We start from the raw sequence: 450,907 nt of genomic DNA, 5'->3' as shown, positions 1-450,907 counted from the left end.
TGGGCCCACTTCTCGTCGCCCTCGAGGGCCTTGAGCGCGGAGACGCGCACGACCGGGAGGTCGTCGCCGGGGAACTCGTAGGAGGACAGCAGCTCGCGGACCTCCATCTCGACGAGCTCCATGATCTCCTCGTCGTCGACCATGTCGGACTTGTTCAGCGCCACGACGATGTAGGGGACGCCGACCTGGCGGGCCAGGAGGACGTGCTCCTTGGTCTGCGGCATCGGGCCGTCGGTGGCGGCGACCACGAGGATGGCGCCGTCCATCTGGGCCGCACCGGTGATCATGTTCTTCACGTAGTCGGCGTGACCGGGGCAGTCGACGTGCGCGTAGTGGCGCTTCTCGGTCTGGTACTCGATGTGCGCGATCGAGATCGTGATACCGCGCTGACGCTCCTCCGGAGCCTTGTCGATCGAGTCGAACGGCGACGCCTCGTTCAGGGTCGGGTACTTGTCGTGCAGCACCTTGGAGATGGCAGCCGTCAACGTGGTCTTGCCGTGGTCGATGTGACCGATCGTTCCGATGTTGACGTGCGGCTTGCTCCGCTCGAACTTGGCCTTGGCCACTGGGGTCCTCCTGTTGGACGGGTTGTGCTCGTCACCGGCTGGGTGCCGCGACGACGTTCACTGGTTTGCTGGAAAGGTGGTGCGTCGGTCCATCACTCCGCAGGGCGAAGTGACTTGTCAGCTCACTCGCCGCGGACCTTCTTGATGATCTCCTCCGCGACGTTCCGGGGAACCTCGGCGTAGGAGTCGAACTGCATCGTGTAGTTGGCACGACCCTGGGTCTTGGACCGGAGGTCACCAACGTACCCGAACATCTCGGACAGCGGCACGACGGCCCGGACCACCTTGGCGCCGGAGACGTCCTCCATCGCCTGGATGTGCCCGCGGCGCGAGTTCAGGTCGCCGATGACGTCGCCCATGTAGTCCTCGGGCGTGCGCACCTCGACGGCCATGACCGGCTCGAGCAGGACCGGGTCGGCCTTGCGGGCGGCCTCCTTGAAGGCCATCGAGCCGGCGATCTTGAACGCCATCTCCGAGGAGTCGACGTCGTGGTAGGCACCGTCGAGAAGGGTCGCCTTGACCCCCACGACCGGGTAGCCGGCCAGGATGCCCAGCTGCATGGCGTCCTGGATGCCGTGGTCCACCGAGGGGATGTACTCCTTGGGGACCCGGCCACCGGTGACGACGTTCTCGAAGGTGTAGAGCTCGCCCTCGCCGGTCTCCATCGGCTCCAGCGCGATCTGGATCTTGGCGAACTGGCCCGACCCACCCGTCTGCTTCTTGTGGGTGTAGTCGAACTTCTCCACCTTGCGCCGGATGGTCTCGCGGTAGGCGACCTGGGGGGCGCCCACGTTCGCCTCCACCTTGAACTCGCGCTTCATCCGGTCCACGAGGATGTCGAGGTGGAGCTCGCCCATGCCGCCGATGACGGTCTGACCAGTCTCCTCGTCCAGACGGACGGTGAAGGTGGGGTCCTCCTGCGCGAGCTTCTGGATCGCGGTGCCCAGCTTCTCCTGGTCACCCTTGGTCCTGGGCTCGATCGCCACGTGGATGACCGGCTCCGGGAAGGTCATCGACTCCAGGATGATCTGCTGGCCGACGTCGCACAGGGTGTCCCCCGTGGTCGTGTCCTTGAGCCCGATCACGGCGTAGATGTGACCCGCGGAGACCTTCTCGACCGGGTTCTCCTTGTTGGCGTGCATCTGGAACAGCTTGCCCAGACGCTCCTTGCGACCCTTGGTCGCGTTCATCACGGGCGAGCCCGCGGTGATCTCGCCGGAGTAGACCCGGATGTAGGTCAGGGTGCCGAAGAAGGGGTGCGAGGCGATCTTGAACGCCAGGGCCGCGAACGGCTCCTTGGTGTCCGGGCTGCGGGTGATGACCGTCTCCTCGTCACCGGGCTTGTGCCCCTCGGTCGGGGGCAGGTCCACCGGGGAGGGCAGGTAGGCCACGACCGCGTCGAGCAGGGGCTGCACGCCCTTGTTCTTGAACGCCGTCCCGCAGAACACCGGGTTGACCTCGCCGGCCAGGGTCAGCGCACGCACACCGGCCTTGATCTCCTCCTCGGTCAGCTCCTCGCCGCCGAGGTACTTCTCCAGCAGCTGGTCGTCGGACTCGGCGACCCGCTCGAGCAGGATGCTGCGGTACTCGTCCGCCCGCTCCTGCAGGTCGGCCGGGATGTCCCCGGTCTCGTAGGCCTCACCCAGCGGGGTGTCGATGGACCAGGTGAGCGCCTTCATGCTCACCAGGTCGACCATGCCGACGAAGTCGGCCTCGGACCCGATCGGCAGCTGCATGACCAGCGGGGTCGCGCCGAGGCGGTCCACCATGGTCTTGACCGAGAAGTAGAAGTCGGCCCCCATCTTGTCCATCTTGTTGATGAAGCACATGCGGGGGACGCCGTACTTGTCGGCCTGGCGCCAGACGGTCTCGGACTGGGGCTCGACACCCTCCTTGCCGTCGAAAACGGCGACGGCGCCGTCGAGCACGCGCAGGTTGCGCTCCACCTCGACGGTGAAGTCCACGTGGCCGGGCGTGTCGATCAGGTTGATCTGCGTGCCCTTCCAGAAGCTGGTGACGGCGGCGGAGGTGATGGTGATCCCCCGCTCCTTCTCCTGGTCCATCCAGTCGGTCGTCGACGCGCCGTCGTGCGTCTCGCCCATCTTGTGCTTGACACCCGTGTAGAACAGGATGCGCTCGGTGGTCGTCGTCTTGCCGGCATCGATGTGCGCCATGATGCCGATGTTGCGGACCTTCGTCAGGTCCGTCAGGACGTCCTGTGCCACGGTCTCTCTCTCTGCTTGGTGGTGCTCGTCGTCGTGTGCGGCGGGTGCGGGGGGCGAGGGGCGCGCGGCGCCCGGGCGGGCGCGCGCGGCATACCCTCACCCCCGCGCGGTCACCAGCGGTAGTGCGCGAAGGCCTTGTTGGCCTCGGCCATCTTGTGCGTGTCCTCGCGACGCTTCACCGCGGCGCCCAGGCCGTTGCTCGCGTCGAGGATCTCGTTCATCAGGCGCTCGGTCATCGTCTTCTCGCGACGCTGACGGGAGTAGCCGACGAGCCAGCGCAGGGCCAGCGTGGTGCTGCGGCCCGGCTTGACCTCGATCGGCACCTGGTAGGTGGCGCCACCGACGCGACGGGACTTGACCTCCAGGGCCGGCTTGACGTTGTCCAGCGCACGCTTGAGCGTCTGCACCGGGTCGGTGCCGGTCTTGGCCCGGCAGCCCTCGAGGGCGCCGTAGACGATGCGCTCGGCGGTGGACTTCTTGCCGTCCGTGAGGATCTTGTTGACGAGCTGGGTGACCAGCTGGCTGCCGTAGACCGGGTCCTGGATCAGCGGGCGCTTGGGAGCGGGGCCCTTACGAGGCATTACTTCTTCTCCTTCTTCGCGCCGTAGCGGGAGCGGGACTGGTTGCGCCCCTTGACGCCCTGCGTGTCCAGGGACCCGCGGATGATCTTGTAGCGGACACCCGGAAGGTCCTTCACGCGGCCGCCGCGGACGAGCACGATCGAGTGCTCCTGCAGGTTGTGGCCGACGCCCGGAATGTAGGCCGTGACCTCGACGCCGCTGGTCAGGCGCACACGGGCGACCTTGCGCAGGGCGGAGTTCGGCTTCTTGGGGGTGGTGGTGTAGACGCGGGTGCAGACGCCGCGGCGCTGCGGGTTGCCCTTGAGGGCCGGCGAGTCGGACTTCTTCACCTTGTCCGAGCGGCCCTTGCGGACGAGCTGGTTGATCGTGGGCACTGATTCTCCGTCAGTCGTTGGTCTTCCGCGGGTCCCCCGGCTGCTCGCCGCGGGTCGCGCTCCTTGGGTTTCGCCTGTCCGTCCCCCGGGAAGGAGGTCGGACACGCTGCTCTCCCCTGCACTTCCCGTCCGACCCGCCGTGGTGCATGATGTGCCTCACGGGCGGGACCGGGGCGGACTGCCCGGCGAGAGATGGTCGTGGTCGGGCCTGGTCGGGGACCGGGCACCTGCACGCGTGCAGGGCCTGGCCCACACACAGTTCTCCAGAGTACCGGCTGCCGGGGGGCACGGACAAATCACGGTGCGCGCTCCCCGCCCGGACCTTTCGCCACGCACGAGGGGCGGGTATGCCGTTCGCACGGCATACCCGCCCCTCGCGGCGGACCTGGGGCCGGGACGGGCCCGACCCGACGGGGTCAGTAGCGCTCGTCGCCCGCGGGCAGGTCCTCGAGGCGCACGGCCTCGCCGGTGCCCTGGCCGAACGCGCCGGCGTAGTCGAAGTCCTCGTAGACCGGCGGGGCGTAGGCCTCGGCCTTGGCCTCCTCGGTCGGCTCCACCGGCAGGTTCCGGTAGCGCGGCAGTCCGGTCCCCGCGGGGATCAGCTTGCCGAGGATGACGTTCTCCTTCAGGCCGAGCAGCGGGTCGCTCTTGGCCTCCATGGCCGCCTCGGTGAGCACCCGGGTGGTCTCCTGGAAGGAGGCCGCCGAGAGCCACGAGTCGGTGGCCAGCGAGGCCTTGGTGATGCCCATGAGCTCGGGCCGGCCGGACGCCGGGCGCCCGCCCTCGGAGACGACCCGGCGGTTCTCGGCCTCGAACCGGCCGCGCTCCACCAGGGTGCCCGGCAGCAGCTCGGCGTCGCCGGCCTCGATGACCGTGATCCGGCGCAGCATCTGCCGCACGATGACCTCGATGTGCTTGTCGTGGATCGACACGCCCTGCTGACGGTAGACGTGCTGGACCTCGTCCACCAGGTGCTGCTGGGTGGCGCGGGGGCCGAGGATGCGCAGGACCTGCTTGGGGTCGATCGCACCGGTGACCAGCTGGGCACCGACCTCGACGTGCTGCCCGTCCTGGACCAGCAGGCGCGCGCGCTTGCTGACCGGGTAGGCGTGCTCCTCCGAGCCGTCGTCCGGGGTGAGCAGGAGGCGCCGCGTCTTGTCGGTGTCCTCGATCTCGATCCGGCCGCTGGCCTCGGCGATCGGGGCGACCGCCTTGGGGGTGCGGGCCTCGAACAGCTCGACGACGCGGGGCAGACCCTGCGTGATGTCGTCGCCGGCCACACCACCGGTGTGGAAGGTGCGCATCGTCAGCTGGGTGCCGGGCTCGCCGATCGACTGGGCGGCGATGATGCCGACCGCCTCGCCGATGTCCACGAGCTTGCCGGTGGCCAGCGAGCGGCCGTAGCACCGCGCGCAGGTGCCGACCAGCGACTCGCAGGTCAGGACCGAGCGGACCTTGACCTGCTCGACGCCGGCAGCCACCAGGCGGTCGATGACCACGTCACCCAGGTCGATCCCGGCCTCGGCCAGCACCTCGCCGTCCTCGGAAGTGATCGTCTCGACCAGGGTGCGGGCGTAGACGGCCGTCTCCACGTCGTCGTGCTCGCGCAGGGCGCCGCTCTCCAGGCGGACCGCGATCGGCATGACGAAGCCGCGCTCGGTGCCGCAGTCGTCCTCACGGATGATGACGTCCTGGGACACGTCGACGAGGCGACGGGTCAGGTAGCCGGAGTCGGCGGTCCGCAGCGCGGTGTCCGCCAGCCCCTTGCGGGCGCCGTGCGTGGAGATGAAGAACTCCAGCACGGACAGGCCCTCGCGGAAGTTCGACTTGATCGGCCGCGGGATGATCTCGCCCTTGGGGTTGGCCATCAGGCCTCGCATGCCGGCGATCTGCCGCAGCTGGAACCAGTTGCCTCGCGCCCCGGAGGTGACCATCCGGTAGATGGTGTTGTCCTTGGGCATCGTGGTCTCCAGCTCCTTGGCGACCTCGTTGGTCGCCTGGGTCCAGATCTCCACGAGCTCCTGGCGACGCTCGTCGTCGGTGATCAGACCGCGCTCGTACTGCAGCTGCACCTTGGCGGCCTTGGCCTCGTAGCCGGAGAGGATCTCGATCTTGCGCTCCGGCGTCTGCACGTCGGAGATCGCCACCGTCGTGCCCGAACGGGTCGCGAAGTGGAAGCCCAGGTCCTTGAGGGCGTCGAGGCTCGCCGCGACCTGCACCTTCGTGTAGCGCTCGGCCAGGTCGTTGACGATCGCCGAGAGGCGCTTCTTCTCCACCACGTCGTCGACGTAGGCGTAGTTCGGCGGCAGGGCGTCGTTGAAGACCGCCCGGCCCAGCGTCGTGTCCAGCTCGAAGGCGTCCACGACGCCGTCGTCGGTCACGACGGCCCCCTCGGGGAGCTCGTGGCCCAGCGGGGGCGCGGTGTCGGTCAGGCGCAGCCGGATCGGCGTCCCAAGCGCGATCTGTCCGGCGTCGAAGGCCATCTGGGCCTCGGCGACCGAGCTGAACGCGCGCAGGTGGTCCTGCCCGTCCGCGTCGACGACCGTGTGGTCGCTGCCCTGGCCCGGCTCGCTGGGCGAGGTCAGGTGGAACAGGCCGATCACCATGTCCTGGGTGGGCATGGTCACCGGGCGACCGTCGGCCGGCTTGAGGATGTTGTTGGAGGAGAGCATGAGGATGCGCGCCTCCGCCTGGGCCTCGGCCGACAGCGGCAGGTGCACGGCCATCTGGTCACCGTCGAAGTCGGCGTTGAAGGCGGTGCAGACCAGCGGGTGGATCTGGATGGCCTTGCCCTCGACCAGCTGCGGCTCGAAGGCCTGGATGCCGAGGCGGTGCAGCGTGGGTGCCCGGTTGAGCAGCACGGGGTGGTCGGTGATGACCTCCTCGAGCACGTCCCAGACGACGCTGCGGCCCCGCTCGACCATGCGCTTGGCCGACTTGATGTTCTGCGCGTGGTCCAGGTCGACCAGGCGCTTCATGACGAACGGCTTGAACAGCTCCAGCGCCATCTGCTTGGGCAGGCCGCACTGGTGAAGCTTCAGCTGCGGACCCACCACGATGACCGAACGGCCCGAGTAGTCCACGCGCTTGCCCAGCAGGTTCTGACGGAAGCGGCCCTGCTTGCCCTTGAGCATGTCGGACAGGGACTTCAGCGGCCGGTTGCCCGGACCGGTGACGGCGCGGCCACGACGACCGTTGTCGAACAACGAGTCCACGGCCTCCTGCAGCATCCGCTTCTCGTTGTTGACGATGATCTCGGGGGCACCGAGGTCGAGCAGCCGCTTGAGGCGGTTGTTGCGGTTGATGACACGACGGTAGAGGTCGTTGAGGTCGGAGGTCGCGAAGCGTCCACCGTCCAGCTGGACCATCGGCCGCAGGTCCGGCGGGATGACCGGGACGCAGTCCAGGACCATCCCGGCCGGCTCGTTCTTGGTCTGCAGGAACGAGGTGACGACCTTGAGCCGCTTGATGGCGCGGGTCTTGCGCTGGCCCTTGCCGGTCGCGATGGTCTCGCGCAGCGAGGCCGCCTCGGCGTCCAGGTCGAAGGTCTGCAGACGCTTCTGCAGCGCCGCGGCGCCCATCCCGCCCTCGAAGTACATGCCGAAGCGGTCCCGCATCTCGCGGTAGAGCACCTCGTCGCCCTCGAGGTCCTGGATCTTGAGGTTCTTGAAGCGGTCCCAGACCTGCTCGAGCCGCTCGATCTGCTGGTCGGCACGCCGGCGGATCTGGTTCATCTCCCGCTCGGCGCCGTCCTTGACCTTGCGCCGGGCGTCGGCCTTGGCACCCTCTGCCTCGAGCTCGGCCAGGTCGGACTCCAGCTTCTTGGCGCGCTCCTCGACGTCGGCGTCGCGACGGTTCTCCAGCGCCTTCTTCTCGGTCTGGATCTGCGCCTCGAGGCTGGGCAGGTCGGCGTGCCGCTGCTCCTCGTCCACGTGCGTGATCATGTAGGCCGCGAAGTAGATGACCTTCTCCAGGTCCTTCGGGGCCAGGTCGAGCAGGTAGCCCAGGCGCGAGGGGACGCCCTTGAAGTACCAGATGTGGGTCACGGGCGCGGCCAGCTCGATGTGGCCCATGCGCTCGCGGCGCACGCCGGCGCGGGTCACCTCGACGCCGCAGCGCTCGCAGATGATGCCCTTGAAGCGAACGCGCTTGTACTTGCCGCAGTAGCACTCCCAGTCGCGGGTGGGACCGAAGATCTTCTCGCAGAAGAGCCCGTCCTTCTCCGGCTTCAGGGTGCGGTAGTTGATGGTCTCGGGCTTCTTGACCTCACCGTGGCTCCAGGTGCGGATGTCGTCCGCGGTGGCCAGGCCGATACGAAGCTCGTCGAAGAAGTTGACGTCCAGCACTTCGTGCTTCCTTTTCGTCAGGTATGCAGTGAAAAGTTCGTTCGTGGGTGGGTCGCCGGGCGTTGCCTCTGTCGAGGCGTCGCCCGGCGACCTCGTTCCACCGGGGGCAGGCGCGTGCGCGCCCCCGGCCTAGACCTCCTCGACGCTGCTCGGCTCCCGCCGGGACAGGTCGATGCCGAGCTCCTCGGCCGCGCGGAACACCTCGGTGTCCGACTCGCGCAGGTCGATCTGCGTGCCGTCGGAGGAGAGGACCTCCACGTTCAGGCACAGCGACTGCATCTCCTTGATGAGCACCTTGAAGGACTCGGGGATGCCGGGCTCGGGCACGTTGTCGCCCTTGACGATGGACTCGTAGACCTTGACGCGACCGGTGACGTCGTCGGACTTGATCGTCAGCAGCTCCTGCAGGGCGTACGCGGCGCCGTAGGCCTCCAGGGCCCAGACCTCCATCTCGCCGAAGCGCTGACCGCCGAACTGCGCCTTCCCGCCCAGCGGCTGCTGGGTGATCATCGAGTACGGCCCCGTGCTGCGGGCGTGGATCTTGTCGTCCACGAGGTGGTGCAGCTTGAGGATGTACATGTAGCCGACGGAGACCGGGTCCGGGTAGGGCTCGCCGGAGCGACCGTCGAACATCTTCGCCTTGCCGCTGGCACCGATGAGGCGCTGACCGTCCCGCGCGGGGGTGGTCGACTCCAGCAGACCGGTGATCTCCTCCTCGCGGGCACCGTCGAAGACCGGGCTGGCCACACGGGTGCGCGGCTCGGCCTCGCGGGCGTCCGCCGGGATGAGATCGGCCCACTCCGGGTCGCCCTCGATCTTCCAGCCCTGCGCGGCGGCCCAGCCCAGGTGCAGCTCCAGGATCTGGCCGATGTTCATCCGGCCGGGCACGCCCAGCGGGTTGAGCACGACGTCGACCGGGGTCCCGTCCTCGAGGAAGGGCATGTCCTCCACCGGGAGGATCTTGGAGATGACGCCCTTGTTGCCGTGGCGGCCGGCCAGCTTGTCGCCGTCGGTGATCTTGCGCTTGTTGGCGACGTAGACGCGGACCAGCTGGTTCACGCCCGGGGGCAGCTCGTCACCCTCCTCACGGTCGAACACCTTGACGCCGATGACGGTGCCGGTCTCGCCGTGGGGGACCTTCATCGAGGTGTCGCGCACCTCGCGGGCCTTCTCCCCGAAGATGGCGCGCAGCAGGCGCTCCTCCGGCGTCAGCTCGGTCTCACCCTTGGGCGTGACCTTGCCGACGAGCAGGTCGCCGTCGCGCACCTCGGCGCCGATGCGGATGATGCCGCGCTCGTCGAGGTCGGCCAGCACCTCGTCGGAGACGTTCGGGATGTCCCGGGTGATCTCCTCCGGGCCCAGCTTGGTGTCCCGGGCGTCGAGCTCGTGCTCCTCGATGTGGATGGAGGAGAGCACGTCGTCCTGGACGATGCGCTGGGAGAGGATGATGGCGTCCTCGTAGTTGTAGCCCTCCCACGGCATGAACGCGACCAGCAGGTTGCGACCCAGAGCCATCTCCCCGCCGTCGGTGGCCGGTCCGTCGGCGATGAGACCGCCGGCCTCGACCCGCTGCCCGGTGTCCACGCGGACCTGCTGGTTGTAGCAGTTGCCCTGGTTGGAGCGGGTGAACTTGCCGATGCGGTAGGAGGTGTAGGTGCCGTCGTCGTTGGCCACGGTGACCAGGTCGGCGGAGACCTCCTGGACCACGCCCGGCTTGCCGGCGCGCACGACGTCGCCCGAGTCCAGGGCGGCGCGGTGCTCCATACCCGTGCCCACGAGCGGAGCCTCGGCCCGCACGAGCGGGACGGCCTGACGCTGCATGTTGGCGCCCATGAGCGCGCGGTTGGCGTCGTCGTGCTCCAGGAAGGGGATCATCGCCGTCGCGGCCGACACCATCTGGCGCGCCGAGACGTCCATGTACTCCACCTCGCTGGCGGGCACGTCGACGGCCTCGCCGTCGTGGGCCCGCACGAGCACGCGCTCGTCGAGGAAGGTGCCGTCGTCACCGAGCTGGGCGTTGGCCTGGGCGATGACGAAGCGGTCCTCCTCGTCGGCGGAGAGGTAGTCGACCTCGTCGGTGACCTTGCCGTCGGCGACCCGCCGGTAGGGGGTCTCGACGAAGCCGAAGGGGTTGATCCGCCCGTAGGAGGCCAACGAGCCGATCAGACCGATGTTCGGACCCTCGGGGGTCTCGATCGGGCACATGCGACCGTAGTGGCTGGGGTGGACGTCACGGACCTCCATGCCGGCACGGTCACGCGACAGACCACCCGGACCCAGCGCGGACAGACGACGCTTGTGCGTCAGCCCGGAGAGCGGGTTGTTCTGGTCCATGAACTGGGACAGCTGGCTGGTGCCGAAGAACTCCTTGATGGAGGCGACGACGGGCCGGATGTTGATCAGGGTCTGCGGCGTGATCGCCTCGACGTCCTGGGTGGTCATCCGCTCGCGGACGACGCGCTCCATCCGGGACAGGCCCGTGCGGACCTGGTTCTGGATGAGCTCGCCGACGCTGCGCAGACGACGGTTGCCGAAGTGGTCGATGTCGTCGACCTCGACCGGCAGCTCGCCGGCCGGCGCGTCCAGGGTGGTCTCCCCGGCGTGCAGCGCGACGATGTAGCGGATCGTGGAGACGATGTCGTCCAGACCGAGCACGGACTCGCCGAGCGGCGCCTGCAGCCCCAGCTTCTTGTTGACCTTGTAGCGGCCGACCTTGGCCAGGTCGTAGCGCTTGGGGTTGAAGTAGAGGTTGTCCAGCAGGTTCTGGGCGGCCTCCTTGGTGGGCGGTTCGCCCGGACGCAGCTTGCGGTAGATGTCCAGCAGCGCCTCGTCCTGGCCGGCGGTGTGGTCCTTCTCCAGGGTGGCCCGGATCGACTCGTAGTCGCCGAACTGCTCGAGGATCTCGGCCTCGGACATGCCCAGGGCCTTCAGGAGCACCGTGACGCTCTGCTTGCGCTTGCGGTCCACGCGCACGCCGACCTGGTCACGCTTGTCGATCTCGAACTCCAGCCAGGCACCGCGGCTGGGGATGACCTTGGCCGAGAAGATGTCCTTGTCGGAGGTCTTGTCGAGGCTGCGCTCGAAGTAGACGCCCGGGGAACGGACCAGCTGGGAGACGACGACCCGCTCGGTCCCGTTGACGATGAACGTGCCGCGCGGCGTCATGAGCGGGAAGTCGCCCATGAAGACGGTCTGGCTCTTGATCTCACCGGTGGAGTTGTTGATGAACTCCGCGGTCACGAAGAGCGGCGCGGAGTAGGTCATGTCCTTCTCCTGGCACTCCTCGATGGAGTACTTCTGCTCCTCGAACCGGTGGTCCCGGAAGCTCAGGGACATGGAACCGGAGAAGTCCTCGATCGGGGAGATCTCCTCGAAGATCTCCTCCAGACCGGAGGTGCTGGGAATGTCGTCGCGTCCGTCGGCCTGGGCGGCGGCGACACGCGCCTGCCACGCCTCGTTGCCGAGCAGCCAGTCGAAGCTCTCGGTCTGGAGGGCGAGCAGGTCGGGAACCTCGAGAGGCTCCCTGATCTTAGCGAAGCTCAGACGGCCGGAAGCCGTACGAGCGGTGGACACAGTCTTCTTCGCAGTGCGCGAGGCAGCCAAGGATTGGTCCTTCCACGGGCCTGGGGGCGGCTAGGTTCATCGCGGCCAGGACCTGCTCCCTCGCGTGCCGGACCGAGGGGCACGACGAGGTCTCGACGTGCGGCAGCGGTCAGCGGTGGGCGGGAGGCAGGTGCAGGGCAGCGCAAAGCGACAGCATACACGTCCAGACACACGTCGTCCAACCCCTGCGGCGTCCCCCTTGCCGCGACGGCGTCGTCGTGGCAGCAACTGTGCCCCTCCGGGGGGCGTTCGTCAAGCGTGCGCGCCGGTGGGCCGCACCGTCGCCGCGCCGTCGCGTCCCCGGAACGCCCGACGGGCGGGGCCGCAACCAGCGCATGCGCTGGTGCGACCCCGCCCGTGGCGGAGCGGTCCCGGACGGTCAGGCCGTCCGGAAGGGGCTCACTTGAGGGTGACGGTGGCGCCGGCGCCCTCGAGCTGCTCCTTGGCCTTGTCGGCGGTCTCCTTGTCGACCTTCTCCAGGACCGGCTTGGGGGCCCCGTCGACGAGGTCCTTGGCCTCCTTCAGGCCGAGGGAGGTCAGCGCACGGACCTCCTTGATGACCTGGATCTTCTTGTCGCCGGCGGCCTCGAGGACGACGTCGAACTCGTCCTGCTCCTCGGCGGCGCCCGCACCGGCGTCGCCGCCGCCTGCGGCCGGCGCACCGGCGGCCGCGACGGCGACCGGGGCGGCGGCGGTGACCTCGAAGGTGTCCTCGAAGGCCTTGACGAACTCGGACAGCTCGATCAGGGTCATCTCCTTGAACTGGTCAAGAAGCTCCTCGGTGCTCAGCTTCGCCATGATGGCGTCCTTTCTCTCGTGCCGTGAGTGGCGTGGGGGGTGGTGCTGCTGGTCGGACCGGACGGTCGTCTCAGCTGTCGTCGCCACCCTCGGCGACGTCGGTGGTGTCCTCGGCCGGAGCCTCGGCGGTGGTGTCCTCGGCCGGAGCCTCGGCGGTGGTGTCCTCGGCCGGAGCCTCGGCGGTGGTGTCCTCGGCCGGAGCCTCGGCGGTGGTGTCCTCGGCCGGAGCCTCGGCGGTGGTGTCCTCGGCCGGAGCCTGCGGAGCAGCGTCGGCCTCGGCCGGCGCGGCGGCGGGACCGCCCTGCTCCTCGACCTTCGCGCGCAGCGCGTCGACGACCCTGGCGGTCTGCGACAGCGGGGCGGCGAAGAGGGAGGCGGCCTTGCTCAGGTTCGCCTTCATGGCGCCTGCGAGCTTGGCCAGCAGGACCTCGCGGGACTCGAGGTCCGCGAGCTTGGTGATCTCCTCGGGGGTCAACGGCTTGCCGTCGAGCACCCCCGCCTTGATGACCAGGGCCGGGTTGGCCTTGGTGAAGTCACGCAGACCCTTGGCGACGGCGACCGGGTCGCCCTCGACGAAGGCGATCGCGGTGGGCCCGACCAGGTGCTCGTCCAGGCCCTCGATCCCGGCCTCGGCGGCAGCGCGCCTGGTCAGCGTGTTCTTCACCACGGCGTAGGTGGCGTGCTCGCGCATCGTGCCGCGGAGCTCGGTGAGCTGGCTCACCGTCAGACCGCGGTAGTTGGTCAGCACGGCCGCACCGGAGCTGCGGAACTTCTCCGTCAGCTCGGCAATGGCTGCGGCCTTCTCGGGCGTCGCCATGGTGGCCTCCTTCGTCACGTGGTGCCGGCTACCCCCGGGCCGCACGACAACGAGCCCCGGCGCAGGCGCACGGGGCTCGGACGCTGCAGGGGCGACCAGGGTCGCCCGCTGAGCGAGGCTCGTTTCATCCTGCGCTGGTCGCTCCGTCGTGGAGGCCTTCGGCCGACGCCCCGCGGATGCCTCTCGGCACCCGGGCACACCGACGACCGGCGGTCATGGGTATGGATCGAGGGTACGGCATCCGCCGGGAGCACCCCAAATCCCCTGGCCGGTGGCAGGGTGGCCCCATGGGCAGCATCACCGACGTCGCCGGGGTACGGGTGGGCCACGTCACCCTCGTCGAGGAGGAGCCGGTCGTCCGCACGGGCGTGACGTGCGTGCTGCCCCACGTCCGCGACCTGCTCGCCGAACCCGTTCCCGCGGCCGTGCACGTCGTCAACGGCTACGGCAAGCCGGTGGGGCTGAGCCAGGTGGGCGAACTGGGTGAGCTGGAGGCTCCCGTCCTGCTGACCGGGACGTTCGGGGTGGGGGCGGCCCACGAGGGGGCGCTCCGCGAGCTGCTGGCCCGCCACCCCGACCTGGGTCGGCCGGCGACGGTCAACCCGGTGGTGCTGGAGTGCAACGACGGGCGGCTCACCGATCTGCGGACCCTGGCGGTGCGGCCGCGGCATGCGGTGGCGGCCGTGACCGCGGCCAGGGCCGCCGACCCGGGGCACCGGGTCGAGCAGGGAGCGGTGGGCGCGGGGGCCGGCATGGTGGCCTTCGGCTGGAAGGGCGGGATCGGCACCTCCTCGACGCCCGTCCTCGACCCGGACGGGAGGGGCCGCCGGACGCTGGGAGCCCTCGTCCTCACCAACATGGGACGGGCGCAGGACCTGGTCCTGCACGGGCGACGGGTGGGTGGTCCCGGGACCGGCGGGGGGCCGGACCCGGTCGACGGGTCCGTCGTGGTCCTCCTGGCCACCGACGCCCCGCTCGACTCCCGTCAGCTCGGCCGGCTGGCACGGCGCGCCCAGAACGGTCTCGCCCGCACCGGGGTGCCCACGGCCCACGGGTCCGGCGAGTTCGTGCTGGCGTGGAGCACCGCCGACCCGACCGGACCGGCCCGTCGGGACGGGCCGTGGCTCTCGGCCTGGTTCGTGGCGGTGGCCGACGTCGTCGAGGAGGCCGTGCTCGCCTCGCTGCGCAGCGCGGTGACCACGTCGGGCCGAGACGGGGTGCGGGCGTACCGCTGCCCGCACCTCTGAGACCGACCCCCACCCGGCCCGCCCAGGCCTTGCGGAGGTGGATCTTCCTCAGCCCCGCCCGGACACCTCCGGCAGGCGCCAGGAGACCGCCGCACCCACCAGACCCAGCACGGCCAGGAAGACGAGGGCCGGCACCTCCCCCAGGGTGGCCAGGCCGGCGCTGACGGCGCCCGTGACCAGCAGGATGACCCCCATCGCCGTGTTCGCGGTGGCCACGTAGCGGGTGCGCAGGTCCCCCTCGGCCATGTCGACGACGTAGGTCTTACGGGCCACCCGCACACCGACGTGGACCAGGCTGATGACCAGGTAGCCCCCGACGAGGGCGGGCAGCACCAGGACGTCGGCCCCCGCGACCACCACCCACACGACGAGCAGGACCACGAGCGAGGCGGCCGCCGCACCGACCACCATGACGAGCCGGCTGGAGCGGTCGGCCAGCCGGCCGAAGACCCGTCCCCCGACGACGGACGCGACCCCCTGGGCGATGACGAAGGCTCCCAGGCCCGCCAGCCACGAGCTGCCGCGGTCCGCCGCCAGCGTCACGAGGAAGGGCGGTGCGAGCGCGGACACGAGCAGCAGGGCCCGGGCCACGACGAAGTGGCGGAACTCCCGGTCGGTCCCCAGGAGGGTCAGGGTGTCCCGCACCCACGACGACCCGGCGCCCGTCCCCCGGTCCTCGCGCCCGGCCTCGCTGCCCTCCCCGCGTCGCTGCCCTCCGGCGTCCGGGCCTGCCCTCCTCCCCCCACGAGGGTCGCTGGACGGACCCTCGGGGCTCTCGGGGATGCCGGCGTAGACCGCGACGCCGATGAACCAGGTGAGCGCCGCCCCGACGAGCAGAGCCGCCAGCACGGCGACGTCCAGGTCCTGCCCCAGCCGCTGCAGCGCCACGCCGAGCACGACCGCCACGATGCCGGAGACGGCGGTGGCGATGCCGGTGACCTGGCCGCGCTGGCCCTTGGGCACGGCCCGGCCCTGGACGTCCTTGGAAGCCATCGAGCACAGGGCCCGGGCCAGGGCGAACACCGCGAGCGCGGTCACGACGAGGACGCCGGCCAGCAGGCCCTCGGCGAACGTGGCGGCCGCCGCCATCCCGAGGGTGGCCAGTCCCTGGCCGGTCGCTCCCACCATCCAGACCCGGGTGCGCCGCGGTGCCCGCAGCACCCACGGCGTCAGCGCCGCCTGGGGCAGCATGGACCCGGACTCCCGCACCGGCACGAGCAGGCCGACCAGCGCCGCGGGCGCACCGAGGAGCGTCAGCAGCCACGGCAGCACCGTCTTGGCGTTCACCACCTGGTCGCCGGCGCTCTGGAGCGCGTTCGCCGCCATGAGCCGGAGCCCTCCGGACGCCACCCGCCGGGCGCCACCCAGCTGCTCCTCTGCCTCCGTGTCCGCGGTGACGAGCCGGTGGTACCAGCGCACCGACGCCGGCTCGCCCCGGCTGTCGCCTCCGCGCGGCCCGCCCTCCGTCCGTCCGGGCCGTGCCTGCGGCCGACCCTCGCTCACCGGGGCCCGCCCTCGTCCGGGCCGGCGGCGCGCAGCGTGCCCAGCCGCTCCCGCAGCTGCTCGGCACGGTGGGCGTTGCCGTGCAGCTCCAGGTAGGCCGGGCCGTGCAGCGACAGCAGCGCGTCGTCCAGCCGCCGCACCGCGGCCGGCGGGTAGCGGTAGCCCATCGTCGCGTTGACCGCCTCGGTGTCGATGCCCGCGAGCTGGGCGCCCAGCTCCTCCAGGGAGGTGATCCCCAGCTCGAGCAGCAGCCCGGCGATCCAGCCGTAGTGCTCGGTGCGCGACCACCCGGCCCCGGGGAAGCGGCCGGCGAGGAAGGTCGCCAGCTCCTGCGCGCCGATCCGCGGGTCGTCCCCGTCGGCCTCGGAGGGCACCGCGGGCATCGCCTGGAGACGGTCGCGGATCGCAGAGAACTCCCGGTCGGCCAGCTCGAGGAGGCCGGCGGCGAGCGTGAACCGGCGGTTGAGGTCGGAGGCGTGCTCCACGGGCACGGTCCCCTTGTAGCGGATGTCGTGCTCGAACTCCGCCCAGGCGTGCTGCAGCACGGTCCGCACCTGGACGGACGCGGTGTAGGGCCGCAGCAGCTCGCGCTCCGGGGTGAGCGAGCGGGAGGCGTCGACGGCGACGAGCAGGTGGCGGCTGGCGTAGCCGAACGCACCCTGGTCCGCCGTCTCCCGGCCCATGTCCCGGTCCTCGAGCACGGCGAGCGTGGAGGCGAGCAGCTCGGCGACGATCTCCACGTCGTCGCGCACGTAGGTGATCACCCGCAGGCCGATCTGGTCGGTGATCTCGGCCAGCGGCCGGGGGAAGACCGGCCTGCCGTCGTGGGTGCGTCCTGCCTTGGCGGCGAAGGACTGCACGCTCTTGGTGCGCCCCGTGACGGACAGGTAGTTGACCCCGGCGTCGTCGAGGAGGTCGGTCACCAGCCGGACGAAGCCGTACGTGGCCACCTCCAGCTCGGGCAGGTGGGCGACGTAGGCGTCCACCGAGGCCCGCAGGTCCTGGGGATCGGGTCCGCCGCTCATGGGCACCATCCTGCCGCACCCGGGCGGACGCGCCGGAGCCCGGGGAGCGGATCGCTCCCCGGGCTCCGGGACGGGTGATGACCGGCGACGCCGGCCGGGATCACTCGCTCTCGGTGGAGGTGCTGCCCACGCGCGAGGGGTCGACCGGGATGCCCGGGCCCATCGTCGTGGCCACGGTCGCCTTGGTGACGTAGCGACCCTTGGAGCTGGACGGCTTGAGCCGCAGGACCTCGTCGATGGCGGCGCCGTAGTTCTCGACCAGGGCGGCCTCGTCGAAGGAGACCTTGCCGATGATGAAGTGCAGGTTGGCGTGCTTGTCCACGCGGAACTCGATCTTGCCGCCCTTGATCTCGGTCACGGCCTTGGCCGTGTCCATCGTGACGGTGCCGGTCTTGGGGTTCGGCATGAGGCCGCGGGGGCCGAGCACCTTGCCCAGGCGACCGACCTTGCCCATGAGGTCGGGGGTGGCCACGACGGCGTCGAAGTCGGTCCAGCCGCCGGCGATCTTCTCGATCATGTCGTCCGAGCCGACGAAGTCCGCGCCCGCCTCACGGGCGGCCTCGGCCTTGTCACCGTTGGCGATGACCAGGACGCGGGCGGTCTTTCCGGTGCCGTTGGGCAGGTTCACGGTGCCACGGACCAGCTGGTCGGCCTTGCGCGGGTCGACACCCAGGCGCAGGGCGACCTCGATGGTCGCGTCGTACTTCGTGGTGGCGGTCTCCTTGGCGAGCCGCACCGCCTCGACGGGGCCGTAGAGCCTGCCGTCCTCGATCTTCTCGGCGGCGGCCTGGTAGGCCTTGCTGCGCTTCATGTGCACTCCTTGGTGGTGGTGGGAGGTGTGGTCGGACGGGCCGAAGCAGGCCCTGCCACGGGGTGGGGTGGCGGGAGGGTGCACCGGTGCGCACCCTCCCGGTCTCCCGGGTCCCGGGTGCGCGGTCCGCCCCAGGGGGCGGGCGGCATACCCGGGTGGTGGATCACTGGACGGTGATGCCCATCGACCGGGCGGTACCGGCGATGATCCGCTTGGCCATGTCCACGTCGTTGGCGTTGAGGTCCTGCATCTTCATCTCGGCGATCTCGGTGAGCTGGGCGTCGGTGAGGGTGGCGACCTTGGTCTTGTGCGGCTCGCCGGAGCCCTTGGCCACGCCGGCGGCCTTCTTGATCAGCTCGGCGGCCGGCGGGGTCTTGGTGACGAAGGTGAAGGAGCGGTCCTCGTAGACCGTGATCTCCACGGGGATGACGTTGCCGCGCTGGGACTCCGTCGCGGCGTTGTACGCCTTGACGAACTCCATGATGTTGACACCGTGCTGACCGAGGGCCGGGCCGACGGGGGGCGCGGGGGTGGCCGCACCGGCCTGGATCTGCAGCTTGATGAAGCCGGAGACCCTCTTGCTCTTGGGGGGCATGCGAACTACTTCCTTGTCGTGGGCCGACGCCGTGGGCGATGACCCGGTTGCAGTCCCGACGTCGGTCGACGCCGGGCGGACGCAGGGCGGAGGCTCAGAGCTTCGCGACCTGGTTGAAGGACAGCTCGACCGGGGTCTCCCGGCCGAAGATGGAGACGAGCACCTTGAGCTTGTTGCTCTCGGGGATGATCTCGGAGATCGTCGCGGGCAGGGTCTCGAAGGGACCCTCCATGACGGTGACCGACTCGCCGACCTCGAAGTCGACCTGGCCACCGGAGGCACCGCCGGCCGAGGACCCGGCGCCGGCGGCGCCCGTGGCCGGGGCGCCCGATCCGGCGGCGGCCGGGGTGTCGAACGTGGGGGCCAGCATGGAGACGACCTCGTCGATGCTCAGCGGCACCGGCTGGTGGGCGTTGCCGACGAAGCCGGTGACGCCGGGCGTGTGCCGCACAGCGCCCCAGGACTCGTCGGTCAGGTCCATCCGCACCAGCACGTAGCCGGGCATCCGCACGCGGCGCACCTGCTTGCGCTGGCCGTTCTTGATCTCGGTGACCTCCTCCATGGGGACCTCCACCTCGAAGATGAAGTCCTCCATGTTCAGGCTCGTGATCCGGGTCTCGAGGTTGTGCTTGACCCGGTTCTCGTAGCCCGCGTAGGAGTGCACGACGTACCAGTCGCCGAACTTGCCCCGCAGGACGGACTTGAAGTCCTCCAGCGGGTCGGCCGGCTCGTCGTCGGCACCGGCGGCCGGCTCGTCGTCGTCGGTCTCGACGGCCTCGTCGTCGGTCTCGACGGCCTCGTCCACCGCAGGGGTGAGGTCGGCCTCCTCGGCGGGGTCGGTCCCGGTGGAGGGGTCCATGTCGTCCGAGGGCGCGGTCGTGTCGGCGACGTCGGTGCCGGGCTCGGTCTGCTCGTCGTCCGGGGCGGCGTCGAACCGCTCGGCCGCCGCCAGGTCGGCCTCCTGCACGGACTGCTCGGCGGTGCCCTCGTCGACGGAGGGGTCGCCGGCGCCCAGGCGGACGTCGGTCTCGGGGGTCTGCTCGGCCATGCCCTACTTCCTCATACGGTGTCGTCGTCGCGACCACGGGTCGCGGCGCGGGTGCTCGGTGGTGCTGCTCAGGACCCGAAGACGAGTCCCATCAGCCCTCGGAACAGCTGGTCCAGGCCGAAGATGTAGCCCATGACCGCGGCGACGAAGACGAGCACCACGATGGTGTAGGTGATCAGCTCCTGCCGCGTGGGCTGGACGACCTTGCGCAGCTCGGCCAGGACCTGCTCGACGAAGGACGACGGGCGGGCCGGCTGACCGGTGCCGGTCGGGCCGCCACCACGCGCGACACCCTCGGTGTCGTGGGCCGGGTTCGCCACGGATCGCCTCTCCTCGTGCTGTCTATAGCCTGTCGTCGAGCGCGGTCGGCGCCCGGTCGTACGGACCTGCGCCGGGTCGTGCGGATCTGACCGCTCGCGCAGGGCATGAGGGACTCGAACCCCCAACCGCCGGTTTTGGAGACCGGTGCTCTACCAATTGAGCTAATGCCCTTCACCGGGTGGTGCTGCGCCGGCCGCCGGTGGGGGGCAGGCTGACGCACGGTGCGAACACCCGAACAGGCAGTCTACGTGAGCCCCTCCCCAGGTGCAAAGATGGACGGGTGAGCGAGCAGACGCAGACCCCCACGCCCCGCATCTCCGCCAGGATCGGCTCCATCGCCGAGTCGGCCACCCTGGCGGTCGACGCCCGGGCCAAGGCACTGAAGGCCGAGGGTCGCCCGGTCATCGGCTTCGGCGCCGGAGAGCCCGACTTCCCCACGCCCGACTACGTCGTCGAGGCCGCGGCGGAGGCCGCACGCCAGCCGGTCAACCACCGCTACTCCCCCGCCGGCGGCCTGCCCGACCTGAAGAAGGCCGTCGTGGCCAAGACCCGGCGCGACTCGGGGTATGCCGTGGAGCCGGCGAACGTGCTCATCACCAACGGCGGCAAGCAGGCGGTCTACAACACCTTCGCCACCCTCCTCGACCCCGGTGACGAGGTGCTCCTGCCCACCCCCTACTGGACCACCTACCCGGAGGCGATCCGGCTCGCCGGCGGCGTGCCGGTGGACGTGTTCGCCGGGGCCGACGCGGCATACCTGGTGTCCGTGGACCAGCTCGAGGCGGCCCGCACGGACCGCACCAAGGTGCTCCTCTTCTGCTCCCCCTCCAACCCGACCGGGGCCGTCTACCCGCCCGAGCAGGTCGAGGCCATCGGCCGCTGGGCCCTGGAGCACGGCATCTGGGTGGTCACCGACGAGATCTACGAGCACCTGCTCTACGACGGGGCGCAGGCGCCCTCCATGCCGGTCCTCGTCCCGGAGCTGGCCGACACCTGCGTGGTGCTCAACGGCGTCGCGAAGACCTACGCGATGACAGGGTGGCGCGTGGGCTGGATGATCGGCCCCGCGGACGTGGTCAAGGCCGCGACCAACCTGCAGAGCCACGCGACCTCCAACGTCGCCAACGTCTCACAGCGGGCCGCGATCGCGGCCCTGGAGGGCGGTCTCGACGCCGTCGAGGAGATGCGCACGGCCTTCGACCGTCGCCGACGCCTCATGGTGGACATGCTCAACGCGATCGAGGGCGTGCACTGCCCCGTGCCGCAGGGGGCGTTCTACGCCTACCCCTCGGTGGAGGGCGTGCTGGGCAAGGAGATCCGGGGCCGGACCCCGCAGACGTCCGCGGAGCTGGCCGCGCTCATCCTCGACGAGGTAGAGGTGGCCGTCGTGCCCGGTGAGGCCTTCGGCCCCAGCGGCTACCTGCGGCTGAGCTACGCCCTCGGGGACGAGGACCTCAAGGAGGGCGTCGGCCGGATCCAGGCGCTGCTGGGCGAGGCCCGCTGAACCTGGCCGGACGACCGGTGGCCGGACGGGCCGGTGGCCGGACGGGCCGGTGGCCGGCCGGGTCGAGGCGACGGAAGTCGCCCGCATCGGGGGATATTTCCCCTGATCCGGGCGACTTTCGTCGTGTCGGGCGACCTCAGTCGGTGCCGAACTCCATCGCGGCCCAGTCGAGGGCCTCCTCCTCGTCCTCGGTCGGACCCACGCCGCCGGCGATGCGCTCGGCGCCGCCGGGCGTCAGCTCACCGACGAGCGAGGTGGTGGCCAGGCCCATCGCGGAGGCGGCGGCCCCGCCGCTGCCGAGCAGGCCCATGCCGACGTACTGCTCCAGGCGCGCGCGCGAGTCGGCGATGTCCAGGTTGCGCAGCGTGAGCTGGCCGATCCGGTCCGTCGGGCCGAAGGCGGCGTTGGTGACCCGCTCCATCGAGAGCTTGTCCGGGTGGTAGGAGAAGGCCGGGCCGCCGGTGCTGACGATGGAGTAGTCCTCGCCGCGCCGCAGCCGCAGCGTGACCTCACCGGTCACCGCCGAGGCGACCCACCGCTGCAGCGACTCGCGGATCATCAGCGCCTGCGGGTCCAGCCAGCGGCCCTCGTACATGAGCCGCCCCAGGCGCCGGCCCTGGTCGTGGTAGGCGGCGATGGTGTCCTCGTTGTGGATCGCGTTGACGAGCCGCTCGTAGACGATGTGCAGCAGCGCCATCGCCGGTGCCTCGTAGATGCCCCGGGACTTGGCCTCGATGATCCGGTTCTCGATCTGGTCGGCCATGCCCAGCCCGTGCCGCCCGCCGATCTCGTTGGCCTTCATCACCAGGGCCACGGCGTCGCCGTCGAAGTCGTCCCCGTCGATGGCCACCGGCCGCCCGTCCTTGAACGAGACGGTGACGTCCTCCGTGGGGATCTCCACCTCGGGGTCCCAGAAGCGCACGCCCATGATCGGCTCGACCAGCTCGATGCCGACGTCGAGGTGCTCCAGCGACTTGGCCTCGTGCGTGGCGCCCCAGATGTTGGCGTCGGTGGAGTAGGCCTTCTCCTTGCTGGCCCGGTAGGGCAGGTCCCGCTCGGAGAGCCACTGGCTCATCTCGTCGCGACCGCCCAGCTCGTGGACGAACGCCTCGTCCAGCCAGGGCTTGTAGATGCGCAGGTTGGAGTTGGCCAGCAGGCCGTAGCGGTAGAACCGCTCGATGTCGTTGCCCTTGAAGGTCGAGCCGTCGCCCCAGATGTTGACGCCGTCGTCCTTCATCGCCCGGATGAGCATCGTGCCGGTGACGGCCCGGCCCAGCGGCGTGGTGTTGAAGTAGGTGCGCCCGCCGGAGCGGATGTGGAAGGCGCCGCACGCGAGGGCGACCAGACCCTCCTCGACGAGCTCGGGCCGGCAGTCGACCAGTCGGGCGATCTCGGCGCCGTACTCCTGCGCCCGGGCCGGGACGGTGTCGATCTCCGGTTCGTCGTACTGGCCGATGTTCGCCGTGTAGGTGCAGGGCACGGCCCCCTTCTCCCGCATCCACGCGACCGCCACCGAGGTGTCGAGACCGCCGGAGAAGGCGATGCCGACACGTTCACCGACGGGGATGCTCGTCAAGACCTTGGACATGCCGATCAGTGTATGCGGACCTTCGCATAGATATGCAATCCGCAGGTCAGGGTATGCCGCAGCGGGCCCCGGTCCGTCCGCTACTCGTCCCCGCGCAGCTGGAAGCGCTGCAGCCGCCAGCCCGCGAGGAGCACGCCCACGACCAGCACCACGACCGAGGCGACCACGGCGTAGGTCGTCGACAGGTCCACCGGCGGGACGTCCACCTCGGTCGCGGCGTCTCCGAGCCGCTGGACCAGGGACCGGACCGAGACGTAGCGCACCCCGACCAGGAGTCCCCCCAGGAGACCCTCGACGATGAGCACGTACACCAGCCCGGCGATCATGCCGTGCCGGGTCGCGGCCGACATCGCGGTGAAGAGTGCCGTATAGAGGACGGCGGCCACCGCCCCGAGGAAAGCTGCCGTCGCCACCCACCGCCCGCTCAGCCCGCCCGCGAACGCCGTCGCCGCGAGGCCGCCGGCCCCGAGCAGCACGCTCACGCCCGCGGCGACGACGAACTTGGACAGGGCCACGGCATACCTGCTCACGGGGGTGGAGAGCAGGTAGACGACCGAGCCGTCGTCGATCTCCGGGCCGAGCACGCCGTTGGCCGCCAGCAGGGCGACGAGCGGGACGACCAGGGCCAGCCCGAGCTCGAGCACCACGAGGGAGGCGCTGACCGGCCCCCCGGTGAGCGCCCGGAGCACCCCGGCGGTGGCGACGAGCAGGAGCGGCAGGCCGGCGAGCAGCAGCCCGCGCCGCTGTCCCGCGAGCGCCTGCAGCGCCAGCCGCATGATGGTGGCGTTCACGACTGCACCAGGTAGGTGAAGACCGACTCCAGGGACTCGTCCGTGGGCAGCAGCTCGCGCACGGTGATGCCGTGCTCCCGGGCCAGCCGGGGCAGGGCGAGGCTGAACCCGCCCGTGTCCGTCACCTCGACGGTCGTCGCCGGTCCGCCGGCCAGCTCGGCCAGGCCGACCGCCCGCACGCTCGGCTCCCGCATGAGGACGGCGGCCAGCAGCCGGTCGTCGCTGCTGCGGACGGTGTAGTGGGAGGGCCGGTCGGTCATCAGCCGGCGGATGGCTCCGAAGTCCCCGCTGGCGGCGTGCCGGCCGGCGACGACCACCTCGACGTGGCGGGCGATGTGCTCGACCTCCTCGAGGATGTGGCTGGAGAAGAGCACGGCCCGACCCTGCTCCCCCATCCGGGTCAGCAGGTCCATCAGGTGCATCCGCTGGCGCGGGTCGACACCGTTGAACGGCTCGTCGAGGAGGAGCACGCGGGGCTCGTGCACCAGGGCCGAGGCCAGCTTGGCCCGCTGGCGCATCCCCTTGGAGTAGGTGCTGATCGGCCGGTCGGCCGCCTCGACGAGGTCAACCTCCTCCAGGGCGCGGGCCGCCGCGTCACCGGGGTCGGGCAGCCGGTGCAGCTCCGCGCTCGCGCGGACGAACTGGCGGCCGGTCAGGTAGGAGAAGCTGACCTCGCGCTCGGGGACGAGACCCAGGTGGCGGTAGGTGCCGACCTCTCGCCACACGGGCGTGCCGTCCAGCGTCACCGTGCCGGCGGAGGGGGCCAGGAACCCGGCCATCATCGCGATCAGCGTGGACTTGCCGGCGCCGTTGGGACCCAGCAGGCCGGTGACCCCCGGCCCGATCGTCATCGACACGTCGTTGACCGCCACGACGTTGCCGTACCAGCGCGAGACCTTCTCCAGCACGAGCTCGCTCACCTCAGGACCCCTTGCTGCGGTAGCGACGGACCAGGGCTCCCAGCCCCAGGACGACGAGGGCGAAGGCGACGGCGAGCATGAGCAGCGCCGTGCCCGCCGTGCCGGCCGGTGCCGGGTAGACGGGGGCGGCGTCGCTCAGCCCCGCCTGGACGGAGTCGACGACGACGAAGGGCGACAGCAGCCCGAGCCAGGTGGCGAGCCGGTCCTGGCCCTCCCCCGAGGCGACCTCCTGCAGGGCCGCGGTGATGCCCAGCCCCATGAGGAGCACCATGATCGTGCCGCCCACCGCCAGCCCCCGGCGCATGGTCCAGGACGCCGCGAGCGCCGCGACCGTGGCCAGCATGACCGCCAGGAGGACGGCGCCTCCGATCGCGACGGCCACCTTGGGCAGCTCCTCCCCCGGGTCCGCCCCCGCCGCGAGGCCGCCGACGACGAGGATCAGCAGGGGGGTGACGACGAAGGCCAGGATCGACAGCAGCAGGGACGACCACCGCAGGAGCGCGAACTGCGCCGCCCCCAGCGGTCTGGCCAGGTAGAGGCTGATCACCCCCGAGCGCAGGTCGCGGGAGAAGAGGACCGGCGCCTGGGCCGCGACGAAGAGCGCCACGAGGAAGGCGGTGTTCTGGGTGTAGCCGGCGTAGTTGAGCAGCTCGGGCCCCAGCCCGATGAAGGCCATGATGCCCACCAGCACGACGGCCGGGACGATGCTCATCGCCAGGAGGGCGAAGGGCAGGATCTTGGCCTTTCCGGACCGTCCGAACCCGAACACCGCCAGGACCCCCGACCACAGCAGGGAGCGCGCGATCCCACCCGTCCCGACCCGCGGCCCCCCGTAGCTGCGGTACCCGATGTCGTGGATGACGCCCTGCCGCCCGGGCGCGCCGCTCATCGGGCCGCCTCCTCGCGGAAGACGTCCTCGAGCTGACCGGTCTTGGCCTGCAGCCGCACCAGCCCCAGCCCCAGGTCGACCGCGGTGTCCCGGACGAGGTCGCGGAGCACGTCCGGCGCGGTCGTCGTCGGGTCGATCTCCAGCAGCGTCCCGCGCGGGCGGCAGACGAGGCCCCGGCCGGCCAGCGCCCGTCCCATCCGCGCCTGCGCGTCCGAGCCGTGCCCGGCCGGCTCGAGCACCTCGACGACGAGGACGCCCGTGTCCCCCAGGAAGGACCGGGTGGACTCCGAGCGCAGCAGGTGACCGGCGTCTAGGACCACGACGTGGTCGCTGACCCGCTCCAGCTCGCCGAGCAGGTGGGAGGTGACGAGCACGGGGATGCCGAAGTCGTGGCCGATGCGGCGGATCAGCCCCAGCATGTCGTCCCGGGCCGCCGGGTCCAGGCCGTTGGTGGGCTCGTCGAGCATCACCAGCCGCGGGTCGTGCACCAGGGCCTGCGCCAGCTTGGCGCGCTGCTTCATCCCCGTGGAGTAGGTGCCCATGAGGCGGTAGCGCTCCTCGGCCAGGCCCACGTGCCGCAGGACGTCGGCGGCGCGCTCCCGGGCCGCGGCGGCGGGCAGGCCCGACATCCGCCCCATGTGCACGACGAAGTCGATCGCCCGCATGTCGGGCGGCAGGCAGTCGTGCTCGGGCAGGTAGCCGACCACCTGCCGGATCTGCGGACCGGCCCCGGTGATGTCGTGCCCCAGGACGCGCGCCGACCCGCTGGTGGGCCGGAGCAGACCGAGCAGGATCTTGATGAGGGTCGACTTGCCCGCCCCGTTGGCCCCGACGAGGCCGGTCACTCCGCCACCGAGGTCGAGCGTCAGGTCCTCGAGGGCCACGACGGAGCCGGCGGCGTAGCGCTTGCCCAGCCCCTGCGTCTCGACGACACCCATGGCGGCGACAGTATCCCCCGCGGGTGCCCGGTGGGGTGGGGATCGCCTGAACGGGTCGGGGTGGACGGGTGAAGGTTCCGCACCATGAGGTAGACACGGACCATGACCCGTCCGGTGCGCACGCTGCCCAAGGCGCACCTGCACCTGCACTTCACCGGGTCGATGAGGGTCTCGACGGTGCGCGACCTCGCGGAGCAGCACGGGCTGCGTCTCCCGCACGCCTTCACCAGCGACTGGCCCCCGCAGCTGTCGGGGCACGACGAGCGCGGGTGGTTCCGCTTCCAGCGTCTCTACGACGCCGCCCGCGCGTGCGTGCGCGGCGAGGCGGACATGCGCCGCATCGTGCGCGAGGCCGCCGAGGACGACGCCGCCGAGGGCTCGCGCTGGCTCGAGCTGCAGGTGGACCCCACGTCGTACGCCCCCTTCGTCGGCGGCATCACCCCGGCGCTGGAGATCGTCCTGGACGAGGCGCGGACCGCGAGCGCGGACACCGGGACCCACGTGGCCGTCGTGGTCGCGGCCAGCCGGATGCGGCACCCGCTGGAGGCCCGCACGCTGGCCCGGCTGGCGTCCCGGCACGCGGGCGAGGGCGCTGGCACGGTCGTGGGGTTCGGGCTGTCCAACGACGAACGACGGGGTATGACGAGCGAGTTCGCCCCGGCCTTCCGGATCGCCGCGCGGGCGGGGCTGGCGAGCGTGCCGCACGCCGGCGAGCTGCTGGGGGCCGACCACGTGCACGTCGCCCTGGAGCACCTGCGGCCCGACCGGCTGGGTCACGGTGTCCGCGCCGCCGAGGACCCGGCCGTCCTGGCGCGGGTGGTGCAGGAGGAGGTGACCCTGGAGGTCTGCCCGACCAGCAACGTCGCGCTGGGCGTCTACCCCACGCTGGCCGACGTCCCCCTCCGTCGGCTCCTCGACGCGGGGGCCCGGGTGGCCCTCGGCGCGGACGACCCGTTGCTCTTCGGCAGCCGCCTGGTCGCCCAGTACGAGAGCGCCCGTCGGGACCAGGGCCTGCCGGACGAGGTCCTGGCCGAGCTGGCCCGCGCGTCGGTGCGTGGTTCCTCGGCTCCGGCCGCGGTGCGGGCCGGGCTCCTGACGGCCGTCGACGACTGGCTGGCGGGCGACCCGCACGACGCGGACGAGACGCGCGACGTGGACGGGGTGGACGGGGTGGACGGGCGGAGAGACGGCCCCTCCAGAGCTGGAGCCCGACCAGTCTAGAGCTGGAGCCCGACCAGCACCGGCTCGTTGACGAGGCGGACCCCGAAGACGCGCTCGACCCCGTCGCGGACCTCCCGGGCCACCTCGAGCACGTCGGCCGCGCGGGCGGACCCGCGGTTCGTCACGGCCAGGGTGTGCTTGGTCGACAGGCCGGCGGGACGGCCCTGCACGGTCGCGTAGCCCTTGGGGAACCCCGCCCGGTCGATCAGCCACGCGGCCGAGGTCTTGACGTGGGCCTCGTCGCCGGCCGGGAACTGCGGCGGCACCGGTCCCCCGGCGCCGAGGTGCTCCTGCGCGCGCGCCCGCAGCCGGGCCATGGCGTGGAGCGTGAGGATCGGGTTGGTGAAGAAGGACCCGCAGGACCAGGTGTCGTGGTCGGCGGCCTCCAGGACCATGCCTCGGCGGCCCCGCTGCTCCAGCACCGCGGCCCGGGCGTCGGCGAGGGGCACGCGCCCCCCGAGGGGCACCCCCAGACCGTCCGCGAGCGCGGCATACCCGATCGGCTGGGAGAGCTCGGTGGGGCGCAGCGAGAAGGTGACCGACAGCACGACGTGGCGCGGTGTCACCGCCCCGCCGGGGGCGTCGGCGCCCAGCATGGACTCCTTGAGGACCGAGTGGCGGTAGGAGAACTCCAGGTCGGCGGCGAACATCGTGCGGACGCGCTGCTCGAGGCGGTCCCACACCCGCACCTGGGCGACGGTCTGGGCGACCTCCTGGCCGTAGGCACCGACGTTCTGCACCGGTGTGGCCCCGGTCGACCCGGGGATGCCGGAGAGGGCCTCGATGCCGGACCAGCCGTGCTCCACGGCGTGCGCCACCACGTCGTCCCAGACCTCGCCGGCCGCGACCGTCGCGGTGACGCCTCCGCAGGCCGAGTCCTGCGGGACCTCGATGCCGCGCGTCCGGACGAGGACCACGGTGCCCGGAAAGCCCTCGTCGGCCACGAGCAGGTTGGACCCGCCGCCGACGACGAGCAGCGGCTCACCGGCGCCGTCCGCCTCGCGGACCGCGTCGACGAGCTCGGTCTCCGTCGTCGCGACGACCACCCGTCGGGAGGGCCCGCCCACCCGCATGGTGGTGAGCTCGGCGAGCGGGGGGTGTGCCGCGGGGTCGACGGCGGGGGAGCCGGCGGGCTGCGTCATGCCCGCACCACGGCCTGGCAGCGGCCGAGGACCTTCTGGCCGCCGCAGGTGACGGTGAGCTCCAGGGTCCGGGTGCCCGCCTCCTCGTCGGAGCGCTTCACCACGCCCTGCACCAGCACCTCGACCGTCTCTCCCTCGGGGACGACGACCATGCCGGTGAACTTCGTGGAGCACGACAGGACGCGCGCGGGGTCGCCGCCGGCGTAGGAGGTGACGACGTCGAGGGCGGCACCCATCGTCCACATGCCGTGCGCGATGACGTCCTCCAGGCCCACGGACCGGGCGAACCCGGCGTCCTGGTGGATCGGGTTCTGGTCGCCCGACGCGTCCGCGTAGGCGAGCAGCCGGGCACGGTCGACGGTGACGGTGCGGCGCAGCACGTCGGGACCGGGGGTCCCGGTGGGTGTGCCCCCGGCGGTCTCGCGGTCGGGTCCCATCAGCCCTGCCCCCTCACCACGATCGTGGAGGTCACCGTGGTCACCGGCCCACCGTCGGCACCGGTGAGCTCGACGCGGGTGGAGACCATCCCGTGGCCTCCCGCCTCCCGCATCCGGTCCACGTGCAGGGTCCCGGTGAGCACGTCCCCCGCGACGATCGGGCGGTGGTGGGTGAACCCCTCCTCGCCGTGCACGACCCGGGAGAAGTCGATGCCGGCCTCCGGGTCCTGGACGAGCTGCGCCTCGCAGCGCTGGGCCAGGCGGACCGCGAAGGTGGGAGGCGCCACGACGTCGGCGTGACCCAGGCTGCGGGCCGTCCCGGGGTCGAGGTGCGCCCCGTTGGTCGACCCGAGGGCCTCGGCGAAGGCGACGATCTCCTCGCGCGTGACCGGGAACGGCCCGGCGGGCGGGTACTCCCGACCGGCGTAGTCGGTGTTGACAGGCATGCCGGTCAGCCTAGTGGGGACGCGCTCCCGGACGACGAAGGCCGCCACCCCGGCGGGGGTGACGGCCTCGTGCTGCTCGACCCGGGTCAGCGGGTCTCGCGGTGGGCGGTGTGCTTGCCGCAGCGCGGGCAGAACTTCGCCATCTCGAGCCGGTCGGGGTGGTTCCGCCGGTTCTTCTTGGTGATGTAGTTCCGCTCCTTGCACTCGGTGCACGCCAAGGTGATCTTGGGGCGGATGTCGGTGCTCTTGGCCACGGTGCAAACCTGCTCTCGGAACGATGGGGTGCTGCTGTCGGGGTGGTAGCGGGAGCGGGGCTCGATCCCGCGACCTCACGATTATGAGTCGTGCGCTCTAACCAGCTGAGCTATCCCGCCTCGGGCGGCGACCCACGTCGGGTCGGCCGGCCAGAGCCCCCAAACGGAATCGAACCGTTGACCTTCTCCTTACCATGGAGACGCTCTACCGACTGAGCTATGGGGGCGGACTGTCGTTCCTGCCGGCCCTTCCGGCCCGCAGGCAGCGATCCGCAACTTTACACGACCGTGCCGGGCAGTCCAAAACGTCCCGTCCGGCATCGGTGGACGGCCTCACGGGCGGCCGTCACCGGCGTCGGAGGTCCCCCCTTCACCGGCGTCGACGTCGGTCCCGGTGGCCGACGCGGCCCGCCCCACCTGCATGGTCAGGTGCAGGCGGCCGCCGTCGCGGTCGGTGACGGCCAGGCGCGCGCCGTCGGGCTCGAGCTCCCCGCGCAGCACCACCGTGGACGGCAGCAGGACGGGCTTGCGGAACTGCACGTCGACCGTCGCCACCTCCGGCACCCGGGGCCGGACGGCGGCGAGCACCCGGGCGTGCGTCCACATCCCGTGCGCGATCGCGCGCGGGAAGCCGAACGCCTTGGCGGTCACGCCGGTGAGGTGGATCGGGTTGGCGTCGCCCGAGACGGCGGCGTACTGCCGCCCCAGCCCCGCAGGAAGGCGCCAGCGGGCCATCTCGGCCGTCGGCACCGGGCCGTCCGACCCCTCCGACGAGGGGTTCGGCCGGTCCTGCTCCGCCTGCTGGTCGTCCGAGGAGCTCGACCGGGCCAGGTAGGTGCTGCGGCCCTCCCAGACAACCTCGTCCTGCACGCGCACCTCGCCGCACAGGTCGACGGTGTGGCCGCGCCGGTGGGGCTGCAGGTTCTCGGTCCAGGTCGAGAGCACGAGCGTCTCGGCGACCCGGACCGGACGGTGCAGGGTCATCGAGTTGGCCACGTGGACCATCCCGACCATGGCGAACGGGAAGGACCGGTCCGCCATGAGCCGGACCTGCAGGGGGAAGGTGAGCACGTGCAGCCAGGTGGCCGGCACGGTGTCCCCCAGGACGTCACCGGTGACCTCGCAGTAGTCGCGCAGGCGGGCCAGGTCCTGCTCGACCCCGGGAAGGACGAGTCGGTGGCGGGGCAGGCTCCCGGCGGCGCCGCGGCGACCCCGGGAGGTGGCGACCGCCCGGGCGAACAGGGCCGGGATGCTGGGTGGTCCGTCGAGGAGACGGACGTCGACGTCGCCCATCACGCCCCCAGCTGCGACTGGCCGCAGACCCGCAGCACCCGGCCGGTGACGGCGGCGCTGGCGGGCTGGGCGAACCACGCGATGGTCTCGGCGACGTCCACCGGCTGACCGCCCTGCTGCAGCGAGTTGATCCGCCGGCCGATCTCGCGGGTCGCCACGGGGATCTTCGCCGTCATCTCGGTCTCGATGAACCCGGGGGCGACGGCGTTGACCGTGATGCCACGGTCGGCGAGGCGTGCGTCGGAGCCCATCGCCCGGACCAGGCCGACGACCCCGGCCTTGGAGGCGGCGTAGTTGGCCTGCCCGCGGTTGCCGGCGATGCCGGAGGTCGAGGCGACCCCGACGATCCGCCCGCCGTCGTCCAGCCCGCCGGACAGGCCGGGATCCAGCAGCACCTCGTTGATCCTGATCTGGGCGGCCAGGTTGACCTCGAGCACGCTGCCCCAGCGTTCCTCGTCGGTGTTGACGAGCAGCCGGTCGCGGGTGATGCCCGCGTTGTGCACGATCGTGTGGATCCTGGCCGCGTCGCCGAACCGCTGCGCCACGTGGCCGGCGATGCGCTCGCCGGCGTCGGGAGCGGTGATGTCCAGCTGGAGCGCGGTCCCGCCGATGCCGTTGGCCACCTGGGACAGGCCCTCACCACCGGCCGGCACGTCGACCGCCACGACCATGGCCCCGTCCCGGGCGAAGGTCTCGGCGATGCTGGCGCCGATGCCGCGGCCGGCGCCGGTGACGACGACGACCTGACCCTCGAACGGCCGCTCGGAGGTGATCTCGGTGACGCGCGCCTCGTCGGCGTGACCGACGTGCAGCACCTGTCCGGAGACGTAGGCCGAGCGCCCCTCCAGGAGGAAGGACAGCGTCGAGGCCAGGTCGGTCGGGGTGGTCGGGGCGTCGGTGAGCAGGTCCACCCGCACGAGGTTGGCGGTGGCACCCCTGCGCAGCTCCTTGCCGACGCTGCGCACCACGCCCTCCATGGCCTGCTGGACGGCGACCGCCACCGGCCCCCCGGCCGTCTCCGGCTCCACCCCCACGACGACGACCCGGCCCGAGGCCTCGAGAGCCTTCAGCGCCGGGCGCAGGACGCCGCGCAGGGCCTCCAGGTCCTCCAGGGCGGTCGCGGCGGTCGCGTCCACGAGCACCGCCCCGATCTTCCCGGGGTAGGGCGCCGGCACCTCCCGGGTGCTCCCCTCGTCGGTGGTCTCGGTCACGCGCGTCTCCGGCGTGTCGACCAGGGCCTCCTCGGCGGAGACCCCCAGGACGTCCAGGGTCCGCCGCACCAGGGTCGGCGACCCGCCGGCGGCGCCCACGACGACCGGCCCGGTCGGCAGGGTCCGGCCGCGGCGCAGCCGCGTCGGCTGGGGCACGCCCAGCTGGCGGGCGAGCGGGTTGGACGTGAGCAGCTGCACGAGGTCGGCCATGTCAGCACCCTTCCAGGATCGCGACGACACCCTGGCCGCCGGCGGCACAGATCGAGACGAGCCCGCGCGAACCGGGGCCCTTCTCGTGGAGCAGCTTGGCCATCGTGGCCACGATGCGCCCGCCCGTGGCCGCGAAGGGGTGCCCCGCGGCGAGGGAGGACCCGTTGACGTTGAGCTTCGCCCGGTCGATCGACCCCAGCGGGGCGTCCAGGCCGAGACGCTCGCGGGTGAACTCCTCGCTCTCCCAGGCGGCCAGGGTGGCCAGGACGGTGGAGGCGAAGGCCTCGTGGATCTCGTAGAGGTCGAAGTCCTGCAGGCTCATCCCCTGCCGTGCCAGCATCCGGGGTACGGCGTAGGCCGGGGCCATGAGCAGGCCCTCCTCGCCGGAGACGTAGTCGACCGCGGCGACCTGCGCGTCGACGAAGCGGGCCAGCACGGGCAGGTGCCGCTCCTGGGCCCACTCGCGGCTCGACAGCAGCACCGTGGCGGCGCCGTCGGACAGGGGCGTGGAGTTGCCGGCCGTCATGGTCGCCCCCTCCCCCTTGCCGAAGACCGGCTTGAGGGTGGCCAGCTTCTCCACGGAGGTGTCCGGCCGCAGGCCCTCGTCGCGGGCGAGCCGCAGGAAGCCGGTGGCCAGGTCGTCGAAGAAGCCGGAGTCCCAGGCGCGGGCCAGGTTGTGGTGGCTCGCCGCGGCGAGCTCGTCCTGGGCCTCGCGGGAGATTCCCCACTCCTTGGCGGTGCGGGCCTGGTGCTCCCCCATCGACAGACCCGTGCGGGCCTCGGCGTTGCGGGGCGTCTCGGGCGCCAGGTCCCCGGGCCGGATGCCGGCGAGCGCCTTGGCCCGCTGCAGCGGGCTCTTGGCCGCGTTGGCCTTCAGCAGCGCCTTCCGCAGCCCCTCACCGACGGCGATCGGGGCGTCGCTGGCGGAGTCGACGCCGCCCGCGACGCCCGCCTCGATCTGACCGAGCGTGATCTTGTTGGCCACCTGGATGACGGTCTCCAGGCCGGTGCCGCAGGCCTGCTGCAGGTCGTAGGCCGGGGTGGTGGGCGCCAGGGCCGAGCCGAGCACCGCCTCCCGGGTGAGGTTGAAGTCGCGCGAGTGCTTCAGCACGGCACCGGCGGCGACCTCGCCCAGCTGCTCGCCGGCCAGCCCGAACCGGGCGACGAGCCCGTCCAGCGCGGCGGTGAGCATGGCCTGGTTGGAGGCCGCGGCGTAGGACCCGCCCGCGCGGCCGAACGGGATGCGGTTGCCGCCGACGACGACGGCCTCTCGGGGACGTGGCTGGACGGGCTGGTCGGGCTGGTCGGTCATCGACACTCCTCGGGGCGGCCGGCACCGGAACCGGCACGACGTGGGCGGAAAGGTATCCGGTACCGACTGTAGCCGATACGTCCGGTACGCGGTACTGTGGGCGTCATGACCACCGTCGGCCGACCGCGTCGGGGCCCCGTCCGCGGGGCCCGGGACGGCCGCGACGTGCGCTGGGAGGCCCACCGCACCGAGCGACGACGTCAGCTCGTCGAGGCGGCCCTGCGGGCGGTGCGCTCGCACGGGGCCGGCGTCGGGATGGACGAGATCGCCGCCGAGGCCGGCACGAGCAAGACCGTGCTCTACCGCCACCTCGGGGACCGCACCGGTCTCTACCGCGCGGTCGTCGAGGCCGTCGACGGCCGCATCCTGGCCGACCTGGCCCAGGCCCGCGCGACGAGCGACGACGTGGTGGAGCGGATCGCGGCGATGGTCCGCTCCTACCTGCGGCTGGTGGAGCAGGACCCCGAGATCTACCGGTTCGTGATGACCCGGCCGCTCGAGACCACCGAGGTCGACCCCGCCGACCCCGTCCACCAGCTGACCGACCGCATCGCCGAGCAGCTGGGCACCATCCTGCACGAGCACCTCGACACCACCGGCCGTCCCGACGCCGCCGTCCTGGCCCCCCTGTGGGGCCACATGGTCGTCGGGATGGTCCGCTCGGCCTCCGAGCACTGGCTGACCCGCCCGGGCGACACCGCCCAGGACTCCGAGACCCTCACCACGGCGGTCGTGGCCCTGCTGCGCCCCGCCCTGACCCGTCCCCAGGCCCGAACCCACCCGTGACCAGCTCCACGTCATACCGGAGGACCACGATGACCGACACCACCACCCAGGCGAGCACCTCCACCGGGGCGCTCCCCGGCGCCCCCGACGCCCCGGCCGCGGCCGGGGTGCCGATGACCTCGGCGGCGACCGAGGCCGCCACCACCGTGCGCACGACCGAGGACCTGACCCCGCTCGGGGCGGGGCTGCGCCGGGCGACCGCCGGGCGCTACGGACCCGTCCGCGACCTCATGCGCACCACGCTGCCCGCCGAGCTCATGGTGCGCGACCCCGCCATGACGATGGAGGAGGCCCGCGACTGGACGGTGCAGACCCTGCGCGCGCTGCTGGACCTGGGCCTGGGCGGCACCGGCTTCCCGACCTCCGTCGGCGGGCTGGACGACATCGGGCGCTCCTGCGTCGACTTCGAGATGACCGCCCACGGCGACCTGTCCGTCACCGTCAAGTCCGGCGTGCACTTCGGGCTGTACGGCGGAGCGGTCACCTCGCTGGGCACCGCGCGCCACCACGAGGAGTTCCTCCCCCCGGTGATCTCGATGGAGCAGATCGGCTGCTACGCGATGACCGAGTTCGGGCACGGGTCCGACGTGGCCTCCCTGGAGACGACGATCACCCACGACCCGCAGACCGACGAGCTCGTCGTCCACTCCCCCACCCCGTCCTCGGTCAAGACCTACATCGGGGCCGCCGCCCGCGACGCCCGGATGGCGGCCGTCTACGGCCAGCTGGTCGTCGACGGGACCGGCCACGGCGTGCACGTCGTGCTCGTGCCGGTCCGCGACGAGGAGGGCCGGCCCCTGCCGGGCGTCACCCTCGGCGACAACGGTCCCAAGGGTGGTCTGCTCGGTGTGGACAACGGCACGATCGCCTTCGACCAGGTGCGCGTGCCCCGCCGGATGCTGCTCGACCGTTACGGCGGCATCGACGACGAGGGCCGCTACGTCTCCGACATCGAGGGCGACAGCAAGCGCTTCTTCACGATGCTCGGCACGCTGGTGCGCGGCCGCATCTGCGTCGGCGCCGGCGCCGGGGTCGCCTCCCGCAAGGCGCTGTCGATCGCCACCCGTTACGCCCTGCGGCGGCGGCAGTTCGGCGCCCCCGGCCGGGACGGCGAGGTCGTCCTCATGGACTACCGGGCCCACCAGCTCAAGCTGCTGCCGGCGATCGCCACGGCCTACGCGCACGCCTTCGCGCTGGAGGAGTGCATCGAGCGGCTCCAGGAGCTGCACGAGGCCCCCGAGCGCGACCAGGTCGCCCAGCGCGAGCTGGAGACCCGGGCCGCCGGCCTGAAGGCCGTCGTCACCCGGTTCGCCAACGACACCCTGCAGGTATGCCGTGAGGCGTGCGGCGGGGCGGGGTACATGGCCGAGAACGGACTCACGGTCCTGCGGGCCGACGCCGACGTCTTCGCCACCTTCGAGGGCGACAACACGGTCCTGCTGCAGCTGGTGGCCAAGGGTCTGCTGACCGGCTACCAGGAGATGTGGGGCGACCTGGACACCCGGGGCATGGTCGCGGCCGGCGCCCGGATGATCGGTGGCCAGGTGGTCGAGGCGACCGCCGTCCGGCCGCTGGTCAACCGGCTCGTCGCGGCCGCCGCCCGGCGCTCGGAGGACGAGACGCTGCTCGACCGGGGCTGGCACCTGTCGATGTTCGTGGACCGGGAGAAGCACGTCCTGCAGACGCTGGCCAACCGGATGCGTGCCCGGGCCAAGGACGAGGACTCCTTCGCGGCCTTCAACGACGCGCAGGACCACGTGCTGATGGCGGCCCGCACGCACATGGACCGGGTCGTCCTGGAGGCCTTCGTCGAGGGCGTCGAGGCCTGCCAGGACGGGGAGGTGCGCGACGTCCTGGAGCGCCTGTGCACCCTCTACGCGCTCAGCTCCATCGAGGCCGACTCCGGCTGGTTCCAGTCGCACAACCGCATGTCGGCCGCGCGGGCCAAGGCGGTGACCGCCCAGATCAACGCGCTGTGCACCGAGCTGCGGCCGCACGCCCTCGAGCTCGTGGAGGGCATGGGCGTGCCGGAGGCCTGGCTGGGCTCGGCGATGCTCGCCGAGGACCCCGCCCGGTGGACGCCGGGCGCCCAGGCCTGAGCAGCGGCGTCCCGTCACGCCGACACGCCCGGCCGCACCGACCAAAGGGTTCAGGTGAACCCCCGGGGTCGGTGCGACCGGGCGTGTCGTCGGTCTGGCCGGGCCGGTCTCAGCCCTCCCGGGCCTCGGCGACCACCTCGGTGAGGGCGTCGGTGACCATCTTCAGCTCCTCACCGGTGATGGTGAGCGGCGGGGCCAGCCGGATCGTGGAGCCGTGCGTGTCCTTGGCCAGCACGCCCTTCTTCGCGAGCGCCTTGCAGGCCTCCTTCCCGGACATCAGCCCGGGGTCGATGTCGACGCCGGCCCACAGCCCGCGCACGCGCACCTCGTCCACACCCTGGCCGATGAGGGCCTCCAGGTCCTGACGGAACTGCCCCTCCAGGGTGGCCGCGTTCTGCTGGTGCTCCCCGGTGGCGAGCAGGTCGCACACGGCCTTGCCGACCGCCGCCGCCAGCGGGTTGCCGCCGAACGTCGACCCGTGCGTGCCGGGGGTGATGACCCCCATGACGTCGGCGTCAGCGGCGACGGCCGACACCGGCACGATGCCACCGCCCAGGGCCTTGCCCAGGGTGTACATGTCGGCCTCGACGCCCTCGTACTGGCAGGCCAGGGTGGTGCCCACCCGACCCAGGCCGGCCTGGATCTCGTCGGCGACCATCAGCACGTTCCGGTCCGTGCACAGCTGCCGCAGCCCGGGCAGGAAGCCCTCCTTGGGGATCTTCACGCCCTGCTCGCCCTGGATCGGCTCCACCAGCACCGCGACGGTGTTGTCGTGGATCGCGGCCTCGACCGCGGCCAGGTCGCCGTAGGGCACCGAGACGAAGCCCTGGGTGTAGGGCCCGTAGTGGTCGTGGGCCTCGGGGTCGTCGGAGAAGGAGATGATCGTCGTCGTCCGGCCGTGGAAGTTGCCGTCCATGACGATGATCTCGGCCTGCTCCGCCTCCACGCCCTTGACGAGGTAGCCCCACTTGCGGGCGATCTTCAGCGCGGTCTCCACCGCCTCGGCCCCGGTGTTCATCGGCAGGATCATGTCCTTGCCGACCAGCTCGGCCAGCGACGCGCAGAAGGGACCCAGCTGGTCGTTGTGGAACGCGCGGCTCGTCAGCGTCGACCGGTCCAGCTGGTCCTTGGCGGCCTGCACCAGCGCGGGGTGACGGTGGCCGAAGTTCAGGGCCGAGTAGCCCGAGAGCGCGTCGAGGTAGCGCCGGCCCTCCACGTCGGTGACCCAGATCCCCTCGGCGTGCTCCACGACGACGGGCAGCGGGCTGTAGTTGTGGGCGGCGACCTTGTCCTCGAGGTCGATGAAGTCCTGGTTGGTCGACAGCTGCGTCATACGCGTCATCCTAGGGTGGGGCCGGGGGTGGACCGGGGTGCGGGTCGGGGAGGCACGGTCCGGCGGCACCGCCGGACTCGATCGACTAAGTATGCGATGCCGAGAATAGGTATGCAAAGCCGGGTCGGCGTCGCTCAGGTCGCGTCGAGGCTCTCCCCCGCGCGCTCGGGCAGCAGCAGGTATGCCGCCACGGCCCCGACGAGGAACGTGCCGCCGAAGAGGGCGAAGAGACCGGCGCTGCCCCACAGACCGAGCAGCACCGGCACCGACAGCGGGGCCACGATGGAGGCGATGCGCCCGAACCCGGCCGCGGCCCCGGCCCCCGACGCGCGCACCGAGGTGGGGTAGATCTCGGGGGTGACCGCATACAGCGCCCCCCACGCCCCGAGGTTGAAGAAGGACAGGGCCATGCCCGCGGCCAGGATCTGGGTGGTCCCCTCGGCCAGGCCGAACAGGCCCGCCGAGGCCGCCGACCCCACGAGGAAGCTGGCCAGCGTGACCCGGCGGCCCCACACCTCGACGAGGACGGCCGCCAGCGCGTAGCCGGGCAGCTGGGCGAGGGTGATGATGAGGGTGAAGCCGAAGGAGCGGACCATGTCGTAGCCCTGGGCGTACAGCAGGCTCGGCAGCCAGATGAAGGCGCCGTAGTAGGAGAAGTTGACGCAGAACCAGACCAGCCAGATGCCCAGGGTCCGCCGCCGCAGGGCCGGGGACCACAGCTGGCCCGGGGTCTTCGGCGGGACGGGGGGCAGCGGGCGGCTGCGGGCCGGCGGCTCCACCCCCGCCGAGTCCTCGAAGCGGCGCACGACCGCCTCGGCCTCCTCGGCGCGACCGCGTCTCTCCAGGAAGAGCGGGGACTCCGGCAGGCCCCAGCGGATCACCACGGCCCACAGGGCCGGCACCAGGCCGATGGCGAAGGCGTAGCGCCAGCCGTCGTCGAACCGGGGCACGACGAAGAACCCGATCAGCGCCGCCAGCAGCCAGCCGACGGCCCAGAAGGACTCCAGCGCCACGACCATCCGGCCGCGGATGCGCGTCGGCGACAGCTCGCTGACCAGCGTGGAGGCCACCGGCAGCTCGGCCCCCAGGCCCAGACCGACGAGGAAGCGCAGCAGGAGGAGCACCGCCAGGCCGGTGGCCAGCGCCGAGGCGCCGGTCGCCACCCCGTAGACGAGCAGGGTGAGCGCGAAGACGGTGCGGCGGCCGTAGCGGTCCGCCAGCATCCCCCCGAAGGTGGCACCGATCGCCATGCCGACGAAGCCGATGGACAGCAGCCAGGACTGCTCGGTCGGCGTCAGGTCCCAGGAGGTGGCGATCGCCAGGCCGACGAAGGAGATGAGGCCGACGTCCATGGCGTCCAGGGCCCAGCCGGTGCCCGCGCCCAGCAGGGTGCGGGTGTGCTCCCGGGTGTACGGCAGGCGCCCCATCCGCTCGGCGCGGGTGGGGGCCTGCTCGTGCTCGCTCGTCGCGGGCGTCGTCGTCGTCGACATGGTGGTCGATCGTAGGTCACGCCCGGGTGTCGGCCTCCGCGGCCCGCACGGCCAGGGCGACCGCCGCCCCGCCGCCCAGGAGGAGCAGCACCCCCAGGGTCAGCAGCGCACCGCCGAGGGGTCGCGCCCACGGCATGGTGGCGGCCACGTCGATCCGGGCCTCCAGGCCGGCGGTGCCGTCCGCGGGCATGACGACCACGACCCAGCTGCCCGGGGTGGCCGGGAGCTCGACCGACTGGCGGTCGGGGCCCTCGGCGCTGGCCACCCAGACGTCGTGGCCGTAGGGGTCGGTGCGCGGCGCGAGGCCCTCGACCTCGCGCGCGTCCGCGGTGAGCGGACCGGTCTGCACCGTGTGCTGGACGCCGGCGAGGTAGGCGGCCGCGTCGTCCGCGCGGGCGACCCCGACGAAGACCTCACCGCCGTCGGTGTCCTGCGCGCGCACGCGCAGCTGGCCCAGACCCTCGTCCAGACCGAGGCCGCGCAGCTCCAGCGGCTCGGTGGCCACGGCATACCCGTCGGTCTGCACCCGCAGGGTGGGGCTGGTGACCCAGCCGTCCTGGCGCAGGGCGGAGACCCCGGCGCCGCCGACGACGAGGCCGAGACCCAGCAGGAGGGCCAGCGCCCCGGCGACCACGGAGACGACCCGGCCGGTCGTCCACGAGGAACGGCCCGTCGTGGAGGGAGCCTGGGGTGCGTCGTCCTGCAGCAGCGGGCTCCCGGCGTGCAGGGAGGTCCCTGCGGGGGCGTAGGGAGCCAGGGTGTCCTGCGGGTCGCTCCCGCCACCCTGGTCCAGCCGGAACGGCGGGTAGGTGTCGGTCATCAGGGCGGCGTAGCCGGCGACCCGCAGCACCCAGCGGTTGAGGCCGAGGAGCAGGTCGTAGAGGCCCTGGGGGTAGCGCCCGGTGAACAGCAGGAAGAACCCGGCGACCACGGCCAGCAGGGCGATCAGCCCACCCCCCTCCCAGACCCACCGGGCACCCTCGGCGGTCTCCCAGGCCAGACCGTCGACGCGGGCGTCGCCCACCCACCGGATGCCGTTGGTGGTCAGCACCGCCACGACCAGGTAGTGGGGGATCGCCAGCAGCCACCACTTGACGAGGACGAGGCCCCGCGACAGCTGCCCGGGGCGGTCGACCTCGAGGTGGGCCGGGTAGTCCGGCACGTCGTGCAGGGTGAACGGCGGGTAGCGGTCGGTCCCCAGGGCGCCGTAGGCGTAGTAGGCCACCCGCCAGCTCCAGCGGAGCACGCCGACGTTGAAGTCGAAGACCGCCCGGGGATAGCGCCCGGTGAACAGGATCGCGAAGAACGCGACCACGGTGAGGACGAGGAACGCCGCCCACAGGACCGCGAGCACGATCGCGTGGGGCACGATCAGCAGCCACTTGATCACCCACAGTCCGCGGGAGGGCCGGTCCGGTCGGGGTTCGGCGGTGAGGTGGACGGGGTAGGCGGGAACGGTTCCCGCTGCGAGGACCGCAGTCATCGCGATCACCTTCTTTTGGTCATCCCCACTCTATCTCTGCCGCGCGGACGCCGGAAGAGGCTCCGGCCCCGGGGTGACCAACGTCACGGGACCGGGCCGTCCGGCACCCGGCCCCGCCCGCTCAGCGGTAGTTGGTGTACTGCAGCGCCACGTCCAGGTCCTTGGCCTTGAGCAGCCGCTGCACCTCCTGCAGGTCGTCGCGGGACTTGGACGTCACCCGCAGCTCGTCGCCCTGGATCGTGGCCTTGACGTTCTTCGGCCCCTCGTCGCGGATGATCTTGGAGATCTTCTTGGCGTTCTCGCTCGAGATGCCGGCCGTCAGGGTGGCCTCGAGGCGGTACTCCTTGCCGGAGAGCCGGGGCTCCCCGTCGTTGCTGTACTCCAGGTGCTTGAGCGAGACGCCGCGCTTGACCAGCTTGGTCTGCAGCACGTCGAGCACGGCCCGGCACCGCTCCTCGCTGCTGGCCGCCATCTTGATGACCTCCCCGGACAGCTCGACGCTGGCGCCGACGTTCTTGAAGTCGTAGCGCTGGCTGATCTCCTTGGCCGCCTGGTTGACGGCGTTGGCCACCTCCTGGTGGTCCACCTTGCTGACGATGTCGAAGGACGAGTCGGCCATGACGGCATACCTCCTGCTGTGGTCGGTTCGGACCCGTGGTCCCGTCCTGTTATCCTTTCATCCGCGCGCAGCGCACTGGCAGGTTGTCCGAGTGGCCAATGGAAGCGGACTGTAAATCCGTCGGCGTACGCCTACGCAGGTTCGAATCCTGCACCTGCCACCAGCACGCGAGGGTCCCACCGAGGTGGGGCCCTTCGTCGTTCCCGGCACGGTGCGCGCCCACCTTCCGGCGCGGTGCGTGCAACACCGGGGCCACCGGCGACATAGTGCGGGTGTCGGCCCCCGACCAGGGGGCCGGCGCCAGCTTCGAGCGCCAGGAGGAGCGATGGGTGTGAGCCTCGCCGACGACGACGGCACGGCCGCGCGCGTCGCGGACCCCAGGGACGCCACGTGGTTCGACGCGTTCTTCGCCGACCACGCCACGTCCGTCCACCGCTACTTCGTGCGCCGCGCCTCCCGGGACGACGCGGAGGACCTCGCGGCGGAGGTGTTCGCCACCGCGTGGCGGCGGCGCGAGCGGATCCCGACGGGATTCGAACTGCCGTGGCTCTACCGCACCGCCTCCTACGTCCTGGCCAACCACCGCCGTCGGCCCACGCTCACGCTCATCTCGGAGTACGGCAGCCAGCAGGAGCGGCACACCACGAGGACGGCCGACCCCGCCGAGCTCGTGATGGCCGACCAGGAGGTGCGTGCGGCGATGGCCCTGCTCAGTCCGCGGGACCGCAGCGTGCTGATGCTCCACGCCTGGGAGGGCGTGGACGGTGAGGGCCTGGCGCGCGCCCTGGGTCTGACCCGCGGTGGCGCCGCGGCCGCCCTCTCCCGCGCCCGGGCCCGGCTCCGCCAGGCCTGGTCCGAGGACCACTGAACGACCGAGGAGGCGTTTTTCACCATGGTCGACAACGACAGCACCGACGACGAGGCCCTCGCCCGCCTGCGGACCAGCGACCCGGCCACCGGGTCCCACCCCGACCTGCACTCCCTGCGTGCCCGCGTGGCGGGCAAGGCCCCCGACAGCCTGGACGCCGACCGTGCCACGGCCGTGCCCGACGAGGTCGGGCGCGGCGCCAGGGCACCCCTGCCCTGGGTCGCCGCCGCCGTGGCGCTGGCGCTCGGGATGGGGTCGGGGGGCTACCTGCTCGGCTCGCGCGCCGCCGACGACCCCGGGGTGGTGGCCGTCCGGACGGGTGACGGGACGCCCGGGCCGGCCGCCGACGGCACGCTGACGGGGACCTCCCCGGGAGCCCAGCCGCTCGAGGAGATGGTGGCCTCGGAGACCGGCTCCTCGGAGGCCGGGATGGCCACGAGCGGCGGGACGGTCGAGGGGATGCACGTCGACCCCGGCCCGGTCCGGCTGCTCGCGGGCGAGGACCTCTCGCAGGAGCGGACGAGCGCGGAGGTGCGGGCGCTGGTCTCCGACCTCGATCCCGAGGAGTTCCTGACGACCTGGGCCACCTCGTTGGGGCTCGACGGGGACACCGTGGCGCAGACCGGTGACCTGTGGGGCTCCGGTCAAGGGTTGTACGACCCCGCGACCGGCCGGATGCTCAGCGTCCACGCGACCGAGGGCGGGGCGCTGAACTACTCCTACGAGGACAGCTTCCGCTCACCGTGGTGCCGGGAGATGGTGCCGCCGGACGCCGGGAGCCGCGAGCAGATGCAGGAGGAGTGGGCGGCGTCCTGGGGTCCGGACGTCCCGATGCCCGACCCGGACGACTGCCGTGAGGTGACCGGCGAGGCCCCCACCCCCGAGCAGGCGGTCGCCGCCGCCCGCGACTTCCTCGACGACACCGGGGTCGTCGGGCAGGACTGGACCCTGGAGGTGCCGGGGTGGGACGAGCCCGGCTCGCGGACCGTCGGTGTCGAGGGCCGACCCGCCGACTCCACCTTCCAGGAGCTCAGCGTCAGCGTCACCGTCGGCCCGGAGGGGGTCGTCAGCGCCTGGGGCGTGACGGGGGAGCTCACCTCCCTCGGGGACTACCCGGTCGTCTCACCGGTCGAGGCGGTCGAGCGCTACGGCCTGCGGGAGTTCTCCGTCGACTACGGGGTCTACCTCCCCGAGGACGCGGCCTCGCTCGAGGGTGCCGACACGTCCGTGCCCTATCCGGAGTACGAGATGCCCGAGCCGGTCGCGCTCGAACCGGGCATGAAGATCCCCATGCTCATCAAGGACAAGACGGTCACCGACGCCGAGCTGGTGCGGGGGGCGATGTGGACCCAGACCGGGGGTTCCCTGGAGGTCCCGGTGTGGAAGCTGCTCACCGGCGACGGGATGCACTACACGGTCCTGGCCGTGGCGGACGAGGCCATCGACTGGCAGAGCTGGGAGTGACCCGGCTCAGAGCCGCTCGATGCCCGGCTGGCGCGACTGCGCCATACCCTCCAGGCGGGCGATCCGCCGGGCCATCGGCGGGTGGGTGGCGAAGAGGGCACCGGCGTCCTTGGCCCGGAACGGGTTGGCGATCATCATGTGCGCGGCGTTCTGCAGGCGGGGCTCGGGCGGCAGCGGTGCCCGGGCGGTGCCGGTCTCCAGCTTGCGCAGCGCGGAGGCGAGGGCCAGCGGGTCCCCGGTGAGCGCGGCCCCGTCCTCGTCGGCGTCGAACTCACGGGTCCGGGAGATGGCCAGCTGGATGACCGTCGCGGCGAACGGCGCGAGCAGCGCCATGGCCAGCATCGCGAGCGGATTTCCGCCGTTGCCCCGGTTGGCCCCCCCGAAGAAGAGCATCATCTGGGCGACGGAGGTGATGACGCCGGCGATCCCCGCGGCCACCGAGCTGGTGAGGATGTCGCGGTTGTAGACGTGCATGAGCTCGTGCCCGAGGACCCCCCGCAGCTCGCGCTCGTCGAGCAGGTGCAGGATCCCCTCGGTGCAGCAGACGGCCGCGTTCTCGGGGTTGCGCCCGGTGGCGAAGGCGTTGGGCGCCGCGGTCGGGCTCACGTAGAGCCGCGGCATCGGCTTGCCGGCCTTCTGCGACAGCTCCTCCACGATCCGGTACATCTGCGGCTGCTGCTCCGGCGTGACCGGGTGCGCGCGCATCGCCCGGATCGCCAGCTTGTCGGAGTTCCAGTAGCTGTAGAAGGTCGCGCCCAGGCCCAGGAGGGCGAACAGCCAGATGTAGCGGCCCCCGCCGACGACGGCGCCCAGCCCGAGGAAGAGCGCCATGATGGCGCCGAACAGCAGCGTGGTCTTCACACCGTTGAAGTGGTTGTGCATGTGGGGTCCAACGCGGGTCCCACCCCCCGGTGTTCCGGAGCGTGCCGCTCCGCGCAGCCGACGGACCGCGGCGTGCCGATGTCAGAGCACGCCGAAGGGCGCGATGCTGCCCACGACGACGACCGCGGTCAGCGCACCGACCAGCACGGCCTCGCGCACGGGGACGGTGCGGGCGGCACCACCCCCGTCACCGGCACCCTCGTCCCCGGCCCCCGTGCGCCCGGCGCCCCCGTCCCCGGCGTCCCCGTCCCCGGCGTCCTCGTCCTCGGCGCTCCCGTCCCCGGCGCTCCCGACCGCACCCTCGGTGCTCCCGACCGCAGCCGCGCGGGTGGGCCTCGCCGGGTCCGGCGCCTGCAGGAGCACGGCGATCCACCGGACGTACACGGCGATCCCCAGGGCCACGTTGACGGCGGCCACCACCGCGAGCCACCAGGTGCCCTCGGCCGCCACCGGACGCAGGGCGACGATCTTGGCGACCAGTCCCAGCACGGCCGGCGGCAGACCGGCGAGCGTGAGCAGGGCCAGGGCCAGCGGCAGCCCCAGCAGCGGTCGGCGGCGCACCAGCCCCTGGTGCGCGGCCAGGGCGGTCCCGGGGCCGGCGGCGACCGGGTCGGCCGCGCCCGCACGGGCGACCGCCACGACGACCACCAGGGCCAGCAGGGTGCCCAGCACGTACACGACGAGATAGGACCCGGCCGCGTGCACCGCCCGCGAGGAGAGCCCGGCCAGGGGCAGCAGCACCCAGCCGGCCTGGGCGACCGTCGACCAGGCGAGCAGCCGGACGGTGTCGACCTGCCCCAGCGCGACGAGGTTGCCGACGGTCATCGACAGGGCGGCCAGCAGGGCCACGGCCACCAGGGTGGTCCCGTCGACGGTGCCCAGCGCGCGCACGAGCACCACGAGCCCGCCGAGGGCGGCGACCTTGGAGACCGTCGCGAGGTATGCCGTCACGGGCAGGGGTGCGCGCGTGTAGGTCACGGGGGTCCAGGCGTGGAAGGGGACCGCGGACACCTTGAACGCCAGCCCCGCCAGGAGGAGGACCGCGGCCACGACCAGCAGTCCGGTCTCCTCGGACGTGGGGACGGTAAGCAGCGCGGTCCCGGTCGCGGCCACCCACAGGGCCGCCCCCAGGGCCATCAGCCCGAAGGAGACGAGCGAGGTCGTCAGGAGGGCCACCGCCCCGTCCACGGCCCCGGCCCGGTGGCCCGAGGTCCACCGCGGGTCGGCCAGCACCACGAGCGCCACCGTGGGCAGCGTGGCCAGCTCCAGGGACACCAGCAGCGTGCCCAGGTCACCGGCCGCCGGCACCGCGGCGGCACCGGCCGTGGCCCCCAGGACCAGGGCCGCCACCACGGGCGCGCGGCCCGTGACCGAGCGCTGGCGCCAGTCGTCCCAGGCGAGCACGAGCACGACGAGCGCCCCCAGGAGCGCGGTCAGCTGGAGCACGGAGGTCAGCCGGTCGGCGGTGTAGAGGCACTCACCCGTCGGCAGGCAGAAGGCCCCCCGCCGGTCCCCGGCGCCCAGCCGCAGACCGGGCCATGTGCCCAGGGCCCCCGCGGCCAGGCCGCCCGCCGCGAGCAGCAGGTGCGGCTCGCGGCGACCGGGGACGGCCGCGTCCAGCAGCAGCACCAGCACGGCGGCGACCAGCGGGGCGAGCACCGGGAGGGTGGCGACGAGGTCGAGCTCGAGGTTCATCGGGCGAGCACCGCCTCGACGGCCGGGGCGGTGACGGCCAGCAGCAGGTGCGGCACCACGCCCAGCAGGACGACGAGGGCGGCGAGCACCCGCACGGACAGACGCTCGGTGCGGACCGCGTCGGGGACCCGCGGCTCGACCCGGTCACCGGCCCAGACCTCCTTGAGCACCCTGGCGCCGTAGGCGACGGCCAGCACCGCGCCGAGGGCGGCGGCCACGGCATACCCGCGGAACCAGGGCAGGGGAAGGCCCTCGGCCGGGGCCCAGGCGGCGTAGACCGCGCCGATCTCCCCCCAGAAGCCGGCCAGGCCGGGCAGCCCCATGGCCGCGGCCATGCCCAGGACCAGGGCCGCCCCCAGCCGCGGGCTGCTCTCGCGCAGCGCCGCCCGGGCGACGGTGAGGTCGGCCGAGCCCCAGCGGTGCTTGAGCCCGCCGACGACGACGAAGAGCAGGGCCGAGACGAGGCCGTGGGCCACGTTGCCGAAGAGGGCCGCCTGCAGGCCCGTCTCCGTCCCCGTGGCCAGGGCGAGGACCACGAACCCGAGGTGGGCGATCGAGGCCCAGGCGATGAGCCGCTTGAGGTCGCGCTCGACGAGGCAGGCCAGGCCCGCCCAGAGGATCCCGGTGACCGCGAGGCCGCCGAGGAGCGGCGCCAGGGCGGCGAAGCCCTCGGGCAGGACGGGGACGACGAGCCGGACCATGCCGTAGGTCCCCAGCTTGAGCAGGACGGCGGCGAGCAGGACCGAGCCCGCGGTCGGGGCGGTGGCGTGCACCCACGGCAGCCAGGTGTGCAGGGGCCACAGCGGCACCTTCAGCGCCAGTCCGGTCAGCAGCAGGGCGGCCAGCACAACCTGGGTGCGCGCAGAGATGCCCTCGCCGCGCAGGTCGGCCCAGACCCCCAGGTCGGTGGTGCCGGTGGCGGTCGCGACGCCGAGCAGCCCGACCAGGACGAGGGTGGAACCGAGCACGGTGACGAGGAGGAAGCGCAGGGCCGCCCCGTCGCGGTCGCTGCGGGGGTCTCCCCAGCGGGCCACGAGCACCCACATCGGCACGAGCACGAGCTCGAAGCCGACGAAGAACAGGAGCGCGTCCCCGGCCAGGAAGGCCACCAGCGCCCCGAGCAGGACCAGCAGCAGGCAGGCGTGGTAGGTCGCCAGCCCGGGCACGTCGGTGCCCCGCAGCAGCGGGATCGGCGCGGTGCGCTCCAGCGTCCCGGCCCCGGCGTCGCGGTCGAGGTCCAGGTCCAGGTCCACCGGCCGGTACGGCGGGGGGACGTGCAGGTGCTGGACGACGGCGACGACCCCGACGACCGCGGTGAGCAGCACCAGGGGGGCGCTGATCCCGTCGGCCCCCAGCCGCAGCCACACCCCCAGGCTGGGGATCCAGGGGACCTCCAGCTCGGGACGGTGCAGCGCGGTCCCGGCGGCACCGGCCGCCGACAGCGTGGCCGCGGCCAGGGACAGGACCTGCACCGCACGGTGGCCCGGGACGGTCGGCCACCGGCCGGCGGTGAGCAGGACCACCGCTCCCAGGAGAAGGGGGGCCAGGGCCAGCACCAGCCACCAGGGGCCCAGGTCGGGGACGAGGTCGACCGCCTGCTCGACGGCCGAGCGCAGGGAACCGGTCACGAGGTGACCACCGCCACGAGCACGACGAGGAGCATCCCGCCGAGCACCCCCGCCAGCGACGGCGTGACCCGTCGGGGCGTCAGCAGGTCACCGGCGCGCCCGACGAGCCGGGCTCCCGAACCGGCCCCGCGGACCCACGCGTCGAGGACCTGACCGTCGAACCAGGTGACGGCCCGGGCCAGGGCCATCACGGGGGTGGCCACGACGAGCCGGTAGGCGTAGTCGGCCCCCAGGCCGCGCTCGGCGGCCAGGCTCAGACGGGCGGGGACCCGGGCGGCCGCGTCGCGCGTGCGCACCCCGCGGGCGGCGAACCACACGGCCAGGGCCGCCGCGGCCATGAGGACGAGGGTGGCCAGCAGGAGCTGCACGTTGAGGTGGACGTCGGAGCGCCAGACGGGGAGCAGGGCCACGATCGAGCCGAGGAGGGTCATCACCGTCAGCACGGTCGTGCCCAGCCGGGCGGAGGAGGTGATCGCCGCCTCCGCGCGCTCGACCCCCTCGGCCTCGTGCACGACCTGGGGCTCGTCGAAGAAGTCGTCGATCCGCTCCACCGGTCCGGTGTGGTAGGTGGCGGCGTGCTGCTGGGCCAGGGTGGGACGGTCCAGGACCAGCCAGGCCCGCATGCAGTAGGCGGCCGTCAGCGGCGCCGAGGCGCCGACCGCGGCCAGGACCACGACGGAGGCCGCTCCTCCGGCACCGATGGCCCCGGTCTCCGCGGTGCCCAGGACCAGCTCCTTGGAGACGAACCCCACGAACGGGGGCACGCCGGCGAGGGCGAGCAGCCCCCAGGCGAAGCGCCGGCGCAGCACCCGGTAGCGCCGCCCGCCGGAGGCGACCACGGCCATCGCCGTGCCGCCCACGAGCACGCCCAGCCAGCCGGCGGACAGGAAGAGCAGCGCCTTGAACCAGGCGTGCGCCAGCAGGTGCTGGGTGGCCGCGTCCGGTCCGGTCTGGGGGGTGGCCGCGGCCAGCGCGCCGAGCATGAGAGCGACCTGGCTGACCGTGGACCAGGCCAGGAGCCGCTTGAGGTCACCCTGGGCGAAGGCCAGCAGGGCGGCACCGAGCATGGTCACGGCGGCGAGCACGGCCAGCAGCAGACGGGCGGGGTCCGTCACGGCCAGGAGCGGGAAGACGTGCACGAGGACGACCGTGCCGGCCGCGACCATCGTGGCGGCGTGGATGAGGGCCGACGCGGGCGTGGGTCCCTCCATCGCGTCGGGCAGCCAGTCCTGGAACGGGAACAGGGCCGACTTGCCGGCGACGCCGACCACCAGCAGCACCATCGCCGCGGTGAGGGCCGGACCGGGGCCTCCCGGGGAGGACCCGGCCGCGGCCTCGCCGGCCACCTGCGACCAGTGCTCGACGATCCGGGTGAGGGACGTGGTGCCCGCCCCCGCCGCGAGGACGACCAGCCCCAGGACCACCCCGACGTCGGCCGTGCGGGTGACGACCAGCGCCTTGAGGGCCGCCCGCCGGGCGGCGGCCCGCGTGGAGTGGTGGCCGATGAGCAGGTAGGAGCACCAGCCCATCACCTCCCAGCCGACGAGCAGCAGCAGGACGTCGTCGGCCAGGACGGTCAGCAGCATCGCTGCGGTGAACGCCGCCACGGTGGCGGCGAACACCTTGTAGCGCGGGTCGTACCAGAGGTACCAGCGGCCGTAGACCTGCACCACGAGGGCGACGAGCGCCACGGCCACGGCGACGAGACCGAGCGGCCACCCCACCTGCAGCCCCAGCGGGACGGACAGCTCGCCGAAGGGCAGGGCGCCGAGCGAGCCGGAGGTGTGCCGGCCGTCCAGCCGGACGAGCACCACCAGCTGCCACAGGGCGGCCAGGAAGGTCACCAGGCCACCTCCGACCCCCAGCCAGGCGGCGAGCCGGTTCGACCGCCCGCTGAGGGTGATCACCGCCAGCGCGGTGAGCGCGGGGACGACGACGAGCCACTGCATCGGCGTGCCCCAGAAGTCCGGAAGTCCGGGCAGGAAGGGCAGGTCGGGCATCGGCGGGACGGGGGGCAGCGGGATCTGCAGGTCGTCCCAGGACACGGTCGGGGCCGGCAGGGCGGGCGGGGCGGCGGGCAGGCGGGTCACGGCGTGGGCCCCCCGTCCTCGAGCGGCGCAGCGAGGTCGACGTGGCCGCGCTCGCGGGAGAGGGCGAGGAAGACGGCCAGGGCCACGACCACCTCGGCGGCGGCGATGGTGATGAGGAAGAGCGTCAGGACCGGACCGGAGGTGGCCGCGGCCGTGGTCTGCGGGGCGGTGGTCGAGCCGACGGTGACCAGCAGCAGCCCGGCGGCGCCCAGGAGCAGCTCGACCCCGACCAGCACGAGCACGGCGTGCCGGCGGGCGAGGATCCCGTAGACCCCCAGACCGGCGAGCACGGCGACCAGCAGGTAGGGCAGGGCGGGGCGGATCACGACCGCTCACCCCCGCCGCGGGCGACCGCGACCCCGGCGACGAGCGCCAGGAGGAGCAGTGCGGAGAGCAGCTCGAAGGGCCACACGTAGACGCCGAAGATCCCCTCGGCCACTCGCGCGTTGTCCGGACCGCCCAGCTCGACCGGCGCCCAGCCCACGGTCCCCACCAGGGCGACCCCCAGGAGCAGGGTGGTCGCGGCGCCCACGACCGCCGCACCGGCCCGCTGGCCCCGGGAGGTGACCACCGGCACGCCTCCGGCGCGGGTGAGCATGAGCGCCACGAGGAGGAGGACGACGACGGCACCGACGTAGACGAGGAGCTGGACCAGGGCCACCAGCTCGGCGCCCAGGACCAGGTAGCAGCCGGCCAGGCCGACCAGGGCGACGACCAGCCAGAGGGCGGCGTGCACCACCCGTCCGGCGGTCACCGCGAGCAGGCCGGACCCTGCGGTGAGCAGGCCGACGGCGACGAAGAGCACGTCCGGACCGCTCACCGCTCACCCCCCTCGTCCGCGGTGCCGGGCCGGTGCCCCTCGGGCAGGGTGGCGGGGGGAACCTGCTCCATCCAGCCGCCCAGCCGCTCCTTGTCGTGCAGCAGGTTGCGGATGTCCCCCTCGGCGTAGGCGAACTCCGGCGCCCAGAAGAGGGCGTCGAAGGGGCACACCTCGACGCAGATGCCGCAGTACATGCACAGCGAGTAGTCGATCTCGAACCGGTCCAGCTTGTTCACCAGGCGGGGCCGCCCGCGCGGAGCGTCGCCCTCCTGCGGCAGCTCCTCCTTGTGCGAGTCGATGTAGATGCACCAGTCCGGGCACTCGCGGGCGCAGAGCATGCAGGAGGTGCAGTTCTCCTCGAGCAGCGCGATGACGCCGCGCGAGCGCTCAGGCAGCGTCGGCTCCTCGTGCGGGTACTGGCGGGTGTGCGCTCCCCGTGCGAGCACCCGGGCGGTCGTGCGCAGTCCCTTGAGCAGGCCCTTCACGACAGGAACACCACCCCGACGCCGGTGACGGCCAGCTGGAGCAGCGCGACCGGCAGCAGCACCAGCCAGGCGAAGCGCTGCAGCTGGTCCTCCCGAACCCGGGGCCAGGCGACCCGCAGCCAGAGGAAGACGAGCCCGACGGCGGTGGCTTTCAGGAGCGTCCAGAGCACGCCGACAACGCCGACCACGCCGACCACCTCGGCGTCGGCCCACGGCCCCCGCCAGCCACCGAGGAAGAGCACCGTGAACAGCAGCGCCATGACGACCATGCCGGCGTACTCGGCGAGCAGGAAGAAGGCGAAGCGCAGCCCGGTGTACTCCGTCAGCGGGCCGAAGACCACCTCGGAGTCGGCGATCGGGGCGTCGAAGGGGGTGCGCTGCAGCTCGGCGACGCTGGCGGCGAGGAAGACGAAGGCCGCCGGCGCCTGCCACAGGAGCCACCACCAGGACCACTCCTGGACGATGCCGGTCAGCGACAGGGTGCCCGCGGCCATCGCCACGCTGGCCGCGGCGATCACCAGCGGCAGCTCGTAGGAGACCAGCTGGGCGCCGGCCCGCATGCCGCCGAGCAGGGAGTACTTGTTGCCGCTGCCCCATCCGGCCATGAGGGTGCCGATGACGCCCACGCTGGTCACGGCCAGCACGAGCAGGAGCGAGCCGGGCACGTCGGCGGCGACCCACGAGGCGCCGAAGGGGATGACCGCGAGCGCCACCAGGTAGGGGATCAGCGCCACCGCGGGGGCCAGGCGGAACACCGGCCGGTCCGCGGCGGCCGGGGTGACGTCCTCCTTCTGGACGAACTTGATGCCGTCGGCGACCAGCTGCAGGATCCCGTGCGGACCGGCCTCCATGGGGCCCAGGCGTCCCTGCATGTGCCCCATCACCTTGTGCTCCAGCTGGCCCAGGGCCAGGGGCATGGTGAGGAAGACCGCGAGGACCACCGCGGCCTTCAGGGCGACCTCGACGAGGAGGGGGAGCTCGGACGGCATCGGCGCCACCCTAACCAAGTCGACCGACGGTGCGCTGGCCCCGCGCCGCGCCGGACCCGGCCGGTTCAGGGACGGGAGGGTATGTCGTGCCGGTAGGTCCACGAGGTCAGTGCGGTGCCGAGCATGACCACGAGGACGCCGAGGAAGATGTGCAGCGCCCGCTGGTCGGACTCCCCCAGGCCGAACTGGACGGCGACCGCCAGGGCGAGCAGCACGGCCAGGGTGGTGTTGACCGGTCCGGCGGACCGTCGCAGGACGAGGTAGACGACCGCGGACAGGACCGCGGCCACGAGGGTCACCCAGGCGCCGACCTGGTGGTGACGCAGGTACCTGTCCTGACCGTCCAGGAAGGCGGCCGCCCAGCCGGCCTGGCCGATGAGGCAGCTGAGCACCACGGTCACGGCGCTGCGCAGCGCGACGAGGTGGGGGTGGGGCATCGCCGGCAGACGCATGCCACCACTGTGGCAGAGAGGTCCGCGGGCCACGGTGGCAGACTGGAGGCCCGTCGACGAAAGGTTCCCTCATGTCGAACGCCCTGGTCCGTCCCCGTCGGGGCAAGATCATCGCGGGCGTCTGCGCGGCGCTCGCGGACCGTTTCGGCCTGCCGACGTTCCTGGTCCGGGTGGGCTTCGTGGTCTTCGGGCTGGTCGGCGTCGGCGAGCTCGTCTACCTCGCCCTGTGGATCATCATCCCCAAGGAACGCTGACCGCCACGAGCGGCACGTCGTGCTCGCTCGCCCACGTCTCCCACTCCCCGGCCGTCCGTCGCCCGAACACCTCGGCGAAGGCCTCGTGGGTGGCCTCCACCCCCAGCGCCTCCACGGTCCGGCGCAGGAAGTGCGGCTCGAGCGCGGCGAGGGCGACGTGTCCCTCGGCGGCCGGGTACACCGCATACCCCGGCAGCCCACCGCCCAGCAGACCCCCCGGCGCGGTCAGCCCCCGCACCGCCGGCTCGGCCATCGTCCGGGCCGCGTCCTCCAGGGCCACCTCCCGCCGTGAGCCCTCCCCCGTGCGCCCCCGTCGCAGCAGGGCGGCCAGGGCCTCTCCCACGGCCCGCTCGGCGCCGACGAGGTCGGCGACCAGGGTGGGTGGCACGTCGGGCGGTCGCACCAGGCCGACCGCCGCCTGGTAGGTCAGGTCGTGGCCCGGGAGCTCGGCGCGCTCCCCCGGCGAGCCCACCACGTCGACCTGGCACAGGCCGGGGTGGCGGGCGTGCAGCGTCCCGAAGTCCAGGCCCAGCCTCCGCAGCGCCGAGGGCCGGGACGAGGTGAGGAGCACGTCGGCACCGGCCAGGAGGGCGTCCAGCCGGTCCCGGTCGGCCTCCTGCTTGAGGTCGAGGGTGACCAGCTGCTGGTCGCGGTGCAGGTCGGCGAACCAGTCCGGGTGGTAGTGGTCCAGGGGGTCGCCGCCTGGCGGCAGCACCGTCGTGACCTGCGCCCCCAGCGAGGTCAGCCGGGCCGCGGCGGCCGGCCCCGGCAGGTTGACGGCGACGCTGACGACCCTCGTGCCCTGCAGCGGTGCGTCGCCGGACGACGTCACCGCGGACCCCACGAGGGGTCCGGCACCCCCGGCGGCAGCAGCCTCCGGCGGGACGGTGACCGCCTGGCCCCCGACCCCTCGCCCGGTTCCTTGGCGCCCGGCCACGCCTTGGACGCCCGGGCCGCGAGCACGAAGCTCTTGCGCAGCGGGGTCCCCTCGAAACCCTCGGGCAGCAGCAGCGGACGCAGCCCCTCGCCGGTGCCGTCGTCGAACCCCTCGAGGTCCAGGCCGAACATCTCGTGGGTCTCCCGCTCGTGCCAGCCGGCACCGGGGAAGACGCCGGTGACCGACCCGAGCCGCTGCCCCTCGGGGACCCTGGTGCTCAGCAGCACCCGCCGCAGCCCGTCCTCACCGCGCCGCACGTCGATCAGGTGGCAGACCACCTCCAGGCCCGGACCGTGCTCGTCGCTCGCGTCGGTCTCGTCGACGGCCGAGAGCCAGTCGAAGAAGGCGTACCCCTCGTTCCTGGCCGCGCGCGCCGCATCCACCCACTCCGCCGGCGCGACCCGCCGCAGCTCGACGCTCACGCCGGATCCGTCCCGGGCGCGCGGACCAGCCCGCGGGTGACCTCGCCGGCGGAGACGTCGCGGTCGCCGTAGCGCGCGTGGGCCCGGGCCCGCCCGGGGACCTCGGCGGCGATCTGGCCCTGGAGCTGGACGATCCCGGCGAGCAGCGCCTCCGGCCGCGGCGGGCACCCGGGGACGTAGACGTCGACGGGGATGAGCTGGTCCACGCCCTTGGTCACGCAGTAGGAGTCCCAGTAGGGGCCCCCGGAGTTGGAGCAGGCCCCGAAGGAGATGACGTACTTCGGCTCGGGCATCTGGTCGTAGAGCCGCCGGATCGCCGGCGCCATCTTGTCGGTGACCGTGCCGGAGACGACCATGAGGTCGGCCTGGCGCGGACCCGGCGCGAACGGGATGACGCCCAGCCGGATGAAGTCGTGCCTGGCCGTCGAAGCGCTGATGAACTCGATCGCACAGCAGGCCAGGCCGAAGTTGAACACCCACAGGGAGTACTTGCGGCCCCAGTTGAGGACCACCTGCACCGCCCGGGGTGCGCGCTCCACGGGGGCTCCGACGCGCGGGGTGGGCAGGGCCGTGGAGGTGGGTGGCGCGCCGGCGGCGGGCGGGGGGGTCGCCATCGTCACCACCACCTCAGCAGGCCGCGACGCCACACGTGCAGGAGGGCCACCACCAGGACCCCGATGAAGACGGCCATCTCGACCAGGCTGGCGACGCCGAGCTCGCTGCGGATCACCAGCGCCCAGGGGAAGAGGTAGACCGCGTCCACGGCGAAGATGACGTAGAGCAGCGCGAACACCAGGTAGCGCACGCTGCCCTGCTCCCACCCGCTGCCGATCGGGTCGACGCCCGACTCGTAGGTGCTCAGCTTGGCGGTCGTCGGGTCGCTCGGCGCGAGCAGGCGGCGCACGCCCATGCCGGCGGCCACCAGGGCCACGCCGGCCAGGGTGACGGCCGCGACGACGAGGTACTCACGCATCGCGCCCACCCTAGTCGCTCCCCGCGGGGCGCGGCGGGAGGCGGTGACGCGGGGGTATGCCGTGGGGCGCGCGGCTCAGAAGCGCGGGCGCAGGGGGTAGCCGGTGGCGCCGTCGGCACCGGTGCGGGTGGCCAGCACCTGGTGGAGCTGGATGCCTCCGCGTTCGAAGCTCAGCCGGGAACCGGCCAGGTACAGACCCCAGACCCGGGCGGTCGCCAGGCCCGCCTCGGCCACGCACTCCTCCCAGTGGGCCGACAGGTTCTCGCACCAGGCCCCGCAGGTGCGGGCGTAGTGCTGCCGCAGGTTCTCGTGGTGCTGCACCTCCAGGCCGGCCCGCTCCATCTCGGTGACGATGCGCCCGGACGCCGCCAGCTCGCCGTCGGGGAAGACGTAGCGGAAGACGAAGTCGGTGTGGCTCGCCGGGGCCCGGTCGGGGTCGCGCCAGGTGATGCAGTGGTTGAGGAGGCGGCCCTCGTCCCGGAGCCGGTCGCGCAGGAAGGCGAAGTAGCGTCCGTGGTTGCGCACGCCGATGTGCTCGGTCAGGCCGATCGAGGAGACCGCGTCGAAGCCCCGTTCGGTCACGTCGCGGTAGTCGGCGTGCCGGACCTCGGCGCCCGTCAGCCCGTCGCGCTCGATCGCCTCCTGCGCCCACGTGGCCTGGGCGCGGGAGAGCGTGACCCCGAGGGCCGTGACGCCGTAGTGGCGCACGGCGTGCCGCACCATCCCTCCCCAGCCGCACCCCACGTCCAGCAGCCGCATCCCCGGTTCCAGCCCCAGCTTGCGGCAGACCAGGTCGAACTTCTCCTCCTGGGCCTCCTCCAGGGTGGCGTCCGCCCGGGGGTAGACGGCGCAGGTGTAGGCCATCGAGGGACCCAGCAGCAGCTCGTAGAAGCGGTTGGAGACGTCGTAGTGGTGCTGGACGGCCTCGGCGGCCCGACGCCGACCGTGCCGCAGCCCGTGGGCCAGCTTGCGCACCTCGGAGGGCGTCTCGAGGGCGGGCAGCTCGGGCACCCGCAGGCCCGTGGCGCGGGCCATCCGGAGCAGGTCGGGCACCTCGCGCAGCGGGGGACGCCTCAGGTCGAGCCCGCCGAGCAGCTTCAGCTCCTCGTAGGGGTAGGCCTCGTCCATGCCGTCGACCACCAGGTCACCCTGGAGGTAGGCCCGCACGAACCCCAGCTGCCCGGGGTGCGTGGCGACGTAGCTCAGACCACGGGTGGTGCGGATCCGCAGCACCCGCCCGCCGTCGGGGCCGGCGCACGAGCCGTCCGGGCCCACGACGCGGACCTCCGGCGGTTCCCCGAGCAGCTCGTGGACCGTCCCGGCCACGGTCCGGGACGAGGCGCGGGAGCCGCGGCCTGCCGTCGTCCCGGTGGGCGAGGGCCCGTTCGTCCTCATCGCGCTCGTACCGCCTTGTCGTAGAGGGTGGGCAGGCGCCCGTCGGGGTCGTAGCGCCGCTTGACCGTGCCGTAGGCCGCCCCGCCGTAGCGCTGCTCGAAGGTCGCCTCGTCGAAGAACGACTCCGAGTACAGGCCCTTGTGGCCGCCCAGGGCGTGCACCTGCTCCTCGATGGCCCGGTTGGTGTCCCCGTGGTGGCCCCCGGGCGGGATGTCCACGGCCGACCAGAAGCCGACGTTGACGTAGTCCTCGCCCACGCGCATCGGGTAGAGCGGCCAGGGCGGGCCTCCGCCGGGGGCCGGGGTGGACGTCCGGAGCCGGACCGGGCAGAGCCAGACCGGCTCGATGGGCACCTCGCGCTGGAACCAGCGCAGGAAGTCGGCCGTGCGCGCCAGCGGAATCTCCACGTCCTGGATCACGCGCTCCTGGGGGGCCCGCCCCCGCGCCCGGCGGTAGGCCGAGACCCAGCCGTGGCGCTGCTCGAAGGCCATGATCCGCCAGTAGACGTCGCTGCGCAGCAGCCGGCGTGGCCAGACCCGGCGGACGAGGGGGCGCTGGGCGCCGAAGGCCCGCGAGCACCAGAACCAGTCGGTGTCCCACCGCCACAGGAAGTCGCGGGCGGTGAGCACGTCCCGGCGGCGGTGCTGGACGGAGCGGTAGAACGGCTCGGCACCCGTGTGGTCGCTGGGCCGCGTGGCGCCCCCGAGGCTGTCCGTCCACCGGGCCAGCGTCAGGTAGGCCTCGGTGGGCCCGAACACGACGCCGTCCAGAAAGTCGACCCGGGCACCGCCGTGGGCCTGCCCGTGGGCCCCCGTGGCCATCACCTCCCCGATCGCCTCGACGACCTCCTCGACGTCCTCGAACCGGAGGTGCTCGAGCACGACATACCTGCTGGTGCGCTCGAGCTCGACGACGAGACCGAGCACGTAGCCCAGGGAGCCGTAGGAGTTGGGCAGGGTCCGGAACAGCTCGGCGTGCTCCCCGTCGGGGGTGGCGGTCACCACCTCGCCCGTCGGGGTGAGCACGTCCATCTCCAGCACCGACTCGTGCGGGAGGCCGGAGCGGAAGGAGGTGGCCTCGATCCCCAGCCCGATGACCGCCCCGCCGACGGTGATGGTCCGCAGCTGCGGCACGACGAGCGGCATGAGGCCGTGGGGCAGCAGCTCGTCCACGAGCTGCTCGTAGGTCGTCAGCCCGCCCACCCGGGCCAGGCCCGCCTGCGGGTCCAGGTCGAAGACCCCCTGGAGCGCGGACAGGTCCAGACCGGAGGGACCGGGGTCCGAGCGCGGCCGGAACAGGTTGGAGGTCCCTTTGGCCAGGCGCACGGGGGCGTCGGGCGGCAGGGCGGCGTAGGACTCCCGGGCGGAGCGCACCGCCGCCTCGTAGCGTTGCGACCGGGGCGGACCCATGGCCGTCATCATGCTCCTCACCGGCCGGCCCCACCACCGGGGGGGCCGGGCGACGTCGCTCCCCGACGCGTCCGGACCGGCAGTCTCGACCCCTGTCCCTCGCGGGTGTGGCGCACCTCTCACTCCGGCGGCGCGTCCGTCGAAGCCGTCTGCTCGTCGACGCATTCGACGAAGACCGAGGTGGAGATGGAGGCGGTCACCGAAGATCGTTCCGGGCAGATCGGATCTTGTGGGCCGATCGGAAAAGATCGTTCGTCGTCCGCTTTGGGATCCGCCATCCCGCGCGGCTAGCGTGGGACCCGATGAGGACCTCGAGGATCGATCGACGAATGTGCGAGGCGCCGGGCGGGCCACAGCCCCCGGCGTCCCGGCGGCACGACCGCTGACGCCACCGCCCGAGCGTCCCCCTCCCCCGCACAGCACCCTCTGCCCTCCACGCTCCGCCCACCCGCGCCTGCGGCCACGTCGCCGCGCCGCCGGTCGGGCCCGTCGACCTGCCCGTCGTGAGGAACCTTCCGTGATCACCCTTCAGCACATCTCCAAGACCTTTCCCGCCCGCCGTCGCAGCCCCGCCGTCACCGCGCTCGACGACGTCAGCCTGAGCGTGGAGCGCGGTCAGGTCATGGGGGTCGTCGGCCCCTCCGGGTCGGGGAAGTCGACCCTGGCGCGCGTCGTCAACCTCCTCGAGCGTCCCTCCGCCGGCACCGTGACCGTCGACGGGGTCGAGCTGACCGCCCTGCGCCCGCACGAGCTCGACCGGGCCAGGCGCCGCATCGGCATGATCTTCCAGCAGTTCAACCTGCTCGACTCGCGCACCGCCCGGGGCAACGTCGAGCTGCCGCTGGAGCTGGCCGGCGTGGGGACCCGCGAGCGCCGGGCGCGCGCCGCCGAGCTGCTGGAGCGGGTGGGACTGGGCGACAAGGTGGACGCCCACCCGGCCCAGCTCTCCGGCGGCCAGCGCCAGCGCGTGGGTATCGCGCGGGCGCTGGCGCCCCGGCCCACGGTGCTGCTGTGCGACGAGGCCACCTCCGCGCTCGACCCGGTCTCCACGTCCTCGGTCCTGGCGCTGCTGCGCACCCTGACCGACGAGCTCGACCTGACCACGGTGCTCATCACCCACGAGATGGACGTCGTCAAGCGCGCCTGCGACCGGGTCACCCTCCTGGAGGCCGGTCGGGTCGTCGACTCCGGCGCCCTGGGCGACGTCGTCCGGCGGCCGAGCTCGCCCCTGGCCACCCGGCTGCTGCCTCCTCCAGCCGCTCCCGGCGGGGAGCAGGTGGTCGAGGTGATCGTCGGCGCCACCGAGCACGACACGGTGCTCACCGACCTCATCCGCCTCCACGACGTCCGCGTGGCCGTGCTCGCCGGCTCGGTCGAGACCCTGGGCGACCAGCGGTTCGGCCGGCTCCAGCTGCGGGTCGACGGTGCCCCCGAGCAGGTGCGGGCCGCCCTGGACCACCTCGCCGTCCACCAGCACGAGGCCGGTGAGGACGACGGAACCGGCTCCACCGACCCCACCGGTGACGTCACGGACCGTCCCGCCGCCCGCACCCTCGAAGGAGCCCTCGCATGATCGACTGGGACCGCATCGGCCCGGCCCTGTGGCAGGCCACCCTGGAGACCACCTACATGGTCGGCGTCTCCATGGTGCTGGCCGTCCTGCTCGGGATCCCCCTCGGCGTCCTGCTGCTGCTCACCGCCCCCGACGGGCTGACGCCCCGCCGGGTCGTCAACCAGGTCCTCGGGGCCTTCGTCAACGTGGGCCGGTCGGTGCCGTTCATCGTGCTGCTCGTCCTCGTGGCACCGGTGACCCGGCTCCTGACCGGCACGACCATCGGGTCCACCGCCACGATCGTGCCGTTGACCATCGCCGCTGTGCCCTTCTTCGCCCGCCTCGTGGAGGCCTCGCTGCGCGAGGTGGCCCCGGGCAAGGTCGAGGCGGCCCGCTCCATGGGAGCCAGCACCCGGCAGATCGTGCGCGTGGTCCTGCTGCCCGAGGCCCGCCCCGGCCTCGTGGCCGCCGGGACGGTCACGCTCGTGGCCCTCATCTCCTACTCGGCCATGGCCGGCGCGATCGGCGGCGGCGGACTGGGCGACTTCGCCATCCGGCACGGATACCAACGCTTCGACACCGGCGTCACGGTGGCGGTGGTCGTGGTCCTGCTCGTCATGGTCCAGCTGCTGCAGTCCGCCGGGGACCGCCTGGCCCGTCGGCTCGCGCACCGCTGAGCCGGGCGGGCGCCCCATACCCCCTGCCCTGCCCGTCCTCGCCTCCTGACCTCCCCCGTTCTCCCGAGCCCCCAAGGATCCGTCATGCCGTCCTCCGCACCCCGCCGTCCCGCCCTCGTCACCACCGCCCTGGCCGCCGCCCTGGCCCTGTCCGCCTGCGGCTCGGCGAGTGGTGGTGCCGGCTCCGACCCCGGCTCCGACGCCGCCACCGGGACCTCCGACCCGCTGCGGGTCGCCGTCACCCCCGTGCCGCACGCCGACATCCTGGCGTTCGTCGACGACGAGCTGGCCCCGGAGGTCGGCCTGGACCTGGAGATCATCGAGTTCACCGACTATCTCCAGCCCAACTCCGCCCTGGACGAGGGCTCGGTGGACGCCAACTACTACCAGCACGGTGTCTACCTGGCCGACCAGGAGGAGCAGGCGGGCTACGACTTCACCGGGCTGGCCACGATCAGCTTCCAGCCGATGGGCCTGTACTCCAGCACGGTGACGGACCTGGACGCCCTGCCGCAGGGCGCCACGGTCGCCCTCCCCAACGACCCGGTGAACGGCTCGCGCGGGCTGAAGCTGCTCGCCCAGGAGGGACTGATCACCCTGGCCGACCCCGACGCCGCCGTGCCGACCCTGCTCGACGTCACCGACAACGCCAAGGACCTGCAGTTCGAGGAGGTCGAGGCCGCCCAGCTGCCGCGCAGCCTCGGTGACGTCGACGTCGCGGCGGTGCCCGGCAACTACGCGCTCGACGCCGACCTCTCGCCGCAGGACGACGCCCTCGTCGCCGAGGACACCAGCGACACGACCTACGCCAACCAGCTCGTCGTCCGCGCCGGCGAGGAGGAGGACCCGCGCCTGCAGCAGCTGCTGGAGCTGCTCACCTCCGAGGAGGTCCGCCGCCACATCGAGGAGACCTACCGCGGGGCCGTCGTCGCGGCCTTCTGACCCGCACCACCCCGTGGCATACCCACCGCACGGCACACCCGCTCCGCCCCGCGGCACACCCCGACCACCCCATCGACGAAGGAGACCCCATGCGCACCCACCTCCCCCTCACCGCCCTCCTCCCGGCCGCGGCCCTGCTGCTGACCGCCTGCGGCACAGGCACCGCCCCGAGCTCCGGCACGGACGACGCCGACGCCGGGACGGGCCCCCTGACGGTCGGCGTCTCCCCCGTCCCGCACGCCGAGATCCTGCAGTTCGTCGACGACGAGCTGGCGGCCGACGCGGGCCTGGACCTGGAGCTGGTCGAGTTCACCGACTACGTCCAGCCCAACGTCGCCCTCGACGACGGCTCGCTGGACGCCAACTACTTCCAGCACGAGCCCTACCTGGCCGAGCAGGAGGCCGCCGCCGGCTACGACTTCGAGGCCGTCACCCCCGTGCACCTCGAGCCCCTGGGCCTGTACTCCGAGACGCTCGGCTCGGTCGAGGAGATCGGGGACGGCGCGCAGGTCGCCATCCCCAACGACCCGACCAACGGCGCCCGCGCCCTCCAGCTGCTCGCCGACCAGGGCCTCATCACGCTGGCCGACACCGGCGAGGCGTCGGCCACCGTCCTCGACGTGGAGGAGAACTCCAGGAACCTGGACTTCGTGGAGATCGAGGCCGCCCAGCTGCCGCGCAGCCTGCCCGACGTGGACGCCGCCGTGATCAACGGCAACTACGCCATCGAGGCCGACCTGTCGCCGGCCGAGGACGCCATCGCGGCGGAGTCCGCCGAGGGCAACCCCTACGCCAACCTGCTCGTGGTCCGGGCGGGCGACGGGTCCGACCCCCGCGTCGCCGCCCTCGCGGAACTGCTGGGCTCGGCGGAGGTGGCGCGGTTCATCGAGGAGACCTACGCCGGCACGGTGGTCTCCGCCCGCTCCTGACGGGTATGCCGTGCCGCAGGGGCCGCTGGGGCGCACCCACCGGCCCCTGCGGCATACCCGCCCTCCTAGCATCTGATCATGCACACCGGCACCCGCTTCCTCGATCTTGCCGACCCCGCCTTCGACGTGACGGGCACCGAGGTGCGCGACGCCCGGGAGGAGGCCTTCTGGGCGCGGACCAGCTACGGGTACGCGGTGCTGCGGCACGCCGAGGTGACCGCACTGCTGAAGGACCGTCGCTTCCGGCAGGGCAACGCCCGGTGGCCGGCGCAGAACGGCATCTCCTCGGGCCTGTTCAGCGACTGGTGGCAGAGGGTGCTGCTCTCGCTCGAGGGCGAGGACCACCTGCGGCTGCGACGGCTGCTCAACCCGGCCTTCAAGCAGAGCGCGGTCACGCCGATGGTTCCGGGCTTCACCGCGCTGGCGCACGAGCTGGTCGACGGCTTCAGCGGCCGCGGGTCGGTCGAGCTCGTCGGCGAGTTCGCCGAGCCCTACGCCTCCCGCGTCCTGTGCAGGCTCGTCGGTCTTCCGGAGGAGGAGTGGGCCCAGGTCGCGCACTGGGCGGACGACCTCGGCAAGTGCTTCGGCGTGCGGATCCGGGAGGACCTGCCGCGCATCGAGCGGGCGCTGGAGGGGCTCTACGGCTACTGCGACGACGTCGTCCGGGACCGCACCGCCGCCCCGCGCGACGACCTCGTCTCCGACCTCGTGCGCTCCCAGCAGGAGGGCAGGCTGTCGGCCGAGGAGCTGTCGGTCGCGCTGGTCTTCCTCGTCTTCGCCGGCATGGAGACCACCCGCAACCAGCTCGGCCTCGCCGTGCAGACCCTGCTGGCCCACCCCGGCCAGTGGCGCCTGCTGGCGGAGCGGCCGGAGCTGGGCCGCAACGCCGTCGAGGAGGTGATGCGGGTCAACCCCACCGTCACCTGGATCACGCGGGAGGCGCTCGAGGACGTCGACCTCGGGGACGGCCTCGTGCTGCGGGAGGGCGACATCGTGCAGGTGCTCTCGCACAGCGCCGGCACCGACCCGCGAACCCAGCCGGACCCGTCCTTCGACATCACGGTCGAGCACCCGATGCACATGGGCTTCGGGGGCGGCGTGCACCACTGCCTGGGCCACTGGGTCGCACGGATGGACATGGCCGTGGCCCTGCCGGTCCTCGCCGCCCGGATGCCGGACGCCCGTGCCGACGGTCCCGGGGAGTGGCTGCCGGTCTCCGGGAACACCGGCGCGGTCCGCTACCCGCTCGCGTTCACGCCCACCCCCGCCGGGGGCAGGTAGCCGGGCACGAGCCGCGCACCGTTGTGCCACAGGACGTCCCGCAACCAGTCCTCGCCCAGCCCCCAGCGGTGGAGCGCCTCGAGCTGGTGGGCGTAGGGGTAGGGGACGTTGGGGAAGTCGCTGCCCAGCACGACCCTGGACCTCAGCTCGGCGAGACGGCCGAGGAAGCGCGGCGGCACCGGGGCCAGGCGCTCCATGAAGTCGGTGCCGACCATCGTGGTGTCCAGGTGCACCCGGTCGTGGGCCTCGACGAGGTCGGCGAAGGCGTCGTAGTCCGGCATCCCCATGTGCGCGACGACGAGCGTCAGGTCCGGGTGGTCGCCCAGCAGGCGGGCCACCCCCTCCGGGCCGCTGAAGCGCCCCGCCCGCGGTCCGTGCCCGGCGTGGATCACCACCGGCACCCGGGCCCGGGCCAGCACCTCCCACGCCTCGTCGAGCTCCTCGTCGTTGGGGTCCAGGTCGCTGACCACCACGTGCACCTTCACCAGCTGCAGTCCGTCGCCGACGGCGTCCCGCATCTGCTGCGCGACACCGGGTTCGGGGTAGAGGGTCGCGCACCGGAGCACCTGGGGGTGGGCGTCGGCGAACTCGGCGCACCACGCGTTCAGCGACGCCGCCATCCCCGGCCGGTGCGCGTAGGTGAGCGCCGGCACCCGCCGCACCCCGAGGGCCGCCAGGGTCTGCAGCCGGTCCTCGGTGCCGGTGCGGTAGTGGATCGGCCAGGCCACCCCGTAGTGCCGCTCGCCCTCGTCGAAGTAGGCCCAGATCCTTCGCATGAGCCGGTCGGGGTGGAAGTGCACGTGCACGTCCGCCAGGCCCGGGAGACCCAGGTCGCGCAGGTATGCCGCCACCTCGCCGTCCGCGCGCGGTGCCACCGGGGCGGGCCCGGCGCTCATCCGGCGGCCCGGCGCAGCGCGTCGCCGGCCTGGACGCCGTACCCGCCGCCGAAGAGGAGGGCGTGGACGAGCAGCGGCACGAGCTGGTAGACCGCGACCCGCTCGCGCCAGCCGTCGGCGAGCGGCAACTCCTCGACGTAGGCCGCGAACACCCGGCCGCTGAACCCCCCGAACAGCTGCATCATCGCCAGGTCGACCTCCCGGTGCCCGTAGTGCGCGCACGGGTCGATCAGCCAGCTGCGCCCCGCCGGGTCGAGCAGCCGGTTCCCGCCCCACAGGTCGCCGTGCACGAGGGTGGGCGGCTCGGGCGGCCCCAGCCGGTCGAGGTCGATCCGCTCGGCGAGCGCTGCGGTGTCCGGGTCGAGGCGCCCCTCGTCGGCCGCCCGACGGGCGAGCGGCACGACCCGGCGCTCCAGCCAGCTCCCGGCCCAGGAGGGGGTCGGGGTGAGGTCGACGGGACAGGCGCCGAGGTAGGCGGTCGACTCCTCGTCGACCGAGCCGTAGCGCTGCCCCGTGGTCCGGTGCAGGGCGGCCAGCTCGCGGCCGAACTGCTCCTCGGTCGCCGCCGTCCGGCCGTGGCCCTGCGGCACCCAGGCCAGGGTGATCCGCTCCGCGTCGACGGCCAGCACCTGCGGAACCCGCGCCCCGGCCTGCGCGAGCGCCCGCAGGCCGGCGGCCTCGCGCTCGAAGAACCGGGGCGGGGCCCCGGTCAGGGTCTTGGTGAAGACCTCCGTGCCGTCGGGCAGGTGGTCCCGGGCCGGCGTGCCGGTCGGGTGCGCGGAGGTCACGCCCCGCCACCCTCCTCGACGAGCTCATCGGCCAGCTGCTCGACCAGGTCGGCGGCGCCCGTGGCGTAGGCGAGCCAGTCCTGGCCCTGGTCCTGGCGGCGCAGGACCTCCTGCGCCCACCGTTCGCGCGCACCCTCCAGGACCGCGACGGCGGCGGTGCCCCTCCCCTCGCCGGCCAGCTCCTCCCGCAGCGCCCGGACGATCTCGCTCGCCGCGGCGTACCTGCCCTCGTGGAGCTTGTAGGCGGGGAACGGACGGCCGTCGCGGGCCAGCGAGCACGCGCTGGTGGGACCCGCGAGGTCGGTCATCGTGAGGACGGCCTCGGCGCGCAGCTCGGCAGCCCTGGCCTCGATCCGGTCGGCGAGCCCCTCGGGCCCGTTGCCGGGGGCGTTCACGACGCCGTCCGGTGCCGGTCGAGGACCTGCTCCAGGGAGCCGTCGGCGATGGCCGCGACGAGGACGTCCACGGCCCGCTCGATCTGGTCGTACATCTCCACGTAGGCCACCTCGGGTCGCCCCCACGGGTCCGGCACGTCCTGCACCCCCTCCTCGGCGTCGGGGGCGAAGACCCCCAGCCGGACGACCTTGCGGACGTCCTCGGCACGCCGGGCCAGCGCACGGACGTCCTGCTCGTTGGCCTCGTCCATCACCACCACCAGGTCGGCCCGCTCCAGGTCCGCCGGCTCCAGCTGGGCGGCCCGGGTGGTGAGCTCGTAGCCGCGCCGCTCCCCCTCCGCCCGGCTGGTGGGGTGCGGTCGCTCGCCCACGTGGTAGTCGGCCGTGCCGGCCGAGGAGACCCGCACCTCGTCCAGGCCGGCCTCGGACAACCGACGCACCAGCACCGCCTCGGCCGCCGGCGAGCGGCAGATGTTCCCCAGGCAGACCGTCATGATGTGCATGGGCGCCAGTCAAGCAGACGTCGTCGGGCCTCCGGCGGGGCCCCGGACCGCCCCGGAGGGCCCGACCACGGCCCACGTGGGATGCTGGGCCGATGGACGCGCAGGTCAGGGACGTGCTGGTGGCCAAGGAGGCCGAGATCGTCGAGCAGATGACGACGCTCAGCCGACCCATGCAGGAGCAGGGGAGCATCTCCTTCGGCAAGCGGGTCGGCGACGGCACCGCGATGGCCGTGGACCGGCTCACCGCGGTGACGGCCCACGACAACCTGCAGGGCCTGCTCGACGCCGTGCGGCACGCGCAGGCCCGCCTCGATCAGGGCCGCTACGGCGTGTGCGAGGTCTGCGGGAGCTCCATCCCCGCCGGTCGGCTGGAGGCCCGTCCCTGGGCGACGACCTGCGTGGCCCACAGCACCTGAGGCGCACGGCGCCCGGCCCGGCGCCCGCCCCGACCGTCGTCAGCCCCTGCTCAGCCCCCGCCCTGCGGCACCTCCTCGGTGTGGCGCACGGCGTGCTCCAGGAACAGCTGGGCCGAGGGGAGCATCAGCTGGTCGGTCGACCAGGCGATGCCCACGTCGCGGTGGGCCAGGGGGTCGTCCAGGGTCAGCAGCGTCAGGCCCTCGTGCGTGGGGACCCACGCGTCGGGGACGGGCAGGACCGCCACGCCCAGCCCCGCGGCGACGAACGCCCGGGTGGTGGGCAGGTCCTGGCAGACGAGGGCCACCCGGGGGTCGAACCCGGCCCCCCGGCACAGCCGCAGGGCCACCTCCCACAGGTGCGAGCGCGGATGGGTCGCCACGAACGGTTCGGCGGCGGCCTCGGCGAGGTCGAGGTGCGTCCGCCCCGCCCACCGGTGCTCCGGCCCGACCGCCAGCATCAGCGGCTCCCGCACCAGCACCCGCCAGCGGATCGTCCGGTCCTCGGGCGGGCGGGTGGTGAACTCCAGCTCCACACCGGTGGGCCCGCCGACGGCCAGGACCAGCTCCTCCTGCTTGGAGACCAGCTCCACGCCGACCCCGGGATGCGCCCGCCGGAACCCGCTCACCAGCCCAGGCACCAGCCAGGTCCCCAGGGAGGGCTGGAAGGCCAGGCGCACCGTGCCCGCCTCGGGGTCCAGCAGCTGCTGCACCGCGGCCAGCCCGTCGTCGAGCTCGTGGACGGCCGCGTCCACGTGCCGCTTGAACGCCACGCCGGCGCGCGTCATCCGCAGGGTGCGCCCGGAGCGTCCCAGCAGCGGCGTCCCGACCTCGGCCTCGAGCCGGGCCAGGGCACGGGAGATCCCCGACTGGGCCACCGACTCCAGGTCGGCCAGCTCGGTGAGGGTGAGGCCGTCGGCCACCTGCTGGAACCACCGGAGGGTACGCACGTCCATCGACCCATGCTTGCAGAACAAGAGTGATATGTCATCCGTACATTGGACGCATAGTGCCTGTTGAGCCACAATGGGGACATGTCAACAACATCGCAGATGCCCACGACCGCCCAGCGTGCGGAGCTCGCGGCCCTCGCCCAGGTGCCCGTCGTGCTCGGCACGGCCTCCCCGGCCCGCCGCGGCTCCCACCGTCCGCGCCTGGCCTTCCTCGGCCGCACCAACCGTTCGGAGTCGGCGAACGACGCCGCCGTGCCGCCGCGCCGCATCGCCGGCCGCTTCACCCTGCCCCGCTGACCACCGCCACGGCCGGGACGTTCGGCCGCACGACCTACGGAGGCGTAGGGTGATGGGTGACATGTCTTCGACTCAACTCCACCAGCTCGACCGGGTCGTCATCCGTTTCGCCGGGGACTCCGGCGACGGGATGCAGCTGACGGGCGACCGGTTCACCTCCGACACCGCCTCGTTGGGCAACGACCTGTCCACCCTGCCCAACTTCCCGGCGGAGATCCGGGCCCCCCAGGGGACCCTGCCCGGCGTCTCGAGCTTCCAGCTCCACTTCGCCAACCACGACATCGCCACCCCCGGCGACGCCCCGGACGTCCTCGTCGCGATGAACCCGGCGGCGCTGCGCGCCAACCTGGGAGACCTGCCCCGCGGTGCGACCCTCATCGTCAACAGCGACGAGTTCGGCCGCCGCAACCTGGCCAAGGTGGGGTACAGCGCCAACCCTCTGGACGACGGGTCACTGACGGACGCCGGCTACCACGTCCACGCCCTGCCCCTGACCTCCATGGCGGTCGAGGCGCTCACCGACTTCGAGCTGACCCGCAAGGAGAAGGAGCGGGCCAAGAACATGCTGGCCCTGGGCCTGCTGTCCTGGCTCTACTCGCGGGACACCAGCGGCACCGAGGCCTTCCTGCGGGCCAAGTTCGCCCAGGCGCCGGACGTGCTGGAGGCCAACCTGGTTGCGCTGCGGGCGGGGCACGCCTACGGCGAGACGACCGAGGACTTCGCCGTGCGCTACGAGGTGGCGCCGGCCCCCATGCGCCCCGGCACCTACCGGACGATCACCGGCAACCAGGCGATGGCCCTGGGCCTGGTCGCGGCCGCCCGGCGCGCCGGGCTCCAGCTGGTCCTGGGCTCCTACCCGATCACCCCCGCCTCCGACGTGCTCCACCAGCTCTCCGCCCTCAAGCACCTGGGCGTGACGACCCTGCAGGCCGAGGACGAGATCGCCGCCGTGGGCATGGCCCTCGGCGCCTCCTTCGGCGGGGCGCTCGGTGTGACGACGACCTCCGGGCCCGGGCTGGCCCTCAAGAGCGAGACCATCGGGCTGGCGGTCTCCACCGAGCTGCCCCTCGTCGTCGTGGACATCCAGCGCGGCGGCCCCTCGACCGGGCTGCCGACCAAGACCGAGCAGGCCGACCTGCTGCAGGCCATGTACGGCCGCAACGGGGAGTCCCCCGTGGCCGTCGTCGCCGCGAGCTCGCCCAGCGACTGCTTCGACGCGGCCCTGGAGTCGGTCCGCATCGCCACCACCTACCGCACGCCCGTCATCCTGCTCTCGGACGGCTACCTGGGCAACGGGTCGGAGCCGTGGGCCGTGCCGGACGTGGCCTCCCTGCCCGACCTCACCGTGGAGAAGGCCACCACGCCCAACGCGGTGGACGAGGCCGGCGAGCCGGTCTTCCACCCCTACCTGCGCGACGAACGCACCCTGGCCCGGCCGTGGGCCGTCCCGGGGACCCCCGGCCTGGAGCACCGGATCGGCGGCATCGAGAAGGCCGACGTCACCGGGCACATCTCCTACGACCCGGCCAACCACGACCGGATGGTCCGGCTCCGCCAGGCCAAGATCGACCGGATCGCCGACACGGTCCCGCCCCTGGAGGTCGAGGACCCCGACGGTCGGGCCCGCGTGCTCGTCCTGGGCTGGGGCTCCACCTACGGACCCGTCGCCGCCGCCACCCGGCTGGTGCGCAGCTCCGGAGCGCCGGTCGCCCGGGCCCACCTGCGGCACCTGAACCCGTTCCCGGCCAACCTCGGCGAGGTGCTGCGCAGCTACGACCGGGTGCTGCTGCCGGAGATGAACCTCGGCCAGCTGGCCCTGCTCCTGCGCGGGCGCTACCTGGTCGACGTCCGGTCGCACACCGCCGTCCGCGGCCTGCCCTTCACGGCGGCCGAGCTGGCCGAGGTGATCCACGCACACCTGCTGGAGGTCACCGAGGGGTCCGAGGAGGGACGCCGCTCATGAGCACACGCACCACCGACATCGGTATGCCGTCGCGCGGGGGCACCGCGGGCGTGCCCGCCCTGCAGGACGGGTCCGCCCAGACCAAGAAGGACTTCACCTCCGACCAGGAGGTGCGCTGGTGCCCCGGGTGCGGCGACTACGCCGTGCTCGCGGCGGTCCAGGGGTTCCTGCCCGACCTGGGGCTGCGCCGGGAGAACATCGTCTTCGTCTCCGGGATCGGCTGCTCCAGCCGCTTCCCGTACTACCTGGACACCTACGGCATGCACTCCATCCACGGGCGCGCCCCGGCCATCGCGACCGGCCTGGCGACCGCCCGGGAGGACCTGTCGGTGTGGGTCGTCACCGGTGACGGCGACGCGCTCTCGATCGGCGGGAACCACCTCATCCACGCGATGCGCCGCAACGTCAACCTGACGATCCTGCTGTTCAACAACAAGATCTACGGGCTGACCAAGGGCCAGTACTCCCCCACCTCCGAGGTCGGCGCGGTCACCAAGTCCACGCCGGCCGGCTCCGTGGACCACCCGTTCAACCCGGTCTCCCTGGCGCTCGGCGCCGAGGCCAGCTTCGTGGCCCGCACGATGGACTCCGACCGCAAGCACCTCACGGAGGTCCTGCGCCAGGCCGCGGAGCACCGCGGCACGGCCCTGGTGGAGATCTACCAGAACTGCCCGATCTTCAACGACGGTGCCTTCCAGCTGCTCAAGGACCGCGACGAGGCGACCGCCCGCCTGGCCCACCTGCGCGCCGGCGAGCCGGTGCGCATCGGCGACGGTGAGGACGCCCGCGTGGTGGTGCGGGAGGACTCCGGCCGGCTGGCCGTCGTCCCCGAGACCGACGCCGACCCCGCCCGGGTGGTCGTGCACGACCCGACCGACCCGGACCCCTCGACGGCCTTCGCCCTGTCCCGCCTCGACGACGCGAGCATGCAGCACGTGCCGATGGGCGTCTTCCGCGCGGTGAGCCGCCCCACCTACGACGACGGTGTGCGGGCGCAGGTGGCCGCGGCCGTGGCCGCTGCCCCGCCGGCCGGAACGCCTGACGAGGAGCTCGCCGCGCTCCTGCGCGGCCGGGACACCTGGACGATCGACGGCACCCGGGCCGGCCAGGTCGAGCAGACCCTCGCCGGCGAGACCACCGAGGGACCCATCCCCGCGGCCGGCGACGCCCTGGTCGAGGAGCGCGAGGAAGCGCTGGACGAGGAGTGACCGAGGCGCGCCGTCGGCAGGAGGGCACGGCCGCCGGCTTCCTGGCCTACCTGCTCTGGGGCGCCTTCCCGCTCTACTTCGCCACGCTGCGACCGGCCGGACCGTGGGAGATCCTGGCCCACCGCATCGTGTGGACCCTGCTCTTGTGCGCGCTCGTCCTGCTGCTCACCCGCGACGTGCGCTGGCTGGCCGACCTCGCGCGCCGGCCCCGGCGGGCCGGCGGGGTCGCCCTGGCCGGGCTGCTCATCGCCGTCAACTGGGGGGTCTACACCTACGCGGTCCTCAGCGGGCACGTCACCGAGGCCGCCCTCGGCTACTTCCTCAACCCCCTGGTCACCGTGGCCCTCGGCGTGGTGGTCCTGCAGGAGAGCCTGCGTCGTGCCCAGTGGGTGGCCGTGGGCGTCGGCGGGATCGCCGCGGTCTACCTGACCGTGGACTACGGCCGCCCCCCGTGGATCTCGTTGGTCCTGGCCGTGAGCTTCGCCTCCTACAGCCTGCTGAAGAACCGGCTGGGCATCTCCCTGTCCCCCATCCGCAGCCTGGCCGGCGAGTCGCTGGCCATCCTGCCGGTCGCGGTCGTGGTCCTCGTGTGGCTCTCGGCACGGGGGGAGACCACCTTCCTGGCGCACGGCGGCGTGCACACCCTGCTCATGGTCTCCACCGGGGTGGCGACGGCGGTCCCGCTGCTCCTCTTCGCCGCGGCGGCCAGCCGGGTGCCGCTGTCGACCATCGGCCTGCTGCAGTTCCTCACCCCCGTCCTGCAGCTGATGACCGGTGTGCTCCTCCTCGGTGAGACCGTGCCGGCCTCGCGCTGGGTCGGCTTCGCCATGGTCTGGCTCGCCCTGGCGGTGCTGACCTGGGACATGGCCAGGCACGTGCGTCGGTCCGTGCGCGCCCGGCGGGACCTGGTCGAGCCCGCCCCCTGAGACCGGGGTATGACGCACCTCACAGGTTCGTGCACTCAGGGCAATTTTGCACACCGTGCACGTCCGCGTATCCTGTGGGGGTGACCGAGCCGACCACCGCGGGCAGGGCACCGGCCGACGCACCGGCCGGTCGGCGAGAGCTCAACAAGGCCCGCACCCGCGAGGCCGTCGCCAGCTCTCTGCGCACGCTCCTGGTGCGCCACCCCGTCGCCGACATCACCGTCGACCAGGTCGCCGAGGGGGCCGGGATCTCCCGCCGCACCTTCTTCAACTACTACGGCGGCATCGCGGCCGTGCTGGCCGACGTCATGCGCGGGCACACCACCCACCTGGTGGAGGGGCTGCAGACCGATCCCCTGGGCGAGGACCCGGTCGCCTCGCTACGCCGCGTGCTGCGGGACCGGGGCCTGTCCGCGGAGTTCCTCACCTGGATGGCCGCCCTCAACTGCCACGGCTCCACGAGCGAGACCGCGGTGCTCGTCGAGCGTGCGGTCTGGACCGACCTGGGCGACTGGTTCCGCGGCCTGCTCGTCGAAGCTCTTCCCGCCGAGGTCGACCCGGTCTACGTCGCCACCCTCGCCGACGCCGTCATGAGCGCCTTCGCGGCGGCCGAGCAGCCCTGGCTCGCCCGGCTCGACGGCCGGGTGGACCTCACCGCCGAGGACGTCACCGCGTTCCTCGAGCACCTCGACCGGGCGCTGGGCTACGTCGCCGACGGCTGGGCCCTGCCGACCGCACCGGGCCCCTGACCGGACGACCCGCGCCGGACCCCACCGCGGGGCCCAGGACCACGCCCGGGTCGCCCGGACCCCGCCGGGGCACGACCACCGGGCCCGCCCACGCCATACCCCTCCCCCGCCGTTCGTGAAAGGACCACCACCGTGGCCATCCTCCTGCACCGCCTCGGACGCTGGTGCGCCGACCGCCGGTGGCTCGTCGTCGCCGCGTGGAGCACCCTGCTGGCGCTCCTGGTCGCGGGCACCGTCCTGCTGTCCAAGCCGTTGACCAACGAGTTCTCGCTGCCCGGGGCCAGGTTCGCCCAGGTGCTGGAGACCCTGCAGCGGGAGATCCCCGAGGCGGCCGGCACCACCGGCACCGTCGTCCTGCGCAGCGACACCCCCTTCGACGACGAGCAGGAGGAGGCGATCGCCGACGCCGTCCAGGAGTGGGAGTCGGTCGAGGGCGTCTCCGCGGTCGACCCGGTGGCCGCCCAGGCCGAGCTGGAGGCAGGACGCACCCGGATCGAGCAGGCACGCGCCGAGCTGGAGCAGGGCCGCGCCGACCTGGACGCCGGGGAGCAGGAGCTGGCCGACGGCCGCGAGCAGCTGGAGCAGGGCCGCGACGAGCTGGCCGGGAGCAGCGCCCAGCTCGAGGAGGGACGGGCCGAGCTCGACGCCGGCGAGGCCGAGCTGGCCACCCAGGCCGAGCAGCTCGACGCCGCCCAGGCCGAGCTGGACGCCCAGCTGGCCGAGCTCGACGCCGGCGTGGCCGCCGGGATGGTGCCGCCGGCCGCCGAGCAGCAGGCCCGCGCCGAGATCGCCGCGGGTCAGGCCCAGCTGGATGCCGGCCGGGAGCAGCTGGAGGCCGGGCGGGCGCAGCTGGAGGCCTCGCGCGCCGAGCTGACCGCCGGCGAGGAGGCGATCGCCGCGGGCGAGGCCGAGCTCGAGGCTGCCGAGGAGGAGATCGCCCGCGGCGAGCAGGAGCTCGAGGACGGCCGGGCCGAGCTGGTCGAGGGCCAGGAGGCGCTGGCCGCCGGTGAGCGGGTCACCTCGCTCACCGAGGGCACCCTCCTGGTCAACGAGGACCGCACCGTCGCGATGTCCCAGGTCACGGTCGAGGACGCCTCCGGGACCCTCGCCCCCGAGACGCGCGAGGCGATCCTGGCGGTCTCCGACGACCTGGCCGCCGCGGACGTGCAGGTGGACTTCTCCAAGGAGCTCACCGACGACCTGTCCAGCCTGCTCGGACCGGGCGAGGTCATCGGCCTCGTCGTCGCCGCGGTCGTCCTGGTCGTCATGCTCGGCTCGCTGCTGGCCGCCGGGCTGCCGCTCCTCATGGCGCTCGTCGGGGTGGGCGTGGGCCTGGGCGCCGCGATGACGCTGACCCAGTGGATCTCGATGAACTCGGTCACCCCCGCGCTCGCGCTCATGCTCGGCCTGGCCGTCGGCATCGACTACTCGCTCTTCCTCATCAACCGGCACCGCCAGCAGCTGCGGCACGGGATGGGGGTGCGCGAGTCGCTCGCCCTGGCCGTGGGGACCTCGGGCAACGCGGTCACCTTCGCCGGGCTCACGGTCATCATCGCCCTGGCGGCGCTGACCATCACCGGCATCCCGTTCCTGGGGGTGATGGGGCTGGTGGCGGCCGGCACCGTGGCGGTCGCCGTCCTCGTGGCCCTCACGCTGACCCCCGCCCTGCTGTCCCTGCTCGGCCTGCGCGTGCTCCCCCGGCGCGAGCGGGAGGCCGTGGCCCGGGGCGACCTGGCCGTGGCCCGGGCCGAGGACGAGCGGGAGGCCGACGTCCGGCGCGGCTGGGCCGCGTGGGTGCAGCGCCACCCCTGGCTGGTGATCGTCGGTTCGCTGGCCCTCGTCGCCGGGCTGGGCTGGCCGGTCGGCCAGCTGCGCCTGGGCCTGCCCGACGGGTCGACCGAGCCGGCCGGCTCCACGGCGTACCGGACCTTCGACACGGTGCGCGAGGAGTTCGGGGCGGGGGCCAACGGCCCGCTCCTGGTCGTCGCCGAGCTGGACGCACCGGTCGCCGACGGCGAGACCGCGCTGCTGACCACCCAGGCTGACGTCGGTGAGCAGCTGGCGGCCGTCGACGGGGTCGTGCGGGTGCTGCCCGCCGGGGTGAGCGCGGACCGGGACACGCTCGCCTTCCAGGTGCAGCCCGAGGGCGGTCCTGCCGACGCCTCGACCGAGGCGCTCGTGGACCGGCTGGTGCCCGTGCTCGACGACCTGGGCCAGGAGATCGGCGCCGAGGTCGGCCTCACCGGGGCGACCGTGGCCAACATCGACATCTCCGGCCAGCTCGCGGACGCCCTGCCGCTCTACCTCGTCGTCGTCGTGGGGCTGTCGCTGATCCTGCTCCTGCTGGTCTTCCGCTCGGTCGTCATCCCGCTGCTGGCCACGGGCGGCTTCCTGCTCAGCCTCGTCGCCTCGTTCGGCGCCGTGGTCGCCGTCTACCAGCTGGGTCACCTCTCCGGCGTCTTCGGGGTCAACGAGCCGGGACCGGTCCTCAGCTTCCTGCCGACCCTGCTCATCGGGATCCTCTTCGGGCTGGCGATGGACTACCAGGTCTTCCTCGTCTCGGCGATGCGCGAGTCGCACGTGCACGGGGAGGAGGCCCGCCGGGCCGTGGTGACCGGCTTCAACCACAGCGCCCGGGTGGTGACGGCCGCGGCGATCATCATGATCTCGGTCTTCGGCGGGTTCGTCTGGGCGCACCTGGCGATGGTGCGGCCGATGGGGCTGGGGCTGGCGGTCGGCGTGCTCATCGACGCCTTCCTCGTCCGGATGACGCTCACCCCGGCGATCATGTCCCTGCTCGGGGAGAAGGCCTGGTGGCTCCCACGCTGGCTGGACCGCATCCTGCCGGACGTGGACGTGGAGGGCGCCCAGCTCGAGCGCGCGCTCGCCGGGCCGACCCAGGACGCGGCGACCTCCTCCGCTCAGGAGCCGGTGGCGACCCCCAGCCGCTGACCGGCGGCCTGCGCGAGCGCCCGGGCGCCGGCGCGGGCGGCCCGGTCGCCCTCGGTGACCTGGACCGCCAGCCGGCGCCCGTCGGAGCGCCAGACCACCAGGCCCGGGCCGGCGTCCACGACGTAGGACGTCCGGTCGGGCAGGGGCCGCAGGCCGATCCCGCCCCAGGCCATCGGGTCCAGGTCGAGGACCTCCACCCCCACCACGTCGCCGGCGGGCACCCGCAGCAGCCGAGCGGGCAGCACGCCCGAGCGCACCTGGAGGCCGTCCTCGTCGACCCGGAGGGTGACCCGGGACCAGGCCAGGGCCAGCCCGCCGCCGGCGAGGCCGAACAGCAGGACCCCCAGGGTCAGGAGCACCCCCTCGCCCAGCAGCAGCACGACGACGGCCGTGAGGCTGAACACCGCCAGCAGGACCAGTCCCTGGACCCGCAGGGTGCCCGAGGTGACGTCGCTCGTCCACACCGGCACGGGGGCGACGGCCCGCCCCCGCAGCGCCTGCACGCGGGCCCGTTCCGGCACCCGCCGCAGCAGCTGGTCCCGGGGCAGCGCGCGCGACCCGTGCAGCCGGTGGCCCACCCACCCGGCGAGGACCGCGGCCACCCCCACGACCGTCCACCGCAGACCCGGCGCCACCGCCCCCAGCAGCGGCACGGCATACCCGCCCCAGCCCAGGGCCGAGGCCGCAGCCAACCCCCACCGGCCCCAGCCCGCGGGCACCACCCTGCTCAGCAGCGCCACCCCCGCCGCGGCGAGCGCGGCCATCACGGTGGCGGTCAGCCCGGTCTGCAGGAGCCCGACGTCGACGGCCGCGCCGCCGCCCCGGGCCGTCCAGGGCAGGGTCAGCAGCAGCAGGGCCAGCGGGAGCATGGCCCACAGGCCGGCCAGGACGCGGCGCACGGGGTTCCTCTCGGGCGGGGGCGGGACCGCTCCAGGGTATGCGGCCGCGCACCCGGTCACGGAACCGTCACCCGCCCGCCGACCAGGGTTCACCGCGGCGTCGCCGGCGTGGCCATCGGGGCGGCCTAGCGTCGCCGACGACCGGGGCCGCAGGGTCCCGGGACGCCACCGCCGACGAAGGACGAGAACGTGACCGCTCCGACGACCCGCCGCTCCCTGCTGCCCCTGCTGAGCTTCTCCGAGCACCTCACCAACCGCAGCGCCGCGACCTGCCGCTACCGGTGCGGAGACCAGTGCTCCCAGCCGGTGCCCAACACCTCCGCCAACGCCTACTTCGGCGACGTCGTCGCCGCTTCGGTCTCGCGCCGGGCCGTGCTGCAGGGCGGTGCCGGTGCCGCCGTCGTGACCAGCCTCGCCTGGGGCACCGCCGAGAACGCCAACGCCGCTCCCGGCGGGGGCCGGGGCCGGAAGAACCTCGCCGGGTTCGAGCCGATCGCGCCGACGCCCGCCCACGTCGACGAGCTCGTCGTCCCCGAGGGCTACACCTGGTCGCCGGTCGTCTCCTGGGGCGACCCCGTCGAGCCGGGCGCCCCCAAGTTCGACGCCTCCCACCAGACCGTGGAGGCGCAGATGAAGCAGGCGGGCTACAACGCCGACTACCTCGCCCTGCGGCGCGGCGGCGCCGGGAACGACGCCGCCGACAAGGCCCTCATCGTCTTCAACAACGAGTACACGAACCCCGAAGCGATGTTCCCCGGCTTCGACGGCGTCCTGACCGCGGAGCAGGCGCGGATCGAGATGGCGGCGCACGGCATGACGATCGTCGAGGTCGAGCGCCGCAACTCCTTCTCGCCGTGGGTCTACGACAGGCACGGCGCCCGCAACCGGCGGATCCACACGTGGACCGAGTTCGCGGTCGACGGTCCGGCCGCCGGCCACGAGGCGCTGCGGACCGCCGCCGACCCGACCGGGACGGTCGTCCTCGGCACCCTCAACAACTGCGCCGGTGGCGAGACCCCGTGGGGCACGAGCCTGTCCGGCGAGGAGAACTTCAACCAGTACTTCAACGCCACCGGCGCGGACGACGGTGACGGCCGGCTGGCGCGCTACGGCATCACCTCGGGCGGGCGCGGCTGGGAGCAGGCCGAGCCCCGCTTCCTGGTCGCCGGGGAGCCGAACGAGGTGAACCGGTTCGGCTGGATCGTCGAGGTCGACCCGGACGACCCCGCGTCGACGCCGGTCAAGCACACCGCCCTGGGCCGCTTCAAGCACGAGGGCGGCACCGTGCGGCTGGCCGCCGACGGTCGGGCCGTCGTCTACATGGGTGACGACGAGCGGTTCGACTACGTCTACAAGTTCGTGTCGAAGGACCGCTACCGCGAGGGCGACAGGCGGCACAACATGACGCTGCTGTCCGAGGGCGACCTCTACGTCTCCCGCTACACCGGCGACGGGCTCGGCGACGGCGAGTTCGACGGCTCGGGGCAGTGGCTCCCGCTCGTGGAGGGTGGCGCCTCGACGGTCCCCGGCATGACGGTGGCCGAGGTGCTCCTGTGGACCCGGACGGCCGCCGACCAGGTCGACGCCACCAAGATGGACCGTCCCGAGGACGTCGAGCCCAACCCGCACACCGGCCGCGTCTACGCCGCGATGACGAACAACACCCGCCGTGCCCCGTCGCAGATCGACGAGGCCAACCCGCGGGCCAACAACAAGTTCGGGCACGTCATCGAGATGACCGAGGCCGGGGACGACGCCGCGGCGCTCACCTTCGGCTGGCGCATCGTCCTCATCGCCGGGCGGCCGGAGGACCCGGGCAGCTGGTTCGACGGCTTCGACAAGAGCCTGGTCAGCCCGATCAGCTGCCCGGACAACGTGGCCTTCGACAGCCAGGCGGACCACCTGTGGATCTCCACCGACGGCGCCCCGGGCACCATCGGCACCTGCGACGGCATGTTCCTTCTGCCGACCGCCGGACCGGAGAAGGGGCGGGTCCAGCAGTTCCTCTCGGTGCCCGCCGGCGCCGAGTGCTGCGGCCCGGTCGTCTCCTGGGACGACCGCTCCGTGCTGGTGTGCGTGCAGCACCCGGGTGAGGGTGGCCTGCCCAGCAGCTACCCCTACCTGGGCGACCCCGTGCCGCGGCCGGGCGTGGCGCACGTCCACCGCGTGCAGCGGGGCAGGGGCCGGGCGGGCCGCTGACCGGTGTCGCGGGTCCGGCACCGACCGCCTGTCGGCCCCGGACCCGCGACCCGCTGGTCTAGGTTGGAGGCGCCATGACGACGACCTCCGCCAGCAGCGACCCCGAGGACACCCTCGGTCTGGTCGTGCACACCGTCCGGCAGATCGCGGCCGCCGACGTGGGCGACGTCCGCCACGCCATGAGGACGGCGCTGGCGGGGGCGCGGCACCTGACCGGTGCGCGGGCCGCCGTGCTCACGGTCGAGGACGAGGAGCACCCCGGCTGGGTGGCGCAGGTGCTCACCGACGGCGTCGCCCCCGACGACCCGGTCGTGGAGTCGCTCACCGCCTCGGCCCCCCACGACGGTCCCGAGGCGGTCCTGCACGCGCCGGTGGTCGTGGGTGGCCTGCGCTACGGGTCGCTGCACGTGGTCGGGGTCCCCCCGACCGCCGGGCGCGCGGCCCCCAGCTGCCTGCGCCTGGTGGCCACGGTGCTGGGGCTGCGGCTGGGCAAGGAGCGCCAGCGCCAGGTGGCCGGTCTCTACGAGGCGGTGGCCGGCTCCCTGTGGGCGATCGACCGCACGATCGTGGAGCAGGTGGACCTGGAGGTCACCCTGCCGCTGCTGACCGACCGCGCTCGCGAGCTCACGGGCGCGCGCGCCGTGGCCCTGGTCGGGACGCGTCCGGACGGGGAGCTGCGCGTGCTGGCGGCCTCCGGCCCGGAGGCCGGGGCGGCCCTGGCCGAGCTGGGGCCGGACCTGCGCGAGGTGATGGCCGACGGGTCGCCGCACCACTGGACCACGACCCGCGACCCGGTCTCGCTCGCGGCGACCGCCACCCCGCGCACCTCCGCCGCCGGTCCTGACCCCACGGAGCGCAGCAGCACCAGCCTCGTCCCGCTGGACACCCGGGCCGGTCTGCCCGTGGTGCTCGTGGCCCACCGGTGGGCACCGGCCCCGGGCGTCTCGGCCCAGCAGGTGCGGGACGTCATCAGCGCGCTGGCCCTGCACGCCACCCTGGTCCTGGACCGGGAGCACGGTGAGCGCGACCACGACCTCGTCACCCTGCTGCAGGACCGCGACCGGATCGCGCGCGACCTGCACGACCTCGTCATCCAGCGGCTCTTCGCCGTGGGCCTGACCCTGCAGGGCTCGGCCCGGCACAGCCCGGACGCGGAGATCGTCGAGCGGCTCGACGGGGCGGTGGCCGAGCTGGACCAGACGATCCGGGACATCCGGGCCACGATCTTCGAGCTGCGCCACCACCCGGGGGCGGGCAGCTTCCGGGCCGACCTGCGTCAGCTCGTGGAGTCCTACGCCTCGACCCTCGGCTTCGCCCCGGTCGTGCACCTGCGCGGCCCGCTCGACACCGTGGCCGACGAGGAGGTGCACACCCAGGTGCTGATGGTCGTGCGCGAGGCGCTGTCCAACGTGGCCCGGCACGCGCGGGCCACCTCGGTCGTGGTCACCGCCGAGGTCCTCGACGACCCCTCCGGCCTGCGGCTGGTCGTGCGCGACGACGGGGTGGGCATCGGGTCGGACGTGGCCGAGTCGGGGCTGGGCAACGTCCGCGCGCGGGCGCGGGAGCGCGACGGTGCCGTGCGGCTGCGCCGGGTGGAGCCGCACGGCACCGAGCTGACCTGGTCGGTCCCCCTGTAGTCCTCAGACGACGGCGACCGCGCAGGTCGCGTCCTCCACGACCGCGCACGCCCGCGGGCCGCGGGGCAGCACGAGCAGCTCGGCGCGCCGTCCCAGGTCGAGCAGGGTGGAGACGGGGTGCCGGTCGGTCACCAGGGTGCGCAGCTCCACCGAGGGGTATGCCGCGCGCCACGGTTCCAGCAGCCGCTCGAGCCGGCGCGCCGCCAGGCGGGCGTGCTCGTCCCACACCTGCGCGATCGAGCGGCCCTCCGCGGCGGCCGAGGAGGGCACCGCCCAGTGCAGCACGGCCAGCAGGGGACGGCGCTCGCGTGCCGCCCTGGAGGCCGCCAGGGTCAGGACCTCCTCCGGTCCCACGGCCCGGTGCTGCGGGAGCGGCCCCGATCCCGTGCCGGCCCAGCCGGCGTCCGGTGAGACGTCGACGACGACGGGGGCGTCGGCCGCAGGCCGGCCCCCCTCCGCCGGGACGACGACCGTGACCGGGCCGTCCTCGTGCACGAGGCGGCGGGCCGTGGAGCCCAGGCTCAGCCCGTCGAAGCCGCCGGCACCCCTCCGGCCGACGACCAGGACCCCGGCCCGCGCCGCCTCCCGCAGGGCGGGGGCCGCCGGCCCCTCGCCGCGGTGCGTGGTCGGGGTCGGTCCGACCCCGGACGCGGAGGCCTCCGCGGTCGCCCAGGCGACCGCGGAGGCGGCGGAGGCCGACCCGTCCACGCCCACCAGCACCGGACCCAGGGCCCGGACCGTGGCGCTCACGACCCGACCGCCGATCTCAGCGCAGGAAGCGCGAGGGAGAGACCCGGGCCCACCACTCGCCCAGACCCAGGAAGGACCAGGACGCCGGGACCGTGGCGATCACGACCATGACCAGCACACCGCTCAGGTGGTCATCCAGCACCGGGTTGTTCACCATCGGCAACGCCGCCAGGTACATGAACAGGTACATGAACGCACCCGCCACCGCACCCACCCGGGCACCAGCACCCAGCATCAACGTCACACCGATACCCAGCAGACCCGCCATGAACAGCACGTCCCACACCGCACCACCGGCCATCGCGTTGAACACCCCCGCGAACGGACCCTCCACCCCCGAGAGGTACCCCGTCGTCGGCGACCCACCGTTGACCACCGCCCGCTCCGCCGGCGTGGCAAAACCCAGCCCGAACAGCTTGTCCAGGAACGCCCACAAGAACGTGAACCCGAACGCGATCCGCAGCACACCCAACGCATACCCACCCGCCATGGGCAGGTAGTGCTTCTCACCCACCAGACCATCCAGGTGGGGGTCGACCCTGATCTCGCTACGAGCAGTCATGACAGCCAGCTCCTTCTCTCATCGTGTTCCGCTTGGCTGACACCACCCTCCCAAGAACACGACCCCCCGTAGTAGAGGCACAGGTCCACACCCGGACAGGACCAAGGTCCCCACCCCCACCACCCACACGGACCCCACCCCACCCGCCGGCACCGCCACCCCGGGGGCCTGGCCCCCGAGGGAGACCTACTTGTCGAAGAGCTTGGCGCCCAGCACGGCCGCCTGCGTGCGCCGCTCCAGGCCGAGCTTGGCCAGGACGTTGGTGACGTAGTTCTTGACCGTCTTCTCGGCCAGGTACATCGTCGAGGCGATCTGACGGTTCGTCATGCCCTCGGCGATCAGCTCCAGGATCCGTCGCTCCTGGTCGGTCAGCAGGGCCAGCTTGTCGGCCTGCGGGTCTCCGCGGCGCAGCCGGTCCATGACCTTGGTCACCAGCGAGGGGTCGATGAGGGAGCGCCCCGACGCCACGCTGCGGATCCCCTCGATGAGGTCGGTGCCGGCGATCTGCTTGAGGACGTAGCCGTCGGCGCCGGCCATGATCGCGGCGAAGAGCGCCTCGTCGTCGTCGTAGCTGGTGAGGATGAGCCCGCGGATCGCGGGATCTGCGGCGCGCACGTCCCGGCAGACCTCCACCCCCGATCCGTCCGGCAGCCGGCCGTCCAGGACGGCCACGTCGGGAGCCAGCTCGACGATCTCCCGCACCGCCGTCACGGCGGACCCGGACTCCCCCACGATGAGCAGGTCGGGCTCGGCGGAGAGCAGGTCGTGCAGCCCGCGACGCACGAGCTCGTGGTCGTCGAGGAGGTAGATGCGGATCTGCCGTCCCTCGTCCCTGCCGCCGACCGCGGGGTCCTGGGTGTCCATGTCGCTGAGGTCCTTCCGGGTCGTGGGCGGCCGCGTGCCGGGCCGCCGCGGACGGTCGCTCAGACGGACCGCTCGGCCACGCCGTCCACCAACGACCGTAGTGCCTCGACGGCCGGACCGTCGCCCATCCCGTCCAGGAGCGCCCGCGCCTCGTCGGCCAGCCGGCGGGTGTGCCGCCGCGCCTCCTCCATGGCCGGGTGGGCGCGCAGGAGCCGCAGCGCCTCCTCCAGCTCGGCCGCACCCTCGACGGGGCGCCTGGTCAGCTCCACGAGGCGGGCGTCCGCGGGGTCGGTCGAGGTGCGCACGTACAGCACCGGGAGCGTGGCCTTGCCCTCCCGCAGGTCGGCGCCGGCCGGCTTGCCCGAGGTGTCCGAGGAGACGTCGAGCAGGTCGTCGGCCAGCTGGAAGACCACGCCCAGCTTCTCGCCGAACGCGGTCAGGGCCTCCACGGTCCGGGGCTCGCACCCGCCGAACATCGCCCCGTACCGGGCCGCCGTGGCGATGAGGGCACCGGTCTTGTCGGCGAGGATCTGCAGGTATGCCGCGACCGCCCCGTCGTCGTCGGCGTCCCCGGCCAGCACCGCCGCCTCGGCCCCGAGGGCCGCCTGCCGGTCGTCGCGGATCTGCCCGGCGCACAGCCGCACGAAGGTGTCCGCCTGGATGCGCACGGCCTCGGCGCCCAGGCCCGCCACGACGCTGGACGCCGTGCCGAAGAGCAGGTCCCCGACGAGGATGGCGGTCGCGTTGCCGTAGCGGGCGTTCGCGCTGGTCACCCCGCGGCGCAGGTCCGCCTCGTCCATGACGTCGTCGTGGTAGAGCGAGGCCAGGTGGGTCAGCTCGACCCCGACGGCCGCGTCGACCACCTGCTCGTTCCACCCCTGCCCGACCTCGCTGGCCAGCACGGTCAGGAGGGGACGGAAGCGCTTGCCGCCGGCGGCGACCAGGTGGCCGGAGGCCTCGGCGATGAAGGGGTCCTCGTGGTCGACGACCTCGGCCAGCCGGGAGGCGACCGCTCCCATGGCGTCCACGACCCGCGCCTGGAGCGCCTCGTCGATCCCCGGGACGGTGGGGACGACGGACGCTCCGGCGCTGGTGCCGACCGTCACCGCAGGAAGGTGGCGGTGCTCTGCGCCAGGTCGAGCAGCGGGGACGGCATGACGCCCAGGCCCAGGGTCACCACGAGACCGGTGACGATGGCCGTGGTGGTCAGCAGCGAGGGGTTGATCACGCTCGTGTCGCCGCTCTCCTCGTCACCGAGCCACATCACCACGACGAGCTTGAAGTAGATGTAGGCGGTCACCGCGCTGGCCAGGACACCCACGACGGCCAGCCAGGCCCATCCCTGGCTGATCGCGGCGGAGAACACCGCGAACTTGCCGGTGAAGCCGGACGTCAGCGGGATGCCGGTGAAGGCCAGCATGAGGAAGGTGAACGCGGCGGCCAGCCACGGGGCCCGTCGGCCGAGCCCGGCCCACTGGCCGACCTGGGAGGCCTCCGTGCCCGAGGAGCGCACCAGCGCGACGATGGCGAAGGCGGGGATCGTCATGAACCCGTAGGTCGCCAGGTAGAAGATCGTGCTGGAGATGCCGGCCTGGTCCATCGAGACGAGCCCGACGAGGATGAAGCCCGCGTGCGCCACCGAGGAGTAGGCCAGGATCCGCTTGACGTCGGTCTGCACGATGGCCATGAGCGCACCCACGACCATCGAGAGGGTGGCCACGGCCGCGATGATCGGCTGCCACTCGGTCCGGACGCCCTCCACGGCCACGTAGAACACCCGCAGCATCGCGCCGAAGGCGGCGACCTTGGTGCAGGCGGCCATGAAGCCGGTCACCGGGGTCGGAGCGCCCTGGTAGACGTCCGGGGTCCAGGCGTGGAACGGGACGGCGCCCACCTTGAACAGCAGGCCGACGGCCACGAGCAGGACGCCGGGGACCAGCAGTCCGTCCATCCCGACGTTGCTCGAGATCGCCAGGGCGATCTGGTCGAAGCGCATCGACCCGGCGTAGCCGTAGATGAGGACGGCGCCGAAGAGGAAGAAGGCCGAGCTGAAGGACCCCAGCAGGAAGTACTTCAGCGAGGCCTCCTGGGACAGCAGGCGGCGCCGGCGGGCCAGGCCCGCGAGGATGTAGAGCGGCAGCGAGAGCACCTCGAGCGCGATGAACAGGAGCAGCAGGTCGTTCGCGGCGACGAAGAGCATCATCCCGCCGACCGACATCAGCGTGAGCGGGAAGACCTCGGTGGTGGTGGCGCCGAGGCGGGCGGCCTGCGACTCCTCCGGGGACCCGGGGACCAGCGACCCCGCCTGGGTGAAGGTGTCGGGCTGCTGCCCGCCGAGCCGCTCGGCCATGACCATCAGGCCCAGCAGCGAGAGCACGAGGATGATCCCCTGCAGCAGCAGGGCCGGCCCGTCGAGGACGAGCACGGCGTCCGCGGTGCGGCCCTGGCGGTCCGGACCGAGCACGACGAGGGCCACGAAGGCCAGCACGAGCGTGGCCACGGAGAGGGGGACCTGCACGGCATACCGGCTCCCCCGGCCCGCGAAACCCTCCACGAGCACGCCGACGAGACCACCGACGAAGACGATGATCAGCGGAAGCAGGGCGATCCAGTCGATGTCGGGCGCGACGAAGACGTCGGTCATCAGCGGCCACTCCCCTCAGCGTTGGCGGTGTCGACGGCCGGCTCGGGGTCGCTCGTCCCCGCGTGCTGGAGCGTCTGCTCCACCGCGGGCTCGAGGACGTCCAGCACCGGCTGGGGGTAGAACCCCAGGATGAGGAACGCGGCGATGATCGGGGCGACGACGAACTTCTCGCGTCCGGTCATGTCCGGCACGTCGGCCAGCTGCGGCCGGGGGCCGGTGGCCACCTTCTGGTACATGACCAGGATGTAGACCGCGGCGAGGATCACGCCGAGGGCGGAGGCGAAGCCGAGCCACGGGTGCCGTTGGAACAGGCCGATGATGACCATGAACTCGCTGACGAAGGAGTTCAGGCCGGGCAGGGCCAGGCCGGAGAGGCCCGCCACGAGCAACGACCCGGCGATGAGCGGCGTGACGCGCTGCCAGCCGCCGAAGTCGCGCAGGTCGCGCGACCCGCGGCGCACGACGAGCATCCCGGCCACGAGGAAGAGCCCCGCGGTCGTGAACCCGTGGTTGACCATGTAGAGGGTCGCGCCGGTGCCGCCCACCGTGGTGAAGGCGAAGATGCCCAGGACGATGAAGCCGAAGTGGCTCACCGAGGTGTAGGCGATCAGGCGCATGATGTCGGTGGAGCCGATGGCCAGGAAGGCGCCGACGAACATGGACACCAGGGCCAGGGCCAGGATGAGGGGGGTCGCCCACTGGGTGGCCTCGGGGAACATCGTGACGACGAAACGGATCATGCCGTAGGTGCCGACCTTGTCGAGCACGCCGACCAGCAGCACCGAGGTCGCGGGACGGGCCTGCTCGGCCGCCAGCGGCAGCCAGGTGTGCACCGGCCACATCGGCGCCTTGATCGCGAAGGCGATGAAGAAGCCGACGAAGAGCCAGCGGCCCGCGGCCACGGACAGGTCCAGGCCGGTGAGGTTGGTGACGAGGAAGCCCTCCGGTCCGCGGGGACCGGCGAGGTAGACGCCGATGACCGCGACGAGCATCACCAGGCCGCCGACGAGGGAGTAGAGCAGGAAGGTCGTGGCGGCCTTCCAGCGCCGGGCCCCGCCGAACATCCCGATGAGGAAGAACACCGGGATGAGCATCGCCTCGAAGAAGACGTAGAAGAGGAACACGTCGATCGCGGCGAAGACGCCGACCATCATCGAGGCCAGGGCCAGCATGAGGGCGAAGTAGGTGTGCTGGCGGCGGTCCACGGCCGGCACGTCGTCCCAGGCGGCGACGATGCAGATCGGCACCAGGACCAGGCCCAGCAGGATCATCGTCAACGAGATGCCGTCGATGCCCAGGGCGTAGGAGACGCCGAACTGCGGGATCCAGGAGTAGGTCTCGGTCAGCTGGAACGCCTCGTCGGAGCCCGTGCGGAACTGCGTGGTCATCGCCACGCCGACCGCCAGGGTCAGCAGCGAGAAGCCGAGCGCGACCGGGCGCACCGCGGTGCTGGCCCGGGGCAGCAGGGCCACCACGAGCGCGCCGAGCAGCGGAAGCACCAGCAGGGTGGTCAACCAGGGAAAGTTCATCACTGCATCACCCACACGGCACCGAGGATGGCGACGACGCCGATCAGCATCGTCAGGGCATAGGAGCGGACGAACCCGTTCTGGGTCCTCCGCAGGACCGAGGCCAGCCCGGTCAGTCCGGCGGTGGTCCCGCCCGTGAGGCCGGCCTCGACCAGGTCGCGGTCGGTCTCGACGACCGTCGTGGACAGGGTCCGGGTCGGACCGACGAAGAAGGTGTCGTTGACGTCGTCCTGGTAGAGGTCGCGGCGGGCCGCCCGGGTCAGGGCGGAGCCGTGCGGGGCCGTCTGCGGGACGTCGCCGGCGACGTACATCTTCCAGGCCAGCCCGGCGCCGAGCACCATGAGGACGAACACCGAGATCTGGATCGCCAGCAGCGGGATCAGCGGCTCCCCGTGCTCGACCGTGCCGAACACCGGGTCCAGCCAGCCGGTGAGGATGCCCGTCGGGTAGAGGGCGGCGCCCAGGACCAGCGACCCGACGGCGAGGACCATCATCGGCACGGTCATCGTCAGCGGAGCCTCGTGCGGGTGCACGTCCTCGGTCCAGCGGGCCTTGCCGTGGAAGGTCATGAAGAACAGGCGGGACATGTAGAAGGCGGTGATCCCCGCGCCGAGCAGCGCGACCAGGCCGAAGACCCAGCCCTGCCAGCCCGGGGCGGTGAAGGCCGACTCGATGATGTGGTCCTTGGAGAACCAGCCGGCGGTGAACGGGAAGCCGATGATCGCCAACCAGCCCGCGCCGAAGGTCAGCCAGGTGATCTTCACCTTCGTGCTCAGCGCTCCGAAGCGGCGCATGTCGACCTGGTCGTTCATCGCGTGCATGACCGAGCCGGCGCCCAGGAACATCCCGGCCTTGAAGAAGCCGTGGGTCAGCAGGTGGAAGATGGCGTAGACGTAGCCGATCGGGCCCAGGCCCACGGCGAGCATCATGTAGCCGATCTGGGACATCGTCGAGGCTGCGAGCGCCTTCTTGATGTCGTCCTTGGCCGAGCCGACGATCGCCCCGTAGATCAGCGTGATCGCGCCGACGACGGCCACGACCAGGCGGGCGTCGGGCGTGAGGTCGTAGATCGCCTGCGAGCGGGCCACGAGGTAGACGCCCGCGGTGACCATGGTCGCCGCGTGGATGAGCGCCGACACCGGGGTGGGACCGGCCATCGCGTCGCCCAGCCAGCTCTGCAGCGGGAACTGGGCCGACTTGCCGGTGGCCCCCAGCAGCAGCGCCAGCCCGATGAGGGTGAGCACGGTGCCGCTGGCGCCGGAGGCGTTGGCGTGCACCGTCGCGTAGTCGAGCGCGCCGAACGTGGCGAGCATGAGCGCCATCGCGGTGATCAGGCCGAAGTCGCCGATCCGGTTGACGATGAACGCCTTGTTGGCCGCCGCCGCGTAGGCGGGGTTGGAGTTCCAGAACCCGATGAGCAGGTAGGAGGCCAGTCCGACGCCCTCCCAGCCGACGAACAGCAGCATGTAGGAGTCCGCCAGCACCAGCAGCAGCATCGCCGCCACGAAGAGGTTGAGGTAGGCGAAGAACCGGCGCTTGTCGGGGTCGTGCTCCATGTACCCCAGGGAGTACACGTGGATGAGGGAGCCCACGAAGGTGATGAGCATGACGAAGGCCATCGACAGCGGGTCCATGAGCAGGCCGGCGGTGAGCGAGAGCTCCCCCGCTGCGACCCACTCCCACAGCGGCAGCTGCAGCGCCCGCTCCTCGGGGGCCAGACCCAGCATCTGCACGATCACCAGGACGCCGACGGCGAAGGAGGACCAGGACAGCACGGTGGCCAGCAGCGGGCCCCACCGGTCGGTGGCACGGCCGCCGAGCAGCAGCAGGGCCGCACCGAGCAGGGGCAGCGCGACCATCAGCCACCCGACCTGGGCCACGCCGCCGTCGACGGCGGAGTAGGTCCCGGTGTTGGTGCCGACGTCGGCGGCCGCAGGGGCGACGCTGAGCAGCGTCGTTTCGAGCAAGGACACGTCAGCTCGCTCCTTACAGCTTCAAGAGGTTGGCGTCGTCGACCGAGGCCGACCGGCGCGCACGGAAGATGGCCATGATGATCGCCAGCCCGACGACGACCTCGGCGGCGGCGACCACCATGACGAACAGGGCGTAGACCTGCCCGTCGAGGGTGCCGTGCATGCGCGAGAAGGTCACCAGCGCCAGGTTGCAGGCGTTGAGCATCAGCTCGATGCCCATGAAGACGATGATCGTGTTGCGCCGGACGAGCACCGTGACGGCGCCGAGCGTGAACAGGACCACCGACAGGTAGATGTAGGCCTCGAGCCCCATCAGCGCTCACCCTCCCCGGGGCTGGTTCCCGACCCGGTCGTGGACCCGGTCGTCGGTCCGTGCGTGCGGGCCCCCGCCGCCACCTCACCGGTGGCGGTCTGCGTCGGCTGCGCCGCACCCTGGTGCCCGGCGTCCGCCGGGGGGGTGCCGTCGGCCACCTCGGGCTCGTGCTCGACCGTGGTCTCCCGCGGGTCCTGCAGGCGGTAGGCGGACGGCGAGCCCACCTGGCCGCGGGCGACCAGCACCCGGGGCACCGACGCCTCCACGGGGGTGCCGTCGGGCGCCAGCGCCGGGGTGTCCGCGGCGTTGTGCCGGGCGTAGACGCCCGGGTTGGGCTTGCCGGCGAGCCAGCGGCCCGAGCGCATCTTCGCCTCGCTCCACTCCCGCTGGGTGCGGCGGGGCGTGAGGCGCTCGCGGTGCGCCATCACCATCGCGCCCATGACCGCGATGACGAGCAGGGCGCCGAGCACCTCGAAGGAGAGCACCTGCCGCTCGAAGATCTCGCGGGCCAGGCCGGTGACCGGCCCCTCCGCCTGCACCTGGGACAGACCAACGGCCTGCGGCCAGGCGACCCGGCTCAGCCCGAAGACGGCCACCGCGGCGAACAGCGCGCCGAGGAGGAAGGCCCAGAACCGCTGGCCGCGCAGGGTCTCCACCATCGAGTCGGAGGCGTCCACCCCCACGGTCATGACGACGAAGAGGAAGAGCATCATCACCGCGCCGGAGTAGACGAAGATCTGGATGATCCCGACGAACTCGGCGTCCTGGGTGATGTAGAGGATCCCCAGGCCGACCATCGCCATGGCCATCGCCATCGCGGCGTGCACGGCCCGGCGTGAGAAGAGCAGCCCTAGGGCGCCCACGACCGTCACGACGGCGATCACCCAGAAGACGAGGGTCTCGCCCCCGCCCATGACCTCGGCCCCGGGGGTGGGGGTCATCGGGCCACCTCCTCGTGGCTCGGGTCGCCCGGCTCCGGCTCGGTCCGGGCCTCACGGTCGGCGACGTGGTCCTTCTGCGCCTGGGTGGGCCCGGTGACCCGACCCCGGTAGTAGTCGCGCTCCTCCATGCCCTCGGCCATCGGGAACGGCGGCGTGAGCATGTCGGGGCGCAGCGGGGCCAGCAGCTGGTGCTTCTCGTAGATGAGGGGACGACGGCTGGCGTCGGTCATCTCGTACTCGTTCGTCATCGTCAGGGCCCGGGTCGGGCACGCCTCGATGCACAGGCCGCAGAAGATGCAGCGCAGGTAGTTGATCTGGTAGACGCGGCCGTAGCGCTCGCCCGGGGAGAACCGGGCCTCGTCGATGTTGTCCGCGCCCTCGACGTAGATCGCGTCGGCGGGGCAGGCCCAGGCGCACAGCTCGCAGCCCACGCACTTCTCCAGCCCGTCGGGGTGACGGTTGAGCTGGTGACGCCCGTGGAACCGCTTGGCGGTCGGACGCCTCTCCTCGGGGTACTCCTGGGTGGGGACCTTCTTGAACTGCTGGGCGAAGGTCACCCCGAACCCGGCGACCGGGGCGAAGAGCTGTCCGAGCAGGCCGGACTCCTCCTTGCCGCCGGTCGGGTCGCTGGCCCGTCGGGCCGGGGCGTCGGCCTGGGCGCGACGGGTCGGGGAGGTCTCCTCCGTCCCGCGGGTGGTCGGATCGGTCGGGTCAGCCACGGCGGTCCTCCGGGGTCGGGTCGGTCTCGGCGCTGGGGCGGGTCGTGGTCACCGGCGGGGCGGCGGCGACGGCGCGCCGGGGCTCCACCAGCTTCTGGCCCGGCAGCGGGGGCACCGGGTAGCCGTCGGCGAAGGGGTCCACCTCGGTCGGCACCTCCATCCGCTCCTCGCGCTCGGCGGTCCGGCGCTGGGTGTAGTGGTCCCAGACCAGGATCCCGGCGACGACGAACACGCCGATGATGATGAGGGTCAGCACGAGCGGCCACACGCCGTCACCGAAGTAGCCCTCCTGGGCGGCGCGGATCATCATCACCGCGATCACCCAGACCAGGGACAGCGGGATGAGGATCTTCCATCCCAGCTTCATGAACTGGTCGTAGCGCACCCGGGGCAGGGTGCCGCGCAGCCAGACGTAGAACCAGATGAAGACCCACATCTTGAGGGTGAACCACAGCAGCCCCCACCACCCCTGGTCGAACATGCCGTCGGCGACGAGGTTGATCGGCCAGGGCGCGTGCCAGCCCCCCAGGAACAGGGTGGTGGCCAGGCCGGAGACGGTGAACATGTTGATGTACTCACCGAGGAAGAACATGCCGAACTTCATCGAGGAGTACTCGGTGTGGAACCCGCCGCCCAGCTCACCCTCGCCCTCGGCCAGGTCGAACGGCAACCGGTTGGTCTCGCCGACCATGGTGATGACGTAGACGACGAAGCTGAAGAACAGCGGCACGACGTACCACATCGGCAGTCCGAGCACGGTGGTCTGCGCCTGGGCGTCCACGATCTGGCTGGTCGACATCGACCCGGCGTAGAGGAAGACGGCGACCAGCGACAGGCCCATGGCGATCTCGTAGGAGACCACCTGCGCGGTGGAGCGCAGCCCGCCCAGCAGGGGGTAGGTCGAGCCCGAGGACCAGCCGGCCAGCACGAAGCCGTAGGCCGCCACACCCGCGACGGCCAGCACCAGCAGGACCGCGACCGGGGTGTCGGTCAGCTGCAGCGGGGTCGTGTGCCCGAACATCCGCACGTCGCCGCCGAGCGGGATGATCGCGAAGGCGACGAAGGCCAGGCTCGCGACCAGCAGCGGGGCGGCGAAGAACATCAGGCGGTCCGCGTTCTTGGGAGTCACGTCCTCCTTGAGGAAGAGCTTGATCCCGTCCGCGGCGGTCTGCAGGATGCCGAGCGGGCCGAGCCTGTTGGGGCCCGGGCGCTGCTGCATCCGGCCGACCACGCGGCGCTCGAACCAGATGACGACGACGACCGAGATCATCAGGTAGACGAACAGCAGCGCCGCCTTGACGAACGACAGCCACAGCGGGGTGTCGCTGAAGTCGGCCGACGGCAGGTCCTCGGTCACCAGCGGCATCGCCGCCGGCACCTGGGCCAGCGCCAGCAGGTCGGGGTATGCCGCAAGCATGCTCATGCCTTCCCTCGCTGGTTCTGCGGGGTGGCCGCGGGCGCGGCCGTGATCCGCACGACGGCACCGGCGTCGACCCCGAGGGTCGCCCGCACCGCGGAGCCGGCGGAGTTGGTCGGGACCCAGACGACCCCGTCGTGCATGGCGGTCACCACCACGGGCAGGACGATCTCGCCCCGGTCGGTGGACACCGCGAGCAGCTCGCCGTCGCCGGCCCCGGCCGCGGCGGCGGTGGCCGCCGAGACCCGTGCGACGGGACGCGGTGCGGTGCCGGCCAGGAACGGCTCGCCGTCCTGCAGCGCGCCGGCGTCGAGCAGGTGGTGCCAGGTCGCGAGCACGGCCTCACCCTGCCCCGGGGCGGCCGGGCCGGCCGGGGAGACCTGCGGGGCCGGCGACGAGCCGCTGCCGGTGCCCAGGGCCGTGAGCTCCTGCCGGACGGCGGAGACCGTCCCGGTGCCCAGCCGCACGCCCATGGCGTCGGCGAGACGGTCCAGGATGACGTGGTCGGAGGAGGAGGCCGAGTCGAGGGCCTGCTCGAACGGCCGGAGCCGCCCCTCCCAGGTGGCGTAGGCGCCGGACTTCTCCTGCTGCGGGGCGACGGGCAGGATGACGTCGGCGTACTCGTGCACGGTGCTCTCCCGCACCTCCAGGGACACCACGAAGGTGTTCGCCAGGGCGCGACGGGCCAGCTCGGGGTCGGGCAGGTCCTCCACCTCGACCCCGCCGACGACCAGCGCCGACAGCTCGCCACGGGCGGCGGCGGCCAGGATCTCTGCGGTGTCCCGGCCGGCCCCGGCCGGGACCGGGCGACCGGCGGCCCAGACCGCGGCCACGTCCTCCCGCGCCGACGCGTCGGTGACCGGGCGGCCACCGGGCAGCAGGTTGGGCATCGCCCCGACCTCCACGGCCCCCCGCTCCCCCGCGCGGCGGGGCACCCAGGCCAGCGCGGTCCCGGTGAGCTCGGCCAGCGCGGCGGCCGCGGACAGCGCACCGGGCACGGTCGCCATCCGCTCGCCCACCAGGATCACCGAGCCGCTGCCCAGGGAGTCGGAGGCGGCGTGGTACTCGTTCACCGGGCCGCCGTCGACGTCGACCGGGACGGCCGTGCCATCGACGGGGTCCCCACCCTGGCGACGCCGGCCGGCCAGGGCGCCGAGGACCTCGGCCTCGGTGCCCGGCGCGGAGGCCAGCAGCGTGCCGTCCACCTTCGTCAGGCCCCGGGTGGCGAACGGGGCGACCGCGTAGACCTGGGTCTTGTTCCGCCGGACCGCCTTGCGCAGCCGCAGGAAGACGATCGGGCTCTCCTCCTCCGGCTCCAGGCCGACGAGGAGGACGGAGGAGGCGTGCTCCAGGGTCTCGTAGCTCACGTCCCGACGGCCGACCACGCTGGCGGCCAGGAAGTCGGCCTCCTCGGCGCTGTGCGGCCGGGCACGGTGGTCGACGTCGTTGGTGCCGAGGGCCACCCGGGCGAACTTGCTCCAGGCATAGGCGTCCTCGACGCTGGCCCGGCCACCCACGAGCAGCCCCACGCCACCGGCGTCCCGGGCCGCCGAGAGGCCGCGGGCGGCCGCCTCGTACGCGGCGCGCCAGGGGGCGACGGCATACTCCCCGTCCTGGCCGCGGACCACGGGGTCGCGCAGGCGGTCGGGCAGGGTGGGATAGGTGAAGGCCCAGCGGCCCTTGTCGCAGTTCCACTCCTCGTTGACCTGCGGGTCGTTCAGCGCCATCCGGCGCAGCACGGTGCCTCGGCGGTGGTCGGTGCGGATCGAGCAGCCCGACGCGCAGTGCTCGCACACGCTGGGCGTGGACACCAGGTCGAAGGGCCGCGACCGGAAGCGGTAGGCCGCGCCCGTGAGCGCGCCGACGGGGCAGATCTGGACCGTGTTGCCCGAGAAGTAGCTCTCGAACGGCTTCTCCTCGTAGATCCCCACCTGCTGCAGCGCCCCCCGCTCGATGAGGGCGATGAACGGGTCCCCGGCGATCTGGTCGGAGAAGCGGGTGCAGCGCGCGCACAGGATGCAGCGCTCGCGGTCCAGGAGGACCTGGGAGGAGATGTTGATCGGCTTGGGGAAGGTGCGCTTGATGTCGTCGAAGCGCGAGGTCGGCCGACCGTTGGACATGGCCTGGTTCTGCAGGGGGCACTCGCCGCCCTTGTCGCAGACCGGGCAGTCCAGCGGGTGGTTGATGAGCAGCATCTCCATGATGCCGTGCTGCGCCTTGTCGGCGACCGGGCTGGTGTGGTGGGTGTTGACGACCATGCCCTCGGAGACCGTCATGGTGCACGAGGCCTGCGGCTTGGGCATCGCCTTGACGTTGCCCTCGCGGTCCGGCGTCGCCACGTCGACGAGGCACTGGCGGCACGCGCCGACCGGGTCCAGGAGCGGGTGGTCGCAGAAGCGTGGGATCTGGATCCCGATCTCCTCGGCGGCGCGGATGACCAGCGTGCCCTCCGGGACGCTGACCGGGACGTCGTCGATGGTCAGGGTGACCTGGGGGACCTCGGGCTCGGTCGGTGGCTCGGCGTTGCCCCCGTCGGTCACCGCGTTGCCGCCGGCGGCAGGAGAGGTGTTGACACTCATGCGGGCTGCGTCTCCTTCGCGAACAGCGTCGAGCGCTCGGGCGGGAACAGCTCGTGCCAGGGGGTGTGCATGCCGGCCTCGAACTCCTCCCGGAAGTACTGGATGGCCGAGGTGATCGGGCTCGTGGCTCCGTCACCGAGGGCGCAGAACGCCCGGCCCAGGATGTTGTCGCAGATGTCGTCGAGCTTCTCGATGTCGCCGGGCAGACCCTGGCCCGCCTCGAGGCGCATCATGATCTGCTTGAGCCAGAAGGTGCCCTCCCGGCAGGGGGTGCACTTGCCGCAGGACTCGTGGGCGTAGAAGTCGGTCCACCGCGAGACGGCGCGCACCACCGAGGTGGTCTCGTCGAAGATCTGCAGCGCCCGGGTCCCCAGCATCGATCCCTCGGCGGCCACCGACTCGAAGTCCAGCGGGACGTCGAGGTGGGCGTCGGTGAAGATCGGCGTCGAGGACCCGCCGGGGGTCCAGAACTTGAGCCGGTGGCCCTCGCGGACCCCGCCGGCCATCTCGAGCAGCTCGCGCAGGGTGATGCCCAGCGGCGCCTCGTACTGACCGGGACGGGTGACGTGCCCGGACAGGCTGAAGATGCCGAAGCCCTTGGACTTCTCGGTGCCCATGTCGGAGAACCAGTCGGCCCCGTGGAGGACGATCGGGGGGATGGAGGCGATGCTCTCGACGTTGTTGACCACGGTGGGGCGGGCGTACAGGCCCGCGACCGCGGGGAACGGGGGCTTGAGGCGGGGCTGGCCGCGCCGCCCCTCCAGGGAGTCCAGCAGGGCCGTCTCCTCGCCGCAGATGTAGGCGCCCGCACCGGCGTGGACGGTGATGTCCAGGTCGAAGCCGGAGCCGAGGATGTCCTTGCCGAGGTAGCCCCGGTCGTAGGCCTCCTCGACCGCGCGCAGGAGGCGGCGGTAGACGTGCACGACCTCGCCCCGCACGTAGATGAAGGCGTGGTCGCAGCCGATGGCGTAGCTGGTGATGATCATGCCCTCGATGAGGAACTGCGGGGCGGCCATCATCAGCGGGACGTCCTTGCAGGTGCCCGGCTCGGACTCGTCGGCGTTGACCACCAGGTAGCGGGGTCCGCCGTCCGGCGGGGGCAGGAAGCCCCACTTCATCCCGGTGGGGAAGCCCGCTCCGCCGCGCCCTCGCAGGCCGGAGTCCTTGGCCGCCTGGACCAGGTCCTCGGCGGGCGCCTCCAGGGCGCGGCGCAGGGCCTGGTAGCCCTCGTTGGCCTCGTAGGTGTCCATGGTCCAGGACCGGGGGTCGTCCCAGAACCTGGTCAGGATCGGGGTCAGCTGCGTGCTCACTGGCCGTCCTCCTTCTCCCCGGCCGGCGTGCCGTCGCCGACCTCGGCGTCGCCCGGCTTCTCGTCGGGCTCGTTGGTGGGGGCGTTCACCGAGTCGTGCCGCCCGGCGGCCAGACCGCCCTGCCGGCCCTCGGCCGTGGCGTCGGTGTCGGTGTCGCCCTCGTCCTGCTGGGCCACCGGGGCGGTCCAGCCGTGCTCCTCGGCCACGCGCAGCCCCTCCAGGGAGGGGCCTCCGGCGCCGGGACCCTCGTCCGCGAGCCCGTCGGGGAAGCCGGCCAGCACGCGGGAGACCTGCTTGAACGTGCAGACCCTCGACGCGCCCCGGGTGGGGGTGACCTGCTCGCCCGCACGCAGCCGGTCGACCAGCTCCTTGGTGGAGGCCGGCGTCTGCTGGTCGAAGAACTCCCAGTTGACCATGACGACGGGCGCGTAGTCGCAGGCGGCGTTGCACTCCACCCGCTCGAGGGTGACCCGACCGTCCTCGGTCGTCTCGTCGTGGCCGATCCCCAGGTGCTCGCTGACCTCGTCGAAGATCTGGTCGCCGCCCATGATGGCGCACAGGGTGTTGGTGCACACCCCGACGGTGTACTCGCCGTTGGGGTGGCGCTTGTACTGGGTGTAGAACGTGGCCACCCCGCTGACCTCGGCGGTGGTCAGCTCCAGCTGCTCGGCGCAGAACTGGACCCCCCGGCCGGTGATGTAGCCGTCCACGGACTGCACCAGGTGCAGCAGCGGCAGCAGTGCCGAGCGCTTCTGCGGGTAGCGCACCACGATCTCGGCGGCGTCCGCCCGCAGCTGCGCGAGGACCTCCTCGGCGTACGGCTCCTCCGAGGCGTGCAACGGGGTGTGGTGGTGCAGCCCCGACCCGGGGTGGGCGTCGTGCCCGGCGGGGCCGTGGTCGGTCCCGGTGCCGGGCGGCCGTCCTCCGTCGGTGTGGGTGCTCATCGGTCCACGCCTCCCATCACGGGGTCGATCGAGGCGACGGCGACGATGACGTCGGCGATGAGGCCGCCCTCCGACAGCGCCGACGCGGCTTGCAGGTTGTGGAAGCTGGGGTCGCGGAAGTGCGCCCGGTAGGGCCGGGTGCCGCCGTCGGAGACGACGTGCACGCCGAGCTCGCCCTTGGGCGACTCGATCGCGGCGTAGGCCTGGCCCGGCGGCACCCGGAAGCCCTCGGTGACCAGCTTGAAGTGGTGGATGAGCGCCTCCATGGACTCGCCCATGATGTCCCGGATGTGGTCCAGGCTGTTGCCCTGGCCGTCGGCGCCCACGGACAGCTGGGCGGGCCAGGCGATCTTCTTGTCGGCCACCATCACCGGGTCGCCCTGGCTGGCGCGCAGCCGCTCGATCGCCTGGTCGGCGATCCGCAACGACTGCCAGATCTCGTCGAAGCGGATGACCACGCGGGAGTAGGCGTCGGAGTCGCGACGCGTGACCACGTCGAACTCGTAGGTCTCGTAGCCGCAGTAGGGGTCCAGCTTGCGCAGGTCGTGCGGAAGCCCGGTGGACCGCAGGATCGGGCCGGTGACCCCCAGCGCCATGCACCCGGCCAGCGAGAGGTGGCCGACGTCGACGGTGCGGCCCTTGAAGACCGGGTTCTCCAGGAGCAGCAGCTCCAGCTGGCGGATGCCGCGGCGCAGCTCGGGCAGCTCGGCCTCGAGCTGGTCCAGGTGCTCGGGGAGCACGTCCTGGGCCACCCCGCCGGGGCGCACGTAGGCGTGGTTCATCCGCAGGCCGGAGATGGCCTCCAGGAAGCGCAGGATGCGCTCGCGCTCGCGGAAGCCGGTCGTCATGATCGTGGTGGCTCCCAGCTCCATCCCACCCGTCGCCAGGGCGATGAGGTGGGAGGAGATCCGGTTCAGCTCCATCGTCAGGACCCGGATGTCGCTGGCCCGGCGCGGGATCTGGTCGGTGATGCCGAGCAGCTTCTCCACGGCCAGGCAGTAGGCGGCCTCGTTGAAGATCGGCGTCAGGTAGTCCATCCGGGTGCAGAACGTGGTCCCCTGCACCCAGGTGCGGTACTCCATGTTCTTCTCGATGCCGGTGTGCAGGAAGCCGATGCCCGCGCGTGCCTCGCGGACCGTCTCGCCGTCGAGCTCCAGGACGAGCCGGAGCACGCCGTGGGTCGAGGGGTGCTGCGGGCCCATGTTGACCACGATCCGCTCGGCCCCCAGGGTCGCCACGTCCTTGGCGATCTCGTCCCAGTCCCCCCCGGCTGCGTCGTAGACGGCCCCGCCGTCGACGGAGTCGACGGTCGGGCCGCCCTCGGCGTAGAGGTCGGTCGGTGTCGAGGCCAGGTGCTCGGCGCCCTCGCCGGCCTTGGTGTCGGCCCGGCGGGGGCCGGTGTCGGTGTGGGTGGGGTCGATGGTCACGAGTAGCTCCTCCGCTGGTCCGGCGCGGGGATGGTGGCGCCCTTGTACTCCACCGGGACCCCGCCGAGCGGGTAGTCCTTGCGCTGGGGGTGGCCGGCCCAGTCGTCCGGCATGAGGATCCTGGTCAGGCCCGGGTGACCGTCGAAGACGATCCCGAACATGTCGAAGGTCTCCCGCTCGTGCCAGTCGTTGCCGGGGTAGATGTCCACGATCGAGGGCACGTGCGGGTCGGCGTCGGGACAGGTGACCTCGAAGCGCACCCGGCGCCCGCCGTTGGTGATCGACAGGAAGTGGTAGACCGCGTGCAGCTCGGCCCCCTCGTGCTCGGGCAGGTGCACGCCGGAGACCCCGGAGCACATCTCGAAGCGCAGGCGGGCGTCGTCGCGCAGCGGCTGGAGCAGCTCGCGCAGGTGCTCGCGCCGGGTGACGAGGGTCAGCTCGCCCCGGTCCACGACGACCCGCTCGATCCCGGCCTCGAACGCCTCCGGTGCCGCGTCGCGCAGGGCGTCGACGACCTCGTCGAAGTAGGAGCCGTAGGGCCGCTCGGCGGCACCCGGGTAGAGGACGGGGGTCTTCAGGCCGCCGTAGCCGCTGGTGTCGGTGCCCAGGGACCCGCCGAACATGCCCCGGCGGGAGGCCACCGGCACCGGTTCGCCCGGCGTCCCGACCCTCGTCGGCACCGCCCCGGCCGCCCCCTCCTGGGCGTGCGTGGTGTCCGCCAGCTGGTCCTCGTCCTGGCGCGGCTGGTGGGCCTCGTCGCGGGTGCTCCCCTCCGCGGGCGGGGTCTTCTCCTCGCTCATGCCAGCAGCCCCTTCATCTCCTGCCGGGGCACCGCGGCCAGCGCGGCGGCCTCGGCCGCCCGCGCCGCCTGCTCGCGGTGCACGCCGAACTTGAACTCCCTGATCTGGCGCTGCAGCTCCAGGATCGCGTTGAGCAGCATCTCGGGGCGGGGCGGACAGCCCGGCAGGTAGATGTCCACCGGGACGATGTGGTCCACGCCCTGGACGATCGCGTAGTTGTTGAACATGCCGCCGGAGCTGGCGCACACGCCCATGGAGATGACCCACTTGGGGTTGGGCATCTGGTCGTAGACCTGGCGCACGACGGGAGCCATCTTCTGGGACACCCGCCCGGCCACGATCATCAGGTCGGCCTGACGGGGGGTCGCGGCGAAGCGCTCCATCCCGAAGCGGGCGATGTCGTAGTCGGGGGTGCCGACGGCCATCATCTCGATGGCGCAGCAGGCCAGCCCGAACGTCGCCGGCCACACCGACTGCTGCCGCAGCTGCCCGGCGAGCCCCTCGACGGTCGAGAGCAGGATGCCGCCGGGAATCTTGTCCTCAAGACCCATCTGTCTCACTCATCCTTCCGCCGGTCGGGGCGCTCGCCCCGGTCACCGGCACCTCGTCGCACCCGCTGACGTCCCTGTCCCTGTCGCTGTCCCTGCTCAGTCCCACTCCAGACCCCCCCTGCTCCACTCGTAGACGAACGGGACGGAGACGACCACGAGGAAGAGCAGCATCGCCAGCACGGAGAAGAGCCCGACCTGGTCGAAGGCGACCGCGAAGGGGTAGAGGAAGAGGACCTCGACGTCGAAGACGATGAAGAGCATGGCGGTCAGGTAGAACTTGATCGGCACCCGGCCCCCCTCGTGGGCCTGGGGGGTGGGCTGGATGCCGCACTCGTAGGCCTCCGCCTTGGCCCGGTTGTACGTCGAGCGCCCCAGCAGCCCACCGCCGAAGACGGACCCGAAGGCGAACAGCAGGCCGAAGAAGAGGAAGAAGAGAACCGGCAGATAGGGGTGGTAGTCCATCAGAGCCAGGACTCCTTTCGGGACGAGCGCGGCGTCGGGCCCGCCCAGGGACGGGGCGGGCTCGCGCCTAGCCTAGTCATGGTCGGGGCGTTCATGCGGCAGGGGTGGCCCGGCTCAGCGCGTTGATGATCCGGTCGTCGAGACCTCCGCCGCGCTCCTGCGGCAGGTTGGCCATGATCTTGAGCAGCAGGCGCATCAGCGCGCGCCGCGGCAGCCCGTAGCGCACGGCCAGCCGCATGATCTCCGGGTTGCCGATGAGCGTGGCGAACTGCTTGCCGAGCATGTAGTAGCCCCCGAGGGACTCCTTCATCACCCCGGGGTAGGACTGCAGCACCGCCTCCCGCTCCCCGGGCGTGGCGCGCGCCAGCGCGGAGGCGACGACCTCGGCCGTGTGCCGCCCCGCCTCCATCGCCTCGGCGATGCCCTCGCCGTTGAACGGGTTGACCATGCCGCCGGCGTCGCCCACGAGCAGGAGCCCCCGGTCGTACAGCGGCTGGCGGTTGAAGCACATCGGCAGGGCGGCACCGCGGATCGGCCCGAGCTGGGTCTCCTCGCCGAACTCCCACTCCGCCGGCATGGTCGCCACCCAGCGACGCATGACGTCCTTGTAGTCGAAGGTGCCGAAGTCCTTGGCGGTGTCCAGGATGCCCAGGCCCACGTTCGCGGTGCCGTCACCGACCGGGAAGATCCATCCGTAGCCCGGCATGAGCACGTCCTGCTGGCCGTCCTCGCCCTTGGCCCACAGCTCGAGCCAGGACTCGATGTACTCGTCGTCGTGGCGCGGCGTCCGGTAGTACGTCCGCACGGCGACCCCCATGGGACGGTCGTCACGCCGGGGCCGGTCCATCGTCAGCGACAGCCGGCTGGAGTTGCCGTCGGCGGCCACCACCAGCTGGGCGCGGAACTCCCGGGTCTGGCCCGTGGGCCGCCCGTCCTCCCCCATGACCTTGGCCCGCACCCCGCAGATGTGGCCGCGGTGGTCGAGCACCGGCTCGGAGACGTTCATCCGCTCCAGGAGCCGGGCGCCGCGGGACTGCGCGTGCCGGGCGAGGATCTCGTCCAGGTCCATCCGGGTGCGGACGAGGCCGTAGGGCGGGAAGGTCGCGTTGCCGGGCCAGTCCAGCTCCATCCGGACGCCGCCGCCGAGCATCCGCAGCCCCTTGGTCCGGTGCCAGCCGTCCTCCTCGCGGATGGACACGCCGAGGCTGATGAGCTCGCGCACCGCCCGGGGGGTCAGGCCGTCCCCGCAGATCTTGTCGCGGGGGAAGGACGCCTTCTCCAGGAGCAGCACGTCCAGCCCGTGCGCAGCCAGGTACGCCGCGGTCGAGGCCCCTCCCGGGCCCGCCCCGACGACGATCACGTCAGCCGTCTCGACCTGTCCACTCACCGTGTCTGCGCCTCGCTTGTGCCGACCTTCACGAACCTGGTCAGTCTAGGTGTCGCCCCTCCGCGCTCCGGGCGAGGGATGCCTGCCTGGAATTAGCGGACGCCGGTATGCCGAAACGCGACCACCGGGCACCGTCACGATCACCGGCAACGGGAACCGCAACGGCGACGGCAAGGCAACGGCAACGGCACCGTCAGCGCTCGAGCACGTCGTCCAGGAGGAGGGGGCGCCGGCGCCGGTGGACGAGCGTGGCGGACTGGGCCAGGAAGAGCTCACCGCAGGCGACGGCGTCGACGACGGCGGAGTGCGCCTGGTAGCGCGGCAGGTGGTGCCGGGTGCGGCAGGTGTGCAGGCGCACCGCACCGGGCCGCATCTCGCTGTGCTGCGCCCCGAGCAGCCGACGTTCCACCTCCAGGGTGTCGACCACCTGCAGGTCGAGCCACGTGCCCAGGACGTCCACCCCGACGTCCTCCAGGAAGGAGGTCTCCACCAGGGCGAAGTGCGCCAGCAGGACCCGCCGGCGGCCGTCCTCGGTGACGAGGGCCCGCAGGACCTGAGGCAGCACCTCAGCCACCGTCGGCTCGCGCGCCAGCCGGTCGTCGGTCAGGCCGTGGACGGTGGCGGAGTCCCCCACGTCACCCCGCGGCCGCACCGGCAGGTGGAGCGCCCCCGCCAGCCGCACCTCGCCCTTGCGGACGGGGACGAGGCCGAAGGAGAGCAGCTCGTGCTTCGCGGGCTGCAGCCCGGTCGTCTCCAGGTCGAGGGCCAGGAGCTCGACGTCGTCCAGCGGCGTGTCGGGCGGGTAGGGAGCAGCCGCCGACAACCGCTCCCACGCCTGGGTGAGGACGGGGTCGAGACCCTCCCGCAGGGGCCCCCGGCGCCGCCCGTTCCCACCGCCACCGACACCGAGCCGTCCGCGCCAGTCGTCCCACCACCCCACCTCAGGTCACCTGCGGCAGCCGGGTGCTCAGCCCGTGCTGCGCCTGCCGCACGATCTGGAAGGCGTCGCGCAGGTGGCGCCGGTCCAGGCTGCTCAGGAGCTCGGGGTCGAGGTGGTTGTCCGGCCGGCGGCCGTCGCGCACCTGCGCGACCTGGTGCTGCAGGCGGAGGTAGGACATCAGCTCGTGCGCGTCGGCCAGGTCGACCGCCGACTCGGCGGCCAGCACTCCGCGGGCACGGGCCGCCGCCAGCCGTGCCCCGGTCGGCAGCGCCGTGGCGCCGGCCCGGAGCGAGTGGATCCGCGCCAGCTGGACGATCGCGGAGATGCCGCGCTTGATGTCCAGCGTGTCGCGGTGCTCCCCGGCGTCCTCGAGCACGAACCCGCGGAAGAATCCGATCGGCGGACGCATCCGCGCGGCCTGCCCTGCCAGGTGCGCCAGCAGCAGGTCCGACCGTGAGCCCATCCGCACGACCTGCTCGCGCAGGCCGGCGACCAGGTCCGCGTCGCCGTGCACCGGACGCATGTCGTAGAAGATGGCCGCCCACAGCACCGCCTCGGGCTGCGGCTCGTGCGCCCAGCGGGCGAACTGGGCCCGCCACTCCGGAACGCGCTTGCGCCACCGCGGGTTGGTGGCCATGACGTCGCCGTCGCAGCGCTCCAGCCCGCAGGCCTCCAGCGCGTCGGTCACCCGGTCGGCCACCGCCGCCCACCACGGGTCCTGCGGGTCCGCCTCCTCCCCCAGGACCATCGCGTGGTCCTGGTCGCCGCGAAGGGTCAGCTCCTCCCGGGCGGCGGACCCCAGGGCCACCCAGGCCCAGGGCGCCGGGGCCGGACCCAGCTCGGCCTGCGCCAGCTCCAGCACGCGCACCGTGACGGCGTCGGTCAGCGCGGTGGCGACCCGGCCGACGTCGGCCGCCGTCGCGTCCTCGCTGACCAGCTGCTCCACGATCCGCGGGATGCGGGCGGCCAGCCCCACGACCGCGCCGACGTCCGGCGCCTTGGCCAGGTCGGTGACCAGGTAGACCGGGTTGGAGCGCTCCAGCCGGACCAGGTCGGTCGTGGTGACCAGGCCCACCACCCGCTCCTCGGCGTCCACCACCGGCAGGTGGTGGATGTTGCGCCCGGTCATCTCGAGCATGACCTCCAGCGCGAGCGCGTCGCTGCTGATCGTCACCGGGTTCAGGGTCATCACCTCGCGGACGGGCCGGTCCGTGGGCGTCCCGGCGGCCACCACGCGGCGGCGCAGGTCCCGGTCGGTGAGGATGCCGACGAGGCGGTCACCCTCCATGACCAGGATCGAGGAGACGCCCGCCTCGGTCATCCGGCGGGCGGCCTCGGCGACGGAGACCTGGGGACCGGTGGCCACCGGTTCCCCGCGGACCAGGTCCCTGACCGCCGTCCGGAAGACCGCCGACCCCGTGCGGGGCTGCTGCAGCTGGCTCAGCGCGGTCCGGATCCTGCCGTGGTGGGTGGCCGCGAAGTGCACGGCCACGGCCGGGTGCTCCTGCGCCAGCTCGTCGAAGTCCGCCTGCGGGAGGGTGATGAGCAGGCTGTCCTCCCGGGCGGTGGCGTCGTAGCGGATCGGTCCGTGCTCCACCAGCGCCGACATGCCGAAGCAGCCCCCCGCCCCGAGCCGGTCCACCAGCCGTCCCTCGTCGGTGATGTCCACCGCACCGCTGCGGACCACCCACAGCCGGTCCCCCCGCCCCCCGGCGTGCAGGATCACGCTGCCCCGGCGGGCGTACCGCAGGGTGCACCGCGCCGGCAGCCGGTCCAGCACCTCCGGCGGCAGCGCGTCGAAGGGCGGGTGCTGGGCCAGGAAGTCCCTGACCTCGGCGAGCTCGACGTCCATGTCGTGCCTCCTCGGCGGTGGTGGGATGTGCGGTCTCAGTCCCCGCCGGCGACGGCGTGGTGGACGGCCACCACGCCGCCGGTGAGGTTGCGCCAGCGCACCTGGCCCCAGCCGGCGTCCCGGATGCGCGCGGCCAGCTCACGCTGGGCAGGCCACGCCTGGATCGACTCGGCCAGGTAGACGTAGGAGTCGGGGTTGGAGCTGACCCGCCGGGCCACCCGCGGCAGGGCCCGCATGAGGTAGTTGCTGTAGACGGTGGAGAAGAGGGGCACGACCGGGGTGGAGAACTCGCAGACCACCAGCCGCGCGCCGGGCCGGGCCACCCGCAGGAACTCGCGGAGCGCCAGGTCGACGTCGGCGACGTTGCGCAGCCCGAAGCTCATCGTCACCACGTCGAAGGAGTCGTCGGCGAAGGGCAGGGACATCGCGTCCGCGGCGGTGAACGGCAGGTCCGGACGACGCCGGTAGCCCTCCCGCAGCATGCCGAGGGAGAAGTCCGCCGGCACGACCTGCACGCCCCGGTCCGCGTAGGGCTCGCTGGAGGTGCCGGTCCCCGCGGCGATGTCCAGGACGCGCTCGCCGGGCGAGGCGTCGACCGCCCTGGCGACGGCCCGCCGCCACAGGTGGTCCATCCCGCCGGACAGCACCGTGTTGGTCAGGTCGTAGCGACGGGCCACGTCGTCGAACATCTCGGCGACCTCGCGGGGCTTCTTCTCCAGGCTGGCGCGGGAGGGGCTCATGGCCCCCATCCTCCCACCACCTACAGTGATCCCTCGTGCCCCCGCCTCCCCCGCGCCTGCGCGCACGATCGGTCGCCGTCGACGTCACCGGCGACCTGCTCACCCGCGTTCCCGACGAGGTCGACCCCCGGGAGGTGGTCTCCTGGCTGCGGGAGGGCGACGGCATGGTCGGGTGGGGCCGGGCCGCGGTGGTGCGCACCCGCGGGCCGGAGCGGTTCACCGCCGCCGAGACGTGGTGGGACGGGGTCCGTCACCGCGCCGAGGTCGAGGACGAGGTGCGCCTGCCCGGCACCGGCCTGGTGGCCTTCGGCTCCTTCGCCTTCTCCCCCGGGTCCGCCGACGACAGCGTCCTCACCGTGCCCCGCACGCTCATCGGTCGCCGCGACGGGCTCGCCTGGGTGACCCAGGTGGTGGTGGACGACGAGCCGTGGCCCACCGGGCACCCGGCCGAGATGCTCGCGCGGACCAACCCGCACCTGGGCCGGCTGGACCCGCTCGTGGAGCTCCCGGGCACGGTGGCGGCGCAGGACTGGCCCCAGGTCGTGGCCCGCGCGGTCCGCCGGATCGGCAGCGGCGTGGTCGACAAGGTCGTCCTCGCCCGGGACGTGGCCGTGCGCCACCGCGACGGCGACGTCGTGCGGGTGGCCCCGGTGCTGGAGCGCCTGCAGGCGCGCTACGGCGCCACGTGGACCTTCGCCGTCGACGGCCTCGTGGGTGCCACGCCCGAGATGCTCGTGCGGCTGCAGGGCGGCCGGGCCCGTTCCCGCGTCCTGGCGGGCACGATCCGGCGCGGGACCCCCGCCCCGGTTCCGGCCGCGGCCCCGGTCCCCACCACCGCCCTGGTACCCGCCCCGGCCCCGGCTCCGACCCCCACCCCGGTTCCCGACCCCACGACGACCGACCACCCCACCGACCCCCGTCTGCGGCTGGTGAGCAGCGTCAAGGACCTCGAGGAGCACGCCTACGCGGTGCGGTCGGTGGCCGACGCCCTGGCTCCGCACTGCACCGACCTGCAGGTCCCCGAGGCGCCCTACGTCCTGGAGCTGCCGGACGTCTACCACCTCGCCAGCGACCTCACCGGCCGCATGGTCAGCGGAGCCACCTCCCTGCGCCTGGCCTGCGCGCTGCACCCCTCGGCCGCCGTCTGCGGGACGCCCACGCCGGCCGCCGCCACCCTCATCGAGGAGCTGGAGGGGATGGACCGCGGACGCTACGCGGGTCCCGTCGGCTGGGTGGACGGGTCCGGGGACGGCGACTGGGGGATCGCCCTGCGCTGCGGCGAGCTGGCCCCCGACCGCCGCTCGCTGCGCATCTTCGCCGGGGGCGGGATCGTGGCCGCCTCCGACCCGCAGGCCGAGCTCGCCGAGACCGAGGTCAAGCTGACCGCGATGCGGCACGCCCTGGGCCTGCTCCCGGAGCCGTCGTGACGCTGCGGCTGCGTCCTCCCGGGCCCGGGGACGAGGCCGCGGCCCGCGCCCTGCACGAGGAGCTGCGCTCCGACGGCTTCAGCTTCCTGCTCGCCGACGGGACCTGGGAGGAGGTGCTGGCGGCCTGCGCCCGGGACGCCGCCGGCACCGACCTTCCGCCCGGTCGGGTCCCGGCCGACTTCCTGCTCGCCGAGGTCGACGGCCAGGTCGTCGGGCGCGTCTCGGTCCGGCACCGGCTGACCCCGACCCTGCTGGAGCACGGGGGACACGTGGGGTATGCCGTGGGCCCGCAGTTCCGCAGGCGCGGCCACGCCACCGAGATCCTGCGGCAGTCGGTCGCCCGCCTGCGCGACCTCGGGGTGGAGCGCGTCCTGGTCACCTGTGACGACGACAACGCCGGTTCGGCCCGGGTGGTCGAGGCGTGCGGAGGGGTTCTGGAGGACGTCCGCACCGTGGCCGGGCACCCGCCCGCCCGGCGCTACTGGATCACGACCTGACCCGCTGGTCTCGCATGACGGGGGCCAGGACCGCCATGACCAGCAGGAAGCCGACGACGAGGAAGAGCGCCCGGTCCAGCCCCACCAGCTCGGCGAGAAGGCCGATCGTCGGCGCCCCGAACAGGAAGGCCCCGTAGGCGATCGTCGACACCACGGTGATCGCCCGGTTGCCCCGCCCGGGGACCTCGCCCGCCGCCGACATCGCGGCCGGGAAGATCGTGGAGACCCCCAGGCCCCACAGCAGCCCCCCGACCAGGGCCAGGCTCGTCGAGGGCACGAGGGTGACGACCAGGATGCCGGTCGCCGCCAGCACGCCTCCCGCCCGCACCACGACCGCCCGCCCGAAGCGGTCGATGGTCGGCCCGCCGACCAGCCGGCCGATCGTCATCGTGAGGTTGAAGGCCGTGAGCGCCAGGGCCCCGAATGCCTCGGGGGCCCCCTGGACGTCGACGAGCAGCAGGGCGAGCCAGTCGTTGGCCGATCCCTCCGCCAGGGCCGCAGCCAGGCAGACCAGGCCGATGAGGATCTCCAGCCGGGTGACCCCGCGGCGGACCGGCCGCTCGCCCCCGGCCGGCGACGGGTCGTCCTGCTCCTGCCCCACGCTCTCCCGGACGAAGCGGACGGCTCCCAGCACCCCCGCGACCGCGGCGACCACCGCCAGCACCGGGAGCTGGACCAGACCGACCCCGAGCCAGGCCAGCAGCGCGCCCGTCCCCGAGCCCAGGACGGCACCGCCGGAGAAGCCCGCGTGGAAGTAGGGCATCCACGAGCGTCCCCGCTGCTGCTCGACGTGGGTCGCCTGGATGTTCATCGCCACGTCCCAGATGCCGACGGCCACCCCGGTGACGACCAGGGTGCCCATGAGCACTGCCGCGGAGGGAGCCAGCGCGACCGCGCCCCAGCCGGCGCACCCGACGACCACGGCGAGGAGCACGACGCGACGGCTGCCGAAGCGGTCGACCAGCCGCCCGGTGAACGGCATCGCCAGCAGGGACCCCAGACCCATGCCCATGAGCGCCAGGCCCAGCTGGGCCTTGTCCACGCCCAGCGCGTCCCGGACGGCCGGGACCCGCGCCAGCGCCTGGCCCATGACGAAGCCGGCGGCCGCGAAGACGACCATGACGCCCAGGACCGACCCGCGGGCGGGCTGCCCGGCGTCCCGGGGCGGCTCTCGGTCCTGCATCGACCGTCGGTCCTCGGCCGACCGGTCTGGTCCGCTCGTCCGCGAGCCGGCGGCGGCCGGGACGGTGCGGGGGTCGTCGGCGGGCATGGCTGTCCTCTCGTGCGGCGACGCAGGAGGCCGCGACGTCGGGGGCGTGGGGCGCGACGTCGACGGCGCGCGGTGGTGGGGTGCCGGGGAGCGGGGAGACCGGGTCGCCGGGACCGCGGGCGGCCGCGGAGAAAACCCCTGGCTCGTCACCACCCTACGACGCCACACTGGGCCGGTGGACATCGACGCACGCCTTCTCGACCTCACCCGCGAGGACCTCCCCCGGGTCCAGGAGCTGGACACGCTGGTCTGGTTCGAGGTCGTGCCGGGGACCGAGCCGGAGGAGCTGGTCCACCACCTGGACCTGCGGCACGCGCGGGCGCTGGAGCGGACCGGACCGGCCCTGCCCGGAGAGCCGGAGCGGGACCGGCCGCCGCTCGTCGGCGTCTACAGCGCCTACGACCTGCGCCTGACCGTGCCCGCTCCCGGCGACCGTCTGCGCACGGTGCCCGTCGACGGGCTCACCTGGGTCGGCGTCCACCCGGACGCCCGCCGCCAGGGGCTGCTCACCCGGATGATGCGCGACCACCTGCACCGGGTGCACGAGCGCGGCGAGGCGGCGGTCGCCGGGCTGCACGCCTCCGAGCCGGCCATCTACGGGCGCTTCGGCTACGGCTCGGCCAGCCTGGACGTCAAGCTGGTGCTCGACCGCGGTCAGGAGCTGCGCGTCCCGGATGAGCTCGGGACCGCCGCGGACGCGGTCGAGACCCACCTGGTGACCCTGCCCACCCCCGAGGGGACCGCCGCGCTGCACGAGGCCCACCTGGCGTGCGCCGCCACCAGCCTGGGGGCGGTGACCCGCCCCGACGCCTTCGCGGCGACCTGGTACCGCGACGTGCCCAAGGCCCGCGGCAGCAAGGAGCCCCGTCGCCTCCTGCTCGCCCGCCGCGACGGTGCCCTCACGGGGTATGCCGTGCTCCGCCGGGAGAGCAGGTGGGAGGACGAGCGGTCCCGGGGCGAGGTGACCGTCGACGAGCTGGGCGCCACCGACCACGCGAGCCTGCTCGCCCTGGTCCGGCGTCTCGTCGACCTGGACCTGACCACGAAGGTGACCCTCCGGGGGCGCTCGGTCGACGACCCGGTGCTGTGGTGGTGCGGCGGCCCCCGGTCGGTCGGCGTCGTGGCGATCGACAGCCTGTGGCTGCGGCTCGTGGACGTCCCCCGGGCGCTGGCCGAGCGGGGGTACGCGGCCCCCGCCGACCTCGTGCTGGAGGTGGTCGACGAGCTGTGCCCCTGGAACGCCGGTCGCTGGCGGCTCACGGTGGACGGCTCGGGGGCGGCGACCTGCGAGCCGGCCGCCGGAGGGAGCGCGCCCGACGTGGTCCTGCCCGTGGCCGCCCTCGGCGCGGCCTACGCCGGTGGCCGGACGATCGCGGCGCAGGTGCCCACCCTGGGCGTGCGGGAGCTGCGTCCGGGCGCGGTCCGCCAGCTCTCCCGGGCGATGCGTGGCGACACCGAGCCGGTGGGGGCCATCGGCTTCTGACCGGCCACCCTGAGCGGACAGGAGCGACAGGAGGGGACGGCACCCGGCTCGGCCGGGAGGGTCAGCCCCCGTCTCGGGGCGGGGCACCCGTCTCGGGCGGACGCCACCCGGCTCGGGCGGCCACCCGGCTCAGGCGGTCGGACCGGCCTCGGGCGGGCGGGTCGGCCGCAGCAGGTCGTGGAGGCGTCGGTGGCCGGAGCGGTCGACCGGCACCTCGAGCACCCGGATCCCCTCCGCGGGCCGGCGCAGCAGCTCGGCGAGGTCCTCGACGGTGGCGGCCCGGTGGTGCTCGACGTGGTGGGCGGCGCAGAGGGCCGACAGGTCCGTGCCGTGCGGGGTTCCGAAGAGACGCTCCGTGGCGGCCCCGGCTCCCGGGGTCGCCGACCGGGCCGGGTCGCCGTACTCCAGCGTGGAGAAGATGCCGCCACCGTCGTCGTTGACGACCACGACCGTCAGGTCGGGACGGGGCTCCCCCGTGCCGACCAGCAGCCCGTTGACGTCGTGGAGGAAGGTCAGGTCGCCCATCAGTGCCACGGTGCGTCCGACGGGACCGGCAGTGCCTCTCCAGCTGGCAGGCCGGGGGGCATGGTCCCGGTCGCGGCCGCCGCCGGCCCCGCGCACGGCGAGCGCCACCCCGACCGCGGCGGACACCGTCCCGTCGATGCCGGCCAGCCCCCGGCCCGAGACCACCCGGGGGGCACCTCTCTGCTCGAGCAGGCCGAGCCCGGTCGCCAGGTCGCGCGGCCCGTTGGAGGACCCCAGCACCAGCACGTCCGCGTCCCCCAGCGAGGCCGCCACGGTCGCGGCGACGGCCGGTCCCGACGGGCGGTCCGGGTCCGCGAGCACGGCCGCCCGGACGCCTCCGGTCAGCGCCTCCCCCAGGCCCACCCAGTCCCGCACCCACGCCTCCGCGCCCGGGGCCCGCTCCGGCGGCGTGCGCAGCACCTCCGGTCCGTGCACCACCTGCACGACGTGCGAGGGATCGGTCCACGCCGGGACCGCGGAGACCTGCTCGACGACGACGCCGGGCAGCCGCAGCAGCGCCGCGAGCTCGCGGAACAGGGTCAGCCGTCCCACCACCACGACCCGGTCCGGCCGCAGCCCGGGGTCGGCGGCGGCACGGGCGGCGACCACCGGCGGGTGCCGGACCACGTGCCCTCCGGTGGCCAGCACCCCGAACGGCTCGGCCAGGACCGGCCACCCGGCCCGGCCCGCCCAGTCCAGCGCCGCCCGCGTCAGCTCCGGGTCGGGCAGGTCACCGACCAGGACGAGCGTGCGTCCGCCCGGACCCACCTGCTCACCGGGCGGTGCCACCCGCACCCACGGGCCGCCGTGCGGCCGGCCGTCGAGCGGCTCGGGCCACCCGTCGTCCTCGAGGGCGGGCGCGAGGGGGTCGCGCAGCCCCACGTTCAGGTGCACCGGGCCGCGCCTGGACCACCCGGCCACCGCGCCGGGGTCGAGCGCCGCGGCCAGGGCCCGGCACACCGACGAGCGCCAGTGCGCCACCTGACCGGCACGCCGCTCCGGCGCGGGCAGGTCGACCTCGTGGCGCAGCGCACCGCCGAACATGCCCGGCTGCACCGTGGTCTGGTTGGCCCCCGTCCCCCGCAGCTCGGCCGGCCGGTCGGCGGAGAGCACCACGAGCGGGACGCCGCCGTGGTGCGCCTCCAGCACCGCCGGGTGCAGGTTGGCCACGGCCGTGCCCGAGGTGGTCACCACGGGGACCGCCCGGGCCGAGGCGCGCGCCATACCCAGGGCCAGGAAGGCGGCGGAGCGCTCGTCCACGCGCACGTGCAGCCGCAGCCGACCGGCTCGGTCGGCCTCCTCGAGGGCGTAGGCCAGCGGCGCGGAGCGCGACCCGGGACACAGCACCGCCTCGCGCACCCCGCCGCGCACCAGCTCGTCGACGAGGACGGTGGCCAGGGCCGTGGAGGGGTGCACGGGGCGATCCTGCCACGGGCCCCGCGCGCCCCAGTAGAGTGACCGACCATGGCCTCCGACTTCGACATCGAGCTCAAGGACGCCGTCCTCCCGCTCGTCCTTGCGCTCGACGTGGGCTCCACCGCCAGCCGGGGCGCCGTCTACGACGCGCACGGCCGCCCCGTCGGGAAGCGGGCCAAGGTCGCGCACTCCTTCACCACCGCCCCCGACGGCACGTCGGAGATCGACCCCGACCAGATCGTCGAGGAGGTCACCACCCTTCTCGACCAGCTGGTCGAGGCGCTCGACGACACCCCCGTCGCCGGCGTCGCGCTCGACACCTTCGCCTCCTCGATGGTCGTCGTCGACGAGGACGGCCGGCCGCTGACCCCGTGCTTCACCTACGCCGACTCCCGCTGCGCCGACCACGTCGCCGCCCTGCGGGTCGAGCTGGACGAGGAGGCCCTGCAGCAGCGGACCGGCACCCGGGTGCACGCCAGCTACTGGCCGGCCCGGCTGCGCTGGCTGGCCGAGGAGCGCCCCGAGGTCACCGCGCAGGCCGCCCGCTATCTCTCCCTCGGCGACCACGTGCTGCACCGCCTCACCGGCACGCTGGGGACGGGCACCTCCAGCGCCGCCTGGACCGGGATGGTGGACCGGCACACGGCCGACTGGTACCCCGAGCTGGCCGAGATCGTCGGCATCACCACCGACCAGCTGCCGCCCATCCACCACCTCGACCAGCCGCTGCAGGTGGAGGAGCGCCGGGCGGGCAAGATCGCCAAGCGCTGGCCCAACCTCCAGGACGCCGCCTGGTACGCCACGATCACCGACGGCCTGGCCGCCAACGTCGGCCTCGGCGCCTACGACGAGACGGCCATGGGGGCCTCCTGCGCCACCTCCGGAGCCCTGCGGGTGCTGGTCCAGGAGATGCCCGACGAGCTGCCGCCCGGCCTGTGGTGCTACCGGGTCTCGCACGACCGGGCGCTGGTCGGCGGCGCGCTCAACGACGTCGGGCGCGCGCTGGCCTGGGCCGACGTGACCCTCGCGGTCGACCAGATCGACGATGACGAGCTGTCGGCGGCGCTCCTGGCCGAGCCGCACGAGACCACCCCGCTGGTGCTGCCGTTCTTCACCGGTGAGCGCAGCACCGGCTGGGCGGCCGACGCGCGTGCCGTGGTCGTCGGGGTGTCCGCGGGGTCGGCGCCGGTGGAGGTCTACCGCGGCGTCGTCGAGGGGATCGCCCTGTCCTACGCCCGGATCGTCAGCCAGCTGCGGGAGGTGGCCCCGCAGCCGGAGCGGCTCTTCGCCGGCGGCAGCGTGACCACCGACCACCCCGAGCTGCTGCAGGTGATGGCGGACGCGATGCGCACCCCGGTCACCCCGGTGCGCATCAAGCGCACGACCCTGCACGGCACCGCGCTGCTGGCCCTGGAGTCCCTCGCCCCGGACGTGCGCCGCGCCCGGCCGGACCGGGGACGGGCCCTGACGCCGGACTACAACCGGCGGCGCTACTACACCGACCGCTTCCAGCGGTTCGAGCGGGTCTACGACGCGCTCTTCGGCTGATCCGTGAGCGTGCGCTCGCTGGCCGACGACCTGCGGGGACGCAGCGACGAGGAGCTGGCCGCCCTCCTGCGGGCACGGCCCGACCTGGCCCGGCCCACCCCCGCCGACGTCACCACCCTCGCCGCCCGTGCGACCACCCTGGCGAGCGTGCGGCGGGCCCTGGACCACCTCGACCTGGCCCACCTGCAGGCACTGGAGGCCGTCGTGGTGGCGGCACCGGCCGGGCCCGCGGAGGTCGCCGCGCTGCTGGGCACCTCCGCCGAGCGGGCCGAGGCCCTGACCGGCCGGCTGCGGACGCTGGCCCTGTGCTGGATCTCCGCCGACGGCCTGCTGCCCGCCCGGCCCGTCCTGGAGGTCGTCGGCGACCCGGCGGGGCTGGCGGCGGCCGACGTCCGCCCCTCCCCCGGGGTGAGCGCCGACCCCGACGGTGCGCTGGCGGACCTCGACCCGCCCGGACGCCAGCTGCTGGACGCCCTCACCTGGGGACCGGCCGTCGGCACGCTCCCGCAGGACCCGGACGCGCCGATGGCCACGGCCGCACGGTCGCTCGTGGAGGCCGGTCTGCTCGTCCGGCAGGACGAGGCGCACGTGGTCCTGCCCCGCGTGCTGGCCCTGCGGCTGCGGGAGGGCCGCCTGCACCGCCACCCGGCCCCGGAGCCGCCCGCCGTGGAGACGACCGGGCTGGACCAGGAGGTCGTCGACGCCGCCGCGGGCGGCCGGGCCGGGGACCTGCTGGTCCTGGTGACCGAGGTGCTGGACCGGTGGGGCGCCCGGCCACCGCGGGTGCTGCGCTCCGGCGGGCTGGCCGTGCGCGACCTCACCCGGCTGGCCGCCCACCTGGAGGTGGGCCAGGACGAGACGGCCTGGCTGCTGGAGACGGCGCTGGCGGCCGGCCTGGTCGCGGCCGACGACGGTGGTCCGCGGGGCACGGGCGAGCCGGCCTGGGTGCCGACCACGGCCGCCGACGACTGGCTCGAGGCCGGCGCGGGAGCCCGGTGGGCTGCCCTGGCCGCCGCCTGGTGGTCGATGCCCGCCGCTCCCAGCCTGGTGACCTCCGGGGACGCGGGGCGGGTCAACGCCCTGTCCGTGCACACGTCATACCCCCTGGGGCGCGTGCGCCGGCACGACGCGCTGGCGGCGCTGGCCACCCTGCCGGCGGGGTCGGCACCCACCCTGGACGGGCTGACCGAGCTGCTGCGCTGGCGGCACCCGCTGCGCACCGCCCGGGCGGCGGACCTGGGACCGGGGCTGGAGGTGGTGGCCCGGGAGGCGGAGTGGGCCGGCGTCACCGGCCGGGGCGCCCTCGGCGGCCCGGGCCGTGCGGTGGTGACCGGCGACGACCCCGCCCGGGTGGCCGCCCTGATGGAGCCGCTCGTCCCGCCCGCGGTCGACCACGTCCTGCTGCAGGCGGACCTGACGGCGGTGGCGCCCGGCCGCCTGGACGGCCCGGTGCGCTCGCTGCTGCAGGTCGTCAGCGACGTGGAGTCCCGCGGCGGTGCCAGCGTGCACCGGTTCAGCGAGACGAGCGTGCGCCGGGCGCTGGACCTGGGCTGGTCGGCGGACCGGGTGCTCGCCGAGCTGGCCGACGCCTCGCGCACCGGGGTGCCGCAGCCTCTCGACTACCTGGTGCGGGACGTGGCCCGGCGCCACGGCCAGGCGCGGGTGGGCGCCTGCGCGGCCTACCTGCGCTCCGACGACCCCGCCCTGCTGGACCGGATCGAGCGCGACCGGGCACTGGGGATGCTGCAGTGGCGGCGGATCGCGCCCAGCGTGCTGGTCAGCCCGGTGCCGGCGCCCACGGTCGTCGACCTCCTGCGCGAGCAGCAGTACGGCCCCCTCGTCGAGGGTGGCGACGGCGGGCTGGAGGTGTCGACGACGACGGCGCGGCGCACGTCGCCGCGCACCTCCTCCCCCGTGCGAGTCAGCAGCGTGGACGACCAGGTCGCCCGGCAGGTCGTGGCCCAGCTCCGCAGGGGCGAGGTGCTGCGGCCCCGACGCGTCGGTGGCGAGGGTGAGGGGCTCGACGCCGACGGGACGGAGGGGCTCGGCGGACCCGCCGGTCTCGGTGGACCCGGTGGCGCGGAGGGCACGGGCGCAGGCGCCTTCGGGCGCACCGCCGACCCGGTCGTCGTGGCCGCGGTCCTGCGCGAGGCGGTCGCCGACGGGGTCGCGGTGCGGATCGGGTATGCCGACGACGCCGGCGGGGTGGGCACCCACCTCGTCCGGCCGCTGGCCGTCGAGGCCGGCCGGCTGCGGGCCGGGGTCGGCGACGGGGACGCCCGGCGCACCTTCCTGCTGCACCGGATCACCGGGGTGGCCCCGGCGGACTGAGCCGTCGAGGACACCGCCGTCGAGGTGACGGACCGGATCCCGCTGGTCCGGTCGCGTGCCGGCTCGGGCGTGACACGCTCGCGGCCGGCCGGACCTTTCCGTGCTCGGCCTCGCGCTGCTCGCGCTGGCGACCTCGTCACGTGCTCCGCTGAGATCGGCACCCGTGCCCGCCGGTCGTCGGCGACGGGGTCCTCACCCGGTGCCTGCCGTGCCGGACGGCGCCGCGCGCTCGGGGAACGCCCCCTCGGCGCGGATGCGCTCGTTGAGCTCGGCGAGATACTGCTGCTCGTCGAAGTCGAGCGGGACCTCCGCGCCGAGCCAGCTCGAGAGGTGGATGGCGTTGGCGAGGCGGACGCCGTTGATGCCGTCGCTGCCCGGGGCGAGCAGCGGGGTGCCGTCGAGGACGTTCGCGGCGAAGTTCTCCAGCACACCGGCGTGCTGCGCACCCCAGGGGGAATCGAACCGGATGACCTCGTCCGAGTAGTAGTCGGCGGGGTCCATCTCCCCCATGAAGAGCTTGCGGACCGCCTCCATGTCCATGGACTCGGACAGCTCGCGCTCGTCCTTCACCAGGCGGCTGACCGTGGCTGTCTGCGAGCCCTCGACGACGATCTTGCCGCGGTCGCCGAGGATCTCGAACCGGTCGGTCCCCACGATGTCGTGCGTGGCCGTGACGAAGACGCCGGTGACGCCGTCCCCGAAGTCGACGACGGCGGTGACCTCGTCCTCGACGGCGATGTCGCGGCGGAAGCCGTAGCCGACCTTCGCGAACACCGACGTCGGCACGCCGCAGATCCACTGCCACAGGTCGAGCTGGTGGGGCGCCTGGTTCACCAGGACGCCCCCTCCCTCCCCGCCCCAGGTGGCCCGCCAGTCGCTCTGGTCGTAGTAGCCCTGCGGGCGCCACCACGTGGTGATGATCCAGTTCGTGCGGCGGATCGCGCCGATCTCGCCGGCGTCGACGATCTCCTTGATGCGCCGGTAGAGGGGGTTGTTGCGCTGGTTGAACATGATGCCGAAGGTCAGCTCCGGCCGCGTCGTCGCGTAGTCGATGAGCTCGGTGACCTGCGCGGTGTAGACCCCGGCCGGCTTCTCCACCAGGGCGTGGATGCCGGCGCGCAGCGCGGCGATGCCCATCTCCGGGTGGAGGTAGTGCGGAACGCACGTGACGACGGCGTCCACCGTCCCGCTGGCGAGCATCTCGGTGTAGTCCGTGAAGAACGGGACGCCCGGGTACGCCGTCGCGGCGGTCTGCTCCTTCGTGGCGTCGATGTCGGCGATGGCGCCGATCTCCATGTTGGGGACCGTGCCCTGGTCGATGAAGCTCGCGTACATCGAGCCCTGGGCACCTAGCCCGATGATGCCGAGACGGACCTTGTCAGCCATGGTGAGCTCCTCCTGGTGGTGTCGTCAGGCCCGTCCGACCGTGCTGCGGCGACCGGGTCCTTGGCCTCCCACTCTCCGGTCCCCCCCGCGCCGACCCAAAGAGTTGCCATGAGTTGCCACTCCCGCCGATTCGGTGGCAACTGATGGCAACCCTCGGTGTGCACCGTCGCCGGGCATCACAGTGGACAGGACCCGTCACCCCAGCGAGGAGCAGCGCCATGTGGACCCTGTCCGGTTTCTCCGACGAGATCTCCCCCGACCTGCAGGAGCAGTGCGCCCTGGTGCGCAAGCTCGGCATGGGCTTCGTCGAGCTGCGCAGCGCCTGGGGCACGAACGTCCTCGACCTCGACGCGGACCAGCTCGCCCGGGCCAAGGAGATCCTCGACGCCCACGGCCTGCGCGTCTCGAGCATCGGCTCACCGATCGGAAAGATCTTCATCGACGAGGACTTCGCGGAGCACCAGGCCCGGGCCCGCCACGCCGTCGAGGTCGCCCACCACTTCGGCGCGCCGTACATCCGGATCTTCTCCTTCTTCATCCGCCCCGGTGACGACCCGGACTCCCACCGCGACGAGGTCGTCGACCGCATGCGCGCCCTGGCCGACATCGCCGCCGAGGGCGACGTCGTCCTGCTCCACGAGAACGAGAAGGAGATCTACGGCGACATCCCGCGCCGCTGCGTCGACCTCCTCGAGACCGTCGGCTCACCCCACCTCCGGGCGGCGTGGGACGCGGCCAACTTCGTCCAGGTCGGCGTCCGGCCCTTCTCCGAGGCCTTCGCCCAGATCCGCCCCTTCCTCGAGTACGTCCAGATCAAGGACGCGACCATGGCGGACGGCGAGGTGGTGCCTGCGGGGCGCGGCGACGGGGAGGTCCGCGAGACTCTCCGCGCCCTCCGGGAGGACGGCTTCGAAGGCTTCTTCTCCCTCGAGCCGCACCTGAGCCAGGCGCACAGCCTCGGCGGCTTCTCCGGGCCGGAGCTGTTCACCGAGGCCTGGGAGGCCTTTACCGGACTGCTGGACTCCGAGGGCATCGCGTACCGATGAGCGGCGCATGCTGACCGGCCCGGGAAAGCGGGCCGTGCCCCGGGCGGCCGTCGTCGGCTGCGGCGACGTCTCGATCGTCCACCTCGAGGCCCTCGCGGCCATGGACGGCGCCGAGCTCGTGGCCGTCTGCGACACCGACCCGCGTGCGCTCGCCGCCGCGGTCGACGCCTGGGGCGTCCCCGGCTTCGCCGACCACCGCGCCCTGCTGGCGGAGGCGCGACCCGACGTGGTCCACGTCTGCACGACGCACGATCAGCACGTCCCCGTGGCCCTCGACTGCCTCGCGGACGGGGTGGACGTCCTGACCGAGAAGCCCCTGGCCGCCTCCGTCGGCGAGGGCGAGCGGCTCGTCGCCGCCGCCGAGGCCGGGACTGCCCGGGCGGGCGTGTGCTTCCAGAACCGGTACAACGCCACCGCTCAGGCCGCGCGCACCCTCCTGGACTCCGGTGAGCTCGGCGCCGTCCTGGGCGCCAGTGCGACGGTGATGTGGACCCGGACGGCCGGGTACTACCAGGCGAAGCCGTGGCGGGGCCTGATGGCCAGCAGCGGTGGTGGGGTGCTCATGAACCAGGCCATCCACACCGTCGACCTCGTCCAGTGGCTGGTCGGCGACGTGGTGCGGGTCCGCGGGAGCGCGACCTCGCACGTCTACGCCGACGTCATCGAGGTGGAGGACACGGCCGAGATGGTCCTCGACCACGCCGGTGGGGCCAGGAGCGTGCTCTTCGCCACCCTCGCGAACGTCGTCCACGCACCCGTCACGATCGACATCGTCACCGAGGGAGCCACCCTCTCGATCCGCCACGACCTCAGCGTCACCTACGCCGACGGCCGCACCGTGGTCGTGCCCGAGCGCCGCGCGCCCTCGACGGGCAGGTCCTACTGGGGCGTGTCCCACGAGCTGCTGATCGAGGACTTCTACGACCGCCGCGGTGAGAAGGAGCCGTTCTGGCTCAGCCCGCGCGAGGCGATGAAGTCCCTCCGCATCGTCCAGGACGTCTACAGGCAGAGCCGTCTGTCCGTCCCCGGCGTCTGAATCGCCCCGGCGCCGGCCACCCCGGTCGGGCGCCCCCACCGAGAAGGAGTTCGCATGGCCACCATCGGCGTCCAGATGATGATGCTCAAGTCCCCGGTCGAGGAGCTCGGGCCGTTCGAGACCCTCCGGCGCCTGCGCGACATCGGGTTCCGTGCGGTCGAGGTGTCGCAGATCCCGATGACGGCCGAGAACGTCGCCGAGATGGCGCGTGCCCGCGAGGAGCTCGGCATCGACTACGCCGCGCTCTCGGCGGCGGTGGAGGCCTACGAAGGTTCACCGAACGACTCCCTGACCACGAACTTCGACAAGATCGTCGCCGATGCCCGCACCCTGGGAGCCACCATGGTGCGGATCGGCATGATGCCCTTCTCCGCAATGACCTCCCACGAGGCGCTGCTGGACTTCTGCCACCAGGCCGACCAGCTCGCGGGGCGCCTCGCCGACGAGGGCATCGGCCTCCACTACCACAACCACCACGTCGAGTTCGCGAAGGTGGGCGGCGAGCTGATCCTCGACGTCATCCGAGCGGAGGCCCCGCGCATGCGCCTCGAGATCGATGTCCACTGGGTCCAGCGCGGCGGCAAGGACCCGGTGCGCACCCTGCAGAAGTACGCCGGCCTCATCGACCTCGTCCACCTCAAGGACTACCGCGTCGGCGCCATCGACCCGACGGCCTTCGACGCGCTGCGCGCCGGAGACCTCGCGGCGTTCATGGCCGCCTTCACCGGGGTCGTCCAGTTCGGCGAGGTCGGCGAGGGCAACCTGGAGTGGCGTGAGGTCATCGACCAGGCCGTCGCCTCCGGGGCCAAGTACCTGCTCATCGAACAGGACGAGCAGTACGGCCGCGACCCGTTCGACTGCCTCGTCACCTCCCGCGACAACCTCCTCGCCCTGGGCTACGAGGGCCTGCTCTGAAGGAACCCTCGCGGTGACGGGTCGGACCTCGCTGGTCCAGACGCGTGCCCGACCCGGGCGTGCCGGGTCGAGCCCGGGTCAGACGAGGGAGTCGAGCGCCTTCTGCAGCCGCTCCTTGGCGTCCGCGGCCACCGGGGCGAACGCGTCGCCGGCCAGCTGGCTCATGGCGTCCGGGTCGAAGGCCTCCACGCGGGTGGTGCCGTCACCCAGGTCGCGCACGGCCACGTTGCACGGCAGGACGGTACCCACGGCCGGGTCGATCTGCAGGGCCTGGTGCGCCAGCGGCGGACGGCAGGCGCCCAGCACGACGTGGGCGGGCACGTCCACGTCGAGCTTCTCCTTGAGGGTCTTGGCGAAGTCGATCTCGGTGAGCACGCCGAAGCCCTGGTCGGCCAGCGCCGCCCGGGTGGCCTCGACGGTGCTCGCGTAGTCCTGCTCGACGGTGACGCCGATGGTGTAGCTCATGGTGCTTCCTCTCGTTGACGTGGTGCGGATCGTGACGTGGCGCGGGCCGGGGGTCGCCTAGAAGACCCGCACCCTCTCCTGGGGCGCGAGCCACAGGTCGTCGCCCTCGGCGGTGCCGAAGGCCTCGTGGAAGGCGTCGACGTTGCGCACCGTGTTGGCCCGCAGGTCCGCCGGCGCGTGGGGGTCGACGGACAGCAGGCGGCGGGCCTCCTCCGGGCGGGCGGTGGTGCGCCATACCGAGGCCCAGCCCAGGAAGAACCGCTGGTCGGCGGTCCAGCCCTCGATCTGCGGAGCCTGCCCGTCGGTGGCGATCCGGTAGGCCAGGTGGGCCAGCTCGAGCCCGCACAGGTCGCCGATGTTCTCCCCGACGGTCAGTCCGCCGTTGACGGTGGCGTCGTCGGGGAGGTCGCGCGGGGAGAGCGTGCCGAACTGCTCGACGAGGCGCTGGGCGCGGGCGTCGAAGCGCTCCCGGTCCTGCTCGGTCCACCAGTCGGTGAGCGACCCGTCGCCGGCGTAGCGGCTGCCCTGGTCGTCGAACCCGTGCCCGATCTCGTGGGCGATGACCGCCCCGATGCCGCCGTAGTTGACCGCGTCGTCGGCGTCGACGTCGAAGAACGGCGGCTGCAGGATCGCCGCGGGGAAGACGATCTCGTTGAGCATCGGGTGGTAGTAGGCGTTCACGGTCTGCGGCGTCATCAGCCACTCGTCGCGGTCGATGGGCCGGCCGACCTTGGCCAGCTGCCGGTCGGTCTCGAACGCGCTGCCGCGCCGGACGTTGCCGAGCAGGTCGGTGGCGTCCAGCTCGTAGGCCGAGTAGTCGCGGAAGGCCGGCGGGTGCCCGATCTTGGGCCGGAACGCGGCCAGCTTCTCCAGGGCGCGGTCGCGGGTCTCCGGGCTCATCCACTCCAGCTCTCCGATGCGCTGCCGGAACGCCGCCACGACGTGCTCCACGAGCTGCTCCATGCGCTCCCGGGCGGCCGGCGGGAAGTGCTCGGCGACGTAGAGCTCGCCGGCCGCCTCGCCGAGCAGGCCCTCCACGAGCGCCACGCCCCGCTTCCACCGCTCCTTGTTCTCCGGGGTGCCCGACAGGGCCCGCCCGTGGAAGTCGAAGTGCGCGGCGACCAGCTCCTCGGTGAGGTAGGGCGCGGTGGCGTCGAGCAGGCGGACGGTCAGCCAGGCGCGCCAGTGCCCGACCGGCACCTCCTGCAGGGCAAGAGCGACCGCGGCCAGCACGTCGGGCTGGCGGGCCACGACCCGCTCGAGCGCCCCCGCGGGCGCCCCCAGACCCTCGGCCCAGGCGTCCCAGTCCCAGCCCGGGGTCCGCCCGGACAGCTCCTCCCGGTCCAGCCGCGTGTAGGAGCGGACGGCGTCCCGGGCGGCCACGCGGTCCCAGTGGGCGGCCGCGATCCGTTCCTCGAGGGCATAGACCGCCGCGACCGGGTCCTCACCCAGGTCCAGCCCCGCGCCGGACAGCGCCGGGGCGGCCAGCTCGAGGAGCCGGGCCAGGTAGGTCCGGTAGGCCTCCCGCACGCCCTCGTGCTCCTCGTCGGTGTAGTAGGCCTCGTCGGGCAGACCGATGGCCCCCTGGTGCAGGTAGGCGATGTACTCCTCCGGGCTTCCCGCGTCGGCGGTGACCCAGGTGCTCACCAGTCCGTCGGCCCCCTCCCGCTCCTGCTGGGCACTGACCCGCACGACGTCGACCGGGGTGGTGACCGCCGCGATCCGGCCCAGCGGCCCGACGAGCGGGTCGGTGCCGAGCGAGGCGACCCGGTCGGTGTCCATGAAGCTGGCGTAGAGCGCGCCGACCTTGCCCTCGGGGCTGTCCGGCGCGGGGCGCCGTGCGGCCGCCTGCTCGATGAGCTCGCGGACGTGGGTCTCGGCGTTCTCCCGCAGCATGTCGAAGGCGCCGTAGCGCGCGCGGTCGGCAGGGATCTCGGCGGTGGCCAGCCAGGTGCCGTTCACGTGGGCGAACAGGTCGTCCTGGGGCCGGACCGCAGGGTCCATGAGGGCTCGGTCGATGCCGGAGGCGCGGGCCCCGGCGGTGTCGGCGGCACTGTCGGTGAAGAACTGCATACCCCCACCGTATGCGGCGCCCCGGCGGGTGCGCGCGCCCGGCCTGCGCGGCGCGGCGCCGGGTCGGTGGACGGGCGTAGATTGCGCCCATGGACCCGATCCAGATCCGGGATCTGACCAAGCGGTTCGGGAGCACGGTCGCGCTGGACGGCCTGACGATGTCGGTGGCCCAGGGGGAGGTGCACGGCTTCCTGGGTCCCAACGGGTCGGGCAAGTCGACCACCCTGCGCGTCCTGCTCGGGCTGCTGCGCCCCGACGGCGGCTCCGCCCGGCTGCTCGGTGGCGACCCCTGGGCCGACGCCGCCCAGCTGCACCGCCGGCTGGCCTACGTCCCGGGTGACGTCGCGCTGTGGCCCGGTCTGACCGGCGGCGAGGTCATCGACCTGCTCGGACGGCTGCGGGGCGGCCTGGACCCGGCCCGCCGGGACGAGCTGCTCGACCGCTTCGACCTGGACCCCCGGCGCCGGGGCTCGACCTACTCCAAGGGCAACCGGCAGAAGGTCGCGCTCGTGGCCGCACTGGCCTCCGACGTCGAGCTCCTGCTCCTCGACGAGCCGACCTCGGGCCTGGACCCGCTCATGGAGGCGCAGTTCCGCGAGGTGGTCGGCGAGCAGCGGGGACGGGGGCGCACCGTCCTGCTCTCCAGCCACATCCTCTCGGAGGTGGAGCACCAGTGCGACCGGGTCTCCATCATCCGCGCCGGCCGGGTCGTGGAGAGCGGCACGCTGGCCGAGCTGCGCCACCTGACCCGCACGCAGGTGGAGGCCGAGCTGGCCACGCCGGTCCCGCCCGAGCTGGCGCACGCCCCCGGCGTGCACGACGCGGTGGTCGACGGCCACCTGCTGACCTGCCAGGTCGACGACGTCGCCCTGGGCGACCTGCTGGCCCGGCTCCTGCCCCTGGGCGTGCGCAGCCTGCGCTCCTCCCCGCCCACCCTGGAGCAGCTGTTCCTGCGGCACTACGACGGCTCGCGCCGATGACCGGCACCCGGGCCCTCGTCGCGCTGGCGCTGCGCCGCAGCCGCTGGTACTACCTGGCCTGGGTGGTCGGCCTGGCGGTCCTCGCGCCCGCCACCGCGGCGGCCTACGAGACGGTCGTCGGCGGGCTGGCCGGGGCGGGCGCCCTGGACGTCATGGCCGCCAACCCCACGATGCGCGCCATGCTCGGCCCGCCGCACGACCTCACCACCCCGGGCGGCTTCACCGTCTGGCGCGTCGGCACCTTCGTGGCCACCCTGGCCGGGCTGATGGCGGTGCTGGGCGTGGTCCGGGTGACCCGGGCCGACGAGGAGGAGGGCCGCACCGAGCTGCTGCGCTCCGGCGTCGTGGGCCGGCACGCCCCGTTGACCGCCGCGCTGGTCGTCGGCCTGCTGGCCGTCGGGGTCCTGGGCCTGCTGCTGACGGTGGGCATGGTGCTCGTGGGCGAGCCGGTGGGCGGGTCGGTCGCCTTCGGCGTCGGCACGGCCCTCACCGGCGCCGTGTTCGTCGGCGTGGGCGCGGTGACCGCCCAGCTGACGGCGAGCGCCCGGGCCGCCCGCGGTCTGGGCCTGGCGGTGCTGGGTGGCGCCTACCTGCTGCGGGCGGTGGCCGACGCCGCCGCGGACGGTTCGACGGTGCAGGCTCTGCGCTGGGCCTCCCCGGTGGAGTGGATGGCCCTGGCCAGGCCCTACGCCGAGGAGCGCTGGGCGGTCCTCCTCCTGCCCCTGGTGCTCACCGCGCTCCTCGTGGTCGGCGCCTTCGCCCTGGAGGAGCGGCGCGACCACGGGTCGGGGGTGTATGCCGTCCGGCCGGGTCCGGCGGGAGCCGCGCCCGGGCTGCGCTCGCCGCTGGGGCTGGCCTGGCGCCTGCACCGCCCCGGGGTGCTCGGCTGGGTGCTGGGACTGTCGGTCTTCGCCCTGGGGATGGGCTCGCTGACCGGCAGCTTCGAGCGGATGATCGCCGACCTGCCCCAGTTCGAGGTCGTGCTGCGGCGGATGGGAGGCGGCGCGGACCAGCTCGTCGACGCCTTCTACGTGGCGATGCTCGGTCTGGTCTCGGTGCTCATCGCCGTGCTCGTCGTGCTCGTCTGGCAGCGGCTGGCCGCCGAGGAGCGCCTGGGCCACGCCGAGCTCGTCCTGTCCACCGCGGTCCGGCGCACCCGGTTCGCCCTGTCGCACCTGGCCGTCGCGGTCGTGGTCGGTCTCGGCACGTCTGCGCTCTTCGGGGCCCTCCTCGGGGCGCCCTACGCGGTGGAGACCGGCAGCGGCGACGTCGTCACCAGGGCGACCGGGGCCTCGCTGGCGCTGGCGCCCGGCGCCCTGCTCGTCCTCGGGGTGGCCGTGGCGCTGCACGGCTGGGTCCCGCGGGCCGGATGGCTGGTGTGGCTGCTGCTCGGGTGGTCCCTGTTCATGGTCTGGGTGGGGACTACCCTGGGACTGCCCGGATGGCTCACCGCCCTGACCCCCTGGGAACCGCTGCCCACGCTGCCGGTGGAGGAGATGGCCTGGACGCCGGTGCTGGCGACCACCCTGGCGGCGGTGGCCCTCATGGCGGTGGGCCTGGCGGGCTACCGCCGCCGGGACGTCGGCACCGGCTGACCTCCCGGCCACCACCGCTGCACGGCCAGCGCTCCGCTCGCGGCACCCAGGTCGCCCAGGGTGAGGAGCACCCGCGAGAGCAGGACGACGACGAGGATGCCACCCGCGTCCAGCACCGGGGCCATCGCCAGGGCCAGGACGGCCTCCCGGGCCCCCACCCCCGCGGGCAGGAACACCAGGGCGGTGCCCACGATCCACGCGAGCGCGTAACCGCCCACCGAGAGCCTGAGCAGCGGCAGGCCGGGGTCCGCGCCGACGGCCACGGCCAGCACGAGGACCTGGAGACCGATCGCGACCCAGGAGGCCAGCGACCAGAGCGAGCCCACGGCGACCGCGGCGGCGTCCAGCCGTTCGGCGGCCGGCGGCTGCCGGGCGACGCGCAGGAAGAGGCCGAGCACCCGGTCGAGGACCGGCGGGAGCATCGCGAGCAGGGCCAGCGGCGCCAGGAGCGTCAACCATCCGTGGGTCGCCAGGGGGGTTCCCGGCACCCCGGGCAGGGTGAGCAGCACGAGCAGGCCACCCACCAGTGCGGAGAGGAGCACGCCCACGAGGAGGGTCCCGACGGTGCGCCGTCGGCCGACCCCGCGGTCGCGGCCGAGCTCGGCGGAGGCGAGCAGGTTCCAGACGCCACCGGGCAGGTACTTGCCGACCTGCCCCACCAGGTAGACCACCGCGGCGTCGCGCACCCCCAGCCGCACCCCGTGCCCGCCCGCGACCGCCCGCCACGACAGGGCCGCGAAGAGGACGTTGAGCAGGGAGAGCGCCGACGCGAGCGCCACGAACGACCACGAGACCTGGCGCAGCGCCTGCCCGACCGCCTCGCGCTCGAGGGCCACGGCGACGACCGCCGCCGCCACCGCGGCGACGACGAACCCCCGTCGGACCCACCGCGAGCGCAGGCCCGCCAGCACGCGCCCCGCCGTGCCGACCGGGCGCTCAGCACCCGCGGTGCCGCCGGGGTCCCCGGCACCCGAGGGGCCGACGCCGCGCTCCCGCGACGTACTCTCCCCGGGACCGGTCATGACCCGCGAGCGTATCCGCCCCTCGCGCCCGCCGGGGGTTCTCGCACCTGGGAGCCGGCTGGAGCCCGGCTGGGACCGACGTCCAGACCCGGCCCGTAGCATCACCAGGATGCGACGCATCCTGCAGCCCGTGACCGGCACGACCCGCAGCAGGAGCCGCGGCGCCCTGGGGATCGCCCTCGCCGCCACGCTCGCCCTCGCGGCCTGCTCGACCCCCGACGGTCAGGACGGCCAGGGCGACGACGCCGCCGTCACCTCCGGGGCGGACGCCGGCTCCGGTGCGGACGCGGCCTCCGCCACCACCGATGCCGGATCGGCCACGGCCGACGGGACCGCGGGGATCGACCCCGACGCCCTGCCCGACCCCGTCGCCGAGGTCAACGGCGAGCAGATCACCCGGGCGGACTTCGTCGAGGTGTTCGAGCAGCAGCTGGAGGCCAGCCGGCAGCAGGAGCAGGCGGGCGGCCCCCCGGTCGACGAGGTCGCGCTGAGCGAGGGTGTCCTCGAGTCCCTCGTCGGCAGCGCCCTGCTGACCCAGGAGGGCGAGCGGCTGGGCCTGGAGGCCAGCAACGAGGAGATCGACGCCGAGCTCGACACGCTGGCCGAGCTCAACGGGGTCGGTTCCGGGGACGAGCTCGTCGCCGTGCTGGGCGAGCAGGGGATGGCCGAGGAGCAGGTCCGCGAGGAGGTGGGCCGGCTGCTGCTCATCGACGAGCTGGTGCAGGAGCAGGGACAGGTGCAGGCCCCGAGCGAGGAGGAGCTGCGCGCCTACTACGAGGAGCTCACCGGCAGCGTCGACGGCGCGGACGACGCCGCGGCCACCGGCGGGGCGGACGACAGCTCGGTCCCCGCGTTCGACGACGTGCAGGAGCAGCTGGCCGAGCAGCTCACCCGGGAGCGTGAGAACGAGGCGCTGGCCACCATCCTCGAGGAGCTGGAGGAGGACGCGGAGATCGTCCGGAACCTCTGACCGGCGGGCTGCCCTCAGCCGCCGGCGAGGGCGCGCACCACCCTGGAGGGGGCCGGGCGTCCCAGCTGCTCGGCCATCCAGGTGCTCGTGGCGACCAGGGCGTCGAGGTCGACGCCGGTCTCCACGCCCATACCGTCGAGGGCCCAGACGAGGTCCTCGGTGGCGAGGTTGCCGGTGGCCGACCGTGCGTAGGGGCAGCCGCCGAGGCCGCCGGTGGCCGCGTCGACGACGCTCACCCCGTGCTGCAGCGCCGTGAGGGTGTTCGAGAGGGCCTGGCCGTAGGTGTCGTGGAAGTGCACGGCCACCTGGTCGGCCCCGATCCCGGCGGCGTCCAGCGCCGAGAGCAGCCGGACGACCTGTCCCGGCGTCCCCACCCCGACCGTGTCGCCGATCGAGAGCTGGTCGCAGCCCAGGTCCATGAGGTGGGAGCACACGTCCACGACCTGGCCCACCGGCACGGGCCCCTCCCAGGGGTCCCCGAAGCACATGGACACGTAGGCACGCACCCAGGCGCCGCCGTCCAGGGCCCGGCGCACCACCGGGGCGAACATCTCCAGGGACTCGCCCACCGAACGGTTGAGGTTCTTTCGGGCGAAGGTCTCGGTGGCGCTGGCGAACACCGCGACCGCGCCGACGCCCTTGTCCAGGGCACGGTCCAGGCCGCGCTCGTTCGGGACCAGGACCGGACGCTGCTGCCCGGTGCCGAGGGGTCCGAGCAGGTCGAGCAGCTCTTCGGCGTCACCGAGCTGCGGCACCCACCGCTTCGGGACGAAGCTGGTCAGCTCGACCGTGTCCAGCCCGGCGTCCAGCAGTCGGCGCACGAACTCTGCCTTGGTCTCCACCGGCACCGAGGTCGGCTCGTTCTGCAACCCGTCCCGGGGACCCACCTCGTAGATCGTCACCCGGTCGGGCATCCCCGGCATCGGGACGGTCATCGGCAGCTGGCGGGACTCCGGCGTCATGGGCCCCATCATCCCCCAGCCACCGACGGGAGCAGCACCGCGCGGAAGGGGTGCGCGGACCGGGGACGGGTGCGCGGACCGGGGACGGGTGCGGGGCCCGGGGTCAGGTGCGCGGCTCGCAGCCAGTGGTCAGGTGCGCGGCTCGCGACCGACCGGCTGCGTCGGCTCCGGCAGCAGCGCCGACGGGGTCCGCAGCGGCACGCGCACCGGGCTCCCGGGCCGCACCTGCAGGGCCGCCCCGTCGACCACGACGGTCACCGGCCCCTCCCCCCGCCGCAGCGTGACCGTGGTGCCCTCCCGCGTCGTCTCGACCCGGAGCACCCGGCCCCGCCAGGTGAGGTGGAACGCCGTCCGCTCCAGCGCCTGCGGCAGCACCGGCGAGAGCTCCAGCTCCTCGCGGTCCTCGCGCAGCCCCCCGAGCCCGGCCACGAGCGCCAGCCAGGAGCCGGCGACCGAGGCCAGGTGCAGGCCCTCGTCCGTGTCCCCCTGCACGTCGCGCAGGTCCACGAGGGCGGTCTCCCGCAGGTAGCGCAGCGCGAGGTCCGGGTGGCCGGCCTGGGCGCAGACCACCGCCTGGACCGCCGCGGAGAGGGAGGAGTCGCGCACCGTCCTGGCCTCGTAGTAGTCCAGGTCGCGCGCCACCTCCTCGTCGGTGAAGTCGTCGCGGCACCACCACAGGGCCTGGACGAGGTCGGCCTGCTTGAGCACCTGGCGACGGTAGATCTTGGCGTAGTGGTGGTGCTCCTGCAGCGGATAGGAGTCCTGGTGGTCGGCGAAGCGCCACTCGCGGTAGGTGGTGAAGTGGTCGTTCATCGGATGCACCTGCCGCTCCTCGTCCCACGGGACGTGCACCGACGCGGCGGCGTCCCGCCACGCGTCGACCTCCTCGGGCCCGACGTCGAGCCGGCCGACCAGGGCGGGCTCCTCCTCCGCGGCCTCGGCCGCCCACAGCAGGTTGCGACGCGCCATGAGGTTGGTGAAGACGTTGTCGTCCACGACCCCCGTGTACTCGTCCGGCCCGGTCATCCCCAGCAGGTGCCACCCGCCCCCGGCGTCGCGGTGGCCCATCGACATCCACAGCCGGGCGGTGTCCACGAGGATCTCGCCGAGCCTCAGGTCGTCGTCGAACGGCGCGCCGGTGACGTTGCGGTGCAGCCAGAAGGCCCGGACGACGTCGGCGTTGACGTGCATCGCGGCCGTGCTGGCGGGCCAGTACGGCGAGCACTCGCGGCCGTCGATCGTGCGCCAGGCGAAGGTGGCCCCCTGCAGGTCCAGGACGTCCGCCCGGCGGCGCGCCTCGTCCAGCGAGCCGGCCCGCCAGCGCAGCAGCCGTCGCGCCACGTCGGGCCGCAGCAGGGTCAGCGCCGGGACGACGAAGCCCTCGATGTCCCAGAACGTGTGCCCGTCGTAGCCCAGGCCGCTCAGCCCCTTCGCCCCCACCGGCGCGTCGCTGATGACCGCCGCGGAGCTGAACAGCTGGAAGAGGCAGTAGCGCAGCGCCTGCTGCAGCTCCGGCCCGCCGTCGCCGTCGACCTCCACGTCGGCCGTGTCCCAGAAGTCGTCGAGCACCTCGCGCTGGGCCGCCAGCAGCCCGTCCCACCCCAGGTCGCTCCCCGACACGACGGCGGCCCGGGCCAGGTCGAGGACGTCCCCCGGGTCGCCCTCCCGCTGCCACGCGTAGCCCAGGACCTTGGTCAGGACCAGCTCCTCCCCCGCCGCCAGGTCGGCCGTCACCGTGGTGCGCACCGTGTGGTCGGACAGCTCGGTCCCCACCGTCCCGGGGCCCTGCACCCGGTGGGCCACGGCCGACGCGACCACGACGTCCGACCGCCTGGTGCGGGCGACCATCTCCCCGCCGTCCGCGCCGGCGTGCTGGCGCAGCACCTCGAACGGTTCGGCGAGGACCTCCTCGACCCGGGGGTCGCCCTTGGTGACCGACGGGCGGTCCACGAGCCCGGCCAGGTCGGACCGCAGGACGAGGTGCGCGGGGCCGTCCACCGCCCGCACCGTGTAGCGCACGGCGCACACGGCCCGTTCCCGCAGCGAGACCAGACGCCGGGAGCGGACCTGCAGGGTCGTGCCCGAGGGCAGGGTCCACTCCACGTGCCGGTCCAGGGTGCCGGAGCGCAGGTCGAGCGTCCGCTCGTGCCGGCGCGGACGGACGCTGCGGGCGTCGACCGCCGCGCCGTCGACGACCAGCCGGACCACGGTCCCGTCGGCCACCGAGACGACGGCCTGCCCCTCCGGCGGGTCGCCGTACCCCCGCTCGGGGTAGGACAGGGGGTAGGTCTCGAAGACGCCGGACAGGAAGGTGCCGCGGGTCGTGCACGGACGCCCCTCGTCCAGGGTGCCGCGCAGGCCGACGAAACCGTTGGCCAGGCTGAACAGCGTCTCGGAGACCGGCAGCCGCTCCACGTCGACCTCGGGCTCACGGACGGTCCACGGGTCGACGTCCAGGTGCGGTGCGCTCACGTCGACTTCCTACCGTGAGCGGCGCGTCCGCGCGACCCGGCGGACGCACGCCGGCGGCCGACCCGGAATGCCCGGACCCCCGCGCACCGTTGTCCCCACGATGAACGGCCCACTGATCGTCCAGTCCGACAAGACCCTCCTCCTCGAGGTCGACCACCCCGACGCGGAGGCGGCCCGTCGTGACGTCGCGCCGTTCGCCGAGCTGGAGCGAGCCCCGGAGCACGTGCACACCTACCGCATCACCCCCCTGGGGCTGTGGAACGCCCGGGCCGCGGGGCACGACGCCGAGCAGGTGGTGCACGCCCTGCTCACGCACAGCCGCTACCCGGTGCCGCAGGCCCTCCTGGTGGACGTCGCCGACACGATGGCCCGCTACGGCCGCCTGTCGCTGGCCAAGGAACCCGTCGACGGGGAGAACGACCCGCAGACCGGGCTGCCCGTGACCCGTCTGGTCCTGCGCACGACCGACCGCGCGGTGCTCACCGAGGTGCTGCGGCACAAGCGGATCAAGCCCCTCGTCGGCGAGCGCGTCGACGAGGACTCCGTGGTCGTGCACGCCTCCGAGCGGGGCCACCTGAAGCAGGAGCTGCTCAAGGTCGGCTGGCCCGCGGAGGACCTGGCCGGCTACGTCGACGGCGAGGCCCATCCGATCGAGCTGGCGACCGGGGGCAAGGACGACGGGCACGGCGGGCGCAGTCCCGCGTGGTCCCTGCGCCCCTACCAGCAGCAGGCGGTCGACGGCTTCTGGGACGGCGGCTCGGGCGTCGTGGTGCTGCCGTGCGGCGCCGGCAAGACGCTCGTCGGGGCGGGGGCGATGGCGCGCTCGCAGACCACGACCCTGATCCTGGTGACCAACACCGTCTCGGCCCGCCAGTGGCGCGAGGAGCTGCTGCGCCGCACGAGCCTCACCGAGGACGAGATCGGTGAGTACTCCGGCGCCCGCAAGGAGATCCGCCCGGTCACCATCGCGACCTACCAGGTGCTGACGACGAAGCGCAAGGGCGTCTTCCCCCACCTCGACCTGCTCGACGCCCGCGACTGGGGCCTGGTGCTCTACGACGAGGTGCACCTGCTGCCCGCCCCGATCTTCCGCATGACCGCGGACCTGCAGGCCCGCCGGCGCCTGGGGCTGACGGCCACCCTCGTGCGCGAGGACGGGCGCGAGTCCGACGTCTTCTCCCTCATCGGCCCCAAGCGCTACGACGCCCCCTGGAAGGACATCGAGGCCCAGGGGTGGATCGCGCCGGCCGACTGCGTCGAGGTGCGGGTCTCCCTGCCGGAGTCCATGCGGATGGCGTATGCCGTGGCCGAGCCGGACGAGCGCTACCGCTTCGCCGCCTGCGCCCCGGCCAAGGACGCGGTCGTCGAGACGCTCGTCGAGCGTCACCGGGGCGAGCCGACCCTGGTCATCGGTCAGTACCTCGACCAGCTCGAGCAGCTGGCGGAGCGGCTGGAGGCCCCCCTCATCACCGGGGCCACCACCGTCACCCGGCGCCAGGAGCTCTTCCGACAGTTCCGCGAGGGCGAGATCGACCTGCTCGTGGTCAGCAAGGTCGCCAACTTCTCCATCGACCTGCCCGAGGCCTCCGTGGCCATCCAGGTCTCCGGCACGTTCGGATCCCGCCAGGAGGAGGCCCAGCGCCTCGGGCGGGTGCTGCGGCCCAAGGGCGACGGGCGCACGGCGCACTTCTACACCACGGTGGCCCGGGACACGGTGGACGCGGAGTTCGCGGCCCACCGCCAGCGTTTCCTCGCCGAGCAGGGCTACGCCTACCGGATCGTGGACGCCGACGACCTGGAGACCCTCGACCGCGCCTGACCCCCTGGGGTGACGCGGGACGCCATACCGGGTGGAATGGGGGCATGGCTCCCCACGACACCGTCCTGCTCGACGTCGACGGCACGCTCGCCGACACCACCTACCACCACGCGCTCGCCTGGGCGAGGGCCTTCGCCGCGCACGACCTCACGCCGCCGCTGTGGCAGGTGCACCGGGCGATCGGCATGGGCGGGGACAAGCTCGTCGCCGCGGTCGCCGGGGACGACGTCGAGGAGCGTTCCGGGGACGCGCTGCGCGAGCGCTGGGAGGAGGAGTACGAGCGCCTCCTGCCCGAGATCGTGCTGCTGCCCGGCGCCCGCGACCTCGTGCTCCTCCTGTCCGGCCGGGGCGTGCGGGTGGCGCTGGCCTCCTCGGGGAAGGCCCGGTTCACCGACCACGTGGTCGGCCTGCTCGACCTGCCCGCCGACACCCTGGCCGCCACGACCAGCTCGGACGACGCGGAGCACTCCAAGCCCGAGCCGGACATCCTGACCAGCGCGCTCGAGGCCGCGGGCGGGTCCTCGGCCGTCGTGGTCGGCGACACCACCTACGACGTCACCGCGGCCGCCCGCATGGGAGCTCCGTGCGTGGCCCTGCTCTCCGGCGGCTTCGGCCGCGTCGAGCTCGAGGACGCCGGCGCGGTGCACGTGGCCGGCACCCCCGAGGAGCTGCTGGAGGCCGACTGGGACGGTCTGCTCGCGGCGGAGCCCTCCCCGGCCGCCCGGGAGGACCGCACGCCGCTGGACCGCAGCGCCGGGTGAGGGGAACCGCACTCCCAGGCAGCTCCCAGAGGACTCCCAGGAGCGCGGGGGACCATGGGGACCATGAGCGCGCCGACCCAGGAGCCCGAGGCCACCCTGCTGGTGGTCGAGGACGAGACGAACATCCGTGAGCTGCTCACGACCAGCCTGCGCTTCGCCGGCTTCACCGTGCACGCCGCGCCCGACGGGCGGACCGCGCTGCAGCTGGCCGGCGAGCACGAGATCGACCTGGCCGTGCTCGACATCATGCTCCCCGACATGGACGGCTTCAGCGTGACGCGGACCCTGCGCGAGCGGGGGGCCGACCTGCCGATCGTCTTCCTCACCGCGCGCGACTCCCTGGACGACAAGATCAAGGGCCTGACGGTCGGCGGCGACGACTACGTGACCAAGCCGTTCAGCCTGGAGGAGGTGGTCGCCCGTATCCGGGCCGTGCTGCGCCGCACCCGGGTCGTGGACCCCGAGGACGACCTCGTCCTGCGGGTCGCCGACCTGGAGCTGGACGAGGACAGCCACGAGGTGCGGCGGGCCGGGAAGGTCATCGAGGTCTCCCCCACCGAGTTCAAGCTGCTGCGCTACCTCATGCTCAACCCCGGCCGGGTGCTGTCCAAGAGCCAGATCCTGGACCACGTGTGGGACTACGACTTCCGCGGCGAGATGAACATCGTGGAGTCCTACATCTCCTACCTGCGCCGCAAGATCGACGTCGTCGGCGACCCGCTGATCCACACCAAGCGCGGGGTCGGCTACGTGCTGCGCGCGCCGCGGCCGACCTGAGGTCCGCGCGGGTGATCCGCCGGCTGAGGAGCTGGACCTACCAGCGGCTGCACGGGCTGTCGCTGACGCACCGGCTCGTCGCCGTGGTCGTCCTGCTCGTGCTGGCCGCCTACGTGCTCACCACGTCGGTGTCGCTGATGATGCTCCGCGGCTACCTCGTCGACCGGGCGGACGCCGACCTGGGCGCCTACATCGAACCGCTCGCCCAGCGCACCTACAGCCAGATCGTGGAGGAGGCGACCGGGGAGCAGGTGGACCTGGAGCAGCAGACGTTCGTGCCGCCCAACCCCTACGTCGTCGTCTTCACCCCCGCCGACCCCTCCAGCCCCGCCCGCACGCGGGTCTTCCAGCCGCACCGGCTGGAGGTGAGCATGCCCGCGCTGCACCGCGTCGACGTGGAGGACCCCCGGCTCGGGGAGCACTTCACGGTCGACGGCGAGGACGGCGTGGGCTCCTGGCGGGTGCTGGCCGCGCAGCTGACCGACGGCCAGGGACGCACCGGCGGGACGATCGCGGTGGCCCTGCCGCTGACGAGCGTGGAGAGCACCGTGCGCACGCTGGCCTGGCTCACCGCCGTCATCGGACTGACCACCCTGGTCCTGGTGGGGGTGCTCGGCTGGTTCGCCGTGCGCCGGGCCTTCCGCCCCCTCACCCGGATCGAGGACACCGCCGCCGCCATCGCGGCCGGCGACCTGACCCGTCGCATCCCGCCGCGCGGGACCAACGACGAGGTCGGCTCCCTGGCGGACTCGCTCAACCGCATGCTGGCCCAGATCGAGCACTCCTTCGCGGCGCGGCAGGGGTCGGAACGACGGATGCGCGACTTCGTCGCCGACGCCTCCCACGAGCTGCGCACGCCCCTGGCCACGGTCAAGGGGTATGCCGAGCTGTTCCGGGTCGGGGCCGTGCCCCCCGGCGAGGTGCCGGGGGCGATGCGGCGGATCGAGGACGAGGCCACCCGCATGTCCCGGCTCGTGGAGGACCTGCTGACCCTCACCCGGCTGGACTCCGAGCCGCCGATGTCGCCCACCCGGGTGGACCTGACCGTGCTGGCCTCGGACACGGTCCAGGACGCGCGGGTGCGCACGCCGGACCGGACGGTGCGCCTGGTCGCCCTGGAGGACGCGGAGCGCTCGGCCGCCTCGGTCGTCGTCGGCGAGGACGGGGCGCTGCGGCAGGTGCTGACCAACCTGGTCGCCAACGCCCTGACCCACACTCCTTCCGGCACCCCCGTGGAGGTCGCGGTGGGGCGGGCCGACGGCACCGTGGCGGTCGAGGTCCGCGACCACGGCACCGGACTGGAGGAGGACGCCGCCCAGCGCGCGTTCGAGCGGTTCTACCGCGCCGACCGTTCCCGCAGCCGGGCCTCCGGCGGCACCGGCCTGGGCCTGGCGATCGTCGCGGCCATCGTCGCGCGGCACGGTGGCTCGGTGCGGCACCGGCCGACCCCCGGCGGCGGGGCGACCTTCCGGGTCGAGCTGCCCGCCGCCCCGCCCGACGGGTGGGACGCGCAGGAGTCCGTGGACGAGATGTCCTCGGGCGCCTGAGCCCGCGCCTGCGTCAGACGACGGCCTCGAGGAACTTCTGGGTGCGCTCGTGGCGGGGGTTGCCGAACAGCTCCGCCGGCGGGGCCTCCTCCAGGACGCGGCCGCCGTCGAACATCATCACCCGGTCGGAGACGTCGCGGGCGAACTGCATCTCGTGGGTGACGATGAGCATGGTGATGTCGGTGCTCGCCGCCACGTCCTTGAGGACGTTGAGGACGTCGCCCACGAGCTCGGGGTCCAGCGCGGAGGTGACCTCGTCCAGCAGGAGGATCTCCGGGTCCATCGCCAGGGCGCGGGCGATGGCCACCCGCTGCTGCTGGCCGCCCGAGAGCTCGGTGGGGTGTGCGTCGCCCCGGTGACCCAGCCCCACCTTGTCGAGCAGGGACAGGGCGTTCTCGGAGGCCTGCTCCCGGCTCTGGCCGAGCACGTGGATCGGTGCCTCGACGATGTTCTGCAGCACGGTCATGTTGGGGAAGAGGTTGAACTGCTGGAAGACCATGCCGATGCGCTTGCGCACCTCGGCGACCTGCCTGGCTCGCAGCTCGACCCGCTTCCCGTCCCGCCGGTCGTGGGTGAGCGGGTCCCCGTCCACCCAGATGTAGCCGCCGGTCAGCGTCTCCAGGGTCATCAGCAGCCGCAGGATCGTCGTCTTCCCCGACCCGGAGGGCCCGATGAGGGTCACCCGCTCGCCGCGGTCGACGGTGAAGTTGAGGTCCTCCAGGACCGTCGTGCGGCCGAACTTCTTCTGCACGTCCTCGAACCGGACGCGGGGCTCCTCGCCGCCGCCGGGGCGCTGGCCGTCGGTCGACCCGGTCGGACCGGCGTCGGGGTCGGGGTGGGATCGGTGGTCCGGGTCAGTAGGCAAGTTTCTTCTCCAGCTTCTGCATCAGGACCGCGGTGGGGTAGCTGGCCAGCAGGAACAGCAGGCCGGCGACGGTCATCGCCTCGACGTAGGAGAAGTGGCGGCCGCCGAACTCGCGCGCGGCGGTCACCATCTCCGGCACCGAGATGAAGATCAGGAAGGGGGTGTCCTTGAACATCGCGATCGCCCAGTTGCCCAGCGAGGGCAGGGTGTTGCGGATGGCCTGCGGCAGGATCACCGCGCGCCAGGTCCGGTGCTGGGGCAGCGACAGCGCCTTGGCCGCCTCCCACTGTCCCTTGCCGATCGACTCGATGCCGGACCGGTAGGACTCGGCCATGTAGGTCGAGTAGTGGACGCCGATGACGAGGATGCCCACGGTGATCGGGCTGAGCTCGGTGAACGCGTAGTAGATCACCAGCAGGTGCACCGGCAGCGGCGTCATCCGGATGAAGTCCAGGACGAAGGCCAGCGGGCGGGCGACCACGGCGGGCAGCTCCCGCAGCGTGATCGCCCAGACCAGGCCGAGCGCCGCGGCGAGCAGCGAACCGACCACGGTCACCACCAGCGTGACCCGGACGAACGCCTCGATGAGGACGGGCAGGGCCTCCAGGAAGAGCTCTGTCTCGAACATCAGCTCACCTCGTTCCCGTCGATCCGCCCGGGGCGGTGGCTCCGGCCAGGACCCGGTCGGCGTCCTTGCGGGCCTTGCGGATCTCGAAGTCGCCCAGTCCGAGACGCCGCTGGGCGCGGGCCTCCATCTGGCGGAGCACCAGCGAGACGAGCCAGGCGATGGCGAAGTAGATGAACAGCGCCGCGACGAAGGCCGGCCACGTGCCCACCTCGCGCCGCGCCTGGTCGGCCTCGAAGGTGAGGTCGTTGAGCAGCACCAGACCGACGACGGCCGTGCCCTTGACGAGCATGACCGCGAGGTTGTTGATGCCGGGCAGCATCAGGGCCCACGCCTGGGGCCAGATGACCCGGCGCATCGTCGTGCCCCACGGCATCGACAGCGCGGTCGCGGTCTCCCACTGCCCCTGGGGCACCGCGTTCAGCGAACCCCGGACGACCTCGGCGCCGTAGGCGCCGTAGTTCAGGCCCAGGGCCAGGATCGCGGTCCACGTCGAGCCGATGTCCAGCCCGGTCAGGGTGGGGATGACGTAGAAGAGGAAGAAGAGCTGGACGACCAGCGAGGTGCCGCGGAAGAACTCGACGACCACGCGCGCGAACACCCGGAGCCACCGCGGGCCCTGGTGCAGGGCCAGGCCCAGCACCAGGGCGACCGCGAGCATCAGCACGGTCCCGCCGAGGAAGGCGACGAGGGTGTCCCGAAGACCCTCGCCGAGCAGCCGCGGCAGGACCGTGCCGAGGTCGGTGACGAACTCGGTCACGGGCGAGGTCTCACTCGCCGGCCTGGTCCGCAGCCTCGTTGGCGGCCTCCAGGTCACCGTCGCAGAGCATCTGGGCCGTCAGACCCTCCGGCGGACGCTCGGCGTCGGTGAAGCCGAACTCGCCGACGACCTCCTCGAAGCCGGCAGAGTCGCCGACGATGTTGGCCAGCTCCTCGTTGTAGGCCTCGAGCAGCTCGGTGTCCTCCGGGCGGAAGACGGTCGAGCCGGCGCTGATCTGCTTGACCCCGTCGATCTCGGCGACGAAGCCGCCGGTGGTCTCCACGCCCGCGTCGGGGTTCTCCTCCGCCATCGTGGAGAGCGTGATGTTGGTCAGCGCGAAGGCGTCGGCGCGACCGTTGGACACCGCGTCCATGCCGTCCTGCGCCGAGTTGACCGTCATGGTGTTCTCTAGGCCGATGTCGCTGGCGTAACCCTGCTCGATCGCCCCGGACTGCACGGCGAGCGTGAGGTCCGAGCCCTCAAAGCTGGCGAAGTCGCTCAGCCCCTCCGGGTTGCCCTCGGGGACCATGAGGGTGCTGGTGTACATGATCGTGGGCTCGGCGAAGGCGGCCCGTTCGCAGCGGTCCGGCAGGATCGACATGCCTGCGGACACGGCGTCGTACTCACCGGCGTTGAGCCCCGGGATGAGCGCGTCCCACTCGACGAGCTGGCCGTCGACCTCGTCGATGCCCATCGCGGCGAAGATCTTCCGGTCGAGGGCGATCGTGGCGCCGGTGAGCTCACCGTCCTCCTCGTAGCTGTAGGGGATCTCCCCGGCGAAGGCCACCTTGATGGTGCCCTCCTCCTGGAGCCGCTCGAGCGTGGACGCCTCCTCGGCGTCGCCGCCGGCGCTCCCGCCGTCGCCGTCGCCGTCGCCGCAGGCTGCAAGGCCGAGGCCGGCGGCCGCCACGGCCGCGATGAAGGAGACGCGACGCCGGGCGGTCGTGCCGCCGGTCGCGATGGTGTGCTGGGTCATGGTCGACCACGGTCCTTTCGGTTGGACGAGGCACATGCCTCCCCGCCGCGCTCACGGATGTGCGAGTACGCGGGGAACAGGTCGCCCCGATTGGACTGGCTGGTAACTCCTCGACCGTGCCAGAGGACCGGTGACGTCTCAACCGTCAGCACGCCTCACGACGGCCGGGATCACGCATCGTTATGCGATAGCAACCTGGACGCGACCGCTCCGTGACCCCTCACGCCCAGGGAACGTCCAGGAGATCTCCAGGCAGGGTCCACCGGCGGATGGTCTCCTGGGACCATGACCACGCCCCACGACGACCTGCGCCCGCACACCCCCACCGACGCCGCCAGCGCCCACCGCGCCACGGCCGGGGGACCCGGGACAGCGCCTCCGGGGGGCGTGCGGGACCGCGGCGGGCGTCGCTGGGGGGACGTCGTGGCGGCCAGCCTGCTCTCGGCCGTGCTGGCCTCCGGCGGGACGTATGCCGTGGTGCAGGCCACCGACGCCGGTGACCCGGCCCCCGCACCGTCGACGAGCGCGGACGCCGTGTCGGCGGCCCAGGACCCGACGTCCGCGCCCGAGGAGGACGGTGCCGCCGACGGCACCACGGTCTCCTTCGCCGGAGACCAGGACTGGGCCGCGGTCGCTTCCTCGGTGACCCCGGGGGTGGTCTCGATCGACGTGGTCGGCCGGCAGGGTCAGGGCTCGGGGTCGGGCGTGGTCTGGGACACCGAGGGGCACGTGGTGACCAACGCCCACGTCGTGGGCAGCGCCGAGCAGGTCCAGGTCGTCCTCTCCGACGGTCGGCGCTACCAAGCCTCGGTGGTGGGCCAGGACCCCTCCAGCGACCTGGCCGTCCTGGCGCTGGAGAACGCTCCGGCCGGCCTGGAGCCGGTGCGTGTGGGGGACGACGGCGTCCTGGCGGTGGGCGACCCCGTGATGGCGATCGGCAACCCCCTGGGGCTGTCCGGCACCGTGACGACCGGCATCGTCAGCGCCCTCGACCGGCCGGTCACCACCCAGGCCACGGGCACCACGCCCGGCGGTGCCCCGGTGGCCACGGAGGTCGTGACCAACGCGATCCAGACCTCGGCCGCGATCAACCCCGGCAACTCGGGCGGAGCCCTGGTCAACGCCGCCGGCGAGCTCGTCGGCATCAACTCCTCGATCGCCGCGCTACCCGCAGCCGGGCAGTCGCAGGCCGGCTCGATCGGCATCGGGTTCGCCATCCCCGCGACCAAGGTGCGGGTGATCGCCGACCAGCTCATCGCGGACGGGACGGCCGAGCACGCCTTCCTGGGCGTCGGTCTGCGCGACGGTGCCGCCGAGATCGACGGGGCCGCCCTCACCGGCGCCCAGGTCAGCCAGGTGGAGCCCGGTTCGCCGGCGGCCGGCGCCGGGATCGAGGACGACGACCTCGTGGTCGCCATCGACGGGGAGCAGGTCCCCTCGGCCATCGCCCTCGTCGGCCAGGTCCGCGAGCGCGCGTCCGGCGAGGAGGTCGAGCTCGACGTCGTCCGCGACGGCGAGCGTCTGCAGGTGACCGTCACCCTGGCCACCCGCCCCGACCAGGGCTGACCCGCCCGGGTCGTCGCGCTCCGCCGCCGCAGGGCGTTGATACGCTCACGAGGCCGCCTGTAGTGCCGCGGCGACCCTGCGACAAGGAGTGCTCACGTGAAGATCGCCGTCCTGGGCGGTGACGGGTTCTGCGGCTGGCCCGCGTCCCTGCACCTGTCCGACCTCGGTCACGACGTCGTCATCGTCGACAACCTCTCCCGCCGGCGGATCGACGAAGAGCTCGGGGCCTCCTCGCTGACGCCGATCGCCTCCCCCCAGGAACGGCTGTCGGCCTGGGAGCAGGTGGGCGGCCGGGAGATCCGCTTCGTCGAGGTCGACGTCGCCCAGGACTACGACGCTCTCCTGGACCTGCTCCTCACCGAGCGCCCGGACGCGGTCGTGCACTTCGCCGAGCAGCGGGCCGCCCCCTACTCGATGAAGTCGCCGGCGCACAAGCGCTACACGGTCGACAACAACACCAACGCGACCCACAACCTGCTCTGCGCCCTCGTCGAGTCCGGTCTGGACACCCACCTGGTCCACCTGGGCACGATGGGCGTCTACGGCTACGGCACGGCCGGGATGAAGATCCCGGAGGGCTACCTGGACGTGGAGGTGGTCCCCGAGGGTGGGGCGGACGGGGACCGTGTCAGCGTGCAGATGCTCTACCCGACCAACCCGGGGTCCATCTACCACATGACCAAGTGCCTCGACCAGCAGCTCTTCGCCTACTACGCCAAGAACGACCAGCTGCGGATCACCGACCTGCACCAGGGGATCGTCTGGGGCACGCACACCGACCAGACGCTGCGCGACGAACGGCTGATCAACAGGTTCGACTACGACGGCGACTACGGCACGGTGCTCAACCGCTTCCTCATGCAGGCAGCGGTGGGCTACCCGCTCACCGTGCACGGCACCGGTGGGCAGACCCGGGCCTTCATCCACATCCGCGACATGGTGCGGTGCGTGCAGATCGCGCTGGAGAACCCACCGGCGCGCGGCGACCGGGTCAAGATCTTCAACCAGATGACCCAGACCCACCGGGTGCGCGACCTCGCCGACCTCGTCGCCCGGATCAGCGGAGCCACCGTCGAGCTGGTCCCCAACCCCCGCTCCGAGGCGCCGGAGAACGAGCTGCACGTGAGCAACGACACCTTCCTCGACCTGGGGCTGGAGCCCACCCTCCTGGAGGAGGGGCTGCTCCTGGAGGTCGAGGACGTGGCACGCCGCTACGCCGACCGGGCCGACCTGGACGCGATCCCGTGCACCTCGGTGTGGACCCGCCAGCAGCAGCCGGGCGTGCCCACCTCCCGCGGCCCCGCCCCCGCCCCGCCGCAGGCCGTCCAGGGGACTGACGGCGCGGTCCCTGCTCCGGCGACCGCCCCCCGGTCCGCCTGAGCGACGGCATACCCCCGTGCGCGTCGCGCTCTTCACCGAGGTCTTCCTGCCCAAGGTCGACGGGGTCGTCACCCGCATCACCCGCACCCTCGACCAGCTGACCGACCTGGGGCACACCGCGCTGGTCTTCGCGCCGGGGGACCCGCCGGAGAGCTACGGGCCCCACCGCGTCGTCAAGGTGCGGTCGGTGTCCTTCCGCCCCTGGTACCCCGAGATCAAGGTGGGACTGCCGACGGCGCGGATCGCCCGGGAGATGATGGCCTTCCAGCCCGACGTGGTGCACGCGGTCAACCCGGTGTGGCTGGCGGCCTACGGCGTGGTCTCGGCCCGGCGGCGCAACCTGCCCCTGCTGGCCAGCTTCCACACCGACGTGCCCTCCTACACGACCCGGCTCGGACTGTCGGCGCTGCGGGCACCCTCGCAGGCGTGGATCACCGGGATGCACAACCTGGCCGAGGTCAACCTGTGCACGTCGGGACAGATGGTCGAGCGCGCCCGACAGGTCGGCATCCGCGAGGTGGACCTGTGGCCCAAGGCGGTGGACACCCGCGTCTACCACCCCGGCGCCCGGACCCAGGAGATGCGGCGCCGCCTCACCGGGGGGAAGCCGGACTCACCGCTCATCCTCTACGTCGGCCGGCTGTCCCGGGAGAAGGATCTGGACCAGCTCCTCGAACCGCTCCGGCGGCTCGCCGGGGCCGGCGCCCGGCTGGCGTTCGTCGGCTCGGGTCCGGGCCGGGCCGAGCTGGAGCGGATGTTCGCCGGGACGCCGACGGTGTTCACCGGCTACCTCGGCGGGGCCGACCTGGCGGCGGCCTACGCCTCGGCCGACGTGTTCGCCTTCCCCTCCACCACCGAGACGCTGGGGCTGGTCGCGCTGGAGTCGATGGCCAGCGGCGTGCCGGTCGTCGGGGCCGACGCCGGCGGGATCCCCTTCGTGGTCGACGAGGGGCGCACCGGCTTCCTCGTGCCGCCGGGCGACGCGGACGCCCTCACCGAGCGGTTGCGCACGCTGGTGACCGACCCCGACCTGCGCAGGCGGATGGGGCGGGCCGCCCGCGACGACGCCGAGACGCACTCCTGGCGCGCCGCGACCGAGTCGCTCGTCCGCGACTACGAGCTGGCGGTCGAACGGCACCAGGGCCGCGCCCCGGTGCCCCGGCTCCTGCGCGCCCGCCACCCCTGACCCACAGCCCCGGCGTGTCGCGCACCGTGCCACCGCCGCTGCGGCGTGTCGCGTGCCGCGTGCCGCGTGCCCCGCAGCCCCGGCGTGTCGCGCACCGTGCCACCGCCGCTGCGGCGTGTCGCGTGCCAGGGCACCTTTCCTGCACAGGCCTCCCGGACCCGCCGGCCGGGTGTATCGTCGTGCTCCCCCTCCTTCCCGAGGTCTCGTCGTGCCTGCTCCGCCACCTCCCCCGCGTCTTCCCCCGACCTCCGCGACCTCCGCGACCTCTGAGCCGGTCTCCGCCCCCGCGGACGAGCTCGCCGCCGAGCGCGCCCACCTGGCCCTCGCCCGCGCCGAGCTGGCCCGGATGCGGGAGCACACCCTCTCACTCGGTGCCGACGCCGGCGACGCGATCGCCGGCGACGCCCTGGCGCACACCCTCTGGTTGCGGGCCCGGGCCCTGCAGGACGACCCCCGCACCACGCTGTTCTTCGGACGCATCGACACCGAGGGAGCCGTCGGCGAGGACAGGCTCTACATCGGCCGCCGCCACGTCACGAACGCGTCGGGCGACCCGGTCGTCGTCGACTGGCGGGCCGGGGTCTCGACGCCGTTCTACCGGGCGGGGCCGACCCAGCCGATGGGCGTGCGGCGACGCCGTCGCTTCGGCGTGGAGGGCGGGCAGATCACGGCGCTGGAGGACGAGTGGCTGACCCCTGCGGACACCGGCCCGGGCGACCCGGACGCCGGCGGAACGGGCCGGAGCGCCCTCCTGGCCCGCGAGATCGAACGCCCCCGCATCGGACCGATGCGCGACATCGTCGCGACCATCCAGCCCGAGCAGGACGAGATCGTGCGCGCCGACGTCTCCACCACTATCTGCGTCCAGGGCGCCCCCGGCACCGGCAAGACCGCCGTGGGCCTGCACCGGGCGGCCTGGCTCCTCTACGCCTTCCGCGAGCGGCTGGCCCGCTCCGGGGTCCTCGTCGTGGGGCCGAACCGCGCCTTCCTCGAGCACGTCGGCGCGGTCCTGCCCTCCCTCGGTGAGATCACCGTGCGGCACACCACCGTCGAGGAGCTGCTCGCCCACGCCCCCGTCCGCGCGGCCGACCCCGCCCACGTGGCCCGGCTCAAGGGCGAGGCCCGGATGGCCCAGGTCCTCTCCGACGCGGTCTGGTCCTCCGTGCGTCCGGCTCCCGAGGCGCTGGTCGTGCCCCGGGGGTCGCGCCGCTGGCGCCTCCCGGCCTCCCAGGTCCAGGACATCCTCGACGAGCTGCGCACCCGGGGCGTGCGCTACGCCGCGGCGCGCGCCATGCTGCCCCACCGGCTGGCCCACGCCGTCCTGCTGGAGATGGAGCGGGCCGGCGACTCCCCCGACGACCGCGTCCAGGACGCCGTCGCCCGCTCGGCCCCGGTCAGGGCGTACGTGAAGCAGGTCTGGCCGCAGCTGACCCCCGGGTCCGTCCTCGCCGGCGTCCTCGGCACGGGCGACGGCCTCGCGCCGGACCAGCAGGACGTGGTGTGGGCCCGGCCGCCCCGTTCACCGGGCTCGGCGCGGTGGAGCGTGGCCGACCTGGCGCTGCTGGACGAGGTCGCCGACCTGCTCGAGCGGACCCCGAGCCTGGGCCACGTGGTGCTCGACGAGGCCCAGGACCTCTCCCCGATGCAGCTGCGGGCCGTCGGCCGGCGCGCCGCCACCGGGTCGCTCACCGTGCTGGGGGACATCGCCCAGGGCACCACCCCCTGGTCGACGGACAGCTGGGAGGAGTCGCTCACCCACCTGGGAAAGGACCCGCACGCCGACGGGACCCACCTGGAGGTCCTCGTCCGAGGCTTCCGCGTGCCCGCCTCGGTCATCGGGTATGCCGCCCGCCTGCTTCCGCACGTCGCGCCGGGTCTGGCGGCTCCGGAGTCGGTGCGCACCGACCCCGGACGGCTGGACGTCCTGCAGGTGCCCGACGCGGTGGCCGGCACCGTCGCCGCGGTCGCCGCGGCGGCCCAGGACGAGGGCACCGTCGGGGTCGTCGTGCCCGACGCCTGGGTCGACCGGGTCGCCGCCGCCCTGACCGTCGCCGGGCTGGAGCACGAGGTGCTCGACGGCGAGCACGCCGAGGAGCGGCTGCTGCCGGTGCACCTGGTCCCGGCAACGGTGGCCAAGGGCCTGGAGTTCGACCAGGTCGTCGTGGTGGAGCCGGCCGACATCGCCGCCGCCGAGCCGGACCTGCGCAGCGGCCTGCGCCGGCTCTACGTCGTGCTGACCCGGGCGGTCAGCGGCCTGACGGTCGTGCACGCGCGACCGCTGCCCGCCCCCCTGCGGCAGGGGTGAGGTCGCACCCGGCCGGGGCACGGCATACCGTGGGACCAGACGAACCACCCCACCGACAAGGAGCAACCATGCACCCCACCCACGTCCCGCTGCGGCTGACCACCGGCGCCTTCATCGTCAACTCCGGGCTCACCAAGCTCAAGGCCGACGAGGAGGCCGCCGAGCAGATGCACGGCTGGGCCTCCAGCGTCTACCCGGTGTTCAAGGACATGAAGCCCGCCGACTTCACCAAGCTCCTGGGCTACGGCGAGATCGGCGTGGGCGCTCTCCTGCTGCTGCCCACCGTCCCCTCCGCGGTCGCCGGAGGGGCGCTCACCGCCTTCGGCGCAGGCCTGGTCGGCATGTACCTGAACACCCCCGGCATGACCCAGGACGACGGCATCCGGCCGACCCAGGAGGGCACTGCGGTGGCCAAGGACGTCTGGCTCGTCGGTGCCGGTCTCACGCTGGCGATGCAGTCCTTCCTCTCCGGCACCAAGCACGCGGCCGAGGCGGTCGCGGGCGGCGTCACCGGGGCCGCCGGCGCGGTCGCCTCCGGGGTCACCGGCGCGGTCGGCTCCGGTTCGCACAAGGCGGAGAAGGGCGTCAAGGGCCTGCTCAGCAGCGCCCACGACGCGCGCGAGGACCTCGCCGACACCCTGGCCGACCTCGCGGAGTCGCTCATCAAGCGCTGACCGGCCCGGCACCGTCGACGGCGACCCGGCACCCGCCGCGGTCGCCGTCGCCGTCCGCGCCGTGGTCCACCGACGCCTGCAGCACCGTGGCCCTCGCCCGCCGGCGGGGTCCCGGCCCCGCACCCGCCGTGGCAGGCTGACGACCATGACGCCGGACCCCGAGGCCCTGCTCGACCGCTGGCTGCTCGACGCCGCCGTGCTGGCACCGGACGCCGGGCGCGACCGGTGGCTGGGCGAGGGCTCCCGGCTGCTGGCCGGGTGGACCGAGCCGCACCGCCGCTACCACACCGGCGAGCACCTCGCGGAGATGCTGGCCGCCCTCGACGAGCTCGAGGCCGCCGTCCCGCTGGCCCCCGAGGACGCGCTGGTCGCACGCACCGTGGCGTGGTACCACGACCTGGCCTACGACCCCCGCGCCGCCCCGGGCAGCAACGAGCACCGCAGCGCCACCCTGGCCCGTGACCACCTGCACCACCTGGGGGCCGACGACGTCGTGGTGGACGCCGTCGAGGCGGGGGTGCTCATGACGGCCACCCACGAGGTCCGGGCGGACGCGCGGCACCCGGCGGTGCAGGCGGCGGTGCACGACGCCGACCTGTGGATCCTGTCCGCGCCTCCCGGCCGCTACGCCGCCTACCGCGCGCAGGTCCGGCAGGAGCACGCCTCGGTCCCCGACGCCGCCTTCCGCACCGGACGGGCCGAGGTGCTGCAGGCCTTCAGCGCCCGGGACCGCCTCTACCGCACCGCGCACGCCCACGAGCGCTGGACGGCCCGGGCACGGGCCAACCTGCGCGGCGAGCTCGCGGAGCTGGACCGTGGGGCCTGACGCGGCGCTGGTCGCCCAGCTGCGGTCGGCCCTGGCCGCCGCCGGCGAACCCGGACGGGCCGCCGGGCAGCAGTCCTACATGAAATCGGCCATGCCCTTCCACGGCATCACCGCGCCCGAGCTGCGGGGCCTCCTGCGTCCGTTGCTGCGGGCGTGGGCGCCGGCCAACCGCAGGACCTGGGAGGCGACCGTCCGGGAGCTCTGGGACGGCGCGACGCACCGCGAGGAGAGGTATGCCGCGCTCGCCCTCGCGCAGCACCGCTCCGCCCGCGGGTGGCAGGACCCCGACGTGCTCCCCCTGCACCGGCACCTCGCGGTGACCGGCGCCTGGTGGGACCTCGTGGACACGGTCGCGACCCGGCTCGTCGGGCCGGTCCTGCTGACGTACCGGGACGCCGTCACCCCCCTCATGGACGACTGGGCCACCGGGGAGGACCTCTGGCTCCGGAGAGTGGCGATCCTGTCCCAGCTCAAGCACCGGGAGGCCACCGACACCGCCCTGCTCGAGCGGTGCGTCGCGGCCAACCTCCAGGACTCCCCCTTCGGAGGCGAGTTCTTCGTGCGCAAGGCCCTGGGCTGGGCGCTGAGGGAGCACGCCCGGACCGACCCAGCCTGGGTGCTCGCGGTGCTCGCACGCCACGGCGACGGGCTGAGCGGCCTGACGAGGCGTGAGGCCGCCAAGCACCTCTGAGCAGGCGGCGTAGGACGTCAGCCCCGCTCCCACCACCAGTCCACCAGCGGCCACCACGGCTCGTGCCCGGCCAGCTCCACGGCGTCCCGGCGGGTGAACCACCCGGCCTCCAGCACGTCGTCCAGGTCGGGCCGCAGCACCGGCAGGCCGTCCGGGGCCGGGACCGTACCCGGTCCCCCCGGTGCGGACCGGTCGGCCCTCGACCGGCCGTCGGACCGCGGGGCCACCACCGCCCCGAACACCTGCAGATGGTTCACCCCGGTCTCGAACGGACGCGGATCGACCCCGTCGGGCACGGTGATGCGCTCGTAGCCCACCGCCACCAGCGCATTGGTCTCCAGCACCAGCCCGGTCTCCTCGACCACCTCCCGCACGGCCCCCTCCCGGACGCTCTCCCCGCGCTCCCGTTTGCCGCCGGGCGGTGACCATCCGGGACGGGAGGCGTTGCGCACCAGTGCCATCCACTGCTGCGCACGCACGAGGACGACCGCGGCGCCGGCCTGCGTCTGCTCCAGGCCGGAGGCGACCACGTCCAGGACGTGGGGCGCCGACGTGGCCGTCGACAGGCCGTTCTCCACCCGCGCCAGCGGGCGCTCCCCCCGCCGCTTGCGGAAGCGCAGCCCGCTGTCCCGCAGCCGGCGCGCCAGCTCCGTGGCCGGCACCGGCACCGCACCCGCGGCGACGAGGGCGGCATACCGCTCCTCGGGGACGTCGTAGTGGTCGCCCTCGAAGGCGCGCTCGGGCAGGCCGACCGCGCGCGCGAAGGCGTGCAGCTCGGCCAGGGAGGAGTCGCTGATGAGGTGGGAGAAGTGCCGTCCGTGGGCGGGCCACAGGGGCGGGTCCAGGTAGACGGTCATGCCACCGGCCGGGGGCGTACATGATCAGCGCGACCCCCACGAGGCAGGTCAGCGCGCCGAGGACGTCCCAGCGGTCGGGCCGGAAGCCGTCGGCCACCACCCCCCACAGCAGCGACCCGACGATGAAGACCCCGCCGTAGGCGGCCAGGACCCGGCCGAAGTGCGCGTCCGGCTGGAACGCGGCGACCACCCCGTACAGACCCAGGCTGACCACCCCGACCCCCACGAAAAGCCACCCCCGGTGCTCCTTGATCCCCTGCCACACCAGCCAGGCACCACCGATCTCCAGCAGCGCCGCGAGGGCGAAGAGGGCGATCGAGCGTCCGGTCATGGCGTCCGAGACTACCGGGGGCGAGGGGTGTGGCGTCGCGCACGCGGGTCCGGGGGGCGAGCGGCAGGTGGGGCGGGGCCGAGGGGGTATGGCGCCGGGCCGGCCGGACGCAGGTGCGGGGGGAGGTGGGGCGCAGGCCCGGGGAGCTGTGGACAACTCGCCGGGCCTCGCGGTCATCGGGCCTACCGTCGGGGTCGAGGGGGCCGACCGGCCGCCACGACGAGGAGGGACACCCATGAGCAACACGTTCGCCGTCGACACCGCGCGGATCGCCGCCGCCTCCGGCGACATCGAGCGGATCTCGGCCACGATCGAGGCCGAGGTGCGCGCGATGATGGGCAAGCTGACCGCGCTCCAGGACTGCTGGCAGGGGTCGGCGTCCGCCGGCTTCCAGACGGTCACCCAGGACTGGAGCGCCACCCAGGAGCGGGTCCGCTCCTCGCTGCAGCAGATCTCCACGACCCTGCGCACGGCCGGCCAGGACTACGAGCTGGTCGAGCAGACCAACCGGATGCGCTTCCAGACGGGCTGAGGCCGTCGACCCCCTGCACGCACGCCGACGGGGCGGCCCCTCGCTGGGAGGGACCGCCCCGTCGGTGCGATGACCGCCCGCGAGGAACGCGGGCGCGCTGTGCTCCGACCCGGGTGGGTCAGAAGTCCATGCCACCCATGCCACCGTCGCCGGCCGGCATGGCCGGAGCCTTCTCCGGCTTGTCGGCGATGACGGCCTCGGTGGTCAGGAAGAGGGCCGCGATGGAGGCGGCGTTCTGCAGGGCGGACCGGGTCACCTTGACCGGGTCGGCGACGCCGAACTTCAGCATGTCGCCGTACTCGCCGGTGGCCGCGTTGAGGCCCTCGCCGGGGGTCAGGTTGCGCACCTTCTCCGCGACGACGCCACCCTCGAGGCCGGCGTTGATGGCGATCTGCTTCAGCGGCGCCTCGATGGCGACCTTGACGATGTTCGCGCCGGTCGCCTCGTCACCCTCCAGGGTCAGCCCCTCGAAGGCGCTGGAGGCCTGGATGAGCGCCACGCCACCACCGGCGACGATGCCCTCCTCGACCGCGGCCTTGGCGTTGCGGACGGCGTCCTCGATGCGGTGCTTGCGCTCCTTGAGCTCGACCTCGGTCGCCGCGCCGGCCTTGATGACCGCCACGCCGCCGGCCAGCTTGGCCAGGCGCTCCTGCAGCTTCTCGCGGTCGTAGTCGGAGTCGCTGTTCTCGATCTCGGTGCGGATCTGGGACACGCGACCGGCGATCTGGTCGGCGTCGCCGCCGCCCTCGACGATCGTGGTCTCGTCCTTGGTCACCACGACCTTGCGGGCCGAGCCCAGCAGGTCCAGGTCGGCGGTCTCGAGCTTGAGGCCGACCTCCTCGGAGATGACCTGGCCACCGGTGAGGATGGCGATGTCGCCGAGCATGGCCTTGCGGCGGTCGCCGAAGCCGGGGGCCTTGACGGCGACCGACTTGAAGTTGCCACGGATCTTGTTGACCACCAGGGTCGCCAGGGCCTCGCCCTCGACGTCCTCGGCGATGATCGCCAGCGGCTTGCCGGACTGCATGACCTTCTCCAGGAGGGGCAGCAGGTCCTTGACCGAGGAGATCTTGGAGTTGACGACCAGGACGTAGGCGTCCTCCAGGACGGCCTCCATCCGGTCGGTGTCGGTGACGAAGTAGGGCGAGATGTAGCCCTTGTCGAAGCGCATGCCCTCGGTGAGCTCCAGCTCCAGACCGAAGGTGTTCGACTCCTCGACGGTGATGACACCCTCGTTGCCGACCTTGTCCATGGCCTCGGCGATCATGCCGCCGATCTCGGTGTCGGCCGCGGAGATGGACGCGGACTGCGCGATCTGCTCCTTGGTCTCCACCGGCTTGGCCATGCTGAGCAGCTCGTCGTTGACGGCGCGGACGGCCACCTCGATGCCGCGCTTGAGCGCCATCGGGTTGGCGCCGGCGGCGACGTTGCGCAGGCCCTCGCGGACCATCGCCTGGGCGATGACGGTCGCGGTGGTGGTGCCGTCACCGGCGACGTCGTCGGTCTTCTTGGCGACCTCCTTGACCAGCTCGGCGCCGATCTTCTCGTAGGGGTCCTCCAGCTCGATCTCCTTGGCGATGCTCACACCGTCGTTGGTGATGGTGGGCGCACCCCACTTCTTCTCGAGCACGACGTTGCGGCCCTTGGGGCCGAGCGTCACCTTCACGGCGTCGGCCAGGGTGTTCATACCCTTCTCGAGCCCGCGCCGGGCCTCCTCGTCGAATGCAATGGTCTTGGCCATCGTGGTCTGTCCTCCACACGCTGATGGGCGGTTGACCCGCGGTGTCGCCCGCGACGGACGGGCCGGTCCCCTCGGGCTCACGTCGCCCGGGCTCCCGACCCTCGACACTGCCGGTCGGTCTTATCACTCTCACGTCGAGAGTGCTAGGTCCATGATTAGCACTCGACCCCTCCGAGTGCAAATGCCTCAGCGCAGCTCGAGCGCCCGCACCGCCGCGTCGCGCAGCGTCTGGTCCTGCAGCCCGAGCCCGCGGCCCGCGCTCACCAGCGCGTCGACCCCCGCCAGCCCGCCGGCCAGGACCTCGTCGAAGCGCTCCCCCAGGTGGGCCAGCCGGGCCGCCTGCTCCTCGACGAAGCCGCGGTCGACGACGGCTCCGTGCCCCGGGACCCAGACGTCGGACCCCCCGGCGGAGGGCTTGGCCAGGAGCGCCTCGAGCGTGGGCGCCCACTCCTGGGGGAAGGCGTCCTCCATCATCGGGTCGGCACCCTCCTCCACGAGGTCGCCGGCGAAGACGACGCCCGCGTCGGGCACGGACACGGCCAGGTCGTGATCGGTGTGCCCACGGCCGGAGAAGAGCAGCTCCACGGAGCGTCCGCCCAGGTCGAGAGGGGTGTCCTGCTCCACGAGGTAGAACGGCAGCACGATCTCGGTGTCGAGGATGTCCGCGGCGATCGCCTCCCGGTGGGTGGCCCGCATGTGCGCCACGATCTGCTCGCGCTGGTGCTCACCGGTGCGGCGCAGGTCCTCCACCGCACCGGCGTGCGCGTAGATCTGGGAGTCGCGGAAGGCGGAGTTGCCGAAGCAGTGGTCGTAGTGCGCGTGGGTGTTCACGACCGTGATCTCCAGGTCCGTGATCTCCCGGACCGCCTCGGCCAGCTCCACCCCGTGCTGGTGGTAGCTGCGGGTGTCCACGAGGAGGGCCCGGTCGTCGCCGACGACCAGCCCGCAGTTGAGGTTGAGCTCCTCGTGCCGACGGACGTAGACCCCGGGCGCCACGCTGCGCCAGGTGACTTCTGCCATGCCCCCACTCTACGGGCGGGGCGTGCGTGCCCCCTCCGCCCGGGGGTCCGTCATACGGGTCCGACGGGTATGGCGCACCCCGCCGGTCCGGGCGCGCCCCGCTGCGGGCCAGGTCCCGGTAGTTCGTGTGGCGCGGGTCACACATCCGCTCTAGGGTGCCGCGCAGACGGCACCGTTCGACTCGGAGGAGCTTCCCATGACGTTCGCCGCGCGCATCCTGCTGGCCACCGACGGCTCGACGACCGCGGCGCTCGCCCGGGAGCGCGCGGTCGAGCTGGCCCGGTACACCGGTGCCGAGCTGCACGTGGTGCACGTGGCGCTGGCCAGTCCCTGGACCACCCCGCGCCCGCTGGGCGAGCAGCACCGCAGCCGCCTGCTGGACGAGGCCCGCCCGGTGCTCGACGCCGAGGTGGCCGCGGTGCGACGGGCGGGTCTGGAGGCCGAGCCGCACCTGCGCCTGGGCCGACCGCCGCACGAGGTCCTCAGGGTCCAGGACGAGATCGGGGCCGACCTGGTCGTCATCGGCAGCCGCGGCCTGAACGCCTTCTCCCGCGTCCTGCTCGGGGACGACGCCGAGACCATCCTGCGCCACGCCCCCTGCGACGTCCTCGTCGTCCGACCCGCCTCGAAGGAGCAGTGATGCTGCCAGCCTCGACCACCTCCGGGGGTGGCATGCCCGAGTTCACCGTCACCGGCCTCGACCTGGCCGTCATCATCGGCTACCTCGTGCTGAGCCGGATCATCCCGCTCGTGGCCAGCGCGCGGATGAAGAAGAAGGCCAAGGCGGGCGGGAAGGAGACCGACGAGTCCGAGGACTACTTCCTGGGTGGTCGCAACTTCATCTGGCCCTTCGTCGGGCTCTCGCTGGTCGCGACCAACATGTCCGGCGCGACCTTCGTCGGCCTCGCCGGCGGTGCCTACGACCAGGGCATCTCGATCTTCGCCTACGAGTGGATGTCGGCGGTCATCCTGGTCATCTTCATCTTCTTCATCCTGCCCTTCTACCTGCGCTCCAAGGTCTTCACGCTCCCCGAGTACCTCGAGAACCGCTACGACCGTCGTTCCCGGATGGCCTTCGCGGGCTTCAACCTCTTCGCCAACATGTTCATCGACATGGCGGCCGCCCTCTTCGCCGGTGCGGTCGTGGTCAAGGTGCTCTACCCCGACATCCCGATGATCGTCTCGGTGGCCGTGCTGGCCATCCTCGCGGCCGTCTACACGGTGATCGGCGGGCTGGGCGCGGTGATGATCAGCGACTCGATCCAGGCGACCGTGACGATCATCGGCGGGGTCATCGTCCTCATCGCCACCTTCAACGCCATCGAGTCCTGGGACGCCGTCGTGCAGACCGCGGGCGACGAGAAGATGAGCCTCATCCTGCCCGCCGACCACCCCGACCTCCCGTGGCCCGGCCTGATCACCGGCGTGCTGATCATCGGTCTGTACTACTGGACCACCAACCAGCTCGTCGTCCAGCGCACCCTCGGCGCCCGCTCGCTCGACCACGGCCGGTGGGGCTCGTTGCTCGCCGGCCTCATCAAGCTGAGCTTCCTCTTCCTCTTCATCCTGCCCGGCGTCATGGCCCTCTCCCTCTACCCCGAGCTGGAGAGCTCCGACACGGTCTTCCCCACGCTGGTCTTCGACCTGCTGCCGGTCGGGCTCCGCGGGCTCATCCTGGCCGCCGTCATCGCCGCGATCACCTCGACGGTCGACTCGATCCTCAACTCCGCCTCCACCATCGTGACGATGGACTTCGTCAAGACCCTGCGTCCGGACACCTCCCAGCGGCGCCTGGTGTTCAGCGGCCGGGTCTCCACCGTCGTCGCCCTGGTGGTGGCCATCGTCTGGGCCCCGTTCATCGCGCAGTTCGACACGCTGTACCAGTACCTGCAGTCGGTGCTGTCCTTCCTCGTGCCCCCGGTGGTCGCCGTCTTCCTCGTCGGGATCGCCTCCAAGCGGATCAGCGCGACCGCGGCCTTCCTCACCCTCGTGATCCTCCAGCCGCTGGGCCTGGCCCTCTTCATCGTCACCCAGGTGCTGCCGGAGGAGCCGACGATCCAGTTCCTCTACGCCGCGGGGATCAGCTTCGGGCTCTCGGTCCTGATGCTCTTCGGGATCAGCCTGCTCGGCCCCTCTCCGGACGAGTCGAAGACCGGCGAGCTGACCTGGAAGAAGAAGTACTGGACGGAGGAGAGCAAGGAGCTGCGGGGCACCCCGTTCTGGGCCAACTACCGCTTCCTGTCCATCGGGCTGCTCGCGCTGACGGCGTTCCTCGTGGTCGTCTACGCCTGAGCCTGAGGACCCGGCCTGAGCCGGAGCCGGGCCTGAGCCGGAGCCGGGCCTGAGCCGCAGGAGCCCGGCCTGAGCCGGAGCCGGGCCTGAGCCGCAGGACCCGGGCCTGAGCCGGAGCCGGGCCTGAGCCGCAGGACCCGGGCCTGAGCCGCAGGAGCGGGGCGAGCTGCGGGCTAGGACAGCCCGGTGATCGTCCCGTCCTCGGCGACGTCCATCCCGACGGCCGCGGGCACCCGGGGCAGCCCGGGCATGCGCATGATGTCGCCCGTCAGGGCGACCACGAACCCGGCGCCTGCGTTGACGACGAGCTCGCGGACGGTGATCCTGAACCCCCGGGGTGCGCCCAGCAGGGTCGGGTCGTCGGAGAAGGAGTACTGCGTCTTGGCCATGCACACGGGCAGGCCGCCGTACCCCTGCGCCTCCAGCTCGGCCAGCTGCGTGCGCGCCGGTCCGGTGAGGTCGACTCCGTCTGCCCGGTAGATCTCCCGGGCGATCGTGCCGATCTTGGTCAGCAGGTCGTCCTCGGGGGCGTAGAGCGGCGCGAAGCGGCTCGGCCGCCCGCACAGCTCGACGACCGCGCGGGCGAGGTCCTCCCCGCCCTCCCCGCCGCGGGCGAAGACCTCGGACAGCTCGACGTCGGCCCCCAGCTGCGCGCACCGTGCGCGCACGAGGTCCAGCTCGGCGTCGGTGTCGGTCGGGAATCGGTTGAGGGCGACCACGACGGGGACGCCGTACTTGTGCAGGTTCTCCAGGTGCTGCTCCAGGTTGACCACTCCCCGCCCCAGGGCCTCCAGGTCCTCCTCGGCCAGCTCCTTCTTGTCCTTCCCGCCGTTGAGCTTCAGCGCGCGGACGGTGGCGACCAGCACGACCGCCGAGGGGGTCAGCCCGCCCGCCGGCGCGACGATGTCGAAGAACTTCTCCGCCCCGAGGTCGGCACCGAACCCCGCTTCCGTGACGACGTAGTCGGCCAGCTTCAGGGCCGTCCTCGTCGCCAGCACCGAGTTGTTGCCGTGCGCGATGTTGGCGAAGGGTCCCCCGTGGATGATCGCCGGCGTGTTCTCCAGGGTCTGCACCAGGTTGGGCTTGACCGCGTCCTTCATCAGCAGCGCCATCGCCCCGGCCGCCCCCAGGTCGGCGGCCGTCACGGGCCGCTTGTCGTAGGTCTGGCCCACGACCATCCGGCCGAGGCGCTCCTTGAGGTCCTCCACACCGGTCGCCAGGCACAGCGCCGCCATGATCTCGCTGGCCACGGTGATCTCGAAGCCGGACTCGCGGACGACGCCGTCGCCCACCTTGCCCAGGCCCACGACGACGTTGCGCAGCGCGCGGTCGTTCATGTCCAGGACGCGCTTCCAGGTGATGCGCTTGGGGTTGATGCCCAGCGGGTTGCCCTGGTGGATGGAGTTGTCGAGCAGCGCCGCGAGCAGGTTGTGCGCCGAGGTGATGGCGTGGAAGTCCCCGGTGAAGTGCAGGTTGATGTCCTCCATGGGCACCACCTGCGCGTAGCCGCCGCCCGCGGCCCCGCCCTTCATGCCGAAGACCGGCCCCAGCGAGGGCTCGCGCAGGGTCGTCACGGCCCGGTGGCCGAGCCGGTTCAGCGCCATGGACAGGCCCACGTTGGTCGTCGTCTTGCCCTCCCCCGCCGCGGTCGGGTTGATCGCCGTGCACAGGACGAGCCGCCCGTCGGGGCGGTCGGCGAGCCGGTCGAGGATCTCCAGGGACAGCTTGGCCTTGTCGTGGCCGTAGGGCTCGTAGTCCTGCGGCCCCAGCCCCAGGCCCTCGGCGATCTCACCGATCGGGCGCAGGGTGGCGGACTGGGCGATCTGCACGTCGGTCTTCACGGGCGGCTGGCCTCCTGGCACCGGGCGGGGCCGCCGTTGGCCCCGCGTGACGTCTCACGCTACCGACTGCTCCCGCGGGGGGTGCGGGGTGGTCGGGCGGCGCCGCGGGAGTGGTCGCCGAAGTCACCGGGCGTGGTCGAGCGACCAGGCGCCAGGGGCCCGTGGGACGTCTGTGACCTGCGGGACCGGAGTGTCCCACCTCCGTCCGGACGGGGCCGGGACACTCCCGGCAAATCACACCGGTGCAACTTCGGTGTCGTAGACTGACGACCAGTTCGAACGGCTCTGGCACGGGCGTGGCCAGGCACCAACCGGAACGAGAGGAAGTGTTCATGGGCGCGGCCCCGCGGGTCAACGATGTCGGGACCGACCTGTCCGAGCGCGACCGCCAGATCCTCGACTTCGAGCACCAGTGGTGGAAGTACGCCGGGTCCAAGGAGGACGCGGTCAAGGAGCTCTTCGACCTCAGCCCCACGCGCTACTACCAGCTGCTCAACCAGCTCATCGACAGCGAGGCCGCCCTCGCGCACGACCCGCTGCTCATCAAGCGTCTCCGGCGCCAGCGCGCCAGCCGTCAGCGCAGCCGCTCGGCGCGCCGCCTGGGCATCGAGCTCTGACCCGCCGGCGGCGCACCGCCTCGCCGCCCCCGGCACCACCGCATACCCTGTCCCGGTGCCCGCCACCGCCCCGCTGACCGAGCTGGTCCACCCCAGCTGGGCCGACGCGCTCGCCCCGGCTGCGCGGACCGTCACCGACCTGGGCGAGTTCCTGCGCGCCGAGCTGGCCGCCGGGCGCGGCTACCTCCCGCCCGGCCCGCAGGTGCTGCGCGTCTTCCAGCGGCCGCTGTCCGAGGTGCGCGTGCTGGTCGTGGGCCAGGACCCCTACCCCACGCCCGGCCACGCCGTCGGCCTCAGCTTCTCGGTCGCCCCCGACGTCTCGCCGCTGCCGCGCAGCCTGCAGAACATCTTCACCGAGCTCGTCGACGACCTCGGCTGCCCGTCGCCCTCGACCGGCGACCTGGGGCCGTGGTCCGAGCGTGGCGTGATGCTGCTCAACCGGGTGCTGACCGTGCGGCCCGGAGCCCCGGCCAGCCACCGGGGAAAGGGCTGGGAGCAGGTCAGCGAGCTGGCCATCGACGCGCTCGTGCGTCGCGGGGGCCCGCTGGTCGCGGTCCTGTGGGGCCGCGACGCCCGCAGCCTGGCCGCCCGTCTGGGCGACGTGCCCCGCGTCGAGAGCGCCCACCCGTCCCCGCTGTCGGCCCGGCACGGGTTCTTCGGCAGCCGCCCGTTCAGCCGCACCAACGCCCTGCTGCAGCAGCAGGGTGCCGACCCCGTCGACTGGAGGTTGCCGTGACCCCGCCCGCAGGTATGCCGTCCCTCCCCTCGGGTGCGCTCGTGCACGGGGAGGCCGGCAGCGTGCGCCCCGTGCCCCGGGCGTGGTCGCGCTACGTGGCGGTGGGTGACTCCTTCACCGAGGGGATGAGCGACGCTTCGCCGCACGACCCCGACCGCTACGTCGGCTGGGCCGACCGGCTCGCCTCGCTGCTCGCGGCGCACACCGACGAGCTCGGCTACGCCAACCTGGCGGTGCGCGGACGCAAGCTCGCGGACGTGGCCGGCCCGCAGCTGGACGCGGCGCTGGCGCTGGAGCCGGACCTGGTGAGCATCGTGGGCGGGGGCAACGACATCCTGCGGCCCCGGGCCGACGTCGACGCCCTGGCCGCCCGGCTCGAGGAGGCGGTCGCGCGGGTGCGGGCCACCGGGGCCGACGTGCTCATGGCCACGCCCACGGACCCCGTCGGGGCGCCGATCATCGGCCGCACCCGCGGACGGGCGGCGACCTACATCGCCCACATCTGGTCGATCGCGCAGCGGCAGGGGTGCTACGTGCTCAACCAGTGGGCCTGCGACTTCCTCCAGGACTGGCGGATGTGGGCCGACGACCGGATCCACATGACCTCCGAGGGGCACCGTCGGGTGGCGCTGGCCGCCTACGCCGCCCTCGGGCACAACCCCGCCGAGGCGGACTGGCACGTCCCCCTCCCCCCGCAGCAGCCGCCCGGGTTCGTCGCCGGCGCGCGCGAGCACGGCCGGTGGGCCCGCGAGCACGCCGGCCCCTGGGTGCGGCGCCGGGTGCAGGGCCGCTCCTCGGGCGACGGGCGCACCGCCAAGCGGCCGACGCTGCTGCCCGTCGAGCACCCGGCGGGCTGACCGCCCGGACCTCTGGCCGAGCCCGTCCGGACCCCCGCGTGCGGGTGAGGGGGGACCCTGCCACGATGAGGTATGGCACACCCGGTCCTGACCCCCGAGGAGACCACCCGGCGCACCGAGCTCGCGTGCGAGGCGGCGTTCACCGCCGCGAGCGACCTTGACCTGGACGTGACCGACACGGAGGTGCTGCACGACGCCTTCTCGGTCGTCGTCCGCCTCTCGCCGGCCCCCGTCGTGGCCCGGATCCCGGTGGTCCACCCGCCCGGGGTGACGGCCGAGCTCGTCGAGGAGCGCCAGTGCCGCGAGCTCGACGTCGCGGGCTGGCTGCACGAGCAGGGGGTCCCGGCCACCCGGCCCAGCCCCCTCCTGCCGCCCGAGCCGGTCCGTCAGGACGGCTTCTCGATCACCTTCTGGGAGCTGGTGGAGACCACGCCGGAGCACCGTCCCTACCGGGCGGCCGACCCGCAGGTGGCGGCGGCGCTGCACCTGGCCCTCGCGGCCTATCCCGGCGCGCTGCCCTTCCTGGCCCCCTTCAACGGCTCGCTCGCCGCGATGGTGGAGGCCGCCGAGGCCTCTCCCCTGCTGTCGGCCCAGGACGTCGACCGGCTGCACGCCCAGTGGCACGCGCTGGCCCCGGTGCTGGCCGACGAGGAGACCTTCCAGGCGCGCTTCGGCCCCACGACCGTGCAGCCGATCCAGGGCGACGCGCCGGCCCACAACGTCATCCGCAGCCCGCACGGGCTGGTCTTCGCCGACTTCGAGGACGTGTGCGTGGGCCCGGTGGAGTGGGACCTGGCCGGTCTGGGCGCCGAGGCGGTCGCCGCCTACGACGAGGCGGTGGAGAACCTGGACCTGCGCCCGACCGACCCCCGCCTGGTCGAGGCCATGGACGCGGCCCGCCGGGTGCAGATGGTGGCGAGCCTCTGCCTCGTCCCCCAGCTGCCGCTCCTGGAGCAGGGACTGGCCCCGTTCGTGCAGGAGTGGCGCGAGCAGGAGGTGACCCTGCGCATCTGAGGGCGGCCGCACCAGGCACACCTCCCGCGTCTGGGCGCGGTCGCACCGGGCATACCGGCGTGTGGGCGCAGCCGCACCAGGCACACTCCCGCACATGGGCGCGGTCGCCGTCGCGGACGAACGAGTGCACGCGTGGTTCCGGCTCCTGGGCGTCGCGGTCAGGACAGGCCGTGCACTCGTTCGATCCATCTGATCGTTCACGACGCATCTGCGATTGTATGCTGCGTCTTATGTCGCACCTGCGTGTCGCCGAGGCCGCGTCCCTGCTCGGAGTCTCCCCCGACACCGTCCGCCGGGCGATCGACGCGGGCCGGCTACGCTCCAGCCGCGACGACGCCGGCCGGATCGTCGTCGGGGGCGCCGAGCTGGCCGGCTACGCCCAGCGCACCGCCCAGGCCGCCGAGGCCGGCACCGGGACCTCCTCGCCACGGAACCAGATGCGGGGGCTGGTGACCCGCGTCGTCAGCGACACCGTCATGTCCCAGGTCGACGTGCAGGCCGGCCCGTTCCGGCTGGTGTCGCTGCTCTCGACCGAGGCGGTGCAGGAGCTGGGGCTGGAGGTGGGCAGCGTCGTGGTCGCCTCCATCAAGTCCACGCACGTCACCGTCGGGCTGCCCCGGTGAGGGTCGGGGCCGCGGACGTCCGGGCCACGCTGGTCCTGGCCACGGGGCTCCTGGCCACGGTGGCCGGCCTCGCGGGCTGCGCCCAGCCCCCCGGCGGCGTGGCGGACGACGGGGTTGCGGACCACGGTGTCGCGGACGACGGCGCTCCCACCTCCGACGGGCTCACCGTGCTGGCGGCCGCCTCGCTCACCGACGTCCTGTCGGACGTCGCCGACCTGGTCCGCGCCGAGCACCCCGGCCTGCAGGTCGACCTCGCCTTCGCCGCCAGCTCCACGGTGGTCCAGCAGGTGCAGCAGGGCGCCCCCGTGGACGTCGTGGTCCTGGCCGGGCCCGAGCCGCTGACGCTCCTCGACCCCGACCTCGTGCGCGGCGACCCGGTCGTCGTCGCCACGAACACCCTCGCCCTGGCTGTGCCGGTGGACCCCGCGGACCCGGGCAGCTCGGACCTCCCCGCCGACCAGGGAGCCCCGGTGGCCTCGGTGGAGGACCTCGAGCGCGACGGCATACGCCTCGTCGTGTGCCGTCCCGAGGCCCCCTGCGGGCGGGCCGCGCAGGCCCTGTTCGCCGACCTGGGCCTGGAGCCACGGATCGCCTCGTACGAGCCGGACGCCCGCGCCACGCTGACCAAGGTCGAGCTCGGCGAGGCGGACGCCGGGCTGGTCTGGCGCACCGACGTGCTCGCCGCGGAGGGACGGGTCCGCGAGGTCCCCCTGCCCGAGGGCGCGGAGGTGCGCAACGACTACCCGCTCGCCGTCGTCTCGGACGACCCCGCGGCTCGCTGGTTCGTCGAGGCCGTGACGTCCGCGCAGGGCCGGGAGGTCCTCGTCGACGCCGGGTTCGGGGCGCCGTGAGCACCAGGGTCCGGGGCGGACGCCTGCCCCTGATCGTGCCGGCCGGGCTGGCGGTCACCCTCGTGGTCCTGCCGATGCTCGCGCTCCTCCTGCGGGTGGAGTGGACGCAGCTGCCCACCCACCTGTCCCGTCCGGTCGTCGGCGAGTCCCTGCGGCTCTCGGCGGTGACCACCAGCGCCACCATGGTCGTCGTCTGGCTGGTCGGCACCCCGCTCGCGTGGCTCCTGGCCCGCTCGGACCACCGGTTGACCTCCTGGCTGCGCGCGCTGGTCACCGTCCCGCTGGTCCTGCCGCCCGTGGTCGGGGGCGTCGCGCTGCTGATGACGTACGGCCGGCGCGGCGTCGTCGGCGGCTGGCTCGAGCGGACGACGGGGCTGACGGTCCCGTTCACGACCGTGGCCGTCGTGCTCGCCGAGATCTTCGTGGCCCTGCCGTTCTACGTCATCACGGTCGAGGGGGCCATGCGCGGCCTGGACCGGCGCTACGACCAGCTCGCCACCACCCTCGGAGCGGGACCCGTGCGCACCTTCACCCGGGTCGCGCTGCCGATGGTGCTGCCCGGCATCGCGGCCGGTTCGGCGCTGGCGTGGGCCCGGGCGCTCGGGGAGTTCGGCGCGACGATCACCTTCGCCGGCAGCTTCCCGGGCCGCACCCAGACCGCGCCGCTCGGCGTGTACGCCGCCCTGGAGCAGGACCCGCAGGCCGCGATCGCGCTCTCGCTGGTCATGCTCCTCGTGGCCGTCGTCGTGCTCGGAGCCCTGCGCTCCCGGTGGCTGCCGTGAGTGCGGCACCCGCCCCGTCGCGGGAGGAGGTGGCCCTGGACGCGCGCCTCGTCGTGGACGCCGGCGAGTTCTCCCTCGACCTCACCCTCGCGTGCGCGGCCGGCGTGACGGCCCTGCTGGGACCGAACGGCTCCGGCAAGACGACCGCGCTCACGGCCCTCGCGGGGCTGCGCCGGCCGCGGGCCGGTCACGTCCGCGTCCCCGGTGCCCCCGAGCCGGACTGGCTCGACGTCGCCCGCGGCGTCGACCTGCCCGCCGACCGCCGCAGCGTCGGCCTGCTGCTGGCCGAGCCGCTCCTGTTCCCTCACCTCGACCTCGTCGAGAACGTGGCCTTCGGACCTCGCTCCCGGGGTGTACCGCGGCGTGCCGCGCGCGACCGGGCCCGCCTGGAGCTCGACCGCGTCGGCCTGTCGGACCTGGCCCGTCGCCGGCCGCGCGGGCTGTCCTCCGGGCAGGCCCAGCGGGCCGCCCTCGCCCGGGCCCTGGCCACCGACCCTGCGGTACTGCTGCTGGACGAGCCGCTGTCGGCGCTGGACCCGCAGACCCGGTCGAGCACCCGGGCGGACCTCACCCGCCGGCTGCAGGAGTTCGACGGGGTGACACTGCTGGTGACCCACGACCCGGTCGACGCCCTGACGATGGCCGGACGGCTCGTCTTCCTCGACGGGGGCCGGGTGTCCCAGGAGGGCACCCCGGCGCACGTCGTCGCCCATCCGCGCACGCCGTACGCGGCCCAGGTCGTGGGCCTGAACCTGCTCGCCGGGACGGTCCGCACCGGTCCTCCCGTCATCGTCGTCGTGGACGGGACCGGGGCCGAGGTGGTCACCGCCGAGGAGCCCGGCCGTCCTGCGGCCGGGTCCCGGGCACTGGTCACGGTCGACCCCGCCGCCGTGTCGGTCCACCGCGAGCGCCCGGCCGGCTCGCCCCGCAACGTGTGGCCGGTCGTGGTGACCGAGGTGACCATGGCCGGCCAGCGGGCCCGGATCGGCCTCGACGGGCCGGTCCCCCTCGTCGCCGAGATCACCGCCGGGGCGGTCGCCGAGCTCGGCGTCGTCGCGGGGACCCGGCTGTGGGCCTCGGTCAAGGCGACCGAGGTCCGGGTCCAGCCCGCCTGACGGACGAGAGGCACCGGTGGGGCGGTGGGTGCAGGGGTGAGGGGGGCGAGGGAGGCGGGGGCGAGACGGGTGAGGCGGGGGCGAGACGGGTGCTGCCAGCAGGCGACTGTGCAGGAACCGCGCCCTGACGCGGGACACGCCGCAGCGGCGACAGCACGGTGCACGACACGCCGCGGACAGCCGGCCCTGGTGCACGACACGCCGGGGACAACCGGCCCCCGGTGCACGACACGCCGGGGACAGCAGGCCCCGGTGCACGACACGCCGTTGTCCCACCCGCCGCGGACAACCGGCCGCCGGTGCACGACACGCCGTCGCCCCACCCGCCGGCCCCACCGTCCCACCCCGACTACCTCCTGACGCGGCGTCCGGCGCTAGCCTCGGCCCATGGTGCAACGAGTGCTCCCGACCGAGGAGGCGCGCGACCTGCTGGAGCTGGTGCGCGAGATCGCCGACGAGCAGCTGCTCCCCCAGGTGGACGAGGCCGAGGCGGCCTCCCGCTTCCCCCGCGAGGTGTTCACCCTGCTGGGCCGGGCCGGGCTGCTCTCGCTGCCCTACCCCGAGGAGCAGGGCGGCGGCGGCCAGCCGGCCGAGGTCTACCTGCAGGTCGTCGAGGAGATCGCCCGCGCCTGGATGTCGGTGGCGGTCGGCGTCTCGGTGCACGCCCTGACCTGCTTCCCGCTGGCGACCTTCGGCACGTCCGAGCAGCAGGAGCGCTGGCTGCCGGGGATGCTCTCCGGCGAGCAGCTGGGTGCCTACTGCCTCTCGGAGCCGCAGGCGGGCTCCGACGTCGCGGCGATCCGCACCCGGGCCGTCCGCGACGGGGACGGCTACGTCCTCACCGGCGGCAAGGCGTGGATCAGCCACGCCGGCCACGCCGACTTCTACACCACCTTCGCGCGCACCTCCGACGACGGCGGCCGCGGACTGTCCTGCTTCCTCGTGCCCGCCGACGCCGAGGGCCTGACCTTCGCCGAGCCCGAGCGCAAGATGGGGCTGCACAGCGACACCGTCGGCGAGGTCCTCCTCGAGGGGCTCCGCGTCGAGGAGGCCCGCCGCATCGGCGCCGAGGGGCAGGGTATGCAGCTCGCGCTCGCCGCGCTCGACTCCGGCCGCCTGGGCATCGCCGCGGCGGCCACCGGCCTGGCCCAGCGCGCGCTGGAGGTCTCGGCCGCCTACGCGACCGAGCGGGAGCAGTTCGGCCGCCCGATCGCCGAGAACCAGGGGCTGGCGTTCCTGCTCGCCGACATGGCCGCGGCCGTCGGTTCGGCCCGGGCGACCTACCTGCACGCCGCCCGGCTCAAGGACGCCGGTCAGCCGCACACCCAGGAGGCCTCGATCGCCAAGCTCGTCGCCACCGACGCCGCGATGCGCGTCACGACCGACGCGGTCCAGGTGCTCGGCGGCTACGGCTACACCACCGACTTCCCGGTCGAGCGCTTCATGCGCGAGGCCAAGGTGACCCAGATCTTCGAGGGCACCAACCAGATCCAGCGACTGGTGATCTCGCGCCAGGTCCTCGCGCAGCACCGCTGAGCCCGCCCCGCACACCCGGAGGAACGCATGCAGATCACCAAGTCCACGGTCGCGCTCGTCACGGGCGGGGCCTCCGGCCTGGGTGAGCAGACCGCCCGCCGCCTGCTCGCCGACGGAGCCCGGGTGGTGCTCGTCGACCTGCCCGGCGGACGCGGCGAGGAGCTCGCCGCCGAGCTGGGCGAGCGGGTCCGGTTCGCCGCTGCGGACGTGCGCGACGAGGAGCAGGTCGCGGCCGCCGTCGCCACCGCGGCGGATCTGGGCGAGCTGCGGATCGTCGTGGCGTGCGCCGGGGTCGCCACCCCGGGCCGCATCCTGTCCAGGCGGGGCGTGCTGCCGCTGGAGACCTTCCGCACGGTGGTGGAGATCAACCTCGTCGGCACGTTCAACGTGCTGCGGCTGGCCGCCGAGCAGATGGCCACCAACGAGCCGGTCGAGGACGACCGGGGGCTCGGCGACCGCGGGGTCGTGGTGACCACCGCCTCGGTCGCCGCCTTCGACGGGCAGGTCGGCCAGGCCGCCTACGCCTCGTCCAAGGCCGGCGTCGCCGGGCTGACCCTCACCGCCGCCCGCGACCTGGCCGACAAGGGCATCCGTGTCATGTGCATCGCCCCGGGGGTCTTCGAGACCCCGATGATGGCGGGGATGCCCGAGGGCGTGAAGGAGTCCCTGGAGGCGCTCGTGCCCCACCCCGCCCGGCTGGGCAAGCCCCAGGAGTATGCCGCGCTCGTGGCCCACATCGTCGAGAACCCGCTGCTCAACGGCGAGGTCATCCGCCTCGACGGGGCCCTGCGGATGCCGCCCCGCTGAGCGGGCACGACGAAGCCGCGCGACGTCATACCCCGGTGTGCCAGCGCCGGAGGCGCTCCAGCTCCGTGGGGGGCACGCCGAGGAGGGTGACCAGGCTGCCGTCGGCCAGCAGCGCCTGCACCCGCCAGGCCTGGTCCCCCGGTGCGTCCGGGCGCACGTCGAGGATGTCGGCGCGGGTCAGACGGCGCACCCGCCGGCCCTCGGTCAGCACGATCGCGTCGTCCTCCAACCGGGTGCCGCTGTGCTCGTGCCGGCTGGCCCAGACCAGGAAGAGGCCGTAGGCGGACCAGGCCGCCACGACGACGAGCCCGACCGGTCCGGGACGGGTCGCGACCAGCGCGACGAGGGCGACGAGCACCACGGCCACGCCGAGGGCGGCCCGGAGGGCGGGCAGCCACCGCGGCTGCATCAGCCACTCGCCGGTCGGGGGCCGCGCGGGGCGGGAGGGTCGCACCCGTCCAGCGTAGGACGCCTGCCGCCACCGGCATGCGGTCGACGTACCACCGAAGGTCGTGGGTCCTCGTCCAGGCCGGCCTCCTGGTGGTGGCCGGGAGCCTGGTGGGGTCGGCCGCCTCAGCGCCCCCGCAGCCGGCGGCGCACGTCGTGCACCGCCTCCGCGGGCACCCCGGGCAGGGCCAGCCGGCGACCGCCCTGCAGGACCGCGACGGCACCGTTGCGCGACGGTTCCTCGACGACCTTGCTCACCTGCGCGGTCGGGACCTCGACCCGGCGGATGCCGTCGTGCACCGAGAGGCCGTCCGACGAGGCGGTCGTGCTGCCACCGGTGCGCAGGTAGGCCGCGACCACCACCCCCAGCACGACGAGCCGCAGGACCAGGCCGAGGAGGTCCTCGCCCACCGCCACCCCGCCCGCGGTGTAGCGGTGGACGGTGACCCCCAGCACGGCGAGGAAGGCGAGCAGCAGCGCCCAGGACAGGGCGATGGGACGGTGTCGGACCCAGGTCATCCCGGCAGCGTAGCCGCGGGCGCGGTGCTGCCGAGGGCCGGTCCGGCGGGCCGCCGGCTCGTGGCCGGCGACGCCCTGGACGGCGACGGGGCGGGGTCGACCTGGGCGGCGACGACCTGGGCGGGGTCGACCTGGGGGGGCTCGACCGGTCGTCGTCGCCGGTGCCCCTCGGGGGTGCGTGGACGCCGGTGGAGGGGAAGACTGGGTCGGCGTGGACCTGCGTATCTTCACCGAACCCCACCTCGGCGCCACCTACGAGGACCAGTTCAGGCACGCCCGCCTCAGCGAGGACTGCGGGTTCGGCGCCTGGTTCCGGTCCGACCACTTCCTCTCCCGGGACGGCGCGCCGGGCCCCACGGACGCCTGGGTGACGCTGGGGGCGCTGGCCCGGGAGACCTCGCGGGTGCGGCTCGGCACCCTGGTCACCTCGGTGACCTTCCGCCACGCCGGGCTGACGGCGGTGCAGGTGGCCCAGGTCGACGCGATGAGCGCAGGGCGGGTCGAGCTGGGGCTGGGCGCCGGCTGGATGGAGGCCGAGCACGCGGCCCACGGGGTTCCCTTCCCGGAGGTCGGGACCCGGTTCGACCTGCTCGAGGACACCCTCGAGGTGGTCACCGGGATGTGGGCGACCCCGCCCGGGGAGCTCTTCGACCACGAGGGTCCGACGGTCACGGTGACCCGGTCGCCGGGCCTGCCCAAGCCGCTCCAGCAGCCCCGTCCGCCCATCATCCTCGGTGGGAAGGGGCACCGGCGCACACCTGCGCTGGCGGCCCGGTTCGCCGACGAGTTCAACCTGCCGTTCGTCACGGTCGAGGGGGGCAGGGAGCAGCTCGCGCGGGTGGACGAGGCCTGCCGGGTCGTCGGTCGGGACCCGGGGACCCTGCTGCGCTCCGCCGCGCTAACGGCGTGCGTCGGCCGGGACGGCGTCGAGGTGTCCCGACGGGCCGGTGCGACCCGCCAGGACCTCGACGGCCTGCGCGGGCACGGACTGGTCGGCACGCCCGACGAGGTGGTCGAGCAGATCGGCCGCTGGCGGGAACGCAGCGGGGTGGAGCGGCTCTACCTGCAGATGCTTGACCTGTCCGACCTCGACCACCTCGAGCTGGTGGCCTCCGCAGTGCTGCCCCAGCTCGGCTGAACCGCCGGCCGTCCCGACCGGCGTCCGGACGTCAACCCCCGTCGCAGCCGCCGTACGCCTGGCCTGCAGCTCCGAGGTCAGCCGCACCGGGGCACTCTGCGGCTCAGGACACCGCTGCGACCGTCTCGCTCCAGATGCCCAGGGCCTCCTCGACGAGCGGTTCGTCGACGACCAGCGCCGGGATGAACCGCACCACCTGACCCCAGGCGCCGCAGGTGAGCAGCAGGAGCCCTCGCCGGGCGGCTTCCTGCTGGGCCGCGGCCGCGGCGGCCCCGTCGGGCCGGCCGTCGACGTCCCGGAACTCGCAGCCCAGCATCAGGCCCAGGCCCCGCACGTCGGTGATCCGCTCCTGCCCCGCGGCCACCGTCTCCAGACCGGCGCGCAGCTGGTCGCCCCGCACGGCGGCGTTGTCCACCAGCCCCTCGTCCTTGATGACGTCGAGGGTGGCCAGGGCGGCGGCGCAGGCCACCGCGTTGGCTCCGTAGGTGCCGCCCTGGGAGCCCGGCCAGGCCTTGCCCATGAGCTCCTCGGAGGCGGCGATGCCCGAGAGCGGGAAGCCGGAGGCCAGCCCCTTGGCGGTCACGAGGACGTCGGGGCGCCCGTCGAAGTGGTCGTGCCCCCAGAACCTCCCGGTGCGCCCCCACCCGGTCTGCACCTCGTCGAGCACGAGCAGGATGCCGTGGCGGTCGGCCCGCTCCCGCAGGCCGGTGAGGAACTCGGTGCTGGCCGGGACGTAGCCGCCCTCACCGAGCACCGGCTCGACGACGAACGCGGCCGTGTCGGCCGGGGCGCTGATCGTCTGCAGGGTGTAGTCCAGCTGCTCCAGGGCGAACCGGGTCGCCTCCTCCCTGCTCCAGCCGTAGTGGGTGGGGTCGGGGAACGGCGCGACGACCACGCCGGGCATGAGCGGGGAGAAGCCGGAGCGGAACCGGGTGCCCGAGGTCGTCATCGAGGCTGCCGCCACCGTCCGGCCGTGGAAGCCGCCGTGGAAGACCACGACGTTGGGGCGGCCGGTCGCCTGGCGCACCAGGCGCAGCGCCGCCTCGACGGCCTCCGAGCCGGAGTTGGCGAAGAACATCCGGTCCAGGCCGGCCGGCAGCACCTCCCCCATCCGCTCGGTCAGGTCCAGCAGCGGCCGGTGCATCACGGTCGTGTACTGCGCGTGGATGATCCGGCCCACCTGCTCCTGCGCGGCGGCGACCACGCGCGGATGGCAGTGGCCGGTGCTGGTCACGCCGATCCCGGCCGTGAAGTCCAGGTGGCGCCGTCCTTCCTCGTCGAAGATGAGCGCACCCTCGCCACGGGCGGCGACGACGCCCGTGGCCTGCTTGAGCACCGGTGACAACGACGTCACGCCAGACCTCCTTGATAGATTGTCGACAATCAGCGTATCTCAGGGTCCCGACGTGAGAAAGGTGCACACCATGACGCAGTCCGTGACCGGACCGGCCCCCCGTCAGCTGTTCGTCGGAGGGCGCTGGGTCGACGCCGAGGGCGGCGCGACCTTCCCCGTGCTCAACCCGGCCACCGGCGAGGAGATCGCCCAGGTGGCCGACGCCTCCCCTGCGGACGCCATGGCGGCGCTGGACGCCGCGGTGGAGGCCCAGCCGGCCTTCGCCGCGACGACGGCGCTGGAACGGCACGAGATCCTCATGACCGCCTTCCGGCTGCTGCACGAGCGGATCGACGAGCTGGCGCTGCTGATGACGACCGAGATGGGCAAGCCCCTCAAGGACTCCCGGGGCGAGATCACCTACGCGGCGGAGTTCTTCCGGCACTTCGCCGCGGAGGCGCTGCGGATCGACGGCGGCTACCAGGTCGCGCCCCAGGGCGGGTCCCGCTTCCTCGTGGCCCGGCAGCCGGTCGGCCCGTCCCTGCTCATCACGCCGTGGAACTTCCCGATGGCGATGGGCACCCGCAAGCTCGGCCCGGCGATCGCCGCGGGGTGCACCAGCGTCGTCAAGCCGGCCCACCAGACGCCGCTGTCCATGCTGGCGCTCATGGACGTCCTGCGGGAGGCGGGCGTGCCGGACGGGGTGGTCAACTGCTTCACCGCCACGGACGCCGGCGGCACCATGGAGCCGCTGATCCGCTCCGGCAAGGCCCGCAAGCTGTCCTTCACCGGGTCCACCCGGGTGGGCCGGATCCTCCTGGAGCAGTGCTCGGAGAAGGTGCTGCGCACCTCGATGGAGCTCGGGGGCAACGCCCCGTTCGTCGTCTTCGAGGACGCCGACCTCGCGGAGGCGGTCGCCGGGGCGCTGCAGGCCAAGATGCGCAACATGGGCGAGGCCTGCACGGCGGCCAACCGGATCTACGTGCACGACTCCCTCATCGAGGAGTTCGGCACCAGGCTGGCCGAGCGGATGGGGGCGCTCACCGTCGGCGACGGCACCCACGACGGCGTCGACGTCGGGCCGCTGGTCGACGAGGCCGGCCTGGAGAAGGTCAGCTCGCTCGTGGCCGACGCGGTCGGGCGCGGCGCCACCGTGCTCACCGGCGGCGAACGGGTCGAGGGGCCGGGCTTCTTCTACCCGCCCACGGTGCTCACCGGCGTGCCGACCGACGCCCGGATGGCCCGGGAGGAGATCTTCGGACCCGTCGCACCCCTCACCCCGTTCTCCACCGAGGAGGAGGCGGTCCGGCTGGCGAACGACACCGAGTTCGGTCTGGTCTCCTACGTGTTCACCAACGACCTGCGGCGTGCGCTGCGGGTGGCCGAGGCCCTCGAGAGCGGCATGGTCGGGCTCAACCAGGCCGTCGTGTCCAACCCCTACGCCCCCTTCGGCGGCATCAAGCAGTCCGGCCTGGGCCGCGAGGGCGGCGCCGAGGGGATCGAGGAGTTCCTGGAGACCAAGTACGTCGGCATCGCCCTGTCCTGAGGGGCCGTCGGCTACCCCCGTCCCCCGGCCCCGGTCAGCCGGGCGCCGGGCCCGGTGCTCGTGAGCCGGTCGATCGCGTCGACCATGTGCGCGATGAGCAGGCGGTCGGCCTCCTCGGCCCGGCCGTCGCGCAGCGCCTCGGCGATCGCCCGGTGCTCCTCCACGCGGACCAGCGGGTCGGGGTAGGTCTCCTCCAGGGCGTGGATGCACATCCGGGTCTCGGTGAGCAGCGTCTGCTGCATGCGGGACAGCCGCGGGCTGCGGGCCAGGGCCACGAGCCGCTCGTGGAACTCCACGTCCGCCTCGCCGACCAGCGCGCCGTCCCCCGCCCGGGCCGCGGCCTCCATCCGGTCGACCACCAGCAGCAGAGAGCGGCCCGCCGCCCCGGGATCGGCCGCCAGCACGCACCGGGCCGCGGCGCGCTCGACCGCCTGCCGCGCGACATACATGTCCTCGATGTTGTCCGGCGTCATCTCGGTGACGAACAGCCCCCGGTTGCGCACCGAGACGAGCAGCCCCTCCTGGGTGAGGCGCTGCATACCCTCCCGCAGGGGCCCCCGGCTCACGCCGAGGCGGGCCGCGAGCCGGGCCTCGCTGAGCCGGCTGCCCGGCGCCAGCTCCCCCGCCGCGATCGCCTCCCGCAGCCGGGAGGCGATCATGCTCGGCGTGGACTCCTGCACGACCGGCGTCAGCAGGGAGCGCCCGTCGTCGCCCGGGCCGGCGCTTCCGCTGTGCGGCAGCGGATCCCCCTCCAGCCTGCCCGGCGTGCTCACCCCGGGCCGCCGCCCAGCCGGTCGACGGCCCCGCGCAGCCGCCGCACGCCCTCGACGATCCGCTCGGGCGGGGTGGAGGCGAAGCAGAGCCGCAGGGCGTCCGGGAAGCGACCCTCGGGGGAGAAGGCGTTGCCGGGGATGTAGGCCACCCCCTCCTCGAGCGCGACCGGGAACAGCGCCTGGGTGTCGACCGCCGGGTCGAAGGTCACCCACAGGAAGAACCCGCCCTCGGGGTCGGTCCAGCGGGCGAGCCCGTCGAAGTGCTCGGCGAGCGCGGCCTGCATCGTCTCCTTCCGGCGACGGTACTGCTGGCGCTGCTCGACGAGGTGGGCGTCCAGGTGACCGCCCCGCAGGAAGGCGGCCACGAGCCGCTGCATCGGCAGGTTGGTGCAGGTGTCCATGGCCTGCTTGGCGTTGATGAGCAGCGGCTGCAGGGACGGGTCGGTGTCCACCCAGCCCACCCGCAGCCCGGGGGCGACGATCTTGGAGAAGGTCCGCACCGAGAAGACCAGCGGGTCGCCCTCGGCGAGCTCGTGCAGGCTGGGCAGGGGCTCGCCCGCGAACCGCAGCATCCCGTAGGGGTCGTCGTCGATGACGAGGCTGCCCCACTCGCGGGCCAGCTCCAGCAGCTCGCGGCGGCGCTCCAGGGTCATCGTCGCTCCGGAGGGGTTCTGGAAGGTGGGGATCGTGTAGATCACCTTCGGCCGGCGGCCGAGCCGTTGCGCCTCCTCGCGCAGCGTCGCGACCTGCATGCCCTCCCGGTCGACGGGGATCTCCAGCAGCTCGGCCTGGTAGGACAGGGCCGTGCCGCTGCCGTTGGTGTAGGTGGGTGACTCGACGGCGACGAGGTCAGCGGGGTCGACGAAGAGCTTGCAGGCCAGGTCCAGCCCCTGCATGCCGCCGGAGGTGATGGTGAGCCGCTCGGGCGTGGTCGCGTCGGTGGTGCCCTCCAGCATCTCGAGCAGCGCCTCGCGCAGCGCCGGGTCGCCCTCGGTGGCGGCGTAGTCGAAGGCGTCGTGCGCCTGCGCGCCGATCGCCTCCCGGCCCACCTCGGCGAGGATCTCCGCGGGGATGGCCTCCCGGGCGGGGCTACCCATGGCGAAGCGGACGATGTCGTGGGTCTGGCCGGCCAGCAGCGAGGTGCTGGAGTCGATGACCGAGCCGACCAGCCCGGTCGTGCGGGCGGCCAGCGGCAGTGCGGTCGTGGGGGGGGTGGTCATGGTGGGCCCTCTCGTGTCAGGTCTCGTCGGTCTCGTGCGGGCGGGTGGGGGGTATGCCGTGGGGCCGGGTCAGATCTTCACGACCAGCTCCTGGGGCAGGGGGGCCAGGCGCTCGGGACCGTCGTCGCCGAGCAGGACCGACTCGGACAGCTCGTAGCCCCATCCGTCCATCCACATCCCGAGGATCACGTGCAGCGCCATGCCGGACTGCAGGACGGTCGTCTCCTCCGGTCGCAGGCTGATGGTGTGCTCGCCCCAGTCGGGCGGGTAGCCGATGCCGATGGAGTAGCCGATGCGCGAGGCCTTGGTGTACCCGTACTGCGCGATGACCCGCGTGAAGGCGGCGTGCACGTCCCGGGCCGGGACACCGGGCCGCATCCGTTCGAGGGCCGCCTGCAGGCCCTCGGTGACCGCCCCGGCGCACCGGTCCAGCTCGTGCGGGGGCCGGCCCAGGCTGACCGTGCGGGCCAGCGGCACGTGGTAGCGGTGGTGCACGCCGGCCAGCTCGATCGTGGTCGCCTCCCCCGCCCGCAGCGGCAGGTCGCTCCAGGTCAGGTGGGGGGTGCCGGCGGTCTCACCCGTGGGCAGCATCGGCACGATCGCCGGGTAGTCGCCACCGAGCTTGCGGGCGCCGAGCGCCTGGGAGTACTGGATCTGGGCGACGACGTCGCACTGGCGCCGCCCGGTCTCGATGCTGTCGACCGCGATCCGCATGGTCTGCTGGGCGATCTCGCCGGCGACGCGCAGCTTGTCCTGCTCCAGCGGCGACTTGACCACCCGCACCCAGTTGACCAGCTCGTGGCTGTCGAGCAGGTGCCCCTGCCCCAGCCGCGAGAGCAGCGCCAGGTAGCCGCGGGGCGAGAAGAAGTGCGCGTCGGTCTCCGCGGCCACCCGGGCGTCCGGGCCGCCGGGCAGCAGGCCCACCTCCAGGGCGCGGTCGGCGATCCACCCGAACGGGTGGACGTCGGGACGCTGGACCAGGTCCTCGGGATAGCCGTGGATCTGGGCGGGCGGGAGGTATGCGGTGTAGTGCGCCCCCTGCGCGTCCATCGCCCGGGTGAACAGGTGCGGCTCGCCGTGGGCCGGGACGATCAGGCACTGGGGCATGTAGAAGGACCAGGCGTTGTAGCCGGTGAGGTAGTAGAGGTTCGCCGGGTCGACGACGACCAGCGCCCCGAAGGAGTGGCGGGCCATGGCCTCCTGCACCCGCTGGAGCCGGTCCCGGTACTCGGCCCGCGGGAACGGCCGGGACTCGACGTCCGTCGGGTCGTCGGGGGTTCCGTCACCAGGCCAGGGCATGGGGCCATCGTGCACCCTCGCCTGGATTGTTGACAATCAGACAGGCCGGTTCCTACGGTGACCGGGTGAGCACCCTGCCGGTCCTGGTCGTCCTGTGCGCGAGCCCGGACGACGCCCCGCCGCACCTGGCGGCGCTGTCGGGCCGGGTGGACCTGCGGACCGCCACCGAGGCGGACCTCGGCGAGGCGGTGCGGGGCGCCCGGGCCCTGTTCCTGTGGGACTTCTTCTCCGGCGCCCTGCGGGACGTCTGGGAGCACTGCGGTGACCTGCAGTGGATCCACGTGGCCGCCGCGGGGGTCGACACCCTCCTCTTCGACGAGCTGCGCGGCTCGGACGTGGTGGTCACCAACGCCCGGGGCGTCTTCGACCGGCCGATCGCCGAGTACGTGCTCGCCGCCGTCCTGGCCCACGCCAAACGTCTCCACGAGAGCTCGGCGCTGCAGCGGCGGCGGGAGTGGCGGCACCGGGAGACCCGCTCGCTGAGGGGCGCCCGGGCGGTCGTCGTGGGCACCGGGGGGATCGGCCGGGAGACCGCGCGCCTGCTGGGCGCCGTCGGGATGGACGTCTCGGTGGCCGGGAGCCACGCCCGCACGGACCCGGAGCTCGGCAAGGTGCTCGACAGCGGACGGCTGCGCGAGCACCTGGGCGGGGTGGACTACCTGGTCAACGCCGCTCCCCTGACCGACCGCACCCGGGGCCTGCTCGACGCCGAGGTGCTGGCGGCGCTGCCGTCGACGGCCCACGTGATCAACGTCGGGCGGGGCCCGACCGTCGTCGAGGACGACCTGCTCGCCGCGCTGCGCGAGGGCCGCCTCGACGGTGCCACGCTCGACGTCTTCGCCACCGAGCCGCTGCCGGAGGACTCGCCGTTCTGGGACGCCCCGGGCGTGGTCGTCTCACCGCACATGTCCGGCGACGTCCTGGGGTGGCGGGACACGCTGGCCGAGCAGTTCGTCGCCAACGCCCGGCGCTGGCTGGACGCGGAGCCGCTGGAGAACGTGGTCGACAAGCGGCGCGGCTACGTGCCGGGCGGAGGGACGGGTCCGCAGCCGGGGTGACCGCGGACGTCGGGCAGCGGCGTTCCGGTAGGTTCGGCCGATGCACGTCGAGGTGGAGCACGTCCCGGGCCGGGTGACCTTCACCCTGCAGCCGGACGACGGCGACGGGACCGGCCGGGTCCACCTGGCGCGGCGCACGGCCCACGTCCACCTCGACGTCCCGCCGGGCGGCGTCCACCCCGACCTGCTCGTCGTCGCCGCCCTGCTCTGCGCCCGGCCGTGGGTCCCCCGCCGGAGGCGCTTCTCCTGCTCGGTCCCGGCGAGCCGGGAGCTGGCCGAGGCCCTGCGCGCCGGACCCCGCCTGCGGCTCGCGAACGTCGGGACGGGGACGCCGCGACACGCCCCCGCGGACGGACGACCGGGCCTGTGCTTCAGCGGGGGCACGGACAGCGTGGCCGCCCTGGCCCTCATGCCCGCGACCACCTGCAGCTACCACCTGGCCCGGCGGGCGCCCGCCGGCGAGCGCCGGTCCACGCTCATGGACGGCCGGGCCGCCCTGGAGTCCTGCGAGGTGCTGCGTCGGCAGGGACGGGCGGTGAGGGTCGTGCCCAGCGACGTGGAGTACCTCGCCGACCCCGTGGGCTTCCCGCACGACCTGACCACCGCCGTCCCGCTGCTGCTGCACGCCGACGCCGACCGGCTGGACGCCGTCGCGTGGGGCGCCCCGCTCGAGGCCACCTACCGCCTGCAGCGCGGCCGCTACCGCGACTACGCGCAGTCGCCCTTCGTGGCCGAGTGGGGCCCGGTGCTCGCCGCGCTGGGCCTGGCGGTGTGCGTCCCCGTCGCCGGGGTGTCCGAGCTGGTGACCAGCACGATCGTGGCCACCCACCCGGTGGGTCGGGCGGCCCAGTCCTGCGTGCGGGGCCCCCGGCTGGGACGCCCCTGCGGACGGTGCCCGAAGTGCGCGCGCAAGACCCTCCTCGCCTCCACCATCAGCGGCGCGTGGCCGTCCGACCGGGTGCTGGAGCGGCAGTGGCGGGGGACGGAGTCGCGGCAGCACCTGCTGGCGGAACCGATGAAGGTCGAACCGGTGCTGGCCCACTGCGCGCACCGCTACCTCGCCGACGGCGGGACCAGCGAGCTGATGCGGCTCGTCGCCGCGAAGGCCGGCCCCGACCCGCGGACCTGGCTCGCCCGCTCCTACGAGCCCGCCCTGGACCTGATTCCGGCGCGCTACCGGGCCCTCATCACCGAGCAGGTGCACCGGTACGCCATACCCATGAGCGCGGAGCAGGAGGCCGCGGTGCGCGGCTACGACGTCACCGGGCCCGACCCGGGGCGGGAGGCCGCGCAGGACGAGCTGCGCCGGTGGATGCAGCAGCACCCTCCGCGCGACCTGGCCCACCGCGCCTGGGACCGCGGCCGCCGCGAGCTGCGCGCAGCACGTCGTGCCTCGACCGGTCCGACCGGTCCGTCCCGCCCGCCGACCGCCCCGGACGTCGGCTGATCCGTCCGGGGCCGCGGGGCTGACCTAGGCTCGTCGGATGAGCACGTCCACCCGACCGGCCCTCGTTCTCGGCGGTCAGTTCGCCGCCGAGCTGTCCGAGCTCGCGATCCCCTGGCAGGCCGAGGCCGCCCCGGACCCGAGGATCCTGGTCCTGAACGAACCCCTGGCCACCGAGCTGGGCCTCGACCCGGAGTGGTTGCGCGGCGCCGAGGGCGTGGGCCTGCTGACCGGGCGCAGCGTCCCGGTCGACGCCACCCCCGTGGCGCAGGCCTACGCCGGGCACCAGTTCGGGGCCTACTCCCCGCGGCTGGGGGACGGGCGGGCGCTCCTGCTGGGTGAGGTGCTCGACCCTGCCGGCCGCCGTCGCGACCTGCACCTCAAGGGGTCCGGGCGCACCCCGTTCGCCCGCGCGGGTGACGGCCTGGCCGCGGTCGGTCCGATGCTGCGCGAGCACGTCGTCTCCGAGGCGATGCACGCCCTGGGCATCCCCACCACCCGGTCGCTGGCGGTGGTGGCCACCGGTCGCCGGGTGCAGCGGGAGAGGACGCTGCCCGGCGCGGTGCTCGCGCGGGTGGCCGGCAGCCACCTGCGCGTGGGGACCTTCCAGTTCGCCCGCGCCACCGGCGACGTCGCCCTGCTGCAGCGCCTGGCCGACCACGCGATCGACCGTCACCACCCCGAGGCGGCCGGGACGGACGACCGGTATGCCGCGCTCCTGCGGGCCGTGGTCGCCGACCAGGCCTCGCTCGTGGCGCGGTGGATGCTCGTGGGCTTCGTCCACGGCGTGATGAACACCGACAACACGACGATCTCCGGGGAGACCATCGACTACGGGCCGTGCGCCTTCCTGGACCGGTACGACCCGGCGACGGTCTACAGCTCGATCGACACGGCGGGACGCTACGCCTACGGCAACCAGCCCGCCGTCGCCCGGTGGAACCTGGCCCGGCTGGCGGAGGCGATGCTGCCGCTGCTGCACGAGGAGCAGGACCGCGCGGTCGAGCTCGCGGTGGAGGCGGTCGACGCGTTCGTCCCGGCCTACGGCGCCTCCTGGACGTCCGGGATGCGGGCCAGGCTGGGCCTGCCGGAGCAGGTCGCGTCGGGCGACGTCGGCTCCCTGGCAGAGGAGCTGCTGGGTCTGCTGCAGGAGCACCGGGTCGACCACACGGCGTTCTTCCGCAGCCTCGGCGCCGTGGCACGCGGTGACACCGGTGCCGCACGCCGTGCCGGAGCGGACGAGGCCGCGTTCGACGCCTGGTTCGGCCGCTGGCTGCCCCTGCGGCCGGACGCGGCGTCGATGGACCTGGTCAACCCCGTCCACATCCCCCGCAACCACCTGGTCGAGGAGGCGCTGGACGCCGCCGTGGAGGGCGACCTGACGCTGGTGCACCGACTGCTGGAGGCGGTGACCGACCCCTACGTCGAGCGTCCCCACCTGGAGCGCTACGCCGCCCCCGCCCCGTCGGACCTCGGTCCGTACCGCACGTTCTGCGGGACCTGAGGTCCGGGGACGGCGCACGCTGTTCACCCGGACGACTCACGCTCCGGCGCTTGTCCCGGACCCCGGACTCTCGTAGGTTGGATGCGTCCTGAGAAAGAGGTTGCGTGATGGGCAACAAGCGTCCGCCTTCGGCCCTGCAGTCGCTGCTGCTCGACGCCCGGCTGGAGGTCCTGCCGTCCGCCGGCATCGTCGACCGGGTGCTCGAGCACGTGGCCCCTGGGCGCGCCATCACCGTGACCGCGTCACCGACCAGAGGACTGGACGCCACGCTCGAGGTGACCGAGAGGCTCGCCCAGCACTACCACGTGGTGCCGCACCTGGCGGCCCGGATGGTGCCCCGGGCCGGGCTTCCCGACCTGGTGTCCCGGCTGCAGGAAGCGGGCGTGACCGAGGTCTTCGTGCCCGGTGGGGACGCGACCGGCACCGACGAGACCTTCGCCGGTGCGCTCGAGCTGCTGCTGGCCCTGGACGACCTGGGCAGGCCCTTCCCGCACGTGGGCATCACCGGTTACCCGGAGTCCCACCCCGGCATCGAGGACCACGTCCTGGTGCAGTCCATGTGGGCCAAGCACGAGCACGCCACCTCCATCGTCTCCAACATGACGTTCGACGACGCGATGGTGCGCCGGTGGCTCGAGGCGGTCCGCGACCGCGGCGTCACGCTGCCCGTCCGCATCGGCGTCCCCGGCCCGGTCGACCCCGGCAGGCTGCTGCGGATGGCCGCGACGATCGGGGTCGGTGACTCGATGCGCTTCCTGCGCAAGCAGAAGAACGTGTTCGCCCGCATCGCCCTGCCCGGTTTTTCCAGCACCGGCTTCGTGCACAGGATCGCCCGGCTGGCGGCCGACGAGCGGCTCGGGATCTGCGGGCTGCACGTCTACACGTTCAACCAGGTCGGCTTGACCGAGTCCTGGCGGCAGGAGCAGCTGGACCTGCTGTCGGTCGACCACCCCGGACGGGGCTCCCGCCCCGTCGGTCCCTAGGGTGGGGCGCGTGGCGGACGAGGAGAGCGACGGAGGCGACCGCTCCCCGGTACAGTCGGTCGACCGGGCCCTGACCATCCTCGAGATCCTGGCCCGCGCCGGCGAGGCGGGTCTGGGCGAGATCGCCGAGGAGCTGGGGGTCCACAAGAGCACCGTCAGCCGGACGGTCGCCGCCCTGTCCGCCCACGACCTGGTCGAGCAGCCCGAGCCTCGCGGTCCGGTGCGGCTGGGGGCGGGCATCCTCCGCCTGGCCGGGGCCACGACCGCCCGGCTCGACCTCGTCCAGGAGGGGCGGCCGGTGTGCCGTGCGCTGGCGCAGGAGACCGGCGAGACCGTCAACGTCGCGGTGATGGCCGGGCCCACGGCTCTGTACGTGGACCAGGCGCTCGGCCCCTCGACGATCACCTCCTACAACTGGGTGGGGCAGCACATCCCGCTGCACGCCACCTCGAACGGCCGGGTGCTGCTCGGTGGGCTGTCGGCGGCCGAACGCAGCGAGGTCTGGGGTGAGCTGACCGCCTTCACCGAGCACACCGTGACGCAGCCGGCGGAGCTGGAGCGGCTCGTCCAGGCGGCGAGGGAGCAGGGGTATGCCGTGGTGCGGGACGAGCTGGACATCGGCCTCACCGCGATGGCCGCCCCGGTCTACGACGTCCACGGCGAGCTGGTCGCCTCGATCAGCCTGTCCGGGCCGTCCTTCCGGATGGACGTCGAGCGGGAGCGGGAGCTGCTCGCCCCGCTGCGCCGCGCCGCGGACGACCTGTCCACCCGGCTCGGCTGGCACGGCTGAGGCTCAGAGGAACTGCCTGCCCTCGTCCTTGAGCACCTCGCGGGTGTTCGGGTTGACCGACGGGCGGAAGGGCACCTCCACCACCTCGGCGTCGACCGGCTCGCCGGGGGTCTCGGCATACTCCTCCGGCAGCCAGGCCCGCATCCGGGAGCCGATCCCGCTGTGCGCGACCGGGACGTACCCGAGGGCGATGTTCGTCCCCAGCTCGGGTGAGTACCAGGGCGAGGTCAGGTAGCCGACCGGGTCGTCGTGCTCGGCGGTGCTCACCAGCCAGAAGTCCGGCGCGTAGTCGGTGATCGGCTTCCCGCCCAGCCGCATCCCGACCAGCATCTGGGTGAAGGGCGCCTCGCCCGCCTCCAGCTGCGCCCGCTGCGCCTCCAGCGCCTTCTTGCCGACGTAGTCCTCCTCCTTCATCCGCGGCACCTGGTAGGCCAGGTTGGTCTGCAGCGGGGAGGTCTCGGCGTCCATGTCCTGACCCCAGGACAGGATGCCGGCCTGGACGCGGCGGGGGTGGGCCGGCGCGATCACCCGCAGGTTGTGCGCCCTGCCGGCCTCGAGCACCGCGTTCCACATCTCCTCGGCGTGCAGGGTGGCGTCGTAAAGGTAGATCTCGTACCCCTTCTCCCCGGTGAACCCGGTCTGGGACACGATGACCGGCAGCCCGGCGACCTCGGCCGCCGCGAGACCGTAGTTCGGGATGTCGTCGACCACCGGGCCGACGAGGTCGCGCATCAGGGCCGTGGACCTGGGGCCCTGGATCTGGACCGGGCAGACGTCGATCTCCTGGATGTGCACGTCGTACCCCTTGCCGACGTTCACCCCCTGCAGCCAGAGCATGAGGTCGGAGTCGGACACGCTGAACCAGAACTCGTCCTGCGACAGCCGCAGCAGGACCGGGTCGTTGAGGATGCCGCCGGCCTCGTTGCACAGGATGACGTAGCGCGCGTGCATCGGGGAGATCTTCCTGGCCTGCCGGGTGATCACGTAGTTGACGAAGTCCTCGGCGTCCGGACCCTTGACCTGGATCTGCCGCTCCACCGCGACGTTCCACAGGCTGACGTCGTCCACGACGGACCGGTGCTCGGCCAGCGGGCCCCCCTCCTCCATCGAGAGGTAGCCACGCGGGTGGTAGACGCGGTTGTAGACCTCCGCGCGCCAGGCGCCGGCGGCGACCGACAGGTGCCAGTAGGGCGACTTGCGGATGCGGGTGGAGATCAGCAGCTCCACCGGCGTCGGGCCGCTCTGCCGGAGGTTCACCGGGACGGTCCGGCCCTGGTCCACCGTCGGGTGGTTGGGGTGGATGGTCCGGGGTGCCGACGTGGGTGGGGCGGCGAGGTCAGCGGCGTCGTCAGAGCGGGTCGCGGTGCTCTCGGTCAGAGTCATCGGCGCCCTCCTTGTGGTGCGGGGCCGGGCCTGCACGGACCGACCGGAGCGGGGGCTGTGATCCAGCGTGCTTCGACGCTACCCCAGCGGTGCGGAGTGTGCAACGGTCTGCGTCATACGCAACGACGGGCACAGGCGCCCGGCTCGTCACCCTCTCCCGGGGACCCGCCAGGAGGACCCTTGACAGACGCTCGGCCCGCAGCCACGATGACTGCGTCCTGTGCGCACAGTTGCGCACTACGCACGTCGAAGGGTGCTCGATGAGCACGTCACCGCTCCCGGACCGCTGCGACGTGCTGGTCATCGGAGCCGGCATCGTCGGGAACGCGCTGGTCCACCACCTGGCTCGGCTGGGGTGGCAGGACATCGTGCAGATCGACAAGGGGCCGCTGCCGAACCCCGGCGGCTCCACCGGCCACGCCTCCAACTTCATCTTCCCGGTCGACCACAGCCGCGAGATCACCGACCTGACGGTGGACTCGGTCCGGCAGTACCGCGAGATGGGTGTCTTCACCGAGTCAGGCGGCATCGAGGTCGCCCGGACGCAGGAGCGGATGGAGGAGCTGCGGCGCCGGATGTCCTCGGCGAGGGCCTGGGGGATCGAGTCGCGGCTGGTCACCCCGGAGGAGATCGTGGAGCTGGTGCCCTTCGTCGACCCCTCCGTCGTCGTCGGGGGCTTCTACACGCCGTCCGTCGGCGTGGTCGACTCCTTGCGTGCCGGCACCATCATGCGGGAGCGGGCCCAGGAGTCCGGCGCCCTGACCACCGTCCCGAACGTCGAGGTGACCGGGATGAGCGTCGTCGACGGCCGGGTCCGTGCCGTGCAGACCGACAAGGGCACGATCGAGGCCCCCGTGGTCGTCATCGCCTGCGGCGTGTGGAGCCCGAAGCTCGCGCGGATGGCCGGCGCACACATCCCGCTGACCCCGGCGGTGCACCAGATGATCTCGGTAGGGCCCTGCGCCCCGCTGGCCGTGACGGACGGTGAGATCAGCGTCCCGATCGTCCGCGACATGGACACCTTCTGCTACGAGCGCCAGCACGGCTCGGACATGGAGGTCGGCTCCTACGCCCACCGGCCGATCCTGCACGAGCCCGAGGAGATCCCTTCGATCGCGCAGGCCAAGCTCTCGCCGACCGAGATGCCGTTCACCGAGGACGACTTCGACCCGCAGCTGGAGCAGGCGCTGGAGCTCATGCCCGAGCTGCTCGGCGACGAGCGGGCCGAGATCCGATACGCCATCAACGGTCTGCTCTCGCTGACCCCGGACGGCGCACCGGTGCTGGGAGAGACGCCCGAGGTCGCCGGGCTGTGGAGCTGCGCCGCGGTGTGGATCAAGGAGGGCCCCGGGGTCGGCCGGGCCGTGGCCGAGTGGATGACCCACGGCCACTCCGAGATCGACCTGGGGGCCAGCGACATCGCCCGCTTCTACCCCCACCAGCGCACGCGCGCCCACGTCCGCGCCCGCACCAGCGAGGCCTTCAACAAGACCTACGGCATCGTGCACCCCGCGGAGCAGTGGCAGAGCTCGCGCCCGGTGCGCCTCTCCCCCATGCACGCCTCCCAGCGCGAGCTCGGAGCGGTCTTCCACGAGGCCGTGGGCTGGGAGCGCCCCCAGTGGTACGAGAGCAACGCCGGCCTCCTGGAGGAGTTCGGTGAGGCGGTGATGCCCCGGGAGAACGAGTGGGACGCCCGCTGGTGGAGCCCGATCATCAACGCCGAGCACCTGGCGATGCGGGCCCGCGGCGGGATCGTGGACCTGACCTCCTTCGCGGTCCTCGACGTCGTCGGCCCCCAGGCCATGGCCGCGGTCCAGCGCATCGTCGTGGCGCAGGCTGACGTCCCGGTGGGCCGGGTCGTCTACACCCCGGTGCTCGACGAGGCCGGTGGTTTCCGCTCCGACCTGACCGTCATGCGCCTCGGGCACGACCGCTTCCGCGTCGTCACCGGCGGAGCGCACGGCATGGTCGACAAGAAATGGTTCGCCGACCACCTGCCCGAGGGGGCCCAGCTGGTCGACCTCACCTCCGCGATCAGCACGATCGGTCTGTGGGGGCCACGGGCCGGCGACGTGCTCGGCGCGCTGACCGACGACGACATCTCCCCGGAGACGTTCGCGTTCGGCACGTGGAGGACGATCGAGGTCGGGGAGCTGTCGGTGCTGGCCTCCAGGATCTCCTACGTGGGCGAGTTCGGGTGGGAGCTCTACGTGCCGATGGAGACCGGGGCGGCGCTGTGGGACCGGCTGGTCCGGACCGGTCGCGAGCACGGCGTGGTGCCGGTCGGGACGGGTGTCTACACCGCCACCGGACGGATCGAGAAGGGGTACCGCGCCTTCGGGGCGGAGCTGGACGCCGAGCGCAGCCTCGCCGAGACGGGGATGAGCAGGGCCAGGATCAAGGACGCCGACTTCATCGGCAGGCAGGCGGTCCTCGAGCAGGAGAGGATGGCCCCCAGGGCCGTCCTGTGCGCCCTGACCGTCGACGACCACACGAGCGCCGACGGGACGAAGCGCTACATGCTCGGCGGCGAGCCCGTCCTCACCCGGGAGGGCCACCCCCTGACCGACGGGCACGGGCACCATCCGTACGTCACCTCGGCCGCCTCGGCCCCGAGCCTGGGCCAGCACGTGCTGATGGCGTTCCTCCCGCCCGCGCAGGCGGTGCCCGGGACCGGGCTGGCGGTCTCCTACATGGAGCAGCTCTTCCCCGTCACCGTGGTCCGCGCCGACGCCAGCCCGCTGCTCGACCCGGACAACCTGCGGGTCAAAGGACGGTATGCCGAGCTGGGCGCCCGGGCGGGGGGCACCTGAGATGGCCGACGTGCTGGTCTGCGTGAAGAGGGTGCCCGACGACAGCGGTGAGGTGGTGCTGACCGAGGCCGGCGACGCGGTGGACGGACGCTACGCCGGCTACACCATGAGCGCGCACGAGGAGTGCGCCGTGGAGATCGCGGTGGACGTCGCCGGCGCGTCCGGTGGTGAGGTCACCGTGCTCAGCCTGGGGGACGAGGACTGCGAGGAGCAGCTGCGGGCCGCGGTCGCCGTGGGAGCCCACGCGGCCGTCCGCGTCGACGCCGAGGCGGACGCGTTCGGCCCGGGCGACGTCGCGGCCGCGATCGCCGCCGTCGTGCGCGAGAAGGAGTCGGCCGGCACCGGCTACGACCTGGTGCTGCTGGGCAACGACGCTGCCGACACCGGCGACCACCAGGTCGGCATCCGGCTGGCGCACCTCCTCGGGCGTCCTGTGGTGGCGGGGGCGCAGAACATCACCGTGGCGCAGGGACGGGCCGAGGTCCGGGCCGGGACCGCGACGGGCACCGAGGTCTACGAGCTCCCCCTGCCCGCCGTCGTGACCGTGCTGGAGGGCGGCGTGCAGCCGCGCTACCCCTCCATCACCGGACGGATGCGCGCCCGGAAGACGCCCGTCGAGGTGGTCGACCCGGGTGTCGAGCCGCGCGGCAGCGGCCGGCTCGGGCTGCGGGTGCTGCCTGCGCCGGAGAGCCGGGTGGAGGTGCTCGGGCAGGGTGCCGGCGGTGCTGTCCGGCTGGCCGAGGTGCTGCGGGAGCTGGGGGTCGTTCGGTGAGCGTGCTGGTGCTGGTGGAGCTGGAGGATCCCGGCCAGGGCGGGGCGGGGCTGTCCGTGGTGGCCGAGGAGAGTCTGACCTTCGCGCGTGACCTGCCCGGGGAGGCGGTGGACGCGGTGCTCGTCGGGCAGGTGGGCCAGCCCGGTGAGGAGGTGCTGGCGCAGTGCCGCGAGCAGGGGGTGCGCACCCTGCTCGTCACCACGGACGCACGGCTGGAGCGGTATGCCGCACGCGCCTGGGCGCGCGTCGTCGACGCCGCCCTCGAGGCGAGCGGCGCGGCATACCTCCTCGCCGGTGGCACCCCGCGCGGCACCGAGGTGCTGGCGCACGTGGCGGCCGTCCACGACGTGCCGATGGCCGCCAACGTGGTGCAGGTCGTGCAGTCCGACCCGCTCGAGGTCGAGCGGCAGGTCGTGGGCGGCGCGGTCCTGGAGCGGGTCGGGCTCGGCGGCCGGCCCGCCGTGGCGTCGGTGGCGGGGCACGCGGTGGCACCCGCCCCGGCGTCGGATCCGAGGCAGACGACGGTGGAGCAGGTCGAGGTCGAGCTGACCCCGGCCGACCTGGTCGCCCAGGTGCGGCGGACCGAGGCCCGCGAGGCCGGCGACACCTCGGCCCTGACCGGCGCCTCGGTGGTCGTGGGGGTCGGACGAGGGGTCGGCGGGGCGGACCGGTTCGCGGCTGCGGAGGCCGTGGCGGAGCGGCTCGGTGGCGCGGTCGGTGTCTCGCGGGTGGTGACCAGCCTCGGCTGGCGTCCGCACCACGAGCAGGTGGGTCAGACCGGCAGCCGCATCAGCCCGGACCTCTACCTGGCGTGCGGCATCAGCGGCGCGATCCAGCACTGGGCGGGGTGTTCGTCCTCGCGGACCATCATCGCGGTCAACACCGACGAGGAGGCGCCGATGGTGACCAAGGCGCGGTATGCCGTGATCGGTGACATGCACGAGGTCCTTCCCGCGCTGCTGGAGGAGCTGCGTTGACTCCCCGTGTCGACGCCGTCGTGTTCGACGTCCTGGAGACCCTGCTCGACCTGCATCCGATCGCGGAGAGGCTCGTGGAGGTGGGGCAGCGCCCCGAGGTGCTGGGTGCGTTCTTCATGCGGTTCCAGCGCGACGCGATGGCGTTGACGCTCGCCGGCGACGTCGCGGACTACGAGGTCGTGACCTGCGACACCGTCGGCGTGTGGAAGCCCGCACCCCAGGTCTACCGCCACGCCGCGCAGGCTCTCGGCTGCGAGGTGGACCGGACGGCGCTCGTCGCGGTGCACGCCTGGGACTGCCACGGTGCCAAGAAGGTCGGTGCCCTCGCCGGCTGGTGCTCCCGCCTGGAGGGTGAGCCCGGCGACGTCTTCCTTCCTGCTGACGTCCGCGGGGAGGACCTCGTCGAGGTCGCAGGTGGACTGCTGGCACTCTGACCCTTGGAACGACACGCTCGCCCACCCCAGGAGGTGCCCATGCCCGCGCCGGACGACACCCCCGCCCCGGACCTGAGGACGAGGCTGCTGACCGCAGCCGCCGGGGAGGGAGAGGGTCTGCGCCGCGGACTGTGGGTGAGCTTTCTCAACCCCTACGGGCTGGAGGTCGTCGTCGGCAGCGGCGTCGACTGGGTCGGTCTCGACCTGCAGCACGGCGACCTCGAGCCCACGGACGTCCCGGGGCTGCTGCGCGTGGTCGAGCACGCCCGGCTTCCCGTCCTGGCACGGACACCCTCCCACGACGCCGCGACGATCGGCCGCCTCCTCGACGCCGGGGTCGACGGCCTCATCGTCCCCATGGTGGAGACGGCCGACCAGGCCCGCGCCCTGGTGTCGGCGTGCCGGACCCCTCCGCACGGCACCCGCAGCACAGGCGGTTGCCGGCAGGCTCTCGGCGTCACCCGGGCCCCCGCGCAGCAGCTCCTGCTGCCGATGGTCGAGACCGCCACCGGTCTGAAGCGGGCCGCCGACATCCTCGCGGTGCCCGGGATCGACGGCGTCTTCGTGGGTCCCTACGACCTCTCGATCTCCGCCGGCTATCCCGAGCCAGACTCGGCCCAGACCGTCCAGGCCCTCCGGCACGTGGTCGGCCTGGCCCGCGGGGCAGGAAAGGTCGTGGGGTTCATGGCTGGCCGACCGGCCCTTCTCGAGGTGGCGCCCGAGGCCGACCTCGTCGCCGTCGACACCGACGTCACCGCCCTGCGGCTCGGGCTCTCCCGCCTCTTCGCCAGGCCGCGCTCCCGCGGGACCCCTTCGTAGGGGACTCACCCGGCTCCGGTCAGCTCTGCGGCGCCCGCCAGGCCAGTGGCACCACCGCGGCGGCGGCCACACCGACCACCCCGGCGAGGACCACGTCGACACCCAGGAGGACCGCCAGCACCGTCGCCGCGCTCGCACCGAAGAACTGCAGCGTCTTGCGCCAACCGGCCTGCTCGGGCAGCACCTGCCCCCGGCCGAGGGTGGACGGCACCAGGCCGGTGACGGCCACCACCACGACCGCCACGACCAGCGCCACCGGTCGGTCGTCGACCTCCACCAGCCCGCGCAGGCCGCGCAGCAGCGCGAACAGCGAGATCAGGGCGGCGACCCAGGCCACCTTTGAGTACGTCCATGCCATGGCGTCTCACGCTACGCGGCAGTCTTCACGGTCCGAGCCGCCGTCCGTGCGTCGGGCCGGTAGAGCGCCTCCCGGGTCGCCCCGTCAGGACCTGAGCGTGGCTGCGAGGGGGCCCCGGTGGTTCACCGCACCCGCTCGCCGTCGGCCGTCCGACGGGTCTCCCGCGTGAACCGGTCCGCCCACAGCTTCCACTGCCACAGCGTGAGCACCACGCAGCTCCCCGTGCCGACGACCGCGGCGGTCCTCCTGTGCTGGTAGCTGGCCACCATGGCGCCCACGAGCGAGGCCGTGACCACGCCTGTCAGGGCCAGGACCTTCGGCTCGGACGTGGGGTCCCGGGTCCAGGACTCCTCGCCCAGGATGGCCCTCGTCGCGAACGAGGACGTGTCGTGAGCCGGCGGGGTCATCACCGGGTTGACCGCGAACCAGGCACCGATGGGCACGTACAACCACCAGCGCCGGGTCCACGGTGGTACCAGCAGAAGGGGTGTGCTCAGCAGTCTCGACCAGGCACTGACGGGATGAGCGTGTCGACGGAACACGCGCGCGTAGGATCCAGCCTCGGAAGCCACGACCCCAGCCTGACACCTGGTCGGTGTGACGGTCACCCCAGAGGGCTGGCTCCACCGGCCTGTCAGCGGATGCGCGGCACCCACCCGGTGCGGGTTCGTTCTTGCCAAGGTCTGGTGCCGGTGCGACGTTGAGACATGGCCCCAGGGTCAGATGAGCCGTCTCGGGATCTGCGGGTCGTGGCCCGCCCGCCAGCGTGCCGCCGCTGTCCTCATGCTGGTCCAGGGGTGGGCGGCCGAGCACACCGCGCAGGTGCTGGGCGTGCCACCCCGGCGCATCCCCTCCCTGGTGCCGCAGACCGAGGGCCTGGCCGACGCCCTCCACGCGGTGGCGTACCACCACTACGGACCGGCGCAGGACCTCTTCACCGCGGCGCTGAGCGAACCTCTTGTCGACCCGGACGGCGGTGACCGCACGTCCTCGTACCCGGCCGACGAGGGCCGCTCGCCAGCCTCGGCCACGGCCGTGCCGGTCCCCACCCGAAGACCGCCAGACCTCAGGTCGCGTACCGCGCGCCGAGGCGCCGCCCTTCCCGGAAGGCCTCCGGCTCATCGACGTCGCAACCATCGACTACGCCGATGCCACCAGGCCGCTGATCCTGGACACCCTGCCCCGCCAGGGGTGGACGATGTACGCGGTGCTGTGGTGCGACATGCCACCCCGGGGCATCGACCTCCTCCCGCCGTCGGTGACGTTGACCCTGGCTGAGCACGCCGTGGCGATGCCGTGCGCCGGCAAGCACGACGACCCCGCGGTCCAACGGCTCGTCCCCCTCCCCCCACCCGAAGATCGCAGGCGGGTCCGCGCCGGCGTGGAGCGGGACGGTGACCTGCCGGGCCGCGGCCGCGCCGTGCTCGCCACGTACACCGAGTTCGGGCAGAACGAACCTGCACGAACCCCCTTGCTCGTCCCGCAGGCACCTCCCGCCGTTCCGCAGGACGCCGCAGTCCTCGACAGCCGACCGGGTCCCCGTCCGGATCGACGGCGGTGAGCACGCCGCACCGGTCCTGCCCCGCGCCCACCCGTTCCCGCAGACGACCCTGCACGTGCCGACGCACATCGGTGACCGGTGACCCGGTGAGGCTGAGCAGACCCCCGACGCCGCCGACGGTGGTGGGGATCGACAGGACGAGGTCCTCCTCGGCTCCCCGAGGCCCGACATGCACCCGGTACGCGGTACGCTGAAGATGCCATCGTGGCTGGATACGTCGTACGCGTCGATCTCATCGCAGATCCGCTGAACCAGCAGCTCCCCGGGACGTCTTCTGCCGGGGGCGGCTGGGACGTCCATCCCCCCGCAGGTGCGGTGAGGGCTGGGTCCCGCCGGGGATTGACCGATCGCTCCGAGGAGGAGTTCGTGGCTCGAGGAGCCCAGCGTCACAAGGACGCGCGCACGCGTCAGAACGGCGCGCACCCGCGTCAGAACGGCACGCGCCCGCGCGCCCAGCGCCCCCGCGACGACGACGGTGTCATCCAGGTGCTCGCCAAGGCCGTCCGTGAGGTCGAGTCCGCGGTCCAGCGGGGTCGGACGCAACCCTCGATCCGGACGAAGTTCCAGGTGGTGGCCCTCCTCATGCGCGAGGAGCGCGCCCGCGTCAAGGCGGAGGAGAGCACGTCCGCGGCCCGGCGCACCGAGGAGCTGAAGCGCCTCGACGGCATCGCCACCATCCTCGCGACGACGGCCGCCCGCGACACCTCCCTCCTCGGGCTGCTCGCCGACGACGCCGTCATCTCCGACCGCGCGCGGTCGCTCCGTCGCGAGCTGCTGGAGGCCGCCGGGGTCGAGGTGCCGCCGGACCCCGCGGAGAAACCCGCACCCACCGAGCCCACGGCAGCCGTCCAGCGCCGGGTGGTGCCCAGGTCCGTGGTGTCCCGCCAGCTCGCCAACCCCTTCCTCGCACCCGACTTCTCGGCCGTCGCCAGGCGCACCGCCAAGCCCCGCCGCCTCGTCGGCTGGGAGCTCATCGGACCGCTGCTCACGTCCTTCGAGGACGGCGGCGCGCTCTCGTGCATGACCCTGCCGGAACCTGGCGCCACCCGCGTGTCCGGTGGGCTAGAGCTCATGCCGCACCAGGGGAGACTGGTCGCCGCCGCGGCGGCGGGGCACCGGACGTTCCTGCTCGCCGACGAGCCCGGCCTGGGCAAGACGGCCCAGGCTCTGCTCGCGGCGGAGGCGGCGGACGCCTACCCGTTGCTCGTCGTCGTGCCCAACGTGGTGAAGATGAACTGGGCGCGCGAGGCCGCCCTGTGGACGCCCAACCACCCCGCGACCGTGGTCCACGGCGACGGTGACACGATCGACGGCTTCGCGGACATCATCGTCGTCAACTACGAGGTGCTCGACCGGCACGTGGGGTGGCTCGGGGAACTGGGCCTGCGGGGAATGGTGGTCGACGAGGCGCACTACATCAAGAACAGGAAGTCGCAGCGGTCGCAGAACGTGCTGAAGCTCTCCGAGCGCATCCGCACGCGGACCGGTCATCCGCTGCTCATGGCCCTCACCGGCACACCGCTGATCAACGACATCGAGGACTTCACGGCGATCTGGCAGTTCCTCGGCTGGATCGACGAGACCAGACCGGTCGGTGAGCTGATGGTGGCGCTGGAGGAGAGCGGTCTGACGCCGGCGGACCGCGGCTTCTCCACCGTCGCCCGCGCCGCCGTCATCGACCGAGGCATCGTCCGGCGACGCAAGAGGGACGTGGCTGCCGACCTGCCCGCCCGCCGCGTGGCCGACGTCCCCGTCGAGCTCGACGACGAGGCCGGGCGGTCCATCCGGGCGGCCGAGCAAGCCCTCGCCCGCCGACTCGTCGCACGCTACGAGCGGGCGCTGGAGGCGCGGCACGCCGGCGAGGTCGTCGAGGGCATCGACCACGACCTCGTGCGTCAGGTGGCCGCGTGGGAGCGGGCGAACAAGGCGACGAAGACGTCGGACGAGAACGTGTTCACGATGATGCGGCGCATCGGTCAGGCCAAGGCCGGCCTCGCGGCCGACTACGCCGCACAGCTCGCCCGCAGCGCGGGGAAGGTCGTCTTCTTCGCCAAGCACATCGATGTCATGGACACCGCCGAGGCGACCTTCGCCCGGCGGGGCATCCGGTACGCCTCCATCCGCGGCGACCAGACGGCGGCGGCCCGGCAGAAGCACATCGACGCCTTCACCGACGACCCGGACGTCGCGGTCGTCGTGTGCTCGCTGACGGCCGCCGGCGTGGGCATCAACCTGCAGGTCGCCTCGAACATGGTGCTCGCGGAACTGTCGTGGACCGACGCCGAGCAGACCCAGGCCATCGACCGCGTCCACCGCATCGGGCAGGAGGAGCCGGTCACGGCGTGGCGGATCATCGCAGCGCAGACCCTCGACACGAGGATCGCCGAGCTCATCGACAGCAAGGCGGGGCTGGCCGCCCGGGCGCTCGACGGGGCCGACCAGGAGATCGCCGAGTCCTCCGACGTCCAGCTCGAGGCCCTGGTCACGCTCCTGGAGGATGCGTTGGGAGAGCGGGTCGGCCGGCAGGCGTCCTAGGAACGGCACACACACCTCTCGGAAGGCGGCCAGGTGTGGCGCGTTGCGGGGCGTGCTGGGGTCAGGCCAGCTCGCTTGCGTGCGCGCGCGCCCTCGCGAGCAGCCCCGGGACCCCGCGCTCAAGACGAGGGGCGAAGGTGGTGTCGCCCGGGCGTTCGCCGCGGAGCCATCGTGTGTACATCGCCTCGCAGAAGACGGCAGACTTCCACATCGCCAGGGCCTGGTACCACGGAAGGGCGTCGAGGTCGGCGCCGGTCCTGGCAGCGTAGGCCTGCGCCAGATCTGTGCGGTGCCACCAGCCCTCGTCGCGGGTGACCGTGGCGTGATCCATCACCGTCGGCTCCCAGGAGGGATCGCTCCAGGTGGCGGTGACGTAACCGAGGTCGGCCAGCGGATCACCGAGGGTGGCCATCTCCCAGTCGAGGACGGCGAGCACGCGGTCCGGAGCGCCACGGTCGAGCATGAGGTTGCCGAGCCGGTAGTCGCCGTGGACGACGGCGTTCCCCGCCTGCCCGGGCAGGCGGTCGGCCAGCCACTGCGTCACGACCTCGAAGTCGTCCAGCTCACGGACGGAGACCTGCGGCCACAGCCCGGCGAACCGCCTCACCTGACGCTCCAGGTAGCCGGCCGGCCGGCCGAGGGCAGCCACCGCGGGATCGGCCACGTCGACCGCGTGCAGCGCGACGAGCGTGTCGACGACCGCAGCGCTCGTGCGGCCCCGGGCCTGCGCCGAGCCCAGCGCCGGCGGCTCGGTGTCGGTGACGACCACGCCGTCCAGGTGCTCCATGACGTAGAACGGGACACCCAGCACCGACTCGTCCTCGCAGACGCCGAGGATGCGGGGGACGCGCACCTCCCGCTCCCCCAGCACCCGCTGGATCCGCGACTCCCGGACCATGTCGTGGGCCGAGGGCGGCAGCGGTGGACGGGGGCCGCGACGCACCACGACGCGCGCCGCGTCCGCGCCGTCCCCACGTTGCACGAGGTAGGTGATGTTGGACTGTCCGTCCCCGATCCGCTCCCAGGACAACGGGCCACCCGACGGGCCGATCCCCTGCCCGTCCAACCACTCGCCCAGGGCGTCGAGCACCAGCAGCGGAGGCATCGTCATACCCTGCGCCTCGGCGCGGGTGGCGACGACGTCCACCCCGTCCGGGCGCGACTCAGCCATCGTGCTCCTCGGGGGCGACCCGGTCGAGCGGGCTCGCCCCGGCCTCGATCTCGCGGCGCCGGGCGCGGGAGGCCCGTCGGGAGATGGCCCACCGGTGGGTCTCGCTGGAGCCGTCGTAGACCCGGAAGGGCCGGACCTCCATGAGGAACTGCGCCAGCGGCAGCTCCTCGCTCATCCCGTCGCCGCCGCACAGCTGCATGCTGCGGTCCACGACCCGGTAGATCGCCTCGGCGCAGTGCACCTTCGCGACCGAGCTCATCGCCTGCCCGGCCCGTTCGTCGTTCTCCAGCAGCGCGGCCGTGCGGGCGATGATGGCGTCGGAGGTCTCGATGTCGATGACCGAGTCGGCGACCAGCCCCTGGGCCAGCCCGAGCTGGCTCATCGGCGAGCCGAAGAGCTCGCGCCGCTCGACCCGGTCCAGCGCCGTGTCCAGGGCCCGGCGCGCCAGTCCGAGCCAGCGCATGCAGTGCGTCAGCCGCGCCGGGCCGAGCCGGACCTGGGCGTAGCGGAAGCCCTCCCCGACCTGGCCCAGCACCGCCGAGCCGGGCACGCGCAGGCCCTCGAGATGCACGTAGGGGTGGCCGCCGGAGATGATCTGCTCGGAGGTGTGGATCTGGGCCCCGACGCGCCAGCCCGGCACGTCGGTGCGGGTGAGGAACATCGTGGCCCCCGCCGGCCGGGTCCGCCCGTCGGCGTCGACGGTCTCCTCGGTGCGGGCCATGACGATGGCGATCCCCGCCTCGTTGGCCCCGCTGATGAAGCGCTTGCGGCCCTCGATGACCCACTCGTCCCCCTCGCGCCGGGCGGTGGTCGTCAGGGCGGACGGGTCGGAGCCGGCGCCGGGGTGGGGCTCGGTCATCGCGAAGCTGGAGCGCTCCTGCCCGCGCACCAGCGGCGCGAGGAAGGTCTCCTTCTGCTCCTCCGTGGCGATGAGGGAGAGCATGTGCATGTTGCCCTCGTCGGGGGCCATGCAGTTGAGGACCGCAGGACCGATCGGGCTGTAGCCGGCCTCCTGCAGGACCGGCGACCAGTCGCGCAGCGGCAGGCCCAGCCCGCCGTAGGCCGCGCTGGAGACGGGGGCGAAGACGCCGGCCTCCTTGGCCCTCTCCGAGAGCTCGCGGCGGGCGTCCAGCTCAAGGGTCTCCCCCGGCCTGGGCTCGGCCGGGATCACGACCTCACGGACGAACGCACGGGTGCGGGCGACCAGGTCGGCCAGCTCGGGGGACATCGCGTCGGGACGGGTGCTCATGCGTGGCCCCCGCCCACCAGGAGGCCGCCGTCGACGTCGACGACCTGCCCGGTCACCCAGCGGGACTCCTCGCCGACGAGGAAGGCGACGACGTCGGCGACGTCCCGCGTCTCCCCCAGCCGCCCGAGGGGGTAGCCAGCCGCGACGTCCGCCTCCTTGCCCTCGTAGAGCGCCCTGGAGAAGTCGGTCTTGATCACCGCCGGGGACACCGCGTTGACGCGGATCTCCGGGCCCAGCTCGACCGCCCAGGTGCGGGTGAGGTGGTGCACGGCGGCCTTGGAGACGCCGTAGAACCCGATCCCCGGGCTGGGGACGCTGGCCGAGACGGAGGAGACGTTGACGATGCGGCCCCCGTGCTGCCGGAAGCCCAGCCCCTCGTGCGCGAGGACGCCCTGCGTCCACGCCAGGTTGCCCAGCACGTTGACCTCGAGGATCTTGCGGGCCACGCCGAGGTCGATCTCCTCCAGCGGGCCGTAGGCGGGGTTGATCCCGGCGTTGTTGACGAGGATGTCCAGCCGGCCGTGACGATCGGCGACGGTCTGCAGCACCTGGGCCCGGTGGTCGGGGTCGTCGGCTTTGCCGGCGACGCCGAGCGCCGCGTCGCCGAGGCTCGCCACGGCCTCGTCCAGGGTCTCCTGGCCGCGGGCGGTGATCACCACCTGGGCACCGAGCTCGACCAGGCGGGCGGCGATCGCCAGCCCGATCCCCCGGCTGGCCCCGGTGACCAGGGCCGCCTGTCCGGAAAGCGGTCGCTGCGTCATACCTGAGAATCCTCCTCGTCGAGGCCGTCGCGCAGGTCGCGTCGGCGGATCTTGCCCGTGGGTGTCTTGGGGAGCTCGTCGAGGAACCCGATGCGGCGGGGCACCTTGTATGCCGCCAGCTCGGCGCGGACGTGCGCGCGCAGCTCGTCCTCGGTCACGGCGGCGCCGGCCACGGAGGTGACGAACGCGGTCACGGCTTCGCCGCGGTAGTCGTCCGGAACCCCGACGACGGCGGCCTCGTGGACGGCCGGGTGCCGCAGGAGGGCCTCCTCGACCTCGCGCGGCCACACCTTGTAGCCGGAGGTGTTGATCTGGTCCTTGAGCCGGTCGACGATGTAGACCCAGCCCTGCTCGTCCAGGACGGCCCCGTCACCGGTCCGCAGCGCGCCGCCGGGGAAGGTGGCGGCGGTGGCCTGCTCGTCCTCCCAGTAGCCGGGCACGACGTGCGGGCCCCGCAGCTCCAGCTCGCCCGGCGCTCCCGCGGGCACGGGGTGGCCCTCGGGGTCGACGACGCGGACCTCGAGCCCGGGGAAGGGCAGCCCGACGGCCAGCGAGCCGGTCGGCTCGTGCACCGGGGCCTCGCCCCCGGGCGGCACGCCGATGCACGCGGACGTCGTCTCGGTCATGCCGTAGATGTTGTGGATGTAGACCCCCAGCTCGCGGCGGAAGCGCTCGACGGTGGAGGGCGGCACCGGCGCCCCGCCGGAGTAGAGGTGGCGGACCTTGGGGAAATCGTCCCGGCAGACCCCCTCAAGACGGGCCAGCCCGTTGAAGACGGTGATCGACCCGGTGGTCGTGGTGACGCCGTCCTCGCGGAAGGCGCGGAGGACGCCCTCAGGGCTCGCACGCCCGATCAGCACGACCGCGGCACCGGCCAGCAGCGGCGCCATGAGCGTGATGACCGCGCCGGTGATGTGGAAGACGGGAGCGACGCAGAGCACCCGGTCCTGCGTGGTGAGCCCCATCCAGTCGCGGACGCAGGCGGCGACGGTGAGCACGTTGCCGTGGGTGTTCATCGCCGCCTTCGGCACGCCCGTGGTGCCGGATGTGAAGGTCAGCAGCGCGACGTCGTCGGTGCTCTGCAGCGCCGGGTCGACGCGCTCGTCCCGACGGGAGCTGAGCTCGGGGTCGCCGTCTGCCCAGATCACCTCGACCGTCGTGCCCTCGGCGGCGCTGCGGACCGTCCCCAGCAGGTCGGGGTCGACGACGAGGGCGCTAGCGCCGCAGGTCTTGATCAGGGTCCGCAGCTCCGTGCCGTGGTACATCGGGTTCAGCAGCGGGACCACCGCGCCGAGGCGCCAGGCGCCCAGCAGCACGACGGCCGCGGTGGGGACGTTCTGCAGGACGATGCCGACCCGGTCCCCGGCACCGATGCCCCGGCTGGCCAGGAGAGCGGCGAACGCCTCCGCCTGGGCGTCCAGCTCGGCGGCCGTGACTGCCCGCCCGAGGTGCAGGAGGGCCAGCCCGTCGGGGTCACGCTCGACCCGCTCCCTCCACGCCGTCGTCAGGTCGGCCGGTGTGGGCGGGGCCTGCGCCGTGAGACCGGCGGGGTAGTGCGCCTCCCAGGGCCTCATCGACTCACGCTCTCTCGTGCTGGGACCTGACCGAGCGAGCGCTCGGTCGGTCCGGCTGGACTGACAGGACGGGCCGGGTGTCAAGCGGCCCCCTCACCCTGGCACGAAGGAGGCGACCGCGGTGGTCGATGCGGACGCTGACCACCACCACCGCTCCGAGCAGGCCCTGCTCGCCGCGGTCATGGAGCAGCGTCAGCAATCATCCAGTGCGGCGATGGCCTGCACGCGTCGCCAACTGACGGAACCGTGGACCACCTTTCGTGGACCGTTCCTGGGGCCTGCTACGCCTCACGCATCCCGACCGTGAGGAGGACCACGGAGTCGTCAACCGCCTCGAGCGCATGGCGAGAGTCGGGGATGGGGATGAGATCACCGGGGGAGCCGTTCCACCGGTCCTGTCCTGCCACCAGAGTGATACGCCCGTGCAGCACCTGAAGGGTGGCCTCGCCAGGGCTCTCATGCTCGTCGAGGCTGCTACCTGCCCGGAGGGCGATCAGGGTCTGTCGGAGCACGTTCTCGTGACCGCCGTAGATCGTATGGGCGCTACGCCCGCTGGACGCGGTCGAGGCTGTCTCGAGGTGCTGCTGTACGAGCTCTGTCAGTGACTCTGTGGGCATCGGTTCTCCTCATCGGTGAGCGAACACTCTGGATCACGCGCCTGCGGGTCTGGCTCGTGCTGTCCAGGCTAGCCAACAATCCTCGCCGACACGTCCGGGTCTGCGCCGCCACCGCCCACCGCATCTGGCTGACCAGCGGACGCACCCAACTGCGCATGGAGTGTGCACGCACGCCGGAGCCGCATGAGAACCAGAGGCGCGCCTCTGCCGCGGGTCGCCCACCTGTGCGGCCGCAGGGCTTCAGTCAACTGGGCGGCTGGCTCGCGCCCGGCCGCAAGGTGCCCGGCGAACCCGTGCCGGGCGGCATGCTGGCCGGTCTACGGTCGGCCAGGTCGATCCCCACGATCGCGCTCGTGGGCGGGACCGTCGCGCAGGCGGGCCAGCCGGGCGTTCCGGTTCCGGTCACCACGCGAGACACCACCAGGGGTGGACATGGGGACGTCCTCCTGAAGGCGATGGGACACCAAGCCCGACAAGCGCATCAGGAGGACGTTCCTCACGTCCAGACCCCAGCGCGACAACGCCTTCCTATGGCCGCACTGCGCACGCGGTAGCGTCCGCTCCTGCCGCACTGCGGCTCCTCGAGTGCCGCCGATCCGGTGAGCTGAAGACACCCACTCTGCCGGGGCCCCCTCCTGGTGAGGCGGTACGCCTGGCTGCTGGACACAGGGGCCTTGTAGGGTGCGGCTCGGCGAGGGTGCCACGGTCACACGCGCACGGCACCTCCCGGCGACCCACGAGGCAAGGAGGCCGCGTGCTGATCGGCATACCGACGGAGTCCAAGGCCGGAGAGACCCGTGTGGCGGCGACGCCCGAGACGGTTGGCAGGCTCATGCGGCTGGGCCACCAGGTCGTCGTGCAGGAGGGTGCTGGCCAGCGGGCCAGCTTTCCTGACGAGCAGTACGCCGGGGCCGGCGCCACCCTCGACCCCGGTCCAGCGGTGTGGGCCGCCGACGTGGTGGCCAAGGTGGACGCCCCCACCGCGGAGGAGGTCGGCCGCCTCCGGGCCGGTGCCATCCTGGCCACCCAGCTCAGCCCCGGTCAGAGCCCCGAGCTCCTCCAGGCGCTCGCCGACCGGGCCGTCACGGCGCTCGCGATGGACGCTGTCCCCCGGATCTCGAGGGCCCAGTCGCTCGACGTCCTCTCCTCGATGACCAACATCGGCGGCTACCGCGCGGTGATCGAGGCGGCCTACGAGTACGGCTCGGTCTTCACCGGCCAGGTCACCGCCGCGGGCAAGGTCCCTCCGGCCGGGGTCTTCGTCATCGGCGCCGGTGTCGCCGGGCTCGCCGCGATCGGGACGGCGAGCAGCCTGGGCGCGGTGGTGCGCGCCTTCGACATCCGGCGGGCCGCCGGTGAGCAGGTCGAGTCGATGGGCGGCCAGTTCGTGTGGATCGCGTCTGAGGGCGAGAGCGAGGGTGCGGACGGCTACGCCCGCGAGATGCGCGGAGACCTCCACCGGCGGGCGATGGAGGTCTACGCCCGCGAGTGTCCCGAGGCCGACATCGTCATCACCACCGCGCTGATCCCCGGTCGCCCCGCTCCCAGGCTCGTCACGGCCGAGACGGTCGCGCGCATGCGCTCCGGCAGCGTGGTGGTGGACATGGCTGCCCGCAACGGCGGCAACTGCGAGCTCACGCAGCCGGGTAAGGTCGTCATCAGCCACAACGGGGTGAAGATCGTGGGCTACACGGACCTGCCCGCGCGTCTGCCGACCCAGGCCTCCCAGCTCTACGGCACCAACATCGTCAACCTCCTCGCCCTGCTCACCCCTGCCAAGGACGGGCAGATCGTCCTGGACCTGGACGACGAGGTGGTGCGGGGGTTGACCGTCACGCACGAGCGGGAGGTCCTGTGGCCACCGCCGCCCGTGAGCGTGTCCGCCCTCCCGTCCGTTCCCGCCCCGACCGCCGATCCTCCGGTCGGGACGCCCCCGCCGGCGGCCGTCCGGCTCGACGCTCGGCGCGGCTACTTCGCCATGGCCATGGCTGCGGTCCTGTTCACGCTGGTCGCCACCGTCTCGCCCGCTGCGTTCTTGGGCCACTTCACCGTGTTCGTGCTGGCGGTGATCGTCGGGTTCTACGTGATCAGCAACGTGACGCACGCGCTCCATACCCCTCTGCTCGCGGAGACGAACGCGATCAGCGGCATCATCCTCGTCGGTGCACTGCTCCAGGTGGGCAGCGAGGACCCGCTGGTCCGCAGCCTGGCGCTCGGCGCCACCGTCGTCGCGAGCATCAACGTCTTCGGAGGCTTCGCGGTCACCGGGCGCATGCTGAAGATGTTCCGGCGGCAGGGCGACGCATGAGCGTCACCGTCGTGCAGGCCGCCTACGTCGTCGCGGCCGTCCTGTTCGTCCTGTCCCTCGCCGGACTCTCCAAGCACGAGACCGCCCGGCGGGGCAACGCCTTCGGCATCGTCGGTATGGCGATCGCGCTTGCCGCGACCATCTGGCTGGCCGCGGAGCGTGCGGCAGACCCGGAGCTGACCCTGGCCCTCATCGCGGCGGCCATGCTGGTCGGGGCCGGGATCGGTCTGTGGCGGGCGCGGGTGGTCGAGATGACCGGCGTACCGCAGCTCATCGCCATGCTGCACAGCTTCGTCGGCATCGCCGCGGTCCTGATCGGCTACAACGCCTACCTCGCGCCAGGCGCGCTGCCCTCCTCCGAGGAGACGTTCCACCTCGTCGAGGTGTTCTTCGGCGTCCTCATCGGAGCCGTGACCTTCACCGGCTCCGTCGTCGCCGCGCTCAAGCTCAGTGGCCGCATCTCGGCCAACCCGCTGGTGCTGCCGCACCGGCACCTGCTCAACCTGGTGGCTCTGCTCGCCTCGGCTGGGCTGATGGTCTGGTTCGTCCTCACCCACACCGCAATGCCGTTGGTCCTGATGACCGCCGTCGCGCTGGCGCTCGGCTGGCACATGGTGGCCGCCATCGGCGGGGGTGACATGCCGATCGTGGTGTCGATGCTCAACAGCTACTCCGGGTGGGCGGCGGCCGCGGCCGGCTTCCTCCTCGGCAACGACCTGCTCATCGTCACCGGTGCGCTGGTCGGCTCCTCCGGTGCCATCCTCAGCTACCTCATGTGCCAGGGCATGAACCGCTCGTTCGTATCGGTAATCGCCGGCGGCTTCGGCACGGAGGGGACGACCTTCGAGGGCGACGGCACCGACTACGGCGACTACCGGGAGAGCAACGCCGCCGAGGTCGCCGAGCTGCTGCGGCACGCGCAGTCGGTGGTGATCACGCCCGGTTACGGCATGGCCGTCGCGCGCGCGCAGTACCCGGTGGCGGAGCTCACCGCGTGCCTGCGCGCCAGAGGCGCACAGGTGCGCTTCGGCATACATCCGGTGGCCGGGAGGCTTCCCGGCCACATGAACGTGCTTCTCGCCGAGGCCAGGGTCCCCTACGACGTCGTGCTCAGCATGGAGGAAATCAACGACGACCTGCCGCAGACCGACGTGGTGCTGGTCATCGGCGCGAACGACACCGTCAACCCAGCGGCGATCGACCAGCCCGGGTCACCGATCGCCGGCATGCCGGTGCTGGAGGTGTGGAAGGCCCGCGACGTGGTGGTGCTGAAGCGGTCCATGGCTAGCGGCTACGCAGGCGTACCGAACCCGCTCTTCTACAAGGACAACAGCCGGATGCTCTTCGGGGACGCCAAGGAGACCGTCGAGGCACTCGTGAAGCTGGTGCGTCCCTAGTCCCATCCGTGGCCTTCTGAAGGCCCTCGGACACGCAGCGCACGCCCTCATCTGCCGCGGCTCAAGGTTCGGTCACGCCGCGCAGGGGCCGGCTCTTCCGTTCAACTCAGCCGCGCGCGAGCCGTGAGTGTGCAACTGCTGGACCAGGTGGGATCGAGGTGGGCGATGCCATGCTCAGCCGAGGAACGCCAGGCCCGCTCCGAAGGCAGAGGAGTGGCAGTGCCCCACCCACAAGTGCTCCATGCTCCGACAGCGGGAGTGTACGGACCCTGCGTCGGAAGCCGCGGCGGCTGCAACGCCGGCGCAGGGTCCGAGGAGCCTTATCTAGCTCTGGTCGCCGATGGTGATGGCGATCTTGCCGCGCACGTGTCCCTCGATGCTGCGACGGAAGGCGTCGGCCGCGCGCTCCAGCGGGAAGGTGTCGGCGACGACCGGCTTCACCCTCCCGACCTCCACGAGCTCGGTGAGCGCAAGCAGGTGAACAGGGTTGGGGCGGACGAAGATGTAACGGCCACCCTTCTCCTTCACCCCGTCGTCGACCACGGAGGCAACCCGCCCGGGCGTCCTCAGGTACGGCAGGGATGCCATCCAGTCCTCGCCTCCCACGAAGTCGACGACGGCATCGAGCCCATCGGGCGCCGCCTCGGCGACGCGCTCCCCGAGCCCGTCCCCGTAGGTCAGCGGTTCGGCGCCGAGCGAGCGCAGGAAGTCGTGGTTCTTCTCGGACGCGGTGGCCAGGACGCGGGCTCCCCACGCCGTGGCGATCTGGATGGCGTAGGTACCAACGCCGCCCGCGCCGTTGTGCACCAGGACGGTGTCACCCGCGGTCGCGTCGACCGCCTCGAGCGACTGGTACGCCGTCAGTCCCGCAAGGGGGATGGTGGCTGCTTCGGCCCAGGACACATTGCTCGGTTTCCGGGCAAGGGCCCGCACCGGAGCGGCGACGCGCTCGGCGAACGTGCCCAACCCCACCGTGTCCATGCGGGCGTAGCCGATCACCTCGTCACCGGCCTGGAACTCGGTCACCGAGACTCCCGGCTCCACGACGACGCCAGCCACGTCCCAACCCGGAATCACCGGAAAGTAGGTTGGCAGGGCAGCGTCGAGGTAGCCGGCGGTGATCTTCCAGTCGACCGGGTTGACCGACGATGCCCGCACGTCCAGGAGCACGCTGTCCGGCCCCACCTTCGGGTCAGGCTGGTCGCCGTACTGGAGAACGTCGGGATCACCGTACTCGTCGTAAAACACTGCCTTCATCGTGCTCCTTCTCACAAGAATGTGCCCCGCCGGGGCTCGTCATCTTCCGGCGGCAGCAACCGCCAGTTCCCAGCGCGCATTCCCGGCGGCGGCGCGATCGCCACCATCCACACGATGACGCCCTGGACCACCCGCCGCGTCCACCGGCTCCCGACCCGCCCCCGCCGGGCCATGCTCGGCAGGCGGGCGTCCCCGCCGCGATCTGGTCCGACCAGGCGGCCGCGACGATGTTCCATACCGGACTCTGGACCATGCTGCGCACCCACCTGGCGACGCCCTTCCCGTCGAGGAGAACCGCATGGGGAGGTCAACGTCGCAGTTGCTCGGCCAGAAACGCCAGGACCCGATCGAGGGCGACCCTCGTCGGATGCCCCGGGTCGTCGACCAGAGAGATCGTGAGGACCGAGTGCGCCGACGGCGCGATACCAGCAGCGTTGCCCGGCGACGAGTCGATCTCGATTCCCTCGAAGGATGCCCCGAGCGACGCCCGCAGGGTCTCGAACCTCTCCGGCGGGCAACCCCGGTCGTTGGTGAACCGGAGCCCGAGCACGCGCAGGTCGTCATTGGCTCGTGCCGTGATCGTGGCGAGGTCCTCGGGATCCAGACCAAGGGCGGCACGGCCACGCTGCCCGATCGGCCCCGGCATGGCCGGCTGACTCATCACGGAGGCGACGACCGAGGGCTCAAGCGCCGTCGCCAGCGCAAAGCCTCCGGTGAAGCACATCCCGACCACACCGACCCCCGGCCCGCCACACTCGCCGTAGGCCGACGCTGCCAGTGCCCGCAGCCACCCCACGACCGGGCTCGTGCGATCGGCCAGCTTGGTGAACTCACGTGCCACACAGACGCGCAGCATCGATCGCGCGACCTCGCGGCCCGTCGCCGGTACCGCGGGCCGACCGAACAGGGACGGCAGGAACACGGTGTACCCGGCGGAGATGAGCCGGCGGGCGAAGTCGATGACGCCCGGATGCAAGCCCGGGATCTCATGGAGCACCAGAACCGCCGGCCCAGAACCGCCCCGGAACACCTCGTAGGTGCGCGTGTCGTGCGTGAAGTCGAAGGCCTCGAACTCCGGGCCGATCTGCTGGCCAAGGCTCATTCCGGCTGCCCCCTTCCGTTCACGATCCGCCCAGCATGATCGCGGTTGCCCCCGCAATGCCCAGCCGCAAAGGGCCGGAGACGAAGCATCGTGAGTACACGGTACCGATGACCGGACCCAGGCCAGGCCAGGCTCACGGCGTTCCGCCGAACACCCATGCCGCGGGTGGCGACGGCGGCCGTTCACGGGTTATGCCCAGGTGGGAATGATCTGGGTCGCCTACCGACGCTCGGCCGACGAGGCCGCTGAACTGGTCGAGAGCACCGACAGCATCAAGTCGCTGCTGGAGTCCGACGACGAAGAGACCTCCGTGGATCTGGACAAGGCATGGCATGGCACGGCATCCACTGGCTGCTCACCGGTTCACAGGACTCGACCGACGACGTCACCTGCGAGGTGATCTTTGGCGGCGAGCCGGTAGGCGACGACCTTGGCCACGGCCCAGCCCGCCTCCTCGACCCCCAGCGCGGTAAGCGCATACCCGCATACGGAGATGCCGCGGGTACTGCGCGCACGGATGTCGACGTGCTCAGGTCAAGCGGGTGACGCGTATCGAGCAGGCGAGCATGGGTCACACCACCGGGGGCGGGCCCCCTTACGAGAGCGACTGCGCCGACCACCTGGACCGAGCCCGGCCGGGCACTGGTCCTGGGGGTCATGGCCAGCGAGGTGTTGCAGGGGTGGCGCGAACACGCCAGGGTGAGGTTCGTGCCAGTCGATCATTCCTACGCTGCGGTGGACTGGACCGCGGTCCGAGGGTACCGACAGGCCGCGGAAGCGGGCCCGGTCTCGTGACCTCCGCAACAACCGGCCATAGGGTGCTCGCCACCGCCGACAGCACGGCCTACGCTTCCATCCGCAAACGACCCACCTCGCGGGCGGAGCGTTATGCCATGGGCAAGGCGCTACATAAGGACGTACCGCGCAAGAGCCTTGGCGACTGGAGACTCTGGCCGGGGCGTCCGGACCCGGTGACGCTGATCCAGGAGTCGCACAAGGGGCGGCGCAGTGAGCTGATCCCGCTGCGCGTGGCCCGGATGATCATCAACCCCTACGGCTTCCTGCGGGGCACGGCCATGGTGATGGCCGACGATGTCGCGCGGCTGCCGTCGACCGGGATCATGCCGGTGATCGGCGGTGACGCGCACTTCGGGAACTTCGGCTTCTACGCCTCCCCCGAGGGCGAGCTGGTGATCGACCTCAACGACTTCGACGAGGCCCACCCCGGGTGCTGGGAGTGGGACCTGCGCCGCCTGGTCGCCAGCATCTACGTCGCCGGACGCGAGAACGGCCTGTCCGAGGAGCAGTGCGAGGCTGCCGTGCGGGCCTGCGTCACGGCATACCGCACCGAACTGAGATTCCTGGCCGAGCAGCCCCTGATGATGCGCTCCTACAACCGGCTCGACGTCGGCCGGATGCACGAGACCGCGACCGAGAAGACCTTGCGCAAGGAGATCCAACGTTCGGCCAAGCGGGCCCGCAGGCGCACCAGCGACCGGGCGCTACCGAAGTTCACGGCCGAGCAGGCCGGGCGGCGCGTGATCGTCGAGGACCCGCCGACGATCACCCGGGTCAGCGACACCGAGCGGGAGGCACTGGCCGAGGCGCTCGACGGCTACCTGATGACGCTCGCACCGCACTGGCGTCGGGTGGTCGGCGGCTACACCCTGGTCGACATCGTGCACAAGGTGGTCGGGGTCGGCAGCGTCGGCCTGCGCGCCTACGTCGCGCTGTTGGAGGGCAGTACGCCCGACGACGTGCTATTCCTGCAGCTCAAGCAGGCCCGTCGCTCGGTCATCGCCCGCCACGTGCACGGCGACTCCGCGCTGCACGAGCACCAGGGCCAACGGGTGGTCGAGTACCAGCAGGCACTGCAGACGGTCAGTGACCCGCTGCTGGGGTGGGCGACTGTCGGCGCCGACTACACCTACTACGTGCGGCAGTTCCGCAACAGCAAGGGCACCATCCCCCTGGACGCGATCGACGCCCCCGCACTGACCGACTACGCCGGCATCGTCGGCCACCTGCTCGCCAAGGGGCACGCCCGCACCAGCGGTGCATCCATGATCGCGGGGTATGTCGGGGGCTCGGACAAGGTGGACGTCGCCCTAACCCGGTTCGCCCGGTTGTACGCCGATCAGACCGAGGCCGACCACGACCAATTGCTGGCCGCGGTCAAGCGCGGCGAACTCCCCGTCGACAACGAGGCTCTGAAGAACCTGGGCACCACCTTCCGCCCCTGAGCGGCGCCTCATCGACTGGCACCTGACGCTTCGGATGTTCCTCCCCACACCTCGCCTCCCGCGGACTCGGCTAGCCATTCACGCACATGTGCCGACGACAGGTCAGGCACGGACAGGAAGCCGACCAGTCCCAGGCTCACGGCAGGCAGGGTTGCCGGCACGGCAACGAAATCACCGCAACCGGCACGAAGACGAAGAGCACCGCAACCGCACCCAGCGACAGCGCGCCATCGTCAGCCTGAGCGCCGGACCGCACCAGACCGTCGTCGTGCTCCACTACACCGGCCTCCTCTACGCGAGCGCCCACGGGGGCAGCAGATGTCGCCGCCTAGCATCGCCAGGCGGCGCCAGGTCGACGTCGCGCAGGGTCAGGTCTACCTTGAGGGTCGATCTTGGCGCTCTACGTGACGAGCTTCGCGAGATTGGTCAAGGCGCGACGCAGATCCACTTGCCGGCCGGCTGCCTGGAGCGGGCCCGGTTGTCCCGGGCCGTCCACCGCGGTTTACCGACAACCGCGGAAGGAAGTGCATGACGGTGATGAGCACGGTGGACGAGCATGTAGGGGGCAGCGGGGTGGAGACCGGACCCGCGCTCCTCCTGGCTCTGGCCTCGGTAGCTGTCCTCGTCGCCCTGCACCTGTTGGCGCCACGCATCCGGCAGCTCCCGCTGGTCCCTGAGGACGCCTCGGGCTCCTTCGCCGGTGGCGTGGCGGTCACCTACGTCTTCCTGCACCTTCTTCCCGAACTGGCGGAGGGCAACGAGTCGCTGCGGGAGGTGCTGGGTGAGCAGGGTGACCCCAGCCCGTTGCTGGGTCTGGAGGTCTTCTTCGTGGCCCTGGTGGGGTTCGCTGTGTTCTACGGCCTGGACAGGCTGGCCCACCGCTCACGCCGTGAGGACGCGTCGGCGGCACCGGCGGTGTTCTGGCTCCATCTGAGTTCTTTCATGCTGTACAACGCGATCATCGCCTACTCCCTGCCGTTGAACTACCGCACCAGTGTGCCCTTCGCAGCGCTGTTCACCGTGGCCATGGCGTTGCACTTCATCCTCGTCGACCGCGGCCTGGAAGAGCACTACGGCAAGCGCTTCGACCGGCGGGGCCCCCGCCTCCTGCTGGCAGTGGCCCTGCTGGCCGGATGGGGGCTCGCGGCAATCTTTGCGCCGTCGGGTTCCCTGGTCGTCACCCTCATGGTCGCCTTCCTGGCCGGCAGCGTGCTCCTCAACGTCTTCACCCAGGAGATCCCTACCGGCGGTCGGTCACACTACGGCTGGTTCGTCGTGGGCATGGTCCTCTACGCGGTTCTGCTGAGCCTGGTGACGCTGCTACACGAACACCTTGGGTAGCGAAGCAACCGCGCACCAAGCGCGTGGTCGGACGCTGCTGCCGCCGGGTGAGTCGCTGCGGTACTGCCCCTTCGCGTCGCGCCGGAAGTCCGGTGGACGGAGTCACCAGTAGCGCGGCACCTCGGCGGCGTAGGAGTCGTACTCGACGCCGAACCGTTCGTGCAGCACGTGTTCCTCGCGCAGGATCGACTGGTGCAACAGCGCCGCGCTCACTGGAGAGAACGCCAGCATCCAAGCGTTGCGGGTCACGCAGGCGAGCCCCACCTGGACCAGGCAGCAACCCACATACATCGGATTTCGAGACCGCGAGTGCAGTCCTCGGGTGACAAGGGTGACCGGCTCGGCCAATGACCCCGGCCCTCGCTCCCGCACCGCTGCAGTCACCAGGCCGAGGCCCATGCACGCCACAGCAGCACCGCACAGTTGCGGCCATGCCGGTAGGCGCAGCGGCCGCGCGTGCTGCGCTCCCACTGCTGCGGCCATACCTGCGAACGTCTCCCACGGAAGTGGTGTGCGTGCCCACAGCGCCCGTAGCCTTCCAGACATGCCCGCAAGGCTAGTTGTGCGGAATCCGCCGGCGCAGCGGCTCGCTCCAGCCGCGGATGCCAGTGACGCTTGAGGCTCGCACGTGCCTCGACATCCCGGATGGTTCGGTCCGACGCTGTCGTGTCGAAGAGGCTGACGACCCTGGCGCTGTCGTGGGATAAACCACTTGACCGACGCTCATCGGTTCGAGGCGGGAAGTGACTCCAGGGTGGCGCTGGTGACCTTGGAGCCGACCGTGCAGGTGAAGGTGTAGGTCTGGCTCGTCGAGACGAGGGTGGGTGGGTATCCCTCGGGCATGACCGTCACCGCGGGGGCGTTCTGCGGGATCTGCATGCCGCCCGCCTCCAGCACCTCCGTTCCCGCCTCGTCCGTGACGCTCAGCCGTCCCTCACCGATGATGGAGATCTCGTGAGAGCCCGCCTGGACGTCAGGGCGGTTCACGTGGCATCCGTCCAGCACAACCTCCAGCGGCGCGCTCCGAGGGTCGGGAGGGGCGTCGCCGAGACACCCCTGGAGGGTGACGAGCGCACCCGTACCGAGCAGCACCACGGTGACTGCCCGACGTGCTGTCGCCGCCCAGCGGGTGGTTGACGACGACGGACTCCAGGAGCGCGCCAGCCTTGGGGTCGATGTCGGGGCAAGCGTCACGTCCGAAGAGACTGGCGCTGGCGCGGTGGGCAGCGGAGTCCAGCAGGCCGATGTCCTGGATCGGCCCCACGCCCAGGTCCGCCGCCAGGGCGAGCAGGTCCTCGGTGGTCAGGTACTCCCGGGTCAGCGCCCGAGACGCTCAAGCAGGTCGGCGTACCGCTCTCGCCCACGTGCGGACAGCTCGCGGACACGCTCCTCGTGGCCGCGCCGCGCGGCCGCCTCTCGGATCGCCCGCACCGTCGCCTCCTGCTTGCTCACACCCTCGGCTTCGGCCACTGCCGCCAGGGCTCGCTCGTCCTCCGGGGACAGTCGCAGAGTGATCGCCATCCGACCATGGAACCACTCTGGTATCTACCGCTCCTGCCGTACGGAGAAGGGCCCTTTGTCGGAACCCACCGTCGGCACGGCCACTGCACAGCGACCGTGCCGACGGTTGAGCTGCGAGGGGACCTCAGACGCCGACCCCGGCGGCAAGGGCCTTGACATCGGCGGTGGAAAGCGGGTTGCCCGCGATGGCCCAGTCGCCGCTGTGCACCTCCTCGACGAGGCACCACGTGACGGGACGCATGTTCTCGCCCTCGATCTCGACCATCGTGTCGGTGAGCCTGCGGACGATCTCCTGCTTCTGCTCGTGGGTGAAGACGTTCTCGATCACCTTGACCTGGATGAGCGGCATAACACTTCCTTTCGGTTGTGGCGCCCGTACGTGGGCGCCTGGGTGATGCGGCTTGTGGGAGCCCCGGATTGTGGTCAGTCGTTGCAGCTGTTGGGGATCACGGCCCAGACCCGCCTGGCCGGTGTATCCGTGTCTGCCGCGAGGCCTGTCATGGCGTCTCCCCACGTCGTCGTTGATAAGGACGAGGCTAGGTTCGGCACCAGGGTGTGCACATCGGGGCGAGCACGCAGATGTGGCGCCCCGGCTTCGCCGCGGTGGCGGCCTCCCGCCACGGTTCGGGCTAGGCGTCCCGCTGCTGCTCGATCAACGAGGCGGCGCGAGCGGCGATCGCCGCACGGCTGGACGAGCCACGCAGCCCGAACTTCTCGTACATGTTGCCCATGTGGCGTTCGACCGTGCGGACACTGACGAAGAGTTGTTCTGCGATCGCCTGGTTGGTCATCCCCGCTGCTACACACTCGAGGATCTCGGCCTCGCGTGCGGTCAGCACCCCCTCCGTGCCGTGGTCCGGGCGCAGCGTCGGGAGGAAGGTGTTGAGCTCGTGCAGGAACACCGCCCCCGCGGGCTCGTCGGCGAGGAGGATGTGGTTCTGTCCCTCGAGAGGGACGAAGCGAGCGTCGGGGATGGATGACGCCACCTCCCGGCCCTGCTCGAACGGCACGGCGGCGTCGTCCTGGGCGTGCATGACCAGTGTCGGCGTGAGGACCTGCGGGAGAAGGTCGGTGATGTCGACCTCCTCGCGGGCCAGCCGCATGAGCGCTGCCGTTTCGGGGGCGGCAGAGATCCGCTGCATCTCGTCGAACCACAGCATCTGCTCGGGGGTCGCGTGCGGGACGAACAGCGTGGTGAAGATTCGTCGGAACGCCGGATTCGCCTGGCCCCAGCCGATCCGGATCAACGACAGCATCGCCTCGGCCTCCACGCGTGCCGTCGGCTCGCGACGCAGACGTCCCCGCGCGAAGGCACCGCAGAGGGCCAGGTGACTGACCCGCTCCGGGTGGCGCGCTGCATAGGCGATCGCGACCGCGCCGCCGTTCGAGAGTCCGAGCAGGGAGAAGCGCTCGAGCTCGGCCGCGTCGACCACTGCCTCCAGGTCCTCCACCCAGGCGTCCACGGAGAAGCGCGACACGTCGCGGTCTGAAACCCCCGAACCGCGCTCGTCGTACCGGATCAGGGTCCGCCCCTCAGCGAGGGCGTCCAGCCAGTGGCGCCACAAAGGACTGTCGCGGTCGTACTGCAGGTGCGTCATCCACGTCGCCACACGTACCAGCGGAGGGCCGGTCCCGCGGACCCCGAACGCCAGACGCACTCCATCGGCCGACGTGCAGAAGCGGATGGACTGGGCCACGACGTCAGGCTAGTGCCCCAGCGCCGGCCAGGCAGGGAGCCCGGAGGGAGTCCTTCGCGCGGTGGGAGGGCGCGGACAAGTGGCCGGTACGGCCGCCGTGCGCTCGAGCACTGCGAGGTCATCCTCATCCATCCGGTTCGTGTTCAGCGCCCAGGTCAGGCGGTCCAGCACGTCGATCCACACACGCGCCGAGCGCGGAGACTGCCGGACCGGCACGGTGACTCTGCGCTCGACGACCGTTCCACAGCGCCTGTGCATCAGCGGTGCTGCGACCGAGCTGCTGACACCTCTGGCGCCGCGTTCGTCGAGCACGACCGACGCAGGCAATAGTCAACCGACCTCGCGAGCGACCCGCCGCACAGCCGCCACACACCGATCCACGTCATCCTCCGTCGTCGACCAGTTGCTGACCGAGATGCGCAGGATCCTCTGCCCGTGCCAGGTCGAACCGGTCATCCACGTGGTGCCGTCGGCGAGGAGCCGCTGGACCACCTCGTCCGTGCGCTCGTCCGAGCCGAAGGTGGCACACACCTGCGTGAGCACCACGTCGTTGAGGACGGTGACGCCCGGGATGGTGCGCAGGGCGTCCGCGAACATGGCGGCGTGCCGGCAGAGTCGCTCGACCAGGTCGGCGACCCCGTCCCGGCCGAGGCAGCGCAGCACGGCCCAGACCGGGATCGCCCGGCCGCGACGGGAGAGCTCGGGCACCTTGTCCAGCGGTTGGCAGGTCTCGTCGCGCACCAGGTAGGCACCGTGCGCGCCCATCGCCGCCTGGAGCGCCGCGGCGTCACGCACGATGCACAACCCACTGTCGTAGGGCACGTTGAGGGTCTTGTGGGCGTCGGTCGCCCAGGAGTCAGCCGCCTCATACCCCTGGACGAGGTGCCGGTAGGCGGGTGAGGCGGCGGCCCAGAGCCCGAAGGCGCCGTCGACGTGCACCCAGGCGCCGTGCCGGTGCGCGGCCTGAACCGTCTCGGCGAAGGGATCGCAGGCGCCGGAGTGGATGTTGCCGGCCTGCAGCACGACCATGACCGGCCCGGCGTCGCCCCGGTTCAGGGCCAGCTCGAGGGCGTCCGCCCGGATCCGTCCCTGGTCGTCGACGTCGACGACCTCGGGAGCACCCAGGCCCAGGTAGCGCAGCGCCACGTCCACGGTGTCGTGCCGCTCGGCCCCGACCAGCACCCGGACCGGAGGTCCACCGGCGAGCCCCCGACGAGCGACATCCCAGCCCGCTTGGCGGATCACCGCGTCACGCCCGGCAGCCAGGCCGGTGAAGTTGGCCATCGTCGCGCCTGTCGTGAAACCGACGGCGCTCTCGATGGGCAGGCCGAGCAGATCCAGCAGCCACGCGCTGGCGACGTCCTCGACCGCACTGTGCGCCGGCGTAAGCGTGCGCAGACCGCTGTTCTGGTCCCAGGCGCTGACCAACCAGTCCGCGGCCAGTGCGGCCGGGTGCGTGCCACCGATGACGAACCCGAAGAAGCGGCCAGACGCCATGGCGGTCAACCCCGGGTCGCACGCCTGCGCCAGGAGCGCGACGGCCTCCTCCGGTGGACAACCGCGCTGGGGCAGGTCCGGGCCCAGCGCCATGATCACCTCCTCGACGGATGCCTGCGGTGGCACCGGCCGCTCCCCCAGCGAGTCCAGCCAGCCCATGGCGTGGTCGTGCGCGACGTCCAGTGCCCGGGAGAAAGAGTCCATGTCCGGAGTGTCCTCCTCATCCACGCCCGTGAACAGGCATCACACGGAGGACCCCGATCTCCCTGATCGCTCATCGTCCCCGCTGCGTCCCTGCAGCGCTCCCGGGAGCGTCCCCGCTGGGCGTGCGACGGGCGGCCGCGGCAGAGGGGGGTCGTGACTGACCATCCGTGGCAACGACTGACCACTGCGGTCTGCGACGCGCGGTTCGCGTATTCGCAGGTCAAAGGGCTAGATCGCGTGTTCAGGAGGAGAGCTGGCGAAGGGACTCGAACCCTCAACCACCTGTTTACAAGACAGGTGCGCTACCAATTGCGCCACGCCAGCAGGCCGGGGAGTCCCCCCGGCGACGGTCGATCGTACCGGTCCGCCGGTCAGCCGATGACGTTCGCGTTCAGCCACGCCTGCAGAGCCACCACGGTGCGGTGGTTCAGGTAGGTCGACCCGTCCCGCGACAGTCCGATGTGGTCCTGCAGCGCGACCTGCGACATCGGACCCCAGGCCCCGTCGACCCGGGTGCCGACCTCGGCCTGCACGGCACGGATGGTCGTGCCGTCCCACCGCCCCGTCCCGGGCAGCCCGACCCAGTGCTGCACGGCCTTGACCGTCAACGGGCCCATGCTTCCGTCGAGCGCGAGGGGCGCCAGGTCCGAGGCGGGCGCCACCGGCGCGTCGTCCGTCCCCGCGTCGGTCCCGCTGGCGGCTCCACCGGCGGGCTTGAGGATCGAGCCGCTGACCCAGCCACGCCCGTCGGTCAGGCGCACCCAGCCGTTGGTCGACAGCTCGCCGTGCACCTGTGCGCCGTGGGCCAGCCCCCCGACCACCGCGTAGGACGTCGACGGGCCCGAACGGACGTTCGCCCCGGCGGTCGCGGTGACGGTCCAGCTGATCGCGGCCGACGGCGGTGCGGGGTCGGGCTCCGGTGTGGAGGCCCCAGGGTCCCTGTCGGTCAGCGTCGACAGCGCGATCCACCCACGGCCATCGGCCAGCCGCACCCACCCGTTGCTCGCCACACCCGTGACCTTCGACCCCTTCGCCGCAGCCCCCACCACCGCATACGACGTCGAAGGACCCGAGCGCACGTTCGCCCCCGGCGTCGCACTCACCCACCACGACCCCTGCCCCCCCGGGTCCGGCGTCGGAGCCGGCGCCGAGGCCCCAGGGTCCTTGTCCGTCAACGTCGACAGCGCGATCCACCCACGGCCGTCGGCCAGCCGCACCCACCCGTTGCTCGCCACACCCGTGACCTTCGACCCCTTCGCCGCAGCCCCCACCACCGCATACGACGTCGAAGGACCCGAGCGCACGTTCGCCCCCGGCGTCGCACTCACCCACCACGACCCCTGCACCCCCGGGTCCGGCGTCGGAGCCGGCGCCGAGGCCCCAGGGTCCTTGTCCGTCAACGTCGACAGCGCGATCCACCCACGGCCGTCGGCCAGCCGCACCCACCCGTTGCTCGCCACACCCGTGACCTTCGACCCCTTCGCCGCAGCCCCCACCACCGCATACGACGTCGAGGGACCCGAGCGCACGTTCGCCCCCGGCGTCGCACTCACCCACCACGACCCCTGCACCCCCGGGTCCGGCGTCGGCGCGGGTGCCGGCGCCTCGTCCCCGTAGGGCGCCAGCCCGTTGGTCATCGTCAGCCCCGCGCGCACCGAGCACACCGGCCAGGCATTAGGCCCCTGGACCTTCAGGACCCGCTGGGCCACGGTGATCTGCTGCAGCTTGGTCGCCTGGTGGGCGTAAGGGGCGAACTCCGCTCCCCCGAAGCCCGTCCAGGTGGGGTGCCAGAACTGCAGCCCGCCGTAGAAGCCGTTGCCGGTGTTGATGCTCCAGTTGCCGCTGGACTCACAGTCGGCCACCCGGTCCCAGACGCTGTGGTCGTCGGCGGCGGCGGTCGGTGCCGCGAGCCCCACAGCCGTGACCGAGGTCGCACCGGCCAGGGTCAGACGACCTGCCCGGCGCCGGAGCGCCCCGGTGCGGGGCGCGCGGTGGGAGACGGTGGAGGCCATGGAGAAGTCCTTCCGGCAGGGGCCGCGAGCGCCGGGACGGACGCCGCGGTCGTCGCACCACAGTGACGGGTGTGACGGATGGGACAAGCCGGACCAGCGTAGGGCTTCTCGAGGCGCAGGGAAAGGGGATGTGACGCACCTCATACCCGTTCCTCCACGCCCTCGGCGACGCGGACTGCTAGGGCTCAGGGCAGCTGGATGGGCAGCACGTCACGCAGATCGAGGTCCGGCGGCAGCGGCCACCAGGACACCGCCGGTGCGTCGAGGAACCCCCAGACGGCGAGCGCCACACCTCCCACGAGGGTCACCGTGACCAGCCCCACCGTGGGCAGACCGGCCGGAACACCTCCGCGCAGGATGGTGCGGGAGCCGCGGCGCAGCGGGGTGGCGGACAGCCCCCACCAGGCCAGCAGTGCCCCGACGATCGACCCGGTCGCGACGGGCACCGGATGCTCGACGTCGACCCCGATCATCGTCTCCGTCGTCGTGACGACCCCCGAGACGACGAGGGCGACGAGGGCGGCCATCCCCAGCGGAAGCAGCAGCGAGAACGCCGTCGCCAGCACCCCCCGGGTCAGGTGCCAGGGCGAGGCGGCCACGAGCACGGGCACGTCGCTGCGTCGGCGCCCCGCCTCGTGGCGGCGCAGGACGAGGGTGGTCAGGCTCGCGTCCACCGTCCGGGCGGCCACCCCCCAGAGCGCGAAGAGCGACCAGGCCAGCAGCGGGACGGCGGAGGCCAGCCCCACGAAAGCGACGAGAAGGGCGGCCAACGTGCCCGTCCGCGGGCTGCGACCGATCCTGGGGTCGGGACCGCCCTGCTCCCCCGGCGGGACCGCGTAGGGATCCTGCCCCGGGTCGGGCGAGGAGGGTGCCACCGGTCCCCCACGACCCGGCTTCGGGTCGTGCGAGGGGTATGCCGTCGGCGCCGCTCCCCCGCGGCCCGCCGGGTCGGCGTGCGGGGCCTCCCACGGAGGCGGGGGCACCGCCTGGACCCGGGGGTGGTGCTGGGGCGTGCCGCGGGTGGGGTCGACGACCGGCTGCCTGCGGGTGACGTCGACGTCCGGCGCGTCGGCGGGCCCGTGGGTCCCGGCGACACCGACGACGGTCGCGCCGCGGGGCAGCGCCCCGGTCACGTCCTCCCCCCGGGCATAGCGCTCCAGGCCGTCCAGCACCTGCTGCTGGGTCGGGCGTCGCCCGGGGTCGGGGTCCAGCGCGGCGGCCAGCAGCGGCCGCAGCTCGGGGTCCACCCCGTCGATCCGCAGCCGCCCCCGGGTGACCCGGTCGAGCACGACGGTCATCGGGGCCCGACCGAACGGCGGCTCCCCGCTCGCGGCGAAGGCCAGCGTGGCGGCCCAGCCCCACCAGTCGGTGGCGCGCCCCACGTCACCCCCCTCGACCACCTCGGGCGAGAGGTATCCCGGCGTGCCCATGACCATCCCGGTCATCGTCAGCCGCACGTCGTCGGCGACCTGCGCGATCCCGAAGTCGATGACCACCGGGTCGAGCCGGTCCGCCCCGTGGCCCCGGCCGGAGCCGGGGACCATGAGGACGTTGCCCGGCTTGAGGTCGCGGTGGACGATCCCGGCGCGGTGGATCGCGTCCAGCGCCTCCCCCAGGCCCCGCCCCAGCCGGAGCAGCTCCTCCCTGTTCAGCGGACCCTCCTGCTGGACGACCTCGTCGAGCGGCCGGCCGGCGACGTGCTCGGTGACGATGTACGGCGCCGGTCCGTCCACGTCGGCGTCCACGACCGCGGCCACCCGCGGGTGGTGGACCCTGGCCAGGCTGTGCACCTCCCGCCGCAGCCGGGCGCGGGCCTGCTCGTCGTGGGCGATGTGCTCGCGCAGCACCTTGACCGCGACCTGGCGGCCCCGGTCGTCCACGGCCCGCCACACGACCCCCATGCCCCCCTCCCCGATCCGCTCGAGGAGCTCGTAGCGGCCCAGCCGACGCGGCACGACCACCGGCACCCGACGGGTCGGGTCGGCACCGGGGGTGCGGGGCAGCTCGGTCGTCACAGGGTCCACGGTATGCGGTCTCCTCCTCGGGCGACCCGGCGTGCGGGTCCGACGGGCGGGCTCCGGAGGCGCTCACTAGGGTTGGTCACCGGAGGGTCGACGAGGTCAACGAGCAAGGAGGTCAGATGGTTTCGTCCACGGGCGGCACGAACGGCACCTACGACTTCGTCGTGGCGGCCAACCGGTTGCCGGTGGACCGGCACGTCGAGCCCGACGGCACGACGACCTGGCAGACCAGCCCCGGTGGCCTCGTGACCGCCATGGAGTCGGTCATGCACGACCGGGAGGGCGCCTGGGTCGGCTGGGCCGGCTTCCCCGGCGAGGCCCCCGAGCCCTTCGACGACGGGCCGCTGCGTCTGGTCCCGGTGTCCCTGTCGGCCGAGGAGGTCGCCGACCACTACGAGGGGTTCTCCAACGACACCCTGTGGCCGCTCTACCACGACGTCATCGTCCCGCCGACCTTCCACCGCTCCTGGTGGCACTGCTACCGCCGGGTGAACGAGCGCTTCGCCGAGGCCGTCTGCGAGGTGGCCGCCGAGGGCGCGACCGTGTGGGTGCACGACTACCAGCTCCAGCTCGTCCCGGCGATGATCCGCGACCGGCGCCCCGACGTCAGGATCGGGTGGTTCGACCACATCCCCTTCCCCCCGGTCGAGCTGTTCGCCCAGCTGCCGTGGCGGGCCTCGATCCTGCGCGGCCTGCTCGGCGCCGACTTCCTCGGCTTCCAGCGCGCCGACGACGCCCGCAACTTCCGACGGGCCTGCCGGGCGGTGCTCGGCGCCCGGGCCGCCGGCGACCAGGTCCGCTGGGCCGGCACCGACGACGAGCGCACCGGTGCCGGTGCCCGGACCGTGCGCGCCGCGGCCGTGCCGATCTCCATCGACGCGACCGGGTTCCAGCGGCTGGCCGACTCCCCCGAGGTCCGCGAGCGTGCCCGGGAGATCCGCGCCTCGCTCGGGGACCCCGAGGTCGTCCTGCTCGGGGTCGACCGGCTCGACTACACCAAGGGGATCCGCCACCGCCTGCGCGCGATCGAGGAGCTCTACGCCGACGGCGACATCGCCCCGCCGGACGTCATCTTCGTCCAGGTGGCCACCCCCAGCCGCGAGCGGGTGGAGGCCTACCGGACGCTGCGCGAGCAGATCGAGGCGACCGTGGGCCGGATCAACGGCGACTTCTCCCACCTGGGCGACACCGCGGTGCACTACCTGCACCAGTCCTACCCGCGCGAGGAGATGGCTGCGCTCTTCCAGGTCGCCGACGTCATGCTCGTGACCCCTCTGCGGGACGGCATGAACCTCGTCGCCAAGGAGTACGTCACCGCCCGCCACGACGGCCACGGTGCCCTGGTCCTCTCCGAGTTCACCGGGGCGGCCGAGGAGCTGCGGGCGGCCTACCTGTGCAACCCGCACGACATCGAGGGCCTGAAGGAGACGATCCTGCGGGCGATCCGGGACGACCCCGGAGAGAAGACCCGGCGGATGGCGGCACTGCGCCGCCGGGTGCGCCGCCACGACGTGCAGACCTGGGCCGAGGAGTTCCTCGCCGCCCTCGCGGTCGCTCCCGACCGCCCCCGCCCGCGGCCCCGCCGCTGACCGTCCGACCAGGAGACCTCATGGCCCAGCCGCCCGAGCTGACCGCGGCGGTCCGCCGCTTCGCCGCGCTGCCCACCGTCCTCGTCGCCACCGACTTCGACGGGGCGCTGGCGCCGCTCGTCACCGATCCCCTGCGGTCCCGCCCCGTCGAGGGGGGTATGGAGACGCTCGCCGCGATCGCCGACCTCCCCGGCACGACGGTCGCCCTCGTCTCCGGGCGTGCGCTCGCCCCGCTGCGGGAGCTGTCCGGAGCCACCGAGCCGCTCCTGCTCGTGGGCAGCCACGGCGTGGAGGACTCGCGGCGGCCCGACGGGCTGGCGCTGGACGATGAGCAGCGGGACCTGCTCGCGACCCTCGACGCCGACCTGCGCGCCGTCGTCGAGCGTCATCCCGGCACCCGCGTCGAGGACAAGCCGGCCGGACGGGTGCTGCACACCCGGGGCCTCGATCCGGAGGTGGGCGCCGCCGCCCTGGAGTCCGCGCACGCCCTCGGCGAACGGCATACCTCGCTGGTGGTCACCCCCGGCAAGGAGGTGGTCGAGCTGGCCGTCGCCCACGTCGGCAAGGGCGTGGCGCTCGTCGACCTGGCGCAGGAGCTGGGCGTGGACGGGGTCTTCTACGCCGGTGACGACCTCACCGACGAGCAGGGATTCGCCGCGCTGGCCGACGACCCCGACCAGGACCGGGCCGCGCGACGGCTCACCGTGCGGGTGGGCGACGGGGAGACGGGCGCACAGTTCCGGGTCCCCGACGAGCCCTCCCTCGTCGAGGTGCTCCGGGCGCTGCTCGACGCCCGGCGGGAGCACCGGCCGGCGGGCTGACCACGACCGGCGGGTTGACCGTGACCGGCGGGTTGACCGCGACCGATGGGTTGACCGCGACCGACGGTCCTTCCACCCTGGCTGCCGTTCGTCGGCGTGTCGCGCACCGGTGCAGATCACGTGTTGCAGAAACCGGGCTATGACCCGCGACACGCCGCAGCGGAAGCGACACGGTGCACGACACGCCGGACGACGGGTGACGCCGGACGACTCGGGAGGCCGGACGCCCGGCCGGAGCGTCAGGTCGGGGTCGGGGCGCCGGCGGTCGAGCGGCGCAGGATGAGCTCGGGCTCGAAGAGGTACTCCCGGTGCTCCACCCTCTCCCCGGCGATCTCCTCCAGGACCGTGCTCACGGCGGCCTCGGCCATGCCGGGGACGTCCATGCGCACCGTGGTCAGCGGCGGGTCGACGAAGGACATGAACGGCACGTCGTCGCCGCCGACGACCGAGAGGTCCTCCGGGACGCGCAGGCCGAGCTGGCGGGCCGCCCGCAGCACGCCCAGCGCCATGACGTCGGAACCGGCCACGACCGCGGTCGCGCCCGCGTCCACGAGCTGACGGGTCGCGGCGGCGCCGCCCTCCACCGAGAAGAAGGTGGTGCGGACCATCTCCTCGGGCTGCACGCCCTCCACCCCGGCCATCGCCTCCAGGAACCCCTCGACCCGACGCTGGACCGGGACGTAGCGCGCCGGCCCGGTGGCGAAACCGATCCGCGAGTGGCCCAGCTCGCGCAGGTGCCGCACCGCCAGCTGCATCGTCACCCGGTCGTCGTGGCTGATGAAGGTCGCGTCGATCCCCTCGCGGTAGCCGTTGATGAGCGCGATCGGCAGGCCGCGCTCGCGCAGCCGGGTGTAGCGCTCTGTCCCCGCCCGGGAGTCGGCGTGGTAGCCGCTGACGAAGACGATGCCGGAGACGCCGCGGTCGAGCAGCATCTGGACGTACTCGTCCTCGTGGACCCCTCCCGGGGTCTGGGTGCACAGCACCGGGGTGTAGCCGGCGGCGGCGAGGAAGGTCTCGATGTTCTGGGCGAAGAGCGGGAAGACCGGGTTGGTCAGCTCGGGCACGACGAGGCCGATGAGGCCGGCGCTGTTGCGCCTCAGCTTGCTCGGGCGCTCGTAGCCGAGCACGTCCAGCGCCGTGAGCACGGCCTGCCGGGTGCCGGCGGCCACGCCGGGCTTGTCGTTGAGCACCCTGCTGACGGTGGCCTCGCTGACCCCGGCGTAGGAGGCGAGGTCGGCCAGGCGGCCGCGGGCACCGCCCGGCTCACCCTCCCCCCGGCGCGCAGGAGGTGTGGGCGTGCTCGTCACTTCACGGCGCCGGAGGTCAGCCCGCCGATGAGCTGCTTCTGCAAGGACAGGTAGACCAGCACCGGGGGATGGAGGCCAGGAGCGCACCGGCGCTGAACATGCCGAAGTAGCGGTTGCGGTCGGCCGCGTTGAGCGAGTACAGCCCGACGCCGAGGGTGCGCTGGTCCTGGTCGAGCAGGAAGATGCTGGCCAGGAGGAACTCGCCCCACAGCATGACGAAGGCCAGGATCCCGACCGTCGCCAGGATCGGGGCCACCAGGCGCAGGGTCATCGTGAAGAAGATCCGGGCGTGGCTGGCCCCGTCCATCTTGGCGGCCTCGTCCATCTCTTTGGGGATGGTGTCGAAGTAGCCCTTGAGCAGCCACACGTTGGCCCCCATCGCCCCTCCCAGGTAGACCAGCAGCAGTCCCCACAGGGTGTTCAGGCCGATGGCGGGCAGGACCTCGCCGATCCGCAGGAACATGATGTAGAGCGCCGGGAAGGCCAGCAGCGCCGGGAACATCTGGGCCAGGAGCAGACCCATCAGGCCCGGGCGGCGGCCGGACCAGCGCAGGCGGGAGAAGGCGTAGGCCGCGGCCGCGCCGATGAAGACCTGGAAGACCGTGCCCAGGCCCGCCACCAGAAGACTGTTGCGGAACCAGGTCCAGAACGGGAAGGTCGTCGAGGCGAACAGGTCGGAGAAGTTCTTGCCCGAGAAGTGCTGGGGCAGGGGCGAGGAGGCACTCAGCGTCCCCGCCGGGTTCAGTGCCGCCGACAGGATGAACATCACCGGGAACAGCGCCCAGACGAGGGCGACGAGGGCCAGCGCGTGCCGCCACCAGACCCCCGTCCGGGGCCTGGAGACGGTGCTCGCGGCGGCCCGCTTGCTCTCGGGCACCGGCGCGGGAGCGTTGGCGTCGGCGGCGGGGGTCTTGGCCGTGGGCTGAGTCATGTCAGTTCACCTCTTCCAGGGCCGCGGACTGGCGGAACCCGACGTAGCTGATGGCACCGACGAGCATGAAGATGACGATGCTCACCGCGGAGGCCAGACCGATGTTCGGCTGGCCGGACTCCAGCGCCAGCCGGTAGGCGAAGTTGATGAGCAGGTCGGTGTTGCCGACCAGGCTGTTGCCCGCGTCGAAGGGTCCGCCCCGCGTCACCAGGTAGATCAGCGTGAAGTTGTTGAAGTTGAAGGCGAAGCTGGCCACCAGCAGCGGTCCGACCGCCACGAGCAGCAGCGGCATCGTCACCGACACCAGCGTGCGCACGGGCCCGGCACCGTCCACCGCCGCCGCCTCCTTGACGTCGTTGGGGATCGACTGCAGCGCCCCGGTGCAGATGAGGAACATGTAGGGGAAGCCCAGCCACAGGTTGGTGATGAGCAGGGCCGCCCGGGCCGCCCACGGATCACCGAGCCAGTTGATGTTCAGCCCGGTCACCTCGTTGATGAGGCCGAACTGCTGGTTGAACATCGCCGCCCACACCAGGCCGGTCACGAAGATCGGCAGGGCGTAGGGCAGGATCAGCAGCGAGCGGTAGACGCCCTTGCCCTTCAGCCGCGGGTCGTTGAACAGCAGGGCCAGGAGCATCCCGAGGACGAACGTGCTGGCCACGCTGAGCAGCGGGAAGGCCAGGTTCCACAGGAAGATCTTCAGGAACCCGCCGCGGAAGGTCGGGTCGGTGAAGATCGTCGCGAAGTTGTCGAAGCCGACGTTCTCGGTCCACCCGGCCGGGAGCACCGGCCCCTGGCCGTCCTCGGGGACGAAGTTGCCGTCCTGCGCCACGTAGCGCTCCCCCTCGGCGGTGACCATCACGTCGTTCTCCTCGTCGTAGGAGATCGTGGGCTGGCCCACGAACGCCTGTGACGTGGTGGCCGGCTTGACCGCGGCCCCCTCCTCCCCGACCGGGACCGCGAAAGCCTGCACCTCCTGCGCGCGCTGGTTGGCCTCCAGGAGGTTGAGCACCCGGTAGCCCGGCGCCGCGCCGATCGTCCCGTTGCCCCGGACCTCGACCCCCTCGGCGGCCAGCGGCTCCAGCCCCTCCTCGGTGCCGACGAAGAGCTGGTAGCCCTCGGCGGTCACGTTCTCCCCGAGCTCGGCGCCCCCGGCACCCTCCTCGGCCCCCTCCTCCAGCTCGCCGGCGTCCTCGGCCGGCGGCACGGTGAGGAGCAGCGACAGCTCACCGGTCTCGATCGGCTCGTCCTCCGGCACGGCGACCGACATCCCGTAGCGCGGGGCGTCGGGGTCCTGGCGCACCGACTGCGCCTGGATCGCCGAGACCGCCTCCTCCTTGGAGAGGGTGTGGCCGTCGCCGTAGTTGGTGAACGCCGTGGCCGCGGTGTACATGATCGGCCACATCTGGAACAGCAGGAGCAGGACCAGACCCGGCAGCAGGTACTTCAGCGGGATGAACCGCCGGGTCGAGTAGACGACCAGCACGGACATGGCGATGAACGCCACGGCGATGACGATGAGCCAGGCACCGGCCTCGACGGCCTGCTGGGCCGCGTAGCCCAGGATGACCACGGTCAGCAGGATCAGGCCCCACCGGGCGGCGTGCACCCACACGGGGGTGTGCGCCACCTCGTCGGACAGGGGGCCCGAGGGCGGGCCGGACGACCGTGGAGGGTCGGCGACGGTCTGGGACATCGATGTCTCCTCGTGAAGGACCGGAGGGGGAGGTATGCCGTGCGGGCGCGCCCCGAGGGGTGCGCACGCACGGCATACCACGCCTCGCCGGTGCGGGTGGGTGCCTCCCGGAGGCACCCACCCGCCGTGGCGGGATCAGGCCTGCGTCAGAGCGCGGCCTCGACCTCGGACTGCGCGGTGCCCAGACGCTCGGCCGGGTCGTTGCCGCTGACGATGTCGGCGGTCGCCTTGCCCAGCGGGCCCCAGACGGCGTTCATCTGCGGGATGTTCGGCATCGGCGTGCCACCCTCGGCGGCGGCGCCCCAGGCCTCGATGTCGGTGTTGCCCTCGGAGACCTGGTCGTAGGCCTCGACCAGGGCCGGCGGGCGGTCGCCCGCCTCGTAGAGCGAGACCTGCACGTCGGCGCGGCTGACGTACTCCTGGACGAAGGTCTGCGCGATCTGCGGGTTCTGCGACTCGGCGGAGACGTAGAAGCCCTGGACGCCCAGGAACGGGGTGGTCTCGCCGCCGTCCTCGAAGTCGGGGATCGAGGTGATCTCGTACTCGATGCCGGCGTCGACGACCTGCTGGACCGCCCACGGGCCGGAGACGAGGAACGCGGTGTTCTCCTCGACGAACTGCGGGATGGCGTTGGAGGGGTCGATGTTGACGCTCAGCGCCTCCTCCTGCCCCAGCCAGGCGATCTTCTCGCCGCCCTGGACGGTTTCCGGGGAGTCGATGATGACCTGGGTGGAGTCGAAGCCACCCTCCTCCAGCAGCGGGAAGATGCCGCCGCCGTAGGCTGCCAGGTAGGGGTACATGCTGTAGGCGTTACCCTCCTGGCCCAGCTCCTGGGCCATGACGAGCTCGGCCTCGCCGTCGGCGACCAGCTGCTTGCCGGTCTCCACGAGCGCCTCCATCGATTCGGGCTCCTCGGGGGCCAGGGCGGTGTTGCGGATGAGGGCGAGCGACTCCACGGAGTAGGGCACGCCGTAGACCTGGCCCTCGTAGGTGAAGGCCTCGACCGACTCGGGGGTGAACTGGCCGGCCAGGTCGGAGGACAGCTGGACGGGGGCGACGACGTTGTTCTGGACGAGTTCGCCCAGCCAGTCGTGCGCGCCGACCGCGATGTCCGGACCGGCGCCGGCGCCGACGGAGTCCTTGAACTGCTCGCGCAGGTTCTCGTTGGCGACCACCTGGAGGGTCACCGGCACGCCGGTCTCCTCCTCGAAGGTGGCGGCGACGTCCTCGAGCGCGGCGGCGCGCAGGTCGTCGGCCCAGATGACCAGGCTCGTCCCGTCGCTGGCGGCCGGGGGTGCAGCCTCGGAGGTGGCGGCGGCGTCGTCACCGGCGGCGGCGTCCTCGGTCTCGGTGTCGTCCTCGGCGGCCGCGTCGTCCTCGGCGGTCTCCTCGGCGGCGGTGGTGGGCTCGTCGGCGGTGTCGGCGGTGTCGCCGCCGCAGGCGGACAGCAGCAGGGCCGCCGCGCTGGCGATGGCGACCGCTCCGGTGGTGCGCTTCATGGTTCTCCTTCGAACTGTGGTGTTCCCAGGCCCGTGGCGCTCAGGACGGCCACGACGCCGGTACACGACGACCCGGGGAGACCGAGCCGCGACGTACGACCTCAGTATGGGGTCGCTGCGAAAGTTCTGCAAAATCTTGCAGCGCGGCGTCCGGCCCCGTGCTAGCGTGAGGACCGTCACCGGCAACGGCGCCGGGCACGCCATACCTTGTCGTCCGTCGTTCCCGCGCCGTTCCCGAAGACACCGCACGACGCCCGCCCGCACCCGCGGACGGGTTCCTTTACGACGGATCGTCCGGCACGTACCTGCCGGTGAAGGAAAGGCATACAGATGGCAACAGTGACGTTCGACGAGGCCACCCGCATCTACCCGGGGGCCGACTCCCCCTCGGTGGACAAGCTCAACATCGAGATCGCCGACGGTGAGTTCCTCGTCCTCGTGGGCCCCTCGGGCTGCGGCAAGTCGACCTCCCTCCGCATGCTGGCCGGCCTGGAGGAGGTGAACGGCGGTCGCATCCTCATCGGCGACCGCGACGTCACCCACATGCCGCCCAAGGACCGCGACGTGGCGATGGTGTTCCAGAACTACGCGCTCTACCCGCACATGACGGTGGCCGACAACATGGGCTTCGCCCTGAAGATCGCCGGCAAGCCCAAGGCCGAGATCCGCGAGCGCGTCGAGGAGGCCGCCAAGATCCTCGACCTGACCGACTACCTCGAGCGCAAGCCCAAGGCCCTCTCCGGTGGCCAGCGTCAGCGCGTGGCCATGGGCCGGGCCATCGTGCGCCAGCCGCAGGTCTTCCTCATGGACGAGCCGCTGTCGAACCTGGACGCCAAGCTGCGCGTGCAGACCCGCACCCAGATCGCCTCGCTGCAGCGGCGCCTGGGCGTCACCACCGTCTACGTCACCCACGACCAGGTCGAGGCCATGACGATGGGCGACCGGGTGGCGGTGCTCAAGGACGGCATCCTCCAGCAGGTGGACGCCCCCCGGCACATGTACGACCACCCGAACAACGTCTTCGTGGCCGGCTTCATCGGCTCCCCCGCGATGAACCTCATGACCGTCCCGGTCGCCGACGGCGGCGTCAAGCTGGGCGACTACGTGCACCCGGTGGACCGCGACATCCTCTCGCGGGCCGGCAGCGACGTCGTGCTGGGCGTGCGCCCGGAGGACCTGACCATCTCCGACTCCGGCCGCGGCCTGCCGATCGAGGTGGACGTGGTCGAGGAGCTCGGCGCGGACGCCTACATCTACGGCGAGCTGCCCGGTGCCGGCATCAACGACAAGCCGTTCATCGCCCGGGTCGACGGCCGCACGCCGCCGAAGAAGGGTGAGATCGTCCACTTCCAGCCCAAGGGCGACCACCTGCACCTCTTCCACACGGAGACCGGGGAGCGCCTCACGCAGTGACCGCGCTCCCGGTGCAGCGACCGCACCGGAGGGTATGACGTGGGCCGGGCGGCGCGAGCCGCCCGGCCCTCGTGCGCGCCGAGGGGCATACCCTCGTCCCATGGCCCTCGACATCACCGCCATCGCGCCGGATCCGGCCCTGCTGGACCTGCCGTGGGAGGTGCCCCTGGAGGACTGGCCCGAGCAGCACCTGGCCGCGCTCCCCCGGGGCATCTCGCGCCACGTCGTGCGCTTCGTGCGGCTGTCGGGGAAGGTGATGGCGGTCAAGGAGATCAGCGAGCCGCTCGCCCGGCGCGAGTTCCAGACCCTGCGCAACCTGCGGCGGCTGGACCAGCCGGCCGTGGAGCCGCTGGGCGTGGTGTCCGGGCGGCTGGACGCCGAGGGCAACCCGCTGGACGCCTGCCTGATCACCCGCCACCTGAAGTTCTCGCTGCCCTACCGGGCCGTCTTCTCCCAGCGGCTGCGGCCCGACACCGCGCGGCGCACGCTGGACGCGCTGGCCGTGCTGCTGGTGCGGCTGCACCTGTCCGGGTGCTTCTGGGGGGACGTGTCGCTGTCCAACACCCTCTTCCGCCGCGACGCCGGGGAGTACGCCGCCTACCTCGTCGACGCCGAGACCGCCGAGCTGCACCCGACGCTGTCGCACGGCCAGCGCGAGCACGACCTGTTCATCGCCCACGGCAACATCGCCGGGGAGCTGATGGACCTGGAGGCCGGCGGCCAGCTGGACGAGGGCGAGGACCCGATCGAGATCGCCAACCTCATCATGCACCGCTACGACCTGCTGTGGAACGAGCTGACCGGGGAGGAGCGCTTCGAGCGCGGCGACCGTTGGAGGGTGGACGAGCGGATCCGGCGGCTCAACAACCTCGGCTTCGACGTCGACGAGCTGGAGATGAGCACCGACGTCGACGGCACCCACATCCGGCTGCAGCCCAAGGTGGTCGACGCCGGCCACCACTCCCGGCGGCTGATGCACCTGACCGGCCTGGACGTGGAGGAGAACCAGGCCCGGCGCCTGCTCAACGACCTCGACTCCTACCGTGCCGCGACCGACCGGCAGAGCGAGGAGGACGAGGACATGGTCGCCCACGAGTGGCTCTCACGGATCTACGAGCCGGTCATCCGCTCGGTGCCCCGCGAGCTGCGCTCGAAGCTGGAGCCGGCGGAGTTCTTCCACGAGATCCTCGAGCACCGCTGGTACCTCTCCGAGCAGGCCGGCCACGACACCCCGATCGAGGACGCCGTGCGCGACTACCTGGAGACGGTGCTGCCGTCGCGGCCGGACGAGGTGGCCGTCGTCGGCGTGGACACCCAGGAGATCCCCATCCGGGCCCAGCTGGAGGACTGAGGGACCGAGGCCCTCCGCCCTACCGCAGCCGGCGCGAGCGGGTGATCTCGTAGAGCGCGACGGCCGTGGCGATGCCGGCGTTGAGCGACTCGGTGACCGCGGCGATCGGGATGGAGACGATCTGGTCGCATGTCTCGCGCACGAGCCGCGAGAGGCCCTTGCCCTCGGAGCCGACGACCACGACCAGCGGCTGGTCGGCCAGCTCAAGACCGGGCAGCTCGACATCGCCCTCGCCGTCCAGGCCGACGACGAAGAACCCGGCCTTGCGGTAGTCCTCCAGCGCCCGCGTCAGGTTGGTCGCCTGGGCCACGCGGACCCGGGCGGCGGCCCCGGCCGAGGTCTTCCAGGCGGCCGCGGTCATCCCGGCGGAGCGCCGGGCCGGCACGACGACCCCGTGGCCGCCGAACGCCCCGACCGAGCGCACGACGGCGCCCAGGTTGCGGGGGTCGGTGATCCCGTCGAGGGCGACGATGAGCGGCGTCCCGGGCAGCTCGGCGTCCAGCAGGTCCTCCGGGTGGGCGTACTCGTACGGCGGCACCTGCAGCGCGAGCCCCTGGTGGACCGCCCCGTCGGTGAGCCGGTCCATCTCGGTGCGCGGCGCCTCGAGGACGGCGATCCCGCGCTCGGTCGCCAGCGTGATGCTCTCCTTGACCCGGTCGTCGCTCTCCATCCGCGACCCGACATACAGGGTGCTCGCGGGCACGTGCGTGCGCAGCGCCTCCAGCACGCTGTTGCGGCCCACGACGATCTCGGTCGCGCCTCCCCGGCCCGGTCCCGCCCGGCGGGGTCCGCCCCGGCCGGCGCTCCTGGTGCCCGACGTGGCCCCGGCGCGGCGCGAGGCCACGTGACCCACCCGCTCCTCGGCCTTGGGGGTCGGTCCGCGGCCCTGGAGCTGCTTGCGGCGCTGACCGCCGGAGCCGACGACCATGCCCTTCTTGTTGCTCGTGCGCGCGTTGCGGCGCTGCTGGTTGCCGGCCATGGTGTTCTCGTCCTTCGTTCAGCGCAGCGACCAGCGGGCGCCGGCCGGGGTGTCCTCGATGACCACGCCGAGCGCGGTCAGGTGGTCGCGGATGGCGTCCGCGGTCGCGAAGTCCTTCTCGGCCCGGGCCCGGGCGCGGGCGTCGAGCCGCTCCTGCACCAGCGCGGCCAGCACCTCGGCGCCGCGGTCGTCCCCCGCGGCCCCGCCTCCCCAGGAGGGGTCGAGCGGGTTGGTGCCGAGCACGTCGAGCATCGCCAGCAGCTGCAGGAGGGTATGCCGCACCGCATCCGCGTCGCCCCCGGCACCGGCGGCGTCGAGGCCGCGGTTGCCGTCGCGCACCAGGCCGAACACGACAGCCAGCGCCTCCGGCACGTTGAGGTCGTCGTCGAGGGCGGCCCGGAAGTCGGCCGGGAAGGCCTCCTTCGCCGGCAGCGCTCGGGAGGCCTCGAGCAGCTCCTCGGGGGGCGACCCCAGCACCTCCCGGGCGCGCACGACATACCCCTCGATCCGTTCGACCGCGGCGAGCGCCTCGTCGAGGCTGTCGTCTCCGTACTCGATCGTGGACCGGTAGTGCGCGGCGCCGAGGTAGTGGCGCAGCACGAGCGGGCGCACGGTCTTGGTCAGCTCGGTGACGGCGAGGGCGTTGCCGAGGGACTTGCCCATCTTGGCGCCCTTGACCGTGACCCAGGCGTTGTGCAGCCAGTAGCTCGCGAAGTCGAGGCCGGCGGCGCGGGACTGGGCCTGTTCGTTCTCGTGGTGCGGGAAGCGAAGGTCCACGCCGCCGCCGTGGATGTCGAAGGCGTCGCCGAGGTACTTGCGCGCCATCGCCGAGCACTCCAGGTGCCAGCCCGGGCGGCCGCGCCCGTGGGGCGCCGGCCACGAGGCCGTCAGCGGCTCGCCGGGCTTGTGCCCCTTCCACAGCGCGAAGTCGCGCGGGTCGCGCTTGCCGCGGGGGTCGGCGTCGCCGGCGGGCTCCATGTCCTCGAGCCGCTGCCGGGTCAGCGACCCGTAGTCGGGCCAGGAGCGCACGTCGAAGTAGACGTCACCGCTGCCGTCCTCGGCGACGTACGCGTGCCCCCTCTCGACCAGGGCCTGCACCAGCTCGAGCTGCTCGGTGATGTGCCCGGTGGCGCGCGGCTCGTAGGTCGGTGGCAGGACTCCTAGCAGCTCCAGCGCCCGGGTGGTCTCCCGCTCGTGCTTGTAGGACCAGGCCCACCAGGGGCGCCCGGCGTCGGCCGCCTTGGTGAGGATCTTGTCGTCGATGTCGGTGACGTTGCGCACGAGCGTGACCTCGTAGCCGTGCCCGCGCTCGAGCCACCGGCGGAGGACGTCGAAGGCCACCGCGAACCGCACGTGCCCGATGTGCGGGCTGCCCTGGGTCGTGAGCCCGCAGATGTAGAGACCGACCCGACCGGGCTCGAGCGGCTCGAACGGCCGCAGCTGCCGGGTGGCGGTGTCGAAGAGGTGCAGGCTCACCCGCTCAAGGGTACCGGCGCGCCTCCCACCCGCTGACCTCCTGGCCCAGGGCCGCCCTGCGCCGGCCGACGGCACCGCCCCTGTCACTCTCCAGCCGGGCCCTACCCAACCGGCCACCCTCCCCAGCGGGCCACCCGCGTCGACCACCCACCCCTCACGATGAAGACAAGGCTCTGCACCTGATGCGCCGTCGAGAACGTTGTCTGCGGTGCATACTCTTGTCTGTCGTGGGGCCAGCTCGCTGGCAGGGCCCATCGGCTCGTCGTCCTGGCTGGTCTGGCACGGCACGGTGGCCCGTCCGGCCACCCTGTGGACGAGCTCGGAGCCGGCGGCCGCAGGAACGGCAGACTCGGCCCATGGACGAGGAGATCACCCGCCTGCTGCAGATGCAGGGCGGGGCGGCCAGCGGTCGCGAGCTGCAACGGGGCGGCTTCTCCCGCCGTTCGGTGGAGATCATGGTGCGGCGGGGGGAGCTGGTGCGGGTGCGCCGCGACGCGCTCGTCCTCGCCAGCGCTCTCGCGGGTTCCACCCCGTGGGAGAGACAGGCACTGGTCGCCCGGGCCGTAGGACGGAGCCTCGCAGCGACTGCGAGCGACAGCACGACGCACGCGTTGAGCCACGAGAGCGCGCTGATGGTGCACGGGTTGCCCTGGTTCGGGGAGGACGGGCTCATCCACCTGGTCCGCACCGACGGCCGACGAGGCCGGCGGGACGGGACCGTCTGGGTGCACCGGCCCGTGGACGCCCGATGGACGGTGGAGCTCGACGGCCTCGTGCTGGTGGCACCGGCGATGGCAGCCCTGCAGGTGGCAGCGACCCACGGTGCTGAGGCCGGACTGGTGGCTCTCGACGGTGTGCTGCATGCGGCGCAGGAGCAGGACAAGGAGGGTGACGGTCGTCCGGAGAACCCCGCCGCCGCCCAGGTGGGACAGGAGGTCGCGGAGGCTCTCGAGGAAGGCTTCGGGTCTGCCACCCCGACCGTCCGACTCGTCGTCGACCTGGCCGACGGCCGCGGTGAGTCCGCCGGCGAGAGCCGCACCCGGTGGCTGGTCCACGTCCTCGGACTCGGCCCGTGCATCCCGCAGTTCGTGGTCCACGACGGCGACCAGCTGGTGGGGATCGTCGACCTCAAGCTGGCCCGGTGGGACGTTCTGGTCGAGTTCGACGGGACCGGGAAGTACACCGGCCATGGGGCCCTCCTTGCCGAGAAGGACCGGGAGGACCGCCTTCGTGCCCTCGGGTACGAGGTGGTCAGGCTCCGGTGGGCCGACCTGGCCCGCCCGCACCTGGTCCGCCGCCGCCTCCTCGAGGCGATCGCCCGCGCCGAGGCCCGGTCGTCCGCGATCGGCTGAGATCGGAGTGGAGCAGCGGCCCGGTCGCACGGGACCCCGTGGCACCGGTGGCGCCGGCATGGACGCCGTGGCACGCGGACCGGTCGGCTGTCATCCATGAGAAGACCACGCCCGGACAAGGCTCTGCACCGGATGCACGATTCTCGACGGCGCATCCGGTGCACATCCTTGTCTGCTCGGAGGAGGCCCGGCGGCGGGAGCGGTCGGCCCGGCGCGGTCTATGGCCGGCCGTCCGCGAGCGCGCAGGTCACGACGCCCGGGAGCAGACGGCTTCCTCGCCTCCCCCCGCCGGATGAGGCGCCCCGGCCGCGCCTCCGACGAGGGACCGATGCGCAGCCGGCCGGCCGGCCCCTAACGTCGGGGTCATGCTCATCGCCGAAGAACTTCTTCTCGTCGGGACCTCCCCCGAGGGCCGCAGCCTGCTGGGCAGCTCCCGGACCGTCGTCCTCGGCGGGGCCCTGCTCACCGAGCTGGCCCTGCGGGAGCGGCTCAACGTCGACGACCGCAAGCGGCTGCGGATCCTCGACGGCGGCGCGATCGGCGAGCCCGTGCTCGACGAGGCCCTGGTCCGCTTCGCCGAGCGGGAGGGCAAGAAGCCCAAGGACGTGCTCGACCGCGTGGGCAAGAAGCTTCAGCAGCCCCTGCTCGACAGCCTCGTCCGTCGTGAGCTGGTCCGCCCCGAGCCGGTGACGGCGCTCGGGCTGAAGCTGACGACCCGGTGGCCGGCGCTCGTCACCGGCCCGCGGGACGCCGTCCTGGCGGACCTCGTCCAGGTCATCACGGGAGCCCGCGAACCGGACTCCCGAACCGGTGCGCTGATCTCGCTCCTGCACGCCGTCGAGGCCCTGCCCAAGGCGGTGACCAAGGAGATGCGACCCGGGATGACCAACGGGGAGGTCAAGCGCCGCGGCAAGGAGATCACCAAGGGACGGTGGGCGCCGGAGGCCGTGGCCAAGGCCGTGGAGGAGGCCACGACGGCCGTGATGGTGGTTGCGGTCACGGCCGGCGGCGCGAGCAGCGGCTGACCGGCGTCGCGCCGGCCCCGTCCGAGGAGGTCAGTGGCCGCGGTCGAGCCACTCCTGGCGGTGCGGCTTCTCCGCCCCGATCGTCGTCGTGCCGCCGTGCCCGGTGTGCACGACCGTCTCCTCCGGCAGCGTCAACAGCTTCTGGGTGATCGAGTCCACGATCGTCGGGAAGTCGCTGAACGAGCGCCCGGTCGCCCCCGGCCCGCCCTCGAACAGGGTGTCGCCGGAGAAGACGACGTCCATCTCGGGCACGAGGAAGCAGCACGCGCCGGGGCTGTGTCCCGGCGTGTGCAGCACGTGCAGCGTCACCCCGGCGACCTCGAAGGCCATTCCCTCCGCCAGGTCGCCGCCCGGGGAGACGTCGTGGACCCGGTCCCACAGCATCCGGTCGTCGGGGTGCAGGTAGGTCGTCGCGCCGGTGCGGCGGGCCACCTCGGGGGCGGCGTCGACGTGGTCGTCGTGACCGTGGGTCAGCAGCAGGGCCCGCACGGTCCGGCCGGCGACGGCGGCCACGATCGTGTCCGCGTCGTGCGGGGCGTCGACGACGATGCACTCCTCGTCGTCGCCGATCACCCACACGTTGTTGTCGACCTCCCAGGTGCCCCCGTCCAGGCTGAAGGTCCCGGTGGTGACGGCGTGGTCGATGCGCGCGTTCATGCGCCGGCCTCCTCGGTGGTGGACGTGCTGGTCCCGTCGGCGTCCGTGGTCGGGGTGGCCGCGTCGTCGACGATCACGACGGAGCGCAGCACCTCACCCGCGTGCATCTTCTCGAAGGCGGCCTCGACGTCGCCCAGGCCGATCGTCTCGCTGACGAAGTCGTCCAGGTTGAACCGGCCCTGCCGGTAGAGGTCGATGAGCATCGGGAAGTCGCGGGAGGGCAGTGCGTCGCCGTACCAGCTGGACTTCAGCGCCCCGCCCCGGCCGAAGACGTCGAGCAGCGGCAGGGTGATCTCCATCTCGGGCGTGGGCACGCCGACGAGCACGACCGTGCCGGCGAGGTCCCGGGCGTAGAAGGCCTGCTTGTAGGTCTCCGGACGGCCCACCGCGTCGATGACGACGTCGGCACCGTTGCCGCCGGTGAGCTCCTGGATCGCGGTCACCGGGTCGGTGCCGGAGGAGTTGACGGTGTGGGTGGCGCCGAAGGACCGCGCCGCCTCCAGCTTCCGGTCGTCGATGTCGACGGCGATGATCGTCGTGGCCCCGGCCAGGCGGGCCCCGGCGACCGCCGCGTCACCGACCCCGCCGCAGCCGATGACGGCGACCGAGTCGCCGCGGGTGACGTTGCCGGTGTTGACCGCCGCGCCGAAGCCGGCCATCACGCCGCAGCCCAGGAGACCGGCCGCCACGGCCGAGGCCTCCCGGTCCACCTTCGTGCACTGCCCGGCGTGGACCAGGGTCTTCTCCACGAAGGCCCCGATGCCCAGGGCCGGCGTCAGCTCCGTGCCGTCCTCGGCCAGCGTCATCCTCTGCGTGGCGTTGTGGGTGTTGAAGCAGTACCACGGCTCCCCCTTGGCGCACGCGCGGCAGTGCCCGCACACCGCCCGCCAGTTGAGCACGACGAAGTCGCCCGGTGCGACGTCGGTGACGCCCTCGCCCACGGCCTCGACGGTGCCCGCGGCCTCGTGCCCGAGGAGGAAGGGGAACTCGTCGTTGATGCCGCCCTCGCGGTAGTGCAGGTCGGTGTGGCAGACGCCGCACGCCTCGACCTTGACCACCGCCTCACCGGGTCCCGGGTCGGGCACGACGACGTCGACGACCTCGACGTCGGCCCCCTTCCTGCGGGCGATGACACCCTTGACGGTGCTGGGCACGACAACCTCCTGGTCACGGGGAACGGTGCCCCCAGCCAACCCCGCCGCGGGGCGCGACGCAAGTGACGGCTGGACGAGCGCACGCGCCCGGGCCACAGTGGTCGCATGGCCCGGCAGCCCGACCCCTCCACCCGGGGCGAGCCGGCGACCCACGGACGGCGCGAGTCCCCCGACGACCGGCACGAGTCCCACGACGAGCGGATGGACCGCAACTTCGTGGAGCTGCTGCAGGAGCTGCGCGTGCTGCAGACCGGTACCCAGATCCTGGCGGGCTTCCTCATGACCCTGCCGTTCCAGGCGCGCTTCCCGGACCTGAGCCTGGAGCACCGCACGGTCTTCCTCGTGGCGATCGTGCTGGCGTTCCTGACCACGGTGCTGCTCGTCGGACCCGTGAGCCTGCACCGGGCCCTGTTCCGGCAGCACCGCAAGGACGACCTCGTCGAGGTCTCCCACCGGATGACCCGGGTCGGCCTCGTCACCCTCGGACTGACCATGACGGCGGTGCTCGTGCTCATCTTCGGGGTGGTGCTGGGTCGGACCGCGGGGTATGCCGCCGGCACCGCGGCGCTGCTGGTGTTCGGCTCCCTGTGGTGGGCCCTGCCGGCACGGATGCGGGCCCGACCCCGGTCGGCCGGTCCGCCGGGCTCACCACGCCGCTGACCCCGTCAGGGGAGCGGGGACTGTTGACCGCGAGGACCTCGCTCGGTCACGCTATGGTCAAGTTTCGGTAAACCCCTGGTAAAGCAGACGGGGCCGGGGGCGAAGTCCGTCAAGGGGACGCAGTGGTCACCACAGACATGTCAGGACATCGCAGGACCTCCGACGGGGGGCTCCGGGAGCATTCCGGACCGGAGCACCCGCCGCGCACGCGCCTGTCCACGAGGTTCTCACCCACGGAGCTTCCGCGGGCGTCCTCCTCGCCCACCCGGCACGTGCTCATGTCGGGTGTCCGACCTCCGTTGCGCACGCGGATGCACCACTACTTCGAGGCCAGCTGCGACCGGTGTCCCGACGCGGTGGCCCTGGAGTGGGAGGGCGGCCGTTCCACCTACGCCGAGCTGGACGCCGACGCCAACCGACTGGCGCACCACCTCGTCGCGCTCGGCGTGCGCCCCGGCGGGCGGGTGGGACTCATGGTCCCCCGCTCGCGGGACCTGTACGTCGCGCTGCTCGGCGTCCAGAAGGCCGGTGCGGCGTGGGTGCCCGTCGACACCGACTCACCGCCCGACCGGGTGCGCTTCGTGACCGAGGATGCCGCGGTCGTCCTGATGGTCACCGTGGAGGACCTGGCCGACCGGCTGGCCGGCTCGCCGGTGCCCGTCCTGTGCGTCGACGGGGTCGCCGAACGGCTCGCGGTGCTCGACCGGCCCGCCGGGCGGCCGGAAATCACCGTCGACGGCGACCCGACCGCCTACGTCATCTACACCTCGGGGTCCAGCGGTACCCCGAAGGGCGTGGACGTGGCCCAGTCCAGCATCTGCAACTTCATCCACGTCATCACCGAGGTGTACGACGTCCGCGCCTCCGACCGCGTCTACCAGGGCATGACGATCTCCTTCGACTTCGCGATCGAGGAGGTGTGGCCGACCTGGGCCGCGGGCGCGACCCTGGTGGCCGGACCCACCGACGGACGTCGGGTCGGTGCAGGCCTGACCGCGTTCCTCGAGGACCACCACATCACGTTGCTCTACTGCGTGCCGACGGTGCTGTCCACGGTCGAGCGGACCGTGCCCTCGATCCGTGGACTCCTCGTCGGGGGCGAGGCCTGTCCTGCAGAGCTGGTCGAGCGCTGGGCCCCGGGGCGGTGGATGCTGAACACCTACGGCCCGACCGAGGCGACCGTCACCTGCGTCTGGAGCGTCCTCCTGCCGGGCCGTCCGGTGACCATCGGGGTCCCGGTCCCCACGTACACCGCGGTGATCCTGGACGAGGACCTGCAGCCGGTGCCGGAGGGGGAGGTCGGCGAGCTGTGCGTGGGCGGGCCGGGGGTGGCCCGCGGGTACCTCAACCGGCCGGAGCTGACCGCCGAGCGGTTCATCAAGGACCCCACCGACCCCGGCGGCGGCCGCATCTACCGCACGGGCGACCTGGCCAGAGTCCAGGAGGACGGCGAGATCGTCTACCTCGGACGGGCCGACGCCGAGGTCAAGATCCGGGGGCACCGGGTGGACCTGGGTGAGATCGAGAGCGTCATCATGCGGGACGAGGACGTGCCCAGCGCCGCCGTCAGGCCGCTGCGCTCCGAGGTCGGGGACGACCTGGCCGGCTACCTCGTGCTGCCGGGCGCCACCGACGCGCGGGCGGCGCAGCAGGTGATTACCCGGGTCCACCAGGCCCTGCGCGCCTCGCTGCCGCCCTACATGGTCCCGTCCTACCTCGAGCAGGTCGACGAGCTGCCCATGCTGCCCAGCGGCAAGGTGGACCGCCCGGCCCTGCCCGAGCCCCGGACCGGGCGGCTGGTGGGTGGCGACGGGGACCTCGTCCCCCCGGCCACCCCCACCGAGCGGTGGGTGCAGGAGGTGTGGGCGGAGACCTTCCGGCTCGACCCCGAGCAGCTGTCCGTGACCGCCAACTTCTTCGGCGACCTGGCCGGGCACTCCCTCCTGGCCGCGACCGTCACCTCGCGGCTGCGCACCGACCCCCGTGGCGCGTCGATGTCCGTGATCGACCTCTACGCCTCCCCGACCGTCCGGGAGCTGGCGACCCGGCTCGACGCCGGGCTCCTGGTGCGGCAGGACGGGCAGGTCGAGGAGGCGGACCCGCAGCGCCGGTCGGCACGCCGCAGGCTGGCCTCGAGCCTGCAGGTGGCCACCTTCGGAGCCGTCCAGCTGGCGTGCATCTTCGCCCTGCTCACCCTGACCTTCCTCCCGGTCTCGCTGATCTACTGGTGGCACGGGGGCGTCCCCTCCTCCGCCATGGTCCGTCAGCTCGCTCTGCTCTTCGCCTTCGTCTACCTCGGCGAACGGTGGCTGCTCCCCCTGGTGGTAGCCCGGGTCGTCGGGCGGGGACTCGTCGAGGGCACCCACCCGCTGTACGGGTGGACACACCTGCGGGTCTGGATCGTGGCCAAGGCGATGTCCCTCTCGCCGCTCGGCAACCTGGCCGGCTCCGCCTTCGCCCCCGCCTACCTGCGGGCCGCCGGGGCCCGGATCGGGGCGGAGTGCCACCTCGGCAGCGCCCAGGTGGCGCTTCCGGGCCTGGTGGAGCTGCAGGACCGGGTGACCGTCGGCTACGCCACCCACCTGCAGGGCTACGACGTGCGCGGCGGGCGGCTCCACCTCGGGCGGGTGCGCCTGGGGACGGGGTCGACGGTCGCCGCCAACTGCGTGCTGGTCGGCCCCTGCGCCGTGGGTCCCCGGACGGTGCTGCGGGAGCAGTCCTCGCTACGGCCCGGTCAGTCGACCGGTGAGGCCGAGGCCTGGCAGGGCTCCCCGTCGGTCCGGCTGAGCTCGGTGGGCGACCCCGTCTTCGAGGTCATGGCCGGGTGCGAGCACGCCCCGCGCACGTGGGCGCCCCCCCTGCGGGCACGCTTCGCGCTGGGCCTGGTCGCCCTCGAGCTCACCCCCCTGGTCGCCCTGCTCCCGGTGGTGGCGCTGGTGTGGTGGACGCTGCTGTCCGGGCCGGAGATCTGGGCCCTCGTGGTCACGGCCGCGACCGGGCCGGTGTTCGTGGTCACCGCCTGCCTGCTCATCCTGGCCCTGCGGCGATTCGGCCTCCCCCAGGCGCCCGTGGGGATCCACCACCTGCGCTCCCGGCTCGGGGTGGAGAAGTGGTTCGCCGACAAGCTGCTCGAGGCCAGCCTGCTGCTGACCAACTCCCTCTACTCCACCCTGTACACCGCACCCTGGCTGCGTCAGCTGGGGGCCCACATCGGCCCACGGGCCGAGGTCTCCACCATCGCCAACATCGACCCCGACCTGCTGACCATCGGGGAGGAGTCCTTCGTCGCCGACATGGCCAGCGTCGGCAGCGCCACGTACTGCAACGGTCACGTGGCCTTCCGGACCACGACCGTGGGGCGCCGGTCGTTCGTCGGCAACGCCGCCTTCGTCCCCTCGGGCACCCACCTGGGCGACGACTCGCTGATCGGTGTCGGCTCGGTGCCCCCGGCCGCCGGGGTGCCCGCCGGCAGCTCGTGGCTGGGCAACCCGCCCATCTTCCTGCCCAGGCGCGAGCTCTACGAGAACTTCGGCGACGAGCAGACCTACCGCCCCCCGCGGCGCAAGGTGGTGGCCCGCTACCTGGTCGAGGCGGTCCGGATCACGCTGCCCGCATCCCTCCTGGCCGTCTCGCTCTTCGCCACCCTGCACCTGGCCTCGATCGCCGCCGGCGCGGGTGCCCCCTGGTGGCTGGTCGCCATCACGGTGCCGGGCGCCGCGCTCCTGTCCGGCCTGGGCGTCGTGATCCTCGTGGCGCTGTTGAAGTGGGCGCTGGTCGGACGCTACCGGCCCCGGGTGGAGCCGCTGTGGAGCTCCTTCGTCCGGCGCACCGAACTGGTGACCGGTGTCTACGAGACGGCCGCCGTCCCCGCCCTGCTCACGCTGCTGACCGGCACCCCCATGCTCGGCCCGCTGCTGCGGCTCTACGGGGTGCACGTCGGTCGGCGCACCCTGGTGGAGACCACCTACCTCACCGAGTTCGACCTGGTGCGGATCGGCGACGAGAGCGTGGTGGGCCCGGACGTGTCCCTGCAGACCCACCTCTTCGAGGACCGGGTGATGAAGATGGGCACCGTCGAGCTGGGCCGCCGGACCGACCTCGGCACCCGGGCGGTGGTGCTCTACGACGCCCACGTCGGCGAGGAGGCCCAGCTGGCGCCGCTGTCCCTGGTCATGAAGGGGGAGTCGCTGCCGGCCGCCACCCGCTGGGCAGGGATCCCGGCCCAGCCGTTCGGCCGGACGGGGTCGCCGCCGTGACCGTGACCCGGACGGCCGGGCCGAAGGCCGTGGGCGCGGACGGGCGTGCCCCCGGCGTGCACCCGGGCGAGCCGTCCCCGGGCGAGCACCTCGACGCGCTGCCCCACGACTGCGAACCGCAGACCCACGAGCCCGGGGCCGACCCGTCGCGGCTGGTGGGCCGCCTGGCGGGCGTGGACGTGGCGCGGGGCCTGGCCCTGCTCGGGATGTTCGCCGTGCACGTCTACCCCGCCGGCACCCCGGAGGGAGACGTCAGCCTCCCCTGGGCACTGGCCTCCGGACGGTCCTCGGCGCTCTTCGCGGTCCTGGCCGGCATCGGGCTGGCGTTCATGACGGGGCGACGCCGCCGCGTCACGCTCGGCACCCTCCCGCGCCGTGCCCGCGTGCCCGTGATCCGCGGCGTGCTCATCACCCTGGTGGGTCTGCTCCTCGGCGCCGCCGTCGGGACCGAGCATCTGCTGGTCATCCTTCCCTACCTCGGTGTCATGTTCGTGCTGGCGCTCCCGCTCCTCATGCTCAGACCGCCCGTGCTGATCGCGCTGTGGGCGGCCTGGTGCGTGGCCGGGCCGGTCGCCAGCCACTGGCTGCGCCGAGGTGCCGACCTGCCCGACGCCTCCAACCTGACGGTTCCGGAGGTGCTCGCCGGTCCGGAGGAGGCCCTGACGACCGTGCTGCTGTCCGGTTCCTTCCCCGCCCTCACCTGGATGGCCTACCTGTGCCTCGGCATCGGCGTCGGACGGCTGGAGCTGGGGTCCCGGCGCGTCGCCGTGCTGCTCACGGTCTCGGGCACCCTGGTGGCCGCGTCCGCCTCCGTCCTGTCCGCCCTGCTGCTCGGCCCGCTCGGGGTCAGGGACAGGTTGGCGGACGAGGCGGTGGGGAGGATGAGCCTGCAGGAGTTCACCGACCGGCTGATGTGGGGCGGCGACGGAACGGCTCCCACCGACACCTGGTGGTGGCTGGCCACGGCCGCCCCGCACTCGGGCACGCCGCTGGACCTCGTCAGCACCAGCGGCGTGGCGCTGGCCGTGCTGGGCGTCTGCCTGGTGCTCGCGCACGCCTTCCACGGTGCCCTGGACGTGGTGGCGACCCCCGGAAGCATGACGCTGACCCTCTACACCGCGCACGCCCTGCTCCTGCCCATCACGGACTCCCGGTGGGCGGCGTCGGTGGAGTTCACCGTCCACGTGGTCGCCCTGACGGTGTTCGCCCTCCTCTGGCACCGCCGCTTCCCCCGTGGGCCCCTGGAGGGTGCCGTGTGGTGGGCGGCCTCGGGAGTGTTCGCCCGCCGCGCCGCCCGGGGCCGGCACCGCCCCGGCCGGCCCCAGGGCACGGGAGGATGACTCCCGGTGCGCGCCGGCGCCGGGTCGTCCTCGTCTACCGGGGTCCTGCCAGCCTGCCGGGGTGCGCCGAGGCGGTGGCGCAGACCGTCGTGGCCGCGGGGCTGGTCCCCCGCTTCGTCGGACCGCACGAACGCCTGCCCCTGGACGTGAGGGCCCTCTCCGGCGCGGCGGCCTACGCCCAGCCCGGCGGGGACGAGCTGGACCGGGCGTGGCCCCTGCTCCGCGGGGTCGCCCCGACGATCAGGGACTACGTGTCGGGAGGGGGCGCCTACCTGGGCTACTGCCTGGGCGCCTACCTGGCCGACCACGACCCGGGGTTCGGACTGCTTCCTGGTGACACGGACCAGTACACCGCCGCACCCTCGGCCACGGTCCGCGACGGCCGCGACACCGTCGTGGCGGTGCGCTGGCGCGGCCGGACCCGCAGGGTGTACTTCCAGGACGGCGCCGCCGTGCACCTGCGGCCGGACGCAGACGCGCAGGTGCTGGCGCGCTACGACGACGGGCCGGTGGCGGCGGTCGTCTGCCGCTACGGCCGTGGCCGGGTGGGAGTGCTCGGCCCGCACCCCGAGGCCACCCGCGACTGGTTCACCGACGCCGGACTGGATCCGCCCTCGCCCCTCGCCACGGACCTGGCCGTCGACCTCCTCCTGGCCACCCTGGGCCGATGAGGGTTCCGGTCTTCCACGCCACCGTCCGGGACGGGGACGACGTGGTCCGGCTGCTGGCCGGGGACGACGTGGCCCGGCGACGGGGGTGCAGGATCACCGACCCCCGACATCGGGACGCACACCTCACCGGACAGGTGCTCCTGCAGGTCGTGGTGGCCCCGCTGGTCGGCCTCGCGCCGGGCCGGCTCGTCCTCGACCGGACGTGCCGGCGGTGCGGCGGGCCCCACGGGAAACCGCGGGTGCCCGGAGCGGACCTCGATCTCAGCCTCACGTACGCGGGAGGGACGGTGCTGCTCGCGGTCTCCCCCCGGCACCGCCCGCTCGTCGGTCTCGACGCCGAGCCGCGGCGGCCTCCACCCGGGCTCGCGGCGGACCCCGCGGGGGACGGGACGCTCGCCCGCGAGGTCCTGGGACCCACCGAGCACCGCGAGTGGCTGGCCCTGCCCGCGGGTGCGCGGAGCACCGCCCTGGTGCGCTGGTGGACGCGCAAGGAGGCGGTGCTCAAGGCGCTCGGCCACGGCCTGTCGGTGCCGCCACGAGCGCTGCGGGTCTCACCCCCGGGAGGGCCTCCCCGCCTCCTGGCGTGGGACGCGGACCTGGCCGGCGCCGACCTCGCCGACCCGGTCGCCCTGGCCGACGTCGACCTGCCCACCGTGGCCGGAACCCTGGCCGCCGTGGGTGTGACCACGGTGGAACCTGACCTCCAGGACGCCGACCCCCGCCTCTCAGCCGCTAGTCTCACCCGGTGGTGACACGCTCCTCCCACCTCCTCGGGACCGTGGTCCTCCTGGGCGCGGTCGCCACCGGGTGCGCGACGACGACGCCGACGACACCACCCACGACACCCACGACACTCGAGCCGTCCGGTCCGACCTGGCCGGACCCTCCGGCGGACCGACCCGTGGTCGAGCTCGCCCTCGAGGTCGCCGAGGACCTGGCCAGCGCCACCGGGACCGAACGGGTGTCCTTCACGCCCGGGGCGCGGGTCTGCGAGGTGGTGTTCCGCGCCTGGCCCAACAAGCCGTTCACCGCCGCGACGGGCAACGCCCTCACCGTCCTCGACGCCACCGTGGACGGTGCCGAGGTCACCGTGCGCACGGAGCCGGGGGGCGCCCCGCCGGACAGTCCGGGCACCCTGGTCACCCTCCCGCTGGCGGAGTGCACCGCTGCGGGCCAGACCCTGGACGTCGAGCTCTCGTTCAGCGTCGAGCTCGGCGAGGGCACCGACGAGCGGATCGGGTACTCGGCCCGGGAGGAGGTCGCGTGGCTCGGCACGGCATACCCGTTGCTCGCCTGGGACGGCGCCGGGTGGGCCCTGGACGACGCCGTCCCGGTCCCCGGGGAGACGACCACCAGCACCGCCTTCGAGCTCGCCTCGCTGGTCGTCAGGGCACCGTCCAGGTTCGAGGTGACGGGGGTGGGTGCACCGGCACCGGCCGTCCAGCGCGCCGACGGGACGACCGAGCACCGCTTCTCGGCCCCCGTCGTGCGGGACGTCACCGTCACCGTGGGCGAGCTCGACCTGGTCCGGGAGTCGGCGGACGGACTCACGGTCGTCGTGGCCGTCCCCGCCGGAGGAAGCCGGGCGCCGGCCACCGAGTGGGCCCAGGAGGTCCTCGACGCCGCCGCGGACCTTTCAGACCACTTCGGACCGGTGCCCTACGACGAGCTGTGGGTCAGCGTCCTGCCGGGGGTCACCGACGGCGTGGAGTACTCGGGCGCGATCCAGTTCGGTGACGTAGACCCCCGAGGGGAGCGCTGGCTGCTCGTCCACGAGGTGGCCCACCAGTGGTTCTACGGGCTCGTCGGCAACAACCAGGCGCGGGACCCGTGGATGGATGAGGCTTTCGCGAACTACGCCGAGCACCTCGTGTCCGGGGACGACGACCCGACCGAGGACGCGGTGGGGGTGCCCGGCGCCGTGGGGCGCCCGATGGAGTTCTTCGCCGACCGCCGGCAGCCCGGCCGCACCTACGTCGACACCGTCTACCTCGACGGAGGCCGGGCCCTCGTCCAGGCCCGTCGGGCCGTGGATCCGGACGCGTTCGACGAGGCGGTGCGCCGTTACCTCGCGGAGAACGCCCACGCCGTCGCGTCCCCGGACGACCTCGTCGACGCGCTGGCCGGCCTCCCGGTGGCGGTGCAGGTCCTCCGGGACCGGGGCGCGCTTCCCCCCGAGGGCCGCTAGGCCGGTCCGGCGTTCATCCCGAACCGGACCCGGCCGTCGTGGTCGCCTCGTCCACGAGCGGCAGCTCCTCGTCCGCCACCGTCAGGGTCACGTCACCCTCGTAGCTCTGGATCAGCCAGGCGTACCCCTCGGTGGTCGAGGTGTTCTGGACCACCTCGAAGCTGAGCACCCGGTCCAGCTCGACGTCCTGACGTCCGCCGCGGCCGCGCAGGGCGATGACCGCCCGGTGCCGGAACGCCACGGTCAGCGGCCGGTCCGCCCCCGCCGTGCCGCCGTCGACGTCGTCCGGAGGGGTGGTGGCACCACCCTCGTCCGCGGACCCTTGGGCGACGTCGGTCACGGCCTCCGTGACGACCTGGCTGCGGACCGGGTCCTCGGTGGCCAGGCCCACCCCCTCGGGCACCTGCAGGTCGTGCAGGCGCAGCACCTGGACGTCCGCCTGTGCCTCGGCGTCGCCTGCGAGGGCGGCACCCACGCGGATCTCCCAGCCCGGTCGGCTCTCGGGCGCGAACCGTTCCCGGATCCCCTCGTTCAGCTGCTCGGCGGTGATCTCCTCCCTCGGCACCTCCAGCAGGTCGACGACGAGCGACTCGTCCAGCACGAACGCGGCCAGCTCCTGGTAGGCCTGCTCGGCGGCCGGCCCGTACGACTCCCGGGCAGCGGCGGAGACCACCGGCTCCTCCACGAAGCGGGACGGCCGGGCGGCGGGCTCGGTCAGCGGCCCGGAGCACCCGGTGATCAGCCCCGCCACCACGACGACCCCGGCCGCACCCCGTACCCCTCCCACCCTGGCTCCCACCTGGCTCCCTTCGTGCCCCCTCCGCCGTGCACGGTCACGGTGCGTGGGCCGACGTGCGTGGCCGACGTGCGTGGCGACCCGTTCGCCCTCCGGGCCCCGACGGACTGGAGGCCGACCTGCCCCCTCGCCTCAATCTAGCCCCGGCGCCCGGCCGGCTCCACCAGAGCCGGACCCCCGGGCGTGCACCTGAACCTACGGGACCGTAGGTTGGGACCGTGTCATCGAACGCACTGATCCCGCTCACCGTCGACCCCGCGCCGACGACCACCACCCTGCTCGAACAGACCGCCCGACGGTGGCCCGAGCGGGTGGCGGTCGACTTCCTGGGTGCGACGACGACGTACGCCGAGCTCGCCGACCAGGTGGCCGCCGCTGCCCGGGTGCTGGCCGGCCTCGGCGTCGGCCCCGGTGACCGGGTGGCCCTCGTCCTGCCCAACTGCCCCCAGCACGTGGTCGCCTTCTACGCGGTCACCTCGTTGGGGGCCACCGTGGCCGAGCACAACCCGCTCGCCGCCCCCGAGGAGGTCCGTGCCCAGCTGAAGCTGCACGGCGCCCGCGTGGTCGTGGCGTGGGAGCACGCCGTGGGGACCGTGCTGCCGCAGGAGGGTCAGGACCGCACCGTCCTGGCCGTCGACCTCTCCGCGGCGATGCCGTGGCGGACCCGGCTCCTCCTCCGGCTCCCCGTCAAGGCGGCCCGGGCCCAGCGCGCCAAGCTCCGGGCCCCGGTGCCGGAGGGCGTCGGCTCCTGGGACCGCGAGGTCGCCGCAGCCCTGGGCTCGGGGCGAGCGCGCCGCGGCACGGGCACCTCACCCGGTGGCACGGACGAGAGAGGTGCGCAACGGCATACCCCGGGTCCGTCGCCGGAGGACGTCGCGGTCCTGCTGCCGACGGGCGGGACCACCGGTACCCCCAAGCTCGTGCCGCTGACGCACGCCAACCTCATGGCCAACGTCGCGCAGGGCCGCCAGTGGGTGCCCGGGCTGCAGGAGGGCGAGGAGACGTTCGGGGCGGTGCTGCCGTTCTTCCACGCCTTCGGGATGACGCTGTCGCTGACCTTCGCGGTGTCGATGGGTGCCACCCAGGTGGTGCTTCCCAACTTCGACGTCGACATGGTGCTGGCGGCGATGAGGCGGCGGCCGTGGACGTTCCTCGCCGGGGTTCCGCCGATGCTCGACCGGCTCGCCGCCGCCGGGGAGGAGAACCCTGAGCTGCTGCACCCGCTGCGCTACGCCATCTCCGGCGCGATGGCCCTGCAGCCCGAGGTGGCCGACCGCTGGGAGGCCGCGACCGGAGGACTGGTGATCGAGGGCTACGGCATGACCGAGTGCTCCCCGATCGCTCTCGGCAACCCGTTCGGGCCCGAGCGTCGCCCGGGGACGCTGGGGATCCCGTTCCCGGGCACCGAGATCCGCGTCGTGGATCCCGACCTGGTCGAGGAGGACGCCGACGCGCCGGACGTGCCCGACGGCGAGGTGGGCGAGCTGCTCGTCCGCGGCCCGCAGGTCTTCGGCGGCTACCTGGACGCCCCCGAGGAGACCGCCCAGGTCCTGCTGCCCGGCGGGTGGCTGCGCACGGGCGACCTGGTCCGCCGTGACCCCGCCGACGGGTTCGTCGCCCTGGCCGACCGCCGCAAGGAGCTCATCGTCTCCGGCGGGTTCAACATCTACCCTTCGCAGGTGGAGGAGGCCGTCCGCGGGATGCCCGGCGTCGTCGACGTGGCGGTGGTCGGCCTGCCGGACACCTCCCTGGGCGAGCACGTCGTCGCCGCGCTGGTGCTCGAGCCCGGCGCCTCGGTGGACCTCCCCTCGGTGCGGGAGTGGCTGCAGGACAAGGTCTCCCGATATGCGGTGCCGCGCGACCTGCACGTGCTCGACGACCTGCCGCGCAGCCAGCTGGGCAAGGTGCTACGACGGCACGTGCGCGAACGGATCCTGGCCCTGCGCGAGCGCGCCGGCGGCTGAGCCGACCCGGGGCTCGGGGTCAGCGCCGGGCGACCAGCGCGCTGGCGAGCCCGGCCAGCCCCTCCACCCGGCCGACGAAGCCGAGGCCGTCGGTGGTGGCGGCGCTCACCGAGACCGGTGCGCCCCCGAGGGCGGCCGACATCGCGGCCTCCATCTCGGCCCGGCGGGCGCCCACGCGGGGACGACGGGCGACGACCTGGACGGCGACGTTGCCGACGACGAAGCCGGCCCGGTCCAGCAGGTCCGCGACGTGACCGAGCATCTGCGCCCCCGACGCGCCGGCCATCTCGGGACGGTCGGTGCCGAAGACCGACCCAAGGTCGCCCAGGCCGGCGGCCGACAGCAGGGCGTTGCAGGCGGCGTGGGCCGCGACGTCCCCGTCGCTGTGCCCCGCGATGCCGCGCTCCCCCGGCCACTCCAGGCAGCCGAGCCACAGGACCCGGTCCTCGCCCTCGGGCGCCCAGGCGTGGACGTCCACGCCGATGCCGGTGCGGGGCAGCGCGGGCACCCCGCGTGCCCCGTCGGCTCCTCCGGCCGGACCGGTCTGCTCAGTCATGAGCTCCCCCGGCCGGCCGCAGCCACCCCGCCGCCACCTCGAGGTCGTGCGGCGTGGTGATCTTCAGGGCGCGCGGGGAGCCCTCGACGACGGTGACCCGACCGCCGTGCGCCTCGACCATGCCGCAGTCGTCGGTGGCCGGTGCCGGCGGCGGGGCCGCGTGCGCCCGCTCGAGCGTCTCGCGCAGGAACCCCTGGGGCGTCTGCACCGACCGCAGCGTGGACCGGTCGAGGGTGGCCACCACGGTCTCGACACCGGTCGGTCCGGTCCGGACCTGCTTGATCGTGTCGGCCACGGCGATCGCCGGGGTGACGGCGGGGTGGCCCGAGTGCACGGCGTGCATGACCCGGTCGAAGACCTCGACCGGCGTGAGGGCCCGGGCGGCGTCGTGCACGAGGACGACCCCCACGTGCTGCGGCAGCGCCGCCAACCCGCGGGCCACGGAGTCCGACCGCTCGGCCCCTCCGGCCACCACCTGGACCCCGACGCGGCCGGAGCCGTCGACGACGGAGCCGACCGCCTCGTCCACCTCGGCGAAGGCCTCCGGGTCGGGCGGGGCCACGACGACGACGTCGGTCACCGCCCGGCACCGCAGCGCGCCGCGGAGGGCGTGGACGAGAATCGGCTCGGCCGCCGTCCCCGTGCCCCTGCCCCCGTCACCGTTCCCGTCGCCACCGAGCAGCACGAGCGCCTTGGGACGACCGGCACCCAGGCGGGTGCCCTGCCCGGCGGCGACAAGGATGAGGCCAGCACCGACGGTGTCGTCGGGCTGGCCTGACCTCCTGCTCAGGAGGACATCCTGCTCAGGAGGCGAGGACCTCGTCGAGGGTGGCCTCGGCGGTGTCCTCGTTGGTCTTCTCCGCCAGCGCGAGCTCGGAGACGAGGATCTGCCGGGCCTTGCTCAGCAGCCTCTTCTCACCGGTGGACAGGCCCCGGTCCTTGTCGCGACGCCACAGGTCGCGGACGACCTCGGCCACCTTGATGACGTCGCCGGAGGCGAGCTTCTCCAGGTTGGCCTTGTAGCGGCGCGACCAGTTCGTGGGCTCCTCGGTGTGCTCGGCGCGCAGCACCGCGAACACCTTGTCGAGGCCGTCCTTGCCGACGACGTCGCGGACGCCGACCAGGTCGCAGTTCTCCGCAGGGACCTCGATGGTGAGGTCGCCCTGGGCCACCTTGAGCTTGAGGTACAGCTTCTCCTCACCCTTGATGGTGCGTGTCTTCATCTCTTCGATGAGAGCGGCTCCGTGATGCGGGTACACAACCGTCTCGCCGACCTTGAACGTCATTCAGATAGCCCCTTTCGCGGATCTCCAGGATATCACGGGAGAATCGGCCAGGGGAATCGGCGACCGACATCTGTGCAGGTCAGCGGCCTACCATACTTCCGGGGGTATGCCGTGCACGCTCCCCCGCACCCGGTCCGGCGCCGGCTCCGGGCCCCCGTCGACGCAGGTCAGCGCGGGTCGCGGGCACCCGGCGGGGGCGGCACCCACTAGGCTGTGCGGCGTGACGACTGCACCCACCCCCCGTACGCGCCGCGGCGCCGTGCTGCTCACCGCCGCCGCGGTGGGCGCGGTGGCCCTGAGCGGCTGCTCGGTCACCAACCCGACCACGACCACCCTGCGCTACGCGCCGGCCGACGGCGTCGAGCTCGACGGCGAGACGGTCGACGTGCGCGACCTGTTCGTCGTGAGCCAGGGCTCCGGCGCCCCGGGCGTCGTGTCCGGCTCGGTCGTCAACTCCGGCGCCGAACCCGCCACCGTGACCGTGGCCGTCGCCGGCCAGCAGGTCGGGTCCGAGGTGACCGTCGAGCCGGGCCAGGCGGTCCGCCTCGACGGAGTGCAGCCCGACGGCTCCGAGGGCGAGCGCCTCGTCGTGGAGGCGGTCGACGCCGTGGCGGGCCAGCTCGTCGAGGTCCGGATCCAGACCGCCGAGGAGACCCTCACGGCCGAGGCGCCGGTCCTGCTCCCGCGGGGCCCCTACGAGCAGTACGCCGACGACGCGGGCGGGACCGTCGAGCCGCCGCAGGGCGACGAGGGCGACGCCGACCACTGACGACCTGCGCCCACGCGGTCCGGACGGGCCGGGTGCGCCGCCCGTCCGCGACGGCTTGCGGGGCCGCTCGTCGGACGGACGAGCGTCAGATCCCCGCGCGGGGCACTCCCCCACCGCCGCGGTGGTCGCGGGCGGCCGGGTCCTGCTCGTCCATCCACACCCCCGTGACCAGGTAGACCACCCGGATCGCGACCGAGACGGCGTGGTCGGCGAAGCGCTCGTAGTAGCGCGAGAGCAGCGTGGCGTCGATGGCGGCCTGGGTGCCGCCGTCCCAGTCGGGCTCCAGCAGGATGCGGAACACCTCGCGGTGCAGCCGGTCCATGGTGTCGTCCTGCCGCTGCAGCTCCACGGCCCCGGAGGGGTCCTGCGCCGAGACGATCTCACCCGACCGCAGGCACATGGCGCGGGCGTGCTCGGACATCTGGGCGAAGACGTCCGTGAGCTCGCCGGAGACCGCGACCACCGGGTAGCGCAGCCGGGCCAGCTTGGCCACGTGCCGGGCCAGGTCGCCGCAGCGCTCCAGGTCGGCGCTCATCCGCAGGGTGGTGACCAGCTGGCGCAGGTCGGTGGCCACCGGCTGCTGGCGGGCGATCGCGTCGATGGCCCGGTTGTCCAGGTCCCGACGCAGCGCGTCGATCTGCTCGTCCTCGCTGATCACCCGCTCCGCCAGCTCCAGGTCGGCCTCCAGCAGCGCCTGGGTGGCGCGCTCGAGCGCCCGCGCCGAGAGCCTGCTCAGCTCGACGAGCTCGTCGGAGAGCGTCTCGAGCTCCTCGTGGAACAGACTGCGCATGGATCGACCGGTCCTTTCGTGGTGAACGACGTGTGGCGCGCCCTGGTCCGGGTGCGGCGGCCCCTGGGCCGGCCCGACCGGGGACCACGCCCGACGACCATGGCAGCGACGTGTGAACACCGTACGACACCCGGGTGAACTCTGGGCCGACAGCACCCGGCGAGGACCCTGGCCGGTGCCGTCGCGCTGCCGTCGCGCCCCCGTCGCACGGCGCGCACGGTCCGGGACCCCCGGGCGCCCGGCCTAGGCTGGACCCGTGAGTCCTGTCATCGCGGCCGTCGTCGGCATGGCCGTGGGTCTGCTCCTGGCGGCGATCGTCTGGTGGGTGGTCCTGCTCGCCGGCCGGCCGCAGGCGCGCCCCCCGGAGCCGGTCGACCAGCCCCCCGCCCTGCCCGAGGGGGTCCTGGACGTGCTCTCGGTCCTGCGCTCCGGCGGCATCGTCGTCGACCGCAGCGGCACCGTCCGTACCGCCAGCGCCTCAGCCGTCGCGTTCGGTCTGGTCCGCGGGCGGGACGTGGTCCACGACGACCTGCGCCAGCTGGTGGCCCAGGTCCAGCAGGACGGGGTCATCCGCGAGGCGGAGTACGACATCGCCCGCGGTCCCGTCGGTCCGGGGCGGGCCGTCGTCGGTGCCCGGGTCGCCCCCATCGGCGACGGGCTGGTCCTGGCCCTGGTCGAGGACCGCACCCAGGCCCGGCGGGTGGAGGAGGTCCGGCGCGACTTCGTCGTCAACGTCTCCCACGAGCTCAAGACGCCGGTCGGCGGCCTCGCGCTGCTGGCCGAGGCGGTCGAGGACGCCGCCGACGACCCGGTGGCCGTGGCCCGGTTCGCCGGGCGGATGAAGAAGGAGACCACCCGGTTGACCCGGCTGGTCAGCGAGATCGTCGACCTGTCCCGCCTGCAGACCAACGACGTGCTCGACCGGATGGTCGTGGTCGACGTCGCCGGCTGCGCCGAGGAGGCGGCCGAGCACACCCGCCTGCTCGCCGGTGAGCGGGAGGTCGTGGCGCTGACCACCCAGGCGCGCGACCGGCTGCGGGTCTACGGCGACCCCGAGCTGATCACCACGGCGGTGCGCAACCTCATCACCAACGCCATCGCCTACTCCGAGGACGGCACCCGCATCAGCGTGGTGACCCGGCGGGTGGACGACCTCGTGGAGGTCTCGGTCACCGACCAGGGCCGCGGCATCCCGGTCGCCGACCAGGAGCGCATCTTCGAGCGCTTCTACCGGGTGGACGCCGCCCGGTCCCGGAGCACGGGCGGCACGGGTCTGGGGCTGTCGATCGTCAAGCACATCTGCGCCAACCACGGCGGGGAGGTGACGGTGTGGAGCCAGGAGGGGCAGGGCTCGACCTTCACCCTCCGGCTGCCGGCGGTCGTCGGCGACGACCGACCCGTCGGGTCCGAGGCACCGCACGGACCGGGGCAGCACCCCGTCGGTCCCGCGCTCCAGGAGGTCGCCGGCCCGCGGGAGGTCGACGGCCCGCAGGAGACCCCCGGCACCCAGGAGACCCCCGGGGCTCCCGAGGCGCCTGCAGCCGGCGGGGGCGACGGACCGGCCCGCGGCGACGGCATACCCTGGGACCCGTCGACGCCCGCAGCACCCACGCCCCCACGGAAAGGTGACCACCGATGACGCGGATCCTCGTGGTCGAGGACGAGGAGTCCTTCTCCGACCCCCTGTCCTACCTGCTGGAGAAGGAGGGGTATGACGTGGCCGTCGCCGAGACCGGGCCCGAGGCGCTCGCGGAGTTCGACCGCAGCGGGGCCGACCTGGTGCTGCTGGACCTCATGCTGCCGGGGCTGTCCGGCACCGACGTCTGCCGCGCGCTGCGCCAGCGCTCCAGCGTGCCCGTCATCATGCTCACCGCCAAGGACTCCGAGGTCGACAAGGTCGTCGGGCTGGAGATCGGCGCCGACGACTACGTCACCAAGCCGTACTCGGGGCGTGAGCTGCTCGCGCGGATCAAGGCCGTGCTCCGCCGGGGCGTCGAGCCCGAGGAGCTGCTGCCCTCCACCGTGGAGTCCGGGCCGGTGCGGATGGACGTCGAGCGCCACACCGTCCAGGTCGACGGCACGTCGATATCGTTGCCGCTCAAGGAGTTCGAGCTGCTGGAGATGCTGCTTCGCAACGCCGGACGGGTGCTCACGCGCGGGCAGCTGATCGACCGGGTGTGGGGCAGCGACTACGTCGGCGACACCAAGACCCTGGACGTGCACATCAAGCGCCTGCGCGCCAAGGTCGAGCCGGACCCCTCCCGTCCCGTGCACATCGTCACGGTCCGGGGGCTGGGCTACAAGTTCGAGACGGCCGCCTGACCGCCCGGGCTCAGGCCTTGGCCTTGCCCTGGTTGGCGACCTGCTCGATCGCGGCCGCGGCGGCGTCGGGGTCCAGGTAGCGGCCGCCCGGGGTCACCGGCTCCAGGTCGGCGGTGAGCTCGTAGAGCAGCGGGATGCCGGTCGGGATGTTCAGGCCGACGATGTCGTCGTCGCTGATCCCGTCCAGGTGCTTGACCAGGGCCCGCAGGCTGTTGCCGTGGGCGGCGACGAGGACGACCCTGCCCGCCCGCAGGTCGGGCACGATCGAGGAGTCCCAGTAGGGCAGCATCCGGGCGATGACGTCCTTGAGGCACTCGGTCTCGGGGATCGGACCGTCGGCGTCGGCGTAGCGGGGGTCGCCGGCCTGGGAGAACTGCGAGTCGGCCTCGATGGGCGGCGGCGGCGTGTCGAAGCTGCGCCGCCAGAGCATGAACTGCTCCTCGCCGTACTTCTCCCGCGTCTCGGCCTTGTCCAGCCCCTGCAGCGCGCCGTAGTGCCGCTCGTTGAGCCGCCAGGACCGGCGCACCGGGATCCAGTGCCGGTCGGCCACGTCGAGGGCGGTGTTGGCGGTCGTGATCGCCCGGCGCAGGAGCGAGGTGTGCAGCACGTCGGGCAGCAGCTCCTCGCCCAGCAGCAGCTCGCCGGCGCGCGCGGCCTCGGCACGGCCCTTGTCGGTGAGGTCCACGTCCACCCATCCGGTGAACAGGTTCTTGGCGTTCCAGTCGCTCTCGCCGTGACGGAGCAGGATGAGGGTGTGTGCGACGTCGCTCATGGCCCCACCCTACTGGGGTGCGGCCCGCCCGGCCCCGGGGACCGGAGGCTGCCCGGCGGCACCGTCCAGCCGCTCCAGCTCGGCCCGGAAGGCCTCCAGGTTGGCGGTGGACTCCCCCCGCGAGCGGCGCCAGGCCCACTCCCGCCGGATCGAGGTCCAGAAGCCCAGCCGCAACAGGTCGTCGAAGGGGTCGTCGCACGCCGCGAGCACCGCCCCGAGGAGCTCGTCGACGGTCTCCTCCTCGATCGCGGCCAGCGGCAGCCGCCCGGTGACGTAGACGTCGCCGACCGCGTCCACGGCATACCCCAGCCCGGGCAGGCGCAGCGCCCGTCGGAGCAGGTGCCGGTAGAGCTCCTCGTGGTTCTCGTCGGGGTGACGGATGACGAAGGCGCGCAGGTCCAGCGCCCGCTCGCCGACGAGCAGGGAGACCACGGTGCGCAGCTTGCGCTCCCCGGGGAGGGTGACGACCGTCTCGCCGTCGCGCGTTCCCTCCTCCCAGTCCACGCCGATCCGATCGAGCAGGTGGCGAAGGTGCTCGACCACGTCGACCGGGGCCGCGCTCACCTGCTCCTCCGCCCCGGGGCGCGCCGGGCCGCCACGGCGCCGGCGTAGACCTCGACGAGCCGGTCGACGGTGACCTCCCAGGAGAACCTGGAGGCGTGCGCCACCGCTCGGCACGACCAGGCCTCCCGCTCCGCGGGGACCTCGAGGGTGTGCAGCACGCCGTCGAGCGCGTCTGCCCACCGTCCGGGGTCGTGCCCCTCGACGAGGACGCCGGCCTCGCCGACGGCCACGGGCAGACCGCCGACGTCCGCGGCGACCACGGGGGTCCCGCAGGCCAGCGCCTCCACGGCGACCAGGCCGAAGGACTCGTTGTAGGAGGGCACGGCCACGACGTCTGCGGCGCGGTACCAGTCGGCCAGCTCCTCGCGGGAGACCGGCGGGCCGAGCCGCACGACGTCGCTCAGCCCCTCCTGGTCGACGACGTCCTGGACCAGGTCGGGGCGGGTCAGGCCCGAGCCGGAGAGCCCGCCGAGGACGGCGACGACCAGCCGCTCGCGCAGCTCGGGACGTCGCCGGAGCAGCTCGGCGGCCGCCCGCAGGAGCACGTCGGGCGCCTTCAGCGGCTGGATGCGTCCGACGAAGAGGAGCACGACCGCCTCGGGCGCCAGCCCGACCCGGGCGCGCGCCTCCTCCTGCGGGCCGGGCCGGAAGGTCTCCAGCGCGACGCCGGGCGGCACGACGTGCACGGTGGCGGGATCGGCGTCGTAGAGCTCCACGAGCTGACGCGCCTCCTCCTGCGTGTTGGCCACGAGCGCGTCGGCCACGGCGACGACCTGCTCCTCGCCGATCTCCCGGCCGCGCGGCTCGGGGTCGTCGCCGTCGGCCAGGGCCTGGTTCTTCACCTTGGCCATCGTGTGCATCGTGTGCACCAGCGGGACGTCGAAGCGGTCCGAGGCCAGCCAGCCGACCTGCCCGGAGAGCCAGTAGTGGGCGTGGATGAGGTCGTGGTGGTGCTCGGGGTGCTGGGCCACGTGGTGGGAGGTGGACGCGGTGAAGGCGCACAGCTGGCCGGGCAGGTCCTCCTTGCCCAGGCCCTCCAGCGGTCCGGCGACGACGTGGTGGACGACGACGCCGGGGGCCAGCTCGACCGCCTCCCCCTGGGCGCCGCTCGTGGCCCGGGTGAAGATGTCGACCGCCACCCCGCGGGCGGCCAGCCGGGTCGCCGTCTCCACGACGTAGACGTTCAGCCCGCCGGCGTCCCCGGTGCCCGGCATCTCCAGCGGGGAGGTGTGCACCGTGAGCATCGCCACCCTGCTCAGTCCCCCGGTGGGCCGCCCCGTGGGGCCCCCGGACGTGTCCGCACTGGTCATCGGCCCAGTGTCCCACGGGTGGTCCCGGCATACCCTGTCCTGCGTGGCAGCACGTCCGGTCGGCACCGTCACCCGCGGGACGACCAACCCCAACCGGCTGCGCCGGGTCGACCGCTGGACCGCCCGCACGATGGCGCCGCTGCTGCGGGGGCCGGTCGAGGCCCCGGTGGTCGTCGACCTGGGGTACGGCGCCTCGCCGGTCACCGTGCTCGAGCTGGCGGCCCGTCTGCGCGCGGTGCGCCCGGACGTGCGCGTGCTGGGGGTGGAGATCGACCCGGTGCGGGTGGCCCGGGGACGGGCGGTCGCCGACCCGCCCGCGGTGGACTTCGTGCTCGGCGGGTTCGAGGTGCCGGTGCCCGGGGGCGGGCGTCCGGTGCTGGTGCGCGCGTTCAACGTGCTGCGGCAGTACGACGAGGAGCAGGTCCCGGACGCCTGGTCCCGGGTCGTGTCGAGGCTCGCCCTCGGCGGGGCGCTGGTGGAAGGCACCTGCGACGAGCCGGGCCGTCTGGCCGCGTGGGTGGACGTGCGCCGGGGGGAGGACGGAGCGCCCGCCCCCCGGTCCCTGACCCTGGCCTGGCGGCTGGCCGGGCTCGACCGCCCGTCGGTCGTGGCCGAACGCCTGCCCAAGGTGCTCATCCACCGCAACGTGCCCGGTGAGCCGGTGCACGCCCTGATGCAGGACCTCGACCGCGCCTGGGCCCGGCACGCCCCGCTGGGCGCCTACGGCGCCCGTCAGCGCTTCGTCGCGCTCGCCCGGGAGCTGACCGACCGCGGCTGGCCGCTGGCCGGCGGGCCCGCGCGGTGGCGCCAGGGCGAGCTCACCGTGGCCTGGGACGCGGTGGCCCCCACCGTCGGTCAGCGGCGGGTGTAGTCGTCCTCGAGGCGCTCGATGTCGGCCTCGTCGAAGTCGCCGAACGCCACCTCCAGCAGCCGGGCGGTCCGGTCCCCCGAGTTGCCGAGCCGGTGCACGGCCCCGCCGGGCACCCACACGTCCTCGCCCGCGGCCACCGACCAGCGGCGCTCCCCCACGGTCACGTCGACCGGGCCGTCGAGGACGTGCCACATCTCGGCCCGGTGGCCGTGTCGCTGCAGGGACAGCCGGTGACCCGGCTCGACCGTGATGATCTTGACGGTGACCGGCTCGTTCGTGGCGAACTGCTGGAAGCGCCCCCACGGCCGGCGCTCGACGAAGATGTCCTGCGTGCGGTCCCGGCGCACGTCGGAGCCGGTTCCGTCGCCGTCCTGGTCCGGCGCGCCGGGCGCCCCCGGCCCCCGGCCGTCGTCGTCGAACCCCTGCTGCTGTGCGCTCATCCTCGTTCCGGCCTCTCTGCGACGCACGTCGCCGGGCTCCCTTCCGGCCGTGCCACCCTGCTCCCCTCAGTGCGCCGAGAGGAACTCACCGACGAGGTCACGGGTGCGCTCGCGGTGCTCCCACATGATGCCACCCGGCCCCGCCACGTGCAGCACCGAGCGCGGCAGGAGCGAGGCGACCTCCCGGGCCACCGACGCGGGGTGGAGGGGGTCGTCCTCCTGACCCAGGACGAGCACGGGGCAGCGGACCTGCTGCAGCAGACGGGGGTCCGTCAGCGGCGTGCGGTCCACCAGCACCCGGAGCACGTCGGCGACCCCGCTCCCGGCCAGCTCCTCTGCCCGGTCGTGGGCCCAGCGCACCACGGCGGGGTCGTGGCGGACCGTCGCCGGCTGGTCGGCCAGCAGGTGCGCGGCGACGGCCTGCGCGTCACCGGCGTCGAGAAGGTCGGCGAACCGGCCGAGCCGCACCGTCGCCGCGTCCTCGCGCACCCGGTCGAGCACGGCCGGCAGCACGAGGACGACCCGCTGGAAGCGGTCGGGGTCCTGCGCCAGGCCGGCCAGCAGGGCCCCTGCCCCCATGCTGATCCCCAGGGCCCGGTCGGCCTCCACCACGTCGGCGACCGCCCACAGGTCCCCCGCGAGATCCCCATACCCCCAGGTCGTGCCGGCCGGCCGGTGGGACCGGCCGTGTCCGCGCTGGTGGACGAAGGTGCGCGTCCCGGCGACGCGGCCGGCGTAGGGCCGGGTGGTCGCGATCGACCCGCCCGCCCCGTGGGCCAGGACCGTGTGCGGTCGCCCGCGGCCGGTGGTCAGCACCTCGACGTCCCCGTCCAGACCGGGGACGAGGCGGGTGCGGGTGGAGCCGGCGGCGCGGGAGGAGGGACGGGCGGGACCGGTCCGGGTCCGGTCGGTGCGCTCCTGGTCGGTGCGCGTCCGGTCGGTGCGTGTCTGGTCGGTGCGCGTCTCGTCGCGCCGGGTGTCGTCGGGTCTGGCCTGGTCGGGTCTGGCGGTCACCACGGGCCGTAGGGGCCCATGTGGGAACCGGACCCGCCCCGCTGCTGCACCGCGCGCAGCGCCGGCCTGACGTCCGCGTGGTAGACGCCGGCGGCGACGATGGCCGCCAGGTTGAAGAGGTTGAACGGGCTGAACATGAAGATGAACCCGATCGCCGTGGCCCCCCCGGTCAGCAGCAGCCAGAACGTCTTGGTCCGCTTGCCCGCCGCCGGGAAGGCGTCGGGCCGCGTGCGCGCGGCGTCGATCAGCGCCCACACCATCATCGCGAAGACGCCCACCCCGATGACGGTCTCGAGCAGGCTCTGGGCCGAGAAGATCGCAGGCATGCTCCCAGGGTATGCCGCGCCGCTGGGGGCCGGCTGGATCCTCAGGTGTCGACGACGACCGTGAACGGCCCGTCGTTGACCAGCTCCACCTCCATCATCGCGCCGAAGACACCGGTCGCGACCTCGATCCCCCGCCCGCGCAGCTCCGCGACGACCGCGTCGACGAGCGGCTCGGCGACCTCGCCCGGAGCAGCGTCGACCCAGGAGGGACGGCGGCCCTTGCGGGTCTGCCCGTAGAGGGTGAACTGGCTCACGACCAGCACCGCGGCCCCGGCGTCGGACACCGACCGCTCCTGCGGCAGGATCCGCAGCTCGGCGATCTTTCGGGCCATCCGCTCCACCTCGGCCGGACCGTCGTCGTGGGTGGCGGCCACGAGCGCGACCAGGCCCGGCCCGATCGCCCCGACCACCTCCCCCTCGACGGTGACCTGCGCGCGGGTGACCCGCTGCAGGACCGCCCTCACGAGATCCCCGCCGCGCGGACCCCGCCCACCACCTCGCCGTGCCCGCGGACGGCCGCCCGGGCGTCGAGCTCGTCCAGCAGGGCGGCCACGCGGGCCTCGTCCCGGCCGACCCCGAGCCGCCGCAGCACCGCGGTGGTCACGACCACCCGTGCCCGCTCGGCTCCGTCGGTGATCTTGACGGCCACCCCGTGGCCGTCGGCCAGGCCGACGGCGTACACCGACTCGGCCCCGTCCTTGGCGATCAGCCCGGCGACCCCGTCCACGAGCAGCGTGACGTCGCGGCCGGTGCCGCCGAGGTGGCGCGGGTGCGCACGGATTGCGTCGGCGACCCGCCCCTCGGGCGTGCCCGGGACGGCGGAGGCGATCCGGCCGAACGCCCGCGCCAGGCCCCTGGTGCTGACCGCGAGCGCCGGTGCGCCGCAGCCGTCGACGGTGACCGCGCCCACCCGGTCGCCGGTCAGCTCCTCGACCGTCTCCACGACCAGCTGCTGCAGGGGGTGGTGCGGGTCGCGGTAGGTGCCGGTGTCCCACCCGGCGGCCACGCAGGCCGCCAGCATCCCGGCGTGCTTGCCCGAGCAGTTCTGCGCCAGCGACGTCGGCGGCCGCCCCTCGGCGTACCACCGGTCGCGCAGGTCGTCCTCCAGCGGACGGTCGGGGGTGTTCTGCAGGGCCTCCTCGCCGAGCCCGACCGAGCGCAGGATGGCCAGGGCCCCCTCCTGGTGCACGTCCTCCCCGGAGTGGCTCGCGCAGGCCAGCGCCAGCAGCTCGCCGGACAGGTCGGCACCGGCGCGCAGCATCGCCACCGCCTGGAGGGGCTTCAGCGAGGACCGCGGCAGGACGGGGGCGTCGACCGGGCCGATCGCCACCGGTGCGGAGCCGCCCGGGGCGGTCGCGACGACGATCCCGTGGTGGACCGACTCGACGAAGCCGTTGCGCACGACCTCGGCCACCACCGGCGCGCCGGCGAGCGGGCTGTCGCCCGGCCGGGCCGGGCGCGTGCCCTGGCCCCCGTTCACCGGGTCCTCCTCTCCTTGACGCCCAGCAGCTCGCGCGCCTGCTCAGGGGTCGTCGGCGGGCGCTGCATCGTCGTCGCCAGCCCGGCGACCCGCTCGACGAGCTCGGCGTTGTGCTGGACCTGCTGCCCCCGGGCGTACATGAGGTTGTCCTCCATCCCGACGCGCAGGTGCCCGCCCATCGCCAGCGCCGCGGCGGCGACCGGCAGGTGCGCCCGGCCGATGCCGGTGGCCGACCAGCTGGTGACCTCCTGGGGCAGCATCTGCACCCCGGCGACGAGCGCCTCGACGGTGCCGGGCATGCCGCCGGGGACACCGGTGACGAAGTCGACGTGGACCTTTCCGCCGTAGGGCAGGCCGTGCTGGTCGATCAGCCGGCGCAGCGCCGCCACGTGGCCCAGGTCGAACAGCTCGAACTCGGGCACGACCTCCTTCTCCTGGGCCTGCACGTAGAGCTCGCTCATGAACGGGAAGGGGTTGAGGAAGACGTCGTCGCCGAAGTTCACCGTGCCGCAGGTCAGGGAGCACGAGTCCGGCTCGGCGTCCAGCACCGTCAGCCGGCGCTCCAGCGGGTCGTGCACCGAGCCCCCGGTGGAGAGCTGGACGACCAGGTCGGTGGCCTCGCGCAGCGCCTGCACCGCGTCGCGCAGCCGCGCGGGGTCCAGGGTGGGCCGGTGCTCGTCCTCCGGGTCGCGCACGTGCACGTGCACCAGGCCGGCGCCGGCCTGCTGGCAGCGGAGCGCCGTGGCGACGAGCTCCTCGAGCGTCGTGGGCAGCTGGGGGACGTCGGCCTTGGCCGTCTCGGCGCCCGTGGGCGCCACCGTGATCAGGGTCGGAGCGGGCATGGGCCGATCCTGCCAGCCGGTCGGGGACCGGCACCGGTCGGGGGCCGGCGGGTATGGCGTGCGGCCGGCGGGTGCCGGGACGCGGCACCTCGTGCGGTCAGGGCAGGCGGGCCTGCTTCATCAGCGGCGAGGAGTAGACGTTGCCGATCCTCACGCCGTCCAGCCAGCGGGTGAGCCGCCCGGCCTCCTCGGCCAGCGCCGCGCGGGCGTCCGTTCCCAGGGCGACCCCCGGCGCGGGGACCACCCGCACGACCCCCTCCTCGTCCTGCACCCACGCGCCCACCACGCGGCCGTCCCACCAGGCCGTGGTGCCGGCGTTGCCGTTCGTGTCGAAGAGATGGGGGACGAGGGCGGGGTCCAGGTAGAAGTTCCGCCCCTTCCACCCCATCGTCGTCGGGTCCAGGGTCGGCAGCAGGGCCGCCCACGGTTCCACCGGGGCCGTCGGGGCGAGGTCGTCCGGGAGCAGCCAGCCGGCCGACCCGTCCTGCAGCGACACCTCGACCGCCCCGACCGCGGCCAGGGCCGCCCGCGCCGCCGTCCGCGTGGACCCCAGCCACCACTGCACGTCTTCCAGCGTGCCGGGCCCGAACGAGTGCAGCCAGCGGCGCACGAGCTCGGCATACCCCTCCCCGGAGGCGACCGGCTCGACCTGCTCGCCCAGCCATTCCTGCGCCAGCACCCACGTCGGCCGGTTGAGCCGCCAGTGGCCGACGTTGGGTCCGCGCACGACCCGGCCCTCGGCCCCCAGCAGGGTGAGCACGCGCGGCGCCAGCGGCGCCGCCCCGCCGTAGCGCTTGCCGGGGGAGTAGAGCACCTCCCCGCTCAGCTCCGGAACCTCCTCGCGCAGCCGACGGGCGCCCACCGGCTCCGACCCGGCCAGCCGCTCCAGGACCGCCCGCCGGGCCCGCTCGACCCAGGCGTCCCCGTCCGGGGCCACGCCGTGGCGCTCCACGTCGCGGGCGAGCGCGCGCCGCTGGGTCTGCGCGACCCGGGCGGACGCGCTGCCCAGCGCCGCCGGGAGCAGGTCCCGCGGCAGGACGAACAGGGTCCGGCGCATCGCCAGCTGCTTGACCAGGGACCGGTCCTGGTAGAGCACGCGGTCGACGTCCTGGGGGGACGGGGGTCCGGCCGGGTCGGTCCGGGCGCGCACCGCCAGGTGGACCGTGGCGGCCTCGGTCGCGTGCAGCACGGTCATCGCCCTGGTCGCCGCGACCGGGTCGGGCACGCGGTGGCGCGGGTGCAGCGCGTGCCGGACCGCGAGCCTGCTCCGGCGCTCGCGGTCGTCGACGAGGCGCACTACGGGGACGGGGTCGGCGGTCGTCGTCAGCGGCCGGCGCCGGAAGGCTCCCCCGGCGACCCCGGGGCGACCTCCCCGACCGGCTCGGTGGACGGCCCCGTGTCGGCCAGGGCGCGGCGCGCCGTCGCCAGGAAGACCCGGTAGGTGCCGCCGTCCTTCTCGATCGTCGTGCAGTCCTCCACCCGCACGTCCGTGAGCCCGACGGCCTCGAGGTCGGCGGCGAGCGCGACCCGGTCGAACCCGTGGTGCCCGTCGAAGTCGTGCTGGTGGAAGGAGCCGTCCTCGCTGTCCAGGTCGGCGATGCACAGGTGCCCGCCCGGGGTGAGCAGGTCGGCCAGGGCGGCCAGGGCCGCGTCGAGCTGCTGCACGTGGTGCAGCACCAGGGAGCCCACGATCAGGTCGAAGCGCTCCTGCGGCACCTGCTGCATCTCCACGTCGAGGGACACCACGCGGGCGTCCCGGGGAAGGACGCCGGCGGCGACCTTGCCCTCCATCACCGACCGCATTCCCGCGGAGGTGTCGGCCAGGGTGACCGGCCCGACCCGGTCCTGGAGCGCCTGGGAGACCAGGCCGGTGCCCGCGCCGTACTCCAGCATCCGCTCCCGACCGGTCAGCGGCACGGCGGTGGCGACGGCCTCGGCCACGTCACGGGCCCGCCGGACCTTGTCCGGGTCGTCGTCCCAGGTGGCGGCCTGCTGGTCGAAGTGCTCCGCGTGCATCGTCGTCTCCTCCGTGGGGGTGGGCGGTGGGCAGGCCGGGTCGGCGGCCGGGGCGTCGGTGCCGTCCGGCCTCAGCGCGGCCCGGGCGGACGGGGCGCGGAGGGGCGTTCCCGCCGCACCGGTCGCTCCGGCAGGACGATCGGCGTCTGCGCGGCGGACACGTCGCCGGCCAGGAGGACGAGGTCGACATCGGTGCCGTAGCGGACCACGCCCAGCCCGACCGGACCGTCCTCGGCGTGCCTGGCCACGCTGGTCAGCGTGCCGACCGCACGGCCCCCCTCGACCGGGACGAGCTCGGTCCCCGGGTCCGGCAGCAGGTGGCCCGACCCGTCCAGGTCGAGGAAGACGATCCGCCGGGGCGGCCGCCCCAGGTTCCTGACCCGGGCGACCGTCTCCTGCCCGCGGTAGCAGCCCTTCTGCAGGTGGACTGCCGTGCGCAGCCAGTCGAGCTCGTGCGGGATCGTGCGGTGGTCGGTGTCGACCCCGGCGCGGGGCCGCCACGCGGCGACCCGCAGCGCCTCGGCCGCCCAGGTCCCGGCCAGGGGGCGGTCCCCCACCGCCGCCTCGAGGTCGTCCCGGGGGACGACCAGCTCGCGCCAGGCCCGCCCCCGGGCGGGGTGCTGCGACTCCGGCGGCCCGTAGGCGAAGGTGTCCCCCACCTCCCGCGGCCAGGGGTCGACCCAGGCGACCGGCTCGCCCTCGACCGACTCCGCCGCGACCGGCTCGCCGAGCACGGCATACCCCTGGGTGACGTCGGCGACCTCCACCCGCAGCATGAAGCGCATCGAGTCCAGCCACGCCACGACCGCCGGGGCCGCGCCGGGCTCGGTGGTCAGCCAGGTCGTCTCCCCGTCGTCGACGAGGTGCAGCGCGTGCTCGACGTGGCCCTTGGGCGAGAGGACCAGCGTCTCCACGGACGTGCGCGGCGCCAGCCCGAGCAGGTGCTGGGTCGTCAGCGAGTGCAGCCACGAGAGCCGGTCCGGGCCGGTGACGGTCACCACCCCGCGGTGGGACAGGTCGACGACGGCCAGGCCCTCGGCGAGCAGGCGCTGCTCCTTCGACGGGTTCCCGTAGTGGGACGCGACGCCGGCGTCCGGTCCGGTCGCCTCGACGGCACCGGGACGGCTCAGCAGGACGCTCACGGCTCGTCTCCTCTCCAGGGGGTGTGCAGTGCTCCGCCCGCCACGGTACGTCACCGCGACCTCTCACCGGGCTCCTCGTCGGGCTCCTCGTCGGACTCCCCGGCGGGCCGGTCACCGGGCTGGTCACCGGGCCCTCCCGGTGGTTCCTCGTCGCGGCCCGTCGCGGCAGCGTCCGGACAGCCGGTTGTCAGGACGGGGTCCTACACTTCCCGCCATGGGGTTCACCGAGCGCTCCGCCCGTGACCGGGGCGACACCGCGTCCAGCCGTCGACGCCGTCGAAGGGGTCCCCTGCGCACGCTCACCGCCGGTGTCGGGCTCCTCGCCCTGCTGGGGGTCCTGGTGCTGGGCGGCTACGCCTTCTGGCTCCAGCGCACCGTCACCAACAACATCGTGCACGACGACCTGGTGGCCGAGGACCGGTCGACCATCACCCTGTCCCCCGACGTCTCCGGCGGTCAGCGCCCCGGTCAGGAGGGCACCGAGGACGAGGGCGACGGGAGCGAGCAGCCGAGCGAGGAGGGTGAGACCGACGGCGCCGGGAGGGTCGACGCCGAGGACGACACCGAGGTGGAGGAGGTCGACGACGAGGTCGCCCCCATCGTCGGCGAGGACGGTGAGGAGATCGACGTCACCGGCGTCGAGGTCGAGGCGAGCGTCCCGGCCCGGCCGGACGAGGCCGGCGACGCGATGAACTTCCTCATCATCGGCACCGACAGCCGCGACCTGTCCGTGGAGCGCGGCCGATCGGACGTCATCGTGCTGGCGCACGTGGACGACGAGCGCGAGCGGGTCGACCTGGTGCACTTCCCGCGTGACCTCTTCGTCCCGATCGCGGGCACCGGCGGCAGCTCGAAGATCAACGCCTCCTACGCCTACGGCGGCGCACCCCTGCTCGTCCAGACGCTCCAGCCGCTCATCGACGTGCCGATCGACCACGTCGTCATCGTCAACTTCGAGAGCTTCAAGGCGATGACGGACGCGATCGGCGGGGTCGAGGTGCAGGTGACCGAGGCCGGCGGCGGGTTCGACGTGGGCACGCAGTACATGGACGGCGAGCAGGGCCTGCGCTTCGTGCGCGAGCGCTACTCCCTGAGCCAGGGCGACATCTCCCGCGGCGAGCGGCAGATGCAGTTCGTCAAGGCCGTCATGCTCAAGGCCCTCTCGCGCGAGACCCTGACCAACCCCGGCCGGCTGGCGAACTTCGTCGACGCCGCGACGACGAACCTCACCGTGGACCAGGACCTGCGCGTCGGCGACATGCGCAACCTGGCGTTCGAGATGAGGGGCGTGCGCGGCGGCGACATCCACTTCTGGCAGGGCCCGTGGCGCGGCATCGACATGCACCCGGTCGCCGGGTCCATCGTGCTGATGGCCGACCAGCAGATGGCCACCCTCGGGGAGCACCTGCGCACCGACACGATGGAGTCCTACTCCGACCCGGTCTCCCCCCGGACCGGCTTCGGCGGCTGATCGTCCCCCGCGGCCGCTTCGAGCTCGCCGGGCACGTCAACCTGGACCGGGAGGTTCGTCGCATCGGGTCGAGAGGCCGACGCCCCGGGGGCCGACGGGCCTCAGACCCGCCGCAGCTCGGCGGAGACGTGCGACTGCAGGGCGTGGCCGGTGGCGGCCATGTCCATGACCCACATCATGTTGCCGTTGACGTAGCCGTACATCCGGTGGGCCGCGGTGTACTCCTTGGCGTGCGGGCTGCGGATCACGCCGTCGGTGCGCACCTCGACCCGGGCGGGCTGGGTGTGGCCGAAGTACATCTCGACGATCCCCGTCGGGTGGGCCAGCACGAGCTCCACCTCGCCGTCCGGCTGCGGACGCCAGAAGCCGGTCTCGACCGCGGCCTGCTTGACCTTCTGCCCCTCCTCGTCGAGCAGCCACGCCCGCGAGCTCCACCGCAGGAAGGGCCGGCCGTCGTGGGTGACCTCGATCTCCTGGCCGAAGTTGCGGGACTCGATCGACGGGTAGCCGACCACCCCCGCACCGGCCCAGGAGCCGATCATCCAGGCCAGCGGGGCGAGGTCGGGGTGCATGGTGGGGTCCAGCTCGATAGGCACGCGCCCATCGTAGGGGTGAGCGCGCCCGGGCCGTCGGGGGCGCGCGACCAGGTCGTCGGGGAGTGGGCCCGGCGGCTGCGCTCAGGCGACGGCGTCCGGCACCAGGGCGAGCGCGACGAGGTAGGGCACGGCCCCGACCACGAGGACCGAGGCGATCGCGGCGACGAGCCGCGGGCGCGGCAGGGCCAGGGTCGGCAGGGGGGCCAGCACCGCCCTCACCGCCTGGCTCAGCGCTCCGCTGGCCACGCCGACCAGCAGCCAGGTCGTCCAGTGCTCGTCCAGGACCAGGGCGACGACCACCGACGCCACCGCCCCGCCGGTCATGGCCAGCGGCACGAGCCAGGCCCGCAGCGCGGGCCACCGCCCCAGCAGGTCGGTGCCGGCCGAGGCCACCGCGGCGGCCAGGGCACCCAGGACCAGGCCGGTGCCCTGGAGGGTGTGCGTCGGCGGGACCATGAGCGTGCCGACGGCCACGAGGGTCAGCGCGAGCACGACCGAGCTGACCGAGACCACCAGCCGCGGGCGGCCGTCCCGGCGGAAGAGCTGGTGGGCGAACGCCGCGATCATCGAGATGCTCAGCGCGGCGGGCACCCACACCAGCCAGGGGCCCTCCTGACGCGTCCCCACCGCCAGCACGAGGGCCAGACCGCCGACGACGATGACCCCCAGCGAGCCGCGGGGTGTGGGCAGCGCCAGCGTCCCGGCCCAGCCCCAGGCCAGCGCGACCACGGCCGCCGCGATCGCGAAGGTCAGCAGCTCCGGGGAGACCGCCGCGGCCAGGGCCAGCACCCCGCCCACCGTGGAGACCGCCCCCGCCACGTGCGCCGACGGCGTGATCCGCGGGCGGGGCTCGGGCTCGGTGGACATGCGCCCATCCTGCCGTATGCCGTGCGCGCAGGCCGGGCGTGCTCGGCCGGGCGAGCCCGACCCTGCCGGGTGCCGTGCGCGCGGGCCGGACGTGCTCGGCCGGGCGTGCCCGACCACGCCACTAGGCTGGGTCCGTGGCCGACCTGGTCCTCCTCACGCCCCGCACCCCGGCCGACGCCGCGGTGGCCCAGGTGGCGCCCGGGCTGGTCCTGCTGCCGCACCGGGTCGCCGTCCTGGGGATGGACGTCGGCGGCCTGCTCACCCGGACGGCGCCGGACCCGGACCTGCTCGTGGTCGACGCGGTCACCGACCTCGTCGCCGCGCACGGTGCGCTGCGCACCCTCGCCGCCCTCGAGCTGCACCGACCGGTGCTGGCCGTCGTCTCGGACGCGGCCCTCGGCCTGCTCGACGACAGCTGGCCGCTGGACGACCTCGTCCTGCGCGAGGCCGGGCCCGCCGAGATCGCCGCCCGGGTCCGGCTCCTGCTGGCGCGGCCGCACCACCACCGAGCACAGGGGGCCGTCGGTGGCGCCGGTGAGGTCCACCCCGACGGGGGCGGACGGCCGGGGGCCTCCGAGGAGCCCGAGGCCATCCGCGTGGCCGACGTCGTCGTCGACGAGGCCAGCTGGACGGTCCGGGCGGGCGGCCAGGTGCTCGACCTGACGTACAAGGAGTTCGAGCTGCTGCGCTACCTCGTGAGGCGACCCGGGCGCGTGGTCACCCGGGACACCCTCCTGCAGGAGGTCTGGGGGATGGACTACTACGGGGGCACCCGCACCGTCGACGTCCACATCCGACGGCTCCGGGCCAAGCTCGGGCCGGAGCGGGAGTCCCTCATCGGCACCATCCGCGGCGTGGGCTACCGGTTCAGCGGCCCGCGGGGTGGCGAGGACCGGTGAGCGTGCCAGACTGACCCCATGCCTGGCCAGAGCCCCACCGTCGAGGAGCTGCCCACCCTTCCGCCCCGCCTGTCCGGCGACGTGCTCGCGCTCGCCGTCCGCGCGGCCCAGCACGACGGCGTCCGACCCCTGTCGGAACAGACCGTGCTCGAGGCGCGCCGCTTCTCCGGCGAGGTGGCCGTGCCCACGTCCACGCACCTCGTCATCACCGAGGAGGTGCCCGGCACCCCGAACCCGCGGGTGCTGGCATACGGCCACGTCGACCACGGAGACCCCGACCATCCCTCCGCCGAGCTCGTCGTCGACCCCGAGCAGCGCCGCCGCGGTCTGGGCGGGATGCTGCTGGACCACGTGCTGCGGCGCTGGCCCGGGGTGCGGCTGTGGAGCCACGGCGACCTGCAGGACGCCCGTCGCCTCTACACCTCCCGCCAGCTCGTCGTCGTCCGCGAGCTGTGGCAGATGAGCCGCCCGCTGCGCGGCGAGTGGAGCGACCTGCCCGACCACGTCGAGCTGCCCGACGGCTTCGCCGTCCGGCCCTTCGTCGTGGGCCAGGACGAGGAGCCCTGGCTGTCGGTCAACGCGCGCGCGTTCGCCGCGCACGCCGAGCAGGGCCGGATGACGGGGACCGACCTGCGCGAGCGCGAGGAGGAGCCGTGGTTCGACCCGCACGGCTTCCTCATCGTCGAGGACACCACCGACGTCGACCCCGACGGCAACGCCCGGATCGCCGCGTTCCACTGGACCAAGGTGGAGCCGCCCCAGGCCGGGAACCCGCCCACGGGCGAGGTCTACGTCGTCGGCGTGGACCCGGACTACCAGGGCCGTGGCCTGGGCCGGGCGGTGACCCTGCTCGGGCTGCAGCACCTGCGCAACGTCGGGTGCGAGGTGGCCACCCTCTACGTGGACGGCGACAACTCCTCCGCGATCGCCACCTACGGCCGGCTCGACTTCGAGCGCTCGGCCGTGGACGTCATGTATGCCGCCGGGCCCGACCGGTCGTGAGCGCGGGGGTCCCGCTCGTGCGGGCCGCGGGGGTCCTCCCCCACCGGGTCCACGAGGGGGTGCTCCAGGTGGCCCTGGTGCACCGGCCGCGGTACGACGACTGGTCCTGGCCCAAGGGCAAGCTCGACCCCGGTGAGGACTTCGCCGCGGCGGCGGCGCGCGAGACCTTCGAGGAGACCGGCCTGCGGGTCCGGCTCGGCCGGCCGCTGCCCGAGTCGCGCTACGCCCTGACCGGCGGCCAGGACAAGCTCGTGCGCTACTGGGCGGGCGAGGTCGTCGGTGGCGACGGGCAGCTGGAGCACGAGGTCGACGCGGTCCGGTGGTTGTCCCCGACGCTGGCCGCCCGCCGGCTGACGTACGGGCGCGACCGCGACCAGCTGGACGCCCTCGTCGCGCTCGACGGGCGGGACCGGCTGGGCAGCTGGCCCCTCCTCGTCGTGCGGCACGCCCACGCCCACCCGCGCAGCGGCTGGTCGGGGCCCGACGCCTCCCGCCCGCTGAGCGCGGTCGGGGTGCGCCGTGCCGCACGCCTGGTCGGCCTGCTGGAGGCCTACGCCCCGGCCCGCGTGCTGACCAGCCCGTCGGTGCGCTGTCTCCACACCGTCGAGCCCTTCTGCACGGCGCGCGGGGTGGAGCTGGTGACCCGGCGCGGGCTGTCGGAGGAGGGTTTCGAGGCACGTCCGGAGAAGGTGCGCAAGCACCTTCGCCGCATCATGGACGCCGCCGAGGCGGTCGCGGTGTGCACCCACGGTCCGGTGATGGGACCGGTGCTGACCGACCTGCTCGCCCGCGCCGGGGCCGACCTGCCCGGCACCGACCGGCGCATGCTGGCCCGGCTCGTGGACGTGGGCCTGGACAAGGGCGAGGTGCTGGCGCTGACGATGGTCGGGGCCGGCGACGAGGCCGAGGTCGTCGCGGTCGTGCGGCACCGGCCGCCGGGCTGAGCCGGCGTCGCCGGCGAGGAGCCCGCGCGCGGACGGTCCGACGGCGAGAAGTCCCGCGGCGGTGAGAGTCCGCCGGACAGAGGAGGCTGGTGCGTGCCGGACCGGGAGCGCCTCTCGGCGCGAGGCCGCTCGTAGCGGCGAATGTTGGAGCCCGGGGCTACCGCGGCCCGGCACGCGACAGGTGACAACGAGGCGGGCCGGAGGTTTGTTCCCCCGCGCGGACCGGGCTCCGGGTCGAACGTCCCGTCAGCCGGCCGCTCCGTAGGCCTCCCGCAGCCACGCCCGCACCTCGTCGTCCACCTCGTCCGGCGACCTCGCCTCGAGGTGGTGCATCCAGACCCGCGGCGAGGGGTGGGCCACCTCCTTCCACCGTCCGGACGGGTCGTGGGCGGGCAGGACGACGGACAGCACCGCAGGAACGTCGCTGCGCACGTAGCGTCCGGGCCGCCACAGGTAGGCGAACCCCCGGCGCCGCCGGAAGGCGACCTGGCTGCGGGTCACCCGTACGTCGACGGGCCCGAGGGCCTGCACCGCCCGGTGGACCTCATGGAAGACCGCCGTCCCCTCGGGAGAGCCGGCGAAGAAGTCCTCGGGCGTCCGGTGGTCCCCCGTCGCCGGACCCCCGGCGCCGGGGGCAGGCTCCTCCGGTCCTGGTCCCGCCGACGTCATGCCGTTCCTCCACCGACCCGGTCGCTGGTGCCGCTAGTGCAGCGAGTCCCGGCGCCACAGGCGGGCGCAGGCCATCAGGTCGTCGGCGGTGTCGCGCATCCGGGCCGCCCGACGCACCTGCTCGGTGGGGATGTCCTCCGCCCCCGGCTCGGACAGCCCCACGGCCACCACGTGGCAGAAGGCCGAGGCCCGCTCCAGCGCCAGCCCCAGGTCGCCGTCGAAGACGCCGGTGAGGATCTCCTCGGTCAGCCGCCGCAGCGCGTGGGGGTCCGGCGGCTCGGCGACCCCGGCCACCGCCGACCAGACCTCGGTGTGCGCGCGGCCGGAGGAGAACAACCGCCCGACCTCCTCCGGCTGGCGCAGCACCCACTCGTGCAGCAGGTACAGCCGCCACAGCGCCCCGGGGAGGGTCCGGGCGGGGCGGTCGGCCCACATCTGGGCGACGGTCGCCAGACCGACCTCGGACACGAGGTTGACCAGCCTGTCGGTGACCTCCGGGTCGCCGCTGTCCCGGCCACGCCCGACCACCATCTGCGCCGTCCGGTGGGCCGCCTCGGCGACGTCGAGCGGGTCGACCCCGCCGGCCGCGGCGTCCAGCGCCTCCGGCGGCCGCAGGGTGGGCCGGTGGAACGGGCGCCGCTCACGCCCGGGCCCGCTCACGTCCAGCCCCCGACGACGGCGACGGAGTCGGCACCCAGCACGAGCCGGTCCTCCTCCACCGTGACCCGGGCGAAGCTGGCCAGCACCTCGGCCCCGTCCGGCAGGGCGACCTCGGCGGACCCCTCCCTGAGCAGCGCGAGCACGCGCACGTCGCCCCGGGCGAGGGTGAGCAGCTCCCCGTCCCCGGCGGGCGCACGCCATACCTCGGCCTCACCCAGGGGGGTCTCGCGCAGGGCGGGCCTCTCCCGCCGCAGCCGCAGGAGGGTGCGGTACCACTCCAGCATCGTCGCGTGCTCCCCCCGGTGCACCTCCTCCCACCGCAGCGTGGAGGCGGTGACCGTGCCACGGTCCTGCGGGTCGGGCACGTCGCCGGCCCACCCGTGCTCGGCGAACTCGCGCTCGCGCCCCTCCCGGATCGCCTGGGCCAGCCAGTCCTCGGCGTGGTCGGTGAAGTACTGCCAGGGGGTGGAGGCGGCGTACTCCTCCCCCATGAACAGCATGGGGGTGTAGGGGGAGGTGAGCAGCAGGGCGGCGCCGATCGCGTGCCGACCCGCGGGTATGCCGTGGTGCACCCGGTCCCCCGCGGCCCGGTTGCCGATCTGGTCGTGAGTCTGCAGGGAGGCCACGAACCGCCAGCCCGGCGTCACGCGCGGGTCGACCGGTCTCCCGTGGACCCGGCCCCGGAAGGTGGAGAAGGTCCCGTCGTGCAGGAACGGGCTCCAGCCGAGCACCTTGACGGCCGCGTGCGGGTCGGTGAAGTCGTGGTAGTAGCCCTGCGTCTCCCCGGTGAGCAGCACGTGCAGCATGTGGTGCACGTCGTCGGCCCACTGGCCGTGCAGTCCCAGCCCGCCGGAGCCGCCCGGTCCGCGCACCGCGACGAAGGAGGGGTCGTTGCGGTCCGACTCGGCCACGAGCGTGCGCGGGACCCCGGTGGCGCGCCCGATCTCGTCGGCGAGCCTGGACTGGTCCTCGAGCAGGTGGACCGCCCGCTCGTCGTGCAGGGCGTGCACGGCGTCCAGGCGCAGGCCGTCGAGGTGGTAGTCCTCCAGCCAGAGCCGCACGTTGTCGAGCAGGAAGCCCCGCACCTCGTCGCTGCCGGGGCCGTCGAGGTTGACCGCGTCGCCCCAGGGCGTGTGGTGGCGGTCGGTGAAGTAGGGCCCGAACTCGGCGAGGTAGTTGCCGCTGGGGCCCAGGTGGTTGTGCACCACGTCCAGCCAGACCGCCAGCCCCCGCGCGTGGGCGGCGTCGACGAGGCGGGCCAGCCCCTCGGGGCCGCCGTAGGCCTCGTGCACGGCGTACAGGTCGACCCCGTCGTAGCCCCAGCCGTGGTCGCCCGGGAAGGCGGCCACGGGCATGAGCTCCACGACGGTGACGCCCAGGTCGACGAGGTGGTCGAGGTGCTCGACGGCCGCGTCCAGGGTGCCGTCGGGGGTGAAGGTGCCCACGTGCAGCTCGTAGACGACCGCGTCGCGCAGCTGGACGCCGCCCCACCCGTCGTCGGTCCAGCCGAACGCCGCGGTGTCCACGATCGCGCTCGGCGCGTGGACCCCGTCGGGCTGCCGGCGGGAGCGGGGGTCGGGCCGGGGGTCACCGCCGTCGAGGGCGAAGGCGTAGCGCCCGTCGCCCCGGTCGGTGGTCAGCTCCCACCAGCCGCCCCCGGCGGTCGCCATGGGCTCGACCCGCGGGTCGGCGACGCCGACGTGCAGGTCGACCCGGTCGGCGTCGGGCGCCCAGACGCGGTAGGTGTGCGACGAGGTCATCGGGGTCCTTCCTGGAGGTCACGGGCGCGGACGAGCAGGGCCACCGGGAGGCGGTTGAAGACCTCCCGGGCGAGCACGCCGTCGTCGCCCACGACGTGGTCGCGACCGGTGAGCGCGTCGGTCCACACGTCCGGCGGCAGCGGAACCCGGGTCTCCTGCAGACCGCCGGCGGCGCCGAGCGCCCGCGGCGCGCGGATGGTCAGGGTGGCGGCGGCACCGCCGCGGAGGAAGCCGAGCACGTGCTGGCCGGCCTCCACGGGCGCGTAGGAGGCGCCTGGACCGTAGGCCTGGGGAAGCCAGCCGCGCAGCCGCAGCGTGCGGGAGGTGACCCAGAGCACCTCGTCGGAGAGGTCGCGCAGGTCACCCCCGCCGTCGACGCGACGCAACCGCTCCATCCGCTCGTCGTAGTCGACCGGTCGGCGGTTGTCGGGGTCGACGAGCGAGAGGTCGACCAGGCCGGAGCCCTGGTAGGTGTCCGGCACCCCGGGCACGGTGAGCTGGACGAGCTTCTGGGCCAGGGTCAGCGTGCGCACGGTGGCCTCGTTGTCGCGCAGCGCGGCCCCGATCGCCTCGCTCACCTCGCCCTCGGAGACCATCTCGCTGGCCAGGGACATCACCCGGGCCTCGTAGTCCTCGTCCGGCTCCACCCAGGTGCTGTGCAGCTTGGCCTCGCGGACGGCCTTGGTGAGGTAGGCGTGCAGCCGTTCCTCCGAGACCCGGCCGGCGCCCACGAGGGTCTGCCAGACCAGGTGGGCGGTCGGGGCGTCGACACCGTGGCGCTGGGCGGCGGCAGCCCCGGCGGCGGACAGGGCCCGCCAGGCGTCCGCGTCACCGGCGACGGCCAGGATGCGGGCCCGCACGTCCTCGCTGCGCTTGGTGTCGTGGGTGGACAGGGTGGTCATGCCCCGGGGCCAGTGCTCGGCCTGGTGGGCGGCCCAGGCGTGCAGGACCGCCACGTCCGGCGCCTGCCCGCGGGAGGGGTCGGCGCCGACCTCGTTGAGGGCCACCAGCCGGTGCCACCGGTAGAAGGCGGTGTCCTCGATCCCCTTGGCCATCACCGGTCCGGTCGTCTGCTGGAAGCGCACGCACAGGTCGGCCGCGGCGGCGGGTGCCGCCCCGTTGCCCTCCGGGTGCAGCAGGACCTCGGCGAGGGCGTCCACCTCGGCCAGCAGGTCCGGCCTGGTCGCCCTGGCCCGGTCGACCGCGTCGAGCAGGGGCTGCCGCAGCTCCGGCGCGTCCTCCGGCCCGGGCCGGACGTAGGCGCGGTAGGCGTGCACGTCGACGAGGAGCTCGGCGAGCGCGGCGCGCAGACGGTGCTCGTCGTGGCCGGGCAGCGCCTCCACGGCCCGGCGGACCAGCCGGCCCATCTCGGGCTGCAGGAGGGCATCGACGGCCTGCCGCTTGCAGCGGTCGACCTCGACCTCCAGGTCGGGCTCCCCGCCGGTGGCGAACCACGCGGTGCTGACCGCGTCGGCGGTGGTGGGGTCCACGAGAGCGGCGGTGATCGCGGCGTTGGCGTCGTAGCCGGTGGTGCCCGCGCAGGCCCACCCCTGCGGCAGCCGCTCGTCGCCCTCGAGGATCTTCTCCACCCACACCGGCGTGCCCGGGCGGACCGAGGAGGCCAGGGTCTGCAGGTATGCCGTGGGGTCGGCGAGGCCGTCGGGGTGGTCGATCCGGAAGGCGTCGATCACGCCGTGGTGGTGCAGGTCGAGCAGCTCGGCGTGGGTGGCCTCGAAGACGTCGCGCTCCTCGACGCGGACGCCGATGAGCTGGTCGACCTCGAAGAAGCGCCGGTAGTTGAGGATCTCGGCGGCGTCCTTCCAGAAGCCCAGCTGCCAGTGCTGGGCCTGCAGGAGCGCGGGCAGGTCCTCGAGCAGGTGCTCGGTGCCCGGCGCGAGGGGCCAGACGTGGTCGAAGTAGCGCACCACCGGCTGACCGGCGATCCGCCCGTCCCCCTCGTCGGGGCGACCCCGGTCGACCGTCAGCTCGCCCGCCGCGAGCACGTCCTCCAGGGGAGCGCCCAGCACGGGCAGTCCGAAGCGCCCGCCGAGGTGGTCCCAGTCCACGTCGAACCAGTGCGCGCGCGCGGCATACCGGCCCTCCCGGAGGGTCTCCCAGACGGGGGCGTTGCGCCACAGCGGCTCCACGAGCGCCATGTGGTTGGGGACGATGTCCACGACCACGCCCATCCCCCGGGCGTGGGCGGCGTCGGCCAGCCGGCCCAGCCCCTCGCGGCCGCCCAGCTCGGGGCTGACCCGGGTGTGGTCGAGGACGTCGTAGCCGTGCTCGGAGCCCGGTACCGCCGTAAGCACCGGGGAGAGGTAGAGGTGGCTCACGCCCAGCGCCTCGACGTAGGGCAGCACGGCCTCGGCGTCGGCGAAGGTGAAACCGGCGTGCAGCTGCATCCGGTACGTGGCGGTGAGGGGTCGGCGGTCGGGACTCTGCGGGTTCGTCATGGCTGCACCAGTGTCCCAGCAAGGACCGACCGACCACCATTCCGCACGACGGCCGCCGGACCCGGCTGGGGTCCGACGGCCGTCGTGCGCGAGGAGCTGCTCAGGCGCTCGGCTCCTGCGGCTGCAGGGTGAAGCCGACGCCCTCGGCGGTCTGGGCCGCGTCGAGCGTCTGGTCGGCCAGGGCCGGGACGGTGTCCTCGGCCACGTAGACCGGCGCCTCGGTGCTCGGGACGGCCTGGTCGGTCGGCTCCGGCTGCGGCACGAGGGCCACCTGGAGCTGGGTCTGGTCGGGGGCCAGCGCCAGGCGCAGCCCCGCGGTCTCGGGCATGCCCTGCTCGGAGGTCAGGCCCTTGACGACGGCCTGGGCGTTCTCGGTGACGGTCAGCATGAGGTCTCCTCATCGTCGGTGCGACGACCGGCCGGGGCCGGTCTCGACGCCCACGGCCACCACCGGGGGGTGGTGGGTGCGCACGCGCCTCGGACTGCTCCACCCTGTCCCAGCGCCCCGGGGGTCTGGCAAACGCGGGGCGGTCGACACCCCCGGACGTCGCCCCGCCCGGTGGCCAGGCCCTCGACACCCGGGGGCGGAGGTGAGCACAATGAGCGATCATGGCGCTCCGCTCCCGCGCGGACGACGACCGGCTCGTGACGCAGGTCGCCGGGATCTGCGCGCGTGCCCAGGAGCCCCTGGTCCTGCTGGAGCGGGTCGCGGCGGCGGTCCGTCGGCACGTTCCCTACGACGTCGCAGGCTGGCTCCTCGTGGATCCCGACACCCTGCTCATCAACGGCGTCTACGAGGAGGACGTGCCCCGGCAGGCCCAGCTGGGACTCATCGAGCTGGAGCTGGGCAGCCACGGGGACGACCTCAACAAGTTCGTCGACCTGGGACGGGCGAAGGTGCCGGCGGCCGCGCTCAGCGCGACGACGGGGGGGCATCTGGAGCGATGTCTGCGGTGGACGCGGATCTACGACCCCGAGGGGTTCGGCGACGAGCTGCGCACCGTCTTCCGCACGGGCGCCGTCATGTGGGGCCACGCGTGCCTGACCCGCCTCGCCGAGGAGCCGTGGTTCAGCCGGCGCGAGGTGGACGTCGTCGCGCGGTTGTCCCCGCACGTGGCCCACGGGATCCGCACGGGGCTCCTGCTGCACGAGGAGTGGTCCGAGGAGGCACACCGCGACGACGGCCCCGGTCTGGTCGTCCTCGACGACGACGGCGGCGTCGAGTCCGCCACCCCAGACGCCCTGGAGCGTCTGGGACCGGTGGAGGACGGCCGGCTCGACGGATCTGTGGTCGTCCACGAGGTTGCGGCCCAGGCGCGGGCGCTGGCCGAGCGGTGCGTCTCCGGTCCGCCCGCCGTGGCCCGGGCCCGCGCCGTCACCGGGGAGTGGCTGCTCGTCCGGGGGACCAGGCTGGCGGGTCCCTCGGGCCGCACCGCCGTCCTCGTGGAGCCGGCCCGCCGGTCCGACGTGGCACCGCTGCTGCTGCACCTGCACGAGCTCACCGCCCGGGAGCGCGAGGTCACCCAGCTCCTGCTGACCGGCATGTCGACCGCCGACATCGCCCAGCAGCTGTGGATCACGTCCGAGACCCTGCGCGGCCACGTCAAGGCGATCTTCGCCAAGCTCGGCGTGGGCAGCCGCGTGGAGCTGGTCGCCCGGCTCTCCCACGAGCCCCGTGTACGGTCGGCCCGCGGGTCCTGACCTCGAGGACCCGTCCCGCCGGGGCTTGCTCGACGGCCCGCGCCACGGCTCCCCGTCCGGCGCCCTCAGACGGGCGCGGGGGCAGGGGCGCCACGCCGTTCCCGGGCCAGCTCACGGGCGGCCCGCCGCGCCAGCCGCCCCACGAACCCGGTGAGACCGGGCCGGTAGACGTACCCCACGAACCGCAGACCGGGGGCGGCCTCGCCCCCGTCGGCCACGCGGGGCAGTCCCAGCACACCGAGCACGTCCAGATGTCCCACCATCTCCTCCAGCGCGGTGCTGAACCCCGTGGCCAGCACCACGTCGTCGACGTCCGCCCGCCTGCCGTCGGTGAACCGCGCGCCCGTGGTGTCCAGGCCGCTTACGGCGGGGACCACCCGGATCGACCCGTCCCGGATCGACGCGACGGTGCCGCGATCCACGATCGCCGTCCCCGCACCGCGGGCCATGAGCGCCGCGATCGAGCCCTCTGGCGACGGGGGCAGTCCGTGGCCGGACAGGTCTCCCACGGTGAGGCGCTGCAGCCGGCGGAGCATGCCGTCCACCAGCGGGACAGGCAGGCGGAAGAAGACCGGCACCGGAAGGTCCGTCGGCAACCCGCCGCTGGAGCGCAGGAGCAGGTTCGGCGGGGTTCGCACGGACAGCAGCACCTCGGCAGCGCCGCCCACCGCGAGCTCGTGGGCGATCTCCATGCCCGAGGACCCGGCCCCCACCACGAGGACGCGCCGGTCGCGGTAGGGGCCTGCGTTCCGGTAGGCCGCCGAGTGCACGACAGTCCCCGTGAACGGCGACCCGTGGGCCCAGCCGGGCAGGACGGGCCGGTTGGCGATCCCGGTGGCCACGACCACGTGCCGGGCGTTCACCGCTCCTTCTCCCGTCGTCAGGGTCCACCCGTCCCGGTCGTCGGTCGGGTCGATGCGCCGGACCTCCACGCCGGTCCGGACCGGGACGTGGTGGCGGGCCGCGTAGGCGTCCAGGTAGTCCACGTACTGGTCCCGGGTCGGGAACCACCCGTAGGACCGGGGGAAGGGCGCTCCCGGCAGCGCCGACCACCAGCGGCTCGTGTTGAAGCGCAACCCGTCGTACCGGCCGGCCCAGGCGGCCGCGGGACGCTCGCCCCGCTCCAGCACCGTCGTGGGTATGCCGCGGCGCAGCAGCTCCGCCGCCGTCGCCAGCCCGGCCGGTCCGCTGCCGACCACCAGCACCTGGTCCGTCTCGACCCTTCCCCGATCCATCTCGTCCTCCTCGGTGCGGCCACGCGCGGATCCGGTGGCCTCCCCTGCAGCATCCCGCGGGCCGGGACGCCGACCCACCCCCCGGCTGGGGGGTTCCAGGGGGTCCGCGGATCTAGCATGGGCAGCCCAGGACCCAGGAGGCACCATGAGCGAGACCGGCGCACGGCCGACGGACGACAAGCTCGCCCAGGACCGGCAGGGCCAGGTCGACGCCACCGCGCCCCGGGCCGAGGAAGAGGTGGTCGACTCCTTCCACGACACGGTGGACGAGGGCGCCGAGCGGCTGCACCGCAGCTGGCGGGCGCTGCTCACGACCGGAATCTCCGGCGGGTTCGAGGTAGGACTGGGGATCCTGGCCTACCTCGCGGTGCTGCACGCGACGGGCGACCACCTGCTGGCCGGGCTCGCGTTCGGGATCGGCTTCATGGCGCTCTACCTCGCGCACAGCGAGCTGTTCACCGAGGGGTTCCTGCTGCCGGTCATGGCCCTCTTCGCCGGCCGTGGCACGTTCCTGCAGCTGATGCGGCTGTGGGGCGTCACCCTGGTGACCAACCTCGTGGGCGGGTGGGTGTTCATGTGGCTGGTCGCCCGCGCGTTCCCGGAGTACGGCGAGGTGCTCACCGAGACCGCCCGGCACTTCGTGGACGCGCCGCTCGACCTGCGCGCGGTCGCCCTCGCACTGCTCGGCGGTTTCGTCATCACGGTCCTGACGCGGATGCAGCAGGGCACGGACTCGGACGGGGTCAAGGTGGTGGCCGCGTTCGCCGCCGGCTTCCTCCTGGCGGGGCTGAGCCTGTTCCACTCCGTGCTCGACTCGATCATCATCTTCGGCGCCATCCACGCCGAGGGGTCGGTGACGTACGGCGAGTGGCTGGCCTGGTTCTGGTACGTCGTGCCGCTCAACATCCTGGGCGGCCTGATCTTCGTCACCGCCCTGCGGCTGGTCCGGGCCAGCGAGCTGCCGGACGCCCCCGGTCCGGACAACCGGGTGGACGAGGACGCCGCAGGAGACTGAGGGCGCCCCGGGAGATTCGGACCCTGACGTGGCGGCACCTACAGTGGGCGGGTGCCCTCGACCACGACCACCGCCGAAGCATCGACCCCTGAACACCCCCTGCGGACCGCTGCCCGCGGAAGAATCCTCGTCCTGGACGGCGGATACGGGTCGATGCTGCAGCAGGTCGAGCTCGGGGAGGCCGACTTCCACGGGAAGGGTCCCGGATGGTCGGCGCACGCCGGCACGGCGCTGCGGGGCAACTTCGACCTCCTGGGGCTGACCCGACCGGACGTCGTGGCCGAGGTGCACCGCGCCTACCTGCGCGCCGGTGCCGACATCCTCACGACCAACACCTTCAGCGCGACCTCGATCGCCCAGACCGACTACGGCACCCAGGAGCTGGTCCACGACATCAACGTGGCCGCGGCCCGCGTCGCCCGCCGGGCCGCCGACGAGGTGGCGGCCGAGGACGGCCGTCCGCGCTTCGTCGCCGGCTCGCTCGGACCGACGAACCGGACCGCGTCGCTGTCCCCCGACGTCGAGCGCCCCGAGGTCCGCGCGATCACCTACGACCAGCTGCGCGCGGCGTACGCGGAGCAGGCGGCCGCGCTCCTGGAGGGCGGCGTCGACCTGCTGATGGTCGAGACCGTCTTCGACACCCTCAACGCCAAGGCGGCCCTGCACGCGATCGCCGACGTCCAGGAGGGGCGCCTGGCCTCGGGGTCCGCCGACGGACCGGTCCCGGTGATGCTCTCCGGCACGATCACCGACGCCTCCGGCCGCACCCTGTCCGGCCAGACCCCCGAGGCCTTCGCGGTCTCCACCGAGCACGTCGACCTGTTCTCGCTCGGCCTCAACTGCGCGCTCGGCGCCGAGGCCATGCGTCCGCACCTGCGGGACGTCGCCGCCGCCACCACGGCCCTCACCTCGGTGCACCCCAACGCCGGCCTGCCCAACGCGTTCGGCGGCTACGACGACACCCCCGAGGAGATGGCCGAGGTCCTCGGCTCGATGGCCCAGGAGGGACTGCTCAACATCGTCGGCGGCTGCTGCGGCACCACCCCCGACCACATCCGCGCCATCGCGGAGGCCGTCGCCGACGCGGCCCCCCGCACCCCCGGGAGCGGCACGCCATACCTGCGCACCTCCGGCCTGGAGGCGTTCACCCTCACGCCCGACGTCAACTTCGTCAACGTCGGTGAACGGACCAACATCACCGGCAGCCCGAAGTTCGCCCGCCACGTCACCGAGGGCGACTGGGACGCCGCGGTGGCGGTCGCGCGGCAGCAGGTCGAGGCCGGCGCCCAGCTCATCGACGTCAACGTCGACGAGGGCATGCTCGACGGCCCGGCGACGATGACCCACTTCCTCAACCTGCTCGCCGGTGAGCCGGACGTCGCCCGGGTGCCGGTGATGATCGACTCCTCGCGCTGGGAGGTGCTCGAGGCGGGGCTGCGCTGCATCCAGGGCAAGGGGGTGGTCAACTCCCTCTCGCTCAAGGACGGCGAGGAGGAGTTCCTGCGGCGGGCGGCCGTCGTGCGCAGGTACGGCGCCGCCGTGGTCGTCATGGCCTTCGACGAGCAGGGCCAGGCGGACACCCTGGAGCGGCGGACCGCGGTGTGCGAGCGGGCCTACCGCCTCCTGACCACCCGGGGCGAGGCGCTGCCGGAGCCCTTCCCCGCCCACGACATCGTCTTCGACCCCAACGTGCTGACGGTGGCCACCGGCATGGAGGAGCACGACCGCTACGCCCTGGACTTCATCGAGGCGACCCGCTGGATCAAGGAGAACCTCCCCGGTGCCCTGGTCTCCGGCGGCATCTCCAACGTGTCCTTCTCCTTCCGTGGCAACAACACCGTGCGCGAGGCCATGCACTCGGTCTTCCTCTTCCACGCCATCCGCGCGGGCCTGGACATGGGCATCGTCAACGCCGGGATGCTCGGCGTCTACGAGGACCTCGACCCGGAGCTGCGCGAGCACGTCGAGGACGTGGTCCTCGCCCGTCGCGAGGACGCCACCGAGCGGCTCATCGAGCTCGCCGAGAGGATCAAGGCGGAGACCGAGGCGGCCGGCCCCGGCGGGGGCGGCCCGTCGGCCGCCGCCCTGGCCAAGCTGGCCTGGCGCGACGCCGACGTCACCGAGCGTCTGCGGCACGCCCTCGTGCACGGGATCGACACCTACGTCGTCGAGGACGCCGAGGAGGCCTACCAGCAGCTGGGCTCGGGCCTGCAGGTCATCGAGGGCCCGCTCATGGCCGGCATGGACGTGGTCGGCGACCTCTTCGGTGCCGGCAAGATGTTCCTGCCGCAGGTCGTGAAGTCCGCGCGGGTGATGAAGAAGGCCGTCGCCCACCTGACCCCCTACCTGGAGGCCGCCGCCGCGGAGACCGGCGGCCGCACCAAGGGACGGGTCGTCATGGCCACGGTCAAGGGGGACGTGCACGACATCGGCAAGAACATCGTCGGGGTCGTGCTGGGCTGCAACGGCTACGAGGTCACCGACCTGGGCGTCATGGTGCCGGCGGAGAAGATCCTGGCCGTCGCGGACGAGATCGGGGCCGACGTGGTCGGGGTCTCCGGCCTCATCACGCCGAGCCTGGACGAGATGGTCTCGCTGGCGACCGAGATGCAGCGCCGCGGGCTCGCCACGCCCCTGCTCATCGGGGGCGCGACCACGTCGGCGGCGCACACGGCGGTGAAGATCGACCCCGCCTACGAGGGCACCGTCGTGCACGTCGTCGACGCCTCCCGCGCCGTGGGGGTGGTCGCCGACGCGATCAACCACGAGGAGAAGCTGCGCGACCGCACGGCGCTCGCCTACGCCGAGCTGCGCGAGCGGCACGCGGGCAAGAAGGTCTCGCTGGTGCCCCTGGAGACCGCGCGCGCGAGCAGCCGGGCGGTCACCGAGCCGGTGCCGACCACGCCCGCGCTGCTGGGCACCCAGGTGCTCGAGCCCGCGCTGGCGGACCTGCTCGAGATCGTCGACTGGACGCCCTTCTTCACCGCCTGGGAGCTGCGCGGCTCCTACCCCCGCATCCTCCAGGACCCCAAGGTCGGCGAGCAGGCCCGCACCACCTGGGCCGACGGGCAGCGGTGGCTGGAACTCATCCTCGAGGAGGGTCTGCTGCGGGCCCGCGGCGTCGTCGGGCTGTGGCCGGCCCGGCGCGACGGCGACGACATCCTCCTGGACGTGGACGCAGACCTGGACGGCGGGCCGGTGCGACTGCACACGCTGCGGCAGCAGCGGGAACGCTCCCAGGGAGGGTATGCCGCGCTCGCCGACTTCGTCGCGCCGCAGGACGACCACGTGGGGGCGTTCGCCGTCTCGATCCACGGGGCCGAGGAGCTGGCCGCGCAGCTGCGCGAGGAGCACGACGACTACGGCGCGATCATGGTGCAGGTGCTGGCCGACCGGCTCGCGGAGGCGTTCGCGGAGTGGACGCACCGGGAGGTGCGGACCCGGTTGTGGGGCTACGCGGCGCAGGAGGACCTGCCGGTCGAGGACCTTATCAAGGAGCGCTACGACGGGATCAGGCCCGCTCCCGGCTACCCGGCCCAGCCGGACCACACCGAGAAGTTCACCCTGTGGACGCTGCTGGACGCCGAGCGGGCCGCCGGGATGGTGCTGACCGAGCACGGAGCGATGAGCCCCAACAGCGCGGTGTCCGGGCTGATCCTCGGACACCCCGAGGCGACCTACTTCGCCGTCGGTCGGATCGACCGCGACCAGCTCGAGGACTACGCCGACCGCAAGGGCTGGTCGGTGGAGGAGGCCGAGCGCTGGCTCGGCCCCCTCCTGCGCTGATCGGGTCGGGTCAGGGCCGGGCGCGCACCTGGACGCGGCCGTCCGTCTCCCGGACGTCGTAGGCGGGCTGGGGCACCGAGGCCGGGCCCCGCTCGACCGCACCGTCGCGCAGGTCGAAGCGGCTGCCGTGCCACGGGCACACGACGCACCCGTCCTCCACCGTGCCCTCGTCCAGCGGTCCGCCCAGGTGGGTGCAGGTGGCGGCGAGGGCGGCGAGCCCACCCCCGGCCCGGGTCAGCACGACCGGCTGGCCGGCCGCCTCCACCCGCAGGAGCCCCTCCCCCACGTCCTCCGCCGCCGCCACGTCGGTCCAGTCGGCTGGCGCCGGCTCGTGGTCCATCGTGCGGCTCACCGCGACGCCCTGGGCGTAGACGAGGTGCCCGCCGAGGTAGCCGGCAGCCCCCAGTCCCGCCAGGCCCACCATCGACAGCGCCGCGCCGGCGCGGTGGTGGCCCGCCAGGCGCGCGAACCAGCTCGCCGCGAACACCCCCGCGGCGGCGCCGTTCGCGACGGCGTGGACAAGGCCCACCCGCGCCGGTCGCTGCGCCGAGCCGAGCTCGGACCAGTCGGCCCACCCGGTGGCCACCGTCGGCACGGTGGAGACGAGCGCCGCCCCGACGAGCCGGCGGGCCGCCGCCTGGTCGCCCTCGTCGCCGAGCACGTCCAGCAGGCTGGCGCCCACGTTCAGGCCGATCGGCAGGGCGACGAGGAGGGGGTGCAGGGCGTGGCCCAGCGGCTTGCCGTGCAGGACGTCCTTGACCGGACCCTGCGGCAGGACGGTGTTGACCGTCGACCGGGCCGAGTCGACGGCGGCGTCGAGGCCCTCCGTCTCCTCGAGGCGCTTCATCAGCGGGGTGAGGAACATGCGTGACCTCCGTGGGTGACGGGCGGACCCGCGGCCGGTTCCGCCGGTGCCGGCGAGTCTAGCCAGCCGCGCCCTTCCGCGCCCGGTGGGAGGGCCTTTCCCACCGGGGACCTATTCCGTCCTCCCCGTCACGATCCGGCCACGGGCCGATCACGGTGTGATCACGAAACCGCAATTCACGACGGTTGCGGTGGCTGCCCGGCATTCGCGTCCTCTAACGTCGAAAGGCGGCTCGTCCTGCGCTGCCGGTGTCGGCGCCTCCTGGCGCCCCGGCCGGGCGAGACGGTCGTCGCCGTCGGCGACGATCCCCCCGCGCGGCGGACCGCGACCCTGCCGCGTGACGACCGCGCGAGCGAGCTGCTGTCCGACGACCGCCGACCGACGACCGAGGGACGACCCTGTGCCACTCCTAGCCGCCGAGCATCTGTACAAGATCTTCGGCCGACGACCCCAGCGGGGGGTCGACGCCCTGACGCGGGGCGCCACCCGGAGCGAGCTGCGCGCCGACGGGCTGACCCCCGCGGTCATCGACGCCTCCTTCGAGGTCGAGCCCGGCGAGATCTTCGTCGTCATGGGGCTCTCCGGCTCCGGCAAGTCCACGCTCATCCGGATGATCAACGGCCTGCACCCCGCGACCGCCGGCGAGGTGGTCATCGAGGGCGAGAACCTCTCCGGGCTGAAGGGGGAGGCCCTGCGGCGCGTGCGCCGCGAGAAGATCTCCATGGTCTTCCAGCACTTCGCGCTCCTGCCGCACCGCACGGTCGGCGAGAACGCCGCCTACGGGCTGCAGGTGCAGGGGATGTCCCGCGCCGACCGCGAGGAGCGCGCCGACCGTGCTCTGGAGATGGTCGGGCTCGAGGGCTGGGGCGAGTCCCTGCCCGGCGAGCTGTCCGGAGGGATGCAGCAGCGCGTGGGCCTGGCCAGGGCCCTGGCCGCCGAGACCGACATCCTGCTCATGGACGAGGCCTTCAGCGCGCTGGACCCGTTGATCCGTCGGGAGATGCAGGACCAGCTGGTGGACCTGCAGCAGCGGCTGGACAAGACCATCGTCTTCATCACCCACGACCTCAACGAGGCCATGCGCCTGGGCGACCGGATCGCCATGATGCGCGACGGACGGATCGAGCAGATCGGCACCGCCGAGCAGATCCTCAACGACCCGAGCAGCAACTACGTGGCCCAGTTCGTCCAGGACGTCGACCGGGCCAAGGTGCTCACGGCCGGCGCGGTGATGGAGAAGCCGGAGTACGTCATCGGTGCCGAGCAGGGCCCCCAGCAGGCGCACAAGCTCATCCGCGAGCACCAGCTCGAGGCGCTTCCGGTGGTCCGTCGGGACCGCACCCCGGTCGGGGTCGTGCTGCCCGGTGAGATCGCGGCCGCGGTCCGCGCCGGGCGCACCGACCTGCCCCTGACCGAGCGCAGCGCCAGCACCGTCACGCTGGGCACCCCGTTGGCCGACCTGCTCGCCGACGCCGCCCGCCGGACCAGCCCGCTGCTCGTCGTGGACGAGCAGGGTCGCCTCGCCGGGCTCATCCCCCAGGTGACGCTGCTGACCGCACTGTCCAACCACCCCGCCGAGGAGGTGTCCCGATGAGCACGGCCGAGGAGAGCATGCTGCCGCGCGTCCCCGTCGGCGACTGGATCGACACCGCGTTCGACTGGATCGACGACAACCTCAACGTCCTGCTGACCCTCTTCCGCGACGTCATGACCTTCGTCGTCGAGGGCCTGGTCGACCTGCTGATGTGGCCCCCGCCCCTGGTCATGGTGGCGCTCTTCGCCCTCGTCGCCTGGGTGGTCGCCTCCTGGCGGCTGGCGGTCGGCACCGCCCTGGGCTTCGCGCTCATCATCTCGATGGACATCTGGCTGCCCTCGATGCAGACGCTCGCGCTGGTCATCGTCGCCACCGTCGTGGCGGTGGCCGTCGCCATCCCGCTGGGCGTGCTCGCCGCGCGCAACGACGCGGTGAGCGCCGTGGTCCGGCCGGTGCTGGACTTCATGCAGACCATGCCCGGGTTCGTCTACCTCATCCCGGCCGTGACCTTCTTCTCCATCGGCCTGGTGCCCGGCATCTTCGCCACGATCATCTTCGCCCTGCCGCCGGGGGTCCGGCTCACCGAGCTGGGCATCCGTCAGGTCGACGCCGAGACCGTCGAGGCCGGGCAGGCGTTCGGCGCCTCCTCCTGGCAGATCCTGCGCGGCATCCAGATGCCGCTCGCGGTGCCGACGATCATGGCCGGCGTCAACCAGGTCATCATGCTCGCCCTGTCGATGGCGGTCATCGCCGGCTTCACCGGCGCCGACGGCCTGGGCAAGCTGGTCGTGGAGTCCATCGCCCGGCTCAACACCCCGCTCGGGGTCGAGGCCGGCATCGGCGTGGTGATCCTGGCGATCTTCCTCGACCGGGTCACCTCCGCCCTGGGCAACCCCGGCCGGCAGCCCGGCTCGCTGCTGGCCCGCCTGCGCGCGCGCCGCACCGCGGCGGGCGGACCGCAGCCGACGACCACCTCCGAGACCCCGTCGGGAGACTCCTCCGGGACGTCCCCGACCCCGACCGACACGTCCGTCCGCGCCGGCACCTGACCGGCGCGACGACATACTCCGTCCGCACGACCTCGACCGAAAGGAACGATCCGATCATGAGGAACACGACGATCACGCGCACCACCGGCCGGGCCCGCACCACCGGGCTCGTCGCCAGCCTCGCCACCGCCGGCCTCGTGCTGGCCGCCTGCGGCGACGGCGGCGAGGACCCTGCCGCCGAGGACACCGGCGGCGAGGACACCACCACCGAGGAGACCGAGGACGCCGCCGCCGCCGGCGGGGCCTCCGGCGAGATCACCCTGGGCTTCCTGCCCTCCTGGACCGACGGGCTGTCCACCGCCTACCTGCTGGAGAACCAGCTGGAGGAGATGGGCTACACCGTCGAGATGGAGACCCTCACCGAGCCGGCCCCGCTCTACGCCGGGCTGGCCAACGGGGACGTCGACATGTACCCCTCGGCGTGGTCGGAGGTCACGCACGCCGACTACATGGAGGAGTACGGCGACAGCATCGAGGACCTGGGCAGCTACTACGACAGCGCGGTGCTGACCATCGCGGTGCCGGAGTACGTCGACATCGACTCCCTGGAGGAGCTGGCCGACAACGCCGACCGCTTCGACGGCCAGGTCATCGGCATCGAGCCGGGTGCCGGTCTGACCCGCGTCACCAACGAGAGCGTCTTCCCGACCTACGGGCTGGATGAGGAGTTCGAGCTGGTCACCTCCTCCACGACCGCGATGCTCACCGAGCTGCAGAACGCGGTGGAGAACGAGGAGGACATCGTCGTCACCCTGTGGCGGCCGTTCTGGGCCAACGCCGAGTTCCCGGTCAAGGACCTCGAGGACCCCGAGGGCGCCCTGGGCGACCCGGAGGCCCTGCACTTCCTGGGCCGCGAGGGCTTCGCCGAGGAGTTCCCCGAGGCCGCCGAGTGGATCGGCCAGCTGAAGCTGGACGACGACCAGTACGGGTCCCTGGAGGACATGGTCGTCAACGAGTACGGCGAGGGCAACGAGGCCGAGGCCGTGAAGGCCTGGATCGAGGAGAACCCCGACGTGCTCCCGGAGCTGCCCACCTCGGAGTGAGGTATGCCGTGGTGCCGGGTTCTCCGGCACCACCCCGCACGACGACGCCCCCGCCGGTCCGCCGGCGGGGGCGTCGTCGTCCACAGGCGACCGTCCGCGGCCCGCTGACGTCCCGTCACGATGCGTACAGTGGCAGACATGACCTCCTCGAACCTCGAGCACCGGGTGGGCCGGCTCGAGAACGACGTCACCGCGATCTACGAGCTGCTGGGCACGATCCAGGTCACCCAGACGAGGCACACCACCAGGCTCGACGAGATCTCCACCACCGTCGGCGCCCACACCCAGCAGCTGGAGACGATCACCACCACCGTCAGCGCCCACACCCAGCAGCTGGAGACGATCACCACCACCGTCAGCGCCCACACCCAGCAGCTGGAGTCGGTGGAGACGAAGCTGGACGAGGTGCTGGAGATCCTCCGACCCTGACGCAGCGGAATCCTCGCCCGCAGGTCGCACGGTCTCGAGGCCCCCCCGACGCAGGACCGTCGGAGCGGACCGCGATTTCTCGACCCGCCCGGCGGGTTGGAAGACTGACCACGATGACCGCCACCCAGTCCCGCATCTCCGTCGAGCTCGTCCCGCGCACGGAGGAGTCGATCAGGACCGAGATGGCGCAGGTCGCCGAGCACCTTCCCTGGGCGGACACGGTCAACGTGCCCGACCTGGTGAAGTTCGACCTGCGCAGCTGGCAGGCGACCGCACTCGCCCGTGAGTCCGCGCGCCGCCCCGACGGCACGGCATACCGCGCGATCCCGCACCTGAGGGCGGCGGACGTCGACCCCGAGGCCCCGCTGGCCATGGCACGCTCCCTCGCCGACCAGGGTGCCGAGGAGGTGCTCGTGGTCTCCGGTGACGACGCCGACTACTTCACCCACCACACCTACCCGGTCGACGCGGTCGACGTGATCCGCCGGATCCGGGCCGAGCTGCCCCACCTGCGCATCTACGCGGGGCTGGATCCCTACCGGCAGGGGATCGCCCAGGAGATGCGCTACCTGGAGCGCAAGCTGTCGGCCGGGGCGACGGGCGTGTTCACCCAGCCCTTCTTCGACGTCGGGCTGATGGGGGCCTGGGCGCGCATCCTGCCCCGGGACCTGCCGGTGTGGTGGGGCGCCACGACCGTGACCAGCCAAGGGGCGGTCGGATACTGGCGGCGTCGCAACCTCGTGGCCTTCCCGACCGACTTCGAGCCGACCCTGCGGTGGCAGCGCCGTTTCGCCCGGCAGGCGATCGACTTCGCCCGCGAGCGCGACCACCACGTCTACCTGATGCCGGTACGCACCAGCGTCATGGACTACCTGGCCGGCGTCCTGTAGCGCTCAGAGCTCGGTGAGCCGGCCCTGGTCCAGGTGCCAGCGGCGGGTGGCCCGCACCTGCTCGAGCATCCGCCGGTCGTGCGTCACCAGCAGCAGGGTGCCGCCGAAGGAGTCCACCGCCTGCTCCAGCTGCTCGATCGCCGGCAGGTCCAGGTGGTTGGTCGGCTCGTCGAGCACCAGCAGGTTCACCCCGCGCGCCTGCAGGAGCGCCAGGGCCGCCCGGGTGCGCTCCCCCGGCGACAGCGAGGACGCCGGGCGGCGGGAGTGCTCGCCCCCGAGCCCGAACTTGGCCAGCAGCGTCCGCACGTCGGCCTCGGACCAGTCGGGCACGAGCCGGCCGAACGTGCGGGGCAGCAGGTCCGGCCCGTCGAAGAGCGACCGCGCCTGGTCGACCTCGCCGACCGCGACCGAGGCGCCCGGAGTGGCCCGCCCCGCGTCCGGCTCCACCCGACCCAGCAGCAGGGACAGCAGGGTGGTCTTGCCCGAGCCGTTCGCCCCGGTGACGACGATCCGGTCCCCCGCGTCGACCTGCGCCGTCACCGGACCGAGCGTGAACGGCCCGCGCCGCACCACGGCGGCGTCGAGGGTGGCCACCACGGCGCCGGAGCGCGCGGCGGGGGCGACCGACATCTGCAGCCGCCACTCCTTGCGCGGCTCCTCCACGACCTCCAGCCGCTCGATGGCCCGCTCGGACTGGCTCACCTTGGCGGCCTGCTTCTCCGAGCGCGACACCGCGCGGGCGACGAGGTTCTTGTCGTTGTCGCGGGCCTTCCGGCGGGCGTTGCGCACGCCCTTGTCGGTCCACTGCTTCTGCGTCTGCGCACGGTCCTTGAGCGCGCCGAGCGTGTCGGCGTACTCCTCGTAGTCATCCCGCGCCCGCCGCCGGGCCCGCTCCCGCTCGGCGAGGAAGGACTCGTAACCACCGTCGTAGACCGTCACCCGCTGCTGGGCCAGGTCCAGCTCGACGACGCCGGTGACGCAGCGCGCGAGGAACTCCCGGTCGTGGCTGACGACGACCATCGGTGCCCGCGACCCGCGCACCACCTGCTCGAGCCGCTCCAGCCCGGCCAGGTCCAGGTCGTTGGTCGGCTCGTCGAGCAGCACCACATCGTAGCGCTGCAGGAGCAGGGCGAGCAGCCCGACCCGGGCAGCCTCTCCCCCGGACAGGGTCGTCATCGGGGCGTCGAGGGGGACCCGCAGGCCCAGGTCGGCGGCCGCGGGCGGCACCCGGTCGTCCAGGTCACCACCCCCGAGCGCCAGCCACCGGTCGAGCGCCGCGGAGTAGGCGTCGGCCAGGCTCGGAGCGCCGCCGCGCGAGAGCGTGGGGTCCTGCACCGAGGCCATCGCCTCGGCGGCGGCCTCCATGGCGGCGGCCGCCCCGGCGACCCCGGTCCGACGGTGCAGGAAGGCCAGGACGTCCTCACCCGGCCGGCGCTCCGGCTCCTGGTCGAGATGGCCGACCGTGGCGTGCGGCGGGGACAGCACGGCCCGCCCGGTGGTCTCCGCGGTCCCCGGCCGGCCGGCCAGCGCCGCGAGCAGGGTCGACTTCCCGGCGCCGTTGGCCCCCACCAGTCCCCACACGTCGCCGGGGGCCACCGTCAGGGTCAGGTCGGCGAAGAGCTGCCGGGCGCCGTGGGCCGCCCCGAACCCCTGCACGTGCAGGGTGGCTGCCACGGCTCAGCCCCCGAGCCGGCGCATGGCGGTGGCCAGCAGGACGGGCTCGCCGACCAGGTCCGAGGCGTCCAGGTCGCACTCGGCCTCGACCACCCAGTCCTTGTCCCCGTCGGGGTCCAGCAGCGTCTGCACCACGCGCCACACCCGTCCTGGCCGACCGTCCGTGATCCCGGCGTGCTCCCCGGCCAGCGGCTCGACGAGCAGCATCTGCGGCCCGCGGGCGTCGGCGTCGAGGACGACGTGGTCGTGGTCGTCGTAGTACGCCTCCAGCGCGTCGTCCCAGGCGGCGCGGCTCAGAAGCGGCTCCACCGGCGGGTCCGGCAGCGCGGCCACCTGCGCCTCCAGGTCGCCGAGCGCCTCCCACGCATCGGCCGCGACGAGCTCGACCCGCCGCCACAGGGCGTTGCGCACCATCACCCGGAACGCCCGCTCGTTGCTCGTGATCGGCCGGCTCGGCGGTGTCGGGTCCCCGGAGGCCGCCCGGGCCGCCGCGGCGGCCACGGCCTCGGGGTCGGTGAGTGCCTCCCACTCCTCCAGGAGGGAGGAGTCGGTCTGGCGGATGGTCTCCCCCAGCCACTGCACGACGTCGTCGAGCTCGGGGGTGTATGCCGTCTCCGGCACCGTCTGGCGCAGCGTGCGGTAGGCGTCGGTGAGGTAGCGCAGGAGCACGCCCTCGCTGCGGGTGAGCTGGTAGAAGCCGACGAACTCGGTGAAGCTCATCGCCCGCTCCCACATGTCCCGCACGACCCCCTTGGGCGACAGGGCGTCCTCGCGCACCCACGGCTGGGTCTGCCGGTAGATCGCCAGGGTCCCCTCGAGCAGCTCGGCGAGCGGGCGCGGCCAGGTGACCTCCTCCAGCTCGGCCATCCGCTCGTCGTACTCCAGCCCGTCGGCCTTCATCCGGGCGACGGCCTCGCCGCGGGCCTTGTAGCGCTGGGCCACGAGGACCGGCATCGGGTCGTCGAGCACCGACTCCACGACCGAGAGCACGTCGAGGGCGTAGGTCGGGGACTCCCGGTCGAAGAGCTCGAGCGAGGCGAGGGCGAAGGGGGCGAGCGGCTGGTTGAGGGCGAAGTTCTCCTGCACCCCGGGGGCCAGGTCGACGGTCCGACCGTCGGCCCCCGGCGCCTCCCGGCGCACCAGCACGCCGCTGTCCAGCATGGAGCGGCCCAGGACGACGGCCTTGCGGGCCAGGCGGGCCTGGGCCCGCGGCTCCTCGTGGTTGTCCCGCAGCAGGGTCGCCAGGTTGCGCACCGGGTCCCCGGAGCGGGCGACGGTGTTGAGGATGACGGAGTGGTCGACCTTGAGCCGGGACCCCAGCGCCTCGGGCTGTCCGTCCACCAGCTTGGTGAAGGTCTCCTCGGTCCAGGACACCGAGCCCTCCGGGGGCTTCTTCTTCTGGATCTTGCGCTGCTTCTTGGGGTCGTCACCGGCCTTGGCCACCGCCCGGGCGTTCTCGACCACGTGCTCGGGCGCCTGCACCACGACATACCCGGCGGTGTCGAAGCCCGCGCGCCCGGCGCGCCCGGCGATCTGGTGGAACTCGCGGGTGCGCAGGATGCGCGACCGGGTGCCGTCGTACTTGGCCAGCCCGGTGAACAGCACCGTCCGGATCGGCACGTTGATCCCCACCCCCAGGGTGTCGGTGCCGCAGATGACCTTCAGCAGCCCGTCCTGGGCCAGCTGCTCCACGAGCCGGCGGTAGCGGGGCAGCATGCCCGCGTGGTGCACGCCGATGCCGTGCCGGACCAGCTTGGACAGGGTGCGCCCGAAGCCGGCGGTGAACCGGAACGCGCCGATGGCCTCGCGGACCGACTCCTTCTCCTCCTTGGTCAGCAGCTGGACCGACATCAGGGACTGGGCCCGCTCCAGCGCGTCCTTCTGGGTGAAGTGCACGACGTAGACGGGTGCCTTGCGCTCCTGGAGCAGGTCGGTGATCGTCTCCGGGACGTGCGTCATCGCCCAGCTGAAGTGCAGCGGCACCGGGCGGTCCACGCCGGTCACCAGGGCGGTCTCGCGGCCGGTGCGTCGCGTCAGGTCCTCGCTGATCCTGCTCATGTCGCCGAGCGTGCCCGACATGAGCAGGAACTGCGCGTGCGGCAGCGTCAGCAGGGGCACCTGCCAGGCCCAGCCCCGGTCCGGCTCGGCGTAGAAGTGGAACTCGTCCATGACGACCATGCCGACGTCGGCGCCCTCCCCCTCGCGCAGGGCGATGTTGGCCAGCACCTCGGCGGTGCAGACCACGACCGGGGCGTCCGCGTTGACCGAGGCGTCCCCGGTGAGCATGCCGACGTTCTCGGCGCCCAGGACGCGGCACAGGTCGAAGAACTTCTCGCTGACCAGCGCCTTGATCGGGGCCGTGTAGAAGGTGACCCGGTCGTCGGCCAGCGCCTGCAGCGCCGCGGCCGTGGCCACGAGCGACTTCCCGCTGCCGGTCGGCGTGGACAGGACGACGTTGGCCCCGCCGAGCAGGTGCAGGACGGCCTCCTCCTGGTGGGGGTAGAGCGGGGTGCCCCGCTCGGCGGCCCACGCCTCGAACACCTCGTAGGTGGCGTCCGGGTCGAACGGCCCGGAGGGCAGCCGGTCCACGAGGGTGGACGCGGCGGTGGTGGCCTCGGGGACGGAGGCCTCGGGGGCGGGGTCGGCAGTCATCCCTCCCATTGTCGGGCACGGGGCGTGCCCAAGGTCACACCAGATTACGACTAAATGTAGTAAAACAGGTCCCGGAAGGGCCTAGGCTGGTATTTCACTGAATGAAAGGCACCACACATGCGTACCAGCCGCACCATGGGGACCCTCCTCATGATCCTCGGACTCATCTTCATCATCGCCGGCGGAGCGACCTACGTCATGGTCAGCCAGGAGTTGAGCCGGGCCAACGTCACCGTGGCCGAGGACGCCGACTTCCTGGCCGGCGACCACGTCGACGGCCCCTTCTCGGCCTACTCCCAGGCGATGATCATCGACAAGCACGCCCTGGAGAGCACCGACGGCAAGACCTACGCCGAGCTCGAGCGCGAGGACCCCCTGCGCGACGTCGCGATGAACGCCTCGTTCCTGCGCGCCTCGCTGTTCACCTCGGTCGTCTCCTTCGGCGTCGCCCTGATGGCGATGGGTACCGGCCTGGCCATGATCCTCGGTGGTCTCGGCCTGCGTGCCGTCGGCTCCGAGGCCGCCCGCGCCGTCCGGCCCGCAGCCCGCAGCGAGGTCTGAGCAGACCCGCTCGCACCCGCACGCCCCGCAGGGACGTCGACCCCGTCGACGTCCCCGGCGGGGCGTCCTGCGTCCACGGGACGGACCGGCACCTGCGCACGACCCACCACCAGGGGGGACCTCCCAGCCTCGGTTGCCAGACTGGGCGGATGATCTCCGTGGACCTGGCCCGACGACTCCTCGACACCGGGATGGTCTGGTCCCCGCTGCCCGGGGACCGGTTCGCCGTGGACCGTCCCGGCGTGGCGCACGACGTCTTCCACCTGGCCGACATGACGGTCGAGGTCCACGAGTTCGTCGGCGGCAGCGTCATCGGGTTCAACGGCGTCGCCGAGTGGGCGCTGGACTCCGTCGCCCTCGAGGAGACGGTGTGGCTCCCGCGGGAGGACCAGCTGCGCGCCGTCCTCGGGCACGACTTCGTCGGCCTGGGCCTGACCAAGGAGGGGTATGCCGTGGTCGCGCTCCTCGACGGCGAGCCGCGGACCTTCGTCCACGAGGACGCCGAGGAGGCCTACGGCCTGGCGCTGCTGGAGGTGCTGCAGCGGCGCTGACCCGTGCCGGGGCGGTGCGCCGCGGCCGAGACCGCGGCGCCGGACGACCGGTGGCGGTCCCCCTCAGCGAACGGTGATCTGCGGGGCGTAGAGCGCCATCGCCGCCAGCGCCCGCTCGTGCGCCTCGTCGCTGGACCCCGCGCACGCCTGAGCGACGACCTCGACGGTGCACCCGGCGTCCGCGGCCGCCAGCGCGGTCGAGAGCACGCAGCAGTCGGTGGAGACCCCGCCCAGCACGAGGTGGGCCAGCTGCCCGGTGATCCCGGCCAGCGCCGGACCCCACTTGCCGAACGTGGGGGCGCTCACCAGGTGCTCGACCCCGAGCGCGGCCACCTCGGGCACGAGGTCGAAGATCGGGTCGTCGGCGGGCCGGTCGGCGAAGGCGAACTGCTCGAAGTAGGGCACCCACGAGCCCTGCTTGGTCACCGGCGGCACCCACCGGGTGACCACGGTCCGTCCGGCGTGCTCGGCGACCAGCCCGCGCAGCGGCTTCAGGGTCTCGGCGAAGCGGGGAGCCCCCCAGTCCGAGGCGGGGTCGGCGAAGATGCGCTGGGCGTCGACGACGACCAGCCACGGACCGTCCTGACCGGGGGCGGTGCTCACGGGGCGACCACCGGCTCCTCCACCCGGACCGGCCCGGCCTCCTGGCGGCGCACGGTGGCGCGGCGGGCGGCATACGTCACGAGGAAGCCCAGCGCCAGGGCGACGAGCACACCCACGTTGGCGAAGGCCCAGGTCCCCTCCTTGCCACCCAGGCCGAGCGGGCCGAGCAGGTAGCCCTGCCAGTTGTTCCACGAGGCGGCGTCGGCGAAGAGGTTGATCACCAGCCCCCAGCCGACGACCGAGGCGACGACCATCGTGCCGACCGAGGTCCAGTCCCAGGCGCCGTAGCGACCGGCCGCGTCGAACAGCGCGCGCTCGTCGTAGTCGCGGCGGCGCAGCGCGATGTCGGCCATGAGGATGCCGGCCCACGCGGCGAGCGGGACGCCGAGGGTGATGAGGAAGCTCTGGAACGGGGCCAGGAAGCTCTCCGCGAAGAAGACCACCCAGATCGTGCCGGCGGTGAGGATGAGCCCGTCGAGGCCCGCGGCGGCCGGGCGGGGGATGTTGACGCCCAGCGAGAGGAGCGTCAGCCCGGAGGAGTAGATGCCCAGGACCGCGCCGCTGACCAGCGCCAGGACCGCGGCGAGGAGGAAGGGCACGAGGAACCAGGTCGGCAGGATCGTCGCGAGCGTGCCGATGGGGTCGTTCGCGATCCCCTCCTCGAGGTCCGGCCTCGACCCGACGAGCAGCAGTCCGTAACCGACGAGCAGCACGACCGGAAGGGCACCGCCGAGGGTGTTCCAGAAGACGATCGAGGCGCCGGAGGCGGTCCGCTTCTGGTAGCGCGACCAGTCGGCGGCGATGTTGATCCACCCCAGGCCGAAGCCGGTCATCACCATCACGAGGGCACCGATGACGGACTCGGTCGACCCGCTCTCCCGCAGCGTCACGGTGGACATGTCGACGAGGTGGAAGGTCATCGCGATGTAGACGATCGTGATGGCCCCCGTGAGCCAGGTCAGGACCGACTGCAGCCGCATGATCGTGTGGTAGCCGGCGACGGAGGCGAGGACGATGAGAGCGGTGACGACCAGCGTCGCGATCACCTTGGTGGCGGTGCCGCTGGCCCAGCCGAGCTCGCGGAAGACCGTCGCGGTGGCCAGCACCGCCAGAATGGCCAGGAACGTCTCCCACCCGATCGAGACCAGCCAGGAGACCACGCCGGGCACCTTCTGTCCGTCGACGCCGAAGGCGGCCCGGGAGAGCACCATCGTCGGGGCGGAGCCACGCTTGCCGGCGATGGCGATGACCCCGCAGAAGAAGAACGACAGCACCACTCCCACGACGGCGACGACGACCGCCTGGGCGAAGGAGATCCCGAAACCGTAGACGAAGGCCGCGTAGCTCATGCCGAACACCGACACGTTGGCCGCGAACCACGGCCAGAACAGGTCCGACGGCTTGGCGGTGCGCTCGGCCTCGTCGATCACCTCGATGCCGTTGACCTCCACGAGCGAGCGCTCGGTGGTCGTGAGCGTGGAGGAGGGGTTCTCGGTCATGGGAGGACACTCTGGCACAGGGCCTGACACGGGTGGCCTGCAGGTCTAGGGTGCTCCTCGACCCACCGTCATCGCCCAGGGAGGCACCGATGACCAGGACCCGCCCCGTGTCCGCGCTGATCGCCGTCGTCGCCGCGGCCGCGATCGCGGTCGGTGCCACGCCGGACCCCGCCGCGCACGCGGCATACCCCACCTCGCCGGAGGCGGTCGTCCACCCGGCCGGACATGATCCGGAGCCCACGGCGGCGGAGCCCGGGGCGGACGCCGAGGTCGGTGCCGAGGGCCGGAGCATCGAGGAGGCCCTGGCGGGCGACCTGGGGCTGACGATGGAGCAGTTCGTCGAGGCGGGTGCGCTCGCCGAGCAGGCGGCCCCCCTCGTCGCCGACGCGGGCGGGCTGGCCGTGGGGGTGCTGCGCAGGGGCGAGGTCGTCGTCCGCGGCGGGAACGGGTCGATCGGGACGGACGGCTCGGGCACCGAGGAGGCCACCGCCTCCTTCGCCGACCTGGAGGAGCTGCGCGAGAGCTACCTGAGCCAGGTCGGGCCCGAGGGGCTGACCGGGCTGGCCTACACCGCCACCGGCTACGAGGTGCGCGTGATCGACCCCGACGAGGTGGTCGAGCGCGGCCGGACCGACGCGGTCGGCCCGCTCCTCTCCCCCACGCAGTGGGCCGCCCAGCACCCGGGCGTCGAGACCGTCGCCACGACCGGCCCCACCACCCCGGCTGCCACGGTGCGGGGCGGAGCCGGCGTGGAGTTCGGCTCGGTGATCTGCTCGTGGGGGTTCAACGGGTGGTACAACGGCGACGGACGCGGCATCTCCGCGGGGCACTGTCCCTACGCCGGGGGCGGCAGCGTCTCGATCGGCGGCAGCACGCTCGGCACCGTCGACTGGTGGCAGTTCGGGGCGCCGGGGTCGGCCTGGGAGAGCTGGGGAACGGACCTGGCCACCGTCGACGTGGTCGCCGGGCACAGCTATCCGGCCAGCGTGACCACCTACGCCTCGACGGTCACCGTGACCGGTCAGGCGGCACCGGTGGTGGGCATGCCGGTCTGCAAGAGCGGACGGCGCACCGGCTGGACCTGCACGCGGGTGCGCAGCGTCGGCTGGCAGTGGATCGGGGACGGCTCCGGCGACATCAACCGCCCCAAGCGCTGGGTGTGGTCCCTCTTCGCCGACACCCGGGTGGTCCCCGGCGACTCCGGCGGGCCGTGGGTCTCGGGCCACAAGGCGGTCGGCATCACCTCCTCCTACGACTCCTACGCCGACGGCTCCCCCTACGCGACCGCCTCCCTCGTCACCGACCTGGACGACTGGCGGCCCGGTGCCGAGGTGGCGTTCTGGCTGGGTCGGGCGAGCCTGCCCTCCGCCCGCTACGCGGACGCCCTCACCGGGCGGGCCCGGTGGAGCACGGGTCAGACGGTGTCGGGCCGGCTCACCCGGCAGTCCGGCGACTCGGTCGCGCCGGGGACGGTGATGGACGTGCGCGTCGACGGCTCCCTCGTCACCAGCCCTGCGGTCGCGGCCGACGGGGCCTTCTCCTTCACCTACCCCGGCAGCGACACCGCAGCGCACACGGTGACCCTGCGGGCGCGCAACGGCGACTCCCGCGGCAGCACCGTGACGATCACCGAGGACCCGGCCTCGGCCGGGCCGGCGGTCGTGCGGCACAGCGGTCCCAACCGCTACGCCACGGCGGCCGACGTCGCGCTCGACACCTTCGCCGCGGGCCGGCCCGTCGTCTACCTCGCCTCGGGCCAGGCCTTCCCCGACGCTCTCTCCGGCGGTGCGCTCGCCGGCAAGCAGGGCGTGCCGGTGCTCCTGACCCGGGCGGACGGGCTGCCCAGCGTGACCGCGTCCGCCCTGCGGACGCTGGCGCCCGCCCGGGTGGTCGTCCTGGGCGGCACGGTCGCCGTGTCCGAGACCGTCGCCGACCAGGTGCGCGCGCTCGGGCTGCCGGTCGAGCGGATGGACGGCAAGGACCGGTATGCCGTGGCGGCCAGGGTGGCCTCGACCTACCCGGCCGACGTGCACACGGTGTTCGTGGCCAGCGGCGTGGCCTTCCCGGACGCCCTGTCGGCGGCCTCGCGGGCCGGCGCGACCGACTCGCCGGTGCTGCTGACCCGCCCCGACGGCCTGCCGGCCGACACGGCGGCGGCCATCGAGCGCCTCTCCCCCAGCCGGATCGTCCTGGTGGGCGGCCCCGCGGCGGTCGGCGCGCCCGTCGAGACCCAGCTGCGCGCGCTGGCGACCACCGTGGTGCGCATCGACGGCGCCAACCGGTACGAGGTGGCCGCCCGCCTGGCCAGGCTCTACCCGGTGACCGGCCCGTCAGCGTGGCTGGCCAGCGGCACCGACTTCCCGGACGCCCTGGCCGCCGCTCCCGCCGCGGCCGCGAAGGGGGTCCCGCTGGTCCTGACCCGGCCGGACGCCCTGACCTCGGCGGCCGCCGGTGCGCTGCTGCGCCTGGAGGCCCCCACGGTCCGCGTGGCCGGCGGGCCGGTCGCGGTGTCCTCGGCGACGACCGAGGCGGTGCGCTGGCTGGACTACCGCTGAGGGTGGGTGCGACCGGGTGCGGTCGGCCGGGTCAGGGACGGCGGCGGGGGCCCGGCAGGGCCGAGCCGCACGCGCACGGCATACCTCCGCCCGGCCTCTAGGATCGGACGATGGATGCACCCCACCGCAGCCGGGACGGCAGCGTCCACGTCACCGACGAGCGGTTCAACACGCTCTCGCACCTGGTGGGTGCCTGCCTGGCCGCGCTCGGCACGGCGCTGCTCGTGGTCCAGGCCTCGGCCGAAGGCGACCCGTGGAAGATCGTCTCGTTCAGCGTCTACGGCGCCTCTCTCATCACGCTTTTTGTCAGCAGCACCCTGCACCACGGGCTCGACCGGGGCCCCCGGTTCAACGAGATCCTGCGGACGCTGGACTACACGTCGGTCTTCGGGCTCATCGCCGGTACCGTCACCCCGCTCGTGCTCGTGCTCTTCCGCTCCCCGTTCGGCTGGGCGGTCCTGGGGACGGTGTGGGGGATCGCGGCGCTCGGGATCGTCGTGCGCTCGGTCTGGCGCCAGCTGCCCAAGTCGGTCACCAACACGCTCTACATCGCCCTCGGCTGGATCCCCACCGTGCTGCTGGCCGAGGGGACGACCCTGCCGTTCGGGGCGCTGGCGCTGATGGCGGTGGGCGGGCTGGTCTACAGCGTCGGCTTCGTGGTCTTCGTCGTGGAGCGGCCCAACCCCTGGCCCGGGGTGTTCGGCTTCCACGAGCTGTGGCACCTGCTGGTGATGATCGCCGCGTTCCTGCACTTCCTGCTGATGTACGTCTACGTGCTCCCGGCCTGAGCGCCGTTGCACCAGCCGGAACCCGCCGGGACCGCCGGCCCGTCGGAACGGATCCGGCCGGGCGCATCCAGCGACGGGCGGCACGGGCTCTAGACTGCACAGGTCCCGACGCCTGCGCGGTGGGCGGCGGTGTCGGGCGCGAGGGCCTCTAGCTCAATGGTTAGAGCTGCGGACTTTTAATCCGTAGGTTGTGGGTTCGAGTCCCACGGGGCCCACTGTGTTTCTGCAGGTCAGGGCCCTGACGCGGCCGGGAGCTCGGTTACGGGCCCACTTTGGCATGGTGTCCTTGGCCACCGTCAGGCCACCGGACCCCAGTCCGATCCGTGCGTCGCCGGCTCACCGGGGCGGGCATCGTGACTGGTCACGCATGGAACGGTCCATGACGGACCTACGGATTGTGCGGCGACGCTTCGGCGGCTGGCTGGGCCGGGTCGGTGAACCAACAGGTATGCCTGTGCCCACGGGCCGGTGCGTCTGGGCGAACCCCGATCCTCGCGCTTCCCGACGGTCAGCCTGATCAAGACTTATAGTTGAGGGAATCTATAAGGGCGTATCTTCTGAGCGCGGAGGAGCGATCGTGCAGCCCAGTCCCTACACGCCAGGTGTGACCGCTCGCGAGATCCCCGGGCGGGAGACGCAGCTCACCGACATCACAGGCCTGCTGGGTCGGGTCGCCCTCGAGGGGCGCTTCGCCGGTCGGGTGCGCGTGGACGTCGGTCCGCGTGGTGTGGGAAAGACCAGCCTGCTGCGGCGTGCCCAACGTACGGCGCACGACCTCGGCCTGGCGTCGGTGTTCGTGACGGCCGGCAACGGCATCCTGACAGCGGTGATCGCCGATGAGGTTCACCAGCTCACCCGTGCCTGGGGACACGGCGACGTGCTGACCGAGCGGGTCAGCCAGGTCAAGGTCTCGGCCGGTGTCCCCGGGGTCGGTCACCTCGAACTCACGGGTGGGCAACGCCCAGCACCCGAAGCCACGCGCGCGTTCCGTGGGCTCATCGCCCACACCGCCCAGGCCGCGCGATCGGACGCCGACCACAAGGGAATCCTCGTGCTCATCGACGAGCTCCAGGCAGCCGACCCCGACTCCCTGCGCACGATCGCCTACGCCTGGCAGGAGCTGCAGGCCTCCGACAGCCCCGTTCCGGCTGCGCTCCTGGCCGCTGGTCTGTCCCACACCCCTGATGTCGTCACCCGCGCCGTCACTCACGCCGAGCGCTTCCAGTACCGTCCGATGCGCGATCTCGAACCGCACGAGACCCGCGAGGCTCTGACCGCGCCCAGCGCGGCCCTAGGAGTCTCCTGGGCCACCGACGCCCTGACAGCCGTCGTCGAACGCGCCCAGGGGTATCCCTACTTCGTCCAGGTCTACGGGGACGAGGCATGGCACGCCGCCGGCAACCCCGACGCCGGCGGCCAACTCACCCTCGACGACGTCAACGCCGCCCAGGAACGTGTCGAGGTCGACCTGACCGAGCTGTACCGCACCCGCTGGGCCAAAGCCACCGCCCGCGAACGCGACATCCTCACCGCCATGGCCAACCACCCCGAAGGCCCCGTCCCACGCGGCGCCATCGCCGAAGAGATTCGTGTACACACGACTGCCCTGTCCATGGCCCGACAGTCACTGCTCGACAAGGGCATCCTGGACGCACCCGCCCACGGAATGCTCCAGTTCACCGTCCCAGGCTTCGGCGCCTACGTCAGGTCCCTCACGACTAACTGAGGATCCACAACGCCGCCCAAGCGCACCGGATGCGGCATGTTCGGACACTACGCTCGCCATCGGTCTGCGGCAAAGTCGGATGACCTGACAGCGCCTGCGCTGGATGAAGGCCGAGTCGGTGCTCACTGCTAGACAAGGCGGCATGAAGTCGCGCGCGCGCCCAAGTCTGAACTTCGTTGAAGAGGGTCCTCGGGATGGTCTGTCCGTCTTGGCGATCCACGGGTGGAGTCCTGACCACCGCCTGATGGTGGGCTGTTGCGAGCCCGTCTTCGCGGCCCGTGAAGGGTCGTACCGCCGGCTATATCCCGACCTTCCCGGGATGGGGCAATCTGAAGCTGTGGGCGTTGACTCGTCGGACGACGTGCTCCAAAGCGTGGAAGCGTTCATCGACGAGCACATCGGTAGTGAGCCGTTCCTCCTCCTTGGCGAGTCCTACGGTGGCTATGTCGCTCGCGCTCTCGCGGCGCATCGGGCTTACCAGGTACGGGGAATGGTGCTGATCTGCCCCATGGGCTCCGCAGTTGAGAACGCAGACCGCAGGGTGCCCGAGCATCAGGTGCTGGTTTCGGAGATTGACCTCGCGCCCGACGCACCCTTCGCGGAGATTGCAGTGGTGCAGACCCAGGAGACTTTCGACCGCACGCAGCGTGAAGTCGTAGCGGGCCTCATGTGCGCAGACGCGACGGCGCTGGAGCGCATCCGCACTCGGTGGGCGTTGACCCGCGATCCGGAGAGTGGTCCGCCGTTCGATTGGCCCACGGTCATCGTCACTGGTCGCCAAGACTCGTCTACCGGCTACCTCGACGTGTGGGACCTCATCGAGCACTACCCTCGAGCCACCTTTGCCGTGCTCGACGCTGCGGGACACAACGCGCAGATCGAGCGACCGGAGGCCTTCAACACCCTCGTACACGACTGGCTCGATCGCGTGGAGCACGAGATAACGAGACGCAGCTGCCCCCGGACCGCACTCACCGGTACTCGGACGCCGGCATGCAACAGCGGCAAAGTAGTGCGTCGTCAGACCGACACCCAGCAGTAGACGGAGCCTCCCCGTGCCCGCGCGTCTCGTGCCAGAGCGGACAGGTCCAGCAGGAGTGACTCGAGCTGTTCGGGATCTCCGGCACCCATGAACTCCTCGGTCCCTGACCACGGAACCGCTATAGCACCGAGTCGCTCCCGTGTTGCCTTTGCTAGCGCATCTACCAATCCGTCCGTCAAGGTGAGAACCAGTCGTTCACCGTCATGGCGAACAGCGAGGGCATGGCCAGAGCGTGCGTCTTGCGCAATCTCCGCATACGGCCTCCCGGTTAACAACTCCTCGAGAGTTCCGCCCTTGACTACAGGGTCGATGCCGGTGTCCGCGACAGTTTGAAAAGTCGGCTGATGTCCGTGATCGTCGACGCGCTGCCGACGAGAGAAGATCCCTGTACGCTTTGCCGGCGCTGACTCCGCCGGCTGTCCAGGACCCCCCGGGCGGTGGACCGCCAGCGCGGCCTCGGCGTCACTTGACGCGGCGAAGTAGTCGAAGAGCACAGCCACCTGAGCACTCTAGCCAGCGACGTGGAGGCGCCGTGTTCAACTCAGCCCGGCCAGCGGCAAAGGAGTACGTCGGTACGCCTGCAACTCAAGTATGACTCGCAGGCGTATAGCCCTGTCACGTGTTTGAGGGCGAGTGGCGTTTGGACCCCCCTCCACTCGTGCACCGCTGCAGCCGTCCCGCCGATCGCAAAGGCCGCCAGCGGCAGCCCGGCGAAATATGCGTACAGACTCCAACTCATCCCCAGGCCCAGAAAGGCGGTAACCACTGCCGCGACCACAATGACGTCCCCGATGGGGCGACCCCCCGCGAGGGCGAGGATGATTCCGAGGAGGGCGAGCAGCGCGCACCCGACGGGCAACAGGACGAGACCAAGGGCCCGCCTCGCGGCCTCTTCCTCCGACCCGCCGTAGACGATCGGCAAGGCCGTCAACAGTCCGCGCCCCAGCAGGTAGACACCGGGTAGACACAGAACGATGGCCACCAGAGCCGTCGAACGCCATTTCGCCGGTTCTCGACGCCGCTCGGTGCAGTCCCGAGCGTCGTCCATGGCGTGAACCGTACCGAAGAACCGAAGAGTCGCGCCGTCATCCACCCAGCCACCCGCTCGTGAATCGACACGGAAGACGCAACGCCACGACCGCGGCATGAGCGTGCGCCGGCCGGTCGAGGTCAAGTCCGGTGGAGTGGTATACGACGGTGATCCCTCGGTGGGGTTGATCAGGCCGTCAGTGCGGGGACCGTAGCAGCGGTTTCCTCCTGTCCGGTGGTGGTGGGGGCCAGGGCGTGGCGGCAGCGGGTGAGGACGTCGATGCCGATGTAGCGGCGTTGCTCGGCCCAGGCGTCGTGCTGCTCGGCCAGGACGGCGCCGACGAGGCGGATGATGGCCTCACGGTGGGGGAAGATGCCCACGACGTCGGTCCGGCGGCGGATCTCGCGGTTGAGGCGCTCCTGGGGGTTGTTGGACCAGATCTGGCGCCACACCTCCTTGGGGAAGGCGGCGAAGGCCAGGATGTCGGCCCGGGCGTCCTCGAGGTGCTCGGCGACCGCGGGCAGCTTGCCGGCCAGCGTCTCCAGCACCCGGTCGAACTGGGCCTGCACCGCTGGCGCGTCGGGCTGGTCGTACACCGAGTGCAGCAGCGCCTTGACCCAGGGCCAGGACGACTTGGGCGTGGCGGCCATGAGGTTGGCCGCGTAGTGCGTGCGGCACCGCTGCCACGCGGTCCCGGGCAGGGTCGCGCCGATGGCCTCCACTAGGCCGGCGTGGGCGTCGGAGGTGACCAGGCCCACCGGACCGGCCGCGGTCAGCCCGCGGGCCACCAGGTCGCGGAAGAACGCCAGCCAGGAGGCCGTGGTCTCCCCGGTGGCGACCTGGATGCCCAGGATCTCCCGGTAGCCCTCGGCGTTCACGCCGGTGGCCACCAGCGCGGACACCTTGACCACGCGCCCGCCCTCGCGGACCTTGAGCACCAGGGCGTCGACGGCCACGAACGTGTACGGCCCCTCGTCCAGGGGCCGGGTGCGGAAGGACTCCACGTGCTCGTCCAGCTCGGCCGCCATCACCGACACCTGCGACTTGGACAGGCCGGTGATGCCCAGCGCCGTCACCAGCTTGTCCATGCGGCGCGTGGAGACCCCGAGCAGGTAGCAGGTCGCCACGACCGTGGTCAGGGCCGCCTCGGCACGCTTGCGCCGCTCGAGCAACCAGTCGGGGAAGAACGAACCTTCGCGCAGCTTGGGGATCGCCACGTCCAGCGTGCCGACCCGGGTGTCCAGGTCGCGGTGCCGGTACCCGTTACGCCGGTTGGTCCGCTCGGCGCTGCGGTCGCCGTAGTCGGCGCCGCAGACCGCGTCGGCCTGCCCCGAGAGCAGCGTGTTGATGAAGGACTGCAGCAGGTGCCGCATCAGGTCCGGGCTCGCCTGCGCGAGCTGCTCGTGCAGGAAGACCTCAGGGTCGATACTGGGAGAAGCGGTCATCGTGATGCTCCGTTCGAGAGTGCTGTGGAAGGTTCACTCGAAGGATCACGCGGTGACCGCGCCTACATCAGCAGGACACGCTCACCACCGTGGTCGTCGTACACCACTCTGATGGACTCCACTCCGGTCGACCGGTCAGACTGTGTCCATGGATCTTCTTGCGGCACCGGTGGTGGATGTTCGGCCCCTGTTGACCGCGGAACGGGAGCAGCTTCTCGAGTTTCTCGGCCGGATGCCCCTACCAGCAGGCCAGGAGCCTGCAGCTCGCAGGCGACCCCGCAGCCGGAATCGCCTACGCCGCCCTGGCATTCCTCGGTGAACCTGCCGATGCACACCGCGCCAGGACTCCCTTGGCCAGGGACGTGCGGAGAGCCACTTCTTACCTACGCTGACGGATGACCCCGCCGAGGGGCGCGCGGCAGACCGACGTCGAGACCGGCATGGTCGCTGTACTGGAGGCCGGAGCGGCCCACCACGACCACAGTCTGTGGCCGATCGGGACTGGGCCACCTGCACCGTGGTGATCACCGCACAGCCTCGGGCCCGGGGATGAGGAGGCTGCGGAACTCGAGGTACTCACCCAGGCCGGACGGCGAGTTTTCCCAGCCGATCCCGCTCTGCTTGATCCCACCGAACGGAACGTGCTTCTGACCGAGCGGGGAGAGGGCGGTGTGGTGGTTGACGAAGGCCAGCCCAGCCTCCATCCGCGAGGCGACAGACTCGGCGCGTTCGGGGTCGGAGCCCCACACGGACGATCCGAGGCCGTACTCGGTGGCGTTCGCCATCTCGATGGCCTGCTCCTCGGTGTCGTAACCGACGATGGGAAGGATCGGACCGAACTGCTCCTCCAGGACGAGCGGGTCCCTCGGGTCCGCGTCCACGACGACGGCGGGCCGCAGGTAGTAGCCCTCGTCCCAGCGGTCCGGGCTCAGGACCCGGCCGGTCGTGCGGACGTCTGCGCCGGCCTCGGCCAGGCGGAAGTGGATCGCTCGGATCCGGTCGAGCTGCGGGCGGTTGTTCACCGGCCCCATCGTGGCCTCCGGGTCCAGTCCGTGGCCGACCGCGATGCTACCCACCCGGTCCAGCATCGCCTCACTGAAGTCGGGTACGAGGGCACGCGGCAGATAGACCCGCTTGATGGCGTAGCAGACCTGACCGGCCCTCTGGAAGGCCTGGGCCGAGATCTGGTCCGCGGTGCGCTCGAGGTCGGCGTCATCGAGGACGATGGCCGGGTCGTTGCCGCCGAGCTCGAAGTGGATCCTGGTGAGCGTATCGGCCGCAGACTTCATGATCAGCTTTGCGGCGGGGCCGCCCCCGGTGAACGAGACCTTGTGGACCTCGCGGTTCGCGACAAGGGCGGCCCCGACGTCGGAGTCGCCGTGGACGACGTTGAGGACCCCGGGTGGGAGGAGGCTCGCGATCCGTGTCAGCGCCAGGGAGACGGCGAGCGGAGCGAATGGCGAGGGCTTGACGATGACCGCGTTGCCCGCGACCAGCGCCGGTCCGATCTTCTGCGCGGCCAGCACGACCGGTGCGTTCCACGGGACGATGCAGGCGACGACCCCCAGGGGGCGACGCTCGACACGGACCCACCCCCACGAGTCCTCGAAGACGGAGCCGGCTCCGAGCAGATCCTGCCCCCACCGGGACGCGGTACGCAGCACCCCCGACGCACCCAGCAGCTCTCGGCGCGTGTTCGTAGAACCGTGCCGTTCTCCCGGGTGAGCACGACCGCGAGCTCTTCGTGCGCGCCCTGGAGGTCATCGGCGGCACGGGTCAGGAGCGCGGCGCGTTCTTCCACCGGTCGTGCGCGCCAACCGGCTTGCGCCCGACGAGCGATATCTACGACGACATCGACGTCGTCCACGGTCGCCGTCGACACCACGCCCACCACTTCGTCCAGTCTGCCGGGGTCGCGAACCTCCAACGAGCCCGCCCCGGTCGTCCAGGCCTCCCCGCCTGCGTAGGTCCCGACCAGGCTCGTCCCAAGGGGCGCCACGGCACCCTGCCGAACCCTGATCGTCACGTCTGATGCCGATCCCATCGTCGTCTCCTCGGTTCGTCGGTGTCTCCTGAGCGTTGCAGCGGCGGGGGTTGGTCGTATCCGGGATGATCCCGGGTTCGTGCCATCTCACCGGTCCGGAGTGGGGTCCAGGGAGCCCGAGGGCGGTGGCAGGGGCCTAGCAGCGCTCGCGGTCGTCGTTGTGCCGGGGCCCCCGTCAGTTCCTCATGGGGTCTGAGAGGCAGCAGCAGACCGGGGGGGATGCACATCCCATAGGTCGAGGGGTCAAGCACCTGGACCGTGCGGCCCGCCCCCTACACTCTCCGGCGGTTGAAGCGCAGAATTGTCCCAGGAGGTGGCTCCCTCGTGGACGTCCGCGTGTTGCTGGTCGATGACCAGCCGAGGTACATGTCCGCCCTCGCGGCCGTGGTCGGAGAGACGGCCGGTTTCACGGTGGTGGGGCAGGCCGCCACGGGCGAGGAGTGCCTGCGACTGACCACGACGGTGGGCGTGGATCTGGTGCTCCTGGATGTGAACCTGCCTGATATCGACGGCGTGGAGGTGGCGCGCCGACTGTGTGGCGGGGACGTACCGCCCGCGGTGGTGCTGCTGTCGACGTATGACGAGGAAACAGGCGAGCGATTCCTGGTCGAGTCGGGGGCGAGCGCCTACGTGACCAAGTCGGCCTTCGCACCCGACGTCCTGGCCCGGACGTGGGCCCAGCTGTCAGGGTGACTCACCCACCAGGTGATCGACGCGCCAGGGGCAACCCGGCGGCCACCCTCTCGGTCGCAGGAAGGGAGACCTTGACCACTGCGCGGCTTTCCGACGCGGTCAGGGCGATGGAACCGCCGGCCGCATCGACCCGATCCCTCATATGACGGAGGTCGAGCTCAGGGAGGCGGTTCTCCCCCGACACCTCGACCGACAGCTCGCCGTGGCGCACCCCGAGACGGACGACGACCGGCTTGGCCAGTTCGCGGGCCAGCTCGGCCACGCAGAAGTATGCGGCTGCTTCCGCACGTGCGTCGACACGTCGACCGGCGTCCTCATCAGCCACGAGCAGCTGGCCCGAGGTGCCCTCGCGGGCCAGGAGAGAGCGGAGCGCCGCAGAAAGTCCTGACCGGGCCAGCTGAGCCGGGAACACGCCGCGCGTGATCTCACGCAGGGCCTCGAGAGCACTCGTCGAGGCGTTCAGCAGCGGCTCCAGCTGTGCCGGACCCAGCGGTGGGTCCTCCGTCCTGGCGGAACGGGCCAGCCGGCGTAACCGTTCTGGCATGGTGGCCAGGTGGGGGATGACCTGACCGGCGATCGCCCGCTCCAGCCGGCTTCTCTCGGCGTCACCGGCGTCGATGAGTCGCATGCGGGACAGCGCCAGTTCATCGGTGCGCTGGCGGAGCTGGTCCACCTGCCCGAAGAGTTCGGCCGTGAGCCGCGCGTTGCGAAAGGCCAGCCCGGCCTGCTCGGCCAGGTCGACCACCAGCCGATGCTCACGCGCCCGCAGCGGGTGTCCGGGTGCCATCGCGACCGTCACACTTCCCAGCGGCAACCCGCCGTGCACGATGGGCACCTCGGTGGTCGAGCCGCCCCAGTTGTCGGGACAGTGCTGAGGCCACCGCGCGGACTGGTCCTGCCCGTGCTCCACGTCCAGTCGCACGACAGCGTGGTGGGCGTTGACGGCCTCTGCGGTGGCCTGGGCCATGGCGGGGAGCAGCCCCGCCGGGTCAGGGCGCTCGCCGAGGCGGAGACTGAAGCTCGCCAGTGCCTCGTACGGGGCGGCAGCGGCCCCGAAGGCCAACCGGTCAGCGGCCCGAAGCACCCTGCTGCGCAGCGGCTGGAACGCCGTGGCCACCAGCGCGGTCGCCAGCAGAGAAAGCCAGAAGCTGTCGGTACCCCCGCTCACGACCGACCCCGTCAGCACCACGACGAGCACATATCCGACACCCACCACCGCGGCCGCCAGGGCCAGGACGATGGCCCTGTTGATGATGAGGTCGATCTCCAGCAGCCGGTGCCGCAGGACGGCGACGGCGACACAGACCGGGACCGCCACCTGAGCGAGCCGCAGCGGCAACCCCGCGAGCCAGGTCCCTTCCACACCCTGCACCTGTGGCACCACGAGGATGACCACGACGCCGACGGCCAGGAACGTGGCAGAAGAGGCTATCCACAGCAGCTGCCGTCGCGCGTCGTCCCGCGCGCCCCGCAGCCTGACCAGCAAGGACACGGCGGAGGCGATGAGACCGGCAGCGACCAGCAGGTAGCCGACGGTGAGCAGGACGGTCGCTGTGCTGCTCCCCTTGTACTGCTCCCCGTAGACGACGTCGGCTGGCGGGCTCATCAGTGACCCCAGGGTGTGCAGCACCAGCCCCGCGACCGTGGCTCCGACGGCCCAGCGCCACCGCGGCGACAACAGATGACCATCGGGAACGATCAGGAACACCATGATCAGCGCCACGAACGCGGGCCAGCCCAGCAGCGGCGCCGCCCACGCGATCCTGTGCGCCCAGTACGGGCTGCCGGGACCTTCCCCGTCGAGGACCCAGATGCTGTACGCCTCACCGGCCAGGGTCACCGAGAGCAGACTGGCGGCGCACAGCAGCCACCCGACCCGCTGTCCGGGGTGCCGCGACACGATGAGCGCCCCCATCAACGCGCACCCCAGGCTGGCCAACGGGGTCAACGGCCAGCCGTGGTCGGCCCAGGTGGCCTCGCTCAGCAGCGACCGGTGGGCCGCCGTGAACATCGTGTCGAGGATGATCGCCACAACGGCTATGCCGACGAACGCCCAGGCCAACCGGACCCTCACGTCGACACCGCCCGGTGCCGGACGGGCGCGGTGGGTGCCACGCCTGAGCACTCCTCACATGGCACTCGTGCCGTGACGCTGGTCCCGCCACCACCCGGACGGGAGAGGACTTCGACCGTTCCACCCACCGCGCCGAGCCGGTCCGCCATGTTGAGCAGGCCCCCCGACGCCGCGGTGGCGAGGAGCAGCTCGCTGTCGAATCCCACGCCGTCGTCGACGACGAGGAGCGACCATTGGTGCTCGTCGTCTCGACGTGCCGTCACCGTCACGTGCTCGGCGCCGGAGTGCTTGGTCGCGTTCTGGACCGCCTCCATCGCGCAGAAGTACAACGCGGCCTCCACCGGCGCCGGCAGGCGTCCCAGCTGGGGGCCGTGCACGGTGACGGGCGTGGCGCTGGCGGCCAGCGCGGACCGCAGCGCGGCCAGCAAGCCAGCCTCTGTCAGCAACCGTGGGTAGATGCCGCGGGACAACGAGGTGAGCGTCGCGATCGCCTCCAGAGCCGCGTCCGCCTGCGAGACCAGCAGCTGCGCCGCGCGCTGCGGGGAGCTCCCCGCGACGGCCTGGGCGAGGCGCAGGTGCACGGCCAGGGCAACCAGGTGTTGCTGCGCACCGTCGTGCATGTCCCGCTCCAGGCGCCGTCGTTCGGCGTCCTGCGTGCCGATCAACCGGTGCCTGGAGACGCGCAGCTCCTCGGCGTGAGCCACCAGCTCGGCGTGATGGGCCTCGAGCTGGGCCTGAAGCCCCACCAGGCGCAGGACGAGACCAGCCTGGCCGGCAAGTCCGTTGAACAGCCGTTGCTCTACAACGGTGAGGGTGAGTCCAGGGCGCTCCTGAAGCCTCAGCACTCCCAGGAGCTGCCCATCGTGCCTGACCGGCAGGGAACGCCGTCCCACCTCCTCGGCTGCCTCCCGGTCCGTGAACGGCACCGGTGGCTGACGCGGGTCGGTGTCTGCGTCGACCGGCCAACTGCCGGCCAGAGTCAGTCGGCCGGCGACGACCAGCCAGACCTGTGCCCACTGCGCACCGGTCCCCTCCGTCAGCAGCTTCGCCATGCGACCGGGCAACTGGTCTGTGGTGCCGCCCCCGGTGAGGTCTATGGAGAACCGGCTCAGCACGTCGTACGGTGTGGCAGCGCTGTGGTGTCCGACCCGGGCCACGCACCGTTGCAGCGTCGCCTGCACGGGCGCTATGAGCAGCGCGACCACGACGGTGGCCAGCACCGACAGCGGCACAGACGGCGACTCCGTGCTGCCGATGAGCACGCCGCCCACCACGACGACGATGATGACGTAGACCAGGACGACGAACCCGAGCAGCGCGACCATGACAGCCAATCGCCCGCTCCAGCGGCGATGCACTCGCGACAGCACACGGCGGGCACTCATAAGGCAGTGTGCTCCTCTGCGCCCCCGATGGGCAGGGGGCGGCCCGAACCCGCAAGTGCGGCTGTCCCCCACTCGCCGCGGGGGCTGACGCCAGTGGGCTCAACGGCGCGTGCCGCGCGCCTCGAGGTAGGCCAGTACCGCGCTGACCCTCCGGTTGACCGCGCGCTCCTCCACGAGCCCGAGCTTCTGGAAGACGGCCCCGATGTGCTTTTCCACGGCACGGTCGCTCATGAACAAGGTCTGGGCGATGGCCGCGTTGTTGCGACCGGTGGCCATCTGCTCGAGGACCTCTCGCTCCCGGTCGGTCAGACCCAGGAGCGGGGCGTCAGCGGCTCGACGCGCCAGGAGCGCCTCCACCACCAGCGGGTCCAGAACGGACCCTCCGCCGGCCACCTGATGAAGGGCGCGCGCCACCTCGTCCAGGTCCGACACCCGTTCTTTCAGCAGGTATCCCATACCGGCCACGCCCTCGGCAAGGAGCTCGAAGGCGTAGTCCTCCTCGACGTACTGCGACAGGACGACAACACCGGTGCCCGGGTGCCGGGCACGGATCTGCTTGGCCGCGTCGATGCCTTCCTTGGTGTTGGTGGGCGGCATCCGTATGTCGGTAAGCACCACATCAGGGGAATGCATCTCTACGGCCCGTAGCAGGCTGGGCGCGTCACCCACGGCAGCCACGACTTCCACGCCCTCAGCCTCTGCCAGCAGGCCGGACACCCCTTCCCGGACCAGGAAGTTGTCGTCGGCGAAGACGACGCGCAGCACCATGCCCACGACTGTAGCCACAGGTACGGCGTCATGGGGGTCACCCGCCTGCGCACGAGTGCTGACCCCCCAGGTCGTGCTGCCTGCCCCATCGTGGCGCGGAACGGCAGTTCGTAGCGTCGAACTCGACAGGCCCCCCGCGCACATCCTGGGGCACCAAGGCACGCATCGACCACGAAGGACCCGCCATGGCGCACACCGCAGGCACACCGTCGAACATTTCACAGCACGGTGACACGGCACCGGTGATGAACGCCGTCGTTCACACGAAGTTCGGGTATGTCCCCTCCCTGGTCCTCAGGCTCGCCACGGTAAGGCGACCGTCCCCCGCCGATGACGAACTTTCTTGATCACTCGGACAGCACACCCAGACAAAGGAGCACGTCATGGATTCCCAGAAGCGCCTCGCCCGCACCGCAGGAATGTACTACCTGATCGTCGCCGTCCTAGGCGCCTTCGCCCACATCGTCCGCGCACAGGTCTACGTGCCAGGAGACGCCGCGGCCTCGGCGGACAACGTTGTGGCCAAAGCCTCGCTGGTCAACCACAGCTTCGTCGCCGACCTCGTGCAGGCGACATTCCTCGTGTTCGTCGTGATGACGCTCTACCGACTGCTGCACCACGCGGGCAAGAACGTGGCCCGCGCGATGGTCATCTTCGTCGTCATCGCGGTCGCCATCATCTGCCTCAACATGATCCACCAGCTCGGGGCGCTCCTGGTCGCCACCGACCCCGCGTACGCCGCCGCGTTCGGCGTCCAGGGATCGGAGGCCCTCGTTCTGCTGCTGCTCGACCTGCAGCACTTTGGATACCTCGTCGCCCAGATCTTCTTCGGCCTGTGGCTGTTCCCGCTCGGGCTCCTCGCCATCCGCTCCGGGATGTTCCCGCGACTGCTGGCCCGGCTGCTGATGGTGGCCTCCGCCGGCTACCTGCTCGACGTGCTGCTGCAGTTCCTCACCCCCGAGCTCGCCGATGCCGTCAACCCCGTGCTGGTCACCCTTTTCTCGGTGGCCGAGGGCTCGATGCTCTTCTACCTCCTGATCCGAGGCGTGCGGACCCTCCGACCCGCCGAACAGGCAGTCCTCGCGGCATAAGCACTTGGGGCCCCGCTGGCAGGCCAGTGGGGCCTCAGCTCGCCGCCAGGAAGCACACACTGAGCCGGGCGGGATCCGCACTTCTACGGCGCACCCGACCCTGTCACCGTGCCTGTTTCCGACCCACTTCCCAGCGGCTGCGAGGCAACCACCATGCACACCAGGACGACGGCACAACGTACCAACGACCAAGCCGCACGGCGCCGAGTGGCTGTCGTGCTGGCGACCGGCCTACTGATCGTGACGGCATTCCAAGCCGCCCTCACGTTCGGTGCGCCGTTCGGCGCTGCTGCCCTGGGAGGCAAGAACCCCGGACAACTCCCCGACGCGCTCCGGCTCGTGACCGGCTTCTCCGCTTTCGTGTGGCTCTTCGCAACGCTGCTTGTTCTGGCCAGAGGAGGGCGTGCCCTCGCTCCCCTCCCGGAGGGTCTCGTCCGGGTGGGAACCTGGGTGCTGGTGGGCCTTCTAGGCCTGGGCGCGTTGATGAACTTCGCCTCGTCCAGCCCCTGGGAACGCTTTGGCTGGGGACCATTCACCCTCGTCATGTTCACCCTCTGCGTTGTCCTTGCCCGAAGTGGCAGGCCCGATCACCCGAGTCCGCAAGCCGGTCAAGTCGATCATCAACCCAACCCGCCACGATGATCTCGACATCACGGTCGTCTGTAGGGCGTTGGCGATGTGGCCACCAGAGAGTGGTGGCCACGCCTCCCCAGTCGCTGCACCTCCTAGCCCTCAGCAGCAGACACGCGGTGTCGCACGACCGCGCCCTTGTCGTCGTGCACAGGGTCGCGCAAGTGGCGGGGACGGGGCTGCGCAGAGGACGGTTCGTCTCAGCGCCCAGCATGGTTCGCCGTTCAAGAGCCGTCGGGCGTGCTCTTCCCCCAGGGAAGGACCGAGCCGTCGGTGGCCACCATCTGGCCACCACAGCATCGTCGCGAGGGGCGCTGATTGGGTCAGGGACGCTCGTTTCGGCCGATCAAGGCAAGAGCCAGCCCGTTGCAGGGCAGTGCAGCTGCCGCTTGATCCGTAGGTTGTGGGTTCGATTCCCACGGGGCCCTACGTGCTGGTCAGGGCCCTGACGCCGGGGTAGCTCGGTCATGCGCCCGTCTTGACGTGTTGTCCATGGCCACCATCAGGCCACTGGCCGCGGGCCGACCTCCGGGTTCCGGCGTTGGGCGTCGACCTTGCCAGTGGTAACCCCCCAGTGGTCGAAGCCGAGGTCCTTTGCGGACACGATGAAGGTGCCTAGTCTGAGGTGCACGTCTCCCGGAAGGAGTGTCATGAGCGCCACGAGCACCCGCATGCCGGCGGCATTCCTGGGCCACGGGAACCCGATGAACGCCCTGGAGCGCAACCGTTATACGCAGGCGTGGCAGCTGTTCGGTCGGTCGGTGCCGAAGCCGCGGGCGATCCTGGTCATCTCGGCGCACTGGTACACCAATGCCACCGCCGTCACCTCGATGCCCCGCCCGCGCACGATCCACGACTTCTACGGGTTCCCCCAGGAGCTCTTCGACGTGCAGTACCCCGCGCCGGGGGCCCCGGACGTCGCGGAGATGGTCGCCGACGTCGTCAAGCCGACCTGGGTCGGCCAGGACATCGACAGCTGGGGCATCGACCACGGCACCTGGTCGGTCCTGCTGCACGCCTTCCCCGACGCCTCCGTGCCGGTCGTCCAGCTCTCGCTCAACGCCTTCAAGGACTTCGACCACCACCTGGAGCTGGGCCGCAGACTCGGTGCCCTGCGCGATGAGGGGGTCCTGATCATCGGCAGCGGCAACATCGTGCACAACCTGCGGGCCGTCGACTTCTCGCTGCCCCACGACGGCTACGACTGGGCCCGCCGGTTCGACGACGTGGCTCGGGAGACGTTGACGCAGGACCCGACCGGTGTCGCCGCGCTGGACGGGCACGCCGACTTCGACGCGGCGGTCCCGACCCCCGACCACTACCTGCCGCTGCTGTATGTGGCCGGCCTGGCCGACGGTGAGCCGCTGGACCTTCTGGTCGAGGGTCATGCCGCGGGGTCCATCTCGATGGCTGCCTACACCCTGGGGATCGACCTGGACCAGGCACACCGGTCCAGCACGCAGGGGCAGAGCGTGTCCGAGTCGGACGCCTCGGACGCAGGAGCTGCGGACCTGCCCCCAGGCTTTCCCGCACTCGACAGCAACATCTGAGGAACTGACGATCGCCTCATGTGCGCACCACCCGTCCGGGCTGGGGCCCCGCCGTAGGGCCCCACCCCCGCCGGGATGGCGGCCACGACGTCCCTGTCATCAGCTGACAACCCGCACTCACGCCTGGCAGTGCGCAGTGTCCAGCGCATCATCGGTGCAGGACGTCCGCAGCACCTCGACTGAACTGACCTGGACGAGGCGCTCCAGCTGGCTGCAGAGCAGGGGGGTTCTGGCCGGGGCGCACTCGACGACCAGGTGGACCAGGGTCACGCCGGCGGCCGGGTCGCAGGTGGCGCAGAGCGAGCGGGTGGTCACCGCCCGGCTCGTCAGGAGGACCGTGATGCGGCTCAGGATCTCGCTGCCGGAACCGGCGACCACGACGCGCAGCGTGGTCGGGCACGTGTCCATCTCTCCGGATGAGACCGCAGCGGCGCGGGCCGGTCGATCGACGACCCGGATGGTGCCAGCCGCGTCATGGAGCGGGTTCATCGTGGTCGCAGGAGCTCGCGGGTCTGACCGCGGACAGCGGCAGCGTCTGCCGTCGAGGCATCGACCGCGGCGTCGACCCCGCGGCCGGTGGCGATCAGCGCGAGGGTCAGCGCCACGGTGAGCAGCATGTGCCCGAGGCCGGAGACGCCGGCGAGAGCAGAGTGGTCGGCGTACGAGGCACCGATCACCTGCAGCGTTCCCTTGTAGGCCAGCATGCCGACGGTCAGGACGAGGCCGGTGTTGAGCAGGTGGGTGCCCCAGCGCAGGCGCTTGTCCGCGCGGAGGCCGGGCAGGGCGGCCGCCAGAGCCAGCAGCAGGAGCATGAGCAGCGTGCCCAGGGTGAGCGCGTGGGTGTGGACGACGGCCAGCTGGGTACGGCCGGCGAAGTCGAAGGCTTTGGTCACCTCGCGGTAGGCCAGCCCTCCGAGAAGACCGAGGACCGTCCAGGTGACGGCGGAGCGGAACAGGTAACGAAGCATGGTCTCGACGGTACGGAGCACCAGGTGCCGTGCGCCCGACGCCGCCATCAATCCTTCGGTTGACTCGTTCGCCAGGACGCCAGGACGCCAGGACGCGGTCCGGTCCATTTCCCAGGACGCGTGGCAGGTGGACCAGGCGTCCTGGGCGCGCGGGTGAGCCGCTCACGGACGCCGCTCGCGTCTGGCTCAGTCGACCATGCCGGCCCCCCGCGCGGCTGCGACCGCGGCGGTGCGGTTGTCGACGCCCAGCTTGCCGAAGACGTGGTTGAGGTGCGTCTTGACCGTGGCCTCGCTGACGACGAGCTGACGGGCGATCTCGCGGTTGGACAGCCCCCGCGCGACCAGGCCGAGGACCTCGAGCTCACGGGCCGACAGCTCACTGCGACGTACCCGCATGGCTGCCACCACCCGGCTGGTCAGGTAGGGGCCCAGCACGGTCTCACCGCGGGCGGCGGACTGGATCGCGGCGACGATGTCGGCCGGGGCCGCGTCCTTGAGCAGGTAACCCGCCGCGCCGGCCTCCACGGCCCGCACGAGGTCGGCGTCGTGGTCGTAGGTCGTCAGGATCAGGACGGCCGTGTCCACCGACCGGGTCACCTGGACCCCGTCTGGCACGTCCCCCAGGCGCAGGTCGCACAGGACCACGTCAGGGGTCAGTTCCGCAGCCAGTCGCACCGCCTCCGTCCCGTCGGCGGCCTCGCCGACCACGAGCAGACCGGGTTGCACCGACAGCAGTGCGGTCAGTCCGGCGCGCACGACCGGGTGGTCGTCCACGACGAGCACCGACACCGGGGTATGCCGCTGCGCGCCGGGGTCCGGACCGCTCACCCCCACCCTCCCGCCGTCCCGCGCGGCAGGTGCGCGCTCAGCGCGGTGCCGCGGCCCGGTTCGGACTCGACGTCCAGCCCACCACCCAGCTCCTGGAGCCGTTCCCGGGAGGCCCGCAGCCCGTAGCCCCCACGCGCCGGACCACCCTGCGCCGCGCCCAGCGTCGCGACGTCGAACCCGCGGCCGTCGTCCACGACGTCCAGGCGCACCGAGTCCTCGGCCTCTGCCAGCGTGAGCACGACCGAGGTGGCCCGTGCGTGCTGCCGGACGTTGGCCAGGGCGGACTGGGCCGTGCGCAGCAGGGCCACCTCCGTCGACGGGGGGAGCGAGGTGACCTCACCCTCGACCCGGACCTCGGTCCGCACACCGGTCTCCTGCTCCAGGCGGGCGGTGATGCGACCGAGGGCGTCGACGAGACCGGACTCCAGCGGGGTCGGGGCGAGGGCGCCGACGACACGGCGGGCTTCCTGCAGGTGCTCGGCCGCACTGGACTCGATCTGTCCCAGGAGGCGGGTCCTGGCAGCCGGCTCCCCGGTGGCGGCACCGGCACGGGCGAGCAGGAGGATGGAGGAGAACCCCTGGGCGAGGGTGTCGTGGATGTCGCGCGAGAGCCGCGTCCGCTCGGACAGCACCCCTGCGGCGTGCTGGGTCTGGGCCAGCTCGGCGTGCAGCTCTTCGGCCTTCGCCTGAGCGGCGACGAGGGAGGTCACGAGCTGCTCGCGTTGCAGGCTGTCGCGGACGATCAGCTGCAGGCCACGGGAGAGCGCCACCGCGAACACTGCGCCGATGACGGGCCCGAGGACCGCAGCCGTCGACCAGCCCTCGGCATGACCGCCACGACCGACGACCACCACCAGGACCAGCACCGACACGACGACCGCAGGAACCAGCGGCAGCAGGTGGCCGATGAGCAACCACAGGGAGAAGGCGACCCACACCATCTCCGGGGACGCGGCGACGGTGAGCAGCCACGCGGCCACCAGCCCCAGGAGCCACCACCCGCCGGCGGGCAGTCCCCGCCCGGGGCGGCCCCGCCCGTCCGCGAGACCGGACGCGGCACGACGCGCCCCCACGGCATACCAGACGAGGAAGAGTGCGGCGCTTCCCAGGAGAAGACCGGCGTCGTCGCCGGCGCCCAGCCCGCGGCTGACACCGACGACGACCAGGAACGCGAGCAGCACGTGCTGCACACCCGCCAGGCGACGGATCATCACGGTGGGGTGGCTCACGCCCTCATCGTGTCAGGGCTGGCTGGGGGCTGACCTCCGACAGCGTGGACGCGGCGGAGGAAGGGTCGGGGACGGGTGCGGCGCCGGGCCCGCCCGGCCACCAGAACCGGTCGCCGAGCAGCACGATCACCGCCGGGACGAGCAGGGTGCGGACCAGCATCGTGTCCAGGACGACCCCGAGGCCGACGATCAGCCCGAGCTGGCCGAGCGTGATGAGGGGAAGCACGCCCAGCGCGGCGAAGACACCTGCCAGGACGATCCCCGCGCTCGTGATCACGGCACCGGTGGTGCTCACACCCCGGACCACGGCGCGGCGCGTCCCGACGTGCGGCACCTCGGTACGGATCCGGTGCACGAGGAAGATCGTGAAGTCGATGCCCAGCGCTACCAGGAAGAGGAAGGCCAGCAGCGGCACCGGTGTGTCCAGCGCCTCCCACCCGAACACGGTGCGACCCAGCCAGGCACCGGCACCGATGGTGGCCAGCGTGCTGAGGACGTTGACGGCGAGCAGCACGACCGGCGCGACGACGGAGCGCAGCAGGAACGCCAGGACGACCGCGACGACCGCCAGCACCAGCGGCACGATCAGCAGCAGGTCCCCGAGTGCCCCGTCACGGGCGTCGAGCTCGGCGGCGGGGGCACCACCCACGAGCGCGTCCGCTGCTGGGACGCCACGCGCGGCCTCGCGCACACCCTCCACCAGCACGCGCTCGGCCGGCGAGCCTGGCGTGGCGTCCCCGGTGACCACGAGGGTGGCGATCTCGCCGACGGACGTCGACCGGTGTCGGCGGGGGCGGACAGAGGCGACTCCGGGCACCGTCGCCACCGTCGCTGCGACCTCCTGGAGCTCTTCCGGCGTCGTCACGACGGTCATCGGGGCGCCGCTGCCGGCCGGGAAGTGCTCCGCGAGGGTCTCCAGCGAAGCACCGGACTCCGACGCGACCCGGAAGCGCTCGGTCTGGCTCAGCCCGACCTGGGTCCCGACCAGGCCGGTCGCCATCAACGCAAGGAGGGCGATCCCGCCTGCCAGCACCTGCCAGGGCCGGCGGACGACGAGGCCGGCCACGGCACCCCACGGGTCACGACCGGGCTCGCGGACGACCCCGTCGCCCTCCCGGACCGGGCGCGGCACGAACGGCCAGAAGACCCCCCGCCCTACGACGGCCAGGGCCGCCGGTAGCACCAGCACCGCAAAGGCGAGGGCGACGAGCAGCCCCACGGCAGCGGCGACGCCGATCCCCCGGGTGCCCGGGATCACCGCAAGCGTCAGGGTGGCCAGAGCCAGCACGACCGAGACGTTGCTCGCCAGGATCGCCGGGAACGTGGCGCGCCAGGCGACGACGAGCGCCTGGCGGTGGTCGTCATACCCCGCCAGCTCCTCGCGGTAACGGGAGATGAGCAGCAGCGCGTAGTTGGCGCCCGCCCCGAAGACCAGCACGCTGATGATGCCGGAGTCGAAGTTGAGCGCCAGCCGCTCACCGACCGTCCGGGTCAAGACGCCGGCGACCTGGTCGGCGACTCCGACCACGGTCAGCGGGACGAGCCACAAGATCGGCGAACGGTAGGTCAACAGCAGCAGCAGACCGACCACGCCGACCGTCACCAGCAGCAGACGCAGGTTCGCACCGTCGAAGGAGGCGGCGAGGTCCGCGCCGAAGGCGGGGCCCCCGGTGGTCTGGGCGGACAGGCCCTGCGGCAGCTCGGCGGCGACCGTGCCCCGGACGTCCTCGACCACCTCGCGCATCGCCTCGGTGTCGGTGCCGACGACGCTCACCGGCACCTGCAGGAGCGCTGCGCCACCATCCTCGGCCGGAACAGGGCCGGTGACCTCGTGTCCGGCAGCGGCGGGCAGCGCGGCGCCCAGGCCGGCGAGCTGGCCGAGGTTGCCGTCGGTGAGGGCAGTGCCGTCCTGGCGGGTGAGCACCACGACGAGCTGCTGGACGTCGTGACCGGGCAGCTCGGCGAGCAGGTCCTCGACCTGGGCCGACTCCGAACCCGGCGGCGGCGACCCGTGGTCGTTGAGCACCTCAGCACCCCGCAGCGCGCCCACGAGACCGACCGAGACGAGGACAGCGAGCAGGAGAGTGACCAGGGCGCCACGGCGCCCGGTGAGCAGGTGCGGCAGCGCAGAGAAAGATGTGCGGGTGACCATGATTCGACGCTAGGCCGGGCCTGGGGTCCGTCTCGCCCTGCCAGCATCCATCCTTCGGTTGATCCGACCGCGACCACCGGGGCCAGGCCCGAGCTGCTGCGGTCCTTGTTCAACAGCCTGCTCTCGGCGCAGGTCGACAGCGTGTGCGGCTGACGACGGCCCCCGCTCGACCGGGCGGACCGCTAGCGGCGGGCGCGTCCTTCCTCGACACTCATGCGCTGGACGAGAGGCCCCGCGAACTCATAGACGTGGACGACGTCGGACCGGGTCAGGACGGTGCCGGCGGGGTCCCGAACCACCATGTGCACCTGCGCCTCGACCGTTCCGTCCGGACGTTCCACGATCCCTCTGACCGTCGTCGTCGGGCGCACCTGGGCCCACTGTCGTTCCCAGTACTGCCGGACATTGTCACTTCCGAGAAGTCGACCGCCCTCCCAGCCGTTGGGCCAGTCGACGTCTGGCGCCATCGCGCTGATGACGACGTCAAGATCTCGGTCGTTGAACGCCTGGTACAGCGCCCGAACCCGCTCTGCGCGTCCACTGGTCAACGGCTGCCCACCTTCCCGGTCCAGGCGGTCTCTCAGGCGGGGGCGTGCCGGAAGTTCACCAGGACGACGCCATGGTCACCGGTCCCCCGCTCCTTGTGGTCCTCGACGTTGAGGTGGTCGTTGTAGATCGCCAGCCCGTCGAACATCCACAGCCTGCGGTAGGAGTGGTCGTAGAACTGCTCGGAGACCAGGACGTGGTCCAGAGACTCGCGCATGTCCTGGTGGACGTGCGTGTAGTAGACGTCGCGGGTGTCGCGGTACTTCTGCAGGGTCTCTGCGGAGTAGAGCGCGATGTCTCCCCCTCCGCGTGAACCTCCCACCAGGTAGCGCGGCTGCTCGGTCAGCACGTTGAGGGTGTTGGACCCGACCCCGTCGTTGAGGTCGCCGAGGACGATGACCGGAGTCACCGTGCCCTTCATCTCCTCGGTGAGCAGCACCCGCAGCGCCGTCGCCTCGGCGGTCCGACGGATCGTGGACAGGGCGGCCCCGAGGGCTGTGGTGTGGGCCTTGTACCGCTCACGATCGGCGTTGTACCAGGGCTCCCGCCAGATCTGGGTGGGCGCCTTGGACTTGAAGTGGCACACGTAGACCACCGTGGCCGGCTGGTCCTCCCGCAGCCGCAGCTCGAAGCGCAGCACGGGCCGGGAGAAGCCCGGGATCCGCACGTCCACCATCGGGGTCTGCGGATCCTCCCCCGCCGACTCGAGGCGCAGGGCCTCCGGGAAGGTGCTGACCCATCCGGCGGATCCCGCCACCAGCAGGCTCCTCCGGACCACGGCGGCGCACACGATCCTGCCGCCGGTCGCGACCTCGGCCAGCACCTCGTACTCCTCGGTCAGCCCCGCCCGCTCCACGACGGCGGCCAGCGCGTCGGCGTGCCACAGCTCCTGCACGCCCAGCACGTCGGGCTGCAGCTCCTGGAGCATGCGGGCCGACCAGGCGACCTTGCGCCCGTACTGGTCGGCGTCCCAGCCTTCGGCGTCCCGGTACATGGGGAGCCCGGGCAGGTTGAGGTTGTACAGGTTGAACGTGGCGACGGAGAAGCTGTTCCTGTTCATGCCGGTCTCCTCGAGGTGGTGACTCCATCCTGGCAGGACGGGAGGACCTGCGCCCGACCGCTCCGGAGGCTCGATCACGGCCGTCACCACCCGCTCTTGGGCCCCGATGCCGATGTATCGGTGGGAGCACCTGGTGCGTCCATGGGGTGTTCGTCTCGACCGATCTCCCGTGGAGGACATCATGAACCGCAACGTCGGAACCGTGGACCGGGCCGCCCGAGCCGTCGTGGGCGCAGCCGCCCTGGGGTGGGCGTTCGTCACCGGCGTCACGAGCGGAGCCGGCCTGGCGCTGCTCGTCGTCGCCGCCGTCCTGCTCGGGACAGCAGCCGTCGGCTTCTGCCCCCTCTACCGGCTGCTGGGCATCAGCACGAGCAACCGTCACCAGGTGAGCAGGTCCGCAGCGAGGTAGACCGGGATCGCTACCCTTTCCCGCATGGACGTCACCGAGCTCGGGGACCGGCTGGTCCCCGAGCTGCCGGGACTTCTGCGGTACGCCCGCTCCCTGACCCGCGACCCCGGCCGCGCCGAGGACCTCGTCCAGGAGACCGTGGCGCGAGCATTGCAGAGGGCGGGGCAGTTCCGCGGCGAGGCGTCCCTGGCGACCTGGCTGCACCGGATCCTGCACAACCTCGCCGTCGACGTGGCCCGGCGCGACCGCGAGGTCCCGGCCCAGGACACCGTCGCCGAGGAGGTCGAGCGGCGGTGGCAGCGGGACGACTACACGGTCGACGCGGCGGACGTGGTCGCGCGGGCCGAGGCGCGCGACAGCCTGCTGGAGGCCCTGACCCACCTGCCCGTCATCTACCGCAGCGCGGTGCTGCTGCACGATGCCGAAGGGATGACCATGCCGCAGGTCGCCGCCGTCCAGGGGATCAGCCTGCCGGCCGCCAAGCAACGACTGCGCCGAGGGCGGATGATGCTGGTCAGCGAGCTCGCCCGCGGCCGTGAGCGTCGGCAGGCCCTCAAGGGGGTGCCTCTGCGCTGCTGGGAGGCCCGCCAGCAGGTCAGCGACTACATCGACGGAGAGCTCGACCCGCTGGTCGCGCGTCGCGTGGCCACCCACCTGGAGCGCTGTCCGACCTGTCCACCCCCTGTACGCCGCCCTCGTCGGCACGACCGACGCCCTGCACGACCTGGCCGGACGGGACCCCGACACGGTCGTTCCACCGACGCTGGTCCGCCGCCTGGAGGAGACCGCCGACTGATCCGAGCCCGGCGCTGCTCTCCGGCCTCTGCCGTCGGCACCGGCAGGAACGGCGTCTAGCCTGGTCCCTCGACGAGAAGGAGACGCCCGGTGGACCTCCCCCAGCCTCGCGGCCCGATCTCGACCTCGGTGGTCGAGCACCTGCGCGACCCCTCCCCGAGCACCGAGGAGCGGCTGCAGTCCGCCCTTCGCGATCCCCGCCCCGGGATCACCGACGACGAGGACCGTCTGCTGGCCCTCTGGCTGCTGCAGGGCCTGAGCTACCACGGCTACACGGACGTGGACCCCGACCTGGAGTGGGACCTGCCGGCGGTGGGGGCCCGCGTCCGGCTCGAGGAGGAGCTGCAGCGGGAGCTGCTGGACGTGGCGCTGCCGGTGGTGGAGCAGCTGCTGCCCGAGGCCCGTGAGGACCTCACCACGACGCTCTTCTCCCTTCCGGACCGGGTCGCGGCCGACGCACCCTCGATCTCGGCCTGGGCACGGTCCTCCATGACGATCGACCAGTGGCGGGAGATGCTGGTGCTGCGATCGGCGTCCCAGCTCAAGGAGGCCGACCCGCACACCTTCGCCATACCCCGTGTCCCCGGTGCGGCGAAGGTGGCCCTGATGGAGATCCAGTTCGACGAGTACGGCAGCGGCGATCCCGGGGCGATGCACTCCGAGCTCTACGGGGAGGCGATGGCGGCGGTGGGTCTAAACCGTTCCTACGGAGGGTATGCCGACGCCTGGCCCGCTCCGGTCCTGCTGGCGAACGTGGCACTGGGGTGGCTGGCCGGGCGCAGGCGCTGGGCGCCGGCGGTGGTCGGCCACCTGACCATGGTGGAGATGACCAGCTCGCTGCCGTCGAAGTTCTACGTCGCCGGTGCCCGCCGCCTGGGTCTGCCCGAGGCCGCGTGGCGCTACTTCGACGAGCACGTGGAGGCCGACGCCGCCCACGAGCAGGTCGCCGTCCGCGACGTGTGCGGACCTCTCGTGGCGCAGGACCCGCGGTCCCTGCCCACCCTGCTGGTCGGCGCGGTGGTCGGGCTGTCCGTCGAGGCTGCCGTCGCCGAGCAGGCCATGGGTGCCTGGCACCAGGGTCGGTCCTGCCTGCGTGCGCCGCTCCGGCCCTGGGCGGCGGCGTGAGCCGCGACCGCCCGGCGACCCCACCGACAGCCACCCCGCTGCCGGCCGAGCAGGTGCGCACCACCGAGTGCGAGGGCGGTCCCCTGCTCGTGCGCGGCGCGCTCACCGTGGTCGACGCCCAGGGCGTCAGCCACCCGGTGACCCGTCCCGTGGTCGCCCTGTGCCGCTGCGGATCCAGCCAGCGGCTCCCCTGGTGCGACGGCGTGCACAAGCGCCTCACCCCCACCCTCCGCGACTGATCCTCCGGCGGTCTCGCCCTCGTCCCTCCCTCTCAGTCCGCGTCCTTGCGACCGGGCAGCCGCACCACCCTGCCCTCGTCCGCCGAGCGGCGCGCCGCCTCCAGGACCTGCAGGCCGGAGACCGCCTCGTCGAGGGCGACGGGGGGCGGCGCCCCGGTCAGGACGGTCTCGGCCACCCCCCGGTAGAAGGCTCCGTGGTCATCGGGCAGGGTGGCCACGACCTCGGACCGCTCGCCGGCCTGCAGCGTCCCCCACCCGGACTCCTCGACCCGTCCCCACGACGGCCCGGCGGGGATCCGTCCCTCGGCCAGCGCGACCCCCCACCGCGGGTCCATGGTGCTCGCCCCCACGTAGGTGGCGTCCCGGCCGACGACGTGGAACCGCGGCAGGGGTCCACCCACGGTCAGGCTCGTCGTCAGGTGCGCGACCGCACCGTCCGGGAACGTCAGGGCCAGGAACGCGTCGTCGACCGCACGGGCCTGCGGGCGCCGGGTCGCCAGCTCGGCGTAGACCGTCGACGGCCGACCCAGCAGCAGCATGGCCTGGTCGACGACGTGCGGGCCGAGGTCGTAGTGCACCCCGCCCGCGGCCCCCGGTGACGGGTCGTCCTTCCATTCCCGTCCCGGCGAGGAGGCCTGCGGCCGCCACCGCTCCCAGCGGATCTCCACGCGTAGCAGGGGTCCGACCCGCCCCCGGGTCACGAGGTCGCGCACGGTGAGGAAGTCACCGTCCCAGCGCCGGTTGTGGAAGGGGATGCACACCCTCCCGTGCTCCGCGGCCGCGGTCGCCAGCGCCCGCGCCTCCGCCGTGGTCGGCGCGACCGGCTTGTCCACGACGACGTGACGGCCCGACCGCAGCACCTGCAGGGCCAGCGGCACGTGGGTGGCGTTGGGTGTGGTGACCACCACCACGTCGAGATCGGCACGGGCCAGCAGCTCCTCGACCGACCCGACGACCCGTGCGTCCGGGTGCCGCTCCTGCACGAGGGACCTGCGCCCCGGGTCCGAGGTCACGACGGCCACGAGGTCCAGCGCCGGCGTGGTCTCGATGAAGGGCGCGTGGAAGGTCGAACCGCCCGGCCCGTAGCCCACGAGGCCCACGCGCACCCGGTCCGACCGTCCTTCCGTCTGCGTGACCGCCATACCTGATCGTGCCACGGCCTCGTCGTCGAGCCCCGGACCTCTGCCCCGTCCTGACCGGTGACCGTAGTCTCGCTCCATGAGCGACATCCACTTCTACTTCGACCCGGTCTGCCCGTTCGCGTGGATGACCAGCAAGTGGGTCCGGCTCGTCCAGGCCCAGCGCGACTACACGGTCGACTGGCGGTTCATCTCCCTGCGGCTGCTCAACGCGGACGTCGACTACGACGCCCACTTCCCGCCGGAGTACGAGGCCGGGCACACCGCGGGGCTGCGGCTGCTGAGGGTCGCGGCCCGGGCTCGCGCGGAGCTCGGGCCGGGGGCGGTGGACACCCTGTATGCCGCGCTCGGCGCCCGGATCTTCGACACCTGGTCCGGTCCGCCCGACGCGTCCAGCACCCGCGAGCGCCGGGGCACCCGCGCCTTCCTCGAGCCGGTCCTGGCCGGGGCCGGCCTGCCGCTCGGCCTGGCGGAGGCGCTGGAGGACGACACCCTGGACGCGGTGGTCCAGGCCGAGACCGACGAGGCGCTCGGCCTCACCGGCAAGGACGTCGGCACGCCGATCATCCACTTCCAGCCGCCCGGGGGCGTGGCGTTCTTCGGGCCGGTCATCAGCCGGCTGCCGGACGAGGAGGACGCCGGACGGCTCTGGGACCACGTCGTCGGTCTGGCCGGCTTCCCCGGCTTCGCCGAGCTCAAGCGCAGCCTGCGGGAGACTCCCCAGCTGGCCGGGCTGGGCGTGGACGTGGCAGAGCCCGGGACCCAGGAGGACTGGCACGCCGGCAGCCGCCGTCTGAAGGAGGGGGGCGGCGCGGTTCCCCAGGCCCCCGCCGGTCCCGAGGACCCGCCCGTCGACGCGGACGGTCCGGTCAACCCCGCGTAGACGGATGCCGACGCCGCTCGTCCTGCCCCGCGTCCGCCCCGGCTGGGGAGCGGTCCACCTGCGGCCGTTCACCGCCGACGACGTGCCCATGCTGATGGACCTGTCGACCGACCCCTACGTCCCCCTGACCGGCACCCTCCCGGGGGACGCCGACAGGGAGTCCGCCCTCGACTACGTCCGACGGCAGCACGAGCGGCTGGTGACCGGGGCCGGCTTCTCCTTCTGCGTCGCCCTCCGGGAGACGGACGAGGCCGTCGGACAGGCGGGCCTGGGGCTGCGGAGCGTCGCCTCGGGCAGGGCCACCGCCGGGTATGCGGTCGCCCCGGTCCACCGGGGCCGGGGACTGGCCGCCCATGCACTGGCGGCCCTGACCGCCTTCGCCTGGACGCTGCCGGAGGTGCACCGGATCGAGCTCTACATCGAGCCGTGGAACGTCGCCTCGGTCAGGACCGCCACCACAGCGGGCTACGCGCACGAGGGGCGGCTCCGGAGCCACCAGGAGGTCGGCGGTCGGCGGGTGGACATGCTCCTCTACGCGGCGCTGCGGCCCCGACAGGGGTGAGGCCGGCGCCGACCGAACCTGCCGTGGAGGCCCGAGCGGCCCTCCCGCTCACCTCGTCGCGGCCGCCAGCACCTCCAGCACGTGCTCGTAGGCCCGACCCGTCGCCCGGCTCATCCCGATCTCGCAGGTCCGGTTGTCCGACACGTACGCCGCGTAGCTGCGGCCCGCGACCTCGGCGGCCTCCGGCGCGGTCGCCGAGGCGGTCAGCTCGGGGTGCAGCATCCCGCGGTCGCCGGCGAAGCCGCAGCACCCCCAGGCCAGCGGGACCGTCACGTCGTCGCTGACGTGCCGGGCCACGGCCACCAGCGCCTCGGTCGAACCGAGGTGCACGCCCGAGCAGGTCGGGTGCACGACGACAGGACCCACGGGGCTGGTCACCGGCAGCCGGTCGAGCAGGTGCTCGGCGACCCAGCGGGTGGCGTCGACCACCTGCATGGGTCGGTCCGGGTCCTTGGCGATCATCTGCACGAGGCCCTCGGCGCACGACGAGGCCTCGCAGACCACCGGCAGCCGGCCGTGGTCGCTCGCCTCCCACAGCGACGGGAGCACCCGACGCATCATCGCGGCATACCCGGAGGTGCGTCCCTTGGACTTCCACGGCGTCCCGCAGCACAGACCGCCCAGCCCCGGGGGGTCGACCAGGGCCACGCCCGCGCGGTCGGCCAGCACGCGCAGCGCCCGCTCGGCCCCCGCCCCCCGGAGCCCGTCCTCGCCGGCACCGTCCGAGCCGAACATCGTCCCGACGCACGGCGCGAAGTGCACCGCCGTCGGCACCGCCCCGTCCTGCCGCACCCCGGCCCCCGCCTCCGGACCGCTCCCGCGCCGCGGACCACCGCCGGGCAGCCGCCCGTCGTAGCGCGGCACCAGCTCGTGCGGCAGCACCCGACGGGCGACGCCGGTCGTCATCTCCGCCAGCCGGGGGACCCGCCCGGCCACCGACATCGCGGCGGACGCCGCGACGGTGCCCGCACCCCATACCTGCGCCGCTCCCCGCCACGCCACCTCGCCCACGGGACCGGAGGACTCCGCCCGAAGCCGCCGGGTGAGGTCGCCGGTGTTGATCTGCACCGGGCACACGGTCAGGCACATCCCGTCGACCGCGCAGGTCTGCGTGCCGTCGTACTCGTACTGCTCCGCCAGCTCCGCCGCGAGCCCGGTGTCCCCGCGCAGCTCCGCCGCCCGCATCTCCCGCCGCGCCACGATGCGCTGCCGCGGGGTGGTCGTCAGGTCCCGCGAGGGGCACACCGGCTCGCAGAAGCCGCACTCCACGCACCGGTCGACCTCCACCTCCACCTCGGGCGCGGTCTTGAGGTGCAGCAGGTATGACGTGGGGTCGTCGGAGAGGACCGACCCCGGGTTGAGCAGGCCGCGGGGGTCGATCAGCCGCTTGGTCTCCCACATCACCGCGTAGAGCTCGTCGCCGTACTGCCGCCGCACGAACGGCGCCATGATCCGCCCGGTGCCGTGCTCGGCCTTCAGCGACCCGCCCTCGGACAGGACCAGGTCGACCATGTCCTCGGTGAATGCCTCGTAGCGCTCCAGCGCCACCGGGTCCTCGAACCGCTCGTTGAGCAGGAAGTGCACGTTGCCGTCCCGGGCGTGGCCGAAGATGACCGACTCGGGGTAGTCGTGCCGCTCGAACAGCTCGGTCAGCGCCATGATCGTGCCACCGAGCCGGTCCACGGTCACCACGACGTCCTCGAGCAGGGCGTTGGTGCCGCTGGGCCGGGCCCCCGCGACCGCGCTGTAGAGACCCTTGCGCACCCGCCACAGCCCGGCCCGCTCGTCCGCCTCGCGGGTCAGCCGGTAGGGGCTGCTGACCGGCAGGTCCGCCAGCAGGCGGCCCGCCCGCTCGACCGCGTCGGCGAGCTCCTCGGCGTCGTCGGCCTGCCACTCCACCAGCAGTGCGGCGTGGTCGACGACGTGCAGGTCGCGGATGACCTGCGGGCAGGCCGGATCCTGGGCGGAGACGCGCAGGGACGCGGCGTCCAGCAGCTCGGCGGTGGCGGTGCCGGCCTCGACGAGCCGCGGCACGGTGCCGGTCGCGGTGACGACGTCGTCGAAGACGAGCAGCCCGGTCGCGACCTGGGAGCGCACCGGCACGGTGCGGAAGGTGGCGGAGGCGACGAACCCCAGGGTGCCCTCGCTGCCGATCATCAGCCGGGCCAGGATCTGGGCCGGCTCGTCGGCGTCGAGGTAGGCGTTGACGCCGTAGCCCATCGTGTTCTTCATCGCGAACAGCCGCCGGATCGTGGCGACGGACTCCGCGTCGCCACGCACCCGGTCGCGCAGGGACAGGAGCCCGGTGTGCAGCTCGGGCTCGGCCGCGCGCAGGTGCGCGTCGGCGTCGGGGGCACCGGTGTCGACGACGGTGCCCGAGGGCAGGACCAGCACCATCGACTCCAGCGTCGCGTAGGTGTTGGCCTCGGTGCCGCACTGCATGCCCGAGGAGTTGTTCGCCACCACCCCGCCCACGGTGCAGGCGGCCTCGCTCGCCGGATCGGGCCCGAGGCGTCGGCGGTGCCTGGCCAGGTGGGCGTTGACCATGCCGACCGTCGTGCCGGGCTGGACCCGTACCCGCATGCCGTCGTCCAGCACCTCCACCCCCCGGAAGTGGCGGCGCACGTCGACCAGGACCGTGTCCGTGACCGCCTGCCCGGACAGGCTCGTCCCGGCGGCCCGGAAGGTCAGCGGCGTCCCCGCCCGGTCGCAGGCAGCCAGCACGGCGGCCACCTGGGCCTGGTCCCTCGGGCGGACGACGAGGTCGGGGACGAGCAGGTAGTGGGACGCGTCGTGGGCCAGGGCGTGCCGGTCGATCGCGCGGTCGGACACCTGCCCCGGTCCCAGGACCCGGGACAGCTCGTTGCGCAGGGACTCCATGACGCCTCCTCGACCGGGCCGGCGGCCCTGGGTCGATCATGGCAGGCGGGCAGGACAGCGGGAAGAGGGTGGCGTGCGGCCGCGGAGCTGGCCGGGGCTACGCCCGGAGCTGCTCCTCCTGCAGGTGCTCCTGACCGGGTTCGTCCTGGTCCGGCTGCTCCTGGGCGCGGGCCAGGACCTTGCCGAGCAGCACGGAGAGGGTCTCGACGTCCTGGTCGTCCATCCCGTCGAGGAAGAGGGCGCGCACGGTCCGCACGTGGCCCGGCGCGGCGGCCTCGAGGGCCGCCCGGCCGGCCGGCGTGAGCAGGACGAAGGAGCCGCGACCGTCCTCCGGACAGTCCTCCTTGACCACCAGCCCGCGCGCGGACATCCTGCGCAGGTGGTGCGACAACCGGCTGCGCTCCCAGTGCATCTGCTCGGCGAGGGCGGAGATGCGCAGCCGCTCCCCCGGAGCCTCGGACAGCCACACCAGCGTCTCGAAGTCCTGCATCGACAGGCCGCTGTCGCGCGACAGGGCGCGGCCGAGGGCCGCGGGCAGCTCGGTCTGCACGCGCAGCCACCGGCGCCACAGCTGCTGCTCGCGGTCATCCAACCAGGGAGTCTCGGCCTTCGTCATGACCCCATCCTACCAGTTGCTTGACGCGTCATCGATGCTCCTGTAATGTTGGTGACACATCAACCACAACCCCTCCGGAAGGACCTCCCATGTCGGTCAACGAGCTCAACGGCACCTACACCATCGACCCGTCCCACTCCCGCCTCGGCTTCTCCGCCCGCCACGCGATGGTCACCAAGGTCCGCGGCGCCTTCAACGAGGTCGGCGGCCAGGCCACCACCGCCCCCGGGCTGGAGAACGCCTCGGTCGAGGTCACCATTCAGACCGCCTCCGTCGACACCCGCAGCGCCGACCGCGACGCGCACCTCACGTCGGCCGACTTCTTCGACGTGGAGCAGTACCCCACCATGACCTTCCGCTCCACCGACGTCGCGGCCGCCGACGACGACACCCTCCGCGTCACCGGCGACCTGACCATCAAGGACGTCACCCGCCCGGTGACCGTCGACTTCGAGTACGCCGGCGCCGCCCAGGACCCCTTCGGCAACACCCGGATCGGCTTCGAGGGCTCGACCGTCGTCAACCGCAAGGACTTCGGCCTCACCTGGAACGCCGCGCTGGAGACCGGTGGCGTGCTCGTCTCCGACAAGGCCACCCTCGAGTTCGAGATCTCGCTCATCAAGGCGGCCTGAGCCCCTCCTCTCCCCGGGGACGTCCCCCTGCCCCTGGTGAGCCGCACCCCCGCACCGGTCGAACGGTGCGGGGGTGTCGCGCGTCCGGCACACCCGTCAGGAACAGGTCCGGCATACCCCTCAGGAACGGAACTGGGTGAACTCCGCCGTCCGCGGGTCGGCGAACATCCGCTCGTCCGTGTCGAGGGCGTCCATCGCCTCGAGCTGGGGTCCGGTCAGCTCGAAGCCGAACACGTCGATGTTCGCGGCGATCCGCTCCGGGGTGCTCGACTTGGGGATGACGACCCGGCCACGCTGCAGGTGCCAGCGCAGGACGACCTGCGCCGGGCTGACCCCCAGCTCCTCCGCCAGGTCCACGACCGGCCCGAGCTCGAGGTCCTCACCACGCCCGATCGGGGCGTAGGCCTCCACCACCAGGCCGGCCTCCCTGCTGGCCGCCTGCGCCTCGGGCTGCTGGAACGAGGGGTGGATCTCGATCTGGTTGACGGCCGGGACCACCCGGGCGGTGCGCAGCAGGTCCTCGAGGTGCTCCGGGAGGAAGTTGGAGACGCCGATCGCGCGGACCGCCCCCTCGTCGTAGAGCTTCTCGAAGGCGCGCCACGTCTCGGGCGCCAGTCCCTTGGACGGCACCGGCCAGTGCACGAGGTAGAGGTCGACGACGTCCACGCCGAGGGCGGCCCGGCTGTCATCGAAGGCGCGCAGGGCGTTGTCGTACCCCTGGTCGCCGTTGCGCAGCTTGGTCGTGACGAACAGCTCCTCGCGGGCCAGGCCGCTGGCCCGCAGCGCCGCACCGACCCCGGCCTCGTTGTAGTAGCCGGCGGCCGTGTCCACGTGTCGGTAGCCCACCTCCAGGGCGGCCTCCACCACGCGCTGGGTGTCGTCCTCGTCGACCTTGAAGGTGCCCAGGCCGACCTGCGGGATCCGGACGCCGTTGTTGAGCTCGATCATCGGTTGGGTAGTCATGAACCCGAGCCTAGGGACAGACTCTGACCATGCCGTCCGACTGGGACGACCCGTCCGCGACGCCCGGCCCGGGGGATCCGACCGATCCGTCCCGCGCCGGGTCGACCGGGGGCGCCCGGTCCGGGCGCCCGCACGACCCGGTGGCGCACGTGCGTGTCCTGCTCCCCGGCCTCGTGGAACGCCGGGTGCCTGTGCGCCTGGTCGAGCACGGGCCCGTCGGGGGCGTGGGCAGGCTGCGGATGGGCGACGGCACGACCTTCCTCGTCGCGTCGGTCGATCCGATGGCGCTCGGACGGGTCGTGCGCGCCATGACGTCCGGCCGGTCGGTCGTCATCAGCGGGTGGGCCGAGACGGACGACGGCCCTGTGCTGGACCTGGCGGAGGCGGGTGGGCGTCCTCCGGGTCGGGGCAGGGGGACGGCCCGGCGCGCCGGGACGGTACGGGTCCGCGTGGTGGGTCCCGACCAGCCCGACTGACGGCCGCGGTCCGGACCCTCGTGGGCATCGTGGCTGCTCAGGGGGTGGCCGGACGTGTGTTCGAGGGTCTGTCGGTGGTGGGTCCTAGGGTGTTCTTCAAAGGTGGAGCCGGGGGAGGTTTCGCCGTTGGACCACCGGAGGGGGTGGGGGACGTGGACGCAGGACCGGAGGGGATCGGCACCGGGCCGGCCGCGGAGTCGGCCGGGCAGGGGCGGGGTATGGCGTCACCCGCCTGCTCGTGCGGGTGCCGCTGCGCCTCGGCCGGGCCCGGGGAGCCGGGTCTGGTCGAGGTGGTGCAGGGCTGGACCCGGGCGTTGGCCGGCGCGGAGGTGTCGGAGATCGACGATGCGGGGCTGCTGGCCCTGGTGGAGGGGCTGGAGGTGCTGGGCCGGGTCGCGGGGGCGGCCTCGGCGCGGGTGCAGGTCGCCTTCGGTGCTTCCCAGGTGGCCGCCCAGGCCCGGGACGGGGTCCCCGCCTCCAGGCGCGGGAGGGCGGTGGCTGATGATCTGGCGGCCGCGCGGCGTACCTCGCCGTACTGGGCCGGGCGGGAGCTGACCGCGGCGCGGGCGCTGGTGGGCGAGATGCCGGCCACGTTCGCCGCACTGGCCGTGGGCACGATCAGCCCGGCCCAGGCCCGTCTGGTCACCGAGGCCACCTCCTGCCTGGACCCCGCAGACCGGGCGCAGGTGGACCGGCGGCTGGCCGGGTCGTTGGAAGGGGCCTCCACCCGGCAGATCGTGGCGGCGGCCCGTGCGTTGGCCTACGAGCTCGACCCGGCCGGGTTCGTGGGACGGGCCCGCCGAGCGGCGGCCGACCGGGGGGTGTCGGTGCGCCCGGCCCCGGACGTGATGGGCCTGCTGTGCGCCCGGTTGCCGGCTGCGCAGGCGATCGCGACCCACCAGGTGCTGCGCACCCACGCCGAAGGCGCCCGCGCCGCCGGCGACCCGCGCACCCTGAACCAGCTGATGGCCGACGAGCTGGTCGCGCGGGTCACCGGCCGCACCGTCGTGGACGGCATCGACGTCGAGGTCGGCCTGGTCCTGACCGACGCGACCCTGCTGGCCGGGGACAGCGCCGCGGCCGACCTGACCGGGTACGGGCCCCTGCCCGCCGACCTGGCCCGCGACCTGCTGACCCCCTCCACCGACACCCAGGACACGCACGACACCGACACCCGGGAAGCCCCGGACGACCACGACGACACCGACCACCCGCAGGTCGACGACGACGAGTGGGAGCGCAGCACCGGCGGCGGGCAGCAGAACACCGGCGCCGGGCAGCACGGCACCGGCGACAAGGATCGGCCGGCCCGCGGGCGGCAGCAGGCTCCTGGGCCGTGCCCGGCCGGTGGCCGGTGCACCGACGCCCGGTGCACCGCCGTCCACGGCGGTACACCCCCAGGGCCGCCCCCACCGACCCTGCCCACCCGCACCTCCCAGCAGCAACCCCAGACACCCGGCGGCCCCACCGCAGGGACCCCTCGGTCTCCCGGGTCAACCGGGTCTGCCGGGTCAACCGGGTCAACCGGGCCACCCGCGTCTACGGGGTCACCCGGGTCACCCGGGCTGCCCGGGCCGGACCCCGGCACGATCAGGGCCGGCACGGTGTGGCTGCGCCGGCTGTGGACCGACCCGCTCACCGGGGTGCTGACCGTGCGCGACCCCCGGCGCCGCGTCTTCACCGGGGCCCTGCGCGCCACGCTGATCGCCCGCGGCCGCTACTGCGCCCACGCCTGGTGCGGCGCGCCCATCCGCCACCTGGACCACATCACCCGCTACCGCGACGGCGGCACCACCACCGTCGACAACGCCCGAGGCCTGTGCGCCCGCTGCAACCTGGCCCGCGAGCACCCCCGCCACGCCGACCCACCACCCAGCACCTACCAGGACCCACCACCGGTCCTGGACACCTTCCACGGCCGTCCACCGGCCAAAGCACCATCACCGCGCACCGGTAGCGCCCTCGACGACGAGGACGACCCCCTCCGACGGAGCGCCTGAGCGTGCAGGTCCCCCGGAGGCCGGCACGCAGGCGATCTGGCCGGCCCAGCCGTCAGGAGGACGAGGGGCGCGACGCGGGGAGCGAGGCTGCGCCGTCTCGCGCCAACGCCAGCGCCACCAGGACCGACCGGGCCTTGGTCGTCGTCTCCTGCAGCTCCTCCTGCGGGTCGGACAGTGCCGTGATGGCCCCGCCGACACCGAAGGTCACATCGCCGTCGTGCCACGTGGCCGTCCGGATGACGATCGAGGTGTCCATCGACCCGTCGAGGCCGATCCACCCGATCGCGCCGGAGTACACCCCCCGGGCCGCTCCTTCCAGTCGGTCGAGGATCTCCATCGTCCGCACCTTGGGCGCACCGGTCATGGACCCGCCGGGGAAGCAGGCCCGCAGCACGTCCGTCGCACCCATCCCCTCGACGAGCTGCCCTCTGACCGTGGAGACTAGCTGGTGCACCGTCGCGTACGTCTCCACGGCGAAGAGCTCCGGCACGTGGACGGTTCCCGCCCGGCACACGCGGTGCAGGTCGTTGCGCAGCAGGTCGACGATCATGAGGTTCTCCGCGCGATCCTTCTCCGCCGAGACCAGGTCGGCCACGAGGTCCGCGTCCTCGACCGGGTCGGCCCCTCGCGGGCGGGTCCCCTTGATGGGCCGCGCCTCGACGCGCCCGTCCGCCGCGACAGACACGAACCGCTCCGGCGAGCAGCCCAGCACGCTCAGGTGCGGCGAGCGCAGCCACACCCCGTGGGGGACCGGGCTGACCGCCCGCATCGCGCGGTAGAGATCGTCCTCCGCCACCCCGGTGCCCGGCGCCGACCAGGTGGTCGTCAGACAGATCTCGTAGGACTCACCGCGGGCGATCTCCTCCTGGCACCGCCGGACCAGGTCCAGGTATGCGGTCGCGTCCTCCCGCGGGGAGGCGCCCGCCGTCCCGGAGGCAGCCGGCATCGAGGTCGTGCCCGTGGCCTCCGCCCGCCCCGACGCCGTGGCCCCCGCCCGCCCCGACGCCGTGCTCCGGCCCGACGCCTCGCTCCGGCCCGACTCTTCTCCCGGCCCCGACTCCTCGCTCCGGCCCGACGCCGCCACCCCGGGACGAGACCGTCCCACCGCCTCGCGGACCCGGGCGGCCCACGACCGCTGCCGGTCCCCGACGGGCCCGTCCCCCGCCTCCTCCTCCAGCCAGACCGCCCACACGTCCCCGGACCCGTGGTCGACCACCACGCCCCGGTCGGCGAAGACCAGCCAGGCGTCCGGCCACGGCGAGCGGTGCGCGACGCTGCCGCCGGTCTCGGCCTTCAGCTCGTAGCCCAGGTAGCCGACGTACCCCGGGCGCCATCCGAACGGCACCTGGGGCACGGGCCCCACCAGCTCCCACCGGCCGAGCTCGTCGTCGATCCGGTCCAGCAGCGGGCGCCCCTCCCCGACGCGGTGGGTGAGCTCGTGCGCGAGCGGCCCCTCGCCGTCGACCACCACCGACCATCCGGTCCCGTCCGACGCGTCGAGCCAGACGGACGTCGGCGACCCGCCCACGAGCTGCTCCCGCAGGGTCCACGGGTCGACCGGGCCGGCCGTGCGGCATACCTCGACCCGCACCCGCCGTCCCCCACCACGGGTGGGGTGGGGCGCCAGCGCGTCGCCGACAGCCACCGTCCCGGCGTCCGGGCCGGGGTCAGAAAGGTCGACGCCCGCCAGCCGCAGGAAGTTGGCCACGATGCGGTCCCCGTGCTGCGACAACACCGACTCGGGGTGGAACTGCACCCCCCACCTCGGCGCGTCCGGGTCGGCGAGCGCCATCACCGAGCCGTCGTCCCTCGCCCGGGCGGTGACCCTCAGCCCGGAGGCGATCGGGTCGGCCACCTGCAAGGAGTGGTAGCGCACCACCTGCAGCCCCTCGGGAACGCCCTCGAAGATCCCCGTCCCGTCGTGGGCGAGCTCGCTGACGATCCCGTGCCGCGGCACGGCCATCTCGACGACCTGGTCACCCGCGAGGTGCGCCATCCCCTGGTGTCCCAGACAGACCCCGAGCACGGGCACGTCGCGCTGCCGCAGCGCGAGGTCGGACAGGCCCATGTCGGCCGCCACCTGCGGACGCCCCGGCCCGGGACCCACGACGATCGCCGCGAACCGCTGCAGGTCCGCGGTCGTGGCGGGGTGGTCGTGCCCCCAGACCACGGGCGGTCGCCCCAGGACCCGGTGGAGCAGGTCGGCGACGTTGTAGGTGAAGCTGTCGACGTTGTCGACGAGCAGGACGGGACGGTCCACGCGCAGGGCTCAGCGACGCGGCCGCAGCCGGACCTGCGGCAGCGCGGGGGCGGGCAGCGACTCCCCCGGATGGTCGACCGCACCGAAACGACCGTCGGCGACGTGCCCCAGCTCGGCCTGCCACTGCTCACGGGCCCGCACGACCTCGTCGTGGCTGCGCCCCACGAAGTTCCACCACATGACGATCTCCTCCCCGAACGGCGTCCCCCCTAGCAGCACCACCCGCGCCCCCTCGGCGCCGGCCGCCAGCTCGACCGTGTCCCGTCCCACCGGCAGGTGGAGCAGGTGCGCCCCGGGGACGTCCTGCTCCGCCGCCCTCAGCTCCCCCCGGTCGAGCAGGATCCCGTGCTCGAACGCCGGGTCCACGTGCAGCACCAGCGAGGCGTGCGGGTGCAGCACGATCTCGGCCCCCAGCAGCGGTGAGTATGTCGTGACGGGGCTGCCCAGGGACCTCACCGGGGCCGGGTCCCCGGCGCCGGCTGGCTCCCCGCCGGCGACACCCGCTGCCGTGACGCCCAGCTCGCCCAGGAAGACGCTGACCACGGCGTCGCCCACCTCCACCGGCTCGGGTACGTGATGGACGAAGGAGGCGTCCACCTCCGCGTGCTCCGCCGGCAGCGCGGTCCAGAGCTGGACCCCGTGGAGCACCTCGGTCGCGGGCGTGGAGACCTCGCTGTGGCACACGCCGTGACCGGCGGTCATCAGGTTCAGCTCGCCGGGTACGACCATCGCGTGGGCACCGGTGCTGTCCCGGTGCTCGATCTCACCCTGGAAGAGCCAGGACACGGTCTGCAGGGCGGTGTGCGGATGCGGCGGGACCACCATGCCGCCGGTCTCGGCGACCTCGTCGGGCCCGTAGTGGTCCACGAAGCACCACGCCCCCACCATGGACCGGCCGCGGGCGGGCAGCGTGCGGCGCACCCGCATGGCCCGCGGACCGCCCAGGGGCACCTCGCGGGGCGGCACCAGCTCCGGACGGTCGTGCTCCTCGTCGCCGCAGACCCGCTCCGGCGGGTCCTTCTCCAGGGTGCTCATCCCCCCAGTGTGGCAGCGCTCCACGCCCCGCGGGCGGCCCGTCGTCCCCTCGCATCCAGGTGGGCCGGGGAAGAATCGGGCGGCGCACGACGCTGTTCAGGACATGACTGCGCCCGCACCCGCCTCGCCCCACCGTGTCGTCGTCGTCGGCTCCGGCTTCGGCGGCCTGTTCGCCACCAAGGCCCTCGACGAGCCCGACGTGGCCGTGACCATGGTGGCCAGGACCAGTCACCACCTCTTCCAGCCGCTGCTCTACCAGGTGGCCACCGGCATCCTGTCCGAGGGCGTCATCGCGCCGACCACGCGCGACGTCCTGGCCGGCCAGGACAACGTCCAGGTCATGCTCGGCGACGTGATCGACATCGACCTCGACGCCCGGACGGTCATGGCCGGGACCGTGAGCCAGGAGACGGTCTACCCCTACGACAGCCTCATCGTGGCGGCGGGCGCCAACCAGTCGTGGTTCGGCAACGACGGCTTCGCCGAGTTCGCCCCCGGCATGAAGACGATCGACGACGCCCTCGAGCTGCGCGGTCGCATCTACGGCGCCTTCGAGATGGCCGAGGTGGCCGCCGCCTCCGGCCGCCACGAGGCGGTCCGCCGGCTGCTGACGTTCGTCGTGGTCGGTGCCGGTCCCACCGGGGTGGAGATGGCCGGTCAGCTCGCCGAGCTCTCCCGCCGCACCCTGACCAAGGAGTTCCGTCACATCGAGCCGAGCGCGGCCCGGATCATCCTCATCGACGCCGCCGACGCCGTCCTGGGCAGCTTCGGCCTGAACCTGGCGGAGCGCACCCGCCGCGACCTGGAGAAGGTCGGCATCGAGGTCCGTCTCAACACGATGGTCGTCGACGTGGACGCCGGCGGCCTGGAGGTCAGGACCCAGGACGGGACCACCGAGCGGATCGAGGCGACCACCAAGGTGTGGGCCGCCGGCGTCCAGGCCAACCCGCTGACGAAGACCCTTGCGGAGCAGTCCGGCGCCGAGCTGGACCGCGCCGGGCGCATCCGCGTCAACCCCGACCTCACCCTGCCCGGCCACCCCGAGGTGTACGCCGTCGGCGACATGGTGGCGATGGAGGGCGTCCCCGGGGTCGCCCAGGGCGCGATCCAGATGGGCCGGCACGCCGCCGACCAGCTCCTGCGCCGGATCCGCGGGCAGGAGACCGGCCAGGCGTTCTCCTACTTCGACAAGGGGTCGATGGCCACGATCTCCCGCTTCCGGGCGGTGATGAAGCGCGGCCGCATCGAGCTGACCGGCGTGCCCGCCTGGGTGGCCTGGCTCGCGGTCCACCTCTTCTACATCATCGGGTTCAAGTCCCAGGTCACCACGCTCATGCACTGGGCGGTGAGCTTCGTGGGCCGGGACCGCTCCGAGCGCACGGTCACCGAGCAGCAGGTGCTCGCCCGGCTGGCGATGGAGTACCTCGGCGAGGACTTCCTGCGCACCTCGCTGCGCAAGGATCCGGTGGAGCGTCGCTCCCTGGGTCAGCAGCCCACCGGGGACGACGCCGTCCAGGGGCGGTCGACCCAGGACGGGGCCGTGCAGGAGCACCCCACCCAGGACGGGGCCACCGACGATCCCGCCGCCGAGCAGCCCACCGACCGGACCTCCTAGGTCAGGTGCTGGCTGCCCCGCCGCCCGCCCGACCCATCGGCAGGTGCGGGATCCCGTCCTCGACGAAGTCCGGCCCCGTGCGGACGAACCCGAACCGGGCGTACCACCCCTCCAGGTAGGTCTGCGCGTCGAGGACCACCTCGGCCCCGCCCGACCGGCGCAGCGCCTCGCGGACCAGCGCGTCGGCATACCCCTGGCCACGGTGACCCCGCGCGGTGGCGACGCGCCCGATCCGGCGGGCCCCGTCCCCGTCGGTGAGCAGGCGCAGCGTGGCCACGGGCGTGCCGTCCGCCTCCACCCACAGGTGCTCGGTCGTCCCGTCCGCGTCCCGCCCGTCCAGCTCGGGGTAGGCGCACTCCTGCTCGACGACGAAGACGTCCACCCGCAGCCGCAGCAGGTCGTGCAGCGTGACCGGGTCGAGGTCGACCAGCCGCGCGGCGCGCACCCGCGGTGCACCGGGGCCGGGGTCGTCGGGACGCATGCAGGGAGGGTATGCCGTCGCGCGGGCGGGCGTCGACGTCCCGTGCCGTGGTGGGGGAGGCGGGTGCGGCATACCGTGCTCCCATGCCGATCGAGCCTGTCGACGCCCTGCGCCGGATCGCCTTCCTGCTGGAGCGGCACCGCGAGTCGACCTACCGGGTGGAGGCCTACCGCAGGGCCGCGGCCGCGATCCTGCCGCTCGGCGAGGCCGAGGTGCGCCGGCGCGTGCAGGAGGGGCGGCTGCGCGAGATCGCGGGGGTGGGGTCCTCCACCTCGGCCGTCGTGGAGCAGGCCGTGGCCGGCCGGGTCCCGGACAGGCTCGCGGAGCTGGAGCGCACGCACGGCGGACCGCTCGTCGACGGGGGCGAGGAGCTGCGGAAGCGGTTGCGCGGCGACCTGCACACGCACTCGTCGTGGTCCGACGGCGGGTCGCCGGTGGAGGAGATGGTCGCCTCGGCGATGGAGGTGGGGCACGAGTACGTCGCGCTGACCGACCACTCCCCCCGCCTGAAGGTCGCCAACGGCCTCACCGCGGCCCGGCTGCGCCGCCAGCTCGAGGTCGTCGACGCCGTGAACGCGCACACGGGAGGGTCGTTCACCCTGCTCAAGGGGATCGAGGTGGACATCCTCGACGACGGGTCGCTCGACCAGGACCGCGACCTGCTGGCGCAGCTGGACGTGCGGGTCGCCTCGGTCCACTCCTCGCTGCGGATGGAGAGCGCGGCGATGACCCGTCGGATGGTCGCCGCGGTGCGCGACCCGCTGACCACGGTGCTGGGCCACTGCACCGGTCGCCGGGTGATGCCGCGCAAGGGCGACAAGGGCGGGGAGGGGCGCAGCGGCGCCCGCGTGCGACCGCCGAGCGAGTTCGACGCCGAGGAGGTCTTCACCGCGTGCGTGGAGTCCGGGACGGCCGTGGAGATCAACTCCCGGCCCGAACGCCAGGACCCGCCCGACGACCTCATGACGCTCGCGCTGGAGCTGGGGTGCCTGTTCACGATCAGCACCGACGCGCACGCCCCGGGCCAGCTGGACTTCCTGGCCTACGGGTGCGAGCGCGCCCAGCGGCTGGGCGTGCCGCCGGAGCGGGTGGTCAACACCTGGCCGCGGGAGCAGCTGCTGGAGTGGGCCCGGCCCTGAGGAATGCCGGGCCGGGGGCTGCCTGTTGGCCCTGACATGCGTATCGCACTCATCGGAGCCCACGGCAACATCGCCCTCCTCGCCGGTCCCCTGCTGCAGCAGGCCGGTCACGACGTCAGCGGCGTCGTCCGCAACCCCGACCACGAGGCCGACGTCCGCGAGGCCGGCATGGAGCCGGTCGTCGCCGACGTCGAGACGCTCGACGTGTCCGGCCTCACCCAGCTCCTCGACGGTCACGACCTGGTGATCTGGTCCGCGGGCGCCGGTGGTGGGAGCCCCGAGCGCACCCTCTCCGTCGACCGGGACGCGGCCATCCGATCCATGGACGCCGCCCAGGCCGCCGGGGTGGACCGCTACGTCATGGTGTCCTACGCCGGCTCGCGCCCCGACCACGGTGTGCCGCAGGACAACCCGTTCGCCACCTACGCCGACGCCAAGAGCGCGGCCGACATGCACCTGCGCGGGAGCGACCTGGGCTGGACGATCCTGGGGCCCAGCGGCCTGACCGACGACCCGGGCACCGGCGCGGTCGAGCTGGTGACGGCCGACGGCTCCGGCCGTCCCGCGGACGGCTTCGAGGGCGCCCAGGTGCCCCGGGCGGACGTGGCCGCGGTCCTCGCGGCGGCCGTGGAGCGTCCTGCGCTCGCCGGGACGACCCTGGTGTTCAACGGGGGCGACGTGCCCGTCGACCAGGCTCTCGACGCCGTCGCCGGCGGGACCACGCCGGCCTGACGACGGGCATTTTGGCGTCCGGCCCGGCATCCCGTATGCTCTCTCACTGTCCTCAACGGAACCGAGCAGGGCTTCTGAGCGAGGGACCGAGCAGGACGGGTCCCCATCGTCTAGTGGCCTAGGACCCCGCCCTTTCACGGCGGTAACACGGGTTCGAATCCCGTTGGGGATGCACAGGTCTCGTCCTGTTACGAGGCCCCGTAGCGCAGTTGGTTAGCGCGCCGCCCTGTCACGGCGGAGGTCGCGGGTTCGAGTCCCGTCGGGGTCGCAGAGAGTGCGGCGTGGTTCCGGTCGACAGACCGGGGCCACGCCTCTGCACTACTCCGGGCCAGGTAGCTCAGTTGGTACGAGCGTCCGACTGAAAATCGGAAGGTCGGCGGTTCGACCCCGCCCCTGGCCACGGCGACAAGCCGCGGGGCGCCCCTGAGACCCCCGCGGCTTTCGCGTCTCCGCGGGTCGAGGGCGCGCACCGCACGTCTCCACGGGTCGAGGGGGCGCGCGCCGCACGTCTCCGCGGGTCGAGGGGCGCTCGCCGCGAAGCCCCGTGAGCGCCGTGGCGTCCCTGCCCCTTTCGCGCCGCCTCCCCTCACCCGATGTGATTTACGGCACGTCCTGGTGCGCCAATTGCTTCTCCGCCGATCCTGTGCTGAAGTAAGGGTTGCCTTGCCTCAGCGATGAAGCGCAAGCACTCCCTGTCGCATCACATCCCAGGAGACCCCCCGATGACGATCCGCGCCACGCGCACCGTTGCCGCCCTCGCCGTGCTCGGCCTCGGCCTGACCGCGTGCGGGACGGACGCCGAGGAGCCGACGTCCGGCGCCGACGGCACCGCCGACGGCACGACCGACGACGGCACGACCGACGACGGCACGACCACCGAGGACGCCGCCGCCGGCGACTCGAGCGACGGCACCGTGACGCTCTACAGCGGCCGCAACGAGGACCTCGTCCAGCCCGTCCTCGACGCCTTCAGCGAGGAGACCGGGATCGAGGTCGAGGTCCGCTACGCCGACACCGCCGCGATGGCCGCGCAGATCCTCGAGGAGGGGGACAACTCCCCCGCCGAGGTCTTCCTCGCCCAGGACGCCGGCGCGCTCGGCGCCGTCGCCAAGGAGGGCCGCCTGCTCGAGCTGCCCGAGGAGACCCTCGAGCTGGTCCCGGAGACCTACCGGTCCCAGGACGGCGACTGGGTCGGTCTGACCGGACGCGCCCGGGTGCTCGTCTACAACGAGGACGCCGTCTCCGAGGAGGACCTGCCGACCTCGGTGCAGGAGCTCACCGAGGACGAGTGGGCCGGTCGCGTCGGCATCGCCCCCACCAACGCCAGCTTCCAGTCCTTCGTCACCGCCATGAGGGTGCTCGAGGGCGACGACGCCGCCCGGCAGTGGCTGACCGACATGGCCGCCAACGACCCGCAGATCCGGGAGAAGAACGGCATCATCGTCGCCGACGTCGACTCCGGGGCGATCGACGCCGGCCTGGTCAACCACTACTACCTCTACGAGCTGGCCGAGGAGCAGGGCGTCCCGGCCGAGGACCTCTCCGCGGCGCTGCACTTCTTCCCCGACGGCGACACCGGTGCCCTCGTCAACATCTCCGGCATCGGTCTGGTCGGCGAGCAGGCCGACGGCGACGCCCAGGCCCTGGTCGACTACCTGCTCTCCGAGGCGGGCCAGACCTACTTCGTGGAGAACACCCACGAGTACCCGATGGTCGAGGGCGTCGAGCCCGACCCGTCGCTGCCCTCGCTGGACAGCCTGGACGTGCCCGACGTCGACCTCAACGACCTCGACGACCTGCAGACGACCATCGAGATGATCACCGAGGCAGGGTTGCTCTGAGCCGACGACCGCACCCAGCGCTCACCGCCGGGGCCCTCGTGGCCACGGCGGTGGCGCTCATCCCCCTGGGCTATCTGCTGCTGCGGACGGCCCAGGGGGGTCTGTCGTCCTGGTGGGACACGGTCGTCACCGCCCGCACCGCCACCCTGGCGAGCACCTCCCTGCTGCTCGCGGCCGTCGTCACCCTCGCCTGCCTGGTCATCGGCGTCGCCGGCGCCTGGCTCGTCACCCGCTCCGACGTGCCCGGCCGGCGGCTCTTCGCGGTCCTGCTGGCCCTTCCGTTGGCGGTGCCCAGCTACGTCGCGGCGTTCACCTGGGTCTCGGTGGCCGACCTGTGGTCGGCCGACCCGGGCACCCGGTTCGAGGGCTTCACCGCCGCCGCGGTCGTCCTCACCCTCTACACCTACCCCTACGTCTACCTGCCCGTGGCCGCGGCGCTCGTCCGCGTGGACCCCAGCCAGGAGGAGGTCGCCCGCTCCCTGGGCCGTGGCCCCTGGAGCACGCTGACCACCGTCACGCTGCCGCAGGTCCGTCCCGCCATCGCGGGAGGGGCGCTGCTCGCGTCCCTCTACGTGCTCGCCGACTTCGGCGCCGTGTCCATCCTGCGCGTGGACACCTTCACCCGGGCGATCTTCACGGCGTTCAACGCCGGCTTCAACCGCACGATGGCGCTGACCCTGGCCACGCTGCTCGTCCTCATCACCCTGGCGATCCTCTGGGGCGAGGGGCGGACCCGGCGGGCAGGGGCCCGGTTCTCCTCCCCCCGCGTCGTGCGCCCGGCCCGGGCACTGGACCTCGGGGTATGGCGCTGGCCCGCCCTGGCAGGTCTGGTCGCCGTGGTCGTCGCCGCCCTGGGCGTGCCCGCCCTGTCCCTGGTCCGGTGGATCGGCGACGGGACCTCGGGGTCGCAGGCGTGGGAGCGGCTCGGGGAGGCCGCGGCCGGCTCCCTGACGGCGGCCGGGGCCGGTGCGCTGCTGACGATGGCGCTGGCCCTGCCGGTCGGCATCCTCGCCGCCCGCCACCCGGGGCGCCTGTCCGCGGCCCTGGAGCGCGCGGCATACCTCGCCCACTCCCTGCCGGGCGTCGTCGTGGGCCTGTCGCTGGTGTTCTTCGGCGTCACCGTGGCGCTGCCGTTCTACCAGACCACCTGGCTGCTCGCGCTGGCCTACGCCACCCTCTTCCTGCCCCTGGGCGTCAGCGCGGTGGCCTCGGCCGCCGGGCAGGCGCCGCCGTCGCTGGAGGAGGCCGCGCAGGCGCTGGGCACCACCCCTGCGGTGGTGTTCCGCCGGGTCACCCTGCCGCTGACGCTGCCCGGGATCGGGGCCGGCGCCGCGCTCGTCTTCCTCACCGCGATGAAGGAGCTGCCCGCCACGCTGCTGCTGCGCCCGACCGGGACCGAGACGCTGGCGACCCGGCTGTGGAGCGCGACCGCCATCGGCCGCTACGCCGAGGCCGCCCCCTACGCGCTGGTGCTGGTCGCGCTCGCGGCCGTCCCGACCTGGCTCATCACCCGCCGCAGCGGGATCCTGCCCGCGGTCGGCCCGGGGGCTCCGGTGGCCGAGGTGGAGGAGCTGGAGGAGCCGGAGGTCGATCTCGTGAGAGGCATGCAACCATGAACCTGACCATGACGACGTCCACCACCCGCACCCCGCAGGCCGCCCGGGCGGCGGCGCACGCCGTCGAGATCGTCGGCGTGAGCAAGCGGTTCGGCGACGTCACCGCGCTCGAGGAGGTCTCCCTCCAGCTGGACTCCGGGGAGTTCCTCGCCGTGCTGGGCCCCTCCGGCTGCGGCAAGACCACGCTGCTGCGCTGCATGGCCGGCTTCGAGCGGATCGACAGCGGACGGATCGCCCTGGACGGCCGGGCCGTCGCCCTGCCCGGCATCCACCTGCCCCCGCACCGCCGTCAGGTCGCCGTCGTCCCGCAGGAGGGGGCGCTCTTCCCGCACCTGTCCGTGGCCGAGAACGTCGGCTTCGGACTGCCCCGTCGCGACCGCCGCCGCTCGGCCAGGATCGCCGAGTGCCTCGAGCTGGTCGGCCTCGCCGGGCTCGGGGCCCGGATGCCGCACGAGCTCTCCGGTGGCCAGCAGCAGCGGGTGGCGCTGGCCCGTGCGCTGTCGCCGCGCCCACCCCTGGTGCTGCTGGACGAGCCGTTCAGCGCGCTGGACGCCTCGCTGCGCGTGGAGCTGCGCCGCGACGTGCGCCGCGCGCTGCACGAGGACGGCGCCACGGCCATCCTCGTCACCCACGACCAGGCCGAGGCCCTCTCGATGGCCGACCGGGTCGCCGTCATGCGCGACGGGCGGGTGCGCCAGGTCGGCACGCCCGAGGAGGTCTACGGCACGCCGGTGGACGCCTGGGTGGCCTCCTTCGTCGGCGAGGCGGACCTGGTCGACCTCGTCGACGAGACCGCCACCGAGGTGAGCACTCCCCTGGGTCGGGTCGAGGTGGTGCCGGGCGTCCCCGGTGCCACCCGGGTCGTCGTGCGCCCCGAGCAGGTCCAGCTGGCCCCGGCCGACGACCCGAGGCGACCGGCGCCGGCAGGGTCGGTCCGGGCCCGGGTGATGACGGTCGACTTCCACGGGCACGACGCCCTGGTGACCCTCGAGCTGGCCGGCGGCCTCACCGCCCAGGCCCGCACGGGAGCCTTCCCGCCCGCGGTCGGGGACACCGTGGCCGCCTGGGTCGACGGCCCCTGCCGGGCCGTCCCCGGGGCCGAGACGTGAGCGGCCCGTCCGTCCTGCCGGCGGGTGGGCGGGCCCGGCAGCAGGTCGGCCGGCGGGCCCGGCAGCAGGTCGACCAGCGGGTCGGACCGTTCAAGGCCATGGCCCGCGACGCCCGGGTGCTGCGCGTCGGGATGAACGTCTGGCCGCCCTTCCTGTTCTCCGGGATCCATGTCCAGCACATCGCCGGCGACTTCCGCGAGGTTGCGGTCCGCCTGCGGCACACGCCGCTGACGAGCAACTACGTGGGCACCCAGTTCGGCGGGTCGATCTTCGCGATGTGCGACCCCTTCTGGATGCTCATGGTCCTGCGCAACCTCGGACCGGGCTACGTGGTCTGGGACCGGGCTGCCGAGGTCGAGTTCCTCGCACCCGGCCGGGGGCCGGTCTGCACCACCTTCCACCTCTCCCAGGAGGTGCTCGACGACCTGCAGGTGCGCGCCGACGACGGCGACCGGGTGCTCCACTGGTTCGAGAACGACGTGACCGCCGACGACGGCACCCTGGTCGCCCGCATCCGCAAGCAGGTCTACGTCCGGCGTGCCCGGAGCTGACGTCCCGGCGCACCCGACCGCCCTCGGTGCACCTGCTGCCCTCAGCCGACCGCCCCGCAGACCGATCGCGTCAGGTGCCCTCGACCGTCCGCCGGGCCACGTCGGCGACCACGTCGGCCAGCCTCCCGGTCCGGCGCAGCACATCGCGCTGCCGGGACGCCTCACCCCCGGCATCGAGGAGCCGCCCCACCTCGCGCTCGACGAGCTCCAGGTCACCGGCCCGCGCCAGCGCCGGCCGGACGTGGTCGACCAGGCCACGGACGACCGCTGCCGCCGGGGCGAGCCGACCCGTCGTCGGGTCGACCAGCCGGCCCGTGAGACCGGCCCGGGACGCCTGCCAGGTGGCCGCCCGCAGCAGCGCCGTGTCCGTCGCCGCACCCGCCGCCGCAGCCCCGGCACCCTCCTCCGCCGCCGTCTCCACCATCGCCCGCACGAGCACGGCCAGCAGCACCGTCACCCGCACGTCGGGGCACACGTCGGCCACCCGGACCTCCACGGTCGGCTGGTGGGCCGAGAGGCGGGCGTCGAGGTAGAGCATCCCCGGGTCCAGGATCACCCCCGTCTCCAGCAGGGCGTCCACCACGCGCCGGTACCCCTCCGCCGAGCCGACCGGCGGAGGTGGCCCGGAGGTGGGCCAGCGGGCCATCAGCTGCCAGCGGTAGCTGGCGAAGCCGGTCTCCTCCCCCGCCGCGAACGGCGACCCGGCCGACAGGGCCAGCAGCACCGGCAGCCAGTCGCGTAGCCCGTCGAGGACGGCTGCACCCTCGTCCTCGTCGGCGACCTCGACGTGCACGTGGCAGGCGCAGGTGAGGTGCTGGCGCGCCAGCACGCCGTACTCCTGCACGATCCGCCCGTAGCGCTCCACCGGCATGACCACGGGCCGGAACGGGAGCGGCGAGGTGCTCAGGGCCGCGGGGACGGCCCCCAGCTCGGCCGCGCGGACGGCCACCTCGCTCCGGAGGCCCAGCAGGTCCGCGCGCAGGTCGTCGGCGTCCGCGTGGGGACGGGTGCGCGTCTCGATCATCTGCGCGAGGAACTCGGAGGTGATCCGCTCGTCGGCGTCCCGCAGGACCACCTCCGCCGCCGGGACGAGCTCGCCGGTGCGCACGTCGACCAGGAGCAGCTCCTCCTCCACGCCGACGGTGCGCATCCGTCCAGTCTCCCCCTAGGGTGCTCCCACGGCGTGCCGAAGCAGCTCGTGCAGGGTGACCAGGCCGTCCCGGGAGAGGACCGACTCGGCGTGACCCTGGATCGTGGCCACCCCCCGGCCGCGGAGCGCGACGACCCCCTGGCCGTCCTCGTGCAGCGCCACCTCCAGGTCCCGCCCGGCCAGCACCGGCGCCACCCCGGACGGCCTGGCGACGAAGGTGTTGTAGAAGCCGATCAGCCGCCGGCGGCCCCACAGGTCGACCGGCAGCTGGACGCCCTGGTTCGGCCTCTGCAGCACCGAGATCTCCAGGCCCGCCAGGTCGCAGAGCACCTGGTGGGACAGGCACACGGCCAGCAGGGGCCGGTCGGCCTCCAGCCGCGCCAGCGCCAGCTCGCGCAACCGGGCGATCCGCGGGTCCTCCCGCCGGGTCGGGTCGCCGGGCCCCGGGCCCAGGAGGAGCAGGTCCAGCCCCTCGTCCAGGACGTCCTCGACCCGGACGTCCTCCCACCGGCGGACGGTGGCGGTCATCCCCACGTGCCGGACCATGTGCGCCAGCATCTGGGTCCAGGTGTCCTCGGCGTCGACCACCAGCACCCGCCGGCCGGCCAGATCGGGGTCCGGACGCACCTCCTGCGGCGACAGCCAGAACGGCGAGAGGGTCTCGTTGCGCGCGGCCAGGGCCTCGGCGACGCCGGGCAGGGAGGCGAGCTGCACCGCATACCCTCCTCCCCGGCGCTCGCGCAGGCCGAGCGCGGCGAGCATGCCCCGCGCCTTGGCGCTGGTCTCCTCCACCTCCGAGCGCGGGTCGGAGTGGCGCACGAGCGTGGCCCCCGCGCTGACGGTGATCGTGCCGGCGTCGTCGACGTGGGCGGTACGGATGAGGATCGGCGCGTCCAGCCGCTCCCCTCCCTCCTCGTCGAGGTCGACGAGGGCGAGCACCCCGGAGTAGTAGCCGCGGCCGCCGGGCTCGTGCCGGCGGATCACGCTGCAGGCGTTCTCCATCGGCGAGCCGGTGACCGTCGGGGCGAACATGGTGGCGCGCAGCACGTCCCGTACGTCGGCCTCGCTGGCGCCGTCCAGGAGGTACTCCGTGTGCGTCAGGTGGGCCATCTGCTTCAGCAGCGGGCCGGTGATCCGCCCGCCGTCGGAGCAGATCTGGGCCATCATCTTCATCTCCTCGTCGACCACCATGAAGAGCTCCTCGGTCTCCTTGGTGTCCTGGACGAAGTCGGTGAACGCCGCCGTCACCACGCTGCCGTCGGGGTCGGCGCCGCGCGGGTGGCGGAAGGTGCCCGAGATCGGGTTCATCCACACCCGCCCGTCCTTGACGCTGACGTGCCGCTCGGGGGTGGCGCCGACGAGGGTGTGCCCGGGTGTGTGCACCGCGAAGCTCCAGTAGGCGCCCTGCTCGTCGGTGAGCAGCGTCCGCAGCCACGTCAGGGCGGCCAGCGCAGGGTCGGTCGCGGTGCGGCACAGCACGTCCCGGCGGATGACGAAGTTCGCCCCCTCGCCGGTGCCGATCTCGTCGGTGATGACCCGCTCGACGATCCGGGCGTAGTCGTCGTCGGAGACGCTGAACCGCTCGTCGGTCACCTCGACGGGCACCGTGGGCAGCGCGGCGACGAGCTCGTCCACGGGCAGGTGCTGGTATGCCGTGGGGCCGGCCGGGCGCAGCACGCGCAGCGGGGTGCCGTCGTCGTGGGCGGCGAAGCCGCGCTCGGTGATCTGCCGGTAGGGCACCAGCGCCAGGACCGGCTCGCCCTCGCGCGGACGGGGCAGGTCGGCCAGCCGGTGCAGGTCGACGACGTCGCCCACGACCACCTCGGCCTGCTGCTGACCCTCGCGCCACAGGACCGCCCAGGACTGGCCCGAGGGGTCGGCGAGGATCTGGTCGAGGGGGCGGGACGGCATGCCGGCCATCCTCCCATCCCGGGCCTGGGCGGCCGCAGTCGATCGTGGCCCCGGCCGGGGCCACGACCGACTGCACGTTCAGTGGGTGACCGCACCCTCCGAGGCGGACCCGACGAGCTGGACGTACTTGGCCAGCACGCCGCGACGCGCCCGCGCGGGCGGCTCCGGGGGCGACCAGCCCGCCCGGCGCCGCTCCAGCTCGGCCTCGTCGACCTCCAGGTCGAGCCGGCCGCCCGCCACGTCCAGGACGATCGGGTCGCCGTCCTGCACGAGCGCGACCGGGCCGCCGTCGGTGGCCTCGGGGGCGATGTGGCCCACGCACAGGCCGGTCGTCCCGCCGGAGAAGCGCCCGTCGGTGATGAGCAGGACGTCCTTGCCCAGGCCGGCGCCCTTGATCGCCCCGGTGATCGCGAGCATCTCGCGCATGCCCGGGCCACCCTTGGGTCCCTCGTAGCGGATGACCACGACGTCGCCGGCCGAGACGGCGCCGGCCTCGAGCGCGTCCATCGCGGCTCGCTCCCCGTCGAAGACCCGGGCGGTGCCGCGGAAGACGTCGGAGTCGAAACCGGCCGACTTCACGACCGCTCCCCCGGGGGCCAGCGACCCCTGCAGGATCGTCAGCCCACCGGTGGCGTGGATCGGGTTGTCCATCGTCCGCAGGACCGTCCCGTCCAGCGGCGGGGCGCCGAGCTCGCGCAGGTTCTCGGCCACCGTCCTCCCGGTCACCGTCATCGCGTCGCCGTGCAGCAGGTCGGCGTCGAGCAGCGCCTGCATGACGACGGGGATGCCGCCGATCCGGTCGATGTCGACCATGACGTGCCGCCCGAACGGCTTGACGTCCGCCAGGTGCGGCACCTTGGCCCCGATCCGCCGGAAGTCGTCCAGCGTGAGCGGCACCTCGGCCTCGCTGGCGATCGCCAGCAGGTGCAGCACCGCGTTGGTCGACCCGCCGAAGGCCATCGTCACCGCGATCGCGTTCTCGAACGCCTCCCGGGTGAGGATCTGCCGGGCCGTCAGCCCGGTGCGCAGCATGTTCACCACAGCCTCGCCGGACCGGCGGGCGAACCCGTCCCGGCGGCGGTCCGTGGCCGGCGGTGCCGCCGAGCCGGGCAGCGACATGCCGAGGGCCTCTGCCGCCGCGGCCATCGTGTTGGCCGTGTAGAAGCCGCCGCAGGCGCCCTCGCCCGGGCAGATCGCCCGCTCGATGGCGTCGACGTCCTCGCGCGACATCAGCCCGGCGGCGCACGCCCCGACGGCCTCGAAGGCGTCGATGATCGTGACCTCGCGCTCCGAGCCGTCGGACATGCGGGCCCGGCCGGGCAGGATCGACCCGGCGTAGACGAACACCGAGGCCAGGTCCAGCCGGGCCGCGGCCATGAGCATCCCGGGCAGCGACTTGTCGCAGCCGGCGAGCAGCACCGACCCGTCGAGCCGCTCGGCCGACATCACCGTCTCCACGGAGTCGGCGATGATCTCCCGCGACACCAGGGAGTAGTGCATCCCCTCGTGGCCCATCGAGATGCCGTCGGAGACCGAGATCGTGCCGAACTCCAGCGGGTAGCCGCCGGCGGAGTGCACCCCGTCCTTGACGGCCTTGGCGAGCCGGTCCAGCGACAGGTTGCAGGGCGTGATCTCGTTCCAGCTGCTGGCGACGCCGACCTGGGGCTTGACCCAGTCGTCGTCCCCCATGCCGACCGCCCGGAGCATGCCGCGCGCGGCGGTCTTCTCCAGCCCGTCGGTGACGTCCCGCGAGCGGGGCTTGGGGTCGACCCCGGTCGGGACGGTGGGCTCAGTCACGTGCGGCCGACCCCTCGACGTAGTCGCTGTCGTGCGACTTGACCCAGGCCATCATCCCGCGCAGCTCCTTGCCGGTGGCCTCGATCGGGTGCTGGGCGCCCTTCTCGCGCAGGGCCTTGAACTCCGGCGCGCCCGCGTCCTGGTCCTGGATGAAGCGGTCGGCGAAGGACCCGTTGCGGATGTCCTCCAGCACCGCCTGCATGTTCTCCTTCACGCTGGGGTCGATGACCCGCGGACCGGAGACGTAGTCGCCGTACTCCGCGGTGTCGGAGATCGACCAGCGCTGCTTGGCGATGCCACCCTCGTACATGAGGTCGACGATGAGCTTGAGCTCGTGCAGGCACTCGAAGTAGGCCACCTCCGGCTGGTAGCCGGCCTCGGTGAGCGTCTCGAAGCCGTACATCACCAGCTGGCTCATGCCCCCGCAGAGCACCGACTGCTCGCCGAAGAGGTCGGTCTCGGTCTCCTCCGTGAAGGTGGTCTCGATGCCGCCGGCGCGCAGGCCGCCGATCGCCGAGGCGTAGGACAGCGCCAGCGCCTTGGCGTCGCCGGTCGCGTCCTGCTCCACGGCCACGAGCACCGGCACGCCGCGCCCGTCGACGTACTCCCGGCGCACGAGGTGGCCCGGGCCCTTCGGCGCGACCATGCACACGTCCACGCCGGCCGGGGGCTTGATGTAGCCGAACCGGATGTTGAAGCCGTGGCTGAAGAACAGCGCCTTGCCGTCGGAGAGGTGCGGCTCGATCGCCTCGGCGTAGAGGTGGCGCTGCACGTGGTCGGGGACGAGCACCATGATGACGTCGGCCTCCGCGCAGGCCTCCGCCGGCGTCATGACGGCCAGCCCCTCGGCCCGCGCCTTGTCCCGGCTCGAGCTGCCCTCGGCGAGCCCGACCCGGACGTCGACGCCGGAGTCCCGCAGCGACAGCGCGTGCGCGTGCCCCTGGCTGCCGTAGCCGAGCACGGCGACCTTCCGGCCCTGGATGATGGACAGGTCGGCGTCGTCGTCGTAGTACATGGTGGCCATCGGCGTGTTCTCTCCTGTGGTGGTGGGGTGCAGGTGGGGGGACCGCGGCGCGGGGGTGGCGCCGTGGTCCAGGTGGTGCAGAGGGTATGCGGTGCGGCGCGCCGCCGGGTCAGAAGGCGGCGGCCGCCATGGCGCCGACCGGGCGGGGACCGTTGTCGTTGATCTCCCACAGCTGGGTGCGGATGGCGTCCGCGTCGTCGAGCTCCTGGATGTGGATGACCTCGACGAGCTTGTCCAGCTGGCTGGTGACCTTGTGCAGCTGCTCCGCGTCGACGTTGACGACGATGGTCATCCGGGAGACCTTGTTGTCCTCGGTCGGACCGACGACCAGGTGGTCGATGTTGAAGTTGCGCCGGGCGAAGAGGACCGAGACCCGGGCGAGGACGCCGGGGTTGTTCTCGACCAGGACGGACAGGGCGTGGCGGTGGTGGTCGGGTCGCATGGGAGTGCCTTTCGTGGTGGTGCCGGTGGGGCGGGGAGGGGTGGAGGAGGGAGGAACGGGTCGGTGGGCCTGCGGGGCCGTGGGGACCTCGCGGTCGGGCAGCGGGTAGTCGTGGAGCAGCGTCATCACTCGTCCTCGCCGAACTCGGGGGTGAGGTCGCGCGCGTGCTGGATGGCGTCGTTGCTGGTGCCGGCGGGGACCATCGGCCAGACCATCGAGTCCTTGCTGACCCGGAAGTCCACGACGACCGGCTGGTCGTCGACGGCCATGGCCTCCTCGATCGTGCGGTCCACGTCCTCGCGGGTGTCGCAGCGCAGCCCCACGCAGCCGTAGGCCCGGGCCAGCGCGGCGAAGTCCGGGATCTGGGCCGAGGGCAGCTGGGAGGCGCTGAAGCGCTCGGAGTAGAACAGCGCCTGCCACTGCTTGACCATCCCCAGGGCCGCGTTGTTGATGATCGCGACCTTGATCGGGATGCCCTCGATCGCGCAGGTGGCCAGCTCCTGGTTGGTCATCTGGAAGCAGCCGTCGCCGTCGATGGCCCAGACGGTGCTGCCCGGCATGGCCACCTTCGCGCCCATGGCGGCGGGCACGGCATACCCCATGGTCCCCAGCCCGCCGGAGTTGAGCCAGCGGCGCGGCTCCTCGTAGCCGATGAACTGGCTGGCCCACATCTGGTGCTGCCCGACGCCGGAGGCGAAGATCGCGTCCGGACCGGCGAGGGCGCCGAGGCGCTCGATGACGTACTGCGGGGCGAGGGCACCGTCGCTGGGCTCCTCGTAGCCCAGCGGGTAGCGCGACTTCCAGCCGCGGCAGCGGGCGTTCCACGCCTCGAAGTCGTAGGTCGCGCCCTCGGCGGTGCGGCGGGTCCACTCGGTGGCGAGCAGCTCGATCGTCGCGCGGGCGTCACCCAGGAGGCCGACCGCGGTGGGGAAGTTCTTGCCGATCTCGGCCGGGTCGATGTCGGCGTGCACGATCGTGGCGCCGGGGGCGAAGGAGTCCTTGGCCCCGGTGACCCGGTCGTCGAAGCGGGCGCCCAGGCTGATGATGAGGTCGGACTTCTGCAGGGCGGCGACCGCCGAGACGGTGCCGTGCATCCCCGGCATCCCCATGTGCTGGGGGTGGCTGTCCGGGAAGGCTCCGCGGGCCATGAGGGTGGTGACCACCGGCATCCCGGTGAGCTCGGCCAGGGCCCGCACCTGCTCGGAGGCGTTCGCGCGGATGCAGCCTCCGCCGACGTAGAGGACGGGACGACGGGCGGTGAGCATCAGCTCGACGGCGTCGCGGACCTCCTGCGGCGCCGGGGCCGTCGCGGGCCGGTAGCCGGGCATCGGCAGCTGGCGCAGCTCGTCGCTCGCGTGGGCGATCAGGGCGTCCTTGGTGATGTCGACCAGGACCGGGCCCGGACGGCCGGTGGAGGCCAGGTGGAAGGCCGAGGCGATGGTGGCGGCGATCTCGTCGGGACGGGTGACGAAGAAGGAGTGCTTGGTCACCGGCATCGAGATCGAGCGGATGTCCGCCTCCTGGAAGGCGTCCGAGCCGATCGCGGTGCTGGCCACGTTCCCGGTGATCGCCACCATCGGGACCGAGTCCATGTTGGCGTCGGCCAGCGGGGTCACCAGGTTCGTCGCCCCCGGCCCGCTCGTGGCCAGGCACACGCCGACCTTCCCGGTCGCGGCTGCATACCCTTGCGCGGCGTGGCCGGCGCCCTGCTCGTGCCGGACGAGGATGTGGCGGATCCCCTCGGCCTCGTAGAGCGCGTCGTAGAGGGGCAGCACCGCGCCGCCGGGCAGGCCGAAGATGTGCTCCACCCCGACCCGCCGGAGGGTGTCGACGAGCTGCTCGGCCCCGGTGCGGGGGCCTCCGTCCACGGACCGCCCGCCGGTGGTGCCGGGGGCGGTCACGGTCGCGCCGTCGGTGATCGTGTCGCTGCTCACGGGGGTGGCGGTCATCGTCCTGGTCCTGACTACGAGGGGTGCTGGAGGGTGTCGGAGTGGTGGTCGGGCAACAAAAAACCCCTCGGCCCGGAGGGCTGACGAGGGGAGGACGCGGCGCGGTCTGAGATCAGGCCGTGGCGCGTCCCTGGCTAATAAGTACGAGAACGAAGAGGTGCATGGGCGCAACTCTGGCCCATCGCTGCCGCGACGTCAACCCCCTGGATGGATATGTGACCGACCGCACAGGTATGCAGTGCACCCCGGGGCAGCCGGGTGCGCCGCTATCGATATGACGTTGACATGTCGACACCGCAGGCGGACGATGGAGCCATGACACAGCGACGAGGCGGGTTCGACCCGGAGCAGTTCTTCGGTCCCGAGGGACCGTTCGGTCCGCGCGGCCCCATGGGCCCGGGCGGCATCTTCGGTCCGCAGGGGCCGTTCGGCACCGGCTCCTGGCCGGGGGTGGACCTGGGCGGCACGGGCCTCGGCGGCGACCGGCACCAGCACCGCCGGGGCGGTCCGCAGGGACGGGCCCGACGGGCCCGCCGCGGGGACGTGCGCAACGCCGTCCTGCACCTGCTCGCGGGCGGGCCGATGAACGGCTACCAGCTCATGCAGGAGATCTCCGAGCGCACGTTCGGGGAGTGGCAGCCCAGCTCGGGCGCGATCTACCCGGCCCTGGCCCAGCTGGAGGACGAGGGCCTCATCGAGCAGGTCGAGCACGACGGGCGCAAGGCCTACACGCTGACCGACGCCGGCCGGCAGGCTGCCGCGGACGGCCCCGACCCGGGGTTCGCCACCGGCCACGAGCCGGCCGACCCGTGGGCGGGCACCGGTCGCGGCACGGGCAGCGCGGGCGGCGGGCGGCGTGGCCGCCGGGAGTCCGGCCGCGGCAGCGGCACGCGGCTGTGGAAGGCCGTGGGCGGGCTGGCGGTCGCCGCGCAGGCGGTGGGCCAGTCCGGCGACGAGGACCTCACGGAGCGGGCGGCCGGGCTGCTGGACCGCACCCGGCGCGAGCTCTACCGGATGCTCGCCGAGACCGAGGTCGCCCGCGAGGACGACCCGGGGGCGGGAGGCGCGGGCCCCGACGGCGAGGACGAGGTCGCCGAGGGAGAGATCATCGAGGAGTGAGCGTGCCGACGTCGCGTCGACGACCCCTCCTGCCCCTGGTGCCCGTCCGCGCCCTGACGCCATGGCCGCGTCGGTGGCCCTCGACCTGACCGGCATCGACTCCACGGTGCGCCGGGTGGCCGAGGAGACGGCGAAGATGGTCGGGGCGGCGGCGCTGGCTCTGTTCCCGGCGACGGTGCTGGTGGGGCGGCTGCGGCCCTCCGGGGGTGCCCGGGGCGCGGCGCCGGAGGCCTGACGGCATACTGACCCCATGGCCGATCACTTTGACGTTGTTGTCCTGGGCGCCGGTCCCGGTGGGTATGTCGCGGCGATCCGCGCGAGCCAGCTGGGCAAGAAGGTGGCCGTCGTCGAGAAGCAGTACTGGGGCGGTGTCTGTCTCAACGTCGGGTGCATCCCGTCCAAGGCGCTGCTGAAGAACGCCGAGCTGGCCCACACGCTGCAGCACGACAAGAAGAAGTTCGGCATCGAGGGTGACGCCACGATGTCCTACGGCCCGACGTTCAAGCGCAGCCGGCAGGTCTCGGCCGGCATCGTCAAGGGCGTCCACTTCCTCATGAAGAAGAACAAGATCACCGAGATCGACGGCTGGGGCACCCTCACCGGCCCGAAGAGCATGGACGTCGCGCTCAACGACGGCCAGACCCAGCAGCTGGAGTTCGACAACCTCATCCTCGCCACCGGCTCGGTGACCCGGATGCTCCCGGGCGTGGAGGTCAGCAAGAACGTCGTCACCTACGAGGAGCAGATCCTCGACGAGGAGCTGCCCGGCTCGATCATCATCGCCGGCTCCGGCGCGATCGGTGTGGAGTTCGCCTACGTGATGAAGAACTTCGGGGTCGACGTGACGATCGTGGAGTTCATGGACCGCATGGTCCCCGCCGAGGACGCGGACATCTCCAAGGAGCTGGCCAAGCACTACAAGAAGCTCGGCGTGAAGGTCCTCACCGGCACCAAGGTCGAGGCGGTCGAGGACACCGGATCGGGCGTGAAGGTCAAGGTGAGCAAGGACGGCAAGGAGGAGACGCTCGAGGCGGACCGGCTGTTGTCGGCCATCGGCTTCGCCCCCCGCACCGAGGGGTTCGGCCTGGAGAGCACCGGAGTCGAGCTGACCGAGCGCGGCGCCATCGCGATCGACGACTACATGCGCACCAACGTCGACGGCGTCTACGCCATCGGCGACGTCACGGCCAAGCTGATGCTGGCCCACGTGGCCGAGTCGATGGGCATCGTCGCGGCCGAGGTCATCGCCGGCGCCGAGACGATGCCGCTGGACTACCGGATGATCCCCCGGGCCACCTACTGCCAGCCGCAGGTCGCCTCGATGGGCCTGACCGAGCAGCAGGCCAAGGACGCCGGGCACGAGATCAAGGTCGCCAGCTTCCCGTTCACCGCCAACGGCAAGGCCATGGGCCTGGGCGAGCCCGTCGGGTTCGTCAAGATCGTCGCTGACGCCGAGCACCACGAGATCCTCGGGGCCCACCTGATCGGACCGGACGTGACCGAGCTGCTGCCGGCGATCAACGTGGCCCAGACCTGGGACCTCACCGCCGACGAGGTCTCCCGCGTCGTCTTCGCGCACCCGACCCTGGGTGAGGCCGTCAAGGAGGCCATGCACGGCATCGCCGGCCACATGATCAACTTCTGACGCGGGCACCGGGGCCCGCGTGATGGCCGCACGCTCCGGCGTGGGCAGGGCGGCCCTGCTCGTCGCGGCGCTGACCGCGGTGTCCACCGTCCTGGGCCTGGTCCGGGACGCGGTCGTCGCCGCGGTCTACGGCGCCGGCGCCGAGCTGGACGCGTGGTTCGTCGCGCTGGGGCTCTCCAGCATCCTGCTCGGGGTCCTCGGCACCTCGCTGACGCGGGCGGTCACCCCGGTCGTCGCCCGCGAGGCGGAGGCCGAGAAGGTGGCCGGCGCAACCGGTGCCGCTGGCCCACCCGACGGGGCGGACGCCGCCGGACGCTGCACCGGCCACCCCGGCTGGTGGACCGCCAGCGTCGTGGGCACCGTCGCCCTGGGGGTGGTCGGTGTCGTCCTGGGCCTGGCGGCGGCGCCGATCTCCGTGGTCCTGGCCCCCGGTCTGGCCGGGAGCGACGACGGCACCCTGGTCCTGCTGGTGCGGGTGGTGCTGCTGGCCACGGTTCTCATCGCCGCGACCGACCTGCTCGCCGGCCTGGCGCACGGCCACGGCGTGTTCCGCTGGGTCGCCCTGCAGGGGATCCCCTTCAACCTCGTGATGATCGCCGCGGCCGCGCTGCTGGGCCCCCGGTACGGCATCTCCGCCCTGGCCTGGGGCTTCGTCGTCGGGTCGCTGCTGCGGATGCTGCTGCAGCTGTGGCCGGCCCACCGGCACCGCTGGCGGCTGGCGACGCGCCTGGACCTCGAGGGTCCCGGCTGGCGCGAGATCACCGCCATGGTGCCGGCGCTGATGGTCGGTCAGGCCGTCGTCAACGTCAACACGCTCGTCGACCGGGCGGTGGCCTCCACGGTGGAGGAGGGCGCGGTCTCGGCGATCTTCCTCGGGTGGCGGCTGACCAGCCTTCCGGAGACGCTGATCGTCGCCGCCCTCATGGCGCCGCTCTACCCCGCGATGGGGGCCGCCGCCGGTCGTCCGCGGGAGCTGCGGGCGCTGCTGCACCGCGGCACGGGGGTGACGCTGACGATCCTCGTGCCGGTGGTGGCGGCCCTGGCGGTGGTGCCCGACCGGGTGGTCGCGCTGGCGTTCGGCCGGGGCTCCTTCGACGAGGACGCGGTCGCGCTCACCGCGACCGCCGTCGTGTGGTTCCTGCCGGCGCTGCTCGCCGTCGGCTGGCGGCACGTCGTCGTGAGCGCCTCCTACGCCGTCGGCGACACCCGGGGCCCGGTGGCGATCAGCATCGTGGCGATGGTCGTCAACGTCGTGGGTGACCTGGTCCTGGCACCGGTCCTGGGCGTTCCCGGCATCGTGCTGGCCACCTCGGTGTCGCTGGTGCTCGCGGCCGTGCTCACCAGCTGGTACGTCGCCGACCGCCACTCCCTGCTCGACGTCGCCCAGGCCCGCGGGCAGGTCGTGCGTGCCCTGGTCAGCGGTCTGGCCGCCGGCCTCGTCGCCGCCGGGACGGCCCTGGCCCTCGGCTCCGCGCCGGACCTGCTCGTCGTGCCCGTGGTCGGGCTCGCCGCCCTGGCCGGGCAGCAGGCCGTCCTGCACCTGCTCCGGGCGCCCGAGCGACGGGTGGTCGCCGAGGTGGTCGGTCTGCTCCGACGCCGGGCCTGACCTGCTGCCCCCGTCCCCTCAGGACGCCAGCGGCGGGGTGCTGCGGGGCGTGCCGCGCGACGCGTCCTCGTCGTGGTCCGGGTCGGGGTCGTCGGGCCGGAAGCGTGCGGTGAGCAGGTGCGCCACCGGCCCCGGGTCGTCGAGCCGGGTCAGGCTGTGCCGCGCGCCGACGGCCCACCGCAGGCTGTTCCCCACGTCCCGGGCCAGTCCCCCGCGCCGCTCGATCCGCGCCCGGCGCAGGTCGCCGGCCAGCCACTGGTAGCGGACCCCGACCCGCCCGTCGGCCAGGTCCGGCACCGGCAGGTCCAGCGCCCCGCGCACCCAGGCGTCGAGCAGCCCCGGCCGGGCGCTCTCGGCGAGCGCCACCGACCCGAACGGCCGCCCGTTGAAGTCGATGAGCCAGGGGGTCCCGTCCTTGCCGGTGAGGAACTGCAGCTCGACGAGCCCCACCCAGCCGATGCGCCGCAGAAGGTCCTCGCTGCGCCGGGCCAGCTCCGCGTCGACGGGCACCGTGACAGCCCGGGCGGAAGCGCCGTGCGGGGTCGGCCACAGCCGAGGGGCGACCTGCTGGACGCGGCCGATGAGCCGTCCCTCGTGCACCACCCCGACGAGGGCGCCCAGCCGCCCGTGCACCGGCTGCTGGAGGACGGGCTCGTCCCCGTGCGCCCGGATCCGGGCGAGCTGCCCGGCGAGCGCGTCGGCGTCGTGGCACAGCTCCACCTCCACCCGGTGGCGGCGGGTCACCCCCGGCCGCCAGTGGGTGCGCGACTTGACCACGACGGGCAGCGGCACCGACCCGGGGTCCACATCGTCGGAGGGGATCCAGGTATGCGGTGCCGCCAGTCCCGCCGCGCCCGCGGCCTCCACGAGGCCCAGCTTGTCGAGGGCCTGCTCGACCACGGCGCGGGAGGGGGCGGCGACCGGGACGGGCAGCCGGTCGGCGACGTGGGAGAGCGCGGCCATCCAGTCGTCGCCGGCGCCCACCACCAGGTCGTAGCCCTCGGCCTCCACGGCCGCGGTGACCGCGCGGACGAACTCGCCCAGCGTCCCGCGGGCCCGGGGCACGACGTGCGTGGCGGACACCGCGCGGGAGGCACCGACGAACCCGGCCGAGGCCCGGGGCGTCCCGGCACCGACGCGCCACCCCTGGCGGCGCAGGGCGCGGGCCACGGTCACCGCCGCCCGGTCCCGCACGTGCGCCAGGACGAGGACGGCTCCTGGCGAGGGGGGCATACGGTCCAACCTAACAACGGGCGGGATGCCATTCCCGCCCATCCGCCGCGGTGTCGCCGGGCCCGTCGCACGGACGGCCGGAGGAACGGCGCCGCACGGGCGGGCGCATCGGCACCGCACGGGCCGGCGGAACGGCAGCGCACGGGCGGGCGGAACGCCGCGGAGGCGGGGCACGTCATACCCCTGTCATCGTCGACCACGCACCCCAGGAGGCTGCCGTGCCCGCGCCAACCGCACTCCGCCGGGTGGGCCTGCCGCTCACCGCCGTCCTCGCGTTTACGGCCTGCGCCCCGGCCCCCCAGGACCCCGAGCCGGCGCCGCCGGGGTCGGCACCGACGACGGGGGCCCCGACGAGCGGGACGCCCGCCCCCTGGGACGAGGCGACCGTCCGGGCCGCGACCACGGCCCTGCCGGCGGGCTACCTCGCGCCCTTCGACGACTGCCAGCAGCTGCTCACCTACTACCAGGCCAACGCGCTGGAGCTGGTCACCCCCTACGGGCTCGGGGGCGGCGGGTGGGGGATGGCCGTCGACGACTCCGGCGGGGCGATGGAGGACTCCGCCGCCGGCGGCGACGCCGCGTCCGCCGCCTCCGACGGGGGCGGCGCGGCGCCCGAGCACTCGAGCACCAACGTCCAGGAGGAGGGCGTCGACGAGGCCGACACGGTCAAGACCGACGGCCGGATCCTCGTCACCACCACCGGCGGGCAGGTCCGCGTGGTCGACCTGGCCTCCGAGGAGGTGCTCGCCCGGATCCCGATGCCGGGCCGCGCCGACCAGGCCTCCCCCTCCGAGCTGCTGCTCGACGGCAGCACCCTCGTCGTGCTCGGCCAGGAGTGGTCCTCGCCGCAGCCGGTGGACGGCCTGCGGGTGGCCTACCCCGCCAGCCGCACCCTGGTGATGACCGTCGACCTGTCCGACCCGAGCCGGCCGCAGGTGCTGGGGACGGTCCGCGTGGAGGGGTCCTACCGCTCGGCCCGGATGATCGACGGCACCGTCCGGATGGTGATGGTCACCGAGCCCCCCGGCGTCCCGCAGACCCAGCCCGGCTCGGGCAGCCTCCGGGCCGAGGACGAGGCCGAGGAGCGCAACCGGGAGCTCATCCGCTCCACCACCATCGAGGACTGGGTGCCCCACCGCCAGGAGCTGGACGCCGACGGGCGGGTCGTGGGCACCGAGCCGCTGCTGGAGTGCTCGGAGATCTCCCGTCCGCGCGACCCCGCCGGCCTGTCGACGATGTCCGTGCTGACGTTCGACCTGGCCTCGGGCCAGGTCACCCCCACCTCCGGCGCGGGGCTGGTGGCCAGCGGCAGCACCGTCTACGCCTCCCCCGACCGGCTCGTCGTCGGCACCAGCGCCTGGGACGCCTGGCAGTGGGCGGCCATGAGCATGCCGTGGCCGCAGGACCGGCCGATGCGCACCGACCTGCACACCTTCGACATCTCCGACCCGGCCGCCACCCGCTACGTCGCCTCCGGCAGCGTCGAGGGCCACCTGCTGAACCAGTGGGCCCTGGACGAGCAGGACGGCGTGCTGCGGGTGGCCACGACGATCGACCCGCCGGGGCGCTCGCAGACCTCGAGCTCCTCGCTCGTCGTCCTCGCCGAGGAGGGCGAGGAGCTGGTGGAGACCGGGCGGGTGGACGGCCTGGGCGAGACCGAGCAGATCTACGCCGTGCGCTACCTGGACGCCGACCTGGCCGCGATCGTCACCTTCCGGCAGACCGACCCGCTCTACCTGGTCGACACCTCCGACCCCTCCGCGCCGACCCTGGCCGGCGAGCTGAAGATCCCCGGCTACTCGGCCTACCTGCACCCCGTCGGCGACGGGTGGCTGCTGGGCGTCGGCCAGGACGCCGACGAGCGGACCGGGCAGACGAAGGGCCTGCAGGCCTCGCTCTTCGACGTGCGCGACGTGAACGCGCCGGTCCGGACCGAGGTGCTCACCTGGCCCGAGACCTACTCCCCCGTCGAGTGGGACCACCGGGCGTTCACCGCCTGGCCCTCGACCGGTCAGGCCTTCCTGCCCGCGATGACGTGGGGCACGGTGGCCTCCGAGGGGGACGGGGACGTCCAGGACAAGCCGGGCTTCGCAGGCGTCCTCGCCCTGGACGTGGGCCCCGGCGTCCTCGCCGAGAGCGGCCGGGCCCGCACGAACGCGGACGACCGGTGGGTGGACGCACCCTCCCGCACGATCGTCGTGGGTCAGGACCTGTGGGCCCTCGACCACCAGGGCCTGGCCCGGTTCGACCTGGGCACGCTCGAGGGCGGCTGGGCGGTGGACCTTCCCTGAGGGGCACGAGGACGCTGCGGCACAGGGCCGGTGGATCGGGAGAAACCCGTGTCCGCCGGCCCTGCGGCCGTCCGTCCTGCCGTGAGGACGGGCATGACCGAAGACGTTGCCCGCCAACCGGATTTGCATCCGAGGATTCTGTGTCAGTTCGGGTCGACACGGCCCGTCTGACGAATTGACTTCGGTCGTCGCGCGCTGCTAGACATCTCTTCCATGACGACCTCGCGACGCCGAATGCGCAGCTGCTGAGCCTCCCCCTCGCAGCCTGCGCCCCGTGCGCGACCGGCGGCACCCCCGGTGCCCCACGGCATACCCCTCCGCTGTCGAGGCGGGCTCAGCAGCGTGACACCACCTCCTCACCTGCCCCCACCCTGCACCGGAAGGCCTCCCCATGAGCACCTCGTCCACCTCCGCCCAGCTCTCCTTCGACACCCGTCAGATCCACGCCGGCCAGACCCCCGACGCCGCCACCGGCGCCCGCGCGCTGCCGATCTACCAGACCACCTCCTACGTCTTCGAGGACGCCGACCAGGCGGCGAACCGGTTCGCCCTGGCCGAGCTGGGCCCGATCTACACCCGGATCACCAACCCGACCCAGGAGGTCGTCGAGAACCGGATCGCCGACCTGGAGGGCGGCGTCGGTGCCCTGCTCGTGGCGTCCGGCTCCTCGGCCATCACCCTCGCCGTGCTCAACCTCGCCGGCTCCGGCGACCACCTCGTCGCCAGCCCGCAGCTCTACGGCGGGACGCAGAACCTCTTCGCCCACACCCTGCCCAAGCTGGGCATCGAGGTCACCTTCGTCGAGGACCCGACCGACCCCGAGTCGTGGCGGGCCGCCGCCCGGCCGGAGACGAAGCTGTTCTTCGGCGAGACGATCGCCAACCCCAGCAGCGAGGTGCTCGACATCCGCGCCGTCGCCGACGTGGCTCACGAGGTCGGCGTGCCGCTGGTCGTGGACAACACCATCGCCACCCCCTACCTGTGCCGCCCGATCGAGCACGGCGCGGACGTCGTGGTCCACTCGGCCACCAAGTACCTCGGCGGCCACGGCACCTCGATCGCCGGTGTGATCGTCGACGGGGGAGCCTTCGACTACGGCCAGGGCGACCGCTTCCCCGGCTTCACCGAGCCCGACCCCTCCTACAACGGGCTCGTCTACGCCGAGACGCTGGGCAAGGACGGCATCTTCGGGGTCAACCTGTCCTACATCCTCAAGGCCCGCGTGCAGCTGCTGCGCGACCTCGGCCCGGCCGTCGCGCCGTTCAACGCCTTCCTCATCGCGCAGGGTGTGGAGACGCTGTCCCTGCGGGTCGAGCGGCACGTCGCCAACGCCGGCCGGGTCGCCGAGTGGCTCGCCGGGCACGACCAGGTCGAGCAGGTCCACTACGCCGGCCTGCCCGACCACCCCTCGCACGAGCTCGCGCAGCGCTACCTCCCCGGGGGCGCCGGAGCCGTGCTGGCCTTCGAGATCGCCGGCGGGGTCGAGGCCGGGAAGGCGTTCGTCTCGGCGCTGCAGCTGCACAGCCACGTGGCCAACATCGGGGACGTGCGCTCCCTGGTCATCCACCCCGCCTCGACGACCCACAGCCAGCTGTCCGAGGACGCCCGGCGCGCCGCCGGCGTCACCCCCGGCCTGGTCCGGCTGGCCGTCGGCATCGAGGGGATCGAGGACATCCTGGCCGACCTGGGGACCGGCTTCGAGGCCGCGGCCCGGGTCGCCGGCTCCGCCGAGACCGCGGCGGCCTGAGCCGTGTCCGCCGGCCGGCGCCGCGTCCAGCCCGTGGGCGACCTGACCCTGGAGTCGGGGAAGGTCATCGAGGGTGTGCGCGTGTCCTACCAGACGTGGGGCCGCCTCAACGAGGCCCGCGACAACGCGGTGCTGGTCCTGCACGCGCTGACCGGTGACAGCCACGTCGTCGGCCCGCGCGGGCCGGGCCAGCCGACCGCGGGATGGTGGCCCGGGCTCGTCGGGCCCGGCTGCCCGGTGGACACGGACGAGTGGTTCGTCGTCGCCCCGGCCGTCCTCGGCGGCTGCGGCGGCACGACCGGCCCCTCCTCGGCCGCCCCGGACGGGCGCCCCTACGGCTCCTGCTTCCCGGCCGTGACCGTCCGCGACCAGGTCCGCGCTGAGGCGCTGCTGGCCGACGCCCTGGGCATCCACAGCTTCGCCCTCGTGGTCGGCGGCTCCGTGGGAGGTATGCGCTCGCTCGAGTGGGCGGTGACGCTGCCCGGGCGGGTGAAGCGGTGCGTCGTGCTCGCCGCGGGCGCGGCGGCCACCGCCGACCAGATCGCCTGGTCGGTGCCGCAGCAGCACGCGGTCCGCCTCGACCCGGCCTTCCAGGGCGGGGACTACTACCCCGGCCCCGGGCCGCGACAGGGCCTGGCGATCGCCCGCCAGATCGCGCACGCGACCTACCGCTCCGCGCAGGAGCTGGCCCTGCGGTTCGGGCGGGACGGGCAGTGCGGGGAGGACCCGCTGCGCGGAGGTCGGTATGCCGTGCAGTCCTACCTCGAGCACCACGGCGCCAAGCTGGTGCGCCGGTTCGACGCCAACGCCTACCTCGCGCTCACCGAGGCGATGAACTCCCACGACGTCGGGCGCGGACGCGGCGGGGTCGAGGCCGCGCTGCGCCGCATCACCGCCGAGCTGACGGTGGGCGTGGTCTCCAGCGACCGGCTGTTCACCCCGGCCGACGGAGCGGTCGTCGCCGCGTCGCCCGCGTGCCGGGAGCTGGCCACCATCGAGTCCCCCTACGGGCACGACGCCTTCCTCGTGGAGACCGAGCAGGTCTTCGCGATCGTCGCCCGGGCGCTGCGCAGCGACCCGGTGCCGCAGGCGAACCGTCCTCCCCGCCCTCGGACCGCCGACCGTCCATCGGCGCGGGCAGGGGGCGAGGCCGTGGTCGGGCAGGAGGCGGCGGGCGCGGAGAACGGGGGACCGGCCGTCGCGTCGGCCGCCTCGACCCCGGTGCCGCTCGTCGCCGGTCCCAGCCTCTGGTGAGGACGGCGGCTGGCAGACTGCAGCAGTGACCAGCCGCGCCGACCGTCTCCTCGTGGCGCTGGCGCTCTCCTCCGGCCCGCTGGTCTCCCTCGGCCTGGCCCGCTTCGCCTACGCCCTGCTCCTGCCCGAGATGCGGGCGGACCTGGGCTGGACGTGGTCCCAGGCCGGGGCGCTCAACACCGCGAACGCCGCCGGCTACCTCCTCGGCGCGCTCGTCGCGGCACCGGTCGCGCGGCGTCTGGGGACCGGCCGGGCCTTCCTGCTCGGGTCGGCGGTCTGCACGGCCGCGCTGCTCCTCACGGCCGTCACGGTCGCCTACCCCCTGCTGCTCGTGGCCCGCGCGGCCGCCGGGGTGGGCGGTGCGTGGGCGTTCGTGCTGGGCGCCGCGCTCGTCGTCGCCGCGGGTGCCGAGGGGACCCCGCGCCGGGCGGCGCTCATGCTCGGCCTGTACTACGGCGGGGCCGGCGGCGGGATGACCTTGGCCGGGCTGCTCGTGCCGTGGGTCCTTGACCGCTCGGACGCCGGTGGAGGGACCGGCGGCGGGGCGGATGGAGCGTCCGGCGTCGGGGCGGACGGATCGTCCGGCGTCGGGGCGGACGGATCGTCCGGCGTCGGGGCGGATGGATCGTCCGGCCTCGGGGCGGGCGGCGGGCCCGGCGTCGGACCGGACGGCCTCCTGGCCGGGCTCGCGGGCTGGCAGCTGGGCTGGGTGGCCCTGGCCGTGCTGGCCGGGGTCGCCACCGCGGTGGCGGCGCTGGCGCTGCGGTCGACCAGCGACCCCGCGCCGCCGGCCGCCGAGCACCGACGCTGGGACCGCCGCCAGGTCGGCTGGCTGTCGGCGGGCTACACCTTCTTCGGGCTGGGTTACATCGCCTACCTCACCTTCGTCATCGCCTTCCTGCAGGAGCAGGGCGTGGGCCTGCGGACCGTGGCCGTGTTCTGGGTGGTCGTGGGCCTGGCGGCGTCAGCAGGCTGGTTCGTGTGGGGCCCGCTCATCGGCCGCCTGGGCGGGGCACGGGCGATGACCGTCCTGATGACGGTGCTCGCCCTGGGCACGGTGCTGCCGGTCGTCGTCGCGCAGACCTGGGCGTTCCTGCTCTCCGGTGTCGTCGTCGGCGGCACGTTCCTGTCGGTGGTCACCGCGATGACGGTCGGTGTGCGCCGGGCGCTGCCCGCGGGGCTGTGGACCTCCGGGCTGGCCTTCACGACGGCCGCGTTCGGGGCGGGCCAGACGGTCGGCCCGTGGCTCACCGGATGGTTCTCGGACCGGCTGGACAGCCTCGGGGCGGGTCTGGTCCTCTCCGCGGCGCTGCTCCTCGTCGGTGCGCTGCTCGTGCTCCCGCAGCGCGAACCGGCCGCACCCTGGGGAACCACCCGGGCCCGGCCCGCGTCGGACCCCTAGACTGGGACCCCGGGAGGGAAAGGAGACCACATGGACTGGCTGCGCGACACGCAGTGGCTGTGGTGGCTCGGTGCGGCGCTGGCGTTCGGTGTCGTGGAGATGACCACGCTCGACCTGCTCTTCCTCATGCTGGCGCTCGGGGCCCTCGTGGCCGCCGTCGTCGCCGGCGCGGGGTTGCCCATCCTCGTCCAGGTCCTCGTCTTCATCGGCGCGGCCGGCCTCTTCGTGCTGGCCCTGCGTCCGATGGCGCTGAAGTACTGGAACCTGGAGGGCAAGGGCGCCCGGATCGGCGTCGAGGGCAACATCGGCCACCCGGCCACCGTCGAGCAGACCGTGACCGACCACGCGGGGCTGGTCAAGCTGCGCGGGGAGACCTGGACCGCCCGGGCCGAGCTGGCCGGGCAGAGCTTCGCCCCCGGGGACGTGGTCACCGTCGTCCGCATCGACGGCGCCACCGCGGTCGTGGCGGCCGCCACCCCGGAGGACAAGCCGCTCGAGCCCCCCGCACGGGACTGAGGCCGGCGCACCCTTCGCCCTCGCACCGCATACCCCCACCTCCGAAGCACCCCAGACCCGACCTGACCGTCCGGCGGACCGCAGCGTCCTCCGGGTCCGACACACCGAAGGAGCCGTGTCATGCCAGACCCCGTCAGCATCATCGTGTGGGCCGTCGTCGCCCTGCTCGTGCTGTTCACGATCGTGGCGATCGCCCGCGCGATCCGGATCGTCCCCCAGGCCACCGCCGTCATCGTGGAGCGGCTGGGCAAGTACGACCGCACCCTCGACGCCGGCCTGCACTTCCTCATCCCCTTCATCGACCGGCCGCGTTCGGTCGTGGACCTGCGCGAGCAGGTCGTCAGCTTCCCGCCGCAGCCGGTGATCACCAGCGACAACCTCGTCGTCTCGATCGACACCGTCATCTACTTCCAGCCCACGGACCCCAAGGCGGCGACCTACGAGATCGCCAACTACATCCAGGGCATCGAGCAGCTGACCGTCACCACGCTGCGCAACGTCATCGGGTCCCTCGACCTGGAGCAGACGCTGACCAGCCGCGACATGATCAACGGCCAGCTGCGCGGCGTCCTCGACGAGGCCACCGGCCGCTGGGGCATCCGGGTCAACCGGGTCGAGCTCAAGGCGATCGACCCGCCCGCCTCCGTGCAGGACTCGATGGAGAAGCAGATGCGCGCCGAGCGCGACCGCCGCGCCACGATCCTCAACGCCGAGGGTGTCAAGCAGTCGCAGATCCTCACGGCCGAGGGTGAGAAGCAGGCCCAGATCCTGCGGGCCGAGGGCACCGCGCAGTCGGCGATCCTGGAGTCCCAGGGTGAGGCCCGGGCGATCCTGCAGGTCTTCGACGCCATCCACAAGGGCAACCCGGACAGCAAGCTGCTGGCCTACCAGTACCTGCAGATGCTGCCCGAGATCGCCAAGGGCGACTCCAACCAGATGTGGGTCGTGCCCACCGAGCTCACCGCGGCCCTCTCGGGCATCGGCAAGGCGCTCGGCGGGGGCAGCGGCGGCGGTGCCGACGCGGGGCTGGACGGCCCGAGCGCCGGCCTGCGCGACGACGCCGGCTACACCGGGCTGGACGACCTCGACACCCCGACCCTGGAGGACCCGCGCGAGGCGCTGCGTCGTGCCCGGGCCGAGGCCGAGGACGCCTCCCGCGACGCCGAGGGCGCGACCAAGCAGCGCTCCGGCAAGGAGGCCGAGGCCGCGGTGGCCGAGGCCGCCCGCAAGGCCAAGGCCGCCCAGCAGCAGCGTGCGGCCGAGGGGTCGCCCGAGCTGGGCACCCTGCCGCAGCAGGAGCAGGTCGTCCCCGACCTGCCCGAGCACCAGGACCCGGCGGTGGCCGACCGGCCCGCGCAGGGTGCGCACCGCGACCAGCCGGGTGCCCACTCCTGGGAGCGGCCCGCCGGCGAGCGCAAGCCCTGGGACCAGAGCCCGGAGGGCTGAGCGCCCACCGCAGCACCGTAGGACGGGGCCGTGACCGCAAGGTCGCGGCCCCGTTCCGCGTCCGGCCGGCATCTCGTGCAGTCGATCCGGGCCCCGCCAGGGGCCACGGGCGACTGCACGGCCGGCGGGCACGGCTGGGCCGCTCACCGGCAGGACCACCCGGAACTCGTGCAGTCGATCCAGGCCCCGCCAGGGGCCACGGGCGACTGCACGGCCGACGACTGTCCTACCCCCACCGGTTGAGCCGGAGGGCGCGACAGGACAGGGTGGGGGCATGCGGATCACCGACACCAGCGACCTGTGGTGGAAGAACGCCATCCTCTACTCCATGGACGTCGAGACGTTCTACGACGCCGACGGCGACGGGGTGGGTGACATCCAGGGCCTCGCGCAGCGCATCGACTACCTGGCGGACCTGGGGATCACCTGCCTGTGGCTGATGCCGTTCTACCCCAGCCCCGACCGGGACGACGGCTACGACGTCATGGACTACTACGGCGTCGACGGGCGGCTGGGCAACCATGGCCAGTTCGTCGAGCTGGTCCGGCTGGCCCACGACCGCGGCATCCGGGTCATCACCGACCTGGTCATCAACCACACGAGCGACCAGCATCCGTGGTTCAAGGCCTCCCGCAAGGAGAAGGACCCGGAGAAGAACTACTACCGCGACTTCTACGTGTGGCGCCCGGACGACCCCGGTGACACCTCCGACCAGGTCGTCTTCCCCGACGAGGAGGACTCCATCTGGGAGCTGGACGAGAAGACCGGCGAGTACTACCTGCACCACTTCTACAAGCACCAGCCCGACCTCAACCTCGACCACCCCGCGGTCGTCGACGAGATCATGCGCACGGTCGGGTTCTGGCTGCAGCTGGGCGTGGACGGCTTCCGGGTGGACGGGGTGCCGTTCTTCGAGCAGTCCGCCGAGGCCACCGGCTCCCCGGAGTACGTCGTGGACCCGCACCGTTTCATGGCGCAGCTGCGCGACTTCCTCTCCCGGCGCAACGGCTCGGCCATGATGCTCGGCGAGGTCAACCTGAGCCGTCAGGAGCAGCTGCGCTTCTTCGGCGGGGACGCCGCCGACGAGATGCACATGCAGTTCGACTTCATCCTCATGCAGCGGACCTACCTCGCGATGGCCCGCCAGGACGCCCGGCCGATCGTCGAGGCCCTGCACAGCCGCCCGGAGATCCACCGGACCTGCCAGTGGGCGACCTTCCTGCGCAACCACGACGAGCTCACCCTCGACAAGCTCACCAAGGGCGAGCGCGAGGAGGTCTTCGCCGCCTTCGGGCCGGAGGAGGAGATGCAGGTCTACGACCGAGGTCTGAAGCGCCGCCTCCCGCCGATGCTCGGGGGCGACCCGCGCCGGATCGCGATGGCCTACTCCCTGATGTTCTCCCTGCCCGGCACCCCGACCCTCTACTTCGGCGAGGAGATCGGGATGGGCGAGGACCTGCAGGCCGAGGGCCGGATGGCGGTGCGCTCCCCGATGCAGTGGAGCCCGGGCAAGAACGGCGGCTTCTCCACCGCCCGACCCTCCCAGCTCGTCCAGCGCGTCGTGCCCGGGCCCTACGGCCCCGAGCACGTCAACGTGCTCAGCCAGCAGCACGACCCGGACTCGCTGCTGTCCTGGATGCGCCGCCTCATCGACATCCGCCGTTCCTGCCCCGAGGTGGGCTGGGGCGAGCTGACGGTGCTCGAGCACGACGCCGGCCCCCAGGTGCTGGCGCACCGCCTGGACGTCGACGGGTCCGCCGTCCTCACGGTGCACAACCTGGGGCCGGAGCCGGTCACCGTCCAGGTGTCCGTCGACGGGCCGATCCCCGACCCGCACCTGACCGACCTGCTCTCCCACGAGACGCTGGAGGTGGAGAAGGGCCGGGTCCTGCCCGTGCAGCTCGACGGCTACGGCGTGCGCTGGGTCCGCCTGCGCCGTCAGGGCGAGCTGTCCATCCCGTGACCGGGCAGACTCAACACGACCACGACCACGACCACGCCGCCCGCGTGCACGACATACCCCGCGGTCGCCGCACCCCGGCCCGCACCCACGGCACACCCCGCGCGCATCCCCTCCCGGAAGGACCGGCATGAGCAGGATCGGTTTCCACGCCTCGCACGAGCAGATCAGTCCCCGCCAGCTGCTGACCGACGTCCAGCACGCCGAGCGGGCGGGCTTCGACATGGCCATGTGCTCGGACCACCTCTACCCGTGGAGCGCCCGCCAGGGCCACTCGGGGTATGCCTGGTCCTGGCTGGGTGCGGCCCTCGCCACGACCGACCTCACCCTCGGGTGCGTGTCGGCCCCGGGGCAGCGCTACCACCCGGTGGTGCACGCCCAGAGGATCGCCACGCTGGGACAGATGTTCCCCGGCCGGTTCTGGGTGGCGCTGGGCAGCGGCGAGAACATCAACGAGCACGTCACCGGTGAGGTCTGGCCGCGCAAGGAGATACGCACCCGGCGTCTGGAGGAGAGCGTCGAGGTCATCCGGCGGCTGCTCGCCGGCGAGGAGGTCTCCCACGACGGGCTGGTGGGCGTGGACCGTGCCCGGATCTGGGAGACCGCCGACCCCGCTCCCCTGCTCGTCGGTCCCGCCGTGTCGGTGGGGTCGGCCGCCCGGGTCGCCGCGTGGGCCGACGGGCTGGTCACGATCAACCAGCCCGTCGAGACGCTCCGCGAGCTGCTCGCGGCCTACCGGGACGCCGGCGGCCGCGGCCGCACCTCGCTGCAGATCCACCTCTCCTGGGCGCCGACCCAGGAGGAAGCCGAGCGGATCGCCGTCGACCAGTGGCGCTCCAACGTCTTCTCCGAGCCGGTCAACTGGGACACCGCGACCACCGAGGGCTTCGACGTCGCGTCCGAGCACGTCGGTCTGGACGTCGTGCGCGAGAGCGTGCGCATCTCCCACGACCTGGGCCGGCACCGCGAGTGGCTGGCCGAGTACGCCGACCTCGGGTTCGACGACCTCTACCTGCACCACGTGGGCCAGGAGCAGGAGGCGTTCATCGACGCCTTCGCCGAGGAGGTCCTGCCGGCGCTGCGGTGAGGTCGGCCGCCGCTGCGGCGGCGTGGCCGCAGGTCAGCGCACCCGTCGCAGGACGAGCGACTCCCACCCGGGCAGCGTGCCGTCGGCCAGGACCGACCGCGCGGCCTCGGACGACGTCGGCACCAGCACCTCGGCGCCGGCCCAACCCTCGAGCAGCCCCGGAGGCACGGTCAGGGTCTCCCGGGTGAAGCTGGCCAGGACGAGCAGCTCGGTCCCCTCGTGCCGGCGGGCGTATGCCCACAGGTCCGGGTGGTCCGCGGCGAGCGGCTCGACGTCACCGTGGGCGACGGCGGTCTCGTCGTGCCGCAACGCGATCAGGTCACGGTAGTGCTCGAACACCGACCCCTGGACCCCGACCTGAGACTCGGCGTTGATCTCGGTGTGGTTGTCCGCCACCGCGATCCACGGCTCCCCCGTGGTGAAGCCCGCGTGCCGCCCCGCCGTCCACTGCACGGGGGTCCGGGCGTTGTCCCGGCTCTTGAAGGACAGCCCCGGCAGGACCTCCTCGACCGTGCGCCCGGTGGCGGTCTGCTCGGCGAGGTAGTTCACCGACTCGATGTCCCGGAACTGCTCCGGCGCGGTGAAGCCGACGTTCGTCATCCCGATCTCGTCGCCCTGGTAGACGTAGGGCGTGCCGCGCATCAGGTGTAGCACCGTCGCCAGCGTCCGCGCCGAGCGGGAGCGCCATACCTCGTCGTCGTCGCCGAAGCGGGACACCGCGCGCGGCTGGTCGTGGTTGTCCCAGTAGAGGCTGTTCCAGCCCAGGTCGGCGAGCCCGGTCTGCCAGGCCATGAGGTTCTCCCGCAGGCGCGGCATCGACAGCGGCGCCACGTCGAACTTCCCGCCCGGGCCGGAGTCCAGGTCGACGTGCTCGAACTGGAAGACCATGTCGACCTCGCGCCGGGCCGGGTCGGTGAACAGCCGTGCCTGCTCGATCGTGACGCCGGGCATCTCCCCGACGGTGAGGAAGGCGCGCGGATGGTCGGCGAAGACCTCGCGGTACATCTCCTGCAGGTGCTCGTGGACCTTCGGCCGGGTGGCCACCATGGAGAAGGCGTCGCCCCACAGGCCGTCCGGCGGCACCTGCCCGTCCGGGTAGCCCTCGGGCTTGTCGAGCAGGTTGATGACGTCCATCCGGAAGCCGTCGACACCCCGCTCCAGCCACCAGCGCATCATCGCGTAGACCGCCTCGCGGACCTGCGGGTTCTCCCAGTTCAGGTCGGGCTGCTTGCGGCTGAACAGGTGCAGGTAGTACTCCCCCGTGGCCTCGTCCCACTCCCAGGCGGACCCGGAGAAGAAGGAGCCCCAGTTGCTCGGCTCGGCCCCCGGCTGCCCGCCGACGTGACCGGGCCGCGGCGGCGCCCAGTGGTACCAGTCGCGCTTCGGCGAGTCCGTGGCCGCACGGCTCTTCAGGAACCACGCGTGCTCGTCGCTGGTGTGGTTGACGACCAGGTCCATGACGACCCGCAGGCCACGGTCGTGCGCGGCGGCGACGAGCTCGTCGAGGTCCTCGAGCGTGCCGAACAGGGGGTCGACGTCCTGGTAGTCGCTGATGTCGTAGCCGTTGTCGTCCTGCGGCGAGCGGTAGACCGGCGACAGCCACACGACGTCCACCCCCAGGGCGGCCAGGTGGTCCAGCCGGCCGATGATCCCGCGCAGGTCGCCGACGCCGTCCCCGTCGCTGTCGGCGAAGCTGCGGGGGTAGATCTGGTAGACGACGGCGCTCTTCCACCAGTCGCGGGGCAGGTCCTGGGTCAGCACGCACCCCAGGGTATGGGGTTCCCCGGCCCGGCGGGGCGCGCGCCCCCGGGAGGGACCCGGCTCAGCGCGGCGTGCGGCCCCGGGAGGGACCCGGCTCAGCGCGGCGTGCGGCCCAGCAGGGCGACCAGCCGGTCCAGCGGCGCCGTCGAGGAGGTCTGCACGGGCGGGTCGAAGAGTCCCTCGAGACCGCCCGCCTCCACCCGGGGCTCCTCGTAGGCGAGCGCCTCCGCCACCGCCTCGGCGGTCGGCGTGTAGGGCTGCCCGGTGGCCACGGCCAGGTCCCAGCCGTGCACGACGAGGTCGACGAGCATCTGGGAGGCGTACTCGGTCACCGGGACCGGCCCGACCGAGACCTCGACCGACCGGTCGGGGTCCCGGACGTCCGCCCAGGCCAGCAGGGAGGAGGCGATCGCCGAGCGCCAGGCCTCGACCGGGTGCTCACCCAGGACGTCGCCGTCGTAGGCGTCGCCGACGTCGGCCAGACCCTCCCCGGCCAGCAGCCGAGGGGCCCAGAGGTGCTCGGCGACCAGGTGGTTGACCAGGGTGCGCACGTCCCATCCCTGGCACGGCGTCGGGGCGGTCCAGCGCTGCGGGGGCACACCCTCGACGAGCGGCGTCACGGCGGCGGCGGCCGAGGGGAGCACCTGGAGCACGCGGGGGCTGGGAGGTCCGTCCATGCCCCCAGGGTGGCACGGCCACGACATACCCTGACGACCATGTGGATCCGCCGCTGCCGCCCGTGGGGCGCCGCCCTGTCCGACGTCCGCCTCGAGCGGGAGCTGGTCGCCGAGGTGGTGCCGGTCGGGGTGGATGCGGCGGACGGCGGCTCCGCCGCGGGCGTCGGGACGGACGCTGCGCGGGCCCGGGCCGACGTCGGGCCCGACGACGTCGACGGGCGCGGACGGCTGCTGCTGCCCGCCTTCGCCGACGTGCACGTCCACCTGGACTCGACCCGGCTGGGGCTGCCCTTCCGGCCGCACACCGGGGCGCCCGGCGTGTGGGCGATGATGCTCAACGACCGGGAGCACTGGCGCCAGGCCGAGGAGGGCATCACCGAGCGGGTGGCGCGGACCCTGGGGATGATGGTCGCCCGCGGCACGACACGGGTGCGCTCCTTCGCCCAGGTCGACGTGGACGCCGGGCTGGAGCGGCTCGAGGCCGTCCTCGCCGCCCGCGAGGCCTTCCGCGACCGGGCCGAGGTGCAGGTCATCGCCTTCCCCCAGGCGGGGCTCCTGCGCGAGGAGGGGTCGGCCCGGGTGCTCGAGGACGCGCTGCGTGCCGGGGCCGACGTCGTGGGCGGCATCGACCCGTGCAGCCTGGACCGCGACCCGGTCCGCCACCTGGACGTCGTCTTCGGCCTGGCCGAGCGGTACGGCCTGCCCGTGGACGTCCACCTGCACGAGCCGGGCGAGCTGGGCCGCTTCTCCGCCGACCTCATCCTGGAGCGGACCCACGCCCTGGGGATGCAGGGCCGCGTGCTGATCTCCCACGGCTACGGGCTGTGGGACGGGACGGAGTCGCAGACGCGGGCGCTGGTGGAGCGGCTCGCCGAGGCCGACGTCGCGACCGCGACGGTGGCGCCGGGAGGCCGGCAGAACCTGCCGCTGCAGCTGCTCGTCGAGCACGGCGTCCGGGTGGGGCTGGGCGAGGACGGGCAGCGCGACTACTGGTCTCCCTACGGCAACGCCGACATGCTCGACCGCACCTGGCAGCTGGCGTTCACGCACGGCTTCCGCCGGGACGACCTCGTCGAGCACTGCCTGGCGGTGGCCACCCGCGGCGGGGCCTCGATCATGGACGCCGACCTGCCCCGGCTCGCCGGGGTGGAGGACCGCCCCGGGCTGGCCGTCGGCGACCGCGCCGACCTGCTGCTCCTCGACGGGGAGACACCCACCGCCGCGGTCATGGACCGGCTGCCCGACCGGACCGTCCTGCACCGCGGTCGGGTGGTGGCCGAGGGGCTCGAGCTGGTCTGAGACCTACTCCAGGTGGGCCAGCACGACGCGGACGGCCCGCTCCACCGGGTGGGCGATGTCGACGACGACCCCGCGCTCGTCCGGCTCGAGCATCTCCAGCGTGTCCAGCTGGGACTCCAGCAGCGTCGGGGGCATGAAGTGCTCTCGCGTCTCCATCCGCTCCAGCAGCAGGCCCTTGTCCCCGTGCATGTGGACGAAGTAGGTCCCGGGGGCACCCTCGCGCAGCAGGTCGCGGTAGCTGCGCTTCAACGAGGAGCAGGACAGGATCGTGCTCTCCCCCCGTTCGTCCCGCTCCTGCGTCCACCGGGCGAGCGTGCGCAGCCACGGCCAGCGGTCCTGGTCCATCAGCGGCCGTCCGGCGGCCATCTTCTCCACGTTGGACGCCGGGTGGTACTCGTCGCCCTCGGCGAACTCCCACCCGAGCCGCTCGTGCAGGGCCCGTGCGATCGTGCTCTTGCCGCACCCCGACACACCCATGACGACGACGTGGACGGGGACGCCGGGGGCCGGTGCGAGCAGGGGGGTCATGCCGGCCACCGTATCGGGGACCCGGCGTGGACGTCGGCTGTTGCCGCCCGTTGCCCGCTCGTCGGGACCCGGCGTGGACGTCGGCTGTTGCCGCCCGTTGCCCGCTCGTCGGGACCCGCCGTCCGGTCACCCCGCCCCGTCGCCCGGCCGACCCAGCTCCTCGACCACCCGGGCGACGAGCGCGGCCTGCGCGTCCACGGCATACCCCGGCAGGGCGTCACCGGCCTGCTCGGCCAGGACGGACAGCTCGGTGCAGCCCAGCACCACCGCGTCGGCGTCGCCGCGCAGGCGCCGCAGGAGGGCGAGGAGGTCGCCGGTGGGGACCTCGACGCCGGCCTTGACCCCGTCGTAGATCATCGTCATGACCGCCCGCTGGCCCTCCTCGTCCGGGACCAGCGGCTCGGCGCCCAGGTCGGTCAGCGCGTCCTGGTAAACCCGGCTCAGGACCGTGCCGTCGGTGGCCAGCACGAGGACGCGCGGCCTGGCGGCGCCCTGCGCGCGGGCCCGGTCGACGGCGGCCTCCGCGCCGACGCGCACCAGCGACAGGAGGGGCAGCGGCAGCTCCTCCGGCAGGAACGCGTGCGCGGTGTTGCACGCGATGACCGCCCGGCTGACGCCCAGCCGGGCGAGCAGCTCCAGGTCCCCCACGAGGTATGGCGTGGGGTCGGGCTGCTCGGGGTCGAGCAGCCGGGCGGTGCGGTCGGGGGTGGAGGAGTGGCCCAGCACGACGGTGTCGAGGTGGTCCTGGTCGCGCGTCACCGGCCACGCCCGCACGAGCGCGTCGAGGAAGGCCACGGTCGCGGCCGGCCCCATCCCGCCCAGCACGCCCAGGACCGGACGGTCCCAGGTGTCCGGCAGCAGGCGTCCGGGGGTGCTCACGAGGTCACCGGGCGGCGGTAGTGGCGGGCGAAGCTGCGCGCGTAGAGCACGTCGTTCTTCAGCTGGGCCAGCCGCCGGTCGCGGCCGCGGTCCGGCCCGTAGACGAAGGGCCGCACGACCCGGCCCGTGCGCCGGATCCGGGCCAGGCGCTCCTTGGTCCGCGGGTCGGTGACGTAGCGCCGCAGCAGCGGCACGGGCACGATCGAGTAGAGCCAGTCGTCGGTCTCCGCGCCGACGTCGAGGCCCTCGTAGGGGTCCAGCCCCTCGACGTGCTCGCGCACCCAGGGCGTGGCGACCGGATGGCCCGCCGCGGTGAGGTACCCGTGCGACCGGCCCAGCCGCGGGTTGAGCTCGAAGAAGTGCTCCCGGCCGTCGCGCGGGTCGACCTTGATGTCGAAGTTGGCCCAGCCGGTCCAGCCCACGTGCTCGAGCAGCCGGGTGGCGTCGGCCATCGCGGAGCTGCTGGCGCCGTGGACGATCGCCAGCGGGTTGCCGATCATCCCCGGGTCGTGGTCCTCCAGCAGGACGTGGCCCATCCGCCCCCACCGGACCCTGCCGGAGCCGTCGGAGTAGGTGGTCAGCACGCGCATCTGCTCGTCCCCGCCGGGGACCCGCTCCTGGACGACGAGCGCACCGGCGTAGCCCGCGCCCGTCATGACCCGGCGCAGGGCGAGCAGCTCGGCCACGTCGGCGGCATACCCCACCTTCTGCTTGCCGGCGTAGAGGAGCCCGTGGAAGGCGGGCGAGTCGGCCGGCTTGACGACCAGCGGGGGGCGCAGGTCGGCCAGCATCCCCGCGACGTCCTGCTCCGCGACGGCGTGGTCGACGACCACCGTGCGCGGGTGGGCGACGCCGACCTCGGCGCACACCTGGGCGAAGCGCTCCTTGTCGCTGAGCCGCTCGATGAGAGGCAGCTCGGGGTAGGGCACGACGACCCGCTCGTCGAACCGGTGGCGCAGGGCCCCGAGCCGTTCCACCCACCAGTCCATCGTGCCCATGAGCATCACCCGGTGGCCGGGCCGGGCGTCGGCCACCCGGTGCACCGCGGCCACCACCTCGTCGAGGTCGTCCAGCCCGGGCACGACCTCGTTGTCGATGATCGCCGACCCGCGGACCGGGGCGGGGACGCCACGGGTCATCACCGTCGTGCGCACCCCGAGCTCGGCGTGGAAGGCCCGCGCCAGGGTGTACGTCGCCAGCTCCCCGCCCATGACCACGGGCACGAAGGGGACGGTGGAGGTGTGCGGGGGCATGCGGGAAAAGTACCAGCCGGCCGGCACGCGCCCGGGCGGACCGACCCCCAGGGTTCACGTGATCCCCCAGGTCGGTCGGGTCGGGCGCGTCGCCGTCACGGCCGTCTCCAGGGCCGGGCCGACCGGCGCCTCAGGTCCCCTCGTCGGCCCAGCCCTGCACCCGGCTGGACTCGTCGAGGACGGCCACCCCGCCCGTGAGCCCGGCGAGCAGCCCGGGCAGCTCCCCGGCCCGGTCGACCGGCACCCGCACGCGCAGCCGGACGCGGTCGGCATACCCCACGGAGGGCACCACGACCCCCCGGGAGCGCAGGTCGTGCTCGAGGCGTCCGGCCAGGTCGTGCCCGACGACGACGTCCACCTCCTCGACCCGCACGCGGGCGAGCACCCGGGCGCCGGCGAGCGCCTCGCGGACGGCCCCGGAGTAGGCGCGGACCAGTCCCCCGCTCCCCAGCAGCGTCCCGCCGAACCACCGGCTGACGACGGCGACGACGTCGGTGAGCCCCGACCCGGTGAGCACCTCGAGCATCGGCGCCCCCGCGGTCCCGCCCGGTTCCCCGTCGTCGTTGCTGCGCACGGTGGCCCCGTCCGGCCCGAGCACGAAGGCCGAGCAGTGGTGCCGCGCGTCCCAGAACGTGCTGCGGGCCTCCTCGACGACCGCCCTGGCCTGCGCCTCGTCCTCGACCCGGCGCAGCCAGCAGGTGAAGACCGAGCGGCGGTCCTCCAGGGTGGCCTCGGCCCCGGCGGCCAGCGTGCGGTAGGAGGAGGGGCCCATCCGGGCAGGGTATGCCGTGGGGCCGGACAGGCCCGCGCCACGGGGTGGGGCTGTCCGGCCGGTGGGGTCGACCTGGCCCGGCCGGTGGGGTCGGGCCGGTCCGACGCTGCGTCGGAGCCGACCTACAGTAGAGACGTGACCCGGTTCCTGCGTCCGCTGATCCTCCTGCTCGCCACGCTGCTGCTGCTCGTGCCCGGGGCGGCGCAGGCCCACGACCAGCTGACCGGGACCGATCCGGTTGACGGCGCGGTGCTGACGGAGGCCCCCGAGGCACTGACCTTCACCTTCTCCGGCGAGGTCGCCCCCGTCGGTGCCCAGGTGGCGGTGACGACCGGCCCCGGGCAGGACCACCTCGTCGGCGAGCCCGTCGTGGACGGCCGGGCGGTCGTGCAGGAGGTCACCGGGATGGTCGACGGGACCTACGAGGTCGCCTGGCGGATCACCAGCTCCGACGGCCACCCGATCTCCGGGACGCTGGGTTTCACGGTCACCACGGGCGACGGCGCCGACGCCGCCGGTGGCGCCGGTGGCGCCGCGGCGCAGGACTACTCCCCCGACGGCACCGACGGCTCGACGCCCGCCGGGGGGACGACCGACGACGGCACGGCCGCTGCCGACGCCGGCGAGGACGAGGAGGACGTCGATCCGCCGGTCGCGCAGGGGGTGGACACCGGCCTGCCCGGGTGGGTCTGGCTCGTCGTGGGGCTCGCCGTCCTGGGGCTGGCGGCGCTGCTGGTGCACACCTGGACCCGCAACCGTCGCGGCTGAGCCCCGGCCGGGGCGATGCGGGCTGTGAGCGTCGTCTCATGTAGCCTTGGGCGCACGAACATTCGCACTCCCGGGCCGGCTGCGCGACCTGATGTGATCAGCAAGCGGTGCCGTTCCGGACGACACGACACGAGGGGGTCACGCCATGGGGCGCGGCCGAGCCAAGGCAAAGCAGATCAAGGTCGCCCGGAAGCTGAAGTACAACTCGGCTCCCAGCACCGACCTCACCGCCCTGGAGCGCGAGCTCCGCAGCGGACGAGGTGAGTTCACCTACGAGAGCGACCACGCGGACGCCGACGAGGAGGACGACGACCAGGACCCGTACGCGGCCTACGTCGACGACTCCGACGACGACGACGAGAGCGACGACGGAGCCTGGGCACCCGGAGGCACCCGTTGAGGTGAGCGCACCCGCCCCGGGCCCCGTGGTGGTGAGGTGACCCACCCGCTCGCCCAGCTCTGGACCAGGTACCGCCAGTACCGCGCACGCGTGGTGCTGGCGTTCCTGCTGTCCACGGTCCGCAAGGTCATGGACGTCGTGCCCGAGCTGCTCATCGGCGCGGCCATCGACGTCGTCGTCCGCGGCAGCGACTCCTTCGTCGCCGACGTGCTGGGTGTGGCCGACCGGCGCGACCAGCTCCTCTGGCTCGCGGTCATCAACGCAGTCGTGTGGGTCCTGGAGTCGATCTTCGACTACCTCTCCGCGCTGACCTGGCGCAACCTGGCCCAGCAGGTCGAGCACGACCTGCGCCTGGAGGTCTACGGGCACGTCCAGGGCCTGGACATGGCCTGGCACGAGTCCCGGCCGACCGGCGGCACGCTCGCGGTCGTCAACGACGACGTCAACCAGCTCGAGCGCTTCCTCGACGCGGGTGTCGACAAGCTGTGGACGCTGGCCCTCAACATCCTCCTGGTCGGTGCCGTCTTCGCGGTCAGCAGCTGGACGCTGACGCTGCTGGCCTTCCTGCCCATCCCGGTGATCGTGGCGGGCTCGCTGTGGTTCCAGCGCCACCTCGTCCCCCGGTACGCCGTGGTCCGCGCCGCCGTCTCCAGGATCAGCGGCCTGGTCTCGGCCAACCTCGGCGGGATGGCCACCATCAAGTCGTTCACCGCCGAGGACCGCGAGCTGGCGCGCGTGCGGGAGGTCTCCGAGGCGTACCGGCTCGCCAACGCCGACGCGATCCGGGCCTCGGCGGCCTTCGTGCCGCTCATCCGGATGGCCATCCTCGCCGGGTTCACCACCACCCTGCTCATGGGCGGGTGGATGGCGCTGGACGGCACCCTGGAGGTCGGTCTGTACTCCGTCCTCGTCTTCATGACCCAGCGCCTCCTGTGGCCGCTGACCTCCGTCGGCGAGGTGCTCGACCTCTACCAGCGCGCGATGGCCTCGGTCCGGCGGATCCTGGCCCTGCTCGACGAGGAGCCGGTCACCGTCCAGGGCGGACGCACGCTCCCCCAGGTGCGCGGCCACCTGGAGCTGGTCGAGGTCCGGGCCGGCTACGCCGACGGCCCCGACGTGCTCCACGGGGTGTCGATGGACGTCCCGGCCGGGCAGGTCCACGCGGTCGTGGGGGCCACGGGAGCGGGCAAGTCCACGCTCCTGCGGCTGCTGCTGCGCTTCGCCGACCCCCGGGCCGGTCAGGTGCTGCTCGACGGCACCGACCTGCGGGAGCTGACCTGGGACTCGCTGCGCGGCCGCATCGGCTACGTGGCCCAGGACGTCTTCCTCTTCGAGGGCACGATCGCTGAGAACATCGCCTACGGCCGCCCCGACGCCACCCGTGAGGAGGTGCGGCGGGCCGCCGAGCAGGCCGCGGCGCACGAGTTCGTCAGCCGGACCGCCCATGGCTACGACACCCTCGTCGGCGAGCGCGGGGTCACCCTCTCCGGCGGCCAGCGCCAGCGCCTGGCGCTGGCCCGGGCCATCCTGCGCGACCCCGCCGTGCTGGTCCTCGACGAGGCCACCTCGGCCGTCGACAACGAGACCGAGGCGGCGATCCAGCGCTCGCTGGCCGAGGTGAGCCAGGGCCGGACCACGATCATGGTGGCCCACCGGCTCTCGACCGTGCGGCACGCCGACCGCATCTGGGTCCTGGAGGCCGGCCGGGTCGTGGAGGCGGGCACCCACGACGAGCTGGTCGCGCGGCCCGGCCCCTACGCCGACCTGTGGGCCGTGCAGACCGGTGTGCTCACGGACGGGGTCGCCTGACCGACCCCGCCCCGGCCACCAGATCGCCCCGACCACCCGGTCGCCCCAAGCACGCGGCCACCCGGTCGCCCCGACCACCCAGCCACCCGGTCCGGAGACGGCTCGTCGGCACCTCGCGGCACGGCATACCCTGGGTCGGCGACGTACGACGGGGAGGACCGCACGCATGGCGACGAGGGCACGGCACGAGGCACGGTGGACGGCCGAGGACGCGGTCGTCAAGGGGCGGGTGGCCCGCAACCGGTTCTGGGTGATCCTCGTGCTGTTCGGCCTCATCGCCGTGATCTCGACGTGGGCCTTCACCCGGCAGCTGAACTTCCAGGACCTGCAGGTGCAGCTGCAGATCTGTCAGGAGCCGCTGGCCGAGGACGCCACGAGCGCCGACGTCGAGGCGGCCGGGTGCACCCCGACCGACGTCACCGAGGAGCGGGTGCGCCTGTGGCACCAGTCCAGTCCGCGCGACCCGGTCTCCGCCGAGGGGCCGACCTGGCAGTTCGAGGACGTGCCGATCGACACGGTGGCCAACGCCGTGCAGGTGGACCTGCCCGAGCCCGCCCGCAGCGTGGTGCTCTTCGACCACGACGAGGGCACCGTGCGCACCGCCCTGACCTCCGACGCCGCCGACACCCGGTGGACCGGGACGGTCGGCACCCGGGGACCGACGAGCTACTGGCTGCTGGTGACCCCCTCTCAGGCGGGGTAGTCCCCCAGCATCATCACCGCGCCCCCGTCGACGCCCTTGGCACCCTGCACGACCGGCGCCCCGTAGGTCGACACGGTGCTGGGATCGCCGACCGCCCCCACCACCCAGGGCTCCGTGCCGTGCGCCCGCAGGATCTCCTGGGCGCGCGCGACACCCTCCGGCGCGACGACGGCGACGAAGCCGACGCCCATGTTGAGCGTCTGCTCCAGGTCCGCCAGCGGGACCCGGCCCAGCTCCTGCACCAGCCCGAAGATCGGTGGCGGGCTCCAGCACCGCTCGACGGTGGCCAGGGTGTCCCTGGGCAGCACCCGGGCCAGGTTGGCCGCCAGCCCGCCGCCGGTGACGTGCGAGAGGGCGTGCAGCCCCACGTCGGCGCGGACCACCTCGAGCAGCGCCCGGGTGTAGATCCGCGTGGGCTCCAGGGCCTCCTCGCCGATGGTGCGACCGAGCTCGTCGACGTGCCGGTCCCAGTCCCACCCGGCGGCCGCGACGACGCGGCGGACGAGGGAGTAGCCGTTGGAGTGCAGCCCCGAGGACGGCAGCGCCAGGACGACGTCGCCGCGCTGCACCCGGTGCGGCCCCAGGACGTCGTCGTGCTCCACCACCCCGGTGGCGGCGCCGGCCACGTCGTACTCGTCCGGGTCGAGCAGCCCGGGGTGCTCGGCGGTCTCCCCGCCGACGAGGGCCACCCCGGCCAGCTCGCAGCCGCGGGCGATGCCCGAAACGATCGCGGCGATCCGCTTGGGCACGACCTTCCCGCAGGCGATGTAGTCGGTCATGAACAGCGGCTCGGCCCCGGAGACGACGATGTCGTCGACGACCATGCCCACGAGGTCCTGGCCGATCGTGTCGTGCACGTCCATCGCCTGGGCGACCGCGACCTTGGTGCCGACCCCGTCGGTGGAGGTGGCCAGCACCGGGCGTCGCATCCCCTTCAGCGCCGAGGCGTCGAACATCCCGGCGAAGCCGCCGAGCCCGCCGAGCACCTCGGGCCGCTGGGCCCGGCGCACGGAGTCCTTCATCAGCTCCACCGCCCGGTCCCCGGCGTGCACGTCGACGCCCGCGCTGGCGTAGGTGATCGGCTGGTCGGTCATCGCGGTCCTCCGGACGGGTCGGTATGGCGCAGCTCGGGTCGGCGGGCGGGTGGACGGGTGGGTGGACGGGTGGGTCGACGGGCGGTGGGCTGGTGCGGGTGGGCCGGTGGGGGCGGTTGGGCGTGCGTGGGCAGCCGGTCAGGGACGTCGCACCGCGTCCGAGCCGCCCAGTGCCGCGCCCAGGCTGACGCCCTCGACGTCGAGGGTGCCCACGTCGGTGGGGTCGACCCCCTCGTGGACGGGGAACTGCAGCTCCAGGACGTCCTTGCCCAGCTGGTCCTCGTGCGGCAGCTCGATCGGGTAGGTGCCGCTGAAGCAGGCGGTGCACAGGGTCGAGGGCTGCTGCTGGGTCGCCTCCACCATGCTGTCCTCGCTGATGTAGCCGAGCGAGTCGGCCCCGATCGTGGCCCGGATCGACTCGGTGTCCAGGCCGGTGGCGATGAGCTCGGCGCGGGTGGCGAAGTCGATCCCGTAGAAGCAGGGCCAGCGCACCGGCGGGGAGGAGATGCGCACGTGCACCTCGGCGGCGCCGGCCTCGCGCAGCATCCGCACCAGGGCCCGCTGGGTGTTGCCGCGCACGATCGAGTCGTCGACGACCACGAGCCGCTTGCCCTTGATCACGTCGCGCAGGGGGTTGAGCTTGAGCCGGATGCCCAGCTGGCGGATCGTCTGGCTGGGGGCGATGAAGGTGCGCCCGACGTAGGCGTTCTTGACCAGGCCGTGGCCGAACGGGATGCCCGAGGCCTCGGCGTAGCCGATCGCGGCGGGGGTGCCGGACTCCGGCGTCGGCATGACCAGGTCGGCCTCGACGGGGTGCTCCCCCGCGAGCCGGCGACCCATCTCCACCCGCGCGTCGTAGACCTCCCGGCCCGCGATCGTGGTGTCCGGCCGGGCCAGGTAGACCCACTCGAAGACGCACCGCTTGGGCGCGGCCTCGGCGAACCGCTGCGAGCGCAGGCCGTGCTCGTCCACGGCGATCAGCTCGCCGGGCTCGACCTCCCGCACGACCGAGGCGCCGACGATGTCCAGCGCCGCGGTCTCGGAGGCCACCACCCAGCCGCGCTCGAGGCGACCCAGGACCAGCGGGCGGACCCCCTGGGGGTCGCGCGCGGCATACAGGGTGCCCTCGTCGCAGAAGACAAGGCTGAACGCGCCCCGCAGCAGCGGGAGCACCCGCATCGCCGCCTCCTCCAGGGGAAGGTCCTCGTCGGCGGTGAGCAGGCCGGTGACGATGGCCGTGTCGGTGGTGTTGCCCCGGCCGACCTCGCCCCGGGAGCTGGACAGGTCCCCGCCGTGGGACTCGGCGAGCAGGTCGCGCAGCTCGGCGGTGTTGATGAGGTTGCCGTTGTGGGTCAGCGCCACGGTGCGGTCGGCGGTGCCGCCGAGGGTGGGCTGGGCGTTCTCCCAGGAGTTGCGCCCGGTGGTGGAGTAGCGGCAGTGGCCGACCGCCAGGTGGCCCTGCAGCGAGGCGAGCGCGGACTCGTCGAAGACCTGGCTGACCAGCCCGACGTCCTTGTAGACCACCAGCCGCTGACCGTCGCTCGTCGCGATGCCGGCCGCCTCCTGGCCGCGGTGCTGCAGCGCGTAGAGGCCGAAGTAGGTCAGCTTGGCGACCTCCTCGCCGGGGGCCCACACCCCGAACACCCCGCAGGCGTCCTGGGGCAGGCGCTCCCCGGGCAGCAGGTCGTGCGAGAGCCGTCCGTCAGCGCGTGCCACGGCCCGATCATCCCACAGGGGCCGGGCAGGGGTATGCCGTGCGCCGAGGGCCCCGACGCCTACCCTGGGCGGGTGCGCATCGACATCTGGTCCGACATCGTCTGCCCGTGGTGCTCCATCGGCCGGCGCCGCCTCGAGCGGGCCCTGGAGCTCGTGCGTGACGAGGGGACGGCGGGCGCCGAGGACGTGGAGGTGGTCTGGCGCTCCTTCCAGCTCGACCCCGACGCCCCGGTGCCGCCCGCCGAGACGACGGTGGAGGCGCTCGGGCGGCGCTACGCCGCCGGCCCCGCGCAGGTGGCGGCGATGGTCGGGCAGGTGCGGGACCTGGCCGCCCAGGAGGGGCTGACCCACCGACCCGAGGCCGCCCCGCACGTCAACACCCACGACGCGCACCGGCTCCTGCACCTGGCCCGCGAGGAGGGCGGGGCGCCGCTGCAGGCGGAGGCGGTCGCGGCGCTGATGACGGCCTACCACGCCGGGGCGCGCGACGTCAGCGACCACAGGGTGCTGCGGGAGGTGGCGGGCGAGGTCGGGCTCCCGGCCGACCGGGTGGACGAGGTGCTCGCCGGGCAGGAGTTCGCCGGGGCGGTGGCCGCCGACGTGGAGCAGGCCAGGGCCTACGGCGCGACCGGCGTGCCGTTCGTCGTCGTGGCGGACCGCTACGGCGTCGCGGGGGCCCAGCCGGTGGACGCCTTCGCCGACGCAATCAGGCGCGGCCTGGCCGAGGGGTGAGCAGCCGGGCGGCGACCGCGGGCGGTCAGTCCTGCCCGCGCAGGCTGGAGCGGTCGGCCACCAGGTAGGCCACCGCCGCGACCAGGCCCAGGAGGAGCGCACCCACCACGGCGAGCAGGACCACCTCCTGCCCCTGCGTCCGGCCGTAGGCGTCCGGGCCCAGCCAGCCGATCAGCCCGCCGAGGACCGCCCCGAGGACGGTGCCGGTGACGAGGAACCTGACCAGGTCCGGACGGCGCCGCACGGGCACGTGCTGGGGGCCGGGCTGGTCCACGGTCTCGATGTCGTCTCGCTGTCGTGCCACGCCTCCCAGTATCACCCCGGCGGCTGAGAGATCCCTCCGAGCGCCGGTCAGGAGTACGCTACGAGGTCTCGGGGTCCCGGCCGTCGCCCGCGGCCGGTGATCGCACCGTGCGAGGAGCTCCGTGTGGTCGCTGCACCCACCCCGGCCGACCTGGCGGTCCAGATCCTGGACGCGCCGGACGCGCCCGCGGCCGTCGAGGTGATGGCCGACTGGCTCGTGCAGGTCAGCGGCGCCGGCCTGGCCGCGCGGCTGCGGTTCGGTGTCGACGTGACGGACTGGGAGATCATGGCCCCGTCGTGGGCCCCGCTACCCCCTGCCGCGGAGTGGCCGGGGCCGGAGCGTTTCCGCCAGCACCCGTTCACCCGGTTCCACCGGGACACCGGCACCCTGCGCCCCACGCTCCTGCAGGACGCCGTGGCGGCGGGCTGGACCGGGGACGCCCGGACGCACGAGGAGTACGAGCGGCTGCACCTCTCCCCCCACCAGCTGACGATCCCCACCGTGCGCGACCCCCGGCCGCTGCGCCAGGGCGCCTGGCTGGGGTGGGTGCTCGTCTCCGAGGAGCCGCTGCCCTCCTGCGCGGTCGACCGGATCGTCGAGGCGGCCCCGACGATCGTCGGGGCGGACCACCACCTGGGGCTGCTGGCCCGGCTCGGCCCTGCGCCGGGCCCTGCACCGGGCCCGGCGGCTGCCCCGGCGGGCCCGGACCGCCCCGCGAGTCCGCCCGGCCCCGTCGCGGCAGCCGACGCGCCCCGGCTGACCGCCCGGGAGCGGATGGTCCTGGTGATGCTGGCCCAGGGGCGCACGGCCGCGGGGATCGCCGCCCGGCTGGCGATCTCCCCGCGGACCGTGCACAAGCACCAGGAGCACCTCTACCGCAAGCTCGGTGCGGTCGACCGGCTCTCGGCCGTCCTCACCGGCCAGCAGCTCGGGCTGCTGCCGGCACCGCCCCTCCTGGACCCGGTGCCGGACGCCTCCACCCGGGAGCGGGCGCTCAGTCCATCGGGGGCAGCGTGCAGCCTGCCGGTCCCAGGGCTCCCACCACCCCTCCGATGAGGCTGCCGAACTGGTCGTCGGTCAGGTAGCCGATCGGCGGTGGGTTCTTGCCCTTGGCTTTGGCCCCTCCGCCGATCGTCGCCCGGCTGTGGATCAGCGGCTCCCGCGGAAAGTCCCACGTCTGGACCCACTCCGCCACGGCCGCGTCCGCGAGCGGCCCGCACGTCTCCTGCTCGTCCGGGGCGACGAGGAACATCCGCACCATCCCGCTGACCGGCATCCAGGCCGAGCCGTTGGCGGCGAGGTTGTCGTAGGCCTGCTGCTGCCAGTCGTGCTTGTAGCACTCGTGGGCCGACGCGGCACCAGCCCCGAGCAGGGACAGTGCGGCTCCTGCCGCCAGGGCCCGGACGGCCCGCTGACGCATCCGCATGGTCTTCTCCTTCGGTGTCGTGCCCCCCGGCGGGGCACTTCCGGACCAGCGTGGCGGCCCGGGTGCGGCCCACGCCATACGCAGAGGTGCGTATGCCGTGCCGCAGCCCGTGCGCACGTCCCCCGGCGGGAAAGGGCCCGGCTCAGGCCAGCGGCAGGTGCTCCGCCAGGTCGGCCCGTCGGCCCGAGGCCCGGACGGCCCCCTCTGCGAGGGCGTCGTCCCAGGTCAGCCGGCCGGTGGCGAGCGCCAGCCAGGTGGCCGCGTCGGTCTCGACGACGTTCGTCGGCGTGCCGCGGGTGTGCCGCGGCCCCTCGATGCACTGCACGGCGGCGTAGGGCGGCACCCGCACCTCGACCGAGCGGCCGGGGGCACGCAGGGCCAGCTCCTCGGTGGTCCACCGCACCGCCGGGCCCAGCACGGCCCGCCCGAGGGCGGCGGAGGCGGCACGCCATACCTGCGGGTCGTCCTCGCCCTGGGTGGCCGCGCGCCAGGCCGCCAGGGCCTGCTCCCCCTCGGCGGGGTCGGTGCGCCGTCGTGCCGGCACCCCTCAGCCCAGGGGGTCGCGCTCGATCGGGCAGGACATGCAGCGGGGCCCGCCGCGGCCCCGGCCCAGCTCGGAGCCGGAGATGGTCAGCACCTCCACCCCCTGGGCGCGCAGGTGGTCGTTGGTCACCGTGTTGCGCTCGTACCCCACGACCACACCGGGCTCGAGGGCGAGCACGTTGCAGCCGTCGTCCCACTGCTCGCGGGCGGCGGCGCGGGGGTCCTGGTCGGCGGCGAGCACCCGCAGGGAGTCGATCCCCAGGGCCTCGGCGATGACGTCCATCATCCGCTCGGGCGCGTTGCGACGGATGACCACGTCCACCTCGCCGTCGCCGGACGGGTCGCCGGCGGTCATCGTCCACGACGGCAGGTCCGGCAGCCCGCTGTAGCGGGTGAAGGTGCCCTCGTCGATCATCGTCATGACGGTGTCGAGGTGCATGACCGCCCGGGCCTTGGGCATGTCGAGGGCGACGACGGTGGTGAAGTCGCCGGCCGCGAGCATCCGGCGGGCGAGGCGCTCGACCCCCATCGCGGTGGTGCGCTCGGAGAGCCCGACGAGGACCACGCCGTTGCCGAGCACCAGGACGTCGCCGCCCTCGGCGGTGGCCGGCCCGTCGTGCACGCCGTGGGCCCACCAGCGCATGCCGGCCCCGGCGAACATCGGGTGGTAGGTGTAGATCGCGTCGTAGTGCACCGTCTCGCGGCGACGGGCCTTCTTGTGCATCGAGTTCACGGCCACGCCGTCGTGCACCCAGGCGGAGGTGTCCCGGGTGAACAGGTGGTTGGGCAGCGGCGCGAGCACCGCGTCGTAGAGGTCGAGCTGCTCGATCATCAGCGACTGCGGCGCGGGCAGGACCTCGAGGATCTCGGCCTTGGTGATCCCCCCGATGAGGTGGCGGGTCAGCAGCGCGTCGTCCATCTGCTCGAACGCGGTACGCAGCTCCTCGGCGGCCATCGGCCCGACGTGCCGCTGGTCGAGCGAGGCGTCCAGGATGTAGCGCCGGGCCTCCGGCACCGCGACGGTCTCGCGCAGCAGCTGGTCGAAGTGGTGCACCGTGATGCCGCGCTCGGTCATCACGCGGGAGAAGTCGTCGTGCTCCTCCTGGGCCTTCTCGACCCACAGGATCTCGTCGAAGAGGTAGCGCTCCTTGTTCGCCGGGGTGAGCCGGTGCATCTCCAGGCCCGGGCGGTGGACGATGACCTGGCGCAGGCGCCCGACCTCGGAGCCGACGTGGAACGGCATGCCGTCGCTTCCTCTCTTCTGGGGAGGCTCCCGACGCGGGACGCCGAGGGCGCCCCATCCTCCCACGGACCGGGTATGCGGTGCAGGGGGCTGCGGGTGCGCGTCGGGGTGCGGGTGGAGGACGGCGCGGGGACGGTGGAGGGCCTCCTCGTGCAGACGGCGGGGCGGGTACGACGCGGGGACGGTGGGGGGCCTTCTCGGGCAGACGGCGGGGCGGCTCCCTCACGGCGGCGGTGGCAGGATGGGGGCCATGCGAGCCACGATCCTCCACGCGCCCGGCGACGTCCGTCTCGAGGAGGTGCCCGACCCGCAGCTGGTCCGCCCGACGGATGCGATCGTGCGGGTGAGCGCCAGCTGCGTGTGCGGCTCGGACCTGTGGCCCTACCGGGGGATCAACAAGGTGTCCAAGCCCCAGCGCATCGGCCACGAGTTCGTGGGCGTCGTCGAGGAGGTGGGGGCCGAGGTGAAGACCGTGCGGCCCGGGCAGTTCGTCATCGCGCCGTTCCGGTTCAGCTGCGGGGAGTGCGCGCACTGCCGGAACGGGGTGCAGACCTCGTGCGTGCTGGGCGGCGACGGCTGGGGCGGCCGGGACGGGGACGGCGAGTGGACCCCCGGGTGCCAGGGGGAGGTCATGCGGGTGCCCTACGCCGACGCGACCCTCGTCGCCACGCCCGAGGTGCCGGACGAGGCGATGCTGCCCTCGATGCTGGCGCTGTCCGACGTCATGGCCACCGGATGGCACTGCGCGGTCTCGGCCGGGGTGCAGGAGGGCGAGACCGTCGTGGTGGTCGGCGACGGGGCCGTCGGTCTGTCGGCCGTGCTGTCGGCGGCCCGGATGGGCGCGGGGCGGGTCGTGGCGATGTCGCGGCACGTGCCGCGCCAGGAGATCGCCCGGCGGTTCGGCGCCACCGACGTGGTCGCCGAGCGCGGCGCCGAGGGTGCGGAGAAGATCCTGGAGCTGACCGACGGCGTGGGGGCCGACCGGGTGCTGGAGTGCGTCGGGACCGGGGAGTCGATGACGCAGGCCTTCGACTCGGCGCGGCCGGGCGGGACCGTCGGCTTCGTCGGCGTCCCGCACGGAGTGGAGGTGCCGGTCGGGCGGATGTTCCGGCACAACGTCGCGCTGGCCGGCGGGGTGGCGCCGGTGCGGCACTACCTGGAGCAGCTGCGCGACGACGTGCTGGCCGGGGAGATCGACCCGGGTCTGGTGTTCGACCTGACGCTGCCGCTGGCCGAGGTCGCCGAGGCCTACCGCGCGATGGACGAGCGCCGGGCGATCAAGGTGATGCTCACGCCCTGACGGTGGGCGGCCACCGGCGGGGTGCCGTCCCGGTCCGGCGAGGAGCTCCGTCGGACGCCCTGCACCTGGCCGCCACCGGGCAGGCCGGCCGGTGTCGACAGCGGTCTCGCCCGGTCTGCGAAGGGCTCTCGACCGGTCTGCACAGGGGTCTCATCCGGTCTGCACAGGGGTCTCGTCCGGTTTGCACGGGCACCTGGATCGCGACCTGCGCAAACGCAGGCGGAGGTCGGGCAAAGCGGACGACACCCCGGAACGAGAAGAACCCCTCGCGCACCTGGAAGAGCTCACCTGCCCTTGCTGCATTCCTGCCCTGGGGGAGTTCAGTGAGGTACCACCGCACGAGGGGTCCGGGGACCAGTGTAGGCGACGGCCGCGGGCCGGCCAAAGAGCGGGCGACCCACAGCGGGAACCGGTTCTTGGAGCAGGGAGGAACCCGCTCCAGGAGCCGGATGCCGCTGTGGGTCGGTCGCAGCGCCTCAGGCCAGCCCCGGTTGCAGGGCCTCAGCCGAGCCACCACGCGAGGGCCACGCCGGCCCCGGCGACGAGAAAGGCGATGGCCCAGAGCTTGTCGAGGTTGATCCAGTGCGAGCGCAGCACCCGCAGGCCGAGCACCTGGTGGACGACCAGTGCGGTGGCGCCGGCGGCCAGGGCCATCCCGAGCGCGTGCACGACGGCGACGAGCACCGCCGCCCACAGGTCCCCGGCCAGCGCGCCGGCCACGGCGTCCTCGTGCCCGCTCGTCGTCGTGCTGAGCAGCACGGGCGCGAGCATGAGGCCAGCCCCGGTCGCGGTGGACATCAGGAACGACCACCAGGCCAGCTGCCAAGGCCGCAGCCGCATCCCCACCCAGCGGAAGTGGCGCGGCCGCAGCAGCTGCACCGCCCCGAACACGAGCAGCACGACGGCCACGACCCCCAGCGCCAGCCCGCGGGAGACCTGGCTGGCGAAGAGGGTCACGACCAGGGCGGTCGGGAGCACCGAGAGCTCGTGGCCCAGGACGATCCACGCGAGGGAGCGCAGCAGCGCCCGGCGGCTCTTCTCCTGCAGGCCGTAGGAGAGGGCGAACAACCAGCCCATCGCGGGATTGACGCCGTGGAACAGACCCAGGCCCAGCGCGGCGAGGAGCGCGGCCACGTCGACCGCCCCGCCCCCGCCGTGACCGGCGTGCGTCAGCAGCACCGAGGCGTCGGCGGGCGGCCCGGGCGAGGACGGCACCGGGCAGGTCAGCTGAAGCAGTAGGAGTCGCTCGACGCGTCGCCGCCCTCGAGGTGGGTCTGGTGCACGCGGTTGCCCCGGAAGTCGTCCCCGTGGGGGAAGAACCGCTCGTCCAGCGTCATCCGGCCGGTCTCGGGGTCGATGTCGGCCTTGGCCATCCAGGCCCCCACCCCGTCGGGGTAGAACTGGTCGTCCCAGGCGCCGTAGAGCGAGTTGGTCCAGTAGACCCGCCGGCCGTCCCGGCTGATCTCCACCATCTGCGGGGCGCCGGCCAGGGGCAGGTCCGGTGCGGCCGGGTGGCTGGCCCTCGTCATGATGCCGCCGAGGCGGATCTCGCCCACCTGCTTCGGGTGCAGCGGGTCGGTCACGTCGAGCTGGATCGTCTGTCCCGTCCCGAAGCAGGAGACGTAGAGGAAGCGGTCGTCGACGGAGAGGTCGATGTCGGTGATGAGCGGAGGCACCGCCTTGAACGGACGCAGCAGCTCCGGCAGACGGTCCACGTCCTCGTCGGCCACGGGCTCGGCCGGGATGTCGAACACCTTGGTGATGCTGAAGTCGCCGTCCCGGCCGTCGCGCTGCCAGCACCAGATGGAGCCGGAGAGGTCCTCCAGGCTCAGGACCACGCCGACGAAGCCGTACTGCTGGTCGGGGTCGTGGGCCGGCCGCAGCTCCAGGGCCATCTGGTACTGCGGGCCGAGCTCCAGGGTCTGCAGGTGGGTGCGGCGCACGAGGTCGAAGACGTGGACCTTGTTGCCGTACCGGCCGGCCAGCAGGTCCTCGGGCAGCACACCGTTCTCCACCTGGCGGGGGGTCCCCCACTCGCTGGTGATCATCCGGTCGTGGTTGAGGTGCCACCAGAAGTCGTAGGCGAGGTACTGCTCGCCCCGGTCCTTCTCCCAGGCCCCCTTGACCTCGAAGGTGTCGTGGTCCAGGAGCGCGATCCCGCCAGGCCCCTCATCCCCCTCCGCGGTGCCGAGGTTGGTGATGTAGATGCCCTCGGGCCCGCAGTGGGCCGTGTGCGGGCGGGAGTACCCGCTCCTGGCCTTGTACTCCTCGGGCTCGATGACCTTGGCGATCGTGGGGTTGCGCGGGTCGTCCTTGACGTCGACGAAGTGGATCCGCGAGGAGCGCAGCCCCATGAGCAGCAGGTACCGGCGCTCCACGTGCGGGTGCGCGCTGCCGGGGCACAGGGCCGAGGAGCAGGCGTTCCAACCGTGGTGGTGCAGCTCGTCCCCGACGTTCGGCATCTCGCACCAGCCGACGACCCGGCCGTAGTCCGGGGCCGCCGGGTCCACGCTGACCACCGCCAGGGCGTCCTTGCCCGGCTCCCCCTCCCCCCGCCAGAAGGTGGCCACGAAGGCGTGCTGCTCCGGGGGCGCCTCCCCCGCCAGCTCCGGGGAGGGGTAGAAGGTGGGGTCCGGTCGCCAGGTGGTGGTGCCCATCACGGTCCTATCAGTCGTTGCTATGAACGTGGGAAGCAACACTTATCGTGACACACCGCGCCCCGACACGCATCAGACCCCCGGGCCGGGGCGCCGGGGGTCTGATGGTGTCCTGCTGGACGGTGGCGGAGGATGCGGGATTTGAACCCGCGAGGGGTTTCATCCCCAACACGATTTCCAATCGTGCGCACTAGGCCACTATGCGAATCCTCCGCCGACGAGGATACCCGACAGCCGCCCGGGGGCCGAAATCGCAGGTCAGCGGCGCCGTCGACCGGTTCCGAAGATGGACCGGGTGATCTCCCGACCGATGACCGTGCCGGCCGAGCGCAGCATCGAGCGGAACGCCGTCGACTCGACCACCTGACCGATCATGCCCTTGTCCTCCTCGGCGGCCCGGCCCCGCCCGGAGCCGGTGCGACCGCTCCGCCCCGAGGTCCCGGCCCCGCTCTCCTCCTCCGCAGCCTCGTCGGCGGCGGCCTCGAGCCGGGCGGCGAGCAGCTCGTAGGCCGACTCCCGGTCGACCTGCTCGGCGTAGCGGGACATGATCGCCGACCCGGCCTCGACCTGCTGGACCACGGCCTGGTCCGACGGCCCGATCCGTCCCTGCGGGGCGCGCATCATCGTGTGCGCGACCGGGGTGGGTGCGCCCTTCTCCGACAGGACGGTCACCACCGCCTCGCCGGTCCCGAGCGCGGTCAGCAGCTCCTCCAGGTCGTACCCGCTCCTCGGGAACGTCGAGACCGTGGCCCTCAGCGCCTTGGCGTCGTTCGGCGTGTGCGCGCGCAGGGCGTGCTGCACCCGGTTGCCCAGCTGGGCCAGCACGCTGTCGGGCACGTCCTTGGGGGTCTGGGTGACGAAGAAGACGCCGACACCCTTGGAGCGGATGAGCCGCACCGCCTGCTCGACGGAGTCGAGGAAGGCGTCGGAGGCGTCGTCGAAGAGCAGGTGCGCCTCGTCGAAGAAGAAGACGAGCTTGGGCTTGTCCGGGTTGCCCACCTCGGGCAGGTCCTGGAAGAGGTCGGCCAGCAGCCACATGAGGAAGGTGGAGAAGAGCACCGGCTTGTCCTGCACGCCCGGCAGCTCCAGGCAGCTGATGATGCCCTTGTCGTCGTCGGTGGTGCGCATGAGGTCGGCGGTGTCGAACTCCGGCTCTCCGAAGAAGACGTCGCCGCCGGCCGCGGACAGCCCGACGAGCTCACGCAGGATGACGCCCGCGGTGGAGGTCGCCAGCCCGCCGAGCGACTTCAGGTCGCCCTTGCCCTCGTCGGAGAGCAGGTGCTGGATGACGGCGGTGAGGTCCTTGAGGTCCAGCAGCGCCAGCCCCTGCTGGTCGGCCCAGTGGAAGACCAGGCCGAGGCTGGACTCCTGCGTCTTGTTCAGCCGCAGCACCTTGGACAGCAGGGTGGGACCGAAGGAGGTCACCGTGGCGCGCACGGGGGTGCCGACCCCCTCCCCTCCGAGGTTCATCAGCTCCACGGGGTATGCCGTCCCGCTCCATTCCTGCGCGAGCGCGCCCATGCGCTCGTCGATGCGCCCACCGCCCTCGGCGGGCGACGCCATACCCGTCAGGTCTCCCTTGATGTCGGCCAGGAAGACCGGGACGCCGGCGTCCGAGAGCTGCTCCGCCAGCACCTGGAGGGTCACCGTCTTGCCCGTGCCGGTGGCGCCGGCCACCAGACCGTGGCGGTTCATCGAGCCCAGCGGCAGGCGGACGACCGCGTCAGGGACGACCTGCCCGTCGTCCACGGCCCCACCCAGGACGATGCTGGGCTCGCTGAAGGCGTAGCCCTCGCGGATGAGTTCGACCTGGCTGCTCTGCTCGTTGCTCTCCTCGCTCACGCCGCCGACTCTAGTGCGACGGGCGGACGGACCTGCCGCCGCCTACACTCGCGCCCATGATCTTCAAGGGTGTGGGCGACGGACGTCCCTACCCGCCGCACGGGCTGGACGAGGCCCGCGACTGGGCCCACCTGCCGCCGCGGATGCTGCGCCTCGACGACCTCGTCACCACCCGGGCCGAGCTGGACCTGCACGTGCTGCTGTCGCCAGACTCGACCTTCTACGGCGACATCTTCTGCCACGTGGTGAAGTGGCAGGACACGCTCTACCTCGAGGACGGGCTGCACCGGGCGCTGAGGGCCGCGCTCCAGGGGCGTCCGGTGGTGCACGGGCGTGTCCTGGACCTGGACGCCCGCGGCGGTCGCTAACCTCGCACAGCGGGTCCTGCGACCCGACCCCGACCACCGACCCGACCCCGACCACCGACCCGACCCCGACGACGGAAGGACCAGCCCCGTGGGCTACGTGCGCACCGCCGGCATGTCGACGGCCGCCCGCCGGGCACGCCGCCGGGCCGTCCTGGTGATCGTCGCCCTCCTGCTGGGCCTGCTGCTGGTGTTCGGCTTCGCGCTGGCCTACGTGCAGGGGTGGTTCGGTCTCAACGAGGGGGGCACGGACGACGCGGCGGTGACGACGGCGGTGCCCGCGCCTGCACCGAGCCTGGCCCCGGAGGACGTGCCCGTCAACGTGTACAACGCCAACGCCGGGTCCGGGGCGGCCGGACGGGCGGGCGAGGCCCTGCGCGCCCGCTCGTTCGACGTGCTGACCGTCGCCAACGACCCGGAGGGGGCCACGATCGACGGGGTGGCCGTCGTCCGGCACGGCCCCGAGGGCCTGGAGGAGGCGCAGGTCCTGCTGGACGCGCTGCCGGAGGGCGTCGAGCTCGTCGAGGACGGGCGGGAGGCGCTGTCGGTCGACCTCGTGCTGGGCTCCCAGTGGGAGGACCTGGCCGCGCCGGACGCCGACGAGGGCGCCGAGACCGACGCCGAGAGCACCGAGGAAGGCTGAGCATGGACCACCAGGTCACCCTCTCCCGACGGGTCTCGGCACCGCCCGCGGCCGTCTGGGAGGTCGTCACCGACCTCGACCGGGCGGCGGAGCGGCTCTCGCAGGTCACCGAGCTGCACGTCGTCTCCGACGGCCCGTACGCCGTCGGCACCCGCTGGCGCGAGACGCGGCGGATGATGGGCGCCTCCGAGACCCAGGAGATGGTCGTCGTGGACAACGACCCGCTCCGCCGGACGGTGACCGAGGCGGTCGACGGCAGCACGCGCTACCGCACGACGCTCCTGCTGGAGTCGCTGGACGAGTCGGCCGGCACGCTCCTGACCGTCGTCTTCGAGGCCCACGTGACCGACCCGAGCCGGCTGCAGCGGCTGGCGCTGAAGGTCGTCGGTCCGCTGGGGACCAAGCTCACCGAGAAGTCCCTGAGGACCGAGCTGGACGACATCGCCCGCGCGGCCGAGGAGCTCGCGCGCGGCTGAGGGTCGCCGCCGGCCCGTCCGCCCGGCGTCGGTCGCCGCATCTCGCGGTGGCCGCTGCCCCGTCGGTGCTCCGTCCACAGGTTCGTCGTCGGCCCTCCCGAGGAGGTGCTGCCAGGAGTACCGTCGCCTGCATGCGCGAGTTCAGGCCGACCCCGCCGACCGGGGGCAGCGAGCCGGAGGATCCCTGGGCCTACCGGCCCCAGCTGTCCCACGGGTCCGCGGCTCCCTCCTCCCCGACCGGCGGCCTGCCGGACGACCGGTCCGGCATGGAGACCGGCCCGGCCGCCGGGCCGGCGCCCTGGGGCGCACCCGCCGCCTACAACCACCCCCGCGGGACGACCGTCCTGGTGCTGGGCATCCTCAGCGTCGTCATGCTGCCCCTCCTCGGGCCGTTCGCCTGGGCCATGGGCCACAGCGCGCTCAAGGAGGTCGACCGCTCGGGCGTCCCGGCCGCCAACCGTTCGATGCTCGTCGGGGGCATGGTCACCGGCATCGTGGGCACCGTCTTCCTGGTGCTCGGGACCCTGGTCTTCCTGGCGTTCATGGGCCTGTTCATCACGTCGGTCTCCACCACCACGGGCTGAGCACTCCGCTCACAGCAGCAGGTCAACCACCCACGAGAGCATCAGCACGACGAGGGTGGCCGCCGGCAGGACGAGGGCCAGGCGCAGGCGGACGCGGCTGTCTCCGGTCGGTCGCTCCCCGGGGGCCAGGACCAGGTCGCCCTGGTCGTGGTCGAACCACCCGAGCACGCTGGCCACGGCCACGAGGAGCAGCCCGAGAGCCAGCACCGGCAGTGCGGGGACCTGGAACGCGGTGGCAGGGAGGAGCACCATCGCGACGCCCATCGCCATGACGGGGACCGCCATCAGGACCGCACCGACCCAGAGCCGGGAGACGAGGGCCCGCAGGACGACGCCCGGGGCCAGCAGGAGGACCCCCAGGGAGGTCAGCACGAACGCGCCACCGACGAGCGCGCCCACCGAGATGTCGGCCGGAACCTCCTCGAGCCACGCCGAGAACCCCCACCCGGACAGGACCATCCCGACCAGGCCGAGCACCGCCCACGTCGCCGTGGTCACCCCGACCGGACCGGGTGCGGCCCCCTCGCTGTCGGCCAGCTCCCGGGCGTAGGCCCGGGCGTCGCCGAACGCCTCCTGCGCCGTCTCACCGGACTCGGCCACGTGCGACTCGACGGTGACGAGGGCGTCGCCGATCCGGGCCCCGGGCACGTCCAGCAGACGCTGCTCGAGCGCGAACTCGTCCGCCCAGGCCCGGTCGACGCTGGGCGCGAGGTCCGCCGGGTCCCGGTCCGCCGGGTGCTGCGCCGACCGGTCGCGTCCTGCCCGGCCGTTCCTCTGCTTGCTCGTCCTGCTCATCGGTGCTCCCCCTGGGGGTCGAGCGCGCCGTCGGTCAGCGCGCGGGTGGTGGTGGTGAAGGCGGCCCAGTCGGCCGCCTGCCGGTGGGCGTGGGCGCGACCTGTGCCGGTGAGGGCGAAGTACTTGCGTCCCGGCCCGCCGTCGCCGGGTCGCCACTCGACCTCGACGTGGCCGGCCTGCTCGAGCCGGCCCAGGAGGGGATAGAGCGTCCCGCCCTTGACCTCGCCGAGACCGACCTCGGCCAGCCGCTGGGTGATGGCGTAGCCGTAGCTGGGGCCGTCGAGCAGGATCCGCAGCACGCAGACCCCCAGGACACCCCGCAGCCACTCGCTCGGCCACTGCTCTCGTTGCATGACTAGATCGTATATCTGACTAGTCAGACAGCGCAACTAGTGAGGTCCATTCTGGGCAACGCCCCGTCGCCTTCCCCGTCCAGCGGGGTCTGCACGGGCACCCCTGGGAGCCCCGCAGCGACCAGGACGCAGAAGACCCCCGAGCCGTTCAGCTCGGGGGTCTTCGGGTCCTGCTCGGACCAGCGCGGTGGCGGTGGGATTTGAACCCACGGAGGACTTGCGCCCTCACACGCTTTCGAGGCGTGCTCCTTAGGCCGCTCGGACACGCCACCGCCGGACAGGTTACCCGAACGGCCCCGGGGCCTGAAAATCAGTGCGCATCGGGATCGGGCGTCAGCGGACGCCCTCCCTCGGTCCCGCCATCCCCGCCGTCCCCGCCGTCCCCACTGGCCCCGTCGGCCCCGTCGGCCCGCGTCATCCCGCGACGCCCCGCGAAGAAGTCCAGCAGCAACCGGGCGCTCTCCTCGGCCATCACCCCACCGACGACCTCCGGCCGGTGCAGCGCCGCCCGGTCCCGCGGCAGGTCCCACACCGACCCGCACGCCCCGGCCTTCTCGTCCCACGCGCCGAACACGATCCGGTCGACCCTGGCCAGCACCGCCGCCCCTGCACACATCGCGCACGGCTCCAGGGTCACGACGAGCGTGCAGCCCTCCAGCCGCCACCGTCCCTGCGCCCTCCCCGCCTCCCGGAGGGCGACCACCTCGGCGTGCCCCGTGGGGTCGTGCTCGGCCTCGCGCACGTTGTGCCCCCGCCCGACCACCCGGCCGTCCTCGTCCACGACGACCGCGCCGATCGGCACGTCGCCCGACCCGGCCGCCGCCCCGGCCTCGTCGAGCGCGAGCCGCAGCCACTCCGCATACCTCGGGGGGAAGGCCGGGCCGGCGCCCGGTCCGACGCGCACGCCGGAGGCCCCGTCCGCCCTCCCGGGCCCTCCGCCCCCGACCGGGGTGCCGCCGCGATCCGCCACGACCTAGAGTCTTGCCTATGCGCGTGCACGTTGCCGACCACCCCCTCATCGCCCACAAGCTCACGTACCTGCGTGACCGGCGGACCGACACCCCGACCTTCCGCCGGCTGACCGACGAGCTGGTGACGCTGCTCGCCTACGAGGCCACCCGGGACGTGCGGGTCGCCCCGTTCGACATCGAGACGCCGGTGGCGCCCACCAAGGGCATCCACCTGGCCTCGCCCAAGCCCCTCGTCGTGCCCATCCTGCGCGCCGGCCTGGGCATGCTCGACGGCATGATGCGGATGCTGCCGACCGCCGAGGTCGGGTTCCTGGGCATGGTGCGCAACGAGGAGACGCTGGAGGCGCACACCTACGCCAACCGGTTGCCCGAGGACCTGGACCGGCGGCAGTGCTACCTGCTCGACCCCATGCTGGCCACGGGCGGGACCCTCGCCGCCGCCGTCCGCTTCCTCGTCGACCGCGGCGCCGACGACATCACCGCGATCACCCTGCTCAGCGCCCCGGAGGGCATCGAGCGCCTGCAGTCCGAGCTGTCCGACGTCGAGTGCCCGATCACCATCGTCACCGGCGCCATCGACGAGCGGCTCAACGAGCACGGCTACATCGTCCCCGGCCTGGGGGACGCGGGCGACCGGCTCTACGGCGTGGTCTGAGGAGCACCGGGTATGGCGTCGCGCCCCGCGCGGGTCTCGCGGCGGTCCGCGGTCGAGCCCTTCCACGTCATGGAGGTGCTCAAGGCCGCGGCCGAGCGGCAGCGCACCCACGGTGACGTCCTCATGCTCTGCGCCGGCCAGCCCTCGACGCCCGCGCCGGCGCCCGCCGTCGAGGCGGCGGTCCGGGCGGCCACCTCCCAGGTGCTGGGGTACACCGAGTCGACCGGCATCCTCCCCCTGCGGCAGGCGGTCGCCGAGCACCACCGGGAGCTCAGCGGCATCGACGTCGACCCGGACGAGGTGCTCGTCTTCCCCGGGTCCTCGGGAGCGTTCACCGCCCTCTTCCTCGCCGCGTTCGACGTCGGCGACACGGTCGTGATGGCCCGGCCGGGATATCCCGCCTACCGCAACACCCTGCAGGCGCTCGGCGTGCGGGTGCACGAGCTGGACTGCGGGCCGCACACGCGCTACCAGCCGACGGTGGCGATGATGGAGGAGCTGGCCGCGGCGTCCGGGCCGCCCGCCGGGCTGATCGTCGCGTCCCCGGCGAACCCGACCGGGACCGTGATCGACGCCGACGAGCTGGCCGGCCTGGCCCGCTGGTGCGAGGAGCACGGGACGCTGCTGGTCAGCGACGAGATCTACCACGGGCTGAGCTACGGCCGGGCGACCGCGAGCGCGTGGGAGACCTCCCGCGAGGCGGTCGTGGTGGGTTCGGTGAGCAAGTACTTCTCGATGACCGGCTGGCGGGTGGGCTGGCTGCTCGCCCCGGCCTCGTTGCGCCGCCCGCTCGAGGTCCTCACCGGCAACCTCAACATCTGCCCGCCCGGCATCAGCCAGTACGCCGCCCTCGGCGCGTTCACGCCGCAGGCGCGGGCCGAGCTGGAGGGCCACCGGGAGCGGTATGCCGTCACCCGCGAGGTGCTCGTCCGCCGCCTTCCCGAGGTCGGGCTGCGCACGGACGCCCCGCCGGACGGCGCGTTCTACGCCTGGTGCGACGTCGGCCACCTCACCGACGACTCGGTGGCCTGGTGCCAGGCCCTGCTCGCCGACTGCGGCGTGGCGATCACCCCCGGCGTGGACTTCGACACCGTCGAGGGCCACCGGATGGTGCGGCTGAGTTTCGCCGGGTCGACGGCCGAGGTCGAGGAGGCCCTGGACCGGATGGTGGCCTCGCCGCTGCTGCGGGGCTGAACCAGGCCGGCTGAGCGGCACGCAGGCTCCACCGACGGGGGCGCGGCCAGGTGGGACCGGGCCGGCGGGCGGTGGCGGCCGGCTGCGACGGAGGTGCGACACACCCCGACCGGACGGAGCACGGCATACTCCGTCACTTCTGCCACACTGGCACCAGACCTGTGGGCAGGCGCCGACCGGTGCCCGGCCCGCGACCCAGACCGACCCCGACCCCGACCCCCTGGAGGACGCCCGATGCCAGCCACGGTGAAGAAGGTCCTGCACTGGCTGCTGTGGGGGTTCATCATCTACGCGGTCGTCACCAACCCCGACCGCGCCGCCGACATCGTCCGCGCCATCTGGGACATCATCAGCCAGGGCGTGCTCAACATCGGGCGCTTCTTCGGCAACATCGTCGACGGGTAGCACAGGCGCCATGGCCGTGGCCGCGACCACCGACGACGGGATCCGCCTCAGCCGGCGCATCCTGCAGCGCTACCTGCTCGACGACGAGCGGCCGGTCGTGGCCACCCGCCAGCACTGGGCCTACCTCTTCGAGCCGGTCGCCACCGCGCTCGTCTCCCTGGTGGCCGTCGCCGCGGTGTCGCCCGCGGTCGAGGAGACGGTCGGCGAGCTCGTCGCGGTGCTGTGGTGGGTCTGGTTCGCGGTGCTGGGGCGGGCGGTGTGGCGGTTCGCCGAGTGGCGCAACGAGTGGTTCGTGGCGACCGACAAGCGGCTGATCATGACCTACGGGCTGCTGACGCACAAGGTCGCGATGATGCCGCTGCGCAAGGTCACCGACATGAACTACGGCCGCAGCCTGCTCGGTCGGATGCTCGGCTACGGCACCTTCGTGCTGGAGTCCGCCGGGCAGGAGCAGGCGATGCGGGAGATCAACTGGCTGCCGGACCCGGACGACAAGTACCGCCGCATCTGCTCCACGATCTTCGGCACCGCCGGGTGGGACCCCGACGAGGACGCGGGCCCCGGGCCCGACGAGGACCGGGAGGACCAGGGGTATGACGTCGCCCGCGCCGGGGCGTGGGACGAGCCGGCCGTGCAGGACCCGTTCGAGACGGACCTGTCGGACGACCCGGGAATGGCGGACCGGTTCGACGCGGACGTGATCGTCGCCCGGCGGGGGACGCCCGCCGGGCGGGTGCGGCGGCAGGACCGGCGCGAGGAGGCAGCTGACGCGCGGGACCGGGAGGGTGGGAGCCGGTGGGAGGCGGTGGACCGCGGCGAGCTGCCGGCCGACTGGGACTGGGTGGACGAGCCGCGCACGCGACGCCGGGTGGCGGTCGACCCCGACCCGACGCCCAGCCGGTCCCCCGAGGGCCAGGAGCCCCGGGACCGGCGTGGCCAACGGGCTGGACGCGACCGACGGGACCGGCGTCCGTAGGCACGTGGCACGCGGCGCCCGCGCGGCGGCATACCCCGGGTCGGTGGCGCGTGGACCGGGCCGCTTGACGGCGGCATACCGCGGGTCCGTGGCGCGTGGACCGGGCCGCTTGACGGCGGCATACCCCGGGTCCGTGGCAGGCTCAGCCGGCCGCGTCCTCGCGGACGTCGAGCACCCAGCGTTCCCCCTCGGGCCGGAACCCGATGCGCCCGTAGTAGGGGTTGGCCATGCCGGCCGGGGACAGCACCCGCTCGAAGCCTCGCCGGGCGAACAGCCCGGACTCGCGGTACACGAACTCACCGGGGGTGAAGTCCCGGTAGCCGGGGCTGACCCAGTCGAGCACCACCTGGGCGACCCCGTCGCCGGCGTCCCGGACGAGGACGACCCCGACGGTCTCGTCCCCCTTGAGCACGAGGTAGGCGCTGTGGTCCCCGTGCGGATCGTGCGTGAAGCCGGGGTTGTAGCGGGCGATGTCCTCACGGTGGACGTGCAGGACGTGGGCCAGGTAGCGGTCGTCCGGCTCCACCTCCAGCACCGTGTAGGCCTGCGCGTCGTGCCGCGAGCGCAGCATCCGCCACAGGTAGACGACGTTGATGAGCGACAGCACGACGTTGAGGCCGACCATCGGCCACACCTCGATGATCGCGTTGTAGCCCAGCAGGATCAGCGAACCGGCCAGGTTGATGATCCGCAGCCGCAGCAGCCGGGTCTGCAGCAGGGAGATCACCAGGACCGCCGAGCCCGTCCAGCCCACCACCTCAATCCAGTTCATGGGCGAAGCGTAGGCGCTGGGGCGGCCCAGCGGCCCAGCGGCGTCGACGCGTGCGGTTGGCGCGGGCGCTGCGCGGGCCTGCCGGCCCAGCGGCGTCGACGCGTGCGGCTGCATCCTCCGGACGATCCTAGAATCGTCCCCATGGCAGTCCGTCCCATCACCGTCATCGGGCACAAGGCCCTCCACGCTCCGACCAAGAAGGTCAAGGAGGTCACCGACGAGATCCGTACCCTCGTCGCCGACATGTTCGAGACGATGGAGGCCGCCGACGGCGTCGGTTTGGCGGCCAACCAGGTGGGCTCGCGGCTGCGCATCTTCGTCTACGACTGCCCCGTGCCCGACGGTCCGAACGCGCGCGGGGTCGTGGTCAACCCGGTCCTGGAGAAGATGGGCACCCCGCCGCCGCTGCACTCCGAGGAGGACGGCGAGGGCTGCCTGTCCGTCCCGGGCGAGTGGTTCCCGCTGGCCCGCCACCCCCGCGCGCGGGTCACCGGCACGGACCTGGAGGGCGGCGAGGTCGTCGTCGAGGGCGAGGGGCTGCTCGCGCGGTGCCTGCAGCACGAGACCGACCACCTGGACGGCTACCTCTACGTGGACCGGCTGACCGGCCCCGTCAAGACCGAGGCCCGCGAGGCGATCAAGGACCGGGGCTGGGCCGCCGACGGCGTGCTCAAGTGGGACCCGTCCACGCAGTCCTCCGACGAGGTCTGAGGGTCAGGCCGCCGGCGGCCGGAGCTTGGCCTGCCAGGCCCAGGCGTGAGGTAGGCCTGGGCGTGCGGCCAGACCGAGGTGTGCGGCCAGACCGAGGCGGCTGCTGGACCGAGGCGTGCGGTGCTCGGCCCTGTCGACGGTGCCTGGGCCGGGCGAGCGAACGAGTGCACGGGTTGTTCAGCCGAAATCCGTGATCCGGCAGCACAACCCGTGCCCTCGTTCGGTCGGACCGGCCCTCGTTCGGCCTGACCGGCCCGCGTCCCGTCTGACCCGACCGCGTCTGGCCCGACCGGCCCCCGTCGTGCGCACGACGCGGGCCCGCGGCGGTCAGTCCATGTCCTCCAGCTCCTTGCCCTTGGTCTCCGGCACCCACTTCAGGACGAAGAAGAAGGACAGGACGGCGCAAAGGGTGTAGAAGCCGTAGGCGAAGCCCAGACCCAGGTCGGCCATGACCGGGAAGCTGGTCGAGATGGCGAAGTTGGCCAGCCACTGGGCGGCGGCGGCGATGCCCAGGGCGGTGGCGCGGATGCGGTTGTTGAACATCTCGCCCAGGAGCACCCACACGCCCGGGCCCCAGGACATCCCGAAGAAGACGACGAAGGCGTTGGCGGCGATGAGGGCGATGAGGCCCTGGGTGTCGCCCAGGACCGGCTCCAGCTCGCCGGCCTCGTTGGCGACCTGGTTGGCGGTGGCGAAGATCCAGGCCATCAGCCCGAGCGAGACGAACATGCCCGCCGAGCCGATGAGCAGCAGCACCCGCCGGCCGATCTTGTCGATCAGCGAGATCGCCACGAGGGTGACGACGATGTTGGTCACCGAGGTGATGACCGTCTGGGTGAGGGCGTCCTCCTCGGTGAAGCCGACCGCCTGCCACAGGGTCGAGGAGTAGTAGAAGATCACGTTGATGCCGACGAACTGCTGGAAGACCGACAGCGCGATCCCGATCCAGACGATCGGCAGCACCTTGCCCGCGTCGGTCGTCAGGTCCGACAGGGAGGCCCGCGCCTCCTGGCGCACGGTCCGCTTGATCTCGGCGATCCGCTCGGGGATGCCCTTGAGCATCACCCGGCCGAGCACCTCCTTGGCCTCGTCCATCCGGCCCCGGGCCACGAGGTAGCGCGGCGACTCCGGGATGGTCAGCGCGAGCACGCCGTAGGAGACGGCCGGGATGACCTCGGCCAGGAACATCCAGCGCCAGGCGGTGCTGCCCCACAGCGGCTCGCCGGACCCGCCGGCCACCGTCGCGAGGAAGTAGTCGGACAGCAGGGCCAGGAAGATGCCGGTGACGATCGCCAGCTGCTGCAGGGAGCCGAGACGCCCGCGGATCGAGGCCGGGGAGATCTCGGCGATGTAGGCCGGTGCGATCACCGAGGCCGCACCCACGCCGACGCCGCCCAGGACTCGCCAGAAGATCATGTCCCAGGCGCCGAACGCCAGGCCCGACCCGATCGCCGAGGCGGTGAACAGCGCGGACGCCATCACCATCACCCGGATACGGCCGATCCGCTCCGCCAGGCGGCCGGCCAGGTAGGCACCGAGCACGCAGCCCAGCAGCGCCGAGCTGACCACGAAGCCGGTGGTCGCCGACCCCATCTCGAAGTCCTCGCGCATCGCGTTCACCGCGCCGTTGATGACGGCGGTGTCGAAGCCGAAGAGGAAGCCGCCCAGCGCGGCGACCGAGGCGAGGTGGATCGCCTTGCTGAGCACGTAGTCCCGCTCGCCCTCACCCGTGGTGGTGGCCATGGCCCGTCCTTCCCGAGGAGTTCGTCGTCGCTCCTCCGGCGACGAGGTGCCCGCAAGTCTGCACCTGAAGGTGTGACCTGCGCCACCTGGCGCGCCGCCCCCGCCGGCGGACGGGGCCGGCAGACGGGGCCGGCGGCGGACGGTGCCTGCGGACGGGGCCGGCGGACTGCCGGCGACGAGGACGAGGACGAGGACGAGGACGGACGCCATACCCTGGGGCGATGGCGACGGTCGTGGTGACGGGCAGGCTCCCCGACGAGACGCTCGGAGCGCTGCGGGACGCGGGGCACGAGGTGCGCGCGTGGGAGCACGACGGACCGGTCCCCCGCGATCAGCTGCTCGCGCTGGTCGAGGGGGCCGACGCGCTCGTCACGCTCGTGACCGAGAGGGTCGACGCCGAGCTGCTGGACGCCGCAGGGCCGGGGGTACGGGTGGTGGCCAACGTCGCGGTGGGCTACGACAACGTGGACGTCCCGGTCTGCGCCGACCGGGGGGTCGTGGTGACGAACACCCCGGGCGTGCTGGAGGAGGCCACCGCAGACCTGGCGATGGCGCTGGTCCTCATGTCCACGCGCCGGCTGGGCGAGGCCGAGCGGCTCGTGCGGTCGGGGCAGGAGTGGCAGTGGGGTATGCAGCTTCTGCTCGGCCGGGGGCTGCAGGGCCGCACCCTCGGCATCGTCGGCCTGGGCGGCATCGGCCGGGCCACGGCACGCCGGGCCCGGGCGTTCGGGATGCACATCCTCTACACCGGGCGGCGGGACGCACCGTCGGACGTCGTCGAGGAGCTGGGTGCACGGCGGGTCGAGCTGGCCGAGCTGCTGGAGGCCGGTGACGTGGTCTCGATGCACCTGCCCTACAGCGCCGCCACCCACCACCTGGTCGGGGCGGACGAGCTCGCCCGGCTGGGCCCCACGTCATACCTCGTCAACACCGCCAGGGGGCCGGTCGTCGACGAGGAGGCGCTGGTGCACGCGTTGCAGGAGGGCACGATCGCCGGGGCGGGGCTGGACGTCTACGAGCACGAGCCGCGGGTCCACCCCGGGCTGCTGGAGCTGGAGAACGTCGTGCTGCTGCCGCACGTGGGGTCGGCCACCGTCGAGACGCGCACCGGGATGGCGCTGCTGGCCGCGCGCAACGTCGTGGCCGTGCTCGCCGGCGAGGACCCGGTCACGCCGGTCGGCTGACCCTTCGGTCGGCAGAACCCCGGTCCACCGACCCCCACGACCACGAAGGCCCCCTCCTGACGGAGAGGGCCTTCGCTCGACTGTCTCAACACAGCGCGCGCCCGAAGGGATTCGAACCCCTAACCTTCTGATCCGTAGTCAGATGCTCTATCCGTTGAGCTACGGGCGCCGGCGACGACCCACTTTAGCCCACGGGTGCGGAGGGGGCGAAATCGCCGCCGCGGCCCCGGTGGGGGCGCGCGTCGAGCCAGCGCATGACGGGGGTGGCGAGCAGTCCGTGCACCACGACGGACAGCGTGATGGTGAACGCCACCACCGACCACAGCTCCAGACCCTCGGCGACGTACTCGCTGCTGAGCGCGTAGGCCAGGTAGTAGATCGAGCCGATGCCGCGCACGCCGAACCAGGAGATGGCCGCCCGCTCGGGCAGGTCGACGCGGCGGCAGCCAAGGAGGGAGATCCAGCCGACGAGCGGGCGCACGACGAGGACCAGGAGCAGGCCCACGGCCGCACCGCCCCAGGTCAGCCCCGCCAGCAGCCCGGCCGACATGGCGGCCCCGACCATGAGCAGGAGCACGAGGGTGAGGATGGTCTCGGTCCGCTCGACGAACTCGTGCAGGGCGGTGTGCACGCCGTGGTCGCGCTCGGCGCCCCGCAGGACGAGGGCGGCGACGAAGACGGCCAGGAAGCCGTACCCCTGCACGATCTCGGTCAACCCGTAGACCGCGAAGGTGGCCGCGAGCGCGAAGAGCGGGGTGCCGACCTCGGCGACCCGCCGGCCGCGCAGCCGGCCCCGGAAGAGCAGCGCCCCGAGCAACCGGCCGGCCAGCCATCCCACCAGGCACCCGACGACGATCTTGCCGAGCAGGGTCCACAGGAGCCACTCCATACCCCACTCCTGCCAGGCTCCCCGCCCCATGAGGAAGAGTCCGAGGTAGACGAAGGGGAAGGCGAAGGCGTCGTTGAGACCGGCCTCGGAGGTGAGCGTGAAGCGCACCTCGTCCTCCTCGGTCAGCACGTCCGCGACGTCCCCCTCGGTGCGCCCGGTCCCCGGGGTCTGCGGTCCAGGCACCTGCACGTCGCTGGCCAGCACCGGGTCGGTCGGCGCGAGCACGGCACCGAGCAGGACCGCCGCCGGCACCGTCAGGCCCATCGACCACCAGCCCAGCAGGGCCACGGCGGCGATGCTCAGGGGCATCGCCAGGGCGATCATCCGCCACGTGGGCATCCACGTGCGCCAGTGCAGCGGCCGCTCGAGCGCCAGCCCGACGCCCATGAGCGAGATGATGACGGTCGCCTCGGCCAGGTGGGCGGTGGCCCGGGCGTCGAGGATCGGGCTGATCGGGTCCTCCCCCGGCACGACCAGCCCGGCGACCACGCCGAAGGTCAGGACGACCATCGGGGCCGAGAACGCGCGTCCCTCCACGATCGTGGGCAGCACGCTGGCGAGCAGGAGCCCCAGGCCCAGCAGCAGGTAGACGATCTCGGCGGACACCAGCGAAGCGTAGTGCCGGCGCGCACCCCTCCGGGGCGCTCGCGGCCCGGCACCGGTGTGACCGATCTCGCGGCCCCGGGGCGCGACCCCGGGCTGCGGGCCGGCGGGGTCACGATACGGTAAAGGTCAAGGCACTGACGCCTTGCAGGGACCAATGGCGCCGAGGCCAGGGAAGGGACTCATTTCATGCATCAGACGCAGACCGTCGGAGGCACCAGCCACGCCGAGCTCGACGCGTGGGTGAAGGAGGTGGCCGCCCACACCAGGCCCACCGAGGTCGTGTGGATCGACGGGTCCGACGAGGAGATCGAGCGGATCAACGCCGAGCTCGTGGAGGCGGGGACCTTCACGAAGCTGTCCGACGACACGCTGCCGAACAGCTACCACGCGTTGTCCGACCCGCAGGACGTGGCCCGGGTGGAGGACCAGACCTACATCTGCTCGGCGGAGGAGAAGGACGCGGGGCACACGAACAACTGGATGGACCCCCAGGAGATGAAGGACCTCCTGTGGCCGCTCTTCGAGGGGTCGATGCAGGGCCGCACGATGTACGTCATCCCCTTCGTCATGGGCCACCTCGACGCCGAGGACCCCAAGTACGGCGTGGAGGTCACCGACTCCGCCTACGTGGTCGCCTCGATGCGGATCATGGCGCGCATCGGCGCGAAGATCCTGGCGCAGATGGAGCAGACCCAGGCTCCCTTCGTCAAGGGTCTGCACTCCGTCGGCGCCCCCCTGGCCGAAGGCCAGGACGATGTTCCCTGGCCCTGCAACGAGACCAAGTACATCGTCCACTTCCCCGAGGAGCTGGCGATCTGGTCCTACGGCTCCGGCTACGGCGGCAACGCCCTGCTCGGCAAGAAGTGCTACGCCCTGCGCATCGCCTCGGTCATGGCCCGCGACGAGGGCTGGATGGCCGAGCACATGCTCATCCTCAAGCTGACCAACCCCGAGGGGAAGACCCACTACATCGCCGGCGCGTTCCCCTCGCAGTGCGGCAAGACCAACCTGGCGATGATCCAGCCCACGATGCCCGGCTGGAAGGCCGAGCTGGTCGGCGACGACATCTCCTGGATGCGCTTCGGCCCAGACGGACGCCTGTATGCCGTCAACCCAGAGTTCGGTCTGTTCGGGGTCGCCCCCGGCACCGGCGCCGACACCAACCCGGTGGCCATGGCCACGATCGAGAAGGGCAACTCGATATTCACCAACGTCGCCCGCACCCTGGACGGCGGCGTCTGGTGGGAGGGGATGACCGACGAGCCGCCGGCGGAGCTGATCGACTGGCACGGCGAACGCTGGACCCCGGACATGGACAAGGTGTCCTCGCACCCCAACAGCCGCTTCTGCACGCCGATCACCCAGTGCCCGACCATCGCCCCGGAGTACGACGAGCCCGACGGCGTGCCGATCTCGGCGATCATGTTCGGCGGACGGCGCAAGACCACCGTGCCCCTCGTCTCGGAGTCCCGGGACTGGCAGCACGGCACCTTCGTCGGCGCGACGCTGTCCTCGGAGACCACCGCCGCGGCGACCGGCGCGGTCGGCGTCGTGCGCCGCGACCCGATGGCGATGCTGCCGTTCATCGGCTACAACGCCGGTGACTACGTGGACCACTGGCTGGAGCTCGGCAAGCAGGCCGACGCCGAGAAGCTGCCGAAGATCTTCATGGTCAACTGGTTCCGCCGCGACGAGGACGGGTCCTTCCTGTGGCCCGGCTTCGGTGAGAACTCCCGCGTGCTGAAGTGGATGTTCGAGCGGCTCGAGGGGAACGTCGAGGCCCAGGAGAGCCCGATCGGCTACCTGCCCCACCCCGGCGACGTGGACACCGACGGCCTGGACGTGGACGAGGAGCAGGTCGCCAGGGCGCTGAACTTCGACGCCCAGGAGTGGCGTGAGGAGCTGCCGCTCATCCAGGAGTGGTTCGAGAAGTTCGGCGACGACCTCCCCTCGGCCATGGCGGACGAGCTCGCCACGCTCCAGGAGCGTCTCGCCGGAGCAGGTGCCTGATGGGCATCGTCCCGGGCACCGAGCCCGGCCCCTACGAGACGGAGCCGCTCCTGGCCGAGGAGCCCCTGCCCCCGGGCAAGGAGGAGCGCGTCGAGGCGGTCGACGACATCGAGCGGAGCGTGCGCGAGGGCGGCTCGAAGGAGGCCAAGCAGGCCGACGAGGCGGCCGACGCGGTCGAGGGCGAGGGCCAGCACGAGGACGGTGACGAGACGGTCGAGAAGGGCGAAGCCGCCGACGGCCCCGGCGACGGGGACGAGCCGGGCGACGCCGCCTCCGACGCGGACGCCGAGGCCGACCCCACCGACGACGGCGAGGGCGCGGACGAACCCGACTGAGCGTCATACCTGGGCGGTCCCGCCGGAGCGGACCGGAGCGGGTATGCCGAAGCCCCCGGACCCGAGGTCCGGGGGCTTCGGCGTCTGCGCGGTGCGCAGCGGACCGGCGGAGGCGGAGGGATTTGAACCCTCGATGGGGCTCTAAACCCCAAACCCGCTTAGCAGGCGGGCGCCATAGACCAGACTAGGCGACGCCTCCAGATCGCAGGTCAGCCTACTGCACCCCCCGTCCGGCCCCCAAACCACCGCGGGCGCTCCCAGCGGTTCACCAGCGGCGCCTGGTAGGACATGATGGTCCTCCACCTGGAACGAAAGGTTGCCCCGGCCCGATGAACGAGTCGCGCGACGCCGACCGCGTCAGCCGCGCGCGGTCCGGCGGAGAGCACGCTGCGCACGTGACCCGCGCGGAGCACCGACGACGTCGACCCCGGCAGGGACTGGGCCGGGCCCTGGGGCTGACCGCGCTGAGCGCCGTCGTGCCGGGCGCCGGCCTGCTGCCCACCCGCCGCCGGGGCATGGGCCTGGTGCTCGTCGCCCTCGCCGTCGCCGCACTCGTGGCGGTCGGCTGGTGGGTCTCCCGCGAGGGGCTGACCAGCACCGCCCTGCAGACCGCCGCCGACGGAGGACGTCTGCGGACGATCATCGGGATCCTCGTGGCCGGCACCCTGGTGTGGATCGGCTCGATCTCCCTCACCGCGCTGATGACCCAGCCGCGCCGCTCCTCGACCGGGCAGCGGGTGGCCCTGGCCTCCTTCACCGGGCTGCTGTGCCTGGTCGTCAGCGCGCCGGCGGTCATGGGGGTGCGCTACATCGACAGCCACCTGGACGCGATGGACAAGGTCTTCACCGACGGCACCGTCGGCGGCGGGGACGCGGACGACGGCGCCGTGGCGACCTCCTCGCTGCGCCCGGGCGAGGACCCGTGGGTCGACCTGCCCCGCGTCAACATGCTGCTGCTCGGCTCCGACGCCGCCGAGGCCCGCGAGGGCACCCGCACCGACACGATGATCGTGGCCAGCATCGACACCCGCACCGGGGACGCGGTGCTCTTCTCCGTCCCCCGCAACCTGCAGCAGGTTCCCTTCCCCCGCGACCACCCGCTGCACGAGGTCTACCCCGACGGCTACGACTGCGGCGACCAGTGCCTGATGAACGCCGTCTGGATGGAGGCGGAGAGGCACGCCGAGGAGGAGCCGGGGCTCTACGCCGGGGACCCGAACGTCGGCCTCACCGCTACGCGGCGCACGCTCGAGACGGTGCTGGGCGTGCCGATCCACCACACGGTGATCGTCAACCTCGAGGGCTTCGAGGACCTCATCGACGCGATGGGCGGGGTGACCATCACGGTCAAGGAGGAGATCCCGATCAACGGGCGGACCTTCACCGACGCCAACGGCAAGCTGCAGCTGGATCCCAACTCCCCGCAGCTGGAGTGGCTGCAGCCGGGCACCCAGCGGCTGAACGGGTTCCAGGCGCTGGGCTACTCCCGCTCGCGCGTCCTCTCCGACGACTTCGACCGGATGCGCCGGCAGCGGTGCATGGTGGCCGCGGTCATCGACCAGGCCAACCCGATGACGCTGCTGCAGCGCTACCCGGCCATCATCACCGCGGTCGGGGACAACGTCGTGACCGACATCCCCCGCCAGGACCTGGGCGCGTGGGCCGAGCTGACGCTGCTCGTGCAGGACGGGACGCTCAAGAGCCTGCCCTTCACGGCGCAGAACACCGACACCGCGGACCCGAACTACTCGAACATCCGCTACCGCGTCTGGGGCGCGCTGCACCCCGCTCCCGAGCCGGAGCCGACCGAGGAGCCGGCGCCGGCGGTGCCCACCGAGGACGTGGACGGTGCGACGCCGACCGGGGCCACCGAGGACGCGCCGACCACCTCGCCGGTGGACGACGGGTCGGCGACCACGACGGAGCCGGCCGACGAGCTGGAGGAGATCGGCACGGTCTGCGACTGAGTCGCGGGGTGAGTCGCGGTGCCGGGACGGGCGAAGGCCCCCGTCACCGCTGGTGACGAGGGCCTTCGGAAGCTCGGTGAGCTGGGATCAGATCGCGCGGACGGCGTCCGCCTGCGGACCCTTCGGGCTCTGGGTGACCTCGAACTCGACGCGCTGCGCCTCTTCGAGGGACTTGTACCCGTTGCTCTCAATGGCCGAGTAGTGGACGAACACGTCGGGGCCACCGCCATCCTGAGCGATGAAGCCGAAGCCCTTTTCGGAGTTGAACCACTTCACGGTTCCCTGTGCCATGGGATGTCTCTTTCTGCAGTACTGCCAGGTGCGACCCCCACCAGGTCGGCGGGGGACGGTGAGCGATGAACCCCCCAGCGACCCGGGCGACCCGGGGTCGTGCGCTCGCCGTCCTCCCACTGCCGCAGCGATGGGTGGGCCGGTGTCCTTCACAGCCAGAGAAATGCAACGTCAACCAGGGTCAACGGTAGCAGCACGGCGACCCCCGACGCGCATCCTCCACAGGGCTGCGGACGCGCGTGGAATGATGGTCACCTGCCGCCGGCCGAGCCGTCGGTGCAGGAGGGTTCGCATAGTGGCCGAGTGCAGGCGCCTTGAAAGCGCCCGAGGGAGACCTCCGTGGGTTCGAATCCCACACCCTCCGCCACCCTCGCCCGCCGACGCCGTGCGCGCCGGGCGACGTCCCACCACGGCCCTCGCCACGCGGGGGACGCGGTTCGGTGTGCCATCGCCGGGTACGCCTTGTAGGGTCGGGGTGAAAGACGTTGACCCATGGAAGGAGTCATCATGAACAAGCTGCTGCTGCTCGTCGGTGCCGGAGTCGGTTACGTGCTGGGGGCCCGCGCCGGTCGCGACCGCTACGACCAGATCGCCGACCAGGCCAACAAGCTGTGGACCGACCCCCGCGTCCAGACCAAGGTCGAGGAGGTCAAGGAGAAGGCCCCCGAGGTCGCCAACAAGTTCTCCGAGCAGGCCAAGTCCAAGGCCGGCGAGGTCAAGTCCAAGGTCGGTGGGCACGAGAGCACGACGTCCGACGGCACCTACTCCAACGCCACCGGGTCCTACGACCCGAACGCCGGCGTCGACGTGGACTCCACGTCGTTCGGCCCCGGCGGGGAGAAGCTGCCCTGACCGGCTGCTGACACCGACGAAGCGGCCCGCCCCGGATCACTCCGGGGCGGGCCGCTTCGTGCGTGGGTGGTGTGGCTCGAGGGTGACGGCCCGGCCGTCTCTCGTGCTCAGACCCTCTCGCGCCTCAGATCCAGAGGGCGGGCTCGTCGTACAGCGCGTGCTGGGGGTCGACGCTGCCGTCGGTGCGGCGGATCTTCGCCGGGATGCCGGTCGCGACCGCCATCGAGGGCACGTCCTTGGTGACCACGGCGTTGGCACCCACCTGGGCGCCGTGCCCCAGGACGATGTTCCCGAGGATCTTCGCTCCCGCGCCGACGGTCACCCCGTCGCCGACGGTGGGGTGGCGCTTGACCGACTCCATCGAGCGGCCGCCGAGGGTGACGCCGTGGTAGAGCATGACGTCGTCACCCACCTCGGCGGTCTCGCCCACGACGACGCCCATGCCGTGGTCGATGAAGAACCGGCGGCCGATCTGGGCCCCGGGGTGGATCTCCACCCCGGTCGCGGCGCGGGCCGCCTGGGACAGCAGCCGGGCCGGGAGCCTGGACCCCGAGGTCCACAGCGCGTGCGAGACCCGGTGGGTCCAGACCGCGTGCAGCCCGGGCGAGGCCAGCGCCATCTCCAGCCGGGAGTCGGTGGCCGGGTCGCGGGCGACCGCGGCGTCCAGGTCCTCCCGCACGTGCGTGGCCAGGTCGCCGGCCGCTCGGGCCAGCGCCCCGACGGTCGAGCGCAGGCTCATCAGTCGCGCAACCCGTCGAACAGCACGGTGGACAGGTAGCGCTCGCCGAAGGAGGGGATGATGACGACGATCGTCTTGCCGGCGCTCTCGGGACGCCGGGCGACCTCGAGGGCGCCCCACACGTTGGCGCCGGAGGAGATGCCGGCCAGGATGCCCTCCTGGGTCGCCAGGGCACGGGCGGTGGTCAGGGCGTCGTCGAGCTCGACGTCGACGACCTCGTCGTAAAGCTCGGTGTCGAGGATCTCGGGCACGAAGTTGGCGCCCAGGCCCTGGATCTTGTGCGGACCGGGCTGGCCGCCGGACAGGATCGGGCTCGCCGCCGGCTCCACGACGACCAGCTGCACGTCGGGCTTCTGCTCGCGCAGGTAGCGCCCCGCGCCGGTGATCGTCCCCCCGGTGCCCACGCCGGCGACGAACACGTCGACACCGCCGTCGGTGTCCTCCCAGATCTCCGGGCCGGTCGTCTCCTGGTGGACCTTGACGTTGGCCGGGTTGGCGAACTGGCGGGCCCGGACGGCTCCGCGCTCGGAGGCGATCTCCTCGGCCTTGGCCACGGCGCCCTTCATCCCCTCGGCGCCGGGGGTCAGCACCAGCTCGGCGCCGTAGGCGCGCAGCAGGGCGCGACGCTCCATCGACATGGTGTCCGGCATCGCCAGGACGACCTTGTAGCCGCGGGCGGCGCCGACCATGGCCAGGGCGATCCCGGTGTTGCCGGAGGTGCCCTCGACGATGGTGCCGCCGGGCTGCAGCTCGCCGCTCTCCACCGCGGCGTCGACGATGGAGGCGCCGATGCGGTCCTTGACCGAGGCGGCCGGGTTCTGCGACTCGAGCTTGGCGAGCACCTGGGCGCCGTCCGCGATGCCCTCGGTCAGCCGGTTGAGGCGGACGAGGGGGGTGCGGCCGATGACCTGGGTGACGTCGTCGTAGACGGGCACGGGAGGTGACCTTTCGTCGGGGGCAGGAAGACGTTCCAGCAGTTATACATCACGGAATGCCCCGTTATTCCATGGGTGGGCCCACGAGCCCCCGCCGGTCCGTCGGGGGTGACGGCTACCCTGCACCCATGGACGTCAGCACGCTGCAGGTCTTCGCCATCGTCGTCGCGGGCCTGGTCACGCTGGCCGCGGTCGCCCTCTTCGTCCGGACGGTCGCGGGCTTCGTGGCGAAGTTCCGGGTCGGCCAGCCCGAGCACCGCACGGACGAGCCCGGCACCCGCACGCTGACCCTCCTGCGCGAGGTGGTCGGGCACGGACGGATGGCCCGCAAACCGGGGGTCGCGGTGGCCCACTGGTTCGTCATGGTGAGCTTCGGTCTGCTGTTCCTCACCCTGCTGACCGCCTACGGGCAGCTCGTCGACCCCCACTTCGTCCTTCCCCTGATCGGACACTTCGCCCCCTACGAGTGGATCACCGAGCTCTTCGGCTGGGCCGCCGTCCTCGGCATCCTCGCGCTGATCGTCGTCCGTCAGGTCCGCCACCCCCGCCGCGAGGGCCGCCGCTCCCGGTTCTGGGGGTCCAGCTTCTGGCAGGCCTACGTGGTCGAGGCCGTCATCCTCGGCGTGGGCCTGTGCATCGTGGCCCTGCGGGGTATGGAGTACGCGCTCGGTCGCGCGACCGGTGAGTCCTGGGCGACGCTGGGGCACTTCCCGTTCACCGCCTGGGTCGGCGGGCTCTTCTCCGGCCTGTCGGTCGGCGCGCTGGAGACCGGCATCGTCCTGGTCGCCCTGCTGAAGATCCTCATCTCGATGGCCTGGATGATCATCATCGCGCTGACCCCGACGATGGGCGTGGCCTGGCACCGGTTCCTGGCCTTCTTCAACATCTGGTTCAAGCGGCACGCGGACGGCGCCACCAGCCTCGGCGCCCTGCAGCCGGTCGCGGTCGACGGCAAGCCGGTCGACTTCGAGGACATCGAGGAGCTCGACGAGGACGCCTCCCTGGGCGCCGGCAAGGTCGAGGACTTCACCTGGAAGGGTCTGCTCGACTTCTCCACCTGCACCGAGTGCGGCCGCTGCCAGGAGCAGTGCCCGGCCTGGCACACCGACAAGCCGCTCTCGCCCAAGATGCTCGTCGTCAACCTGCGCAACCACCACCACGCCAAGGCGCCGTGGCTCCTGGCCGACAGCGAGCACCGCGACGCGGCGATGGAGGCCTTCCAGGCGCTCGGCGACGGGGACCGCCCCGAGCAGCTGCACGGCATACCCACCACCGCGGTCGCCGAGGCCGCCCGGCCCCTCGTCGGGGAGACCGTCGGCGACCCGACCGTCCCCGACGGCGGCGCCGTGATCGACCCCGAGGTCCTGTGGTCGTGCACGACCTGCGGCGCCTGCGTGGAGCAGTGCCCGGTGGACATCGAGCACGTCGACGCGATCGTCGACATGCGGCGCTACCAGAACCTCATCGAGTCGGCCTTCCCCAACGAGCTCGGCGGCCTGTTCAAGAACCTGGAGAACAAGGGCAACCCGTGGGGGATGAACGCCCGGCTCCGGATGGACTGGGCCAAGGACCTGCCGTTCGACATCCCGATGGCCGGTGCCGACGTCGAGGACCTCTCCCAGGTCGACTACCTCTTCTGGGTCGGCTGCGCCGGCGCGTTCGAGGACCGTGCCAAGAAGACGACGCGGGCGGTGGCCGAGCTGCTGCACACGGCCGGCGTCTCCTTCGCCGTGCTGGGTGACGGGGAGACCTGCACCGGTGACCCCGCCCGGCGCGCCGGCAACGAGTTCCTCTTCCAGATGCTGGCGATGCAGAACGTCGAGGTGCTCAAGGAGGTCAACGCGACGAAGATCGTGGTGACCTGCGCCCACTGCTTCAACACCATCAAGAACGAGTACCCCCAGGTCGGCGGCCAGTTCGAGGTCGTCCACCACACCCAGCTGCTCAACAAGCTGGTGCGGGACCAGCGGCTGACCCCCGTCTCCCGGCCCGACCGGGCCGACACCAGCGGGGTGGCCTCCACCGCCGCGTCGGTGACCTACCACGACCCGTGCTACCTGGGCCGGCACAACCAGGTCTACGCCCCGCCGCGCGAGCTGCTCGGCGCGCTGCCCGGCGTGGAGCTGCGGGAGATGCCGCGGCACGCGGAGAAGTCCTTCTGCTGCGGCGCCGGCGGTGCGCGGATGTGGATGGAGGAGAAGCTCGGGACCCGGATCAACCTCAACCGCACCGAGGAGGCGCTGGCCACCGGCGCCGACCGGATCGCGATCGGCTGCCCGTTCTGCCGGGTCATGCTCTCCGACGGACTGACCCAGAAGCAGTCGGAGGGCGCCCGCGAGGAGGTCGAGGTCGTCGACGTGGCTCAGATGCTGCTCGCCGCCGTGCGCCGCGGGGAGGAGCCGGAGGTCGACGAGGCGCCGGAGGCCATCGCCGTCCAGGACGCCGACGTGTCGCCGGCCGGAACGACGCGGACGCGGGAGGCCGCGCCCGCCACTGCGGCACGGTCTGCGACGACGTCCGCGCCCGTCCCGGGCGCCGACGACCCGTCGGCCCCGGTGGCCGATCAGGCCCAGGCGGAGGGCGACGCCGTCCAGGAGGGCGTCGCCCCGCGCGAGGACGAGGCGGTCGACCGGACCGAGGGTCCGGAGTCGGCCGTCGACCAGCCCTCGGACGCTGCGCCCACCGCCGACACCGACGAGCCTCAGGGCCGGTAGCCGAACCCGGTCACCCGCACCGACTGGGGCCTCGTCGGCGCCCGCCCCCGGAACATCCACAGGTTGATCCGGGGCGCCACCCCTCCCCCTGCCGGAGGGACGGCGGCACCGGTCACGCTCCAGGAGTGCGTCTGGCCGCCGCCCGTCGAGGTCAGCCGCACCCGTCCCGGTGCCCAGTCGATCGTGTGCCGCCCCCGGCCGGAGCGGCCCGTCTCGAACCGGTGCTCATGTCCCGGGCCGCCCGGTTGAACGACGTGCAGCCCGTCGAGCTCTGCCCCCGGGTCGCCCCAGCGGCCCAGCTCGACGTCGATCTCCCGGTGGTGGTGCTCGGGCCGGTGGGACCAGGTGAACATCCCCAGCACGGAGGACGGGTCGAGCCCGGGCACGTCCACCTCGACGTCCCACGTGTAGGTGCCGTATCCGAAGGTGCCCAGCGCGACGATCTCGGCGCAGACCCAGCCCCGCCCGTCCGGGAGGACCTGCAGCCGGACCGCCCCACCCTCCGCGCGCACGGACCCCGCGGCGAACCGGTTGGGGCCCGGCCCGACCGGCTCGGCGGCCACCTTGACGGCCCAGGTCAGCCCGGCGAAGCGCACGGTAGGCACCACCGCCCCGTCGGAGGTGGTGCCGGCCACGGCCCTACGAGACGATCTGGGTGCGGTGGAAGTTGGCCCACGAGCGGCTGGCGGTCGGGCCGCGCTGCCCCTGGTAGTGGCTGCCGCGCACGTCCGAGCCGTAGGGGTGCTCCGCCGGCGAGCTGAGCTGGAAGAAGCAGAGCTGGCCGATCTTCATCCCCGGGTGCAGCACGATCGGCAGGGTCGCCACGTTGGACAGCTCCAGGGTCACGTGCCCGGTGAAGCCGGGGTCCACGAAGCCGGCCGTCGCGTGGGTGAGCAGCCCCAGCCGTCCCAGCGAGCTCTTGCCCTCGACCCGGGCGGCGACGTCGTCGGGGAGGCTGACCTCCTCGTAGGTCGACCCGAGCACGAACTCCCCGGGGTGCAGCACGAACGACTCGTCCGGCTCCACCTCGACCAGCCGGGTGAGGTCGGGCTGGTCCTGGGCGGGGTCGATGACCGGGTACTTGTGGTTGTCGAAGAGCCGGAAGAAGCGGTCCAGCCGCACGTCCACGCTGGAGGGCTGGACCATCACCGGGTCCCACGGGTCGAGCACGACCCTGCCGGCGTCGATCTGGGCGCGGATGTCGCGGTCGGAGAGCAGCACGGCAGCCACTGTAGTGGGCGCGTCCCCGGCCTGGTTTCGGGGCGACTGCGCAGGTGGGGTATGCTCTCTACCCGACCCGGGAGACCTCGGGTCGGATGCGCGCGGGCGTAGTTCAATGGTAGAACATCAGCTTCCCAAGCTGAATACGCGAGTTCGATTCTCGTCGCCCGCTCCACCCAGGAAGGCCCCGCCGGTCACCACCGTCGGGGCCTTTCTCGTCCCGGTCACCGGGGTGCCGAAGCCTTCGCGCCTGGGCGGGCATCCTGGGTTCCGCCCCTCGTCCGGGCACGGGGGGTTTCCGCCCCTCGTCCGGGCACGGGGGGTTCCGCCGGACCGGGTGCTGCGGCACAGTGGGTGTGCCGTGCCGGTGCGGCACGGCATACCCGGTCCAGGAAGGCGAGGCGCGATGAGCCGTCAGATCCAGGTCACCTTCGACGCGCACGACCCCCGGGCGCTGTCCGTCTTCTGGCGGGACGTGCTCGGCTACGTCCATCCGCCGCCGCCGGGCGTCGACCTGCCGGAGGGGGCCGACCCGCTGGCGGCCTGGGACGATTTCCTCGAGCAGGCCGGGGTGCCCCAGGAGCAGCGCAACAGCGCCTCCGCGCTGGAGGACCCGGACGGGTCGGGGCCGCGGCTGTACTTCCAGCAGGTGCCCGAGGACAAGGTCGCCAAGAACCGGCTCCACCTGGACGTACGCACCGCCTCCGACCTGCGGGGCGAGGAGAGGATGGCGGCGCTGGAGACCGAGTGCGAGCGCCTGCTGGCCCTCGGCGCCACCCGCCTGCAGCGGTTCGAACCCGACCCGCCGATGAGCGTCGGCTTCATCGTCATGGCCGATCCCGAGGGCAACGAGTTCTGCCTGGACTGACCGGACGAGGACCCTCCCCCACGGCCGGGATCGGTGCCACGATGAGGGTGAGCCGCCCCCGCCGCAGGAGGGGCGGCCCGTTCCAGAGGAGACACCATGGCTCACGGAGACATCACCCACATCGACATCCCGGTCTCGGACATGGACCGCGCCCAGGCCTTCTACAGCACCCTCTTCGGCTGGCATATCGCGGAGCTGCCCGGGTTCGAGGGCTACCCGATGTGGCAGGCGCCGAACGAGATCAGCGGCGGTGGCCTGACGCCCCGCAGCGAGGGCTTCACCCAGCCGCGGTCCTACGTCGAGGTGGACTCGATCGAGGAGACGCTGCGGGCGGTGCAGGACCAGGGCGGCCGCGTCGTGATGGACCGCAGTCCGATCAGCGAGACCAGCTGGTGGGCGATCTTCGAGGACCCGGACGGCAACACCGTCGGCCTGTACGAGGGGACGACGGACACCTGAGGCCTGGCCGCCCGGGCCGGCTGGCGGAACCGCGGATCTGCTCGGGGCTGGTCGCCGGAGTCGCCGACCCCTCAGGGCTGGCCGCCGTCGTGCCCCGTCAGCTCGGCGTCGTCGATGCCGTCGGAGTGCTGCCGGACCCAGGAGGCGTACTCGCCCAGCGCCTGGGTGATGGGCACCGCGACGACCTCGGGCACGTCGTAGCTGTGCAGGGTGCGCACCGCCCGGGCCACGTCGGGGAAGGCCTCCTCGGTCGTCTTGGCGACCAGCAGCCACTCCTGGTTGCGGTGCACCTCGCCGTCCCACGTGTAGACCGAGGTCATCGGCCCGAGCACCTGCACGCAGGCCGCCAGCTGCCGGGCGACGAGGTCGCTGGCGATGCGCTGGGCCATGTCGGTGTCGGGCACGCTGACGTGCGCCTCCACGAGGGCGGGGTGCTGCCCCGCGCTGTCGGCACCCGCGTCGTCCGTCTCCTCCGTCACGCCGCGGGCGGCCGCCAGCGAGAGCGCCCGTCCCTCCCCCGCGAGGTGCCGGACCCCGCGCCCGGGACCCTCGGTGCTCACCCGACCACCTCGGTCAGCGCCGCGCCGAGCGTCTCGACGGCGGAGGCGGCCTCCTCGTGCGTGATGACCAGCGGCGGCGCCACGTGGATCCGGTTGGCCACGACGAGCGGCCACACCCCTCGCTCCTGGCAGGCGGCGGCGACCTTCTTCATCGTGCCGGCGTCCAGCGGCTCGCGGGTGTCCGGGTCGGCGACGAGCTCCAGGGCCCAGAAGGCCCCCAGCCCGCGCGCCTCGCCGACGACGCCGTGCTGCTCCGCCAGCGCCTGCAGCCCGGGTCCGAGCGTGCGCTCCCCCAGCTCCCGGGCGTGCTCGACGATGCCGTCCTCGTGCAGGATCCGCAGGGACGCGACCGCCGACGCCGTGGCCAGCGCGTGCCCGGAGTAGGTCAGTCCGCCCGGGTAGGGCACGTCGTCGAAGGTCCGGGCGATCTCGTCGGACATGAGAACGCCGCCGAGCGGGACGTAGCCGGAGTTGACGCCCTTGGCGAAGCTGATGAGGTCCGGCGCGATCCCCGCGTGGTCGAACCCGAACCATGCGCCCGTCCGCCCGAAGCCGACCATCACCTCGTCGGCGATGAGCATGATGCCGTGCTCGTCGCACAGCTCGCGCACCCCCTGCAGGTAGCCCGGCGTCGGCGGCAGCACCCCGGCGCTGCCGACCACGCTCTCCAGCACGATCGCCGCCACGTGCTGCGGCCCCTCGGCCTCGACGGTGTGCCGCAGGTGGGTCAGCGCCCGCTCGGTCTCCTCCTCCGGCGTGCTCGACCAGAACTCGCTGCGGTAGAGGTAGGGCCCCCAGAAGTGGAAGACCCCGGGCACCGCCGGCTCCGATCCCCAGCGGCGGGGCTCCCCGGTCAGGGATGCCGAGCCCGCGGTGGAGCCGTGGTAGCTGCGGTAGGCGGCCAGGATCTTCTGCCGCCCGGTGTGGTGGCGGGCCATCCGGGTGGCGTGCTCGTTGGCCTCGGTGCCGCCGTTGGTGAAGAAGACCTTGTTCATCCCCTCCGGGGCCACGGCCGCGACGGCCGCGGCCGCCTCGGCGCGCGACTCCTCGTAGAACGACGGCGCCACGGTGGTGATCCGCATCGCCGCGTCCGCGATCGCCCGGCTCAGCGCGGGGTGCTGGTAGCCCAGGTTGGCGTTGACCAGCTGGCTGGTCAGGTCGAGGAACCGGCGACCCCGGAAGTCCCAGAACCACGCCCCCTCACCCCCCGCGAGCGGCAGCGGGTCGACCGCCTTCTGCGCCGACCACGAGGTGAACACGTGCGCCTTGGAGAGCTCCCGGATCCGCGCCTCGCGGGCGGGGTCGGCGGCGGGGACGGAGGGGTCGGCGGCGGGAGTGTCGGTCATGCCTCCCGAGTATGCCGTGCGCGCGCCCCCGGGTGGTGCCCCGCGCCCGGCCGGGGGCAGGATGGCTCCATGGCCGACAGCGAAGTCCGCACCCCCTCCCCGGAGCTCTCGCACACCCGGGGGCGCGACGACATACCCCTCCTGGAGGGGACCATCGGGCAGGCGCTGGACGCGACCGCCCGTCGGCAGGGGGACCGGCAGGCGCTCGTCGAGTCGGCCAGCGGCCGGCGGTGGTCCTGGTCCGAGCTGCTCCAGGACGTGGACCTGCTGGCACGGGCGTTCATCGCCTCGGGGGTGCGCACCGGCGACCGGGTGGGGATCTGGGCGCCGAACTGCGCGGAGTGGACGCTCGTGCAGCTGGCCACCGCCAAGATGGGCGCGATCCTGGTCAACATCAACCCCTCCTACCGCACCCACGAGCTGGCCTACGTGATCAATCAGTCGGGGATCAGCACGATCGTGGTGGCGGAAGCCTTCCGCAGCAGCGACTACCCGGCGATGGTCGAGGAGGTGCGGCGCGGGTGCCCGTCGTTGGCGCAGGTGCTCGTCATCGGCAGCTCCGGGTGGGATGAGTTCCGCGGTGGATCGCACCAGGTCACCCGCGACCGGCTCGCGGAGGCGCAGAGCCGGCTCTCGCCGACCGACCCGATCAACATCCAGTACACCTCCGGGACCACCGGCTTCCCCAAGGGCGCGACCCTCTCGCACCGCAACATCCTCAACAACGGCTGGTTCGTGGGCGTGGGCTGCGGCTACACCGAGGAGGACGTGGTCTGCATCCCGGTGCCCTTCTACCACTGCTTCGGGATGGTCATGGGCAACCTGGCCTGTGTCACTCACGGGGCGTGCATGGTCATCCCCGGGCCGGGGTTCGACCCGGCGGCGACCCTGACGGCGGTGCGCGAGGAGTCCTGCACCTCGCTGTACGGGGTGCCGACGATGTTCATCGCGATGTTCGAGCTCATCGACGCCGACCAGGGGTTCTCGGTCGAGGACCTGGCCACGGTGCGGACCGGGATCATGGCCGGGTCGCTGTGCCCCGCGTCGGTGATGCAGCGGCTCATCGACGCCGGGGTGCGCGACATGACGATCGCCTACGGGATGACCGAGACCTCGCCGGTGTCGACCCAGACCTCGCCCCGGGACCCGTTCGAGAAGAAGGTCGGGACCGTCGGGCGGGTCGGCCCGCACCTGGAGATCCAGATCGTGGACCCGGTGACCCGGGAGGTCGTGCCGCGGGGGCAGCCCGGGGAGTTCTGCACGAAGGGCTACTCGGTGATGCTGGGCTACTGGGAGGAGCCGGAGAAGACGGCCGAGGTGGTGCGCGACGGGTGGATGGCCACCGGCGACATCGGGGTGATGGACGAGCAGGGTTACGTGGAGATCACCGGCCGGATCAAGGACATGGTCATCCGCGGCGGGGAGAACATCTATCCGCGCGAGATCGAGGAGTTCCTCATGTCCCACCCGGACGTGGTCGACGCCCAGGTCGTGGGGGTGCCGGACGAGAAGTACGGCGAGGAGCTGATGGCCTGGCTGCGGCTGCGCGCGGGGGCGCCGCGGCTGGACGTCGAGGCCGTGCGGGAGTTCTGCTCCGGGAAGCTGGCGCACTACAAGATCCCGCGCTACGTGCAGGTGACCGAGGAGTTCCCGATGACGGTCACCGGCAAGATCCGCAAGGTGGAGCTGCGAGAGAAGGGCGAGCAGCTGATCCAGGAGTGAGGCGGGGCGAGCGGGGGGGAGAGGCGCCGGCCGGGGCGAGCGCGAGGAACGCCGGCCGGGGCGAGCGCGAGGGACGCCGGCCGGGGCGAGCGCGGGGAGTGACGCCGGCCGGGGCCGCAGCGCACTCTCGTCCGGTTCCTGGCAGATGGCCTCTGCGCGACCTGCGGAAACGTCCGGGCCCGCGTCAAGAACCGGCTGACGGTCGCGGCGGAAGCCTCAGGTCGGGGGCGTGAACCGCCCGTCGATCGCCGTCCACCCCCCGTCGACCATCACCTGGCTGCCGGTGACGAAGCTCGCGGCGTCCGAGGCCAGCCAGCAGACGGCCCCCACCATCTCCTCGGGCCGGGCCCACCGGCCGAGCGCCGACTTCTCCGCGTAGGCCCTCCCCCAGTCGGCGTCGTCGCGGATCTGCTGCGTCAGCGGCGTCTCGACGACACCGGGCGCCACCGCGTTGACGCGCACCCCGGCCGGCCCGAGCTCGGCCGACAGGGTCCGCACCAGCTGCATCGCCCCGGCCTTCGTCGCCGCGTACGCCCCCTGCCCCGGCTCGACGGTCACCGCCCGGATGGAGGTCATCACCACGACCGACCCAGTCCCCCGGTCGACCATCCGCGGCGCGAACGCCCGGGCGGCGGTGAAGGTCGCGCGCAGGTTGAGCGCGACGACACGGTCGAACTCCTCGACCGTGTAGTCCAGCAGCCGCTTGCGCACGTTGGTGGCCGCGGTCAGCACGAGCACGTCGACGTCGCCCAGCGCGGCGGCGAGCGCGTCCAGCGAGCGCTCGTCCAGGACGTCGACGAGGTATGCCGCGTGCCCTGCCCCGCCGGTCCCGTCACCCCCGTCGGTGGGCAGGTCCCCCTCGCCTCCGTTGTCGGACAGACGGTCCCGCACGGCGGCGGCCACCGCCTCGTCCTTGTCGAGGCAGCTCACCCGGGCCCCCTGGGCGGCCAGCCCGGCGGCGATCTCGGCCCCGATCCCGCCGCACCCCACCACCACCGCGTGCCGACCGTCGAGGCGGAACATGCGGGCGTAGTCGAGCGGCGTCATACCCCGATCCTGGCAGCGTGCGCCCCGGTGCTGCCAGGGGGAGGTCAGTTGAAGACGACCGTGCGCCCGCCGCGCAGCACGACCCGGTGCTCGGCGTGCCAGCGCACGGCCCGGGAGAACGCGGCGGCCTCGACCTCCTGGCCGGCCTGCGCCAGCTGCTCGGGCGTGAGCCGGTGGTCGACCCGGCGGAAGTCCTGCTCGATGATCGGCCCCTCGTCGAGGTCGGCGGTGACGTAGTGGGCGGTCGCGCCGATGACCTTCACGCCGCGGTCGTGCGCCTGGGTGTAGGGCTTGGCGCCCTTGAAGCTGGGCAGCAGCGAGTGGTGGATGTTGATGATGCGCCCCGACATGTCGGCGCACAGCTGCGGCGAGAGCACCTGCATGTAGCGCGCGAGCGCGATCGTGTCGACGTCGTGCTCGGCGAGCAGGTCCCGCAGGCGCTGCTCGGCCTGCGGCTTGGTGTCCCTGGTGACGGGGACGTGGTGGAACGGGATGCCGTGCCAGGCGGCGAGGTCGGCGAAGTCCTCGTGGTTGGACACGACGGCGGGGACCGTGATCGGGATCTGGCCGTTGCGCGCCCGGAAGAGCAGGTCGTTGAGGCAGTGGCCCATCCGGCTGACCATGACGAGCACCCGGTGCGGCCTGGCCCGGTCGTGGACGTCCCACTGGGCGCCGAACCGGTCCCCCACAGGTGCGAACGCCGCACGCAGCTCCTTGAGGGGCGCAGGCCCACCCTCGCGCCGCAGCTCCATCCGCAGGTGGAACTCTCCGCTGGAGGGATCGGCGAACTGCTGGCTGTCGGTGATCGTCAGGCCCTGCTCCAGGGCCACCCCGGAGACGGCGTGGACGATCCCGGGGCGGTCGGGGCAGGACAGGGTGAGGACGACGTCGCGTCCGGGCTCGGCGGTCACGGGGAGCGAGTCTAGGCCGGGTGGCTGCACTCCCGTGAGGCGCTCCCTCCCGGGGTGAGGTCGGGTCGTCGCGACCTCCATCGGCCTGTACGGCGATGGAGGTCGGTGGAAGCCGACCTCACGGGAGACGGGTCACCACACGGTAGGACGGGTCACCACACGGGAGGACGGGTCACCACACGGCGCTGGGGAAGGCGTCGACGTAACCCCGCCAGGTACCCGCCGACGTCGTCACGGTCGGGGCGGCCAGCGTGGCGCGCACCATCGCCCGGGCCACCACGTCGGCCGCCCCCTGGAGCAGCTGGTGCATCGCCCACGCGTCGGGAGCGTCCCGCTCTCCGGTCGCCAGCGTGAACAGCGTGTCCCCGTCGAACATCGTGTGCGCCGGCACGACCGCCCGCGCCATGCCGTCGTGCCCGCTCATCGCCAGCCGCGACGCCTGCGCCTTGGTCAGGGCGGCGTCGGTGCCGATCACCCCGATCGTCGTGGCCAGCGTGCGGGGCAGGGCCTCGGACCCCAGCTCGGCGGCGCGCGTACGGGCGGCCTCGACGTCCACCGGCTCGGGGGTGTGCAGCCGCGCACCCTCGGGGAAGCCCGGGAGGTCCTCCAGGTCGCGGGCCAGGAGCCGGTCGGCGGCGTAGAGCTCGCCGGTGGCCGGGTCGACCGTGGACCCGACGGCGTTGAGGACGATGAGCGCCGCCACGGTCGTCCCGTCGTCGAGCACCAGGCTGGCGGTGCCGACGCCGCCCTTGAGGCCACCGGCGACCTGGGCGCCGGTGCCCGCGCCGACGGCTCCGACCGGAGGCGCGGCGGCATACCCCTCGGAGCCGGTGGCGAGCGCGTCCTGGGCGCGCTCGCAGGCCTGCCGGCCGAACGACGCGTCCGGCGTGCTCGTCCAGCGTCCGCCGCGGCCCAGGTCGAAGATGACGGCGCCGGGCACGATCGGGACCACCTGGCCGGGGGCGCCCATCGGGAAGCCGCGGCCCTCGTCGAGCAGCCAGCGCATCACCCCGTCGGCGGCCGCGAGCCCGAACGCCGAGCCGCCGGACAGCGACACGGCGTGCACCCGGTCGACGAGGTTGTGCGGGTCCAGCAGGTCGGTCTCGCGGGTGCCGGGACCGCCGCCGCGGACGTCGACCCCGCCCACGGCGCCCTGCGGCGGGGCGAGGACGACGGTGGAGCCGGTGAGCCACCCGTCGCCGGATGCGGTGTGATGGCCGACCGCGAGGCCGGCGACGTCGACGAGCGAGTTGGTGGGGCCGGCGGTGGGCTCGGTCGTCATGGTGCTCCTCCTGGGTCGTGCTGGGGCGGGCTGGGCAACGAGTCGTCGGCGACGAGGGAGACCATCCTCCAGAGCCGCTTCGGCTGGTCGGTGGGCGTTCGGCTGCGGTCGATCGCGCGGTCCATGAGCTGCTCGAGCTCACCGCTCAGCCAGCGCACGTCCTCCTCGGTCAGCTCGACCAGGCCGGTGTGGATGGCGGCACGGGTGCTCTCCGCCCGCCCGCTGCCCCACGCCGCCGCCCACGCGGTGATGCGGTCGACGAGGTCGTGCAGGTCGAGGGCCTCCTGGTCCATGAAAGAGCGCAGCACGAGCTCGTCGTCGGCGCTGACCGGGCCCTCCGGCGGCCGGACGGTGAAGCCGCTGCCGGCGGCCACCCAGACCCGGTCGCGTCGGTCCCGGGCGTGCTCGGGCGCCTCCACGATCAGGCCGGCCCTGGCGAGCTGGCGCAGGTGGAAGCTGACCGAGTTGGCCGGGGCCCCGACGAGCTCGGCCAGGTCGGTCGCGCGACGGGGCACGTCCTCGTGCATCAGCTCCAGGAGACGGCGGCGCATCGGATGGGCCATCGCCTTGAGCATGGGCGAGGTGAGCCGGACGGCTCCGGACGCCGGGTCGGCGACGGGCTCGGAGGGTGGGTCGTCGGTCATGACGGCACCCTACCGATCATTCCGCAGAGAAAGTTGCGCACTTTCTATTGCGCAATTATTCGTGCGGGTCTACCGTCTGTGCCATGACCACCACCGCACCGGCCACCTCCTCGGCCGCCAGCACCGACGCTGCCTCCTCAGCCGGCCACGGGGCCGCTGCCGCCACCGGCGGAGCCCCTGCCACGTCCGCCCCTGCGCTCCACCGCCAGCGGGCCTACTGGGCCTGGCTGCTCAGCGACACCGGGCAGGCCCTGGGCTCCTCGCTGCAGTTCTTCCTCGTCCCCCTGCTCGTCGTCCTCGTCAGCGGCAGCGCCGCCGCGGCCGGGACGGTCGCCGCGCTCGGCGTCGGGGGGCGCATCGCCACGACCCTCCTCGGCGGGGTGCTCGCCGACCGCCACGACCTGCGCCACCTGATGATGCTCAGCGGGGCGGGAGCTGCGGCGGTCGTCACCGGCATGGTCGTGGTCCTGCGGCTGGACCTCGGCCTGCTGGCGCTCGGCGCGCTCAACCTGCTGGCGGGCGTCCGCGCCGGCCTGCTGGCCGGCGCCTCCGACGCGGCGCTCAAGCAGGTCGTGCCCGCCCCCCTGCTGCCCACCGCCTCCAGCGCCAACCAGGCCCGGGACGCCGCCGTGGCGATGGGCGGCCCGCCGCTCGGCGGGGTCCTGCTGGGGATCGGCGCGGTGCCCGCGCTCGCCGCGGCGGGTGCGGCATACCTCGTGGCCGCGGCGGGCGCCCTGGTGCTCCGGGGCGACTTCCGGCCCGAGCGGACGACCACTGCCGCGTCCGTGCGCGCCGAGGCCGTCGAAGGCCTGCGGTGGCTGTGGGCGCGCGCCGAGCTGCGGCGGGTCATGACCGTGGCCCTGCTCCTCAACCTCGGGCTCAACGCGGCCGTGACGACGCTGCTCTACCACCTGGCCACGACCGGTGAGGACCCGGCGCGCATCGGCCTGGTCTCGACCGCGCTCGGCGTCGGGATGCTCGTGGGCGCGGTGGCCGCCGGCCCGGTCGTGCAGCGCTTCCCGTCGGGCCTGGTGGCGATGGCGGGGATGTCGCTGGCGGGGCTGTCCATGCTCGTGCTGCCGTTCGTCCCCGGGTTCTGGGGCACCCTGGCGGTGCTGACCGTCGGCATCCTCGGCGGGCCGGCGACCAACGCGGCGATGATGAGCTACCTCATGCACCAGACGCCGCGTCGGGTGCTGGGCCGGGTGATGAGCGCGGCCGAGCTGGTGGGCGCCGGTGCCCTGCCGCTCGCACCGGTGCTGGCGGGGTGGGGCCTGAGCCTGCTCGGGCTGCGGCCCACCCTGCTGGTGTGCGCCGGCGTCTGCCTGCTCGCCGTCGGGGCGGTGCTGTCCAGCCGGGCGCTGCGCACCCTGCCGCGTCCGGCCGACTGGGCCTCCTCCGAGGCGTGAGTCCGCCGCCGGGCCCGGCACCCGGGCCCTCGGCGCGTGCTCGGGTGCCCGGGACCTCAGCCCGCCTCGCCCGTCGCCCCCACCTCACCCGTCGCCCCGGGGTCCTGCCCCCGCCGCGCCACGTCGGCGGCCAGCTCCCTCGCCGTCCGGCCGGCGAGGGCACTCGTGAGGTCGGGCACGGCGGCGAGCAGCTGCTGGGTGTACGGGTGTTGCGGGTCGGTCCACAGCTGTTCCGTCGGCGCCACCTCGACGAACTCCCCCCGCCGCATCACCGCCACCCGGTCGCACACGTGGCGCACGACGGACAGGTCGTGGGAGACGAAGACCAGCGTCAGGTCGAACTCCTCGACGACCTCGTCGATGAGGTTGAGCACCTGCGCGCGGACGGACACGTCGAGGGCGCTGACCGGTTCGTCGGCGACCAGGATGTCCGGCCCCGGGGCGAGCGCGCGGGCGACCGAGATGCGCTGGCGCTGGCCGCCGGAGAACTGATGCGGGTAGCGGTCCGCCGCCTCGGCCGACATCCCGACCGCCACGAGCAGCTCGTCCACCCGCGCCCGGTTGTCGTGCCGGCCCTGGGCGACCAGCGGCTCGGCGATGATGTCGCGCACGCGCATCCGCGGGTCGAGGCTGCTCATCGGGTCCTGGAAGACCAGCTGCAGCGTCTCGCGCAGCCAGCCCAGCCGGCGCGCGGGCTGGTCGTGCACCGGCCGGCCCTCGACGAGGATCTCCCCCGCCGTCGGCTGGTCGAGCCCGCTGATGAGCCGCAGGAGGGTCGACTTGCCCGACCCGGACTCGCCCACGATGCCGAACCGTTCGCCCCGGGCGATCGTGGCGGACACGTCGCGGACGGCGTCGACGACCGGCGCAGGGGTCAGCAGCGACGTGCGCCGGCGCCGGAACTGCCGGCCCACCCCGCGCAGCTCGACGGCGGGGACGGTCGGGTCGGCCGCACCGACCCCGTCGGTTACGTCGGCCCCGTCGGCGGACGCGGCCCGGGCGGGGCGGGCGGCGGGCTCCTCAGCCATCCCCCTCACCTCCTGCGGGGTGGAAGCAGGCATAGCCGTATGCGGTCGCGCCCGCCGCGTGCTCCCCGCGCGCCGTCCACGGCGGCAGGGTCGCGCAGACGTCGGTGGCGTGCTCGCAGCGGGTCCGGAAGACGCAGCCGTCGGGGAAGCGGCCCGCCGGCGGGACCGTCCCCGGGATCGTCGGCAGCTGGGCCCGTCCGCGCCGACCGTCGGCCCCGGAGAGGTCGCTCGCGGCGACCAGCCCCTGCGTGTAGCGGTGCCGCGGGTCGGAGAACACCTCGTGGACGGGACCGGCCTCGACGATGCGGCCGCCGTACATGACCAGCACCCGCTCGCACACCGTCGCCACCACGCCCAGGTCGTGGGTGATGAAGAGCATCCCGGCGTGGCGGGCCTCCACGCCGCGCACGACGAGGTCGAGCACGGTCGCCTGCACGGTCACGTCCAGGGCGGTCGTCGGCTCGTCGCAGATGAGCAGCGCCGGGTCGTTGGCCAGGGCGATCGCCAGGACGACGCGCTGGCGCTGGCCGCCGGAGAGCTCGTGCGGATAGGCCCGGGCCACGTGCGCGGGGTCGGGCAGGCCGACCTGGTCGAGCAGCTCGACGGCCCGTCGACGGGCGTCCGCCGTCGAGCGGGTGCGGTGCAGGACCATCACCTCGGCGACCTGGGACCCCACCCGCATGGTCGGGTTGAGGGCGGTCATCGGCTCCTGGAAGACCATCGACATGCCGTCCCCGCGCAGCCGGGCCAGCTGCCGCTCGCCCAGCTGGAGCAGGTTGTGCTCCGCGGGGCTGCGCGCCGCGAGCCGCACGTCGCCCCCGGCAGACAGTCCCTCGGGCAGCAGGCCCATGACGGCCAGGGCGGTCAACGACTTCCCCGACCCGGACTCGCCGATCAGCCCCACCCGCTCGCCCCGGTCGATCGAGAACGAGACGTCCTGCAGCAGCGGCGTGGACCCGGCGTGCACGTCCAGGCCGGTGACCTGCAGGACGGTGCGGTCGGGCACCTCGGGCACGTCCCGGCCGCCGCCCTCCTCCGGCCGGACCGCCGTCGCCCCGCCCGGTGCCTCCTCGCCCACGCCGCTCACCGCCTCTCCAGCTTGGGGTCGAGCCAGTCGCGCAGGCCGTCCCCGAAGAGGTTGAAGCCCAGCACCGACAGCGCGATCGCCCCGCCGGGGATGAGCGCCAGGTGGGGGGCCGAGCGCAGCGTCGTCTGCGCCTCGTAGAGCATCCGCCCCCACGAGGCCTGACCGGTGGGCGTGCCCAGGCCGAGGTAGGCCAGCGCCGCCTCGGCCAGGATCGCGATCGCGAACGAGACCGACGCCTGGACGATGACCAGCCCGGCCACGTTCGGCAGCACGTGGCGCCAGGCGATCGCCAGCGGGGAGCGCCCCGCGGCGCGCGCGGCGACGACATACTCGCTCTTCATCACCCCGAGCGCCCCCGAGCGGGTGATCCGCGCGAAGGCGGGGATGGTGGCGATCCCGATGGCGATCATCGCCACCCGGGTGGACCCGCCGTAGAGCGCGGCGAACATGATCGCCAGCAGCAGGGCGGGGAAGGCCAGCAGCACGTCGTTGGTGCGCATGACGACCTGGCCGAGCCAGCCCGGCGACATCGCGGCGAGGATGCCGAGCGGCACCCCGACGACGGCGGCCACGCCGACGGCGACCAGCCCGACGTACAGGGTCGTGCGCGCGCCCACGAGGATCTGGGTGAACACGTCGCGCCGCAGCCGGTCGGTGCCCAGCCAGTGCTCGGCGTTGGGGGTCTGGTAGGCCTCGACGGGCAGCACCCGCATCGGCGGCCAGGGCGTCCAGACGTAGGAGACGAGGGCCAGCACGACGATCGCGGCCACCAGCAGGCCGCCGACCACGAGGCTCGGGTTGAGCCGCCGCCCCCAGGCACGGCCGGTCGACGGCGCGGTCTCGAGGACTGGTCCGGCACCGGGGGTCCCCGACCCCCCGCCGGTCCCCGGCCCGCCACCGGCCCCCGGCTCCTCGACGCGGCCGCCGGTGACGGGCCCCTCCGGCGTGCCCGGACCGGTCAGGGGTCCGCCCTGCCCGCTCATCGCGCCGCCCTACGCAGCCGCGGGTCGATGAGCAGGTAGAGCAGGTCGACGACGAAGTTGATGACCAGCACCGCCACGACGAGCACCATGACCACCGTCTGCACGGTCAGCAGCTCGCGCTTGGCGACCGAGTCCAGCAGCAGCGAGCCCAGCCCAGGGATGACGAAGACCCGCTCGACGACGACCGCCCCGATGAGCAGGGTCGCCAGCTGCAGGCCCAGGACCGTGACGACCGGTACCGCGGCGTTGCGCAGGCCGTGCCGCACCAGCGCCTGCACCGGCCGCAGCCCCTTGGCCCGGGCGGTCCGCAGGTAGTCCTCGCGGAGCACGTCGAGCACGGCCGACCGCACGTAGCGCGCCAGCACCGCCCCCTGCACCAGCGCGAGCGACAGCGTCGGCATCGCCAGCCGCTGCAGGAAGCCCACGGGGTCCCGGGCCGGGACGACCCACCCGCCGGAGGGCAGCCAGCCCAGCCGGACGGCGAACACCGAGATCATGAGGATCCCCGCCAGGAAGGCGGGCACGGCCACGCCCACCTGCGAGAAGCCCGAGAGGACGATCCCGTCCCAGTGGCGGTGCCGCAGCGCCATCCACAGGCCGACGGGGACCGCGACGACCAGCGCGAGGACCATCGAGGCGACGACGAGCCACGTGGTCACCAGCAGCCGGTCGGCGATCTGCGGACCGATCGGCGCGCGGGAGAGGAACTCGATGCCCGGGTCCAGGGTCAGCAGCCCGCCGACCCAGTCGACGTACTGCACGACCACCGGCCGGTCCAGCCCGAACTGCGTGCGCAGCGCCCGCACCGCCTCCTCCGAGGCGTTCACCCCGAGCGCCACCCGCGCCGGGTCGCCGGGCAGCACGCGCATAAACGCGAACACCACCACCGAGGCCAGCGCCAGGCTCACCAGCAGCACCATCAACCGGTGCGCGACTCGCAGGAGCATGGGGGAGGTGGTCTCCGTCTCGCCCCGGGAGGGGCCGCTGGGGATCTTCGGGTATGCCGCTCAGCCGCGCCCGAGCGGGGCCAGGCGGAAGGACTCGGTGATCGCGTTCTCCGGCAGCCCGGTGATGTCGGGGTCGGCGACCATGAGGTTGGGCAGGAGGAAGAGGAAGTCGGCGGCCGCGTCGGTGCTGATCAGCTCGGCCGCCTCCTTCATCGTCTCGACCTGCTCCTCCTGGGTGCCGGCGTCGGCCTCGGCCAGCAGGGCCTGCAGCTCCTCGGTGCCGTAGGAGGTGTAGTAGTCGGGGTTGCCGAAGACGGTGCCCAGGTCCCGCGGCTCGACGTGCGCGATGACCGACATGTCGTAGTCCTTGTTGGTGTAGACCGTCTCCAGCCAGGCCGAGGGGAACTCCAGCTCGTCGACGGTGACCTCGAAGCCCGCGTCCTCGAGCATGGACTCGACCACGGTGCCGCACGCGACGGCATACGGGAGGGTGGGCAGGCGCAGGCGCACCTCCTCGCCCTCGGCGCCGGCCTCCTGCAGGAGGGTGCGGGCCTGCTCGGGGTCGAAGGCGTAGTCGCCGGTGCGGTCCTCGTACCAGGGGTCGGTCGGGGGCACCATGCTGCCGATGAGCTCGCCGCGGCCGGCCCAGCAGGTGTCCAGCAGGCTCTGGTGGTCGATGGCGTGGCGGGCGGCCTGGCGCACGCGCAGGTCGGAGAACGGCCCGTCGGCGTTGTTGAAGGACAGGACGACCTCGCCGTTGGTGGTGCCCTCGACGATCTGGTAGTCCTCGTTCTCGAACTCGGCGAGCGACTCCGGCGCCTGGACGGTCGAGACGATGTCGATGGCGTCGGTGAGCATGGCGTTGTTCAGCGCGTTGGGGTCGCGGAAGTAGTGCATCTCCACGGTGGCGAAGTACGGCGTCTCCCCGTGGTAGTCCTCGTTGCGCTGAAGGGTGATCTGGGAGCCGCGCTGCCACTCGTCGAAGACGTAGGGGCCGGTGCCGACCGGGTCGTTGGCCAGGTCGTCGACGCCCTCGGTGTCGTACATCGCGCCGACGCGGGTGGTCAGGGCGTAGAGGAACTGGTTGCTCGGCTGGGCCAGGGTGACCTCGAGGGTCTGCTCGTCGACCGCCTCGACGCTCTCGACCACGTCGAGCTGGGCCTTCAGGCTGGTGGTCCAGGCGTCGGAGGAGACCCGCTCGAGGGAGAACGCCGCGTCCTCGGCGGTGAAGTCCGCGCCGTCGCTGAAGGTGACGCCCTCCTTGAGGGTGAAGGTGTAGGTCAACCGGTCGTCACTGACCTCCCAGTCCTCGGCGAGCGCGCCGACGACCTCACCGGTCTCCACGTCGACCCGCACGAGCGTCTCGTAGACGTTGTCGAGCAGCAGCTGCGGGATCGCAGCACCGTCGGTGGTGGAGAAGTCGAGGCTGGCGGGCTCGGCGACGAGGCCGACGCGCACCGTCTCATCGCTGCCGGCGGCGCCCCCGGGAGCGGCCGTGCCACCGGTGGCGTCGGCGGTGTCGCTGCCCCCGTCGGGCGGGTCCCCCTCCGCCGTCCCTCCGTCGTCCGGATCGGTGGTGGGGTCGCTGCTGCCGGCGCCCGCGTTGCACCCGGTCAGCAGGGCCACCGCGGCGACGCCGGCGACGGCGCGGCCACGGGTTCTCGTCCTCATCGACGTCCTCATGGTCCCGCATCATCCTGCATGGCACCCCCGTGCCGCCACCCACCCCCGGCCCGGGGGACGGCCACGGGCCGCCGGGGACGGCCACCGGCTGCCGCGGGACGGCCATCCGCTGCGGGGGGACGGCGGCCACCGGCTGCCGCGGGACCACCACCCGCTCCCGCCCCGCCCAGCGTCCTGGGTCACAATCGGAGGGTGGCGACCCCGACCGCAACCTCCGCGCGCACCGCCCTGCACACCTCCGTGTCCCTGTGGGACCGCAACCCGGTGGCAGCGAACGCCTTCCGGACCATGCTGGCCGTGGGCCTCGCCTGGATCGTCGGGTACAACCTGCCCGGCGAGGCGTCCCAGTACGCCTACTACGCCCCCCTGGGGGCGGTCATCGCCACCACGAACAACCCGGGCGGTTCGCTGCGCACGGCGCTGCAGGCGGCCGCGGCGATCGTGCTCGGCGGCACCGCGGCGGCGGTGGCCGACATCTTCGGCGACGTCGACAACTTCCTCCCGATGGCGATCACCGTCGGCCTCGCCGTGCTGCTGGGCGCCTTCCGCTGGCTGGGCCCGATGGGGTCGTGGGTGCCGACCGCGGCGCTGTTCACGCTGATCTTCGGCAACGGGGAGCTGGAGTTCGTCGGCTACTACACCGGCCTCATCCTCATCGGGGCCGCCGTCGCGGTGCTCATCGCGGTGGTCCTGCCCGGTCAGCCGGTGGCGCTGGCGGAGCGTGACCTGGACCGGCTGCGCTACGCGCTGTCGACCCGGATCGAGGAGTGCATCGAGGGCGTCGACGAGAACGAGCGTGACGAGGAGGGGGACGGTCACGAGAGGACGGGTGATCAGGGCTCGCACGAGGGCGAGAGGAACGCCGACGGCGACGCCGACGCCGACGAGGACGCGCCCCGCGACTCCGCCGACGCCGAGGGTCGCGACGACCAGCGCGAGACCCGGGGAGCGGCGACGACCGGAGGTACCGAGACCGAGAGCACCCGCCAGGAGGACGCCCGCAGCCTGGAGAAGATGCGGGAGGACGCCGAGGACCCCCGCAAGGGACGCCGACCCGACCTCGACCAGGAGCTCTCCCGGGCCCGCCAGTCGGTCGCCGAGCTGCGCGACGCACGGCGCAAGAACCAGCGCGCGCACCAGCACGCCGCGACCATCGCGCGCGCCGAGGACCAGCTGCGCACCTGGGAGTTCGCGGCCGCCGCGATGGAGCTGGTCTCGGCAGGACGGGACCTGAAGGGTCCCCGGATGCCGGACCTGGTGCGTGAGGCCACGACGGAGGCGCTGGCCGCACTGCAGGAGCTCCTCGACGAGTGGCGCCTCACCAAGGACCAGCTGGACTTGCGCCGGATGCACGCCGCCACCGCGCGTCTCGACGAGGCCGTCAACGACCCCTCGACCCCCGCCTCCCCCACGGCCACCGCGGTACTCATCACGATGTCCAAGACCCTGGACATGCTGTCCGAGCGCGAGCTCTCCCACGAGGAGGAGGAGCGGGAGGAGAAGGAGCGGGAGGAGCAGGAGGAGGAGCAGGAGGCGCAGAAGCAGGAGCGGGAGGAGCGAAAGGAGAGGAAGCAGGAGGCGAAGGAGCAGGAGAAGCGCGAGAAGGGGCGCGATAAGGAGCAGCCCCCGCGGGGCCGCGACCAGCCGGAGCAGGACGACGGCCAGGGACGGTCGACGCCAGACCGCTCATCGCGCTGACCCGCACTCTCCGCGCCGACCCGCACTCTCCGGGCGACCCGCCCTGACCCGCACTCTCCGCGCCGACCCCCGCTGACCCGCACTCGTCGCCGACCCCCCATGTCGGGACACGCCCGGGCTGCTCGACCTGGGGGGTGCACGTGAACCCTCAGGGTCGTCGCGGCCGTGCGCGTCTCGGCCCAGACCGCTCCGCCAGACCACCCAGCTGGCCGTCTCCGTCCGAACCGCCCGGCCAGACCCTGCTGGGCCGCCCGGCCAGACCACCCGGCCTGGCCGTCAGCCGCCCGGGGCCACCAGCTCGAAGAAGGCGACCTGCGGAGGCGCGTTGAAGCGCACCGGCAGCAGACTGAAGCCCACGCCGCAGGTGACGAACAGGTCGTTGCCTTCGGCGCCGTGGTCGTCCGGCGCCCAGCCGTCGGCCACCACCTCCTCCTCCTCGGTCAGCCCCAGGTAGGAGGAGTGGGGCGCGAACGGCAGCGCGATCTGGCCGCAGTGCGTGTGGCCGGCCACGGCGAGCGGCCCGGTCTGTGCCGGCAGGTCAACGAAGGCGGCCGGGTTGTGCATCATCACCATGCGTGGCGCGTCCGGCGGGACGTCGGCCACGGCCTTCTCGGGGTCCGCCAGCCCGGGACGGGAGGGGCCCACGCCCACCACGTGCAGGCCACCGGTCTCTCCCCCGCCCTCCTGGGAGCCCCCCGTCCCGGCCACCGGGACCACGACCGACTCGTTGAGCAGCACGTCGATGCCGGCGTCCTCCAGCGCCGCCTCGATCTCCTGGGCACCTCCCGCCTCGTGGTCGTGGTTGCCGAGGACCGCCAGGGTCGGGATGCCGCTGTCCACCAGCGGCGCGAGCAGCGCGAGCACCGTGTCCACCTGGGTCTGCACGTCCGGCTCGGTGCTGTAGAGGAAGTCGCCCGGCAGGAGCACCAGGTCGGGGTCCTCGGCCAGCACCTCGTCGACCGCCCGGCGGACCATGCCGGTGTTGGCCCACCACATCCCCACCTGCAGGTCGGAGAGCACGGCCACCTCGACACCGGACTGGTCCGCGTCCAGCCCGGGGATCTCGACGGTGTGGCGCGCCGTCTCGAGGACGAGCCGCGGCTCCGCGAGCGCCCACAGGCCGAGGGCCACGACCACCACGCCCAGGACGGTGGCGGCACGGCCGAGCAGCTGCTTCACCTGCCACCCCCTGTCCGGTCGACCGCTAGCATCGCTTGATGGACAGGGGCGAGGCAAGCGGAGCGGCGCGGGGCAGCAGCGCCGGCGACCGCCGCCGCGTCCTGGTCGTGGCCCCGGACAAGTTCCGCGGCTCGTTGACCGCCCCCGAGGTCGTCGCCGCGGTCACCCCCGCCGCCGAGGAGCTGGGCTGGCAGGTGAAAGGTATGCCGTTCTGCGACGGCGGGGAGGGCATGCTCGACGCGTTCGGCGGGGCCACGCGGACGAGCCTGGTGACCGGGCCGCACGGGCGGCCGGTCGAGGCGCCGTGGCGGCTGGGCGAGGACGGCACGGCCGTCATCGAGAGCGCCCGCGCCTCGGGCCTGCTCCTGGCCGGCGGGGGCGCCGGCAACGACCCGGTGCGGGCGACGAGCCGCGGCACCGGGGAGCTCGTGGCCGAGGCGGTGCGCGCCGGTGCCCGGACCGTCGTCGTGGGTCTCGGCGGATCGGCCATGACCGACGGCGGTCGCGACGCCGTCGCCGCGGTCCTGGAGGGCCTGGACGGACGCACCCCGCTGGGGCTGGGCGTCGACCTGGTCGTCGCCTGCGACGTGACGACCGTGCTCACCGACGCCGCCAGGGTCTTCGGACCGCAGAAGGGCGCCAGTCCCGAGCAGGTGGAGGAGCTGACCGAGCGGCTCGAACGCGTCCAGGAGGAGTACCTCGACGTCTTCGGCGCGCGCATGAGCGCCGCCGGTGTCGACCTGCCGACCCTGCCGGGCGGCGGTGCCGCCGGTGGCCTGGGCGCCGGGCTGGTGGCGCTGGGGGGCCGGCTCGCCCCGGGCTTCGACGTCGTCGCGCAGCACGTCGGTCTGGAGGCCGCGCTGGACGGGGCCGACGCGGTCCTGACCGGTGAGGGCGCCCTCGACGAGCAGTCCTTCCGCGGCAAGGTGGTCGGGGGCGTGGCTGCGGCAGCGGCCCGGCACGGCATCCCGGTCGTGGTCCTCGTCGGGACCGTGCGGCCGGGCACCCCGGTCGCGCAGGTGGGGAAGGTCAGCGCGGTCGACCTTTCGGCCCGGTTCGGTGCGCACGCCTCCTGGCACCGCACGGCCGAGTGCCTGGCCCGGGCGACCCGCGAGCAGCTGCTCAGGCTCTGACGAGCGCACCCCGGGCACACGCAGGAGCCGCGCACCCCGGCTACGCAACACCGTTGCCCCCAGGCACGCCCACCATCCGCACACAGACAGGCGCGACATCCGCGCACCCCAGCACACGCGGCCTTCGAGCGCCCCCGCACCCGGGGCGCGACCGCATACCCCCGCTGTTGCTTTCCCGGGACCCGTGGTCCACACTTGTTACCAAGAAGTAGGTACTCCCGGTACCGGGTACTGGGACTCAGCGTGGAGGCGACCGTGGGGCACTACCGGAGCAACGTCCGTGACATCGAGTTCATGCTGTTCGACGTGCTCGAACGGGGTGAGGTGCTGGGCACCGCGCCGTTCGAGGACATCGACGCGGAGACCGCGCGGGACGTGCTGCGCCAGGTCGCCGAGCTGGCCGAGGGACCCATCGGGGACTCGCTGATGGAGTCCGACCGCACGCCTCCCGTGCTGGACACCAGCGACGGGTCGGTGACGATGCCCGAGTCGTTCCAGAGGTCGTACCAGACCTGGGTCGACAACGAGTGGTGGCGCCTGGAGGTCCCGACCGAGCTGGGTGGCACCGCCTCCCCGCCGAGCCTGGCGTGGGCCGTCGCCGAGATGGTGCTCGGGGCCAACCCCGCAGTGAAGATGTATGCCGCCGGGTTCTCCTTCGCGACCGTGCTCTACCGCCTGGGCACCCCCGAGCAGCAGCGCTTCGCCCAGCTGATGGTGGACAAGAAGTGGGGCGCCACCATGGTGCTCACCGAGCCGGACGCCGGCTCCGACGTCGGCGCCGGGCGCGCGAAGGCGGTGCAGCAGGAGGACGGCACCTGGCACGTGACGGGGGTCAAGCGCTTCATCACCAGCGGGACGGCTCCGTTCTACGACAACGTGATCCACTTCGTGCTGGCGCGGCCCGAGGGCGCCGGCCCGGGCACCAAGGGGCTGTCGCTGTTCATCGTCCCCGGCACGCACGTCGACCGGGAGACCGGTGAGCTCGGCGAGGTCAACGGCGTCGAGGTGGCCAACATCGAGCACAAGATGGGCCTGAAGGTCTCCACCACCTGCGAGCTGCGCTTCGGCGAGGACGCGTCGCGGCCGGCCGTCGGCTGGCTGGTCGGCGAGGTGCACGACGGGATCGCGCAGATGTTCCGCGTCATCGAGTACGCCCGGATGCTCGTGGGCACCAAGGCGATCGCGACGCTGTCGACCGGCTACCTCAACGCGCTCGACTACGCCAAGGAGCGGGTCCAGGGCGCGGACCTGACGCAGATGACGGACAAGACGGCCCCGCGGGTGACGATCACCCACCACCCCGACGTGCGGCGCTCGCTCATGCTGCAGAAGTCGTATGCCGAGGGGCTGCGGGCGCTGATGCTCTACACCGCCTCCTTCCAGGACACCGTGCAGGCCGCCCAGCTGGCCTCCGGCGGGGAGCAGGTCGAGGCGGACTCCCCCGCCGCGATGGCCGTGCGGGTCAACGACCTGCTGCTGCCGCTGGTCAAGGGGTGCGGGTCGGAGCGGGCCTGGGTGCTGCTCGGGACCGAGTCGCTGCAGACCTTCGGCGGGTCCGGCTTCCTGCAGGACTACCCGCTGGAGCAGTACGTCCGCGACGCCAAGATCGACTCGCTCTACGAGGGCACGACCGCCATCCAGGGCCTGGACTTCTTCTTCCGCAAGATCCTCCGGGACAAGGGCGCGGCGCTGGGCTACGTCGCGCAGCAGATCATGGGCACCGCCACCGCGCAGACCGAGGACGGGCTCGGCGACGTACGGCAGGCCGTGCTGCGGGCGCTGGGTGAGCTGCAGGCCATGATCGAGCACCTGACCGGCAGGGCGATGGCCTCCCAGCAGGAGGCCGAGCAGATCTACGCCGTCGGGTTGCACACCACCCGGCTGCTGCTCGCCGCGGGCGACCTGCTCATCGCCTGGCTGCTGCTGCGCCAGGCCGAGGTGGCCCAGCGGCTGCTCGACGCGGGCGAGCGCCCGGCCGACGAGGCGTTCCTGCGCGGCAAGGTGGCCGCCGCCCGGTTCTTCGCGGCGGAGGTGCTGCCCCGCCTGGGCTCGGACCGCCGGGTGGTCACCGCCGGCGACGCGTCCGACCTGATGGAGCTGCCGGAGGAGTCCTTCTGAGCGCCTGACCCCTACGGTCGGAGAGGCCTCGCCCGGACCGGGCGGGGCCTCGGCGCCGTCAGGCGTAGCGCTTCTGCCGGAAGACGACGATGCGCATCATCAGGTACATGAAGACCGCCTCGCAGGCGCCGGCGACGAGCCGGGCGGCGAGGAAGTGCACGCCCACGGCCTCGAGCGTGGTCGACAGCAGCAGGATGAACAGCAGGTAGTTGGCCGCCACCGTGAGGACGTAGCGCCCGGTCTGCCCGGCGACGTGGCCGTGCGACTGGAAGTTCAGCCACCGGTTGAGCACGAAGGCCAGGGTGAAGGCGACGAGGTAGCCCAGGGTGACGGCCAGCGGGTACGGCAGGCCGACGAGGCCGTAGCCCACGGCCAGGATGCCGAGGTCGACGGCGTAGGTGAAGGAGCTGATCGCCGCGAAGCCGATCGCCGTGGCCGGCACGATCCGCCCGAGCGCTCCGGGGAGGGTCCGGTGGACCCGGTCCCGGAGCAGGGCGAACCGCTCGGCGGCGGTGAGCGCCGGCACGCCGGTCAGGTCCCGCCCGGGAGGCGTCGGCGCGCGCCCGGAGGCCGGCGGGGACAGCACGGCGGCCTCGCGGTGGGCGGTCTCGCTCATGCGTCAGGGAGCCTCACGGTGGGACACGGGGGGACGCTTCCAGGGTAGGGACCCCACCTGGGTGCGTGCTGTGCGACCTGGGCGCGCCCCCGACGCCCGCCCTGGCCCGACCCCCCGACGTCCGTCCGGTCCTGGATCGCGACGGGCCTCAGACGTCGCGGTGACGCACGTCGGTGTCGTCGCGGCGGTCGACGACCTCACGGTGCGTGGTGTTGGCCCGCTGGGTGTTCATCACCAGACCCAGCAGCAGCGACAGCACCCCGGCCGCCATGAGGATGAATCCGATCGTGTTCACCTCGATGCCGCTGACGGCGTAGTCGACCGCGAACGCGAGGATCGCGCCGACGGCGAGGAGGAAGATGCCGAGGCCCAGGCCCATGGTGGTTCCTTTCCGAGGAGATCGCCCACCACGGTAGCCCGTTCCGCACCACGAGGCAGGCCGGACGCGCTGGCCGCTCCCGGCCCCGGTCCGCCCCGGCCCGGTTCACAGCCTCCGGTCGCCGAGCACGGGGAAGTCGGTCCGGGCCCGCCGGACCTCGCCCGGGTCGATCTCGACGGACAGGACCTCCTGCTCGGTCCCCGCCTCGGCCAGGACCTTGCCCCACGGGTCGACGACCGCGCTGAAGCCGCCCATCCGGATGCCGGCGTGCTCGCCGACGGTGTTGCAGGCCACGACGAAGCACTGGTTCTCGATCGCCCTGGCCCGCAGCAGGAGCCGCCACGCCTCCACGCGCGGCGCCGGCCAGGCCGCCGGGACGAGGAACAGCTCGGCCCCGAGGTCCACCTGGGCGCGGTACAGCTCGGGGAAGCGCAGGTCGTAGCAGGTCGACAGGCCCACCCGCAGCGCGTCGGCCGGGGCGGGCAGGTCCATGACGACCAGGTCGCCCCCGGCCTCCATCAGCCGCGGCTCGCCGCCGCCGAACCCGAAGCGGTGGATCTTGGGGTAGGTCGCCAGGACGCGGCCCTCCGGGTCGAGCACCACGGAGGTGTTGCGCAGGTGGCGGCCCTCCACCCCGGGCTCGGTGGTCCGCTCCACCACCGACCCGGTGTGCAGCACCGCACCCGTGCCTCGGACCGCCTCCCGGAGGGGGGCCAGGGCCTCGGGCAGCTCGGGGCCCTCCAGCGACTGGGCACGCTCCTCCCACTCCGAGACCGCGAAGCCGCCCGCGCTCCACAGCTCGGGCAGGACGACGAGGTCGTGCCCCGGCGCGTGCTCGCTGACCAGGTCGGCGACGCGGGCGGCCCGGGCGACGACGCTCTCGTCGGCCCCCTCGCCGTAGCCCAGCTGGATGATGGCGATCTTCATGGTGTGCTCCTCCGGTCGGAACGGGCGGACATGGCGGCGAGCCGTTCGTTGTAGGCCCGCAGCTCGGCGTCGTCGTCCCGGTCGGCCTGCCGGTCCGAGCGCACGGCCTCCCGGGTGTCCCGGCGCAGCCAGTCGAGACCGACCATGAGCATGAGGACGACGGTCGGCAGCTCGCCGATGCCCCAGGCGATGGTGCCCCCGAGCTGCTGGTCGGCGAGCAGGTCGGGCACCCACGGCACCGCGATCGTCTTGAAGAACTCCGGTGCGAGCAACCACGCCCCCTGCATGAGCGCCAGCCCGAAGAACGCGTGCGCGGCGAGGGTGATGAGCAGGACCATCATCCGGAACGGCGCGGGCCACTTGGGCGGGCCTGGGTCGGTGCCGACGAGGGACCAGACGAAGGCGTAGCCGGTCAGGGTGAAGTGGATGACCATGAACAGGTGGCCGACGTGGGTCGTCAGCGCCCACCCGAGCATGCCGCTCCAGTAGAAGACGACGAGGCTGCCGAAGAACATCGCACCGGCGACGGCCGGGTTGACCACGAACGAGGCCCACCGGGAGTGCACGAGCGCCAGCAGCACCTCGCGCGGACCCAGGGTCCGGTCCCGCCGGGCCCGCAGGGCACGCAGGGCGAGCGTGATGGCGCTGGCCGGGACCAGCAGGATCGGCACGGCCATCATGAGAGCCATGTGCTCGACCATGTGGACCGAGAACATCACCCGCCCGTAGACACCGGGCGCGCCGTTGGTCACGTAGACGAAGACGGCCCACCCCAGCACCCACAGGAGCAGCTTCCACGCGGGCCAGCGGTCGCCGCGCCGCCGCAGCCTGACCACGCCCCACGCGTAGAGCCCCACGGCGGTCAGGGCCATGAGCAGGAACAACCAGTCCACCCGCCAGGTCGTCAGCAACCGGTCGGCGCCCCACGGCTCGGGCATCGGGTAGCCGGTGAGGTCGATGACGGAGTTGACGTCGACCTGCTCGGGCACCGCCGGCTCGGTCCGGGCGAGCACGACCCCGAGGGCGACGGCCACCCCCATCACCGCCAGCTCGACGGAGGCCAGCCGGGCGAACCGGCCCGGGGAGTCCACGCCACGCGCCACGACGGTGCGCCGCTGCTGCCAGCCGAGGACGCCCAGCGCGACCAGCAGTCCCGCCTTGGCCACGACGACCAGGCCGTAGGGGGTGGTGAGGTTCTCGAGGCCGCCCAGCGTCACGGTGGAGAAGATGACGCCCGACAGGCCGACCGCGACGTAGCTCCACAGCGCGAGCACCGAGTAGCGGCGCACGGTGTCGGGCAGCGCCTGTCCCAGCACGGGCAGCAGCATGGCGATGGCCATCAGCCCGCCGACCCAGACGCTGAGCCCGACCAGGTGCAGGCCCAGACCCGTCACCGTCGTCTCGTGGCCGATCGCCGAGGCGGAGTGCCCGGTGAACGCCAGCGGCGTGAGCGCGAGCACGGCGAGCGCGGTCGACCAGGCGAGCGCCCCACGGGTCCGTGCCCACGTCACCAGGAGCAGGAGCAGGGTGACCAGCAGGATCTCGGTGAGGAGCAGGCGCGTGAGCTCCAGCCGCCAGACGTTGTCCACCAGGTCGCCGACGAACCCCGGGGCGGAGACCGGGATGCCGGCCAGCTCGGCGAAGGTCAGCACCAGGCCCACGACCGCGCTCGCCAGCCACACGAGGGTCGAGCGCACCGCCAGCCGGGCGGCGCTCCCCCGACGGTCGGTCGTGCGGCCCTCGCGGACGAGGAACGCGGCGACGACGAGCAGCCCGACCGTGAGCGCGGCCGCGAGGTCGTGCACCACCCCCACGAGCGGCATACCCCAGCGCACGAGCGGACCGGCGTCCCCCAGCACCAGCGGGGCGGCGGCTCCCGTCAGCGCGGCCGCCGGCACCGCCGTCACGAGGGCGACCAGCAGGACCGTGACGGGCGTGGCCCACCGCGGCGACCCGGTCGCGGAGGCGCTGACGGTGGACATGGGGCCATGCTAGGTCGGCCCCCTGACCGTCCCGGCCCACCCTGGCTCGTCCCGGTGTTACCGAGGAGTCATAATGGGAGGTCGCAGGCGACACGGGTGCCGGACTGCGCACGGGTGCCCCTGTACCGCGACCCCCGTGCGCTCCGTCCCCAGGAGGCGTCGGCCGCCCGGAGCGTGACCTCCGGCATGGCACGGGTGCACCGACGACGTCCGTCCCTGCGGCACGTGGACACGACGAGACGAAGGATGACATGACGATGCGACGCATCACCGTGACCGCCACCCTGGGTCTGAGCCTGGTGCTGGCGGGCTGCTCCGACGACGGCGCGGACGAGACCGTGACCCCCGCCGCCAGCGAGAGCAGCACCACCGAGGACGGCACGACCGGGAGCACCGGCGACGCCGGGGCCGAGGGGACCGACACCGCCGGCGGCACCGCCGACGCCGCCCCCATGGACGACCAGGTCTGCGCCGACTTCTTCCAGAGCGGGGCCGTGCAGCTGGCCGACCGTGCCGAGAAGAACCGGACGATGCTCGACGACGCGCAGGTCAGCGACCCCGCCTCCTACGGCGAGGTCAGCCTGCTCAGCCAGCGCATCACCGACCTCGTCGAGGACGCCTCCGCCGACCAGGCCGGCCTGCTCGAGCGGGTCAACGCCCCGTTCGTCCAGGTCCGCGACGCCGTCCTCGACGACCCGGACCAGACCGTGTCCGACGCGGAGATCACCGTGCCCGAGGTGGACACGACCGACTCCGCCGCCGCGCAGGAGGAGCTCCTCGCCTCCTGCACCTCCTGACCCGACGACGTCACGGCCCCGGGTCCTCGCGTCCCGGGGCGCCGGGGAGGACCGGGCCGCGCGACGGCATACCTGCGTGTTCCGACCTGCACGACTGGGGCGTTGTCGGGGCTGGCGCGTAGCCTGAGGGACATGCCCGTCCATCCTGCTCCGCCCGTCGACGTCTCCGGCCTCGTCGAGGCCTACCGGCAGACGCTCAGCTCGTTCTGCGACGTCGCCGACTCCCTCCGCGAGCAGGAGTGGGACCTGCCCACCGCCTGCCCCGGGTGGACCGCCCGCGACCACCTGGCCCACGTCGTGCACGTCGAGGACTACCTGTCCGGCTCCGAGCACCCGGGGGCCGGCTGGTCCGGCGTCGGCGACGATCCCGTCCGCGTGGGCGAGCCCGAGCACGTGCGCAACTCCCTGGGCGCCTGGGTCGAGGAGGGCGTGCGCGCCCGCCGCGACCAGGACCCGCGGGCGCTGGTCGCCGAGCTGCGCGGGCTCCTCGACGTGCGGGCCGCGAGCATGTACGACCCCGACCTGGAGCTGGACACCCCCGTCCGGTCGGTGCGCGGACGCCAGGCCACCTTCGAGGACCTGACCCGCCGGCGCATCTTCGACGTCTGGGTCCACGAGCAGGACCTGCGCGACGCCCTGGACCGGCCCGGTTCGCTGGACTCCCCGGGGGCCAGCGAGGTCGTCTCGCAGGTCCTGGACGCCCTGCCCACCATCGTGCTGGAGAAGGTGCGGCCCGAGCCCGGCACGGTCGTGATCCTCGAGTGCACCGGACCGGTCACGGCCCGCGGCGGCGTGCGCATCGGCACCGACGCCGACGGCGACCCCGTGGCGCACGAGCTGTTCACCGGCCAGACCAGCGACGAGGACGACGTCCCCAGCGTCGACGACGAGTCGGCCGACCGGACCACCTCGATCGCCCTGTCCACCCACGCCCTCGGGCGCCGCGCGGCCGGCCGCTGCCCCTCGGAGGGGACGGCCTACCAGGTCGTGGGTGACGAGGAGCTGGCCCGCGCCGTCCTCGACGTCCTCAACCTCACCCCCTGAGCCGTGCCGCTGCCGCCGGGTCGCAGGGAGCGTGGCCGTCGGGGCGCGCCCGCGCCCCACGACCACCAGGCCGAGCTGCGCCGGCTGGAGTCGCCGCTGGGCCTGGCGCTGGGTGGCGGAGGCGCACGGGGGCTGTGCCACATCGGTGTCATGCGGGTGCTCGAGGAGCTGGACATCCGCCCCGACCTCGTCGCCGGGACGAGCATGGGCGGGCTGGTGGGGGCGTTCATCGCGGCCGGGTACACCGCCGAGGAGATGACCAGGGTCGCGGGAGAGGTCCGGTGGACCTCCATGATCGACTGGCGCATCAGCGGGCGGCTCCTCAGCGGCAAGAGGATCGCCGCCTGGCTCTCGGACCACCTGCCTGCCACCTTCGAGGAGCTCGAGCTGCCGCTCGTGCTGGCGACCACCGACATCGTGGAGGGGCGCCTGCACTACCTCTCCCAGGGCGACCTCATCACCGCGCTGCGGGCGACGACCGCCTACCCGGGCGTCATCCCGCCCGTCCCGGCCGGTGACGCGCTGCTCGTCGACGGCGGCATCCTCAACCAGATCCCGGTCGACGGGGCGCTGGCCCTGGGCGCCCGCCGGGTCGTCGCCGTCGACGCCACGACGCTGACGCCGATGTCCGCCCCCGACATCGAGGCGGACCGCTACCAGCGTCGGCACGCGCTGGGCACCCTGCGCGAGGCGTTCCGGGCGATCGACGTCATGCAGGCGCAGCTGACGGCGGCCAGGCTGGGCTTCTACCGGCCGGACGTGCTCATCGACCCGCCCATCGCAGGTGTGGACATCGGCGACTTCCACCGGTCCACGATCGCGATCGACTCCGGCGAGCAGGCGGCCCGTGACAAGACCGACCAGCTGCAGGCCCTCGCGGCGACGCGACGGCGCGGGGTCGGCCCGAGCGTGGGAGCCGGGAGCGGGGCGGTCGACGAGGGGACCACGACGGAGGAGGTCACTCAGGTGGCCGACGACGCTCGCGACCCTGACGGGCGCAGCACCTGACGGGCGCGGCGTCGACCGCTGAGGTGGCGGGTCGTTCCGGGGTCCGGCGCGGCGGTGTAGCGGCCGTGCCGGTGCCGGTGTCGGTGCCGGTGCAGCGGCCGGTGCCGGTGCCGGTGCCGGTGCCGGTGGAGAGTCAGCGCCTCGCCGACCGGCCGTAGAACCACAGCGCACCCACGAAGACCGCCACCACCAGCATCGCCGTACCGGCCACCCACAGGGCCTGCGGCCACTGCATCGTCAGCTCGAGCACCAGCGCGACGGCCGCCACGCCCAGCGCCACCTGCCCGGTGAGCCTCGTCGCGCGGAACTGCGCCATCCGCTCGGCCTGGTCGGCCTCCGACCCGTCGAGCAGCCGGGCGGCCGGCATCAGCCGGCGGCTGACCGAGTGCAGCACCCCGTAGCCCAGGAAGAACAGCATCCCCAGGACCGCGAAGCGCACGTTGCCGCGGCTGAGCCCCACCACGAGCACGACCAGCGCCGCGACGGTCGTGAGCAGCGAGAACAACCGGTCCTGGAGCCGGGCGCGGGAAGCCATGTGCGCGATCGTATGCGGCCGCGGGCCCGCGGCGGACAGGTCACCTCACAGACGGGTAGGTGACGGGAGCTCGCCGGGCCCCGACGTCCCCCAGATCGGCCCGACCCGGAGGCGTCGGGAGTGCGCCGGGCCTCGCCGTCCCCCAGATCGGTCCGACCGGGCCGCGACACGCCAGTCCGGCTCGACCCACGGGGTTCACGTGAACCCTCAGGGTCGTCCGGGCGGGGCGTGTCCCGACCTGGCCAGCCGACCTCAGCCCCAGACGAGCGCCCGGGCGGGGTCCTCCATCAGCGCGGCCAGGTCCGCGAGGAACTTCGACCCGAGCTCGCCGTCGATGAGGCGGTGGTCGAACGACACGGCCAGCTGGGTGACCCAGCGCGGCTCGATACGCTCGTCCGCGCCCTCACCCACGACCCACGGCATCCGCCGGACCGCGCCGAACGCCACGATCGCCGACTCGCCGGGGTTGATGATCGGCGTCCCGGTGTCGACGCCGAAGACGCCCACGTTGGTGATCGTGATCGTCCCGCCCGACATGTCGGCCGGCTGGGTGCGCCCGGCCTTGGCCGTCGCGACGAGGTCGCCCAGCGCCACGGCCAGCTGGCGCAGGTCCATCAGGTCGGCGTCCTTGATGTTCGGCACGACCAGCCCGCGCGGGGTGGCCGCCGCGATCCCGAGGTTGACGTAGTTGCGCTGCACGACCTGCTGCGCGTCCTCGTCCCAGACCGCGTTCATGCCCGGGTTGCGCTGGACCGCCAGGCACATGGCCTTGGCCAGCACCAGCAGCGGGCTGACCTTGAGGTCGGTCATGCCGTAGGAACGGTCCTTCTTCAGGCGCTCGACCAGGTCCATCATCCTCGTCACGTCCACCGTGACGAACTCGGTGACGTGCGGTGCGGTGAAAGCCGAGCTGACCATGGCCTGCGCCATCATCTTGCGCACGCCCTTGACCTCGGTGCGCTCCTCGCGCTCGCCGGAGCGGGAGAACGAGGGACGCTGGTATGCCGCCCGGGGGGCGCCGCCCCCGGTGTCCCCCCCAGCCGTCGCCGGCGAGGCGACCTCGCCCAGCTCCGTCGCCGCACCCTGGGCCGGGGGCACGGCGTGCTGGGCGGCCGCGTGCTGGGCCGACTCGCTGGCGGCGTCGCCGGCGAGGAAGCTGTCCACGTCGGCGCGGGTGACCACGCCGTCCTCGCGGCTGGAGGTGACCCGGGTCAGGTCGACGCCCCTGTCCTTGGCGTACTTGCGGACCGGCGGCGCGGCCTTGGCCCGGCGCGGGGCACCGGCCTGCTGCGCGGCCTCCTCGGTGACCGCGGCACCCCGACGGCGGCGGCGGGTGGTTGACGTCTCGATCGCGCCGTACCCGACGAGCATCGCCTCCCGACCACCCGAGCCGCCCGACCCCGAACCACCCTCGTCCCCGCCACCGGCCGGCGGCGTGGGCACCAGGTCGTCACTGGCGGCGGTCGCCGCGTCGGTCACGTCCTCGGCCGAGGTGTCTCCCGCACCGCCGTCGTCGACCCCCGCCGACCCGGCTCCCGCACCGTCCCCCGCCGACCCGGCTCCCGCACCGTCCCCGGTGTCGATCGTGATGATCGGGGCACCGACCTCGACCTCCTCGCCCTCCGGGGCCAGGATCGCGGTCACGGTGCCGTCCCAGGGGATGGGCAGCTCGACGAGCGACTTGGCGGTCTCGACCTCCACGACGATGTCGTTGGTCTTCACCGTGTCGCCGACGGCGACCTTCCACTGGACGATCGTGGCCTCGACCAGACCCTCACCGGGGTCCGGCAGCTTGAACTCGGGCACGAGGAGCTCCTTGCGTGATCAGCGTCGGCGGCGCGACGGGCGGAGGGACGAGGACGGGCGCGCGAACGGCATACGTCCTAGTAGGACAGCACGGTCTCGACGGCGTGCAGGACGCGGTCGAGGTCGGGGAGGAAGACCTCCTCGTGGCGGCTGGGCGGGTAGGGGATGTTGTAGCCGCCGACCCGCAGGACCGGCGCCTCGAGGGAGTAGAAGCAGTGCTCCTGCACCCACGCGGCCATCTCGGCGTGGACGCTGGTGAACGTCTGCGCCTCCGAGAGGGTGATGCACCGCCCGGTCTTCGTCACCGACGCCTCGATCGCGTCGGTGTCCATCGGCGACAGCGAGCGCAGGTCGAGCACCTCGATCGAGGGCCCGTCCTCCAGCTCGGCGGCCTGCGCCGCGGCCATCGCGACCTTGACCATCGGGCCGTAGGTCAGCACGGTGACGTCGGTCCCCTCGGCGCGCACGACCGCCTCGCCCAGGGAGTATGGCGCCTCCGCCAGGTCGGGCGCGCTGCCGTCGCCGAGATCCAGCATCCCGCGCTCGTGGTAGCGGCGCTTGGGCTCGTAGAAGACGACGGGGTCGTCGCTGGCGATCGCCTGCTGGATCATCCAGTAGGCGTCCTCGGTCGTGGACGCGGTGACGACCCGCAGGCCGGCGGTGTGCGAGAAGTAGGACTCGTTGGACTCGCTGTGGTGCTCGACCGCGCCGATGCCGCCGCCGTAGGGGATGCGGATGACCATCGGCAGCTTCAGCCGCCCGAGGGAGCGGTAGTGCATCTTGGCGACCTGGGAGACGATCTGGTCGAAGGCGGGGTAGACGAACCCGTCGAACTGGATCTCCACCACCGGCCGGTAGCCGCGCAGCGCCAGGCCCACGGCCGTGCCCATGATCCCCGACTCGGCCAGCGGGGTGTCGAGCACCCGGTGCTCGCCGAAGTCCTTCTGCAGGCCCTCGGTGATCCGGAAGACGCCGCCGAGCTTGCCGATGTCCTCGCCCATGAGCAGGACCTTGTCGTCGCGCTCCATCGCGGCACGCATGCCGGCGTTGAGCGCCTTGGCGATCGTCGTGCGCCGCGCCGTGCTCCCCGTCCCGGCGGCGGTTCCACCCGGGCGTGCGGCGGGCGCGGAGGCCGCCCCGCCCGCGGAGGCGCTGGTCGTCGTCGTCATCCCGTTCTCCTCCTCAGTCCTCGAAGCCGGCCTGGTAGGCCGCGAACTCGGCGGCCTCGCGCTCGACCAGCTGGTGCGCGTCGGCGTACACGTGCTGGAACATCAGCTCGTGCGGCGGGTCCGGCATCGTCTGGCAGGCGGTGCGGATGCGGCGGGCCAGCTCGTCGGCCTCCTCCTGGACACCGGTGAGCCAGTCATCGTCGACGATCCCCTCTGTGAGCAGGTACTTCCTCATCCGCTCGACCGGGTCCTTGGCCTTCCAGATGTCGACCTCCGCGGAGATGCGGTACTTCGTGGGGTCGTCGGAGGTGGTGTGCGCCCCCATCCGGTAGGTGAACGCCTCGATCAGCGTCGGTCCCTCCCCCGACCGGGCGCGGTCCAGCGCGGCGCGCGTGACGGCGTAGGAGGCCAGCACGTCGTTGCCGTCCACCCGCACGCCGGGGAAGCCGAACCCGTCGGCCCGGCGGTAGGGCGGCACCCGGAACTGGCGCTCGTTGGGTTCGGAGATCGCCCAGTGGTTGTTCTGCACGTAGAAGACGACCGGGGCGTTGGAGACGGAGGCGAAGACGAGCGCCTCGTTGAAGTCGCCCTGCGCGGTGCCGCCGTCGCCGGTGAAGGCCATCACGGCGGTGTCGCGGTCGGGGTCGCCGGTCGCGACGTCACCGTCGAGCTGGACGCCCATCGCGTAGCCGACGCCGTGCAGCATCTGGTTGCCGATGACGATCGTGTAGAGGTGGAAGTTGTTCTCGTTGCTGTCCCAGCCGCCGTGGTTGACCCCGCGGAAGAGGCCGAGCAGGTTCTCCGGCGGGACGCCCTTGCACCAGGCCACGCCGTGCTCGCGGTAGCCGGGGAAGGCGTAGTCCTGCGGGCGCATCGCGCGGCCGGCACCGACCTGGGCGGCCTCCTGGCCGAGCAGGCTGGGCCACAGGCCGAGCTCGCCCTGGCGCTGCAGCGCGAAGCCCTCGGCGTCCACGCGGCGCACGAGGATCAGGTCGCGCAACATCCCGCGCATCGCCTCGTCGTCGACGTCCTCGAGGAAGGACAGGTAGGGCGCGCTCGCCGCGCTGGGCTCGACCCGCGTGCCGTCGGCCGCGAGGAACTGGACCATGTCCGGACCACCGTCGGTGATGTCCCGCTCGGGCGGCTCGTGCGTGCTGGGCGCGGTGGACCGCGCGACTTCCTCGTCGCTCAACGCTGACTCCTCCATCGGTGCGGCGTGCCTGCCGCGGCGTGACGGTGACGGCTTCGTTCGGAGGGTCACGCTACCGCACC

400 protein-coding genes, 15 tRNA genes, 1 other RNA gene and 3 pseudogenes (1 of these 419 cut by a window edge) are annotated in these 450,907 nt (G+C 73.1%); 183 read left to right on the top strand and 236 right to left on the bottom strand.

The features are described 5' to 3' along the window. The 8 genes and pseudogenes from tuf to rplJ all read right to left on the bottom strand — a co-directional run. Positions 1 to 566, bottom strand: the beginning of a protein-coding gene (gene tuf / locus ACWHYA_RS08680) for an elongation factor Tu (protein ID WP_425944048.1). The gene continues 628 nt to the left of window position 1, outside the view; only the first 566 of its 1,194 coding nucleotides appear in the window; the start codon lies at positions 564 to 566; its stop codon lies off the left edge, out of view. 122 nt (positions 567 to 688) lie between these two features. Beyond that, complete coding sequence (fusA, locus tag ACWHYA_RS08675) at positions 689 to 2,791, bottom strand: elongation factor G (protein ID WP_425944050.1); 2,103 nt, start codon at positions 2,789 to 2,791, stop codon at positions 689 to 691. A gap of 110 nt (positions 2,792 to 2,901) precedes the next feature. Further along, positions 2,902 to 3,372 (bottom strand): 30S ribosomal protein S7, encoded by a 471-nt coding sequence (rpsG, locus tag ACWHYA_RS08670; RefSeq protein ID WP_425944052.1) that lies wholly within the window; start codon positions 3,370 to 3,372, stop codon positions 2,902 to 2,904. Beyond that, complete coding sequence (rpsL, locus tag ACWHYA_RS08665; RefSeq protein WP_097188205.1) at positions 3,372 to 3,746, bottom strand: 30S ribosomal protein S12; 375 nt, start codon at positions 3,744 to 3,746, stop codon at positions 3,372 to 3,374. Before rpsL ends, rpsG begins: the two co-directional genes overlap by 1 nt. A 416-nt stretch (positions 3,747 to 4,162) precedes the next feature. Continuing rightward, positions 4,163 to 8,092: a DNA-directed RNA polymerase subunit beta' gene (locus tag ACWHYA_RS08660; RefSeq protein ID WP_425944054.1), complete on the bottom strand. Its 3,930-nt coding sequence runs from the start codon at positions 8,090 to 8,092 to the stop codon at positions 4,163 to 4,165. Positions 8,093 to 8,221: 129 nt separating this feature from the next. After that, complete coding sequence (gene rpoB / locus ACWHYA_RS08655; protein WP_425944056.1) at positions 8,222 to 11,695, bottom strand: DNA-directed RNA polymerase subunit beta; 3,474 nt, start codon at positions 11,693 to 11,695, stop codon at positions 8,222 to 8,224. A 399-nt stretch (positions 11,696 to 12,094) separates the two neighbouring features. Then, positions 12,095 to 12,493: a 50S ribosomal protein L7/L12 gene (gene rplL / locus ACWHYA_RS08650; protein WP_425944058.1), complete on the bottom strand. Its 399-nt coding sequence runs from the start codon at positions 12,491 to 12,493 to the stop codon at positions 12,095 to 12,097. A 175-nt stretch (positions 12,494 to 12,668) separates the two neighbouring features. Next, a pseudogene (gene rplJ, locus ACWHYA_RS08645) lies at positions 12,669 to 13,310 on the bottom strand (50S ribosomal protein L10); the annotation flags it as partial. A gap of 287 nt (positions 13,311 to 13,597) precedes the next feature. Between rplJ and ACWHYA_RS08640 the strand changes: the two are divergent. Beyond that, positions 13,598 to 14,557 carry a P1 family peptidase gene (locus ACWHYA_RS08640; RefSeq protein ID WP_425944062.1) on the top strand — a complete coding sequence of 320 codons (960 nt, stop codon included), beginning with the start codon at positions 13,598 to 13,600 and terminating at the stop codon, positions 14,555 to 14,557. Positions 14,558 to 14,605: 48 nt separating this feature from the next. Here ACWHYA_RS08640 and ACWHYA_RS08635 read toward each other — a convergent pair whose 3' ends face one another. The 7 genes from ACWHYA_RS08635 to ACWHYA_RS08605 form a co-directional block, all read right to left on the bottom strand. Then, positions 14,606 to 16,060 carry an MFS transporter gene (locus ACWHYA_RS08635; protein ID WP_425944064.1) on the bottom strand — a complete coding sequence of 485 codons (1,455 nt, stop codon included), beginning with the start codon at positions 16,058 to 16,060 and terminating at the stop codon, positions 14,606 to 14,608. Continuing rightward, positions 16,057 to 17,085, bottom strand: coding sequence for a GTP pyrophosphokinase (locus tag ACWHYA_RS08630; protein WP_425944066.1), 1,029 nt, complete (start codon positions 17,083 to 17,085; stop codon positions 16,057 to 16,059). The genes ACWHYA_RS08635 and ACWHYA_RS08630 overlap by 4 nt, the downstream gene beginning before the upstream one ends. 100 nt (positions 17,086 to 17,185) lie before the next feature. Next, positions 17,186 to 17,896, bottom strand: coding sequence for a 50S ribosomal protein L1 (gene rplA, locus ACWHYA_RS08625; protein WP_425944068.1), 711 nt, complete (start codon positions 17,894 to 17,896; stop codon positions 17,186 to 17,188). A gap of 163 nt (positions 17,897 to 18,059) precedes the next feature. Next, positions 18,060 to 18,491 carry a 50S ribosomal protein L11 gene (gene rplK, locus ACWHYA_RS08620; RefSeq protein WP_425944070.1) on the bottom strand — a complete coding sequence of 144 codons (432 nt, stop codon included), beginning with the start codon at positions 18,489 to 18,491 and terminating at the stop codon, positions 18,060 to 18,062. A 94-nt stretch (positions 18,492 to 18,585) separates the two neighbouring features. After that, positions 18,586 to 19,539, bottom strand: coding sequence for a transcription termination/antitermination protein NusG (locus tag ACWHYA_RS08615; RefSeq protein WP_425944072.1), 954 nt, complete (start codon positions 19,537 to 19,539; stop codon positions 18,586 to 18,588). Between the two features lie 68 nt (positions 19,540 to 19,607). Further along, a complete protein-coding gene (secE, locus tag ACWHYA_RS08610; RefSeq protein WP_425944074.1) occupies positions 19,608 to 19,859 on the bottom strand; it encodes a preprotein translocase subunit SecE in 252 nt (83 codons plus the stop codon). Positions 19,860 to 19,958: 99 nt separating this feature from the next. Further along, positions 19,959 to 20,031: transfer RNA gene (locus tag ACWHYA_RS08605), tRNA-Trp, on the bottom strand. 109 nt (positions 20,032 to 20,140) lie between these two features. Between ACWHYA_RS08605 and ACWHYA_RS08600 the strand changes: the two genes are divergently transcribed. Continuing rightward, a complete protein-coding gene (locus ACWHYA_RS08600) occupies positions 20,141 to 21,364 on the top strand; it encodes a pyridoxal phosphate-dependent aminotransferase (RefSeq protein ID WP_425944076.1) in 1,224 nt (407 codons plus the stop codon). A 136-nt stretch (positions 21,365 to 21,500) separates the two neighbouring features. Here the strand turns inward: ACWHYA_RS08600 and argG are convergent, their stop codons facing one another. The 5 genes from argG to ACWHYA_RS08575 form a co-directional block, all read right to left on the bottom strand. Then, positions 21,501 to 22,952 (bottom strand): argininosuccinate synthase, encoded by a 1,452-nt coding sequence (gene argG, locus ACWHYA_RS08595; RefSeq protein ID WP_425944078.1) that lies wholly within the window; start codon positions 22,950 to 22,952, stop codon positions 21,501 to 21,503. An 80-nt stretch (positions 22,953 to 23,032) separates the two neighbouring features. After that, positions 23,033 to 23,743 carry an ABC transporter permease gene (locus ACWHYA_RS08590; protein WP_425944080.1) on the bottom strand — a complete coding sequence of 237 codons (711 nt, stop codon included), beginning with the start codon at positions 23,741 to 23,743 and terminating at the stop codon, positions 23,033 to 23,035. After that, positions 23,740 to 24,663: an ABC transporter ATP-binding protein gene (locus ACWHYA_RS08585; RefSeq protein ID WP_425944082.1), complete on the bottom strand. Its 924-nt coding sequence runs from the start codon at positions 24,661 to 24,663 to the stop codon at positions 23,740 to 23,742. The genes ACWHYA_RS08590 and ACWHYA_RS08585 overlap by 4 nt, the downstream gene beginning before the upstream one ends. 1 nt (position 24,664) lies before the next feature. After that, on the bottom strand, positions 24,665 to 25,552 hold the full coding sequence (locus ACWHYA_RS08580; RefSeq protein ID WP_425944084.1) for a hypothetical protein: 888 nt from the start codon (positions 25,550 to 25,552) through the stop codon (positions 24,665 to 24,667). Then, positions 25,549 to 26,490, bottom strand: coding sequence for an ABC transporter ATP-binding protein (locus ACWHYA_RS08575; protein ID WP_425944086.1), 942 nt, complete (start codon positions 26,488 to 26,490; stop codon positions 25,549 to 25,551). The genes ACWHYA_RS08580 and ACWHYA_RS08575 overlap by 4 nt, the downstream gene beginning before the upstream one ends. Positions 26,491 to 26,592: 102 nt before the next feature. Here ACWHYA_RS08575 and ACWHYA_RS08570 point away from each other — a divergent pair, with 102 nt between their 5' ends. Next, the gene (locus tag ACWHYA_RS08570; RefSeq protein ID WP_425944088.1) at positions 26,593 to 27,711 is read left to right on the top strand and encodes an adenosine deaminase; all 1,119 of its coding nucleotides are present in this window, start codon (positions 26,593 to 26,595) and stop codon (positions 27,709 to 27,711) included. On the opposite strand, the gene ACWHYA_RS08565 is transcribed toward ACWHYA_RS08570, so the two are convergent. The 9 genes from ACWHYA_RS08565 to ACWHYA_RS08525 all read right to left on the bottom strand — a co-directional run bounded on the left by ACWHYA_RS08565 (position 27,708) and on the right by ACWHYA_RS08525 (position 34,016). Beyond that, a complete protein-coding gene (locus ACWHYA_RS08565; protein WP_425944090.1) occupies positions 27,708 to 28,853 on the bottom strand; it encodes a UDP-N-acetylmuramate dehydrogenase in 1,146 nt (381 codons plus the stop codon). The two genes, ACWHYA_RS08570 and ACWHYA_RS08565, sit on opposite strands and share 4 nt — an antisense overlap. Beyond that, positions 28,850 to 29,290, bottom strand: a complete 441-nt coding sequence (locus ACWHYA_RS08560) for a MaoC/PaaZ C-terminal domain-containing protein (RefSeq protein ID WP_425944092.1) — start codon at positions 29,288 to 29,290, stop codon at positions 28,850 to 28,852. The genes ACWHYA_RS08565 and ACWHYA_RS08560 overlap by 4 nt, the downstream gene beginning before the upstream one ends. Beyond that, positions 29,290 to 29,736, bottom strand: a complete 447-nt coding sequence (locus ACWHYA_RS08555; RefSeq protein ID WP_425944094.1) for an FAS1-like dehydratase domain-containing protein — start codon at positions 29,734 to 29,736, stop codon at positions 29,290 to 29,292. Before ACWHYA_RS08555 ends, ACWHYA_RS08560 begins: the two co-directional genes overlap by 1 nt. Positions 29,737 to 29,822: 86 nt before the next feature. Beyond that, positions 29,823 to 29,990, bottom strand: a complete 168-nt coding sequence (gene rpmG / locus ACWHYA_RS08550) for a 50S ribosomal protein L33 (protein WP_425944096.1) — start codon at positions 29,988 to 29,990, stop codon at positions 29,823 to 29,825. 43 nt (positions 29,991 to 30,033) lie between these two features. After that, positions 30,034 to 30,110, bottom strand: a tRNA-Met gene (locus ACWHYA_RS08545). A gap of 34 nt (positions 30,111 to 30,144) precedes the next feature. Beyond that, positions 30,145 to 30,217: transfer RNA gene (locus tag ACWHYA_RS08540), tRNA-Thr, on the bottom strand. A 106-nt stretch (positions 30,218 to 30,323) separates the two neighbouring features. Further along, a complete protein-coding gene (locus ACWHYA_RS08535; protein WP_425944098.1) occupies positions 30,324 to 31,283 on the bottom strand; it encodes a MaoC family dehydratase in 960 nt (319 codons plus the stop codon). After that, positions 31,283 to 32,704, bottom strand: coding sequence for a 3-oxoacyl-ACP reductase (locus ACWHYA_RS08530; RefSeq protein WP_425944100.1), 1,422 nt, complete (start codon positions 32,702 to 32,704; stop codon positions 31,283 to 31,285). The genes ACWHYA_RS08535 and ACWHYA_RS08530 overlap by 1 nt, the downstream gene beginning before the upstream one ends. A gap of 1 nt (position 32,705) precedes the next feature. Beyond that, positions 32,706 to 34,016 carry an acetyl-CoA C-acetyltransferase gene (locus ACWHYA_RS08525; RefSeq protein ID WP_425944102.1) on the bottom strand — a complete coding sequence of 437 codons (1,311 nt, stop codon included), beginning with the start codon at positions 34,014 to 34,016 and terminating at the stop codon, positions 32,706 to 32,708. A 105-nt stretch (positions 34,017 to 34,121) separates the two neighbouring features. On the opposite strand from ACWHYA_RS08525, the gene ACWHYA_RS08520 reads away from it, so the two are divergent. Beyond that, positions 34,122 to 34,802, top strand: a complete 681-nt coding sequence (locus ACWHYA_RS08520; protein ID WP_425944104.1) for a TetR/AcrR family transcriptional regulator — start codon at positions 34,122 to 34,124, stop codon at positions 34,800 to 34,802. A 29-nt stretch (positions 34,803 to 34,831) separates the two neighbouring features. Continuing rightward, positions 34,832 to 36,901, top strand: coding sequence for an acyl-CoA dehydrogenase family protein (locus tag ACWHYA_RS08515; protein ID WP_425944106.1), 2,070 nt, complete (start codon positions 34,832 to 34,834; stop codon positions 36,899 to 36,901). A 109-nt stretch (positions 36,902 to 37,010) separates the two neighbouring features. Here the strand turns inward: ACWHYA_RS08515 and rocD are convergent, their stop codons facing one another. The 4 genes from rocD to ACWHYA_RS08495 form a co-directional block, all read right to left on the bottom strand. Beyond that, positions 37,011 to 38,234: an ornithine--oxo-acid transaminase gene (gene rocD, locus ACWHYA_RS08510; RefSeq protein WP_425944108.1), complete on the bottom strand. Its 1,224-nt coding sequence runs from the start codon at positions 38,232 to 38,234 to the stop codon at positions 37,011 to 37,013. Positions 38,235 to 38,368: 134 nt separating this feature from the next. Next, complete coding sequence (locus tag ACWHYA_RS08505) at positions 38,369 to 39,724, bottom strand: MFS transporter (protein WP_425944110.1); 1,356 nt, start codon at positions 39,722 to 39,724, stop codon at positions 38,369 to 38,371. A gap of 16 nt (positions 39,725 to 39,740) precedes the next feature. Next, positions 39,741 to 41,207, bottom strand: a complete 1,467-nt coding sequence (locus ACWHYA_RS08500) for a DUF4389 domain-containing protein (RefSeq protein WP_425944112.1) — start codon at positions 41,205 to 41,207, stop codon at positions 39,741 to 39,743. Between the two features lie 121 nt (positions 41,208 to 41,328). Further along, a complete protein-coding gene (locus tag ACWHYA_RS08495) occupies positions 41,329 to 41,826 on the bottom strand; it encodes a YajQ family cyclic di-GMP-binding protein (RefSeq protein ID WP_425944114.1) in 498 nt (165 codons plus the stop codon). Between the two features lie 77 nt (positions 41,827 to 41,903). Between ACWHYA_RS08495 and ACWHYA_RS08490 the strand changes: the two genes are divergently transcribed. From ACWHYA_RS08490 to ACWHYA_RS08480, 3 genes are all read left to right on the top strand, one after another. Then, positions 41,904 to 41,989: transfer RNA gene (locus ACWHYA_RS08490), tRNA-Tyr, on the top strand. A gap of 162 nt (positions 41,990 to 42,151) precedes the next feature. Continuing rightward, positions 42,152 to 42,694: an RNA polymerase sigma factor gene (locus ACWHYA_RS08485; protein ID WP_425944116.1), complete on the top strand. Its 543-nt coding sequence runs from the start codon at positions 42,152 to 42,154 to the stop codon at positions 42,692 to 42,694. Between the two features lie 24 nt (positions 42,695 to 42,718). Next, positions 42,719 to 44,158, top strand: a complete 1,440-nt coding sequence (locus ACWHYA_RS08480; protein WP_425944118.1) for a hypothetical protein — start codon at positions 42,719 to 42,721, stop codon at positions 44,156 to 44,158. A 6-nt stretch (positions 44,159 to 44,164) separates the two neighbouring features. On the opposite strand, the gene htpX is transcribed toward ACWHYA_RS08480, so the two are convergent. The 9 genes from htpX to ACWHYA_RS08435 form a co-directional block, all read right to left on the bottom strand. Then, positions 44,165 to 45,040 (bottom strand): zinc metalloprotease HtpX, encoded by an 876-nt coding sequence (gene htpX / locus ACWHYA_RS08475; protein WP_425944120.1) that lies wholly within the window; start codon positions 45,038 to 45,040, stop codon positions 44,165 to 44,167. 81 nt (positions 45,041 to 45,121) lie between these two features. Next, positions 45,122 to 46,735: a proton-conducting transporter transmembrane domain-containing protein gene (locus tag ACWHYA_RS08470; RefSeq protein WP_425944122.1), complete on the bottom strand. Its 1,614-nt coding sequence runs from the start codon at positions 46,733 to 46,735 to the stop codon at positions 45,122 to 45,124. Next, positions 46,732 to 48,363, bottom strand: coding sequence for a complex I subunit 4 family protein (locus ACWHYA_RS08465; protein ID WP_425944124.1), 1,632 nt, complete (start codon positions 48,361 to 48,363; stop codon positions 46,732 to 46,734). Before ACWHYA_RS08465 ends, ACWHYA_RS08470 begins: the two co-directional genes overlap by 4 nt. Further along, entirely contained in the window at positions 48,360 to 50,453 is a 2,094-nt protein-coding gene (locus tag ACWHYA_RS08460) for a proton-conducting transporter transmembrane domain-containing protein (protein ID WP_425944126.1), read from the bottom strand. Before ACWHYA_RS08460 ends, ACWHYA_RS08465 begins: the two co-directional genes overlap by 4 nt. Continuing rightward, positions 50,450 to 50,779 carry an NADH-quinone oxidoreductase subunit NuoK gene (gene nuoK / locus ACWHYA_RS08455; protein ID WP_425944128.1) on the bottom strand — a complete coding sequence of 110 codons (330 nt, stop codon included), beginning with the start codon at positions 50,777 to 50,779 and terminating at the stop codon, positions 50,450 to 50,452. Before nuoK (ACWHYA_RS08455) ends, ACWHYA_RS08460 begins: the two co-directional genes overlap by 4 nt. Beyond that, positions 50,776 to 51,273, bottom strand: a complete 498-nt coding sequence (locus tag ACWHYA_RS08450) for an NADH-quinone oxidoreductase subunit J family protein (protein ID WP_425944130.1) — start codon at positions 51,271 to 51,273, stop codon at positions 50,776 to 50,778. Before ACWHYA_RS08450 ends, nuoK (ACWHYA_RS08455) begins: the two co-directional genes overlap by 4 nt. Further along, a complete protein-coding gene (locus tag ACWHYA_RS08445; protein WP_425944132.1) occupies positions 51,270 to 51,758 on the bottom strand; it encodes a 4Fe-4S binding protein in 489 nt (162 codons plus the stop codon). The genes ACWHYA_RS08450 and ACWHYA_RS08445 overlap by 4 nt, the downstream gene beginning before the upstream one ends. Continuing rightward, positions 51,755 to 52,747, bottom strand: a complete 993-nt coding sequence (nuoH, locus tag ACWHYA_RS08440) for an NADH-quinone oxidoreductase subunit NuoH (RefSeq protein ID WP_425944134.1) — start codon at positions 52,745 to 52,747, stop codon at positions 51,755 to 51,757. The genes ACWHYA_RS08445 and nuoH (ACWHYA_RS08440) overlap by 4 nt, the downstream gene beginning before the upstream one ends. Positions 52,748 to 52,812: 65 nt before the next feature. Next, on the bottom strand, positions 52,813 to 53,199 hold the full coding sequence (locus ACWHYA_RS08435; RefSeq protein ID WP_425944136.1) for a hypothetical protein: 387 nt from the start codon (positions 53,197 to 53,199) through the stop codon (positions 52,813 to 52,815). Positions 53,200 to 53,270: 71 nt separating this feature from the next. Between ACWHYA_RS08435 and ACWHYA_RS08430 the strand changes: the two genes are divergently transcribed. Continuing rightward, complete coding sequence (locus ACWHYA_RS08430) at positions 53,271 to 53,453, top strand: PspC domain-containing protein (RefSeq protein ID WP_425944138.1); 183 nt, start codon at positions 53,271 to 53,273, stop codon at positions 53,451 to 53,453. Here the strand turns inward: ACWHYA_RS08430 and ACWHYA_RS08425 are convergent. The 6 genes from ACWHYA_RS08425 to ACWHYA_RS08400 all read right to left on the bottom strand — a co-directional run bounded on the left by ACWHYA_RS08425 (position 53,434) and on the right by ACWHYA_RS08400 (position 58,589). Then, on the bottom strand, positions 53,434 to 54,285 hold the full coding sequence (locus ACWHYA_RS08425) for a CoA transferase (RefSeq protein WP_425944140.1): 852 nt from the start codon (positions 54,283 to 54,285) through the stop codon (positions 53,434 to 53,436). The two genes, ACWHYA_RS08430 and ACWHYA_RS08425, sit on opposite strands and share 20 nt — an antisense overlap. Then, on the bottom strand, positions 54,282 to 54,812 hold the full coding sequence (locus tag ACWHYA_RS08420) for an NADH-quinone oxidoreductase subunit C (RefSeq protein ID WP_425944142.1): 531 nt from the start codon (positions 54,810 to 54,812) through the stop codon (positions 54,282 to 54,284). The genes ACWHYA_RS08425 and ACWHYA_RS08420 overlap by 4 nt, the downstream gene beginning before the upstream one ends. Further along, positions 54,809 to 55,426 (bottom strand): NADH-quinone oxidoreductase subunit B, encoded by a 618-nt coding sequence (locus ACWHYA_RS08415; RefSeq protein WP_425944144.1) that lies wholly within the window; start codon positions 55,424 to 55,426, stop codon positions 54,809 to 54,811. The genes ACWHYA_RS08420 and ACWHYA_RS08415 overlap by 4 nt, the downstream gene beginning before the upstream one ends. A 2-nt stretch (positions 55,427 to 55,428) precedes the next feature. After that, positions 55,429 to 55,785, bottom strand: coding sequence for an NADH-quinone oxidoreductase subunit A (locus ACWHYA_RS08410; RefSeq protein ID WP_425944146.1), 357 nt, complete (start codon positions 55,783 to 55,785; stop codon positions 55,429 to 55,431). Between the two features lie 75 nt (positions 55,786 to 55,860). After that, positions 55,861 to 57,180, bottom strand: a complete 1,320-nt coding sequence (locus ACWHYA_RS08405) for a class I SAM-dependent methyltransferase (RefSeq protein ID WP_425944148.1) — start codon at positions 57,178 to 57,180, stop codon at positions 55,861 to 55,863. After that, positions 57,177 to 58,589, bottom strand: a complete 1,413-nt coding sequence (locus ACWHYA_RS08400) for an FAD-binding protein (protein WP_425944150.1) — start codon at positions 58,587 to 58,589, stop codon at positions 57,177 to 57,179. Before ACWHYA_RS08400 ends, ACWHYA_RS08405 begins: the two co-directional genes overlap by 4 nt. 517 nt (positions 58,590 to 59,106) lie before the next feature. Between ACWHYA_RS08400 and ACWHYA_RS08395 the strand changes: the two genes are divergently transcribed. The 5 genes from ACWHYA_RS08395 to ACWHYA_RS08375 all read left to right on the top strand — a co-directional run bounded on the left by ACWHYA_RS08395 (position 59,107) and on the right by ACWHYA_RS08375 (position 63,970). Next, complete coding sequence (locus tag ACWHYA_RS08395; protein ID WP_425944152.1) at positions 59,107 to 60,162, top strand: methionine ABC transporter ATP-binding protein; 1,056 nt, start codon at positions 59,107 to 59,109, stop codon at positions 60,160 to 60,162. Continuing rightward, complete coding sequence (locus tag ACWHYA_RS08390) at positions 60,159 to 60,818, top strand: methionine ABC transporter permease (RefSeq protein WP_425944154.1); 660 nt, start codon at positions 60,159 to 60,161, stop codon at positions 60,816 to 60,818. Before ACWHYA_RS08395 ends, ACWHYA_RS08390 begins: the two co-directional genes overlap by 4 nt. Positions 60,819 to 60,902: 84 nt before the next feature. Further along, positions 60,903 to 61,760, top strand: a complete 858-nt coding sequence (locus tag ACWHYA_RS08385; protein WP_425944156.1) for a MetQ/NlpA family ABC transporter substrate-binding protein — start codon at positions 60,903 to 60,905, stop codon at positions 61,758 to 61,760. An 89-nt stretch (positions 61,761 to 61,849) separates the two neighbouring features. After that, positions 61,850 to 62,689: a MetQ/NlpA family ABC transporter substrate-binding protein gene (locus ACWHYA_RS08380; RefSeq protein WP_425944158.1), complete on the top strand. Its 840-nt coding sequence runs from the start codon at positions 61,850 to 61,852 to the stop codon at positions 62,687 to 62,689. A 78-nt stretch (positions 62,690 to 62,767) separates the two neighbouring features. Beyond that, complete coding sequence (locus tag ACWHYA_RS08375; protein WP_425944160.1) at positions 62,768 to 63,970, top strand: cytochrome P450; 1,203 nt, start codon at positions 62,768 to 62,770, stop codon at positions 63,968 to 63,970. Here ACWHYA_RS08375 and ACWHYA_RS08370 read toward each other — a convergent pair. Genes ACWHYA_RS08370 through ACWHYA_RS08355 form a run of 4 tightly spaced genes read right to left on the bottom strand, consistent with a single transcriptional unit; the run spans position 63,928 to position 66,552 of the window. Continuing rightward, a complete protein-coding gene (locus ACWHYA_RS08370) occupies positions 63,928 to 64,866 on the bottom strand; it encodes an amidohydrolase family protein (RefSeq protein WP_425944162.1) in 939 nt (312 codons plus the stop codon). The two genes, ACWHYA_RS08375 and ACWHYA_RS08370, sit on opposite strands and share 43 nt — an antisense overlap. Next, positions 64,863 to 65,654 carry a fructosamine kinase family protein gene (locus ACWHYA_RS08365; RefSeq protein ID WP_425944165.1) on the bottom strand — a complete coding sequence of 264 codons (792 nt, stop codon included), beginning with the start codon at positions 65,652 to 65,654 and terminating at the stop codon, positions 64,863 to 64,865. Before ACWHYA_RS08365 ends, ACWHYA_RS08370 begins: the two co-directional genes overlap by 4 nt. Then, positions 65,651 to 66,049, bottom strand: coding sequence for a hypothetical protein (locus ACWHYA_RS08360; protein WP_425944167.1), 399 nt, complete (start codon positions 66,047 to 66,049; stop codon positions 65,651 to 65,653). Before ACWHYA_RS08360 ends, ACWHYA_RS08365 begins: the two co-directional genes overlap by 4 nt. Beyond that, positions 66,046 to 66,552, bottom strand: a complete 507-nt coding sequence (locus tag ACWHYA_RS08355; RefSeq protein ID WP_425944169.1) for a low molecular weight protein-tyrosine-phosphatase — start codon at positions 66,550 to 66,552, stop codon at positions 66,046 to 66,048. Before ACWHYA_RS08355 ends, ACWHYA_RS08360 begins: the two co-directional genes overlap by 4 nt. 92 nt (positions 66,553 to 66,644) lie before the next feature. Between ACWHYA_RS08355 and ACWHYA_RS08350 the strand changes: the two genes are divergently transcribed. Next, positions 66,645 to 66,968 carry a TraR/DksA family transcriptional regulator gene (locus ACWHYA_RS08350; protein ID WP_425944171.1) on the top strand — a complete coding sequence of 108 codons (324 nt, stop codon included), beginning with the start codon at positions 66,645 to 66,647 and terminating at the stop codon, positions 66,966 to 66,968. 50 nt (positions 66,969 to 67,018) lie between these two features. On the opposite strand, the gene ACWHYA_RS08345 is transcribed toward ACWHYA_RS08350, so the two are convergent. Next, positions 67,019 to 67,921: a LysR substrate-binding domain-containing protein gene (locus ACWHYA_RS08345; RefSeq protein WP_425944173.1), complete on the bottom strand. Its 903-nt coding sequence runs from the start codon at positions 67,919 to 67,921 to the stop codon at positions 67,019 to 67,021. 78 nt (positions 67,922 to 67,999) lie between these two features. Here ACWHYA_RS08345 and ACWHYA_RS08340 point away from each other — a divergent pair, with 78 nt between their 5' ends. From ACWHYA_RS08340 to ACWHYA_RS08315, 6 genes are all read left to right on the top strand, one after another. Continuing rightward, positions 68,000 to 68,215 carry a hypothetical protein gene (locus tag ACWHYA_RS08340; protein WP_425944175.1) on the top strand — a complete coding sequence of 72 codons (216 nt, stop codon included), beginning with the start codon at positions 68,000 to 68,002 and terminating at the stop codon, positions 68,213 to 68,215. A gap of 61 nt (positions 68,216 to 68,276) precedes the next feature. Further along, positions 68,277 to 70,178, top strand: coding sequence for a 2-oxoacid:acceptor oxidoreductase subunit alpha (locus ACWHYA_RS08335; RefSeq protein ID WP_425944177.1), 1,902 nt, complete (start codon positions 68,277 to 68,279; stop codon positions 70,176 to 70,178). Beyond that, positions 70,175 to 71,386, top strand: a complete 1,212-nt coding sequence (locus ACWHYA_RS08330; RefSeq protein ID WP_425944179.1) for a 2-oxoacid:ferredoxin oxidoreductase subunit beta — start codon at positions 70,175 to 70,177, stop codon at positions 71,384 to 71,386. Before ACWHYA_RS08335 ends, ACWHYA_RS08330 begins: the two co-directional genes overlap by 4 nt. After that, a complete protein-coding gene (gene rarD / locus ACWHYA_RS08325; protein ID WP_425944181.1) occupies positions 71,383 to 72,312 on the top strand; it encodes an EamA family transporter RarD in 930 nt (309 codons plus the stop codon). The genes ACWHYA_RS08330 and rarD overlap by 4 nt, the downstream gene beginning before the upstream one ends. Before the next feature lie 80 nt (positions 72,313 to 72,392). Next, the gene (locus ACWHYA_RS08320; protein WP_425944183.1) at positions 72,393 to 73,061 is read left to right on the top strand and encodes a TetR/AcrR family transcriptional regulator; all 669 of its coding nucleotides are present in this window, start codon (positions 72,393 to 72,395) and stop codon (positions 73,059 to 73,061) included. Between the two features lie 132 nt (positions 73,062 to 73,193). Beyond that, positions 73,194 to 76,013 carry an MMPL family transporter gene (locus tag ACWHYA_RS08315; RefSeq protein ID WP_425944185.1) on the top strand — a complete coding sequence of 940 codons (2,820 nt, stop codon included), beginning with the start codon at positions 73,194 to 73,196 and terminating at the stop codon, positions 76,011 to 76,013. Here ACWHYA_RS08315 and ACWHYA_RS08310 read toward each other — a convergent pair. After that, positions 75,983 to 76,912, bottom strand: a complete 930-nt coding sequence (locus ACWHYA_RS08310; RefSeq protein ID WP_425944187.1) for a hypothetical protein — start codon at positions 76,910 to 76,912, stop codon at positions 75,983 to 75,985. The genes ACWHYA_RS08315 and ACWHYA_RS08310 overlap by 31 nt on opposite strands. A 189-nt stretch (positions 76,913 to 77,101) precedes the next feature. On the opposite strand from ACWHYA_RS08310, the gene ACWHYA_RS08305 reads away from it, so the two are divergent. Then, entirely contained in the window at positions 77,102 to 79,111 is a 2,010-nt protein-coding gene (locus ACWHYA_RS08305; RefSeq protein WP_425944189.1) for a PhoX family protein, read from the top strand. A 74-nt stretch (positions 79,112 to 79,185) separates the two neighbouring features. Beyond that, positions 79,186 to 80,748, top strand: coding sequence for a sensor histidine kinase (locus ACWHYA_RS08300; RefSeq protein ID WP_425944191.1), 1,563 nt, complete (start codon positions 79,186 to 79,188; stop codon positions 80,746 to 80,748). Positions 80,749 to 80,751: 3 nt separating this feature from the next. Here ACWHYA_RS08300 and ACWHYA_RS08295 read toward each other — a convergent pair whose 3' ends face one another. The 22 genes from ACWHYA_RS08295 to ACWHYA_RS08190 form a co-directional block, all read right to left on the bottom strand. Further along, positions 80,752 to 81,498 (bottom strand): universal stress protein, encoded by a 747-nt coding sequence (locus ACWHYA_RS08295; RefSeq protein WP_431473066.1) that lies wholly within the window; start codon positions 81,496 to 81,498, stop codon positions 80,752 to 80,754. Between the two features lie 16 nt (positions 81,499 to 81,514). Next, positions 81,515 to 82,060, bottom strand: a complete 546-nt coding sequence (locus tag ACWHYA_RS08290; protein ID WP_425943118.1) for a hypothetical protein — start codon at positions 82,058 to 82,060, stop codon at positions 81,515 to 81,517. A 186-nt stretch (positions 82,061 to 82,246) separates the two neighbouring features. Then, entirely contained in the window at positions 82,247 to 82,924 is a 678-nt protein-coding gene (locus tag ACWHYA_RS08285) for a response regulator (RefSeq protein ID WP_425943119.1), read from the bottom strand. A 59-nt stretch (positions 82,925 to 82,983) separates the two neighbouring features. Continuing rightward, positions 82,984 to 84,030: a polyprenyl synthetase family protein gene (locus ACWHYA_RS08280; RefSeq protein WP_425943120.1), complete on the bottom strand. Its 1,047-nt coding sequence runs from the start codon at positions 84,028 to 84,030 to the stop codon at positions 82,984 to 82,986. Next, entirely contained in the window at positions 84,027 to 85,568 is a 1,542-nt protein-coding gene (gene nuoN, locus ACWHYA_RS08275) for an NADH-quinone oxidoreductase subunit NuoN (RefSeq protein ID WP_425943121.1), read from the bottom strand. The genes ACWHYA_RS08280 and nuoN overlap by 4 nt, the downstream gene beginning before the upstream one ends. Beyond that, positions 85,568 to 87,097 (bottom strand): NADH-quinone oxidoreductase subunit M, encoded by a 1,530-nt coding sequence (locus ACWHYA_RS08270; RefSeq protein ID WP_425943122.1) that lies wholly within the window; start codon positions 87,095 to 87,097, stop codon positions 85,568 to 85,570. The genes nuoN and ACWHYA_RS08270 overlap by 1 nt, the downstream gene beginning before the upstream one ends. Next, a complete protein-coding gene (gene nuoL, locus ACWHYA_RS08265; protein ID WP_425943305.1) occupies positions 87,097 to 88,956 on the bottom strand; it encodes an NADH-quinone oxidoreductase subunit L in 1,860 nt (619 codons plus the stop codon). Before nuoL ends, ACWHYA_RS08270 begins: the two co-directional genes overlap by 1 nt. A gap of 127 nt (positions 88,957 to 89,083) precedes the next feature. Then, complete coding sequence (gene nuoK / locus ACWHYA_RS08260) at positions 89,084 to 89,383, bottom strand: NADH-quinone oxidoreductase subunit NuoK (RefSeq protein ID WP_425943123.1); 300 nt, start codon at positions 89,381 to 89,383, stop codon at positions 89,084 to 89,086. Continuing rightward, entirely contained in the window at positions 89,383 to 90,324 is a 942-nt protein-coding gene (locus tag ACWHYA_RS08255) for an NADH-quinone oxidoreductase subunit J (RefSeq protein WP_425943124.1), read from the bottom strand. Before ACWHYA_RS08255 ends, nuoK (ACWHYA_RS08260) begins: the two co-directional genes overlap by 1 nt. Next, positions 90,321 to 91,043 (bottom strand): NADH-quinone oxidoreductase subunit NuoI, encoded by a 723-nt coding sequence (gene nuoI, locus ACWHYA_RS08250; protein WP_425943125.1) that lies wholly within the window; start codon positions 91,041 to 91,043, stop codon positions 90,321 to 90,323. Before nuoI ends, ACWHYA_RS08255 begins: the two co-directional genes overlap by 4 nt. Beyond that, positions 91,036 to 92,466, bottom strand: a complete 1,431-nt coding sequence (nuoH, locus tag ACWHYA_RS08245; RefSeq protein ID WP_425943126.1) for an NADH-quinone oxidoreductase subunit NuoH — start codon at positions 92,464 to 92,466, stop codon at positions 91,036 to 91,038. Before nuoH (ACWHYA_RS08245) ends, nuoI begins: the two co-directional genes overlap by 8 nt. Then, positions 92,463 to 95,039, bottom strand: coding sequence for an NADH-quinone oxidoreductase subunit G (locus ACWHYA_RS08240; RefSeq protein ID WP_425943127.1), 2,577 nt, complete (start codon positions 95,037 to 95,039; stop codon positions 92,463 to 92,465). Before ACWHYA_RS08240 ends, nuoH (ACWHYA_RS08245) begins: the two co-directional genes overlap by 4 nt. Beyond that, positions 95,036 to 96,349, bottom strand: a complete 1,314-nt coding sequence (gene nuoF, locus ACWHYA_RS08235) for an NADH-quinone oxidoreductase subunit NuoF (protein WP_425943128.1) — start codon at positions 96,347 to 96,349, stop codon at positions 95,036 to 95,038. The genes ACWHYA_RS08240 and nuoF overlap by 4 nt, the downstream gene beginning before the upstream one ends. Continuing rightward, positions 96,346 to 97,293 (bottom strand): NADH-quinone oxidoreductase subunit NuoE, encoded by a 948-nt coding sequence (nuoE, locus tag ACWHYA_RS08230; protein WP_425943129.1) that lies wholly within the window; start codon positions 97,291 to 97,293, stop codon positions 96,346 to 96,348. The genes nuoF and nuoE overlap by 4 nt, the downstream gene beginning before the upstream one ends. Continuing rightward, positions 97,290 to 98,720 (bottom strand): NADH-quinone oxidoreductase subunit D, encoded by a 1,431-nt coding sequence (locus tag ACWHYA_RS08225; protein WP_425943130.1) that lies wholly within the window; start codon positions 98,718 to 98,720, stop codon positions 97,290 to 97,292. The genes nuoE and ACWHYA_RS08225 overlap by 4 nt, the downstream gene beginning before the upstream one ends. Continuing rightward, on the bottom strand, positions 98,717 to 99,520 hold the full coding sequence (locus ACWHYA_RS08220) for an NADH-quinone oxidoreductase subunit C (protein ID WP_425943131.1): 804 nt from the start codon (positions 99,518 to 99,520) through the stop codon (positions 98,717 to 98,719). Before ACWHYA_RS08220 ends, ACWHYA_RS08225 begins: the two co-directional genes overlap by 4 nt. Continuing rightward, positions 99,517 to 100,071: a NuoB/complex I 20 kDa subunit family protein gene (locus ACWHYA_RS08215; RefSeq protein WP_425943132.1), complete on the bottom strand. Its 555-nt coding sequence runs from the start codon at positions 100,069 to 100,071 to the stop codon at positions 99,517 to 99,519. Before ACWHYA_RS08215 ends, ACWHYA_RS08220 begins: the two co-directional genes overlap by 4 nt. A 96-nt stretch (positions 100,072 to 100,167) precedes the next feature. Next, positions 100,168 to 100,533 (bottom strand): NADH-quinone oxidoreductase subunit A, encoded by a 366-nt coding sequence (locus ACWHYA_RS08210; RefSeq protein WP_425943133.1) that lies wholly within the window; start codon positions 100,531 to 100,533, stop codon positions 100,168 to 100,170. A 91-nt stretch (positions 100,534 to 100,624) separates the two neighbouring features. After that, positions 100,625 to 101,920: a geranylgeranyl reductase family protein gene (locus ACWHYA_RS08205; protein ID WP_425943134.1), complete on the bottom strand. Its 1,296-nt coding sequence runs from the start codon at positions 101,918 to 101,920 to the stop codon at positions 100,625 to 100,627. 193 nt (positions 101,921 to 102,113) lie between these two features. After that, positions 102,114 to 102,860: an exonuclease domain-containing protein gene (locus ACWHYA_RS08200; RefSeq protein WP_425943135.1), complete on the bottom strand. Its 747-nt coding sequence runs from the start codon at positions 102,858 to 102,860 to the stop codon at positions 102,114 to 102,116. A 1-nt stretch (position 102,861) separates the two neighbouring features. After that, on the bottom strand, positions 102,862 to 104,712 hold the full coding sequence (locus ACWHYA_RS08195) for a DUF294 nucleotidyltransferase-like domain-containing protein (protein WP_425943136.1): 1,851 nt from the start codon (positions 104,710 to 104,712) through the stop codon (positions 102,862 to 102,864). 35 nt (positions 104,713 to 104,747) lie between these two features. Beyond that, positions 104,748 to 105,452 carry a demethylmenaquinone methyltransferase gene (locus ACWHYA_RS08190; RefSeq protein WP_425943137.1) on the bottom strand — a complete coding sequence of 235 codons (705 nt, stop codon included), beginning with the start codon at positions 105,450 to 105,452 and terminating at the stop codon, positions 104,748 to 104,750. Between the two features lie 35 nt (positions 105,453 to 105,487). Between ACWHYA_RS08190 and ACWHYA_RS08185 the strand changes: the two genes are divergently transcribed. Together ACWHYA_RS08185 and ACWHYA_RS08180 are read left to right on the top strand one after the other, a co-directional pair. Beyond that, positions 105,488 to 106,879 (top strand): isochorismate synthase, encoded by a 1,392-nt coding sequence (locus ACWHYA_RS08185; protein ID WP_425943138.1) that lies wholly within the window; start codon positions 105,488 to 105,490, stop codon positions 106,877 to 106,879. Next, on the top strand, positions 106,876 to 107,376 hold the full coding sequence (locus ACWHYA_RS08180) for a GNAT family N-acetyltransferase (RefSeq protein WP_425943139.1): 501 nt from the start codon (positions 106,876 to 106,878) through the stop codon (positions 107,374 to 107,376). Before ACWHYA_RS08185 ends, ACWHYA_RS08180 begins: the two co-directional genes overlap by 4 nt. Here the strand turns inward: ACWHYA_RS08180 and ACWHYA_RS08175 are convergent. Then, on the bottom strand, positions 107,366 to 108,646 hold the full coding sequence (locus ACWHYA_RS08175) for an MFS transporter (RefSeq protein ID WP_425943140.1): 1,281 nt from the start codon (positions 108,644 to 108,646) through the stop codon (positions 107,366 to 107,368). The two genes, ACWHYA_RS08180 and ACWHYA_RS08175, sit on opposite strands and share 11 nt — an antisense overlap. Positions 108,647 to 108,821: 175 nt before the next feature. Here ACWHYA_RS08175 and ACWHYA_RS08170 point away from each other — a divergent pair, with 175 nt between their 5' ends. After that, on the top strand, positions 108,822 to 110,129 hold the full coding sequence (locus ACWHYA_RS08170) for a GNAT family N-acetyltransferase (RefSeq protein WP_425943141.1): 1,308 nt from the start codon (positions 108,822 to 108,824) through the stop codon (positions 110,127 to 110,129). Positions 110,130 to 110,258: 129 nt separating this feature from the next. Here ACWHYA_RS08170 and menD read toward each other — a convergent pair whose 3' ends face one another. Further along, complete coding sequence (gene menD, locus ACWHYA_RS08165; protein WP_425943142.1) at positions 110,259 to 112,070, bottom strand: 2-succinyl-5-enolpyruvyl-6-hydroxy-3-cyclohexene-1-carboxylic-acid synthase; 1,812 nt, start codon at positions 112,068 to 112,070, stop codon at positions 110,259 to 110,261. 48 nt (positions 112,071 to 112,118) lie between these two features. Between menD and ACWHYA_RS08160 the strand changes: the two genes are divergently transcribed. Beyond that, entirely contained in the window at positions 112,119 to 113,618 is a 1,500-nt protein-coding gene (locus tag ACWHYA_RS08160) for a gluconokinase (RefSeq protein ID WP_425943143.1), read from the top strand. 3 nt (positions 113,619 to 113,621) lie between these two features. Then, on the top strand, positions 113,622 to 115,949 hold the full coding sequence (locus ACWHYA_RS08155; protein ID WP_425943144.1) for a helicase-associated domain-containing protein: 2,328 nt from the start codon (positions 113,622 to 113,624) through the stop codon (positions 115,947 to 115,949). Positions 115,950 to 116,141: 192 nt separating this feature from the next. Here the strand turns inward: ACWHYA_RS08155 and ACWHYA_RS08150 are convergent, their stop codons facing one another. After that, a complete protein-coding gene (locus tag ACWHYA_RS08150; protein WP_425943145.1) occupies positions 116,142 to 117,335 on the bottom strand; it encodes a Gfo/Idh/MocA family protein in 1,194 nt (397 codons plus the stop codon). 218 nt (positions 117,336 to 117,553) lie between these two features. On the opposite strand from ACWHYA_RS08150, the gene ACWHYA_RS08145 reads away from it, so the two are divergent. From ACWHYA_RS08145 to ACWHYA_RS08135, 3 genes are read left to right on the top strand one after another with little or no spacing between them, the layout of a single operon-like run. After that, complete coding sequence (locus tag ACWHYA_RS08145) at positions 117,554 to 118,381, top strand: sugar phosphate isomerase/epimerase family protein (protein ID WP_425943146.1); 828 nt, start codon at positions 117,554 to 117,556, stop codon at positions 118,379 to 118,381. 7 nt (positions 118,382 to 118,388) lie between these two features. Continuing rightward, complete coding sequence (locus ACWHYA_RS08140; protein WP_425943147.1) at positions 118,389 to 119,417, top strand: Gfo/Idh/MocA family protein; 1,029 nt, start codon at positions 118,389 to 118,391, stop codon at positions 119,415 to 119,417. Positions 119,418 to 119,471: 54 nt separating this feature from the next. Next, positions 119,472 to 120,332, top strand: coding sequence for a sugar phosphate isomerase/epimerase family protein (locus ACWHYA_RS08135; protein ID WP_425943148.1), 861 nt, complete (start codon positions 119,472 to 119,474; stop codon positions 120,330 to 120,332). Between the two features lie 78 nt (positions 120,333 to 120,410). Here the strand turns inward: ACWHYA_RS08135 and ACWHYA_RS08130 are convergent, their stop codons facing one another. Together ACWHYA_RS08130 and ACWHYA_RS08125 are read right to left on the bottom strand one after the other, a co-directional pair. After that, positions 120,411 to 120,797, bottom strand: coding sequence for a DUF302 domain-containing protein (locus ACWHYA_RS08130; RefSeq protein ID WP_425943149.1), 387 nt, complete (start codon positions 120,795 to 120,797; stop codon positions 120,411 to 120,413). Between the two features lie 57 nt (positions 120,798 to 120,854). Continuing rightward, the gene (locus ACWHYA_RS08125; protein ID WP_425943150.1) at positions 120,855 to 122,870 is read right to left on the bottom strand and encodes a M13 family metallopeptidase; all 2,016 of its coding nucleotides are present in this window, start codon (positions 122,868 to 122,870) and stop codon (positions 120,855 to 120,857) included. Positions 122,871 to 122,959: 89 nt separating this feature from the next. On the opposite strand from ACWHYA_RS08125, the gene ACWHYA_RS08120 reads away from it, so the two are divergent. Continuing rightward, positions 122,960 to 123,850 (top strand): ABC transporter ATP-binding protein, encoded by an 891-nt coding sequence (locus ACWHYA_RS08120; RefSeq protein ID WP_425943151.1) that lies wholly within the window; start codon positions 122,960 to 122,962, stop codon positions 123,848 to 123,850. Further along, on the top strand, positions 123,847 to 125,445 hold the full coding sequence (locus ACWHYA_RS08115) for an ABC transporter permease (protein WP_425943152.1): 1,599 nt from the start codon (positions 123,847 to 123,849) through the stop codon (positions 125,443 to 125,445). Before ACWHYA_RS08120 ends, ACWHYA_RS08115 begins: the two co-directional genes overlap by 4 nt. Here ACWHYA_RS08115 and ACWHYA_RS08110 read toward each other — a convergent pair. Then, positions 125,415 to 126,467: a lysylphosphatidylglycerol synthase domain-containing protein gene (locus ACWHYA_RS08110; RefSeq protein WP_425943153.1), complete on the bottom strand. Its 1,053-nt coding sequence runs from the start codon at positions 126,465 to 126,467 to the stop codon at positions 125,415 to 125,417. The two genes, ACWHYA_RS08115 and ACWHYA_RS08110, sit on opposite strands and share 31 nt — an antisense overlap. A 109-nt stretch (positions 126,468 to 126,576) precedes the next feature. Here ACWHYA_RS08110 and ACWHYA_RS08105 point away from each other — a divergent pair, with 109 nt between their 5' ends. Next, positions 126,577 to 127,437 carry a SurA N-terminal domain-containing protein gene (locus ACWHYA_RS08105; RefSeq protein WP_425943154.1) on the top strand — a complete coding sequence of 287 codons (861 nt, stop codon included), beginning with the start codon at positions 126,577 to 126,579 and terminating at the stop codon, positions 127,435 to 127,437. 14 nt (positions 127,438 to 127,451) lie between these two features. Here the strand turns inward: ACWHYA_RS08105 and ACWHYA_RS08100 are convergent, their stop codons facing one another. Then, entirely contained in the window at positions 127,452 to 128,399 is a 948-nt protein-coding gene (locus ACWHYA_RS08100; RefSeq protein WP_425943155.1) for a hydroxymethylglutaryl-CoA lyase, read from the bottom strand. 129 nt (positions 128,400 to 128,528) lie between these two features. Continuing rightward, positions 128,529 to 130,871 (bottom strand): glycoside hydrolase family 65 protein, encoded by a 2,343-nt coding sequence (locus ACWHYA_RS08095; protein WP_425943156.1) that lies wholly within the window; start codon positions 130,869 to 130,871, stop codon positions 128,529 to 128,531. A 100-nt stretch (positions 130,872 to 130,971) separates the two neighbouring features. Between ACWHYA_RS08095 and ACWHYA_RS08090 the strand changes: the two genes are divergently transcribed. From ACWHYA_RS08090 to ACWHYA_RS08075, 4 genes are all read left to right on the top strand, one after another. Continuing rightward, positions 130,972 to 132,690 carry a DNA repair helicase XPB gene (locus ACWHYA_RS08090; RefSeq protein ID WP_425943157.1) on the top strand — a complete coding sequence of 573 codons (1,719 nt, stop codon included), beginning with the start codon at positions 130,972 to 130,974 and terminating at the stop codon, positions 132,688 to 132,690. Positions 132,691 to 132,734: 44 nt separating this feature from the next. Next, entirely contained in the window at positions 132,735 to 133,451 is a 717-nt protein-coding gene (locus ACWHYA_RS08085) for an HAD family hydrolase (protein ID WP_425943158.1), read from the top strand. A gap of 63 nt (positions 133,452 to 133,514) precedes the next feature. Then, complete coding sequence (locus ACWHYA_RS08080) at positions 133,515 to 134,228, top strand: response regulator transcription factor (protein WP_425943159.1); 714 nt, start codon at positions 133,515 to 133,517, stop codon at positions 134,226 to 134,228. Between the two features lie 11 nt (positions 134,229 to 134,239). Next, positions 134,240 to 135,775, top strand: coding sequence for a sensor histidine kinase (locus ACWHYA_RS08075; protein ID WP_425943160.1), 1,536 nt, complete (start codon positions 134,240 to 134,242; stop codon positions 135,773 to 135,775). A 13-nt stretch (positions 135,776 to 135,788) separates the two neighbouring features. Here the strand turns inward: ACWHYA_RS08075 and ehuA are convergent, their stop codons facing one another. Genes ehuA through ACWHYA_RS08055 form a run of 4 tightly spaced genes read right to left on the bottom strand, consistent with a single transcriptional unit; the run spans position 135,789 to position 139,001 of the window. Continuing rightward, positions 135,789 to 136,640: an ectoine/hydroxyectoine ABC transporter ATP-binding protein EhuA gene (ehuA, locus tag ACWHYA_RS08070; protein WP_425943161.1), complete on the bottom strand. Its 852-nt coding sequence runs from the start codon at positions 136,638 to 136,640 to the stop codon at positions 135,789 to 135,791. Continuing rightward, positions 136,630 to 137,268, bottom strand: coding sequence for an amino acid ABC transporter permease (locus tag ACWHYA_RS08065; protein WP_425943162.1), 639 nt, complete (start codon positions 137,266 to 137,268; stop codon positions 136,630 to 136,632). Before ACWHYA_RS08065 ends, ehuA begins: the two co-directional genes overlap by 11 nt. Positions 137,269 to 137,272: 4 nt before the next feature. Beyond that, positions 137,273 to 138,025: an amino acid ABC transporter permease gene (locus tag ACWHYA_RS08060; protein ID WP_425943163.1), complete on the bottom strand. Its 753-nt coding sequence runs from the start codon at positions 138,023 to 138,025 to the stop codon at positions 137,273 to 137,275. Positions 138,026 to 138,035: 10 nt separating this feature from the next. Further along, positions 138,036 to 139,001 carry a transporter substrate-binding domain-containing protein gene (locus ACWHYA_RS08055; protein ID WP_425943164.1) on the bottom strand — a complete coding sequence of 322 codons (966 nt, stop codon included), beginning with the start codon at positions 138,999 to 139,001 and terminating at the stop codon, positions 138,036 to 138,038. Between the two features lie 285 nt (positions 139,002 to 139,286). Here ACWHYA_RS08055 and ACWHYA_RS08050 point away from each other — a divergent pair, with 285 nt between their 5' ends. From ACWHYA_RS08050 to ACWHYA_RS08020, 7 genes are all read left to right on the top strand, one after another. Then, the gene (locus tag ACWHYA_RS08050) at positions 139,287 to 140,567 is read left to right on the top strand and encodes a S1C family serine protease (RefSeq protein WP_425943165.1); all 1,281 of its coding nucleotides are present in this window, start codon (positions 139,287 to 139,289) and stop codon (positions 140,565 to 140,567) included. 96 nt (positions 140,568 to 140,663) lie between these two features. Continuing rightward, positions 140,664 to 141,947, top strand: a complete 1,284-nt coding sequence (locus ACWHYA_RS08045; RefSeq protein ID WP_425943166.1) for an NAD-dependent epimerase/dehydratase family protein — start codon at positions 140,664 to 140,666, stop codon at positions 141,945 to 141,947. Between the two features lie 16 nt (positions 141,948 to 141,963). Continuing rightward, complete coding sequence (locus ACWHYA_RS08040) at positions 141,964 to 143,133, top strand: glycosyltransferase (RefSeq protein WP_425943167.1); 1,170 nt, start codon at positions 141,964 to 141,966, stop codon at positions 143,131 to 143,133. A 208-nt stretch (positions 143,134 to 143,341) separates the two neighbouring features. After that, positions 143,342 to 145,438: a HelD family protein gene (locus ACWHYA_RS08035; RefSeq protein WP_425943168.1), complete on the top strand. Its 2,097-nt coding sequence runs from the start codon at positions 143,342 to 143,344 to the stop codon at positions 145,436 to 145,438. Between the two features lie 68 nt (positions 145,439 to 145,506). Then, positions 145,507 to 146,112 carry a hypothetical protein gene (locus ACWHYA_RS08030; RefSeq protein WP_425943169.1) on the top strand — a complete coding sequence of 202 codons (606 nt, stop codon included), beginning with the start codon at positions 145,507 to 145,509 and terminating at the stop codon, positions 146,110 to 146,112. 145 nt (positions 146,113 to 146,257) lie between these two features. Next, complete coding sequence (locus tag ACWHYA_RS08025) at positions 146,258 to 146,938, top strand: HD domain-containing protein (RefSeq protein WP_425943170.1); 681 nt, start codon at positions 146,258 to 146,260, stop codon at positions 146,936 to 146,938. Further along, positions 146,928 to 147,629 (top strand): DNA alkylation repair protein, encoded by a 702-nt coding sequence (locus ACWHYA_RS08020; RefSeq protein ID WP_425943171.1) that lies wholly within the window; start codon positions 146,928 to 146,930, stop codon positions 147,627 to 147,629. Before ACWHYA_RS08025 ends, ACWHYA_RS08020 begins: the two co-directional genes overlap by 11 nt. 17 nt (positions 147,630 to 147,646) lie before the next feature. Here ACWHYA_RS08020 and ACWHYA_RS08015 read toward each other — a convergent pair whose 3' ends face one another. Continuing rightward, complete coding sequence (locus tag ACWHYA_RS08015; RefSeq protein ID WP_425943172.1) at positions 147,647 to 148,486, bottom strand: DUF4031 domain-containing protein; 840 nt, start codon at positions 148,484 to 148,486, stop codon at positions 147,647 to 147,649. A 10-nt stretch (positions 148,487 to 148,496) separates the two neighbouring features. Further along, positions 148,497 to 148,817 (bottom strand): annotated as a pseudogene (locus tag ACWHYA_RS08010) (YnfA family protein); the annotation flags it as partial. 235 nt (positions 148,818 to 149,052) lie between these two features. Between ACWHYA_RS08010 and ACWHYA_RS08005 the strand changes: the two are divergent. Continuing rightward, a complete protein-coding gene (locus ACWHYA_RS08005) occupies positions 149,053 to 149,349 on the top strand; it encodes a WXG100 family type VII secretion target (RefSeq protein WP_425943174.1) in 297 nt (98 codons plus the stop codon). 118 nt (positions 149,350 to 149,467) lie between these two features. Here the strand turns inward: ACWHYA_RS08005 and groL are convergent, their stop codons facing one another. Then, a complete protein-coding gene (gene groL, locus ACWHYA_RS08000; RefSeq protein ID WP_425943175.1) occupies positions 149,468 to 151,090 on the bottom strand; it encodes a chaperonin GroEL in 1,623 nt (540 codons plus the stop codon). Between the two features lie 186 nt (positions 151,091 to 151,276). Further along, complete coding sequence (locus ACWHYA_RS07995; protein ID WP_425943176.1) at positions 151,277 to 152,110, bottom strand: MBL fold metallo-hydrolase; 834 nt, start codon at positions 152,108 to 152,110, stop codon at positions 151,277 to 151,279. A 196-nt stretch (positions 152,111 to 152,306) separates the two neighbouring features. Between ACWHYA_RS07995 and ACWHYA_RS07990 the strand changes: the two genes are divergently transcribed. Together ACWHYA_RS07990 and ACWHYA_RS07985 are read left to right on the top strand one after the other, a co-directional pair. Then, positions 152,307 to 152,750 carry a universal stress protein gene (locus ACWHYA_RS07990; RefSeq protein ID WP_425943177.1) on the top strand — a complete coding sequence of 148 codons (444 nt, stop codon included), beginning with the start codon at positions 152,307 to 152,309 and terminating at the stop codon, positions 152,748 to 152,750. Continuing rightward, positions 152,750 to 154,402, top strand: a complete 1,653-nt coding sequence (locus ACWHYA_RS07985) for a sodium:solute symporter (protein WP_425943178.1) — start codon at positions 152,750 to 152,752, stop codon at positions 154,400 to 154,402. Before ACWHYA_RS07990 ends, ACWHYA_RS07985 begins: the two co-directional genes overlap by 1 nt. A 173-nt stretch (positions 154,403 to 154,575) precedes the next feature. Here the strand turns inward: ACWHYA_RS07985 and ACWHYA_RS07980 are convergent, their stop codons facing one another. After that, entirely contained in the window at positions 154,576 to 156,243 is a 1,668-nt protein-coding gene (locus ACWHYA_RS07980; protein WP_425943179.1) for a formate--tetrahydrofolate ligase, read from the bottom strand. A 332-nt stretch (positions 156,244 to 156,575) separates the two neighbouring features. Here ACWHYA_RS07980 and ACWHYA_RS07975 point away from each other — a divergent pair, with 332 nt between their 5' ends. The 10 genes from ACWHYA_RS07975 (at position 156,576) to ACWHYA_RS07930 (ending at position 165,181) form a co-directional block, all read left to right on the top strand. Then, complete coding sequence (locus ACWHYA_RS07975) at positions 156,576 to 156,860, top strand: DUF3263 domain-containing protein (protein ID WP_425943180.1); 285 nt, start codon at positions 156,576 to 156,578, stop codon at positions 156,858 to 156,860. Between the two features lie 55 nt (positions 156,861 to 156,915). Then, on the top strand, positions 156,916 to 157,596 hold the full coding sequence (locus ACWHYA_RS07970; RefSeq protein ID WP_425943181.1) for a uracil-DNA glycosylase: 681 nt from the start codon (positions 156,916 to 156,918) through the stop codon (positions 157,594 to 157,596). Between the two features lie 14 nt (positions 157,597 to 157,610). After that, on the top strand, positions 157,611 to 158,453 hold the full coding sequence (locus ACWHYA_RS07965) for an SGNH/GDSL hydrolase family protein (protein ID WP_425943306.1): 843 nt from the start codon (positions 157,611 to 157,613) through the stop codon (positions 158,451 to 158,453). Positions 158,454 to 158,525: 72 nt separating this feature from the next. After that, complete coding sequence (locus ACWHYA_RS07960) at positions 158,526 to 159,467, top strand: phosphotransferase family protein (RefSeq protein WP_425943182.1); 942 nt, start codon at positions 158,526 to 158,528, stop codon at positions 159,465 to 159,467. 230 nt (positions 159,468 to 159,697) lie between these two features. Next, positions 159,698 to 160,090 (top strand): TOBE domain-containing protein, encoded by a 393-nt coding sequence (locus ACWHYA_RS07955; protein WP_425943183.1) that lies wholly within the window; start codon positions 159,698 to 159,700, stop codon positions 160,088 to 160,090. Then, positions 160,087 to 160,941 carry a molybdate ABC transporter substrate-binding protein gene (modA, locus tag ACWHYA_RS07950; protein WP_425943184.1) on the top strand — a complete coding sequence of 285 codons (855 nt, stop codon included), beginning with the start codon at positions 160,087 to 160,089 and terminating at the stop codon, positions 160,939 to 160,941. The genes ACWHYA_RS07955 and modA overlap by 4 nt, the downstream gene beginning before the upstream one ends. Beyond that, positions 160,938 to 161,723, top strand: a complete 786-nt coding sequence (locus ACWHYA_RS07945; protein WP_425943185.1) for an ABC transporter permease — start codon at positions 160,938 to 160,940, stop codon at positions 161,721 to 161,723. Before modA ends, ACWHYA_RS07945 begins: the two co-directional genes overlap by 4 nt. Further along, positions 161,720 to 162,838, top strand: coding sequence for an ABC transporter ATP-binding protein (locus ACWHYA_RS07940; protein WP_425943186.1), 1,119 nt, complete (start codon positions 161,720 to 161,722; stop codon positions 162,836 to 162,838). Before ACWHYA_RS07945 ends, ACWHYA_RS07940 begins: the two co-directional genes overlap by 4 nt. A 387-nt stretch (positions 162,839 to 163,225) precedes the next feature. Then, a complete protein-coding gene (locus ACWHYA_RS07935) occupies positions 163,226 to 164,374 on the top strand; it encodes an acyl-CoA dehydrogenase family protein (protein WP_425943187.1) in 1,149 nt (382 codons plus the stop codon). A 27-nt stretch (positions 164,375 to 164,401) separates the two neighbouring features. Continuing rightward, positions 164,402 to 165,181, top strand: a complete 780-nt coding sequence (locus tag ACWHYA_RS07930; RefSeq protein WP_425943188.1) for an SDR family NAD(P)-dependent oxidoreductase — start codon at positions 164,402 to 164,404, stop codon at positions 165,179 to 165,181. Between the two features lie 25 nt (positions 165,182 to 165,206). On the opposite strand, the gene ACWHYA_RS07925 is transcribed toward ACWHYA_RS07930, so the two are convergent. Next, positions 165,207 to 165,635: a hypothetical protein gene (locus ACWHYA_RS07925; protein ID WP_425943189.1), complete on the bottom strand. Its 429-nt coding sequence runs from the start codon at positions 165,633 to 165,635 to the stop codon at positions 165,207 to 165,209. A gap of 119 nt (positions 165,636 to 165,754) precedes the next feature. Then, positions 165,755 to 166,147, bottom strand: a complete 393-nt coding sequence (locus tag ACWHYA_RS07920) for a hypothetical protein (protein WP_425943190.1) — start codon at positions 166,145 to 166,147, stop codon at positions 165,755 to 165,757. A 211-nt stretch (positions 166,148 to 166,358) separates the two neighbouring features. Here ACWHYA_RS07920 and ACWHYA_RS07915 point away from each other — a divergent pair, with 211 nt between their 5' ends. Next, entirely contained in the window at positions 166,359 to 167,285 is a 927-nt protein-coding gene (locus ACWHYA_RS07915; protein ID WP_425943191.1) for an LLM class F420-dependent oxidoreductase, read from the top strand. Between the two features lie 103 nt (positions 167,286 to 167,388). Here ACWHYA_RS07915 and ACWHYA_RS07910 read toward each other — a convergent pair whose 3' ends face one another. Continuing rightward, entirely contained in the window at positions 167,389 to 168,639 is a 1,251-nt protein-coding gene (locus ACWHYA_RS07910) for an aspartate aminotransferase family protein (RefSeq protein ID WP_425943192.1), read from the bottom strand. 70 nt (positions 168,640 to 168,709) lie between these two features. Between ACWHYA_RS07910 and ACWHYA_RS07905 the strand changes: the two genes are divergently transcribed. Further along, positions 168,710 to 170,164, top strand: a complete 1,455-nt coding sequence (locus ACWHYA_RS07905; RefSeq protein WP_425943193.1) for an NAD-dependent succinate-semialdehyde dehydrogenase — start codon at positions 168,710 to 168,712, stop codon at positions 170,162 to 170,164. A gap of 11 nt (positions 170,165 to 170,175) precedes the next feature. Here ACWHYA_RS07905 and ACWHYA_RS07900 read toward each other — a convergent pair whose 3' ends face one another. The 3 genes from ACWHYA_RS07900 to ACWHYA_RS07890 form a co-directional block, all read right to left on the bottom strand. After that, positions 170,176 to 170,937, bottom strand: coding sequence for a GntR family transcriptional regulator (locus tag ACWHYA_RS07900; RefSeq protein ID WP_425943194.1), 762 nt, complete (start codon positions 170,935 to 170,937; stop codon positions 170,176 to 170,178). Continuing rightward, positions 170,934 to 172,157, bottom strand: coding sequence for an aminotransferase-like domain-containing protein (locus ACWHYA_RS07895; protein WP_425943195.1), 1,224 nt, complete (start codon positions 172,155 to 172,157; stop codon positions 170,934 to 170,936). The genes ACWHYA_RS07900 and ACWHYA_RS07895 overlap by 4 nt, the downstream gene beginning before the upstream one ends. 69 nt (positions 172,158 to 172,226) lie before the next feature. Beyond that, entirely contained in the window at positions 172,227 to 173,456 is a 1,230-nt protein-coding gene (locus ACWHYA_RS07890) for a M24 family metallopeptidase (protein WP_425943196.1), read from the bottom strand. A gap of 65 nt (positions 173,457 to 173,521) precedes the next feature. Here ACWHYA_RS07890 and ACWHYA_RS07885 point away from each other — a divergent pair, with 65 nt between their 5' ends. The 5 genes from ACWHYA_RS07885 to ACWHYA_RS07865 all read left to right on the top strand — a co-directional run bounded on the left by ACWHYA_RS07885 (position 173,522) and on the right by ACWHYA_RS07865 (position 179,235). Beyond that, positions 173,522 to 174,514, top strand: coding sequence for a D-2-hydroxyacid dehydrogenase (locus ACWHYA_RS07885; protein WP_425943197.1), 993 nt, complete (start codon positions 173,522 to 173,524; stop codon positions 174,512 to 174,514). Positions 174,515 to 174,554: 40 nt separating this feature from the next. Next, positions 174,555 to 175,961: a DUF6395 domain-containing protein gene (locus ACWHYA_RS07880; protein WP_425943198.1), complete on the top strand. Its 1,407-nt coding sequence runs from the start codon at positions 174,555 to 174,557 to the stop codon at positions 175,959 to 175,961. Positions 175,962 to 175,998: 37 nt separating this feature from the next. Further along, positions 175,999 to 177,462, top strand: coding sequence for a protein adenylyltransferase SelO (locus ACWHYA_RS07875; protein ID WP_425943199.1), 1,464 nt, complete (start codon positions 175,999 to 176,001; stop codon positions 177,460 to 177,462). Between the two features lie 107 nt (positions 177,463 to 177,569). After that, positions 177,570 to 178,445, top strand: a complete 876-nt coding sequence (locus ACWHYA_RS07870; RefSeq protein ID WP_425943200.1) for a methylenetetrahydrofolate reductase — start codon at positions 177,570 to 177,572, stop codon at positions 178,443 to 178,445. A 10-nt stretch (positions 178,446 to 178,455) separates the two neighbouring features. Then, positions 178,456 to 179,235 carry an IclR family transcriptional regulator gene (locus ACWHYA_RS07865; protein ID WP_425943201.1) on the top strand — a complete coding sequence of 260 codons (780 nt, stop codon included), beginning with the start codon at positions 178,456 to 178,458 and terminating at the stop codon, positions 179,233 to 179,235. A gap of 3 nt (positions 179,236 to 179,238) precedes the next feature. Here the strand turns inward: ACWHYA_RS07865 and ACWHYA_RS07860 are convergent, their stop codons facing one another. Then, positions 179,239 to 180,618, bottom strand: a complete 1,380-nt coding sequence (locus ACWHYA_RS07860; RefSeq protein ID WP_425943202.1) for a glycine cleavage T C-terminal barrel domain-containing protein — start codon at positions 180,616 to 180,618, stop codon at positions 179,239 to 179,241. 260 nt (positions 180,619 to 180,878) lie between these two features. Here ACWHYA_RS07860 and ACWHYA_RS07855 point away from each other — a divergent pair, with 260 nt between their 5' ends. Genes ACWHYA_RS07855 through ACWHYA_RS07835 form a run of 5 tightly spaced genes read left to right on the top strand, consistent with a single transcriptional unit; the run spans position 180,879 to position 186,433 of the window. Further along, positions 180,879 to 183,431: a GcvT family protein gene (locus tag ACWHYA_RS07855; protein WP_425943203.1), complete on the top strand. Its 2,553-nt coding sequence runs from the start codon at positions 180,879 to 180,881 to the stop codon at positions 183,429 to 183,431. A 1-nt stretch (position 183,432) separates the two neighbouring features. Then, complete coding sequence (locus tag ACWHYA_RS07850) at positions 183,433 to 184,203, top strand: electron transfer flavoprotein subunit beta/FixA family protein (protein WP_425943204.1); 771 nt, start codon at positions 183,433 to 183,435, stop codon at positions 184,201 to 184,203. Continuing rightward, positions 184,200 to 185,180, top strand: coding sequence for an electron transfer flavoprotein subunit alpha/FixB family protein (locus ACWHYA_RS07845; protein ID WP_425943205.1), 981 nt, complete (start codon positions 184,200 to 184,202; stop codon positions 185,178 to 185,180). Before ACWHYA_RS07850 ends, ACWHYA_RS07845 begins: the two co-directional genes overlap by 4 nt. Further along, positions 185,177 to 185,614, top strand: coding sequence for a hypothetical protein (locus tag ACWHYA_RS07840; protein ID WP_425943206.1), 438 nt, complete (start codon positions 185,177 to 185,179; stop codon positions 185,612 to 185,614). The genes ACWHYA_RS07845 and ACWHYA_RS07840 overlap by 4 nt, the downstream gene beginning before the upstream one ends. 39 nt (positions 185,615 to 185,653) lie before the next feature. Further along, positions 185,654 to 186,433: an HpcH/HpaI aldolase family protein gene (locus ACWHYA_RS07835; protein ID WP_425943207.1), complete on the top strand. Its 780-nt coding sequence runs from the start codon at positions 185,654 to 185,656 to the stop codon at positions 186,431 to 186,433. Between the two features lie 19 nt (positions 186,434 to 186,452). Here ACWHYA_RS07835 and ACWHYA_RS07830 read toward each other — a convergent pair whose 3' ends face one another. Both ACWHYA_RS07830 and ACWHYA_RS07825 read right to left on the bottom strand, forming a co-directional pair. After that, the gene (locus tag ACWHYA_RS07830; protein ID WP_425943208.1) at positions 186,453 to 186,791 is read right to left on the bottom strand and encodes a hypothetical protein; all 339 of its coding nucleotides are present in this window, start codon (positions 186,789 to 186,791) and stop codon (positions 186,453 to 186,455) included. Positions 186,792 to 186,913: 122 nt separating this feature from the next. Further along, on the bottom strand, positions 186,914 to 187,333 hold the full coding sequence (locus tag ACWHYA_RS07825; RefSeq protein WP_426949294.1) for a DUF6653 family protein: 420 nt from the start codon (positions 187,331 to 187,333) through the stop codon (positions 186,914 to 186,916). Between the two features lie 1,385 nt (positions 187,334 to 188,718). On the opposite strand from ACWHYA_RS07825, the gene ACWHYA_RS07820 reads away from it, so the two are divergent. Next, entirely contained in the window at positions 188,719 to 190,887 is a 2,169-nt protein-coding gene (locus ACWHYA_RS07820; RefSeq protein WP_425943210.1) for a DEAD/DEAH box helicase, read from the top strand. Positions 190,888 to 190,948: 61 nt separating this feature from the next. Here the strand turns inward: ACWHYA_RS07820 and ACWHYA_RS07815 are convergent, their stop codons facing one another. From ACWHYA_RS07815 to ACWHYA_RS07795, 5 genes are all read right to left on the bottom strand, one after another. After that, positions 190,949 to 192,058 (bottom strand): phosphotransferase family protein, encoded by a 1,110-nt coding sequence (locus ACWHYA_RS07815; RefSeq protein ID WP_425943211.1) that lies wholly within the window; start codon positions 192,056 to 192,058, stop codon positions 190,949 to 190,951. Beyond that, positions 192,051 to 193,307 carry an acyl-CoA dehydrogenase family protein gene (locus ACWHYA_RS07810; protein WP_425943212.1) on the bottom strand — a complete coding sequence of 419 codons (1,257 nt, stop codon included), beginning with the start codon at positions 193,305 to 193,307 and terminating at the stop codon, positions 192,051 to 192,053. Before ACWHYA_RS07810 ends, ACWHYA_RS07815 begins: the two co-directional genes overlap by 8 nt. Further along, a complete protein-coding gene (locus tag ACWHYA_RS07805; protein ID WP_425943213.1) occupies positions 193,304 to 194,068 on the bottom strand; it encodes an SDR family oxidoreductase in 765 nt (254 codons plus the stop codon). Before ACWHYA_RS07805 ends, ACWHYA_RS07810 begins: the two co-directional genes overlap by 4 nt. Next, the gene (locus ACWHYA_RS07800) at positions 194,065 to 195,642 is read right to left on the bottom strand and encodes a class I adenylate-forming enzyme family protein (RefSeq protein WP_425943214.1); all 1,578 of its coding nucleotides are present in this window, start codon (positions 195,640 to 195,642) and stop codon (positions 194,065 to 194,067) included. The genes ACWHYA_RS07805 and ACWHYA_RS07800 overlap by 4 nt, the downstream gene beginning before the upstream one ends. A gap of 281 nt (positions 195,643 to 195,923) precedes the next feature. Beyond that, complete coding sequence (locus ACWHYA_RS07795; protein ID WP_425943215.1) at positions 195,924 to 196,259, bottom strand: cupin domain-containing protein; 336 nt, start codon at positions 196,257 to 196,259, stop codon at positions 195,924 to 195,926. 754 nt (positions 196,260 to 197,013) lie between these two features. Between ACWHYA_RS07795 and ACWHYA_RS07790 the strand changes: the two genes are divergently transcribed. Continuing rightward, positions 197,014 to 198,567: a Re/Si-specific NAD(P)(+) transhydrogenase subunit alpha gene (locus ACWHYA_RS07790; RefSeq protein ID WP_425943216.1), complete on the top strand. Its 1,554-nt coding sequence runs from the start codon at positions 197,014 to 197,016 to the stop codon at positions 198,565 to 198,567. Next, positions 198,564 to 199,964: a Re/Si-specific NAD(P)(+) transhydrogenase subunit beta gene (gene pntB, locus ACWHYA_RS07785; RefSeq protein ID WP_425943217.1), complete on the top strand. Its 1,401-nt coding sequence runs from the start codon at positions 198,564 to 198,566 to the stop codon at positions 199,962 to 199,964. Before ACWHYA_RS07790 ends, pntB begins: the two co-directional genes overlap by 4 nt. 324 nt (positions 199,965 to 200,288) lie before the next feature. On the opposite strand, the gene ACWHYA_RS07780 is transcribed toward pntB, so the two are convergent. Then, on the bottom strand, positions 200,289 to 201,221 hold the full coding sequence (locus ACWHYA_RS07780; RefSeq protein ID WP_425943307.1) for an NADP-dependent oxidoreductase: 933 nt from the start codon (positions 201,219 to 201,221) through the stop codon (positions 200,289 to 200,291). A 307-nt stretch (positions 201,222 to 201,528) separates the two neighbouring features. Continuing rightward, a complete protein-coding gene (locus ACWHYA_RS07775; protein WP_425943218.1) occupies positions 201,529 to 202,323 on the bottom strand; it encodes a dienelactone hydrolase family protein in 795 nt (264 codons plus the stop codon). A gap of 327 nt (positions 202,324 to 202,650) precedes the next feature. Between ACWHYA_RS07775 and ACWHYA_RS07770 the strand changes: the two genes are divergently transcribed. Beyond that, a complete protein-coding gene (locus ACWHYA_RS07770) occupies positions 202,651 to 202,869 on the top strand; it encodes a DUF1877 family protein (protein ID WP_425943219.1) in 219 nt (72 codons plus the stop codon). A 347-nt stretch (positions 202,870 to 203,216) separates the two neighbouring features. Next, positions 203,217 to 204,566, top strand: a complete 1,350-nt coding sequence (locus ACWHYA_RS07765; protein ID WP_425943220.1) for a DUF2252 domain-containing protein — start codon at positions 203,217 to 203,219, stop codon at positions 204,564 to 204,566. A gap of 136 nt (positions 204,567 to 204,702) precedes the next feature. On the opposite strand, the gene ACWHYA_RS07760 is transcribed toward ACWHYA_RS07765, so the two are convergent. After that, positions 204,703 to 204,843: a hypothetical protein gene (locus ACWHYA_RS07760; protein ID WP_425943221.1), complete on the bottom strand. Its 141-nt coding sequence runs from the start codon at positions 204,841 to 204,843 to the stop codon at positions 204,703 to 204,705. Between the two features lie 251 nt (positions 204,844 to 205,094). On the opposite strand from ACWHYA_RS07760, the gene ACWHYA_RS07755 reads away from it, so the two are divergent. After that, on the top strand, positions 205,095 to 205,907 hold the full coding sequence (locus tag ACWHYA_RS07755; RefSeq protein ID WP_425943222.1) for a hypothetical protein: 813 nt from the start codon (positions 205,095 to 205,097) through the stop codon (positions 205,905 to 205,907). Between the two features lie 102 nt (positions 205,908 to 206,009). Here the strand turns inward: ACWHYA_RS07755 and ACWHYA_RS07750 are convergent, their stop codons facing one another. From ACWHYA_RS07750 to ACWHYA_RS07710, 9 genes are all read right to left on the bottom strand, one after another. Continuing rightward, on the bottom strand, positions 206,010 to 206,306 hold the full coding sequence (locus ACWHYA_RS07750) for a methyltransferase family protein (RefSeq protein ID WP_448095641.1): 297 nt from the start codon (positions 206,304 to 206,306) through the stop codon (positions 206,010 to 206,012). Between the two features lie 324 nt (positions 206,307 to 206,630). Continuing rightward, a complete protein-coding gene (locus ACWHYA_RS07745; protein ID WP_425943224.1) occupies positions 206,631 to 206,894 on the bottom strand; it encodes a hypothetical protein in 264 nt (87 codons plus the stop codon). A 330-nt stretch (positions 206,895 to 207,224) separates the two neighbouring features. After that, positions 207,225 to 207,428, bottom strand: coding sequence for a CopG family transcriptional regulator (locus ACWHYA_RS07740; protein WP_425943225.1), 204 nt, complete (start codon positions 207,426 to 207,428; stop codon positions 207,225 to 207,227). Positions 207,429 to 207,552: 124 nt separating this feature from the next. Beyond that, positions 207,553 to 207,777: a tautomerase family protein gene (locus tag ACWHYA_RS07735; RefSeq protein WP_425943226.1), complete on the bottom strand. Its 225-nt coding sequence runs from the start codon at positions 207,775 to 207,777 to the stop codon at positions 207,553 to 207,555. A 280-nt stretch (positions 207,778 to 208,057) separates the two neighbouring features. Further along, positions 208,058 to 209,125: an alpha/beta fold hydrolase gene (locus ACWHYA_RS07730; protein ID WP_425943227.1), complete on the bottom strand. Its 1,068-nt coding sequence runs from the start codon at positions 209,123 to 209,125 to the stop codon at positions 208,058 to 208,060. Between the two features lie 330 nt (positions 209,126 to 209,455). After that, positions 209,456 to 210,826, bottom strand: a complete 1,371-nt coding sequence (locus tag ACWHYA_RS07725) for a pyridoxal phosphate-dependent decarboxylase family protein (protein ID WP_425943228.1) — start codon at positions 210,824 to 210,826, stop codon at positions 209,456 to 209,458. Positions 210,827 to 211,077: 251 nt separating this feature from the next. Then, a tRNA-Thr gene (locus tag ACWHYA_RS07720) sits at positions 211,078 to 211,150 on the bottom strand. A 47-nt stretch (positions 211,151 to 211,197) separates the two neighbouring features. Then, positions 211,198 to 212,838 (bottom strand): SH3 domain-containing protein, encoded by a 1,641-nt coding sequence (locus tag ACWHYA_RS07715; protein WP_448095590.1) that lies wholly within the window; start codon positions 212,836 to 212,838, stop codon positions 211,198 to 211,200. A 185-nt stretch (positions 212,839 to 213,023) separates the two neighbouring features. Next, the gene (locus ACWHYA_RS07710; protein WP_425943230.1) at positions 213,024 to 214,853 is read right to left on the bottom strand and encodes a serine/threonine-protein kinase; all 1,830 of its coding nucleotides are present in this window, start codon (positions 214,851 to 214,853) and stop codon (positions 213,024 to 213,026) included. Between the two features lie 125 nt (positions 214,854 to 214,978). On the opposite strand from ACWHYA_RS07710, the gene ACWHYA_RS07705 reads away from it, so the two are divergent. Together ACWHYA_RS07705 and otsB are read left to right on the top strand one after the other, a co-directional pair. Continuing rightward, positions 214,979 to 216,448: an alpha,alpha-trehalose-phosphate synthase (UDP-forming) gene (locus tag ACWHYA_RS07705; RefSeq protein ID WP_425943231.1), complete on the top strand. Its 1,470-nt coding sequence runs from the start codon at positions 214,979 to 214,981 to the stop codon at positions 216,446 to 216,448. Between the two features lie 20 nt (positions 216,449 to 216,468). Continuing rightward, positions 216,469 to 217,269 carry a trehalose-phosphatase gene (otsB, locus tag ACWHYA_RS07700; RefSeq protein ID WP_425943232.1) on the top strand — a complete coding sequence of 267 codons (801 nt, stop codon included), beginning with the start codon at positions 216,469 to 216,471 and terminating at the stop codon, positions 217,267 to 217,269. A gap of 239 nt (positions 217,270 to 217,508) precedes the next feature. On the opposite strand, the gene ACWHYA_RS07695 is transcribed toward otsB, so the two are convergent. The 4 genes from ACWHYA_RS07695 to ACWHYA_RS07680 form a co-directional block, all read right to left on the bottom strand. Next, a complete protein-coding gene (locus ACWHYA_RS07695; protein WP_425943233.1) occupies positions 217,509 to 218,576 on the bottom strand; it encodes a LacI family DNA-binding transcriptional regulator in 1,068 nt (355 codons plus the stop codon). Between the two features lie 16 nt (positions 218,577 to 218,592). Further along, complete coding sequence (locus tag ACWHYA_RS07690) at positions 218,593 to 219,507, bottom strand: sugar ABC transporter permease (protein ID WP_448095589.1); 915 nt, start codon at positions 219,505 to 219,507, stop codon at positions 218,593 to 218,595. Position 219,508: 1 nt separating this feature from the next. After that, a complete protein-coding gene (locus ACWHYA_RS07685; RefSeq protein WP_425943235.1) occupies positions 219,509 to 221,203 on the bottom strand; it encodes an ABC transporter permease subunit in 1,695 nt (564 codons plus the stop codon). A gap of 146 nt (positions 221,204 to 221,349) precedes the next feature. Then, positions 221,350 to 222,702 (bottom strand): sugar ABC transporter substrate-binding protein, encoded by a 1,353-nt coding sequence (locus tag ACWHYA_RS07680; protein ID WP_425943236.1) that lies wholly within the window; start codon positions 222,700 to 222,702, stop codon positions 221,350 to 221,352. A gap of 330 nt (positions 222,703 to 223,032) precedes the next feature. On the opposite strand from ACWHYA_RS07680, the gene ACWHYA_RS07675 reads away from it, so the two are divergent. Together ACWHYA_RS07675 and ACWHYA_RS07670 are read left to right on the top strand one after the other, a co-directional pair. Next, the gene (locus ACWHYA_RS07675; RefSeq protein ID WP_425943237.1) at positions 223,033 to 224,115 is read left to right on the top strand and encodes an ABC transporter ATP-binding protein; all 1,083 of its coding nucleotides are present in this window, start codon (positions 223,033 to 223,035) and stop codon (positions 224,113 to 224,115) included. 100 nt (positions 224,116 to 224,215) lie between these two features. After that, the gene (locus ACWHYA_RS07670) at positions 224,216 to 225,466 is read left to right on the top strand and encodes a DUF4032 domain-containing protein (RefSeq protein ID WP_425943238.1); all 1,251 of its coding nucleotides are present in this window, start codon (positions 224,216 to 224,218) and stop codon (positions 225,464 to 225,466) included. A gap of 19 nt (positions 225,467 to 225,485) precedes the next feature. Here the strand turns inward: ACWHYA_RS07670 and rlmB are convergent, their stop codons facing one another. Then, positions 225,486 to 226,445 (bottom strand): 23S rRNA (guanosine(2251)-2'-O)-methyltransferase RlmB, encoded by a 960-nt coding sequence (rlmB, locus tag ACWHYA_RS07665; protein ID WP_425943239.1) that lies wholly within the window; start codon positions 226,443 to 226,445, stop codon positions 225,486 to 225,488. Between the two features lie 18 nt (positions 226,446 to 226,463). Next, positions 226,464 to 227,921 carry a cysteine--tRNA ligase gene (gene cysS / locus ACWHYA_RS07660; protein ID WP_425943240.1) on the bottom strand — a complete coding sequence of 486 codons (1,458 nt, stop codon included), beginning with the start codon at positions 227,919 to 227,921 and terminating at the stop codon, positions 226,464 to 226,466. A gap of 356 nt (positions 227,922 to 228,277) precedes the next feature. On the opposite strand from cysS, the gene ACWHYA_RS07655 reads away from it, so the two are divergent. After that, entirely contained in the window at positions 228,278 to 229,273 is a 996-nt protein-coding gene (locus ACWHYA_RS07655) for a hypothetical protein (protein WP_425943241.1), read from the top strand. Between the two features lie 365 nt (positions 229,274 to 229,638). Next, positions 229,639 to 230,298, top strand: a complete 660-nt coding sequence (locus ACWHYA_RS07650; RefSeq protein WP_425943242.1) for a GOLPH3/VPS74 family protein — start codon at positions 229,639 to 229,641, stop codon at positions 230,296 to 230,298. A 30-nt stretch (positions 230,299 to 230,328) separates the two neighbouring features. Here ACWHYA_RS07650 and ACWHYA_RS07645 read toward each other — a convergent pair whose 3' ends face one another. Together ACWHYA_RS07645 and ACWHYA_RS07640 are read right to left on the bottom strand one after the other, a co-directional pair. Beyond that, the gene (locus ACWHYA_RS07645; RefSeq protein WP_425943243.1) at positions 230,329 to 230,955 is read right to left on the bottom strand and encodes an MBL fold metallo-hydrolase; all 627 of its coding nucleotides are present in this window, start codon (positions 230,953 to 230,955) and stop codon (positions 230,329 to 230,331) included. Next, positions 230,952 to 232,109, bottom strand: a complete 1,158-nt coding sequence (locus ACWHYA_RS07640) for an S-(hydroxymethyl)mycothiol dehydrogenase (protein ID WP_425943244.1) — start codon at positions 232,107 to 232,109, stop codon at positions 230,952 to 230,954. The genes ACWHYA_RS07645 and ACWHYA_RS07640 overlap by 4 nt, the downstream gene beginning before the upstream one ends. 105 nt (positions 232,110 to 232,214) lie before the next feature. Here ACWHYA_RS07640 and ACWHYA_RS07635 point away from each other — a divergent pair, with 105 nt between their 5' ends. The 6 genes from ACWHYA_RS07635 to ACWHYA_RS07610 all read left to right on the top strand — a co-directional run bounded on the left by ACWHYA_RS07635 (position 232,215) and on the right by ACWHYA_RS07610 (position 241,224). Next, positions 232,215 to 232,769 (top strand): DUF6328 family protein, encoded by a 555-nt coding sequence (locus ACWHYA_RS07635; protein ID WP_425943245.1) that lies wholly within the window; start codon positions 232,215 to 232,217, stop codon positions 232,767 to 232,769. Positions 232,770 to 233,080: 311 nt separating this feature from the next. Then, a complete protein-coding gene (locus ACWHYA_RS07630) occupies positions 233,081 to 237,025 on the top strand; it encodes a Pls/PosA family non-ribosomal peptide synthetase (RefSeq protein ID WP_425943246.1) in 3,945 nt (1,314 codons plus the stop codon). Then, positions 237,022 to 238,365, top strand: coding sequence for a heparan-alpha-glucosaminide N-acetyltransferase domain-containing protein (locus ACWHYA_RS07625; RefSeq protein ID WP_425943247.1), 1,344 nt, complete (start codon positions 237,022 to 237,024; stop codon positions 238,363 to 238,365). Before ACWHYA_RS07630 ends, ACWHYA_RS07625 begins: the two co-directional genes overlap by 4 nt. Beyond that, positions 238,362 to 239,036, top strand: a complete 675-nt coding sequence (locus tag ACWHYA_RS07620; RefSeq protein WP_425943248.1) for a BPL-N domain-containing protein — start codon at positions 238,362 to 238,364, stop codon at positions 239,034 to 239,036. The genes ACWHYA_RS07625 and ACWHYA_RS07620 overlap by 4 nt, the downstream gene beginning before the upstream one ends. Then, positions 239,033 to 239,788: a 4'-phosphopantetheinyl transferase family protein gene (locus tag ACWHYA_RS07615; protein ID WP_425943249.1), complete on the top strand. Its 756-nt coding sequence runs from the start codon at positions 239,033 to 239,035 to the stop codon at positions 239,786 to 239,788. Before ACWHYA_RS07620 ends, ACWHYA_RS07615 begins: the two co-directional genes overlap by 4 nt. Beyond that, positions 239,782 to 241,224 (top strand): M1 family aminopeptidase, encoded by a 1,443-nt coding sequence (locus tag ACWHYA_RS07610; RefSeq protein WP_425943250.1) that lies wholly within the window; start codon positions 239,782 to 239,784, stop codon positions 241,222 to 241,224. The genes ACWHYA_RS07615 and ACWHYA_RS07610 overlap by 7 nt, the downstream gene beginning before the upstream one ends. Before the next feature lie 13 nt (positions 241,225 to 241,237). Here ACWHYA_RS07610 and ACWHYA_RS07605 read toward each other — a convergent pair whose 3' ends face one another. Further along, on the bottom strand, positions 241,238 to 242,023 hold the full coding sequence (locus ACWHYA_RS07605) for a hypothetical protein (protein WP_425943251.1): 786 nt from the start codon (positions 242,021 to 242,023) through the stop codon (positions 241,238 to 241,240). Positions 242,024 to 242,238: 215 nt separating this feature from the next. Here ACWHYA_RS07605 and ACWHYA_RS07600 point away from each other — a divergent pair, with 215 nt between their 5' ends. Next, positions 242,239 to 243,984: an AMP-binding protein gene (locus ACWHYA_RS07600; protein ID WP_425943252.1), complete on the top strand. Its 1,746-nt coding sequence runs from the start codon at positions 242,239 to 242,241 to the stop codon at positions 243,982 to 243,984. A 19-nt stretch (positions 243,985 to 244,003) separates the two neighbouring features. On the opposite strand, the gene ispF is transcribed toward ACWHYA_RS07600, so the two are convergent. Then, positions 244,004 to 244,540, bottom strand: coding sequence for a 2-C-methyl-D-erythritol 2,4-cyclodiphosphate synthase (gene ispF / locus ACWHYA_RS07595; protein WP_425943253.1), 537 nt, complete (start codon positions 244,538 to 244,540; stop codon positions 244,004 to 244,006). Further along, entirely contained in the window at positions 244,533 to 245,225 is a 693-nt protein-coding gene (locus ACWHYA_RS07590) for an IspD/TarI family cytidylyltransferase (RefSeq protein ID WP_425943254.1), read from the bottom strand. The genes ispF and ACWHYA_RS07590 overlap by 8 nt, the downstream gene beginning before the upstream one ends. Here ACWHYA_RS07590 and ACWHYA_RS07585 point away from each other — a divergent pair. Continuing rightward, a complete protein-coding gene (locus ACWHYA_RS07585; RefSeq protein ID WP_425943308.1) occupies positions 245,151 to 245,318 on the top strand; it encodes a hypothetical protein in 168 nt (55 codons plus the stop codon). The genes ACWHYA_RS07590 and ACWHYA_RS07585 overlap by 75 nt on opposite strands. A gap of 25 nt (positions 245,319 to 245,343) precedes the next feature. Here the strand turns inward: ACWHYA_RS07585 and ACWHYA_RS07580 are convergent, their stop codons facing one another. After that, on the bottom strand, positions 245,344 to 245,826 hold the full coding sequence (locus ACWHYA_RS07580; protein WP_075957107.1) for a CarD family transcriptional regulator: 483 nt from the start codon (positions 245,824 to 245,826) through the stop codon (positions 245,344 to 245,346). A gap of 220 nt (positions 245,827 to 246,046) precedes the next feature. Between ACWHYA_RS07580 and ACWHYA_RS07575 the strand changes: the two genes are divergently transcribed. Further along, on the top strand, positions 246,047 to 246,595 hold the full coding sequence (locus ACWHYA_RS07575; RefSeq protein ID WP_425943255.1) for a hypothetical protein: 549 nt from the start codon (positions 246,047 to 246,049) through the stop codon (positions 246,593 to 246,595). Between the two features lie 85 nt (positions 246,596 to 246,680). On the opposite strand, the gene phoU is transcribed toward ACWHYA_RS07575, so the two are convergent. Then, the gene (gene phoU / locus ACWHYA_RS07570; RefSeq protein WP_425943256.1) at positions 246,681 to 247,385 is read right to left on the bottom strand and encodes a phosphate signaling complex protein PhoU; all 705 of its coding nucleotides are present in this window, start codon (positions 247,383 to 247,385) and stop codon (positions 246,681 to 246,683) included. 256 nt (positions 247,386 to 247,641) lie between these two features. Here phoU and ACWHYA_RS07565 point away from each other — a divergent pair, with 256 nt between their 5' ends. Then, positions 247,642 to 249,024, top strand: a complete 1,383-nt coding sequence (locus ACWHYA_RS07565) for a sensor histidine kinase (protein ID WP_425943257.1) — start codon at positions 247,642 to 247,644, stop codon at positions 249,022 to 249,024. Next, positions 249,021 to 249,707, top strand: a complete 687-nt coding sequence (locus ACWHYA_RS07560) for a response regulator (protein ID WP_425943258.1) — start codon at positions 249,021 to 249,023, stop codon at positions 249,705 to 249,707. Before ACWHYA_RS07565 ends, ACWHYA_RS07560 begins: the two co-directional genes overlap by 4 nt. A 10-nt stretch (positions 249,708 to 249,717) precedes the next feature. On the opposite strand, the gene ACWHYA_RS07555 is transcribed toward ACWHYA_RS07560, so the two are convergent. The 3 genes from ACWHYA_RS07555 to mshA are packed head-to-tail and all read right to left on the bottom strand — an operon-like array spanning position 249,718 to position 252,353. Then, entirely contained in the window at positions 249,718 to 250,479 is a 762-nt protein-coding gene (locus tag ACWHYA_RS07555) for a phosphoglyceromutase (protein WP_425943259.1), read from the bottom strand. 9 nt (positions 250,480 to 250,488) lie between these two features. Then, positions 250,489 to 251,043 (bottom strand): YbjN domain-containing protein, encoded by a 555-nt coding sequence (locus ACWHYA_RS07550; RefSeq protein WP_425943260.1) that lies wholly within the window; start codon positions 251,041 to 251,043, stop codon positions 250,489 to 250,491. Then, a complete protein-coding gene (mshA, locus tag ACWHYA_RS07545) occupies positions 251,040 to 252,353 on the bottom strand; it encodes a D-inositol-3-phosphate glycosyltransferase (protein ID WP_425943261.1) in 1,314 nt (437 codons plus the stop codon). The genes ACWHYA_RS07550 and mshA overlap by 4 nt, the downstream gene beginning before the upstream one ends. 43 nt (positions 252,354 to 252,396) lie before the next feature. Between mshA and ACWHYA_RS07540 the strand changes: the two genes are divergently transcribed. Next, positions 252,397 to 253,224, top strand: coding sequence for a class I SAM-dependent methyltransferase (locus tag ACWHYA_RS07540; protein WP_425943262.1), 828 nt, complete (start codon positions 252,397 to 252,399; stop codon positions 253,222 to 253,224). Here ACWHYA_RS07540 and ACWHYA_RS07535 read toward each other — a convergent pair. From ACWHYA_RS07535 to ygfZ, 9 genes are all read right to left on the bottom strand, one after another. Next, a complete protein-coding gene (locus ACWHYA_RS07535; protein ID WP_425943263.1) occupies positions 253,209 to 253,664 on the bottom strand; it encodes a phosphomannose isomerase type II C-terminal cupin domain in 456 nt (151 codons plus the stop codon). The two genes, ACWHYA_RS07540 and ACWHYA_RS07535, sit on opposite strands and share 16 nt — an antisense overlap. A gap of 66 nt (positions 253,665 to 253,730) precedes the next feature. Then, entirely contained in the window at positions 253,731 to 254,681 is a 951-nt protein-coding gene (locus ACWHYA_RS07530) for an alpha/beta fold hydrolase (protein ID WP_425943264.1), read from the bottom strand. Further along, positions 254,675 to 255,004: a DUF2516 family protein gene (locus tag ACWHYA_RS07525; RefSeq protein ID WP_425943265.1), complete on the bottom strand. Its 330-nt coding sequence runs from the start codon at positions 255,002 to 255,004 to the stop codon at positions 254,675 to 254,677. Before ACWHYA_RS07525 ends, ACWHYA_RS07530 begins: the two co-directional genes overlap by 7 nt. A 41-nt stretch (positions 255,005 to 255,045) precedes the next feature. Beyond that, the gene (gene dtd, locus ACWHYA_RS07520; protein ID WP_425943266.1) at positions 255,046 to 255,468 is read right to left on the bottom strand and encodes a D-aminoacyl-tRNA deacylase; all 423 of its coding nucleotides are present in this window, start codon (positions 255,466 to 255,468) and stop codon (positions 255,046 to 255,048) included. Then, a complete protein-coding gene (locus ACWHYA_RS07515; RefSeq protein WP_425943267.1) occupies positions 255,465 to 256,484 on the bottom strand; it encodes an asparaginase in 1,020 nt (339 codons plus the stop codon). The genes dtd and ACWHYA_RS07515 overlap by 4 nt, the downstream gene beginning before the upstream one ends. After that, on the bottom strand, positions 256,481 to 257,326 hold the full coding sequence (locus tag ACWHYA_RS07510) for a BKACE family enzyme (RefSeq protein WP_425943268.1): 846 nt from the start codon (positions 257,324 to 257,326) through the stop codon (positions 256,481 to 256,483). The genes ACWHYA_RS07515 and ACWHYA_RS07510 overlap by 4 nt, the downstream gene beginning before the upstream one ends. 97 nt (positions 257,327 to 257,423) lie before the next feature. After that, positions 257,424 to 258,623: a winged helix DNA-binding domain-containing protein gene (locus tag ACWHYA_RS07505; protein WP_425943269.1), complete on the bottom strand. Its 1,200-nt coding sequence runs from the start codon at positions 258,621 to 258,623 to the stop codon at positions 257,424 to 257,426. A 26-nt stretch (positions 258,624 to 258,649) separates the two neighbouring features. Then, a complete protein-coding gene (locus ACWHYA_RS07500; protein ID WP_425943270.1) occupies positions 258,650 to 259,342 on the bottom strand; it encodes a class I SAM-dependent DNA methyltransferase in 693 nt (230 codons plus the stop codon). A gap of 71 nt (positions 259,343 to 259,413) precedes the next feature. Beyond that, the gene (gene ygfZ, locus ACWHYA_RS07495) at positions 259,414 to 260,484 is read right to left on the bottom strand and encodes a CAF17-like 4Fe-4S cluster assembly/insertion protein YgfZ (RefSeq protein WP_425943271.1); all 1,071 of its coding nucleotides are present in this window, start codon (positions 260,482 to 260,484) and stop codon (positions 259,414 to 259,416) included. Between the two features lie 214 nt (positions 260,485 to 260,698). Here ygfZ and ACWHYA_RS07490 point away from each other — a divergent pair, with 214 nt between their 5' ends. After that, the gene (locus ACWHYA_RS07490; protein ID WP_425943272.1) at positions 260,699 to 261,955 is read left to right on the top strand and encodes an LCP family protein; all 1,257 of its coding nucleotides are present in this window, start codon (positions 260,699 to 260,701) and stop codon (positions 261,953 to 261,955) included. 101 nt (positions 261,956 to 262,056) lie between these two features. Here the strand turns inward: ACWHYA_RS07490 and ACWHYA_RS07485 are convergent, their stop codons facing one another. Both ACWHYA_RS07485 and ACWHYA_RS07480 read right to left on the bottom strand, forming a co-directional pair. Next, positions 262,057 to 262,551, bottom strand: coding sequence for an FABP family protein (locus ACWHYA_RS07485; RefSeq protein ID WP_425943273.1), 495 nt, complete (start codon positions 262,549 to 262,551; stop codon positions 262,057 to 262,059). 81 nt (positions 262,552 to 262,632) lie between these two features. Further along, positions 262,633 to 263,418, bottom strand: coding sequence for a hypothetical protein (locus ACWHYA_RS07480; protein ID WP_425943274.1), 786 nt, complete (start codon positions 263,416 to 263,418; stop codon positions 262,633 to 262,635). Between the two features lie 134 nt (positions 263,419 to 263,552). Between ACWHYA_RS07480 and ACWHYA_RS07475 the strand changes: the two genes are divergently transcribed. The 3 genes from ACWHYA_RS07475 to ACWHYA_RS07465 are packed head-to-tail and all read left to right on the top strand — an operon-like array spanning position 263,553 to position 266,263. Further along, positions 263,553 to 264,317, top strand: a complete 765-nt coding sequence (locus tag ACWHYA_RS07475) for a winged helix-turn-helix transcriptional regulator (RefSeq protein WP_425943275.1) — start codon at positions 263,553 to 263,555, stop codon at positions 264,315 to 264,317. Positions 264,318 to 264,335: 18 nt separating this feature from the next. After that, the gene (gene mshD / locus ACWHYA_RS07470; protein ID WP_425943276.1) at positions 264,336 to 265,319 is read left to right on the top strand and encodes a mycothiol synthase; all 984 of its coding nucleotides are present in this window, start codon (positions 264,336 to 264,338) and stop codon (positions 265,317 to 265,319) included. Continuing rightward, positions 265,316 to 266,263 (top strand): NUDIX hydrolase, encoded by a 948-nt coding sequence (locus ACWHYA_RS07465; protein ID WP_425943277.1) that lies wholly within the window; start codon positions 265,316 to 265,318, stop codon positions 266,261 to 266,263. The genes mshD and ACWHYA_RS07465 overlap by 4 nt, the downstream gene beginning before the upstream one ends. A 246-nt stretch (positions 266,264 to 266,509) precedes the next feature. Here ACWHYA_RS07465 and ACWHYA_RS07460 read toward each other — a convergent pair whose 3' ends face one another. From ACWHYA_RS07460 to ACWHYA_RS07440, 5 genes are all read right to left on the bottom strand, one after another. Next, positions 266,510 to 266,932 carry a DUF5655 domain-containing protein gene (locus ACWHYA_RS07460; RefSeq protein ID WP_425943278.1) on the bottom strand — a complete coding sequence of 141 codons (423 nt, stop codon included), beginning with the start codon at positions 266,930 to 266,932 and terminating at the stop codon, positions 266,510 to 266,512. Between the two features lie 33 nt (positions 266,933 to 266,965). Beyond that, entirely contained in the window at positions 266,966 to 267,592 is a 627-nt protein-coding gene (locus ACWHYA_RS07455) for a hypothetical protein (RefSeq protein WP_425943279.1), read from the bottom strand. Then, positions 267,589 to 269,352, bottom strand: a complete 1,764-nt coding sequence (treZ, locus tag ACWHYA_RS07450; protein WP_425943280.1) for a malto-oligosyltrehalose trehalohydrolase — start codon at positions 269,350 to 269,352, stop codon at positions 267,589 to 267,591. Before treZ ends, ACWHYA_RS07455 begins: the two co-directional genes overlap by 4 nt. Further along, the gene (gene treY / locus ACWHYA_RS07445) at positions 269,349 to 271,808 is read right to left on the bottom strand and encodes a malto-oligosyltrehalose synthase (RefSeq protein WP_425943281.1); all 2,460 of its coding nucleotides are present in this window, start codon (positions 271,806 to 271,808) and stop codon (positions 269,349 to 269,351) included. The genes treZ and treY overlap by 4 nt, the downstream gene beginning before the upstream one ends. 100 nt (positions 271,809 to 271,908) lie before the next feature. Further along, complete coding sequence (locus tag ACWHYA_RS07440) at positions 271,909 to 272,196, bottom strand: Fe-S cluster assembly protein HesB (RefSeq protein WP_425943282.1); 288 nt, start codon at positions 272,194 to 272,196, stop codon at positions 271,909 to 271,911. 221 nt (positions 272,197 to 272,417) lie between these two features. Here ACWHYA_RS07440 and ACWHYA_RS07435 point away from each other — a divergent pair, with 221 nt between their 5' ends. Beyond that, positions 272,418 to 273,509, top strand: coding sequence for a helix-turn-helix transcriptional regulator (locus tag ACWHYA_RS07435; RefSeq protein ID WP_425943283.1), 1,092 nt, complete (start codon positions 272,418 to 272,420; stop codon positions 273,507 to 273,509). A gap of 65 nt (positions 273,510 to 273,574) precedes the next feature. Here ACWHYA_RS07435 and ACWHYA_RS07430 read toward each other — a convergent pair whose 3' ends face one another. After that, positions 273,575 to 274,744 (bottom strand): flavin-containing monooxygenase, encoded by a 1,170-nt coding sequence (locus ACWHYA_RS07430; RefSeq protein ID WP_425943284.1) that lies wholly within the window; start codon positions 274,742 to 274,744, stop codon positions 273,575 to 273,577. Between the two features lie 145 nt (positions 274,745 to 274,889). On the opposite strand from ACWHYA_RS07430, the gene ACWHYA_RS07425 reads away from it, so the two are divergent. Both ACWHYA_RS07425 and metH read left to right on the top strand, forming a co-directional pair. Next, positions 274,890 to 275,759: a formate/nitrite transporter family protein gene (locus ACWHYA_RS07425; RefSeq protein WP_425943285.1), complete on the top strand. Its 870-nt coding sequence runs from the start codon at positions 274,890 to 274,892 to the stop codon at positions 275,757 to 275,759. A 51-nt stretch (positions 275,760 to 275,810) separates the two neighbouring features. After that, positions 275,811 to 279,545 carry a methionine synthase gene (gene metH / locus ACWHYA_RS07420; RefSeq protein ID WP_425943286.1) on the top strand — a complete coding sequence of 1,245 codons (3,735 nt, stop codon included), beginning with the start codon at positions 275,811 to 275,813 and terminating at the stop codon, positions 279,543 to 279,545. A gap of 10 nt (positions 279,546 to 279,555) precedes the next feature. Here the strand turns inward: metH and ACWHYA_RS07415 are convergent, their stop codons facing one another. Beyond that, the gene (locus ACWHYA_RS07415) at positions 279,556 to 280,410 is read right to left on the bottom strand and encodes a Rieske 2Fe-2S domain-containing protein (protein ID WP_425943287.1); all 855 of its coding nucleotides are present in this window, start codon (positions 280,408 to 280,410) and stop codon (positions 279,556 to 279,558) included. 400 nt (positions 280,411 to 280,810) lie between these two features. On the opposite strand from ACWHYA_RS07415, the gene ACWHYA_RS07410 reads away from it, so the two are divergent. From ACWHYA_RS07410 to ACWHYA_RS07390, 5 genes are all read left to right on the top strand, one after another. Then, positions 280,811 to 282,004 carry a quaternary amine ABC transporter ATP-binding protein gene (locus tag ACWHYA_RS07410; RefSeq protein WP_425943288.1) on the top strand — a complete coding sequence of 398 codons (1,194 nt, stop codon included), beginning with the start codon at positions 280,811 to 280,813 and terminating at the stop codon, positions 282,002 to 282,004. Continuing rightward, the gene (locus tag ACWHYA_RS07405; RefSeq protein WP_425943289.1) at positions 282,001 to 282,993 is read left to right on the top strand and encodes an ABC transporter permease; all 993 of its coding nucleotides are present in this window, start codon (positions 282,001 to 282,003) and stop codon (positions 282,991 to 282,993) included. The genes ACWHYA_RS07410 and ACWHYA_RS07405 overlap by 4 nt, the downstream gene beginning before the upstream one ends. A 56-nt stretch (positions 282,994 to 283,049) precedes the next feature. After that, positions 283,050 to 284,036: a glycine betaine ABC transporter substrate-binding protein gene (locus tag ACWHYA_RS07400; protein WP_425943290.1), complete on the top strand. Its 987-nt coding sequence runs from the start codon at positions 283,050 to 283,052 to the stop codon at positions 284,034 to 284,036. Positions 284,037 to 284,174: 138 nt separating this feature from the next. After that, positions 284,175 to 284,465: a hypothetical protein gene (locus ACWHYA_RS07395; RefSeq protein ID WP_425943291.1), complete on the top strand. Its 291-nt coding sequence runs from the start codon at positions 284,175 to 284,177 to the stop codon at positions 284,463 to 284,465. A gap of 113 nt (positions 284,466 to 284,578) precedes the next feature. Then, positions 284,579 to 285,355 carry a methylenetetrahydrofolate reductase gene (locus ACWHYA_RS07390; RefSeq protein WP_425943292.1) on the top strand — a complete coding sequence of 259 codons (777 nt, stop codon included), beginning with the start codon at positions 284,579 to 284,581 and terminating at the stop codon, positions 285,353 to 285,355. Positions 285,356 to 285,358: 3 nt separating this feature from the next. On the opposite strand, the gene ACWHYA_RS07385 is transcribed toward ACWHYA_RS07390, so the two are convergent. Both ACWHYA_RS07385 and ACWHYA_RS07380 read right to left on the bottom strand, forming a co-directional pair. Next, positions 285,359 to 287,029, bottom strand: coding sequence for an ABC-F family ATP-binding cassette domain-containing protein (locus tag ACWHYA_RS07385; RefSeq protein ID WP_425943293.1), 1,671 nt, complete (start codon positions 287,027 to 287,029; stop codon positions 285,359 to 285,361). Between the two features lie 3 nt (positions 287,030 to 287,032). After that, positions 287,033 to 289,681: a DEAD/DEAH box helicase gene (locus ACWHYA_RS07380; RefSeq protein ID WP_425943294.1), complete on the bottom strand. Its 2,649-nt coding sequence runs from the start codon at positions 289,679 to 289,681 to the stop codon at positions 287,033 to 287,035. 117 nt (positions 289,682 to 289,798) lie between these two features. Here ACWHYA_RS07380 and ACWHYA_RS07375 point away from each other — a divergent pair, with 117 nt between their 5' ends. Further along, positions 289,799 to 290,242, top strand: coding sequence for an aromatic ring-opening dioxygenase LigA (locus ACWHYA_RS07375; RefSeq protein WP_425943295.1), 444 nt, complete (start codon positions 289,799 to 289,801; stop codon positions 290,240 to 290,242). 149 nt (positions 290,243 to 290,391) lie between these two features. Then, the gene (locus tag ACWHYA_RS07370) at positions 290,392 to 290,793 is read left to right on the top strand and encodes a pilus assembly protein CpaE (RefSeq protein WP_425943296.1); all 402 of its coding nucleotides are present in this window, start codon (positions 290,392 to 290,394) and stop codon (positions 290,791 to 290,793) included. A 63-nt stretch (positions 290,794 to 290,856) separates the two neighbouring features. Here ACWHYA_RS07370 and ACWHYA_RS07365 read toward each other — a convergent pair whose 3' ends face one another. Together ACWHYA_RS07365 and ACWHYA_RS07360 are read right to left on the bottom strand one after the other, a co-directional pair. Then, positions 290,857 to 291,396 carry a cysteine hydrolase family protein gene (locus tag ACWHYA_RS07365; protein ID WP_425943297.1) on the bottom strand — a complete coding sequence of 180 codons (540 nt, stop codon included), beginning with the start codon at positions 291,394 to 291,396 and terminating at the stop codon, positions 290,857 to 290,859. Then, positions 291,393 to 292,895 (bottom strand): purine-cytosine permease family protein, encoded by a 1,503-nt coding sequence (locus tag ACWHYA_RS07360; RefSeq protein WP_425943298.1) that lies wholly within the window; start codon positions 292,893 to 292,895, stop codon positions 291,393 to 291,395. The genes ACWHYA_RS07365 and ACWHYA_RS07360 overlap by 4 nt, the downstream gene beginning before the upstream one ends. 89 nt (positions 292,896 to 292,984) lie before the next feature. Here ACWHYA_RS07360 and ACWHYA_RS07355 point away from each other — a divergent pair, with 89 nt between their 5' ends. From ACWHYA_RS07355 to ACWHYA_RS07335, 5 genes are all read left to right on the top strand, one after another. Further along, positions 292,985 to 295,450, top strand: a complete 2,466-nt coding sequence (locus ACWHYA_RS07355) for a cell wall-binding repeat-containing protein (RefSeq protein ID WP_425943299.1) — start codon at positions 292,985 to 292,987, stop codon at positions 295,448 to 295,450. A gap of 110 nt (positions 295,451 to 295,560) precedes the next feature. Further along, the gene (trhA, locus tag ACWHYA_RS07350; protein ID WP_425943300.1) at positions 295,561 to 296,238 is read left to right on the top strand and encodes a PAQR family membrane homeostasis protein TrhA; all 678 of its coding nucleotides are present in this window, start codon (positions 295,561 to 295,563) and stop codon (positions 296,236 to 296,238) included. A 142-nt stretch (positions 296,239 to 296,380) separates the two neighbouring features. Beyond that, positions 296,381 to 296,453 (top strand) — tRNA-Lys (locus ACWHYA_RS07345). Between the two features lie 389 nt (positions 296,454 to 296,842). After that, entirely contained in the window at positions 296,843 to 297,964 is a 1,122-nt protein-coding gene (locus tag ACWHYA_RS07340) for an ATP-binding protein (RefSeq protein ID WP_425943301.1), read from the top strand. A 142-nt stretch (positions 297,965 to 298,106) separates the two neighbouring features. Beyond that, positions 298,107 to 299,006 carry an alpha/beta fold hydrolase gene (locus ACWHYA_RS07335; RefSeq protein WP_425943302.1) on the top strand — a complete coding sequence of 300 codons (900 nt, stop codon included), beginning with the start codon at positions 298,107 to 298,109 and terminating at the stop codon, positions 299,004 to 299,006. On the opposite strand, the gene ACWHYA_RS07330 is transcribed toward ACWHYA_RS07335, so the two are convergent. The 4 genes and pseudogenes from ACWHYA_RS07330 to ACWHYA_RS07315 all read right to left on the bottom strand — a co-directional run bounded on the left by ACWHYA_RS07330 (position 298,985) and on the right by ACWHYA_RS07315 (position 303,525). Beyond that, positions 298,985 to 299,506, bottom strand: a complete 522-nt coding sequence (locus ACWHYA_RS07330) for a hypothetical protein (protein WP_425943303.1) — start codon at positions 299,504 to 299,506, stop codon at positions 298,985 to 298,987. The genes ACWHYA_RS07335 and ACWHYA_RS07330 overlap by 22 nt on opposite strands. A gap of 41 nt (positions 299,507 to 299,547) precedes the next feature. Continuing rightward, positions 299,548 to 300,054, bottom strand: a complete 507-nt coding sequence (locus ACWHYA_RS07325; RefSeq protein ID WP_425943304.1) for a hypothetical protein — start codon at positions 300,052 to 300,054, stop codon at positions 299,548 to 299,550. Positions 300,055 to 300,224: 170 nt separating this feature from the next. Next, the gene (locus ACWHYA_RS07320; RefSeq protein ID WP_425941857.1) at positions 300,225 to 301,481 is read right to left on the bottom strand and encodes an IS256 family transposase; all 1,257 of its coding nucleotides are present in this window, start codon (positions 301,479 to 301,481) and stop codon (positions 300,225 to 300,227) included. A 524-nt stretch (positions 301,482 to 302,005) separates the two neighbouring features. Beyond that, a pseudogene (locus ACWHYA_RS07315) lies at positions 302,006 to 303,525 on the bottom strand (aldehyde dehydrogenase family protein). A gap of 324 nt (positions 303,526 to 303,849) precedes the next feature. On the opposite strand from ACWHYA_RS07315, the gene ACWHYA_RS07310 reads away from it, so the two are divergent. Next, on the top strand, positions 303,850 to 304,218 hold the full coding sequence (locus tag ACWHYA_RS07310; RefSeq protein ID WP_425941859.1) for a response regulator: 369 nt from the start codon (positions 303,850 to 303,852) through the stop codon (positions 304,216 to 304,218). Position 304,219: 1 nt separating this feature from the next. Here the strand turns inward: ACWHYA_RS07310 and ACWHYA_RS07305 are convergent, their stop codons facing one another. From ACWHYA_RS07305 to ACWHYA_RS07295, 3 genes are all read right to left on the bottom strand, one after another. Next, positions 304,220 to 306,292 carry a hypothetical protein gene (locus ACWHYA_RS07305; RefSeq protein ID WP_425941861.1) on the bottom strand — a complete coding sequence of 691 codons (2,073 nt, stop codon included), beginning with the start codon at positions 306,290 to 306,292 and terminating at the stop codon, positions 304,220 to 304,222. After that, a complete protein-coding gene (locus ACWHYA_RS07300) occupies positions 306,289 to 307,617 on the bottom strand; it encodes a GAF domain-containing sensor histidine kinase (protein ID WP_425942508.1) in 1,329 nt (442 codons plus the stop codon). The genes ACWHYA_RS07305 and ACWHYA_RS07300 overlap by 4 nt, the downstream gene beginning before the upstream one ends. A gap of 159 nt (positions 307,618 to 307,776) precedes the next feature. Beyond that, positions 307,777 to 308,445, bottom strand: a complete 669-nt coding sequence (locus tag ACWHYA_RS07295; RefSeq protein WP_425941863.1) for a response regulator — start codon at positions 308,443 to 308,445, stop codon at positions 307,777 to 307,779. A gap of 383 nt (positions 308,446 to 308,828) precedes the next feature. On the opposite strand from ACWHYA_RS07295, the gene ACWHYA_RS07290 reads away from it, so the two are divergent. The 3 genes from ACWHYA_RS07290 (at position 308,829) to ygiD (ending at position 311,716) form a co-directional block, all read left to right on the top strand. Next, the gene (locus ACWHYA_RS07290) at positions 308,829 to 309,536 is read left to right on the top strand and encodes a DUF4386 domain-containing protein (protein ID WP_425941865.1); all 708 of its coding nucleotides are present in this window, start codon (positions 308,829 to 308,831) and stop codon (positions 309,534 to 309,536) included. A gap of 108 nt (positions 309,537 to 309,644) precedes the next feature. Continuing rightward, positions 309,645 to 310,178 carry a hypothetical protein gene (locus ACWHYA_RS07285; protein ID WP_425941867.1) on the top strand — a complete coding sequence of 178 codons (534 nt, stop codon included), beginning with the start codon at positions 309,645 to 309,647 and terminating at the stop codon, positions 310,176 to 310,178. Positions 310,179 to 310,816: 638 nt separating this feature from the next. After that, positions 310,817 to 311,716, top strand: coding sequence for a 4,5-DOPA-extradiol-dioxygenase (gene ygiD, locus ACWHYA_RS07280; protein WP_425941869.1), 900 nt, complete (start codon positions 310,817 to 310,819; stop codon positions 311,714 to 311,716). Between the two features lie 117 nt (positions 311,717 to 311,833). Here ygiD and ACWHYA_RS07275 read toward each other — a convergent pair whose 3' ends face one another. The 7 genes from ACWHYA_RS07275 to ACWHYA_RS07245 all read right to left on the bottom strand — a co-directional run bounded on the left by ACWHYA_RS07275 (position 311,834) and on the right by ACWHYA_RS07245 (position 318,499). Then, the gene (locus tag ACWHYA_RS07275) at positions 311,834 to 312,124 is read right to left on the bottom strand and encodes a hypothetical protein (RefSeq protein WP_425941870.1); all 291 of its coding nucleotides are present in this window, start codon (positions 312,122 to 312,124) and stop codon (positions 311,834 to 311,836) included. Between the two features lie 77 nt (positions 312,125 to 312,201). Next, positions 312,202 to 312,684, bottom strand: a complete 483-nt coding sequence (locus tag ACWHYA_RS07270) for a DUF2871 family protein (protein WP_425941872.1) — start codon at positions 312,682 to 312,684, stop codon at positions 312,202 to 312,204. Between the two features lie 186 nt (positions 312,685 to 312,870). Next, positions 312,871 to 313,512: a response regulator gene (locus ACWHYA_RS07265; protein WP_425941873.1), complete on the bottom strand. Its 642-nt coding sequence runs from the start codon at positions 313,510 to 313,512 to the stop codon at positions 312,871 to 312,873. After that, positions 313,509 to 314,741 carry a sensor histidine kinase gene (locus tag ACWHYA_RS07260; protein WP_425941875.1) on the bottom strand — a complete coding sequence of 411 codons (1,233 nt, stop codon included), beginning with the start codon at positions 314,739 to 314,741 and terminating at the stop codon, positions 313,509 to 313,511. Before ACWHYA_RS07260 ends, ACWHYA_RS07265 begins: the two co-directional genes overlap by 4 nt. Positions 314,742 to 314,745: 4 nt before the next feature. Next, entirely contained in the window at positions 314,746 to 316,893 is a 2,148-nt protein-coding gene (locus ACWHYA_RS07255) for an MMPL family transporter (protein ID WP_425941877.1), read from the bottom strand. A 182-nt stretch (positions 316,894 to 317,075) separates the two neighbouring features. Next, positions 317,076 to 317,441, bottom strand: a complete 366-nt coding sequence (locus tag ACWHYA_RS07250; protein WP_425941879.1) for a nuclear transport factor 2 family protein — start codon at positions 317,439 to 317,441, stop codon at positions 317,076 to 317,078. 32 nt (positions 317,442 to 317,473) lie between these two features. Continuing rightward, positions 317,474 to 318,499: an endonuclease/exonuclease/phosphatase family protein gene (locus ACWHYA_RS07245; protein WP_425941881.1), complete on the bottom strand. Its 1,026-nt coding sequence runs from the start codon at positions 318,497 to 318,499 to the stop codon at positions 317,474 to 317,476. 181 nt (positions 318,500 to 318,680) lie between these two features. Here ACWHYA_RS07245 and ACWHYA_RS07240 point away from each other — a divergent pair, with 181 nt between their 5' ends. Genes ACWHYA_RS07240 through ACWHYA_RS07225 form a run of 4 tightly spaced genes read left to right on the top strand, consistent with a single transcriptional unit; the run spans position 318,681 to position 321,067 of the window. Further along, the gene (locus ACWHYA_RS07240) at positions 318,681 to 318,908 is read left to right on the top strand and encodes a YgaP family membrane protein (protein WP_425941883.1); all 228 of its coding nucleotides are present in this window, start codon (positions 318,681 to 318,683) and stop codon (positions 318,906 to 318,908) included. Between the two features lie 24 nt (positions 318,909 to 318,932). Then, positions 318,933 to 319,763 (top strand): sigma-70 family RNA polymerase sigma factor, encoded by an 831-nt coding sequence (locus tag ACWHYA_RS07235; RefSeq protein WP_425941885.1) that lies wholly within the window; start codon positions 318,933 to 318,935, stop codon positions 319,761 to 319,763. A gap of 30 nt (positions 319,764 to 319,793) precedes the next feature. Further along, positions 319,794 to 320,828 carry an iron-containing redox enzyme family protein gene (locus tag ACWHYA_RS07230; RefSeq protein ID WP_425941887.1) on the top strand — a complete coding sequence of 345 codons (1,035 nt, stop codon included), beginning with the start codon at positions 319,794 to 319,796 and terminating at the stop codon, positions 320,826 to 320,828. Continuing rightward, a complete protein-coding gene (locus tag ACWHYA_RS07225; RefSeq protein ID WP_425941889.1) occupies positions 320,825 to 321,067 on the top strand; it encodes a CDGSH iron-sulfur domain-containing protein in 243 nt (80 codons plus the stop codon). Before ACWHYA_RS07230 ends, ACWHYA_RS07225 begins: the two co-directional genes overlap by 4 nt. A 32-nt stretch (positions 321,068 to 321,099) precedes the next feature. On the opposite strand, the gene ACWHYA_RS07220 is transcribed toward ACWHYA_RS07225, so the two are convergent. After that, positions 321,100 to 322,209, bottom strand: coding sequence for a Gfo/Idh/MocA family oxidoreductase (locus ACWHYA_RS07220; protein ID WP_425941891.1), 1,110 nt, complete (start codon positions 322,207 to 322,209; stop codon positions 321,100 to 321,102). A gap of 76 nt (positions 322,210 to 322,285) precedes the next feature. Between ACWHYA_RS07220 and ACWHYA_RS07215 the strand changes: the two genes are divergently transcribed. Then, positions 322,286 to 323,089, top strand: coding sequence for a mycothiol-dependent nitroreductase Rv2466c family protein (locus tag ACWHYA_RS07215; protein ID WP_425941893.1), 804 nt, complete (start codon positions 322,286 to 322,288; stop codon positions 323,087 to 323,089). A gap of 4 nt (positions 323,090 to 323,093) precedes the next feature. After that, complete coding sequence (locus ACWHYA_RS07210; protein WP_425941895.1) at positions 323,094 to 323,651, top strand: GNAT family N-acetyltransferase; 558 nt, start codon at positions 323,094 to 323,096, stop codon at positions 323,649 to 323,651. Positions 323,652 to 323,699: 48 nt separating this feature from the next. On the opposite strand, the gene ACWHYA_RS07205 is transcribed toward ACWHYA_RS07210, so the two are convergent. Together ACWHYA_RS07205 and ACWHYA_RS07200 are read right to left on the bottom strand one after the other, a co-directional pair. Further along, positions 323,700 to 326,531, bottom strand: a complete 2,832-nt coding sequence (locus ACWHYA_RS07205) for an FAD-binding and (Fe-S)-binding domain-containing protein (protein WP_425941897.1) — start codon at positions 326,529 to 326,531, stop codon at positions 323,700 to 323,702. 97 nt (positions 326,532 to 326,628) lie between these two features. Next, positions 326,629 to 327,147, bottom strand: a complete 519-nt coding sequence (locus ACWHYA_RS07200) for a MarR family winged helix-turn-helix transcriptional regulator (protein WP_425941899.1) — start codon at positions 327,145 to 327,147, stop codon at positions 326,629 to 326,631. An 89-nt stretch (positions 327,148 to 327,236) separates the two neighbouring features. Here ACWHYA_RS07200 and ACWHYA_RS07195 point away from each other — a divergent pair, with 89 nt between their 5' ends. Next, the gene (locus ACWHYA_RS07195; protein ID WP_425941901.1) at positions 327,237 to 327,779 is read left to right on the top strand and encodes a YceI family protein; all 543 of its coding nucleotides are present in this window, start codon (positions 327,237 to 327,239) and stop codon (positions 327,777 to 327,779) included. 120 nt (positions 327,780 to 327,899) lie between these two features. Here ACWHYA_RS07195 and ACWHYA_RS07190 read toward each other — a convergent pair whose 3' ends face one another. Further along, positions 327,900 to 328,742: an aldo/keto reductase gene (locus ACWHYA_RS07190; RefSeq protein ID WP_425941903.1), complete on the bottom strand. Its 843-nt coding sequence runs from the start codon at positions 328,740 to 328,742 to the stop codon at positions 327,900 to 327,902. A gap of 29 nt (positions 328,743 to 328,771) precedes the next feature. Between ACWHYA_RS07190 and ACWHYA_RS07185 the strand changes: the two genes are divergently transcribed. Then, the gene (locus ACWHYA_RS07185) at positions 328,772 to 329,218 is read left to right on the top strand and encodes a hypothetical protein (RefSeq protein WP_425941905.1); all 447 of its coding nucleotides are present in this window, start codon (positions 328,772 to 328,774) and stop codon (positions 329,216 to 329,218) included. Positions 329,219 to 329,370: 152 nt separating this feature from the next. Beyond that, the gene (locus tag ACWHYA_RS07180; protein WP_425941907.1) at positions 329,371 to 331,218 is read left to right on the top strand and encodes an HNH endonuclease; all 1,848 of its coding nucleotides are present in this window, start codon (positions 329,371 to 329,373) and stop codon (positions 331,216 to 331,218) included. A 52-nt stretch (positions 331,219 to 331,270) separates the two neighbouring features. Here ACWHYA_RS07180 and ACWHYA_RS07175 read toward each other — a convergent pair whose 3' ends face one another. Next, complete coding sequence (locus ACWHYA_RS07175; protein WP_425941909.1) at positions 331,271 to 333,478, bottom strand: chorismate-binding protein; 2,208 nt, start codon at positions 333,476 to 333,478, stop codon at positions 331,271 to 331,273. Between the two features lie 9 nt (positions 333,479 to 333,487). Further along, on the bottom strand, positions 333,488 to 334,513 hold the full coding sequence (locus ACWHYA_RS07170) for a pirin family protein (RefSeq protein WP_425941911.1): 1,026 nt from the start codon (positions 334,511 to 334,513) through the stop codon (positions 333,488 to 333,490). A 103-nt stretch (positions 334,514 to 334,616) separates the two neighbouring features. On the opposite strand from ACWHYA_RS07170, the gene ACWHYA_RS07165 reads away from it, so the two are divergent. Then, positions 334,617 to 336,128 (top strand): NAD(P)/FAD-dependent oxidoreductase, encoded by a 1,512-nt coding sequence (locus ACWHYA_RS07165; RefSeq protein WP_425941913.1) that lies wholly within the window; start codon positions 334,617 to 334,619, stop codon positions 336,126 to 336,128. 1 nt (position 336,129) lies between these two features. Here the strand turns inward: ACWHYA_RS07165 and ACWHYA_RS07160 are convergent, their stop codons facing one another. Next, entirely contained in the window at positions 336,130 to 336,609 is a 480-nt protein-coding gene (locus ACWHYA_RS07160; protein WP_425941915.1) for a GNAT family N-acetyltransferase, read from the bottom strand. Positions 336,610 to 336,692: 83 nt separating this feature from the next. Between ACWHYA_RS07160 and ACWHYA_RS07155 the strand changes: the two genes are divergently transcribed. The 9 genes from ACWHYA_RS07155 (at position 336,693) to ACWHYA_RS07115 (ending at position 343,597) form a co-directional block, all read left to right on the top strand. Next, complete coding sequence (locus ACWHYA_RS07155; protein ID WP_425941916.1) at positions 336,693 to 337,748, top strand: PHP domain-containing protein; 1,056 nt, start codon at positions 336,693 to 336,695, stop codon at positions 337,746 to 337,748. Between the two features lie 36 nt (positions 337,749 to 337,784). Next, positions 337,785 to 338,480: an NAD(P)H-binding protein gene (locus ACWHYA_RS07150; RefSeq protein ID WP_425941918.1), complete on the top strand. Its 696-nt coding sequence runs from the start codon at positions 337,785 to 337,787 to the stop codon at positions 338,478 to 338,480. A 99-nt stretch (positions 338,481 to 338,579) separates the two neighbouring features. Continuing rightward, positions 338,580 to 338,652, top strand: a tRNA-Glu gene (locus ACWHYA_RS07145). A 22-nt stretch (positions 338,653 to 338,674) separates the two neighbouring features. Beyond that, positions 338,675 to 338,748: transfer RNA gene (locus ACWHYA_RS07140), tRNA-Asp, on the top strand. Between the two features lie 58 nt (positions 338,749 to 338,806). Then, positions 338,807 to 338,880 (top strand) — tRNA-Phe (locus ACWHYA_RS07135). Positions 338,881 to 339,202: 322 nt separating this feature from the next. Continuing rightward, on the top strand, positions 339,203 to 340,321 hold the full coding sequence (locus ACWHYA_RS07130) for an iron ABC transporter substrate-binding protein (protein ID WP_425941919.1): 1,119 nt from the start codon (positions 339,203 to 339,205) through the stop codon (positions 340,319 to 340,321). Between the two features lie 38 nt (positions 340,322 to 340,359). Then, positions 340,360 to 341,937, top strand: a complete 1,578-nt coding sequence (locus tag ACWHYA_RS07125) for an ABC transporter permease (protein ID WP_425941921.1) — start codon at positions 340,360 to 340,362, stop codon at positions 341,935 to 341,937. 8 nt (positions 341,938 to 341,945) lie between these two features. After that, entirely contained in the window at positions 341,946 to 343,046 is a 1,101-nt protein-coding gene (locus tag ACWHYA_RS07120) for an ABC transporter ATP-binding protein (RefSeq protein WP_425941923.1), read from the top strand. Continuing rightward, positions 343,043 to 343,597 carry a DUF4442 domain-containing protein gene (locus ACWHYA_RS07115; RefSeq protein ID WP_425941925.1) on the top strand — a complete coding sequence of 185 codons (555 nt, stop codon included), beginning with the start codon at positions 343,043 to 343,045 and terminating at the stop codon, positions 343,595 to 343,597. Before ACWHYA_RS07120 ends, ACWHYA_RS07115 begins: the two co-directional genes overlap by 4 nt. Positions 343,598 to 343,667: 70 nt before the next feature. Here the strand turns inward: ACWHYA_RS07115 and ACWHYA_RS07110 are convergent, their stop codons facing one another. From ACWHYA_RS07110 to ACWHYA_RS07085, 6 genes are all read right to left on the bottom strand, one after another. Continuing rightward, positions 343,668 to 344,747 (bottom strand): carboxylate-amine ligase, encoded by a 1,080-nt coding sequence (locus ACWHYA_RS07110; protein ID WP_425941927.1) that lies wholly within the window; start codon positions 344,745 to 344,747, stop codon positions 343,668 to 343,670. A gap of 15 nt (positions 344,748 to 344,762) precedes the next feature. Beyond that, positions 344,763 to 346,658 carry a chorismate-binding protein gene (locus ACWHYA_RS07105; protein ID WP_425941928.1) on the bottom strand — a complete coding sequence of 632 codons (1,896 nt, stop codon included), beginning with the start codon at positions 346,656 to 346,658 and terminating at the stop codon, positions 344,763 to 344,765. Positions 346,659 to 346,736: 78 nt separating this feature from the next. Further along, a complete protein-coding gene (gene ilvD, locus ACWHYA_RS07100) occupies positions 346,737 to 348,455 on the bottom strand; it encodes a dihydroxy-acid dehydratase (protein WP_425941930.1) in 1,719 nt (572 codons plus the stop codon). Next, complete coding sequence (gene ilvC, locus ACWHYA_RS07095) at positions 348,448 to 349,479, bottom strand: ketol-acid reductoisomerase (protein ID WP_425941932.1); 1,032 nt, start codon at positions 349,477 to 349,479, stop codon at positions 348,448 to 348,450. The genes ilvD and ilvC overlap by 8 nt, the downstream gene beginning before the upstream one ends. A 109-nt stretch (positions 349,480 to 349,588) precedes the next feature. Further along, a complete protein-coding gene (gene ilvN, locus ACWHYA_RS07090; RefSeq protein ID WP_425941933.1) occupies positions 349,589 to 350,047 on the bottom strand; it encodes an acetolactate synthase small subunit in 459 nt (152 codons plus the stop codon). After that, on the bottom strand, positions 350,047 to 351,870 hold the full coding sequence (locus ACWHYA_RS07085; RefSeq protein ID WP_425941934.1) for an acetolactate synthase large subunit: 1,824 nt from the start codon (positions 351,868 to 351,870) through the stop codon (positions 350,047 to 350,049). Before ACWHYA_RS07085 ends, ilvN begins: the two co-directional genes overlap by 1 nt. Positions 351,871 to 352,185: 315 nt before the next feature. On the opposite strand from ACWHYA_RS07085, the gene ACWHYA_RS07080 reads away from it, so the two are divergent. From ACWHYA_RS07080 to murJ, 4 genes are all read left to right on the top strand, one after another. Next, positions 352,186 to 352,989, top strand: coding sequence for a PadR family transcriptional regulator (locus ACWHYA_RS07080; protein WP_425941936.1), 804 nt, complete (start codon positions 352,186 to 352,188; stop codon positions 352,987 to 352,989). Between the two features lie 61 nt (positions 352,990 to 353,050). Beyond that, positions 353,051 to 353,224, top strand: a complete 174-nt coding sequence (locus tag ACWHYA_RS07075; RefSeq protein WP_425941938.1) for a hypothetical protein — start codon at positions 353,051 to 353,053, stop codon at positions 353,222 to 353,224. Positions 353,225 to 353,239: 15 nt separating this feature from the next. Beyond that, complete coding sequence (lpdA, locus tag ACWHYA_RS07070) at positions 353,240 to 354,634, top strand: dihydrolipoyl dehydrogenase (RefSeq protein ID WP_425941940.1); 1,395 nt, start codon at positions 353,240 to 353,242, stop codon at positions 354,632 to 354,634. Positions 354,635 to 354,656: 22 nt separating this feature from the next. Then, a complete protein-coding gene (murJ, locus tag ACWHYA_RS07065; RefSeq protein WP_425941942.1) occupies positions 354,657 to 356,240 on the top strand; it encodes a murein biosynthesis integral membrane protein MurJ in 1,584 nt (527 codons plus the stop codon). Between the two features lie 18 nt (positions 356,241 to 356,258). Here murJ and ACWHYA_RS07060 read toward each other — a convergent pair whose 3' ends face one another. Beyond that, a complete protein-coding gene (locus tag ACWHYA_RS07060; protein ID WP_425941944.1) occupies positions 356,259 to 357,473 on the bottom strand; it encodes an ATP-grasp domain-containing protein in 1,215 nt (404 codons plus the stop codon). A 218-nt stretch (positions 357,474 to 357,691) separates the two neighbouring features. On the opposite strand from ACWHYA_RS07060, the gene ACWHYA_RS07055 reads away from it, so the two are divergent. From ACWHYA_RS07055 to ACWHYA_RS07020, 8 genes are all read left to right on the top strand, one after another. Continuing rightward, positions 357,692 to 359,764 carry a beta-propeller domain-containing protein gene (locus ACWHYA_RS07055; RefSeq protein ID WP_425941945.1) on the top strand — a complete coding sequence of 691 codons (2,073 nt, stop codon included), beginning with the start codon at positions 357,692 to 357,694 and terminating at the stop codon, positions 359,762 to 359,764. A gap of 391 nt (positions 359,765 to 360,155) precedes the next feature. Beyond that, positions 360,156 to 361,511 (top strand): bifunctional o-acetylhomoserine/o-acetylserine sulfhydrylase, encoded by a 1,356-nt coding sequence (locus ACWHYA_RS07050; protein WP_425941947.1) that lies wholly within the window; start codon positions 360,156 to 360,158, stop codon positions 361,509 to 361,511. 33 nt (positions 361,512 to 361,544) lie between these two features. Continuing rightward, positions 361,545 to 362,765, top strand: coding sequence for a homoserine O-acetyltransferase MetX (metX, locus tag ACWHYA_RS07045; protein WP_425941949.1), 1,221 nt, complete (start codon positions 361,545 to 361,547; stop codon positions 362,763 to 362,765). 25 nt (positions 362,766 to 362,790) lie between these two features. Beyond that, a complete protein-coding gene (locus ACWHYA_RS07040; RefSeq protein WP_425941951.1) occupies positions 362,791 to 364,167 on the top strand; it encodes a YbfB/YjiJ family MFS transporter in 1,377 nt (458 codons plus the stop codon). 30 nt (positions 364,168 to 364,197) lie between these two features. After that, positions 364,198 to 364,683 carry an NfeD family protein gene (locus tag ACWHYA_RS07035; protein WP_425941953.1) on the top strand — a complete coding sequence of 162 codons (486 nt, stop codon included), beginning with the start codon at positions 364,198 to 364,200 and terminating at the stop codon, positions 364,681 to 364,683. A gap of 120 nt (positions 364,684 to 364,803) precedes the next feature. Beyond that, positions 364,804 to 366,129 (top strand): SPFH domain-containing protein, encoded by a 1,326-nt coding sequence (locus ACWHYA_RS07030; protein WP_425941955.1) that lies wholly within the window; start codon positions 364,804 to 364,806, stop codon positions 366,127 to 366,129. A 274-nt stretch (positions 366,130 to 366,403) separates the two neighbouring features. Further along, positions 366,404 to 368,092, top strand: coding sequence for an alpha-amylase family protein (locus ACWHYA_RS07025; protein ID WP_425941957.1), 1,689 nt, complete (start codon positions 366,404 to 366,406; stop codon positions 368,090 to 368,092). Positions 368,093 to 368,219: 127 nt separating this feature from the next. Beyond that, entirely contained in the window at positions 368,220 to 369,176 is a 957-nt protein-coding gene (locus ACWHYA_RS07020; protein WP_425941959.1) for a TIGR03885 family FMN-dependent LLM class oxidoreductase, read from the top strand. A 33-nt stretch (positions 369,177 to 369,209) separates the two neighbouring features. Here the strand turns inward: ACWHYA_RS07020 and ACWHYA_RS07015 are convergent, their stop codons facing one another. Together ACWHYA_RS07015 and ACWHYA_RS07010 are read right to left on the bottom strand one after the other, a co-directional pair. Next, entirely contained in the window at positions 369,210 to 370,937 is a 1,728-nt protein-coding gene (locus tag ACWHYA_RS07015; RefSeq protein ID WP_425941961.1) for an alpha-glucosidase, read from the bottom strand. 95 nt (positions 370,938 to 371,032) lie between these two features. Beyond that, a complete protein-coding gene (locus ACWHYA_RS07010; protein WP_425941963.1) occupies positions 371,033 to 371,614 on the bottom strand; it encodes a TIGR03086 family metal-binding protein in 582 nt (193 codons plus the stop codon). Positions 371,615 to 371,653: 39 nt separating this feature from the next. Between ACWHYA_RS07010 and ACWHYA_RS07005 the strand changes: the two genes are divergently transcribed. Beyond that, on the top strand, positions 371,654 to 372,913 hold the full coding sequence (locus tag ACWHYA_RS07005) for an amidohydrolase family protein (protein ID WP_425941965.1): 1,260 nt from the start codon (positions 371,654 to 371,656) through the stop codon (positions 372,911 to 372,913). A 3-nt stretch (positions 372,914 to 372,916) separates the two neighbouring features. Here ACWHYA_RS07005 and ACWHYA_RS07000 read toward each other — a convergent pair whose 3' ends face one another. The 4 genes from ACWHYA_RS07000 to ACWHYA_RS06985 form a co-directional block, all read right to left on the bottom strand. Further along, on the bottom strand, positions 372,917 to 373,441 hold the full coding sequence (locus ACWHYA_RS07000; RefSeq protein WP_425941966.1) for a gluconokinase: 525 nt from the start codon (positions 373,439 to 373,441) through the stop codon (positions 372,917 to 372,919). A 126-nt stretch (positions 373,442 to 373,567) separates the two neighbouring features. Next, a complete protein-coding gene (locus tag ACWHYA_RS06995) occupies positions 373,568 to 374,320 on the bottom strand; it encodes an aspartate/glutamate racemase family protein (protein ID WP_425941968.1) in 753 nt (250 codons plus the stop codon). Beyond that, positions 374,317 to 375,573 carry a carboxylate--amine ligase gene (locus ACWHYA_RS06990; RefSeq protein ID WP_425941970.1) on the bottom strand — a complete coding sequence of 419 codons (1,257 nt, stop codon included), beginning with the start codon at positions 375,571 to 375,573 and terminating at the stop codon, positions 374,317 to 374,319. Before ACWHYA_RS06990 ends, ACWHYA_RS06995 begins: the two co-directional genes overlap by 4 nt. 130 nt (positions 375,574 to 375,703) lie before the next feature. Beyond that, positions 375,704 to 376,345, bottom strand: coding sequence for an IMPACT family protein (locus tag ACWHYA_RS06985; RefSeq protein ID WP_425941972.1), 642 nt, complete (start codon positions 376,343 to 376,345; stop codon positions 375,704 to 375,706). Between the two features lie 135 nt (positions 376,346 to 376,480). Between ACWHYA_RS06985 and ACWHYA_RS06980 the strand changes: the two genes are divergently transcribed. From ACWHYA_RS06980 to ACWHYA_RS06965, 4 genes are all read left to right on the top strand, one after another. Then, positions 376,481 to 377,113: a copper resistance CopC family protein gene (locus ACWHYA_RS06980; RefSeq protein ID WP_425941974.1), complete on the top strand. Its 633-nt coding sequence runs from the start codon at positions 376,481 to 376,483 to the stop codon at positions 377,111 to 377,113. A gap of 145 nt (positions 377,114 to 377,258) precedes the next feature. Then, complete coding sequence (locus ACWHYA_RS06975) at positions 377,259 to 377,513, top strand: DUF3073 domain-containing protein (RefSeq protein WP_425941976.1); 255 nt, start codon at positions 377,259 to 377,261, stop codon at positions 377,511 to 377,513. Positions 377,514 to 377,549: 36 nt separating this feature from the next. Next, positions 377,550 to 379,322 carry an ABC transporter ATP-binding protein gene (locus ACWHYA_RS06970; RefSeq protein WP_425941978.1) on the top strand — a complete coding sequence of 591 codons (1,773 nt, stop codon included), beginning with the start codon at positions 377,550 to 377,552 and terminating at the stop codon, positions 379,320 to 379,322. 166 nt (positions 379,323 to 379,488) lie between these two features. Next, positions 379,489 to 380,025, top strand: coding sequence for a hypothetical protein (locus ACWHYA_RS06965; RefSeq protein WP_425941980.1), 537 nt, complete (start codon positions 379,489 to 379,491; stop codon positions 380,023 to 380,025). Here the strand turns inward: ACWHYA_RS06965 and purM are convergent. Together purM and purF are read right to left on the bottom strand one after the other, a co-directional pair. Then, positions 380,013 to 381,119 (bottom strand): phosphoribosylformylglycinamidine cyclo-ligase, encoded by a 1,107-nt coding sequence (gene purM, locus ACWHYA_RS06960; RefSeq protein ID WP_425941982.1) that lies wholly within the window; start codon positions 381,117 to 381,119, stop codon positions 380,013 to 380,015. The two genes, ACWHYA_RS06965 and purM, sit on opposite strands and share 13 nt — an antisense overlap. Before the next feature lie 138 nt (positions 381,120 to 381,257). Further along, positions 381,258 to 382,835, bottom strand: a complete 1,578-nt coding sequence (purF, locus tag ACWHYA_RS06955; RefSeq protein WP_425941984.1) for an amidophosphoribosyltransferase — start codon at positions 382,833 to 382,835, stop codon at positions 381,258 to 381,260. Between the two features lie 72 nt (positions 382,836 to 382,907). Between purF and ACWHYA_RS06950 the strand changes: the two genes are divergently transcribed. Beyond that, positions 382,908 to 383,567 carry a DsbA family oxidoreductase gene (locus ACWHYA_RS06950; RefSeq protein ID WP_425941986.1) on the top strand — a complete coding sequence of 220 codons (660 nt, stop codon included), beginning with the start codon at positions 382,908 to 382,910 and terminating at the stop codon, positions 383,565 to 383,567. 25 nt (positions 383,568 to 383,592) lie between these two features. Here ACWHYA_RS06950 and ACWHYA_RS06945 read toward each other — a convergent pair whose 3' ends face one another. Next, on the bottom strand, positions 383,593 to 383,871 hold the full coding sequence (locus ACWHYA_RS06945; protein WP_425941988.1) for a hypothetical protein: 279 nt from the start codon (positions 383,869 to 383,871) through the stop codon (positions 383,593 to 383,595). 123 nt (positions 383,872 to 383,994) lie between these two features. Here ACWHYA_RS06945 and ACWHYA_RS06940 point away from each other — a divergent pair, with 123 nt between their 5' ends. Further along, positions 383,995 to 384,927 carry a helix-turn-helix domain-containing protein gene (locus tag ACWHYA_RS06940; protein ID WP_425941990.1) on the top strand — a complete coding sequence of 311 codons (933 nt, stop codon included), beginning with the start codon at positions 383,995 to 383,997 and terminating at the stop codon, positions 384,925 to 384,927. On the opposite strand, the gene ACWHYA_RS06935 is transcribed toward ACWHYA_RS06940, so the two are convergent. The 3 genes from ACWHYA_RS06935 to ACWHYA_RS06925 all read right to left on the bottom strand — a co-directional run bounded on the left by ACWHYA_RS06935 (position 384,866) and on the right by ACWHYA_RS06925 (position 387,083). Further along, on the bottom strand, positions 384,866 to 385,297 hold the full coding sequence (locus ACWHYA_RS06935) for a hypothetical protein (protein ID WP_425941992.1): 432 nt from the start codon (positions 385,295 to 385,297) through the stop codon (positions 384,866 to 384,868). The two genes, ACWHYA_RS06940 and ACWHYA_RS06935, sit on opposite strands and share 62 nt — an antisense overlap. A 142-nt stretch (positions 385,298 to 385,439) precedes the next feature. After that, positions 385,440 to 385,841, bottom strand: coding sequence for a sterol carrier family protein (locus ACWHYA_RS06930; RefSeq protein WP_425941994.1), 402 nt, complete (start codon positions 385,839 to 385,841; stop codon positions 385,440 to 385,442). A 3-nt stretch (positions 385,842 to 385,844) separates the two neighbouring features. Beyond that, positions 385,845 to 387,083 carry an arginine deiminase gene (locus ACWHYA_RS06925; protein ID WP_425941996.1) on the bottom strand — a complete coding sequence of 413 codons (1,239 nt, stop codon included), beginning with the start codon at positions 387,081 to 387,083 and terminating at the stop codon, positions 385,845 to 385,847. 250 nt (positions 387,084 to 387,333) lie between these two features. On the opposite strand from ACWHYA_RS06925, the gene ACWHYA_RS06920 reads away from it, so the two are divergent. Then, positions 387,334 to 388,383, top strand: coding sequence for a zinc-dependent alcohol dehydrogenase family protein (locus ACWHYA_RS06920; protein WP_425941998.1), 1,050 nt, complete (start codon positions 387,334 to 387,336; stop codon positions 388,381 to 388,383). Between the two features lie 255 nt (positions 388,384 to 388,638). Here the strand turns inward: ACWHYA_RS06920 and ffs are convergent. The 5 genes from ffs to ACWHYA_RS06895 all read right to left on the bottom strand — a co-directional run bounded on the left by ffs (position 388,639) and on the right by ACWHYA_RS06895 (position 392,882). Further along, an RNA gene (gene ffs, locus ACWHYA_RS06915) (signal recognition particle sRNA small type) lies at positions 388,639 to 388,733 on the bottom strand. A 151-nt stretch (positions 388,734 to 388,884) separates the two neighbouring features. Then, the gene (locus tag ACWHYA_RS06910) at positions 388,885 to 389,598 is read right to left on the bottom strand and encodes a hypothetical protein (RefSeq protein ID WP_425942000.1); all 714 of its coding nucleotides are present in this window, start codon (positions 389,596 to 389,598) and stop codon (positions 388,885 to 388,887) included. A gap of 8 nt (positions 389,599 to 389,606) precedes the next feature. Further along, a complete protein-coding gene (locus tag ACWHYA_RS06905) occupies positions 389,607 to 391,040 on the bottom strand; it encodes a selenium-binding protein SBP56-related protein (protein ID WP_425942002.1) in 1,434 nt (477 codons plus the stop codon). A gap of 123 nt (positions 391,041 to 391,163) precedes the next feature. Next, a tRNA-Ser gene (locus ACWHYA_RS06900) sits at positions 391,164 to 391,253 on the bottom strand. A gap of 45 nt (positions 391,254 to 391,298) precedes the next feature. Beyond that, the gene (locus ACWHYA_RS06895) at positions 391,299 to 392,882 is read right to left on the bottom strand and encodes a helicase HerA-like domain-containing protein (protein ID WP_425942004.1); all 1,584 of its coding nucleotides are present in this window, start codon (positions 392,880 to 392,882) and stop codon (positions 391,299 to 391,301) included. 56 nt (positions 392,883 to 392,938) lie between these two features. Between ACWHYA_RS06895 and ACWHYA_RS06890 the strand changes: the two genes are divergently transcribed. The 4 genes from ACWHYA_RS06890 (at position 392,939) to ACWHYA_RS06875 (ending at position 394,950) form a co-directional block, all read left to right on the top strand. Continuing rightward, entirely contained in the window at positions 392,939 to 393,250 is a 312-nt protein-coding gene (locus ACWHYA_RS06890; RefSeq protein WP_425942006.1) for a type II toxin-antitoxin system VapB family antitoxin, read from the top strand. Continuing rightward, on the top strand, positions 393,216 to 393,890 hold the full coding sequence (locus ACWHYA_RS06885; protein WP_448095588.1) for a LytR C-terminal domain-containing protein: 675 nt from the start codon (positions 393,216 to 393,218) through the stop codon (positions 393,888 to 393,890). The genes ACWHYA_RS06890 and ACWHYA_RS06885 overlap by 35 nt, the downstream gene beginning before the upstream one ends. A gap of 2 nt (positions 393,891 to 393,892) precedes the next feature. Then, positions 393,893 to 394,366, top strand: a complete 474-nt coding sequence (locus tag ACWHYA_RS06880; protein ID WP_425942010.1) for an SRPBCC family protein — start codon at positions 393,893 to 393,895, stop codon at positions 394,364 to 394,366. Between the two features lie 131 nt (positions 394,367 to 394,497). Beyond that, entirely contained in the window at positions 394,498 to 394,950 is a 453-nt protein-coding gene (locus ACWHYA_RS06875) for a DUF4190 domain-containing protein (protein ID WP_425942012.1), read from the top strand. A 9-nt stretch (positions 394,951 to 394,959) separates the two neighbouring features. Here ACWHYA_RS06875 and ACWHYA_RS06870 read toward each other — a convergent pair whose 3' ends face one another. The 4 genes from ACWHYA_RS06870 to ACWHYA_RS06855 form a co-directional block, all read right to left on the bottom strand. After that, a complete protein-coding gene (locus tag ACWHYA_RS06870; RefSeq protein WP_425942014.1) occupies positions 394,960 to 395,745 on the bottom strand; it encodes a hypothetical protein in 786 nt (261 codons plus the stop codon). Then, positions 395,742 to 396,098 (bottom strand): PadR family transcriptional regulator, encoded by a 357-nt coding sequence (locus ACWHYA_RS06865; protein WP_425942016.1) that lies wholly within the window; start codon positions 396,096 to 396,098, stop codon positions 395,742 to 395,744. Before ACWHYA_RS06865 ends, ACWHYA_RS06870 begins: the two co-directional genes overlap by 4 nt. Before the next feature lie 185 nt (positions 396,099 to 396,283). Continuing rightward, a tRNA-Ser gene (locus tag ACWHYA_RS06860) sits at positions 396,284 to 396,370 on the bottom strand. A 38-nt stretch (positions 396,371 to 396,408) separates the two neighbouring features. Next, complete coding sequence (locus ACWHYA_RS06855) at positions 396,409 to 396,948, bottom strand: nucleoside deaminase (protein WP_425942509.1); 540 nt, start codon at positions 396,946 to 396,948, stop codon at positions 396,409 to 396,411. Between the two features lie 137 nt (positions 396,949 to 397,085). Here ACWHYA_RS06855 and upp point away from each other — a divergent pair, with 137 nt between their 5' ends. The 4 genes from upp to ACWHYA_RS06835 all read left to right on the top strand — a co-directional run bounded on the left by upp (position 397,086) and on the right by ACWHYA_RS06835 (position 400,299). After that, complete coding sequence (upp, locus tag ACWHYA_RS06850; protein ID WP_425942018.1) at positions 397,086 to 397,724, top strand: uracil phosphoribosyltransferase; 639 nt, start codon at positions 397,086 to 397,088, stop codon at positions 397,722 to 397,724. A 12-nt stretch (positions 397,725 to 397,736) separates the two neighbouring features. Beyond that, complete coding sequence (locus tag ACWHYA_RS06845) at positions 397,737 to 398,918, top strand: aminotransferase class I/II-fold pyridoxal phosphate-dependent enzyme (RefSeq protein ID WP_425942020.1); 1,182 nt, start codon at positions 397,737 to 397,739, stop codon at positions 398,916 to 398,918. A 234-nt stretch (positions 398,919 to 399,152) separates the two neighbouring features. Next, positions 399,153 to 399,323, top strand: a complete 171-nt coding sequence (locus ACWHYA_RS06840) for a hypothetical protein (protein WP_425942022.1) — start codon at positions 399,153 to 399,155, stop codon at positions 399,321 to 399,323. A 10-nt stretch (positions 399,324 to 399,333) separates the two neighbouring features. Then, entirely contained in the window at positions 399,334 to 400,299 is a 966-nt protein-coding gene (locus ACWHYA_RS06835) for a PH domain-containing protein (protein ID WP_425942024.1), read from the top strand. A gap of 142 nt (positions 400,300 to 400,441) precedes the next feature. On the opposite strand, the gene ACWHYA_RS06830 is transcribed toward ACWHYA_RS06835, so the two are convergent. Further along, on the bottom strand, positions 400,442 to 401,071 hold the full coding sequence (locus ACWHYA_RS06830; RefSeq protein ID WP_425942026.1) for a hypothetical protein: 630 nt from the start codon (positions 401,069 to 401,071) through the stop codon (positions 400,442 to 400,444). Positions 401,072 to 401,212: 141 nt separating this feature from the next. Between ACWHYA_RS06830 and def the strand changes: the two genes are divergently transcribed. Then, positions 401,213 to 401,782 carry a peptide deformylase gene (gene def, locus ACWHYA_RS06825; RefSeq protein ID WP_425942028.1) on the top strand — a complete coding sequence of 190 codons (570 nt, stop codon included), beginning with the start codon at positions 401,213 to 401,215 and terminating at the stop codon, positions 401,780 to 401,782. A 327-nt stretch (positions 401,783 to 402,109) separates the two neighbouring features. Here def and ACWHYA_RS06820 read toward each other — a convergent pair whose 3' ends face one another. Next, a complete protein-coding gene (locus ACWHYA_RS06820) occupies positions 402,110 to 403,525 on the bottom strand; it encodes a sugar porter family MFS transporter (protein ID WP_425942030.1) in 1,416 nt (471 codons plus the stop codon). Positions 403,526 to 403,746: 221 nt separating this feature from the next. Between ACWHYA_RS06820 and ACWHYA_RS06815 the strand changes: the two genes are divergently transcribed. After that, positions 403,747 to 404,709 carry a 2-hydroxyacid dehydrogenase gene (locus ACWHYA_RS06815; protein WP_425942032.1) on the top strand — a complete coding sequence of 321 codons (963 nt, stop codon included), beginning with the start codon at positions 403,747 to 403,749 and terminating at the stop codon, positions 404,707 to 404,709. 96 nt (positions 404,710 to 404,805) lie between these two features. On the opposite strand, the gene ACWHYA_RS06810 is transcribed toward ACWHYA_RS06815, so the two are convergent. Together ACWHYA_RS06810 and ACWHYA_RS06805 are read right to left on the bottom strand one after the other, a co-directional pair. Beyond that, positions 404,806 to 404,878: transfer RNA gene (locus tag ACWHYA_RS06810), tRNA-Arg, on the bottom strand. A 15-nt stretch (positions 404,879 to 404,893) separates the two neighbouring features. Next, entirely contained in the window at positions 404,894 to 406,204 is a 1,311-nt protein-coding gene (locus ACWHYA_RS06805; RefSeq protein ID WP_425942034.1) for a cation:proton antiporter, read from the bottom strand. Positions 406,205 to 406,390: 186 nt separating this feature from the next. On the opposite strand from ACWHYA_RS06805, the gene ACWHYA_RS06800 reads away from it, so the two are divergent. Further along, positions 406,391 to 408,214 carry a phosphoenolpyruvate carboxykinase (GTP) gene (locus tag ACWHYA_RS06800; protein ID WP_425942036.1) on the top strand — a complete coding sequence of 608 codons (1,824 nt, stop codon included), beginning with the start codon at positions 406,391 to 406,393 and terminating at the stop codon, positions 408,212 to 408,214. Further along, a complete protein-coding gene (locus ACWHYA_RS06795; RefSeq protein WP_425942038.1) occupies positions 408,214 to 408,549 on the top strand; it encodes a hypothetical protein in 336 nt (111 codons plus the stop codon). The genes ACWHYA_RS06800 and ACWHYA_RS06795 overlap by 1 nt, the downstream gene beginning before the upstream one ends. A 107-nt stretch (positions 408,550 to 408,656) precedes the next feature. Here ACWHYA_RS06795 and ACWHYA_RS06790 read toward each other — a convergent pair. Continuing rightward, positions 408,657 to 408,748, bottom strand: a tRNA-Ser gene (locus ACWHYA_RS06790). Between the two features lie 130 nt (positions 408,749 to 408,878). On the opposite strand from ACWHYA_RS06790, the gene ACWHYA_RS06785 reads away from it, so the two are divergent. After that, positions 408,879 to 410,516 carry an LCP family protein gene (locus ACWHYA_RS06785; RefSeq protein WP_425942040.1) on the top strand — a complete coding sequence of 546 codons (1,638 nt, stop codon included), beginning with the start codon at positions 408,879 to 408,881 and terminating at the stop codon, positions 410,514 to 410,516. 87 nt (positions 410,517 to 410,603) lie between these two features. Here the strand turns inward: ACWHYA_RS06785 and ACWHYA_RS06780 are convergent, their stop codons facing one another. Beyond that, positions 410,604 to 410,807, bottom strand: a complete 204-nt coding sequence (locus ACWHYA_RS06780; RefSeq protein WP_425942042.1) for a cold-shock protein — start codon at positions 410,805 to 410,807, stop codon at positions 410,604 to 410,606. A 281-nt stretch (positions 410,808 to 411,088) separates the two neighbouring features. Between ACWHYA_RS06780 and ACWHYA_RS06775 the strand changes: the two genes are divergently transcribed. Continuing rightward, a tRNA-Ser gene (locus ACWHYA_RS06775) sits at positions 411,089 to 411,174 on the top strand. A gap of 140 nt (positions 411,175 to 411,314) precedes the next feature. Then, positions 411,315 to 411,659: a YtxH domain-containing protein gene (locus ACWHYA_RS06770; protein ID WP_425942044.1), complete on the top strand. Its 345-nt coding sequence runs from the start codon at positions 411,315 to 411,317 to the stop codon at positions 411,657 to 411,659. A 124-nt stretch (positions 411,660 to 411,783) separates the two neighbouring features. Here ACWHYA_RS06770 and epsC read toward each other — a convergent pair whose 3' ends face one another. Continuing rightward, positions 411,784 to 412,398: a serine O-acetyltransferase EpsC gene (gene epsC, locus ACWHYA_RS06765; protein WP_425942046.1), complete on the bottom strand. Its 615-nt coding sequence runs from the start codon at positions 412,396 to 412,398 to the stop codon at positions 411,784 to 411,786. Continuing rightward, entirely contained in the window at positions 412,398 to 413,333 is a 936-nt protein-coding gene (gene cysK, locus ACWHYA_RS06760; RefSeq protein WP_425942048.1) for a cysteine synthase A, read from the bottom strand. The genes epsC and cysK overlap by 1 nt, the downstream gene beginning before the upstream one ends. 128 nt (positions 413,334 to 413,461) lie before the next feature. Here cysK and ACWHYA_RS06755 point away from each other — a divergent pair, with 128 nt between their 5' ends. Beyond that, complete coding sequence (locus ACWHYA_RS06755) at positions 413,462 to 416,047, top strand: heterodisulfide reductase-related iron-sulfur binding cluster (protein WP_425942050.1); 2,586 nt, start codon at positions 413,462 to 413,464, stop codon at positions 416,045 to 416,047. Here ACWHYA_RS06755 and ACWHYA_RS06750 read toward each other — a convergent pair. Next, positions 416,035 to 416,682, bottom strand: a complete 648-nt coding sequence (locus ACWHYA_RS06750; RefSeq protein WP_425942052.1) for a hypothetical protein — start codon at positions 416,680 to 416,682, stop codon at positions 416,035 to 416,037. The two genes, ACWHYA_RS06755 and ACWHYA_RS06750, sit on opposite strands and share 13 nt — an antisense overlap. Before the next feature lie 4 nt (positions 416,683 to 416,686). Next, positions 416,687 to 417,268, bottom strand: coding sequence for a dCTP deaminase (dcd, locus tag ACWHYA_RS06745; protein ID WP_425942054.1), 582 nt, complete (start codon positions 417,266 to 417,268; stop codon positions 416,687 to 416,689). A 101-nt stretch (positions 417,269 to 417,369) separates the two neighbouring features. Here dcd and ACWHYA_RS06740 point away from each other — a divergent pair. From ACWHYA_RS06740 to ACWHYA_RS06730, 3 genes are all read left to right on the top strand, one after another. After that, positions 417,370 to 417,443 (top strand) — tRNA-Gly (locus ACWHYA_RS06740). A gap of 231 nt (positions 417,444 to 417,674) precedes the next feature. Then, positions 417,675 to 418,136 carry a VOC family protein gene (locus ACWHYA_RS06735; protein WP_425942056.1) on the top strand — a complete coding sequence of 154 codons (462 nt, stop codon included), beginning with the start codon at positions 417,675 to 417,677 and terminating at the stop codon, positions 418,134 to 418,136. 96 nt (positions 418,137 to 418,232) lie between these two features. Beyond that, positions 418,233 to 418,595 carry a VOC family protein gene (locus tag ACWHYA_RS06730; RefSeq protein WP_425942057.1) on the top strand — a complete coding sequence of 121 codons (363 nt, stop codon included), beginning with the start codon at positions 418,233 to 418,235 and terminating at the stop codon, positions 418,593 to 418,595. Between the two features lie 71 nt (positions 418,596 to 418,666). On the opposite strand, the gene cutA is transcribed toward ACWHYA_RS06730, so the two are convergent. Continuing rightward, positions 418,667 to 419,155 (bottom strand): divalent-cation tolerance protein CutA, encoded by a 489-nt coding sequence (gene cutA, locus ACWHYA_RS06725; protein WP_425942059.1) that lies wholly within the window; start codon positions 419,153 to 419,155, stop codon positions 418,667 to 418,669. Further along, positions 419,152 to 420,501 (bottom strand): aminotransferase class III-fold pyridoxal phosphate-dependent enzyme, encoded by a 1,350-nt coding sequence (locus tag ACWHYA_RS06720; protein ID WP_425942061.1) that lies wholly within the window; start codon positions 420,499 to 420,501, stop codon positions 419,152 to 419,154. Before ACWHYA_RS06720 ends, cutA begins: the two co-directional genes overlap by 4 nt. A gap of 69 nt (positions 420,502 to 420,570) precedes the next feature. Between ACWHYA_RS06720 and ACWHYA_RS06715 the strand changes: the two genes are divergently transcribed. Next, on the top strand, positions 420,571 to 422,223 hold the full coding sequence (locus ACWHYA_RS06715; RefSeq protein WP_425942063.1) for an AMP-binding protein: 1,653 nt from the start codon (positions 420,571 to 420,573) through the stop codon (positions 422,221 to 422,223). Between the two features lie 216 nt (positions 422,224 to 422,439). Here ACWHYA_RS06715 and ACWHYA_RS06710 read toward each other — a convergent pair whose 3' ends face one another. The 4 genes from ACWHYA_RS06710 to ACWHYA_RS06695 form a co-directional block, all read right to left on the bottom strand. Then, complete coding sequence (locus ACWHYA_RS06710; protein WP_425942065.1) at positions 422,440 to 423,270, bottom strand: SDR family NAD(P)-dependent oxidoreductase; 831 nt, start codon at positions 423,268 to 423,270, stop codon at positions 422,440 to 422,442. Positions 423,271 to 423,314: 44 nt separating this feature from the next. After that, positions 423,315 to 424,181: a formyltetrahydrofolate deformylase gene (gene purU / locus ACWHYA_RS06705; protein ID WP_425942067.1), complete on the bottom strand. Its 867-nt coding sequence runs from the start codon at positions 424,179 to 424,181 to the stop codon at positions 423,315 to 423,317. A 172-nt stretch (positions 424,182 to 424,353) separates the two neighbouring features. Next, entirely contained in the window at positions 424,354 to 425,463 is a 1,110-nt protein-coding gene (locus ACWHYA_RS06700) for a P1 family peptidase (protein ID WP_425942069.1), read from the bottom strand. Then, positions 425,460 to 426,107 carry an ArsR/SmtB family transcription factor gene (locus tag ACWHYA_RS06695; RefSeq protein ID WP_425942071.1) on the bottom strand — a complete coding sequence of 216 codons (648 nt, stop codon included), beginning with the start codon at positions 426,105 to 426,107 and terminating at the stop codon, positions 425,460 to 425,462. The genes ACWHYA_RS06700 and ACWHYA_RS06695 overlap by 4 nt, the downstream gene beginning before the upstream one ends. Before the next feature lie 83 nt (positions 426,108 to 426,190). Here ACWHYA_RS06695 and ACWHYA_RS06690 point away from each other — a divergent pair, with 83 nt between their 5' ends. Beyond that, positions 426,191 to 427,516: an MFS transporter gene (locus ACWHYA_RS06690; protein ID WP_425942073.1), complete on the top strand. Its 1,326-nt coding sequence runs from the start codon at positions 426,191 to 426,193 to the stop codon at positions 427,514 to 427,516. A 56-nt stretch (positions 427,517 to 427,572) separates the two neighbouring features. On the opposite strand, the gene ACWHYA_RS06685 is transcribed toward ACWHYA_RS06690, so the two are convergent. From ACWHYA_RS06685 to ACWHYA_RS06665, 5 genes are read right to left on the bottom strand one after another with little or no spacing between them, the layout of a single operon-like run. Further along, positions 427,573 to 428,544, bottom strand: a complete 972-nt coding sequence (locus ACWHYA_RS06685) for an ATP-binding cassette domain-containing protein (RefSeq protein ID WP_425942075.1) — start codon at positions 428,542 to 428,544, stop codon at positions 427,573 to 427,575. Then, entirely contained in the window at positions 428,537 to 429,631 is a 1,095-nt protein-coding gene (locus tag ACWHYA_RS06680; protein ID WP_425942077.1) for an ABC transporter ATP-binding protein, read from the bottom strand. The genes ACWHYA_RS06685 and ACWHYA_RS06680 overlap by 8 nt, the downstream gene beginning before the upstream one ends. Then, entirely contained in the window at positions 429,628 to 430,614 is a 987-nt protein-coding gene (locus ACWHYA_RS06675) for an ABC transporter permease (RefSeq protein ID WP_425942079.1), read from the bottom strand. The genes ACWHYA_RS06680 and ACWHYA_RS06675 overlap by 4 nt, the downstream gene beginning before the upstream one ends. Beyond that, entirely contained in the window at positions 430,611 to 431,561 is a 951-nt protein-coding gene (locus ACWHYA_RS06670) for an ABC transporter permease (protein WP_425942080.1), read from the bottom strand. Before ACWHYA_RS06670 ends, ACWHYA_RS06675 begins: the two co-directional genes overlap by 4 nt. 60 nt (positions 431,562 to 431,621) lie before the next feature. Next, positions 431,622 to 433,232: an ABC transporter substrate-binding protein gene (locus ACWHYA_RS06665; protein ID WP_425942082.1), complete on the bottom strand. Its 1,611-nt coding sequence runs from the start codon at positions 433,230 to 433,232 to the stop codon at positions 431,622 to 431,624. A 204-nt stretch (positions 433,233 to 433,436) separates the two neighbouring features. On the opposite strand from ACWHYA_RS06665, the gene ACWHYA_RS06660 reads away from it, so the two are divergent. Beyond that, positions 433,437 to 434,942 (top strand): hypothetical protein, encoded by a 1,506-nt coding sequence (locus ACWHYA_RS06660; RefSeq protein ID WP_425942084.1) that lies wholly within the window; start codon positions 433,437 to 433,439, stop codon positions 434,940 to 434,942. A 276-nt stretch (positions 434,943 to 435,218) separates the two neighbouring features. Here the strand turns inward: ACWHYA_RS06660 and ACWHYA_RS06655 are convergent, their stop codons facing one another. Beyond that, positions 435,219 to 436,121 carry a metallophosphoesterase gene (locus tag ACWHYA_RS06655; RefSeq protein WP_425942086.1) on the bottom strand — a complete coding sequence of 301 codons (903 nt, stop codon included), beginning with the start codon at positions 436,119 to 436,121 and terminating at the stop codon, positions 435,219 to 435,221. 38 nt (positions 436,122 to 436,159) lie between these two features. On the opposite strand from ACWHYA_RS06655, the gene ACWHYA_RS06650 reads away from it, so the two are divergent. Both ACWHYA_RS06650 and ACWHYA_RS06645 read left to right on the top strand, forming a co-directional pair. Continuing rightward, a complete protein-coding gene (locus ACWHYA_RS06650) occupies positions 436,160 to 437,254 on the top strand; it encodes a glycerate kinase (RefSeq protein ID WP_425942088.1) in 1,095 nt (364 codons plus the stop codon). A 255-nt stretch (positions 437,255 to 437,509) separates the two neighbouring features. Continuing rightward, positions 437,510 to 439,372 carry an acyl-CoA dehydrogenase gene (locus ACWHYA_RS06645; RefSeq protein ID WP_425942090.1) on the top strand — a complete coding sequence of 621 codons (1,863 nt, stop codon included), beginning with the start codon at positions 437,510 to 437,512 and terminating at the stop codon, positions 439,370 to 439,372. A 58-nt stretch (positions 439,373 to 439,430) separates the two neighbouring features. Here the strand turns inward: ACWHYA_RS06645 and ACWHYA_RS06640 are convergent, their stop codons facing one another. The 4 genes from ACWHYA_RS06640 to ACWHYA_RS06625 all read right to left on the bottom strand — a co-directional run bounded on the left by ACWHYA_RS06640 (position 439,431) and on the right by ACWHYA_RS06625 (position 443,276). Beyond that, a complete protein-coding gene (locus ACWHYA_RS06640; RefSeq protein ID WP_425942092.1) occupies positions 439,431 to 439,988 on the bottom strand; it encodes a GtrA family protein in 558 nt (185 codons plus the stop codon). A gap of 148 nt (positions 439,989 to 440,136) precedes the next feature. Next, positions 440,137 to 440,367, bottom strand: coding sequence for a DUF6458 family protein (locus tag ACWHYA_RS06635; RefSeq protein WP_425942094.1), 231 nt, complete (start codon positions 440,365 to 440,367; stop codon positions 440,137 to 440,139). A gap of 105 nt (positions 440,368 to 440,472) precedes the next feature. Next, on the bottom strand, positions 440,473 to 441,294 hold the full coding sequence (locus ACWHYA_RS06630) for a carbon-nitrogen family hydrolase (protein WP_425942096.1): 822 nt from the start codon (positions 441,292 to 441,294) through the stop codon (positions 440,473 to 440,475). Next, a complete protein-coding gene (locus ACWHYA_RS06625) occupies positions 441,291 to 443,276 on the bottom strand; it encodes a cytochrome c oxidase assembly protein (RefSeq protein WP_425942098.1) in 1,986 nt (661 codons plus the stop codon). The genes ACWHYA_RS06630 and ACWHYA_RS06625 overlap by 4 nt, the downstream gene beginning before the upstream one ends. A 251-nt stretch (positions 443,277 to 443,527) precedes the next feature. Here ACWHYA_RS06625 and ACWHYA_RS06620 point away from each other — a divergent pair, with 251 nt between their 5' ends. The 3 genes from ACWHYA_RS06620 to ACWHYA_RS06610 all read left to right on the top strand — a co-directional run bounded on the left by ACWHYA_RS06620 (position 443,528) and on the right by ACWHYA_RS06610 (position 446,125). Beyond that, the gene (locus tag ACWHYA_RS06620) at positions 443,528 to 444,073 is read left to right on the top strand and encodes a hypothetical protein (protein WP_425942100.1); all 546 of its coding nucleotides are present in this window, start codon (positions 443,528 to 443,530) and stop codon (positions 444,071 to 444,073) included. Between the two features lie 132 nt (positions 444,074 to 444,205). Next, positions 444,206 to 445,117 (top strand): maleylpyruvate isomerase family mycothiol-dependent enzyme, encoded by a 912-nt coding sequence (locus ACWHYA_RS06615; protein ID WP_425942102.1) that lies wholly within the window; start codon positions 444,206 to 444,208, stop codon positions 445,115 to 445,117. A gap of 3 nt (positions 445,118 to 445,120) precedes the next feature. Continuing rightward, entirely contained in the window at positions 445,121 to 446,125 is a 1,005-nt protein-coding gene (locus ACWHYA_RS06610; protein ID WP_425942104.1) for a patatin-like phospholipase family protein, read from the top strand. 133 nt (positions 446,126 to 446,258) lie between these two features. On the opposite strand, the gene ACWHYA_RS06605 is transcribed toward ACWHYA_RS06610, so the two are convergent. The 4 genes from ACWHYA_RS06605 to pdhA form a co-directional block, all read right to left on the bottom strand. Further along, complete coding sequence (locus tag ACWHYA_RS06605; RefSeq protein ID WP_425942106.1) at positions 446,259 to 446,660, bottom strand: hypothetical protein; 402 nt, start codon at positions 446,658 to 446,660, stop codon at positions 446,259 to 446,261. Positions 446,661 to 446,912: 252 nt separating this feature from the next. After that, positions 446,913 to 448,466, bottom strand: a complete 1,554-nt coding sequence (locus ACWHYA_RS06600) for a dihydrolipoamide acetyltransferase family protein (protein ID WP_425942108.1) — start codon at positions 448,464 to 448,466, stop codon at positions 446,913 to 446,915. 77 nt (positions 448,467 to 448,543) lie between these two features. Continuing rightward, positions 448,544 to 449,635: an alpha-ketoacid dehydrogenase subunit beta gene (locus ACWHYA_RS06595; protein WP_425942110.1), complete on the bottom strand. Its 1,092-nt coding sequence runs from the start codon at positions 449,633 to 449,635 to the stop codon at positions 448,544 to 448,546. 13 nt (positions 449,636 to 449,648) lie between these two features. Next, positions 449,649 to 450,827, bottom strand: coding sequence for a pyruvate dehydrogenase (acetyl-transferring) E1 component subunit alpha (gene pdhA / locus ACWHYA_RS06590; protein WP_425942112.1), 1,179 nt, complete (start codon positions 450,825 to 450,827; stop codon positions 449,649 to 449,651). Positions 450,828 to 450,907: the final 80 nt, after the last annotated feature.

It is taken from the genome of Ornithinimicrobium carbonis (assembly GCF_977012275.1).
This window is presented reverse-complemented; position numbering and strand designations above follow the sequence as displayed.

What these genes read in the sequence shown, in the direction of transcription:
- rpsG (WP_425944052.1), bottom strand. Translation starts at nt 3,372, where the DNA reads ATGCCTCGTAAGGGCCCCGCTCCCAAGCGCCCGCTGATCCAGGACCCG.
- rplL (WP_425944058.1), bottom strand. Translation starts at nt 12,493, where the DNA reads ATGGCGAAGCTGAGCACCGAGGAGCTTCTTGACCAGTTCAAGGAGATG.
- ACWHYA_RS08640 (WP_425944062.1), top strand. Translation starts at nt 13,598, where the DNA reads ATGGGCAGCATCACCGACGTCGCCGGGGTACGGGTGGGCCACGTCACC.
- ACWHYA_RS08630 (WP_425944066.1), bottom strand. Translation starts at nt 17,085, where the DNA reads ATGAGCGGCGGACCCGATCCCCAGGACCTGCGGGCCTCGGTGGACGCC.
- rplA (WP_425944068.1), bottom strand. Translation starts at nt 17,896, where the DNA reads ATGAAGCGCAGCAAGGCCTACCAGGCCGCCGCCGAGAAGATCGAGGAC.
- rplK (WP_425944070.1), bottom strand. Translation starts at nt 18,491, where the DNA reads ATGCCCCCCAAGAGCAAGAGGGTCTCCGGCTTCATCAAGCTGCAGATC.
- ACWHYA_RS08615 (WP_425944072.1), bottom strand. Translation starts at nt 19,539, where the DNA reads ATGGCCGAGCAGACCCCCGAGACCGACGTCCGCCTGGGCGCCGGCGAC.
- argG (WP_425944078.1), bottom strand. Translation starts at nt 22,952, where the DNA reads ATGTCCAAGGTCTTGACGAGCATCCCCGTCGGTGAACGTGTCGGCATC.
- ACWHYA_RS08580 (WP_425944084.1), bottom strand. Translation starts at nt 25,552, where the DNA reads ATGAGCGGCGCGCCCGGGCGGCAGGGCGTCATCCACGACATCGGGTAC.
- ACWHYA_RS08575 (WP_425944086.1), bottom strand. Translation starts at nt 26,490, where the DNA reads ATGGGTGTCGTCGAGACGCAGGGGCTGGGCAAGCGCTACGCCGCCGGC.
- ACWHYA_RS08570 (WP_425944088.1), top strand. Translation starts at nt 26,593, where the DNA reads ATGACCCGTCCGGTGCGCACGCTGCCCAAGGCGCACCTGCACCTGCAC.
- ACWHYA_RS08565 (WP_425944090.1), bottom strand. Translation starts at nt 28,853, where the DNA reads ATGACGCAGCCCGCCGGCTCCCCCGCCGTCGACCCCGCGGCACACCCC.
- ACWHYA_RS08560 (WP_425944092.1), bottom strand. Translation starts at nt 29,290, where the DNA reads ATGGGACCCGACCGCGAGACCGCCGGGGGCACACCCACCGGGACCCCC.
- ACWHYA_RS08555 (WP_425944094.1), bottom strand. Translation starts at nt 29,736, where the DNA reads ATGCCTGTCAACACCGACTACGCCGGTCGGGAGTACCCGCCCGCCGGG.
- ACWHYA_RS08535 (WP_425944098.1), bottom strand. Translation starts at nt 31,283, where the DNA reads ATGGGCGACGTCGACGTCCGTCTCCTCGACGGACCACCCAGCATCCCG.
- ACWHYA_RS08530 (WP_425944100.1), bottom strand. Translation starts at nt 32,704, where the DNA reads ATGGCCGACCTCGTGCAGCTGCTCACGTCCAACCCGCTCGCCCGCCAG.
- ACWHYA_RS08525 (WP_425944102.1), bottom strand. Translation starts at nt 34,016, where the DNA reads ATGACCGACCAGCCCGACCAGCCCGTCCAGCCACGTCCCCGAGAGGCC.
- ACWHYA_RS08520 (WP_425944104.1), top strand. Translation starts at nt 34,122, where the DNA reads ATGACCACCGTCGGCCGACCGCGTCGGGGCCCCGTCCGCGGGGCCCGG.
- ACWHYA_RS08515 (WP_425944106.1), top strand. Translation starts at nt 34,832, where the DNA reads ATGACCGACACCACCACCCAGGCGAGCACCTCCACCGGGGCGCTCCCC.
- rocD (WP_425944108.1), bottom strand. Translation starts at nt 38,234, where the DNA reads ATGACGCAGCTGTCGACCAACCAGGACTTCATCGACCTCGAGGACAAG.
- ACWHYA_RS08505 (WP_425944110.1), bottom strand. Translation starts at nt 39,724, where the DNA reads ATGTCGACGACGACGACGCCCGCGACGAGCGAGCACGAGCAGGCCCCC.
- ACWHYA_RS08500 (WP_425944112.1), bottom strand. Translation starts at nt 41,207, where the DNA reads ATGACTGCGGTCCTCGCAGCGGGAACCGTTCCCGCCTACCCCGTCCAC.
- ACWHYA_RS08495 (WP_425944114.1), bottom strand. Translation starts at nt 41,826, where the DNA reads ATGGCCGACTCGTCCTTCGACATCGTCAGCAAGGTGGACCACCAGGAG.
- ACWHYA_RS08485 (WP_425944116.1), top strand. Translation starts at nt 42,152, where the DNA reads ATGGGTGTGAGCCTCGCCGACGACGACGGCACGGCCGCGCGCGTCGCG.
- ACWHYA_RS08480 (WP_425944118.1), top strand. Translation starts at nt 42,719, where the DNA reads ATGGTCGACAACGACAGCACCGACGACGAGGCCCTCGCCCGCCTGCGG.
- htpX (WP_425944120.1), bottom strand. Translation starts at nt 45,040, where the DNA reads ATGCACAACCACTTCAACGGTGTGAAGACCACGCTGCTGTTCGGCGCC.
- ACWHYA_RS08470 (WP_425944122.1), bottom strand. Translation starts at nt 46,735, where the DNA reads ATGAACCTCGAGCTCGACCTCGTCGCCACCCTCCCGGTGCTCGCCCCG.
- nuoH (WP_425944134.1), bottom strand. Translation starts at nt 52,747, where the DNA reads ATGCCGTCCGAGCTCCCCCTCCTCGTCGAGGTCGCCCTGAAGGCCGCG.
- ACWHYA_RS08435 (WP_425944136.1), bottom strand. Translation starts at nt 53,199, where the DNA reads ATGCGTCTGCCGGCGATGCCCCACCCCCACCTCGTCGCGCTGCGCAGC.
- ACWHYA_RS08430 (WP_425944138.1), top strand. Translation starts at nt 53,271, where the DNA reads ATGTCGAACGCCCTGGTCCGTCCCCGTCGGGGCAAGATCATCGCGGGC.
- ACWHYA_RS08415 (WP_425944144.1), bottom strand. Translation starts at nt 55,426, where the DNA reads ATGGCGACCCCCCCGCCCGCCGCCGGCGCGCCACCCACCTCCACGGCC.
- ACWHYA_RS08410 (WP_425944146.1), bottom strand. Translation starts at nt 55,785, where the DNA reads ATGCGTGAGTACCTCGTCGTCGCGGCCGTCACCCTGGCCGGCGTGGCC.
- ACWHYA_RS08405 (WP_425944148.1), bottom strand. Translation starts at nt 57,180, where the DNA reads ATGAGGACGAACGGGCCCTCGCCCACCGGGACGACGGCAGGCCGCGGC.
- ACWHYA_RS08400 (WP_425944150.1), bottom strand. Translation starts at nt 58,589, where the DNA reads ATGGGTCCGCCCCGGTCGCAACGCTACGAGGCGGCGGTGCGCTCCGCC.
- ACWHYA_RS08390 (WP_425944154.1), top strand. Translation starts at nt 60,159, where the DNA reads ATGATCGACTGGGACCGCATCGGCCCGGCCCTGTGGCAGGCCACCCTG.
- ACWHYA_RS08385 (WP_425944156.1), top strand. Translation starts at nt 60,903, where the DNA reads ATGCCGTCCTCCGCACCCCGCCGTCCCGCCCTCGTCACCACCGCCCTG.
- ACWHYA_RS08380 (WP_425944158.1), top strand. Translation starts at nt 61,850, where the DNA reads ATGCGCACCCACCTCCCCCTCACCGCCCTCCTCCCGGCCGCGGCCCTG.
- ACWHYA_RS08375 (WP_425944160.1), top strand. Translation starts at nt 62,768, where the DNA reads ATGCACACCGGCACCCGCTTCCTCGATCTTGCCGACCCCGCCTTCGAC.
- ACWHYA_RS08370 (WP_425944162.1), bottom strand. Translation starts at nt 64,866, where the DNA reads ATGAGCGCCGGGCCCGCCCCGGTGGCACCGCGCGCGGACGGCGAGGTG.
- ACWHYA_RS08355 (WP_425944169.1), bottom strand. Translation starts at nt 66,552, where the DNA reads ATGCACATCATGACGGTCTGCCTGGGGAACATCTGCCGCTCGCCGGCG.
- ACWHYA_RS08350 (WP_425944171.1), top strand. Translation starts at nt 66,645, where the DNA reads ATGGACGCGCAGGTCAGGGACGTGCTGGTGGCCAAGGAGGCCGAGATC.
- ACWHYA_RS08345 (WP_425944173.1), bottom strand. Translation starts at nt 67,921, where the DNA reads ATGGACGTGCGTACCCTCCGGTGGTTCCAGCAGGTGGCCGACGGCCTC.
- ACWHYA_RS08340 (WP_425944175.1), top strand. Translation starts at nt 68,000, where the DNA reads ATGTCAACAACATCGCAGATGCCCACGACCGCCCAGCGTGCGGAGCTC.
- ACWHYA_RS08335 (WP_425944177.1), top strand. Translation starts at nt 68,277, where the DNA reads ATGTCTTCGACTCAACTCCACCAGCTCGACCGGGTCGTCATCCGTTTC.
- ACWHYA_RS08330 (WP_425944179.1), top strand. Translation starts at nt 70,175, where the DNA reads ATGAGCACACGCACCACCGACATCGGTATGCCGTCGCGCGGGGGCACC.
- ACWHYA_RS08300 (WP_425944191.1), top strand. Translation starts at nt 79,186, where the DNA reads ATGACGACGACCTCCGCCAGCAGCGACCCCGAGGACACCCTCGGTCTG.
- ACWHYA_RS08290 (WP_425943118.1), bottom strand. Translation starts at nt 82,060, where the DNA reads ATGACTGCTCGTAGCGAGATCAGGGTCGACCCCCACCTGGATGGTCTG.
- ACWHYA_RS08285 (WP_425943119.1), bottom strand. Translation starts at nt 82,924, where the DNA reads ATGGACACCCAGGACCCCGCGGTCGGCGGCAGGGACGAGGGACGGCAG.
- nuoN (WP_425943121.1), bottom strand. Translation starts at nt 85,568, where the DNA reads ATGACCGACGTCTTCGTCGCGCCCGACATCGACTGGATCGCCCTGCTT.
- ACWHYA_RS08270 (WP_425943122.1), bottom strand. Translation starts at nt 87,097, where the DNA reads ATGAACTTTCCCTGGTTGACCACCCTGCTGGTGCTTCCGCTGCTCGGC.
- nuoL (WP_425943305.1), bottom strand. Translation starts at nt 88,956, where the DNA reads ATGGTCGCGCTGCCCCTGCTCGGTGCGGCCCTGCTGCTGCTCGGCGGC.
- nuoK (WP_425943123.1), bottom strand. Translation starts at nt 89,383, where the DNA reads ATGGGGCTCGAGGCCTACATCTACCTGTCGGTGGTCCTGTTCACGCTC.
- ACWHYA_RS08255 (WP_425943124.1), bottom strand. Translation starts at nt 90,324, where the DNA reads ATGACCCCCACCCCCGGGGCCGAGGTCATGGGCGGGGGCGAGACCCTC.
- nuoH (WP_425943126.1), bottom strand. Translation starts at nt 92,466, where the DNA reads ATGAGCATGCTTGCGGCATACCCCGACCTGCTGGCGCTGGCCCAGGTG.
- ACWHYA_RS08240 (WP_425943127.1), bottom strand. Translation starts at nt 95,039, where the DNA reads ATGAGTGTCAACACCTCTCCTGCCGCCGGCGGCAACGCGGTGACCGAC.
- nuoE (WP_425943129.1), bottom strand. Translation starts at nt 97,293, where the DNA reads ATGAGCACCCACACCGACGGAGGACGGCCGCCCGGCACCGGGACCGAC.
- ACWHYA_RS08220 (WP_425943131.1), bottom strand. Translation starts at nt 99,520, where the DNA reads ATGAGCGAGGAGAAGACCCCGCCCGCGGAGGGGAGCACCCGCGACGAG.
- ACWHYA_RS08215 (WP_425943132.1), bottom strand. Translation starts at nt 100,071, where the DNA reads ATGGGTCTTGAGGACAAGATTCCCGGCGGCATCCTGCTCTCGACCGTC.
- ACWHYA_RS08210 (WP_425943133.1), bottom strand. Translation starts at nt 100,533, where the DNA reads ATGGACTACCACCCCTATCTGCCGGTTCTCTTCTTCCTCTTCTTCGGC.
- ACWHYA_RS08195 (WP_425943136.1), bottom strand. Translation starts at nt 104,712, where the DNA reads ATGGACGTCGAGCTCGCCGAGGTCAGGGACTTCCTGGCCCAGCACCCG.
- ACWHYA_RS08190 (WP_425943137.1), bottom strand. Translation starts at nt 105,452, where the DNA reads ATGAGCCCCTCCCGCGCCAGCCTGGAGAAGAAGCCCCGCGAGGTCGCC.
- ACWHYA_RS08175 (WP_425943140.1), bottom strand. Translation starts at nt 108,646, where the DNA reads ATGCCCGCCGACGACCCCCGCACCGTCCCGGCCGCCGCCGGCTCGCGG.
- ACWHYA_RS08160 (WP_425943143.1), top strand. Translation starts at nt 112,119, where the DNA reads ATGGCCTCCGACTTCGACATCGAGCTCAAGGACGCCGTCCTCCCGCTC.
- ACWHYA_RS08150 (WP_425943145.1), bottom strand. Translation starts at nt 117,335, where the DNA reads ATGGCTGACAAGGTCCGTCTCGGCATCATCGGGCTAGGTGCCCAGGGC.
- ACWHYA_RS08145 (WP_425943146.1), top strand. Translation starts at nt 117,554, where the DNA reads ATGTGGACCCTGTCCGGTTTCTCCGACGAGATCTCCCCCGACCTGCAG.
- ACWHYA_RS08140 (WP_425943147.1), top strand. Translation starts at nt 118,389, where the DNA reads ATGCTGACCGGCCCGGGAAAGCGGGCCGTGCCCCGGGCGGCCGTCGTC.
- ACWHYA_RS08135 (WP_425943148.1), top strand. Translation starts at nt 119,472, where the DNA reads ATGGCCACCATCGGCGTCCAGATGATGATGCTCAAGTCCCCGGTCGAG.
- ACWHYA_RS08130 (WP_425943149.1), bottom strand. Translation starts at nt 120,797, where the DNA reads ATGAGCTACACCATCGGCGTCACCGTCGAGCAGGACTACGCGAGCACC.
- ACWHYA_RS08125 (WP_425943150.1), bottom strand. Translation starts at nt 122,870, where the DNA reads ATGCAGTTCTTCACCGACAGTGCCGCCGACACCGCCGGGGCCCGCGCC.
- ACWHYA_RS08120 (WP_425943151.1), top strand. Translation starts at nt 122,960, where the DNA reads ATGGACCCGATCCAGATCCGGGATCTGACCAAGCGGTTCGGGAGCACG.
- ACWHYA_RS08115 (WP_425943152.1), top strand. Translation starts at nt 123,847, where the DNA reads ATGACCGGCACCCGGGCCCTCGTCGCGCTGGCGCTGCGCCGCAGCCGC.
- ACWHYA_RS08110 (WP_425943153.1), bottom strand. Translation starts at nt 126,467, where the DNA reads ATGACCGGTCCCGGGGAGAGTACGTCGCGGGAGCGCGGCGTCGGCCCC.
- ACWHYA_RS08105 (WP_425943154.1), top strand. Translation starts at nt 126,577, where the DNA reads ATGCGACGCATCCTGCAGCCCGTGACCGGCACGACCCGCAGCAGGAGC.
- ACWHYA_RS08100 (WP_425943155.1), bottom strand. Translation starts at nt 128,399, where the DNA reads ATGACGCCGGAGTCCCGCCAGCTGCCGATGACCGTCCCGATGCCGGGG.
- ACWHYA_RS08090 (WP_425943157.1), top strand. Translation starts at nt 130,972, where the DNA reads ATGAACGGCCCACTGATCGTCCAGTCCGACAAGACCCTCCTCCTCGAG.
- ACWHYA_RS08085 (WP_425943158.1), top strand. Translation starts at nt 132,735, where the DNA reads ATGGCTCCCCACGACACCGTCCTGCTCGACGTCGACGGCACGCTCGCC.
- ACWHYA_RS08080 (WP_425943159.1), top strand. Translation starts at nt 133,515, where the DNA reads ATGAGCGCGCCGACCCAGGAGCCCGAGGCCACCCTGCTGGTGGTCGAG.
- ACWHYA_RS08065 (WP_425943162.1), bottom strand. Translation starts at nt 137,268, where the DNA reads ATGTTCGAGACAGAGCTCTTCCTGGAGGCCCTGCCCGTCCTCATCGAG.
- ACWHYA_RS08055 (WP_425943164.1), bottom strand. Translation starts at nt 139,001, where the DNA reads ATGACCCAGCACACCATCGCGACCGGCGGCACGACCGCCCGGCGTCGC.
- ACWHYA_RS08050 (WP_425943165.1), top strand. Translation starts at nt 139,287, where the DNA reads ATGACCACGCCCCACGACGACCTGCGCCCGCACACCCCCACCGACGCC.
- ACWHYA_RS08030 (WP_425943169.1), top strand. Translation starts at nt 145,507, where the DNA reads ATGCACCCCACCCACGTCCCGCTGCGGCTGACCACCGGCGCCTTCATC.
- ACWHYA_RS08025 (WP_425943170.1), top strand. Translation starts at nt 146,258, where the DNA reads ATGACGCCGGACCCCGAGGCCCTGCTCGACCGCTGGCTGCTCGACGCC.
- ACWHYA_RS08015 (WP_425943172.1), bottom strand. Translation starts at nt 148,486, where the DNA reads ATGACCGTCTACCTGGACCCGCCCCTGTGGCCCGCCCACGGACGGCAC.
- ACWHYA_RS08005 (WP_425943174.1), top strand. Translation starts at nt 149,053, where the DNA reads ATGAGCAACACGTTCGCCGTCGACACCGCGCGGATCGCCGCCGCCTCC.
- groL (WP_425943175.1), bottom strand. Translation starts at nt 151,090, where the DNA reads ATGGCCAAGACCATTGCATTCGACGAGGAGGCCCGGCGCGGGCTCGAG.
- ACWHYA_RS07995 (WP_425943176.1), bottom strand. Translation starts at nt 152,110, where the DNA reads ATGGCAGAAGTCACCTGGCGCAGCGTGGCGCCCGGGGTCTACGTCCGT.
- ACWHYA_RS07990 (WP_425943177.1), top strand. Translation starts at nt 152,307, where the DNA reads ATGACGTTCGCCGCGCGCATCCTGCTGGCCACCGACGGCTCGACGACC.
- ACWHYA_RS07985 (WP_425943178.1), top strand. Translation starts at nt 152,750, where the DNA reads ATGCTGCCAGCCTCGACCACCTCCGGGGGTGGCATGCCCGAGTTCACC.
- ACWHYA_RS07975 (WP_425943180.1), top strand. Translation starts at nt 156,576, where the DNA reads ATGGGCGCGGCCCCGCGGGTCAACGATGTCGGGACCGACCTGTCCGAG.
- ACWHYA_RS07965 (WP_425943306.1), top strand. Translation starts at nt 157,611, where the DNA reads ATGCCGTCCCTCCCCTCGGGTGCGCTCGTGCACGGGGAGGCCGGCAGC.
- ACWHYA_RS07960 (WP_425943182.1), top strand. Translation starts at nt 158,526, where the DNA reads ATGGCACACCCGGTCCTGACCCCCGAGGAGACCACCCGGCGCACCGAG.
- ACWHYA_RS07955 (WP_425943183.1), top strand. Translation starts at nt 159,698, where the DNA reads ATGTCGCACCTGCGTGTCGCCGAGGCCGCGTCCCTGCTCGGAGTCTCC.
- ACWHYA_RS07935 (WP_425943187.1), top strand. Translation starts at nt 163,226, where the DNA reads ATGGTGCAACGAGTGCTCCCGACCGAGGAGGCGCGCGACCTGCTGGAG.
- ACWHYA_RS07930 (WP_425943188.1), top strand. Translation starts at nt 164,402, where the DNA reads ATGCAGATCACCAAGTCCACGGTCGCGCTCGTCACGGGCGGGGCCTCC.
- ACWHYA_RS07920 (WP_425943190.1), bottom strand. Translation starts at nt 166,147, where the DNA reads ATGACCTGGGTCCGACACCGTCCCATCGCCCTGTCCTGGGCGCTGCTG.
- ACWHYA_RS07905 (WP_425943193.1), top strand. Translation starts at nt 168,710, where the DNA reads ATGACGCAGTCCGTGACCGGACCGGCCCCCCGTCAGCTGTTCGTCGGA.
- ACWHYA_RS07895 (WP_425943195.1), bottom strand. Translation starts at nt 172,157, where the DNA reads ATGACCACCCCCCCCACGACCGCACTGCCGCTGGCCGCCCGCACGACC.
- ACWHYA_RS07890 (WP_425943196.1), bottom strand. Translation starts at nt 173,456, where the DNA reads ATGCCCTGGCCTGGTGACGGAACCCCCGACGACCCGACGGACGTCGAG.
- ACWHYA_RS07880 (WP_425943198.1), top strand. Translation starts at nt 174,555, where the DNA reads ATGCACGTCGAGGTGGAGCACGTCCCGGGCCGGGTGACCTTCACCCTG.
- ACWHYA_RS07875 (WP_425943199.1), top strand. Translation starts at nt 175,999, where the DNA reads ATGAGCACGTCCACCCGACCGGCCCTCGTTCTCGGCGGTCAGTTCGCC.
- ACWHYA_RS07870 (WP_425943200.1), top strand. Translation starts at nt 177,570, where the DNA reads ATGGGCAACAAGCGTCCGCCTTCGGCCCTGCAGTCGCTGCTGCTCGAC.
- ACWHYA_RS07860 (WP_425943202.1), bottom strand. Translation starts at nt 180,618, where the DNA reads ATGACTCTGACCGAGAGCACCGCGACCCGCTCTGACGACGCCGCTGAC.
- ACWHYA_RS07855 (WP_425943203.1), top strand. Translation starts at nt 180,879, where the DNA reads ATGAGCACGTCACCGCTCCCGGACCGCTGCGACGTGCTGGTCATCGGA.
- ACWHYA_RS07850 (WP_425943204.1), top strand. Translation starts at nt 183,433, where the DNA reads ATGGCCGACGTGCTGGTCTGCGTGAAGAGGGTGCCCGACGACAGCGGT.
- ACWHYA_RS07835 (WP_425943207.1), top strand. Translation starts at nt 185,654, where the DNA reads ATGCCCGCGCCGGACGACACCCCCGCCCCGGACCTGAGGACGAGGCTG.
- ACWHYA_RS07830 (WP_425943208.1), bottom strand. Translation starts at nt 186,791, where the DNA reads ATGGCATGGACGTACTCAAAGGTGGCCTGGGTCGCCGCCCTGATCTCG.
- ACWHYA_RS07815 (WP_425943211.1), bottom strand. Translation starts at nt 192,058, where the DNA reads ATGGCTGAGTCGCGCCCGGACGGGGTGGACGTCGTCGCCACCCGCGCC.
- ACWHYA_RS07810 (WP_425943212.1), bottom strand. Translation starts at nt 193,307, where the DNA reads ATGAGCACCCGTCCCGACGCGATGTCCCCCGAGCTGGCCGACCTGGTC.
- ACWHYA_RS07805 (WP_425943213.1), bottom strand. Translation starts at nt 194,068, where the DNA reads ATGACGCAGCGACCGCTTTCCGGACAGGCGGCCCTGGTCACCGGGGCC.
- ACWHYA_RS07800 (WP_425943214.1), bottom strand. Translation starts at nt 195,642, where the DNA reads ATGAGGCCCTGGGAGGCGCACTACCCCGCCGGTCTCACGGCGCAGGCC.
- ACWHYA_RS07795 (WP_425943215.1), bottom strand. Translation starts at nt 196,259, where the DNA reads ATGCCCACAGAGTCACTGACAGAGCTCGTACAGCAGCACCTCGAGACA.
- pntB (WP_425943217.1), top strand. Translation starts at nt 198,564, where the DNA reads ATGAGCGTCACCGTCGTGCAGGCCGCCTACGTCGTCGCGGCCGTCCTG.
- ACWHYA_RS07780 (WP_425943307.1), bottom strand. Translation starts at nt 201,221, where the DNA reads ATGAAGGCAGTGTTTTACGACGAGTACGGTGATCCCGACGTTCTCCAG.
- ACWHYA_RS07775 (WP_425943218.1), bottom strand. Translation starts at nt 202,323, where the DNA reads ATGAGCCTTGGCCAGCAGATCGGCCCGGAGTTCGAGGCCTTCGACTTC.
- ACWHYA_RS07770 (WP_425943219.1), top strand. Translation starts at nt 202,651, where the DNA reads ATGGCATGGCACGGCATCCACTGGCTGCTCACCGGTTCACAGGACTCG.
- ACWHYA_RS07765 (WP_425943220.1), top strand. Translation starts at nt 203,217, where the DNA reads ATGGGCAAGGCGCTACATAAGGACGTACCGCGCAAGAGCCTTGGCGAC.
- ACWHYA_RS07755 (WP_425943222.1), top strand. Translation starts at nt 205,095, where the DNA reads ATGACGGTGATGAGCACGGTGGACGAGCATGTAGGGGGCAGCGGGGTG.
- ACWHYA_RS07750 (WP_448095641.1), bottom strand. Translation starts at nt 206,306, where the DNA reads ATGGGCCTCGGCCTGGTGACTGCAGCGGTGCGGGAGCGAGGGCCGGGG.
- ACWHYA_RS07740 (WP_425943225.1), bottom strand. Translation starts at nt 207,428, where the DNA reads ATGGCGATCACTCTGCGACTGTCCCCGGAGGACGAGCGAGCCCTGGCG.
- ACWHYA_RS07735 (WP_425943226.1), bottom strand. Translation starts at nt 207,777, where the DNA reads ATGCCGCTCATCCAGGTCAAGGTGATCGAGAACGTCTTCACCCACGAG.
- ACWHYA_RS07725 (WP_425943228.1), bottom strand. Translation starts at nt 210,826, where the DNA reads ATGGACTCTTTCTCCCGGGCACTGGACGTCGCGCACGACCACGCCATG.
- ACWHYA_RS07715 (WP_448095590.1), bottom strand. Translation starts at nt 212,838, where the DNA reads ATGGCCTCCACCGTCTCCCACCGCGCGCCCCGCACCGGGGCGCTCCGG.
- ACWHYA_RS07705 (WP_425943231.1), top strand. Translation starts at nt 214,979, where the DNA reads ATGGTTTCGTCCACGGGCGGCACGAACGGCACCTACGACTTCGTCGTG.
- otsB (WP_425943232.1), top strand. Translation starts at nt 216,469, where the DNA reads ATGGCCCAGCCGCCCGAGCTGACCGCGGCGGTCCGCCGCTTCGCCGCG.
- ACWHYA_RS07690 (WP_448095589.1), bottom strand. Translation starts at nt 219,507, where the DNA reads ATGACTCAGCCCACGGCCAAGACCCCCGCCGCCGACGCCAACGCTCCC.
- ACWHYA_RS07685 (WP_425943235.1), bottom strand. Translation starts at nt 221,203, where the DNA reads ATGTCCCAGACCGTCGCCGACCCTCCACGGTCGTCCGGCCCGCCCTCG.
- ACWHYA_RS07680 (WP_425943236.1), bottom strand. Translation starts at nt 222,702, where the DNA reads ATGAAGCGCACCACCGGAGCGGTCGCCATCGCCAGCGCGGCGGCCCTG.
- ACWHYA_RS07675 (WP_425943237.1), top strand. Translation starts at nt 223,033, where the DNA reads ATGGCAACAGTGACGTTCGACGAGGCCACCCGCATCTACCCGGGGGCC.
- ACWHYA_RS07670 (WP_425943238.1), top strand. Translation starts at nt 224,216, where the DNA reads ATGGCCCTCGACATCACCGCCATCGCGCCGGATCCGGCCCTGCTGGAC.
- rlmB (WP_425943239.1), bottom strand. Translation starts at nt 226,445, where the DNA reads ATGGCCGGCAACCAGCAGCGCCGCAACGCGCGCACGAGCAACAAGAAG.
- ACWHYA_RS07655 (WP_425943241.1), top strand. Translation starts at nt 228,278, where the DNA reads ATGGACGAGGAGATCACCCGCCTGCTGCAGATGCAGGGCGGGGCGGCC.
- ACWHYA_RS07650 (WP_425943242.1), top strand. Translation starts at nt 229,639, where the DNA reads ATGCTCATCGCCGAAGAACTTCTTCTCGTCGGGACCTCCCCCGAGGGC.
- ACWHYA_RS07645 (WP_425943243.1), bottom strand. Translation starts at nt 230,955, where the DNA reads ATGAACGCGCGCATCGACCACGCCGTCACCACCGGGACCTTCAGCCTG.
- ACWHYA_RS07635 (WP_425943245.1), top strand. Translation starts at nt 232,215, where the DNA reads ATGGCCCGGCAGCCCGACCCCTCCACCCGGGGCGAGCCGGCGACCCAC.
- ACWHYA_RS07630 (WP_425943246.1), top strand. Translation starts at nt 233,081, where the DNA reads ATGCACCACTACTTCGAGGCCAGCTGCGACCGGTGTCCCGACGCGGTG.
- ACWHYA_RS07620 (WP_425943248.1), top strand. Translation starts at nt 238,362, where the DNA reads ATGACTCCCGGTGCGCGCCGGCGCCGGGTCGTCCTCGTCTACCGGGGT.
- ACWHYA_RS07615 (WP_425943249.1), top strand. Translation starts at nt 239,033, where the DNA reads ATGAGGGTTCCGGTCTTCCACGCCACCGTCCGGGACGGGGACGACGTG.
- ispF (WP_425943253.1), bottom strand. Translation starts at nt 244,540, where the DNA reads ATGACTGAGCAGACCGGTCCGGCCGGAGGAGCCGACGGGGCACGCGGG.
- ACWHYA_RS07580 (WP_075957107.1), bottom strand. Translation starts at nt 245,826, where the DNA reads ATGACGTTCAAGGTCGGCGAGACGGTTGTGTACCCGCATCACGGAGCC.
- phoU (WP_425943256.1), bottom strand. Translation starts at nt 247,385, where the DNA reads ATGCGCAGTCTGTTCCACGAGGAGCTCGAGACGCTCTCCGACGAGCTC.
- ACWHYA_RS07560 (WP_425943258.1), top strand. Translation starts at nt 249,021, where the DNA reads ATGACGCGGATCCTCGTGGTCGAGGACGAGGAGTCCTTCTCCGACCCC.
- ACWHYA_RS07555 (WP_425943259.1), bottom strand. Translation starts at nt 250,479, where the DNA reads ATGAGCGACGTCGCACACACCCTCATCCTGCTCCGTCACGGCGAGAGC.
- mshA (WP_425943261.1), bottom strand. Translation starts at nt 252,353, where the DNA reads ATGACCAGTGCGGACACGTCCGGGGGCCCCACGGGGCGGCCCACCGGG.
- ACWHYA_RS07535 (WP_425943263.1), bottom strand. Translation starts at nt 253,664, where the DNA reads ATGAGCGCACAGCAGCAGGGGTTCGACGACGACGGCCGGGGGCCGGGG.
- ACWHYA_RS07525 (WP_425943265.1), bottom strand. Translation starts at nt 255,004, where the DNA reads ATGCCTGCGATCTTCTCGGCCCAGAGCCTGCTCGAGACCGTCATCGGG.
- ACWHYA_RS07510 (WP_425943268.1), bottom strand. Translation starts at nt 257,326, where the DNA reads ATGCCCGCTCCGACCCTGATCACGGTGGCGCCCACGGGCGCCGAGACG.
- ACWHYA_RS07500 (WP_425943270.1), bottom strand. Translation starts at nt 259,342, where the DNA reads ATGCACGCGGAGCACTTCGACCAGCAGGCCGCCACCTGGGACGACGAC.
- ACWHYA_RS07490 (WP_425943272.1), top strand. Translation starts at nt 260,699, where the DNA reads ATGGGGTTCACCGAGCGCTCCGCCCGTGACCGGGGCGACACCGCGTCC.
- ACWHYA_RS07480 (WP_425943274.1), bottom strand. Translation starts at nt 263,418, where the DNA reads ATGTCCACCGAGCCCGAGCCCCGCCCGCGGATCACGCCGTCGGCGCAC.
- mshD (WP_425943276.1), top strand. Translation starts at nt 264,336, where the DNA reads ATGCCTGGCCAGAGCCCCACCGTCGAGGAGCTGCCCACCCTTCCGCCC.
- ACWHYA_RS07460 (WP_425943278.1), bottom strand. Translation starts at nt 266,932, where the DNA reads ATGACGTCGGCGGGACCAGGACCGGAGGAGCCTGCCCCCGGCGCCGGG.
- treZ (WP_425943280.1), bottom strand. Translation starts at nt 269,352, where the DNA reads ATGACCTCGTCGCACACCTACCGCGTCTGGGCGCCCGACGCCGACCGG.
- treY (WP_425943281.1), bottom strand. Translation starts at nt 271,808, where the DNA reads ATGACGAACCCGCAGAGTCCCGACCGCCGACCCCTCACCGCCACGTAC.
- ACWHYA_RS07440 (WP_425943282.1), bottom strand. Translation starts at nt 272,196, where the DNA reads ATGCTGACCGTCACCGAGAACGCCCAGGCCGTCGTCAAGGGCCTGACC.
- ACWHYA_RS07435 (WP_425943283.1), top strand. Translation starts at nt 272,418, where the DNA reads ATGGCGCTCCGCTCCCGCGCGGACGACGACCGGCTCGTGACGCAGGTC.
- ACWHYA_RS07430 (WP_425943284.1), bottom strand. Translation starts at nt 274,744, where the DNA reads ATGGATCGGGGAAGGGTCGAGACGGACCAGGTGCTGGTGGTCGGCAGC.
- ACWHYA_RS07425 (WP_425943285.1), top strand. Translation starts at nt 274,890, where the DNA reads ATGAGCGAGACCGGCGCACGGCCGACGGACGACAAGCTCGCCCAGGAC.
- ACWHYA_RS07415 (WP_425943287.1), bottom strand. Translation starts at nt 280,410, where the DNA reads ATGTTCCTCACCCCGCTGATGAAGCGCCTCGAGGAGACGGAGGGCCTC.
- ACWHYA_RS07405 (WP_425943289.1), top strand. Translation starts at nt 282,001, where the DNA reads ATGAGCACGGCCGAGGAGAGCATGCTGCCGCGCGTCCCCGTCGGCGAC.
- ACWHYA_RS07400 (WP_425943290.1), top strand. Translation starts at nt 283,050, where the DNA reads ATGAGGAACACGACGATCACGCGCACCACCGGCCGGGCCCGCACCACC.
- ACWHYA_RS07395 (WP_425943291.1), top strand. Translation starts at nt 284,175, where the DNA reads ATGACCTCCTCGAACCTCGAGCACCGGGTGGGCCGGCTCGAGAACGAC.
- ACWHYA_RS07390 (WP_425943292.1), top strand. Translation starts at nt 284,579, where the DNA reads ATGACCGCCACCCAGTCCCGCATCTCCGTCGAGCTCGTCCCGCGCACG.
- ACWHYA_RS07380 (WP_425943294.1), bottom strand. Translation starts at nt 289,681, where the DNA reads ATGACTGCCGACCCCGCCCCCGAGGCCTCCGTCCCCGAGGCCACCACC.
- ACWHYA_RS07375 (WP_425943295.1), top strand. Translation starts at nt 289,799, where the DNA reads ATGCGTACCAGCCGCACCATGGGGACCCTCCTCATGATCCTCGGACTC.
- ACWHYA_RS07370 (WP_425943296.1), top strand. Translation starts at nt 290,392, where the DNA reads ATGATCTCCGTGGACCTGGCCCGACGACTCCTCGACACCGGGATGGTC.
- ACWHYA_RS07360 (WP_425943298.1), bottom strand. Translation starts at nt 292,895, where the DNA reads ATGACCGAGAACCCCTCCTCCACGCTCACGACCACCGAGCGCTCGCTC.
- ACWHYA_RS07355 (WP_425943299.1), top strand. Translation starts at nt 292,985, where the DNA reads ATGACCAGGACCCGCCCCGTGTCCGCGCTGATCGCCGTCGTCGCCGCG.
- trhA (WP_425943300.1), top strand. Translation starts at nt 295,561, where the DNA reads ATGGATGCACCCCACCGCAGCCGGGACGGCAGCGTCCACGTCACCGAC.
- ACWHYA_RS07335 (WP_425943302.1), top strand. Translation starts at nt 298,107, where the DNA reads ATGAAGTCGCGCGCGCGCCCAAGTCTGAACTTCGTTGAAGAGGGTCCT.
- ACWHYA_RS07325 (WP_425943304.1), bottom strand. Translation starts at nt 300,054, where the DNA reads ATGGACGACGCTCGGGACTGCACCGAGCGGCGTCGAGAACCGGCGAAA.
- ACWHYA_RS07320 (WP_425941857.1), bottom strand. Translation starts at nt 301,481, where the DNA reads ATGACCGCTTCTCCCAGTATCGACCCTGAGGTCTTCCTGCACGAGCAG.
- ACWHYA_RS07300 (WP_425942508.1), bottom strand. Translation starts at nt 307,617, where the DNA reads ATGGTCGCGCTGCTCGGGTTCGTCGTCCTGGTCTACGTCATCATCGTC.
- ACWHYA_RS07295 (WP_425941863.1), bottom strand. Translation starts at nt 308,445, where the DNA reads ATGGTGCTGCGCGTCGTCTTCGCCGACGACAACTTCCTGGTCCGGGAA.
- ACWHYA_RS07290 (WP_425941865.1), top strand. Translation starts at nt 308,829, where the DNA reads ATGGATTCCCAGAAGCGCCTCGCCCGCACCGCAGGAATGTACTACCTG.
- ygiD (WP_425941869.1), top strand. Translation starts at nt 310,817, where the DNA reads ATGAGCGCCACGAGCACCCGCATGCCGGCGGCATTCCTGGGCCACGGG.
- ACWHYA_RS07275 (WP_425941870.1), bottom strand. Translation starts at nt 312,124, where the DNA reads ATGGACACGTGCCCGACCACGCTGCGCGTCGTGGTCGCCGGTTCCGGC.
- ACWHYA_RS07270 (WP_425941872.1), bottom strand. Translation starts at nt 312,684, where the DNA reads ATGCTTCGTTACCTGTTCCGCTCCGCCGTCACCTGGACGGTCCTCGGT.
- ACWHYA_RS07255 (WP_425941877.1), bottom strand. Translation starts at nt 316,893, where the DNA reads ATGGTCACCCGCACATCTTTCTCTGCGCTGCCGCACCTGCTCACCGGG.
- ACWHYA_RS07245 (WP_425941881.1), bottom strand. Translation starts at nt 318,499, where the DNA reads ATGAACAGGAACAGCTTCTCCGTCGCCACGTTCAACCTGTACAACCTC.
- ACWHYA_RS07240 (WP_425941883.1), top strand. Translation starts at nt 318,681, where the DNA reads ATGAACCGCAACGTCGGAACCGTGGACCGGGCCGCCCGAGCCGTCGTG.
- ACWHYA_RS07235 (WP_425941885.1), top strand. Translation starts at nt 318,933, where the DNA reads ATGGACGTCACCGAGCTCGGGGACCGGCTGGTCCCCGAGCTGCCGGGA.
- ACWHYA_RS07220 (WP_425941891.1), bottom strand. Translation starts at nt 322,209, where the DNA reads ATGGCGGTCACGCAGACGGAAGGACGGTCGGACCGGGTGCGCGTGGGC.
- ACWHYA_RS07215 (WP_425941893.1), top strand. Translation starts at nt 322,286, where the DNA reads ATGAGCGACATCCACTTCTACTTCGACCCGGTCTGCCCGTTCGCGTGG.
- ACWHYA_RS07210 (WP_425941895.1), top strand. Translation starts at nt 323,094, where the DNA reads ATGCCGACGCCGCTCGTCCTGCCCCGCGTCCGCCCCGGCTGGGGAGCG.
- ACWHYA_RS07205 (WP_425941897.1), bottom strand. Translation starts at nt 326,531, where the DNA reads ATGGAGTCCCTGCGCAACGAGCTGTCCCGGGTCCTGGGACCGGGGCAG.
- ACWHYA_RS07200 (WP_425941899.1), bottom strand. Translation starts at nt 327,147, where the DNA reads ATGACGAAGGCCGAGACTCCCTGGTTGGATGACCGCGAGCAGCAGCTG.
- ACWHYA_RS07195 (WP_425941901.1), top strand. Translation starts at nt 327,237, where the DNA reads ATGTCGGTCAACGAGCTCAACGGCACCTACACCATCGACCCGTCCCAC.
- ACWHYA_RS07190 (WP_425941903.1), bottom strand. Translation starts at nt 328,742, where the DNA reads ATGACTACCCAACCGATGATCGAGCTCAACAACGGCGTCCGGATCCCG.
- ACWHYA_RS07185 (WP_425941905.1), top strand. Translation starts at nt 328,772, where the DNA reads ATGCCGTCCGACTGGGACGACCCGTCCGCGACGCCCGGCCCGGGGGAT.
- ACWHYA_RS07170 (WP_425941911.1), bottom strand. Translation starts at nt 334,513, where the DNA reads ATGAGCACCCTGGAGAAGGACCCGCCGGAGCGGGTCTGCGGCGACGAG.
- ACWHYA_RS07165 (WP_425941913.1), top strand. Translation starts at nt 334,617, where the DNA reads ATGACTGCGCCCGCACCCGCCTCGCCCCACCGTGTCGTCGTCGTCGGC.
- ACWHYA_RS07160 (WP_425941915.1), bottom strand. Translation starts at nt 336,609, where the DNA reads ATGCGTCCCGACGACCCCGGCCCCGGTGCACCGCGGGTGCGCGCCGCG.
- ACWHYA_RS07155 (WP_425941916.1), top strand. Translation starts at nt 336,693, where the DNA reads ATGCCGATCGAGCCTGTCGACGCCCTGCGCCGGATCGCCTTCCTGCTG.
- ACWHYA_RS07150 (WP_425941918.1), top strand. Translation starts at nt 337,785, where the DNA reads ATGCGTATCGCACTCATCGGAGCCCACGGCAACATCGCCCTCCTCGCC.
- ACWHYA_RS07130 (WP_425941919.1), top strand. Translation starts at nt 339,203, where the DNA reads ATGACGATCCGCGCCACGCGCACCGTTGCCGCCCTCGCCGTGCTCGGC.
- ACWHYA_RS07120 (WP_425941923.1), top strand. Translation starts at nt 341,946, where the DNA reads ATGACGACGTCCACCACCCGCACCCCGCAGGCCGCCCGGGCGGCGGCG.
- ACWHYA_RS07110 (WP_425941927.1), bottom strand. Translation starts at nt 344,747, where the DNA reads ATGCGCACCGTCGGCGTGGAGGAGGAGCTGCTCCTGGTCGACGTGCGC.
- ACWHYA_RS07105 (WP_425941928.1), bottom strand. Translation starts at nt 346,658, where the DNA reads ATGCCGTCCCGCCCCCTCGACCAGATCCTCGCCGACCCCTCGGGCCAG.
- ilvC (WP_425941932.1), bottom strand. Translation starts at nt 349,479, where the DNA reads ATGGCCACCATGTACTACGACGACGACGCCGACCTGTCCATCATCCAG.
- ilvN (WP_425941933.1), bottom strand. Translation starts at nt 350,047, where the DNA reads ATGACGCTGCTCCACGACTACCCGCTGCCCGACCGCGAGGTCCCCACG.
- ACWHYA_RS07085 (WP_425941934.1), bottom strand. Translation starts at nt 351,870, where the DNA reads ATGACCGCCACCCCCGTGAGCAGCGACACGATCACCGACGGCGCGACC.
- ACWHYA_RS07080 (WP_425941936.1), top strand. Translation starts at nt 352,186, where the DNA reads ATGACACAGCGACGAGGCGGGTTCGACCCGGAGCAGTTCTTCGGTCCC.
- ACWHYA_RS07075 (WP_425941938.1), top strand. Translation starts at nt 353,051, where the DNA reads ATGGCCGCGTCGGTGGCCCTCGACCTGACCGGCATCGACTCCACGGTG.
- lpdA (WP_425941940.1), top strand. Translation starts at nt 353,240, where the DNA reads ATGGCCGATCACTTTGACGTTGTTGTCCTGGGCGCCGGTCCCGGTGGG.
- murJ (WP_425941942.1), top strand. Translation starts at nt 354,657, where the DNA reads ATGGCCGCACGCTCCGGCGTGGGCAGGGCGGCCCTGCTCGTCGCGGCG.
- ACWHYA_RS07060 (WP_425941944.1), bottom strand. Translation starts at nt 357,473, where the DNA reads ATGCCCCCCTCGCCAGGAGCCGTCCTCGTCCTGGCGCACGTGCGGGAC.
- ACWHYA_RS07050 (WP_425941947.1), top strand. Translation starts at nt 360,156, where the DNA reads ATGAGCACCTCGTCCACCTCCGCCCAGCTCTCCTTCGACACCCGTCAG.
- ACWHYA_RS07035 (WP_425941953.1), top strand. Translation starts at nt 364,198, where the DNA reads ATGGACTGGCTGCGCGACACGCAGTGGCTGTGGTGGCTCGGTGCGGCG.
- ACWHYA_RS07030 (WP_425941955.1), top strand. Translation starts at nt 364,804, where the DNA reads ATGCCAGACCCCGTCAGCATCATCGTGTGGGCCGTCGTCGCCCTGCTC.
- ACWHYA_RS07025 (WP_425941957.1), top strand. Translation starts at nt 366,404, where the DNA reads ATGCGGATCACCGACACCAGCGACCTGTGGTGGAAGAACGCCATCCTC.
- ACWHYA_RS07020 (WP_425941959.1), top strand. Translation starts at nt 368,220, where the DNA reads ATGAGCAGGATCGGTTTCCACGCCTCGCACGAGCAGATCAGTCCCCGC.
- ACWHYA_RS07010 (WP_425941963.1), bottom strand. Translation starts at nt 371,614, where the DNA reads ATGGACGGACCTCCCAGCCCCCGCGTGCTCCAGGTGCTCCCCTCGGCC.
- ACWHYA_RS07005 (WP_425941965.1), top strand. Translation starts at nt 371,654, where the DNA reads ATGTGGATCCGCCGCTGCCGCCCGTGGGGCGCCGCCCTGTCCGACGTC.
- ACWHYA_RS07000 (WP_425941966.1), bottom strand. Translation starts at nt 373,441, where the DNA reads ATGACCCCCCTGCTCGCACCGGCCCCCGGCGTCCCCGTCCACGTCGTC.
- ACWHYA_RS06990 (WP_425941970.1), bottom strand. Translation starts at nt 375,573, where the DNA reads ATGCCCCCGCACACCTCCACCGTCCCCTTCGTGCCCGTGGTCATGGGC.
- ACWHYA_RS06985 (WP_425941972.1), bottom strand. Translation starts at nt 376,345, where the DNA reads ATGGGCCCCTCCTCCTACCGCACGCTGGCCGCCGGGGCCGAGGCCACC.
- ACWHYA_RS06975 (WP_425941976.1), top strand. Translation starts at nt 377,259, where the DNA reads ATGGGGCGCGGCCGAGCCAAGGCAAAGCAGATCAAGGTCGCCCGGAAG.
- ACWHYA_RS06965 (WP_425941980.1), top strand. Translation starts at nt 379,489, where the DNA reads ATGGCGACGAGGGCACGGCACGAGGCACGGTGGACGGCCGAGGACGCG.
- purM (WP_425941982.1), bottom strand. Translation starts at nt 381,119, where the DNA reads ATGACCGACCAGCCGATCACCTACGCCAGCGCGGGCGTCGACGTGCAC.
- ACWHYA_RS06935 (WP_425941992.1), bottom strand. Translation starts at nt 385,297, where the DNA reads ATGCGGATGCGTCAGCGGGCCGTCCGGGCCCTGGCGGCAGGAGCCGCA.
- ACWHYA_RS06925 (WP_425941996.1), bottom strand. Translation starts at nt 387,083, where the DNA reads ATGCCGTTCCACGTCGGCTCCGAGGTCGGGCGCCTGCGCCAGGTCATC.
- ACWHYA_RS06920 (WP_425941998.1), top strand. Translation starts at nt 387,334, where the DNA reads ATGCGAGCCACGATCCTCCACGCGCCCGGCGACGTCCGTCTCGAGGAG.
- ACWHYA_RS06905 (WP_425942002.1), bottom strand. Translation starts at nt 391,040, where the DNA reads ATGGGCACCACCACCTGGCGACCGGACCCCACCTTCTACCCCTCCCCG.
- ACWHYA_RS06890 (WP_425942006.1), top strand. Translation starts at nt 392,939, where the DNA reads ATGATCTTCAAGGGTGTGGGCGACGGACGTCCCTACCCGCCGCACGGG.
- ACWHYA_RS06880 (WP_425942010.1), top strand. Translation starts at nt 393,893, where the DNA reads ATGGACCACCAGGTCACCCTCTCCCGACGGGTCTCGGCACCGCCCGCG.
- ACWHYA_RS06875 (WP_425942012.1), top strand. Translation starts at nt 394,498, where the DNA reads ATGCGCGAGTTCAGGCCGACCCCGCCGACCGGGGGCAGCGAGCCGGAG.
- ACWHYA_RS06870 (WP_425942014.1), bottom strand. Translation starts at nt 395,745, where the DNA reads ATGAGCAGGACGAGCAAGCAGAGGAACGGCCGGGCAGGACGCGACCGG.
- ACWHYA_RS06865 (WP_425942016.1), bottom strand. Translation starts at nt 396,098, where the DNA reads ATGCAACGAGAGCAGTGGCCGAGCGAGTGGCTGCGGGGTGTCCTGGGG.
- upp (WP_425942018.1), top strand. Translation starts at nt 397,086, where the DNA reads ATGCGCGTGCACGTTGCCGACCACCCCCTCATCGCCCACAAGCTCACG.
- ACWHYA_RS06845 (WP_425942020.1), top strand. Translation starts at nt 397,737, where the DNA reads ATGGCGTCGCGCCCCGCGCGGGTCTCGCGGCGGTCCGCGGTCGAGCCC.
- ACWHYA_RS06840 (WP_425942022.1), top strand. Translation starts at nt 399,153, where the DNA reads ATGCCAGCCACGGTGAAGAAGGTCCTGCACTGGCTGCTGTGGGGGTTC.
- ACWHYA_RS06835 (WP_425942024.1), top strand. Translation starts at nt 399,334, where the DNA reads ATGGCCGTGGCCGCGACCACCGACGACGGGATCCGCCTCAGCCGGCGC.
- ACWHYA_RS06830 (WP_425942026.1), bottom strand. Translation starts at nt 401,071, where the DNA reads ATGAACTGGATTGAGGTGGTGGGCTGGACGGGCTCGGCGGTCCTGGTG.
- def (WP_425942028.1), top strand. Translation starts at nt 401,213, where the DNA reads ATGGCAGTCCGTCCCATCACCGTCATCGGGCACAAGGCCCTCCACGCT.
- ACWHYA_RS06820 (WP_425942030.1), bottom strand. Translation starts at nt 403,525, where the DNA reads ATGGCCACCACCACGGGTGAGGGCGAGCGGGACTACGTGCTCAGCAAG.
- ACWHYA_RS06815 (WP_425942032.1), top strand. Translation starts at nt 403,747, where the DNA reads ATGGCGACGGTCGTGGTGACGGGCAGGCTCCCCGACGAGACGCTCGGA.
- ACWHYA_RS06800 (WP_425942036.1), top strand. Translation starts at nt 406,391, where the DNA reads ATGCATCAGACGCAGACCGTCGGAGGCACCAGCCACGCCGAGCTCGAC.
- ACWHYA_RS06795 (WP_425942038.1), top strand. Translation starts at nt 408,214, where the DNA reads ATGGGCATCGTCCCGGGCACCGAGCCCGGCCCCTACGAGACGGAGCCG.
- ACWHYA_RS06785 (WP_425942040.1), top strand. Translation starts at nt 408,879, where the DNA reads ATGAACGAGTCGCGCGACGCCGACCGCGTCAGCCGCGCGCGGTCCGGC.
- ACWHYA_RS06780 (WP_425942042.1), bottom strand. Translation starts at nt 410,807, where the DNA reads ATGGCACAGGGAACCGTGAAGTGGTTCAACTCCGAAAAGGGCTTCGGC.
- ACWHYA_RS06770 (WP_425942044.1), top strand. Translation starts at nt 411,315, where the DNA reads ATGAACAAGCTGCTGCTGCTCGTCGGTGCCGGAGTCGGTTACGTGCTG.
- epsC (WP_425942046.1), bottom strand. Translation starts at nt 412,398, where the DNA reads ATGAGCCTGCGCTCGACCGTCGGGGCGCTGGCCCGAGCGGCCGGCGAC.
- ACWHYA_RS06755 (WP_425942050.1), top strand. Translation starts at nt 413,462, where the DNA reads ATGGACGTCAGCACGCTGCAGGTCTTCGCCATCGTCGTCGCGGGCCTG.
- ACWHYA_RS06735 (WP_425942056.1), top strand. Translation starts at nt 417,675, where the DNA reads ATGAGCCGTCAGATCCAGGTCACCTTCGACGCGCACGACCCCCGGGCG.
- ACWHYA_RS06730 (WP_425942057.1), top strand. Translation starts at nt 418,233, where the DNA reads ATGGCTCACGGAGACATCACCCACATCGACATCCCGGTCTCGGACATG.
- ACWHYA_RS06720 (WP_425942061.1), bottom strand. Translation starts at nt 420,501, where the DNA reads ATGACCGACACTCCCGCCGCCGACCCCTCCGTCCCCGCCGCCGACCCC.
- ACWHYA_RS06715 (WP_425942063.1), top strand. Translation starts at nt 420,571, where the DNA reads ATGGCCGACAGCGAAGTCCGCACCCCCTCCCCGGAGCTCTCGCACACC.
- ACWHYA_RS06710 (WP_425942065.1), bottom strand. Translation starts at nt 423,270, where the DNA reads ATGACGCCGCTCGACTACGCCCGCATGTTCCGCCTCGACGGTCGGCAC.
- ACWHYA_RS06700 (WP_425942069.1), bottom strand. Translation starts at nt 425,463, where the DNA reads ATGACGACCGAGCCCACCGCCGGCCCCACCAACTCGCTCGTCGACGTC.
- ACWHYA_RS06695 (WP_425942071.1), bottom strand. Translation starts at nt 426,107, where the DNA reads ATGACCGACGACCCACCCTCCGAGCCCGTCGCCGACCCGGCGTCCGGA.
- ACWHYA_RS06690 (WP_425942073.1), top strand. Translation starts at nt 426,191, where the DNA reads ATGACCACCACCGCACCGGCCACCTCCTCGGCCGCCAGCACCGACGCT.
- ACWHYA_RS06685 (WP_425942075.1), bottom strand. Translation starts at nt 428,544, where the DNA reads ATGGCTGAGGAGCCCGCCGCCCGCCCCGCCCGGGCCGCGTCCGCCGAC.
- ACWHYA_RS06675 (WP_425942079.1), bottom strand. Translation starts at nt 430,614, where the DNA reads ATGAGCGGGCAGGGCGGACCCCTGACCGGTCCGGGCACGCCGGAGGGG.
- ACWHYA_RS06670 (WP_425942080.1), bottom strand. Translation starts at nt 431,561, where the DNA reads ATGCTCCTGCGAGTCGCGCACCGGTTGATGGTGCTGCTGGTGAGCCTG.
- ACWHYA_RS06665 (WP_425942082.1), bottom strand. Translation starts at nt 433,232, where the DNA reads ATGAGGACGAGAACCCGTGGCCGCGCCGTCGCCGGCGTCGCCGCGGTG.
- ACWHYA_RS06650 (WP_425942088.1), top strand. Translation starts at nt 436,160, where the DNA reads ATGGACAGGGGCGAGGCAAGCGGAGCGGCGCGGGGCAGCAGCGCCGGC.
- ACWHYA_RS06640 (WP_425942092.1), bottom strand. Translation starts at nt 439,988, where the DNA reads ATGAGCGAGACCGCCCACCGCGAGGCCGCCGTGCTGTCCCCGCCGGCC.
- ACWHYA_RS06635 (WP_425942094.1), bottom strand. Translation starts at nt 440,367, where the DNA reads ATGGGCCTGGGCCTCGGCATCTTCCTCCTCGCCGTCGGCGCGATCCTC.
- ACWHYA_RS06630 (WP_425942096.1), bottom strand. Translation starts at nt 441,294, where the DNA reads ATGAAGATCGCCATCATCCAGCTGGGCTACGGCGAGGGGGCCGACGAG.
- ACWHYA_RS06625 (WP_425942098.1), bottom strand. Translation starts at nt 443,276, where the DNA reads ATGTCCACCGTCAGCGCCTCCGCGACCGGGTCGCCGCGGTGGGCCACG.
- ACWHYA_RS06620 (WP_425942100.1), top strand. Translation starts at nt 443,528, where the DNA reads ATGACGATGCGACGCATCACCGTGACCGCCACCCTGGGTCTGAGCCTG.
- ACWHYA_RS06615 (WP_425942102.1), top strand. Translation starts at nt 444,206, where the DNA reads ATGCCCGTCCATCCTGCTCCGCCCGTCGACGTCTCCGGCCTCGTCGAG.
- ACWHYA_RS06605 (WP_425942106.1), bottom strand. Translation starts at nt 446,660, where the DNA reads ATGGCTTCCCGCGCCCGGCTCCAGGACCGGTTGTTCTCGCTGCTCACG.
- ACWHYA_RS06595 (WP_425942110.1), bottom strand. Translation starts at nt 449,635, where the DNA reads ATGACGACGACGACCAGCGCCTCCGCGGGCGGGGCGGCCTCCGCGCCC.